368 protein-coding genes, 3 tRNA genes and 10 pseudogenes (1 of these 381 running past the window's edge) are annotated in these 434083 nt (G+C 62.1%); 230 read left to right on the top strand and 151 right to left on the bottom strand.

From position 1 onward, the window contains the following. The 3 genes and pseudogenes from X735_RS161210 to X735_RS01000000165540 form a co-directional block, all read left to right on the top strand. Positions 1-591, top strand: a 591-nt coding sequence (locus tag X735_RS161210) for an acyl-homoserine-lactone synthase (protein ID WP_050592645.1), incomplete at its 5' end; no start/stop codon positions are given. Positions 592-1055: 464 nt separating this feature from the next. Further along, positions 1056-1457, top strand: coding sequence for a DUF2285 domain-containing protein (locus tag X735_RS161215; RefSeq protein WP_245264243.1), 402 nt, complete (start codon positions 1056-1058; stop codon positions 1455-1457). 156 nt (positions 1458-1613) lie between these two features. Further along, positions 1614-2589 (top strand): annotated as a pseudogene (locus X735_RS01000000165540) (hypothetical protein). Positions 2590-2959: 370 nt separating this feature from the next. Here X735_RS01000000165540 and X735_RS161220 read toward each other — a convergent pair. Beyond that, positions 2960-3739 (bottom strand): Crp/Fnr family transcriptional regulator, encoded by a 780-nt coding sequence (locus X735_RS161220; RefSeq protein ID WP_023766597.1) that lies wholly within the window; start codon positions 3737-3739, stop codon positions 2960-2962. 442 nt (positions 3740-4181) lie between these two features. Between X735_RS161220 and X735_RS1000000168590 the strand changes: the two genes are divergently transcribed. Then, on the top strand, positions 4182-4322 hold the full coding sequence (locus tag X735_RS1000000168590; RefSeq protein ID WP_155930549.1) for a hypothetical protein: 141 nt from the start codon (positions 4182-4184) through the stop codon (positions 4320-4322). Positions 4323-4567: 245 nt separating this feature from the next. On the opposite strand, the gene X735_RS161230 is transcribed toward X735_RS1000000168590, so the two are convergent. Beyond that, positions 4568-5089 (bottom strand): hypothetical protein, encoded by a 522-nt coding sequence (locus X735_RS161230; protein ID WP_155930548.1) that lies wholly within the window; start codon positions 5087-5089, stop codon positions 4568-4570. 730 nt (positions 5090-5819) lie between these two features. Between X735_RS161230 and X735_RS01000000165535 the strand changes: the two genes are divergently transcribed. From X735_RS01000000165535 to X735_RS161240, 5 genes are all read left to right on the top strand, one after another. Further along, positions 5820-6317, top strand: a complete 498-nt coding sequence (locus tag X735_RS01000000165535) for a nitroreductase family protein (RefSeq protein ID WP_245273067.1) — start codon at positions 5820-5822, stop codon at positions 6315-6317. A 396-nt stretch (positions 6318-6713) separates the two neighbouring features. Further along, positions 6714-6890 carry a class I SAM-dependent methyltransferase gene (locus tag X735_RS1000000169620; protein ID WP_023762808.1) on the top strand — a complete coding sequence of 59 codons (177 nt, stop codon included), beginning with the start codon at positions 6714-6716 and terminating at the stop codon, positions 6888-6890. Then, positions 6874-7029: a hypothetical protein gene (locus X735_RS1000000169615; protein WP_023809321.1), complete on the top strand. Its 156-nt coding sequence runs from the start codon at positions 6874-6876 to the stop codon at positions 7027-7029. The genes X735_RS1000000169620 and X735_RS1000000169615 overlap by 17 nt, the downstream gene beginning before the upstream one ends. 282 nt (positions 7030-7311) lie before the next feature. After that, positions 7312-9132 carry a glutamine--fructose-6-phosphate transaminase (isomerizing) gene (gene glmS / locus X735_RS161235; protein ID WP_023809320.1) on the top strand — a complete coding sequence of 607 codons (1821 nt, stop codon included), beginning with the start codon at positions 7312-7314 and terminating at the stop codon, positions 9130-9132. A gap of 520 nt (positions 9133-9652) precedes the next feature. Next, positions 9653-9907, top strand: a complete 255-nt coding sequence (locus X735_RS161240; RefSeq protein ID WP_023735822.1) for a helix-turn-helix domain-containing protein — start codon at positions 9653-9655, stop codon at positions 9905-9907. Positions 9908-10828: 921 nt separating this feature from the next. On the opposite strand, the gene X735_RS161245 is transcribed toward X735_RS161240, so the two are convergent. After that, positions 10829-11152 carry a hypothetical protein gene (locus X735_RS161245; protein WP_023809318.1) on the bottom strand — a complete coding sequence of 108 codons (324 nt, stop codon included), beginning with the start codon at positions 11150-11152 and terminating at the stop codon, positions 10829-10831. Positions 11153-11773: 621 nt separating this feature from the next. Here X735_RS161245 and queC point away from each other — a divergent pair. Genes queC through queE form a run of 3 tightly spaced genes read left to right on the top strand, consistent with a single transcriptional unit; the run spans position 11774 to position 13559 of the window. Further along, entirely contained in the window at positions 11774-12472 is a 699-nt protein-coding gene (queC, locus tag X735_RS161255) for a 7-cyano-7-deazaguanine synthase QueC (protein WP_023809316.1), read from the top strand. After that, on the top strand, positions 12472-12828 hold the full coding sequence (gene queD / locus X735_RS161260; protein ID WP_023673552.1) for a 6-carboxytetrahydropterin synthase QueD: 357 nt from the start codon (positions 12472-12474) through the stop codon (positions 12826-12828). The genes queC and queD overlap by 1 nt, the downstream gene beginning before the upstream one ends. Continuing rightward, positions 12825-13559: a 7-carboxy-7-deazaguanine synthase QueE gene (gene queE / locus X735_RS161265; RefSeq protein ID WP_023809315.1), complete on the top strand. Its 735-nt coding sequence runs from the start codon at positions 12825-12827 to the stop codon at positions 13557-13559. Before queD ends, queE begins: the two co-directional genes overlap by 4 nt. A gap of 335 nt (positions 13560-13894) precedes the next feature. On the opposite strand, the gene hemN is transcribed toward queE, so the two are convergent. Then, entirely contained in the window at positions 13895-15244 is a 1350-nt protein-coding gene (gene hemN, locus X735_RS161270) for an oxygen-independent coproporphyrinogen III oxidase (RefSeq protein WP_023766605.1), read from the bottom strand. Positions 15245-15398: 154 nt separating this feature from the next. On the opposite strand from hemN, the gene X735_RS161275 reads away from it, so the two are divergent. The 15 genes and pseudogenes from X735_RS161275 to X735_RS161325 all read left to right on the top strand — a co-directional run bounded on the left by X735_RS161275 (position 15399) and on the right by X735_RS161325 (position 29530). Further along, on the top strand, positions 15399-16145 hold the full coding sequence (locus X735_RS161275; protein ID WP_023766606.1) for a Crp/Fnr family transcriptional regulator: 747 nt from the start codon (positions 15399-15401) through the stop codon (positions 16143-16145). A gap of 543 nt (positions 16146-16688) precedes the next feature. After that, positions 16689-18299, top strand: coding sequence for a cytochrome-c oxidase, cbb3-type subunit I (ccoN, locus tag X735_RS161280; RefSeq protein ID WP_023809314.1), 1611 nt, complete (start codon positions 16689-16691; stop codon positions 18297-18299). A gap of 11 nt (positions 18300-18310) precedes the next feature. Next, a complete protein-coding gene (gene ccoO, locus X735_RS161285) occupies positions 18311-19042 on the top strand; it encodes a cytochrome-c oxidase, cbb3-type subunit II (protein ID WP_023735813.1) in 732 nt (243 codons plus the stop codon). Positions 19043-19053: 11 nt separating this feature from the next. Beyond that, positions 19054-19203: a CcoQ/FixQ family Cbb3-type cytochrome c oxidase assembly chaperone gene (locus tag X735_RS161290; protein ID WP_023735812.1), complete on the top strand. Its 150-nt coding sequence runs from the start codon at positions 19054-19056 to the stop codon at positions 19201-19203. Positions 19204-19205: 2 nt separating this feature from the next. Then, a complete protein-coding gene (gene ccoP / locus X735_RS161295; RefSeq protein WP_023809313.1) occupies positions 19206-20069 on the top strand; it encodes a cytochrome-c oxidase, cbb3-type subunit III in 864 nt (287 codons plus the stop codon). 129 nt (positions 20070-20198) lie between these two features. Beyond that, positions 20199-21758 (top strand): cytochrome c oxidase accessory protein CcoG, encoded by a 1560-nt coding sequence (gene ccoG, locus X735_RS161300; protein ID WP_023809312.1) that lies wholly within the window; start codon positions 20199-20201, stop codon positions 21756-21758. Further along, the gene (locus tag X735_RS161305; protein WP_023809311.1) at positions 21755-22252 is read left to right on the top strand and encodes a FixH family protein; all 498 of its coding nucleotides are present in this window, start codon (positions 21755-21757) and stop codon (positions 22250-22252) included. The genes ccoG and X735_RS161305 overlap by 4 nt, the downstream gene beginning before the upstream one ends. Then, positions 22249-24537: a heavy metal translocating P-type ATPase gene (locus tag X735_RS161310; RefSeq protein WP_023809310.1), complete on the top strand. Its 2289-nt coding sequence runs from the start codon at positions 22249-22251 to the stop codon at positions 24535-24537. Before X735_RS161305 ends, X735_RS161310 begins: the two co-directional genes overlap by 4 nt. Further along, the gene (gene ccoS / locus X735_RS161315) at positions 24534-24704 is read left to right on the top strand and encodes a cbb3-type cytochrome oxidase assembly protein CcoS (RefSeq protein ID WP_023762793.1); all 171 of its coding nucleotides are present in this window, start codon (positions 24534-24536) and stop codon (positions 24702-24704) included. Before X735_RS161310 ends, ccoS (X735_RS161315) begins: the two co-directional genes overlap by 4 nt. A gap of 138 nt (positions 24705-24842) precedes the next feature. Then, on the top strand, positions 24843-25046 hold the full coding sequence (locus X735_RS1000000169610; RefSeq protein WP_245273066.1) for a CBS domain-containing protein: 204 nt from the start codon (positions 24843-24845) through the stop codon (positions 25044-25046). Further along, the gene (locus X735_RS1000000169605) at positions 25046-25213 is read left to right on the top strand and encodes a CBS domain-containing protein (protein ID WP_348625571.1); all 168 of its coding nucleotides are present in this window, start codon (positions 25046-25048) and stop codon (positions 25211-25213) included. Before X735_RS1000000169610 ends, X735_RS1000000169605 begins: the two co-directional genes overlap by 1 nt. A gap of 69 nt (positions 25214-25282) precedes the next feature. Then, on the top strand, positions 25283-25441 hold the full coding sequence (locus tag X735_RS1000000169600; protein ID WP_245273072.1) for a BON domain-containing protein: 159 nt from the start codon (positions 25283-25285) through the stop codon (positions 25439-25441). Positions 25442-25585: 144 nt separating this feature from the next. Next, positions 25586-25727 (top strand): annotated as a pseudogene (gene ccoS, locus X735_RS1000000167120) (cbb3-type cytochrome oxidase assembly protein CcoS). A 417-nt stretch (positions 25728-26144) separates the two neighbouring features. Then, positions 26145-27326 (top strand): 5-demethoxyubiquinol-8 5-hydroxylase UbiM, encoded by a 1182-nt coding sequence (gene ubiM, locus X735_RS161320; protein WP_023809307.1) that lies wholly within the window; start codon positions 26145-26147, stop codon positions 27324-27326. 293 nt (positions 27327-27619) lie between these two features. Then, entirely contained in the window at positions 27620-29530 is a 1911-nt protein-coding gene (locus X735_RS161325) for a bifunctional diguanylate cyclase/phosphodiesterase (RefSeq protein WP_023809306.1), read from the top strand. A 94-nt stretch (positions 29531-29624) separates the two neighbouring features. Here the strand turns inward: X735_RS161325 and X735_RS161330 are convergent, their stop codons facing one another. Continuing rightward, a complete protein-coding gene (locus tag X735_RS161330; RefSeq protein ID WP_081734753.1) occupies positions 29625-29906 on the bottom strand; it encodes a DUF2285 domain-containing protein in 282 nt (93 codons plus the stop codon). A gap of 104 nt (positions 29907-30010) precedes the next feature. Here X735_RS161330 and X735_RS161335 point away from each other — a divergent pair, with 104 nt between their 5' ends. From X735_RS161335 to rlxS, 9 genes are all read left to right on the top strand, one after another. Beyond that, positions 30011-30244, top strand: a complete 234-nt coding sequence (locus X735_RS161335; protein ID WP_023735803.1) for a helix-turn-helix transcriptional regulator — start codon at positions 30011-30013, stop codon at positions 30242-30244. A gap of 538 nt (positions 30245-30782) precedes the next feature. Then, a complete protein-coding gene (locus tag X735_RS161340) occupies positions 30783-31745 on the top strand; it encodes a zincin-like metallopeptidase domain-containing protein (protein WP_023766617.1) in 963 nt (320 codons plus the stop codon). Further along, positions 31742-31936 carry a hypothetical protein gene (locus X735_RS1000000168580; RefSeq protein ID WP_155930546.1) on the top strand — a complete coding sequence of 65 codons (195 nt, stop codon included), beginning with the start codon at positions 31742-31744 and terminating at the stop codon, positions 31934-31936. Before X735_RS161340 ends, X735_RS1000000168580 begins: the two co-directional genes overlap by 4 nt. An 83-nt stretch (positions 31937-32019) precedes the next feature. After that, a complete protein-coding gene (locus X735_RS1000000168575) occupies positions 32020-32244 on the top strand; it encodes a hypothetical protein (protein ID WP_155923851.1) in 225 nt (74 codons plus the stop codon). A 655-nt stretch (positions 32245-32899) separates the two neighbouring features. After that, the gene (locus X735_RS161345; protein WP_023735798.1) at positions 32900-33223 is read left to right on the top strand and encodes a DUF736 domain-containing protein; all 324 of its coding nucleotides are present in this window, start codon (positions 32900-32902) and stop codon (positions 33221-33223) included. Positions 33224-33392: 169 nt separating this feature from the next. Then, positions 33393-33662 carry a helix-turn-helix domain-containing protein gene (locus X735_RS161350; RefSeq protein ID WP_023735797.1) on the top strand — a complete coding sequence of 90 codons (270 nt, stop codon included), beginning with the start codon at positions 33393-33395 and terminating at the stop codon, positions 33660-33662. Further along, entirely contained in the window at positions 33659-34207 is a 549-nt protein-coding gene (locus tag X735_RS161355; protein WP_023809303.1) for a S26 family signal peptidase, read from the top strand. Before X735_RS161350 ends, X735_RS161355 begins: the two co-directional genes overlap by 4 nt. Next, on the top strand, positions 34195-34881 hold the full coding sequence (locus X735_RS161360) for a lytic transglycosylase domain-containing protein (protein WP_023766619.1): 687 nt from the start codon (positions 34195-34197) through the stop codon (positions 34879-34881). Before X735_RS161355 ends, X735_RS161360 begins: the two co-directional genes overlap by 13 nt. 186 nt (positions 34882-35067) lie before the next feature. Next, positions 35068-37038 (top strand): relaxase/mobilization nuclease RlxS, encoded by a 1971-nt coding sequence (gene rlxS / locus X735_RS161365; RefSeq protein WP_023809302.1) that lies wholly within the window; start codon positions 35068-35070, stop codon positions 37036-37038. Positions 37039-37773: 735 nt separating this feature from the next. Here rlxS and X735_RS161370 read toward each other — a convergent pair. After that, positions 37774-39420, bottom strand: coding sequence for an MFS transporter (locus X735_RS161370; RefSeq protein WP_023809301.1), 1647 nt, complete (start codon positions 39418-39420; stop codon positions 37774-37776). Positions 39421-39966: 546 nt separating this feature from the next. Next, positions 39967-41112, bottom strand: a complete 1146-nt coding sequence (locus X735_RS161375; RefSeq protein WP_023809300.1) for a PLP-dependent aspartate aminotransferase family protein — start codon at positions 41110-41112, stop codon at positions 39967-39969. Positions 41113-41201: 89 nt separating this feature from the next. Between X735_RS161375 and X735_RS161380 the strand changes: the two genes are divergently transcribed. From X735_RS161380 to X735_RS01000000165520, 3 genes and pseudogenes are all read left to right on the top strand, one after another. After that, on the top strand, positions 41202-41846 hold the full coding sequence (locus tag X735_RS161380; RefSeq protein ID WP_031212486.1) for a helix-turn-helix transcriptional regulator: 645 nt from the start codon (positions 41202-41204) through the stop codon (positions 41844-41846). 48 nt (positions 41847-41894) lie between these two features. Next, on the top strand, positions 41895-42533 hold the full coding sequence (locus tag X735_RS161385; protein WP_023783766.1) for an FMN-binding negative transcriptional regulator: 639 nt from the start codon (positions 41895-41897) through the stop codon (positions 42531-42533). A gap of 816 nt (positions 42534-43349) precedes the next feature. Further along, positions 43350-44011, top strand: a pseudogene (locus tag X735_RS01000000165520) (transposase); the annotation flags it as partial. A 116-nt stretch (positions 44012-44127) separates the two neighbouring features. Here X735_RS01000000165520 and X735_RS161390 read toward each other — a convergent pair. The 3 genes from X735_RS161390 to X735_RS161400 all read right to left on the bottom strand — a co-directional run bounded on the left by X735_RS161390 (position 44128) and on the right by X735_RS161400 (position 50005). Next, positions 44128-46191, bottom strand: a complete 2064-nt coding sequence (locus tag X735_RS161390; protein WP_023809296.1) for a carbamoyltransferase — start codon at positions 46189-46191, stop codon at positions 44128-44130. Between the two features lie 1141 nt (positions 46192-47332). Next, positions 47333-49543, bottom strand: coding sequence for a xanthine dehydrogenase family protein molybdopterin-binding subunit (locus tag X735_RS161395; RefSeq protein WP_023809295.1), 2211 nt, complete (start codon positions 49541-49543; stop codon positions 47333-47335). Between the two features lie 3 nt (positions 49544-49546). Further along, positions 49547-50005 carry a (2Fe-2S)-binding protein gene (locus tag X735_RS161400; protein ID WP_023689394.1) on the bottom strand — a complete coding sequence of 153 codons (459 nt, stop codon included), beginning with the start codon at positions 50003-50005 and terminating at the stop codon, positions 49547-49549. A 392-nt stretch (positions 50006-50397) separates the two neighbouring features. Between X735_RS161400 and X735_RS161405 the strand changes: the two genes are divergently transcribed. Continuing rightward, the gene (locus X735_RS161405) at positions 50398-50778 is read left to right on the top strand and encodes a hypothetical protein (RefSeq protein ID WP_023809294.1); all 381 of its coding nucleotides are present in this window, start codon (positions 50398-50400) and stop codon (positions 50776-50778) included. A gap of 397 nt (positions 50779-51175) precedes the next feature. Here the strand turns inward: X735_RS161405 and X735_RS161410 are convergent, their stop codons facing one another. After that, positions 51176-52078 carry a dihydrodipicolinate synthase family protein gene (locus X735_RS161410; RefSeq protein WP_023735784.1) on the bottom strand — a complete coding sequence of 301 codons (903 nt, stop codon included), beginning with the start codon at positions 52076-52078 and terminating at the stop codon, positions 51176-51178. A gap of 52 nt (positions 52079-52130) precedes the next feature. Continuing rightward, positions 52131-53363, bottom strand: coding sequence for a PLP-dependent aspartate aminotransferase family protein (locus X735_RS161415; protein WP_023672390.1), 1233 nt, complete (start codon positions 53361-53363; stop codon positions 52131-52133). 74 nt (positions 53364-53437) lie between these two features. Between X735_RS161415 and X735_RS161420 the strand changes: the two genes are divergently transcribed. The 4 genes from X735_RS161420 (at position 53438) to X735_RS161435 (ending at position 58999) form a co-directional block, all read left to right on the top strand. Next, positions 53438-54943 carry a PLP-dependent aminotransferase family protein gene (locus tag X735_RS161420; protein ID WP_031249775.1) on the top strand — a complete coding sequence of 502 codons (1506 nt, stop codon included), beginning with the start codon at positions 53438-53440 and terminating at the stop codon, positions 54941-54943. Positions 54944-55102: 159 nt separating this feature from the next. Then, positions 55103-55594, top strand: coding sequence for an MOSC domain-containing protein (locus X735_RS161425; RefSeq protein ID WP_023735782.1), 492 nt, complete (start codon positions 55103-55105; stop codon positions 55592-55594). Between the two features lie 6 nt (positions 55595-55600). Continuing rightward, entirely contained in the window at positions 55601-56551 is a 951-nt protein-coding gene (locus X735_RS161430) for a PDR/VanB family oxidoreductase (RefSeq protein WP_023735781.1), read from the top strand. Between the two features lie 51 nt (positions 56552-56602). Further along, complete coding sequence (locus tag X735_RS161435) at positions 56603-58999, top strand: transketolase (protein WP_023735780.1); 2397 nt, start codon at positions 56603-56605, stop codon at positions 58997-58999. Between the two features lie 168 nt (positions 59000-59167). On the opposite strand, the gene X735_RS161440 is transcribed toward X735_RS161435, so the two are convergent. The 3 genes from X735_RS161440 to gmd all read right to left on the bottom strand — a co-directional run bounded on the left by X735_RS161440 (position 59168) and on the right by gmd (position 62951). Continuing rightward, positions 59168-60589, bottom strand: a complete 1422-nt coding sequence (locus X735_RS161440; RefSeq protein ID WP_023809293.1) for a phosphomannomutase — start codon at positions 60587-60589, stop codon at positions 59168-59170. A 347-nt stretch (positions 60590-60936) separates the two neighbouring features. Continuing rightward, complete coding sequence (locus X735_RS161445) at positions 60937-61881, bottom strand: GDP-L-fucose synthase (protein WP_023809292.1); 945 nt, start codon at positions 61879-61881, stop codon at positions 60937-60939. Then, positions 61881-62951 (bottom strand): GDP-mannose 4,6-dehydratase, encoded by a 1071-nt coding sequence (gene gmd, locus X735_RS161450; protein ID WP_023692482.1) that lies wholly within the window; start codon positions 62949-62951, stop codon positions 61881-61883. The genes X735_RS161445 and gmd overlap by 1 nt, the downstream gene beginning before the upstream one ends. 974 nt (positions 62952-63925) lie before the next feature. Here gmd and X735_RS161455 point away from each other — a divergent pair. Further along, positions 63926-64912 (top strand): nodulation protein NodZ, encoded by a 987-nt coding sequence (locus X735_RS161455; protein ID WP_023711832.1) that lies wholly within the window; start codon positions 63926-63928, stop codon positions 64910-64912. Positions 64913-65152: 240 nt separating this feature from the next. Beyond that, the gene (locus X735_RS161460; RefSeq protein WP_023809290.1) at positions 65153-66568 is read left to right on the top strand and encodes a mannose-1-phosphate guanylyltransferase/mannose-6-phosphate isomerase; all 1416 of its coding nucleotides are present in this window, start codon (positions 65153-65155) and stop codon (positions 66566-66568) included. 200 nt (positions 66569-66768) lie between these two features. Here the strand turns inward: X735_RS161460 and X735_RS161465 are convergent, their stop codons facing one another. Then, positions 66769-67746 carry a ThiF family adenylyltransferase gene (locus X735_RS161465; RefSeq protein ID WP_023809289.1) on the bottom strand — a complete coding sequence of 326 codons (978 nt, stop codon included), beginning with the start codon at positions 67744-67746 and terminating at the stop codon, positions 66769-66771. A gap of 491 nt (positions 67747-68237) precedes the next feature. On the opposite strand from X735_RS161465, the gene X735_RS161470 reads away from it, so the two are divergent. The 4 genes and pseudogenes from X735_RS161470 to X735_RS1000000168570 all read left to right on the top strand — a co-directional run bounded on the left by X735_RS161470 (position 68238) and on the right by X735_RS1000000168570 (position 72634). After that, complete coding sequence (locus X735_RS161470) at positions 68238-69848, top strand: hypothetical protein (protein WP_023809288.1); 1611 nt, start codon at positions 68238-68240, stop codon at positions 69846-69848. Positions 69849-70199: 351 nt separating this feature from the next. Then, a pseudogene (locus X735_RS1000000167115) lies at positions 70200-70750 on the top strand (tyrosine-type recombinase/integrase). A gap of 383 nt (positions 70751-71133) precedes the next feature. After that, entirely contained in the window at positions 71134-72450 is a 1317-nt protein-coding gene (locus X735_RS161475; protein WP_023809287.1) for a hypothetical protein, read from the top strand. Continuing rightward, a complete protein-coding gene (locus tag X735_RS1000000168570) occupies positions 72437-72634 on the top strand; it encodes a hypothetical protein (RefSeq protein ID WP_023809286.1) in 198 nt (65 codons plus the stop codon). Before X735_RS161475 ends, X735_RS1000000168570 begins: the two co-directional genes overlap by 14 nt. A 132-nt stretch (positions 72635-72766) precedes the next feature. On the opposite strand, the gene X735_RS161480 is transcribed toward X735_RS1000000168570, so the two are convergent. Next, positions 72767-73087: a helix-turn-helix transcriptional regulator gene (locus X735_RS161480; protein WP_023708023.1), complete on the bottom strand. Its 321-nt coding sequence runs from the start codon at positions 73085-73087 to the stop codon at positions 72767-72769. Positions 73088-73221: 134 nt separating this feature from the next. Between X735_RS161480 and X735_RS161485 the strand changes: the two genes are divergently transcribed. The 17 genes from X735_RS161485 (at position 73222) to X735_RS161565 (ending at position 89820) form a co-directional block, all read left to right on the top strand. After that, entirely contained in the window at positions 73222-73461 is a 240-nt protein-coding gene (locus tag X735_RS161485; RefSeq protein ID WP_023809285.1) for a DUF2188 domain-containing protein, read from the top strand. Between the two features lie 16 nt (positions 73462-73477). Further along, the gene (locus X735_RS161490; RefSeq protein WP_031212482.1) at positions 73478-73747 is read left to right on the top strand and encodes a multiubiquitin domain-containing protein; all 270 of its coding nucleotides are present in this window, start codon (positions 73478-73480) and stop codon (positions 73745-73747) included. Next, positions 73722-74900 (top strand): ThiF family adenylyltransferase, encoded by a 1179-nt coding sequence (locus tag X735_RS161495; protein WP_023708020.1) that lies wholly within the window; start codon positions 73722-73724, stop codon positions 74898-74900. Before X735_RS161490 ends, X735_RS161495 begins: the two co-directional genes overlap by 26 nt. A gap of 707 nt (positions 74901-75607) precedes the next feature. Beyond that, positions 75608-77638 carry a conjugal transfer protein TraG gene (locus tag X735_RS161505; RefSeq protein WP_023809284.1) on the top strand — a complete coding sequence of 677 codons (2031 nt, stop codon included), beginning with the start codon at positions 75608-75610 and terminating at the stop codon, positions 77636-77638. Between the two features lie 119 nt (positions 77639-77757). Further along, entirely contained in the window at positions 77758-78171 is a 414-nt protein-coding gene (locus X735_RS161510; protein ID WP_023711820.1) for a hypothetical protein, read from the top strand. Next, positions 78168-79136 (top strand): P-type conjugative transfer ATPase TrbB, encoded by a 969-nt coding sequence (trbB, locus tag X735_RS161515; RefSeq protein WP_023809283.1) that lies wholly within the window; start codon positions 78168-78170, stop codon positions 79134-79136. Before X735_RS161510 ends, trbB begins: the two co-directional genes overlap by 4 nt. A gap of 11 nt (positions 79137-79147) precedes the next feature. After that, positions 79148-79456 (top strand): TrbC/VirB2 family protein, encoded by a 309-nt coding sequence (locus X735_RS161520; protein WP_023735762.1) that lies wholly within the window; start codon positions 79148-79150, stop codon positions 79454-79456. Beyond that, positions 79456-79728: a VirB3 family type IV secretion system protein gene (locus X735_RS161525; RefSeq protein ID WP_023735761.1), complete on the top strand. Its 273-nt coding sequence runs from the start codon at positions 79456-79458 to the stop codon at positions 79726-79728. Before X735_RS161520 ends, X735_RS161525 begins: the two co-directional genes overlap by 1 nt. Next, on the top strand, positions 79722-82172 hold the full coding sequence (gene trbE / locus X735_RS161530) for a conjugal transfer protein TrbE (RefSeq protein WP_023809282.1): 2451 nt from the start codon (positions 79722-79724) through the stop codon (positions 82170-82172). The genes X735_RS161525 and trbE overlap by 7 nt, the downstream gene beginning before the upstream one ends. Further along, on the top strand, positions 82169-82894 hold the full coding sequence (trbJ, locus tag X735_RS161535) for a P-type conjugative transfer protein TrbJ (RefSeq protein ID WP_023669263.1): 726 nt from the start codon (positions 82169-82171) through the stop codon (positions 82892-82894). The genes trbE and trbJ overlap by 4 nt, the downstream gene beginning before the upstream one ends. 36 nt (positions 82895-82930) lie before the next feature. Further along, positions 82931-84250 carry a P-type conjugative transfer protein TrbL gene (gene trbL / locus X735_RS161540; RefSeq protein ID WP_023809281.1) on the top strand — a complete coding sequence of 440 codons (1320 nt, stop codon included), beginning with the start codon at positions 82931-82933 and terminating at the stop codon, positions 84248-84250. After that, entirely contained in the window at positions 84251-84958 is a 708-nt protein-coding gene (gene trbF, locus X735_RS161545) for a conjugal transfer protein TrbF (RefSeq protein ID WP_023809280.1), read from the top strand. It abuts the gene before it with no gap. An 11-nt stretch (positions 84959-84969) separates the two neighbouring features. After that, the gene (gene trbG / locus X735_RS161550) at positions 84970-85998 is read left to right on the top strand and encodes a P-type conjugative transfer protein TrbG (protein WP_023724107.1); all 1029 of its coding nucleotides are present in this window, start codon (positions 84970-84972) and stop codon (positions 85996-85998) included. Between the two features lie 10 nt (positions 85999-86008). Continuing rightward, a complete protein-coding gene (locus X735_RS161555; RefSeq protein ID WP_023809279.1) occupies positions 86009-87226 on the top strand; it encodes a TrbI/VirB10 family protein in 1218 nt (405 codons plus the stop codon). Between the two features lie 13 nt (positions 87227-87239). Next, a complete protein-coding gene (locus tag X735_RS161560) occupies positions 87240-87518 on the top strand; it encodes a DUF2274 domain-containing protein (protein WP_023689356.1) in 279 nt (92 codons plus the stop codon). 685 nt (positions 87519-88203) lie between these two features. Further along, positions 88204-88497 (top strand): helix-turn-helix domain-containing protein, encoded by a 294-nt coding sequence (locus X735_RS0133585; protein WP_023809278.1) that lies wholly within the window; start codon positions 88204-88206, stop codon positions 88495-88497. Positions 88498-88509: 12 nt separating this feature from the next. After that, positions 88510-89820 carry a type II toxin-antitoxin system HipA family toxin gene (locus tag X735_RS161565; RefSeq protein ID WP_031212476.1) on the top strand — a complete coding sequence of 437 codons (1311 nt, stop codon included), beginning with the start codon at positions 88510-88512 and terminating at the stop codon, positions 89818-89820. 264 nt (positions 89821-90084) lie between these two features. Here X735_RS161565 and X735_RS161570 read toward each other — a convergent pair whose 3' ends face one another. The 3 genes from X735_RS161570 to X735_RS161580 form a co-directional block, all read right to left on the bottom strand. Further along, the gene (locus X735_RS161570; RefSeq protein WP_023809276.1) at positions 90085-91395 is read right to left on the bottom strand and encodes an integrase arm-type DNA-binding domain-containing protein; all 1311 of its coding nucleotides are present in this window, start codon (positions 91393-91395) and stop codon (positions 90085-90087) included. A gap of 212 nt (positions 91396-91607) precedes the next feature. Continuing rightward, positions 91608-91683, bottom strand: a tRNA-Phe gene (locus X735_RS161575). 320 nt (positions 91684-92003) lie between these two features. Continuing rightward, entirely contained in the window at positions 92004-92897 is an 894-nt protein-coding gene (locus tag X735_RS161580) for a helix-turn-helix domain-containing protein (protein ID WP_196815295.1), read from the bottom strand. Positions 92898-92981: 84 nt separating this feature from the next. On the opposite strand from X735_RS161580, the gene X735_RS161585 reads away from it, so the two are divergent. The 5 genes from X735_RS161585 (at position 92982) to X735_RS161605 (ending at position 99265) form a co-directional block, all read left to right on the top strand. After that, the gene (locus tag X735_RS161585; RefSeq protein ID WP_023809274.1) at positions 92982-94253 is read left to right on the top strand and encodes an extracellular solute-binding protein; all 1272 of its coding nucleotides are present in this window, start codon (positions 92982-92984) and stop codon (positions 94251-94253) included. Positions 94254-94405: 152 nt separating this feature from the next. Further along, positions 94406-95266: a sugar ABC transporter permease gene (locus X735_RS161590; RefSeq protein WP_023809272.1), complete on the top strand. Its 861-nt coding sequence runs from the start codon at positions 94406-94408 to the stop codon at positions 95264-95266. After that, positions 95263-96099, top strand: a complete 837-nt coding sequence (locus tag X735_RS161595) for a carbohydrate ABC transporter permease (protein ID WP_023809271.1) — start codon at positions 95263-95265, stop codon at positions 96097-96099. The genes X735_RS161590 and X735_RS161595 overlap by 4 nt, the downstream gene beginning before the upstream one ends. A gap of 8 nt (positions 96100-96107) precedes the next feature. After that, a complete protein-coding gene (gene ugpC / locus X735_RS161600; protein WP_023809270.1) occupies positions 96108-97202 on the top strand; it encodes a sn-glycerol-3-phosphate ABC transporter ATP-binding protein UgpC in 1095 nt (364 codons plus the stop codon). Between the two features lie 35 nt (positions 97203-97237). Further along, positions 97238-99265 (top strand): aldo/keto reductase, encoded by a 2028-nt coding sequence (locus X735_RS161605; protein ID WP_023809269.1) that lies wholly within the window; start codon positions 97238-97240, stop codon positions 99263-99265. 27 nt (positions 99266-99292) lie between these two features. Here the strand turns inward: X735_RS161605 and X735_RS161610 are convergent, their stop codons facing one another. Then, entirely contained in the window at positions 99293-100339 is a 1047-nt protein-coding gene (locus X735_RS161610; protein ID WP_196815294.1) for an AraC family transcriptional regulator, read from the bottom strand. A gap of 76 nt (positions 100340-100415) precedes the next feature. Here X735_RS161610 and X735_RS161615 point away from each other — a divergent pair, with 76 nt between their 5' ends. The 6 genes and pseudogenes from X735_RS161615 to X735_RS161635 all read left to right on the top strand — a co-directional run bounded on the left by X735_RS161615 (position 100416) and on the right by X735_RS161635 (position 109353). Continuing rightward, entirely contained in the window at positions 100416-101882 is a 1467-nt protein-coding gene (locus X735_RS161615; protein ID WP_023809267.1) for an alpha-glucosidase/alpha-galactosidase, read from the top strand. A 132-nt stretch (positions 101883-102014) separates the two neighbouring features. After that, positions 102015-104099 carry an ABC transporter substrate-binding protein gene (locus tag X735_RS161620; RefSeq protein WP_023809266.1) on the top strand — a complete coding sequence of 695 codons (2085 nt, stop codon included), beginning with the start codon at positions 102015-102017 and terminating at the stop codon, positions 104097-104099. 62 nt (positions 104100-104161) lie between these two features. Further along, positions 104162-105142, top strand: a complete 981-nt coding sequence (locus tag X735_RS161625) for an ABC transporter permease (RefSeq protein ID WP_155930545.1) — start codon at positions 104162-104164, stop codon at positions 105140-105142. Position 105143: 1 nt separating this feature from the next. Then, positions 105144-106283, top strand: a complete 1140-nt coding sequence (locus X735_RS161630; protein ID WP_023809264.1) for an ABC transporter permease — start codon at positions 105144-105146, stop codon at positions 106281-106283. Positions 106284-106293: 10 nt separating this feature from the next. After that, a pseudogene (locus X735_RS01000000165515) lies at positions 106294-107960 on the top strand (ABC transporter ATP-binding protein). 19 nt (positions 107961-107979) lie between these two features. Next, on the top strand, positions 107980-109353 hold the full coding sequence (locus tag X735_RS161635; RefSeq protein WP_023809263.1) for an alpha-glucosidase/alpha-galactosidase: 1374 nt from the start codon (positions 107980-107982) through the stop codon (positions 109351-109353). 16 nt (positions 109354-109369) lie between these two features. Here X735_RS161635 and yacG read toward each other — a convergent pair whose 3' ends face one another. The 9 genes from yacG to X735_RS161680 form a co-directional block, all read right to left on the bottom strand. After that, a complete protein-coding gene (gene yacG / locus X735_RS161640; RefSeq protein ID WP_023809262.1) occupies positions 109370-109567 on the bottom strand; it encodes a DNA gyrase inhibitor YacG in 198 nt (65 codons plus the stop codon). Beyond that, complete coding sequence (locus X735_RS161645; protein WP_023809261.1) at positions 109564-110193, bottom strand: Maf-like protein; 630 nt, start codon at positions 110191-110193, stop codon at positions 109564-109566. Before X735_RS161645 ends, yacG begins: the two co-directional genes overlap by 4 nt. Positions 110194-110214: 21 nt before the next feature. Further along, positions 110215-110433, bottom strand: coding sequence for a translation initiation factor IF-1 (gene infA / locus X735_RS161650; protein WP_006200926.1), 219 nt, complete (start codon positions 110431-110433; stop codon positions 110215-110217). An 87-nt stretch (positions 110434-110520) separates the two neighbouring features. Continuing rightward, positions 110521-110982 carry a low molecular weight phosphatase family protein gene (locus X735_RS161655; protein ID WP_081734750.1) on the bottom strand — a complete coding sequence of 154 codons (462 nt, stop codon included), beginning with the start codon at positions 110980-110982 and terminating at the stop codon, positions 110521-110523. After that, positions 110970-111455 carry a UPF0262 family protein gene (locus X735_RS161660; RefSeq protein WP_013530198.1) on the bottom strand — a complete coding sequence of 162 codons (486 nt, stop codon included), beginning with the start codon at positions 111453-111455 and terminating at the stop codon, positions 110970-110972. Before X735_RS161660 ends, X735_RS161655 begins: the two co-directional genes overlap by 13 nt. A 6-nt stretch (positions 111456-111461) precedes the next feature. Next, positions 111462-112754, bottom strand: a complete 1293-nt coding sequence (gene hisD / locus X735_RS161665) for a histidinol dehydrogenase (protein ID WP_023809259.1) — start codon at positions 112752-112754, stop codon at positions 111462-111464. 7 nt (positions 112755-112761) lie between these two features. After that, positions 112762-113196 (bottom strand): DUF2948 family protein, encoded by a 435-nt coding sequence (locus X735_RS161670; RefSeq protein WP_023809258.1) that lies wholly within the window; start codon positions 113194-113196, stop codon positions 112762-112764. Between the two features lie 91 nt (positions 113197-113287). Further along, on the bottom strand, positions 113288-114580 hold the full coding sequence (gene murA / locus X735_RS161675; RefSeq protein ID WP_023809257.1) for a UDP-N-acetylglucosamine 1-carboxyvinyltransferase: 1293 nt from the start codon (positions 114578-114580) through the stop codon (positions 113288-113290). Positions 114581-114726: 146 nt separating this feature from the next. Next, positions 114727-114921: a hypothetical protein gene (locus X735_RS161680; protein ID WP_023809256.1), complete on the bottom strand. Its 195-nt coding sequence runs from the start codon at positions 114919-114921 to the stop codon at positions 114727-114729. Positions 114922-115082: 161 nt separating this feature from the next. On the opposite strand from X735_RS161680, the gene X735_RS161685 reads away from it, so the two are divergent. The 8 genes from X735_RS161685 to X735_RS0133565 all read left to right on the top strand — a co-directional run bounded on the left by X735_RS161685 (position 115083) and on the right by X735_RS0133565 (position 121376). After that, positions 115083-115157, top strand: a tRNA-Thr gene (locus tag X735_RS161685). A 175-nt stretch (positions 115158-115332) separates the two neighbouring features. Beyond that, entirely contained in the window at positions 115333-116820 is a 1488-nt protein-coding gene (locus X735_RS161690) for a hypothetical protein (RefSeq protein WP_196815293.1), read from the top strand. Between the two features lie 156 nt (positions 116821-116976). Then, positions 116977-117429: a hypothetical protein gene (locus X735_RS0133570; protein ID WP_023809254.1), complete on the top strand. Its 453-nt coding sequence runs from the start codon at positions 116977-116979 to the stop codon at positions 117427-117429. Continuing rightward, positions 117426-118247 carry a hypothetical protein gene (locus X735_RS161695; RefSeq protein WP_023809253.1) on the top strand — a complete coding sequence of 274 codons (822 nt, stop codon included), beginning with the start codon at positions 117426-117428 and terminating at the stop codon, positions 118245-118247. The genes X735_RS0133570 and X735_RS161695 overlap by 4 nt, the downstream gene beginning before the upstream one ends. A 66-nt stretch (positions 118248-118313) precedes the next feature. Continuing rightward, on the top strand, positions 118314-119111 hold the full coding sequence (locus X735_RS161700) for a HipA family kinase (RefSeq protein ID WP_023809252.1): 798 nt from the start codon (positions 118314-118316) through the stop codon (positions 119109-119111). Continuing rightward, the gene (locus tag X735_RS161705) at positions 119108-120037 is read left to right on the top strand and encodes a hypothetical protein (RefSeq protein WP_023809251.1); all 930 of its coding nucleotides are present in this window, start codon (positions 119108-119110) and stop codon (positions 120035-120037) included. The genes X735_RS161700 and X735_RS161705 overlap by 4 nt, the downstream gene beginning before the upstream one ends. A gap of 342 nt (positions 120038-120379) precedes the next feature. After that, the gene (locus X735_RS161710) at positions 120380-120793 is read left to right on the top strand and encodes a hypothetical protein (RefSeq protein ID WP_023809250.1); all 414 of its coding nucleotides are present in this window, start codon (positions 120380-120382) and stop codon (positions 120791-120793) included. 229 nt (positions 120794-121022) lie between these two features. Continuing rightward, on the top strand, positions 121023-121376 hold the full coding sequence (locus X735_RS0133565) for a DUF2293 domain-containing protein (RefSeq protein WP_196815292.1): 354 nt from the start codon (positions 121023-121025) through the stop codon (positions 121374-121376). Between the two features lie 29 nt (positions 121377-121405). Here X735_RS0133565 and X735_RS1000000168565 read toward each other — a convergent pair whose 3' ends face one another. Both X735_RS1000000168565 and X735_RS161715 read right to left on the bottom strand, forming a co-directional pair. Beyond that, entirely contained in the window at positions 121406-121663 is a 258-nt protein-coding gene (locus X735_RS1000000168565) for a hypothetical protein (protein ID WP_155930544.1), read from the bottom strand. 394 nt (positions 121664-122057) lie between these two features. Continuing rightward, positions 122058-122549 (bottom strand): exonuclease domain-containing protein, encoded by a 492-nt coding sequence (locus tag X735_RS161715; RefSeq protein WP_196815291.1) that lies wholly within the window; start codon positions 122547-122549, stop codon positions 122058-122060. Positions 122550-123365: 816 nt separating this feature from the next. On the opposite strand from X735_RS161715, the gene X735_RS26115 reads away from it, so the two are divergent. Then, positions 123366-123596: a hypothetical protein gene (locus X735_RS26115; RefSeq protein WP_023809245.1), complete on the top strand. Its 231-nt coding sequence runs from the start codon at positions 123366-123368 to the stop codon at positions 123594-123596. A gap of 113 nt (positions 123597-123709) precedes the next feature. On the opposite strand, the gene X735_RS161720 is transcribed toward X735_RS26115, so the two are convergent. Then, on the bottom strand, positions 123710-124102 hold the full coding sequence (locus X735_RS161720; RefSeq protein ID WP_023809244.1) for a hypothetical protein: 393 nt from the start codon (positions 124100-124102) through the stop codon (positions 123710-123712). Between the two features lie 101 nt (positions 124103-124203). Here X735_RS161720 and X735_RS0133555 point away from each other — a divergent pair, with 101 nt between their 5' ends. The 8 genes from X735_RS0133555 to X735_RS161750 all read left to right on the top strand — a co-directional run bounded on the left by X735_RS0133555 (position 124204) and on the right by X735_RS161750 (position 130189). Then, on the top strand, positions 124204-124359 hold the full coding sequence (locus tag X735_RS0133555; RefSeq protein ID WP_023809243.1) for a hypothetical protein: 156 nt from the start codon (positions 124204-124206) through the stop codon (positions 124357-124359). Positions 124360-124437: 78 nt separating this feature from the next. Continuing rightward, positions 124438-124767 (top strand): hypothetical protein, encoded by a 330-nt coding sequence (locus tag X735_RS161725; RefSeq protein WP_023809242.1) that lies wholly within the window; start codon positions 124438-124440, stop codon positions 124765-124767. Between the two features lie 2 nt (positions 124768-124769). Next, the gene (locus tag X735_RS161730) at positions 124770-125000 is read left to right on the top strand and encodes a hypothetical protein (RefSeq protein ID WP_155930542.1); all 231 of its coding nucleotides are present in this window, start codon (positions 124770-124772) and stop codon (positions 124998-125000) included. Then, positions 125000-125170, top strand: a complete 171-nt coding sequence (locus tag X735_RS1000000168560) for a hypothetical protein (protein ID WP_023809240.1) — start codon at positions 125000-125002, stop codon at positions 125168-125170. Before X735_RS161730 ends, X735_RS1000000168560 begins: the two co-directional genes overlap by 1 nt. Before the next feature lie 1055 nt (positions 125171-126225). After that, positions 126226-127422, top strand: a complete 1197-nt coding sequence (locus X735_RS161735) for an IS256 family transposase (protein ID WP_023809239.1) — start codon at positions 126226-126228, stop codon at positions 127420-127422. Between the two features lie 428 nt (positions 127423-127850). Next, the gene (locus X735_RS161740; protein ID WP_023809238.1) at positions 127851-128342 is read left to right on the top strand and encodes a hypothetical protein; all 492 of its coding nucleotides are present in this window, start codon (positions 127851-127853) and stop codon (positions 128340-128342) included. A 1-nt stretch (position 128343) separates the two neighbouring features. After that, complete coding sequence (locus tag X735_RS161745) at positions 128344-129270, top strand: DUF3102 domain-containing protein (RefSeq protein ID WP_023809237.1); 927 nt, start codon at positions 128344-128346, stop codon at positions 129268-129270. Between the two features lie 157 nt (positions 129271-129427). Continuing rightward, entirely contained in the window at positions 129428-130189 is a 762-nt protein-coding gene (locus X735_RS161750) for a recombinase family protein (protein ID WP_023809236.1), read from the top strand. Positions 130190-130255: 66 nt separating this feature from the next. Here the strand turns inward: X735_RS161750 and brxL are convergent, their stop codons facing one another. From brxL to X735_RS26180, 5 genes are all read right to left on the bottom strand, one after another. Beyond that, on the bottom strand, positions 130256-132310 hold the full coding sequence (gene brxL, locus X735_RS161755; RefSeq protein WP_196815290.1) for a BREX system Lon protease-like protein BrxL: 2055 nt from the start codon (positions 132308-132310) through the stop codon (positions 130256-130258). Next, complete coding sequence (gene pglZ / locus X735_RS161760) at positions 132311-134665, bottom strand: BREX-1 system phosphatase PglZ type B (protein WP_023809234.1); 2355 nt, start codon at positions 134663-134665, stop codon at positions 132311-132313. It lies immediately after the preceding gene. A 3498-nt stretch (positions 134666-138163) separates the two neighbouring features. After that, positions 138164-141616, bottom strand: a complete 3453-nt coding sequence (gene brxC / locus X735_RS161770; protein WP_023809232.1) for a BREX system P-loop protein BrxC — start codon at positions 141614-141616, stop codon at positions 138164-138166. Continuing rightward, a complete protein-coding gene (locus X735_RS161775; RefSeq protein WP_050592628.1) occupies positions 141613-142179 on the bottom strand; it encodes a hypothetical protein in 567 nt (188 codons plus the stop codon). The genes brxC and X735_RS161775 overlap by 4 nt, the downstream gene beginning before the upstream one ends. Further along, positions 142176-142946 (bottom strand): hypothetical protein, encoded by a 771-nt coding sequence (locus X735_RS26180; protein WP_023809230.1) that lies wholly within the window; start codon positions 142944-142946, stop codon positions 142176-142178. Before X735_RS26180 ends, X735_RS161775 begins: the two co-directional genes overlap by 4 nt. 186 nt (positions 142947-143132) lie before the next feature. Here X735_RS26180 and X735_RS0133545 point away from each other — a divergent pair, with 186 nt between their 5' ends. From X735_RS0133545 to X735_RS161840, 15 genes are all read left to right on the top strand, one after another. Then, complete coding sequence (locus tag X735_RS0133545) at positions 143133-143831, top strand: class I SAM-dependent methyltransferase (RefSeq protein ID WP_031212450.1); 699 nt, start codon at positions 143133-143135, stop codon at positions 143829-143831. 520 nt (positions 143832-144351) lie between these two features. Beyond that, on the top strand, positions 144352-144798 hold the full coding sequence (locus tag X735_RS161785) for a DUF262 domain-containing protein (protein ID WP_023809227.1): 447 nt from the start codon (positions 144352-144354) through the stop codon (positions 144796-144798). A gap of 114 nt (positions 144799-144912) precedes the next feature. Beyond that, positions 144913-145518, top strand: a complete 606-nt coding sequence (locus X735_RS1000000168555; protein WP_155930540.1) for a hypothetical protein — start codon at positions 144913-144915, stop codon at positions 145516-145518. Between the two features lie 99 nt (positions 145519-145617). Continuing rightward, the gene (locus X735_RS161790; RefSeq protein WP_023809225.1) at positions 145618-147414 is read left to right on the top strand and encodes a DUF262 domain-containing protein; all 1797 of its coding nucleotides are present in this window, start codon (positions 145618-145620) and stop codon (positions 147412-147414) included. A 10-nt stretch (positions 147415-147424) separates the two neighbouring features. Next, positions 147425-147811 carry a hypothetical protein gene (locus tag X735_RS161795; protein WP_023809224.1) on the top strand — a complete coding sequence of 129 codons (387 nt, stop codon included), beginning with the start codon at positions 147425-147427 and terminating at the stop codon, positions 147809-147811. 405 nt (positions 147812-148216) lie between these two features. Beyond that, on the top strand, positions 148217-149182 hold the full coding sequence (locus tag X735_RS161800; RefSeq protein WP_081734749.1) for an ABC transporter substrate-binding protein: 966 nt from the start codon (positions 148217-148219) through the stop codon (positions 149180-149182). Positions 149183-149190: 8 nt separating this feature from the next. Next, positions 149191-150141 (top strand): ABC transporter permease, encoded by a 951-nt coding sequence (locus X735_RS161805; RefSeq protein ID WP_050592627.1) that lies wholly within the window; start codon positions 149191-149193, stop codon positions 150139-150141. Then, positions 150122-150973 carry an ATP-binding cassette domain-containing protein gene (locus tag X735_RS161810; RefSeq protein WP_196815289.1) on the top strand — a complete coding sequence of 284 codons (852 nt, stop codon included), beginning with the start codon at positions 150122-150124 and terminating at the stop codon, positions 150971-150973. The genes X735_RS161805 and X735_RS161810 overlap by 20 nt, the downstream gene beginning before the upstream one ends. 92 nt (positions 150974-151065) lie before the next feature. Continuing rightward, positions 151066-151794: a TetR/AcrR family transcriptional regulator gene (locus tag X735_RS1000000166720; RefSeq protein ID WP_196815288.1), complete on the top strand. Its 729-nt coding sequence runs from the start codon at positions 151066-151068 to the stop codon at positions 151792-151794. 36 nt (positions 151795-151830) lie between these two features. Further along, positions 151831-153195: an aminotransferase class III-fold pyridoxal phosphate-dependent enzyme gene (locus X735_RS161815; RefSeq protein ID WP_023809219.1), complete on the top strand. Its 1365-nt coding sequence runs from the start codon at positions 151831-151833 to the stop codon at positions 153193-153195. A gap of 79 nt (positions 153196-153274) precedes the next feature. Beyond that, positions 153275-154444: an acetyl-CoA acetyltransferase gene (locus tag X735_RS161820; RefSeq protein WP_023809218.1), complete on the top strand. Its 1170-nt coding sequence runs from the start codon at positions 153275-153277 to the stop codon at positions 154442-154444. Then, entirely contained in the window at positions 154441-156048 is a 1608-nt protein-coding gene (locus tag X735_RS161825; RefSeq protein WP_023809217.1) for an acyl-CoA synthetase, read from the top strand. The genes X735_RS161820 and X735_RS161825 overlap by 4 nt, the downstream gene beginning before the upstream one ends. An 846-nt stretch (positions 156049-156894) precedes the next feature. Continuing rightward, positions 156895-158415 (top strand): DUF882 domain-containing protein, encoded by a 1521-nt coding sequence (locus tag X735_RS161830; RefSeq protein ID WP_245273065.1) that lies wholly within the window; start codon positions 156895-156897, stop codon positions 158413-158415. Positions 158416-158584: 169 nt separating this feature from the next. Then, complete coding sequence (locus tag X735_RS161835; protein ID WP_023809214.1) at positions 158585-159490, top strand: MurR/RpiR family transcriptional regulator; 906 nt, start codon at positions 158585-158587, stop codon at positions 159488-159490. A gap of 57 nt (positions 159491-159547) precedes the next feature. Further along, entirely contained in the window at positions 159548-160864 is a 1317-nt protein-coding gene (locus X735_RS161840) for an ArgE/DapE family deacylase (RefSeq protein WP_023809213.1), read from the top strand. A gap of 24 nt (positions 160865-160888) precedes the next feature. Here the strand turns inward: X735_RS161840 and X735_RS161845 are convergent, their stop codons facing one another. Genes X735_RS161845 through X735_RS161865 form a run of 5 tightly spaced genes read right to left on the bottom strand, consistent with a single transcriptional unit; the run spans position 160889 to position 165509 of the window. Further along, a complete protein-coding gene (locus tag X735_RS161845; RefSeq protein WP_023809212.1) occupies positions 160889-161923 on the bottom strand; it encodes a branched-chain amino acid ABC transporter permease in 1035 nt (344 codons plus the stop codon). Further along, positions 161920-162795: a branched-chain amino acid ABC transporter permease gene (locus X735_RS161850; RefSeq protein ID WP_023809211.1), complete on the bottom strand. Its 876-nt coding sequence runs from the start codon at positions 162793-162795 to the stop codon at positions 161920-161922. The genes X735_RS161845 and X735_RS161850 overlap by 4 nt, the downstream gene beginning before the upstream one ends. Positions 162796-162807: 12 nt before the next feature. Further along, on the bottom strand, positions 162808-163521 hold the full coding sequence (locus tag X735_RS161855) for an ABC transporter ATP-binding protein (RefSeq protein WP_023809210.1): 714 nt from the start codon (positions 163519-163521) through the stop codon (positions 162808-162810). Then, positions 163518-164255 carry an ABC transporter ATP-binding protein gene (locus X735_RS161860; protein ID WP_023809209.1) on the bottom strand — a complete coding sequence of 246 codons (738 nt, stop codon included), beginning with the start codon at positions 164253-164255 and terminating at the stop codon, positions 163518-163520. The genes X735_RS161855 and X735_RS161860 overlap by 4 nt, the downstream gene beginning before the upstream one ends. A 3-nt stretch (positions 164256-164258) precedes the next feature. Continuing rightward, positions 164259-165509 carry an ABC transporter substrate-binding protein gene (locus X735_RS161865; RefSeq protein WP_023809208.1) on the bottom strand — a complete coding sequence of 417 codons (1251 nt, stop codon included), beginning with the start codon at positions 165507-165509 and terminating at the stop codon, positions 164259-164261. A 192-nt stretch (positions 165510-165701) separates the two neighbouring features. Between X735_RS161865 and X735_RS161870 the strand changes: the two genes are divergently transcribed. The 4 genes from X735_RS161870 (at position 165702) to X735_RS161885 (ending at position 172849) form a co-directional block, all read left to right on the top strand. Further along, positions 165702-166520 (top strand): alpha/beta hydrolase, encoded by an 819-nt coding sequence (locus tag X735_RS161870; protein ID WP_023809207.1) that lies wholly within the window; start codon positions 165702-165704, stop codon positions 166518-166520. Positions 166521-166651: 131 nt separating this feature from the next. Further along, the gene (gene metH, locus X735_RS161875) at positions 166652-170461 is read left to right on the top strand and encodes a methionine synthase (RefSeq protein WP_023809206.1); all 3810 of its coding nucleotides are present in this window, start codon (positions 166652-166654) and stop codon (positions 170459-170461) included. Between the two features lie 119 nt (positions 170462-170580). After that, positions 170581-171210, top strand: a complete 630-nt coding sequence (locus tag X735_RS161880) for a hypothetical protein (protein WP_023809205.1) — start codon at positions 170581-170583, stop codon at positions 171208-171210. Positions 171211-171454: 244 nt separating this feature from the next. Beyond that, a complete protein-coding gene (locus X735_RS161885; RefSeq protein WP_023809204.1) occupies positions 171455-172849 on the top strand; it encodes a multicopper oxidase family protein in 1395 nt (464 codons plus the stop codon). Positions 172850-172897: 48 nt separating this feature from the next. Here the strand turns inward: X735_RS161885 and X735_RS161890 are convergent, their stop codons facing one another. The 3 genes from X735_RS161890 to X735_RS161900 form a co-directional block, all read right to left on the bottom strand. Further along, complete coding sequence (locus X735_RS161890; RefSeq protein ID WP_023809203.1) at positions 172898-173185, bottom strand: PTS sugar transporter subunit IIB; 288 nt, start codon at positions 173183-173185, stop codon at positions 172898-172900. A gap of 17 nt (positions 173186-173202) precedes the next feature. Beyond that, positions 173203-173664 (bottom strand): PTS sugar transporter subunit IIA, encoded by a 462-nt coding sequence (locus X735_RS161895; RefSeq protein WP_023809202.1) that lies wholly within the window; start codon positions 173662-173664, stop codon positions 173203-173205. A 73-nt stretch (positions 173665-173737) separates the two neighbouring features. Continuing rightward, positions 173738-175144 carry a PTS transporter subunit IIC gene (locus X735_RS161900; protein WP_023809201.1) on the bottom strand — a complete coding sequence of 469 codons (1407 nt, stop codon included), beginning with the start codon at positions 175142-175144 and terminating at the stop codon, positions 173738-173740. 339 nt (positions 175145-175483) lie between these two features. Here X735_RS161900 and X735_RS161905 point away from each other — a divergent pair, with 339 nt between their 5' ends. Further along, the gene (locus X735_RS161905) at positions 175484-176800 is read left to right on the top strand and encodes an NAD(P)H-dependent oxidoreductase (protein WP_023809200.1); all 1317 of its coding nucleotides are present in this window, start codon (positions 175484-175486) and stop codon (positions 176798-176800) included. Between the two features lie 3 nt (positions 176801-176803). Here X735_RS161905 and proC read toward each other — a convergent pair whose 3' ends face one another. From proC to X735_RS161920, 3 genes are read right to left on the bottom strand one after another with little or no spacing between them, the layout of a single operon-like run. Then, positions 176804-177619, bottom strand: coding sequence for a pyrroline-5-carboxylate reductase (proC, locus tag X735_RS161910; protein ID WP_023809199.1), 816 nt, complete (start codon positions 177617-177619; stop codon positions 176804-176806). A gap of 59 nt (positions 177620-177678) precedes the next feature. Continuing rightward, on the bottom strand, positions 177679-179013 hold the full coding sequence (locus X735_RS161915; RefSeq protein ID WP_023809198.1) for an O-antigen ligase: 1335 nt from the start codon (positions 179011-179013) through the stop codon (positions 177679-177681). Beyond that, positions 178982-179980 (bottom strand): glycosyltransferase, encoded by a 999-nt coding sequence (locus X735_RS161920; RefSeq protein ID WP_023809197.1) that lies wholly within the window; start codon positions 179978-179980, stop codon positions 178982-178984. Before X735_RS161920 ends, X735_RS161915 begins: the two co-directional genes overlap by 32 nt. A 1476-nt stretch (positions 179981-181456) precedes the next feature. Here X735_RS161920 and X735_RS161925 point away from each other — a divergent pair. Further along, positions 181457-182251, top strand: a complete 795-nt coding sequence (locus tag X735_RS161925) for a WecB/TagA/CpsF family glycosyltransferase (RefSeq protein WP_023809196.1) — start codon at positions 181457-181459, stop codon at positions 182249-182251. After that, on the top strand, positions 182248-183177 hold the full coding sequence (locus X735_RS161930) for a DUF6492 family protein (RefSeq protein ID WP_023809195.1): 930 nt from the start codon (positions 182248-182250) through the stop codon (positions 183175-183177). Before X735_RS161925 ends, X735_RS161930 begins: the two co-directional genes overlap by 4 nt. Before the next feature lie 2 nt (positions 183178-183179). Here X735_RS161930 and X735_RS161935 read toward each other — a convergent pair whose 3' ends face one another. Beyond that, the gene (locus X735_RS161935; RefSeq protein WP_023809194.1) at positions 183180-184475 is read right to left on the bottom strand and encodes a lipopolysaccharide biosynthesis protein; all 1296 of its coding nucleotides are present in this window, start codon (positions 184473-184475) and stop codon (positions 183180-183182) included. A 198-nt stretch (positions 184476-184673) separates the two neighbouring features. Between X735_RS161935 and X735_RS161940 the strand changes: the two genes are divergently transcribed. From X735_RS161940 to X735_RS161955, 4 genes are all read left to right on the top strand, one after another. After that, positions 184674-187220: a GumC family protein gene (locus tag X735_RS161940; protein ID WP_023809193.1), complete on the top strand. Its 2547-nt coding sequence runs from the start codon at positions 184674-184676 to the stop codon at positions 187218-187220. A 180-nt stretch (positions 187221-187400) separates the two neighbouring features. After that, positions 187401-188300 carry a bifunctional methylenetetrahydrofolate dehydrogenase/methenyltetrahydrofolate cyclohydrolase FolD gene (folD, locus tag X735_RS161945; RefSeq protein ID WP_023809192.1) on the top strand — a complete coding sequence of 300 codons (900 nt, stop codon included), beginning with the start codon at positions 187401-187403 and terminating at the stop codon, positions 188298-188300. A gap of 20 nt (positions 188301-188320) precedes the next feature. Continuing rightward, positions 188321-189319, top strand: a complete 999-nt coding sequence (locus X735_RS161950; RefSeq protein ID WP_032908654.1) for a helix-turn-helix domain-containing protein — start codon at positions 188321-188323, stop codon at positions 189317-189319. 381 nt (positions 189320-189700) lie between these two features. Further along, a complete protein-coding gene (locus X735_RS161955; RefSeq protein ID WP_023809190.1) occupies positions 189701-191353 on the top strand; it encodes a VWA domain-containing protein in 1653 nt (550 codons plus the stop codon). Between the two features lie 68 nt (positions 191354-191421). Here the strand turns inward: X735_RS161955 and edd are convergent, their stop codons facing one another. The 3 genes from edd to zwf form a co-directional block, all read right to left on the bottom strand. Next, entirely contained in the window at positions 191422-193245 is a 1824-nt protein-coding gene (edd, locus tag X735_RS161960) for a phosphogluconate dehydratase (RefSeq protein WP_023809189.1), read from the bottom strand. A gap of 73 nt (positions 193246-193318) precedes the next feature. Continuing rightward, positions 193319-194035, bottom strand: a complete 717-nt coding sequence (gene pgl / locus X735_RS161965) for a 6-phosphogluconolactonase (RefSeq protein ID WP_023809188.1) — start codon at positions 194033-194035, stop codon at positions 193319-193321. Continuing rightward, entirely contained in the window at positions 194017-195486 is a 1470-nt protein-coding gene (gene zwf / locus X735_RS161970) for a glucose-6-phosphate dehydrogenase (protein ID WP_023809187.1), read from the bottom strand. The genes pgl and zwf overlap by 19 nt, the downstream gene beginning before the upstream one ends. Positions 195487-195798: 312 nt before the next feature. On the opposite strand from zwf, the gene X735_RS161975 reads away from it, so the two are divergent. Then, positions 195799-196545, top strand: coding sequence for an SDR family oxidoreductase (locus X735_RS161975; protein ID WP_023809186.1), 747 nt, complete (start codon positions 195799-195801; stop codon positions 196543-196545). Positions 196546-196636: 91 nt separating this feature from the next. Here X735_RS161975 and X735_RS161980 read toward each other — a convergent pair whose 3' ends face one another. From X735_RS161980 to X735_RS161990, 4 genes and pseudogenes are all read right to left on the bottom strand, one after another. Further along, positions 196637-197476 carry an SH3 domain-containing protein gene (locus X735_RS161980; protein WP_023809185.1) on the bottom strand — a complete coding sequence of 280 codons (840 nt, stop codon included), beginning with the start codon at positions 197474-197476 and terminating at the stop codon, positions 196637-196639. A gap of 262 nt (positions 197477-197738) precedes the next feature. Next, the gene (locus X735_RS161985) at positions 197739-199025 is read right to left on the bottom strand and encodes an FAD-binding oxidoreductase (RefSeq protein ID WP_023809184.1); all 1287 of its coding nucleotides are present in this window, start codon (positions 199023-199025) and stop codon (positions 197739-197741) included. A gap of 106 nt (positions 199026-199131) precedes the next feature. After that, a pseudogene (locus tag X735_RS1000000167110) lies at positions 199132-199499 on the bottom strand (four helix bundle protein). A 41-nt stretch (positions 199500-199540) separates the two neighbouring features. After that, on the bottom strand, positions 199541-200977 hold the full coding sequence (locus X735_RS161990; RefSeq protein ID WP_023809183.1) for a glutamine synthetase family protein: 1437 nt from the start codon (positions 200975-200977) through the stop codon (positions 199541-199543). A 163-nt stretch (positions 200978-201140) separates the two neighbouring features. Between X735_RS161990 and X735_RS161995 the strand changes: the two genes are divergently transcribed. Further along, a complete protein-coding gene (locus X735_RS161995; protein ID WP_023809182.1) occupies positions 201141-201854 on the top strand; it encodes an HAD family hydrolase in 714 nt (237 codons plus the stop codon). A gap of 67 nt (positions 201855-201921) precedes the next feature. Here the strand turns inward: X735_RS161995 and X735_RS162000 are convergent, their stop codons facing one another. The 3 genes from X735_RS162000 to aceA form a co-directional block, all read right to left on the bottom strand. Continuing rightward, the gene (locus X735_RS162000; RefSeq protein ID WP_023809181.1) at positions 201922-202374 is read right to left on the bottom strand and encodes a response regulator; all 453 of its coding nucleotides are present in this window, start codon (positions 202372-202374) and stop codon (positions 201922-201924) included. A 230-nt stretch (positions 202375-202604) separates the two neighbouring features. Next, complete coding sequence (locus X735_RS162005; protein WP_006202762.1) at positions 202605-202847, bottom strand: hypothetical protein; 243 nt, start codon at positions 202845-202847, stop codon at positions 202605-202607. A gap of 59 nt (positions 202848-202906) precedes the next feature. After that, positions 202907-204196, bottom strand: a complete 1290-nt coding sequence (aceA, locus tag X735_RS162010) for an isocitrate lyase (RefSeq protein ID WP_023809180.1) — start codon at positions 204194-204196, stop codon at positions 202907-202909. A 227-nt stretch (positions 204197-204423) separates the two neighbouring features. Between aceA and X735_RS162015 the strand changes: the two genes are divergently transcribed. From X735_RS162015 to X735_RS162040, 6 genes are all read left to right on the top strand, one after another. Continuing rightward, positions 204424-205866, top strand: a complete 1443-nt coding sequence (locus X735_RS162015) for an XRE family transcriptional regulator (RefSeq protein ID WP_023809179.1) — start codon at positions 204424-204426, stop codon at positions 205864-205866. Between the two features lie 149 nt (positions 205867-206015). Then, a complete protein-coding gene (locus tag X735_RS162020; RefSeq protein WP_023809178.1) occupies positions 206016-206966 on the top strand; it encodes a DMT family transporter in 951 nt (316 codons plus the stop codon). A 334-nt stretch (positions 206967-207300) separates the two neighbouring features. Continuing rightward, positions 207301-208398 (top strand): polyamine ABC transporter substrate-binding protein, encoded by a 1098-nt coding sequence (locus X735_RS162025; RefSeq protein WP_023809177.1) that lies wholly within the window; start codon positions 207301-207303, stop codon positions 208396-208398. Positions 208399-208482: 84 nt separating this feature from the next. Then, positions 208483-209622 (top strand): ABC transporter ATP-binding protein, encoded by a 1140-nt coding sequence (locus X735_RS162030; RefSeq protein WP_013530249.1) that lies wholly within the window; start codon positions 208483-208485, stop codon positions 209620-209622. A gap of 8 nt (positions 209623-209630) precedes the next feature. Next, positions 209631-210605 (top strand): ABC transporter permease subunit, encoded by a 975-nt coding sequence (locus X735_RS162035; protein ID WP_023809176.1) that lies wholly within the window; start codon positions 209631-209633, stop codon positions 210603-210605. Positions 210606-210609: 4 nt separating this feature from the next. Continuing rightward, complete coding sequence (locus tag X735_RS162040) at positions 210610-211428, top strand: ABC transporter permease subunit (RefSeq protein WP_013530251.1); 819 nt, start codon at positions 210610-210612, stop codon at positions 211426-211428. 23 nt (positions 211429-211451) lie between these two features. Here X735_RS162040 and X735_RS162045 read toward each other — a convergent pair whose 3' ends face one another. Continuing rightward, a complete protein-coding gene (locus X735_RS162045) occupies positions 211452-213305 on the bottom strand; it encodes an AsmA family protein (protein ID WP_023809175.1) in 1854 nt (617 codons plus the stop codon). Between the two features lie 272 nt (positions 213306-213577). On the opposite strand from X735_RS162045, the gene X735_RS162050 reads away from it, so the two are divergent. Then, positions 213578-215536, top strand: a complete 1959-nt coding sequence (locus X735_RS162050) for an acetoacetate--CoA ligase (protein WP_023809174.1) — start codon at positions 213578-213580, stop codon at positions 215534-215536. Between the two features lie 261 nt (positions 215537-215797). Here X735_RS162050 and X735_RS162055 read toward each other — a convergent pair whose 3' ends face one another. After that, a complete protein-coding gene (locus tag X735_RS162055) occupies positions 215798-219571 on the bottom strand; it encodes a PAS domain S-box protein (protein ID WP_023809173.1) in 3774 nt (1257 codons plus the stop codon). A 247-nt stretch (positions 219572-219818) separates the two neighbouring features. Between X735_RS162055 and X735_RS162060 the strand changes: the two genes are divergently transcribed. The 6 genes from X735_RS162060 to X735_RS162080 all read left to right on the top strand — a co-directional run bounded on the left by X735_RS162060 (position 219819) and on the right by X735_RS162080 (position 226639). Continuing rightward, entirely contained in the window at positions 219819-220277 is a 459-nt protein-coding gene (locus X735_RS162060) for a phasin (protein ID WP_013530255.1), read from the top strand. Positions 220278-220635: 358 nt separating this feature from the next. After that, positions 220636-220712 (top strand) — tRNA-His (locus X735_RS162065). A 515-nt stretch (positions 220713-221227) separates the two neighbouring features. After that, positions 221228-223777: a caspase family protein gene (locus X735_RS162070; RefSeq protein ID WP_023809172.1), complete on the top strand. Its 2550-nt coding sequence runs from the start codon at positions 221228-221230 to the stop codon at positions 223775-223777. A 17-nt stretch (positions 223778-223794) separates the two neighbouring features. After that, positions 223795-224094, top strand: a complete 300-nt coding sequence (locus X735_RS0133520; RefSeq protein WP_245273064.1) for a hypothetical protein — start codon at positions 223795-223797, stop codon at positions 224092-224094. A gap of 186 nt (positions 224095-224280) precedes the next feature. After that, complete coding sequence (locus X735_RS162075) at positions 224281-225387, top strand: OmpA family protein (protein ID WP_023809170.1); 1107 nt, start codon at positions 224281-224283, stop codon at positions 225385-225387. Between the two features lie 7 nt (positions 225388-225394). Next, positions 225395-226639 (top strand): caspase domain-containing protein, encoded by a 1245-nt coding sequence (locus tag X735_RS162080; protein ID WP_023809169.1) that lies wholly within the window; start codon positions 225395-225397, stop codon positions 226637-226639. Here X735_RS162080 and X735_RS162085 read toward each other — a convergent pair. Beyond that, positions 226621-227250 carry a hypothetical protein gene (locus X735_RS162085; protein ID WP_245273063.1) on the bottom strand — a complete coding sequence of 210 codons (630 nt, stop codon included), beginning with the start codon at positions 227248-227250 and terminating at the stop codon, positions 226621-226623. The two genes, X735_RS162080 and X735_RS162085, sit on opposite strands and share 19 nt — an antisense overlap. 161 nt (positions 227251-227411) lie before the next feature. Here X735_RS162085 and X735_RS01000000165505 point away from each other — a divergent pair. After that, positions 227412-227949 (top strand): annotated as a pseudogene (locus tag X735_RS01000000165505) (OmpA family protein). Between the two features lie 37 nt (positions 227950-227986). On the opposite strand, the gene X735_RS162090 reads toward X735_RS01000000165505, so the two are convergent. The 8 genes from X735_RS162090 to tagH (X735_RS162125) form a co-directional block, all read right to left on the bottom strand. Beyond that, the gene (locus X735_RS162090) at positions 227987-229600 is read right to left on the bottom strand and encodes a caspase family protein (protein WP_023809167.1); all 1614 of its coding nucleotides are present in this window, start codon (positions 229598-229600) and stop codon (positions 227987-227989) included. 216 nt (positions 229601-229816) lie between these two features. Further along, a complete protein-coding gene (locus X735_RS162095; protein WP_023809166.1) occupies positions 229817-232186 on the bottom strand; it encodes a M23 family metallopeptidase in 2370 nt (789 codons plus the stop codon). Then, the gene (locus tag X735_RS162100; RefSeq protein WP_023809165.1) at positions 232183-232593 is read right to left on the bottom strand and encodes a DUF1036 domain-containing protein; all 411 of its coding nucleotides are present in this window, start codon (positions 232591-232593) and stop codon (positions 232183-232185) included. The genes X735_RS162095 and X735_RS162100 overlap by 4 nt, the downstream gene beginning before the upstream one ends. A 105-nt stretch (positions 232594-232698) precedes the next feature. Beyond that, positions 232699-235167, bottom strand: a complete 2469-nt coding sequence (locus tag X735_RS162105; RefSeq protein ID WP_023809164.1) for a serine/threonine-protein kinase — start codon at positions 235165-235167, stop codon at positions 232699-232701. Continuing rightward, complete coding sequence (locus X735_RS162110) at positions 235167-235946, bottom strand: protein phosphatase 2C domain-containing protein (protein ID WP_023809163.1); 780 nt, start codon at positions 235944-235946, stop codon at positions 235167-235169. Before X735_RS162110 ends, X735_RS162105 begins: the two co-directional genes overlap by 1 nt. A 165-nt stretch (positions 235947-236111) precedes the next feature. Further along, entirely contained in the window at positions 236112-239669 is a 3558-nt protein-coding gene (gene tssM / locus X735_RS162115) for a type VI secretion system membrane subunit TssM (RefSeq protein ID WP_023809162.1), read from the bottom strand. 22 nt (positions 239670-239691) lie between these two features. Beyond that, on the bottom strand, positions 239692-241191 hold the full coding sequence (tssL, locus tag X735_RS162120) for a type VI secretion system protein TssL, long form (RefSeq protein ID WP_023809161.1): 1500 nt from the start codon (positions 241189-241191) through the stop codon (positions 239692-239694). Between the two features lie 303 nt (positions 241192-241494). Next, positions 241495-242541, bottom strand: coding sequence for a type VI secretion system-associated FHA domain protein TagH (gene tagH, locus X735_RS162125; protein ID WP_023809160.1), 1047 nt, complete (start codon positions 242539-242541; stop codon positions 241495-241497). A gap of 240 nt (positions 242542-242781) precedes the next feature. Between tagH (X735_RS162125) and tssI the strand changes: the two genes are divergently transcribed. From tssI to X735_RS162140, 3 genes are read left to right on the top strand one after another with little or no spacing between them, the layout of a single operon-like run. Continuing rightward, on the top strand, positions 242782-245109 hold the full coding sequence (gene tssI / locus X735_RS162130; RefSeq protein ID WP_023809159.1) for a type VI secretion system tip protein TssI/VgrG: 2328 nt from the start codon (positions 242782-242784) through the stop codon (positions 245107-245109). A 7-nt stretch (positions 245110-245116) separates the two neighbouring features. Then, the gene (locus X735_RS162135) at positions 245117-245542 is read left to right on the top strand and encodes a DUF6484 domain-containing protein (RefSeq protein WP_023809158.1); all 426 of its coding nucleotides are present in this window, start codon (positions 245117-245119) and stop codon (positions 245540-245542) included. Between the two features lie 10 nt (positions 245543-245552). After that, on the top strand, positions 245553-246716 hold the full coding sequence (locus X735_RS162140; RefSeq protein ID WP_023809157.1) for a hypothetical protein: 1164 nt from the start codon (positions 245553-245555) through the stop codon (positions 246714-246716). 1 nt (position 246717) lies between these two features. On the opposite strand, the gene X735_RS162145 is transcribed toward X735_RS162140, so the two are convergent. The 18 genes from X735_RS162145 to tssA are packed head-to-tail and all read right to left on the bottom strand — an operon-like array spanning position 246718 to position 266703. Then, entirely contained in the window at positions 246718-247761 is a 1044-nt protein-coding gene (locus X735_RS162145) for a hypothetical protein (protein ID WP_023809156.1), read from the bottom strand. Then, the gene (locus X735_RS0133510; RefSeq protein WP_050592625.1) at positions 247758-248843 is read right to left on the bottom strand and encodes a DUF2169 domain-containing protein; all 1086 of its coding nucleotides are present in this window, start codon (positions 248841-248843) and stop codon (positions 247758-247760) included. The genes X735_RS162145 and X735_RS0133510 overlap by 4 nt, the downstream gene beginning before the upstream one ends. 3 nt (positions 248844-248846) lie before the next feature. Beyond that, entirely contained in the window at positions 248847-249326 is a 480-nt protein-coding gene (locus X735_RS1000000166710; RefSeq protein ID WP_023809154.1) for a hypothetical protein, read from the bottom strand. Between the two features lie 3 nt (positions 249327-249329). Beyond that, positions 249330-249755, bottom strand: coding sequence for a hypothetical protein (locus X735_RS162150; protein WP_023809153.1), 426 nt, complete (start codon positions 249753-249755; stop codon positions 249330-249332). A 9-nt stretch (positions 249756-249764) separates the two neighbouring features. Then, a complete protein-coding gene (locus X735_RS1000000166705; protein WP_196815287.1) occupies positions 249765-250610 on the bottom strand; it encodes a DUF4150 domain-containing protein in 846 nt (281 codons plus the stop codon). A gap of 19 nt (positions 250611-250629) precedes the next feature. Then, positions 250630-251178: a type VI secretion system-associated protein TagF gene (tagF, locus tag X735_RS1000000166700; protein WP_023809151.1), complete on the bottom strand. Its 549-nt coding sequence runs from the start codon at positions 251176-251178 to the stop codon at positions 250630-250632. Further along, positions 251160-254696, bottom strand: a complete 3537-nt coding sequence (gene tssM / locus X735_RS162155) for a type VI secretion system membrane subunit TssM (RefSeq protein ID WP_023809150.1) — start codon at positions 254694-254696, stop codon at positions 251160-251162. Before tssM (X735_RS162155) ends, tagF begins: the two co-directional genes overlap by 19 nt. Position 254697: 1 nt before the next feature. Continuing rightward, positions 254698-256020, bottom strand: a complete 1323-nt coding sequence (gene icmH / locus X735_RS162160; RefSeq protein ID WP_023809149.1) for a type IVB secretion system protein IcmH/DotU — start codon at positions 256018-256020, stop codon at positions 254698-254700. Positions 256021-256024: 4 nt separating this feature from the next. Next, the gene (gene tssK, locus X735_RS162165) at positions 256025-257359 is read right to left on the bottom strand and encodes a type VI secretion system baseplate subunit TssK (RefSeq protein ID WP_023809148.1); all 1335 of its coding nucleotides are present in this window, start codon (positions 257357-257359) and stop codon (positions 256025-256027) included. A gap of 39 nt (positions 257360-257398) precedes the next feature. Next, positions 257399-257851, bottom strand: coding sequence for a type VI secretion system lipoprotein TssJ (tssJ, locus tag X735_RS162170; protein WP_023809147.1), 453 nt, complete (start codon positions 257849-257851; stop codon positions 257399-257401). 3 nt (positions 257852-257854) lie between these two features. Further along, positions 257855-259327, bottom strand: coding sequence for a type VI secretion system-associated FHA domain protein TagH (gene tagH, locus X735_RS162175; RefSeq protein ID WP_023809146.1), 1473 nt, complete (start codon positions 259325-259327; stop codon positions 257855-257857). Next, a complete protein-coding gene (gene tssG, locus X735_RS162180) occupies positions 259324-260391 on the bottom strand; it encodes a type VI secretion system baseplate subunit TssG (RefSeq protein WP_023809145.1) in 1068 nt (355 codons plus the stop codon). The genes tagH (X735_RS162175) and tssG overlap by 4 nt, the downstream gene beginning before the upstream one ends. Further along, entirely contained in the window at positions 260355-262229 is a 1875-nt protein-coding gene (gene tssF / locus X735_RS162185; RefSeq protein ID WP_023809144.1) for a type VI secretion system baseplate subunit TssF, read from the bottom strand. Before tssF ends, tssG begins: the two co-directional genes overlap by 37 nt. 1 nt (position 262230) lies before the next feature. Further along, complete coding sequence (gene tssE / locus X735_RS162190; protein ID WP_023809143.1) at positions 262231-262986, bottom strand: type VI secretion system baseplate subunit TssE; 756 nt, start codon at positions 262984-262986, stop codon at positions 262231-262233. Continuing rightward, the gene (gene tssD, locus X735_RS162195) at positions 262973-263434 is read right to left on the bottom strand and encodes a type VI secretion system tube protein TssD (protein WP_027035516.1); all 462 of its coding nucleotides are present in this window, start codon (positions 263432-263434) and stop codon (positions 262973-262975) included. Before tssD ends, tssE begins: the two co-directional genes overlap by 14 nt. A gap of 47 nt (positions 263435-263481) precedes the next feature. Continuing rightward, entirely contained in the window at positions 263482-264987 is a 1506-nt protein-coding gene (tssC, locus tag X735_RS162200; RefSeq protein ID WP_023809141.1) for a type VI secretion system contractile sheath large subunit, read from the bottom strand. 3 nt (positions 264988-264990) lie between these two features. After that, positions 264991-265530 (bottom strand): type VI secretion system contractile sheath small subunit, encoded by a 540-nt coding sequence (gene tssB / locus X735_RS162205; protein WP_023809140.1) that lies wholly within the window; start codon positions 265528-265530, stop codon positions 264991-264993. A gap of 6 nt (positions 265531-265536) precedes the next feature. Then, positions 265537-266703 carry a type VI secretion system protein TssA gene (tssA, locus tag X735_RS162210; protein WP_023809139.1) on the bottom strand — a complete coding sequence of 389 codons (1167 nt, stop codon included), beginning with the start codon at positions 266701-266703 and terminating at the stop codon, positions 265537-265539. A gap of 322 nt (positions 266704-267025) precedes the next feature. On the opposite strand from tssA, the gene tssH reads away from it, so the two are divergent. After that, positions 267026-269833, top strand: a complete 2808-nt coding sequence (gene tssH, locus X735_RS162215) for a type VI secretion system ATPase TssH (protein ID WP_023809138.1) — start codon at positions 267026-267028, stop codon at positions 269831-269833. A 731-nt stretch (positions 269834-270564) separates the two neighbouring features. On the opposite strand, the pseudogene X735_RS1000000169595 reads toward tssH, so the two are convergent. Then, positions 270565-270780, bottom strand: a pseudogene (locus X735_RS1000000169595) (L-2-hydroxyglutarate oxidase); the annotation flags it as partial. 318 nt (positions 270781-271098) lie between these two features. On the opposite strand from X735_RS1000000169595, the gene X735_RS162225 reads away from it, so the two are divergent. Then, positions 271099-272445, top strand: a complete 1347-nt coding sequence (locus X735_RS162225; RefSeq protein WP_023809136.1) for an FAD-binding oxidoreductase — start codon at positions 271099-271101, stop codon at positions 272443-272445. Positions 272446-272502: 57 nt separating this feature from the next. On the opposite strand, the gene X735_RS162230 is transcribed toward X735_RS162225, so the two are convergent. The 6 genes from X735_RS162230 to X735_RS162255 form a co-directional block, all read right to left on the bottom strand. Further along, positions 272503-273771 carry a D-tagatose-bisphosphate aldolase, class II, non-catalytic subunit gene (locus X735_RS162230; RefSeq protein WP_023809135.1) on the bottom strand — a complete coding sequence of 423 codons (1269 nt, stop codon included), beginning with the start codon at positions 273769-273771 and terminating at the stop codon, positions 272503-272505. Continuing rightward, on the bottom strand, positions 273771-274757 hold the full coding sequence (locus X735_RS162235) for a sugar kinase (protein WP_031212406.1): 987 nt from the start codon (positions 274755-274757) through the stop codon (positions 273771-273773). The genes X735_RS162230 and X735_RS162235 overlap by 1 nt, the downstream gene beginning before the upstream one ends. A 156-nt stretch (positions 274758-274913) precedes the next feature. Continuing rightward, complete coding sequence (locus X735_RS162240) at positions 274914-275543, bottom strand: HAD family phosphatase (RefSeq protein ID WP_023809133.1); 630 nt, start codon at positions 275541-275543, stop codon at positions 274914-274916. Beyond that, on the bottom strand, positions 275543-277063 hold the full coding sequence (locus tag X735_RS162245; protein WP_023809132.1) for an FGGY-family carbohydrate kinase: 1521 nt from the start codon (positions 277061-277063) through the stop codon (positions 275543-275545). The genes X735_RS162240 and X735_RS162245 overlap by 1 nt, the downstream gene beginning before the upstream one ends. A 162-nt stretch (positions 277064-277225) precedes the next feature. Next, on the bottom strand, positions 277226-278026 hold the full coding sequence (locus X735_RS162250) for a BtpA/SgcQ family protein (RefSeq protein WP_023809131.1): 801 nt from the start codon (positions 278024-278026) through the stop codon (positions 277226-277228). A 39-nt stretch (positions 278027-278065) separates the two neighbouring features. Further along, a complete protein-coding gene (locus tag X735_RS162255; RefSeq protein ID WP_023809130.1) occupies positions 278066-278926 on the bottom strand; it encodes a DeoR/GlpR family DNA-binding transcription regulator in 861 nt (286 codons plus the stop codon). A gap of 165 nt (positions 278927-279091) precedes the next feature. Here X735_RS162255 and X735_RS162260 point away from each other — a divergent pair, with 165 nt between their 5' ends. The 6 genes from X735_RS162260 (at position 279092) to X735_RS162285 (ending at position 285076) form a co-directional block, all read left to right on the top strand. Further along, positions 279092-279892, top strand: a complete 801-nt coding sequence (locus X735_RS162260) for an SDR family NAD(P)-dependent oxidoreductase (RefSeq protein ID WP_023809129.1) — start codon at positions 279092-279094, stop codon at positions 279890-279892. Between the two features lie 175 nt (positions 279893-280067). Then, positions 280068-281243, top strand: a complete 1176-nt coding sequence (locus X735_RS162265; RefSeq protein WP_023809128.1) for an ATP-binding cassette domain-containing protein — start codon at positions 280068-280070, stop codon at positions 281241-281243. After that, positions 281240-282064 carry a carbohydrate ABC transporter permease gene (locus X735_RS162270; RefSeq protein WP_081734746.1) on the top strand — a complete coding sequence of 275 codons (825 nt, stop codon included), beginning with the start codon at positions 281240-281242 and terminating at the stop codon, positions 282062-282064. The genes X735_RS162265 and X735_RS162270 overlap by 4 nt, the downstream gene beginning before the upstream one ends. A 95-nt stretch (positions 282065-282159) precedes the next feature. After that, on the top strand, positions 282160-283455 hold the full coding sequence (locus tag X735_RS162275) for an extracellular solute-binding protein (protein WP_081734745.1): 1296 nt from the start codon (positions 282160-282162) through the stop codon (positions 283453-283455). Positions 283456-283568: 113 nt separating this feature from the next. Next, complete coding sequence (locus X735_RS162280) at positions 283569-284483, top strand: sugar ABC transporter permease (protein WP_023809125.1); 915 nt, start codon at positions 283569-283571, stop codon at positions 284481-284483. Between the two features lie 59 nt (positions 284484-284542). Then, a complete protein-coding gene (locus X735_RS162285) occupies positions 284543-285076 on the top strand; it encodes a hypothetical protein (RefSeq protein ID WP_023809124.1) in 534 nt (177 codons plus the stop codon). Between the two features lie 36 nt (positions 285077-285112). Here the strand turns inward: X735_RS162285 and X735_RS162290 are convergent, their stop codons facing one another. From X735_RS162290 to X735_RS162335, 10 genes are all read right to left on the bottom strand, one after another. After that, positions 285113-285706, bottom strand: coding sequence for a hypothetical protein (locus X735_RS162290; RefSeq protein ID WP_023809123.1), 594 nt, complete (start codon positions 285704-285706; stop codon positions 285113-285115). Further along, the gene (locus X735_RS162295; RefSeq protein ID WP_023809122.1) at positions 285703-286293 is read right to left on the bottom strand and encodes a L,D-transpeptidase; all 591 of its coding nucleotides are present in this window, start codon (positions 286291-286293) and stop codon (positions 285703-285705) included. Before X735_RS162295 ends, X735_RS162290 begins: the two co-directional genes overlap by 4 nt. Next, complete coding sequence (locus X735_RS162300) at positions 286277-287440, bottom strand: AAA family ATPase (protein ID WP_023809121.1); 1164 nt, start codon at positions 287438-287440, stop codon at positions 286277-286279. Before X735_RS162300 ends, X735_RS162295 begins: the two co-directional genes overlap by 17 nt. Then, positions 287437-288060: a TadE/TadG family type IV pilus assembly protein gene (locus X735_RS162305; RefSeq protein WP_023809120.1), complete on the bottom strand. Its 624-nt coding sequence runs from the start codon at positions 288058-288060 to the stop codon at positions 287437-287439. Before X735_RS162305 ends, X735_RS162300 begins: the two co-directional genes overlap by 4 nt. Next, on the bottom strand, positions 288054-288542 hold the full coding sequence (locus X735_RS162310; protein WP_023809119.1) for a TadE/TadG family type IV pilus assembly protein: 489 nt from the start codon (positions 288540-288542) through the stop codon (positions 288054-288056). Before X735_RS162310 ends, X735_RS162305 begins: the two co-directional genes overlap by 7 nt. Before the next feature lie 7 nt (positions 288543-288549). Then, a complete protein-coding gene (locus X735_RS162315; protein WP_081734744.1) occupies positions 288550-290073 on the bottom strand; it encodes a pilus assembly protein TadG-related protein in 1524 nt (507 codons plus the stop codon). A 71-nt stretch (positions 290074-290144) separates the two neighbouring features. Then, complete coding sequence (locus X735_RS162320) at positions 290145-290417, bottom strand: hypothetical protein (RefSeq protein WP_245273062.1); 273 nt, start codon at positions 290415-290417, stop codon at positions 290145-290147. A gap of 4 nt (positions 290418-290421) precedes the next feature. After that, positions 290422-291864, bottom strand: a complete 1443-nt coding sequence (locus tag X735_RS162325; protein WP_023809116.1) for a type II and III secretion system protein family protein — start codon at positions 291862-291864, stop codon at positions 290422-290424. Between the two features lie 54 nt (positions 291865-291918). Further along, on the bottom strand, positions 291919-292941 hold the full coding sequence (gene cpaB, locus X735_RS162330; protein WP_023809115.1) for a Flp pilus assembly protein CpaB: 1023 nt from the start codon (positions 292939-292941) through the stop codon (positions 291919-291921). A 92-nt stretch (positions 292942-293033) separates the two neighbouring features. Further along, on the bottom strand, positions 293034-293252 hold the full coding sequence (locus X735_RS162335; RefSeq protein WP_023809114.1) for a Flp family type IVb pilin: 219 nt from the start codon (positions 293250-293252) through the stop codon (positions 293034-293036). 529 nt (positions 293253-293781) lie between these two features. On the opposite strand from X735_RS162335, the gene X735_RS162340 reads away from it, so the two are divergent. Genes X735_RS162340 through X735_RS162360 form a run of 5 tightly spaced genes read left to right on the top strand, consistent with a single transcriptional unit; the run spans position 293782 to position 298243 of the window. Then, entirely contained in the window at positions 293782-295170 is a 1389-nt protein-coding gene (locus X735_RS162340; protein WP_023809113.1) for a CpaF family protein, read from the top strand. Beyond that, positions 295170-296141, top strand: a complete 972-nt coding sequence (locus X735_RS162345; protein ID WP_023809112.1) for a type II secretion system F family protein — start codon at positions 295170-295172, stop codon at positions 296139-296141. The genes X735_RS162340 and X735_RS162345 overlap by 1 nt, the downstream gene beginning before the upstream one ends. Positions 296142-296172: 31 nt before the next feature. Then, a complete protein-coding gene (locus X735_RS162350) occupies positions 296173-297108 on the top strand; it encodes a type II secretion system F family protein (RefSeq protein WP_245273061.1) in 936 nt (311 codons plus the stop codon). Between the two features lie 54 nt (positions 297109-297162). After that, on the top strand, positions 297163-297702 hold the full coding sequence (locus X735_RS162355) for a tetratricopeptide repeat protein (RefSeq protein WP_023809110.1): 540 nt from the start codon (positions 297163-297165) through the stop codon (positions 297700-297702). Between the two features lies 1 nt (position 297703). Beyond that, positions 297704-298243 (top strand): prepilin peptidase, encoded by a 540-nt coding sequence (locus X735_RS162360; RefSeq protein ID WP_023809109.1) that lies wholly within the window; start codon positions 297704-297706, stop codon positions 298241-298243. Between the two features lie 184 nt (positions 298244-298427). On the opposite strand, the gene X735_RS162365 is transcribed toward X735_RS162360, so the two are convergent. The 6 genes from X735_RS162365 to X735_RS162390 form a co-directional block, all read right to left on the bottom strand. Further along, entirely contained in the window at positions 298428-299375 is a 948-nt protein-coding gene (locus tag X735_RS162365; protein WP_032908648.1) for a nucleoside hydrolase, read from the bottom strand. After that, the gene (locus X735_RS162370; protein ID WP_023809107.1) at positions 299372-300385 is read right to left on the bottom strand and encodes a nucleoside hydrolase; all 1014 of its coding nucleotides are present in this window, start codon (positions 300383-300385) and stop codon (positions 299372-299374) included. Before X735_RS162370 ends, X735_RS162365 begins: the two co-directional genes overlap by 4 nt. A gap of 11 nt (positions 300386-300396) precedes the next feature. Then, complete coding sequence (locus X735_RS162375; protein ID WP_023809106.1) at positions 300397-301383, bottom strand: ABC transporter permease; 987 nt, start codon at positions 301381-301383, stop codon at positions 300397-300399. Next, positions 301371-302411: an ABC transporter permease gene (locus X735_RS162380; RefSeq protein WP_023809105.1), complete on the bottom strand. Its 1041-nt coding sequence runs from the start codon at positions 302409-302411 to the stop codon at positions 301371-301373. The genes X735_RS162375 and X735_RS162380 overlap by 13 nt, the downstream gene beginning before the upstream one ends. Next, positions 302408-303982 carry an ABC transporter ATP-binding protein gene (locus X735_RS162385; RefSeq protein WP_023809104.1) on the bottom strand — a complete coding sequence of 525 codons (1575 nt, stop codon included), beginning with the start codon at positions 303980-303982 and terminating at the stop codon, positions 302408-302410. Before X735_RS162385 ends, X735_RS162380 begins: the two co-directional genes overlap by 4 nt. A 91-nt stretch (positions 303983-304073) precedes the next feature. Beyond that, complete coding sequence (locus tag X735_RS162390; protein ID WP_013530296.1) at positions 304074-305078, bottom strand: BMP family ABC transporter substrate-binding protein; 1005 nt, start codon at positions 305076-305078, stop codon at positions 304074-304076. A gap of 254 nt (positions 305079-305332) precedes the next feature. On the opposite strand from X735_RS162390, the gene X735_RS162395 reads away from it, so the two are divergent. Both X735_RS162395 and X735_RS162400 read left to right on the top strand, forming a co-directional pair. Further along, complete coding sequence (locus X735_RS162395) at positions 305333-305917, top strand: amino acid synthesis family protein (RefSeq protein WP_023809103.1); 585 nt, start codon at positions 305333-305335, stop codon at positions 305915-305917. Next, positions 305914-306498, top strand: a complete 585-nt coding sequence (locus X735_RS162400; protein WP_023809102.1) for an amino acid synthesis family protein — start codon at positions 305914-305916, stop codon at positions 306496-306498. Before X735_RS162395 ends, X735_RS162400 begins: the two co-directional genes overlap by 4 nt. Positions 306499-306501: 3 nt before the next feature. Here the strand turns inward: X735_RS162400 and X735_RS162405 are convergent, their stop codons facing one another. From X735_RS162405 to X735_RS162415, 3 genes are read right to left on the bottom strand one after another with little or no spacing between them, the layout of a single operon-like run. Beyond that, on the bottom strand, positions 306502-307695 hold the full coding sequence (locus X735_RS162405) for an amidohydrolase family protein (protein ID WP_023809101.1): 1194 nt from the start codon (positions 307693-307695) through the stop codon (positions 306502-306504). 44 nt (positions 307696-307739) lie between these two features. Beyond that, entirely contained in the window at positions 307740-308291 is a 552-nt protein-coding gene (locus X735_RS162410; protein ID WP_023809100.1) for a MarR family winged helix-turn-helix transcriptional regulator, read from the bottom strand. Between the two features lie 49 nt (positions 308292-308340). Next, a complete protein-coding gene (locus tag X735_RS162415) occupies positions 308341-308985 on the bottom strand; it encodes an isochorismatase family cysteine hydrolase (RefSeq protein ID WP_023809099.1) in 645 nt (214 codons plus the stop codon). 232 nt (positions 308986-309217) lie between these two features. Here X735_RS162415 and X735_RS162420 point away from each other — a divergent pair, with 232 nt between their 5' ends. Next, positions 309218-310072 (top strand): NAD(P)-dependent oxidoreductase, encoded by an 855-nt coding sequence (locus X735_RS162420; RefSeq protein ID WP_023809098.1) that lies wholly within the window; start codon positions 309218-309220, stop codon positions 310070-310072. Next, complete coding sequence (locus X735_RS162425) at positions 310069-310875, top strand: SDR family NAD(P)-dependent oxidoreductase (protein ID WP_023809097.1); 807 nt, start codon at positions 310069-310071, stop codon at positions 310873-310875. Before X735_RS162420 ends, X735_RS162425 begins: the two co-directional genes overlap by 4 nt. Before the next feature lie 105 nt (positions 310876-310980). Here the strand turns inward: X735_RS162425 and X735_RS162430 are convergent, their stop codons facing one another. Then, positions 310981-311766, bottom strand: a complete 786-nt coding sequence (locus X735_RS162430) for an SDR family oxidoreductase (RefSeq protein ID WP_023809096.1) — start codon at positions 311764-311766, stop codon at positions 310981-310983. Positions 311767-311864: 98 nt separating this feature from the next. On the opposite strand from X735_RS162430, the gene uxuA reads away from it, so the two are divergent. From uxuA to X735_RS162540, 22 genes are all read left to right on the top strand, one after another. Next, positions 311865-313049 carry a mannonate dehydratase gene (gene uxuA, locus X735_RS162435; protein WP_023809095.1) on the top strand — a complete coding sequence of 395 codons (1185 nt, stop codon included), beginning with the start codon at positions 311865-311867 and terminating at the stop codon, positions 313047-313049. Positions 313050-313390: 341 nt separating this feature from the next. Then, positions 313391-314800, top strand: a complete 1410-nt coding sequence (locus X735_RS162440; RefSeq protein WP_023809093.1) for an LLM class flavin-dependent oxidoreductase — start codon at positions 313391-313393, stop codon at positions 314798-314800. Next, the gene (locus X735_RS162445) at positions 314797-316035 is read left to right on the top strand and encodes an acyl-CoA dehydrogenase family protein (protein WP_023809092.1); all 1239 of its coding nucleotides are present in this window, start codon (positions 314797-314799) and stop codon (positions 316033-316035) included. Before X735_RS162440 ends, X735_RS162445 begins: the two co-directional genes overlap by 4 nt. An 8-nt stretch (positions 316036-316043) precedes the next feature. After that, positions 316044-317468 carry an LLM class flavin-dependent oxidoreductase gene (locus X735_RS162450; protein WP_023809091.1) on the top strand — a complete coding sequence of 475 codons (1425 nt, stop codon included), beginning with the start codon at positions 316044-316046 and terminating at the stop codon, positions 317466-317468. Beyond that, on the top strand, positions 317465-318610 hold the full coding sequence (locus tag X735_RS162455; RefSeq protein WP_032908642.1) for an LLM class flavin-dependent oxidoreductase: 1146 nt from the start codon (positions 317465-317467) through the stop codon (positions 318608-318610). Before X735_RS162450 ends, X735_RS162455 begins: the two co-directional genes overlap by 4 nt. 50 nt (positions 318611-318660) lie before the next feature. Beyond that, positions 318661-319923, top strand: coding sequence for an acyl-CoA dehydrogenase family protein (locus tag X735_RS162460; protein WP_023809089.1), 1263 nt, complete (start codon positions 318661-318663; stop codon positions 319921-319923). Then, positions 319920-321137, top strand: coding sequence for a GNAT family N-acetyltransferase (locus X735_RS162465; protein WP_023809088.1), 1218 nt, complete (start codon positions 319920-319922; stop codon positions 321135-321137). The genes X735_RS162460 and X735_RS162465 overlap by 4 nt, the downstream gene beginning before the upstream one ends. Positions 321138-321260: 123 nt before the next feature. Next, positions 321261-323018, top strand: a complete 1758-nt coding sequence (locus tag X735_RS162470; RefSeq protein WP_031212395.1) for an ABC transporter substrate-binding protein — start codon at positions 321261-321263, stop codon at positions 323016-323018. A gap of 29 nt (positions 323019-323047) precedes the next feature. Continuing rightward, positions 323048-324694, top strand: a complete 1647-nt coding sequence (locus tag X735_RS162475; protein ID WP_023809086.1) for an ABC transporter ATP-binding protein — start codon at positions 323048-323050, stop codon at positions 324692-324694. Beyond that, on the top strand, positions 324687-325652 hold the full coding sequence (locus X735_RS162480) for an ABC transporter permease (RefSeq protein ID WP_081734743.1): 966 nt from the start codon (positions 324687-324689) through the stop codon (positions 325650-325652). The genes X735_RS162475 and X735_RS162480 overlap by 8 nt, the downstream gene beginning before the upstream one ends. Before the next feature lie 4 nt (positions 325653-325656). Then, the gene (locus tag X735_RS162485) at positions 325657-326649 is read left to right on the top strand and encodes an ABC transporter permease (protein WP_023809084.1); all 993 of its coding nucleotides are present in this window, start codon (positions 325657-325659) and stop codon (positions 326647-326649) included. A 238-nt stretch (positions 326650-326887) separates the two neighbouring features. Further along, a complete protein-coding gene (locus X735_RS162490) occupies positions 326888-328465 on the top strand; it encodes an ABC transporter substrate-binding protein (protein WP_023809083.1) in 1578 nt (525 codons plus the stop codon). 18 nt (positions 328466-328483) lie between these two features. Beyond that, positions 328484-329461, top strand: a complete 978-nt coding sequence (locus X735_RS162495) for an ABC transporter permease (protein WP_023809082.1) — start codon at positions 328484-328486, stop codon at positions 329459-329461. Positions 329462-329465: 4 nt separating this feature from the next. Then, positions 329466-330308 carry an ABC transporter permease gene (locus X735_RS162500; protein WP_023809081.1) on the top strand — a complete coding sequence of 281 codons (843 nt, stop codon included), beginning with the start codon at positions 329466-329468 and terminating at the stop codon, positions 330306-330308. Further along, entirely contained in the window at positions 330305-331942 is a 1638-nt protein-coding gene (locus tag X735_RS162505) for an ABC transporter ATP-binding protein (protein WP_023809080.1), read from the top strand. Before X735_RS162500 ends, X735_RS162505 begins: the two co-directional genes overlap by 4 nt. 175 nt (positions 331943-332117) lie before the next feature. After that, on the top strand, positions 332118-333170 hold the full coding sequence (locus X735_RS162510; protein ID WP_023809079.1) for a 2-oxoglutarate and iron-dependent oxygenase domain-containing protein: 1053 nt from the start codon (positions 332118-332120) through the stop codon (positions 333168-333170). A gap of 29 nt (positions 333171-333199) precedes the next feature. Continuing rightward, positions 333200-334525 carry a PLP-dependent transferase gene (locus tag X735_RS162515; protein WP_023809078.1) on the top strand — a complete coding sequence of 442 codons (1326 nt, stop codon included), beginning with the start codon at positions 333200-333202 and terminating at the stop codon, positions 334523-334525. Positions 334526-334585: 60 nt separating this feature from the next. Further along, entirely contained in the window at positions 334586-335620 is a 1035-nt protein-coding gene (locus X735_RS162520) for an ABC transporter substrate-binding protein (RefSeq protein WP_023809077.1), read from the top strand. Between the two features lie 11 nt (positions 335621-335631). Then, positions 335632-336633, top strand: coding sequence for an ABC transporter permease subunit (locus X735_RS162525; RefSeq protein WP_023809076.1), 1002 nt, complete (start codon positions 335632-335634; stop codon positions 336631-336633). Further along, positions 336627-337418 carry an ABC transporter ATP-binding protein gene (locus X735_RS162530; protein ID WP_023809075.1) on the top strand — a complete coding sequence of 264 codons (792 nt, stop codon included), beginning with the start codon at positions 336627-336629 and terminating at the stop codon, positions 337416-337418. Before X735_RS162525 ends, X735_RS162530 begins: the two co-directional genes overlap by 7 nt. 72 nt (positions 337419-337490) lie before the next feature. Next, a complete protein-coding gene (locus X735_RS162535) occupies positions 337491-337829 on the top strand; it encodes a hypothetical protein (RefSeq protein ID WP_023809074.1) in 339 nt (112 codons plus the stop codon). 2 nt (positions 337830-337831) lie between these two features. Next, positions 337832-338851: an isopenicillin N synthase family oxygenase gene (locus tag X735_RS162540; protein WP_023809073.1), complete on the top strand. Its 1020-nt coding sequence runs from the start codon at positions 337832-337834 to the stop codon at positions 338849-338851. A gap of 2 nt (positions 338852-338853) precedes the next feature. Here the strand turns inward: X735_RS162540 and X735_RS162545 are convergent, their stop codons facing one another. Next, the gene (locus X735_RS162545) at positions 338854-339126 is read right to left on the bottom strand and encodes a hypothetical protein (RefSeq protein ID WP_023809072.1); all 273 of its coding nucleotides are present in this window, start codon (positions 339124-339126) and stop codon (positions 338854-338856) included. Between the two features lie 157 nt (positions 339127-339283). Here X735_RS162545 and X735_RS162550 point away from each other — a divergent pair, with 157 nt between their 5' ends. The 5 genes from X735_RS162550 to X735_RS162570 all read left to right on the top strand — a co-directional run bounded on the left by X735_RS162550 (position 339284) and on the right by X735_RS162570 (position 345137). Beyond that, positions 339284-340318 carry an amino acid ABC transporter substrate-binding protein gene (locus X735_RS162550; RefSeq protein WP_023809071.1) on the top strand — a complete coding sequence of 345 codons (1035 nt, stop codon included), beginning with the start codon at positions 339284-339286 and terminating at the stop codon, positions 340316-340318. A gap of 58 nt (positions 340319-340376) precedes the next feature. Then, positions 340377-341525 carry an ABC transporter permease subunit gene (locus tag X735_RS162555; RefSeq protein ID WP_031212383.1) on the top strand — a complete coding sequence of 383 codons (1149 nt, stop codon included), beginning with the start codon at positions 340377-340379 and terminating at the stop codon, positions 341523-341525. Next, positions 341522-342604, top strand: a complete 1083-nt coding sequence (locus X735_RS162560) for an amino acid ABC transporter permease (protein WP_032908639.1) — start codon at positions 341522-341524, stop codon at positions 342602-342604. The genes X735_RS162555 and X735_RS162560 overlap by 4 nt, the downstream gene beginning before the upstream one ends. Positions 342605-342770: 166 nt before the next feature. Further along, on the top strand, positions 342771-344093 hold the full coding sequence (locus X735_RS162565; protein WP_023809068.1) for an LLM class flavin-dependent oxidoreductase: 1323 nt from the start codon (positions 342771-342773) through the stop codon (positions 344091-344093). A 24-nt stretch (positions 344094-344117) separates the two neighbouring features. Further along, positions 344118-345137, top strand: coding sequence for an NADP-dependent oxidoreductase (locus X735_RS162570; RefSeq protein ID WP_023809067.1), 1020 nt, complete (start codon positions 344118-344120; stop codon positions 345135-345137). A 169-nt stretch (positions 345138-345306) separates the two neighbouring features. On the opposite strand, the gene X735_RS162575 is transcribed toward X735_RS162570, so the two are convergent. The 5 genes from X735_RS162575 to X735_RS162595 are packed head-to-tail and all read right to left on the bottom strand — an operon-like array spanning position 345307 to position 350288. Continuing rightward, positions 345307-346623 carry an aspartate aminotransferase family protein gene (locus tag X735_RS162575; RefSeq protein ID WP_023809066.1) on the bottom strand — a complete coding sequence of 439 codons (1317 nt, stop codon included), beginning with the start codon at positions 346621-346623 and terminating at the stop codon, positions 345307-345309. Continuing rightward, positions 346620-347387, bottom strand: coding sequence for an N-formylglutamate amidohydrolase (locus X735_RS162580; protein WP_023809065.1), 768 nt, complete (start codon positions 347385-347387; stop codon positions 346620-346622). Before X735_RS162580 ends, X735_RS162575 begins: the two co-directional genes overlap by 4 nt. Then, positions 347387-348709, bottom strand: a complete 1323-nt coding sequence (locus X735_RS162585; protein WP_023809064.1) for a glutamine synthetase — start codon at positions 348707-348709, stop codon at positions 347387-347389. Before X735_RS162585 ends, X735_RS162580 begins: the two co-directional genes overlap by 1 nt. Continuing rightward, positions 348706-349353 carry an isochorismatase family cysteine hydrolase gene (locus tag X735_RS162590; RefSeq protein ID WP_023809063.1) on the bottom strand — a complete coding sequence of 216 codons (648 nt, stop codon included), beginning with the start codon at positions 349351-349353 and terminating at the stop codon, positions 348706-348708. The genes X735_RS162585 and X735_RS162590 overlap by 4 nt, the downstream gene beginning before the upstream one ends. Continuing rightward, positions 349350-350288, bottom strand: coding sequence for a MurR/RpiR family transcriptional regulator (locus X735_RS162595; RefSeq protein ID WP_023809062.1), 939 nt, complete (start codon positions 350286-350288; stop codon positions 349350-349352). The genes X735_RS162590 and X735_RS162595 overlap by 4 nt, the downstream gene beginning before the upstream one ends. Positions 350289-350433: 145 nt before the next feature. On the opposite strand from X735_RS162595, the gene X735_RS162600 reads away from it, so the two are divergent. From X735_RS162600 to X735_RS162630, 7 genes are all read left to right on the top strand, one after another. Continuing rightward, positions 350434-351600 (top strand): FAD-binding oxidoreductase, encoded by a 1167-nt coding sequence (locus tag X735_RS162600; protein ID WP_023809061.1) that lies wholly within the window; start codon positions 350434-350436, stop codon positions 351598-351600. Positions 351601-351614: 14 nt separating this feature from the next. Continuing rightward, entirely contained in the window at positions 351615-353444 is a 1830-nt protein-coding gene (locus X735_RS162605) for a branched-chain amino acid ABC transporter ATP-binding protein/permease (RefSeq protein WP_245273060.1), read from the top strand. A gap of 44 nt (positions 353445-353488) precedes the next feature. Next, the gene (locus tag X735_RS162610) at positions 353489-354655 is read left to right on the top strand and encodes an ABC transporter substrate-binding protein (RefSeq protein ID WP_023809059.1); all 1167 of its coding nucleotides are present in this window, start codon (positions 353489-353491) and stop codon (positions 354653-354655) included. Between the two features lie 4 nt (positions 354656-354659). Further along, on the top strand, positions 354660-355364 hold the full coding sequence (locus tag X735_RS162615) for an ABC transporter ATP-binding protein (RefSeq protein WP_023809058.1): 705 nt from the start codon (positions 354660-354662) through the stop codon (positions 355362-355364). 5 nt (positions 355365-355369) lie between these two features. Further along, complete coding sequence (locus X735_RS162620; protein WP_023809057.1) at positions 355370-356251, top strand: branched-chain amino acid ABC transporter permease; 882 nt, start codon at positions 355370-355372, stop codon at positions 356249-356251. Between the two features lie 4 nt (positions 356252-356255). After that, positions 356256-356885 (top strand): FMN-binding negative transcriptional regulator, encoded by a 630-nt coding sequence (locus tag X735_RS162625; RefSeq protein WP_023809056.1) that lies wholly within the window; start codon positions 356256-356258, stop codon positions 356883-356885. A gap of 29 nt (positions 356886-356914) precedes the next feature. Next, positions 356915-357961, top strand: coding sequence for an ornithine cyclodeaminase (locus X735_RS162630; RefSeq protein WP_023809055.1), 1047 nt, complete (start codon positions 356915-356917; stop codon positions 357959-357961). 12 nt (positions 357962-357973) lie between these two features. Here X735_RS162630 and X735_RS162635 read toward each other — a convergent pair whose 3' ends face one another. From X735_RS162635 to X735_RS162650, 4 genes are all read right to left on the bottom strand, one after another. Then, complete coding sequence (locus X735_RS162635; RefSeq protein ID WP_023809054.1) at positions 357974-359077, bottom strand: alcohol dehydrogenase family protein; 1104 nt, start codon at positions 359075-359077, stop codon at positions 357974-357976. 8 nt (positions 359078-359085) lie between these two features. Beyond that, entirely contained in the window at positions 359086-360465 is a 1380-nt protein-coding gene (locus X735_RS162640; RefSeq protein WP_023809053.1) for an aspartate aminotransferase family protein, read from the bottom strand. A gap of 38 nt (positions 360466-360503) precedes the next feature. Then, the gene (locus X735_RS162645) at positions 360504-361997 is read right to left on the bottom strand and encodes an NAD-dependent succinate-semialdehyde dehydrogenase (RefSeq protein WP_023809052.1); all 1494 of its coding nucleotides are present in this window, start codon (positions 361995-361997) and stop codon (positions 360504-360506) included. Between the two features lie 129 nt (positions 361998-362126). Further along, positions 362127-362618 carry an Lrp/AsnC family transcriptional regulator gene (locus X735_RS162650; protein ID WP_023809051.1) on the bottom strand — a complete coding sequence of 164 codons (492 nt, stop codon included), beginning with the start codon at positions 362616-362618 and terminating at the stop codon, positions 362127-362129. Between the two features lie 81 nt (positions 362619-362699). On the opposite strand from X735_RS162650, the gene X735_RS162655 reads away from it, so the two are divergent. The 11 genes from X735_RS162655 (at position 362700) to X735_RS162705 (ending at position 373704) form a co-directional block, all read left to right on the top strand. Continuing rightward, complete coding sequence (locus tag X735_RS162655) at positions 362700-364085, top strand: PLP-dependent aminotransferase family protein (protein WP_023809050.1); 1386 nt, start codon at positions 362700-362702, stop codon at positions 364083-364085. 125 nt (positions 364086-364210) lie between these two features. Beyond that, entirely contained in the window at positions 364211-364996 is a 786-nt protein-coding gene (gene ehuA / locus X735_RS162660) for an ectoine/hydroxyectoine ABC transporter ATP-binding protein EhuA (RefSeq protein WP_023809049.1), read from the top strand. Positions 364997-365083: 87 nt separating this feature from the next. Continuing rightward, entirely contained in the window at positions 365084-365935 is an 852-nt protein-coding gene (gene ehuB / locus X735_RS162665) for an ectoine/hydroxyectoine ABC transporter substrate-binding protein EhuB (RefSeq protein WP_023809048.1), read from the top strand. A 172-nt stretch (positions 365936-366107) separates the two neighbouring features. Further along, the gene (ehuC, locus tag X735_RS162670; RefSeq protein WP_023809047.1) at positions 366108-366767 is read left to right on the top strand and encodes an ectoine/hydroxyectoine ABC transporter permease subunit EhuC; all 660 of its coding nucleotides are present in this window, start codon (positions 366108-366110) and stop codon (positions 366765-366767) included. Between the two features lie 34 nt (positions 366768-366801). Then, positions 366802-367461, top strand: coding sequence for an ectoine/hydroxyectoine ABC transporter permease subunit EhuD (gene ehuD, locus X735_RS162675; protein ID WP_023809046.1), 660 nt, complete (start codon positions 366802-366804; stop codon positions 367459-367461). Positions 367462-367464: 3 nt separating this feature from the next. After that, the gene (gene eutA / locus X735_RS162680; RefSeq protein ID WP_023809045.1) at positions 367465-368241 is read left to right on the top strand and encodes an ectoine utilization protein EutA; all 777 of its coding nucleotides are present in this window, start codon (positions 367465-367467) and stop codon (positions 368239-368241) included. A 186-nt stretch (positions 368242-368427) separates the two neighbouring features. Next, on the top strand, positions 368428-369420 hold the full coding sequence (gene eutB / locus X735_RS162685; protein ID WP_031212376.1) for a hydroxyectoine utilization dehydratase EutB: 993 nt from the start codon (positions 368428-368430) through the stop codon (positions 369418-369420). 232 nt (positions 369421-369652) lie between these two features. Next, positions 369653-370645 (top strand): ectoine utilization protein EutC, encoded by a 993-nt coding sequence (gene eutC / locus X735_RS162690; RefSeq protein ID WP_023809043.1) that lies wholly within the window; start codon positions 369653-369655, stop codon positions 370643-370645. A 151-nt stretch (positions 370646-370796) separates the two neighbouring features. Further along, positions 370797-371975, top strand: a complete 1179-nt coding sequence (gene doeA / locus X735_RS162695) for an ectoine hydrolase DoeA (protein ID WP_023809042.1) — start codon at positions 370797-370799, stop codon at positions 371973-371975. Positions 371976-371980: 5 nt separating this feature from the next. Then, positions 371981-372979 (top strand): N(2)-acetyl-L-2,4-diaminobutanoate deacetylase DoeB, encoded by a 999-nt coding sequence (gene doeB, locus X735_RS162700; RefSeq protein ID WP_023809041.1) that lies wholly within the window; start codon positions 371981-371983, stop codon positions 372977-372979. A 404-nt stretch (positions 372980-373383) separates the two neighbouring features. Continuing rightward, positions 373384-373704 (top strand): hypothetical protein, encoded by a 321-nt coding sequence (locus X735_RS162705; RefSeq protein ID WP_245273059.1) that lies wholly within the window; start codon positions 373384-373386, stop codon positions 373702-373704. A 53-nt stretch (positions 373705-373757) separates the two neighbouring features. On the opposite strand, the gene X735_RS162710 is transcribed toward X735_RS162705, so the two are convergent. The 3 genes and pseudogenes from X735_RS162710 to X735_RS162715 all read right to left on the bottom strand — a co-directional run bounded on the left by X735_RS162710 (position 373758) and on the right by X735_RS162715 (position 377556). Continuing rightward, the gene (locus tag X735_RS162710; RefSeq protein ID WP_023809039.1) at positions 373758-374876 is read right to left on the bottom strand and encodes a P1 family peptidase; all 1119 of its coding nucleotides are present in this window, start codon (positions 374874-374876) and stop codon (positions 373758-373760) included. 4 nt (positions 374877-374880) lie between these two features. Beyond that, a pseudogene (xseA, locus tag X735_RS01000000165500) lies at positions 374881-376516 on the bottom strand (exodeoxyribonuclease VII large subunit). Between the two features lie 83 nt (positions 376517-376599). After that, positions 376600-377556, bottom strand: coding sequence for a LysR substrate-binding domain-containing protein (locus tag X735_RS162715; protein WP_023809038.1), 957 nt, complete (start codon positions 377554-377556; stop codon positions 376600-376602). A gap of 177 nt (positions 377557-377733) precedes the next feature. Here X735_RS162715 and X735_RS162720 point away from each other — a divergent pair, with 177 nt between their 5' ends. Beyond that, the gene (locus tag X735_RS162720) at positions 377734-378024 is read left to right on the top strand and encodes a DUF1127 domain-containing protein (RefSeq protein ID WP_023809037.1); all 291 of its coding nucleotides are present in this window, start codon (positions 377734-377736) and stop codon (positions 378022-378024) included. Positions 378025-378180: 156 nt separating this feature from the next. On the opposite strand, the gene X735_RS162725 is transcribed toward X735_RS162720, so the two are convergent. The 4 genes from X735_RS162725 to X735_RS162740 all read right to left on the bottom strand — a co-directional run bounded on the left by X735_RS162725 (position 378181) and on the right by X735_RS162740 (position 382353). Next, positions 378181-379221 (bottom strand): DUF937 domain-containing protein, encoded by a 1041-nt coding sequence (locus X735_RS162725; protein WP_023809036.1) that lies wholly within the window; start codon positions 379219-379221, stop codon positions 378181-378183. A 100-nt stretch (positions 379222-379321) separates the two neighbouring features. Beyond that, positions 379322-380695, bottom strand: a complete 1374-nt coding sequence (locus X735_RS162730) for a glutamate--cysteine ligase (RefSeq protein WP_023809035.1) — start codon at positions 380693-380695, stop codon at positions 379322-379324. 244 nt (positions 380696-380939) lie between these two features. Next, positions 380940-381674: a 16S rRNA (uracil(1498)-N(3))-methyltransferase gene (locus X735_RS162735; RefSeq protein ID WP_023809034.1), complete on the bottom strand. Its 735-nt coding sequence runs from the start codon at positions 381672-381674 to the stop codon at positions 380940-380942. 31 nt (positions 381675-381705) lie between these two features. Next, positions 381706-382353, bottom strand: coding sequence for a hypothetical protein (locus tag X735_RS162740; protein WP_023809033.1), 648 nt, complete (start codon positions 382351-382353; stop codon positions 381706-381708). A gap of 88 nt (positions 382354-382441) precedes the next feature. Here X735_RS162740 and X735_RS162745 point away from each other — a divergent pair, with 88 nt between their 5' ends. Further along, complete coding sequence (locus X735_RS162745; RefSeq protein ID WP_023809032.1) at positions 382442-383137, top strand: type 1 glutamine amidotransferase; 696 nt, start codon at positions 382442-382444, stop codon at positions 383135-383137. Positions 383138-383429: 292 nt separating this feature from the next. Next, the gene (locus tag X735_RS1000000170220) at positions 383430-383561 is read left to right on the top strand and encodes a hypothetical protein (RefSeq protein WP_013893872.1); all 132 of its coding nucleotides are present in this window, start codon (positions 383430-383432) and stop codon (positions 383559-383561) included. 39 nt (positions 383562-383600) lie between these two features. On the opposite strand, the gene X735_RS162750 is transcribed toward X735_RS1000000170220, so the two are convergent. From X735_RS162750 to X735_RS162760, 3 genes are read right to left on the bottom strand one after another with little or no spacing between them, the layout of a single operon-like run. Beyond that, entirely contained in the window at positions 383601-384374 is a 774-nt protein-coding gene (locus tag X735_RS162750) for a metallophosphoesterase family protein (RefSeq protein WP_023809031.1), read from the bottom strand. A gap of 27 nt (positions 384375-384401) precedes the next feature. Then, a complete protein-coding gene (locus tag X735_RS162755) occupies positions 384402-385547 on the bottom strand; it encodes an alpha-hydroxy acid oxidase (protein WP_023809030.1) in 1146 nt (381 codons plus the stop codon). Between the two features lie 18 nt (positions 385548-385565). Next, positions 385566-386369: an FCD domain-containing protein gene (locus X735_RS162760; RefSeq protein ID WP_023809029.1), complete on the bottom strand. Its 804-nt coding sequence runs from the start codon at positions 386367-386369 to the stop codon at positions 385566-385568. Positions 386370-386572: 203 nt separating this feature from the next. On the opposite strand from X735_RS162760, the gene X735_RS162765 reads away from it, so the two are divergent. From X735_RS162765 to glcF, 4 genes are all read left to right on the top strand, one after another. Then, complete coding sequence (locus X735_RS162765; protein WP_023809028.1) at positions 386573-387895, top strand: DUF3422 family protein; 1323 nt, start codon at positions 386573-386575, stop codon at positions 387893-387895. Between the two features lie 277 nt (positions 387896-388172). Then, on the top strand, positions 388173-389669 hold the full coding sequence (locus X735_RS162770) for an FAD-linked oxidase C-terminal domain-containing protein (protein ID WP_023809027.1): 1497 nt from the start codon (positions 388173-388175) through the stop codon (positions 389667-389669). 235 nt (positions 389670-389904) lie between these two features. After that, the gene (locus tag X735_RS162775) at positions 389905-391110 is read left to right on the top strand and encodes an FAD-binding protein (RefSeq protein ID WP_023809026.1); all 1206 of its coding nucleotides are present in this window, start codon (positions 389905-389907) and stop codon (positions 391108-391110) included. Between the two features lie 10 nt (positions 391111-391120). Continuing rightward, positions 391121-392446 carry a glycolate oxidase subunit GlcF gene (gene glcF, locus X735_RS162780; protein WP_023809025.1) on the top strand — a complete coding sequence of 442 codons (1326 nt, stop codon included), beginning with the start codon at positions 391121-391123 and terminating at the stop codon, positions 392444-392446. A gap of 176 nt (positions 392447-392622) precedes the next feature. On the opposite strand, the gene X735_RS162785 is transcribed toward glcF, so the two are convergent. Beyond that, a complete protein-coding gene (locus tag X735_RS162785) occupies positions 392623-393543 on the bottom strand; it encodes a bifunctional 5,10-methylenetetrahydrofolate dehydrogenase/5,10-methenyltetrahydrofolate cyclohydrolase (protein WP_023809024.1) in 921 nt (306 codons plus the stop codon). 259 nt (positions 393544-393802) lie between these two features. Beyond that, on the bottom strand, positions 393803-394540 hold the full coding sequence (locus X735_RS162790; protein WP_023809023.1) for a L,D-transpeptidase: 738 nt from the start codon (positions 394538-394540) through the stop codon (positions 393803-393805). 215 nt (positions 394541-394755) lie between these two features. Between X735_RS162790 and X735_RS162795 the strand changes: the two genes are divergently transcribed. Then, on the top strand, positions 394756-395394 hold the full coding sequence (locus tag X735_RS162795) for a DNA-3-methyladenine glycosylase I (RefSeq protein WP_023809022.1): 639 nt from the start codon (positions 394756-394758) through the stop codon (positions 395392-395394). A gap of 29 nt (positions 395395-395423) precedes the next feature. Here X735_RS162795 and X735_RS162800 read toward each other — a convergent pair whose 3' ends face one another. Next, the gene (locus X735_RS162800) at positions 395424-395678 is read right to left on the bottom strand and encodes a hypothetical protein (RefSeq protein WP_023809021.1); all 255 of its coding nucleotides are present in this window, start codon (positions 395676-395678) and stop codon (positions 395424-395426) included. Between the two features lie 227 nt (positions 395679-395905). Between X735_RS162800 and X735_RS162805 the strand changes: the two genes are divergently transcribed. From X735_RS162805 to X735_RS162830, 6 genes are all read left to right on the top strand, one after another. Continuing rightward, positions 395906-397279, top strand: a complete 1374-nt coding sequence (locus X735_RS162805) for a HisS family protein (protein ID WP_023809020.1) — start codon at positions 395906-395908, stop codon at positions 397277-397279. Positions 397280-397457: 178 nt separating this feature from the next. Continuing rightward, positions 397458-398579, top strand: a complete 1122-nt coding sequence (locus X735_RS162810) for an ATP phosphoribosyltransferase regulatory subunit (protein ID WP_023809019.1) — start codon at positions 397458-397460, stop codon at positions 398577-398579. Beyond that, positions 398576-399274, top strand: a complete 699-nt coding sequence (gene hisG / locus X735_RS162815; protein ID WP_023809018.1) for an ATP phosphoribosyltransferase — start codon at positions 398576-398578, stop codon at positions 399272-399274. The genes X735_RS162810 and hisG overlap by 4 nt, the downstream gene beginning before the upstream one ends. Before the next feature lie 418 nt (positions 399275-399692). Next, a complete protein-coding gene (locus X735_RS162820) occupies positions 399693-401465 on the top strand; it encodes an AMP-binding protein (RefSeq protein WP_023809017.1) in 1773 nt (590 codons plus the stop codon). Between the two features lie 184 nt (positions 401466-401649). Next, a complete protein-coding gene (locus X735_RS162825) occupies positions 401650-402753 on the top strand; it encodes a calcium:proton antiporter (RefSeq protein ID WP_023809016.1) in 1104 nt (367 codons plus the stop codon). 113 nt (positions 402754-402866) lie between these two features. Beyond that, positions 402867-403172, top strand: a complete 306-nt coding sequence (locus X735_RS162830; protein ID WP_155930537.1) for a hypothetical protein — start codon at positions 402867-402869, stop codon at positions 403170-403172. Here the strand turns inward: X735_RS162830 and X735_RS162835 are convergent. Together X735_RS162835 and X735_RS162840 are read right to left on the bottom strand one after the other, a co-directional pair. Further along, the gene (locus X735_RS162835; RefSeq protein WP_023809014.1) at positions 403161-404213 is read right to left on the bottom strand and encodes a sensor histidine kinase; all 1053 of its coding nucleotides are present in this window, start codon (positions 404211-404213) and stop codon (positions 403161-403163) included. The two genes, X735_RS162830 and X735_RS162835, sit on opposite strands and share 12 nt — an antisense overlap. Then, positions 404210-405649, bottom strand: coding sequence for an ATPase domain-containing protein (locus X735_RS162840; RefSeq protein WP_023809013.1), 1440 nt, complete (start codon positions 405647-405649; stop codon positions 404210-404212). Before X735_RS162840 ends, X735_RS162835 begins: the two co-directional genes overlap by 4 nt. Positions 405650-405946: 297 nt before the next feature. Between X735_RS162840 and X735_RS162845 the strand changes: the two genes are divergently transcribed. Next, positions 405947-407863 (top strand): PAS domain-containing sensor histidine kinase, encoded by a 1917-nt coding sequence (locus tag X735_RS162845; protein ID WP_031212370.1) that lies wholly within the window; start codon positions 405947-405949, stop codon positions 407861-407863. 337 nt (positions 407864-408200) lie between these two features. Here X735_RS162845 and X735_RS162850 read toward each other — a convergent pair whose 3' ends face one another. Continuing rightward, positions 408201-408878, bottom strand: coding sequence for an MIP family channel protein (locus tag X735_RS162850; RefSeq protein ID WP_023809011.1), 678 nt, complete (start codon positions 408876-408878; stop codon positions 408201-408203). A gap of 182 nt (positions 408879-409060) precedes the next feature. On the opposite strand from X735_RS162850, the gene X735_RS162855 reads away from it, so the two are divergent. The 4 genes from X735_RS162855 to guaA all read left to right on the top strand — a co-directional run bounded on the left by X735_RS162855 (position 409061) and on the right by guaA (position 413361). Next, positions 409061-410350 carry an RsmB/NOP family class I SAM-dependent RNA methyltransferase gene (locus tag X735_RS162855; protein WP_023809010.1) on the top strand — a complete coding sequence of 430 codons (1290 nt, stop codon included), beginning with the start codon at positions 409061-409063 and terminating at the stop codon, positions 410348-410350. A 124-nt stretch (positions 410351-410474) separates the two neighbouring features. Beyond that, positions 410475-410933 (top strand): PaaI family thioesterase, encoded by a 459-nt coding sequence (locus X735_RS162860; protein WP_013530371.1) that lies wholly within the window; start codon positions 410475-410477, stop codon positions 410931-410933. Positions 410934-411074: 141 nt separating this feature from the next. Further along, entirely contained in the window at positions 411075-411743 is a 669-nt protein-coding gene (locus X735_RS162865; protein ID WP_023809009.1) for a 5'-methylthioadenosine/S-adenosylhomocysteine nucleosidase, read from the top strand. Between the two features lie 55 nt (positions 411744-411798). Continuing rightward, positions 411799-413361 carry a glutamine-hydrolyzing GMP synthase gene (gene guaA, locus X735_RS162870; RefSeq protein ID WP_023809008.1) on the top strand — a complete coding sequence of 521 codons (1563 nt, stop codon included), beginning with the start codon at positions 411799-411801 and terminating at the stop codon, positions 413359-413361. A 185-nt stretch (positions 413362-413546) separates the two neighbouring features. Here the strand turns inward: guaA and X735_RS162875 are convergent, their stop codons facing one another. From X735_RS162875 to X735_RS162905, 9 genes and pseudogenes are all read right to left on the bottom strand, one after another. Next, a complete protein-coding gene (locus X735_RS162875; protein WP_023809007.1) occupies positions 413547-414647 on the bottom strand; it encodes a class II histone deacetylase in 1101 nt (366 codons plus the stop codon). 10 nt (positions 414648-414657) lie between these two features. Next, positions 414658-415812 (bottom strand): GMC oxidoreductase, encoded by a 1155-nt coding sequence (locus X735_RS1000000170215; RefSeq protein WP_280940277.1) that lies wholly within the window; start codon positions 415810-415812, stop codon positions 414658-414660. A 10-nt stretch (positions 415813-415822) separates the two neighbouring features. Next, positions 415823-416251 (bottom strand): annotated as a pseudogene (locus tag X735_RS1000000170210) (GMC family oxidoreductase N-terminal domain-containing protein); the annotation flags it as partial. Positions 416252-416261: 10 nt separating this feature from the next. Continuing rightward, positions 416262-417338, bottom strand: a complete 1077-nt coding sequence (locus X735_RS162880) for a branched-chain amino acid ABC transporter permease (RefSeq protein ID WP_023809006.1) — start codon at positions 417336-417338, stop codon at positions 416262-416264. A gap of 26 nt (positions 417339-417364) precedes the next feature. Further along, positions 417365-418252 (bottom strand): branched-chain amino acid ABC transporter permease, encoded by an 888-nt coding sequence (locus X735_RS162885; RefSeq protein WP_023809005.1) that lies wholly within the window; start codon positions 418250-418252, stop codon positions 417365-417367. Between the two features lie 4 nt (positions 418253-418256). Beyond that, positions 418257-418985: an ABC transporter ATP-binding protein gene (locus X735_RS162890; protein ID WP_023809004.1), complete on the bottom strand. Its 729-nt coding sequence runs from the start codon at positions 418983-418985 to the stop codon at positions 418257-418259. Continuing rightward, positions 418982-419806: an ABC transporter ATP-binding protein gene (locus X735_RS162895; RefSeq protein ID WP_031212363.1), complete on the bottom strand. Its 825-nt coding sequence runs from the start codon at positions 419804-419806 to the stop codon at positions 418982-418984. Before X735_RS162895 ends, X735_RS162890 begins: the two co-directional genes overlap by 4 nt. A gap of 70 nt (positions 419807-419876) precedes the next feature. After that, positions 419877-421175: an ABC transporter substrate-binding protein gene (locus X735_RS162900; RefSeq protein WP_031212361.1), complete on the bottom strand. Its 1299-nt coding sequence runs from the start codon at positions 421173-421175 to the stop codon at positions 419877-419879. 53 nt (positions 421176-421228) lie between these two features. After that, positions 421229-422662, bottom strand: coding sequence for an amidase (locus X735_RS162905; protein WP_050592623.1), 1434 nt, complete (start codon positions 422660-422662; stop codon positions 421229-421231). Positions 422663-422793: 131 nt separating this feature from the next. Here X735_RS162905 and X735_RS162910 point away from each other — a divergent pair, with 131 nt between their 5' ends. The 9 genes from X735_RS162910 to X735_RS162950 all read left to right on the top strand — a co-directional run. After that, on the top strand, positions 422794-423762 hold the full coding sequence (locus X735_RS162910) for a LysR family transcriptional regulator (RefSeq protein ID WP_023809000.1): 969 nt from the start codon (positions 422794-422796) through the stop codon (positions 423760-423762). Positions 423763-424052: 290 nt separating this feature from the next. Further along, on the top strand, positions 424053-425030 hold the full coding sequence (gene coxB, locus X735_RS162915; protein ID WP_280940276.1) for a cytochrome c oxidase subunit II: 978 nt from the start codon (positions 424053-424055) through the stop codon (positions 425028-425030). After that, a complete protein-coding gene (ctaD, locus tag X735_RS162920) occupies positions 425027-427555 on the top strand; it encodes a cytochrome c oxidase subunit I (protein WP_023808998.1) in 2529 nt (842 codons plus the stop codon). The genes coxB and ctaD overlap by 4 nt, the downstream gene beginning before the upstream one ends. A gap of 7 nt (positions 427556-427562) precedes the next feature. Continuing rightward, a complete protein-coding gene (locus tag X735_RS162925; RefSeq protein ID WP_023808997.1) occupies positions 427563-427937 on the top strand; it encodes a hypothetical protein in 375 nt (124 codons plus the stop codon). Next, positions 427934-428554 (top strand): cytochrome c oxidase assembly protein, encoded by a 621-nt coding sequence (locus X735_RS162930; protein WP_023808996.1) that lies wholly within the window; start codon positions 427934-427936, stop codon positions 428552-428554. The genes X735_RS162925 and X735_RS162930 overlap by 4 nt, the downstream gene beginning before the upstream one ends. Positions 428555-428574: 20 nt before the next feature. After that, entirely contained in the window at positions 428575-429636 is a 1062-nt protein-coding gene (locus tag X735_RS162935; RefSeq protein WP_245273058.1) for a c-type cytochrome, read from the top strand. Between the two features lie 37 nt (positions 429637-429673). Further along, a complete protein-coding gene (locus X735_RS162940; RefSeq protein ID WP_023808994.1) occupies positions 429674-431008 on the top strand; it encodes a sorbosone dehydrogenase family protein in 1335 nt (444 codons plus the stop codon). 562 nt (positions 431009-431570) lie between these two features. Beyond that, a complete protein-coding gene (locus X735_RS162945) occupies positions 431571-432551 on the top strand; it encodes a helix-turn-helix domain-containing protein (protein ID WP_023808993.1) in 981 nt (326 codons plus the stop codon). 104 nt (positions 432552-432655) lie between these two features. Then, positions 432656-434083 carry the 5' portion of a hydantoinase/oxoprolinase family protein gene (locus tag X735_RS162950; RefSeq protein WP_023808992.1) on the top strand. 600 nt of this gene lie beyond the right edge of the window, so the window shows 1428 of its 2028 coding nt (coding positions 1-1428); it begins with the start codon at positions 432656-432658; its stop codon lies off the right edge, out of view.

Genomic DNA, 434083 nt, shown 5'->3' with positions numbered 1-434083 from the left:
GCCAAACGGCGTAACAGAAATGGTCGCGGCTCTAATCGCCACTGGATGACAGTTCAGTGGCAGGTCAATACCGAAGACCAGATGGAATCCGATTCGTTTGATGCTCTGAAGCCCGTCTATCTGCTCCTCAAAGGATCCGACTGGCGAATTCGCGGTTGCGTGCGTCTTCTGCCCAGCACCGGACCCACAATGTTGCGCGACACGTTCCCGGTGCTGCTGGGTGCTGACGTCGTGCCCTCGACCACCGACATATGGGAGAGCAGTCGTTTCGCGCTCGATCTTCCTCCGTCGGCGCCCAAGGCTGCGGGCGGGCTGGCCCAGGCGACCTACGAGCTCTTCGCGGGCATGATCGAGTTCGGCTTGGCCAAGGATCTGACCCGGATAGTAACGGTGACGGATACGCGCATGGAGCGGATCCTCCGCCTGGCTACGTGGCCATTGTCGCGCATCGGAGAACCCAAATGCGTCGGCAAAACGGAGGCGGTGGCTGGGTTTCTCGAGATTTCCCACGCGAGCCTTTTGCGCATCCGCAGCAGGGGACGTCTGATTGGACCGGTACTGTGGCAACCGGTTCTAGGCCCGTCGGCATAGCGCCATAGTGGACACCTGAGCCATGAAGGATGCTGGTCTGTCCAAGGAAGCGACGGTCGGCCTTGTATGCTGGCCGGACTGGCGTCGCCACGACGCTTACCACTATGCTAGACGATTGCCACGCACTGGCTGGGCCTGGGAGTTTCTTCGGCGCAATCCACAATTCCAGCGCGACCACGCCAAAATGGCACCGTCCGCCTGCATTGTCGGACCCCAAGGCGACATGCAGATAATCGAGTTGACGACAGGATCAGCTCTCCTAAGACAATGGAGCCTTCTTTTTCGCCGACGCGCCACTTTCGGACGCTACATCGGCGAGGGTCTTTTGGGATCCGCGCGATTGCGCCTGTATTCTACGAGCGGCCGCGGAGCCGCTTGGGCTCGACCACGATTTTGAACCGCTTCACCTTTCTTCGCTCTCATGCTGCAAGGACATCCTGCTGACAGCTGCGGGCGTGCAGCACGTGCTGCTGAGGGAGAACTGCCGGAGTCTGCAGATCGCCGTTTCCGGTGCGTCCGTCCTCCGCCCGTTGCGGCTATATGTCGACGCGATCGTTCAGCCGCAGCACCTCAAGTTCCATGTCGCTGCCCTTCAGTTCTTGAACCACGTCAATGGTTGCGCCCGCCTGTCAGCTGCTTGCTTTCCGCCGGAACACCGCGGAGCGCGTCTGCGTATCGTACTCCAGGCTTTGGATGGCTCGCTTGCCGGAGCATCTCATCAGGAGGTCGCCATTGCCTTGTTCGGGACACGCCGCGTCGAAGAAGATTGGCGTCATCCAGGTGGCCATCTTCGCGATCAGGTACGTCGCGCCATCCAACGTGGCCGCTACCTGATGGGCGGCGGCTACAGACAGTTCCTGAGGTAATTGGGGCGGTTGCGATTGTCTTATTCGAAACGCGCAACCTCCATTTCTGAGTGCAATTGTGCGTTGCACAAAACGTGGCAAGCGCCTAGTTCTTCCGCGGCGAAGCACTGGGACCCAACCTTCGTCGATGAGTGCATTCATGCCTTGAGGATCCCGATGACCGTTATGAACCCCGACAAAGCCGGCGCGGCAAGCCTTGAGACGATCGCGCGAAACGGCAGCATGCTGCGTCGCATAGCCGTACGCATTCCGACCTACCTGTCGGATATTCGCGAGAACCCGGCGTGGCTGCCCATGTTCATGTTGGCGCGCACCATGCCGGCACGGAGAATGCACTGGCGTGGTGCAAAGCCGGTCCGAAGGTCGCAAAGAGCCCAGGACACGATGTTTGCCGGTATCAATTGCCAGGACGTTGTCGACGCGCTGCGGATGGATGGGCTTTTTCCCGGCCTCGTCCTGCCAACAATGGTGGCTGAAGATGTAGCCGCATTCGCCAGGTGCACACCTTGTTTCGGCACGAATTCATGCCGGCGGAGCATGCGGAGGCTGAGGCGCGGTTTGGCCGTCCGTTGCTCAGCGGTCATTATTTCGAGCGCATTCTGGGCTGTAACTCGGCCGTTGCCATCCAAAACGATCCGCTGCTCATGGATATTGCCGCGCACTATCTCGGCGGCCAGGCGACGCTGATCACAACGCGCGTCTGGTGGAGCTTCCCGACCGGCCAGGCGTCGGACGCCGACAAGAACCTGGCTTCGCTCGGCAAATACCACTTCGATCTGGACGACTGGCGGATGCTGAAGTTCTTTTTCTATCTGGTGCCCGTCGACGAGGGGACCGGCCCGCATGTCTATGTCCGCGGCAGCCATGATCGCCGCGCCCTCAAGCACCAACTTACGCTTGTCGTCGGCCATCCCGCGCAAGAGATTCTGGACGTGTACGGCAAGCAGAGCCCGGTCACGCTGACCGGCGAGGCCGGTTTCGGTTTCGTCGAGGATCCGTTGGGTTCCATATGGGCACCGTGCCGGCGCACAGGCCACGGCTGATGATGGAAGTTGGCTTCGGGGTTTCTCCTCCATCACGCCGCCGCTTCCATGGCCTGATTTCGAAAAGTCCCGAAACAGCCTTCCCGTGAGGCAAGATAAGGCTATGCCGCCAATCGATCTGTTCGGCGCCCAAAGCGGTTGTCCGCACATGCCTTGAACTGGGCTGGTGCAATGAGTCTCGCCATTGCTCCAACCAGCGCATGAATGCCTGCTTAATCGAGGTTAGATGGCAGTGCGCCCCAAGATCCTCGGAAGGTGGTGCACAGCCGTATCGTGCTTCGGAATCCTGAATGGATGCGAGGGGCGGTTTCCCTGGGGCGGCGCATGCAGCGGTGCCGGCATGACAGCTTCGTCTTGGATCTGATGCTCGGCAACGTCGGCGGTGAAGGCTCTGTTTAGGCGGCTTACCCGGACATGGCCTCAATGCAGGAGATCGGCCATCTCCCTGTTCGAGCACATTCATTGGCGATCAGGCGCCTGCGGCCAAGGCAGTTGGCTGATTAGCCGAGCGTATTCGGCTTCAGCCCTGCCATACGACCCGTCAGCCAGCGCAATCAGACGCGTGCGATCAAGGATAACGACCTCTCCTCGCATCGATCGTATCAGACCTTGCCCCTCTAACATTTGCAGCGCTATGGTGACGCCGGGCCGCCTGACACCGAGCATGACTGATAAGAACTCGTGCGTAATCGCCAAGCGGTTTCCGTCGACGCGATCATCACACATCACCAGCCATCTTGAGAGCCTATCGACGATGTTCATCCGGGCATTGCTGAGCGCGGTGAAGCTTGCCTGGAGGTGAAAGTAGTGAACGTAGCGGAGCAGAAAAGTTCGCAGGGTTGGGCTTGTCAAAAGCGCCTTGGTGAAGAGGCCCGCGTCGATAACAAAGGCGCGGGCTTCTAATTGCACGTAACAATCGTGCGTTGATCGGTCATCGCCCATGATAAGCGCTGAGCCGGTCATGCCCTCACAACCAATGATTCCGATCTCAGCTTCAATACCAGGCCGCAGTTCGCCCACCACTGACCCGAGACCGCTCTCGAAGAAGTACACGGTTCTGATTGGTGACCCCGCCACTTCGAGATGCGTCTTCAGTCCAAGGGAGACGCTTTCCAAGTGAGGTTGCAGCAATGCCAAATCTGCCGAGCACATTCGAAGCAGCAGCGAATTGCGATAGATGGAATTTTGGCGGGTGTCGCGTTGCGCGGCAGTGTGAGTTTGTGAACTGGAGTCTGTCATAGCTCCCTCTCCCTATTGGGGCGGAAGCATGTTGATCGCTCACAGCCGACGGACGCCCTTAGAGTTGCCGTCGATGGCACACTGTATGCCTGCGAACCCCGGATGTCCCATTTTTTTGATTAACTGCCTTGACCGGCGCGAGCCAAGGTTTGGCGCGCCCGCGCTAATACGGCATTCAGATACCCAGACCTTACGGAGGCCTCACCGCACAGGGCGGTGCGCACTCCGGCTCGACGACGGCTGTCGAAATCAGACTGCTGTGGATGCACCACCATTGACCGGTACTAGGATTCTCGACTTCGCCGATAAGCTCGTCTGTACAGCAAGCGGCCTTCCTGCCTATCCCAATATCAAAAGTCAAACCCGCCGCAGATGCATATGCCTGGCAGCATGTGTCGGTCTTTGGCCACGCATCTGCGACACCGAAATCAAGTAGCCCGCCATGGCGCGACCCTCAATCTTCCACTTCAGGGAGCCTGCCCTGCCATTCAAGGTCAGTCAGCACTTCGGCCTCCACAGTCATATTTTCCGCGAATTCACCGGCATGTTCGGCGAGAAGCTTTCTCGCCGCGACGACCGCTGAACGCTTTCCTTCGCACTTCTCGTGGAACCTGGCTACGCTCTGGCCTACGTGGTCGCCGTTCCATTTTATTACGCCCACTATGGCATACCAGACGCCTTTCCCGGTCCTGCGACGTCGCAGAATTTCGAGTCGCTGATCTGCCAACTGGGCGATGGCTTGGTAGAGAAGTTCGTGCTCCGGGCGGTCGGCACCTCTCGAACGAGCCTCATGGGCAAAGCCCTTCAGGCTAGGCTCCTTAAGTTCAGCTACTGCGTGCGAAATCTTCCACAGATTGCGGTAGCCTCGTCGAGTGCGTGCCGAGCATCATAGGTAAGCGGCGGTCGCTTCACCGAAACCCCCTGCGCGGATCTCATCTTGTCCGACTTCACCTTCGGCCAGATGTCTGCGGCAATCCTGTCGAGTTCGGCCTTGCCCACTACCCAGCGGTGCTCCTCCTCAGCCCTCTTCTTGGAGAGCTTTGGCTGAAGTGCCACCACCGTTCCCTTGTTGTCGGAATCATTGAAGGTGGCGCTCATAATGTCGCTAGTCGACCGTGTGAGGCCCTTTCGGATATCGCCCGCAGCATCGAAAACCCAATAGGCTCCTTGGGCATCTAGAATCCGATTCGGCGCGGTGCCTTCGTTCTCAACTATCACCGAGACGACCCGCTGGCGTGTGCCGGCGTATTGCGGGAGAGCGTCCTTTCCGAAGATCATTCCCTCTACAAGCCGCCGCGATAGCCGCAGAGGTTCGCTGTTCTCCGGGAATATGTAGTGACGACTGGACACCCGGCTTCGCTCCTTCGATCGCCGAAACGCGATGGCACATTCATGGTAGGCGGCTGTCTAAAGATTGCAGTATCAAAACTCATTGGCAGCATTTGATCAACTATCGCTCACGCTGCTGGATACGAGCAGCTGTCGCACTTCGCCGGAGACAAATAAGTCAACCGCGAATTGACTGTGAGAGGGATGAGTCCCAATTGGGTGATGCCTGACACTGGTGGAAGGCGAAACTGCGGGCGACTGGAAGCTCAGCAATGCCCATGAAATTGGGCAGCTGGTGCTGGTCCGGCGCTATGACGTCAGACGATGGTATCTGCCGAATGACCTGGGGAACCTTCGGGGACATCGAGGCCGACGTGGTCGGAAGCAAAATGAGTTACAGGCGGTGCGGCAGGAACGAGTATATGCAAGCTGAGACGCCTGTCGCCGTCGCCGCGTTCTAGGCCGACGTTCTCCGCATTCCGAGGCCTGGTGAGCGATACGGGTGCGCCTGAGTGTCAATGGCGCATTTAGCAAAGGCCCTGGCACATGATTCACCGCCGTGCGAGCTGATCGAAACTGGTTTGCTGGATTGCATCGTAATAGCGCCGCCCACCAGAAAACATTTTTCTATCGTTTGCGGTTAGGGCCGCATGGCGCGCTTGTCGGACGCAACAACCCAGCTTGGGCAATAGGCAGCTGGCAATCCACACCGTACTCCCTACTGCAATCCCTAGCCCCGAACGAGACCGCCATGCCGTCACCTCCCGATTTCGCCGACGATTTTCGGGCCGGGCTGATCACGCTGCTGCGCTGGCGCAGGGATGTGCGGCGCTTCGAGCCGACGGCTCTGCCGGAGGGCAAGCTGGAACGGCTGCTCGAGCTCGCCAGCATTGCGCCCTGCGTTGGCCTCAGCCAGCCCTTGCGCTGCAATGCCGAGGCGCTCACGTGCTTTTCGGGAGAGCGCGCTGCACTCTATGCCCGGCTGAAGCTTGCCGGTCTCGACGAGGCGCCCTGTCAGTTCGCGGTTTTCGCCGACCGCACGACCGGACAAGGCCTTGGGCTCGGTCGCATAACCATGCCGGCGACCATCGACTATTCGGCCGTCATGGCGGTGCACACACTGTGGCTAGCGGCGCGGGCGGAAGGCATCGGCATGGGCTGGGTGTCGATCCTCGATGCGACCGAGATGGCCGAGATTCTCGACACGCCGCCCGAGTGGACGCTGATCGGTTATTTCTGCCTCGGCTAGCCTACGAGGAGCACGACATGCCCACCTTGGAACGCGAAGGCTGGGAACATCGGCGGCCGCCGGTGGTGATCAGGCGGTAGGGGGGTTGCCCATCACTTCGTCTCTTCCCTGGCGATGAGCTTGACGCAGATCGGGTCGCCCTTCGCCATCGGGGTACATTGCCATTCCGGACCGAAGCCGAAGTTCGTGTTCTTGCCAAGGCCAGGAAAGAGCACTGACAAACCGGACCGCAGCGAAGATGGCGCTGGCGGCAACCGGGCTGAAGCCGGGCATGGAGGTGGTCGACCTCTGCTGCGGCGACGGCTGTGCCGATCGCCACGGTCGCCCGCCATGTCGTCGCCATAGACATCGACGCCGACCAGCTGGAGGCCACGCAGCGCCGCTACCGGCGCCGGCGTGACCAATTGCGAATTCGTCGCCGGCGACGCCTATGAACTCGCTACTCTGGTGTCACGCCCCGTCGACCTCGTCTTCATGGCCAACGCTTTCCATGGCGTCCCGGACCGACCGCGGCTGGCACGTGCCGTGCGCGAGGCGCTCGCCCCCGGCGGGCATTATGCCATCGTCAACTGACACCGGCGCCGCGCAGACGACGACGGTCCTGGGCGAGCCGCGCGGCCCGCGAAGCGAACTCAGGCTGTCGCCGAGACAGACCATCGCCGATGCCGAAGTCGGCGGCACAATGCTTCTACATGCCGGACTGCCTGACTAGGGCTCGCAGGCCGGTCGTCCGTCCACTGTCCAAGGCCTGCTGGCCGTTTCTGAGGCCGTGATCCTGCCGCGGGTGAGTCTGCGATTGTCATAAGAGCGTCAGGCGCGAATAGAACTTTAGGTCCCCACAGCAGCCGACCTATCCATGGGGCGGATGGTAGTGATCACTACAATCAATTGTACCAATATCATGGAATACTACTACAAGGCCGCCACTTAAAGCGGCCGGATGGGTATCCGTCTCGCGTGGGCTGATGCTGCCCGCAAAAATGCGGAGACGAACATGTGCGGGATTGTTGGCATCGTTGGGCAACAGCCGGTGTCGGATCGGTTGATCGGCGCGTTGAAGGGTTTGGAATATCGCGGCTATGATTCCGCCGGCGTTGCGACGATCATCGACGGTGCCTTGCACCGCCGGCGCGCCGAGGGCAAGCTCGTCAATCTCGAGAGGCGACTGAAGGAAGAGCCGCTGAGCGGCAAAGTCGGCATCGGCCACACGCGTTGGGCAACCCACGGGGCCTCGACGGAACGCAATGCGCACCCGCACTTTACCGACGGTGTCGCCGTCGTCCATAACGGCATCATCGAGAATTTCACCGAGCTGAAGGAGGAATTGGCGGCGGATGGCGCCGAGTTCCAGACCGACACCGACACCGAGGTCGTTGGGCATCTCTTGGCAAGATACCGCCGCGAGGGCATGAGGCCGCAAGAGGCCACGCGTGCCATGCTGAAACGCGTCAGGGGCGCCTATGCGCTTGCCATCCTCTTCGAAGATGAACCGTCGACCATCACGGCGGCGCGCAACGGACCACCGCTGGCGATCGGTCACGGCGACGGCGAGATGTTCCTGGGCTCCGACGCGATCGCTCTTGCGCCCTTCACCAATGAAATTACCTATCTCATGGACGGCGACTGGGCCATTGTCGGCAATTCGGGCGCCCATATCTTCGATATCGACGGCCATCCCGTCGAGCGTCCGTGCCATATCTCCACGGCCGCGGCCGATCTGGCCAACAAGGGCAGCCATCGCCACTTCATGGAGAAGGAAATATACGAGCAGCCCGAGGTCATCGCCCATGCTCTTCGTCATTACATCAAAATCATAGAGGGTCGCGACATGGTTCCTGGCATCGATTTCGCCAAGGTTCCGAGCTTGGCGATCTCTGCCTGCGGGACCGCCTATCTCGCCGGACTGATCGGAAAATACTGGTTCGAGCGCTATGCGCGCCTGACGGTTGAAATCGACGTTGCGTCTGAATTCCGTTACCGCGAGATCCCTTTGCCGCCGCAGTCCGCGGCTCTTTTCATTTCGCAATCCGGCGAAACCGCCGATACGCTTGCATCGTTGAGGTACTGCAAGGAGCGTGGGCTGAAAATTGGCGCTATCGTCAATGCCTGCGAATCGACCATCGCTCGGGAGGCCGATACGGTCTTCCCGATCCTTGCCGGACCGGAGATCGGCGTCGCCTCTACCAAGGCTTTTACCTGCCAGCTTGCCGTTCTAGCCGCACTCGCCATCAGCGCCGCCAGAGCCCGCGGGACCGTCCCCGAAGGCGAGCTGCAGGCACTCGTCAGGAGCCTCGCCGAATTGCCGCGCGTCATGGGCCAGGTACTCAACAGCATCCAGCCGGAGATCGAGTTCTTGTCGCGTGAACTGTCAAAGTGTCGTGACGTCCTGTATCTCGGCCGTGGCACCAGTTTCCCGCTAGCGATGGAAGGAGCGCTGAAGCTCAAGGAGATTTCCTACATCCATGCCGAAGGCTATGCAGCGGGTGAATTGAAGCACGGGCCAATCGCATTGATAGACGAGAACATGCCGGTGATCGTCATCGCGCCCCATGACCGCTTTTTCGACAAGACCGTCTCCAACATGCAGGAAGTGGCTGCCCGTGGAGGGCGGATTATACTCATCACCGATAAAAATGGGGCAGCCGCATCGAAACTCGACACCATGCACACGCTCGTGCTGCCGGTAGTCGACGAGATTATCGCGCCAATGATCTTCTCGCTGCCGATACAGCTTCTTGCCTACCACACGGCGCTCTTCATGGGGACAGATGTAGACCAGCCGCGCAATCTCGCAAAATCGGTCACGGTCGAATGATTGTGAACCTGTACAGATGGCGAAGCTCTCGATGGAAAGCTACCCTTTGGCTGGATCCGGATGAAAACCAGATGACCAGTGTTTGCTGGAATTTGGAATCCCTTTTTTCGGCCGGTCGATCGGGGCACAGGGCGATCGAGCTTCCTAGAGCCGACGTCAGCACGCAGCCGGGGGCTTTCAAGAGTGGGTCTTTCGCTCCCCCGCCGGTGGAGATTGGCCGAAGGAAGCAGTGTCCGTACCGGGAGTTCGAGTTGGTGTTCAGAGTTCCAGGGCCCCCTCCTGAGATGGCCTGATCGGCTGTAGCGCATCCGACCTGCGATCCTTCGCGAATAATTCTCGCCGTTGGCTTTCTTGATTAGAAGGAGGTGAGCCGCCATATTCCGACCCAGCTCCTAATTCAGGCGGCCCATTCCATGGATGAGGCCGGTCCGGCTGAATGGACGTCCATTTTTTGATTTGCTTGGTCTGCGCCGCCGGGGGGGTATCTCCCGAGGGAGCTCCCATGTTCTTGGAGATGTTTATGAACGATTCGCGCATTCCCGAACCAGTCTTGACGGCTATGTCGCAGGGGACCCACATCGTCCGCGCTTATCGTGAGCACCTTGGGTATTCGATCGAGGACCTGACGGTCGCGAGCGGGCTTGCCGCTGAGGAAATTCAAAACATCGAGCGAGGTCTGAGGTACAACAAGGGATATCGGGATCGGATAGCGAGATCGCTTTCCATACCTGTGGGAATCCTTGAGGCAGAGTCGCACATTTCGGACGCCGCCTGATCGGATGATCCGCAATGGGTGGACTACCGCTCTTGTGATGTGAAGCTTGCGGCTGATTGTAGACGCTGATTCCGTTGGGATGCCTCTGGCGCAGTACCGCCAAGAGAATCTCGTCAACTTTCCGATGCAGGAACCCTTCACATGGGCTCGCGAACAACAAGGCGATGTAGCCGCCCGGAGTGCTACGAAACGTGCACGAGGGCATCGGCTCGCGACGAAGGATTGTAACGGCGAACTCTTGGTGGTTCGGCGAGGCGATGCTGGCGCTTGAGCATCAACTCGGCCTACGAGAGTGGCTACTCCTAGGCTGAATCGGCCAACATGGCCGGCATCGCGCCGCTCTGAAAATAACATGGCGGGCATCCTGACGTTTCCGGGTTGACTATGGGTGTTCGAACCACGAAAAGGGGCCGCTCTTCGTGAGTGGCGTGCGCCGGCAGTCTAACCCCAAGCCCCCCCGCCCAGGCTGCCGGCGCGCTTCTAGAAAGATCGAGGTAGGCACTCGCTGCGCTCTGCCCGCCGACACCTTGTGCTTCCTCCAGCGAGTCCAGCGGACCACCATGGATGTTGCCAGTTCTGGTGCTTACCCACGTCCATTTGCGATCTCGGGTCATTGAGAGTACCGCAAGCACCCTCTCTGCTGGATGGCAACGCGGCTCGCGCCGCCCGTATGCAGCGCAAGCTCCATGCATGAGGTCGTCCCTTCAAAATACTTGATGCAGTTGCGCTTGCGTAGCTCCTTGCATGCGCTCGATGCCAGGAGGAGACCTCTGTCTACGCTCGCATCGATGCAACGCCGTTGATCACCATCATCGCGGCGACCGCTTCGCGGGGGCCGCAGCCGTTTTGGAGCATGACGATCATGCCGGCGCCATCGCAGTGACGCACATGCAAAATTCACAGATGCATTCTCGCCCAATGCTAGGTGCCCAGCATATGTCCGGCATCCCGCAACGCGGCTACGAAGAGACGGGCATTGCCGTTGGCATCCATCTTGGCCTGCATCGACAGGGGCATCCTGTGCCAGCTCTCCAAGGACGCAATGTAATGTGAGAACATACCGTTAACGATGCAATAGTGGGTAACTAGGCCGTGTACATCCAACGCCAGCACGCCGAATTGGCCGCCGTGATATCGGATGGCTGCGACCCGCTGGACCTGCGCGTCACCGTCGATCCGCACGTTGAAAAGCAGGCTGCCGCGGCTCCTGGTGGCTATCTCGGCGGCTTTTTCAGCGAAGCTCAACGAGANAACGCCAGCACGCCGAATTGGCCGCCGTGATATCGGATGGCTGCGACCCGCTGGACCTGCGCGTCACCGTCGATCCGCACGTCGAAAAGCAGGATTCCGCGGCTCCTGGTGGCTATCTCGGCGGCTTTTTCAGCGAAGCTCAACGAGAGCGAGCGGACGCTTTCGACTGCCATCTGTAAAACCATCAAGTTCAGTTCATCCACTGACATAAGGTACCTGTGCGCAAGACATGGGTGATTGCAATCGACCACACCGCTTGTTCACAGATGTCGGCTCATCACCGGTTATTATTCAGGGTTTGCCGGTCATCTTTGCGGCAAGCCATCCGGGCTCCTTGTACCCTGCAACCGTTGCAGTGTCGTCCCTCGGCGCTCGGAACCGCCAGGCTCTGCTCGTCGAGAACTTTGTCCGCGAGCAGCGGCCGCTTGAGCATTCCGCTGAAGCGTGACGTCTCACCAGTCCGTGTCCTTGCAGCTCACCGCGAGGGCGTTTTGCGCACCGCACGCAAGCGCACGAAACTGGTCTCCGTTCACTTCACAAAATGGTTTTCCTGAAGTACTGGAGCGCAGAGAAATCTCCGGTCGCAGCCTACCCGGTTAAAACAAGGACCCAACGATGAAGACTCTCGTCGTCTGCTCCGGCGGATTGGATTCCGTTACTCTTGCTCACAAGGTGGCAGCGGAGCACCAGCTTACCGGCCTGCTATCGTTCGATTACGGCCAACGGCATAGGAAAGAATTGGGCTTCGCCACGCTTTGCGCGGAGCGCCTGGGCGTCCCGCAGCGAATCATCGATATCCACGAGATCGGCGGCGGCCTTTCCGGCTCCGCGCTGACCGACAATGTGGACGTGCCCGACGGGCACTATGCCGAAGATACGATGAAGGTAACGGTGGTGCCCAACCGGAACGCCATCATGTTGGCCATTGCCTTCGGCCTCGCCGCAGCGCAAGACGCTGACGCGGTGGCGACGGCCGTGCATGGTGGGGATCATATTGTCTATCCCGATTGCCGTCCGGCCTTCATCGATGCTTTCCAGATGATGCAGGACCACGCGCTCGACGGCTACGCGCAGATTCGCCTTTATGCACCCTATGTGAACCTGACGAAGGCGGACATTGTTAGGGATGGAGCCACATACGGCACGCCGTTTGCGCAGACCTGGTCCTGTTACAGGGGCGCCGAGCGTCATTGCGGGAGGTGCGGGACCTGCGTCGAGCGGCGTGAGGCGTTTCACATCGCCGGGCACCCGGACCCAACCGAGTACGAGGACTCCGACTTCTGGCTCGGAGCGCTGCGAAGGACCACCGCGTAATGTTCCGCATCACCAAGGAATTCCACTTCTCAGCCTCGCATCAGCTCACCTCATTGCCACCCGATCACCAATGCGCGCGCCTGCACGGACATAACTACATCGTCGAAGTGGAGCTTTCAGCGGATGGACTGGACGATCACGGCTTCGTGCGCGACTACCACGATTTGGCGCCATTCAAACGCTACATCGACGAGAGCTTCGACCACCGACATCTCAACGACGTGCTGGGACACGAGCAAGTCACGGCGGAATATCTGGCCAGACATTTCTACGACTGGTGCAAGGCACGCTTGAGCGAAACCGCGGCCGTGCGGGTGAGCGAAACGCCGAAAACCTGGGCGGAATACCGGCCATGACCAATACGCATCCCGCAATCCGCGTTAGCGAGATTTTCGGGCCGACGATCCAGGGCGAGGGCGTGCTCATAGGTTTGCCGACGATCTTCGTCAGAACCGGCGGGTGTGACTTTCGCTGTTCCTGGTGCGACAGCCTGCATGCTGTGGACAATCAATTCCGCCATGAATGGGAGATGATGTCCGTCGGCGCGGTGTGGACAAATGTGCTTGCGCTTTCCGGTGGCCGCCCGCTTATGGTGTCGCTGTCAGGCGGCAATCCGGCCATCCAGCCGCTCGGCGCGCTCATCGACCGAGGCCATGGTGACGGTTACCGTTTTGCGCTGGAAACCCAAGGTTCGCTTGCCAGGGACTGGTTTGCGCACCTTGACGTGCTGATCCTCAGCCCAAAGCCGCCGTCAAGCCAAATGACGACAGATTGGGCCGCTGTCGAGGCGTGCCTCCAGGCGGCACAAGGCAAGCCCCAAATCGTGCTCAAGCTCATTGTTTTCGACGAAAGGGACTACGCCTACGCGAAAGACGCCGCTGCGCAATTTCCGCAACTTCCGATCTATCTGCAACCCGGCAATCACACGCCGCCACACCCGGCAAATGATGACGCGCCCGTCGACCTTGACGGAATATTGAAGCGCATAGAGTGGCTGGTTGACAGCGTGACCCGCGACAAATGGTTCGAAGCCCGCGTGCTACCGCAGCTGCACGTTATGCTCTGGGGTAACAAGAGAGCCGTCTAAGCCAGGCCCTTTCCACCTGAACTGCACCGGCATATTCGGGTGAACGGGTGGTTCAACGTTGACCGCGCTGCCGGGGTGCTTGCGGACTTCTGCCACCGGCCCAAGTGTTGTCAGCCGCTTGCACGGCACCTTGCATTCTCCTTGCAAGGTTGAAGGGAGCTGTCGCCGACAACCATGATCTGACAGGCAGGGCATGAGCGGGCGAGATCGTCGCCATGCCAAGACGCGTCTGGTCCGCTTCGAACCGTCTCGGCCGACGGTCGCCGGTCAACAGTGGAAAACGATCGCAATCGGTTCACGATCGAGTGAGAGCCATGACCGTTCCTCTGCGGTGCTCAGACTGCCGCCGAGTGCCTGGCCGTTCCAGTTTCGAAATATTTGTCGAACCTGGCCGCGATGCTTCGGACGAAAGGGCGACTTTCAGCCGGCACAACGAATCTGTCGCCATCAAGTTCAAGCAATCGAACCGGATCGTGGAGGGCCATGGAACTTGACTGAAGGAGGAGCCTCTGGCCGGCCTCGCCGAAGCGTTCCACCAGATCGATGGCCGAGAAGGCGAAGTCGCACATCAAACGTTCGATGATCCAGCCGCGAACGCGGTCGTCGTTGGAAAGTGCGATACCCCGAACAGCGGCCAGCCCGCCGTCATCAACCGTGCATCGATATTCGCTGGTCGAAGGCATGTTCTGCGCATAGCCCTGCCGAAACTGGCTGATGGACGATGGGCCTAGCCCAATCAAGGTTTCGCAGCAATCGTCGGTGTAACCCTGAAAGTTCCGGTGCAGTGTTCCGGCGCGGGCGGCAAGGGCCAGGGCATCGCCGGGTTTGGCGAAATGGTCGAGGCCGATTGCTTCGTACCCCTGGTCCACGATCGCCCGCGCCGCCAGTTGCAATTGAGCAAATCTCTCCGCGGGACCGGGCAGCCATGCCTCGTCTATCATGGTCTGATGTTTCTTGAACCACGGCACATGGGCGTAGCCAAAAAGCGCTATCCTGTCGGGTTCCAAGGTCAGCGCCTGCGCGACGGTGGAGGAGACGCTCTCCCTCGTCTGGTGCGGCAAGCCGTAGAGCAGGTCTAGATTGACCGATTCGACGCCGCGCGAACGAACACCGTCGACTACCGCTTTGGTCTGCAAAAAGCTCTGCTCGCGGTTGATTGCCTTCTGAACCTTCGGATCGAAGTCCTGGACGCCGAGGCTCGCACGGGTCGTGCCGATTTCGGCAAGCGCATCGAGGCGGGCATCGTCCATATCATTGGGTTCGATTTCAACGCTGATCTTGGCGCCGGGAAGAAAGGCGAAGCTGTTGCGCAGGACGCTTCCCAGCGCCACAATATCCTCAGGTTCCAGCATCGTCGGGGAACCGCCGCCGAAATGAACCGCGCGAACTCGGCCCTTGCCGGTAACAAGGCCGCCAACCGTGGCGATCTCCGCATACAGCGAGCGCAGATAAGCGGCCACCGGCTCGTAGTGGCGGGTCTGTTTGGTATGGCACGCGCAGAACCAGCAGAGCCTGTCGCAATAGGGAATATGCAGGTAAAGCGATATCTCGTCACCACCTTCGAGCGCCTCCAACCAGCCTCGGTAAACGACGGCATCGACGCCCGCATGGAAATGGGGCGCAGTCGGATAACTGGTATAGCGCGGGACGTTCTCGCCAAGTCTGGCAGCTAGCTTTTGTCGCATGTCGTGGTCCACCGTGTTTGCGTCGCCCGAACTGTGGATGCTTGGATGAGCCTAAGCCCTGATTTCGATCAACCTTCAGCACGGACAAACTGCCGCAAGGATTTTTCTACCGTGGATTGCTATCCTGCCCGCACTGGACCGGTAGAGCGATCGAATGACATTACGGCAGGATATTCACAGTTCCGGCATTCCCGTTCTTTGCCTGCCTTGCGAGGCACGGCGCCGCGGTGTCTGTGGCGCGCTCGAGCCAGACGATTTGGCTCAGCTCGCCAAGACGTCGTCGCGGCACAATATCGAGCCGGGGGTCGAACTGATCGGCGACGCCGAGGCGGTCGACTGTTATTCAAACGTGCTTTCAGGCGTGGTGAAGCTCACGAAGAGCCTTTCGGACGGCCGCCAGCAGATCGTCGGTCTCCAGTTCGCGCCGGATTTTCTGGGACGGCCCTTCAAGATGAAAAGTGCGATCAATGCGGAAGCGGCAACAGCTGTCTCGCTATGCTCGTTTCCGAGAGCGGCCATCGAACGGATGATGAAGCAGTCACCCGAATTTGTGCATCGCCTGCTCAAGCAGGCGCTGAACGAACTTGACGAGGCCCGCGAATGGATGGTGACTCTGGGGCGCAAGACCGCACCAGAGAAGGTGGCGAGCTTTCTCCTCATGATTGCCCGGAACATCGACTCCAATGTTGACCCGGCGGCTAGGTCGGCGTGCTTCGAGCTGCCGATGACGCGTGCCGACATCTCTGATTTCCTTGGAATCACTAACGAGACCGTGAGCCGTCAGCTGACCAGCCTGAGAATGGACGGCGTGATTCGGATCGAGAACAACCGCCGCGTCACCGTGGACAGCATGAGCCGGCTGGAACGGCGCTGCGGCGGCCGAGGCGCAATAGCCGTTTGAATGACACGAAGCTGCATGGCCCACGCCACTTACTTCATTCGGGGCAGGGCATGCTCGCGTTGGGCTCAGAAGACATCGCGTAGCGACAGCCCGTTCTAATTCCGATCGTATACGCCAGTTGCGTTTGGGCTCGTCGGCGAAGCATCCACACTTGGCCGAAGTCAATATGCCTCATACGCAGGCGAAAATCGCCGTCCAAACTATAAATGTCGCGAAGGCAGCGCAACGCTGGCGCTGGCTGTTCCAAGGCATTGAAACGATCGACGTTCGGTAAGGCATCGGCCTGCTTACCAGCGTCAAGGTGCGCTTCCCCACACGCCCACGGTCGCCTCCTACCCGGGCCCCGACTGGGGACGCCGGGCCTGTCCATAAACCGTCGGCCGGTGCTGCACTTCCACATTCGACACAGTCTGATCGCAACGAACTCGATGCTGCTCGAAGCAAAATGGTGCGGCTCTGACATGGATCAGGGCGAGCAGGCGACGGCTGCGCAATAAGGCACCGCGGTTTGGCATCCGCCGGAATTGGAAATCGGGGCTTGCGATGAAATTCGGCAAAGAAATCGTGCTTCTAAGCCTGTTCGCATTCGCGGCTTTGGTGGCCGCTGGCGCTGGGGTGAATGAACCCTTTCGCCAGCATATGTGGGTCTTATTCTTCGCCTTGGCTGGCTTCACTGCGATCCTGTTGCGCAACACTGAGTTCAGGCCTGCCGCGCCGATCGACCCGTCCGCTTACATGGACGGGCCAATCCGCTATGGCGCCATCGCCACCATGTTCTGGGGTGTCATCGGCATGCTTGTCGGCGTGGTCATCGCGCTGCAGCTTGCCTATCCCGATCTCAACATCCAGCCCTGGTTCAACTTTGGCCGTTTGCGGCCACTGCATACGTCGGGAGTCGTCTTCGCCTTCGGCGGCAACGCGCTGCTTTGCACGTCTCTCTATGTCGTGCAACGCACCTGCCGCGCCCGGCTGTTCGGCGGCGATCTCGGCTGGTTCGTGTTCTGGGGCTACCAGCTCTTCATCGTCATGGCCGCGACCGGATACCTGCTCGGCATCACCGAGAGCCGCGAATACGCCGAGCCCGAATGGTATGTGGACATCTGGCTGACCATCGTCTGGGTCGCCTATCTCATCCTGTTCCTCGGCACGATCCTGAAGCGCAAGGAACCCCACATCTACGTCGCCAACTGGTTCTACCTGTCCTTCATCGTCACCATCGCGATGCTGCATGTGGTCAACAACCTCTCCATGCCCGCCTCCTTCCTGGGCTCGAAGAGCTATTCGGCTTTCTCCGGGGTCCAGGACGCTCTGACGCAATGGTGGTATGGCCACAACGCCGTGGGCTTCTTTCTGACCGCCGGCTTTCTCGGCATGATGTATTATTTCGTGCCCAAGCAGGCGAACCGGCCGGTCTATTCCTACCGGCTGTCGATCGTCCATTTCTGGGCAATCATCTTTCTCTACATCTGGGCTGGACCCCATCATTTGCACTACACCGCCTTGCCCGATTGGGCGCAGACGCTCGGCATGGTGTTCTCGATCATGCTGTGGATGCCGTCATGGGGCGGCATGATCAATGGCCTGATGACGCTGTCGGGCGCCTGGGACAAGCTCCGCACCGATCCGATCATCCGCATGATGGTGATGGCCATCGCCTTCTACGGCATGTCCACCTTCGAGGGCCCGATGATGTCGATCAAGACGGTCAACTCGCTGTCGCACTATACCGACTGGACCATCGGACACGTCCATTCGGGCGCACTCGGCTGGGTTGGCATGATCTCGTTCGGCGCGCTTTATTACATGGTGCCGAAGCTGTGGAACCGTGAACGGCTCTACTCGCTGCGCCTCGTTACCTGGCACTTCTGGCTGGCGACGCTTGGCATCGTTGTCTACGCGTCGGTCATGTGGGTGTCCGGCATCATGCAGGGCCTGATGTGGCGCGAATACGACGAGCAGGGCTTCCTGGTCTACTCCTTCGCCGAAACCGTGGCCGCCATGCACCCCTACTACATCATGCGCGCCATCGGCGGAGCCATGTACCTTTCCGGCGCCCTGATCATGGCGTGGAACATCGCCATGACCATCCTTGGCTACCGGCGCGAGGAGGATCCGATGCCCGGCTCCGTTCCCGCCCTCCAGCTTGCGCGATGATGAGACAGAAAATGAGGTTGATGAACAGACACGCGGTCATCGAGAAGAACGCTACACTTCTTCTCCTCGGGTCGCTGCTGGTCGTGACAATCGGCGGCATCGTCGAGATCGCGCCGCTCTTCTATCTCGACAACACGATCGAGAAGGTCGAAGGCATGCGGCCCTACTCGCCGCTCGAACTCGTCGGGCGCAACATCTATGTGCGTGAGGGATGCTATCTCTGCCATAGCCAGATGATCCGCCCGTTCCGTGACGAGGTCGAGCGCTATGGGCATTACAGCCTGGCGGCCGAGTCGATGTATGATCATCCCTTCCAGTGGGGATCGAAGCGCACCGGACCGGACCTCGCTCGGGTTGGCGATCGCTACTCAAATCTTTGGCATGTCGAGCACCTCACGGACCCTCGTTCCGTGGTGCCGGAATCCATCATGCCGAGCTATGGCTTTCTGAAGGATACGCCGATCGCGGTGAAGGATTTCTCGACGCATCTGGTTGCCAACAGGCGCGTCGGCGTTCCCTACTCCGACGACATGGTCGCTAACGCCAATGCTGATTTGATGGCGCAGGCTGATCCCAATGCCGACACGTCCGGCCTCGAGGCCCGCTACCCCAAGGCCAGGATCGGCGATTTCGACGGTGATCCGCAGCAAGTCACCGAAATGGACGCCCTGGTTTCCTATCTCCAGATGCTCGGCACGCTTGTCGATTTCAAGAACTACGATGAGACCGCCGGCTACCGCTGAGGACAATGGCGATGACGTACAATTTCATGCGGGAGTTTGCTGACAGCTGGGGCCTGCTTGCCATCGCTCTTTTCTTCATCGGATCCGTTGCCTTTGCACTTCGCCCCGGCAGCCGCAGGCAAGCCGGCGAAGCAGCTCAAATTCCTCTGAAGGAGGACTGATCATGAGCAGCGATCACATTGACGAGGTTTCCGGCATCTCGACGACCGGTCATGAGTGGGACGGCATTCGCGAGCTCAACAACCCGCTCCCGCGCTGGTGGGTCATCACCTTCTACATGACCATAGTCTGGGCGATCGGTTACACAATTGCCTACCCGGCATGGCCGCTGTTGCACTCCGCGACAAAGGGCGTACTTGGCTATTCCAGCCGCAACGAAGTCAAGAACGAGTTGTCCGCGGCCGAAGCGGCAAAGGGCAAATATGTCGCCGCAATAGAGTCGAAAAGTGTTTCGGAGATTGCTGCGGATGACACGCTGCGCGAATTCGCCGTCGCTGCCGGCGCCGCCGCGTTCAAGGTCAATTGCGTGCAGTGCCACGGTTCTGGCGCCCAAGGGTCCAAGGGCTTTCCGAACCTAAATGACGACGACTGGCTGTGGGGCGGCGAGGTGGACCAGATCCAGCAGACGATCGCTCATGGCATCCGCTTCGCCTCCGACCCGGCTACGCGCCTGTCGGAAATGCCGGCCTTTGGCGACATCATCACCGCCGATCAGATCAAACAGGTCAGCACCTACGTTGCCAGCCTGTCCGGCACTGTCGGCGATCAATCGTTGGTCGCGCCCGGCGCCAAGGTCTTCGCCGAAAATTGCGTGGCCTGTCACGGCGACAATGCAAAAGGCAACAAGGAACTCGGCGCTCCAGATCTGACCGACGCCATCTGGCTCTACGGGTCAGGCGAAGCGGCCATCGCCGCCCAGGTCACCGCGCCGAAACAGGGCGTGATGCCGGCCTGGGGCGCGCGCCTCGGCGAGACCAAGGTCAAGGAACTGGCGGTCTACATCCATTCGCTTGGCGGCGGAGAATAGGAGCAGAAGCCTATTCTCGTCCTCCCCCTCCCGCCAAGCGACGAGGCCCGGCGCAAGCCGGGCCTCGGCATCATCCAGAACCGATGAGTCGGTTTCCGGCGAAATCGTCGCTGATGACTGGAGCTTCTCGTGCTTGATAACACGCAAATAGAAAGGATCGAACCCACGCCGGTCAACTCCGCCAAGGTGCGTCAGCCAATGTACGCTGCGCGCAAGAAGATCTTCCCGAAGCGGGCCTCGGGCAGCTTTCGCCAGTTCAAATGGCTGGTGATGGCGGTCACGCTCGGCATCTACTATCTGACGCCGTGGCTGCGCTGGGATCGGGGCTCGTTTAGCCCGAACCAGGCCGTGCTGCTCGATGTCGCCAACCGGCGTTTCTATTTCTTCTTCATCGAGATATGGCCGCAGGAATTCTACTATGTCGCCGGCCTTCTGGTCATGGCCGGCGTCGGTCTTTTCCTGATCACCTCGACTGTCGGCCGTGCCTGGTGTGGCTACACATGCCCGCAGACCGTATGGGTCGATCTGTTCCTGGTCGTCGAGCGAGCCATCGAGGGTGACCGCAACGCTCGTATCAAGCTTGATGCCGGTCTCTGGACTCCCCGCAAGCTTGTGCTGCGGGTATCGAAACACGCCATCTGGCTGATCATAGGCGCGCTGACGGGCGGCGCGTGGATCTTTTATTTCGGTGACGCGCCCAGCCTGCTTGGCGAACTCTTCACCGGCACGGCAGCCCCCGTCGCCTACATCACCGTCGCCGTGCTGACGGCAACGACCTACACGTTCGGCGGGTTGATGCGCGAGCAGGTCTGCACCTATATGTGCCCATGGCCGCGCATCCAGGCAGCGATGCTCGACGAAAGTTCGCTCACCGTCACCTACAATGACTGGCGCGGCGAACCGCGTTCGCGTCATGCGAAGAAGGTGCAAGCTGCAGGGCAGTCCGTCGGCGACTGCGTCGACTGCAATGCCTGTGTCGCGGTCTGCCCGATGGGGATCGACATTCGCGACGGCCAGCAGCTCGAATGCATCACCTGCGCGCTTTGCATCGATGCCTGCGACGGCGTCATGGACAAGCTCGGCAGGGAGCGTGGGCTGATTTCCTACGCGACGCTCTCCGATTACGACGCCAACATGATGCTGGCGACCGCGGGCGGCTCCAGTTCAGTCAACCCGTCGCTGGTCAGGACGGATGACGGCCTGTTTTCGGACAGAGTGGCGCATTTCCACATCCGCAAGATCTTTCGGCCACGCACCTATGTCTACATCGCTATGTGGTCGCTGATCGGCCTGGGCCTCCTCTACTCGCTGCTGACGCGCGACCGGCTCGAAATCAATGTCCTGCACGACCGCAATCCACAATTCGTGACGCTCTCCGACGGCTCGATCCGCAACGGCTACACCGTCAAGCTGCTCAACATGATCCCCGAGCCGAGGACGATCGTCGTAACCATGCAGGGCCTTGAAGGCGCTGACATGGTCGTCGTCGGCGACGACATCCCCGCAGGCCGTTCCTTCGCCATTCCGGTCGAACCCGACCGCCTGAAAATGCTGAGGGTCTTCGTTCGCCAGCCGGCGGACCAGATCCGCGCTCCGGCACAGACCTTCAAGTTCCGCGTCGAGGACAGAGCCAGCTTCGAGTCGAACGAGTACACCGCCACCTTCAACGCGCCGGAGACTGCCAGATGAGCGCCAGAACACAAAAAACCCGCGAATTCACCGGCAGGCACATGTTGGCCATCATCCTGGCCTTTTTCGGTGTGGTCATCGCGGTCAATCTGACCATGGCGACGCTTGCCAACACGAGCTGGACCGGCCTGGTCGTCGAAAACACCTATGTGGCGAGCCAGCAGTTCAACAGGAAGGCCGAGGAAGGGCGCGCGCAGGCAGCCCTCGGCTGGACCGGCAAGCTGACCATCGCAGGGGGCGAAGTCCGCTACAGCCTTACCGACGCCGCCGGCAAGCCGGTCCCCTTGCATGGCGTCAAGGTGCTGTTCCGCCATCCCGCTTACGAAAAAGAGGATGAGTCCATCAAGCTCGCCCTCGCCTCGGGTCAGGAATTCGCCGCCCAGCACATGCCGAAGGATGGTGTCTGGATCGTCGAAGTCGACGCCGATGCCGGCCTGGATAAACCGTATCGCGACGTCCGCAGGATCATGATTTCCAATGGAGCGCTGCAATGAGTTGTTGTGCACCGGGCGCCGAAATGGCGCTTGATCTGGTCAACGCCGGATCGGTTCTGCCGTCCAGCCAGGAGATCAGGCTGGCGAGCCGCTCGCTTGGCGATGATCTTCGCCAGACCGATCTTTCGGTCCCCACGGTTCATTGCGCGGCCTGCATCCAGGCGATCGAGACAGCACTGGGAAAGCTCGATCAAGTGGAGAGCGCTCGTGTCAACCTGTCGACGAAGCGGGTCGCGGTCCGCTGGCGTGGGAACCAAGTACCACCACTCGTCGCCGCGCTGGGACGGCTGGGCTACGAGGCGCATCTGTTCGACCCCGAGGTCGACAACAAGGACAAGACACTCTCCGAGCTGATCCGCGCCGTTGCTGTCGCTGGCTTTGCGGCGGGCAACATCATGCTGCTTTCGGTCTCAGTCTGGTCCGGTGCTGAAGGCGCTACCCGCGACCTGTTCCACTGGGTCTCGGCGCTTATCGCCATCCCTGCACTCGCCTTCGCCGGCGGCATCTTCTTCCGTTCGGCCTGGAATGCGCTGCGTCACGGCCGCATGAACATGGATGTGCCGATCGCGGTCGGGGTGTCCCTCGCCTACGCCATGAGCCTCTATGAGACGATCACCCATGGCGACCACGCCTATTTCGATGCATCGGTGTCGCTGCTGTTCTTCCTGTTGATCGGCCGCACGTTGGATCATGTCATGCGCGAACGTGCCCGGACCGCCGTGAAAGGCCTGTCCCAGTTGGCCGCACGTGGCGCCATGGTGCTGCGCGGCGATGGTGCACGCGACTATCTGCCGGTTGGCGAGATCGAACCCGGCATGCTGCTGTTGATCGCTGCCGGCGAGAGAATCCCCGTCGACGGCAAGATCATTCAAGGGGCCTCGGATCTGGACTGCTCGTTGGTTTCCGGCGAGAGCACGCCTCGAAACGTAGCGGCAGGTGAAGCCGTGCAGGCCGGTGTCCTCAACCTAACCGGCCCGCTGACGATCGAGGCGACCGCCGCCGCGAAGGATTCGTTCCTGGCGGAAATGGTTCGGCTGATGGAGTCCGCAGAGGGCGGCCGCGCGCATTATCGCCGGATCGCCGACCGCGTTTCGGCGCTCTATGCTCCGGTGGTTCATCTGACCGCCTTCGCGACCTTCCTTGGCTGGATGGCGGCGACCGGCGACTGGCACCGGGCGATAACCATCGCCATTGCCGTTCTGATCATCACATGCCCGTGCGCGCTCGGCCTCGCCGTACCGATCGTCCAGGTGGTCGCGGCGCGGCGCCTGTTCGAGAACGGCATCATGGTCAAGGACGGTTCGGCCATGGAGCGCCTGGCGACGATTGATAAAGCGGTGTTCGACAAGACCGGAACGCTCACCCTCGGCCAGCCCCGGCTGGTCAATGCGGACTCGATTGATCCGGCCATGCTGGCAATCGCGGGAGACATGGCTGCGCACTCGCGTCACCCGTTTTCAAAGGCCATAGCCGGTTTTGCCCGCCTTGGCGGGCAGCACAAATTCGATGCCGTCACCGAGCACCCGGGTTTCGGGATCGAAGCCACAGCGACCGGTAGCACCTGGCGGCTGGGCCGGCGCGGATGGGCTGGATGGAAGGCCCGGACCGGCGGCGAAGGCAAACATGGCTATGGCGGAACGGTGTTGACAAAAGACGGGTTCATTGTCGCGACCTTCGATTTTGAGGACGCGCTGCGCGCCGACGCCAGGGCGGCCATCGATCAACTGCACAACGCTGGTATGTGCGTGGAAATGCTGTCGGGCGATACCGCGGGCGCCTGCGGCGAAGTTGCAAAAATGCTGGGTGTCGACAATTTTATTCCGTGCCTGCTGCCGTCCGGCAAGGTCGAACGCATTGAGACGGCGGCGAAAGACGGACACAGGGTTCTGATGGTTGGCGACGGTCTCAACGATACGCCTGCGCTGAGCGCTGCGCATGTCTCGATCGCTCCTGCCACCGCCGCCGACATTGGCCGCAACGCGGCCGATTTCGTATTCCTGCGCGAAAGCCTTCTGGCAGTGCCTCTCGCGCTGGATGTTTCGCGCAAGGCGGGAAGCCTGATTCGCCAGAACATCGTGATCGCGATCGTCTACAACGCCATCGCCGTGCCGATCGCGATACTGGGGCATGTCACGCCTCTTATCGCCGCGATTGCCATGTCAGCCTCGTCATTGCTCGTGGTTGGAAATGCCATGCGTCTGCAAGGCTTCGCAACGGGTGCGTCGTCCGCAATTGCGCGGCAAGACAGGCCCGCGCGCGCCGGCGCCATGGCTCAATCGTCATGACGACGCTCGTCTACCTCATCCCCGTAGCGCTATTCCTTGGCGCACTCGGCCTGTCCGGCTTCCTTTGGGCGTTGAGAAGCGGCCAGTACGAGGATCTCGATGGCGCGGCGGAGCGCATTCTCATCGACAGCGACGACGGCGCGGAGAATGCCACTCGTTCCAAGTGACTCAGATCAACGCGCCGCGGGTCGGGATGTCCTATCGTCGTCCGACGAAAGATCAGGAGGGTGAGGATGCAAGCCGAATCCTTAATGACAAAGCCAGTCATCACGACGCATGCGAACGCGACGATCGCCTAAGCGGTCATGCTTTCAAGCAAAGTCAGCTGCCTGCCGGTAACGACCAGCGACGGCACCTTGGTTGGCATTGTAAGCAAAAGCGACTTCTTGCGCCGAGAGGAACTCGGAACCCAGCGTGTGCGTCCGCGATGGCTGGAGCTTGATCTTGCCCCGGGCACAACCGCCAATGACTATGTGTGCGCTCGAATGGACGGATCATCCATCAGGTGATGACCACACACCTCATCTCGGCGCCTCCTGTCGACCTCATGATGCAACACCGCATCAACAATGTCCCGATTGTCGATCGGGAAAGGGTCGTCGGCATCATCACGCGAACTGATTTGCTGCTTGTCCTGATCCGCCATGCCGAAACAGGGAACCACGCCACCCGATGACGAACTGATCCGCAAGGCTATCCTTGCCGAACTGCAGCCACAAACCTGGAGCGGTGGGACTTGATCGATGTGAGGGTCAGCGACGGCCTTGTCGAACTGAAGGGGGCGATTGTCGACGAGCGTCAGCGGAAGGCAGCGATCGTTGCGGCTGAGAAGGTTGCCGGCGTCGGGCAAGTCAAGGACCGCCTCCTCCTCAGTACGGATCCGTTCTCAGTGATGGTTTCATAGCTGCGAAAAAAGCGGGGACGCCAAGCAGAGTCCCTTTGGTTTGCTCCCTTCCCACATCATTTGGACATGAGGCCGTCGGCGAGTTCCTTCGGCGTCTAGCGCGTTATGGTCGGAGAGCACGCTGTCGGCAGCAAGACGCCCGTCCTGACGGAAATGCGATGGCCGCTGCCTGTTTTGGTGGGGCTTGGACCGGGGCTTCCTGTGGATATTGAAGAGCGGCCAATACGAAGATCTCGACGGCTCCGCCGAGCGGGTCCTTATCGATCGGGAAGAGCCGCGAGGCTGAACCGGTTGGCGGCGCCAACGACTGTGCGGATGCTGGTCGTCAGTCGACCGAATCTTTGCTGGCGATTGCCCGCGTCATGACGATATCGGCGCGGTGCGAAGAACGGATCAGCCACAATACGTTGCCGAACCTTTGGCCAAGAGGGGCACGCGATTGGGAAGCCGACCATTCAGAATGCCCAGACATGGAGACGTTTTCACGGCAATCGACCACTCGACCGTGAACCCGCCGCTGACGGGTTTGTCGAGCCTGGTTGATCCAGATCAGCGTTATCTCTTCATCGGCATGGTTTCATTGACCAGGCTTCCAACGGAGAACGCATGTCTATCGAGTTGGGGAGATGAGCGGCAAACCGTGGGTGATTGCGATGCTTCAAGAGCGCTTCGTGTCGAAGATAGCCGCTATGGCGGCACGCTGATGGCCGGCTATGTCGACACATTCGACATCATTGTCGTCGGAGCTGGTCCGGTCGGACTTGCCTTCGCAGCATCGCTCGCCTGGAGCCGACTCAAGGTGGCAGTGGTTGAACGGCAGTCGCTCGACAGCCTGGCGAATCCGGCTTTCGACGGTCGCGAGATCGCGCTGACCCACGCATCAGTGAGAATCCTTCGCGAGCTCGGCGCCTGGGATGCCATCCCCGCATCGGACAAATCACCGCTTCATGGCGCGCGCGTGCTCAACGGATCCAGCCCTTTCGCCCTGAGCTTCGATGCTCCCAGCGGATCTGGGGAACCACTCGGATTTCTGGTCCCAAATTGTCGGATCCGCGATGCCCTGTTCAAAATTGTCCACTTCCAGGATCATGCCCGGCTGCTGTGCGGCAACTCGGTCGTCAATGCAACAAATAGCGAAGACGAGGCGGTCATAACGCTTTCTGATGGCAGGCAATTGGCCGCTCGGCTGCTCGTAGCAGCGGATTCGCGTTTGTCCGCGATGCGCGACCTGCTCGGCATTGGCGCCACCATCCATCCGCTTGGCCACTCCATGCTGATTTGCCGAGTGAGGCACGAGCGCGTCCATCACCAGATCGCGGTCGAATGGTTCGACTACCATCAGACCATAGCGATGTTGCCGCTCATGGAAGGCGTGTCGTCGCTGCTTCTGACTTTGCGCTCAAGCGAGGCCGACAGACTGTCTGCTCTCGATGACGAATTGTTCCGCATGGAATTGATGAACAGGTGTCGAGGACGCCTCGGGCAGATGACCCTGGCAAGCACCCGCCATGCCTATCCGCTGGTCACGACCTGGGCGCACAAGTTCTCGGCTCCGAGTGCGGCACTGATCGGAGACGCTGCCATCGGCATGCACCCGGTGACCGCGCATGGCTTCAACATCGGCCTCAGCGGCCAGAAGCAACTCGCTCATAAAATACTGACAGCATGTCGCGCCCGCCGCGACATTGCCGATCCCGACATGCTCGGCAGATACGAAAGCCGGCTGCGGCTGTCGGCGGGGCCGCTCTATCATGCCACCAACATGCTTGTCGGTCTCTACTCAAGCGAGCACTCGGCGGCACGGCTTGCAAGACATGCTGGGCTCCGCTTTGCCCAACATCTTCCCTTTGTCCGCCATGGCATTTCGGCCATGCTCAGGCGGTGAATCGCACAGAGCGCTGCCGCTCTGGAACGCTGTCTCGGCGAGGCTTCCTTGTCTTGCTGGCGCGCGTCGTCGCGGGCACGGCTGCTTCCTGGTGACGTTGCCGATCATGGCATGATTCGGATCAAGGCACGCGCGCGGGCGAAGCCTTGATGATTCGGCAATGCTAAGCCAAAGGTGTGACCCGCAGCATGGTGAGCGCACTGGTTACCCTCGCTGGGTAGTTAACCCGTCCTTCAGTGGGCTTGCATAGGTTTGGTCCTCGCGAACAACGACGCAAGCAAGCTGGTCCATTCATGGCACCCCTAAAGGAAGAAGAATCGCTGGAGGCCAAAATCCGTCAGGATCAGCTTGCTGACCTGAGGGCCGGGCTCTTCGTGTCGATGCCGATAAGCGCGATCCTGTCAGGCCTGATTTGCGCGGTGCAGGCCCTTTCTGGCGGCGGCTTTGCCGCTGCCAGCTGGTTCCTGGTCGTCAATGCGCTAAATGCCGCCCGGCTTGCACTCGCCCGTTTTCAGCTAAAGGAAACGGGGCGCCATCAGGATTTGCTTGGCGTTTTGCCGCGCCTTCGCATGTTTGGCGTCCTTGCCCTTCTGGCAGGGTTTGCATGGTCCTTCCCGGCCGTGCTGACTGTTGGATACACAACACCACAAGCACCGATGCATCTGGTCATACTGGCGGGCATTTCAGCTGGTGCGGTTACATATGGCAGTTCGTATGCCGCGGCGGCGACCAGCTTCATCACACCTCCACTCCTCATCACGGTGGCGTGCCTTTTGGCGAAAGGCAATTTTGAACGCTACATTCTGGCTTTCACCGTTCTGCTCTTCATGGGCGGCTTGGTCCGAGCTTCGTTTGTTGGGCAGGCGCGCTTCCGCGAAGCAAGCCGCCTGAGACATGAGGCAGAGCGATTTGCGTCGGAAATGGAGCGCAACTCCAGGGAGGACCATCTGACCGCCCTTCTCAACAGGCGGGGCCTTGAACACGCCATCGGTCGGTTCAAGACCGCGGATGGCCCCTTCGTGGCAATGCTGATTGATCTGGACGGCTTCAAATCTGTCAACGACACCTACGGTCACAGGACCGGTGATGAACTGCTTGTCATGATCGCCCGCCGCATAGAGCAGGAAGCACCCGAAGGCTCAACGCTCGCTCGTATCGGCGGCGATGAATTCGTGCTGGTTTTTCCCTCAACGAGAGCTTCGCTTTCTGCCAGTGATCTCGCCTCCAATATCATAGCCAAAATTGCTCGCCCCTATATCGAAGTCGCGTCCGTTCGGGTCGGGGCATCGATAGGGATATACTTGGCGCAGACGCCGAGCCTGACTGAAATGTTGTTGCGGGCGGATATCGCCCTGTATACGGCCAAGCGCCATGGCAGGAACGAATTTTGCCTTTTCGATGCCGAACTCGACAGGGAACTGCAACGTCGCCAGTCGATCGAACGGGATCTTCATTCGGCGATAAAGACGGGAAGATTGCAACCTTGGTTCCAGCCGATCGTGAAACTCGAAACCGAGACCGTGGTCGGTTTTGAAGCCTTGCTGAGATGGTCCCATCCGACGCATGGTGCCATCTCTCCACCCGAAATCATCACGGCCGCACGCGAAACCGGAATGCTTCAGCTGCTGACGCAAACCGTATTCGCCGACTGTTGTGCTTTTATCGACGGCTTGGTGAAAGCTGACTGTCGTGACATTCGTGTGGCGATGAATGTTTCCCCTCGCGAACTGGAAGCCGGCGATATCGACGACATGGTTCTGGAGGGTCTGGCGGCAAGAGGCCTGCCTGCGACGATGTTCGAAATCGAGATTACCGAAGAATCGCCGGTGGACCCGGACAGAGTGGATGAAAAGCTCGGACGGCTTTCACATGCCGGTGTTTCCATCGCGCTCGATGACTTCGGCACCGGCTTTTCTACCTTGGCATCTCTCAAGGACCGTCGGATACGCAAGGTGAAAATAGACCAGGGCTTCATTCGCGGCTTGGCCAAGTCCCGAGAGGACCGACTGCTTGTCAAATCGGTCATCGAACTCGGTGACATGCTCGGGATCGAGGTCATGGCCGAGGGCGTCGAAACAGAGGCGGATCGGCAAACCCTGCACAAGCTTGGCTGCCGAACCGCTCAGGGCTTCCTCTTCTCCAAGGCTGTGCCTTTGATGCAAGCACTGGAAATGGCAGTCAAACAGCACGCGAACCAGTTGTGACCGCTCCCGCCGCGCCGGCTGTCGCGGCCGTGCGCTGCCGAATTTGGCTACAGAGACTTGCCTGCTCGAAACACGTGGCAGTGGGCGTTGTGCATCAGCCGGCGAACAGTTCCTTGTAGCCGATCGTCACCATCCAGTTCGCACGGTCGATATGGCTGCGAAGAGCTTTGCGGGCGCGGACCGGGTCAATGGACGGGTCGATGCCGAGAATGCGCTCGGCCATCTCCTTTTCGCTGGCATTGTCGGCGCAGGCATCCAGGATCCGCAGGTAGATCGTGAAATGCTCCCTGTCGTAGCTCGTGAGGTTCTCCGACCAGGGGACTTCATCGCTCAAAGTTGAGCTTCGAGTCTCATCTGTTCCCATTGGTCCATTCATGCCTGCGAACCTCGCCTGTGAGCGCACGCAGCATATCCCAAAATGGGATAATCCGAAACCGGGATTAGTCGCTGATCCGGTCTTTACCCGACCGGTTCGCCTCCATGCCCAAATCCCTTCGATCGCCCCGCCACCAGCGGTTTCTGGCCCAGCTGGTTTCGCTGCGCAAGGCCAAAGGCCTGACCCAGGAGCAGCTGGCTGACAAGCTTGGTCGTCCCCAATCCTTCGTGGCCAAGTACGAGGGCGCAGAGCGGCGTCTCGACGTCATCGAGTTTCTCGACATAACTGCGGCCATTGACGCTGATCCGTGCGAGATTCTGTCCAGCCTCCGGTCCTAGCGGGCGCGCCGCATCTATCATGATCCGGACAGGAATATTGTCTAGGACAATGCCTCAATTTGTTGAAAGGCGAGCGCTGGTTTTCGGAGGAAGCCGCGCGCACGGCGGCGGTGCCTTTGGGTTCTCGACGTAACTGCGCCGCCTGACCATGTGCGAAAAAACTTGGCGCGCGCCCGCGCGCCTGACGACGCGCACCAGGTGCTCGTGAACCGAGCCCGCTTTTCTTCGGCAAGCTCAGGCGGTCTCGGCCATTCGGCTTCGCCCCTTGGCGTGGGCAGCCCTTCGGGCTGTGACGGCCGCCGCCCTTGCGGGCGGCGCGGTTTGTCTGTTGGCCTTTCCCGGTGGCGCGGGGGGGGGCGGCACTCCCTTCTAGACCCGCTGCGGCAGCCCGCAACCCTTCGCGTGCCGCTCAGGGTCCTCCTCTTCGTTCCGGTCCTTCGGATGCGGTCCGCCTACTGGGCGGGCCCTTCCGGTCGCGACTCGCCGCCCACCCCGCTTCCGGGGAAAGGCGCGGCGATTGGTGAGCGGAGGATAACACATGCGTGCAAACAGCAAGCGTACCACCAGCGGAGAGGCTGGCGCAGGCAAGGGCAGGCGCCCGGGCGCCAGCCTCTATCAGGAGATCACCGACCGCATCATTGCCGAGCTGGAGCGCGGTACCGTGCCATGGGTCAAGCCATGGGGCAGCGCAAAAGCAGGCCTCGGCCTGCCGAGGAATGCGTCCACGGGGCGCAGCTATTCCGGCATCAATATCCTCATCCTGTGGGGCGCCGTCATCGAGCGCAGCTATCCCAGCCAGAATTGGCTGACCTTCCGGCAGGCGCTTGCCCTGGGCGGCAATGTCAGGAAAGGCGAGCGCGGCACGACCATCGTGCATGCCGACCGCTTTGTCCCCAAGGACGAGAAGGAGCGCGCACGCCACGAGGGCGATGCACCACAGGCCGTGCCTTTTCTGAAGCGCTTTACCGTCTTTAATGTCGCGCAGTGCGACAATCTTCCGGAACACCTCCATGCCCCCGCCGAGCCGCTGCCTCAGTGCGAGATCGCGCCGCAGGCCGAAACGCTGATTCGCGCCAGTGGTGCGGATTTCAGGGTCGGCGGCGATCGCGCTTTCTACATGCCGGGCAGCGACCACATTCAGGTGCCGCCGCAGCCGGCGTTCCATCAGCAGATCGACTATTACCGGACCTGCTTTCACGAGCTTGGCCACTGGACCGGCCACCCGACGCGGCTTGCTCGCGACCTCTCCGGCTCCTTCGGCTCCAAGGCCTACGCGCGTGAAGAATTGGTCGCCGAAATCACTGCCGCCTTCGTCTGCAGCAATCTCGGCATCGAGCCGACCGTGCGTCACGCCGATTACATCGGCTCATGGCTGAAGGTGCTGCGCGAGGACAACCGCGCCATTTTCCGTGCCGCCAGCCTCGCTTCGAAGGCCGCCGATTTCCTGCTTGGCCTTCAGGCCGATGCGGAAGGCGAGGCGCAAGAAGGGACTGCGGCATGACGATGCCCGATGCTCAACTGGCCACGACCGAGCCGACGCCGGATAGCGAGGAGATGCCCATTCCCGACGGCGCCCGGGACTCACCCGCCCCGATGCAGAACTATGCCGATCTGCATCGCCAAGGTGCGCCCCGGGTCGCAGCGCGCAGCCAACGAGACGGTGACTGCCATCCTTGCCGGCTGCAAGGCTGACACCGCATTCGGCAAATGCGGCACAAGCTATTGGCCTGCCCGGTGGTGGCCAGCGGCAATCGCGACCCCTTGCTGCCGCCGGCATGTTCGCGCGCAAGGTGGGCGCTCTGCGACGACAATCTCGTGCGCGTCGTGGGCATATGGTGGCAACCGGACGATGGCTTTTCGATCGCTTGCGCGACGAGGAAATCGCCGATTCGATGCTCACCGAGATCGGCTTCAAGCATGTCGCCGACAGCAATTTCGCCTGGAAGGTCGAGTCCCAAACCGAGACTACCCTGGCGTCGAGAATGGCCGCTTCAGGTTGAGACCTGGCTGCCGCGCTGGGTGAAATTCCCGGCCGAAAGCTACACCAGCCGCGAGGCTTCCTATTCGCCGATCTGTGCGCAAGGAAGCAGTCGCTGTTCGTGCGCGAATAGTCGATCACGGCCCGAGCGGCGTTTTCTCGAGTACTGCCGCTGAGGACGCGCGCGCCGCTCCGGGCCGCGCCGGCTCCGATTGATCGTCTTGCCGAGCCAGTGCCGCGTGCGATAAATTCCAACGCCAATTCGCCCCCATTTCGGCAGCCCCGCACCGCCCCGGATTGCTTGCTGAGGCGCCAGGCGCATGGCGCCAATTGTACATCCGATTGCCGAGAGAGCCCGCGCCGCCGGCCCCCCGCATATTGCCGCCTGCTCGTTGTGCCCCCGATCGCGCAACCTGTCTCCATTGTGTCTCAGGGACCATTCCCCTGCGCCTGGCTTGACGACCTATGGGCGGATCCGGCCGGCCCGAAACCCTCGCCGGCAGCTTTTTCCCCGCCGCCTGCGGCGGCTTCCTCGCGCCGCTTCGCTTCAAAAAAACTCCCCGCTCGGGTCCTCCGCTATCGCTGCGGCCGTGCCGGTTCCGGCGGTCCGGACGCGCCCATCACGGTCCGCCATCGCAGGGGAATGGTCCCCTGCGAGCACCAAGAGGAGACTGAAAATGACCGCAATCGGATACGTCACCAAACAGGAAAACGGCGGCTACAAGGGCCAGCTCAAGACGCTCAGCGTCCGCGCCGACATCGACATCGTGCCCAATCAGGCAAAGAGCGCCGACACCCATCCGGACTACCGGGTGCTGACGCAAGGGGTCGAAGTGGGTGCGGCCTGGATCCGCACCGGCGAGACCTCCGGCAAGGACTATGTGAGCCTGTCGATTGCGGCCCCCGAGTTTGGCCCGCGCAAGCTCTACGCCAATCTGGGCCGCGCCGCCGGCCAGGATGACGACGACACTTACGCCATCATCTGGAACCCGGTCGACTGACCGGCCGACCCGCAAAGCCCTGCGCCGCCCACCGGCGCAGGGCCTCTCTCAGGACCCGTGAGGCCGCCGAAGGGGCGGCGAAAACTCGCCCCCCACTCTTCGCCCGTCCCCAAAACGATCTCGCTCGCCGATCCTCGCTTCGCTTGCCCGTAACGAACCGAGGATCATCATGGACGACGAAAACGAACGCGCAGCCCGCGCCAAGAAGGGCAGTCCGTTTCTCAACACCGCGCAGGCGGCCTTCTATATCGGGCTGTCCCAGCGCACGCTGGAGAAGATGCGCCTCAAAGGCGGTGGCCCACAATTCCGCAAGCACGGCCGCTATGTCCGCTATCACATCGACGAACTCGACGACTGGTCGAAGGGGCACGCGCAGGAGACCGCGCCCGAGGATGGCGCGCACGAATCCGGCTCGGCCGGTGAGGGAGGCCGCTCATGAGCCGGCGTCCCACCATCCGTCTGATCGGCAGCCATCTGCGGCGCATTCGAGCCCGCAAGACGATCGTCGTTGCCACAATCGGCCTTGGCCTGATCGGCTTCGCCGCCTTCGGCAAACCATCGCCCTGGCTGGTCTGGAACGCCTCGGCGAGTGCGCCGGTCGGCCTCTATCGCGTCGCATCCGGATCGCCCGCTCGTGGTGATCTCGTACTCGTCCACCCGCCAAGACCGGTCGCCGATCTCGCCGCCGAACGCTTTTATCTGCCCAGCAACGTGCCGCTGATCAAGCGCCTTGCGGCGCTGCCCGGCGAGCATGTCTGCACCTTCGGCGACGCCATCATCATCGGCGGCGAGATAGCCGCGCGCCGGCTTGCAACCGACACGCAGCACCGTCCGCTGCCTTGGTGGAATGCATGCCGAAAACTCGCCGCCGACGAGGTTTTCCTGCTCGGCAGCGATAAAGATCGCTCGTTCGACAGCCGCTATTTCGGGCCGGTGCCGGCCGAAAACATCCTCGGGAGGCTCGTGCCGCTATGGACCGAGTGACCCTCCTTATGCTGGGCATGGCGTGTCTCGCACCATGCTCCTGTTCCGCCGCGACCAACACGAAGCCGGTCGTCATCTCCCATAGTCCGCAGCTTGCAAGATGGCAGCCCTTCGTAGCCGAAGCAAGCCGGCGTTTCAGCATTCCACAGACCTGGATTTATGCCGTCATGGATGCCGAAAGCCGGGGGCAGACGACGCTCAATGGGCGGCCGGTCACGTCGAGCGCCGGCGCCATTGGCCTCATGCAGGTGATGCCAGCCACCTACGAGGAGTTGCGCGCAGAGCTTGGCCTGGGAGCCGTCCCGCACGACCCTCGCGACAACATTCTGGCAGGCACTGCCTATCTGCGCGCCATGTATGACCGCTTCGGATTTCCAGGCCTGTTTGCAGCCTATAACGCCGGGCCGGAGCGCTACGAGCAGCATTTGCAGCGCGGGCGACCGCTGCCTAGCGAGACGGTTTCGTATCTGGAAGAGATCAAGGCGGCGGGCATTTCGGCCGCCGATATGGACGCGCTCACCGGCAAATCCCGTTCCAAAAGCGCGCCGGGAATCCCGTCCGGGCAGTCGCTGTTTTTTCTCCGAAACGGTGTTTCCGTGACCGGCCCGAATGGCCAACTCCTGGTGCCGCTCGGATCGGAGCGAGCAAGATCAGGCCGGCCGGATCGCAGGTGAGGGCAGCGGCTACCGTGGTTCGGGCGGGGGCAGGGAGGCAGGTCGGCGGAAGGCAAGATAAAGGCAGCGCCTCCTGGAGGCGGCGAAGTGTTTGTCTGCACATCGTTTTTCCAGGAGGTTGCCTCCGGGTCCAGGAGGGTCTGGCGGGCAAGCTTCTGATTTTGCTGCTGGTTCATCGGAGGCCGCTTGCAGGATGACGAATTCACGCCGAAGCTCGGCAAAATTGGCTCGCGCGGCTCGAAGGCGGGCAAACGCTACGCTGGCCAGGTGCAGGCCGCGATCAACCGAGCAGGCGGCAGGAGCGGACGCGGCAGCCGCTTCATCGGAAGCCGGGTGGGGCGCGGCGGGGCCGCTGCCGCCGTTCTTAGAGCGCGCGACCGCCACGCGGCGTTTCGGCAGCGGCGCGCAGTCGTCAAGGCACGCATCGTCAAGCTGGCCGGCAAGGGAGCCGACGGGGCTCGTGCGCACCTCCGCTACCTCCAGCGCGACGGCGTCACCCGGGAAGGCGAGCGTGGCGAGCTCTACGCTGCCGACAATGACCGCGCGGACGGCAGGGCCTTTCTCGATCGCGCGAACGGTGACCGTCATCAGTTCCGCTTCATCGTCGCCCCTGAAGACGGTATCGAGTATGATGACCTGAAGCCGCTCACCCGGCGCCTCATGGCGCAAATGGAAGAAGACCTCGGCACCAGGCTAGACTGGGTGGCCGTCGACCATTTCAACACCGGCCATCCCCACACCCACATCATCGTGCGCGGCAGGGACAATCACGGCGAGAACCTCGTCATAGCGCGGGACTACATCTCCTCTGGCTTGCGCGAGCGCGCAGCCGAACTGGTTAGCCTCGACCTTGGCCCGCGCACCGACCGCGAGATCGAGCAGCGCTTGCGCCAGGAGATGGAGAAGGAACGCTTCACCAGCATCGACCGGCAACTGATGCGCATGCGCGACGATGAGGGGTGTGTCTCACTGGCCAGCCGAGACACCTTTCGCCAGACGCTGCACCAGGGCCGCCTGCGCAAGCTCGAGCGGATGGGCCTCGCCGAGGAGATGCCTGCGGGTCGCTGGCGCCTGGAGGATGAGCTCGAAGCCACGCTACGCCGCATCGGCGCGCGCGGCGACATCGTCAAGACCATCCATCGCGAGCTGACCGGCAAGGGGCTCGTCCGCAGTGCCGCCGACCATCTTATCCACGATCGATGCGACGGGTCGGCTCAAACCGTGGTCGGACGTGTCGTCGGGCGCGGGCTGGCCGACGAAATCACTGACCGCCATTACCTCGTCGTCGACGGCGTGGACGGCAAAAGCCACTATTTTGATATCGGCAAAGGCGAGGCCACCCAACCGACACCAGAGGGCTGCATAGTGCGGGTCAGGCCGAGGGACACCGGGCCAAGAAAAGTCGACCGCACAATTGCCGGCATCGCCACGGTCAACGACGGGCGCTACAGCATCGATATCCATCTCAAGCATGACCCCTCGGCCACCGAACGCTTTGCCGAAACGCACGTGCGGCGACTGGAGGCGATCCGCCGTGCGACCGGTGGCGTCGAGCGCGAGCCGGACGGCACATGGACAGTCGCGCCCGACCATCTCAACCGCGTCGCGGATTACGAGCGTCAGCGAGCGAGGGCCCAGCCTGTTGTCGTCGACAAGCTCTCATCAATGCCGCTGGAGAGCCAAGTAGGCTTCGACGGCGCCACCTGGATCGACCAGGAGCTGGTATCAGCCCACCCTGAATCCTTGCGCGACTCTGGCTTCGGTCGCGAAGTACGTCAGGTCCAGGCCCGCCGACAGCAGTGGCTGATCGCGCAAGGTCTTGCCCATGATGCGCAGGATCGGGTCATCTATCGCGCCAACATGCTTTCAATGCTGCGCCAACGAGAGCTGAACCGTGTTGCCAGTCAGCTCTCGGACGAACTCGGGCTCTCGTATTCTGAAGCGCAGCATGGCAATCGAATAGACGGTACGCTGCGCCGCTGCGTCGAGCTCGCCGGCGGAAAATACGGTGTCATCGCGAAATCGCGCGAGTTCACGCTGGTGCCTTGGCGGCCGGTGCTTGAGCATCATATCGGCAAGGAGGTGTCTGGCGTGGTGCGCGCCGAGGGGATTTCCTGGACGATCGGACGCCAGAGGAGCGGGCCCGGCGTTTCGTGAACTGGCTACAATTTATTTGTCCGCGTTGAAACAGGTACTCAGCCCAGACGGAGTTCCTCCGCCTGCTGCTTGCTCGCAGCATTCATTTGGCGGAGAGTCAGTGTTCTGCATTTTGTAGTTCGCTCCGTCAAAAAGCGCTGGGAATATGCATCATGTTCTGCGTTGACACGGAAGCCGCTCCCGATGGGCTGCCAGCTAGAAAGGTGGGCTGACTCGTGACAGCGCAAGGGGCTCTGGCGGCCGCGGTACGGCGACGCGAGTTCTGGCATTGAGGATGAAGCCGCACTTCCCGATCTTATTCTACTCGCAGGACCGGCAGACGCGGCGGTCGCCCGTGCGAGCAACCATGCTGTTGGCCCTGGCGTGAACTGGCAGTCCGTCCCGGGGGGACTTTGTAACGGAGAAAACTAGGCGGAAAGAGGCGCGCGGCCCGTCTCCCCAGCAACCCGCCTTGCGGATTCCTCCTCTGCCCGCTTCGCAGACGGGGATACCCTCCGCCCCCTTGCTATTCGTTGCCCGCCGCTATGCAAAGGACAGGCGACCTGAATCCGTGCTCAAGCCGATCTGGCGGCAGAGAGGGGGGTCTCGGGCTGAACATGGGACCCGTGATGGACATAATTGCCACGCGAATCCTCATGCTCGCCTAACCGGCCGGAACGATTTGCAATCCGGGCAGGCTCAACAAATTAAGGAGTAGCTCGTTCCGTGTCCAAGCCCAGACAAGTCTTGGTTTTCTCACGGGCGCGATACAAAAGGCACAGGCTGGACTTGGCTGCCGGGGGCGGGGCTTGTCGACCGCTCGATTGAAAGTGAGATGCGAGGCGGAGAATCACCCATGTGCAGAGCGGCAAGGCGCTCGCCTATGTCCCTGTCATTCACCGTTAGTCGATGGTTTAGACGAAGATAGTCCGTCCATGTCGGCGTGCGGAATGTCTCGGTCCAAAGCGTCGACTTCTGAAGGTCGCGCTGGAGGGTCCAGTCCCGCGCACCGGCGCGGCTCTGAACGCGCCGCCTTTCGCGCATGCAGCTCAGAAATTCATCGATACTCTCCTCGAGTATCGAGTACTCCATCTTGATCACGATCGGACCGCTCCTGGGCTTCAAAGGGAGGGCCAGTTCTGGTGGCCTGAAGTCGACGGCCGCTTGATCCGATTCCTCCCATAGCCGCACCGGCAATAGCTTTCCCACAGCCGCGACCAGCAACAGTGCCGCTGCAGCACCTTCCAAAGCCCACGTCAGCGAATAGTACTGCGCGACAGCACCCCAGATCCAGCTACCCGCTGCCATGCCGCCGTAGGTCAGGGCGTAATAGATGGACAGAGTGCGACCAACGACCCACCTTGGGCTTGCCAACTGCACACACACGTCGGTTCCGGTCCAGGTGACAACCCAGCCAGCGCCACCGATTGCAAGCGCGATCGCCGCCACAGCCACCGACGATGTGAGGGCCATCAAAAGGCAGCACGTTGCGCAAGCAACGGATGCGAGCGTGATCAATCGGTTCTGGGACGTGATGCGTCTCAAGTAGCTGCTGCCAATGCCGGCGATGAAGGCGCCTGTGCCGAAGCCGGCCAATAGCACGCCGTACACAATTGGCCCTCCCGCCAGCTGGTCGCGAACCAGGAGGGGGAGCAAAGCAAGGATCGAGATGCTTGATAGCCCGAACAGGGTTGCACGCACGATCGCCACTCTGATCTCTGAGGATATCGCCGTGAATCGCATGCCATCATGAATGGCCGTAGTCATCCGCTCGCGCGGAAGAGGCGAAGAGCGAACTTGCCACTGTGAGCGCAGAACAGCGCTCAACGGGACCAGGTCACTTAGCGCAGCGAGGGCGAAAGCCGTAAGGGGGCCCAGCAAAGCTAAGATTACACCGCCCAGCGCCGGTCCTATGCTCCGAACCACGTTGTACCCCACCGACATCAGCGTCACTGCAGCGGGTATGTCGCGCTTTTCCAGGATATCGCCGACCGAGGCGTGCCAGGCTGGATCGTTCAAGGCAAAGCCGCATCCGGCCAAGAAACTCAGTCCCAGGATCAGCCATGGACTAGCAAAGCCCAGTCCCACAGAGAGTGCCAGCGCCGTGGATGCCAGTGCGATCAGGCAGTGTCCGGCAAGCATCACGCCACGGCGGCTGAAGCTGTCTGCAATGGCTCCAGCAAGGATCGACAAGAAGAACGCGGGCAGCGTCGATGCAGCCTGTACGAGCGCAACCATCAGATCGGAGGCTGAAATCGTGGCCATGAGCCAGCTTATAGCCACGCTCTGCACCAGCCAGCCAAGGCTGGATATCTGCGTGGCTGTCCAGATAGAACGAAAGACCGGGTTGTGAAGAGGGATCAGTGTGTTTGCCGCAAAGCGCGGAGGATCTTGACGCCGCATCACTTCTCACCTCCACTGGGTGTCGTTCTTCCGCTCATTTGCTTGCAGCGGTGCGCTCTCTGCACAGACTGCGTCACAGCGAAGTTCCGAGAACGCGCTCGCAACAGGGACAATGTGGCATCCACGGTGCTGATGCGCGTTGAGGTACCAACCTGGCCGTTAGCTGATGGGTCCCGCAGCCCGCTTGGTGCGGTCAGTTCTGCCCTGTGACTCTTGGCTTTAGACGGTGCTAGCGCCCCGATGGCCGGCTTGTCAAATTGCCGTAGTGCCAGCACATCCATCCCATCTGTTGACCGCGATCTCCGACGAGGTTGAGCAGCGGGAGGTCAACGGCAAATCTGGGTATTTCCGCTTCCGTCGGGCGCGTGGCCATCGTCCAGAAACCCGAAGACGTTCATCACCCATGCGACCACGCGCCCGAGACGATGCGACACGGCGGTAGCGGTTCACCAGAGGACGTGCGTTCTACTCAGCAGAAACATTGTTCTGCCGATCGTCGGCTGCGCCAGCCGCCACATAAAGCGTGCGCCAGAGTTCTTGCACCCGTCATTGGACTCCCGCTTTGCAGGTTTCGCCTAGGGCCTGCATCAGGTCATCGATGATGTCCTGAGGATGTTCAAGCCCTACAGAAATTCGCAGCAATCCGCCTGGCGCTTTGGACTTCGCACCTTCAACGGATGCGCGATGCTCTATCAGAGAATGCGTCCCGCCAAGGCTTGTCGCCCGGACAACAATCTTCAGGCGGCCGGCCACGGCCATTGCAGCATCGGCTCCGCCCTCGACGATAAAGGATAGCATCGCTCCGTAATGGCTCATTTGCCGCGTAGCAAGATCGTGTCCCGGGTCAGTTTGCAGACCAGGAAAGAGCACTTTTTCGACGCCCGGATGAGACGCCAGGGCCTCGGCCACTTTCTGGGCGCCTTCGCAATGGGCGCGCATGCGGACCGGCAATGTCTGCAGGCCCCGCAACGCCAGCCAACAGTCGAAGGGCGCTGCGACGCTGCCCTTGTGTTTCTGGACCATCCGCAATGGGCGACCGAGGGGTGACGCGTTTGGGACAATGACGACACCGGCCATCAAATCCGAGTGGCCGCCAATGTACTTTGTCGCCGAGTGCATCACCGCGTCTGCCCCGATTTCGAGTGGCAGTTGAAGCACTGGGGTGGCCCACGTATTGTCCACCACCGCCAAGGCGTTTGCCTCGTGCGCGATTGCGCAGATGGCCGCAATGTCGACAACGCGGATCATCGGGTTTGACGGCGTCTCGATCCAGACGAGGCCAGTCCGCTTCGATGTCACCGCGGCGCGCAAAGCGTCCAAATCGCGCATGTCGACTGGGGCAAAGTCGAAGCGAGACCCAATGTCGGTCTCTTCGATCAGCGAACGAATGCCGAAATACATGTCATCCGGCAGAACGATCCGACCCGCCGACGGATGGCTCTCGAAAACTGCAGCGATTGCGGCCATGCCCGAAGCGAAGGCGATGCCGTCTTCCCCTCCCTCAAGCGTCGCCATGGCCGCCTCGAACGCATTGCGTGTAGGATTTCCATCCCTTGTGTATTCGAAGCCGGACGGAAATGACCCGTTGACACCGCGTTCGAACGTCGTGCTGGTGTGCAGCGGCATGGATACGGCCCCCGTGGACGCGTCGACCCCTCGGCCGCAGTGGATCGCCTTCGTCTCAAAACGCATCGGTTATTTCCTTCCTAACGGGCAGTTGCAATTTCGCCCCGGTCATTATACTGACCGCAATAGGTGAGCCGAGGTCCTAAGTCAATATAATGACCGATCTTACGACAGCGATGGATTCCGAGCAGGTGCTTGGCAAAGCGATGGCGGCCCGAATCCGAGACTTGAGGCGCGACCAAAATCTGACCCTGGATCGACTGGCAAAACTGAGCGGGTTGTCCAAGGGAACCGTCGTCTCGCTGGAGCAAGGCAAGGCGAACCCCAGTATCGGCATACTTTGCCGATTGGCGGCGGCGTTTTCGCTCTCCGTGGCCGATTTGTTGAACGAGCACCCTTCCACGGTGTGCCTTCCCATCGAGCGGACAGAGACCAGGAGGCTTTGGACGAGCGCCAAGGGAAGCTCTGCACAACTGCATTCGTCGACCTCGGGACGCACGATGTTCGAACTGTGGAGCTGGGTCATGATGCCGGGCGACGTGTTTTCCGCGGACGCTCATAGTCTGGATACGCGCGAGCTGATCTCGGTCAGTCAGGGTGCCCTGAGCGTTGTGGTAGGTGCCCATGTGGTAATTTTAAGCGAAGGCGAGAGTGCGCGGCTTGTCACTGACCAACCGCACTCATACGCGGCGGCATCTGATGTGCCCGCCCATTTCTCGATGGCGGTGCTTGAGCGTGGTGGACACCGAGGTCCGGGGCACTCGTCGACGGCAGCGAAGATTCAGGAGCCCGTTCCGTAAGGCTCCGCCGATTACTAGCAACCGCCATTCGCGACAGGAGATAAACCGTTGTACGTTCCGCCTCATTTTGCCGTCCCTGATCAGAACGCCCTGTTCGAGCTTATCGAGAAACACCCGCTTGGTATCCTCGTCACCCAAAGCAAAGGCACACTGGACGCGAACCACCTCCCCTTCGAGCTTGACCGCTCGAAGGGAGACAAGGGCGTTCTCAATTGCCATGTCGCTCGCAAGAACCCAGTCTGGGAGGAAGTCGCCAATGGCGATGAGGTTCTCGTAATCTTCCGTGCGGCCGACGCTTACATCTCGCCGAACTGGTATCCAAGCAAGCACGAACTCCACAAGCAGGTGCCGACGTGGAACTATCTCGTCGTCCACGCCCACGGACGCATCACTGTCCGGGATGATGAGCGATATGTACGCCGTAACGTGGCGAAGCTCACTCATATGCAAGAAGCCTCGCAGCCTGCCCCGTGGAAGATGGGCGACGCGCCGAAGGACTTCATCGACACGATGGTTAAGGCAATCGTCGCCCTGGAGATCGAGATCACCGGCCTGGTTGGAAAATCAAAACTCAGCCAGAACAAAGACTTGCGCGACATTCAGAACCCTGGTGAAATGCTGCGTGCCCAAGGGGCCATTGCGATGGGAGAAGCGATGCTCGCGGCTGCGGCGGCCAAATCCCAATAGCATTTGTCTTGTCCGGACAAAGCCGCTGGTGCCGGCCTCCGACGGGTCACCTAGCCCGCCTTGACGCACGGCAATAGCTTTTGACGGCCTGAAGCGACGCTGTGGTCACCGTTGTGATACTTTCCCACGCGCCTGGTCAGGCGGCAGGATTGCTCCGTAGTGGCCGACGGGTTCGTTTCAGTCGCCTGCGCCCCGTTGTATGTCGGCGACCACCCGCTACCGGTCTTGAATGAGGCGCAATCGCACGCGTTTCGAAGCCACGTACCTTGGCGCACGCTCGACCATGCACTCGACGCAGCTCCCAAGTGGCGGCGCCGTCAACGATCTCCTTGAACCTGCGGAACTTGCCTGAAAGCACTTCTCTTACGGGAGATGATTGGCTATGTCGCCGAACCGACTGATGGAGATGGTGGCGGGCGCCGCCGTAGCGATCAGACCCGCCTTGCAGCGCAATGGCTACCCGGGCCCGACCGGGAGATGCGGGCGGGACTGTGAACTGCGGAGACGGAGCGGATCGGCATGGAGCCGTGACCGCTTGCGGTCTGGCTCTGGAACGAGTTAACGAAGCGCGGACTTCCGATCGTGTCAAGCGCCGCCCTCTCGATGATGCCGAACAAATCGGGCCCCGACGAGCGGCGGGCCTTGCCAGATCGGACGGACCGGATGTTTTAAGCAGGTTCGCACCAAGAGCCACGGCACCTGTGTCGTGCGGGTGCTGCTGTCGGCACGCGACCTTCTCGTCAGCCTAGTAGGCAAAATCGAGAACAGATGCCTGGGCTTCTTAAGGCCTTCGGCGTCATAGTCGGCAAGAAGATCGATGCCCAGGTGATCCTACACATGCTCAGGATCCAGGCGACGCAGGTCTACCATGATCCGCTGCGAGCCGGCATCAACGACGTGCATGAACTGTCGAAGACACATGAAGCGATCGCCAGGGCCAAGACCGAGATCCAGCACCGCATCCTGACAACTACCTGCCGCTGTATTTTCCCGAGATCGATCGCTTCCGGGGGAACAGCCGCAGCGATTGGTTCTTTGCCTTCCTCGATGCCTTTTCGACCCCAGCAAGCATCACGGCGCTGACGAAGGAGGAGTTTGTGGCAGCAGCTTGGGATGTCGTCGGCCGCAAGGTCAGCAAGACACAGATTCTGATGGATATTTTCGAGACGGCGCGCCCATCGATCGGACTGCCGCTGCCACTTGATGCGCCTGCCATTCGCATGTTCCGGATGGTCATTGACGAAGCACGCAGCCTGATCCGGCACCGCAATGAGATCGAAGCACAGGCCGACGATCTGCTGCGGCACAGCCAGGATTACCAGCTCCTGCGACAAATCCCGGGCATCGGACCGATCAAGGCATTGACCGTCATTGCCGAAGCCGGCGATCTTCGCCGCTTAGGTCATCATCGCCAGTTTCTAAAGTTCTGCGGGCTGGACCTCTCGACACAGAAGTCCGGTCAATATCGAGGCCAGACCCTAGCATTCCTAAGCATACTGACCAGGGCGACCTCGACCCCCCCTAATCACAGCGGTGAGCTCGCAGGCGGGGTCGATGAACACTATTGATTGGCCGAGCTTGAGCGGCATCTCTATCACATTGATAGCCTATTAGGCTGGTCCGGCGTTTGATCGGACCCATGCTCCATCCGAGCAGCTTGTGAGGGATGCAGCCGAACCAGGCGCTGCTCCCACAGTCTTCGCAGGTCCTCCATCAGAGCTTCATGCTCAGCTTGATCCGGCGCAATTATATTGAGGTGATCGCTTAACACGGCTTCGCCCTCAATCCGCATCAGCAGATTAAACAGGTCGTTTGAAATTCGCACACTGTCAATGCTGGAGTGGTTCGGAATAATCTCGCAGACAGTCTCCTGATGATCTCGCGCTGTGTAAGCACGGGTTTGATGGAGGGAGACTGAGGGAGGCAATGAAATCGAAAGCGCAGTCCAATCCTGCAGCGTTGCAGCCCGTTTTTTTACCAGGAAGGGCCCGACCACAAGTCCATCCAGCTCTGTCGTCAAAAATGTGGCAATCGCGTCTGCAACCGTATCCACGATCGGTTCAGCATTGTTGTTAAAGGACGTATTGAGCAGAATTGGAGTGCCTGTCCGCTTCTTGAACGCATTGATGACCTCCCAGTAAGCGGGGTTGGCATCGCGCGATACTGTTTGCAGCCGAGCCGTACCGTCGACGTGCGTAATGGCACCCAACAAGGCGCGCTTTGAGTCACGCACGCGAACGACGAAATTCATGAATGGAAATTCGTGTTTACCGTCCGGGAGGTCGAAAAATTCGCTCGCATCCTCTTCCAGCACAGATGGTGCGAAAGGCCTATAGCCTTCGCGCTTCTTGACCATGGCATTGATCCGGTCCTTGTTTGCAGCGGGCCGAGGGTCGGCAAGAATGCTGCGGTTGCCCAGCGCACGTGGCCCAAACTCCGAACGACCCTGCACCCAGCCGATCACGGCGCCGTTGGTGATCCAGTGGGCTGCACTGCTCGCTACGTCATAAGAGCGTTCAACCTCGAGATGTCCGGACCATGCGTTCAGTTCCTGTTCCACGGCGCGGTCGCTCCCGAGATCAGGACCCCAATAGACCTCCTGCAGTCGCTCACGCGGCGCGGGGCGGCCCATCTCGTTAGAGACTATCAGCGCAGCTCCCAATGCGCAGCCAGCGTCGTGAGACGCGGGTTGCACGAAGATGTCTTCGAAAAGCCCTGAATACAGCAGCTTGCCGTTCATCGTGCAGTTGTGGGCTACCCCTCCCGCCAGACACAACCGCTTCATGCCGGTGGCCTCACGGTGGTGCCGGAGAATGTGGAACACGATCCGCTCAAGCGCTTCCTGCAGTGACGCACTCACATCTCGATGCTGCTGGGTGAAAGGCATTCCCTTTCGCCTGATCTCGATGTTGCGGAGCAACGCCGGACCGATGCGGTCGAGGTGAACACGGTAGCCACCGTTGGCGGAGAGCTCGTAGAACTGCTCGAAGAGCTCGCGATAGGGAGCGGGGTCGCCATAGGGCGCGAGTCCCATTACCTTATACTCGTCGAACATGCCGTAGCCGAGACAGCGGATCGTCTCGAGATAAAACAGCCCAAGAGAATTGTCCTCCGGGAAAGCCTCGATTTGCGTAATTTCTGTGCCAGACCCTACCGCCACAAGGCCCGACAGGAAATCACCACAGCCATCAATCGCTAGAATGAGACTTTGTTCGAAGCCCGACATTGCAAAGGCGCTCACGGCGTGCGCCTGATGATGACCTACGAATGAAATACGCGAACTGTCCAACTTAGTGCCGAACTCACGCGCTAACAGGTTCTGCACCAACATTTTAGCATCCAACGGAGTGGAGAGAATGTCCGGTTGGGAAGCGGACATACCTTCAAGCATGGCGTTGGCATAGGGCTCGCTGGCGTAGACCGCGACACGATCAATGTCGCTGAGCTGAACCCCGGCCGTCGAGAGACAGTATTGAATCGAACCACTTGGCAGCTTGTTCGAGTGCTTGATTCGATTGAGGCGTTCCTCTTCTACGGCGGCTATCACCTTTCCGTCTCGGACGAGCACCGCGGCGCCATCGTGCATAAAGGCGTTCGGACGCTCGAATCGGTTTTCATGGACTTGGTCAAGTCCGCCGCTGATTCCTAGGCACAGCATTTCTTTCTCCAAATAGTAACGGGAAGCCAAATTGGCTTACCTCGACTGTTTCCAACTAAATAGGCCGTGTTGTCGCCTGCAGCTGCGACCGCCCGTCAGGCATCAGCGGCATCGAAGAAAGCCTCATAAACGATCAATGAGATGCTTCGACTGTGACGCCTACAGTGCCATCACGCCGAGAGCTTGGCTGGATCATCCAATCCTGAGCGGCTGCTGACATGTATCCGGCGATGTCGTTTTCATCGGCAGAACCAACTTGCGATGCCGCCTGTTCTTGGGAAGGGCGGCCGTCGACGAATAACAGTACCGCCCCCGTGAACTGGCCCGATTTCATTCTCCGAAGCGACCATGGTCGCACCGCCCGACTTTGTCGGCCAGTTGCAACTCACTTTCTCGGCACGACCTCCACTGCACGTCAGGGCGCATCGAAGATTTTCTCCTTTGGATTATTCCTAAGGCAGCTTTCGTCACACGATAGAGCAGCGTGTGATTGGTGCGTGAGGCTCTTTTTTGTCCATGCACGATTCCGGAAGAGTGATGAAATCGATTGTTTTGATCAAAGTCATCCACGCTATGAATAACAGCCGCAGCACATGCGTTTTCAAAGCGCTTCAGGCTTCCCGGATGGCTACTCCGATGTGAAGCGCATGGCATTCCAAGCGCTCTGTCAACCAAACGACGAGTATCGGCGTCGACCCTCATTGCCTTCGTCTTCGCGACTCCGTGACAGCGGCTGGCATTGTGTTTGTAGGGCATCGGGCGAAGATCATGTCGATCGGCCATCTCGCCTGCCTATCGGCAAACCCTTGAACAATGATCCACGCACCAGCGCGATTGTGATCACGAGCGCCTCTGAGCTCGGGAGGTTCGGTTTTCTGAGGGTTCCTGGGTCTCCGAAGCGATGGAGGTAGCTAGCCTTCCTGGTGCTATACGGTTGTGCTCTTCAATGGAGTGGACGCATTTGCGTCTCGAAAGCGGTTCTTCAGTGGAACCGGCGCCAAGGCCCGTCTGTGGTCGTTCAGAACACGGGGTGCCGTCTCCAAACCGGCTATTGGAGCGGGCAGCCGCCGGAATTTGACCCATGGAAATGAGCGCCTGTCAGGAGGCGTTCGAAAACGGCGCGATCTTCATCGCGGCTGTTTCATGGTGTCATTCCTGACATGTTCTTTATAATCGGCAGCTTGCGGATAGTCTTGCCCGTCGCCGCCCGTAGCGCGTTGGCGACGGCCGGGCCGATCGGCGGCACACCTGGCTCACCAACTCCCGTGGGCGGCTCCTCGGACGGCACAATGTGCACCTCGACTCGCGGCATCTGCTCGATCCTGAGCGGTGTATAGGTATCGTAGTTCTCTTGGTCTACGACACCGCCCTTCAGGGTCAGCTCCTCCTGGAGGATCGCGCCTAGCCCGAATCCGATACCGCCCTCCATCTGAGCGCGAATCTGGTCAGGATTTATCGCGGTGCCGCAATCTACCGCGCAGACGACGCGGTCGACCTTGAAACCATTTTCATCGTTGAGGGTGATCTCCACCACATCGGCGACATAGGTCGAGAGGCTTTCATGCAGGGCCACGCCGCGGAAACGGCCTTCCGGCAGAGGCTTGTCCCAGCCTGCCTTCTCAGCAGCCACTTTAAGCACGGCGGCATGCCGTGGATGGTGACCGAGCATTGACAAGCGGAAGTCGACCGGATCACGGTTCGCAGCGGCGGCGAGCTCATCGATCAGGGTTTCCACCGCGTAAGCGGTGTGGGTGGAGCCTACCGAACGCCACCACAGCACCGGGATGTTCACGTCCGTGGTGGTCAGCTCGACCTTCAGGTTCGGGATCGCATAGGGCAGGTTGGTGGCGCCCTCTACGGAGGTTGGATCGATGCCGTTCTTGATCATCGCCGCAGAGGTCGAACCGCCCAAGACCGATTGGCCCACGATGTGGTCATGGAGAGCGACGACATTGCCTTTCTTGTCGAGCCCCGCCTTGACTGCGTGCACATAGGCCGGCCGGTACCGCCCACCCCGCATGTCATTCTCGCGGGTCCACTGCACCTTCACTGGCTTGCCGCGTCCCAGTGCACGCGCTGTGGAAACAGCTTCGATGATGACATCTGCATCCAAGACCGCGCGGCGGCCGAAACTGCCGCCGGTCTTCATCACGTGCAGCCTCACCTTGTCCGGCGTGGTGCCGCCTACCTGAGCGGCAGCCGCCTGATAAAGGTCGGGCATCTGGTGTCCGCCCCAGACGTCGATGGTGCCGTCTTCGTTGATTCGGGCGGCCGCGTTGAGTGGCTCGATCGAAGCATGGACAAGATAGGGGAATTCGTAGTGCCCCTCGATGATTTTCTCAGCACTGGCGAACGCTGCGGGAGTGTTACCGTCGTCGCGCGCGGTGGCCGCGCCCAGATCGTCTGCGGCCTTGTTGTATTCGGCCATGATCTCGGCCGTGCCGCGCTCTTCGGCCTTCTCCTCGTTCCAGGTCACCTCCACGAGGTCGCGGCCCTTCAGCGCCGTCCAGGTGTCCCTGCCAACCACGGCAATGCCTCGCGGCGTCTGGACGACATCGACAATGCCGTCGAGTGCCTTGGCCTTGGTTGCGTCGAAGCTCTCGATCTCGGCGCCGAACTTCGGCGGATGGATCATAACGGCCGTCTGGAGTCCCTCCATCATGAGGTCGATCGTGTAGGTCTGCGCGCCGTTGGTCTTGCCGGCGGAATCGTAGCGCTTGAGGCTGTCCGATCCGATCTGGGCCCACTTGTCGCGCGGCTTTAGCGGCACGTCGTCGGGAACCGGCATTCCCGCTGCGGCTTCAGCCAGGTCACCGTAGCGCGCCTGCATCCCTGAGGCGTGCGACACGACCCCGGAAGCGACTTTGATCTCGCCGGCTGGCACATCCCACCGCTGCGCCGCGGCCGCCACCAGCAAGGCCCGTGCGGCAGCACCCGCCTTGCGGTAGCGTTCCCACGACGAACTCATCGACGTGGAGCCACCAGTTGCCTGTGCGGCCCCGCCCCAGGCGACATTGCCGTAGAGCGCGGTATTGCCATATCCGCCGACCACGTCCACCTGCGCCCAGTCGCCGTCGAGCTCTTCCATAACCAGGGTGGCGATGCCGAAATAGGAGCCTTGTCCCATCTCGAACTGCGAGGAGTAGATGATGATTCGGTTCTCCTTTGTGATCTCGACATAGGTCTGGAAGGGGTTCGCCTGAACCTTTGCAGTAGTCGTTTGTGCGATGTCGGACGCCGCCAGCACTAGCCGGTAGCCCACGGCGAGGCCAGCGGTGGTGACGCCCGCGCCGACGAGGAACCGGCGGCGCGTGGGCCGCACGGAGTTATGCTTCGAGAGAAACTGCGACATGCCTCAAGTCTCCAGCCGGTTGGCGGTCTCGTGGATGGCCGCGCGGATGCGATGATAGGTGGCGCAGCGGCAGAGATTGCCGCTCATCGCCGAATCAATATCATCGTCCGTCGGCTTAGGCGTTTCTGTAAGGAGGGCCACGGCCGACATGATCTGGCCAGACTGGCAATAGCCGCATTGAGGTACGTCGAACTCGGCCCACACGGCCTGGACCGTTTCGCCTATCTTGCCCGACACACCCTCAATGGTGGTGATCGAGGCTCCTTCGATGTCGCCGACTGCGGTCTGGCACGAGCGCGTCGGCATGCCGTTAACGTGAACCGTGCAAGCGCCGCACTGGGCAAGCCCGCAACCGAATTTCGTTCCCGTGAGTCCGATGACGTCACGGACCGCCCAGAGCAGCGGCATCTCTGGATCGACGTCGAGTGTTCGCGCCTCGCCATTGAGGGTAAAAGCGACCATTGCTTGCTCTCCTTGTCCTGAGCTGGCTATCTCGTTGAGCCTCCGCCCGCCTGGCAACCGAGCTCTTGTTGCTGAGGCCTAGCGACCACACCCTAGGAACGCGCAGCTCAAGCAACAAGCCGCTAGGTTGGCGAGTTACGAGATCGTGAAGTGGGTCGTGTCGAAAGGCTGGAGGCAACTGAATGTCATTTTTTGGGCGGACAGGCCGCTTTAGGCTGAGTTACACGAGACTGGACATTCGGGCCGTCGCGAACATCGACCGCTGGTCGGCCGCGTCCGGCAGGGCCCTGATTGGCTACACGAAATGAAATGGGACGACTATCGATGGGGGCCTACCTCGACCCGCAACCTCCACGACTGGACCCTCAGGTTTCCGACTATCGTCCCGGGCGGTGGCCGAGCTCGGCGCCTCGGACGCGATAATAGACGGTGAGGCGTTCGTCGTTGACCAGAAGGCTTGTCGCGCATTCCCAGTCTTCAGCGGGTTCTTGGCCGCGGCGGGAGACGTCAGGACCATGCTTGCCGGCTTCGACCTGCTCAAGATCGACGGCGAGGGTCTTCGCGAGCGGCCACTCGTCGATCGGCGCAAAGCGCTAGTTAACCTGCTGAGACGCCGCCCAAACGGCATCGTTCTGAGCGACGAGATCAGCGGCGGCAGCGACATTCTCGCGCAAGTCTGCCAGTTCGGCCTCGACGGCATCGTCTCCAAGCTGCGTGTCAGTCCATATCGATCCGGCCGGCGCCAAGAATGGGTGAGACAAAATGCGTGCTGAGTGATGAGTTCATCGTCATCGGCTGCGAACCCGGCAACAGTTACGGCGGTCGGGAAGCGTGCTCTGGCGAATGTCGAGGACGGAAATCTGGTGTTCGCCGGCGGCATTGGCACCGGCTTCAATGCGCGCACCGGGCCGGAGTAAAGCGCCGGCTCGATGCCATTCCAATGGATAAACCACCGATTCCTAGTTTGAAGGCGAACGGTGCGGCATGGGCGGAGTGCCCTGCGCAGTCTGTACCTCCGCAGTCGATTGTCGAGTTCGAAGGGGTGTGATTGGCGTCGAGACCGCTCCAGCCATGGCTATCAGCACGCCGAGTGCGTTGTTTTCGATCAATTCTCGAAATGAGCGGGTAAATACATGCACTTCCTTTCACTTGCCGAACGGGGTTTGCTGTTCACCGGCTGGCATCCGATGGCAAACCTTTCAACGCGGCGGCGATCTGGCGCTTCGCTGCTGGGGGCAGAGGCAGGATGGGACGCGGGGGTTCGGCACTGCAAACGTCGAGCAATTCAGCGAGTGCATGGACGACGCGAAGGCTCGAGAACTCCTTGAAGAGGCTCCAGATCGGGACCAGCGCGGCATTGATCCGTCGCGCTTCGGCCGCATCGCCCTGTTGCGCCGCTGTGACGATCGTCATGCAGACCTCGGGCAGGATGCCCGCAAGGACGCTGTACCATGTGTCGGCGCCGGCGATCATGGCCTCGGCGGCGTTCCAGTCGCCGCTGTAGCCAATCGAGAACCCTTCCGGCAGTGTGCGCCTCTGGGCGGTCAGGTGGTTCTTGATCGCATCGCTTTTGTCTGTCGGATTCTTGATGGCGACAATCCCAGCCACCTTTGCCAGGCGGCTGACAAGGGGTGGACTGAAATGGAAATGCGTCGTTCCTGGATTGTCGTAGACGACGATCGGCAGGCCACTTTCGCGCGCCACAGTGGAGAAATGTTCGAACACCTCGTCATCAGTAAGCGGGGTGTAGGAGGCGGCGGCAAGCAAACCCGCAGCTGCTCCAAGGGCCTTGGCGTCTTGCGCGAGCCCCACGGCTTCATCGGTGCGCAGCGCGCCCACACCCACCACGACCGGCATTTGCCCCGCCGTTTGGTCCAAGGTCTCGGAGAGCGCCCGCCGCCGTTGCTCGCGCGACAGATAGATGTATGTGCCGGTGCTGCCGAGAAGACCGATGGAATCGACCTGAGCAATGCCAAGCCGAGCAATCAGCCTGCGCAGGGCAACGCTATCGACGCGGCCGTCACGATTGGTCGGGGTGATGGGGAACGCGGAAAGACCGCTCAGGAATGCCATGGCAAGGCTCCAGATCTTTGTGTGAGCGCAGAGGTGGCCGCACGCCAGGTCATTACAAGACGTCCAAAGCCCGCCGCAGATCGGCGATCAGGTCATCAGCGTCTTCAAGCCCCACCGAGAGACGCATGAGATCCTCGCCGACTCCATCGGCCAAATGGGCATCCTTGCGGATCGGCTGCCGAGCACGGGTGAGGCTTGCTGGATGATAGATGAGGCTGTCGGCATCGCCGAGGCTGACGGCGCGAATGATCAGGTTGAGCCGGTCCATCATCCGGCGCGCTCCTTCGTATCCAGCGTGGAGGCCAAAGGCCAACATGCCCGATCCGTTGGACATCTGTTTTCGCGCCGTCACCTGATCAGGGTGCGAGTCGAGGAACGGATAACTCACAAATGCCACCGCCGGGTGCGCTTCCAGCGCCCGAGCCACCGCAAGGGCCGTGGCGCTGTGCCGTTCCATACGCAGCGTCAGCGTCTTGAGACCGCGCAGGATCAGGAAAGCTGACATGGGCGAGAGCGCTGCGCCGGTGATGTAGCGCAGGCCCGTTTCATGCAGCGTACGGAGCGTTTGGGCGTCGCCGAGAAGCGCCCCGCCAAGCGCATCGCCATGACCATTGATGTACTTGGTCAGCGAATGGAGCACGATGTCCGCCCCGTGCTCAAGCGGTCGCTGGAGCGCGGGCGAGGCGAAGGTGCTGTCCACGGCAACCTTCACACCGCGCGCGTGGGCGCGCTTGGCAATGGCAGAGATATCGACGATGCGGCTCAGCGGATTCACCGGCGTCTCGAAGAAAACCAGCCGCGTCCGCTCGGTGATCGCGGCATCGAGATTTTGGGGATCTGACAGATCGACCGCGACGACTTTGATGCCGAAGCGGGGGACCGCCTGTTCGACCATGGCAAGCGTGTTCGCATAAAGCGTCTTGTGGACGATGAGTTCATCGCCCTGGGACAGGAGCGACAGGATCAGAGTGCCGAAGGCCGCCATCCCCGAGGCAACAACCAGCCCCGCCTCGGCTCCTTCCAGATTCGCGAGCCGCTGCTCGAGGATCTCGGTCGTGGGATTGTATTCGCGCGCATAGAGCCGTCCACCAAGGGCGGCGGCGGCATCGTTTGCTGCCACGCTTTCGAACCCATAGGTTGACGTCAGGAACACTGGCGGCTGGACGGCATTGGAAAAGCCGGCCGGATCGTAGCCATGATGGATCGCCCGGGTGGCAAATCCGGGGCTGGTGCGGTTGAGCGACCCCGTGGGAGCATCGGTTTCGGATTGATGGGAGCTGGTCATTCGGCCTCTGCGATCTCTCTTGGGGTTCCGAAAGATTGACGGCAACCTGGCCAATGTGAAATATCCAGTTGGCGATGAAAGAGATGGTCCAGTCTTCAAGTGCCGGGTCTGCAGCGCGCTCGCACGCGATGGGTGCACGCCAGATATACGAAGCCCTTCGCGAGCAAATCCTCGGCGGCGTCTACGAAACCGGCAGTCAGTTGCCATCCTCCCGGGCCCTGGCAAATGACCTCGGCGTTTCGCGAACCACGGTGACGGTCGCCTATGAGCAACTGGCTGCGGAGGGTTTCATCGAAGTCCGTCAAGGCGCACGACCTCGCGTTGCGTCTTCGTTGATGGGCCATGGGACGGGGCGCACTCACGCGCAACGGGTCGGCCCGATCCACCTGTCCGCATATGGCGAGCGGCTGCGCGCGACGTCACCCTGGCCAGATTATCTGCCGACTGGGCTGAAGGTCGAGTTCCGCTATGGCGACCTCGCGCCGTCGGATTTCCCTTCATTGGTCTGGAAACGCGCGATGAACGAGGCGATGGGGCAGCGCCCGCTGCGTCTTGCCTATGACGATCCTCGCGGCTCGCGCCGGCTTCGCCAGGCGCTTCAGGGCTATCTCTGGCGCGCCCGGACCCTGAGCTGCGACCTCGACCAGATCATAGTTGTGAACGGTTCGCAGCAGGGCCTTGATCTGTGCGCGCGCCTGCTTCTCGATCCCGCCGACCGTTTCGTCATCGAGGATCCGTGCTACAGGATGGCGCGTCAGGTCTTTGCCAGTACGGGTGCCTCACCCATCCCGGTCATCGTGGACGAAGACGGGATGAGGACCGAGTTGCTGGCGGGGATCGGAGCACGACTGGCGTATGTGACGCCATCGCATCAGTTTCCGCTTGGCGGCGTCATGCCGATCGCGCGCCGCCATCAGCTTCTGAAATGGGCGCGGCACAACAACGCCTATGTGATCGAGGACGACTACGACAGCGAATATCGCTACGACATCAATCCGGTCCCTCCGCTGCACAGTCTCGAGGACCACGGGGCTGTCATCTACCTCGGCACGATCTCCAAAACGCTCTCGCCGATGCTGCGCATCGGCTACCTCGTCGTCCCGCCCGAATTGCAGGAGGTCTTCGCAACCGCCAAACAATTCGCAGACCGGCATTCGCCGGTCGCTGAACAGGAAGCGCTGGCATCGTTGATCGAGAGCGGCGGCTACGAAAGCCATGTGCGCCGTGTGCGCAGGCTGAACGGCGAGCGTCGGGAAACGTTGTTGGGTGCCTTGCAGCACAGCTTCGGGGATCGCATCACTGTCCAGGGAGCAGATGCGGGACTGCACGTCGCGGTTTGGTTCAATGACCTGCCACGATCGCGGGAAACGGCCTTGGTCGAATCCGCCCGCGACGCTGGCCTGGGGCTACACCTGATCTCGCCGCTCTACGAACGGCCATCGGACCAAGGCCGCACCGATCGCGTCGGACTTGTCATGGGCTATGCCGCCTTGAGCATTCGGCAGATCGGGAAGGGCGTTGAGGTCCTGCGAGAGGTTGTCAAGCAGGTGCAAGACGCGATGCCGGCGCGGAACAACTGAGACGGGGCGACGCCGAAAGCTGGCGCTGAAAACGGTCCGAGGGCCCGCCGTATTTCTTTCCAAACAGCCAACTGGACCGGGAAAATGCCATGCAACTGGCGCTGTTGATCAGGCCAGTTTTGCAGCAGGTTTCCACGAGACGAATTTCCGAGAGCGATGATGACCTGGCGAGGAAAGCTGCTTCACGTCCATATCGCGCCTGCCGCCTCCTATGAAATGGAGGAGCTGGCGCAGGCGCAGCTTATTGCCGGCCAAGGCATTGTCGGAGACCGCTACTACCTGGGGACGGGGACCTATTCGGCGCGTCCCGACGTTCGGGAGGTGACATTGATCGAAGCTGAAGTTCTGGACGCCATCGCGAAGGGCGAGCCCAGGATTCCGGGCTTCAAGGCCAAGCTCGGACCCGAAGATCACCGGCGCAATCTGACGACACGAGGCGTTCCGCTTAGCCATCTTGTCGGCAAACGCTTCCGGGTCGGGGAAACGATTCTCAGGGCCGCCCGGATGAATGTGCCGTGCAAGTATATCGAGGAGTTGCTCGGGCTTCCGGGTCTCTACGAGGGGCTTCTGAACCGCTCCGGCCTGAACTGCACAATCGAGGTCGGGGGCGTGATCCGCCCCGGTGATCTGATCTTGCCCATCGACGAGTGAAACGCCATGGCCTCGCCGCGCATCATCATGAAGCTGACCGTGACCGCCGCCCGCAAGGAGCCGGGCGAGGTGCTGGTCATCGACCTGAAACACCCACGCAAACCTGTGCTGCCGGCGTTCGAAGCGGGTTCTCACGTCGACGTCCATCTGCCTGAAGGGAAGGTGCGTCAGTATTCACTTTGCGGCGACCCGACCGAGCTTGGCCGCTACACCATCGCGGTGAAGCGCGAGAATGACGGCCGTGGCGGCTCGGCGTGGATCCACGAAACCATTGCCGTCGGTTCCACACTGCCTGTCTCCGCGCCACGCAACCATTTTGCGCTCAAGCCAGGCGAGGGGCCGACTTTGCTGCTGGCAGGGGGAATCGGGATCACCCCGATTCTGGCCATGGCGCGCGCGCTCACCCGGCAGGCCAAGCCCTTCGAGTTGCACTATTTCACCCGCAGCCGGGCGCTCACCCCACTCTTGGCGGCGATCGGGAGCGATCTTCCTGGCGGCAATGTGCGGATCCATTTCGACGACGAGCCGGCGACCCGCCAGGACATCGCCGCGCTGCTGGCGAACCGTTCGGCCGAGGCTCAGGTTTACTATTGCGGGCCGCCCGGATTCATGGCCGCCGTGGGGCGGGCGGCTGAACCCTGGCCCGAGGGCACGGTTCATTTCGAAACTTTCCAGCCTCCCGAGTTTGATGGCGCGCCACCGGAACCATTCGTCATAGAACTCCGTGCGGGCAGGGTGATTGAGGTTTCGGCTGAGACCACGGCACTGGCCGCCTTGCGTGCGGCCGGTGTGCCGTTGATGGCCTCGTGTGAGAACGGGGTGTGCGGGACCTGCGAATGCGCAATGCTGGCGGGACAGCCGATCCATCGGGATGCCGTCCTGTCCAAAGAGGCACGCGACCACCGCTTCATCCCCTGTGTGTCGCGCGCGACAGGTGTGTTGAAACTCGATCTTTGACCATTTGGGCGGGGGTCCTGTGAGACCGGCAGCTGATTTGCGGGAAACTGAATGACGAGGAAACTGGAATATCTGCACGAGATCGAGCGCTGCGTCTCCTGGCTCGCAGCCTGGACGATCCACCACGCCAACCACGTCCGCGAGGGCGATGAGATCAAGGTCGGGGGGCATCAGGCCTCGTCCGCGTCGCTGAGTACCATCATGACCGCGCTCTACGGTTCGGTCCTGCGCCCGCAGGATCGAGTGGCGGTCAAACCCCATGCGGCGCCGATCTTCCATGCACTTCAGTATCTGGCGGGCAACCAGACGCACGAAAAGCTCATGAACTTCCGCGGCTACAAGGGCGCGCAGAGCTACCCTTCGCGGACGAAGGATGTCGACGATGTCGACTTCTCGACCGGGTCGGTGGGTCTCGGCGTTGCTCAGACGCTGTTCTCGTCGCTGGTGCAGGACTACGTCTCGGGTCACGGCTGGATGAAGGAGCGTGCCGAGGGCCGAATGGTCAGCCTGATCGGCGACGCCGAGATGGATGAGGGCAACATCTACGAGGCCCTGATCGAAGGCTGGAAGCACGGGCTCAGGAACTGCTGGTGGGTGGTCGACTACAATCGCCAGTCGCTCGACGCCGTGATCCGGGAGGGCCTCTGGCAGCGGTTCGAGCAGATTTTTCGCAACTTCGGCTGGGACGTGATGGTCCTGCGCCACGGGGCTCTGCAAGAGGCTGCCTTTGCCGAGCCGGGGGGCGAGAAGCTGCTCGAGTGGATAGAGCGCTGTCCGAACCAGCTCTATTCGGCGCTGACCTTCCAAGGGGGTGCTGCCTGGCGCAAGCGGCTGCTCGACGAGATCGGAGACCAAGGGCCGGTCACCACTCTGATCGAACGCCGCTCCGACGACGAGTTGCAGGCGTTGATGACGAACCTTGGCGGGCATGACATGCCGAGCCTCCTCGAAGCCTTCGAGGCGGCGTCCAGGCATGACCGTCCCGTCTGCTTCATCTGTTACACCATCAAGGGCTACGGTCTGCCGCTTGCCGGACACAAGGACAACCACGCGGGGCAGATGACGCCCACGCAGATGGAAGACTACCGCCTGCAAATGGGCGTAAAGCGGGGTGAGGAGTGGGACAAATGGGCGGCCGCCACCTTGCCGGAAGCGGAACTTGACGCCTTCTTCGCAAAGGCGCCGTTCTTCAGTGAGGGGCGTAGGAGGCTGTCTGCGCCGTCGGTGCCGGTGCCTGAAACCCTTCCGTCACCGGGGCAGCCCGGCAAGCCGCTCTCGACCCAGATGGGGTTCGGACAGATCCTGAACGACATCGCACGCGAGCGCAGTCTGCTTGCCGATCGCATTGTCACCACCTCGCCCGATGTGACGGTCTCGACCAATCTCGGTGGCTGGGTCAACCGGCGCGGCCTTTTCGCCCGGGAGACCATGGCGGACACCTTCAAGGCCGAACGCATTCCGTCGACCTTTACCTGGGAATTTGGGCCGAAGGGGCAGCACCTCGAGCTCGGGATCGCCGAGTCGAACCTGATGATCATGCTCGGGGCGCTCGGTCTCTCGCACTCGATCAATGGCGTGCGCCTGCTGCCGATCGGGACAGTCTATGATCCCTTCATCTACCGATCGGCCGACCAGCTAAACTACGCCTGCTATCAGGATGCGCGCTTCATGCTGGTCGCAACGCCCTCGGGCGTGACGCTAGCGCCCGAGGGCGGAGCACACCAGTCGATCGGCACCCCATTGATCGGCATGGCGCAGGATGGGCTTTGCGCCTTCGAACCGGCCTTCGTCGACGAACTGTCCGTGATCATGCGCTTTGCCTTCGATTACATGCAACGCAATGGCGAGGGGGATCCGGATGAGACGACGTGGCTGCGTGATCAGACCGGAGGATCGGTCTATCTTCGCCTGTCAACCCGGCCGCTCGAGCAGCCGCCGCGCGACATGAACCCGGCGCTCGCGCGGGACATCGTCAATGGCGCCTATTGGCTGCGTCCGCCTGGGCCCAACGCGAGTGTCGTCATTGCTTATCAAGGCGTCGTCGCGCCGGAGGCGATTGCCGCGACGGGTCTTCTGGCGGAGGACCGGCGCGATGTCGGGCTGCTCGCGATCACCTCCGCGGACCGGCTTAATGCGGGCTGGCAGGCGGCGGAACGTGCCCGGCAGCGTGGCGCGATTGGCGCCCTGAGTCATATCGAGCGGCTGCTCGCGCCGCTATCGCGTGACTGCGGCATCGTCACCGTGATCGACGGCCACCCGGCGACGCTCGCGTGGCTCGGTGGGGTTAACGGGCATCGCGTGAAGGCGCTCGGGGTCGAGCAGTTCGGCCAGACGGGGACTATTGCGGACCTATACCGTCACCACGGCCTGGACACCAACGCCATCGTACATGCGGCACAGGCGGTGAGTGCGGGACCGGCTGTTCGCTACCGGAAGGCGCTGCCTTGACCATGAGCTACCGGATGCTCCGTGGCTGGTACGGATCGGCTGTTTCCACGGGCGTTCCGGTTTGCTTCAAAGCGGACAGGGCCGGGACACTGTGGACGTTCTGATCGCGCTTGAGTAGCTTGTGCGACCCCCAGGGTCACCTGGAATACGCAGGGAGGCGGCTTTTATTTAGCCTTGCGTCCAATTACGAATTCGATCCAATCCAGTCCGGAGCAAAAGCTCCGCGTCCTCCCGATTTTCGGCTTCGACGTAGCACCGCATTTCCGGGGCATTTCCGGATGGACGCAAATGCAAGACACGCTTATCCGCGAGAGTGATACGAAGTCCGTCAACATCGCTAACCTTGCTTACCACTCCAATCGACCCGACGAAGGCGGCGATGTTAGTTTCCGCTGTACGAAGGTATGTCATGAGGCGAGTGCTGCTTTCGACGGAAAAATTTTCCAAGCGATCCGCCGCCGCCGCCGGCAATTGAAAGGAACTGCCAATCTCCGACAGTGGCTGCCCACTTGTATTAACAAGGGAAAGTGCCGCGAGGATGGGGAGAAAACTGTCGCGTGTAGGTAGCGCTGGCAGTTTAGTTCCGTTCGGGTCAAAGTCCGTGCCGGTCAACAAACCACCGTTTGCTTCGAAACCAACCACGCGCTCGTGACCCGACGCAACCAAATCGAGCATGGCAGCAATAACAAATGGCGATCCAACCTTGGTACGCACGACTTTAAAAGAACCTGCGGTCTCGATACCAGAGTTTGATGTGACCGGCGTGACGACTGCCTTCGCTTGCAGGAAGTTCGCCGTAATCAGGCCTAACAAATCACCGCGAAGGGGGTCTCCGTGGTCGTCAGCTACCAGTGGGCGGTCACCATCGCCATCTGCCGAGACGACCGCATCAAGCCGATGCTCTTTGGCCCAGAGCTTGAACTGTTGAGCAGTCTCGTCCGAGACCGCTTCAGTGTCGACAGGAATGAAACCTTCCGAACGTCCCAGGGTTACGACCGTCGCACAGTGATATGAGAGAATGTCAACCAAGAGATCGCGCGCGACTGTGCTGTGCTGATATACGCCCACCGTTAAGCCCTTTAGAGCATTAATCTCCATAAGCTTTCGATTGCGCGCCATGAAAAAGGCCTTGCATTCGGCCTCCCGGTGCTGCCGACTTGCAACAGCACCTTCAAGGGCGTATCCGCGCTTCTCCAACTGCAAGGCGATGCGCGTTATCTCCCGCTCATCACCCTTGTCGATCTCACCGTCGGGTCGATAGAATTTTATTCCATTACGGTCGGCCGGAATGTGCGAGCCTGTGATCATCAAACAACCACTCTTACGCGCCTGAGCATACAGTGCCAGGGCAGGGGTGGGGACTGCGCCGCAATCGACTACGATGAAGCCGAGCGCGGACAGTGCCGCCGCACAGACGGCGGCGATGGCCGGACTCGAGGCGCGAAAGTCGCGCCCTATGAGTATCTCGTCGCCAATTCTGGCCAGGCCGGATTCCAGCAGGAATGTCGCGAATGCCGTTGCATATAGGGCAGAGGCGGCTCCTGCCAATTCTGTCGCCAGGCCCCGTAATCCACTTGTTCCGAATTTCATACCAAATCCGACGTTGCGGGTTTTGAAGGTAACATGCTCAAACTTTGGCTCGTCCGGAATGCCCATCGACAGATCCCTCGGACGAGGACAAGAAGTACATTCGGTTACCGTAGACGCGTTCGGTTATCGACGGTTACCCTTGTGAGGATTGACGCAGTCGGCGTCGGCGTGGGCAGCGCACCGTGACCTTCACGGCGACGAGGTTGGAGCGGATGGGGTCCGGGTCCGGCAGGGCTCCTCGCGGCTGGCTCACATGAGCGCTATCGCCATCGAGTGATTGTCTCAGTCTACATTAGCTCTGGGTCCCGAAAGCGCCTACAGGCCTGAGACGCAGCAAATCCTCTTATCTATCGCCGTTCGGTGTAGCTCCCGTTCAGAAATGCATGATAGACACTCTCGATGCCTTCCATGAGAGTGATCTTTGCTGCCCATCCCAAAGTGCGCAGCTTGTCGACGCTCATCAGCTTTCGCGGTGTACCGTCAGGTCTAGAGTGATCATGCGCGATCTCCCCAGTAAATCCGACTACACGGCAGATCATTCTAGTCAGCTCTAGGATCGTGATGTCCTGTCCGCAGCCGAGATTGACGTGATCATGGTCAGAGTAGTTCTTCAGGAGGAAGACTAATGCGTCGGCGCAGTCGTCGACGTGCATGAATTCCCGACGTGGTGTGCCCGTGCCCCAGATGGTGATTTGCTTATCACTTATGAGCTTAGCTTCATGCGCTTTCCGGATCAGCGCTGGGATGACGTGGCTTGACTGCAAGTCATAATTGTCGCCTGGCCCGTAGAGATTCGTCGGCATAGCGGAGATGTAGTCGCGGCCATATTGCTGGCGATAGGCTTGAGCCATTTTGATGCCGGTGATCTTGGCGACGGCGTAGCATTCGTTGGTGCGCTCTAGTGGCCCGGTCAAAAGCGCGCTTTCAGGAATGGGCTGTGGTGCCATCTTCGGATAGATGCAAGACGAGCCGAGGAAGAGGACGCGGTCGACATTGTTTTCGTGGGCTGCCGCGAAGATATTGGCCTCGATCATCAGATTGTCGTAAAGAAAGTCGACCGGATAGGTGGCGTTCGCGAGAATACCACCTACCTTTGCCGCCGCCATAATGATAGCGTCCGGTTTCATCACTGCCACGAAGTTTTCAACCTCGGTCTGTCGCTTGAGGTCTAGCTCTCCCCGAGGGGCGGCCACAACTTTGCAGTCTTCAGACGTGAGTCGGCGTACAACAGCGCTGCCCACCATACCTTTGTGGCCAGCGACCCACACGGTTTTTCCGTTCAGATCATACATTACGCTTCCTTCATGACTACAGATGTCTGCATGACCTTCAGGTCTTCGCGTACCATTTCCGCAGCAAGCTCGCGCACGGATGTCTCATGCACCCAGCCGAGCTTCTCCTTCGCCTTGGTAGCGTCACCCAGGAGAAGATCGACTTCCGTGGGGCGGAAGTAGCGTGGGTCCACTTGGACTAGGCATCTGCCGCTCGCTACATCATAGCCCTTTTCGCCGACACCCTTGCCACGCCATTCGATCTCGACGCCGATATCTTCGAAAGCCCACTCGACGAATTGGCGGACAGGAGTCGTTTTGCCCGTAGCCAGCACGTAATCATCCGGTTGATCCTGCTGTATCATCATCCACATACCTCGCACGTACTCACGCGCATGGCCCCAATCGCGTTGAGCATCGAGATTGCCGAGATAAAGCTTGTCCTGCTTGCCCAGGTAGATAGCAGCGGCAGCGCGGCTGATCTTGCGCGTCACAAAAGTTTCGCCACGAAGGGGGCTTTCGTGATTAAAAAGAATGCCGTTGGAAGCGTGCATACCATAGCCCTCGCGATAATTGACGACCATCCAGTAGGCGTAGAGCTTGGCGGCGGCGTAAGGGCTGCGCGGATAAAACGGCGTCGTTTCGTTCTGCGGTACGGACTGCACGAGGCCGTATAGCTCCGAAGTCGAGGCTTGATAGAAGCGGGTCTTGTCCGTCAGACCGAGGAGGCGAATCGCCTCAAGAAGTCGCAATGTACCGATACCGTCCGCGTTTGCTGTGTACTCAGGTGTTTCGAACGACACCTGCACATGGCTCTGAGCAGCCAAGTTGTAAATTTCGTCTGGCTGAGATTCCTGAACCACGCGGATGAGGTTAGTCGAATCAGTGAGGTCACCGTAATGCAAGATCAGGCGCGGATCGGATTCGTGCGGGTCTTGGTAGAGGTCTTCGATACGACCCGTGTTGAAGGAAGAGGAACGTCGCTTAATCCCATGAACGATGTAGCCTTTTTTGAGAAGAAGACGGGCCAGATAGGCACCATCCTGTCCAGTTATGCCCGTAATAAGAGCAACTTTTCTGCTATCGCCCATTCTATTCCTGCTCTATTAAAGTTTAAAGTTTCGGCTCCGGCTCGCCACGCCGACACAATGTGCGGCCAGCCCCGTGCGCTATGGAGCACTTCGACAGATGCGGCGCGAAGCTCGTCATTGACAGTCCGCCAGCCGAGCACACCTCTTGCTTGGAGGCACAGCAAAATAGAGTTGCGCCGCTAACCTGTCGGCTTCGTACATGCGGTCTGAGTGCCGCTCAGCTCACGCTGAGCGACATGTACTCTCAGCACCTTGCAGCTGATTTGCTCATCCATCAGTGAGTGAGGACGCCTTTCTTTCTTGCTTCAGCGTCTTCTAATGGGAATTGTTTGGATCAGTGAAATCGATTGTTTGGATAAAGTGCATCCACAGAATGGATGGTCTGACCGAGCAGCGGGGGCGCATCATCGCCGGCCCGGAGTCGTAGGCGCGAGCTTCCGTTCGGGGCGAGGACAACGTTCGTGGCCGCGAGCCCTCACCACAGCATCCGGCACAGGTCGTGCAGAACTTTGGGAGCAGACTGCAGATTCTGTCGATCAGCTGGTTCCAGGCGCGTCGAGCTGTCGACTTCATCTCGCCCGGTACCGGTTGCTGTATGCAGCCTTGCACCCTTGGCGTATGGCGTCGACGGAACGATTTGCTCCGGCAGGCAGTGTCGCAGCGTTTCCCGGCTGTTTCGGCTCTATTGGCCGGGCCCGCGTCAGCCGAGCCCCTTCATCATGGCATCCAACACATGGATGGCCGGCATCCACTCAATAGATTTTACATATGCCGCGGAGGCCCAGTAGAGAAGGCTGAACCGGAAGCGAGGGCATCGGCTTCAAGCTGTGCGAGCGTCACGGGATTAGTGGGCAGTGCTGAGTGAGCTCTTCTGCCCTATGGCCCGGCCTCTGCCAAGCGCCCGGCGTCAGGGTCTACGTGTCGACTAAGGATACCAAACCGGGCAACCTCCTCTCTGAACGAGATTTCCGAAAATGCATGTTAGTGGATTGGAAAAGCGCCGGTTCGTCGTCTCTCGGAGGCGTACGGGGTTCGGTGATTGTCTGTGGTCATTGGCGGCCGCTTGGCGCTACGCGCAGCGGTCGGGACGAACTCTAGTCATCGACTGGCGGGGGGCCTGCTACCTCGACCAACCCTTCACAAATGCGTTTCCGGTGTTCTTCCAGCCGATCAATGACATCGCTGGCGTGCCGGCTATTTCCGACGACCGGATCAACGACGTTTCCTTCCCTGGTCCATTCTTCCCGGAGTGGTGGAACAGGCCGGCGATCGAGTGCCTTTACCGGCCAGATGAGCAGATTTTCCAAGAGCGCGATGAGTTGGGCGAGCTCTTTCAGGCCGAACACGATGTCGAAGCGAACACAGTAGTGTGTGACGCTTGTCTGATGTGGCGGTGCGATGAGGATGCAGAGCGGCAGGTGTTCCAGAGTGTCCAGCCTCGGCCAGAAATTCAAGCCCGCATAGATGCCATTTATCAGGAATGTTTTGAGGGGCACAGCATCATCGGGATTCATGTTCGGCACGGTAACGGTGAAGACATCATGGAGCATGCGCCCTACTGGGCCGATCCGGAGCTCGCCGTTCGGCAAGTGTGCGCTGCAATTGACAAGGCTAAGGCGTTACCGCACCCCAGGCCTGTGCGGCTGTTCTTATGCACGGACAGCGCGCGCATACTGGATCTTCTGTCGGCCAGGTTTCCCGATCTGCTCACTGTCCCGAAGCACTTCGGATCCAATCAAGGTGGCCCCTTACACACTGCAGCACTCGGGATTGACGGCGGAATTTCCGCCCTCGTTGAGATGTATCTTCTCGGGCGCTGCGATACCGTAATTCGGTTTCCCCCGACGAGCGCCTTTACACGATATGCACGCCTTTTCGCACCACGGGTAATTGAATTCGATCTGAAAGAGCCAAGTCGTTTGACTTTGATAGAAGGCAGCCAAGTCTCTGATCTCAGTTAAGACCCGCCACCTGCGCAATTCGGCAGACGCAACCAACAGGCATAGTTGAATGCGCATTTCTCACCGACGCCAGTGGAGGCGTCGTACATTATCGATAGCGTCGTCATCTGACGCCGCCTGCAACGCGCCGTAACTTCGCTGTTACGCGGGGGCCGCAGACAAGCCAGAGCGACGGCGATCGTGACGCTGACGCTCGAAAGAACGCGGGCGATCACTCCAGAGACGAAATTGAGGTTGGTTATGAAAGTCATTCCCGTGATCATCAGCGGCGGAGCCGGATCGCGGCTATGGCCCGCCTCAAGGCAATCGCACCCCAAACCTTTCCTCAAAGTGGCGGATGGATATTCTCTCATTCAGCAGACTGTGCTGCGCGCCGCTTCGATAGAAGGTGTCGTGGAACTCGTCGCTGTGACATCCGGGGACCACCTCTTCCTGACCAAGGACGAATTTGACGAACTGGATTCCGTGGTCCTGCCACGCACCTTTCTGCTCGAGCCCGAAGCTCGGGATACGGCCGCCGCCGTGGCTGCAGCCGCGATCCATGCGAGGGCAACGCAAGGCCCTGACGCGATCCTGTGCGTCTTCCCGGCCGATCACCTGATTAGCAACCTGCCTGCGTTTTTAGACGTCATGGGCCTGGCCATGGAACATGCGAAGCTCGGGCGGATCGCCACATTGGGCATCACCCCAACCAGACCGGACACCGCATTCGGCTACATCGAAGCAGATGGTGAGAACGTCGTCCGTTTCGTTGAAAAACCGGATCTGGATACAGCCAAAGCCTATGTCGCGTCTCAACGCTTCTTCTGGAACGCCGGCATCTTCTGCTTCAGTGCGCAAACCATGCTCGACGAGATGGTTTTGCATTGTCCCGAGGTGCTCCAGGCCGTCGCCGACAGCTATGAGAACGGCCGCGCCAGTCAATGCCAAGGCTTTGCCAAAATCGAACTCGCGCCTGAGCATTTCGGTTCCGCGCCGCGAATCTCGCTCGACCACGCTGTCATGGAGAAGACTAACAGACTTGCCGTGATTCCCTGCGACATGGATTGGAACGACATCGGATCTTGGAACGCAATGGCCGATTTGATCGCCCCCGACGAAAGCGGGAACAGGATACGCGGCGATGTGCACATGGTCGACACGACCGGCACCTATGTGAGCTCCGACAAGCGCGTCATCGGCACGGTGGGCGTAAGCGATCTGGTGATCGTGGATTCCCCGGACGCTTTGCTTGTCACATCCCGCGACCGCGTTCAGGACGTTAAGAAGCTCTTCGAGGGCCTCAAGGCTTCGGGACATGAAGCTCATCTGGTCCATAGCACGGTACACCGGCCCTGGGGTACCTATACGGTTCTGGAGGAAGGCGAGCGCTTCAAGATCAAACGCATCGAGGTGAAGCCCGGTCGCCAGTTGAGCCTGCAGATGCACTATCATCGTTCGGAGCACTGGGTCGTGGTCAGCGGCTCCGCCAAAATCGTCAATGGCGAGCAGGAGTTGTTCCTGGGGACAAACGAATCTACTTACATCCCCTGCGGCCATAAGCATCGGCTCGAGAACCCAGGCAGAATTGACCTGGTTATCATTGAAGTGCAGAGCGGCGATTATCTCGCCGAGGATGATATCGTTCGCTTCGACGACGAATATGGCCGAACGTAGATAACAGTACAAAAAACGTTAAACGGCGAGCCGTCGCTCAAGGATCTCTGTCGTGGGTTCTGGGCCTGACATTGGCAAGCAGCGGGCCGAGCGTGTCATAGTATCCGCCCCGCACTCTCATCAGGCACTCGATCGTGGTCGAAAACATCGGTGAGCGCTTGACAGCGCGCCGTCCGCGGTAACGAAGACTTCAGATCTTTTTAGGCGGACCCGTTGCTCAGCTGTTCAACGGCACAGCCGTATTTCAGCCTGTAGGCGGCAATGAAATCCTCATCGCTGCAGATGCAGCGGCCACTGGAATCTTTGGCTTTCGGATCATGGAGGTGAGAACCAAGGCGGCGCAGTAGATTCACGCGAGTGCTGGTCGTCGGACTCATCGGAAAACCCGCACTGTGCTTGACCAGGTCTGCGGCAAGCATGATCCCGGCAAGCGCTGATTGAAAGGCCATCGGAACCACGGTTCGAACGAGACGACTTCCATCGCTAAGCTGGAACACCAGGCCGCCGCAGATAACCTGCTGATAAAAGGAACGGAGGGGCTGGCCAACAAACGCGGCGAGCGGCTCAAACGGCACAGCCATCGCCGTAGCCACCCGAGCTACGAACTCATTGGGGACTCCGGTATTGGTCTGCAGGAGCGTTTTTACCTCCTCGTGTGCTTCCGGTATTCCGAGTTCCTCCGCGACCAGTTGGTGTTCGTCCTTGGATTTCCCGGTCGGCATGTACATGCAGCAAAGGCAAGCCTGGCCGTCATCGAAACCGTGCCGCGAGATGCCTAGATCTTGCTCCTGAGTCCAGGCGTTCGCGATCCATCGGGGCAGAGCACCTTGGACAGCTAGACGGTCGGCGGCGGTGTCAAGCGCCACACCCACTCGGTCGAATACCCAGTCGCCCCGGCGCGCAACATATTCTGCCCACTTCATAGGGTGCGCCTCGACCTCAAGGGGGGTGGACCGAAGGGCGTGGGTTGCTAGGGCCGCCTTAGAGAGGCCGACCTCCGCCTGACCTGCCAACACGTAGCGCTGCAGGTTTGAGAGTTCGATAGCTTCGTGATCAACTACATGCAGGCGCCCGGACAGACCGGATTGCCTCGCCAGCGCCCAGAGCGAGCTATGGCCTATCGCGCCGAGCCCAATGAGGTGCGTTTCACCTAGAGCAGACTGCCTGTCACGTTCCATAACGCCTCCAACCGCAGATCAAGCGAAATGGACGTCTAGGCGCACTAGCAGGAGATCTACAATAAAACGGGCGAGCGTCTGCGCCTTCCCCACTTTTACCCACTCTCTATTCGCCTGGGATGTATCTCGGGACCACGCGGAAATTACAGAGATCCCGACTCCAACGAAGGTGATAAAAATTGTGCCTCTATTGCACTTGGATATCTTTCAGGACATTATGGAGTTTCCAGAGCCGTTAACACCGTATGCTCAAGCGCAAATGATAAATAGGGAGATCGCTTATGTGGTCTGCTTGCCGCTTTTGGATCGTGTTCATCACTCTCCTGCCGGTGTTATTCGCAACGCCAGCGGCTGCTAGTTGTCCGGACTGTAACGACGAACGTTGCGTCTTTGGCGCCTGCGGATGCGTGCCGCGAATTGGCTGCGTTATCCCGGTCCCCATTCCTGGCACCACGAAGCCTAGCTCGCTGGTTCCGGATTCGCCAGTTCCGTTGCCTCCGTCGATCCAAGAGAAAGTCGACGAGCTCGGCGAGGACGCAACGCGCACAGTCCAGCAGCTCGGAGGCGACACGCTGACGACCATCCAAAAAGCTGCCGGCGACACGGTCCGGACATTGCAGCAAGCCAATGGAGACGTCTTTGCGACGGTTCAACAGGCCGGCGAGGATGCTATCACCACGACCCACAAAGCAGCAGGCGACGTGGCCGCGACTTATGTCAAGGCGTGGCGCGACGTCGGTGAGCAGGGAAAGCGCAGCTTTGATGATGCTGTTGATGCCGGCGAGGCGACGAAGCACTTTGTAGAAAATCAAGCCAAGGCTGATTTCGAAGCCCTAAATAAAGCTGCTAAGCGATTTGAAGACGGAAAAGTTGTCGACGCCATGTGGGGGCTCGGCATGGACCCCCTCAAGTCCGGCGAAGAGAACTTCGCTAAAGCAACCCAAGAGAGCAAGGTGATCAGTGCCGCTGCCGCCACAGCGGCAGCCGCTTACGGCGGGCCCGCCGGTGCCGCCGCATATGCCGCCTGGTCGACCTATCGCCAAACGGGCAACGCTGACATGGCACTACGCGCCGGACTGTTGGCTGCAGTAACCTCCCAGACTGGCTCATCAATCGGTCAGATGCCGACCGGTACCGCCGGCGAGATCATTAAGAAGGCTGCCATGGCCGGCGCCGCAGGTGGTGTCGCAGTTGCCGCTGCCGGTGGTGACGAGCAAGCGATCAAAGATGGATTCCTGAAGTCAGCGGGCGCAGTGCTTGTCCAAGGAGGAACTGAAAAGCTGAAGGCGTATTCTCCGGAAGCCAATGACGCATATGAAATCGCGCAATGTATCTCGGCTCGCGACGTCGACTGCTTGTCAAATACGACATGGGCACGGGATGCTAAGGGGAAGATCCTATACGATGAAACGGGCAAGCCGAGGATCGATACCAGCGAGATTGACCCCGACAACTACATAGGAAAGTGGAGTCAAGTTGACCCGCAGTCGGTGGAAGGCCAGGTGAATGCCATCATCGCGCAAACCTCAAAACTCCCTAAAACGGAGGCAATACCCATTTTGGACAACAAGTGGGTTCTGACCTGGACGTTAGGCAAGGAACGTCACATCAAGAAGGAAAGGCCTACTGTAGTGCTCACCTATGTCGGAGACGACCCTCCGTTTGTTTCTACGGTTACCTACGGCGACGCGGCTACCGAAGCCTCCCAGCCGCCGCCAGAAGATGCAAGGCCGGACACTGGTGATAAGCTAGTCGCCTACTACGAAAAGCCTGCCGATCGAAAGAGAGTAATAGACGCCTTTGAGAAGAATTCGATCGAGTACACTAAACTTGACTATGTCGGTCTAGAACATACGAAAACTTTGTCAAATGCCTTAATCTGCGGACCAAATACGCGCATTGCAGATCTAAAAAAGGTAGCGTTTTCACTCATGAGAGCGGGCGTAGATATAAAGTACATTGGAACGAAATCGACCAATAAACCTGGCCAGATATCCGTATTAAATCTTCAGAGGAAAAAGTTAACTATTAACACACCGAACATTACACGAAAGCAGGTAAATGAACTTACTACGTGTCCTGCGGCATTAAAGAATTATTAAAAACCAAGCTTCCTCTCCCCGAACGTCGCGAGTTCTTGTGTCCGCTGTGGGTAGAAACCAGACTCTAGGTGTCGCTTGCCCGAAATATCCGTAATGAGGCGCGGCCGTTTGCGCCGTGGACGAGCGTCGGGTTCGGGCCAGACCCAGACATCACACCGGCCGACCTAAACGTCTGCTTTCGCAGGGCGGTTCTTGAAAACTGCCTGTCCGCTTTCGGCCGCCCTCCTGAATCTTTGTGCCCTGGCCAATAGTGGCCTGAGGAGAAACGATATGGGACATTCGTAGTATGACCTCGCCGGACAAGGCCGTCCCGCTTGGAATGCAGGCAAGAGAGTAGGCGTCAAACGACCTCTGAAGGTTCGTCAAATCTGGGAAATCCGGTTCTTTCTCGACCGCGAAGGTCGATCACGGGACCGAGCGCTGTTCGACCTTGCGATCGATAGCAAGTTGCGTGGTTGCGACTTGGTGAAGCTCAAGATTGGCGCGCTAGTGAGTGGCGCTGAGATTCGGACCCGGGCCATGGTTGTGCAGCAGAAGACTGGGAGGCCAGTTCAATTCGAACTGATGGCAGACGCGCGAGCAAGCCTACTCGCATGGCTCGAACATAGATGTGGAACGGGCGACGATTTTGCCTTTCCCAGTCGGGTCGATCATGCTGGCCATTTGAGTACCAGGCAGTATGCGCGCTTGGTCGATGAATGGGTTTCGGCGGTTGGCCTCCGCCGTGAGGATTATGGCACCACTCGCTTCGTCGTACCAAGGCCTCCATCATCTATAAGGCCACCGGGAATCTCCGAGCAATTCAAATTCTGCTCGGCCACACCAAGATTGAGAACACCGTCCGGTATCTCGGCGTCGACGTCGAGGATGCACCGACGCTGGCCGAGGGAACTGAAATCTGAAAGTGGACGACCACGCGTGGGTCGCGCGGGGTCGTCATCGCTTCGTGTTAGGTCCAGCGGCTTTGCGCCTCAACTCGGTCGTTCGAGTGCGGCAGCATGGTTTCTGAAACCTGCCATTCGCCGAGTTCAATTCGATACGCGGCCGTCCGGGGCCTTGTATTACTCTAGGGTCGCGCTAAGGCTCGTTGGCACAGCTTGGCCCCACAATTTTGTTGAAGAATAGTGAAGTAATCACTTCCCTTGCCGGCAAAGCCGCGTAATCTCACAAAAGAATCGAGCCGAATTATGGGGAGTGGGCGGCTTTTGATGGGGGCACGTTTTCAGTCTGAAGCCGATCCGGCTTCGGCATTTTTCAACATGACGCCAATTGACGCTGTAGCGCCATGACAGCGGAAATCGCCATCCTAAATAAATCCGCAGTGGCTTTGGCCGCTGATAGCGCTGTCACGATTTCGGCGGGTGATGTCGAGGAAAAAACCTACGATTCCGCCGAAAAGCTCTTCGATTTGTCCCATCGGGACCCTATCGGGGTCATGATTTACAACGGCATGCAGTTCATGCAGGCGCCGTTACAGATTCTGATCAGCGACTATCGACGCGACTGCAAGTCCTTCCCGCGATTGCAAGATGCGGCACTGGATTTCTTGACATATCTCAACGCGTGGGGAAACGATGCCTCAGCGAAGGTCCAGACAGCCGCGGTCGAATCAATCCTCATGCCGTTGATCCGCCAGATCAACGAGCGCATCACGACAAGGCTTGAACGTCTGCTGAAGGACTTCAAGAAAAGCATGCATCTGGAGACCGAACTCAACAGAATTGTTGATCTCGTGCTGGCGACGTTCGAGCAGATCTACCGGCGCGTCAAGCCCGCCAGGTTCATCGGCGGTTCCGCTCCGAGGATTACAAAAGGTCGTGAAGCTCAAATCCGCGAGATCGTTGAACAGAACTTTATGCGTGCGGACGACCGGGGTTTTACCGATCGCGTCGTCGCTTTGGCCAAGCGCGCGGTTCTGAGCGAGACCAGGACGGGCTCGCAAACGGGCATCGTCATCGCCGGGTTCGGGTCTAGGGACCTTTTTCCTTCGCTGATCTCCTTCGAAATCGACGGCGTGGTGTTCGGAAAGTTAAAATACGCCCGGACCAACTTTGTCGACATCGATCGCGACGGCGAGCGGTCGCGTGTCCTGCCGTTTGCGCAGAGGGAAATGGTGGAACGGTTCCTGTACGGCCTTGATGAGGGTATCGAGAGACACATAACGACCTTCGTGAACAACACGATTTCAAGCATCTCGAAAGATATCATTGCTCAACTGGATATGCCCGAGGCGGAGCGGCGGCTACTGATCCGGCAAGCTGGCGAGGCCGAGACAGCCTTCAACAAAAGGTTGCGTGAGGAGGAATTTGAGGAAATCCGTTCACAATCCCGCAAGGAGATTGAGGACATGGTCGAATTCATGCCAAAGTCCGAGCTGGCCTCTATGGCGGAGGCCCTCGTTAACCTGACGTCATTGAAACGTCATGTCTCGCGTGGCATGCAGACCGTTGGTGGCCCGATCGATGTCGCGGTCATTTCGCGGGCCGACGGCTTCATATGGGTGAAGCGGAAACATTATTTCGAGCCCGAGTTGAACCTTCGATACGTGCACCGCGTTCGATCAAATCTGATGATGACAGAGAGCCGCGATGATGAAGCGTAATTCTGCATTCAAGCGTCTGATCAATCGTGAAGAGGAGAGGCAGGGCCTGGCACCTGAGCCTTTGCCGGAAAAGCTGGCCCGCAGCATCGCGGATACGCAAAAGGAGATTCGCGACGTCTTCAAAGGGTCCTCCAAGATACGGGCCACGCTTAAATCACATGGTTCTGGCAACCACAGAAGCTGAGTTCGCCCGGAAACAGGTCATCGTTTCGGAAACGGCGGCCCGAGCACTCTCAGGCGACCCGCCGAACATCGGGGGCGAAACCCCGCGTTGAGAAGCGCCGCAATTGCAATTGCCGCAGCGTTTGGGCGCCGCTTACTGCTCATCGTCCTTTATGACCGCGAACATCTGGCGCAGGCGTGCCTTGGTCTTCGGCCGCTGCGCTCTGTACTCCCTGTAGAACGCCTGATCTGCAGCATCCTCCAATTCGACATCGTCGGTCAGGAAATAATCGGTGGTGACGCCGAGCGCCGTAGCGATCTTGCTGATTTTGTCGCCGGACGGTCGTGGCGGCTCCTTGTTCTCAAGCTCCCAGATATAGCTCTTGCTGGAGTCAGCGAGCTCCGCAAGCCTGTCCAGCGTGTAGCCCTTATCTTTGCGCAGCGCGCGAATCTTGTTGCCGAGCGGCGTGGTCACGATTGCCTCTTTCTGTCGTTTTCCTCTGTTCAGAGTAGCAGCACAGAGAGTGCTTGACAATCGATATGCGAGACGGCATACCTGTTCGGAGTAGACGTACTTCCCATACCGAAACCAACGAAAGGATACAAGATATGGCGTCACACAAGACCATCGGTACGCATCATGTGGTTCCCAACCACGATGGCGGCTGGGACGTGAAGAGGGGCGGAGGCCAGCGGTCGTCCGGTCACTTCGACAGCAAGAAAGAGGCGGTAGACTTCGGCCGCGGCGTCAGCCGCAACCAATCGACCGAGCTCAAGATTCACAACCGGGACGGCAAGATCGCGCAGAGCGATAGCCACGGCCACGACCCCAATCCGCCGCGCGGCTAAGCGAAAGGACAGCACAATGGCGCAGGAAGATGATAACAAGGGCCACGACGAGACGATCACGATCGTGGTCAACGGCACGCCGCACGAGGTGCCGAAAAAAGACGAACTGACTTATGTCGAGGTCGTTACCCATGCTTATCCGGACTATCCCCAAAATCCGGGCGCGACTTATTCGGTCACCTACACCCGGGGCCACAACGACCGAGATGGAATCCTCTCCCCCGGAGGCACCGTCAAGGCAAAGGATGGGATGGCGTTCCGTGTTAATCGCACTAGCGAATCATAATCCCGACATAAAACGGCTGCTCGACCGGGGCTTCGCGCTCCGGTTTGACAGCGGATATTTGGTTGTCCGCGACATTCCCTACCTCAACGCGCAACTGGAGCTGTGCACGGGCGCTTTTGTGACTAAGCTTGTCTTCGTCGACGCTGAAAAGGTCCAGCAAGACGACCATCAGGTCTTCTTCGCCGGTGGGGTTCCCCATGAGGCCGACGGGCGGCCGATCCCGAACCTGGGCGGTGGCCCGAGAACCTTGGCCCTGACCAGAGATGACGTGTTGGTTGAGCGCTCGTTCTCGAACAAACCGCCAACCGGTTTCCCGGATTTCTTTGAGAAAATCCAGCACTACGTAGCTCTGCTGTCCGGTCCGGCCGTGAGCCGCTACCCGCAAGCGACACCCCTCACGTTCGCGGTCGACCACGATGTGGTCGCAGATAGTGTCTTCACCTATCAGGACACGTTAACTAGCCGCGCGGAGATTGGCGATTTGGCGGCGCGGTTCAAAGATGAGGTGGTCGCAATCATCGGGCTCGGTGGGACCGGTGCCTATGTGCTTGACTTCATGGTCAAGACGAATGTGCGCGAAATCCGCGGTTTCGACGCCGACGTGTTCCACGTCCACAACGCCTACCGATCTCCCGGCCGGCTTCAGGAAGACGATTTCAAGCGGGCCAAGGCCGACCTGTATCAAGATCGCTATGGCAACTTCCGGAGCGGGTTGAAACTTGAAAGGAAATTCATCGACCAATCGTCAACTGAGGAGTTGCAAGGCGTCACCTTCGCCTTCGTCTGCGTCGATAAGGGGTCGGCCCGCGCCGGAGTTTTCGACCTGCTCATCGGCCTGAAGATTCCCTTCATCGACGTCGGCTTGGGTTTGAACCGCCAGCAGTCTGCGCTGGCAGGCATGCTGCGCGCAACAGTCTATCTGCCTGACGACGCCGAAGAGATCAGGGCCAAGGCTCTATCCGAGACCGCTGATCAGCCCGGCGATGAATATCGCACCAACATACAGATATCCGAGTTGAACGCGATGAATGCCTGCATCGCGGTAATCCGATACAAACAATACCGGGGTTTTTACGTCGAGGACCATCCAGCCTACCACATCTTGATGGACACAACCATGCCACGCTTTTTCGTCGAGACGCGCCATGAATGATATCCGGCTTCAAAAGGTCCATTTCGTGCCCAAGGAGCTTGATAAAGGCGTCCTGTATGTGTCCGATGAATACCAGGTTGCGGTGCACCTGTGCGCCTGCGGCTGCGGCTGCAAAGTGGCTATACCTCTCGGACCTGCGGAATGGCGGTTTACCGAACGTGGCGGCCGGCCGTCACTACAGCCGTCAATAGGCAGCGGGCAACTTCCCTGTAATTCCCACTACATCATCCGCGACGGACGGATCTTGTGGGAGCCCAAAATGACCGCCGCCCAGACGGTTACAGGCATGCTGAGGGATGAAAGGCGTAGGCAGGCCTACTATGAGGCCCATAGGCCACTGCCTGGCTTCTTCGCAAGTATATGGCAGCTTGTCCGGCGTCTGTTCGGGTTATAGCCCACCTTCGGTGAGCCTCAGTGTGACATTTTTCTTTCGCACTGAGGCTCTCATCGTGCCGGTACTTTTCGTACGGACAGACCGTGACGAGGGCGGCTTTTTCGCAATCATGTTTCCGAAAGCTGCCTGTCCGCAGTCGGCCCCATACAAGTCATTCGCTCTCGCCCTTCGCGATGACACTTCTTGGCGCCCCAGTCTTCCAAGCCTGCAACGTTCACTGCATCGCACGGGCGCGTATATTGGGTATCTTCGATATTCTGAAACGTCACGTCATGCTGCTTCCATCTACTACCAAACAGTGGAGGCTGTGCCCGTGACACCGACGAAGCTCCTTGTCGGCCAGATCGTCATTGTGTTCGCCATCGTCATCGTTGGCGTATGGGCGGCAACGCAATGGTGCGCCCACATGCTGGACTATCAGCCGCAGCTTGGCACGCCATGGTTTGCCGCGGCGGCCCGACCGATCTACAAGCCGTGGAAACTGTTCGAATGGTGGTTTCACTTCGACGCCTATGCGCCTGAGGTCTTCGACAAGGCCGGCATGCTTGCCGGAGCCAGCGGATTCTTGGGCTGCGCGGCCGCCATCGCTGGCTCCCTCTGGCGTGCGCGGCAGCGCGGCCTAGTCACCACTTATGGCTCGTCGCGATGGGCCGTGTCTTGGGAGATCGAGAAGGCAGGGCTGTTTCGACCAGCCGGTGTTTTCCTTGGCAAGCTGAAGGACCGCTATCTTCGCCATGACGGGCCGGAGCACGTAATGGCCTTTGCTCCCACGCGCTCGGGCAAGGGTGTTGGACTGGTTGTTCCGACGCTTCTTTCCTGGACCGGCTCGGCCGTCATTCACGACATCAAAGGCGAGAACTGGCAGCTGACTTCCGGCTGGCGGTCGAAGTTCTCTTTCTGCCTCCTGTTCAATCCGACCGACTCGAGATCGGCGCGCTATAACCCGCTGCTGGAAGTGCGCAGGGGTTCAGATGAGGTTCGCGACGTTCAGAACATCGCGGACATTCTCGTCGATCCGGAAGGCGCGCTGGAGCGGCGGAATCATTGGGAGAAGACTAGTCATTCACTCTTGGTCGGGGCCATCTTGCACGTGCTCTACGCGGAAGAAGAAAAGACGCTCGCGCGCGTCGCCACTTTCCTGTCGGATCCGCAACGCTCGTTTGCCGCGACACTGCTGCGGATGATGACCACCAACCACCTCGGCACGGCGGACACACCTCGGGTCCATCCCGTCGTGGCCTCGGCGGCTCGCGAGGTGCTGAACAAGTCAGAGAACGAGCGTTCTGGCGTTCTCTCGACCGCAATGTCGTTTCTCGGGCTCTATCGTGATCCGACGGTTGCCTCGGCAACATCGGCCTGCGACTGGCGCATTGCCGACCTCATGGATGCGGAACGACCGATGTCGCTCTATCTAGTGGTGCCGCCATCGGATATCTCGCGCACCAAGCCACTGGTGCGACTGGTGCTCAATCAGATCGGCAGGCGACTGACGGAGCGGCTGGAAGGTGACCCGAAGAAAAGCCGCAAGTACCAACTGCTCATGATGCTAGACGAATTTCCGGCTCTTGGTCGCCTCGACTTCTTCGAGACCGCGCTCGCCTTCATGGCGGGTTACGGCATCCGCGCCTATCTGATCGCGCAATCCTTGAACCAGATCTCCAAAGCCTATGGCGAGAACAACGCCATTCTCGACAATTGCCATGTGCGCATTGCCTTTTCCTCCAACGACGAGCGCACGGCCAAACGCATATCGGATGCGCTCGGTACGGCGACGGAACTCAGGTCCATGCGCAACTACGCCGGCCACCGGCTGGCTCCCTGGCTTTCGCACGTCATGGTCAGTCGCCAGGAGACTGCTCGCCCGCTGCTGACGCCTGGCGAAGTGATGCAGTTGCCGCAAGCTGACGAATTAATCCTTGCTTCGGGGTTGCCGCCGATCCGCGCCCAGAAGTTGCGCTATTACCAGGATCCGAATTTCACCGAACGGGTGCTGCCGGCGCCGGTGTTGCGGGAGGGTCTGTACGCGGACTGTCCTGCGTCGCGCCCCGACGATTGGAGCGGACTAGTCCGCAGTGTTGACCGCCGTCTCGCTGCAGATGACGAAAACGCCGGCGCGGCAATCGAAGAAGACGGCGGCGTGCAACAGCAGCGTCATCCCGGCCTGCCTGAAGACCACGTCGTCGTCTCTCAGGAGCCTGATCAAGACGACCTCTTCAATCTGGCGGACGATGACGCCGAGGCACTCGCAGACAAGCGCGTCATGGACCGGGTTTCCACCGCAGCCAGCGCCTACGGTATCAACGAGGGAAGGGGCGACGACAAGGACATCATCCCCGGCTTCTAAGCGCTTTCGCAGCTCAGGCGTATCTCAGCGTAGATAACGCCCATAAGCGATTTTTCAGATATCGGCGATGTTCGTTCCCGCCGCCGGCGCATCAGCGCCGGCCAGTCGGAACGAGCCCCATGAAGCCCCATCGCATTCGCCACCAGTTTCTGCTCGAACCCGCGTTAAGCGAGAAGCTGGAAACGCTCAGCCGCAACCCGTCGACCACAAAATCGGCGATCGTTGCGAAAGCGGTCGAGGCCTTCATCGAGCGGCGTGGCGAGAACGAACTCGACAATCGTTATGGCAGGCGTCTCGACCGTCTTTCCCGCGACCTCGACCATATCCGAACCGATGTCGAGGTGATCCTGGAGAGCCTCGCACTCTTCATACGCTTTTCGATTACGCTTCATTCCCACACGCCGGTCCCGGATCGGGCGACACAGGCGATTGCCCAAGAGCGCTTTGACAAATTCGTCGAGCAGGTCGGTCGCCAGATCGCCTCCGGGAAGCGCTCGCTTGGCAACGGCAATGGCAATGGAGGCGAAGGATGAGCTCTCATCCCGCAGCCGACCACCGCCGCCGCGCCATGCTGCGCACAGCCATGGGCCACGCGATCACCGAGGCCCTTGCCGATCCGACCGTCATCGAGGTGATGGTCAACCCCGACGGCGCGCTGCGGCTCGACCGGTTGGGAGAAGGCCGGGTCGATACCGGCGTGCATATGCATCCTTCCGAGGCCGAACGCATCGTCCGCCTCGTTGCCTCTCACGTGCGCGCCGAGGCGCATGCGGACAACCCAATCGTCAGTGCCGAACTACCCTCAGGCGAGCGTTTCGAGGGCCTGTTGCCGCCAATCGTCTTGGCGCCATGCTTTGCCATCCGCAAGCCGGCAGCAAAACTCTACACGCTGGCCAACTATGTCGCCGATCGCATCATGCTCCCGCTGCAGGCTGATGCCCTGAGGAAGGCGGTACGCGAGCGGCGCAACATCCTGGTCGCCGGCGGCACATCATCGGGCAAAACGACCCTTGCCAATGCTCTTCTGGCAGAAGTCGCCGAATGCGATGAGCGGGTGATCCTCATTGAGGACACCCGCGAGCTGCAATGCGCGGCCAAGGACTGTGTTGCGCTGAGGACGAGGCGGGGCTCCGTCACACTTGCCGATCTCGTACGCTCGACCCTACGGCTGAGGCCCGACCGCATCATCGTCGGCGAAGTCAGAGGCGCGGAAGCGCTCGACATGCTGAAGGCGTGGAACACCGGTCACCCCGGCGGCATCACCACGGTCCACGCCAGTTCGGCGCGCTCGGCCCTCTACCGGATCGAGCAGCTCGCCCAGGAAGCGGTCGTCACCGTTCCCCGCCGGCTGATCGCCGATGCTGTCCACCTGATTGTCTTCATCGCCGGACGCGGATCGTCGCGCCGCATAGACGCGATTGCCGAGGTCACAGGCCTCGACGGCAGTGGCGACTACGCCGTTGGCCAGCTCACTCTTCCGCAACTCCAGCAGCTTTGAAAGGTCATCTCATGCGCAAGAAAATTTGCTTTCTTTCGTCCGCCGCCGTCGCGCTTCTTCTCACGGCCCAGGCTCACGCTGCCGGCTCCGGCATGCCCTGGGAACAGCCGCTTCAGCAGATCCTGGAATCGGTGCAGGGGCCGGTGGCCAAGATCGTTGCCGTGATCATCATCATAACCACTGGCCTTACCCTTGCGTTCGGCGACACGGCCGGCGGTTTCCGCCGGCTGATCCAGATCGTCTTTGGCCTGTCGATTGCCTTCGCGGCCTCGAGCTTCTTTCTCTCCTTCTTCTCCTTTGGTGGCGGGGCGCTCGTCTGATGGCCATGGGAGAGAAGCATATCCAAGGCTTCGAGGTGCCCGTCCACCGGGCGCTGACTGAGCCGATCCTGCTCGGTGGCGCGCCGCGGGCGGTGGCGATCCTTAACGGCACCGCGGCCGCCGCAATCGGCCTTGGCCTGCAGCAGTGGATTGGCGGTCTAGTGCTCTGGATCGCCGGCCACACGCTCGCGGTCTTTGCCGCACGGCGCGACCCGGACTTTGCCAGCGTACTTGTCCGTCATCTTCGTCAGAAGGGCTGGCTTGCATGCTGAAGCTTTCCGAATACCGCGGCAAAGCCGACCGGCTTGCCGACCATCTGCCCTGGGCAGCACTCGTCGCGCCCGGCATCGTGCTCAACAAGGATGGCAGCTTCCAACGGACATCGCGGTTTCGTGGCCCCGACCTTGAAAGCGCGACGGAGGCCGAACTTATCGGCATATGCGCGCGGGCAAACAATGCGCTGAGAAGGCTCGGCTCTGGCTGGGCGCTGTTCTTCGAGGCCGAGCGCATCGAAGCGCTGGGCTATCCGAGCTCGGCCCTTCCCGATGCTGCCTCATGGCTGATCGATGAGGAACGGCGCGCGGCCTTCGAGGGCAAGGTCGCGCATTTCGAGAGCATCTATCATCTGACCTTGGTCTTCATGCCTGGGCCCGATGGCCAAGCGCGCGCGGAAAGTGCTCTCGTCGACTCGCATCACTTGGGAGGGGAAAGAGACTGGCGCCAGGAGCTTGCCCGGTTCCGAGACGAGACTGACCGCGTCCTCGATCTTCTTTCGGGCTTCGTGCCCGAGGTGCGCGCGCTCGACGATGCCGAGACCCTGACGTACCTGCACGGCACGATCTCGACCCGCCGTCATCCCGTTGCCGTGCCTGAAACGCCAATGTATCTCGACGGCGTCCTGGTTGACGCGCCGCTGACCGGCGGCCTAGAGCCGATGCTGGGCGAACAGCATCTGCGCACGCTGACAGTTCTCGGCTTTCCGAACGTCACCCGGCCAGGAATCCTTGATGCGCTCAATAACCAGGATTTCGCCTATCGCTGGGTGACGCGCTTCATTCCACTCGATAAGGCGGAAGCCACGAAGACGCTGACTCGGCTCCGCCGGCAGTGGTTTGCCAAGCGCAAATCGATCGCGGCTATTCTGCGCGAGGTGGTGACCAACGAACCGGTGCCTCTCGTCGACAGCGACGCCGACAACAAGGCGCTCGATGCCGATGCAGCACTGCAGGCATTGGGCGGCGATCATGTCGGCTTCGGCTATCTCACCACAACGGTGACGGTGTGGGATCAGAACCGTAAAGCCGCCGCGGAAAAGCTTCGCGCCGTCGAGCGGATCGTCAACGGGCTCGGCTTCACCACCATTCGCGAAAGCATCAATGCCGTCGAAGCGTGGCTTGGTTCATTGCCGGGTCATGTCTACGCCAACGTTCGCCAGCCGCTCGTTCACACGCTTAACCTTGCCCATCTCATGCCGCTGTCGTCCGTGTGGGCAGGTCCAGCGGAGAACGAGCATCTTGCCGAGGTCACCGGCGATTACGCTCCGCCGCTTCTTTTCGCCGAAACCAGCGGCTCGACGCCGTTTCGGCTTTCGACCCATATCGGCGATGTCGGCCACATGCTGATTGTCGGGCCGACCGGTGCCGGCAAGTCGGTTCTGCTTGCCCTGATCGCTTTGCAGTTCCGGCGCTACGCTGGCGCGCAAATCTATGTCTTCGACAAAGGCAATTCGGCCCGCGCCGCCGCGCTTGCCATGGGCGGCGACCACCATGCGTTGGGTGCGAATGGTGCGCTTGCTTTCCAGCCGCTGCGCCACATCGACGACCCGGCCACACAGAGCTGGGCGGCCGAATGGATCGCCGGCCTCATTGCCCACGAGAATGTCACCGTCACCCCGGAGGTGAAGGAGGCAATCTGGTCGGCGCTCACCAGCCTCGCCACCGCGCCGGCGCAGGAACGCACGCTGACTGGCCTGTCGGTCCTGCTTCAGTCCAATGCGCTCAAATCGGCGTTGATGCCCTACACGCTCGACGGTCCATTCGGCCGGCTGCTCGATGCCGATGACGACCGGCTGGCCATCTCGGATGTGCAGTGTTTCGAGACCCAGGAGCTGATGCACAGCCAAGGCGCTGTGCTGCCTATGCTCACCTATCTGTTCCATCGTCTTGAGGACCGGTTTGACGGGCGGCCGACGCTGCTCATGCTCGACGAGGCCTGGGTCTATCTCGACAACCCGCTCTTTGCCGCCCGCATCCGCGAATGGCTTAAGGTACTGCGTAAGAAAAACGTCTCCGTCATTTTCGCGACGCAGTCGCTTGCCGACATCGCCGGCTCTTCTATCGCACCGGCAATCATCGAGAGTTGCCCGCAGCGCATTTTTCTCCCCAATGATCGTGCGGTGGAGCCGCAGGCACGGGCAGCCTATGAGCGCTTCGGTCTTAATGAGCGACAGATCGAATTGGTCGCCCGCGCCACGCCGAAGCGCCACTACTATCTGCAGTCGCGCCGCGGCAATCGCCTCTTCGAGCTCGGGCTAGGCCCGATCGCTCTTGCGCTTTGCGGCGCCTCCGACCCGGCCGCCCAGAACCTGATCGACAATATTCTTTCCGAAGAAGGGCAGGGCAGCTTTGCCGCCCGTTTCTTCAGTGCGCGCGGCCTGGATTGGGCTGCCGAGCTTCTCCAGCAATTTCCTCAACCTAACAAGGAGCAATCGTCATGATCGGACGCCGCCTTTTTACTAGCCTGGTCACCGTTTCCCTGATCGCCAAACCGATGGCTGACTACGTCCAGCCGGCCTATGCGCTCATCGTGTTTGACCCGTCCAACTATACGCAGAATGTGCTGTCGGCAGCACGCGCATTGGAGCAGATCAACAACCAAATCCAGTCGCTTCAGAACCAGGCGACCATGCTGCAGAACATGGCGCGCAACCTTCAGCGCCTGGATTTCTCTTCCGTGGGCCAGCTTACCGGCTCGCTCCAACGGATTGACGGTCTGATGACCCAGGCGAGCGGCCTGAGCTTCGATCTCGACAAGCTGCAGGACCAGTGGCGCCAGCAATATCCGGAAAGCTACGACGCCACCATCAAGGTCAGCGATGTGGCGAGCGCCGCGCGCGAGCGCTGGCAGAGCGCCATGCAGGCGTTCCGCCAGACCATGAGCGCGCAGTCGCAGATCGTCGAGAACGTGCAGGCCGATGGCGACCTGCTTACCGATCTCGTCAATCGCAGTCAGGGCGCGGCAGGTGCCCTCGAGGCAAGCCAGGCTACCAATCAGCTGATCGCGCTTTCGACCAAGCAGCAGATGCAGATCCAGACGCTGCTTGCGACCCAGTTCCGGGCCGAGGCCGAGGATGCGGCGCGCAAGGCGCAGTCTGAGGAAGCCGCTCGCGAGACGACGAAGCGTTTCCTGGGCACCGGCACGGCTTATCCCGGCAACTGAGCGGCAGTTCTTCAAGACAACGAGGAAGGCGGCGACATGAACGACCTCGGAGTCATCGATCGCTTCATGGAGACCTTTACCCGCTACATTGACAGTGGGTTCGGTCTGCTTTCGGGCGACGTCGCCTTTCTCACCACCATTCTGATCGGCATTGACATCACGCTCGCGGGCTTGGTCTGGGCGTTCGGCGGCGAGCCCAACATACTTGGCCGGCTTGTTCGCAAAGTGCTCTATGTCGGCGCCTTCGCCTTCGTCCTGAACAATTTCAAGAACCTGGCCGACATAATTTACCGCTCCTTTGCCGGTCTCGGCATCAACGCATCGGCCGGCAACCTGTCCGCCGACAGTCTCCTGCGGCCAGGCCGCATTGCCGCGGCCGGCTTCGAGGGCGCCTGGCCGCTCCTCAATCAAGCGAGCCAGCTAGTAGGCTTCCCCGAGATCTTCGGTAACGCGCTCACCATCTTCGTGCTGCTTCTGGCCTGGTTCCTGGTCCTCATCGCATTCTTCATTCTTTCCATCCAGCTCTTCATCACCATCCTCGAGTTCAAGCTCACCACGCTGGCCGGCTTCGTCCTGGTGCCCTTCGCGCTCTGGAACCGCTCGGCGTTTCTGGCCGAGCGCGTGCTCGGCAATGTGATTTCGTCGGGCATCAAGGTGATGGTGCTTGCCGTCATCGTCGGCATCGGCTCCACGCTCTTTGGCGAGTTCGCTTCCGCCCTGCAGGGCCAGGAGCCGGACCTGGCGGCGGCCATGTCTCAGGTGCTGGGTGCGCTGGCGCTGCTTGGGCTCGGCATTTTCGGCCCCGGGATTGCCTCGGGTCTCGTTTCCGGCGCGCCGCAGCTTGGCGCCGGCGCGGCACTTGGAACAACGGCGGCCGCAGCTGGATCAACGCTCGTTGCCGGAGGCGCTACGTTTGCCGGCGCGCGCATGGCAACAGGCGGCGGCCTCGCCGCAGTCCGTGCCGGCGCCGCCATGGGGTCCGCTGCCACCGTCGCTTGGCAAACGGGGCGCGCGACATCGCCCGAGTCCGGGCTGTCCGGGGTAGCTGCTGGGCTGCAGGGGGTGGCGAGTGCCGCTAGCGGCGCCGCGATGCGGGGAATGCGATCCGCAGCAGAACCATTCCGCCGTAGTGCCGACGCCGGTCGCGATGCCGGCTGGATGACCGGCGGCATGCCGACCAGCTCGATGAGCGGAAGCTCTCCAGTTGTAGCTCCCGCGGCCGCGCCTGCCTGGGCAAGGCGTCTGCGTTCCGAACAGACCGCACGCGCCCATCGCAATGCTGCCACGCAGGCGGTGCGCGATGGAGATCGGGGCGGAAGCGGCGCCAATCCCTCCCTCAATGACAAGGAAGACTAGATGCTCTTCAAGCGACCCGTTCAGCGTTATGGAAAGACGCCCGAACCCGTAACACCCTACCAGAAGGCCAGCCAACTCTGGGATGAGCGCATCGGCACGGCGCGCGTCCAGGCCAAGAACTGGCGCTTCATGGCCTTTGGCTGCCTGGCTCTGGCGACGGGGCTTTCCGGTGGGCTTCTGTGGCAGTCGATGCAGGGCCGCGTCGTGCCTTATGTCGTCGAGGTCGACCGCTTTGGCGAGGCGCACGCAGTCACGCCGGCAGTCCAAAACTACCAGCCCGACGACGCCCAGATCGCCTGGCATCTCAGCCGCTTCATCCAGAATGTTCGTTCGGTTTCCACCGATGCGGTTCTGGTGCGGCAGAATTGGCTGTCGGCCTACGACTTTGCCACCGACCGAGCGGCGCTCTTCCTCAACGAATATGCCAAGGCGAACGACCCTTTCGGCCAAATAGGCACGCGCAGCGTGTCAGTGCAGGTGACCAGCGTGGTCAGGGCTTCCGACAGCTCGTTCCAGGTCAAATGGACCGAGCAGGTGTTCGAGCGCGGCAGCCTCGCCAGCACGACGCGCTGGATCGGGATCCTCACCATCCTCATCCGCCCGCCTAGGACAACCGAGCAGCTGCGCAAGAACCCGCTCGGCGTATTCATCAACGCCATCGACTGGTCGCGCGAGCTCGACAGCGCCGCCAACCCCCGTTTCCCCTAAGGAGCCCGCCAATGACAAATAGAGCCCCATTGCTTCGTGCTGCCTTGATCCTGTCGGCGTCTGCTGCGGTTCTTTCGGCCTGTGCCTCGAAGCCAGTGCCGCCGCCTCAGATTTCCTATGACCACGAGGACTTCAAACCAGCCGCGATCGAGAAGGCGCCGGAGAAGCCGGTCAAGGTCGTGGAAGTGCCGAAACCGTTACCGTTGCCTGGTCAGTTGATGCCCGCACCCGGCAAGCCCGCCCCAGATAAGCGCTCGCCGGAAGAACAGGTCGCCGATGCCAACAAGGCGGCGACGCAACAACCCACCAAGTTTGGCTATGTCAATGCGGTGCAGGTTTACCCCTTTGCCGACGGCGCGCTCTACCAGCTCTACGCCGCGCCGGAGCGCGTCACCGATATCTCATTGCAGCGGGGCGAGAAGCTGACCTCGGTCTCAGCCGGCGATACGGTCCGTTGGGTAATCGGTGACACCGTTAGTGGCTCAGGCGATGACCAGCGCACTCATGTGCTGGTGAAGCCATTCGCGCCGGGGCTTGCCACCAATCTGGTCATCACGACCGACAGGCGATCCTATCACCTGCAGCTTCAAAGCACTGAGAAAACTGCCATGGCGGCGCTCTCCTGGATTTACAGCGAAGACCAACTCGTGGCGCTTCGGCGGCGCAATGCTCAGGCAGAGGCTGAAATGCCCGCGGCCTCGAACGTAGCACTCGAAAACATCCGCTTCCGCTATTCGATCACCGGCGACACGCCGCCGTGGAGACCGACGCGCGCCTTCGATGATGGCAGCAAGGTCTACATAGAGTTCCCGAAGCGCATTGATCAGGGCGAGGCGCCACCGCTCTTCATCGTCGGTGCTGACGGGGACAACCAGCTCGTCAACTATCGGATGCACGGCAACTACTACATCGTCGAGCGCCTCTTTGCCGCGGCTGAACTCCGTCTCGGCGCCAAGCAGCAGCAGGTGGTGCGCATCACCAGGACCGACGGACGGCAACTGCCGCGGCGGATATCGCTCTTTTCGCGTTTTGGCAGGTGAGGGGAGGCTCATGACCGACACGTCCCGCCCAAATGTTCCGCCCAAACTCGATCCCGAACAGCTGCAGCTGCGGGCCTCACCGCGCCGGGCCGTGCGCTTCAAGCGCGGCATAGTCGTCGCGATCGCAGCTGTTGGCTCCGCCACCATCTTTGGCGTCACGATGATGGCGCTGCAGGGGCCCGCACTGCGCCTGAAGCAGCAGGCTGAAGAGCTTTACAGCACCGACCGCAACCCGACCGCCGAGGGACTTGAATCGCTGCCCAAGGACTATTCCGGGAGCAAGCCGAAGGCTCCGGTGCTTGGACCGCCGCTGCCCGGGGATCTCGGCCGTCCTATTCTCGAGCACCAGCGCCAGCTTGGCATCGCACCTGGGCAAGACGTTTCCGCCGAGGCGCAGCGGCTTGCACAACAAGCGATTGAGGCGCGCGAGTCGCAAGTCCTCTTCCGCATCGAAAACCGGCCCCAGCAGACGGAAGCTTTTGGCAATGGGCAGGGCGGACGTTCGCCTTTCGAGACGGCGTCTCCGCAGCCAGATACCGAAGGCCAGCGAGCTTCCGTCGCGCCGGCCGAGGGCGACCAGAACAATCAACAGCGCAAGCTCGATTTCATCGATCAACGGAACACCGGCGGGATCTACAACCCGCATGCACTGCAGACGCCGGCTTCGCCCTATCAGATCATGGCCGGTAGCGTGATCGCTGCAAGCCTGATCACCGGCATCAATTCCGATCTGCCCGGCCTTGTCGTCGCCCAGATCACCGAGAATGTGCACGACAGCGTCACCGGCAGCATCCTGCTCATCCCGCAGGGCTCACGGCTGATCGGCACCTACGACAGCGTTGTAGCCTTTGGGCAAAGGCGCGCTCTGTTGGTGTGGCAACGCATCGTGATGCCGGACGGCTCCTCTACCGAAATCGACAATCTGCCCGTGACCGACGCGGCCGGCTATGCCGGGCTCGAGGACAAGGTGGATTTCCATACTTGGCAGTTGATCAAGGGCGTCGCGGTAGCCACATTGCTGGGGGTTGGTACCGAGTTGAGCTTTGGGGAAAATGAAAGCGACTTGGTTAAGGCAATTCGTGAATCCACCCAGCAGAACGTCAGTCAAGCGGGCCAACGGATCACTGAAAAGAACCTGAACGTCCAACCCACGATCACCGTGCGCCCTGGTTGGCCGTTGCGCGTCATCGTGCACAAGGACCTCGTGTTGCGGCCATACACGGGGTGAACAGGAGGACTTCATGGCTAACCTGAAACTCGGAAAACTTCCGGACCGGACACCTTCGAAGATCACCATCACCGTTGGCGCCGACTTGAGCCAAGCACTCAACGACTATGCCGCACTTTACCGTGAGACCTATGGTGAGTCCGAAACGGTGGCGGAACTGATCCCCTTTATGCTGGTCGGGTTCCTGGAAGGCGACCGGGCGTTTGCCAAGGCCAGAAAGGAAGGTCTGCCGGGCGCCGGCGCGTCGGAGAAACCACGAAGGCAATCATCTTCCACACTGGACAACGGTTAGCGCTTGGTGTCGTTTTGGAGCACGCTAGGTTCTTGATCCTGACCGCGTTGCCGCCGGTCCGTACTCCACCAGTTCGAGTGCCTCCTCCTTTGTGCAGGAATTCGCCTGAGCGAGTTCGAGCGCCTCTTCAAGGAAGCGATGATTGCGCTCCTGTACATCGAGGTGAGCCGGCGTCGGAAAGCACGCGACAATCCATTGCCACACGCGGTGTTGAAACGAGCCTGAAGGCATGTCTAATTCCCAGCGGCTACCTTGAGAAGACACTGAGTCTGAGGGAGATTCAAGTTTCAGGGGAACAACTAAGCCTGCTAGACAATAAGTGCATAAAAGCCGTGGCTTTTTCTTGCTGCCGGCCTCGTTCTCTTCGGACAAAAATCGATCTTGTCACGATGCCGCCAGACCGGATGCTGAATGACAGCTTCTCGCCAACAGTAATTGAATAGCGGACCAGACCGCTCCCGGCCCCGACAAGTTGTTGAGTTCTCGACCAGCGGTCATTCTCGATGGTACCGTGGCGAAAGGTCGATCGCACATTGTTGCGTGGCGCAATGATTTTATATAGGTTGGTATATGAAGGTTGCCGATATGTGAACCTATATAGCGTTAAATTGATATAGTAACGTATATTGACACCCGTCATATATGAGCCTATATCAGGCTAGCTCATACAGAAATCGTATACGCCATGAAGATCAGAACAGCTCGCGACATTGGAATCCTGATCAAGGAGGCCCGCACCCGGCGCGGCCTGTCACAGGCTGCCTTGGCCAAAATGGTCAACACGACGCAGACGTGGGTGTCGTGGATCGAGAACGGCAAGCCCAGCGCCGAGATCGGCAACGTGCTGCTGGCGCTGACCACGCTTGGTGTGGAGATGGACTTTCAGATCCCGCCGGCGCCGACGTCGGCTGATCATCATCATAATGCCGATGAACGGCATGTCGACGATGACGACGACGAGATTCCCTACAAGCTCTAGATGACGATGATCATGATGAACCCGATCGACACCCTCGACGTCTATATCGCTGGCAGACCGGTTGGGGGGCTCCACCACCTGCAGGGCGGCAAGCTTTCGTTCTCCTATCACGAGGCATGGATGGAAGGCCGGGTGGCGATCCCGCTCTCCCTGTCCATGCCGACGATCACCAGGACCTACGAGGGCAAGGTCGTCGAGGCATTCCTCTGGGGCCTACTGCCGGATAATGAGCAGACCCTCGCCAGATGGGCGCAGAGGTTCCAGGTCTCCGCCCGAAACCCCTTTGCCCTGCTCAAGAATGTCGGCCGCGACTGCGCCGGCGCCGTCCAGTTCCTTTCGCGTGGCGACCAGATTTCCCGCGGCGAGAACGTGGAGTTGCTCACCGAGGCGCAGATCGGCGACCGCCTGCGCGATCTGCGCAAGGATGGTGCAGCGACCCGGCGAATCGGCGATCCTGGTCAGTTCAGTCTCGCTGGTGCGCAGGCAAAGACGGCGTTCCATTTCGACAAGGGCAGCAATCGCTGGGGGATCCCTCTAGGCGACACGCCCACGACACACATCTTCAAGCCGCCTTTGCCGCACTTGCACGGGCATACCGAGAACGAGCATTTCTGCCTGCAGCTTGCATCCAAGCTCGGCATGGACGCTGCACATAGCCAGGTTCTCGACTTCGCAGGCGAAAAGGCGATCGTTATCGAGCGCTACGACCGCCGCAACATCGACGGCAAGACCATCCGCATCCATCAGGAGGACATGTGCCAGGCCCTGTCGGTGATGCCGACGCTCAAGTACGAGAACCAGGGTGGGCCAGGTATCACGACGATCTCCAGAAAGGTGCTGTCGGCCTCCCTCGACCCCGTCCAAGACCGTCAGATCTTCATGGCCGCGAACGTCTTCAACTGGATCATCGCCGGCACGGACGCGCATGCAAAGAACTACTCGATGCTGCTCGGTGCCCAGGGCGAGGCCCGCCTAGCTCCGCTCTACGACATCTCCTCCATTCTGCCGCACCTCGGGGGAGAGATCCAATCTGAGATGCGCGACCTTAAACTGGCGATGAAGATCGACAGAGTCTATCCAATCGACGAGATCATGCCGCGCCACTGGGGGCGCTGTGCGTCCTCAGCAAAGGTTGGCAGCGAGTACACGGTGCGGACAATCCGCCATCAGCTCGCGGTGATGCCCGATATGGCATCGGAGTGCGCCCAAGAGCTTCGCCAGGAGGGGATCATCCATGAGATCGTTGGTCGCCTCGTCGACGCGATCGCGACGCGCATCAAGGGCTTGTCCCGGATCTATGGAGAGGAAGGTTGTGGAGGTTAAAGTCGGGCGGGGATAGCGGATCCACGGACTAATGCCGGCGAAAGGACGGACCGCACACTGCCCACGGGATTCTCGCTCTAATAGCGCCCCGGCTCCGGGCCGGGTAGATGGCCGGTTTCGGAACCGGCCATCGGCAGCTTGAATGACGGAAATGGGGTCGGCTGCAGAACGGCAGCTTCCCGCCGAACGCGGTCAACTTTCTCTCCAGGAAATCTGACAATGCGGGCCTACGATTTGGCGTCGAGTTGTGGCGTTTTTCGACGGTCAGTATGATTTCCGGCGGTTGGAGATTTGTATCGGCGTTTGATGAACGGCCGCTGTTGGGTTCAAAGTGGATGGTCGCGTTGGTGTGTGGACAGCAGGCTTGCGGCGTCCCTCGATTGAGATCACCCGCAGGTTTTTGCTCTTGAGTTCATCCAGATAATCGGCCCACCACTGCATCATCTCGACGCGCTCGTCCCAGTGCTCTGCCCGGGCGTAGGCGCGCCGAACGTCGTTGTTCTCAATGTGGGCCAGCTGCCGCTCTATCGCGTCCGGATGCCACTTGCCGCATTCGTTCAGCAGAGTTGATGCCGTTGCTCGAAAACCATGCGCGGTAGCTTCTTCCTTGCTGTAACCCATACGACGCAGTGCGGCGTTAAGGGTATTGTCGGAAATCGGACGCGAAGCCGATCGAACACTAGGAAACAGCAGCGATCCATCACCAGAGATTTCTCTCAGTGAAGTCAGGACGCTGATCGCTTGCTTTGATAGGGGTATGCGGTGCGGCCGTCGCATTTTCATGCGTGCTTCAGGGATCGTCCACACCGAGCTTTCAAAATCGAACTCTTCCCATTCAGCGGCGCGAAGCTCGCCTGGGCGGGGAAACAGCAGCGCTATCAGCTTCAGACCGGCTCGGGTTGTAGGCTGTCCGTCAAATGCATGGATCACCCTCAGCAAACCGCCCAAGGCCTTCGGATCGGTAATCGCGGCGCGAGACGTTACCTTCGGACTGATGAGTGCGCCTCTGAGGGCGAAGGTCGGATCCGTCTCGGCGCGTGCGGTCGCGATCGCGTATCGAAACACGCTGCCGATGGTGGAGCGCAGTCGCCTGGCCGACTCATATCGACCGCGAACCTCCACGCGACGGAGGGCGGTAAGGATGCTGGCCGGCTCGATCTCCCGAATGCACTTGTCGCCGATTATCGGATAGGCAAAGTCGAGCAGCCATTTGACCTTGCTGATCGTCCGGTCGGCACGTCCCTCCTTCTTCAGCTTGTCAACATATTCGTCCGCGATTGAGCGAAAGGAGTCCTTTGCCGAATCGGCCTTCCGCAAGCTGCGTTCCTTTCCAGGGTCGACGCCAGCTAGCAGGAGCCTTTTAGCATCATCGCGCGCCTCCCGTGCCTCGGCGAGAGAGATAAGGGGATAGCTGCCCAGCGCGAGCAGTTTCTGCTTGCCGTCAAAGCGGTAGGCGAGCCGCCAGAGGCGAGAGCCCGTGGGCTGTACCCATAGCTGCAGCCCGCCCCCGTCAGACAATTTCGCGAGTTTGGAAGCAGGGCGGGCGTTTCGACATTTCACGTCGGATAGGGCCATTCGTCAGGTCTCCCTTGGCTGTTTCGATACCATCAGGATGTCGAATACCAACGGAAATACCATCCCCCCGCCTCGTTGGATCAAATGCGCCCGAAGCGCTCTCTGTCACGCCTAATTGCGCAATGCGACAGCAAAAGATCAATAATTCCAGTCGCTTGCAGAAGCTGCAGCGTAGACGGTTCGGCTAAACGGAGTGTCGGGAGAAGAGGGGATGGTGCCCAGAGGCGGATTCGAACCACCGACACGCGGATTTTCAGTCCGCTGCTCTACCAACTGAGCTATCTGGGCCTGTTCCGGCAAACGAAAACGCGTTGACCGGATTTCATCGAGGCGCCGTGGGCGCCCCTTGAAAGCGCGTGGGTTATAGCACGGGAATTCGGCCTGTCCAGCGCCTAGTGGGCGATTTCGGGCAGGAAAAGCGATGCCGTGCGGTGCCCCGGTTTCCATGCCGCTTGCAGGCCGGAATCGGGCACGGCATGGCACGATGCGGCCTTCGCCATCCTGTCCGTGCCGCTATTGCCGGCTGACATGCCGTGGCACTGCCTTTAGCCGGCGATCGAGGCGCACCAATGCATTTGCGGCTCAGACGCGCCACTGGTCGCCGCCGCCTATCTGACGCCGGTCACGCCGCGGCGAAAATCGGAGGGCGACATGCCGGCGAGCTTGCGGAACGACTTGTTGAAGGCGCTGAGCGAGCCGAAGCCTGAATCCATGGCGACGCGCAGCACATTGGCGTCCTGATGCATCAAAAGCGCCTGCGCATAGCTCAGCCGCAACAGATTCACATACTCGTTGAGCGTCATGCCGGTGGATTTCTTGAACAGGCTCATGGCATATTTGGGATGGATGTCGGCGGCCGCCGCGATGTTCACGCAATCGATGTCGTAGAGGAAGTTTTCGGCGATGAAATCGCACATGCGTCCGACATTGCGCGACGATTGCTGGTCGAAGGGGCTGCCTGTTTCCTGGTCGGTCGGAGTTGCGGATACCAGCCGGTAGGGCTCGAACCGCACCCGCTCCAGCCGCAGCAGCAATTCGTTGACGGCATGTTCGGCCTTGGCCTGGTCGCCGGACCGGGCGTAGCGGTTCCAGCGCTCGAAATTATGGTTGTCGGACTGGTCGGTGGCTGATGTCACCAGTGTCGCGCCGGTCATCAGCCGGTGCCTTATATCGGTGGGCAGGTGCAGCCGGAAGAAGTGCACCAGTGGCAGATGCGCCCCGGCATAGATGGCGTCGTCGGACAAATCGTCCATCTGGTGCGGCAGGCCACCCCAGAACAGGCACATCTCGCCGGCCGAAAGCGAAATCTCGTGGTCGTTCATGAGGTAATGCACGCTGCCGCGCACGATGAAATTAACCTCGACCTGGGCGTGCCAGTGCGGCTTGAGCATCACCAGCGGATTGGTGTGAAACATCTGCAGGAGCAGCGGCAGGCCTTCCACGCTGCTGGCCCCAGGCTGGTAGAACGGCCGTTCAGGCATCTTACTTTCCGCCAATTTCATATTCCCTTTGACGGCGACAGGCCTTGCCCACTGCATAGTCTAGCCACGCTCACAGTGAGAGAGCAAATGAATGGGAGGATTTCAATGCGCATCACAATGACCTGCGCCGCGCTCGCGCTTGCCCTGGGCTCAGCCCCGGCCTTCGCGCAATCCGGCGAAATCACCATCTGGAGCTGGAATGTCGCGGCTTCATCGCTGAAGGCGACCATTGCCGGCTTTAACAAGCAATTTCCCGACGTCAAGGTCACGGTCCAGGATCTCGGCAACCAGCCAACCTACGACAAGTCGATCGCCGGCTGCGCCGCCGGCGGCGTAGGCCTGCCCGACATCGTCACCGTCGAGAACGGTGAGGCCGAGAATTACTGGAGCCAGTTCCCCGACTGCTTCGTCGACCTGCATACGCTGGGCTACACAGCCGACGACCAGAAAAAGTTCCCCGATTTCAAGCGCACCGAGCTGGAAGTGGGCGACAAGGCCTACGCAATGCCGTGGGATTCCGGCCCGGTGGCCGCCTTTTATCGCCGCGACTTCTACGAAAAGGCCGGCGTCGATCCGACTTCGATCAAGACCTGGGATGATTTCATCGCCGCCGGCAAGAAAATCCAGGCCGCCAACCCAGGCGTCTCGATGACCAATGCCGATTTCAACGGTGACTCGGAATTCTTCCGCATGATCTCCAACGAACAGGGCTGCGCCTATTTCTCCGAGGACGGACAATCGATCACGGTCAACCAGCCCAAATGCGTCGATGCCATGACCAAGGTCAAGGAGATGAAGGACGCCGGCATCATCTCGTCGGCCGACTGGGGCACCAAGATCACCAACAACACCGCCGGCACCGTCGCCACCCAGATCTATGGCGGCTGGTATGAGGGCACCATTCGCACCGAATCTGCCGGTGAAAACGGCAAATGGGGCGTCTATCTGATGCCGAGCCTCACCGCCGACGGGCCGCGCGCCGCCAATCTCGGCGGTTCCTCACTGGCTATCACCTCGGCGTCGAAGAACAAGGAGGCCGCCTACGCCTATCTGAAATACACGCTCGGAACCAATGAAGGCCAGATCACGATGCTGAAGGAGTTCGGCCTGGTGCCGTCCCTGATCTCGGCGCTTGACGATCCCTATGTCGCGCAAGGCCTGCCTTATTGGGGCGGCCAGGCGGTGTGGAAGGACATTCTCGGCACCTTGCCGAAGGTTGTTCCGAGCCGCGGCACGCAGTTCCAGAGCGACGCCGAAATCATCGTCCGCGCCGTGCAGACCAAGTATCTGGCCGGCGGCTACCCCGACGCCAAGACGGCACTCGACGATGCCGCAAGCCAGATCGCGGCGGCAACCGGACTGCCCGTCAAGTCATAACCTCCCAAGCCGGGTCCGGGACAGGCGTTTGCGCCGCCCGGACCTGGTCGCGGCCTGTGGGGTTCTCCCACGGGACCTGTATTTGCTGGCAAACCGGCTCCGCTGCTGCGAGGGCCATGGCCGAAGCGGCAACGAAATGAAGGAGGAGGAAGATGCGCAATCGCAACGCCACGGCCTATCGCTTCCTCACGCCCTATCTGCTGATCTTCGCGATCTTCTGGGTATGGCCGATCATCAGCTCCTTCATGATTTCCTTCCAGGCGACGCGTACCGTGCCGTGGCGGTTCGCGCCCGGCTTCAACTGGGGCCGGTTGATCGGCGATCCGGCCTTCTTCAACGCCCTGAAGAACACGCTGCTCATCCTTGTCATCCAGGTGCCGGTGATGATCTCGCTGGCGCTGGTCATGGCGGTGCTTTTGAACTCGCCGCTCTTGAAGGCGCGCGGCCTCTACCGCTTTGCCTTCTTCGCCCCGGTGGTGGTCGGCGAGGTTGCCTATTCGGCGGTGTTCCGGCTGATGTTCAACCTCGATTTCGGCATCATCAACAAGCTCCTGAACAGCATCGGCCTGCCCAAGATCGACTGGTTTTCCAACGTCACGCCGGCGATGGCGCTGATCATGATCGCGGTGACCTGGCGCTGGGCCGGTTACAACGCCATCATCCTGCTCGCCGGCATGCAGTCCATTCCCGAAGATGTCTACGAGGCGGCGACGCTCGACCGCGTCAGCAAGCTCAAGCAGTTCTTCTACATCACCCTGCCGCTGCTGAAGCCGGTCATCGTGTTCTGCCTCGTGCTGTCGATCATCGGCACCATGCAGCTGTTCACCGAGCCCTTCCTGATCACCGAGCGCGGCGGGCCGGGCGGCGGCACGGAGACGCTTGGCCTGCTGCTTTACCGCCAGGGCTTTCGGTCGCTCAATTTCGGCTACGCCTCGGCCGTGGCCTACACCATGGCCGGGCTGGCGATCGCCATCACGCTGGCGCAGCTGTGGCTGACGAGGGAACCGAAATGAGTTCGCGCTCCGCAGCCAGATTGGGACGCAGCATCGCTCTGCATCTGTTCCTGACGCCGCTGGCGCTGATCTGGCTGTTTCCGTTGTGGATGATGGTCGTGTTCTCGACCATGCCGGACAACGGCATCTTCAGCCCCGGCATCGAGCTGTTGCCGCACGGCAATTTCATCGACAATTTCAACAATCTGCAGCGTGACACCAACTTCGTCGGCGCCATCGGCATCTCGGTATCGGTGGCGGTGACTTACACATTCCTGTCGGTGCTGCTGACGTCGATGGCCGGTTGGGCTCTGGCCCGCTACCAGTTTTTCGGCAAGGGCGCGGTTGTCGCCATCATCCTCGGCACCATAACGCTGCCCTATGCGGTCGTGCTGATCCCGCAATTCATCATGGTGGCGCGCGACTTCAAGCTCGCCAACACCTGGGTGGCGCTGATCGTCCCGCCGCTGTTCAATTCGCTCGGCGTGCTGTTCATGCGGCAGAGTTTTTCGATGATGCCGGACGATCTCTTCGATGCGGCGCGCGTCGAGGGCGTCAAGGAATGGCGCATCTTCCTCTTCGTCGCGCTGCCTTTGGCGCGGCCGATGCTGGCCGCACTCGCCATCATCCTGTTCCTCGCCTCCTGGAACAATTATCTGTGGCCGCTTTTGATCAACAGCCAGCCGGGTTCGATGACAGCACCCGTAGCGCTCGGCACGCTGATCGGCCTCACCAAGGTGTCATGGGGCGGCATCATGGCGGGTGCGGTGATGCTGACGGTGCCGATGCTCGTCGTCTTCGTGCTGCTGCAGCGCCATTTCATCGCCGGCATCGCCGCCGGCGCGGTCAAGTAAGGGGCAGCATGGCAACGGTCACGCTTAACAGTGTCGTCAAGCGCTTCGGCGTCTTCGAGGTCGTCCATGGCGCGAGCATCGACATCAAGGACGGCGAGTTCGTCGTCTTCGTCGGCCCCTCCGGCTGCGGAAAATCGACGCTGCTCAGGATGATCGCCGGGCTCGAGGACATTAGCGGCGGCGAGATCGCCATCGGCGGCAAGGTGGTCAACGATGTCGAGCCGGCCGACCGCGGCATCGCCATGGTCTTCCAGTCCTACGCGCTCTATCCGCATATGAGCGTCGAACAGAACCTCTCTTTCGGCTTGCGCATGACCGGCAATCCAAAGGCCGACACCGAACGGCGGGTGAAGCGGGCGGCCGAGATCCTGCGCATCAGCGAATTGATGGACAGGCGCCCGAAAAAACTCTCCGGCGGACAGCGCCAGCGCGTCGCCATCGGCCGCGCCATCGTGCGCGAACCGCAGGTGTTCCTGTTCGACGAGCCGCTCTCCAACCTCGACGCCGAATTGCGCGTCCAGATGCGCGTCGAGATCTCCCGGCTGCACAAGGAGCTCGGCACGACGATGATCTATGTCACGCACGACCAGACCGAGGCGATGACGCTCGCCGACAGGATCGTCGTGATGCGCGCCGGCCATATCGAGCAGATCGGCCGGCCGCTCGATCTCTATGACAACCCCGACAATCAGTTCGTTGCGGGCTTTGTCGGGTCGCCGAAGATGAACTTCATCAAGGGCCGGGTTGTCGGGCACGATGCGGGTGGCGTGGTGGTCGATCTGGCGGGTCAGGAGAAGACCCGCATCACGCAACCGCTGACCGGCGCTGCACCCGAAATGGGCAGCCCAAAAATCGGCAGCAAGGTCATTGTCGGCGTGCGGCCCGAACATTTCGGCAATGCCGGAGAGGGCGACGCCGACCTTGTGGTTGCCATCGACGTGGTCGAGCACCTGGGCGGCACAAGTTTCCTCTACGCAAGAACGGCCAATGGTGACGACGTGGTGATCCAGCGCGACGCGACAAAGGTCCCCGACACATCAGAGATCACCGTTTCCATCCGCAAATCCTACCTGTTCGACGAAAAAGGACTGCGGCTGCGCTGACCGGCCGCCGTTTCCAGCCTTCAAGGAGAATGACAATGACCGCAACCACGCCCATTCGCTGGGGCATCCTCGGACCGGGCAGCATCGCCCAGTCCTTTGCCGGTGGCGTGGCCGATTCGCGCACCGGAAAGCTGGTCGCCATCGGTGCCCGCAATCCCGCCAAGCCCGGCCTCGCCGAGAGTTTCCCCGGCGCCCGCATCCTCGATGGCTACGATGCGCTGCTTGCTGATCCCGAAATCGATGCCGTCTACATTTCGATACCGCATCCCGGCCATGCGCAATGGGCGATCAAGGCGGCCGAGGCAGGAAAGCATGTGCTGTGCGAAAAGCCGCTGGCGCTGACCGCCTTCGAGGCCGACGCCATGATGCATGCCGCGCGCAAGGCCGGCACGTTTCTCGGCGAAGCCTTCATGTACCGGCTGCATCCGCAGACGCTGAAGCTGGTGGAACTGATCAGATCGGGCGTCATCGGCGAGATCAGAATGATCAAGTCGAGCTTTGGTTTTGCGATGCCGCGCTTCATGCCGGAGCACCGGCTCTACGCCAACGATCTCGCCGGCGGCGGCATTCTTGACGTCGGCGGCTATCCCGTCTCGATGGTGCGGTTGATTGCCGGCGCCGCGGCCGGAAAACCCTTCGCCGAGCCTGACAAGGTGGTCGGTACTGCCCATCTTGGCCAGTCCGGCGTCGACGAATGGGCCTCGGCGCTGCTGCATTTCCCGGGTGGCATTGTCGCCGAAGTCTCCTGCAGCATCTCGCTTAACCAGGACAATGTTCTGCGCATCCTCGGCACCAAAGGCCGCATCGAGGTGCCGGACTTCTGGTTCGCCGGCGGCAACCGCGACGTTGGTCTCGGCCGGATCGACGTCATCGCATCCGATGGCACGCGCGAGACCATCAGCGTCAACGAGAAGCGTCATGTCTATTCCTTCGAGGTCGACGCAGCCGGTGAGGCCATCCGCGCCGGCGGCCAAGAATTCGCCTGGCCCGGCATGGCATGGGCGGAAAGCCTCGGCACCTTGCGTGTACTGGACAAATGGCGGGCGGCCGCCGGCCTCGAATACGGGATCGAGAAGGCCCAGCAACGCATCAATACCATCTCCGGCCGGCCTTTGCGGTCCGGCGGCACGGCGATCGCCAAGCGCACTATTCCCGGCCTGTCGAAGCCGGCGTCGGTGGTGGCGCTCGGCTTTGAGGATTTCCGCACGTTTTCCTCAGGCTCGATCCTGCTCGATGCCTTTTTCGAGGCCGGCGGCAATCTCTTCGATACCGGCTATGTCTATGGCGGCGGCTATACCGAGAAGCTGCTTGGCGAGTGGTTGAAAAACCGTGGCGTGCGCGCGCAATCGGTGGTCATTGCCAAGGGCGCGCACTCGCCGCTGTGCTATCCCGATGTGATCGGCAAGCAGCTCGACCAGTCGCTCGAACGCCTGCAGACCGACCACGTCGATGTTTACTTCATGCACCGCGACAATCCGGATGTGCCGGTCGGCGAATTCGTCGATGCGATGGATCGCGAGGTGAAGGCCGGCCGCATCCGCGGCCCGTTCGGCGGTTCGAACTGGACGATGGAACGCATGGATGAGGCGATTGCCTATGCCGAACGCACCGGCAAGCAAAAGCCCGGCGCGCTGTCCAACAATTTCTCGCTGGCTGAAATGCTGGAGCCGATCTGGGCCGGCTGCGTCACCTCCTCGACCGATGCGTGGAAGGCCTGGCTGACATCCAGGCAGATGCCGAATTTCGCCTGGTCAAGCCAGGGGCGCGGCTTCTTCACCGATCGCGCAGGTCGGGACAAGCAAGACAATGAGGAACTGGTGCGGGTCTGGTACTCCGAGCGGAATTTCGGCCGCCGCGACCGGGCGATCGAACTTGCCGCGAGACTGGGCAAGAGCCCGATCCATATTGCGCTGGCCTATGTGCTCGCTCAGCCCTTCCCATCCATCCCGCTGATCGGGCCACGCACGCTGGATGAGTTGGACGACAGCCTGCGCGCTCTCGACATCACGCTTTCGCAAGCCGATCTCGAATGGCTGGATGGCGGCAGTCTGCGCGCTGCCTAGCTGGCTGCCTTTTATCCGGGGGCGGCGTCAGGTCTCGTCATCATGCGCCCTGACGCCACGCCTCGCCGGCGTTCTTAAATTGGCATACATGCCGGTGGTGCGGAATTGGCTCGGCGTGATGCCGTAGCAGCGGCGGAAGAGCTTCGAAAAATAGTTCGCGTCCTCGAAGCCGCACAGGATGGCGACCTCCTTCACCGGCAGAAAATCCGCCTTGGTCAGCAGCTTCGCCGCGCGTTGCAGACGCTGCTGCAGCACGAACTCGGCAGGCGGCAGGCCTTCGCTCTCGGCGAAACAGCGTGAGAAATGGGCTCGGCTGAGGCCGCTGATCTGCACCAGATCCGACACCGGCAGCGGCCTGTCGAGATTGGCATTGATGTGATCGATGACCGGCTGCATGACGCTCTGTTTTTCGGCAAAGGCATGGGAGCCGAAGACATCGTCATAGAGCGCCATCGCAGCCTCGTAGGCTATCGCCGAAGCAGCGCCCGGCGAAGCGGCGCCTTTGATCAGGCGCAGGCTGCAATCGGCAAGATGATCGATCGTCGCCGGCTGCAGCCGAAACACCGGACCCGAGACGCTGAGGATCGACTTGTGGATGCGCAGCGCCTCCTCGCCGTTCATCGAAATCCAGAAATACTCCCAGCGCTCGTCTCCAGCCAGCCAGTAGCGGTGGTTGTGCGGCACCAGCACCAGCAATGTGTCGTTCTTCTGCAGGCGGTAGTTGCGGTTTTCGTAGCGCAGCCGGCCGGCTCCGCTGATCGTGTGCTGGAGCACGGTGAACGGTGTCTGGCCGCGCTTGCGGCCGTCCCAATCGTAGGTCTCGTCCTCGCGCACTTCATAGCCCGTGCTCGTCGGCATGGCATGCAGGCGCTGGCGGCCGCGCGGCAGCGAGATCGTGCGCATGGACTGTCCGTTTTCTATCAAATCTTGCAGCACAAAATTACCCCTGAAAGCATAATCCTTCTCTGGTCGTACTCGCGAATAAGCGCATAATCCCCGTCGAAAAGCGAGAGAGATCCGCAGTCGAGGAGCGGACAGGGAGGTTGGCGAGCCGGATTCCGGCTTGTCGTGCATACATGTCGCGGCATGTGGCTACAGCTTCCCATTGTCATCCCTTGCCTGCAATTCGAAGTGGAGTGAGGTGCGGCTGATGAGTTTCAAAATAGCTATCATCGGTGCCGGCAGCGTCGGCTTCACCAAGAAATTGTTCACCGACATCCTGTGCGTGCCCGAATTCAAGGACATCGAATTCGCGCTGACCGATGTCAGCGAGCACAACCTTCAGATGATCAAGGCGATCCTCGACAGGATCGTCGAGGCAAACAGATTGCCGACCAGGGTGACGGCGACGACCGACCGCCGCAAGGCGCTCGAAGGCGCTCGCTACGTCATCAGCTGCGTGCGGGTCGGCGGTCTCGAAGCCTATGCCGACGACATCCGCATTCCCCTGAAATATGGCATCGACCAGTGCGTCGGCGATACGATTTGCGCCGGCGGCATTCTCTATGGACAGCGCAACATCCCGGTGATCCTGGATTTCTGCAAGGACATCCGCGAGGTTGCCGAGACCAACGTCAAATTCCTGAACTACGCCAACCCGATGGCGATGAACACCTGGGCAGCGATCGAATACGGCAAGGTCGACACTGTCGGGCTCTGCCACGGCGTCCAGCACGGCGCCGAACAGATCGCCGAGGTGCTTGGCGCGAAGTCCGTGAAGGAACTCGACTATGTCTGTTCCGGCATCAACCACCAGACCTGGTTCATCGACCTGCGCCTGAACGGCCGCCCCATCGGCAAGGACGAACTGGTGGCCGCCTTCGAGGCGCATCCGGTCTATTCCAGGCAGGAGAAGCTGCGCATCGACGTCCTGAAGCGCTTCGGCGTCTATTCGACCGAGAGCAACGGCCATCTTTCCGAATATCTGCCCTGGTACCGCAAACGTCCCGACGAGATCACGCGCTGGATCGATATGTCCGACTGGATTCACGGCGAGACGGGCGGCTATCTCCGCTATTCCACCGAAACCCGAAACTGGTTCGAGACGGAATATCCGCAGTTCCTCGAAGCGGCGTCAAAGCCGATCGACCGGGAGAAGCGCTCCAACGAGCATGCCAGCCACATATTGGAGGCGCTGGAGACCAACCGCATCTATCGCGGCCACTTCAACGTCAAGAACAATGGCGTGATCACCAACCTGCCGCAGGATGCCATCATCGAGTCGCCGGGCTTCGTCGACCGTTTTGGCATCAACATGGCCGCCGGCATCACGTTGCCGGAGGCCTGCGCCGCCACCTGCATCGCTTCGATCAACGTCCAGCGCATGTCGGTGCATGCCGCGATATCAGGCGACATCGATCTTCTGAAGCTCGCCGTGCTGCATGACCCATTGGTCGGCGCGGTTTCGACGCCGGAGGAGGTCTGGCAGATGGTCGACGAAATGGTCGTCGCCCAGGCAGCCTGGCTGCCGCAATATGCCCATGCGGTTCCGGCCGCCAGGGAGCGGCTGTCGACATCTCAGGTGAAGACCCGCGAGTGGGCGGGCGCCGCACGGCGCAGCGTTCGCTCGATCGAGGAATTGCGCGCCGAAAAAGCCGCGCTGAAGCAAGCCGGCTGAGGCGGGCCGGCTGAAAATTCATGCGGTGATGGTGGATCCATGGGAGGCGGATTCATTGCCACGAAGCCGTTTGAATTCGAGGAGAGGCGGAGCGGGTGCAAACGCTCCGGACAAACAAGAGGGAGAGAGACCGTGAGGAATTTACGCAATATCGGCCTTGCTGCCGGACTGACGCTGAGCGTCTCGGTCTCGGCACTCAGTGCTTACGCTTCCGAGCCGACGGTTCCGCCGGCGCCGACACCGTTTCCCGCCGAGGGCAAGATCAACTATGTCGCGCGAGACTCGATCCTGGAGTTCAAGGCGCTTCCCGAATATCACGAGCCCGACTGGGTCACCGAGAAATACGTCAAGACCGGCAAGCTGCCGCCGGTGAAAGACAGGCTGCCGAAAGATCCGCTGGTCTACAAGACGGGCAACATGCAGGACGGCATCGGCGTCTATGGCGATACGATGCGCCACGTCATCGGCGGGCGGCCGGAAGGCTGGAACTACGGCGCCGGTCAGACGCAAGGCTGGGGCGGCATCGACATCGGCCTCTCCGAATGCCTGACGCGCACCGCCCCGCTGTTCCAGGTCGAGGCCAAGGACACCGAGCCGCTGCCGAACCTGGCCAGGAGCTGGGATTGGTCGAGCGATGGCCACAGGCTGACCATGCACCTCATCGAAGGAGCAAAGTGGTCGGACGGCGTGCCGTTCAACGCCGACGACGTCATGTTCTACTGGGACGACGAGGTGGTCGATCCTAACGTCTCGCCGCTGAATGGTGCGACGCCGGAAACCTTCGGCGTCGGCACGACGCTGAAGAAGATCGACGACTACACCGTCGAATGGACCTTCAAGGATGCCTTCCCGAAACAGTACCTGTATGCCATGGCCTACGGCACCTTCTGTCCTGGCCCCGCGCACATCCTGAAGCCGCAGCATCCGAAATACTCGAAGAACACCTATGATCAGTTCAAAAATGCCTTCCCGCCGGAATTCATGAACATGCCGGTGATGGGTGGCTGGGTGCCGGTCGAATACCGGCCGGACGACATCATCGTCATGCGCCGCAATCCCTATTACTGGAAGGTCGACGAAAAGGGCAATCAACTGCCCTATCTCAACGAACTGCATTACAAGCTGTCGACCTGGGCCGATCGCGATGTCCAGGCGGTGGGCGGCGCGGCCGATTTTTCCAATTTGGAGCAGCCGGAAAACTTCGTCGCCTCGCTGAAGCGTGCGGCAGAGGCGAACGCGCCGGCCCGTCTTGCTTTCGGCCCGCGGCTCATCGGCTACAATCTGCGCTTTAATTTTTCCGCCAATGGCTGGGGCAATCCGGACGAACGCGGCCAGGCGATCCGCGAGCTGAACCGTAATGAGGATTTCCGCAAGGCCGTTACCATGGCACTCGACCGCAAGGCGCTCGGCGACTCGCTGGTCAAGGGGCCGTTCACCGCCATCTATCCCGGCGGCCTGTCTTCGGGCACCAGCTTCTATGACCGCGATTCGACCGTCTACTACCCCTTCGATCTCGAGGGCGCCAAGGCCGAACTCGCCAAGGCCGGCCTCAAGGATACGGACGGCGACGGCTTCGTGAATTTCCCTTCCGGCACCGCCGGCGGAAAGAACGTCGAGATCGTGATGCTGGTCAACAACGACTACACGACCGACAAGAGCCTTGCCGAAGGCGTCGTCGCCCAGATGGAAAAGCTTGGGCTGCGGGTCGTCCTCAACGGGCTCAACGGCACCCAGCGCGACGCTTCGCAATATTCCGGCCGCTTCGATTGGCTGGTCCGGCGCAACGAACAGGAACTGACGTCGGTGGTGCAGAACACCGTGCAGCTTGCCCCGATCGGCCCGCGCACCAGCTGGGACCATCGTGCGCCGGAGAATGGCGAGGTCGATGTGATGCCGTTCGAAAAGGACCTCGTCGACATCGTCAACAAGTTCGTCTCCACCCAGGACAATGACCAGCGCGCCAGCCTGATGAAACAATTCCAGAAGATCTCGACGGAGCACGTCTACAATGTCGGCCTGACGGAGTATCCCGGCGCGCTGATCGTCAACAAGCGTTTCTCGAACATTCCGCAGGGCACGCCGATCTTCATGTTCAACTGGGCCGAGGATTCGATCACCCGCGAACGGGTCTTTGTCGCGGCCGACAAGCAGGCGAAATACGAATTGTTCCCGCAAGAACTGCCCGGCAAACCCGGCGAGAAGGGGCCGATGAATTAGGTTTACCTCCCTGACTGAGAGACCTCCGGCCGCGCCGCTGGCNTACACGACGCTCTTCCGATCTGTCGGCAATCCCGGTCCTCGCCATTTTGAGTCTGGCCACATTTGCCATCATCCAGGCGCCGCCGGGCGATTATGCCGACTACATCCGCTCGCAGGCGATCAACCAGGGTGGAGCCTCCTTCGCCGAGGCCGACGCGCAGGCAAAGGCCTACCGCATCGAGCATGGTCTCGATAAGCCGCTGCCCCTCCAGTATCTCAACTGGATCGGCGGCATCGTCACCCGCGGCGATTTCGGCTACAGCCTCTACTACAACAAACCGGTCGCCGATGTGGTCGGAGAGCGCCTGCCGCGCACCCTTCTCCTGGCGCTGGTCTGCCATCTGCTGGCTTCGGTGCTGGGCATCACATTCGGCATATGGGCGGCGACCCGGCAATACACCTGGATCGACTCGGCGCTGTCGGCCATCTCCTTCCTCGGTATGACGGTGCCGCGCTTCCTGATGGCGCTGATCATCGTCTATCTCCTGGTCTTCCAGTTCAACGTGTCGGAGATCGGCTCATTCTTCTCGCCGCAATATGGGGGCGCGCCGTGGTCGTGGGCCAAATTCGTCGATCTGGTCAAGCATGTCTGGCCGGTGGTGGCGATCGCGACTTTCGGCGGGCTCGCCTACAATATGCGCGTCATGCGCGGCAATCTGCTCGATACGCTGAACGCGCAATATGTCGAGACGGCAAGGGCCAAGGGGCTGACCGGCGCCGCTGTCGTCATGCGCCACGCCGTGCCTAACGCACTGCACCCGCTCATCATGTATCAGGGTGTGGTGCTGCCTTACATGCTGACCGGCGAAATCGAGACGGCGATCATCTTCGCGCTGCCGACTGTCGGCCCGGCGATCGTCGGCTCCATGGCTGTCGGCGATGTCTATGTCACCGCCACCTTCATGATGGTGCTGTCGGCGACGCTGATCGTCGGCAACATCATCGCCGACATGCTGCTCGTCCTGCTCGATCCGCGCGTGCGCCAGTTCGGGGAGCGCTGAGATGCTGGCGCGCGATCCATCCCCTCCACCGCTGCCGGCCGAAGGTCGCATCGTAGCCAAACCGGCGCGCGGTAACGAAAGCTACCTCGCGCTTGTCTGGCGCCGGCTGAAGCGCTCCTGGACCGGCATGGCCGGGCTCTGGCTCGTCGTGCTGCTGCTGGTGATGGCCGTGTTCGCCGAGTTCATCGCGCCAATGGACCCGAAGGTGACGGATGTCGGCTTCGCGCCTCCGCAGGTGCCTGTTTTCCATGACAGAGATGGCGGTTTCGTCGCGCGGCCGAGGGTCTATGCGCTGGCCGATTCGGCGGACCTCGATCCGGTCACTTTCCAGCCCGTCGTCGGTCCCGACTACGATCATCCAAGGCTGCTTGGTTTCTTCGTGCATGGCGCGCCTTACAAGCTCTTCGGGCTGTTGCCGGCGGACCGGCATCTGTTCGGCTCGCTGGACGGGCAGCCGGTGCATTTCCTGGGCACCGACAAGTTTGGTCGTGACGTGTTGTCGCGCGCCATCCATGGCTCGCGCGTCTCGTTGATGATCGCGCTGACGGTCGTCTTAATCATCACCGTCATCGGCACCACCGTCGGCATGGTCTCCGGCTATTTTGGCGGCAGGTTCGATGTCTGGATGCAGCGCTTCGTCGAACTGGTGCTCGCCTTCCCGCAGCTGCCGCTCTATTTGGCGCTGACGACGCTGATCCCGGTCACCGCTCCCACCAACGTCTTCCTCGCTTTCGTCATCATCGTCATGTCGGCCTTGGGTTGGGCGCAGATGTCTCGCGAGGTGCGCGGCAAGACTTTGGCGCTGGCGCGGATCGAGTATGTGCGCGCCGCCATGGCGGTCGGCGCCACCGACCGGCGCATCATCATGCAGCACATCTTCCCCAATGTGATGAGCCACGTGATCGTCGCCGTGACGCTGGCGATCCCGACGGTGGTGCTGCTCGAATCCTTCCTCGGTTTCCTCGGCTTCGCCGTCAAGCCGCCGCTGATCTCGTGGGGTCTGATGCTGCAGGACACCGCGACCTATTCCGTCATCGGCACTTATCCCTGGATCCTGTCGCCGGTCGGTTTCGTGCTCGTCACCGTCTTTGCCTTCAACGCGCTGGGCGACGGCCTGCGCGACGCCGTCGACCCTTATTGAGGTGCCTGAGATGTCCGTCGCGCTCGCCGAATCCTTCGCACCCATCGTCCGTCACGACCATGACGGACGCCAGAGCCAGCCGATCATCGACGCCCGCAACGTCGCCGTGGCCTTCAAGGTCGAGCATGGCGTCGTCGACGCGGTCAAGGACTCTCGTTTCAGCTCTATCGCGGCGAGACGATCGCCATCGTTGGCGAATCCGGTTCGGGCAAGTCGGTGACGGCGCGCACCGTCATGGGCCTTCTGTCGCGGCGCGCCACGGTGTCGCCCGGGTCGAGCGTCTGTTATGACGGGCAAAACATCCTGAAATTTCCCGAGAGCGCCCGGCGCAAGCTGCGCGGCAACCGCATCTCGATGATCTTCCAGGAGCCGATGAGCTCGCTCAACCCGATCTATACGGTCGGCAGCCAGATCGTCGAGGCGATCCGGGTGCATCGCAAAGTCAGCCGCAAGCAGGCCTGGGCGCGCGCACTGGAACTTCTGCAGCATGTGCAGATTCCCGATCCCGCCGCGCGGCTCAAGCAATACCCGCACCAGCTATCGGGCGGGCAACGTCAGCGGGTGATGATCGCCATGGCGCTGGCCAACAATCCCGATGTGCTGATCGCCGATGAGCCGACCACAGCGCTCGATGTCACCGTCCAGGCGCAGATCCTGAACCTGATCCGCAGCCTGCAGAAAGAGCTGCGCATGGCGGTGATCCTGATCACCCACGACCTGACCGTGGTGCGCCAGTTCTCCGACTACGTCTATGTCATGCAGCATGGCGAAATGTGCGAGCACAACGTCACCGAACGGCTATTCGCCAACCCCCAGCACCCCTATACGAGACGGCTGCTCGCTTCCGAGCCGCAGGGGCAGCCGAAGCCGCTGCCGGAGGGCTGCGGCACCATCCTGGAGGCCAGCGGCGTGCGCGTCTCATTCATGCTGCGCCACGGCACCTTCCTGAAACCGGACTGGCGAGAGCTGGTCGCCGTCGACGATCTCGGCCTGAAACTCTGTCGCCACGAGACGCTGGGGCTGGTCGGCGAGTCCGGTTCAGGCAAGACCACCTTCGGCCAGGCCCTGCTCAGGTTGATCGACGCCAAGCGCGGCGAGATCCGTTTCGACGGCAAGCCGATCCACGGCCTGTCGCGGGCGCAGATGCGGCCGTTGCGCTCGCGCATGCAGATCGTCTTCCAGGATCCGTTCTCCTCGCTCAACCCGCGCATGACGATCGGCCAGATCATCGAGGAAGGGCTGATCGTCAACAGCATAGGGGCGACGCGGCGCGAGCGGGTCGAACGGGTGCGCGACGCGCTGGTCAGCGCCGGCATGCCGGGCGATATACTGTCACGGTTTCCGCACGAATTCTCCGGTGGCCAGCGCCAGCGCATCGCGATCGCCCGCGCCATCGCACTCGAACCCGAATTCATCCTGCTCGACGAGCCGACATCGGCGCTGGATCTCTCCGTCCAGGCGCAGATCATCGACCTGTTGCGCAAGCTGCAGGACGAGCGCGGCCTCAGCTACCTCTTCATCTCGCACGACCTCAAGGTGGTGCGCGCACTGTGCCATCGCGTGATCGTCATGCAGAACGGCAAGATCGTCGAGCAGGGCCCCGTCGACGACGTCCTGTCCAATCCCAAGACCGCCTACACGGAACGGCTCGTCAGGGCCGCTTTCGACGTGGCCTGAACATATGCCGGAGGTTAGCATGGCAAGAAATCCCAAGATCACTTTCATCGGCGCAGGCTCGACGGTGTTCATGAAGAACATTGTCGGCGACGTGCTGCAGCGCCCGTCGCTTTCCGGCGCGACCATCGCGCTGATGGACATCAATCCGCAGCGGCTGGAAGAGAGCGCCATCGTCGTCAACAAGCTGATCGCGACGCTCGGCGTCAAGGCGAAGGCCGAGACCCATTCGGACCAGCGCAAGGCGCTGGCGGGCGCAGATTTCGTCGTCGTCGCCTTCCAGATCGGCGGCTACGAGCCCTGCACGGTCACCGACTTCGAAGTGCCGAAGAAATACGGCCTGCGCCAGACGATCGCCGACACGCTCGGCGTCGGCGGCATTATGCGCGGCTTGAGGACCGTGCCGCATCTGTGGAAGATCTGCGAGGACATGCTCGCCGTCTGCCCGCAGGCGATCATGCTGCAATATGTCAACCCGATGGCGATCAACACCTGGGCGATAGCGGAGAAATACCCTGACATCAGGCAGGTCGGTCTCTGCCATTCCGTGCAGGGCACGGCAATGGAGCTGGCGCACGATCTCGACCTTCCCTACGAAGAGATCCGCTATCGCTCGGCCGGCATCAACCACATGGCCTTCTATCTCAGCTTCGAGCATCGCCAGCCGGACGGTTCGTACCGCGACCTCTACCCCGATCTCGTGCGCGCCTATCGCGAAGGCCGCGCGCCCAAGCCCGGCTGGAACCCGCGCTGCCCCAACAAGGTGCGCTACGAGATGCTGACCAGGCTCGGCTATTTCGTCACCGAGAGCTCGGAACATTTCGCCGAATACACGCCCTATTTCATCAAGGAAGGCCGCCCGGACCTGATCGAGAAGTACGGCATCCCGCTGGATGAGTATCCCAAGCGCTGCATCGAACAGATCGAGCGCTGGAAGGGACAGGCTGAGGCCTATCGCTCGGCCGATCGCATCGAGGTCGAGCAGTCCCGGGAATATGCCTCATCGATCATGAATTCGGTGTGGACGGGCGAACCCTCGGTGATCTACGGCAACGTCCGCAACAATGGCTGCATCACCTCGCTGCCCCGGGATTGCGCCGCCGAAGTGCCGTGCCTGGTCGATGCCTCCGGCATCCAGCCGACCTATATCGGTGACCTGCCGCCGCAATTGACCGCGCTGATCCGCACCAACATCAACGTGCAGGAACTGACGGTGCGGGCGCTGATGAGCGAGAACCGCGAACACATCTACCATGCGGCGATGATGGATCCGCACACCGCGGCCGAACTCGATCTCGACCAGATCTGGTCACTGGTCGATGATCTCTTGGCTGCTCATGGTGAATGGCTGCCTGCCTGGGCGCGCTTGAAGCGCAAGAACGAGGCCGCCGCCTGATCGGCGGCGCCCAGCCTTAATTCGGAGCGTCGGGGTCCGTCTCTTCCTCGTCATCGCGGGCCTTGATGACATAGGCGCCCTTCAGCCAGCGGTTGAGGTCGATGTCCTTGCAGCGCGTCGAGCAGAACGGAAAGGTGTCGCGCGCCGAGGGCTTGCCGCATTCGGGGCAGGGGCGCTTTGGGCGTAAGGGCGTGACTTTGGAGTCGGAATTCACAGCCGGGTTCCCGCCAGCCAGCCGCCATGCACCTTGAAGCCTTCGCCGCTCAACAGCGCGACGGTCTCATACAGCGGCAGCCCAACGATGTTGGTGTAGGAGCCGACCAGCTTGACGACGAAGGCGCCGGCGAGACCCTGGACGGCGTAACCACCCGCTTTGCCGCGCCATTCGCCCGACGCGACATAGGCGTCGATCTCCTCGCGCGGCAGCCGCTTGAAGCGCACCCGCGTCTCGACCAGCCGCTGACGCAGCTTGCCGCCCGGGGTGATCAGGCAGATGCCGGAATAGACCCGGTGCGAACGGCCCGACAACAGCCCGAGGCAGTTGGCGGCGTCGTCGAGGGTTTCTGCCTTGGGCAGGATGCGCCGCCCGACGGCGACGACCGTATCCGCGGCCAGCACGAAGCCCGGCGCGTAGTCGGCTTCGGTTTTCAGCGACGCGAACGCCTTCTCGGCCTTTTCCTTCGACAGCCGCTTGGCCAGCGAGCGCGGATGCTCTGCACGCAGCGGCGTTTCGTCGACATCGGCCGGCAGCACGCGGTCCGGCTCGATGCCGGCCTGCTGCAAGAGCTCGATTCGGCGCGGCGAACCCGAGGCAAGCACCAGCTTCTGCAAAATGCTCATCGCGGACCAGTCGGGCTTTGCTTACTTGAAACGATAGGTGATGCGGCCCTTGGTCAGGTCGTATGGCGTCATCTCGACCAGAACCTTGTCGCCGGTCAGCACGCGGATGCGGTTCTTGCGCATGCGGCCGGCCGTATGGGCGATGATTTCGTGTTCGTTTTCGAGCTTTACCCGGAACATCGCGTTCGGCAACAATTCCGTCACGACACCCGGAAACTCGAGGACTTCTTCCTTCGGCATTCGATACCTTTGCTTGGATGGTAGTTCCAGCGCCCTGGCCGGAATTTCGGCGGAACCTATATGATAATCGTCCGCTTGTGAACACGCTTAATCGGCGGCCTCCGGAGGTGTGAATCGACGCCCGATCCGCGCTTTCAGGCGCTCGCGCACGTCCCGGTAGGCCGCCATGATCTGTTCGCGCGTGCCGGCGGCGTCGGTCGGGTCCGGCGTCGGCCAGTATTCGACCTCGACAGCGAGCGAGCGGGTGAGTTCAAGTGCGGCGTGGTGCGCTTCCGGCGCCAGCGTGACGATGAGGTCGAAATAATCGTCCTCGAGATCGTCCATGGTCCGTGGGTGACGCTCGCCCAACGACAGGCCTTCCTCGGCAAGCACCGCATCGACGAACGGATCGCGCTCGCCGGCGCGAACGCCGGCCGAAGCGACAAAGATGGCCGCGGGCAGCATGCGGCGCGCCAGCTGCTCTGCCATTGGCGAGCGCACGGCATTCATGCCGCACAGGAACAGGATCGAACGGGGTAGGGCGCCGGGTGCCAGGGCTAGCCCCGCCAGTGCAGTACGCAGACCAGCGTGAACAGCCGGCGCGCCGTATCGAAGTCTATGTCGATCTTGCCGGATAGCCGGTCCATCAGCGTCTGCGAACCTTCATTGTGCAGGCCGCGGCGGCCCATGTCGATCGCCTCGATGTGGCTCGGCGTCGAGGAACGGATGGCGTCGTAGTAGCTTTCGCAGATCATATAGTAATCCTTGACGATGCGCCTCAGCGGCGTCAGCGACAGGATATGAGTGACGACGGCGGTGCCATCCTCGCGCGCCACGGCAAACACCAGGCGCTGCTCGGCCAGCGACAGTTTCAGCCGGTAAGGGCCGTCGCCGCTGTCATTGACGGGCTGAAAACTGTTCTCCTCGATCAGGTCGAAGATCGCCACCGCGCGTTCATGCTCGACATCGGGTGTCGACCGGCCGATCGATTCATCGAGTTCGACATCGATCAGCCTGGCGCGGGTTTGATCGGGGCCAGACATCGCCGCCTACATGTTCAACCGTATGGCGACGGAGCGTCCATGCGCCTCAAGGCCTTCCGCCTTGGCGAGCGCAATCGCCGCCGGCGCCAAGATACGCAACTGCTCCGATCCAAGCTTGAGGATCGACGTGCGCTTGACGAAATCGAGCACCGACAGGCCCGACGAGAAGCGCGCCGAGCGTGCCGTCGGCAGCACATGGTTGGAGCCGCCGACATAGTCGCCGATGGCTTCCGGCGTGTGGCGGCCGAGAAAGACGGCACCGGCATTGCGCATCCGCGCCAGGAAACCCTCGGCATCGTCGATGGCCAGTTCGACATGTTCGGCGGCGATGCGGTCGACCAGCGGCAGCGCGGATTCAATGGTTGGAACCAGGATCACGGCGCCAAAATCGCGCCAGCTCGCCGCAGCCGTTTCGGCCCGCGGCAGGCTCTGCAACTGGCGCTCGACCGCTTGTTCGACAGCGATGCCGAAGGCCGGATCGTCGGTGACCAGGATCGATTGCGCCGATGCATCGTGCTCGGCCTGGGCCAGCAGGTCGGCCGCGATCCAGTCCGGATCGTTGCTGCCGTCGGCCACGACGAGCACTTCCGACGGCCCGGCGATCATGTCGATGCCGACGGTGCCGAACACCTGGCGCTTGGCCGCCGCGACATAGGCATTGCCCGGGCCGACGATCTTGGCGACCGGCTTTATAGTCCGGGTGCCGTAGGCGAGGGCTGCGATCGCCTGGGCGCCGCCGACACGGTAGATTTCCGACACGCCTGATATGTCGGCCGCCACCAGCACCAGCGGATTGATGATGCCGCCGGGCGCCGGCACGACCATGACGATGCGCTCGACCCCGGCCACCCTGGCCGGTATGGCGTTCATCAGCACCGAGCTTGGATAGCTCGCCGTGCCGCCCGGCACATAGAGCCCGACCGCCTCGACCGCCGTCCAGCGCCAGCCGAGCTCGACGCCGGCGGCATCCGTATAGCGATCATCCTTCGGCCGCTGCCGCTCATGGTGGGAGCGGATACGGTCTCGCGCGAATTCCAGCGCCTCGATCGTCTTTGAGTCGGCAGCCTTGTAAGCTTGAGCGATGTCGTCCTTCGAGACGGCGATGCCCAATCCAGTCAGATCGGCGCGATCGAATTTCTGTGAATAGTCGATCAGCGCCGCGTCGCCTTCGGCGCGCACGCGCGCGATGATGTCGCGCACCGCGGCATCAACGTCGGCGGACACTTCCCGCTTGGTCAACAGGAAGGCGGCGAAACGCTGCTCGAAATCGGCGTCGGACTGACGAAGCTTGATGGCCATCGGACGCTCAGGCCTTGTGGATGGGGCGCGAGGTGGCTTCCCACGCCCCGCCAATATCGGCAAGGCGCGCCTCGATGCATTCGACGTCGAGCATGATCGTGCCGCCGCCGGCAAAGATCAGCTCGACGATGCCCGCCGGCTTGCTGATCTCGATGAAGCTGATCGCCAGCAGCGACAGGACCTCATTGGGCTTGTCGCGGGCGATGCCGTTGGTCTTGGCGCCGAGCACCCGGTCGAAATGCAGCACCGCCTGCCGCCGCTCATTGTGCTGGCGAAACAGGCCGGATTTGGCCTCCCAGACGAAACGGTTCATGGTCAGCAGGAAACGCTTGGCCGCAGGCAGGAATTCGAGGTCGCTGACCTTCATCACGGCATCCTGGACATGGGCCGAAACGATGCTCAGATCCTGATCGTCGAGCGCGATAAGCTTAAGGGCAGTCATGCGGATTTCGCACCTGAAGGTTGATAACTGAACCTTCTGTTAGGCGGTCTTTCCCGTCCGCGCAACCGCACCGCGAGGCCTTGCGATTGGCCTATGCGGAAATCCGCTCGATCACCGCGCCGCAGTTGGATAGCTTTTCTTCCAGCCGCTCGAAGCCGCGGTCGAGATGGTAGACGCGGTTGACCGTCGTCTCGCCTTCCGCCGCCAGGCCGGCGATGACCAGCGAGACAGAGGCGCGAAGATCGGTCGCCATGACCGGCGCGCCCTTCAGTTTCGGCACGCCGTCGACGATCGCCGTCTGGCCCGAAAGCGTGATGTGAGCGCCGAGCCGCGCCAGTTCCTGCACATGCATGAAGCGGTTCTCGAAGATCGTCTCGGTGATGCGCGACTTGCCCTTGGCCATCGTCATCAGGCCCATGAACTGCGCCTGCAAATCGGTCGGGAAGGCCGGAAACGGCGCCGTCGTCACGTCGACCGGCGCAATGCCGGCGCCGTTGCGCCTCACACGAATGCCGGAATTGGTCGGCGTGATCTCCGCACCCGTCTGGGCGATCACGTCCAGTGCGGTCTGCAGCAGATCCGGACGCGCACCTTCGAGCACGACGTCGCCGCCGGTCATGGCGACGGCCATGGCATAGGTGCCGGTCTCGATGCGGTCGGGAATGACGCGTACGCGCGCACCGGAGAGCGATTCGACGCCGTCGATGGTGATTGTCGGCGTGCCGGCGCCGGAAATCTTCGCACCCATGGCATTGAGGCACTCGGCGAGGTTGACGATCTCGGGCTCGCAAGCCGCGTTTTCCAGCACCGTCTCGCCCTTGGCGAGCGCCGCGGCCATCATCAGCACATGGGTGGCGCCGACCGAGACCTTCGGGAAGATATAGCGGTTGCCGACAAGGCGGCCATTCCTTGTCTTGGCGATGACATAGCCGGTGTCGACGTCGATGTCGGCACCCAGCGCCTGCAGGCCCTCGAGGAACAGATCGACCGGCCGCGTGCCGATGGCGCAACCGCCCGGCAGCGACACTTTTGCTTCGCCCATGCGGGCCAGCAGCGGGCCGATCACCCAGAACGAGGCGCGCATCTTCGACACCAGCTCGTAGGGCGCTGTGGTGTCGACGATGTTGCGGGCGGAGAAGTTGATGGTGCGCGAATAGCCCTCATTCTGCTTCTCGCGGCGGCCATTGACCGAATAATCGACGCCGTGGTTGCCCAGGATGCGGATCAGTTGCTCGACATCGGCCAGATGCGGCACGTTTTCCAGCGTCAGCGTGTCGTCGGTCAAAAGCGAGGCGATCATCAAAGGCAACGCCGCGTTTTTCGCGCCCGAGATCGGAATGCTTCCGGAGAGCTGGTTGCCCCCGACAATTCTGATGCGATCCATGGAAGAAAGTCCCTCTCGGCCAAACAGGGCCGGTTCAATCGTTTGAGTAGCGGCCCGTCTAGACCATTGGCCGATCTGGTTCAAGAATTACGCTGGTTCAAGAAATGGGATTTCGCCCACCCCGGGCCAAGAGTGGCCGATTTGAGTTAATCTTTTTGTATTTCCTTCGATGCAGCGAGCCCGTCCGGCCGTTGATCTGCATCTCCGGTGCGCCGCGAGCGTGACTGCGCCTTGCGCTTCTGCAGATTGGCGCGCAATTGCTCTGCCAGCCTATCCTTGCGGATTGTTGCGCTGTTATTCGGTGGACCATCCTTTTTCACTGGAATTGCCTTGTCATCCATTGTCCCGCTCTGGCCCGTGAGCAGCCAGCCCGCCATTCAGGGATAGCCAACATTGTGGCGCCCCCATGTCATTAAAAGCTATCCGGCAAAGGCTTTCACAGAAGCGTTGCGCTTGGCCTTGCGCTTGCCGGTTCGATATGGCAGAAGCCCCGCCATCAGCGGCTGCGGTAGCTCAGTGGTAGAGCACTCCCTTGGTAAGGGAGAGGTCGAGAGTTCAATCCTCTCTCGCAGCACCATCATATCCCATTGAAATTGCTGAAACCCTTGACTTGCAACGCTTCTTGTCCATTCTGACGTTACAAATTGTGTAACAAAATGGAAAAAAAGATGGCGGGGCGAGTTCGAAATCTCCTGAATCGAGACGGTCGCTATTTTGGCCGGCTTGTGGTCCCGAAGGACCTTCGGCCTTTCATGGACGGCAAGACAGAGCTGCGAACAGCCCTTGGACCCGACTACAGGACGGCACTGAAGACTCTTCCAGGCGCCATTGCTGCCCTTCAGCATAAGATCGCACTCGGTGAGCGTCGTGCCGCAGAGGCGGGCAATCGGCCTGTCGCGATCGGCCGCTATCCGTTGCCTTTCGATCAGATAGCCCTGCGAAACTACAACGATCGTCTCGCCCAAGATGAGCGGCTTAGGAATGCAGGCCCGCAGTGGGCCTCCAGTTCCATTGATGATGGCGAGGTCGCCCATTTGCGACGGGGTATAGCCGGCCAATTGAACGATCGTGATCTTGCTGAATTGGTCGAACATCGCATTGACCGTTTTCGAGCGATAGGAAACACGACTGCCGAATTCGGAACTGATGAATGGCGCGAGTTGGCGCGATACATATGCATTTCTGAATACGAGGCATTGTCTCGAGTTGCCGAACGGGATGAGGGCGACTTCACAGGCAAGCCGACCCATCCCCTCATCGCCAAGGCGCAGCCGCTTGACGAGGAACTTCCTCCAGTCCCGCTAGAGGGATTGTTGGTCGACTATATCAAGTCCCGCAAGGCAGTTGGGAAGGGCAGGGAGGCCGAAAGGCGCTGGAAGCCGGTGTTTGCCAACCTTACCAAATTCATCGGCCATAATGATGCCCGACGCCTTACAAAGCAGAATCTGTTGGAATGGCGCGATGCGCGATTGACGACACTGTCTGCAAAAACGGTGGCCCACGTTGACCTTGCGTCGGTGCGCACCGTCTTGTCATGGGCTGTGAACAACGACCGCCTGCAATCGAATGTCGCCGAGCGGGTTAGGCAGGACGCGCCGAAAAAGCCCCTCAGCCGCGAGAAGGGTTTCACGCTGCCTGAGGCGATTGCGATTCTCCGCAAGGCCCGCGACTACGTTCCAGCCAAAACTGACAATCCCCGAACTACCGAAGCTCCACCTACAACGGCTGCGAAGAAATGGTCTCCGCTCCTATGTGCTTTCACCGGCGCGCGCATTGCAGAAGTCACTCAGCTCCGAAAGCAAGACTTCCGCAAGGAAGGCGAGACCTATGTCATGCGGATCACCCCGGATGCTGGCACGGTAAAGGCAGGTGGCTACCGGGACGTGCCATTACACCTGCAACTGGTCGAAATGGGCTTTATGACTTTCGTCGATGCCGCGCCAGAAGGCCCGCTGTTCCATACTAACCGCACGGATGGTATCTCAGCGGCGCGCACCGTCGCCGGTCGCGTCAGCCAGTGGCTTCAGTCCCTGGACCTAATACCTGAAGGCGTGAGCCCGAACCATGGCTGGCGGCATCGCTTTAAGACAGTTGGACTGGAGCAGGGAGTCTCCGGCCGGACTCTTGATGCGGTCCAGGGCCATGCAGGAAAGACCGCCGGCGACAATTATGGCGACGTGACGATTGCCGCAAAGAAGGCGGCACTGGAAAAATTCCCTCACTACGATTTGTCGTCCTGAGGCTTCGCCGGCGCCAAGTCCTCCGTCGTTGCCATGGACCAAGAACAACGTTGCGCAGCAAGGCCAATGGAGTGTGGAATCCGATCGGTAACTTTCTCAAAAAGAACTCGTAGCCTGCCCCCGTTCTTTTTCGTAAGCTTCATGCGGGGGTAGGAAATGAGCAATCCTGAGAAATTAGCGGAAGCGTTCACGGCCGATTTCCGTCGAATAGAGTATTCGCTTAAACGGTGCAATTATGTCCGGAAGAACAAGAAGGATGCTCAGGCAGACTGGGATGGCTTCGCAAAGGACCTTGGAGCAAAGTTTTTTGATCAAGTGGTAAAGGACGGGATTGCCAACACGCTAATAGGTCATCCGCCACGCCAGCTTCTTGCGGACCTGAATTGGTCGCCGCAGAACCCCAAGCCCTTAGCCAATGTTGCGGAGCTGATAGTTAACGGCGTATGCCGAGTCCGGAACAGCTATATTCATGGCGAGAAGTTCACCGGCGGGCCAGAAGGGCAATGGGAGCGCGATGCCCGCCTCATAGAGGAGGCGCATACGGTCTTGAACAGAGCGTGGTCATTCGCATCCGGTGCAGGGTCCTCAGATCGCGGTCATTCATCATGACGATAGCCGTCGTTTGGCTTGAAGACGATTTTTTGTGGTGCGCCGCGGATACACGTCTCGTCGGCGGTGCGGAAGACAACCCAACGATGGAGATTGCGTCCAAGATTTACGTGATTCCAGTCGCGATCAGTGCACAGGTCCCGGGTGGCGAAGTGCGGATACCTCACTTCTGGACCCAATACGGATTTGTGTATGCCGGATCGACGTCGCCAGCCACAATGACCGCTGTCACAGCCTCCACGTTCCTTCAGAAATTGGTCCGCCCGGGCGACCGCCTGAACCCTCCCACATTCAACGAGATGGCCAAGCTCGTATGTCGGCTCGCTAACCGGTTCATGCAAGACAGTCGTCGCTTTGGAATGGACGGCAAGTTCTCAGCTGCATTCTTTGGATGGTGCCCACACGAAGAAGAATACAAAGTTGCTTACATAGACGGCCGAGATGACGGAGGTAGCTTCAGGGTCGAATATTCGACCCCAGAGCAGCCCGCAGCACAAGGTGAGCCGTGGCTGGTGCTTGGTAGTGCGGCGAAAACGTTCAGGTCAACACTAGGGGAATACATGGCTACTGAAGAACACATTGATAGTCGGGTTCCTCTCCGAGTAATCGAGAAGATGGTGGCTGAAGGTTCGGATCGAACGGTGGGGGGTGCTACGTCAGTCGGCGCGGCGCATAAGCACGGGTTCGAGCTGTTTTGCGCAGTTGAGCCACTTGTATCGGGCCAGTCTGCGCTGCGGCGCGTGTTCAACGGATTGGACTTGGATGCTGAGGTAGGAACAGTCGGTCCATACTTTGTGGCTGTGCGTGGTATCGCATGACGACCGATAGTAGTGCGACGACGACCAGCAATCCTTGTAACTCGGACCGCGATTGATTGAGGGAACATGACCGAAATTCGCCTCGCAACTGTGCTACGTGGCGCGTCGCCTTTCAAAGAAGGCAACGTCAACGACACCTATCGTGGACAAATTCTTCTTGAGGGCGGAAATGTGAGGCAAGCGGTTATCAAGGATCTCGATTTGATCCAATTGTGCAACGAACTGCTGGCTTTCTCCCTCGCACGGCACGTTGGCCTACCAATTCCGGAGGCTTTTATTGGACGCGTCCGTCCAGGCGTGCTTGCCGTGTCGAAGGCCCCGGCTCTGCCGGACGGGTCGCGCCTTGTTTTTGTCAGCACAAACGTGAAGGTGCCTAACCTGACGTTCCGGTTGACGGGCGCGGATATCGCCGGCCAGCAAGCACTTCTTGCCGAAGTTGCAAAGTGGGCCGACCTCGGGCGGCTCTACGCGTTCGACGCGTGGATCGCCAACGTCGACCGCCACTGCGGAAATCTTCTATTTGGCAGTTCTGGCGACGCGTGGATCATCGACCACGGACATGGTTTCTCCGGACCAGCGTGGAGCGCGGCCGATCTTGACCCGGCGAAGGATTTCAAGAACCGATTGGAAGACTGGATGACGCCGATATTGTCTGCAGCCCAACGAACCGCACGAAAGCAGGAGGCGACCGCGTTGGAGGCTTCTATTGCCGGTTTCGATGCAACCGAAGTCTCGACATCAAGTCGCGTGGCGGACCTATTGCCGGCAGATAGCGTCAATGCTGTGAAGGCCTTTATTGAGGGCCGCGTCGGTAAAATCACCCCTGAAGCAAGCAAGGCTCTTGGCGTCCCGGTGATCGTATGAACAGTTTCGACATTCGCAATTTTCCGTCATTGGAACGTAGAGTCCAAGCGCATTGGGCGCCGATTCTGCTGGAGCCGATTTCGGGCTCTTTCGAGCGTCTAGTTGTCGGCGTCGCAGCCGCAAATGCTGATGGGTTCCATCTGGAAATCGCGAATGCCTTGTATAGGCTGAATTGCCTCTATGGCGACGAAGCCGGAGCGGCCGTGAAGGCCATTGCGTTGGCAGCTGACTATCTAAGACGCGACCTGTCGCAGCGGTCCGTCAATGCGTTGCTGACACCCGACCCGCCGTTGTCAGGTATACTGTTCGGCCCTTGCCAAGAGGGTGAGGGCGTGAGCCTGGAGGCGCTCGCGCAAAGCTGGATGCTGGCCCTTTCATCACTCTATGTTCCGCCTGGAACAGGACTAGTCAAAATCCCAGAGGAGACGGTCGACCTCGTTGCCGCCTCGGAGAACGGTGGCAGCGGCGACCGATTGCCATTCCTCGTTTGCGATTACGTGAAAGGGCATCGGGAAGGATATGGCGGGTATTTCAGCGCGGACCTTCGGCAAGGCCGAGCGCGGCGAACGAAAGGCGGTAGCCACCGGATAGTGATTGATTTCGCTGGTCCGAAATTGGTGGCCAATTTTGGAACGCTACGAGCGCACGCTATCACACAATCTGTCTATCTCATCAAACGACGGCTGTGGGACTTGAAGGTTGATCGAGATCGCGAGCCCGCCGTTGCATTTGCGCGGGCGCACGAGATGATACTTCATCGTCCTCCGCAGAATGATCCTCAAGTCACGCAGCAGCAACAGGACACCATCGCAGAGGCGCTACACGCCCTTGAAGCTCAGGCGGACCAAGAAGAACTCCGACTTCTCGCGATGGATAGCGTGCCTGCGATTGGTGAACGCATCATTTCTTATGACGCGGCCGCATGAATGGACGCTGCCTTGGTCAGGTCATGAGGTAGCGGATGATCGTCCAGAATTCTTTTACGGTTTTAGCTCGCTCTATTGGCTGCGCGCTCTAACGCCACCGACAACCACCGTCGGGCTTGGTTGAAGAGGAAGTCACTGCACCTTCTAATGAGGTCCTAAACCTCCGGCCCAAGCCGCGCGCCTCTATCTCGGATGCGCCCAAAGTGTAGATACTGCCAGAAAAGCCTGTTGGCGAATGTCACAGAAAGCATTACGCCATGTCGATGATGAAATAATCCATATGTCGATCGCTATAATTCTAAACTTGAAGCGCATAAATGCTGTGAGATAGGAAGAAGATCGATGAAGAAACATAAAGAAAATAAACCTTACTCTGAAACTAGGCTAGCTAGATACGTAGAAAGGCGCATTCTCGAACTGAAGTCGCGAAAGACTCAGTCGCTCATATCGAGCGAAGCCGGCTTCGCCCAACACAACATGCTCACTAACATCAAGGCCGGCAACAGCAAGCTACCACTCGACCGCGTCCCAGCCTTAGCTAAAGCGCTGGAGTGCGATCCTGCACTTTTGTTTATGATGGCAGTCGAGCAGCTCAGCGGGGACACGACAGAATTGGCGATCCGGAAGATCTTCGGGACCCTCGTGACTGAAAACGAGACCGCATGGTTGGAGGAAATCCGAAAGGCGTCCGACTATTCGGATCCGAGCCTCACATCCAGGTCGAGGGCGTCTCTTCGCGGGATCGTTGGCAAATGAGCGGGGCTGAAGACGGCGTCTTCGTAGTCGGTTTCCAAAAGCGTATTTCAGAAAGAGCCCTCACATCGAATGAACGTGAGTGGATCGAATTCATCCGGCTCGCGAGTGGGGACACCGACCCGCCTCCGACACTCGAGCGTGTGCAGAGCCTAAGACGGATCTTCTAATCCTAAATCGAGTTCTCCACCCGAGCGTCCATCTCGATTCAATGAGCTTTTGCGGATTGACGATGTCAGATAGCGACCACTCGAAACCGAACCCACCGAGCACATTTTCCTTCGATCTTGTGTTGCAGCACATGCGTATTCATCACCCGGGCTGCCCAAAGAAGACGTGCCTCACGATAGCAGCGAGGGTTAGCGCAAGAGACTGGAACGGACACAAGCTTGGCACGGCGGTTGGTCTCGAATTGCAGAAACACGTCCGCCATTCTCTCACCGACTATGACGAGCTTATTCGCGCCAAAATGATGACACGAGACGAAGCGCGGGCCTTCGTTGCCAAACAGATCGCTGACATTCTTCGGGCATGGCGCGAGCCAGCGATCAAACTGCGCTTGGCGCGACTGCCACGTGATGCTTGAGCGGGTCGGGCTCGCGGGCCAGATTGCATTCAATCGGCGCGGCGGGATCGTTGTGCGGTGAAACGGTCGATCCGTTTCTTCCGGCCGGAAATAAATTCGATAAGACGGTTGGTCTCGAAGCTACGCACGACGAATGATGGGGCGGACGTCAGGTCGGCTTTGGTGATGTCCAGCATGCGCAAAGCACTAAGTGCCAAAGATGCATTGAAACTCGTATTTGCGCCAATCCTGCCGAAATACATGTGAAGGAGGTCGCCCTGTTCTCCGATCCCGCGCAGCTCATACAAATCGAGCAGCTCACCGGCAGAGCTCCGGAGAGGCCTAATGACGCTTGTGGCTCGCAGTTTGATTGGTCCTTGCTGGGAGCGGGGATTGTCGGTGCATCCGTGCTTCTCCCAAGGCCAGCCTAGATCGTTGAAGAATACTCGGCCACCATGGGGACTCTGGTAGTAGAACACTCGCTCACCGCACACGGGGCAGTCCGCGTTTGGGTTGACATAGGAGATAGTCGTTACGAAGGCGTGTGCCACTGTCCCGCGAGATCCAGTGCGAGGGCCAGAGCACCCGCCGCCGTTTCGATGAATAGGCGTTCGCCTACCGTTGAAATAGCGGAATTCGATCTCCTCGCCGCAAGTATTACAAGTCGGCATGTCCTCTCCAAGGTAACCTGCTTCTATCCGGTCAATCGGCAGTATGCATCCGTTCAGAACCTTGTCCGGCCTTTGTGATTGATAGACTAGTCGAAGCCTCTGGCCGCGAGCGTGTATGCGGCAATCGCAAGTGGCATGACGCCCAATCGCGAATTGCGCGGGCGTTAATGAGATAGATCGGAAGAAGGCTCGAACAGAATGCTCGCCGAAGCAACTCCTCATCACAACTGACCGAATTATAGGCGACCGTGGGCGCGGGAGACCAAGCCGTCAAGACCTCATGAATTCGCCCGCACATCTTGTGGTGCGAGGGGATCTGCAAGTCGAACAGCTGATCTACACGCACGCCAGTGACCACCATCGCGTCTGGCGATGGGACAGTGTGTGGGAGCAGCCGACAGCGGATCTCAAAGCTGTCGATCACATTCAAATCGTCGTCGGTCAGAGCCGCCGCGAACTGCAGTATCTGATCGAAGGACCGATCAGCGCCGGTCGTTTCTGTGTCGTAGAAGATAAAAGGCATATGCCGCCCGTCCTGGCCAACTATGCAAAAAGCTTCGCCCATGAAGCAAGTTGGAATGCATCGGAGGGGGGCATTCATATCGGATTAGACCAGTGTGCCGTTGTCCGCGGTTGTCGAACAGAACGTTATTTGGCGGTTCTAGACGCTCTGTGCCTACGTGCGTGCCAATTCCTGCTGGGCTCCCATCGCGAGGACCTGCGCTCCCGAAACGCCAGGAACCAACCGACATATCTTCGTGGGAGAAACGCCCCAGACACGAAGTCCTAGGAATGCCACGGTCCATCTATCCGGATGCCTTCTGGCGCCACCAAGATTGTGGAAACGGAAGCGCCTCACCCCATGGGTTACACGAACGCGCGCATATGGTCTGCGTTCTGATGGCATACGGGCATTTGACGCTAAATTGATCAGCCTTCCCGGGAACTGGAAGTCTCCTGACCAGACATCGGCGGGTGCAGCGACAAGCCGCTTTCGACGGTGCGCATGGTCCTATCGCGCCAATCCAATATTCGGGCTATTGTTGTCGCGGCGTCATGTCCGAGCGTTTGCGGTCCAGAACGCTATGACTTCGGGAAACGCATTGCGATGGCCTTGGCGCAATGCCTCCACCGCTCGTCTGTCCCCACGCCATCGGTTATGGTGGACCTATTGCGGCACGCTAAGACGTGTCTCGACCCGCTGCTCCTAAAACGGCCAAGGTCGCTAAACCTCACGGATAATTTACCCCGAGCTATACCGGCCGAGCTGATCTGGCGGCCGTTCCAGCGGCGGCCAGTTAAAACTCGAACGATCGTCACGAAACAATCCGGACACTGCGTGCGGCGACGTCTGACGCGCGCTTTCATCGCCGCCTGGAATCCTCGCTACGCCAATTATGCCCGCGCCCACGGCAGAACGCCGGCGGAACAGGTCGATCAGGACTCCAAGGCTTGGCCCGGCGGCCACATGACTGGCTTCGTGCTGTGGAACACCTTCCGCCTGCGCAAGGCCGCCAAGGATCCCGCAGGTCTTCTTTATGGGCAACATCGTCGACCACGCAGCCTATGACGCCTGGCTGAAGCAATGGGTCGATAGGAAAGCCGGGGCGCTTTAATCGGTTAACAAGGATTAAAGCGCACCGCCCGTCGTCACGCCAAAACGTTCGTTTTTAGAAAGCGGGTTCACCATGGTTCGTCCTCCGGATTGATCCGCTTCTTTTCCGCAGCCTGTAGTTCCGGGGATTCGGATTTCTGGACACTATACACGTAGAAAGCCAGCGGGATGCAGAGGTAGGCCGCGCCTGCAGCAATGTTCCATCCCAATAAAGGGTTAGTAAATGTAGCAATTATAGTAATCAGGATAAGGATAAAATTGGCCCAAAACCAAATACTAACTTTATAGGACAGCCAGCCCGTCAACCCGCCTACCACAATAGCCGGCAGCATAGCCCCGAATCCGTAGGTCAATTTCAGGCCAATAGTTTGCCGCAATTCGCGGGGCATCAACCACAGAATCGCTACTAGAGCGACCGCTCCTGCGATGGCGATCCGCCTGCCGGGGTGTTCGGAAAACATTACGCTAAGCTCCAATCGATTGCGGTAGGCGTATATAGAAACCAGCGGTGGCCGGCGACAGTCAAGGGGCCAGATCGTTCAATCGAAGCGGCCGTGAAAAGATGATGCCCTTTCCCACGGCCGAGGAGATCATCGAAGGCGTGGTCTATTGCAGCGGCTGCGGAAAGAAGCACGCCATCGACGCGCAGAAGGCGGTCGTGTTGATCAAGAACAACACCGGCAGGCAGGGCATCGGTTTCCGTTCCTATCCGATATGACCTGCCAGGAAAGAGCCGGCATTGCGTCGGCTCTTTCCTTTGCGTAAGACAGCCCATGGTTAACCAGGGGAGCACACGATGGGCGCGAGCCGACAAGAGATACTGAAAATTCTTTCAACCGCGCTCGCTAAGCAATTTGCCGATCACGACATTGCAGAGACGCGTGACGGTGTCTTCTTCCGCGTCGATGATATGGTCTACCACATAGACGCCCACTCGATCGACGCGGTCGACAAAGCGGAAGATGGTCTCGAGGCCGCCAAGGCGTTCATGGCGACGAAAGGCCCATTGAAACCTAAGCCACCTACCAAAAAGATAGATCCGCAGCGTGCAGTGGCTAGGGCCGCCGTCGGCGCTGTCCAGTCACTCGGTGCGAAACCTGGAAGACGCACACCACCACGGGGCTGACCATGACACCAGCATCAGTGCGTAAAGCCGTCGTAACGTTGCTCCAAACCCACGCGCCGAAATACGAACTCAGCGTCGGCACGGATATCATGGTCTTCGACCCGGAATACCCAGACAACCCGCACCATGCCGTCGCTATCTCATTTGCCACAGGCCATGCTGTGATTGAGGCCAGCAAGCGCAAGCGCAAAACAGCCGCCGGCGCCAGGCGCATCCGTAATCGACTTGGCTGATGATCACCATTCTCATCTGCGGCAGCGAACCGCCCAAGATACAGCAGCTCGGTCCGTTCCCCAGCGAGGAGATATGCACCAACCTAGGCAAGTTGATGTATCAGACCCTCCAGCGCACCAAAACGGACCAAGGGCCGATCTTCACCTTCAGCTCCGCACAGAGCGCCTGATCGATCCCTTGGGCGCCGGATCCCACGGGTTGTCACCAGGCCCGACAGGTCAACCATTCCCTAGGCCAGGTCCACTCCCAGCCAGGCCACGGTTTCCGGCGATGTAAACTACTTCCTGTAAAGTCATCATCCGCAACATGACAACTGGTTTACCCTAAGTTTCCACTAAGTTGCAAAACCGACGCCCGAATTTATTTTCGCACTCCGGCAACCAAAGCGAACGCACCCTAAATCTGACAGGCAAGCTCACCAGCAGCAGCCAACACACTCCAGCGACAAACAGACAGCGGCCAGAGAACGGATAGCGCTCAGCGAGCTCCCCTGACAGAAGCAGCACCAAAGAGCCCAATCACCCGCAAAGCTAAAAGGCCCAAGGCTAAAAAGCTATTCAACGACAACCACCAGCGATCACCTGAACCGGGTAAACGCTTCCCCCATATGAAGGCCCAACCGAGCCATCGCGTAGAGACGAGCACACACAGGGCGCGCTTAAAGACCAAGGAGCACCGGCGCCAGTGTGGGTGAGCGAATTGATCGGTGGTCAGGAACTCAATAGTTGATTGGTTGAATCCGCGCCTTGGTTGCCGACGGCCTTCTGGGATTTCCCTCGGCGCGCCCAACCCATGAGTAACCGAACGGATCAGTCGGCCGCACCTAAGATGTCGGTCCCATCATTTTTGCTTCAAGAAAGCGACACCCACAACGAACAGGCCGGACGATCTTTGCTATAACCCTTACCAGAATTAAAAAGACCGGACCGCCAACCCCTGCGTCTTGTCGCCCGACTGCTGACGCCGATCGCCCGGCAGGACTACGAGCAGTTCGGTTTGTCGAAGGAGCTTTCCTCCGTAAAGGGTAGTGTGCTGAGAGTTCTGCAAATTCGCTGAGAGAGGGCGGTCATGGCAGGCTGGTGATGTTCAACGTCACCGATTCCCTGGAAGGAACGCCACCATGACCAAGACAGAAGGTAAATCGACCAGCGCTGCCGTCAAAGACATTCTGCTTTCGAACCCGGAGGGGCTGCACGAAGTGATCCGTGCNGAAGGAACGCCACCATGACCAAGACAGAAGGTAAATCGACCAGCGCTGCCGTCAAAGACATTCTGCTTTCGAACCCGGAGGGGCTGCACGAAGTGATCCGTGCAGTAATGCAGGAGGTTCTCGAGGCCGAGATGGAGGAGGCGCTGGGTGCTTCGAAGGGCGAACGGACGCCCGAGCGCCTTGGGTATCGCTCGGGTTACTACGGCCGCACCCGGGTCACCCGGGTCGGCAAGCTTGAGCTGCGGGTTCCGCAGGACCGGGCCGGTCGTTTCTCCACCGAGCTGTTCGAGCGCTACCAGCGTTCCGAGCGGGCCTTGGTGGCCACGCTTGCGGAGATGTATGTGCAGGGCGTGTCGACCCGGAAGGTCAAGGCGATCACGGAAGAGCTGTGCGGTCATGCCTTCTCGGCTTCGTCGATCTCGGCCATCAACAAGCGCTTGGACGAGAGCCTGAAGGCGTTTGCCGAACGACCGCTTCAGGAGCCATTCCCCTACCTCATTCTCGATGCCCGCTACGAGAAAGTGCGCGAAGCCGGCATCGTGATGAGCCAGGCGGTGCTGATCGCGGTCGGCATCGACTGGGACGGGCGCCGGCAGATCCTGGCCGTGGAGATGGCCAATCGCGAGAGCCGCTCGGCCTGGAAGGACTTCCTCGTCGGCTTGAAACGACGCGGCCTCAAGGGCGTCGAACTGGCCGTGTCCGACGACCATGCCGGCCTGGTCGCGGCGATCGGCGAGGTGATCCCGGAAGCCGCATGGCAGCGCTGCTACGTCCACTTCCTCAGGAACGCGCTCGATCACCTGCCCAGGAAGCACGGCGACGATTGCCTGCAGGAACTGCGCTGGCTCTACGACCGGCGCGATCTCGCCGAGGCCAAGGCCGATCTCGCCGCATGGCTGTCCAAATGGTCCGCCCGCTACCCGCGACTGACCACCTGGGCGGAAGAAGCTATAGAACAGACGCTGACTTTCTTCCGGCTGCCGCGTCAGCATCACAAGCACCTAAAGTCCACCAACATGCTCGAACGGCTCAACGAGGAAATCCGCCGGCGCACCTATGTCGTGCGCATCTTCCCAAACGCCGAAAGCTGCCTGCGCCTCGTTAGGGCGCTCGCCGTCGAGATCAACGAAAACTGGATGGAGGCCAACCGATACATCAACATGGACGACCTGCGCGAGCACAAGAAGCTCGCTCTACGCCAAGCCACATGACCAGCTTCATGATCGCCCATTTTGCAGAACTTGACGCACACAACCCCGTAAAGCCGCGTCGGGCTTCTGTGGTGCCAGACAGCGGTTGTCTCAGAACGCAATCCAGAACCCCGGTCTTAATGTCTAGCCGACGGTTCAAGTCCGTGGCGGTTGAACTTCAAATACGAAACGATTTCGCATTTGGCCGGCCGATTGCGAAGGTCGAACCAGCACTTTCCCCCAGGCTTGAGACGGGCAGGTAGCTTCACGCTTTTTCTAACAAGCTCGGCAGGAAGAGACCTGCCGGCAATCCGAAGTGACGTTGTCACGCTTAGGAGGAGCTCCCGTTCCTATGTCGGCGAGAGCAAGCGAACCTCCCTTCGTTTTCGAGTATTGACATTTAACAGTTAAATGTTAAATTGATGGCATCGAACGAAACGGAGCCCACTATGGCTAAAACAGCAGCCGAATATCAGCGAGCCTACCGCGAGCGGAAAGCCGAGCTTGCAAAACAGGCAGGTGATCCGACCGACAAAATCGCCAAGCAACCCTTCAACGAATATCTGCCCAGCGACCGCAATTGGCCTGTGATCGAGGAAGTGCTCGACTATGTCGGCATCACTCCGCCCGCCTTTGATGCCGACGACGACGAGCAGTGGCGCGAAGAGTGGGGCGAGCCCTATCGCGCCTCGATCGGCCGGGCGGAGCGCATGGTTGGTGCTTTCCTCGATGCCGCTTCCGGTCTTGCAGACGCAATCAACCGATACAAACGGAAAGAGATCGAGCGGGCGATCGCCGACCTGGAAGCAGCAGACATGACTGCGCCTGCAGTCAAGAAAAAGGCGCTCGCTGAAATCGTGCGCCTCAATCGAATGCGCGACCAGCTGGACAAGCAAGTGCGCTGGTCGCTCCCACAATGGAAAACAACAGGAGAAAATTAATATGACTGCACACGCTTCAAAAGCCATCGACGCGGAAGTTGACGATCTCGACCTAAGCCACGCCGGCGATGGTCTTGAGCGCCTTAACAACGAGGCCACGGAGGCTGACACCCGCATAGCGGGCAATGCGGTGCCATTGGTGTTATCGGTCGGGAAGAGCTTTTACAGCGAGCTCGATCCGGCGATTGCCAAGCTGGCTGAGGAAGCGGCCGGCCGTATTCACGGCCAAAGGGAAAGCGTCAGCCGCAATATCGTTGAGATCGGCAAGGAACTGGAGTCGATAAAAGTCAAACTCGGCCACGGCATGTTCGGCAAGTGGATTCAGGCTGAATTCGAAATGACCGCGAAAACCGCCCAAACTTACATGAACGTGGCCCGTATGGTTGAGGAGAGTGGGTCCGTCCTGAATCTTAATCTGTCCGACACTGCCTTGCAGCTTCTGGCGGCACCGAATGCAGACTCCGTGCGCGACGAACTCACCAAGACCATTGCCCTCGACATCAAAGCAGGTAAGCCAACCCCGAAGCCGAAGCGTGTCAAGGAGATGATTGCTATAGCTACCGGCAAGGTCACAGCACCAACAAGGGTGTCAGAAATCGGCACGGCCACCACGCCAGCGAAAGCTATGCCCGCTTCGATCACTCCATCGTTCGTCGGCACGTCAACCACGCCAATCGCGGAGGCACCCCAAGCGCATTCGGCGACTACACCGACTGCGTCGGTGGCCGCCAAGGCACAAACAACTCTGCCGTCTGCAACGCCCGAACAGGTCGACACGGCTGCCAGGTTGATGAAGATGCTGACAAAAGTTCTGCCGAAATTCGCCAAACTCTATGATACTGCCGGCCACGAGGTGTTCAAGAAGGCCATGGCCGAAGCGTTGAAACAGGCGGTGTTTCAACCTGCACCTGAACAGCAGGCGGCATAAGTCGGCCTTAAGCGTCGCGACGCCTAACCGACCGGCGGCATTCGATGGTGGTCTCCGTCCAGGGCTCCAATCTCAAGAACACTTTGGATGAGCATATCTAATCGGGATCGTATGGGTCTGCTCAGATCTATTCACTAACTCACCAGGAGGCACTTCCATGAGAACGAAACAGTCGAAGTGGAAGCAGGCCATCTCATACAGGAGAGTCTCGACAGAGGAGCAAGGTCGGCATGGGATCGGGCTTGATGGACAGAAAGCCGCGATAGACACATATGCGCAGCTCGACAGGCTCAGGATCTCCGGCTCCTTTCACGACGTCGGCACAGGCCGGGGAGAAAACAACTTGTTGGATCGTCCGGGGCTGATGATGGCATTGGAGGTAGCCAAGGCGACAGGGCGCCCCATCATTGCATCTGGGCTAGACCGCATCTCACGTCATGCCCAGACGTTAGATCAGATCGTAAAGGAGTATCAGGTCACGATTATCTCCGCCAATGACGGAGAGATACGCAATGCCGTTCTGCTGGCGAGCAAGGCTGCTCAGGCCGAGCGTCAAGGTGACCTGATTTCTGAGAGGACCAAGCACGCACTCGCTGTGAAGAAGGCGCAGGGTATTTCTCTTGGCAATCGGCGTAACCTCGCTGAAGCCCAACGGTTAGGCGTTCTGCGAAAGCAGGAAGTGGCCGAGCAGAAGGTCAGGGAAATCGCGTCCATTCTGAAGGCACTGAGCGATGAGAAAAGCGCCCGCGAGCTGGTCGCCATTCTGAACGAACGTGGAATCCGCACCAGCCGCAATCTGCCCTGGACCGTCTCTGGACTCCGGAGACCGCTGAGATCTGCCAAGAAACTCGTAAGACGCGAATCTCAGCAGGCTGAGTCACCAGCGTATGATCAAAATCCAGTATTCGGGTCATTCTGAACCGACTGGTTTCCTGGGCGACAATTCCTATTTCCTGCCTGCAGTTCCGCCAAGGCCGCCTGGAGCTCAATCCTCAAGCGCCTTGAACACCGCGTCCGCAACATCGCGGTAAAACTCGATAGAAATCTTCGTCCATAGGTCGTCCGGAAGGTCGTTCAGCTGCCTCCGTGCCGCCACCGGCAGCAGTAGCGTTCCAGCCTGCTTCTCGACGGCGAGCTCCGCGATCCGGATAACATTGGACAATGGTTCGAGTGAGCCGCCGAGAGCGAGGGCGCCAACGATGATGGTTGATCCGCGTGTGTTCTTGCCGAGCATGGCACCACTCAAGGCCACAAGCGCTGGAATGCCGAGGAGCGTCCCGGATTTGTCTGCGTCCATCGCTCGCAGTTGCACAGTGAACTCGTGCGCGCGGGGGTCCCGATCTCCCACCAGGCTGCGTGCTTGCGAATAGAGGTTTTGTTCGGCGACCTTGACGCTCTCACGGAATGCAGGCGGCGTCGGGTGGTTCAGAATGCGAACGCCCGACCCGGGCTGGGCGGTGACTTCAATTCGGTAGAGCCCTGGTCCCGTCTCGCCACCGGGGCTGATGCCCCAGACCTGGCCGGGCGGCAGTGGCTCGGCGTCTATCGCCTCGTCGGAATGGAGTTCCGGCGTCGCGACGAACTGCTCAATGCCGTCTAGCCCGACGGTGTAACTGAAGAGCGTATTCTTGAACTCGCTCTTGAAGACGCGCTTCTGCTGCTCCTTCACACGCCGCCGGCTCTCAAGTGCAAGGCGCACTATCCATTCGAGGTCCTCATCCGGGACTGGCTCCGACGGATCCGGGTGCAAAAGCTTTACGACGCCGCTGACTGTTTTGCGCACTGCCTCTATGTCCCGGCCGGAAAGCGCGCCGCCAAAATGGATGCGCCCATCGAGCACACTCGCGCGCGACGTCGTGCGCATCCGCGTCCAGCACTCCGAAAGGAGATCAGAGACAAGGCCAAAGTGATCGGTCAAGTGCTTGCGAGGGTCGAGCTTGGGATAGTCCCAGCCGGGCGCATACGCGTGCAGGCGGTCCATAAACGCGGTATCATCGCGCATCTCGGGCGGGAGGGGCGAAAGCAAATGCCCGGTGCGCTGGGCCTGATCGAGATCTACGTCAAGGTTCCCTACGAGCACTATGCCGCCCTCGGCGCGGATCGAATCCTTGCCGCGTGAGAACTCGCCGGACGCCATGTAGCCCTTCATGATGTTCACGCCATCCTTCGAATCGAAGGACACACCTGCGACCTCATCGAAGCAGACGACATCGTATTGGCAGACGAGCCCGCGTTGGCCGCTCGCCATGTTGACGAACATCCGAGCGACTGTCGCCTTACCTCCGGAAATAAGGTGGGCGTAAGGTGAGATCTGCTGAAAGAGGTGGCTCTTGCCGGTTCCTCGGGGGCCAAGTTCGACGAGGTTGTAGTTGCGCTCGATGAAGGGGACCATGCGCAGCAGGGCCACCCGTTTCGCCCGCTCGTCGAAGGCGGACGGCTCAAGGCCAATCGAGCGAAGGAGGAAATCGATCCATACGCTTGTCGATGGGAAAGCGCGGCGCCCAGCGTATAAGAGATTGAGCACATCTGAGCGTGACATCTGGATCGGACGCAGCGCCTCGATGCCAAAGGGCCGCCCGGATTTTTCCTGCGCTATCACGTTGTCGTAGGAGAGCGTTACCTCGGCATAGAATCCGTCGATTAGCATGCGCTCGTTCTCGGCGACCATCTCGTCCGGGATACGCACGTCGCGAAGCGCAAGGCTCGGCAGCTCAGCGACATAGCACGCGTTCTTTGCGTCGAGGCGCGCTCGCACGACGTCGATGAGCCGCACTGAACCCTTGCGGAAGGCCTCCGCCTTGAAGACCTCCTCCTGTCCGGTGCGGACGCAGCGATCCTTCAGTTGCTTCTCGACGATTTGCAGCCCTTCGGCGATCTCGGCGTCGTCCGTCGACGCGCAATAGCGGCCGAGCAGGAATTCCACAACATAGGCCGGAACCGGATAGGCCTTGGCGTAGCGGCGCACGAGATCCTTGCGCACGACAAAGCCTTCGAAGGCGCGCGATCCGATCTCGTCGAGGTTGTCCAGACTCAGGCTCACTTAATTCACTCCAATAGCAGTCTTCTTTGCGTCGACGACCGATCCATGCGCGTCGAGGAGCACGACAACGACGGGCGTCTCTTCGTCGAGGTCTGGGTCGACTCGGAGTTCAATGATCGGCCCTTCGCCACCAACGCGCTCGGCCTCAATGCGGCTCCCTTGATCGCGCTCGGAGTGCCGCACTTCGACGTGATGGTCTGGCGCATCGCGATTGAGTAAAACGGTCAACTTGTAGCGCTTCCAGTTAACGCTCGTGATCTTGACGCGGCCACCGGAGGCCGGAGCTGCGCCAGGCACCTCGCCGACAAGGATGTCTGGCACAACACATTCCTGCAGAGACACCCCCCCGTGAGCGTAAGCTTCCCCAGCCCGAAAGGCGTGGGCACCGGGCGGCACAGCAATGCGCACGTTGGCATCGAAAGTCCAAGGCAGGGTCTTGGCTTCCGGTGCTGAACCGTCCGTCAGGCGTGCAACGCGCGACCAGGCCGTCGCCTCGAGCGTCGAGGAAGCTATTGTCGACTTAGGCAAACCACCAGGCACAAGCAACCAGCCGTGATCGGTTACAACGCGCACGCACGGCCAACCCGCAGAGCGCAGAGCCTGGACACGATTCGCAATAGCTTCGATCTCGTCTTCGATCTGTCCGGCGAGGCGCTCGCCCATCGAATGACCGTCCTTGTCAAGATGGCCGCACTCACTCCAACCGATTGCCTGCGAGGAAGACGGCCCGCGAGTCTCGCCCTTAGCCAGCACGTCAACGCCACGGGCGATCATCGCGGCGACGAGGCAGGCGGTGTCCGCCGGTTTGCCCGAGGAAGTTTCCAGTGGCAGAAACAGATTCGGGCGGCCACTCCCACGGATCGCGGCGGCGACGGGCGTGACCAGCGGCTTCGCGCTCGCTGTTACAGTTGGCACTGGCGCGAGGCGCCAGGAGAAGCTGACACTCTCTGAGGCGGCAAGCCTGTCGAGCAGACGTCGGCCCAAGTCAAGGCGCAGACCGTCGACGAACAGCACGCAGGTGCCGGTCGCAACCACAATCGGCTTCGCCTGCGATCCCGCGCCGCCATCGGATTCGAGCGCGTTGAGAAAGCGGGTTGCTAGAGAATCGACCCAAGGGAGGTAGAGCGCGCGGGCAATTCTGCCAACGATATCCGCATGTGGGCCGCCGGCTGCCAGCGCGTCGATCAGCGCACCATCCGCAGCGTAGCCGCCGTCGGCGTAGGCTTGGGCTAGGCCAGGAACGTCGGAGCCAGCGAGCGGGGCGCGGACCTCCGCGGCCAGGCGCGCGAGCGGCTCGAGCGCTCTGGCAAAAGGCGCCTCGCCCAGCTTTGCCCACCGGATCGTTCGCCGCGGTCCGTGCTCAACTTCTAGGGCCAGGACGCGGGCGATCGCGTCCTGGTGCGGGAGGTCGGCTGCCAGCCGAAGCGCAGCTCCGAGGATCTGCTCCTGAAGCTGGTTGTCGGCGCTTGTGCCTCTGTCAGGCTCAGAGAAGCCGGGAAGCATTGGCTGCTCGGCCCTACGGAGCTCTTCACACACCGCACGATACTGCTCAGGTGCTTCATCGACGCGCGCGAGAACTTTGCGCCAGGCACCCTCTCCCTTCGCGAGACGCTCCACCGCTGCTTGGCGGGCGCCTTTAGCGTCCATTTCGATTCCGAATGTCGCCTTGACGAGACCACGCACGCTCTCCCACGTCTCCGGCGTGCGTCCGGCACGGGCTGAGTTCGGATCGGCGATCCAGGCAAGTAGCGCGCGAACCTCGTCCGGCTCGATCAGGCGCAGGAAATCCTCCGTTGTTAATCGGCGGTTGGGGAAGTCGGAAAGCGGATAGGTGAGCAGCTTCGGGAGTGCCGTCGCAACAGCCTCGTCGGTTCGGGTGTCAGTCGCGACGTCGAGGTTCAAGCCTTGTTCAGAGGAGCGCAGGAAGGAGCCGACGGTCCAGTCGCGCGCTTGGCGACGGTTGCGGAAGATGTCGCCGCGATATTGCAGCTCGGCGAGTGGGCGCAGAAGTTTGGGTAGAGTCTGCGGATGCCTGAGTTCGGCGCTCGACACTCCTGGCAGAAGGAACACGGAGACAGCGCCTGGTGACGGAGAGTCATCGAGCTTGGCGTCGAGGAGACATCGCAGCCAGATTGCCGGGCCGGTGGCAGACGATGGGTCGTATTCGCCGAGTCGATACACTGAGAGCCCGTGCGGGGCCAAGCCTGCGCGTAAGCGATCATAGGCTGCTACGAACTGATTCTCTGGGTCAGGCCAGAGCAGCGCCGCGCGCCAATGTGCGCCGCGCTCGAAAGGAAGAGCAGAGTCATTGAGCGCGGAAGCTAGGCCGTCGAGGAGAGTGGCTTGGCGTGTCACTCGGCTGCTTCCGATTCAGTCGAGGTGGTCGACTTCCTGCGGTCGCGCGCGGCCTGTTTGAAAGGCCGGCTATAGTGGAAGTCGTTATAGCGGCGACCTTTGAACTCAGACCCGCCGGCGAAATCGACGATCTCGACGTCGTGATCTTCTGCCCAAAACCAGGGGTAATCAACCTTATCGCGGTATGGCTCGCCGCCACGGTCTGCGCCTTCGTGCTTCTTCACGCCCGGCGTTACGCGCAAGATACAGGCCTTCTTGGCAGCTTTCCCGCGCGGCCGAGCCGTTAAGAAGGGGCGGATGTTGAGGCGGACTCCGTCGTCGATGTCCGGCTCCCAGCCGATCGGCTGCTGGTGCAAAGCCTTCCAGCGCACGAAGATGTCATAAGGCGGTTTGCCCTCGATGATGGCGGTAAACTCGTTGCGCAGATGCTCGGCGGCGGCTAGGCGATCTTCCGCCGTCGCATCCCCACTCATGACGAGCCTGCGCTGATCCCCGATCCATTGGCCGAGATAGGTATCGCGCAGCTTCTCCAAGAGACGTCGGCCCTCACCATCCGGTGCGCAGAGTTTGTGGCAATTCACGAGCGCGGAGAAGCCCCCTTCAATACCATCCCATATGTGCCAAACGAAAGGCATCTGATGGAATAGCTTACAATGGCCACCGAAGAACCCATCCGCGAGAAAGCTTTCAAGGTCCTTGTCCCAGCCCTCAGCCGCTAGGCATGCGCTCTCGACTCCCTCACGCCAGTCTGCGCCCCAAGCTGCCTTCAGCACACCGCGCACGCGCTCATGGGCGGGGCCTTCACCGTGGAGTGCAGGCAGACAGACGATACCATCCTCGTCTATGACGCCCGCGCGGTCGATCTCGTCCGGCTCCTCGATCGCAGGGCAATCCATGAATGAAGAACCCGTCTGCCTAGGCCAGCGGTAACCAAGCAGGCGCGCTACGGCGGCCTGGAGCGGGTGTGCCGCCAGCCCAAACTGAAGCGACTGCCCTTCGCCATAGGTGGTGTTCGAATTCGCCAACCCACGGGGATGGCCGTCGAAGAGCCATTGGGTCGGATCATTGGAGTAGGGCTTCGGCAGGCCATTCGGGTAACGCTCGGCAGCGACGCCCTGCCAGTGGGAAAGATCGAAGGGGATTTTGTTAAAGTAGCCGTTGCCGATCCCGAAGCTACTGTTCACGCCCTGAACCTGCGAAAGAAATTCATCCGACAGCATAAAGCACCAAATTGCATTCGCATAATCGGGCCTCTTCGGGATGATTGCGGGAGATGATGTGCTGAACAGCTCTCCAGTGTATCGAGTGCTGTAGAAGGGAGCGATTTTCGTCGTAACGATTCCGGAGCGATTCCAGGCATCCCGCCCCCGGATTGCCGCACCGTCGAAACCAGCTTGGACTTGATGCCAGAAAATCACCTGCTCTCGGCCCTTGAAGTCCCCTGTTGCCGAGGGCGTGTTAACAAAAGGCTCTAAGGTTCCCCCCAGTTGCGGGACCTCCCAAAACATGCGCAAAAGGCGAGAGCCATCACCTGGAGACGTGCCTTGAAACGCTCCGGAATATTCGCCTAAGAAGTGAGCGTGCCGGGTATTTGAAAAAGAGATGATCGCTGAAGGAGAAGAGAGTAATTCTTTCGTTGTTATGACGTTCTCTACTTTAACCATTGCCGTAAGTCGTTCCGAGGAATTTGCCCTGTCCGCGTCAATGGCAAATATTTTCTCCCAAGGCTTGGCGAGAACAAAAATATAGAGGCCGACGTTAACAACTTCGCCACTAATGGTCTCAAAAGCGCCCGAGCCAAGCCTCACAATACTCGGTATCCGCATGGATTTCAGAAGGGCCAGACGGAACGCTTCGAACGAAGTTGCATAAGTCCATGCTTGCGGTGCAACGCAGCTTATCGATCCATCGTCAACCACAAGACCACGCATCCGATCGATAAAGCACGTAGCCAGATCGCCCTTGGCCTCGCGATGTATCTTGTCGACGTAGACCTTGAGCTCGCTTTCCATGTCGCGGCGGCCCAGATATGGGACGTTTGTCGCAACCAGTGTAAATCGTCGCGAAAGCAGCTCTGCTGCCTTCGCCAGTCCTTGCGCTGTCACAGCTGCCTCGCGGACTTCAGGATCGCGGTCGGCGCTTTCAAGCACCTTGCCGATGATCGCTGCAAGGTCGTCGAAACCTTCAGAGAAGAGCGTGCCGAAGTCGCCAAGCGCGCGGCGCGGATCAATTAGGGAGCCGAGGATCGGGGCTTGGTCGAAAAGGTCGTAGAGGTGTTCGAGGCCACCGCGGCGGCGGGCGAGGGCCTGCTCCTCCATCGGGTTCCGCGAGCGGCCGAGGAGATCCGCCCGGCCGCCGGCGAAGCCCTCCGCTGCGGCGATCTTCTCGGCGAGACGGACGAACTCCTCCTTTCCCATGCCGAGCGACAGGCCCGAGCAGGCGAGATGCAGGGCGGGTAAAGGGCGCACACCGGCGAGGCGTTTCCATGCGGCGAGGGCCAGGGCAAATGCGGCGATCTGGGTGCAGCGTGGGTCGATCTCCAAGCCGTGGAGGTTGTCCTGCAGGACGGCAACTACCGCAGCTTCGTCGTCGAGGTTCTCCTCCGCCTTGCGCAAAGCGACAAGCATGTCGAGCGCGAACACCAGGAAGTGACCCGAGCCCATACAGGGATCTAGCATAGTGATGTCCGCGGCTCGCGTCGGCCAGCCGGTAAAGGCACCCGCCGCTGGGCGCCAGACGTCGCCGTCGCGCACTAAACGCAGATACGTCCACGCGTATCCTGGCGGTGACAGCTTGCGACGCAACTCATCCTCGTCGGCAACGTCGCGAGCGAGATCGGGATTCTCGGCGAGCTTCTTTCCCGCCCACCAGGCGCCGAGCGTGTTCTCCAGCAGAAAGAGGACCATGTAGTCCTCGGTGAAGAGTTGCGTGACGGCAGGAAGCTCGTCCGCACCAATTTTGACCTCGCTGTCGTTCACCTTTTTCTTTCGGTCTGCCTGCCAGAACTGATAGGTCCAGCCTAGCGAGTCGTCCGCCTTGAATGTCTGAGCGGGGAGCCCTTCGACGAGCTCCGACAGGCGCTGTCGTGTCTCGGGCGGTAGCGCCACCGCAAGCACCGGATCGTCCTTCGGAAAGATCGCCGGCAGCATCGGCCCTGCAAATTCAAGATCGGAAGAGCACACGTCTGAACTNGCGAAGAGCGTCCGGTGCCAATGGGCATAGGCCATCTCGCGGATTAAGCGCGGCATCCTAGCTGGCTCGCCCGTGTCTACCGGATCGCCCAACGTCTTGGCGTGAGCGCGCAGCCGAACGCGCAAGGCAGCGTCGGCTTCCGATAGCCAAGATGGGCGCTTCGGATCGGCCACGCCCAGTTGGCGCAAAGCCGTTTCCGACCCCCCCTCGGCTTCGTCGCGCGCCTTGCGCACAACAACCTCTAGGATCTTGCGAATCTCTCTATTTAGCGCAATCGGCACGGCGATCTCCTTCTGACGCGACGGTCTAGCTGACGAGGGTTGGGCCGCGCGCAATGGCTTGCAGCAGTTTCTCCTTCTGCCGCAATACCCAGGTTTCAACGTCCTCAGGCGTGCGCAAAGTGGCGCGCTCAAGTGTTATGGTCTGGACAGTAGGCTCGGCACGTCGCGCAGCCTTCTCGGCGGCATTGGCCTGGCGCTGGCGGACGGCGTCGATGGCGTCGCGCCAAGCGGAGAGTGGCATGCGATCGAGCGTATCAGCGAGCGCCGCATCGTCTTCCGTGCGTGGTGCGCTTGGGATCACTAGCTCAACTTCGCGGTTGAGTGCCTCCTTGACGCCTGCTTCGAGATCTGCATAGGCGGGGAGCTGGGCAAGTTCGGCGAGCACCTCACGGATGCGTTCGGAGAGGAGGCGGTGCGCCGTGGTGATGCGCTGCACAAGGACCTGCCGTAGATCGGCAATCGGCTGTGTCAGCGGATCTAGCGGTTCGAGTAGTTGCCGGCCCTGGCGCACGCCTTCGATCTCGATCCGATCGCCGTCGGCCTCCCGGATACCCTCCGTGTGCCGTGCCAGGCGCGTGGCGAGACTCCAGCGCGCAAGGCGTTGATCTTTGAGTGCGGCCTGATCGTGCCAGCGCTTGATCGCCGCCTCGATCTCATCCCGATGTCTCAGGAGATGGGCGAGCAGCGCGTTGCCGGCGAGCGCCTGCGCCTCGTCCTCTAAAGTCAAGCGCGGCGCGGCTGGCAGCGGTGCCTCGCCGCCCGCGCTTTCGGCGAGCCGACGCAAGGCGCGCACGAAGTTCTTGCCTGATCCCGCGAGATCGTCATCGCCCGCATCGGGGACGAGCGTGCGAAGGAAGCCGCGCAGCTTGATCTTGTCGCGCGGACCGATCTGCACGTCTTCCGACTGGAATGTCGCTCTGCCGATCGTTGGCTTGTCGAGCACCTGCGGTGCGGCCGGCTCGCCATTCACCGTTGCCTTGAGCTTACCAAGCCGCACAAGTGCAACGAGCGCGGCATCGGCTGCCTCGGACGGCCAACCGTAGGGCGTGCGCTCGAAGGTTCGACGCAATTCGGAGCCGGTGCGGCCGGCCCCGAGCTCGGCGAGGATCGCTCGACCAACTGGATGCTGGTCGGCATCGCCCGAGAAGCCGATTGCCGAAAGAGGCTGCTCGCCACCCTCACGAGCAACCCGGATGGCCTTCTCCCAAGACGTGGCCTGGAAGTCAGCCTCTTTGAAGCGGGGGAAAAGGCGCTTGCGCGCAGTCTCGTTCGCTGCGTCGAGCCGGGCGGCGAGCGTCGCCTCCCTCATCTCGGCGCCACCACCGACGAGAACGACTGAATTGTCAACGAGCTGCCGGACGAGGTCCGTTGCGCGCTCAAGCGCCGCGGCCTCGCGCGTCTCCATGCCCCGGCGCGCCTCGTCTCCGCTCGGACCATGCCCACCACCACGCTGTCCGACAACAGCACGCGCCGCAAGCATGTCGACTATCGCGTCACGAAGGTCATTGTTCGACGACTTCGGTATGTAAAGGTGGACGATGCCGTCTTGCGAGCCCTGTGCCCGGGCGGCATCGCGCGCATCTTTCTCCGAAACCTGCCAGCCGGTGCGGACCCAAAGCGGCACGTTGCGGTCGTCGCCCGCAGGAGCCTTTTCGCCGAGATGCGGGGTTAGGCGGCGTGGAACTCTCGCCTCCCCGTGGAGGCGGGATACCGTGGCAAGGACGGCGTCCCGCGCCTCGGCGAGGATCGCCTCCCGCTTGTCGCCCACTGCCGAGAAGTCGTTGGCGTATTGGCCTTTGTATCTCCGAAAGTCCTGCTCCCACGCCCGTCCTTCAGCAGTTTGGATGCGAACCTCCTCGCCAATCGACACGAGGTCACCGTTCTTCACCATTCGCTCGATGAGCTCGCGCACGCGAGCGCGAAAAGCGCCTTGGTCAGCTTTGAGGTCATCGATGAGAAGGTCCGCGAGATGCTCGGCCGTTGCGCGCACACCAATGTCGGCGCCCGTCTCGCGAGGCAGTCGGGAAATTAGGTAGGCGAGCGCGGCGATGCGGCGTGGGAGATCGCCATCTTGCGGATACTCCTTTGGCAGGCTCTCGATGCGCTCGTAGGCGTCGCGCGGCAGGTCGCCTGACTGGACAAGTGCAGCCTTCAGGGCGTCATAGAGGACATCACCCGCCACCGCTGCGCCCAATGGCCGATTGGCAATGTCGCCCAGAGCATCATGCAAGATGCGGAGTTGGGAGCGCAGCTGCGCCTGTGTGCCCTGCCGGTCAAGAGCGCGGAAGGCAGCTTCCCAGAAACGGCGGCGCACAGGAAGTAGCGGATAATCATCGACTCGGATCGTGCGGTCCTCGGGTCGCTCCGCGATGCGGGTCGACTGAAGTTGCCTGGAAATTGCGCCAGCATTCGCGTCAAGCGCCTTAGCCACCGTGTCACGTTCACTCGCCTTTTTACGAAGAAGGACCTTTCGGGTCACAGTCTCAACATCGGCATCGTCGAGTTGCACGCGGACCGTGAATCGATCGAGAAGCCGGATGAGCTGTGGTATGCTCGTCAGCGCGCTCTGTCCTGCACCCACGAGCATGACCTTTGAGCCGAATTCCTTGGCGAAGGTTTCAGCGATCTCGGCCATGGCACCGGCCCGGTCCTGGCTTTCTCCAATATAGATTTGCACTTCGTCGAGCACGATCAACGTCAGCGGAAGCCGGTCGTTCCGACTCTGGAGTTTCAGGACGCGCCGCACGGAATCTGTGAACTGATCCTTCGAAATGTCGTAGTCGGGCGAGCGGAACTGCGCGCGTATTGCGTCGCGAACCTCCTTCGTCGTCGACCCGAGTGTCCGGTCGACCGACATTAGCGCATCGGCAATAAGCGGGCTGACGAAGAGGTCCTCCACCTCCTGCTCAAGGGTGCTCCCTTTCGCCTCGATCGCCGCCCTGACCTCACTCTCGATCGCTCGATCCTTCAAGAACAGCATAAATCGCGCAAGCCCGAAATCTCCGGGCAGGCCGGCTGCTTTTAGCATGATCGACAGAACCGAATAACGCGGCCGCTCAGCTTGCCCTGACAGCATCGATCCTGCAGCGGCGAAAGTGCCGCCGGCACGCGTCGCCTCCTGGTCGAGCTCCTTTAGCGCTGCTCGAACGTTGTCCGGGAGGTGCGGCACTAGCTGAACCGGCGTCATCCCGTCGGACAAGGGGCGGTTCTCCCATAAGAAGGCCAGCATCTTGATCAGATGCGATTTGCCCGAGCCATAGAAGCCGCTGACCCAAGAAGCCTGCTGGCTCGACTTGCTGAGATCACGGACGAAGGTCTCGACGATGCGCACGATCCCATCGTCGTAGCGTCCCTCGCAGACGAAGCTCTCGAGTTCGCCGCGCGACTCAGCCTCGTCGGAGCCGATGCGCGCTTGGCCGTTGTTGATCAGACGGTTCTGTCTCGGGTCGCGGTCGAGGACTTCGGCAATCAACTTCATCGAACGTCTCCGGTATCGTCCAGCGTAATAGACACGGCGTGATAGTCCCAGCTTTCGCGCGCATCGAGCAGCCTGTAGCGGCCGTCCTGAACTCGGCCGGGAAAAAATATGAGCAGGCGCCCGCGGATCGCATGTTCCACACGAGAGATGACGTCCGACACGCTGGCGAAACCGTAGAGGGCGGCTATACCGTGCACAGCGAGAATTGCGTTGGCGTCGTGACTGTCGGCCGCGAGCTCTCCCTGGATCTTCGCGGCAATTGCAGCGGCAACCCGGTCCTCGCCTGCCGAGGCCAGCTCATCTGGCTCAGCGAAGTAGACGTCCCTGTAGCGGTGTCCTGCAAGCCATTCCGCGATCACTGGAGTGAGATCGAGAGCTTTCCAAGACATTCCAGCGGCGCGAGCGCTTTGAGAGAAAAGGTCGAGTTTGCGGCGTAGCGCCCGTTCATCGGTCGGATCGTAGACCACCATAATTACTCGCTGGGCCCCGGAGGAGCTGGCCGGCCAGCCGATCGCGACGTGGGCCGCGAAGGCGTTGGCTAAGCGATCGATCTTCGACATCATGCGGACGCTCCCAAACTGGAGAGGCGGGAGGCATCGATCTCTAACCTCGAACCGAGCTGACGAACGTCAACGAGCCCAGCGGCTCGAGCCCGCTCCAGCATAGTCCTTATCTCCGCTGGCTCTAGGTCGAGGATAGCGACCCAGCCGCTGGACAGAATCTCCTCACCCGTGAACCCTGCGGCTTGCGCGAGCCAGATTGCGAACGCCATCGCAGCCGGCGTGGCAGCGACACTAACCCGCCTCTTGAAAGTGCGCCCGATCAGGTGGCCGGACTGCGCCCAAGAGCTGGAGGCGTTGCGCACGACCTTGTCTAAGGTAGCCTCGTTCAGCCGGTTCCCGACAGCTGCAGATATGGCGTTTCTGATCGAATCGCGCATGAGCTCAGAACCAACTGGGAGGCTAACAATCGGCTTTGCAGTCGCGCGCAGAAGCGGATCTCTAGCCAGGGCCGCGAGAAGGGCGAGAAGAGGAAGGGATTTTGCGTCGAGGGTCCATAGAGTGGAGAGTGTCCGAAATATTGGGATCGACTGATCAAGACCGTAGAGCTCCTTCAATCTCTGTAGGGTCAAGGCACGACCAGACGTAGTCGCCTTCTCCAAGAGATTGTCCTCGATGACGATTTTGTCCAAAGCCTGGCCAGATGAACCCTCTCGAAGCACACGCTCGAGTTCTGCGACCATTATGGTCCGGCTGGTATGAGTGCCCTTAGCTCCCTCACGGAAACCGGCGTCACCTTTTGCGCTAGCAATGAAATCAAAACTGCCCACGACAACTCCCCTATGCAGCTCACATTGAACAGAACTCCAAAGCGCAATGCAAGACCTGTTTTTTTCGCCGGCAAGTTTGCCGGCGAACGTGCCAAATCAAGATGAGGCGCAAGGCCGCAGGTCGCATACTTGCATTGACGGGTCGTATGCGACCGCTAAAGGACGGCTAAAACAGGAGTCCTGCGCATGGCTCAGGACCGGATCGGCGCGCGTGCGTTTTTGGGCAAAGAAGGGTTTGTGTTCGACAAGAAGCCCGGCCAGCTGGATCGCTTATTTCTGAAAGAATTTTCGCCGGAAGATGCTGCTGACATTCGCAGAACTTGGGAAGCTATACATCTAGGTGGCATCCCTTCGACCGTGCTTTACCAGCTGCCGAGAACCGCTAGGCAGGCGAACATTTTATTCTCGCAGGATCGTGCTCGATATGTTGCGACATTCGATTGGCTTCAGTCAGAGATCGCACATTGGCGCCCACAATCCATCGTGGAAATGGGATGTGGAACTGGAACTTTTCTAAGGTTTGTGAGAACCAATTTTCCTGGAACGCGGCTAAAAGGGGTAGACGCTGAAGAGGCGCTTGTGGCGATTTCCCGGACGGTCTCTGACATCGATGTTAAGGCGTTGGACTACCTGAGCGCGGCGGCTGATGACGAGAAGTGCGAGGTCGTCGTTTGCAATTTCGGTTTTGACCTATCTCGATTTCGGTCGTCTACAACTCCCCACACCATCGAAACCATAGGACGAAGTGCTTTTTGCCCTGGTTGCTCGGACGACTTCGCCGCGCAATTTGAGGAATACATTCGAAACTGGCGTGCTGGGGCACATTGGAAGCCAAGCCCGTTCTCACCGGTCGGTTTCCCTCATTTGGCAACATCCGGTCAGTAATACTTGCGGCTGCAGCACATGGATGGCGCCTCAATCTGACACGAAGCCGGGTCATTAAGATCGCCAGTTCAGAAGATGTGGAACGGTTCCCAGCCTTCGTTTTTGAGGCGGGCGAGAAGATCGATGTAAATGCGATGGTTGGCGATGCCGAGCGGATCTTCCGCGGAGCGTAGAGGCGGTCGCTTCCGGGCCAGCCATCGCCTTAACGTCGACGGACCGGATTAGTGTCATTGGGCGCTACCGGCCCCCTCGCGGATCGACATGCTTGCATCGGGACGGCGCTACTTGTCGTCATCTAAGAAGCTCAGATGCTCGCTAAGCATCACCAAGCCCGAAGCCAGAAAGTCTGGCCGGCTTCGTCCGTTGCGCGTGGACTCGGGGTCCCCGTCCCGGTGGGCCGTCACGAATTTCTGCGAGACGAGCAGCAAAGAGTATCCCAGTGGGCGAATACCGTTGCTAATGATCAGCCCTATATGGTCTAGATTACCCAATAAATGGAAAGAATCTGGGGGGATTCGAAATGCAACCTGCCTACCATCCACTTGCCAACATTTTTGGAACTGAAACGAGACATTTGGTGCCTTTGTTTCAACGGCCCCATGTGTGGGGCAAGGAAGAACAGTGGGAGCCGCTCTGGGACGATCTTTCTCACTTGGCGGATAGCCTTGTCACGAAGGTGGCGGGCAATGTCCTCGGCACGGTCGTGCTTGAGCAGACCGACACACACAGCGGACGTGTGACGAGGCGGGAAGTCATCGACGGCCAGCAGCGACTTACGACATTGCAGATTCAGGCTGCAAAGCATGCTTTTGGTGAAATCATCGGGTCGGGCAACGAGCATGGGGAGAAATGCGCGAGGATTGAAATCCCCGGGCTAGAAGCACTGACTTTGAACCCGCCAGGTTATGATAAGAAACGGCACTATCAGAGGTTGTCGGAAGCCACGCGGTCGCATGACTGTGGCTAACTCATCCGGATCATTCCGATTCACCGCTTTAGTGGAACGCAAGTTGTGACAGGTCATAATCACTACTCTAATTGCACTTGTGGTTGGTGTGTTGGCGGTGGGCATGGCGGCCACATGGCGTCGATAGCGGTTCGTGCAGAGCCTCATAAGCTCGAAAGGAATCTTCTCAGGGATTATTTTGTCACTGAGAGACGCCAAGCCGCTTGCCTGGTAAACCCAAATGCCCACTGTCCAGTCTGTGGTGCCAGTGTTTACTTCTACCAAAACGTATTTGGCTCTCGTGTATTTTTTGACGATCTTGGCGGTGACTGGCCCAAGCATGGTTGCACCGACACTCGCCCCAATAAGATATCGTCGAACCGGGTGACGCCAGACGTATTCAACAGCGCGACGCGAACAAGGCGGCTTGCTCAAGCTGCTGGCTCAGTGGGCTTTGCTGTTAGAGGGATATCTGGAAGATCTAAAAATGGCATAGGCTCAATTTTGGTTCGCGTAACCGAAGTGTGGAGCGTTCCTTGCCTCAAGATAATTCTTGGAATTTGCATTTCCGACTCTGAAAATCAGATTATTTTCTCCTGTGACGACCCAAGTGACATGATCGAAGTGGACGATATCGTGGACGTTCATCGAGATGTTGTTTCCATCCTGAACCCGGATACGTTCAACCGCGAAGAGCTTCCGTTGGTATCAGCTTTACGCGTCCACAATACGCTCATCTAATAGATGTCCACGACATCTTACGACAGCTTCATTACATCGACCACCGCAGCTCGCCGATGAAATCCCGAAACCAAACAGCTCCATTGGATCAATCTAGCAATGCCTTACACGGCCACAACAGTCGCCAGCACGATTGATAAGATAAATCGCTCTTACTTCTTGCCCGCCATCCAGCGTCCATTTGTCTGGAATGCAGAGCAGGTGCTATCTCTGTTCGATTCATTGATGAAGGGCTATCCGATCAGTTCATTCCTCTTCTGGGATGTGGCTCCGGAGAACAAGCCGAATTGGCAGATTTATAAGTTCGCAGAGAATTTCCGCTACGGCGAGGTTCACAATGAGATCGCTGAGACCGATGGCAGAGACGTCACTCTCGTGCTGGATGGCCAGCAGCGGCTCACGTCGCTGCTGATCGGGTTGCGCGGATCCTTTACGGTCAAAGCCAAAAATAAGCACTGGGACAGCCCATCCGCCTGGCTGCGGAAACGCCTTTATATCGACTTACTCAAAGACCCAACCCGGTCAGCGACCGACGACAATGCTGAAGAGGGCATTGAAAATCCCTACGGCTTCGAGCTTTTCGAGAATGCGCCGCCATCCGTTCCGGGCAGGTTCTGGATCAAGGTGGGCGAAATTCTAAACTACCCCGGCGATGACGCGTTCGACAGATACAAGGACAACTTGGTCGATAGGCTGCCAGAAACGGCTTCGCGCTTGGATGAGAAGACAGTCAATCGAAATCTCACCCGGCTCCACCGCATGGTGTGGAAGGATGAGATCATCTGCTACTACACAGAAAAGGATCAGGACTATGATCGGGTCTTGGGTATTTTCGTGCGGGCAAACGATGGCGGCACGAAGCTAAGCAAATCGGACCTCATGCTGTCGATGATATCGTCGAAGTGGGCGGACATTTCGGCGCGCGAGGAGATTTATAGCTTCGTTGATATGCTAAACACCCGGCTTGATAAGAAGAACGAAGTAAACAAAGATTTCGTGATGAAGGGTTGCCTGCTGCTCTCGGACTTAGATCATGTTTACCAGGTAAAGAACTTCACAAGCCATAACCTTGAGATCATGCGGAAAAACTGGCCACGCATCAAAGCGGCATTGCGGCGGACATTCCTTCTCGTGAACCGTTTCGGCATCGATCGCGAGACCCTCACCAGTTTGAACGCCCTGCTTCCCATCGCCTACTATCTCTACAAGATCGACACGGATTTGCTGGAGGGCAGCACAGCGTTTGATAGTCGCAACGCCGAGCGGATAAGGCGATGGTTGGTATCATCACTGTTGAACGGGGTCTTCGGCGGAAATTCGGACGGCACCATCGGAGCGTCGCGCAACACAATCCACTCATCGCTGACTGTGGACAAGGAATTCCCGCTCACCGAGCTTTATTCGGCGTTGACCAAACAGCGAAAGCGGGCTGCCAACATTAACGCTGAATCGCTGGCAAACGTCATTGAAATCAAATATGGGCAGAAGCCGACTTTTCTCGTTCTGTCGCTCCTCTACGATGACAAGAACTGGGGGGCGATTCCCCATCATCTCGATCATATTTTCCCTAAGTCGCTGATCAATCGGCGCACGTTGATGGGAATGAATATCCACTCATCCCGCGTCGACGAAATTCTTGAAACAGCAGACAGAATAGGAAATCTGCAGCTGCTCACTTCGCACGACAATCTCATCAAGACCAATCAGAAGTTCGAGGAGTGGATCCAGACGAGGGATCATTCGTTCCTAGACCGCCATCTGATCCCAGAAGACCGGCAATTATGGGACCTACGAATGCTGCCGGAATTCGTGGCTGCTCGTGAAAAGCTAATCGCAAAGCGTCTTCTTTCCCTACAAGGTGACGTGGCAGATACAAGTTCGCGCGCCACAGCCTGAGAGGACAGACATGGAAACCTTATCCGAGAAGATGCGCCGCCTCAGCGACGAGCGAGAGCGGATTGCCGCTGAAGAAGCCACGATGCACGACGAAGCGGTGGCAGAACTTGAGCGAGTGAATGACGAGATCGAAGCGCTCGAAGCGAGGAAGGAACAGCTCGAGGCGTTCCTTGGTCTAAATGAAACGTCGCAGAGAGCCGGACATGGGCAGATTCTGCAACTTTGTCTTCGGGCAGTTTCAGAAAGTCCGCGGCCTCTATCGTCTGCCGAAGTCAAAGACATCCTCGAAAAGGACAATCCGGGGATGAAGTTGACATCCGTCCCTGGGACACTCAGCCGACTGGTCACCCAAGGTCGGATGCGAAGGGATGAGTTCGGCCGCTATTTGGCGGCGTGAACAGCCGTTGTGAATGGATCCGTCGTTCAGCGTCAGTTGGCGTTGCGGTCGCGAAGCGGATGCGGAAGTCTACGAAAACGTAGGCGGCGCGCCCAGCTTCTATTGAGCCGACGTTACTAGAGGTTGAAACAAAATGCCTCATGGAAGCAAACCCGGCCATCGATTTAAAGGCCATGCGCGGTCATTTTTGGCGGTCGTCATGATGCTACAAAATAGTATTTAAGCTATTGATTCGATTAATTAATACAAGAATTCAATCCTCAGACGTTTGCAGATTTGAAACTCGCGATCAACCCTCTCTCATACATTTTTATGGAACTCGATTGACAAATTATGAAAGTGCATTCAGTTTCATAATCGGAACAGAAGTGCTGCTGGCAAGGCGGCCAACCATGGGGAACTGACATGAAGTCACTAATCGCATTTTCGACGGTTGCAGGTTTAACACTCGCAGCCTCAGGGGCGGCGAAAGCGGAGGATGCAGCGCTCTCGGGCAAGACCATATGTGTCAACAGGTATGCCTCGGCACCTGTCATCGATGACATTCTGAAGGGCATGAGTGAAGGTCTAAAAACTGCAGGGGGCGATAAGGTCGTTCAGAACATCCAGAACCCCGAGGCCGATGCGGCGACACAGCAGACGATCGCGCAGCAATTTGCGAGTGGTGACTGTGATCTAATCGTGGTCATCGGCACCGCCGCCGCTCAGTCAATACAGCAGACCACCAAGACTGTGCCAGTGGTGTTCGTCGGCGTGTCGACGCCCGTCGAGGCCGGCATTGTTCAGTCCCTTGAAAAGCCAGGCGGCAACATGACAGGAGTCTCGGATCCTCTTCCCGTCGAATCGGAAATCGACGGCATGCTGGGAATCCTGCCGACGATTGAGACCATCGGGCTCATCTACAAGGTCGGCGATCCCGCAGGCGATCCGCTGGCGGCGCGCGCGGTCGCGCATATCGAAGCCAAGGGGTTGAAGCACGTGACCGCCGGGATCGCCAATGCTGGCGAAACCACGCAAGCCGCGCAGTCGCTCGTTGGACGCGTCCAGGCGATCGAGTTTCCCTGCGACACGACGACGATCTCGGGCATGGCCGGCGCCCTGAAGGTTGCCAAGGATGCCAGGCTTCCCGTGTTCGGCTGCACATCCGATGCGGTCAAAGGCGGCGCGATCCTGGCTGGCAGCTACAGTTACGTCACTGTCGGGCAGAAGGCAGCCGACCTTGTCGTGGCGGTGCTGAAGGGTGCTGACCCCGCCACGACGCCGGTTGTCATTCCCAAGATTGCCGGCTTCGAGATCAACAAGACCGAAGCCGACGCCTTGGGGCTCAAGATCCCCGAGCCTATGATGACCTCGGCGGTCAAAACCTACTGAGGCGTCGTATGCTGATCGATGTGCTTGTCATCGGAGCCCAGATCGGGCTCCTCTACGGACCGTTGGCGCTGGGGATTTACCTCGCGATCAACGTGCTGAGCCTGCCGGATCTGACCCTTGAAGGCTCCTTCGGCCTTGGCGGTGCGGCCGCGGCAAGCAGTCTCCTCATGGGGGTCGATCCGGTTACGTCGCTGCTGCTCGGCATGTGTGCCGGCGCCCTTGCCGGCCTTGTGACCGCGCTGCTGCATGTGATCCTGCAGATGAACGTTCTGCTTGCCGGCATCCTGATGACCACGGCAGCGTGGTCCGTCAGCATCGCGGTGATGGGCACGGGCAATGTCTCTCTCGTGCGGGTTGCTACGCTCTTCACCTGGGCCGAGGCTCTGGGCTTGCACAACCAGCCCGCTTCGATCCTAGTGGCGGGCGCCGTGACGTTGATTTTTGCGACATTCCTGGTCTGGCTTCTGCACACTGGCTACGGCCTTGCGACACGCGCAAGCGGCTTGAACATACAAACCGCGCGCAGCCTGGGCATCCGCACCGAGATGCACCAGGTGCTTGGCCTGATGTTGGCCAATTCGCTGGCCGCTGCCTCGGGCGCGCTGGTGGCGCAGAGCCAGGGTTTCATGGACGTTTCCATCCAGGGCGGCGTCATCGTCGTTGGGTTGGCAGCCCTGACGATCGGGACAAGCGTCATTCGCTCCGACAAGGTCGCCGTCGGCATCGCTTCGGTGATCATGGGCGTGATCATCTATCGCTGCATCGTGGCGCTGAGCCTGAGGTTGGGCATTCCGCCGAACTCCGTTCGGCTGATCACGGCGTTGCTGGTCTTCGCCTTTATTGCGGCCCGCATCCACGGCAAGGGCACGCTTACGATTTCCGGGTTCGAAGGCTGGCGTGCCCGTCGGCGCAAACATGTGCAATTCTTGGAGAATGATCGTGTCACCACCCTTCTCTGAGCGACGCATTGGTGGCGCACCACCAGCGATACGTCTTCGCCACGCGACGAAACGCTTTGCCGGCCTTGGCAAAAAGGAAGTCTTCACCGCACTGGATGATCTGACCCTTGATATCGCGCGCGGCTCCTACGTTGCGCTAATCGGATCCAACGGTGCTGGAAAGTCCACCCTGCTCTCAATCCTGATGGGGACGCTGCTCCTAGATGAAGGGTTACTCTCCATTGACGATGAGGACATGAGCGAAAAGCCTTCGTGGCAGAGGGCTTCCAAGATTGCCCTCGTTCGCCAGAACCCCGAGCACAACGTGCTGTCCTCACTCAGTATCGAGGAGAATTTTGCGCTCGCCGTGATGGGCAAGGAGCGTGCCTTCCGCCTACGTCGCTATGACCGCAATGGCGTGAGGCTCGCCGCGAGAAGCGCGCTTCAGCGATTTGGCATGGGACTGGAAGACCGACTTGGCGAATCGACGGGCACTCTGTCCGGAGGGCAACGCCAGGCAGTGGCGATGGCGATGGCCGCGGTGCGCAATCCGCGTGTTCTGCTGCTCGATGAGCACGTGTCGGCGCTCGACCCCAAGCGCGCGAAAATCGTTGCTGACGTAACCGGGGAGATAGTGCGCGCGCAAGGCATCACGACGGTCATGGTCACGCATGACCTTGGTCACGCGCTCAGCCATACCGATCGCGTGCTGATGATGCATCGCGGCAAGGTGGTGATGGATCTATCGGGCGAGAAGAAAGCAGCGCTCGACCTGGCCGAGCTTGCCGGCCAATTCGAGAGACTGGTCGGTGAGGCACTGCCTGACCGCACGCTCTTGGCGGCGGCTTCCTGATGAGGGACAAGATGACGGATCGGAACGCGCCAAGTGCCTCGCCGACTGCAACCTCGTCAGGCCGGAGCCAAGCGGCTACTGCGGGAGCGCATTTGGCATTGGGTGATCGCTACGTCGCCGCGCTGAATGCGCAGATCAAGGGCGGGGGTGGCGAAGGCAAGAGCGCGCGCACGCGCGCAAAGCTGAAGCGGGCGGCTCTCGATTGCTTGACGGAAAGCGACCTTGCCAGCCTTACCATTGGCTCGATCACCGGCAAGGCAAAGGTCGCAGCAGGAACATTCTACCTGCATTTCGACAGCATCCGTGACCTGGTGCTTGAGGTCTTCTCGGAGTTCGCCGCCGTCGACATCGCGCCAGCAATTCCCGAAGGCGACGAATTTGTCGACCTGTTCTCCCAGATGAAGGCGACATTCATCGAGATCGTCGGAGCTTTCCGCCGCCGCCGGATGTTCTTTCGATCGCTGTTCCAAATGAAGCGGCAGGACGCGGAAGCCAACGCGGTCTGGTTGAAGCTGACGGCGCAATGGGCCGAAATACTTTCGGCAATCGCCAGGGATCATGCGAAGCAGCCGGTGCCCGCCGCGTTCGATCGGTTCATTGGGCATGCAACGAGCGCGTTCGCCGACGAGATAATGACCCGCATCTATGTCGACGAAATCTTCGGCGCGGCGTTCCCCGACGATCCGCGTAATGACGAGCACGTGGCGGAACTCCTGGCCTTCACCCGCCATCGCATGCTGTTCGGCTCCGATCCCGACCCCAGGCTGCTAACGGCGAATTCCCCACTCAATGGTTTCTCTTACCCTGCCAAACAGTCCTGAAAGGACCCCCAAGCAGGCAACAGTGCGAGGATACTCATGACACTGCGCTATCAGCATTTCATCACGCCCGAAGGCACGAAAGAATTCCCGAAAGTCGTCCGTGGTGAGGGCGTATATATCTGGGACAGCACCGGTCGCCGTCTGCTCGATGGATCGTCGGGTGCCATTTCGGTCAATGTCGGCCATGCCCATCCCAGGGTCCTGGAAGCGATGCGCGACCAGATGGGGCGCATTATTTATGCTCACAGTATGCGATGGGACAACGACCCCAACGAGCGGCTGGCCGACAGGCTCGAGCGCCTCAGCAATTGGAACTATGGCGCTGCCTTCTTCGTCTCCGGCGGCTCGGAGGCCAATGAGGCCGCGATCAAATTCGCCCGTCAGGTGGCGGTGGCGCGAGGTCAGGCATCGCGCTTCAAGATCATCAGCCGCATACCTTCCTATCACGGGGCGACAACGGCGCTTCTGGGCATTACCGGTGACCCTGACTACGCGGCCGCCTACCGCCCGATGTTTGTCGAAATGCCCAAGATCGACGCGCCGCTGATGTATCGGCGCCCCGCCGGCGAAAGCGAGCAGGATGTCGTCGACCGTTGTGTTCGGCAGCTGGAAGAAACGATCCTGAGCGAAGGTCCCGAAACCATCCTCGCCTTCATGATCGAACCGGTCGGCGGCGTATCGACCGGAGCCCTGGTTTCCCCGGACAGCTATTCCACCCGCATCCGCGAGATTTGTAACCGCTATGGCGTAATGCTGATCTACGACGAGATCATGAGCGGCGCTGGCAGGACGGGCAAGTTCCTCGCCGGTCATCATTGGCCGGATTGCCGGCCCGATATCGTCACGCTCGCAAAGGGCGTCAGCGGCTCCTATGCGCCACTCGGCGTGGTCCTGGCGTCGGCAGACATGGTGAGCGATGTGCGCCGTTCGGGCGGCTTCAAGCACGGCCACACCTATTCAGCCAATCCAGTCAGTTGTGCTGCATCCGACATGGTTCTGACGGTTGTCGAGGAAGACGGTCTCATGGAGCGGGCGCGGAATTTGGGCGCGCTGATCAATTCCCGATTGGAGGACATCAAGGGCAAGACCGGCATCATCGGCGACATTCGCGGACTTGGCCTGCACATGGCCGTAGAGATCGTCGCGGACCAAGTCACCAAGGAGCCGTTCGCGGCGGAAATGCGGGCGAGCGAGCGGATAGGAATGATCTGTCGCGACCACGGACTGCTCTTGTTCTCGCGGCGCACGGCCGGCGGTTCGTTTGGAGAATGGCTGATGGTCTGTCCTCCGCTGACGATCAGCGAAGCTGAAATCGAGGAAATGATGGAGTCGTTCACCGCCGGCATCCGCGCTTTCGAGAGCGAGATTTCGGCGCAGCCGGGATTGCGCGCGAGCGCCTGAACGTAATGGCGGCAGCGTTTGCCGCAATCAGAGAACTTGCTGATTGAACGGCGCTCGTCGAGTGCCGAAAGGAAGAGGCATGGCCAAAGCGCAGATGATCGGTTGGGCCCACAGCAATTTCGGGAAGTCCGCGGCCCCCGACACCGAAACGTTGATGGCGGAAGTCGTTGGGCCGGCGCTCGGCCATGCCAGCGTCGGTCCCTCCGACGTCGACGGGATCTTCGTTGGCGTCTACAACAACGGTTTTTCGCGTCAGGATTTTCAGGCGGCACTTGTCGGTATGAGTCATCACGGCCTTGCCGCGACCCCCGCTGTGCGTTTCGAAAATGCCTGCGCGACGGGTTCAGCCGCTCTTTTTGGTGCACTCGATTTCATCGAGGCCGGCCGCGGACGGATCGCTTTGGTGATTGGTGCCGAAAAGATGACCGGCCTGCCTTCCAGCGAGGTTGGCGATGTCCTGATGTCCGGCTGCTATCGCAAGGAAGAGGCGGACGTGGAAGGCGGTTTCGCGGGCGTATTCGGTGGCATCGCGCAGAACTATTTCCAGCGGCATGGCGACAGATCCGAGGAACTGGCGATGATCGCCGCCAAGAACCATCGCAACGGGGTCGGCAACCCCGTCGCGCATATGCGCAAGGATCTGGGTTTCGACTTCTGCAATACGGTATCGGAGCGTAACCCCTATGTCGCCTCCCCTCTGCGGCGAACGGATTGTTCCCTGGTGTCGGATGGTGCTGTAGCCATCGTCATAGCGGACGACGAGACGGCGGCCCAAATGTCTCGTGCGATCGCATTTCGCGCCAGAAGCCATGCCAACGACTTCATGGCGCTGAGCTGGCGCGATCCAATCGCCTTTGACGGCGCGAGGCGGGCCTGGGCATCGGCGCTTGGGACCTCCCGCTTGGCAATTGATGATCTCGACCTTGTCGAGACACATGACTGCTTCACTATTGCGGAACTGATCGAATACGAGGCAATGGGCCTGGCCTCGCCAGGCCAAGGGTTTCGCGTCGTGCGCGAAGGGATTGCGGAACGCTCCGGCCGCCTGCCGGTCAATCCTTCCGGCGGCCTTAAGGCGAGGGGCCATCCGCTCGGCGCGACCGGTGTCTCCATGCATGTGATGGCGGCACAGCAACTGATGAACGAGGCCGGCGGCATGCAGGTTTCGAATGCGAGCCTTGCCGGTGTCTTCAACATGGGCGGTGCTGCCGTCACAAACTACGTCTCGATTTTGGAGCGGGTGCGATGAACGGAGGAAATGCAGGTCCGATTGAACCCGTGTCGACGCGGGTGATGAACCTGTCGCATTTCGTCACCCAGGCGGCGCGCCGATTTCCCGAACGGATTGGATTTGTCTGGGGAGCCAAGAGTTGGACATGGCGCGAAATTGATCGGCGGATCGATGCAATGTCTTTTGCGCTTGCCGAGACCTATGGGGTCAAGAAAGGCGATCGCGTTCTCGTGCAGTCGCAAAACTGCAACCAGATGTTCGAGTCAATGTTCGCCTGCTTCCGCATCGGTGCGGTCTGGGCTCCCACCAATTTCCGGCAGACACCGGAAGAAGTGGCTTACCAGGCAGAGGCAAGCGGCGCCGCGGGGATGATCTGCGGCAATATGTTTGCTCACCACCAGAGCGCTTGTGCTGCCTCCTGCGCGCCTCTGCGCTTCTTCATATCGATCGGCGAAGCTGCCTTCGGTGCGGACTACGACAAGGTCGTTTCGCAGCATGACGGTAGGCAGGTCGAAACGGCGGCAGTTGAACGGGACGACCCTTGCTGGTTCCTATTCACCTCTGGCACGACGGGTCGGCCTAAGGCGGCAGTGCTGACGCACGGCCAGATGGCGTTCGTCATTACAAACCACCTTTGCGATCTCATGCCGGGGACGACAGAGGACGACGCATCGCTGGTGGTGGCACCACTGTCTCACGGCGCAGGCGTCCACCAGCTGACACAAGTGGCGCGAGGCGCCAAGACGGTGCTGCTGGCGACCGACCGCTTCGACATAGAAGCGGCATGGGCCCTGATCGAAAAGTGGCGCATCACCAACATCTTCACCGTCCCCACAATTCTCAAGATGCTCGTCGAGCATCCTGATGTAGATCGGTATGACCACTCATCGCTTCGCCATGTCATCTATGCCGGAGCCCCGATGTATCGCATGGATCAAGAGCACGCTCTGACGAAGCTCGGGCCTGTTCTGGTCCAGTATTTCGGGCTGGGCGAGGTGACAGGAAATATTACGGTTCTCCCGCCCAACCACCATCGACTGGGTGACGGTCCCGATGCGAAGATCGGCACTTGCGGCTTCGAGCGAACAGGGATGCAGATTGCCATCAAATCCCCCGATGGTGTCGAACTCCCACTCGGGGAGACGGGGGAAATCCACGTCATCGGCCCGGCCGTTTTTCCTGGATACTTCAATAATCCGGAAGCAAATGCGAAGGCGTTCCGAGACGGCTGGTTCTGCACCGGTGACATTGGGCACATGGATGAGGAAGGGTTTCTATTTATAACCGGCCGGGCGTCGGACATGTATATTTCCGGTGGTTCGAACATTTACCCGCGCGAAATCGAGGAGAAGATCCTTGCGCATCCCGGCATCAATGAGGTGGCTGTGTTGGGCGTGCCCGATCCCGTGTGGGGCGAAATCGGGATTGCTGTTTGCGTCGCCGCACCTGGCGCCGACGTCGCAAGACTCGACATCAATTCCTGGCTGACGGACAAGATTGCCCGCTACAAGTTGCCGAAGCGGTATCTGTTTTGGAGCGATCTGCCAAAATCCGGTTATGGGAAGGTGGCCAAGACGAAAATCAGAGAGATTGTGGTCGGCCGCAAGGGCCCAACCCTCTGATGGCGCTGGATTCCGTCGGCGATCCGCAATCAGGCTTGGCAGGTATATCGCAGCGGGTCAGTGGACCTCCGTCGGCACTCCGCTGAGGGCCATAGTCAGTGCTGCTCGTCCTCAGCCAGTTCTCCCGCAGGCCGCGGCCCCGTCTGTCGGTGTTTTGCTATTGGAGCGCGTGGGCAGCCTCGGCATGCAGGCTGTGTTTTCGGGACTGGCTTTGATCAACGTCGCGCTGGCATGTTGTTTGGGTCTAGTGATTGTGCGCCGTCGTTGCCTCACGGTTCAAGTTCATTAGGTTTATCGGGCGGTTTTTTGGGTCATTTCCAAGCACGTCACAGTGTTACAAAGTGGCCACTAAGTCGTTGATTTTACTAACATATACCAGAGTTCAATCCTCTCTCGCAGCACCAGTTTCCAACATCCTTGTTGCCGCACATTCGTCCTCTGCATTTGCAAGGGCGAGGCGGCTACACGGGAACGGCGCGGCCGTCGTGTTGGCGGACCTCATCAGCGGTGCATTGCTCCAGAAAATGGCTGCCACAGGCAACTCCAGCCGAAGCGCATTCCCGGCAAGACACGATTCGTTAACCAAGATGCTGTTCATCGACATGACGTATTGTGGCATGGATGCCCGTCTGCGTCGGTCAAGTCCATGCTTGTCAGGAAGAGGGCCGAAAGGCTCCTGATCTGGGCGGAACCTAAAACCGCCCGAAACAAAAGAACGTGCAAGGCATGAACGTGAGCGAAAACGTGCAAAACGCCCCCGGTGCTTCCCGTCTTTGGACACTGCCGGCCATCATGGCAGCGTTCTTATGTCTGTTCGTTACCGGCGCGTTCGCGGAGACGCGTGCTTTGAAGATTCAACATCTCCATACGGGCGAGAAGGCTGAAATCGTGTTCAAGCGCAATGGGCGCTATGATCCGGCGGGATTGAAGAAGATCAATTTGATGCTGCGCGACTGGCGTCGCAACGAACCGACGAAGATGGATCCGCGCCTGCTCGATCTTGTCTGGCAGGCCTATCGCGCCAGCGGCTCGACAGCCTATATTCACGTGGTCAGCGCCTATCGGTCGCCAGCGACGAACGCCATGCTGCGCAGCCGCTCGAAGGGCGTGGCTCGGGAAAGCCAACACATGGTTGGCCGCGCGATGGACTTCTTCCTGCCGGATGTGCCGCTGAAGAAGCTGCGCGACATCGGCCTCAAGATGCAGGGCGGCGGCGTAGGCTATTACCCGACCTCCGGCTCGCCTTTCATACATATGGATGTCGGCAATGTGCGGCATTGGCCTGGCATCAGCCGCCAGGAACTCGCAAGGGTATTCCCGAACGGCAATACGCTGCATGTGCCGAGCGACGGCAAACCGCTGCCCGGTTATGGGCAGGCGTTTGCCGCCTACAAATCGCGCAAGGGCGCCGGCACGCCCAACATCGACCTGGCAAGTGCCGACGGCGGCAACCGCAGGCCGCGCGGCCTGCTGGCGACGCTTTTGGGTGGGCGCGGCGCGGACGAGACCGATGATGTCGCCGAAGCGGTGCCGGCGCCACGCAAGCCGGCCAAGTCCGTTGAACCCAGGCCCGCCGGCATCGCAATCGTGCCGCCACAGGATGCCCAGCGCGCCGACATCCAGACGGCTTCCGTCGATCGGGCCGAAGAATCGCCGATCGGAGCGGAGGGAAAGACGCCTGAAGCGATCGTGATGGCGATGGCGCCGGGCTCAGTGCCGCTGCCAGCCTTCGCCCCGCGCACCGGGTCAACGGCCAGCATTCCGACCCCGCAAATCGCGCCACTTGCAACAGCCAACGCTTCCACGGCGCGGGCCGAGCTGGCCAATCCAGCAGCAACCGATGCTGAAATTCCCTCGGGCAAGTCGGATGCCGGCCCCGCGAGCGGCGCGCCGGACCTGGTGGTGCTCAACATCCCGTTGCCGACATGGCGGCCGGAAAGCCCGACAAGGCCGACGCGCCAGCCTGACGCAGACAAATCCGGCGATGCGGTCGCTGCCTTGCTGGCCTTGAACCACGCCGATGACGGCCACAATGGGTTGGCCGGCCAGCGGGTCTCGGTTGCCCAATCGAAGCCCGAAGATCGCGTCAGGACCAGCCCGAAGGCCGACCGTGTCCAGCCAAATCTCGATCCCGAAGCTACCGCGGTCATCGTGCCGGCAGCGTTGTCCGGCCGGCTGATTGAGACGGGTCGTGGCATCGCCGGCGGAGCTAGCCCTGCGGCGGCGCCCGTCATTGCCGCCAATCTCATCCGCACAGCGCCGGAGCACATCTATCTCGATGGATTCCAGCCGCGAGGACAGACCTCCGATCACCGACGCTTCACCGGTTCAGCGGTCAAGTTCCTGCCCATCGCCAGCTTCAGATAGACGCAAGCCCTCGTTCGAGCCGACGTGGATGTGTTGCACGACTGGCTTGGCTGTCATGGGATTGCAAGTCATGCCGAACTCTCGATGGTTCTGTAAGAAAAGTTCCAAATTTGACAAACATGTGCGAAATTGTAAGATAATTGTCTTTCCGTCGACGATAGGCGATGACATGTCGATCCGCGAAGAACTGGCCAATACGACCGTGGCGTTCACTTCCGCGGAAGAGAAGATCGTCCAGGTCCTGCTCGCCGATTATCCGATGTCGGGGCTGGGCACCGCGACCCGGCTGGCACGGCGCGCTGGCGTCAGCGACCCGAGCGTGACGCGGCTGATGACCAAGCTTGGCTATGTCGGCTTTGCCGACTTCCAGGCACGCCTGCTCACCGAAGTCGAATCCAGGCTGCATTCGCCGCTTTTGATGATGGAGGCCAAGCGTCCGGGCGGCTCCAGCGAAGGCACCGCACTTGCCTATTTCCATTCGGTTTCCGACAGCTTGGAGCGCACGCGCACGGCAGTGCCGGTGCAGGCCTACACGCGGGCCGTCAACATGCTGCTGGAGAGCAAGGGCCAGGTCGTGCTGCTGGGCGGCCGGTTCAGCCGGCATATCGCCTCCATGCTGGCCGGCTACCTCCTGCAGTTCCGCTCCGGCGTGCGCGACATCGGTTCGTTGAGCCCCGCCGATTTCGACCTGTTGATCGACCTTGGCAAGCGCGACCTCCTCGTCGTGTTCGACTACCGGCGTTACCAGTCGGACGTGGTGAGCTTTGCCCAGCAGGCCAAGGAGCGCGGCGTCTCCATCCTGCTGTTCACCGATGTCTGGCTGTCGCCGATATCTGACATAGCGGACCTGACCATGGTCGCCGCGATCGACGCCAACTCGCCGTTCGACACGCTGGCGACGGCCGTTGCCCAGATGGAAACCGTGTTTGCCCACGCGCTGGAGGGCCACGGCGCCGGGGTGCGCAAGCGCATTGAGGACATCGAAAGGATCCGCAGCGCCAATGCGGTCACGCTCGATATCGCCCTGTCGTCATCGGCCGACGACGCCGCCAAATCCAAAACCACAAGGAAATAGTGTCGTTGCGCCCAGTGCAGCGATGCAAAACGCGGCGATGCAGAGAAGGAAACGACAATGCCCGACAACCAGACCATCATCGACGCCGTGCAGGCTGAGATCGAGACCGATCGCGACTGGTTGATCGGCCTGACCCGCGACATGGTCCGCATCCCTTCGGTCAACCCCAAATTCGAGCCCAATCCGGCGATCAACCGCGAGGCGGATGTCCAGGCGCTGCTCGAACCGATCCTCAAGCAGGACGGGTTCAGGACCGAGCAATGGGATGCCTTGCCCGGCCGGCCCAATCTGGTCGGCGAATGGGCGGGAGACGAGGACCGCAGCCTGATCCTGTGCGGCCATATCGACGTCGTGCCGGTCGGCGCGATGAAGGACTGGTCGGTCGATCCGTTCGGCGGCGAGATCACCAATGGCCGCCTCTATGGCCGCGGCGCCGTCGACATGAAGGGCGGCGTCGCCGCTTGCATCGCCGCCGCGCGCGCGATCCGCAAGGCGGGCATCACGCTGCAGGGCCGGCTCGCCATCCACTCGGTCGTCGACGAGGAAGCCGGCGGCTTCGGCGCCATGGACGCGGTGAAGAAGGGCAAGCTCGCCAAGGCGGTGCTGGTCGCCGAACCGACCTGGGGCGATGTCCTGCCCGTCGAAGGCGGGCTCGAATGGGCGCGGGTGACGATCCGCGGCCGCAACGCCCATTCGGCGCTGCGCTACAACGAGATTTATCCGCAGCGCCACGACAAGGACCGGCTCGAGCCGGGCGTCAACGCCATCGAGATCGCCGCTCGCTTCATCGCCGCCGTGCGCCAGTATGAGCTGGACCGGACGCGGGCGAAATCGCATCCATTGCTGCCGCTCGGTATGAACACGATCAACATCGGCGTCATGCATGGCGGCACCGGCCTTGGCGAACACGGCCTGCCGACCGTCATGACCAACCCGGCCATCATTCCCGACGTCGCGGTGCTCGACCTCGACATGAAATTCCTGCCCGATGAGAACTCGGCCGACTACCGCCGCGATTTCGAGACGTTCGTCCACCATTTCGCCCAGACCGATGCGTGGCTGCGCGACAACCCGCCTGCGATCCAATGGGAGCTCGGCGGGCTGTATTTCCCGCCGATGAACACCCCGGTCGATCATCCGCTGGTGACCTCGCTGATGAAGCGCAAGGCCATGGTCGGCAAGGCGCCGCAGGCGCGCGGCTTCGTCGCTGTGTGCGATGCCGCGCACTATGCCGGCGCCGGCGTCGACGGTGTCATCTTCGGCCCGTCGGGCGACGGTTTTCACGGTTCCGACGAATATGTCGAGGTCGAATCGGTGGTCGAGACCGCCAAGGTGATCGCTGCTTCGGTCATCGACTGGTGCGGCATCCGCTGAGGCGGAGCCGCTATTCCGAAACGGTCAGGCCGGGCGTTTCAGGCGTCCGGCGACGGCGCCCCATGAAGCCTTGATCATGCCGACCAGGCCGCTCGGGTAGGCCAGCATCACGCCGATGATCAGCACCGCCGTGATCATCGGCCGCCACGCACCGAAATCGGCCATCCATTCGGCGAAGATCGTCAGCACGAACGAAGCGATGATGGCGCCGTAAATGGTGCTGGTGCCGCCGAGCAGCACCATCGACAGGATGATGGTCGCCAGGCTCATGCCGAAGACGTCGATCGAGGCATTGCGCTGGTAGGCGGCGTAGAAGGCGCCGGCGATGCCGGTGAAGAAGGCGCTCGCGGCAAGCGTCAGCATGCGCTGGCGGACGATCGAGACGCCGCGGCTGACGGCGTATTCCTCATTGTCGCGCAAGGCGACGATACTGGCCCCGGCGCGTGAGCGCACGAACACGCGCAGGAACAGCGTGCTCGCCACCAGCAGCGCCAGCGCGATGTAGAAATAGGCTGACTTGCCGTCACGGACCATATTGTGGTCGAACACGTAAAGTCCGGGAATGCGCACCAGCCCTTGCGTGCCACCGGTGATGGCGGACTGGCTGATGATCACCTGCATGACCAACTGCGCGAAGCCGAAAGTGACCAGGATGATGTAGATGCCCTTCAGCCGCAGGATCGGGATGGTCACCAGGATCGCCGCCAGGGTTGCGATGACACCGCTGGCAAACAGCGCGATCCACGGGTCGAATTCGGCCAGCTTGGTCAGCAGGCTGTAGGCATAGACGCCGATGCCGAACAGCGCCAGATGGCCGAAATTGAAGACGCCGCCATAGCCGAGGCTGAGGTCCCAGTTCGAGGCGACGATCGCATAGATGAAGGCCATGATCAGGATGTGGCGGGCATAGGTGTCGCCGAAGATCAGCGGCAGCAATGCCAGCAAGGCGAAGCCGATCACGAAGCCGATGGCCTCCTGCTCCCACGGCGTGCGGCCGGGAGCGATCGGGGTTGCCGCCTCTGCATGGCCAAGGGTGATCGGCGATGTCGTGTTGGTCATGCTAGGCCTCGGGAGCGGCTGGCGAAGATGCCCTCGGGGCGTACCATCAGGGTCAGGATGAGCACGCCGAACAGCAGCGCGGGTGTCCAGTATAAGCCGAAATAATAGCTGCAGGCGGCCTCGAAGAAGCCGATCAGATAGGCGGCGAAGATCGGACCCGATATGCTCGATATGCCGCCGAAAACGACGACGATCAGCGCCTTGAGCAGCGGGTCGCTGCCCATCACCGGCGACATGAAACGGTAGCCGCCCATGAAGATGCCGGCGAGCCCGGCCAGCGAAGCGGCGATGGCGAAGGCCAGCCCATAGAGCGCGGTGACGTTCAGCCCGACAAGATGGCTGGCATCTTCGTTCTGCGCCACGGCGCGCAGCGCCAGTCCCAGCCGCGTGCGGTTGAGGAACACCCAAAGTGCGGCCAGGATCAGCGGCGTGATGACGATGATGGCGATCTGGTGCAGGGAGACGCCGACGCCGCCGATGGTGGCGTTGCCGGCGATCAGGGCAGGGATCTGCTTCGAGCGCGGTCCCCAGATGGTCAAGGCGCCGTTCTCGATCAGCGATCCGGCCGCCAGCGTGGTGATGACGACGACCAGCACGATGTTGGGCCGGCCGATCAGCGGCCGCACGACGCTCGCCTGCAGGATCCAGCCGACACCGGCCATGACGACGACGGCGATCGGAAAGGCGACCGCCGCCGGCAGGCCGAGTTCGATCAGTTGCCAGGCGATGTAGGCGCCCAGCATCATGAACACGCCATGGCTGAAATTGAACACGCCGATCGTCGTCCAGACCAGAGCGAGCCCGACCGCCATCATGGCGTAGAGCGAGCCCTGGAACAGGCCGCCGAACAGGATTTCCGCCAATGCGCTCATCTTCGGATTTTCCTAATGGCCAAAATACATCGACATGATCTCGCCGTGGTCGAGGCTTTCGCCCGGCTTGATCTCGGTCGCCACGGCGCCATGGTTGACGAGGTAGAGTTGCTGCGTCAGCTCCAGCAGGAATTCGATATCCTGCTCGACGACGATCAGCGGCACGCCGCCGCGCGAAATGTCCATGACGGAGGCGCAGAGTTCGTCCTTGATCTTGGGCGCCAGTCCCAGCGTCGGCTCGTCGAGGATCAGCAGGCGCGGATGGCTCATCAGCGCGGTGCCGATCGACACCATCTGGCGCTCGCCGCCCGACAATGTGCGCACGCGCTGGCGCCAGCGTTCCGCCAGTTTCGGAAACAGCCTGATCACCTTCGCGCGGTTCTCCGCCTCATGCAGCCGGGCCCGCGGCGAATAGGCTCCGAGCGCCATGCAGTCGGCGATCGAGAGATCGGGAAACAGCCGGTTGCCTTGCGGCACATGGATCAGGCCGGCGCCGACGATGGCGCGTGCGCTGCGGCCGGCAATGTCTTGCCCGTCGAACAGGATGCGGCCGCTCTTCGGCTGCAGCAGCCCGGAGACTGCGCGCAGCAGCGTCGTCTTGCCATGGCCGTTGGGGCCGAACAGGCCGACATTGCCGAAACGGCCGGCCTCCAGCGAGATGTCGTGCAGCACGGTGACGCGGCCATAGCCGGCGGTGACGCCTTCGACGCTGAGAATGGGGTTCACGCCGCCGACCTCCTCGTGCCGAGATAGGCTTCGATGACGCGCGGATCGGCGATTACGCCTGCCGGATCGCCGGCGGCCAGGACGCGGCCATTGTTGAGCACCAGCAGATGCTGCGAAAGGCTCATCAGGAAGGTCAGCACGTGCTCGATCAGAAGGATGGTGATGCCGCGGTCGGCGGTGCGGCGGATCAGGCCGATCGACGTCTCGATCTCGGGCTTGGTCAGGCTCGATGCCGGCTCGTCGAGCAAGAGCATGCGCGGCTGCATGGCAATCGCGGTGGCAAGCATCAGGCATTTGCGCTCGAACACGGATAATTCGCCGGCAAGCCGGCCGAACGACTGAGATCCCAGACCGACGAACTCCAGCGCCTCGGCGGCGGCATTGCGGGCCGTGGCCGCTGTCTTTTCCTGCTTGCCGTAACTGGCGCCGATCAGCGCGTTCTCGAACACGGTCAGCCCGTCGAAGCTGGTCTCGCGCTGAAACGTGCGGGCGAGGCCGAGGCGCGCGATGGCGTGTCCCGATTTGCCGTTTATGGCAATGCCGTCAAAGCGGATCTGGCCCCGGTCGGGGCCGAACGGTATGCCGGTGATGATGTTGAACAGCGTGCTCTTGCCGCTGCCGTTCGGGCCGGCGATGCCGAAGATCTCGCCGGCCTCGACCTTGAACGACACGCCATCGACGGCCTTCAGCGAACCGAAGGCCTTCGACACGTCGTCCAGTTCAAGCAGGGCCATTCCCTACTTCATCCAGGGCTGGAGCTTGAAGGCGCCGGTGGCGTATTTCTCCGGCGAGATCAGCGTGCGCTGGCCATCCCAGATCTGGAAGAAGGTGATCGGGATATAGTCGTCGCCCTGCGTGGCAAGGTGGGTGGCCGGATCGAACTTAAGCCGCCCTTCGGCGACCTGCTTGTCGGTTTCCGACAGCGCCTTCATGATCGCCGCATGGTCGGACGCGCCGCCGACCTTCTTGATCGCGTCGAAATAGACATTGGTCATTTCGTAGAGGCCGACGCCATAGGTGCCGCTCTCGACGCCGTATTTTGCCTTGAACTTGGCTGCCACTTCGTCGGCCCGCGGGTTCTTCGGCGTCGTCAGCGCGCCGCCGAGCAGGTTGTAGATGACACCATCCGACTTCTTGCCGGTCAGTTCGACGAATTCCGGAACGCTCGGTGCGTATTGCAGGAAGACGAGGCTCTTGGTCGGCTGCTCGAGGAACTGGTTCAGGAAGGACGCCGAATTGCCCGGCAGATAGTCGGTGTTGATGACGACGTCGGGAACGTTCTCGCGCACCTTGGCGAGGATCGAACGCCAGTCGGTCACTTCGCCGAAGGGCACGATCTCGTCGACGGTGATGGTCCAGCCCTTCTCCTTGAAGGTCTTCTTCATGCCTTCGGAGATGGTCTTCGAATAAGCGTTGTCGGACGAGATGATGGCGACCTTCTTGGTCGGCAAGGTGATCTTGCCGTCGGCCGCGAGCTTCTCGACGAACAGGGTGACGTCGGTGTTGTAGGCGTCGAAGGAAGGCGTCAGCGACCAGCAGCACATGTATTTATCGGGGCTCGGCGCGATGTCCCTGGTCTGCTGCGAGGTGGCCGCCAGCATGTAAGGCATTTCCGCTTCGGCCATGTTGTCGATCTCGAAATTGGTCAGGCTGGCATAGCCGGTCAGCATGAAGTGCACGCCCGGATCGCCAAGCAGGCGCTCGACCGCGCTGGTAACGTTGCCGGCGAACTGATCCTTGACGTCGCCGACCACCAGTTCGAACGTATCCCCGGCAACGCCGCCGGCTGCGTTGGCCTCGTCGATGGCCATCTGCACGCCGCGCTGGAATTCCTGGCCGTCCGCCGCGGCAGGGCCGGTCAGCGGCGCAAGCAGGCCGATCTTGACGATTTCGGCAAAGGCGGGGGCGCCTGACACGGCAAACATGCCGATCAGCGTCGTGCTCATCAGCATATGGCGGATTCGACTTGCGGCGGATTTGGGCTTCATCGTGCTGTTCCCTGTTTTCCTCCCGTTCATCGGGAGTTGGATAATTGACAATCTACGCATAATTGTTCTTATTTGAAAAGGATTTTTCAACGCAACCTGGCCGGGAAGATGGTTCCCGCAAAGGTTTGGAAGCCATGGCGCTTTGCTGCGCAACTGCATTAAAACAGGGCAATTCCCCCGACGGAGCGGACAATGGCGATCTCGCAGAAGACCCTTGAAACCAGCCACGGCAAGATCGCGGTTCGCCAGACCGGTGGCGAAGGCACCGCTGTCATGCTGATCCACGGCAATTCATCTTCCAGCGCCGTTTTCCGCAACCAGTTGGACAGCATGTTGGGCGAGCGCTACCATCTCATCGCTCCCGACTTGCCCGGCCATGGAGCGTCCGCCGATGCGATCGATCCGGAGCGTTCCTACAGCATGGAAGGCTATGCCGACGCCATGACCGAAGTGCTCGGGGTGCTCGGCATCGACAAGGCCATCGTCTTCGGCTGGTCGCTCGGCGGCCATATCGGGCTTGAGATGATCGACCGCTTTCCCGGCCTGCTTGGCCTGATGATCACCGGCACGCCGCCCGTCTCGCCCGAGGAGGTCGGCAACGGCTTCAAGCCGAGCCCGCATATGCACCTTGCCGGGCAGGAAACCTTCACTGACGCGGATGTCGAGGCCTATGCGCGCAGCACCTGCGGCGAGCCGTTCGAGCCGTTTCTCATCGACACGGTGGCGCGCACCGATGGAAGGGCGCGGCGCCTGATGTTCGAAAAGTTCGCGGCCGGCACCGGGCGGAACCAGCGCGAGATCGTGGCCGGCAAGACGCCGCCGATCGCCGTTCTGAACGGCATCGACGAGCCATTCGTCAACATCGATTTCGTCTCCGCTGTGAAATTCTCCAATCTATGGGAAGGCAAGGCCCATCTGCTCGACAAATCCGGCCACGCGCCGTTCTGGGATTCGCCGGATCGCTTCAATCCGGTCTTCGCCCGCTTCCTGGCAAGCTTCGACAGAGCGTAGGTCCGTCGGAAAACCGGCGCCACAGACCCCGCCTTCGAGACAGGTGGGTGACAATCACGCGCACCTACCGTATATTGACATAAAGATATCCTTATGTGACATGAAAAGGCCTGTCGCCAAAGGGATAAAAAATGTCGCAGAATTCTGCATCGCTGGACGATTTGTTCGGCCCCGTCGCGGCAAAACCGGACGGCTCGGAAGTGCTTGCCGCGCTGACGGCAGCAGCACGCGAACGCATCCTCATCCTCGATGGCGCCATGGGCACGCAGATCCAGGGCCTCGGCTTTGACGAGGACCAGTTTCGCGGCGAGGCCTTCGCCGGCTGCGCCTGCCACCAGCAAGGCAACAACGATCTTCTGATCCTGACGCAGCCGAAGGCGATCGAGGAGATTCACTATCAATACGCCATCGCAGGCGCCGATATCCTCGAAACCAACACCTTCTCCTCGACCTCGATCGCCCAGGCCGATTACGGCATGGAGGATGCCGTCTACGCGCTGAACCGCGATGGCGCGCGGCTGGTGCGGCGCGCCGCTGTTCGGGCCGAGCAGCAGGACGGCAAGCGCCGCTTTGTCGCCGGTGCACTCGGGCCGACCAACCGCACCGCCTCGATGTCGCCCGACGTCAACAATCCCGGCTATCGCGCCGTGACCTTCGACGATCTGCGCCTCGCCTATGGCGAGCAGCTGCGCGGCCTGATCGACGGTGGCGCCGACATCATCCTGATAGAGACCATCTTCGACACGCTGAACGCCAAGGCGGCGATCTTTGCAGCGGAAGAGATCTTCATCGAGAAGGGCGTGCGCCTGCCGGTGATGATTTCGGGCACCATCACTGACCTCTCCGGCCGCACGCTGTCGGGCCAGACGCCGACGGCCTTCTGGCATTCGGTGCGCCACGCCAGCCCGTTCACCATCGGCCTCAACTGCGCGCTCGGCGCCAACGCCATGCGCGCGCATCTGGCCGAGATTTCAGGCGTCGCCAACACCTTCACCTGCGCCTATCCGAATGCCGGCCTGCCCAATGAATTCGGTCGGTATGACGAGAGCCCGGACTTCATGGCCGCGCAGATCGAGGAGTTTGCCCGCGAGGGACTGGTCAATGTCGTCGGCGGCTGCTGCGGTTCGACGCCCGAGCACATCCGCGCCATCGCCGAGGCGGTGAAAAAGTATCCGCCACGCGCCATTCCCGACATCGAGCGCAAGATGCGCCTGTCCGGGTTGGAGCCGTTCACGCTGACGGACGAAATTCCCTTCGTCAATGTAGGCGAGCGCACCAATGTTACCGGGTCGGCCAAGTTCAGGAAGCTGATCACGGCGGGTGACTATGTCGCCGCGCTCGACGTGGCGCGCGACCAGGTCGCCAATGGCGCGCAGATCATCGACATCAATATGGACGAAGGCCTGATCGATTCGAAGAAGGCGATGGTGGAGTATCTCAACCTGATCGCCGCCGAACCGGACATCGCCCGTGTCCCGGTCATGGTCGACAGTTCCAAATGGGAGATCATCGAGGCTGGCCTGAAATGCGTGCAGGGCAAGCCGCTGGTCAACTCCATCTCGATGAAGGAAGGCGAGGCGGCATTCCTGCATCATGCAAGGCTCGTGCGCGCCTATGGCGCCGCCGTGGTCGTCATGGCGTTCGACGAGGATGGCCAGGCCGACACCAAAGCGCGCAAGGTGGAGATATGCACCCGCGCCTACAAGCTTTTGACCGAACAGGCCGGCTTCCCGCCCGAGGACATCGTCTTCGATCCGAACGTGTTCGCCATCGCCACCGGCATCGAGGAGCACGACAATTACGGCGTCGACTTCATCGAGGCGGCGGGCGAGATCACCGCGACGCTGCCGCATGTCCACATTTCCGGCGGTGTGTCGAACCTCTCCTTCTCGTTCCGCGGCAACGAGCCGGTGCGGGAGGCCATGCATGCCGTGTTCCTCTACCATGCCATCCAGCGCGGCATGGACATGGGCATCGTCAATGCCGGTCAGCTCGCCGTCTACGATACGATCGAGCCGGCACTGCGCGAAGCCTGCGAGGATGTCGTGCTCAACCGCATGCCCAAGGCCGGCGGCACCGCCACCGAACGCATGCTGGAGATCGCCGAACGCTTCAAAGGCACGGCGGGCCAGGAAACCAAGGAGCGCGATCTCGCCTGGCGCGAATTGACTGTCGAACAGCGGATCGGCCATGCACTGGTCAACGGCATCACCGAATTCATCGACGCCGACACCGAGGAAGCGCGGCTTGCCGCCGAGCGCCCGTTGCATGTCATCGAAGGCCCGCTGATGGCAGGCATGAATGTCGTCGGCGACCTGTTCGGCGCGGGCAAGATGTTCCTGCCGCAAGTGGTGAAGTCGGCGCGGGTCATGAAGCAGGCTGTCGCCGGACTGCTGCCGCATATGGAAGCCGAGAAGCTGGCCAACGCCGCCATCGGCATCGACAATGGCGAACGCCAGACGGCAGGCAAGATCCTGATGGCGACGGTGAAGGGCGATGTCCATGACATCGGCAAGAACATCGTCGGCGTCGTGCTCGCCTGCAACAATTACGAGATCATAGACCTCGGCGTCATGGTGCCGGCGGCCAGGATCCTGCAGACGGCCCGTGAGCAAAATGTCGATATCATCGGCCTGTCCGGCCTGATCACGCCGTCCCTTGATGAGATGGCGCACATGGCCGCCGAGATGGAGCGTGAAGGCTTCGACATTCCGCTGCTGATCGGCGGCGCGACGACCAGCCGCGTGCACACGGCGGTGAAGATCCACCCGCGCTACAGCAAGGGGCAGACGGTCTACGTCACCGACGCCAGCCGGGCGGTCGGCGTCGTGTCGTCCTTGCTGTCGAACGAGAGCAAGGGCGGCTATGTCGACACGGTGCGCACCGAATACAAGAAGGTCGCGGATGCACATGCCCGCTCCGAAGCCGACAAGCAACGGCTGCCGCTGGCCAAGGCGAGGGCCAATGCGCACCGGATCGACTGGTCTGCCTACGAGCCGCCGAAGCCGTCTTTTACCGGCGTCAAGGTGTTCGAGAACTGGGATCTCACCGAACTCGCGCGCTACATCGATTGGACGCCGTTCTTCCAGACCTGGGAGCTGAAGGGCCGTTATCCCAAAATTCTCGAAGACGAGGCGCAAGGCGCCGCCGCGCGCCAGCTGTTCGAGGATGCGCAGGCGATGCTGAAAAAGATCATCGCCGAAAAATGGTTCGCCCCGCGCGGCGTCATCGGCTTCTGGCCGGCCAATGCCGTCGGCGACGACATCAGGCTGTTCACGGACGAAAAGCGGTCGCAGGAACTGGCGACCTTCTTTACCTTGCGCCAGCAGCTAACCAAGCGCGATGGCAAGGCCAATGTCGCACTGGCGGACTTCGTCGCGCCGGCGGAGTGCGGCAAGCCGGATTACATCGGCGGCTTTATCGTCACCGCCGGCATCGAGGAGGTGGCTATCGCCGAACGGTTCGAGCGGGCGAATGATGATTATTCCTCGATCATGGTCAAGGCGCTGGCCGACCGCTTCGCCGAAGCCTTTGCCGAGCGGATGCATGAGAAGGTGCGCAAGGAGTTCTGGGGCTATGCTTCAGATGAAGCGCTGGCACCGGACGAGCTGATCGGCGAACCTTATCGCGGCATCCGTCCGGCGCCCGGCTATCCGGCGCAGCCGGATCACACTGAGAAGGCGACTTTGTTCCGGCTGCTCGACGGTGAGCGCAATGCAGGCGTGAGCCTGACCGAAAGCTATGCGATGTGGCCGGGCTCGTCGGTTTCCGGCATCTATCTGGCGCATCCCGAAAGCTATTATTTCGGCGTCGCCAAGGTCGAACGCGACCAGGTCGAGGATTATGCACGCCGCAAGGCAATGCCCTTGGCCGAGGTAGAGCGCTGGCTCGGCCCCATCCTCAACTACGTGCCGGCACACTATGCCGAGGCGGCTGAATAGCTTTTGTGTTATTGCAGTTTGACGGAGCTACTTGGAGCCGCCGACATTTCGGGGATCAAAGATTTCTAGACATTCTCCTCGCCCTTTGATTTTGTATAAAAGGGCTTGGGGGGATAATCATGAAATTACGATTTACTGTATTCGCGGCCTTGGCCGCGACGGTCACCGGCTGCCAATACAAGGCCGAGCCGCTGCCGATTGCCTCATACAACGTGTATTCGTCGTACGGTGACAAGCTACCGGGCAAATACCTTTTGTACGTGGATCCGAGTGCCTTGAGCCGCGACATCAAGCCATCTGACATGAACTGCGCAGCTCACACCTTCCCGCTCGATCTGCGGTCCGGCTTCAAGGGCTCGGTCACCAAGACCTTCGAGACCCTTGTCACGGAATTGCAGATCGTTGAACAGCCCGTCGACCGGGCTGATTTAGCCGCTCAGAGTGCCAAGGGCATGATAATCGTCAAAGGCGAAGAACTCGATGGCCGACTTCGCGTCGTTCCTGGATTCTGGACCGCCGGAATGGAAACAGAAGTTCAACTTGCGGCATCTATTATCGTCGATGGACCTAAAGGTCGGCTCTTGGGTTCAACTGTTGCAGGCGAAGGAAATGCTCAAGGTGACGCTGGCGGATTCTGCGAAGGCGGAGCAAAAACGCTCACTGATTCAGCTGAAAAGGCTTTGAAGCAGACGGTGGGACGACTGGGTGAAGCCCTTACCAACTCGGAACGTGTCCGCAAAGGGTCCTAAATCTGAAGGTGTGGCTAACGGCGCTTAACCGCCCTGGTGTCATCTTCCCGGTCGACCAAGTTCCGTTCCGAGCCGCCCCGTTGCCGTCCTTTTCATCCTCGAATTCAGCCAGGATGAGGAGGCTGAATGGCGCAGTCTGGCTTACGCCATGCGTTCAACAGAATTTGCGCGGGTTCCCGGCTTGTGATCCATGGCGCGGCGGTTACACCTTCGCGGGCAGTCGCCTTTGCAGTTGGAGCGCCGAATGACCTTACTCACACGCCGCAGGCTTTTGAAAACGGCAGCAATAGCCGGCGCGGGCGGGGTCGGGCTTTCGGCCATGGGTCGGCTTGGCGGCTGGGCCGCTGCCACGCCTGAGCCGGTGGTTTTGCAGACGGCAAAGATCCAGGCGAAGCTGATGGATGTCGGCCAGACCAGGGATGTGCTGACCTATGGCAACGCCGGAATGCCGCCCGTGCTCAGGATGAAAAAAGGCGAGCCCTTCGCCGCACGCCTTGTCAACGCGATCGACGATCCGACGACGATCCACTGGCACGGTATTCGCGTTCCAAACAAGATGGACGGCGTCCCGTTCCTGGTCCAGCCCTACGTCTACACCGGCGATCATTTCGACTACGCCTTCACGCCGCCGGACGCCGGCACCTTCTGGTACCACCCGCATTGCAACACGCTGGAGCAGATGGGCCACGGCCTGACCGGCGTGATCGTGGTCGAAAATCCAAGCGATCCGAAATTCGATGCCGAAATCGTCCTCAACCTGCGCGACTGGCGCCTCGGCGACGACGGTCAGTTCATCGATCAGTTCCGGCCGCGCGATGCCGCAAGAACCGGCACTTACGGCACGGTGCGCACCGCCAACTGGCTCGACCAGCCGCAATATGATGCGCCGGCCGGCGGACTGGTGCGGCTGCGCGTCGCCATCACCGACGTGACGCGTATCTACGCTTTTCGCGTCGACGGTGCGGAGGCGAGTGTCATGGCGCTCGACGGCAATCCGGTGCCTGAACGTTTTTCGCCCGACGCCTTGCTGCTTGGACCTGGACAGCGCATGGAACTGGCCATACGCATGCCCGACGAGGAAGGCGCGATCGTCAGCTTGAGGGATGTCAGGGGCACCAAGCCTAAAATCCTGGCAACCCTGCACGCGACAGGAAAATCCCTCAAACGGGACATTCGGGATGTTGCTCCGCTGGAGCTCAATCCGGTGGCGAAAGTGGATCTCGCCAGCGCCAGGCATATTTCCCTGGCACTGAGCGCCACGGCGGAAAACGTCCCGAGCGATGGCATCTGCGGTTCGCTTGGCTACAGTTTCTGGGCCATCAACAAAGTGCCGTGGCCCGGCGACACCAAGGATCCGACCGCGCCTCTGGCCGAACTGAAGCTTGGCCAAAGCTACGTCATCAACATGGAGAACCTGACGCCGCAATCCCATCCGATGCATCTGCACGGCATGAGCTTCAAGGTGCTGTCATCCTCGACGCGCCAGGTTCAGCCGGCTATTTCCGACACCTATCTCATCCAGCCCAACGAAAAGGTTCAGCTCGGCTTCGTCGCCGACAATCCCGGGGACTGGCTGCTGCACTGCCATATCATCGAGCATCAGAAATCGGGAATGACGAGCTACGTCCGAGTGGTCTGAGCCTGTTCTTTCGCAGAAGCCGTGTAGCCTCCGCGATAGCTTGTGACCTTATTTGCGCAACTGCGCCTCGATCTCGTCCAGCACCTTGTCCTTGCCGATGCCGGTGAGGAAGGCGAGGCCCTTGATCACCGGCTTGGTCACCGAAGCGGAGATCGGTGTGGTTGCGACGATGAAGTCGACATTGTCGGCCAGTCCAGGCACTTCGGTGGCCTTTGCCTGCTGGGCGTTGAAGGTGAGGCCGCGTTTCTTCATTTCCTCGGTGACGGCGACGTTGACCGCGGTCGAGGTGGCGATGCCCGTGCCGCAGGCAAAGAGAATGGTTTTCTGTCTGGACATCTCTGCTTCTCCTTGTTTCAGCCGAGTACGGCTCGCACGTCTTCGAGGGTTCTGGCCGACCTCAAGTCATCCAAGGCTTGCGGGTTCTGGATGGTGGCCATGACGGCCTGCAGCGCCTCAATCTGCTTGTCCTTGTCATTGATGGCAAGCAGGAAGACGAAGCCGACCGGCAGCTTCTCGTCGGGGTCTTCCATGTTGGCGAAGGTCACCGGTTGCTTCAATGTGCCCAGCGCGATGCCAGGCTTCAGCACATGTTCCGGATCGGTGTGCGGCACAGCGACATTGTCGGCGCGCTCCAGCGGCAGTCCTGTCGGAATGGTCATTTCGCGGCGCACGACCGCGTCGGCATAGGAGCTTTTGACATAGCCGAGCGTCTCGAGCCGGCCCGCCAGGATGCGGATGATCTCCTCATTGGTCGATGCATCGGATCCGAGCACGATCGCATCGGGGTCCAGAAGTTGCATGAGGCCGTCAGACATTCTTTGCTCCGTCGATGAAATCGTGCGCCCCGGAAAGGGCGCACGATCGGTTTAAAGGGTGGACGCTATCAGGTCAGGCCGTCTCTTCGGCCGGCTCGTCCTCGGCGCCCGCGGCCCGCTCCCAGCCGAGCGGATTGCGGCGGTAGAGGACAAACAATGCCGCGATGACCACCGCGATCACGATGATGCCGACAAGCCCCATCCCCTGGATCGCCTCGATGACCACGCAAGGCACCCACAGGAAGCCGTCGACCACCGAGGTGATCTGCAGCGCGTCCGCCGGCAGCTTGAAGCCCGATGCGACAGCAGCGCTTGTGAACAGCGGCGCCAGCGCGTTGGCGACGTAGAAGCCGATGGCCAGCGTCACCGTGCCGATCACCACCATGCGGAACACGTTGCCTTTGACCAGCGGCGCGGTCATGGCGACGATGAAGGGGATGACCGCGAGGTCGGCGAACAGGATGACGCGGTTGCCCGGCAGGATGATGGACAGGATGATTGCGATCGGCACCAGGATCAGCGACGACGAGATCGCGGCCGGATGGCCGATCAGGATCGCCGAATCAAGACCAACGAGAAGCTCTCGGTCACCGGTGCGCTTGCGCACGAACGCCTGTGCGGCGTCGGAAACGGGGATCAGCCCCTCCATCAGGATCTTGACCATCCGCGGCAGCAGCAGCATCACCGCGGCCAGCGTCATGCCGGTGCCCAGAACCTTTGCCAGCACCACACTGAGATCACCCGCATTGTAGAAGGCGATCGCACCAAGCACGAGGCCGATGATCAGGCCCATCACGACAGGTTCGCCGAACACGCCGAACCTGCGCTCGATCGTGTCCGTGTTGATGTTGATGCGGTTGATCCCGGGAATGCGGTCCATGATCCAGTTGAGCACAATGGCGATCGGCAGAATCTGTGCCGAGGCGAGATGCGGCACCGAAATGCCGGGCACGCCGTAGAACTGCTGCACCGCGCGCGCGGACCAGTCGGCGAACAGCAGCGAGAGTGCTGCGACAAGTGCTGCGACCGCGATGCCATAGGCCAGATTGTCGGTTGCGGCGACCACCAGCGAGCCGACAAAGGCAAAGTGCCAGAAATTCCAGACGTCGACATTGAGCGTGCGCGTCATGCGTGTCAGCAACAGCACGATATTGACCAGGATGCCGACCGGAATGACCCAGAGGCCGACCGACGAGCCGAAGGCGATCGCGGCCGCGGAGGGCCAGCCGACATCGATGATGTCGCGATGAATGCCGGTGTTGGTGACGATGGCCTTGGCGACATCGCCAATCGACGTGAACATCAGGCCAAGCACCAGATTGATGCCGATGAAGGCGACGCCGATGGTGACGGCGGCGCGAAAAGCCTTGCTGACCTTGGCGCCCAGAGCCACGGCGATGATGAAAATGACGATCGGCAGCAGGATCGTCGGGCCAAGCGTATCGATGGCCCCTTTGAGGCCCGCGAGAACAGTATCCATTTTTCCTCCCCTGGAGCCGCGAGCCTTCGCTCGACGCCTCGCAATGATGCTCCATCCAGCCTTTGACGCCGTGGCGCAAAGACACTCCCCAATTTGCGCCAGAGGCGAATGCTTCCCGACTGTCGCGTCGGTGAACATTTGCCTTTGTTGACAAACGAATGTTTTATTGGGGTTGTTCGCTGCGATGTCAATTGGTTGCGCTTCGGCCAATCGAGCCCCGAAGGACGTCCCTTCCGAGACGATTTCGTGGAAATTGCCGGTCGCGACCGGGTTTCGTTGGCAAATAGAACCCGTTCCCTGCTATCCGATCCCAAATCACGAAGCTGTGGACATTCCTGCATGATCAACGTCGCCCTGACCGGCCTTGCCCGTGATCTCGCCAGGCGTGCCGCCGAAGGCCGCCCGGTGCGCATTGGTGTCATCGGCTCGGGCGAAATGGGCACCGATCTGGTCACGCAAGGCATGCTGATGCCAGGCATTTCGATCTGCGCCGTCTCGACGCGCCGCCCGCACACCGCGCGCGATGCCATCCGCATCGCCTATGGCGATGAAGCCATGGCGGTCGAAGCCGACACCGCGTCGAAAGTCACCGGCGCCATCGAGAGCGGCAAGATCGCCATCACCTCGAACGAGATGCTGGTCACCAATCCGCTGATCGACGTCGTCATCGACGCCACCGGCAAGCCGGGTGTCGCCGCCGACTTCGACCTCATGGCGATGGAGCACGGCAAGCATCTTGTGATGATGAACGTCGAGGCCGACGTCACCATCGGTTGCTATCTGAAGCAGCAGGCCGACTGGCTTGGCGTCGTCTATTCGGTGGGTGCGGGCGACGAGCCGTCGAGCTGCATGGAACTGATCGAGTTTGCGTCGGCACTCGGGCTGACCATCGTCTCGGCCGGCAAGGGCAAGAACAACCCGCTCAACCACGATGCCGTGCCGGACGACTATCGCGCCGAAGCGATCCGCCGCAACATGAACCCGCGCATGCTGGTCGAGTTCGTCGACGGCTCCAAGACCATGGTCGAGATGTGCGCCATCGCCAACGCCACCGGGCTGGTGCCCGATGTGCCCGGCATGCACGGCCCCAAGGCCGACCGCGACGACCTCGCCAAGGTGCTCATTCCGCGCGAGGATGGCGGTCTGCTGTTGAAGAAAGGCGTCGTCGACTACACGGTCGGCAAAGGCGTCGCGCCTGGCGTCTTCGTCATCGTCGAGGCGACGCATCCGCGCATCATCGAGCGCATGGACGATCTGCATATCGGCCACGGCCCCTATTACAGCCTGTTCCGGCCCTATCATCTGACGTCGCTGGAGGTGCCGCTGACCGCCGCCCGCATCGTGCTTTTCGGCAAGCCCGACATGGTGCCGTTGCCGAGGCCGGTGGCCGAAGTGTGCGCCGTCGCCAAGCGCGACCTTGCCGCCGGCGAGACCTTCGATGCGATCGGCGAGACCTGCTACCGCTCCTGGACCATGACCGTCGGCGAAGCCCGCGCCCGGCGCGCTGTGCCGGTCGGCCTGCTCGAGGGCGGCAAGGTGCTGAAACCGGTCAGGAAAGGTGAGTTGCTGACGTCAGACAATGCATCGCCCGACCAGACGACGAGGCTGTTCGCCTTGCGCCGGCTGCAGGACGAGATGCTGTACGGGGCAAGCTGAGGATTATTTCCCCAGCTCGACAGACCGCAACCGCGCCGCCTCCACCGCCTGCGTCAGCAGATTTGTCAGCCGGTCCTCGCCCATCAGCACCTCCAGCGCCGCGGCCGTCGTCCCTTTGGGGCTGGTCACCTGCTGGCGCAGCACGCCCGGCTCTTCGCTGCTTTCTGCGGCAAGCGAGGCAGCGCCGTAGACGGTCTGCATGGCGAGCAGCTTGGCGGTTTTGGCTGGCAGCCCGGCCTTCTCGGCGGCCACGGTCAGCGCCTCGATGAAATGGAAGATATAGGCCGGCCCCGATCCGGACACGGCGGTCACCGCATCCATCAAGCCCTCGTCGTCGATGGTGGCCACTTCGCCGCTCGCCGACAAAAGGTCGGCGACGAAACGCTTGGTATCGTCGGACACCAGTCTGTTGGAGAACACCACCATCATCCCCTTGCCGATCGCCGCGGGCGTGTTGGGCATGCAGCGCACGACCGGCGCGCGGTTGCCGAGGATTTCCTCGAAGGTGGCGGCAGGCGTGCCGGCGGCGATGCTGACGAAGGTGGTGCGGCCGTCGCCGAAGCGCTTGTAGGCGGCAATCACGTTGCGGATCACTTGCGGCTTCACCGCGATGACGACGAGATCGGGCACGGCATCGGCCGGTATGCCATCGGCATCGGCTGATGTCGCGCAGCCCAGCGCTGCCGCGCGATTGCGCAGATCGGCATTGGGCTCGACCACGAAGACCGCCGACGGCGCAAGCTTGCCGGATTTCAGCCAGCCCGAGAGCATGGCGTAGCCCATATTGCCGCAGCCGGCGAGAACAAGTCTGATCGTCATCGAAAGCCCTCCGAAGGAAGCCATCACATAGACGCTGGCGCTTCCCTGGGGAAGCCCTGTCAGGATCGCGAGCCACGATCGGGATCGCGTACCGCGATTGGCCGCAGCGACACTTGCCTGAGGCCAAGCACGCCGAGCACGAAGAACAGCCAGACCGGGTCGCCGCGATGGAAGAAGAAGCTTTCGAGGAAGGCGTTCAGCGCCGTGAACAGCACCACCATCATGAAGAAGTCGCCGAGAAAGATGTTTTCCCTGCGCAACGGAATGCGCATGTAGTCGCGCAGCGGCGCGATGAGGAAAGTGTAGACCGCCACGCACAGTGCCGGAATGCCCATCAGCACGGCGATGTCGAGATAGCCGTCATGGCCGTGCACGATGGTCCTGATGTCCCACGGCCGGTCGAAGGGCTGGTCCTGGTTGAGCAAGAGCGGCGTGCCCCAGAAGCTTTCATAGCCGTAGCCGGTCCATGGCTTCCTCGCCAGCATGCTGCCGGCGAACTCCCACAGCGTCGTGCGGCCGGTATAGGTCATGCCGGGGAAATAGATCGCCGCCAGATGTTTTACAGGCGGCAGGAAGACGATGCCCAGCGTGCCGACCGCTGTCGCGACGATCGCCAGCGCAAACAGGATCGGCGTGCCGAGCCGCATGCCTATCAGGCTCGGGAACATCACGATCAGGATCGAGAACGGCACCAGGCCGGCAGTCGTCTTGGAGCCGGTGTGCAGCATGAAGATCATCGCTGCGAGGAAGATCCCGGCGCCCCAGTAGCGCTGTCCGCGCCGGTAGAGATAGAGGCCTGCGAAGCTGAGGCAGGCCATGATCGGCCCGGCGATGTTCTTGTGGGTAAACACGCCGCGCCACAGGCCGGCATGCTCGGGCTCCTGCGAGTCGGCGGTGTGCATCGCCTCGTGCGGAAAGACGATGAGGCCGAGATAGGAAAGGCCCATGACCACGACGGCGGTGAAGATGATCACCTTCGAGAAGGCTTCGGCGTCGCGCGGCAGCACCAGGATCGTCGCCATCGTCAGGATGCCGATCAGGGTGAAGGAGGCGGCGCGCATCGCCGAAGGCGGATCGGTCGACAGGACCACCGACAGGAAAAAGAAGCCCAGCATCAGCACCCAGGATGGGCTGAGCAGCGAGCGCACGACGCGCGGATCGGCAAAGGCCATCAGCGAGAAGATCGACATGGCGCCGAGCGAGCCGAAGCCAAGCTGGTTGACGATGTCGCCGCCTTGACCGGTAAGTTCTGCGCCGCCCGGCTGGAACGGCCGGAAGGACACCATGATGACGGTGAACAGCAGCGCGGCAATGGCGGTGGCCACGCCTTCGCGCGTGAACGCGGCGCTGAGCGGCGCGTGCTCAGTTTTTCTCAGGCTGGCGGTATTGCTCATTGGCATATCCGAATTCGGCCAGCACGCGGCCCAGCGCCACATGGACGGGGTAGATGGCGATATCAGGCGATCCGGTCCGCGCCAGCCGGATCAGGCCGCGAAAGGGCGAAGCGGCAAGCAGTGCCAGGCTCTTCAGCAACACTTTGGCGCCGGCCATTGGCGTGCCGGCACGCTTCTTCTTTTCGACCAGTGTCGAGATCACGCCGTTGCGCAGGCTGCGGGCACGGATCCAGTCGGCTTCGATACGCCGCGCCGGAACGGTTTCCAGCACCTTGGCCTCGGCGCACCAACCCAGAACAAAGCCCTTTTGCGCCGACCGGCTGAGAAAGTCGGAATCGCCGCCGCCCATGAAGTTGAATCTGAGATCGAGAAAGGGCGGACCCATGGCGATCAGCACGTTGCGCCCGACCAGAAGATTGCCGGACGAATAGAGCGCCGGCACGCGTCCGGTTTCCCGATAAGGCGGCGCGAACACCGGATGCTCGGCCCATCGCGCATGGGCAGGGTCGGCAAACATGGGCACCTGCGGGCCGCCGACAATATCGGCGCCAAGCGTTTCGGCAGCCTGGCACATCCGTTCCAGCCATTGCGGATCGGCGATCTCGTCATCGTCGATGACCAGCAGATGCCTGAAGTTCGGGAATTGCAGGATGGCCGTCTGCCAGCCGGCATTGTAGGCGCTGCAATTGCCGCGCTCATGCGCGATGATCACCAGGCCCGACATTTCGCCCCGCTCGAACAGCGGCAGCGCTGCCTTGGCGCCGGCCCGCGCCTCGGCTTCGTTTTCCATGACGATCACGGCAAAGCGCCTGCCGGTTTGCTGCGCGCGCAGCGACGCCAGCGTTTCCAGCACCTGCTCGGGGCGCTTGAAGGTCGGCAAGGTGACGACGGCTTCGACGGCCTCGACGTCGAGCCGCGGCGTGCGTCCAGCGATCGATACCGAACCGTCCGATGGCAAAGGGATCATCCGCGTCCAGCCACATGGTGAGTTGGGCTCTGGTAGCACCACGGTTGATAAGGTTTCGTTAATCACCTTCCACGGAGAAGCCCGCCAGACAGGGACTTTCGGCCGTCGAATGTGCTGGCTTAATCAAGGGTTCACCGCACTTTGCTACCGGCTACACCACAGGATAGGTGAGATGCATCTGCTGTTCGCCACATCGATCGTGCCTGACGGCGCTCTCGCCTCGGGCTACGAGATCGCCAACGCTGCGATCATCGCTGCCTTGCGGCGCGCTGGCGCGCGCGTAACCGTCATCGGCTTCACCTGGCCGGGAAAACCCGCGGCCGACCCCGAAAACACCGTGGTTCTGGGTGCCATCGACGTGCGCACGGACAATGCCTCCGCGCGGCAAAAGCTGGCCTGGGTCGGCAAGGCGCTGCTTTCGGGCCTCACCTTCGCCTCGGCCAAGCTGCGCGCCGTGTCCGACAGCGATGTTCTCGCTGCCATTGAGCGCGCTGGACCGGTTGATGGCTATGTCCTGAATTCCGTGCAGTTCGCCGGTGCCTTCGAAAAACTGTTCACCGACCGGCCTTCGATCTTCGTTGCCCACAATGAGATCGGAAGAGCACACGTCTGAACTCCAGTCACACAGTGATCTCGTATGCCGTCTTCTNTGAATTCCGTGCAGTTCGCCGGTGCCTTCGAAAAACTGTTCACCGACCGGCCTTCGATCTTCGTTGCCCACAATGTCGAGCATCTTTCGGCGCGGGAGAATGCCGCTGCCGCTGGCAGCCTCTTCCAGCGCCTGCTGTTTCGCCGCGAGGCGAGGCTGCTCAAGATCGTCGAAGAGCGTCTCTGCCGCCGGGCGCGCTTCGTCTTCACCCTGGCCGAAGAAGACCGCGCCGCCCTCGGTGTCGCCTCGCACGACCGCTCGGCGGTGCTGCCACTGGTGACCGGTGCCCACGCGCCAACCCTGAAAGGCCCGCGCCGCATCGACTGCGACGCCGCCCTGATCGGCACCTGGACCTGGCAGCCGAACCGCATCGGCCTCGACTGGTTCCTGGGCAAAGTCGTGCCGCATCTGCGGCCCGACTTTCGCATCCGCATCGCCGGCCACATGCCTTCGGGCGTCACGTCGAAGCATCCGGGTGTTGAATTTGTCGGCCGCGTGCCCGACGCGCAGGCGTTCGTGCGCGGTGCTGCCGTCATTCCGCTGATCAGCACCGCAGGCAGCGGCGTCCAGTTGAAGACAATCGAAACCTTCGAGCTCGGCCTGCCTTCCGTCGCCACCAGCCGTTCGCTGCGCGGCATCGACCACCGTCCGTCCAATTGCGTCGTCACCGACGATCCCGCCGCCTTCGCCAGGGCACTCGAGGCCGCGGCGGCCGACATCCGCGACGTTGACGGCAGCGCGTTCCGGGGCTCGCAGGTCAAGGCGCTCGACGCCGCCATCCGGCTCGGCCTCGAAAAACTCGCTCCCGTCAGGCAGGAGGCGTTTGCGTGAACATGCATTCCGCCCGCGCCGCGTCCGGGCTCGACAAGCTGAAGACGATCCTTGGCATCCCGGTGGTTGCGGTCCGCTGGAACGATGCCATCGCCCTGCTGAACCGGTTGATTGCCGAGCGGCGCTTCACCAAGGTCAGTTTCCTCAACGCCCACAACGCCAACATCGCCTATACCGACCCGGTGTTCGCCGAGGCACTCGATGATTTCCTCATCCTGCCCGACGGCATCGGTATCGATCTGGCGGCGAGACTCCTCTACGGGGCGCCATTTCCCGACAATCTGAACGGTACCGATTTCGTCCCGGCCTTCCTGCAGGCCTCAACGACGCCGCTCACCGTCGGCCTGCTCGGCGCGACGCGCGTCAATGCCGAAGCGGCGTCGGTCAAGCTGGCCGCATTGGCGGTGCAGCACAGCTTCGTGGTGATCCATGACGGCTATTTCCCTGCTTCGCAGGAGCAGGAAATCGTCGACCGGATCGCCGCGCTTCGGCCCGACGTGCTGCTCGTCGCCATGGGCGTGCCACGCCAGGAATTGTGGATCGAACGCCACATCGACGCGCGCCATTGCACGCTGCCGATCGCCGTCGGCGCGTTGCTTGATTTCCTGAGCGGCGCGGTGCCCCGCGCGCCCTTGTGGATGCGCCGGCTGCGGCTCGAATGGCTGTTCCGGTTGGCTGTCGAACCGAGCCGCCTGTGGCGCCGCTATGTGGTCGGCAACCCCCTGTTCCTGCTGCGCGTCGTCAGGCAGAAATTCTCGCGGACACCCGAAGCAGCGAGGGATATCAAGTGAACAGCAGGTTCGTGCCAGGTGCCGCTGTCGAGCCAAGCCCGCTGCGGCAGACACCGACGGCGGCAATCGTGACGGCAAGCTACGCGCCCGACTTCGAGCGCTGCCGCCTGCTGTGCGAGACACTTGATCGCCACGTTTCGGGCGCGGCGCACCATTACATCCTGGTCGAACATCGCGACGTCAGTCTGTTTCGCCAATTGGAAACCGGCCGCCGCACGGTCGTCGACGAGCGTGAATTGCTGCCGCGCTGGCTGCACGCCGTCGACGATCCGCTCAGCCTGTTTCGCCGGCGCGTCTGGCTCAGCCTGAAGACCCAGCCGCTGCGCGGCTGGCATGTGCAGCAATTGCGCCGCATCGCCATCTCGGGGCATGCATCTCAAGACGTGCTCATCTTCTGCGATTCAGACGTCGCTTTCCTCAAACCTTTCGACTGCGGCGCCTTCTGGCGCGACGGCAAGGTGCGCCTGTTTCGCCGCGACGGTGTCCTGGCGGACGAAGGTCATGAGGAGCATCGCATCTGGTCGCGCAATGCGGGATCGGCACTCGGCATCGACCCGTCCCGGACGTCGATCCATGATTATATCTCGACGCTGATCGCGTGGCGGCGCGACAGCGTGCTGGCCATGTGCGGCGAGATCGAGAAGGTCCATGGCCGCGACTGGGTCGAGGTCGTCGGCTGGGCGCGCAAATTCTCCGAATGCATGATCTACGGCCGCTATGTCGATGATCTGCTGGACGGAGCCGGCCACTTCCACGGTTCCGAAGAGTTCTGCCGTGTGCACTGGACCGGCGAAGCGCTTTCGGATGACGAGTTCCGCCGCTTCGTTGCCGCCATGGCGCCGGAGCAGGTGGCGATCGGCATGCAGTCCTTCATCGGCACCGACATCGGCCGCATCCGCCGTCTGATCGGGCTAGACCGCTCTTAGTGCTAAATCGCCTTCGCCGGCTTGCGCATCGCCGAATAGGTGAGCAGCGTCGAGGCGAGATACAGAAGCAGGAAGACGACATTGAGCGATAGCACCAGATTCGGCGTGTCGAGGATGGTCGTCAGCACATAGGTCAGCAACAGTGCCTTCAGCGCGGCGAGCAGGCCGAGATTGAGCGCCCGTACCAGCGTCTGGCCGCGCGCGAACAAAAGTTCGGCCTGGTATTCGACAAGATTGCGCAGTCCCGGCACGCAGATCGCCAGCACCACCAGCGGGGCAGCCTCGGCGACATTCTTGCCGAGTGCGTTGGGGAAGAAGTGCAGCACGATGCCAAGCGTCAGCAGCGCTGCCGTGGAGACCGCGAACACACCGCCTTCGATGCCGCTCTTGACCGCCAGCCGTGACAACAGTTCCGGTGCGCGCATCATGCGCTGCACCAGCATCATCGAGAAGGTGCGGATCGGAATGGCCGTCAGGTCTACCAGCCGCATGATGATGGCGTAGATGCCAGCCAGATGCGGGCCGCCGATCGCCAGCACCAGCAGCTTGTCGAACTCCATCTGCAGGTAGAACAGCACTTCGGCGCCGGCCACATAGATGGAATCGGCCAATCGCCGAAGATACAGAGCGACCCGCAGCCGCAGCCTCTGGCGCGGGTAGAAGAAGCCGAAGGCAATCAGCAGCGAGGCGGCATTGGCGCCGATATAGAACCAAGACCATATCCAGACGCTGTGTTGTGCTGAGAACATGAACAGCACCGCGCCGAGCGCCCGCAGCGCGGTCGCCAGGATGGCCAGCAGCGCGGCGCGGCCGAATTTGCCCAGGCCGTTGTTGACGATCAGTGCTACCTCGACCGGCCGCCACAACAGCGCTTCGGCAAAGACGATTGCCGCAAACACCGACAGCGGCACGGTGTCGGCGAAGAAAAGCAGATAGACGCCGAACGAGGCCGCGGCCAGCAGCGGCAGCGACAGCACGCCGAGCAGCAGGAAGCCGGCGGAGAAGGTGCCGATCAGATTGGGGCGGATGGTGGCGGTGCGGTAGAGCGCCGAGATGAACCCGAAAGCGAGGATGCGCGACAGCATGACACCGGCCGCCGATGCGGTGGCGAACATGCCGAATTCGGAAATGGACAGCGTGTTGGCCAACGCGATGAAATAGGCCAGCGAAAACACCAGTCGCCCGCCGGCGCCGCTGATCGCCGAGAAATAGTCGCGAAGCAGCCCCCGTCGTTCGGCCAAAAAGCTGCCGATCCGGGCGAGGGGCCGCCTTTGCGGTATGTCACTGGCCTGCGTCATGTCTCGAGGAGAGCCTAGGCCGGAAAACTTAACGTGCCGTTCTGGAGCTTGGGCTTGTGTCGAAAATAGATGCAACCGAAGCGAGAAACCGACGCTTCGGCGCGGGAAAATTAACCTTTTGTTTTCCATGCCTGTTTAGCGTGGCTTAACGAATGGCCAATCGCCGTTTGCAGGTCGCCAAAGGTAAAGTTCCAGACGATGGTCGACAGGGAAAACCGCGAAGACTGGAAGCGCGAGCGCTCATTGCTGGCGCTTGGCCAGGCTGTGCGCGGCGACGAACCCGACGCGTCGCTGGTCTCGATAGGCGACCGGGCAGACCCGTCATGGCGCGAGGATGCCGCCACACGTCATCGCCTCGCCCGTTCGCAGCGCGAGGCGCGCAACCCGAAACTGTCGGATCCGGTCGCGACCGACGGGCATCAGGAGCGGGCTTCATCGCCGCACCGCGCGCAAACCACGCCACGGACACAAATTGGTGCCGCCGAAACCGCTGGCGCCCGTCGCGCCGATCGTGCATCGGACCCTTACGCTGCAGGCGACGCGTCGGTATCCCGAAACGACGGCATGGACAGCCAGCAGTGGAAGCCGCTGATCGACCCGATGCAGGTCGTGCGCGGTGTCGGCAAGTCGAAGCTGCTGATCGTGACGACGACGATACTGGGCGCCGCGCTCGGCATCACCATCGCGCTGTCGACGCCGAAGAAATACGAAGCCACCACCGAACTGATCGTCGACCCACGCGACCTGAAGCTCACCGATCGCGACCTCACCCAGTCGGTCGTGGCTTCCGATGCAACGCTGGCCATCGTCGAGAACCAGGTCCGGGTGCTGACATCAGGCACCGTTCTCAACAAGGTCGTGGACAAGCTCAATCTGGTCAATGATCCGGAATTCAATGGGCAAGACGGCGGCGGCCTCAGCGTCATGTCGCTCATCCGCTCCGTCCTGTCCCGCAATGACGGGCCGGGCGGTGTCGACGACGCCCGCCGCCGCGCGCTTGCTGTCGGCAATCTGGCCGAGAGCCTTTCGGTCGAGCGCGGCGGCAAGACCTTCGTCATCACCGTCAGTGCCACCACGCAGAATGGCGAGAAATCGGCCCTCATCGCCAACACGATGACGGATGTCTTTCTGCAGACTTTCGGCCAGATACAGTCGGACACCGCAGGCCGCGCCACCGACGAACTGACGGCCCGGCTTGACGAGTTGCGCAAGGGAGTCGAGGCCGCCGAGCGCAAGGTCGAAGATTTCAGGGCCACGCACGACCTTGTCGACGCGCAGGGCCATCTCATCAGCGATGACGAGATGCTGAAGCTCAACGAGCAACTGTCGATTGCCCGCGCCCGCACGCTGGAGCTGAATGCCCGGGCCGCTTCGGCGCGGTCGGTCGACGTCAATTCGGTCCTCACCGGCACCTTGCCGGAGGAGATCAACTCCAACACGATGAGCGATCTGCGTTCGCAATATGCGTCGCTCAAGCAGGAGGCTGACCGCGCCGCCATCCGGTTCGGCCCGCGTCATCCCGAACTCCAGGCGCTCAATGCCCAGATTGCCGGCGCACGCGACCGCATCGCCGCGGAGCTGCGCCGTATAGGCTCGTCGCTGCAGGTCGACCTCAAGCGCGCGGTCCAGCTCGAACAGGACCTTGCCTCTCGCCTGGCGCAGCTGAAGGTCCGCAGCGGCGACGTCAACAGCGACCTGGTGTCGATGCGCGAACTGGAGCGCGAGGCGACCGCCAAGCGTTCCGTCTACGAACAGTATCTGCTGCGCGCCAAGGAAACCGGCGAGCAGAAGGACATCAACACAGCCAACATCAACGTGATCTCGAAGGCCTTCGCGCCGCTCGAGGCAAACGGGCCGTCGCGGGTCGTGGTCGCGCTCGGCGGCCTGTTGCTGGGCTTTGCCTCCGGCATTGGCCTCGGAGCCATGCGTGGCGCCTATGAGAGCCTGCGTGACACCGCCAATTCGCGCTCGCGCCGCGACCATGGCACGGACGAACGCCGGACGCCTTACGAAGACAAGGCATATCGGGCAGCGCCGCCGGCGCCGCCACAAACACCAGCGCCGCAGCCATCGACACCCCCGCCTGCATCACCACCGCCGGCCGCGCCACCGCCTGTCCAGCAAGCCGAGGTCTCGCCGGCCGAAGGTCCCGGCCGGATCGGTGCCTTGCTGTCGAGACTGCATAAGTCCGTCTCCCGCAGGCCATCCCGGGAGGAGCCGTTCGATACCGTTGAATGGGCCTCTGCCGAAAACGCGAAACCAATGCAGGATCCGCAATACCGCGCTTATCCCCAGTCGGCGCCGGCCTTCGAGCCTCGGCAGGCGGCCGCGACAGCATACCCGGCGCCGCCTTTCCAGCCCGGCGGCCATCCGCAGCAGACGGCGCAGCCGCCACTGCCGCCTCCCATGGTGACGCAGCGGCCATATTCCGGGCCGCAGCTCTATCCCTACGCGCAGCCATTGGGCTACGCGCAGCCGCCGGGCTATCCCTATTTGCCATCGATGCCGGCCGCCAACGCCGGGCAGCAGCCCGATCCGGCTCAGCCTGCTTCCGAGTCCTATCCACAACCGCCCCTCCAGCAGCAACAGGCGCCTCAGCCTCATCAGCAATCGGCGGAGCCGTCGCGGGCCGCGGAGGATGCCGAGCAGCAAGCGCCAATCGAGGAAATCCGCGCCAGCCTGCGCGAATTCCGCGAAGCGGTTCGCGAACTGACCGAGAGCCGCGCGCGCCGCCGCTACTTCTGAGCCACAAAAATCTGCGCGGTGCCGTACAAAAACATGCCGGTTTCGCGTAAACGGCATGGGACGGCGCTTTGGCGGGATTGCATGATGGAATTTTCGTGAAAATGCCACGCGGTGAAAGATCGAAAAGCGCGTCGCTTCCGGAAGCGACGCGCTTGGGCATTCTGGTGTTGAGGGTGGTCCATGGCTGAAGTGATTGATGGCAAGAGCGTTGCCGGGGACGTTGTGGGGACGGTCAAGTCCCTGACGGCCGAGCTTGTCGCCAAGGGCAAGCCCAAGCCCGGTCTTGCCGTGGTCATCGTCGGCGAGGATCCCGCCAGCCAGGTCTATGTCGCGTCCAAGTCGCGCACCGCCAAGGAATGCGGCTTTCATTCCGTCCAGCACACGCTGCCGGCCGAAACCTCGGAACCGGCATTGCTGAAGATCATCGGCGACCTCAACGCCGATCCCGCCATCAACGGCATCCTCGTGCAGCTTCCGCTGCCTGCCCATATCGACGCCGGCAAGATCATCCAGACCATCGCGCCGGAAAAGGACGTCGACGGCTTCCACTTCATCAATGTCGGCAAGCTCGGCACCGGTGAACTCGAGACTGCCTTCGTGCCCTGTACACCGGCCGGCTCGATGCTTTTGATCGAACGTGTGCGCGGCAAGGATTTGTCCGGCCTCAATGCCGTCGTCGTCGGTCGCTCCAACATCGTCGGCAAGCCGATGGCCAATCTTCTGCTCGCCGCCAACTGCACCGTCACCATCGCTCACAGCCGTACCAAAGACCTGCCGGCACTTGCCCGCACCGCCGACATTCTGGTCGCGGCCGTCGGCCGGCCGGAGATGATCAGGGGCGATTGGGTGAAGCCAGGCGCTACCGTCATCGATGTCGGCATCAACCGCATTCCCGCACCCGAGAAGGGCGAGGGCAAGTCCCGCCTCGTCGGCGATGTCGCCTATGCCGAAGCGGCCAAGGCCGCCGGCGCCATCACGCCGGTGCCTGGCGGTGTCGGGCCTATGACCATTGCCATGCTGATGGCCAATACGTTAGCCTCGGCCTACCTTGCGGCCGGATTGAAACGGCCGTCCTTCTGACCCGCCAGAAAGCCGCAGCTTTGCCGAACCCCAGTGTTCCCTCAGAACGGCCGGTCATCGCGGACCCCGTTCAAGGTGGCCGGCAGTTCGCATTCCTGCTGGTCGACAAGTTCTCCATGTTCTCGCTGGCTGCCGCGATCGATACGTTCCGGTCGGCGAACCGGTTGCTCGGCCGTGACTTCTACGGCTGGACGACGGTGTCGGCCGATGGCGATCCGGTGATGGCTTCCAACGGCCTGCCGCTCAAGATCGACTATGCCGTTGCCGACCTGCCGCCGGTCGATATCCTGTTCGTCTCGGTTGGGCTGACGACGGAATTCCCCGGCAAGAGCAAGGTGCTGGCGGCTTTGCGAAGCTGGGGCCGGCGCGGCAATGCGCTGGGTGCCCTGTCGGTCGGCTCCTATCTGCTGGCCGAGGCCGGCCAGCTCGAAGGCTATCGCTGCACCATCCATTGGGAAAACCGTGCCGGCTTCGTCGAACGCTTCCCCGACATCAACTGCACCGGCAACGTCTTCGAGATCGATCGCAAGCGCTACACCTGTGCCGGCGGCACCACTTCGATCGACCTGATGCTGGAGATCGTGCGCGGCGATTTCGGCTCGAACCTCGCCAATGGCGTCGCCAACCAGTTCCAGCACGAACGCATCCGCTCGGCCGGCGACCGTCAGCGCGTCGGGCCGGAACGCGACCTGACCGGCAAGTCGGAGAAGCTTAGGCGTATCGTCGAACTGATGGCCGACCACCTCGACGAGCCGCTGTCGGCGGTACAGCTGGCCAAATCCGCCGGCCTTTCGGTGCGCCAGGTCGAGCGCCTGTTCCTGCGCCATCTCAGCGTCACGCCCGGCCGTTATTACATGCGGTTGCGGCTGGAGCGGGCGCGCGAACTGCTGCGCCAGACCAACATGCCGATCCTCGACGTGGCGATCGCGACCGGCTTCACCTCGCATTCCTACTTCGCCCAGAGCTACCGGCTGCAATTCGGCAGGCCGCCCTCGGAAGAGCGCCGCACGACTTACTGAGCGGGTTTCGTTTTCGTTGAAAAGTGCGGCATTCGGCCCCGGCGCATTGGGCCAGGGCCATGAATTCGGGTTAATGGGTTCTTTCGGAGCCTTCGCCGCGCGTAGGCTGACGGGTGCATCAAACGAAAAAACCCGCCTATTGCGGCGGGCCACCGGCGCAAATCAGCACCATAGCCAAATATGTACCTTAGCTGAGGGCATGGTGTCAAGAAAAAATTCCTATTACCGGGGAAAAAGGCTGCCGACACCGCCGAACTGGCTGTCGCCAGTATTTTTGTTAAGCTGGGTCCGCAGCCCTACGCACCGGGCGCCCGGACTTGTGTCCCGGCGCCGCGTCAAATAGCTTGCCGCCCGGATCAGGGGCGGATTTAGGAGATTTCGATGGCGGGACTTGCACGGGGCGTCGCTGCGGCGATCCTCCTTTTGTCGATGACGACGTTAGGCTTCGCCGCAAACAAGGTCATCATCATTCTCGATGCGTCCGGCTCGATGTGGGCGCAGATCGACGGCAAGCCCAAGCTCGAAATCGCCCGAGAGTCGCTTCGAACCGTGCTTCAATCGGTCCCCACCGACGACGAGATCGGCTTCATGGCCTATGGCCATCGTGAAAAGGGCAGCTGCGACGACATCCAGCTGATCGTGCCGCCGCAGGCAGGTTCGGGCAGCGCCATTTCGGCCGCCGCCGACAGCCTGAAATTCCTCGGCAAGACACCGCTGACCGCTGCCGTCAAGCAGGCGGCCGAGGCGTTGAAATACACCGAGGACAAGGCGACCGTCGTGCTCATCACCGACGGGCTCGAAACATGCGGCGGCGATCCCTGCGCGCTTGGCAAGGAGCTCGAGGCATCCGGCGTCGACTTCACCGCCGATGTCGTCGGTTTCGGCCTCACCGCCGACGAGGGCAAGCAGATCGCCTGCCTCGCCGACAACACCGGCGGCAAATACATCCAGGCCTCCGACGAGAAGGCGTTGCAGGAGGCGCTTGTCGAGACAGTGGCGGCGCCTGCTCCTGAACCGGCTCCGGCACCTGCGCCCGCGCCGGAGCCGGCCAAAGCGGAATTCAATTTCCTGCCGATAGCGGTGCTTGCCGAGGGCGGCGATCCCGTCACTGACGGCAACGCCTGGGAAATCTACAAGGCCAAACCCGACGGTACGCGCGGCGACTACGTCAGCACCGAATACGGTGCCTATAAGGCCAATCTGGAACCGGGCGACTATATCGTCGTGGCCAGTGACGGCCAGGCGAAAACCGAGCAGAAGGTCAAGATCGAGGCCGGCCAGGTCTACAAGCCGCTTTTCAACTTGAATGCCGGCACGCTCATCATCCACCCGCGACCGAGCGCGGGGGCGGATGTCGTCGATGGCGCGGCTGTCGTCATCGATTATCCGGGTGCAGACATGCCCGCGACCTTTTATGGGACGACGAAAGCCGTGTTGCCGGCCGGCGACCAGAAGGTGACTGTCACGATCGGGCAGGGCGCGGCTACCGAGACGATTCCGCTGGCTGCCGGCAAGACCGTGGAAAAGGACATGATTGCCGGTGTCGGCCATGTCGTTGCCAATGCTTACTATGCTGCCGGCGGCGACAAGGCGGACGGTTCAGGCATCGGCTTCAAGGTGCTCAAGGCAAAAAAGAAGATCGATGGAACCAGGGACGAGGTGACCTATGCCTACGGACCCGACAGCAAATTCGATCTGCCACCCGATGACTATGTGTTGATTGCGGCGGTTGATCTCGCCGTCGTCGAGCAGCCGTTCACTGTCAAGGTGGGCGAATTTCAGGATCTGAAGGTCGCAATGAATGCCGGCGTGCTGGCGATCACCGCGCCCGGAGCCTCGAAGATCGAGATTTTCGAGGCCAAGAAGGACATCAACGGCAACCGCAAGTCGCTTGGCTATGCATTCGACCAGAAGTATCAGGCAGCGATCCCGGCGGGTGACTATGCCGTCGTCTCGGAGAAATCCGATAACAGTTCCAAAGAAGGCAACGTGACGGTCAAGGCCGGCGAGCGAGCGGAGCTAACCGTGCACTAGAAGCGTATGCACAACCGCCAGAGGGCGGCCATGTGCCGCCCTTTTTCATGAACTACGCAGAATTGCCGTCATGTCGTGCCGAAGGCGCTGGCGCCATGATCGGCGCGGCCGACCAGTTGCCGGAAGCCGGCAAACAGCTCGCGGCCGAAACCGAACTCGTTGCCGATGAGATCGGCATCCGCCGTCCGGCGCAAAGCGAAGTCGCCGGCCGGCACCAGCACTTCGAGTGTGCCGGCTTCGGCGTCGAGCCGGATGATGTCGCCTTCGTGGATCCTGGCGATAGGACCCTCCTCGACCGCTTCCGGCGTGACATGGATCGCCGCCGGCACCTTGCCGGAGGCGCCCGACATGCGTCCGTCGGTGACCAGCGCCACGCGCTGGCCGCGATCCTGCAGGATGCCGAGCACGGTAGTCAGCTTGTGCAGCTCCGGCATGCCGTTGGCCTTGGGCCCCTGGAAGCGGATGACGGCGATGAAATCACCGATCAGCGTGCCGGCCTTGAACGCATCGTTCAGCCCTTGCTGGCTGTCGAAGACCTTGGCCGGCGCCTCGATGATACGCCGCTCCGGCTTCACCGCGGAAGTCTTAATGACGGCGTGGCCGAGATTGCCTGACAGCACCTTCAGGCCGCCGGTCGCCTGGAATGCCTTGTTGAACGGCGCCAGCACCTTTTCGTCGCCGCTTGCCTTCGGCGAGGCCTCGCGCACCACGCCTCCGTCGGCGCCGAGCTTTGCCTCGACCGCATAGGGCCGCAGGCCTTCGCCCCACACCGTCTGCACATCCTCATGCAAGATGCCTTCGTCGAGCAGCTCGCGGATCAGGAAGCCGAGCCCGCCGGCGGCGTGGAAATGGTTCACGTCGGCGAGGCCGTTCGGATAGACCCGCGCCAGCAGTGGCACCGCCTCCGACAGGTCGGAAATATCCTGCCAGGTGATGGCTATGCCGGCCGCCGCCGCCATGGCGATCAGGTGGATGGTGTGATTGGTCGAGCCGCCGGTGGCGTGCAGGCCGACGACGCCGTTGACGATCGAGCGTTCGTCGATCATCCGGCCGACAGGCGTATAGGCGTTGCCGAGCGCGGTGATCGCCAGCGCCCGCTTCGTCGCCTCGCGGGTCAACGCCTCGCGCAGCGGCGTGCCAGGGTTGACGAAGGAAGCGCCCGGCGTGTGCAGGCCCATGATCTCCATCAGCATCTGGTTGGAATTCGCCGTGCCGTAGAAGGTGCAGGTCCCCGGCCCATGATAGGATTTGGACTCGGCCTCCAGCAGTTCGGCGCGTCCGACCTTGCCCTCGGCGAAGAGCTGGCGGACCTTGGCTTTTTCGTCATTGGGCAGGCCTGATGTCATCGGTCCGGCCGGAATGAACACCGCCGGCAGATGGCCGAAGGTGAGCGCTGCGATCACCAGCCCCGGCACGATCTTGTCGCAGACGCCGAGATAGACGGCGGCGTCGAACATGTTGTGCGACAGGCCGATCGCGGCGGCCATGGCGATGACATCGCGCGAAAACAGCGACAGCTCCATGCCGGGCTGGCCTTGCGTGACCCCATCGCACATTGCCGGTACGCCGCCGGCCACCTGGGCAATGCCGCCGGCTTCGCGGGCCGCATCCTTGATCAGCGCGGGGAAGGTCTCGAACGGCTGATGCGCCGACAGCATGTCGTTGTAGGAGGTGATGATGCCGAGGTTCGGCACCTTGTCGGCGCCCAGCGCGAGCTTTTCCGAGGGGCTGCACACCGCAAAGCCATGGGCGAGGTTGCCGCACGACAAAACGGCCCGGTTGGCGGTGCGGTTCGATGCCTCGGCGATGCGGCCGAGATAACGCTCGCGGCCTGGCTTTGAGCGCTGGCGGATGCGTTCGGTGATGGCTTCGATGTCGCGTCTGGCGGTCATGGCGGTCGGTCCTTTCAGGCGAGGTCCCGGAAACATCCTCCCGCCGTTTGCCGGGACCAGAGTAAATCGAGATTCAGGGGGCCCAGAAAACCTCTACGGGCTTATGTGCTGCGTCGAGCACGGCACGGATTGGCTTTCGCGGCCCGGGCGCAACCGCGCCGTCGAAGGCGACACGCTTGTCCTCACCCTCTATGTGCAGCGCGATGAAGCCGGCTTCGACGATGCGCGCCAGCGACAGGGTCAGCCGCGGCTCGCCCGCACTTGCCGCATGAACCGGCAGCACGATCCTGTCGCAAGACGGGTCGAGCAGCGTTGCCAGATCGTCGGCATCGGGAAAGAACGAGGCGGTGTGGCCGTCCGGCCCCATGCCGAGCACGACGACATCGAGCGGCCATGGCAAGGACCGGAGCGCTGCATCGTCGGACGAGGCCGCATCCTCGATGCTGGTGGCTTCGTGATAGAGCGGCACGAAACGAGCCGCCTTGGCCGCGTTCTGCAACAGATTGGCGGCTACCAGCCCGGCATTGGAGCGTGGCGAAGAGGCCGGCACGAAACGCTCGTCGACCAGCGTCACGATCACCTTGTCCCAAGCGATGGGTATCGCCGAAAGGGCGGCGAAGAATTTTGCCGGCGTGGTGCCGCCGGAGACGGCGAGCAGCCCCGTGCCGCGCTCGGCGATCGCCTTGGTCAGTCTGCCTGCAACATGGCCGGCAAGGGCTGCCGCCAGTTCCTGGCGCTCAGCGAAGCCGTTCCAGCTATAGGCGGCGCTGTTCAATTGCTCTCGTGCCATGTCCGCCCGTCACGTTCGATCAGTGCTATCGAGGCCGATGGGCCCCAGGTGCCCGCCGTGTAGCCCTGCGCCTCCTGCCTGGCACTTTCCCAGGCATTCTGGATCGGGTCGATCCATTTCCACGCCGCCTCGACTTCGTCACGGCGCATGAACAGGGTCTGGTTGCCACGGATGACGTCCATGATCAGCCGCTCATAGGCGTCCGGCGCGCGGCCATCGAAGGACTGCGCAAAACTCATGTCGAGCGAGATCTGGCGCAACCGCATGCCGCCCGGACCCGGATCCTTGATCATGATGAACTGCTTGACGCCTTCGTCGGGCTGCAGCCGGATGACCAGCTGGTTGGCGAAGATCGGACCAGCGCTGTCGCCGAAGATCGAATGCGGGATCGGCTTGAATTCGATGACGATTTCCGAAACCCGGGTTGCCAGCCGCTTGCCGGTCCTGAGGTAGAACGGAACGCCCGCCCAGCGCCAGGTGCCGATCTCGGCCTTGATGGCGACGAAGGTCTCGGTATTGCTGTCGTGGGAAAGCTCCTCGACATAGCCCTTTACAGCTCCGCTGGCCGAGGCGCCTGCGCGGTACTGGCCGCGCACGGTGTGCTTTGGCGCCTCGTTGCCGTTGATGCGCTTCAGCGCCCGCAGCACCTTCAGCTTCTCGTCGCGCACGGCGTCGGCATCCATCGATGACGGCGCTTCCATGGCGACGAGACACAGCAGCTGCAGCATATGGTTCTGCACCATGTCGCGCAGCGCGCCGGCCTTGTCGTAATAGGTGACGCGGTCTTCCAGACCGACGGTCTCGGCCACTGTGATCTGGACATGGTCGATGTGGGCTGAATTCCACAACGGCTCGTAGAGCGCGTTGGCGAAGCGCAGCGCCATCAGGTTCTGCACCGTCTCCTTGCCTAGATAATGGTCGATGCGGAAGATCTGGCTTTCGTGGAAGTCGTCGCCGACCAGGTCGTTGAGCTTGCGTGCCGAATCGAGATCGCGGCCGATCGGCTTTTCCAGCACGATGCGCGAGTTCGGCGTGATCAGATTGTGCTCTTTCAGCTTGTGCGAGATGTCGCCGAACAGCGCCGGCGCCACCGCCAGGTAGAAGGCTCGGATGCGGTCGCTGTCTCCGATCGCCTTCTTAAGCTTGTCGAAGCCGGCGCCGCTCGTCGCATCGGCGGAGACGTAGGACAGCCGCGCCAGAAAAGTCTTCAGTTCCTTGGCGTCGATGTCGGCCGGTTTGACGTGCTCGGAGATCGCCTGTTTGGCGAAGGCCTGGAATTCTTCGTCGCTCATTTTCGAGCGCGACGTGCCGATGATGCGTGTCGGCTCCGAAAACTGATGGTCGCGCTGGCGATAATAGAGCGACGGCAGAAGCTTGCGTTCCGACAGATCGCCGGTGCCGCCGAAAATGATGAAGTCGAAAGGCTCGACGGGGATGATCTGGCTGGTCATGGTCTGTCCGCTTTGACGCCGGTCGCTGTGACGCGGCTGATATAATCTAATCGATTTAAATTTTCCAGTGCCATGGTGTCACATCTGGGTGTATGCGCCTGCCCCTTGACAGTCCGATGACCCGGAGGCTTGTCGAAGGCGCGGCTCCGGAAGCCTTCGCAGTTGCAGCATAGAGCGGGATCGACGCGAAAGCCAAAGGAGAAATCGGCGATGGACCCACATCTTTCGGCCAATCCGGTCAGAAGCCGTGGCTTGCGCGGATGAGCGCCAATGACGTGCCCGTTGATCGTCACCAATAGTGAGCGGAAAAAAATGCGTCTGGAAAACAAGGTTGCGATCATCACCGGCGCTGCGTCGGGCTTTGGCGAGGGCATTGCCAGGCGTTTTGCGCAGGAGGGCGCCAGGGTCGTTGTCGCCGATCTCAACGCCAGGGGCGCGGAGCGCGTCGCCGGCGAGATCGGAGAAGCGGCGATCTGGACCCAGACGGATGTCTCGCTACGCTCCGAATTCGACGAGATGATCTATGCCGCCAAAAGCGCCTTCGGCCGCATCGACATCATGGTCAACAATGCCGGCTACACCCATCGCAACGGCGACATGCTCAACGTCGACGAGGACACCTTCGACCTGATAACATCAGTCAACATGAAGGCGATCTATCACGCGGCACTGGCCGTGGTGCCGATCATGGAGCGGCAGGGCGGCGGCGTCATCCTGACCACGGCCTCCACCGCGGGTCTGCGGCCGCGCCCCGGCCTCACCTGGTACAATGCGTCGAAAGGCTGGGCGATCACCGCCACCAAATCGATGGCGGTGGAACTGGCGCCGAAGAACATCCGCGTCAACTGCCTCTGCCCGGTTGCCGGCGAGACCGGCATGCTGGAGAAATTCATGGGCGCCGACACGCCCGAGATCCGCGAGAAGTTCCGCGCATCGATCCCACTCGGCCGGCTTTCGACGCCGCTCGACATCGCCAACGCCGCACTCTGGCTGGCCTCGGACGAGGCCGCCTTCATCACCGGCGTGGCGCTGGAGGTCGATGGCGGCCGCTGCATCTGAAAGCCTGATGTATGTCGCTCGGAAGCGGCCCCGGTTTGGGAGAACGACATGCATCAGAACAACAGGCCTGCCTCACGCAGAGCGGGGTACGTCACGCGCCAGTCTTGATGTAACTCTTGTAGATCCAGCCGGTCTTGCCGTTGTAGGTGATCTGGCACCATTTCTTGCAGCTCATCACCTGCACCGAGGTTTTGGCTGGCACCGTACCGATGGCGGCGGCATTTTTCTTCGGGCCGCTTCGCATGGTCACGGCCCTCAGGATGCGCCCTGTTCCGGCGGCTGCGGCTTTCCTGGGCTTCGCCTTGGCCTGGCTGTCATCGCCTTCTGCCGCTGGCTCTTGAGCCGGCACTTGCGGCTGCACCTCGGGAATGGCGGCGGTTTGTGCGCCGTCGGGATGGTTGCCCGCGGCTGCGCTGGGCGCGGCTACCTTGGCAAGTTCGGTGGCGGCATCGGTAGCGGCTGCCGGCTGTGCGAATGCCGCAGCTTGCTTGTCCGCTGCCTGGCTGGGGGCAGTCGAATCGGAAGTGGCGGCGTCCTTCGGCTGCGAACCGGTCCAGCGCGGATCGTTGGCGGCGAGTGCGGGGATGTTGGCTAGCGCGGCCGCCACGGTTGTCGGAATAGCGTCGGACTTGCGCGCCTGCGGCACGGCTGCCGCGGCGACCGCGGCCCCAACCGGGGTTATTTTCGTCGTCTTCACCGGAACCGTTGGAATGGTCTGTTCGGGGCTCGCTGCCGCTTGTCTGTCGCTGGCCGGCAATGCCAGCCACAGCGCCACGGCGGCGACGCCAAGCAGCGCGGCAGTGCCGATCGCGGCGATCACCAGATGCGAGTTCGAACGGACTTCCTGCCAGAAGGAGGGCCGCATGTCGTATCCGAACTGCATGGCAAAGCGCCGACGTTCCGGCGTACCGAAACTGAAGGGCTCTCTCACTCTTGCCACCTCCATAAGCGGGCCGACGTTCTATCGGTCGGTGCCGGAAGTCCGGCGTCTGATCCGCATAGGTCAAAAAAACAACGCGGGCAGTCCCGCAACAATCCCCGAACAATCGCCCAGAACCGGCAGCTTTCGCCTGCGATTGTGGCATCAGTACGCCATTATAGGGGATTCTGCGCCTTTGCGGGAAATTGCGCAATGCGTCGCACGGGCAACAAATGTTACAATGAATATTACAATATTACATCAGGTCGGTCGGCTAGATCCTGTCCCGCAACGCAAACCAGTTGAGCGCCAGGAACAGCAGCGGCGTGCGGAAGCGCCGACCGCCGGGGAACGGCGGGATTTTCAGATCCTCGATCAGCTTCAGCCGGTCGCGGTTGCCGGCAACGGTTTCGGCATAGAGTTTACCGAAGTAGTTCGACAGCATGACGCCGTGGCCGGAATAGCCGCCGGCCGAGATCACATTGGGCATCACTTCGCGCACGAAAGGCTTTCTCGGCACCGTGATGCCGACATAGCCGCCCCAACCATGCGTGATCTCGACATCCCCGAGCGCCGGATAGAGTTCCGCGATCTGGCGGCGGATGTGAATGTGGATATCCTTCGGATCGTTGACGCCATAGACCTCGCGTCCGCCAAACAGCAGCCGTCCGTCCTTCGATCTGCGGAAATAGCGCACGACGAAGCGGGAATCGTCGACCGCCTCGCCACCCGGCAAAACGTTCGAGTCCGCTCCCAGAGGCACGGTCGCACCGATGAAGGAACCGATCGGCATGATGTGCGCCGCACTAACCGGCTCGAGCGCGCCGCCATAGGCGTTGACCGCTATCAGGCATTTCTGCGCCGTCACCGTCCCCCTCGGTGTCGAAACCTTGACCTTGCCGCCACTGGACATGATGCCGGTCGACGGCGTCCCCTCGAACAGCTGCGCACCTGCAAGCGCTGCCACCCGCGCCGTGCCGATCACCAGCTTCATCGGATGGATGTGGCCGGTGCCGGTGTCGCGCGTGCCGCCGAAATAGGCGGTCGAGCCCAACCGCTCCGCCGTCTCCCTGGCATCCATGAACGAGATATGCGGGTAGGAAAAACGGCTCGCCATGATCTCGGCATGCGCCTTGTAGTCGTCGACATAGCGCGGCTTGTGCGCCACCGAGAGCTGGCCCGGCATATAGTCGATATCGATCTGGTTGGCGGCAGTGAATTCGAGGAGATGCGCCTTGGCCTCTTCGGCAAGACCAAACAGCGCCTTGGCGCGGGCCAAGCCATACTCGGCTTCCAGGTCCTCGGCCCAGGCGCGCTGGCCGGTGCCGAGCTGCCCGCCATTGCGCCCGGAGGCGCCATCGCCGAAGCGGTAAGCGTCGATCAGCACGACATTGGTGCCTGCCTTGGCCAGGTGCGCCGCCGCCGACAGACCGGTAAAGCCGCCGCCGACGATGACGACATCGCATGCCCGGTCGCCATCCAGTCCGGGATATTCGGGCCTCGGTCCCGCCGTGTCCTCATACCAGGAACGGCCGGGGGAAATTGGGGATTGGTAGGGCATGAGAAGTCCTAGGGCAGTAGGGCAGTAGGGCAGTAGGGCAGTAGGGCAGTAGGGCAGTAGGGCAGTAGGGCAGTAGGGCAGTAGGGCAGTAGGGCAGTAGGTGGGGCTATTCCGGTGACAGTTTTCGGATCAGAAGCCGCAAGAGCGTTCCTACGCTCTCACTGCGGGTCATCAGTGGTTCGACCGTCTCGTGCGAGGCGATTCCGACGCGTTGCGCGATCAGCGATGGGTCTCCAGTTCCTTGAGGGATCCCTGGGCGATCCTGAGAAATTGCTGATAGGAAGCTCGGCTTTCTCGCCCGTAACCTTCGGCAGTGTTGGCGGGAACGGAGGTGGCTGCACGGCGTACCTGAGTCGTCAGTCCGTAGAGCTCATCCCTTGGCCAAGCTCTGGTTGTTTCGTAGATCGATACCGCCAGATCCATAGCTTGCTGCCAGACAATTAAATCCCTGTACGATTCAATCTTGGCCGCCATCCTTGCCCTACTGCCCTACTGCCTACTGCCCCCTTACTCCCCTACACATTCAGCAACAGATACTCCCGCTCCCACGGGCTGATCACTTCCATGAAGGTCTCGAACTCCGCCCGTTTGATCGCCGCGTAGGTAGCGGCGAAGGACTTGCCCAGATGCGCGCAGAGTTCCTCGTCGCCCTCGAACAGGTCGACGGCTTCGAGCAGGCCGCGCGGCAGGTCGATCTCGTCGGCATTGGCGGTGGTCAGCACGGGAGGCTCGGCCTTGATCTTGTTGGTGATGCCGATCAGCCCACAGGCAAGCGATGCCGCAAGCGCTAGATAGGGGTTAGCATCGGAGGACGGGATGCGGTTTTCGACGCGCCGAGCCGCCGGATCCGAACGTGGCACGCGAAATGCCGTGGTGCGGTTGTCATAGCCCCATTTGTTGTTGACCGGCGCCGACGCCGCCTGTGTCAGCCGGCGGTAGGAATTGACGTAGGGCGCGAACATCACCAGCGCGTTCGGCACATGCTTCTGCATGCCGCCGATAAAGTGGAAAAAATCGTCGGTTTCCGAGCCGTCAGCGGCCGAAAAGATGTTCTGTCCAGTCTTCTTGTCGATGATCGACTGATGGATGTGCATGGCGGAGCCGGGTTGCCCCTGGATCGGCTTGGCCATGAAGGTGGCGTAGATCTCGTGCTTCAGCGCCGCCTCGCGAATGGTGCGCTTGAACATGAACACCTGGTCGGCCAGTTCGATCGGGTCGCCGTGGCGCAGATTGATCTCCAACTGGCCGGCGCCTTCCTCGTGTATCAGCGTATCGATCTCCAGGCCCTGGCTTTCGGAGAAATGGTAGATGTCGTCGATCAGTTCGTCGAATTCGTTGACGCCGGCGATCGAATAGCCGGCGCCGCCGCCGATCGCGCGTCCCGACCGGCCGACAGGCGGGGTCAGCGGATAGTCCGGATCGGGATTCTTGCGCACCAGGTAGAACTCGATCTCGGGCGCCACCACTGGCTTCAGGCCGAGCTTGTCATAGGCAGCCACCACACGCTTCAACACGTTGCGCGGCGTGAACTCGACTGAGCGTCCGTCCTGGTGGACGAGATCGCAGATGACCGCGGCCGTCGGGTCTTCTTCCCAGGGCACCACCGTCAGCGTCGACAGGTCCGGCATCAGTTTGAGGTCGCCGTCGTCTTCCGGGTAATGGAAGCCGTTGCCATCCTCGGGGTAGCCGCCGGAAATCGTTGTCATGAAAACTGCCGACGGCAGCGCCAGCGAGGTGTTGGAGGTGAATTTCTTCGACGGCATCATCTTGCCACGCGCGACGCCGGCCTGATCAGGCGTGATGCACTCGATATCCTCGATGCCGCGCCACTCCAGCCAGGCGCTGACTTCCTTCCAGTTCTTGACGCCCCGTTGGTTTTTCACGAAGGCAGGCGTACGGACACGTCCTCCGCGGCTCGACGGACGGACTTCCTTTTTTGCAGGCGGCATCATTCACCAGATTGGGTTGCGGATTGTGGAGTATAGCCGTGCCCCCCTGTGGAAGGGAAGGGGAGCCGCGTCGGGCATTGGCCGGTGCGGTTGAAAATCACGCCAATCGGCCTAGTTTCGGCCGTTGCAATTCCAATCGAGGCCCAAATCTTAATCGAGAAATTGAATGCGGCCCAACGGCAAACTGACGACGATCGGATTCGATGCCGACGACACGCTGTGGCAGAACGAGCAGTTCTTCCGGCTGACGGAAAAGCGCTTTGCCGCCATGCTCGTCGACCATGGCGAAGCCGAGCATATCTCGGCACGATTGCTGGAGGCCGAAAGGCGCAACCTCGCCGTCTATGGCTTCGGCATCAAGGGATTTACCCTGTCGATGATCGAGACGGCGATCGAGGTCACGCAAGGCCGCGTACCGGCCTCGGTCATAGCAGAGATTCTCGATGCCGGCCGCGAAATGCTGAGTCATCCGATCGAGGCCTTGCCGCACGCCCGCGAGACGGTCGAAAAGCTTGCCGGCGCATTCCGGCTTGTGCTGATCACCAAGGGCGACCTCTTCGATCAGGAGCGCAAGCTGGCTGGCTCTGGCCTTGGCGATCTGTTCGACGCGGTCGAGATCGTCAGCGACAAGAATGCCGCCACCTATAGGAGGATCTTCAGCCGCCACGGCGATGGTGCCGCGAAAAGCATGATGGTCGGCAACTCGCTGAAGTCGGATGTGGTGCCGGCCATCGAGGCCGGCGGCTGGGGTGTCCATGTGCCGCACGAACTGACCTGGGTGCTGGAGCATGTCGAAGCGCCGGTAACCGAATCGAGGTTCCGCCAGATATCCGATCTCGGACAACTGCCCGGATTGATCGAAAGCATCATCGATCCGTGATTGCCGGGCCTTACCTAATTTGCTCAATTCCGGACGGAAAACCGTTACACACTTTCCCGCAATTAGCTTAGCGGCCGATGAGGCGATCGATCACCGGTTGCAACCGTTCGGGCGTGATCGGCTTGGCGACCACCACGTCGATGATACCAGACAGGCCCAGACTTTCCGTCGCGCCATTCTTGGTTGACAGCAGGATTACCGGTGGCAGCGATTTGCCCGAGGCGCGGCGCAACGCGGCGATGCTGGACATCAGGTTCTCGCAGTCCTTGTTGTCGGCGCCGCCGTCAAGGACAACCACACCGGGAATGAGGGACCGCAAGATCCTTGCCGCCGTGTCGGGAGATTCCGAAATCGGCTTGAGCCCGGATCGCTCGACGATCTTTGAAATCACCACGCGATTGATTGGCGATTTCCCGACGACAAGCACCTGCGACGGATCACGGATCGCCTCGGCGCTCGAGTCACGGGTCGCCAGATTCGGATGTCTTGGAGTCTCGCCTTCGCGGTTCACCGGGCACACAAGTCGGCCAAGAAGCTCGCCCCTATTTCAATGCAGAGTTGAATCCGGAGCGCAATTGGCGTGAGATCGGAGCCTATGTCAAGTTGAAATAAAAGTACCCTAAATCATCGCCGGGAGCAGTGAATTTCAAGCAACGCTACTGTACTCAACTGTCCACACGTGAGCTTGATGAAAAGAAAATTCACCTGCGTAGAGGCTGCGCAGGTGAAGGGTCGGTTGCATGGATTCGGTCAGCCGTGGCTCTGCTGCGTGACGATGACCGGGATCAGCAGATCGCCCCAGTTGCCGTCGCCGCCGTGATGTCGTGCCGAGCGCACGAGCTCGACCGAGACGCCCGCCTCGACCGCCTTCATCACCGACTGGTTGAGGCGGTGCAGGTCGTTGGCCAGCATGCGGATCGTCGCCTGCTGGTCGACGCTCATCGTCGTCGACTGTTCCTCGGCGCGTTCCTTGACGCGGCTTATCGATGCCATTGGTCTTCTCCTTGTGTTCCAAGCCCTGTTGGGCGTTCCCTCTGTATTTCTGCGGTCCGCTATTCCGCGGCTGGTTTGAACTGCGCGTGCTCGGTCGATTCATGCATGGCGGTGGTCGACGACTTGCCGCCGGTGATCGCCATAGACACGGCGTCGAAATAGCCGGTGCCGACCTCGCGCTGGTGCTTGGTCGCGGTGTAGCCATTGGCCTCGGCCGCGAACTCCGCTTCCTGCAACTCGGAATAGGCCGCCATCTGCCGTGCCTTGTAGCCGCGCGCCAGCTCGAACATGCCATAGTTGAGCTGGTGGAAGCCGGCGAGCGTGATGAACTGGAACTTGTAGCCCATGGCGCCGAGCTCCTTCTGGAATCTGGCGATCGTCGCGTCGTCGAGGTTCTTCTTCCAGTTGAACGAGGGCGAGCAATTGTAGGCGAGCAGCTTGTCGGGATGATGCTTGCGCACGCCCTCAGCGAATCTCCTGGCCTGTGCCAGGTCGGGTTTCGAGGTCTCGCACCAGATCAGATCCGCGTAAGGCGCATAGGCGATGGCGCGGGCGATGCAGGGCTCGATGCCGTTCCTGACATGGTAGAAACCTTCCACCGTGCGCCCGGCGTCGTAGTCGACGAAAGGCTGGTCGCGTTCGTCGATGTCGGAGGTGAGCAGCTTGGCGGCTTCCGCATCGGTGCGCGCGACGACCAGGGTCGGCGTGCCCATCACGTCCGCCGCCAGGCGCGCGGCATTGAGGTTGCGGATGTGCGCCGCGGTCGGGATCAGCACCTTGCCGCCGAGATGGCCGCATTTCTTTTCCGACGCAAGCTGATCCTCATAGTGGACGCCGGCGGCGCCCGCCTCGATGAAGGCCTTCATGATTTCGAAGGCGTTGAGCGGTCCGCCGAAGCCGGCTTCCGCGTCGGCAACGATCGGCGCGAACCAGGTCTCGACCGAAAGCCCGTTGCCTTCGGAGGTCTCGATCTGGTCGGCGCGCTGCAGCGTGCGGTTTATGCGCTTGACCAGTTCGGGCGCCGCATTGGCCGGGTAGAGCGATTGGTCCGGATACATCGCACCAGCCGTGTTGGCGTCGGCGGCAACCTGCCAGCCCGACAGGTAGATTGCCTTCAGCCCGGCGCGCACCTGCTGCATCGCCTGATTGCCGGACATGGCGCCGAGCGCGTTGACGAAGTCCTCCTCGTGGATCAGCTTCCACAGCCGGTTGGCGCCCATTTCGGCGAGGCTCTGGCGGATCTGCACCGAACCGCGCAGGCGCTTCACATCCGCCGCGGAGTAGGGCCGTTCGATACCGTCGAAGCGACCTTCCGGGGCCGATGGGACGAGGTTGTAAAAATCAGTCATTGGTCACTCCGAGGGATTGCTGATCTGTGTCAAGGCGTCAAGAATTTGGGGTCGTTGGGTATGACTGGATTTACATTTCTGCGCGAAATCAGCCACATAAATCCACAAAGCCGGCAGAATATAAGAGAAAACCTGTGTTGTGTTTGACAGAGGTGCATTGTAAATTTGTCATTGTTGTAAAAGGCCAAAGCCCAGAAAATTCGTGTAAATGCTGTAAAGGACAGTCCGTGGCTGACCAGAAGATCTTCGCCGGGCCGCGCATCCGCCGCATCCGCAACGCCAAGGGCCTGACCCAGACGGCGATGGCCGAGGGTCTTGGCATTTCGCCATCCTATCTCAATCTGATCGAGCGCAACCAGCGGCCGCTGACGGTGCAGCTGATCCTCAGGCTGGCCTCCGTCTACAAGGTCGATCCACACGAGCTGCAGGGCGAGGCGAGGGGATCTGTCGCTGCCTTGAAGGAAGTGTTCACCGACCCTCTGCTGGTCGGCGAGTTGCCGGGTGATCAGGAACTGATCGAGCTTGCCGAGGCGGCGCCCAATGCGTCCGCGGCGGTGATAAAACTGTTCCGCGCCTATCGCGAGCAGGCCGAGCGCCTGTCCGATCTCAACGAGCTTTTGGCGCGCGAAGGTCGGGCGACGGCGCTTTCCGGCGCCCGCCTGCCGATCGACGAGGTGCACGAGATTTTCGAGCGCCGGCCGAACCATTTTGCTGCCCTCGAGGAGGAGGCCGCGGCGTTCACCTCGGTGCTCGATCCCGGCGACGATCTGTTCGGCGCGCTGAAGGCCTGGCTGAAGCGCGAATATGGCATCGTGGTCAAGGTGCTGCCGGTCGCGACCATGCCGAACTGGCGCCGCCGTTATGATCGTCATTCGCAGCGCCTGTTCCTGTCCGAACGGCTGTCGCCGTTCGACCAGTTGCGCGAAGTCGCTATGGAGGCCTGCCTGATCCGCATGACGGTCGCGGTCGCCGGCGAGATCCAGGCGCTCAAGCTGAGCACCGACGAGGCGCGCCGCCTGGCCCGCTTCGAACTTGGCCGTTATGCGGCGCATGCGCTGATGATGCCCTATCAGGCCTTTCATGCGGCTGCCGTGCGCGCCCGCTACGACATCGATGTCCTGCGTTCGCGCTTCGGGGTCTCCTTCGAACAGGCAGCCAACCGGCTGACCATGCTGCAGCGGCAGGGTGTCTCCGGCGTGCCGTTCTTCATGCTGGAGGTCGACAATGCAGGCAACCGCTTCCGCAAGGCCGGCAGCCAGGGGTTTCCACAAAGCCGCTTTGGCGGCGGCTGTCCCAAGCTGCCCGTGCATGTTGCCTTCACCCAACCCGGCCAGATATTTGTCGAGACGGTGGAAATGCCCGACGGCGCCGAGTTCCTGTGCATCGCCCGCACACTGGAAGGGCCGCAAGGCGCGTTCTCGGAACGCCCGCGCCGCACCGCATTGCTGCTTGGCTGCGACATCGGCTTTCGTGACGACATCGTCTATGGCGCGGCATTACCCGGTGCGGCAATCACCGCAAAGGCTGGCAGTATCGCGGCGACGCCGGTCGGGCCTGCCTGCCGGCTTTGCGAACGCGTCGGCTGCCTGGCGCGCGCCGAGCCGCCGGTGACGCGCCCGCTCGGCCTCGACGAGATGGTGACGGGCCTGAGTGCCTTCGATTTCCAGTAGCCGTGTTCCTCTGAAATAGGAGCAAGGTGCCACAATTGTCGCCGGCCGCTGGCTCAGTTCCGGCCTGCGCCTTTGCGTTACGCGAACAGAGCATCTTTTTGTCGTCCCTTGCGCATCGTCCCGTCCACAAAAGCCCGACAGTCGCGCTCATGATCGATACCGCATCGCCGATCGTCGCATCGCCAGCCGTCTCGCCGCGCGAGGAACGCGTCGGCATGCTTTTGGTCTTCCTGTCGGCGCTGATGTGGAGTTTCGGCGGCACCATCGCCCGCTTCATCACTGTCGGTGACAGCTGGACGGTCATTTTCTGGCGCTCCGTCTGGGCAGCCGCCTTCCTGGTCTGCTTCATGGTCTGGCGTGACGGCTGGCGTGGCACGCTGAAGCTGTTCCGCGACATGGGTCTGCCCGGCCTTGCCGTCGGGATCTGCTTCGCCACCGCATCCACAGCCTTTGTCGTCGCGCTGGCCTACACCACCGTCGCCAACATCCTGTTGATGCAGGCCGGCGTGCCGTTGCTGGCGGCGCTGTTTGCCTGGGCATTGTTTCGCGAAAGGGTTGGTGTCGCGACATGGGTGGCAATCGCCGCCGTCATCACCGGCGTCGCCATCATGGTGTCGGAATCGCTGGATGGCGCCGTCTCGCCCATAGGCGATGGGCTGGCGCTGTTGATCGCGGTCATGTTCTCGGTCGCCACCGTCATCACCCGGCGGTTTTCCGGCGTGCGCATGACGCCGGCGACGTGCCTCGGCACCATGCTCGCGGCCGGCTTTGCCGTCTCGCAGGCATCGACCTTCGCCGTGTCGGTCAGCGACATGGGCTTTCTGTTTGCCTTCGGCGTGGTCAATCTCGGCCTCGGCCTCGCCTTCTTCGCCACCGGAGCGCGGCTGATACCGGCGGCCATCGCGGCGCTGCTCGGCACGTTCGAACCGATCCTCGGTCCGATATGGGTCTGGCTCATCCATTCCGAGGTGCCGTCGGGGCGCACCATCATCGGTGGCGCGGTTGTGGTCACGGCGCTGCTCGTCCATATCGGGCTCGAATTCAAGCGCCAGGCACGGCCCGAACGCGCCGGGGTCACCGGGGTGCCGTCGCCTAATTGAAGCGGCCTGCAGCTTTGCCATTGACAACGTCGCTGCAGCACGGGCAGGCTGGGAATACGGCAACAACAAGACAGGCGTATCTTGCCAAGTCTCCCAGCCGGTCCGATCGAGACCGGACCATATCGTCGTATCTCTGCCCGCGCCACGGCGAAAGCCTATGACGGTATGCCTCCCAGGCCGCCTCAGGGGCATCGAGCCATCTCATCGAACCGCCTGCATGGTGTCGGCAGTTCGCGCTTGTCGCCCCTTGGAAAGCTCAATAGTCTGAAGAAAATGCCGGTCGCGCTGATATCGCGACGAGCCGGTGAAGGAACACTCATCAAAGGAGAATAGCATGATCCGCAAAGCGCTCTGGCTTTCGGCTACCTCGGCATTCCTGACACTTTTCACCGTCGGCGGTCACGCCGCGGATCGTGTCGTCAACGTCTTCAACTGGTCGGACTACATCGACAGTTCGATCATCGACGATTTCACCAAGGAAACCGGCATCAAGGTCGTCTATGACACCTTCGATTCCAACGAAATCCTGGAAACCAAGCTGCTTGCCGGCGGCAGCGGCTACGACGTCGTCGTGCCCAGCGGCAACTTCCTCGCGCGCCAGATCCAGGCCGGTGTGTTCCAGAAGCTCGACAAGTCGAAACTGCCCAACATTTCCAACATGTGGGATACGGTTACCGAGCGCACCGCCAAGTACGACCCCGGCAACGAATACTCCGTCAACTACATGTGGGGCACGGTTGGCATCGGCTACAACATCAAGAAGGTGCAGGCGGCACTCGGCACCGACAAGATCGACAGCTGGGATGTCTTCTTCAATCCCGATAGCCTGGCCAAATTGAAGGACTGCGGTGTCTACGTGCTGGACTCGCCGGCAGATATCATCCCGGCGGCTCTGAAATATCTTGACCTCGACCCGAACAGCACGTCACCCGATGATATCGCCAAGGCCGAGGAGACCTTGCTCAAGGTCCGGCCTTACATCAGGAAGTTCCATTCCTCCGAATACATCAACGCGCTCGCCAACGGTGATATCTGCCTGGCGGTCGGCTGGTCGGGTGACGTGTTCCAGGCCCGCAACCGCGCGGTCGAGGCCAAGCAGGGCGTCGAGATCGGCTATTCCGTGCCGAAGGAGGGCGCTCAGATGTGGTTCGACCAGATGGCGATCCCTGCCGATGCGCCGCATGTCGCGGAGGCGCTCGAGTTCATCAACTACATGATGAAGCCGGAAGTTATCGCCAAGTCGTCGAACTACGTGCTCTACGCAAACGGCAACAAGGCCTCGCAGCAATTCGTCGACAAGGCATTGTTGGAGGATCCTTCGGTTTATCCCGATGCCGAGACCATAAAGAAGCTCTACACCGTCTCGCCGTACGATCCCAAGACCCAGCGCGTCATCACGCGCACCTGGACCAAGATCGTCACTGGCCAGTAAGCAATCCGACACGGTCCCGGCAGCCACCTGCCGGGACCGTTTCTACCTGGGGCAAGAAGCAAGAAAATCAGGACGGAGTGGGACATGAAATCGCTTGGCAGCATCCGCAGGGATTTTGCACCGTGGAACGACCCGAATGCCAAGCCGTACATCCAGTTCGACAACGTCACCAAGAAGTTCGGTGACTTCACCGCCGTCAACAATCTGTCTCTGACCATCTTCGAGCGCGAGTTCTTCGCGCTGCTCGGCGCCTCCGGTTGCGGAAAGTCGACGCTGCTCAGGATGCTCGCCGGCTTCGAGGAGCCGACAGCCGGCCGCATCCTGCTTGACGGCCAGGACCTGCGCGGCATCCCGCCCTATCGGCGGCCGGTCAACATGATGTTCCAGTCCTATGCGCTGTTCCCGCACATGACGGTCGAGAACAACATCGCCTTCGGCCTCAAGCAGGACGGCATGCCGAAGCCCGAAATCGCATCGCGCGTTGCCGAGATGCTGAAGCTGGTCAAACTCGAGCAGTTCGCCAAGCGCAAGCCGCACCAACTATCCGGCGGCCAGCGCCAGCGCGTCGCGCTCGCCCGCTCGGTCGCCAAACGGCCGAAAGTGCTGCTGCTCGACGAGCCGCTTGGCGCTCTCGACAAGAAGCTGCGCGAAGAGACGCAGTTCGAACTGATGGACCTCCAGCAGAACCTCGGCCTGACCTTCGTCGTCGTCACCCACGACCAGGAAGAGGCGATGACCATGGCCGATCGCATCGCCATCATCGACAAGGGCGAGGTGATGCAGGTGGCAACGCCGGCCGAAGTCTACGAGGCGCCGGGGTCGCGCTTCGTCGCCGGCTTCGTCGGCAATGTGAACATGTTCGAGGGCAAGATCGCGCGTGGCGAGGCCGGCAGCGCCAGTATCGACGCCGGCAACGGCATCACCATCCGCACCGACAATGCCGGGACGGCCGGCGCCGGGACGGCCGTCACCTTCGCCATCAGGCCCGAAAAGATCAAGGTGTCGTCGAAAAAGCCGGCCGAGGCGGTCAACGCCATCGAGGGCGAGGTCTACGACATCGCCTATCTCGGCGACATGACCGTCTATCATGTCAGGCTGGACGACGGCCAGGTGGTGCGCGCCAGCACCATGAACGCGGCCCGCATCACCGAGGATCCGTTGAGCTGGAACGACCGCGCCTGGGTTTCCTTCCGGCCCGACGCCGGCGTCGTGCTGACGCGGTAGGGGCGACCATGTCGAGCGCCGCCGTCACCACCGCATCAGCCTCTCCGACGACCAATGCCGGCAAATCCATCCTCGCCAGGCTGGGTGCTGCCTTCGTTGGCCGACTGGTCATCATCATCCCTTATGTCTGGCTGCTGTTCTTCTTCCTCATTCCGTTCGTCATCGTCTTCAAGATCTCGCTGTCGCAGACGGCGATCGCCATTCCGCCCTATACGCCGGCGCTCGATTTCAGCGGCGGCGTTTCCGGGTTCCTCGCCCAGCTGAAACAACTCAGCCTCGACAACTACGCCTGGCTGACGCAGGACGCGCTCTACTTCAACGCCTATGTGACCAGCGTCATCATCGCCGCGGTCTCGACGGTCCTGACACTGCTCGTCGGCTATCCCATCGCCTACGGCATGGCGCGCGCGCCGGCGACGATCCGCCCAACCTTGCTGATGCTGGTGATCCTGCCGTTCTGGACCTCGTTCCTGATCCGCGTCTACGCCTGGATCGGCATTCTCAAGCCCGAAGGGCTGCTCAATCAGCTGCTGCTCGCCACCGGCGTCATCCACCAGCCGCTGATCATCCTCAACACCTATACGGCGATCTTCATCGGCATCGTCTATTCCTACCTGCCGTTCATGGTGCTGCCGCTCTATTCCGCGCTTGAGAAGATGGACTATTCGCTGATCGAGGCAGCCAAGGATCTCGGCTGTCCGCCGACCAGCGCGTTCTGGAAGATCACCTTCCCGCTATCGCTGCCCGGCGTCATCGCGGGCTGTCTGCTGGTGTTCATTCCGGCCGTCGGCGAGTTCGTCATTCCCGATCTGCTCGGCGGATCGCAGACGCTGATGATCGGCAAGACGTTGTGGAACGAGTTCTTCGCCAATCGCGACTGGCCGGTATCGTCGGCCGTCGCCGTCATCCTGCTGTTGCTGCTGATCGTGCCGATCATGCTCTTCCAGCGGGCCCAGGCGCGCGCTCAGGAAATGGACAGGTGACCTCATGAACGCCACCTGGAGCCGCTTCAACATCACCTCGATCGTGCTTGGATTTGCCTTTCTCTATCTGCCGATCGTGCTGCTCATCGTCTTCTCGTTCAACGAATCGAAACTGGTCACGGTCTGGGGCGGTTTCTCGACCAAATGGTACGTCTCGCTGTTCCACAACCAAGGCCTCATGGACGCGACCTGGGTGACGGCGCGTGTTGGCCTGATCTCGGCCACGGTTGCGACGGTGCTGGGCACCCTGGCGGCACTCACCTTGACCCGCTACACGCGCTTCAAGGGCAGGGTGCTATTCTCCGGCATGGTCTTTGCGCCGCTGGTCATGCCGGAAGTCATCACCGGCCTGTCGCTGCTGCTGCTCTTTGTCGCCGTCGGGCTCGACCGCGGCTTCCTCACCGTGACGCTCGCCCACATCACGCTGACCATGTGCTTCGTCGCCGTGGTCGTGCAGTCGCGCCTCATGACCTTCGACCGCTCGCTGGAAGAAGCCGCGATGGATCTTGGCGCAACGCCGGTGAAGACCTTCTTCCAGATCACATTGCCGGTTATCATGCCGGCGATCGTCTCCGGCTGGATGCTGGCTTTCACCCTTTCGCTCGACGATCTGGTCATCGCCAGCTTCACCTCCGGGCCGGGCGCGACGACGCTGCCGATGAAGATTTACAGCCAGGTTCGCCTCGGCGTGACGCCGGAAATCAACGCCGCCTGTACCATTCTGATCGCCGTCGTGGCGATTGGCGTCATCATCGCCTCGCTTGCCAACAAACGGCGTGAGGTGCAGCGCCAGCTCGACGAGCAGGCCGCGCAGCGCGGGTGAAAGATAGGAGGCGCGGTGGCGGCCTATTCCCCCGAAACGCCGCGGCTGATCGGGGAAATGAACGGCGTGCTCCATGTCCCGCCGACGAAGAACGACGACTGGTTGGGACCTTGCTGGCCGTTGGCCTGCGTTGCCGCCTGCTCAGGCTGAATGACGCCGCCGGACAAGGCCAGTCCGCGCCCGGCGTAGGACGCGATGCCGGACAGCCAGATCTTGTACTTCGCTGAATTGGCCTCGGCCTTGTCGATCCGCGCCACGCCCTTCGAAATGGTGGCCTTGATCTCGGCGCCGTCGATCGGCAATGTTCCGTCAGAGACATCGTCGAGCGCGAAGAAGCCGCCCTGTTCGGTATGTTTGAGGAAGGCCGGCAGGTTGAGCTTGCTCAACGCACCCGGCCCGAAGGTCGCCGAGACCGAGCCGTCGGCATTGTCGAAGATGGAATCCCAGGTTCTGCCCGGCCCCTTGAGGATCACCGAGACGGTGCCCGTGCCGACTGGCACCAGCCGCGTCATCCCTGCCGCCGTACCGAAAGCACCGCCGTCGATGTCGGACGCCAGAAGGCGGATTTCGACCTGCGAGCCTTCCGGCTTGCGATCGAAGCGAAGGCTGGTCTGGATGTTGCCGCCGAAGGCCGAGGCATCGGAGATGTCGAAGACGGACAGACCATCCTTGACCTGGGCGGTGGCGGCGACGTCGGCGAGCTGGATCGGCCCCGCCGTGGCGTGCGCTGCCGACAGCCTGAGATCGAGATTGATCTTGTCGGCGAAACTTGTGTCGATTTCGCCGGGCCCCGCCCCTCCGGTCGGCACCAGCGGGGTGAAGGCTGACAGAAACGATCTGAGGTCGAGCGTGTCGAAGGCGAGCGTGCCGGAGATTACCGGTTGTGCTTCACCAAGCGAGAGGTCCAGTGCACCCATCCCCGGATTGTTGTCGAGCGCAATCGCCGTGTTGTCGAACTTGACGCGCCCGCCGGTCGCGGTGATCTTGCTCGAAATGCTGACCGAGCCGATCGCCGCACCCGGAGCGATGCCGGCCTGCGACCATTCCAGGACACGCCGCAGCGAGGGTGCCGAGAACTTCGCCTGACCGTCGAAATAGGTATTTTCAGACATGCTGGCCGTGCCGTCGAACGAGAAGGTGGCGGGTGCCGCCTTGAAGGACAGCGTCAGCGGCGCCGTGCCGCCGGCAAACAGCACAAGCGGTCTGGCCGAGGCGACGTCCAGCGCGACGCTTTCGCCCCGCCAGATCCCTGTTGCCGACAGCGTCGCATTGCTGTTCATCGCCGCCCAATTCGCCTGACCGTTCAAACTGCTCAGGATCTCGACGTCCTTGCCGCCGATGGAGGCGACCATACGGCCGTCGCGAAACTCGACCGTGCCGAAGGTGTCGGTAGGCAGCTTGTCGAGGTCCGGCTTGGCGGGGTCGGCATTGACCACGCCGCGCGCCGTGTCGATGGAACGCGTGATGCGCCCGCCGGTGGGGACAGCGGGCAGGAAAAGGCCGGCAGGTGTGCGCTGGACCCGGATCGTCGGCCGCACCAGCCGCGCCGTCGAAAACACCACGTCGCCGCGTAGCGCCGCCATGGCGGAAAGATCGACCTCGACCCGTTCTGCCTCGACCACAGGCGGCGCCTCGGTGTCGGTCCATTGTGAAAGCGTCACATCGGTCAGGATTGCGCGGAATGTCGGCCAGACCTCGATGCGCGGCGAACCGTCGATGGCGACACGGAAGCCGCTCCACGCGCTCATTTCCCAGGCGATGCGGTCGCGCACGATACGGGTGGAGGCGATCAGCGGCAGGGCGGCAACGACCAGCGCGACGACGATCACGGCAGCGCCGATCGCCCATATTCCGCGCCGGATCATAGATGATGGCATATGGCCCCGTATGCTTCCATTCCGACAAATCGCCCGACGGGTGTAACCCCAGTCGTCACCACGACCCCCAGTCGTCACTACGACTGCAGTCGTGACCACACTTCCGGCCGCCACCACGACTTCAAGTTGTCACTACGACTTAGGGCTGAGGCATTTCAAGTCTTTATGGCCCGGCGATGGCATTTGCGCACATCTGGTCGCATCAGCCGAACAAAATCTTGCTCTGCTGCGCTGCGATATGCATAAGCGATGGCGACCGTGGAGGAACGATCATGGCTGCCGGACAACCGCTCTGGACCCCGACGCAAGACCAGATTGACGCAGCACCCTTGACCGCCCTCACCAAGGCCGCCGGAGTGAAAGCCGGCGTAGCGTTTTCCTCGTATTCGCAGCTTCACGCCTGGTCGGTCGAGGACCGTGAAGGGTTCTGGAGCCTGATCTGGGATTTCTGCGGCATCGTCGGCGACAAGGGCGATAACCTGCTCGTCGACGGCGACAAGATGCCCGGCGCTTCTTTCTTTCCCGATGCGACACTGAATTTCGCCGAGAATCTGCTGAAGAAGACCGGCTCAGGCGACGCAATCGTGTTTCGCGGCGAAGACAAGGTCGAGCGCCGGCTGTCCTGGAACGAGTTGCACGCGCTGACCTCGCGGCTGCAGCAGCTTTTCCTGTCGCTCAAGGTGAAGAAGGGCGACCGCATTGCCGCCATGATGCCCAACATGCCGGAGACCGTCGCCGCCATGCTGGCCGCCGCCTCGATCGGTGCCGTCTGGTCGTCCTGCTCTCCCGATTTCGGCGAGCAGGGCGTACTCGACAGGTTCGGCCAGATCGAGCCCGTCGTCTTCATCGCGCCGGATGGTTATTGGTACAATGGCAAGGCGATCGAAGTCGCCGACAAGATCGCCGCGGTCGCGGCCAAGCTCGGCACTGTCCGCAAGATCCTGGTCGTCGACTATCTCGGCACATCGAGCGATGTCGCCGGGACCATCGACAAGGCGGTAGCGCTGGAAGAGGCGCTGTCGCCCTTCGCCGGCAAGCCTGTCACTTTCGAGCCGCTGCCGTTTTCGCATCCGCTCTACATCCTGTTTTCGTCGGGAACGACCGGCATTCCCAAATGCATCGTCCATTCGGCCGGCGGCACGCTGATCCAGCATGTCAAGGAACACCGGCTGCATGCCGGTCTCACCGATGGCGACCGCTTCTTCTACTTCACCACCTGCGGCTGGATGATGTGGAACTGGCTGGTGTCGGGGCTCGCTTCGGGTGCCATGCTGCTGCTCTATGACGGTTCGCCCTTCTATCCCGACGGCAATGTGCTGTTCGATTTCGCCGATGCCGAGAAGATGACCTTTTTCGGCACCTCGGCCAAATTCATCGATTCTGTGCGCAAGGCTGGTCTCAAGCCGATCCGCACGCATGATCTGGCCACTGTGCGGGCAATCTCCTCCACCGGCTCGCCGCTGTCGCCGGAAGATTTTCGCTTCGTCTATGACGGCATCAAGAAGGACGTGCACCTGGCCTCGGTCTCCGGCGGCACCGACATCGTCTCCTGCTTCGTGCTCGGCGTGCCGACGCAGCCGGTCTGGACCGGCGAGATCCAGGGACCCGGCCTCGGCCTGGCAGTCGATGTCTGGGACGACGACGGCAGGCCGGTCCGGCAGGAAAAGGGTGAGCTGGTCTGCGCAAAAGCCTTTCCGGCTATGCCGATCGGCTTCTGGAACGACCCCGATGGCAAGAGGTACCGGGCGGCCTATTTTGAGCGCTTCGACAATGTCTGGTGTCATGGCGATTTCGCCGAATGGACCGAGCATGGCGGCCTCATCATCCATGGCCGCTCCGACGCCACGCTCAACCCGGGCGGGGTGAGGATCGGCACGGCGGAGATCTACAATCAGGTCGAGCAGATGCCTGAGATCCTGGAAGCATTGTGCATCGGACAGGACTTCGACAACGACGTGCGCGTCATCCTGTTCGTGCGGCTAGCCGCCGGCGTGCAGCTCGACGACGATCTGGAAAAACGCATCCGCGCTAAGATCCGCAGTGGCGCCAGTCCCCGCCATGTCCCGGCCAGGATCGTTGCCGTGTCGGATATTCCCCGCACCAAGTCGGGTAAGATCACCGAACTCGCGGTGCGCGATGTCGTGCATGGCCGCGCCATCAAGAACAAGGAGGCGCTCGCCAATCCAGAGGCGCTCGAGCTGTTCAAGAACCTGCCTCAGCTGGCCGAGTAATTGGCAGCCGGCATGGTTAACGAAATATCTCGCTAGAATTTACCTAGATTTCATGAGTGGTACACATTCGTAAATTTTCCGGCGCCCCGGTAAGGAGTTGTTAAGGTCCGGCGTCGATAGTCGCACGTAACTTGAGGGAGAAATCCCGTTCCTCAGCCCCGAGGATCCGAATTCGCTCAAGCCCCCGTTGTGACAGCAATCCCATCTCTTAAGGCGTCCTTTGGGCGCCTTTTCTTTTTATCGGGACCGTAGAGGGCTGACCTATTCCGCGAGCACACGGGTCGACGGAAAAGCCACCTCGACCAGGGTGCCTTCGCCCGGTGTCGAATTGATGGTGAACCGGGCACGGTTGGCTTCCACCATCGCTTTGGTCAACGGCAGTCCAAGCCCGGTCCCGTCGCCGCGTCCGCGCTTCAGGGCGTTGATCTGCTTGAACGGCTTCAGCGCCTGCTCGATCTCGGCATGGCTCATGCCGATGCCGGTGTCGCGCACCCGCATGACGACGTCGCCCGACGTCTCATAGGCGGTCGAGACGATCACCTGGCCGCCGGCCTGGGTGTAGCGGATGGCATTCGACAGGATGTTGAGCGCGATCTGGCGCACGCTGCGCAGGTCCGCCACCACTTCCGGCAGCCGCGAAGCGAAGCTGGAGCGGATGATGACCCGTTCGCGGTTGGCCTGCGGCTGCATCATCGCCACCGTTTCGGCCAGCGTGTCGTTGAGCGACACCGCCTCATAGGCCATCTCCTGCTGGCCAGCCTCGATCTTGGAGATGTCGAGCAGGTCGTTGACCAGGTCGAGCACATGATTGCCCGAGCGGTTGATGTCGCGCAGATAGTCGCGGTAGCGGTCGTTGGCGACAGGTCCGAATTTCTCGTCGACCATCAATTCCGAAAAACCGATGATGGCATTGAGCGGGGTGCGGATCTCGTGGCTGATGCGGGCCAGAAAATCGGTCTTCTGCGAGGACGCGCGCTCGGCCACCGCACGTGCCTGCGTCAAGTCCTCTTCGGCCCGCTTCCACTGCGTGATGTCGCGAACGACGGCGCAGAAGCCGCTGTCGTTGGGCAGCCGGCCGATGGTCATGAACAGCGGAATGAAGCGTCCTTGCGATTCGCGCCCGATCACCTCGCGGCCGTCGTTCATGACACTCGCCACGCCGGGCTCGGACAGCCCATTGAGATAGTCGCGTGCCGCGCGCTGGCTTTCAATCGCAAACAGCGAGGCGAACGGCTTGCCGGTCACATCGTCGCTGTCGAAGCCGAACAGCGCTTCAGCCGGCCGGCTGATCGATCGGATGGTGCCGTCACGGCCGATCAGCACGACGCCGTCGGTGGCGGTGTCGATAATGGTGCGCATCTCGGCGATGCGCACCTTGAGCTCGGAAATGTCCGGCTGCGTCTGCTCGTCGCCAACCACATGCAGGCTCGCCGGCGCATCATCCTCGCCGGAGCGTCGCACGACCAGCATCAGCGCCTTGCCGTCGCGCCAGGGGACAGAGCGCAAAATGGCCTCGATCGGGAATTCCTGTCCGTCACGTGTTTTCAACCGCAGCGCGCGATCGGTGCCGTCGGAAACGCCGTCATCGGCGTAGGGGTCGGCAAACAACGCGCCGAGGCCGCCGGCATCCGCCAGATCGTCAAGCGCCTCGTAGCCGGTCAGGCTGAGGAATTCCTCGTTCGCATAGTGCAACTGGTCTCCGGAATGGATGAGCAGCGGCACGGGCAGCTTGCCGAGCAGCGACGTGTCCGGAGCCTTGTGTTCATCTCCGGCGGAAAACGCCGACGGTACGAACCCTTCGGCCTTGAGCGGCGGCACCTGCAGGCGAGGGCGCTCGACGCGTATTTCCGCCGCGTCGCCGCCTGCATTGACGGTTTCCTCGGCAACCGCCTGCTCGTCGGGCGGCGCGGCTTCCTCGTCGGGCTGCGCCCAATCCTCACTGTCTTCGGCATCGCGAAAATCTGCTGACGTCATGCTGTCGTCATCGAGGCCATCATGTGTCGCGTCAGTGGCTTCAGGCTTTTCGCCGGGCGAAACGGCAGCGGTGTTCTCTGGTTCCGCCGCCACGGGGCCACGTTCGTCATCTTGGCCGGCATAGTCGAGCAACGAGCCCGTCACATTCATCCCAGGGGGGGCTTCACGAGCCGCTTCGTCCGCGTGACCGTCAAGCCGTACCAGATCCCGCTCGTCTTCGGCATCGACATCGGGTGGCTCGACCGGTTCGTTCTCTGGCCCTGACGCAGGGATGACGCCGCTGTGCATCGGGTCGTCGGACGGCTTGACCGGAGCCTCGGCCTCCGCTGTCGACGCCTCCGCAGTCTCAGCCTCAGGCGGCTCGACCGGAGCACTATCCTTCTTCAGCCGCTCGCCGATTTCGCGGAACGCGCTGCGTTCCAGGGTCGACAGACCCTTGTCATTGGCTGGCTGGCGGTGTTCGGCGAGCCGGATCACCTTGTCGGCAAAGCGCCGCTCCTGTTTCGGCACGATAGTCAACGCCGGCACCTCGCCCTTGAACGGATCCGATGCCTGCGTGTCCTCGGCCTTGGGCTCCTCAGCGTTCGGCTGTTCGGGTGCGGGTTGGATGGCTTGTGGTTCCGGCGTTGCCGGCGCCTGGCTATTGGGCACCAGCGCCATGCCGATGGCCTCCGGATCGACGACCGCGTCGCTGGCGCGGGCGACGCCGAAGCCGCGGAAACCCTCGAAGGCGCGGCTGCGGCCATAGACAGGCAGCGCCGCCAGGTCGACCGGTATCTTCAGATCGGTGCCGACGACCGGCCACAGCACGGAGCGCCCGGACCAGGTATCGCGCCGTTCGAGGAGCCCCGATATCTCGCCGGAGGGGTCGAGGCCGAATGTAGCGGCGACATCCCTGAAGCGGCGGCCGATCACGTCGGCCGCCGGCTTGCCAACGATGTCGGCGAATTCCGGCGACAGCGCGCTGAACTTGCCTTCGGCATCGGTGCGCCAGACGAAGCGCACCGGCGCCGCTGCGCTGTCTATCGCCGAGACGGTCGTCGGCGTGGCCGTGGACTGGACTTCCAGGGCGGCCGGCTCTTGAGGCGCTTCAGGTCCGGACGCGGCAGGTCGCGGCGCCTGTTGCCCTCCGTCTTCGCCGGCGTTGAAGTACCAATGGTCGTGCTGCGCGGGCATACGCTCTGCTGCCGGCTGATCGCCGTTGGCCGCCGTCGGCGCCTGTCCGATCGCATCGGCGATCCCATGCTGCTGCGATGCGGCGATGTCGCCGGCCGGCTGCGAGGCGCTCGGTTCGTCGGTCGGTGCCTCGCGACCCTGTTCCGGCTGGGAGGCCGCGTCGCCAGCAGGTGCCGTCTCGGCAATGGTTTGCGTAGGATGTTCGCCCGCAGGGGCGGTGTCGTCGAGCTGGTCCTCGTCAATCACCACCAGCAGATGCCGCTCCTCGGTCAATCTTGCCAGCCCCGCTGGATAGGAGGCCGTGCCGCCGGGGACAAGGCGCTTGACGATGCGGTCGCTCTCGGCTGCGACGTCGGCAACCAGTGCCGCCAGCGTCTCCGGCAGGATGCCCAGTGCCGAAAATCCTTCCGAGGCCGCCTCGACGCTGCCCCTGGCATCGACAAAGGCGATGAAATGACCATCCTCGGTGAAGCCGCTAATGGCGCGCGCGGCGATTTCGCTGGCATTGCGTGACCCGGTCTGAGCCGCCGGGACTGCCAGCATGATCGCCTTTTCGGCGTCCGGCATGGTCACCGCACTGGCCAGGAAGCCGACGGCGCGGCTGGTCATTCCGGTCGCCAGCCGCACCATGATGGCGCGGTCACTGCCAATCTCGGGAAATCCGCTGGTCGCCATGATCTGGCGCCTGGCGATCACGGGCAACTGCGCCGAGGCGCCGATGATCGCCTCGATGTCGGGATACCCGAACATCGCGGCTCCTGGCCCGTTGGCCCAGATCACCTGCTCCAGATCCGCCGACAGGATCGCGATCGCGTCGCCTGCCGCAAAGCGCTGGCGGACCGCGTCGAGCACGGCGACATCGAGGAAGGAGTATTCGGACGGCATGCGCTTGGCGGACCTCACGGAGCGGCGATTTTGCAGTTAACGCTTTGTTAATAAAAGCCGGAGGCGCGAAGGTCCACAAGCCAGAACGTGCAAAGGCCGGAATCTGGGCTCTTGGTTAACGGCCCAAAGAAATTTATGGTGCACTGCAACAAAGATATTGCAATGCACAAAATTTGCCTTTATATTGCCATCATACATGAACGAGACGGCTTTCTGTCAAAGCCGCTGCCGCTGAAAAGGATGGAAAATGTCCAGGACCAAGACCGCCGAGACGATCGAAAACGTTGAATTCCCGAGCTTCGACGCTTCCAAGGCCACCGACCAGATCCGCGCTTTCGCCGAAAAGGGCGTTGAGCAGTCGAAAGAGGCCTACGCCAAGCTGAAGACCGGCGCCGAGGAGACCCAGAAGGCTCTGGAGTCGACCTACGAGACCGCCAAGACCGTTTCCAACGACCTGTCGCTCAAGACCATCTCCGCTTTGCGTGCCAATGCCGAGGCCGGTTTTTCCCACCTCGAGGCCCTGATCGGCGCCAAGTCGCTGTCGGAAGTCGTCGAGCTGCAGACCGCCTTCCTGCGCAAGCGCGTCGAATCGACCGTCGAGCAGGCCAAGGACTTCCAGGCCGTTGCCTCCAAGGCGGCCGAGGACGTCTCCAAGCCGATCAAGACCGCCTTCGAGAAGGCGATGAAGGAAATCAAGGTTGCCTAACATTTGCGCATGATCGGAAGATGCAACAAAAGGTCGCATTTTCTTAAAAACGATCGGGTGTATGATGGCAGCCATCAAGGAATACCCGGTGAGTGGAACCTCCTCCCTCTGCTCCCCGGGGTGACCAGCCAGCACCTCCTCCCGCTGGCTCGTAACAGGAAAAGGCCGGCACCTCCTCCCGCCGGCCTTTTTCTTTGTCCGGCGCCTGGTCTTCTTGCCAGGCAAATGCCGCGTCGATGTGGGGAAGTGACCTTTGCTTTCCAAAAGCCTTGAATTAGAATCCATAAGCCCGTAAGGACGCATCGCCGAACGACAGAGCGGGCGGATGAGTTTCTGTTTCGATCCGCTCGGGCAACGTGCCGTTGTAGCTCAGATGGTTAGAGCGCCGGATTGTGGATCCGGAGGTCGCTGGTTCGATCCCAGCCAACGGTACCATCGGTTTTCCAGTAAGTAATTGAATTTATTGTAAAAGTTTACCTTTGGGACATAATTTGTATCACAGTAGGTCTCACAATGTGTATCACAAATAGGAACTGGGTGCGCTCGGAAGCGACGCGAAGTGATTGATACCAAAAAGCTTTTTTGCGACACGCGATGATCATTGTCGGAAACCGCAGGATTCTTGGCGAAGAAAATCGAACCGGAAAGGCTTCGGTGGACCGCTTCCCGTCCACCGTGGGAGCCGATGGATGGCATCAGGCGCACCCGTCGTTGGATTGGGACTTGGCGGGTGCGTCGGATCCAGACAGCCATGCCGGCGCCGTTTGACACTCATTGCGGATGGCTCGGCTCTGAGGTAATTTAGATCCTGATCGGATGGGAAAGTGCCTGCTGTCGCGACGGTTTTTTGTTTTCTGTTCCTGTCTCGGCTGATTGTGAGCTCTTTAACAGCCTTGATACCGCAACCTTGGGGGCTTGTGGTCATCAGGTAGCGACGGTGGAAACAGGCCATGCTCCGACTTTGCGGATTCATCGCGGTCTTCTTCGTAGCGGCCCTTACGACCTTCGATGCGTCGGCCGATCGACGGGTCGCCCTGGTGATCGGCAATTCCGACTACCGGCAATTCCCGGCGCTGAAGAACCCGGTCAAGGATGCCGAGGACGTCTCCAAGACGTTTCGACTGGCAGGGTTCGAAGTTTTCGTTGCAAGCAATCTCACCAAGCTGCAGTTCGAAGAGCAGTTCCGCAATTATCTTGCCGCGATCGATGGCGCCGACCTCGCCGTCGTCTACTATTCCGGTCACGGTTTCCAGATCGGCGGCGAAAACTTCCTGATTCCCGTCGATGCCTCGTTGAAGCAGGCGGCGGACATCGAGGTCCAGGCCATCAAGCTCAACGATGTCCTGGAACAGATGCGTTCGAAATCGAAGATCCAGGTGATCGTCCTCGATGCCTGCCGCAACAATCCGTTCCCGCGCAAGAATTACTGGCTGAGAGACCAGCTTATCACCTCCGGCAACGCCGGGCTCGCGCAGGTCAGAAGCTCGCTGAACACGCTCATTGCCTTTGCCACCGAGCCTGGGGCGGCGGCCTATGACGGCAGCGGCGACCTCAGTCCGTTTTCGGCGGCGTTTTCCCGTCGCGCGCTGGCCCCGAACCAGGAGATCCGCACGGTCATGGCGGCGGTGCGCCGGGATGTGGTGGAGGCAACAAAAGGCCTGCAGGTTCCCTGGGAGAACTCGTCGCTGATCGACGAAGTGGTGCTGATGCGCCGCAGCAACCGCCCCTCGCTGCCGCCGGTGCTGGAGAAAATCGTGTTGTCGGGAGTGGGCCCAGTCGATCTCGGCCTGCCGGAACCGGTCGATGTCGACGGCGGAACGATCACCGTGAGCATCGAGAGACCACCTGCTCTCGGCCGCCTCATGCTGGACGGCGAACCTGTCGAGGTTGGCGAACCGATCCAGGGCAAGGACCTGCCGCGTTTGCAGATGGATGTGCCCAAGGGGGTCGACGCGCAGGACGAGGTGGATATGCTGGCCTACGCCACGCATGACAATTGGGGCGGTCAAAGCCAGGGCATCCTGGTGTTCCGGGTCAAAAGCGGCGAAGGCGCCCATGGCGAACAGGTCATGGCCTCGCTCGCGGCCGAGCAAAAGCAACAGGTGGTGGAGCGCGGCATTCATATCACAGGTGCCGCCGAGGCGATCGAAAACCGTGACATTGATGTTCCCGTTGGCGTGGGCCCGGTTGCGCTTAACCTGGATTTCCCGACCGACGATCCCGCGGTCAGTCTCAAAGTTTCGGCATATCCCGCGACAGGAACCCTTTCGCTCCCCGACAGAACCCTGTCACCTCAGTCCAGCCTGATGGCCGCTGAAGTCGACCGCCTGCGCTACGAACCTCAGATCGGCGTAGCCGCGCCGGTCGAGGTCGGCTTCGAAATCCGTGCGGACAGCAGTTCGTCCAAGCCCGCCACGATGAAACTGTCGCCAACCGTCGATCCGTGCGACTCCGCCGCCGGCGAGCCTCTGGACCTGCAAGGCGTCGTTCCCGGCCTGCTGCCGAACGAAATCGGCGCCGGCGCCGTGGAGGTTTGCGAAGCCGCTGTGAAGGCTTATCCCGATGTCCCACGCTTCCGCTACGAACTGGGGCGCGCGCTGCTCGCAACTGGCAAGGTCGAGGAAGCGAAGACAGCCATCGAGGAGGCCGCCAAGAAGGGACATGTGCGTGCTGTGTTCGAACTCGGCTACATGTATGCGACGGGAACCGGTCTGGTCATCGACCGCACGCAGGCCAACGCGCTTTACGCCGCGGCATCCGACAAGGGCGATCCCTACGGCATGACGTCGTGGGGCCGCGCCTTGTTCAATGGCTATGGCGTCAAGCCTGATACCGCCAAAGGTCTGGACCTGCTGCTCAAGGCGGCCGCGATGGGGCACACCTATGCCATGAACGATCTCGCCGCGATCTTCACGGAAGGCCGCAACGGCGTGACCGCCGACCCGGCCCGTGCAGTTGCCTTCCTGGAGGCCGGCGTCCAGCGACAGGACATGTATTCTATGAACCTTCTCGGCCGTAACTACCTGGCCGGCGTGGGTGTCGAAAAGGACCCCAAGCAGGCGCAGGGGCTATTCCAGAAGGCTATGGATCTAGGCCAGCCCTACGCTCCGGCCAGCCTTGCGCGCATGTACCGGGATGGCGTTGGTGTCGAGCAAAACCTCGACGAAGCGCAAAGACTGTTCGAGTTGGCCACGGCACGCGGCGATCAGTCCGGCGCATATGATCGCGCAGCGCTCGAAATGCAGAAGGGCGCCAATGCCGACCAGACGATAGCGGTGCGCTATCTGGCCTTTGCGGTCGCGCTTGATCTTCGCAAGGAATTGCCGGGTGCCCAGACGACGCTGACGAAATTCGAAGTGAAGACGAAAACGGCCGCGCTCAAGCAATTGCGTGGCGAACTCAAGTCGAAGATCCCGGCGAAGGGCTCGCTTGACGACCAACTGGTCAATGCGGCCAGAGCGGTCTGGGAGCAAGCCAATCCGCGTCGGGACTTGTTTTGATCAGTGAGGAGGCAATCGTGGGCAGGGCAGTGAAGCAGGCATTGATCGCCACAGTTCTATCCGGCGCTCTGGTGGCAGTAGCGGGCTGCATGTCCGTTGCGCCCGCGCCCAAGGCCGAACCGACGGTGACGACGACAAAGCACAGGCCGAAGCTCATTCGCACGACGACCACGCCAAAGATCACCAGGCAGAAGAAGGCTATCGCCAAGAAACTCGTCGAACCGACTGAGGAAACCGCACCTGTCGTCGTTCCACCTTTGGGCGGCGGCAATGGCGGCACCGGTGGCACTGGTGGCGGAGGCGGCGGCTGGGGATAATGCTAACAGCAGGTCAGGGTTTCGCGGCACCGCTCGCCGAGGCCGCCTGCCACCATTTGACACGCCAACTCTGCCCCCGGACCTTGACCGGAAGACCGGCTGCAACTGCTCGCCAACCAGCCGCAAGTGCTCTATGCTCTCGCCAGGTGTCGTGTCGATACGGTGGTCCTGGTCAGGGGGCGTTCCATGTTCGAAGTCGTCGCATTCTGGTGGAAGACGAGGCTGAAAGGCCCCGCCACACGAGGTCTTGGCCTGATCGTCGCGCTTTCCGGCTTGCTGCTACTCGCATCGCAAGCCGCCAACGCAGCGCCGAACTGGACGCTTGATCCCACGGCTTCGGTGATCACCTACCAGTCGGTGAAGAAAAACACGATCGTCGAGACAAACAAGATCAGGAACATCACCGGCACGCTCAGCTCGGCGGGTGATGCCAAGGTCACCTTCGACCTCAATTCGGTCGATACCGGCGTCGACCTGCGCAATGTCCGCATGCGCTTCCTGTTTTTCGAGACATTCAAATACCCGACGGCCGAGCTGACGGCCAATGTGGATCCCGCCGCATTCGCCGATCTCGCGACAAAACGCAGGGTGAAGTCGACGCTGCCTTTCCGTCTCAATCTGCACGGCGTCGACAAGGACCTCGAGGCCAGCATCGTCGTCACCATGATCAGTGACGACATGGTCTCCGTTGCTTCGGAAGCTCCCGTCGCGGTTCACGTGGAGGATTTCGGCTTGCTGCCGAACGTGGACAAACTCCAGCAGGCGGCCAACGTCACCAACATCGTGCCCACCGCGTCGGTGTCGTTCGATTTCGTCTTCACCGCCGACGGCAGCAAGCCCGCTGCAACCCAGACCGCCGCGGCGAGTTCGACCGATGTAGGTCCCGTTGCCACCGACGCCGCCAAGGCGAACTTCAGCGATGAGGAATGCTTGAACAGGTTTGCCGTGCTCTCACGCACCGGCGCCATCTACTTCCGGCCGGCCAGCGCGCGGCTCGATGCGAAAAGCCGCCCATTGCTGACGGAGGTCGAAGGTGTCGTTGGCAAATGCCCAAGCCTGAAGGTCGAGATCTCCGGCTATACCGATTCCGATGGATCGCCGGACGCAAACAAGCAGTTGTCGGAGCGGCGCGCCCACGCGGTTGCCGACGCCTTGATTGCCGAGGGTATTCCGCGCAATCAGGTCAGCGCCGCCGGCTATGGCGAGGAGCGGCCGGTTGCCGCCAACGATACGCCGAAGAACAAGGCGCTCAATCGGCGGATCGAGTTTTCCGCCACCAAGCCCGTGAACTGAGGTTCCGGTGAGGTCCGATCTGATCGCCTGTTGCGGTGGCCTCTTTCGTGCCGCCGGGCTTGCCGCGCTTGCCTTGCTTTTGACTGTAACAGCCGCCAGTGCCGAGCGCCGCATCGCGCTGGTTCTGGGCAATTCCCAGTACCAGCACGCGGCGCCGCTCGCCAATCCGGTGCGCGACGCCCAGGCCATGGCCGAACGCTTGAAGAAACTCGATTTTGAGGTCGTTTCCGGCTTCGACCTGACCAAGCTGCAGACACAGGCGACGATCGTGCAGTTCGCGAAACAGGTGCGCGGTGCCGACATCGCGCTGTTTTTCTATGCCGGCCACGGCCTGCAGGTTGCGGGCAAGAACTATCTGCTTCCAGTCGACGCTGCGCTGGAAGATGAAACCTCCGTCGACTTCGAAGCCGTGTCGGTTGATTTCGTTTTGCGCCAGATGTCGCGAGAGACCAGCATCAGTCTGGTGTTTCTCGACGCTTGCCGCGACAATCCCCTCGCCGAGGTGCTGGCCAAGACCGCGGGCGTCAACGGCGCCAGCAGCGGCCTTGCCGAGATCCCGGTAGAGAATGGTGGCACCGGCACGCTCGTCGCTTTCGCCGCCAGTCCCAATCAACTTGCCTATGACGGGTCGGGCGAACATTCGCCTTTCACCTCGGCGCTCCTCAAGCGTATCGGCGAATCCAACGTCTCCATCACCGACGCCATGAACAGGGTCACCAGCGACGTCTTCAAGGCAACCTCCGGCAAGCAGCGTCCCTGGATCAACGTTTCGCTGAAAACGGATGTCGTTCTGCACAAGGTCGATCTCAATGCGCCGTTGATCGTGGGCGAGGCGAGCGCACCTCCAACCGAAGGCGGCTCCGACGCAAGCAACACCGGCGCTGCAGGCGCATCAGGCCAAAGTGACGACCAGCTTGCGCTCGATGTGCTGCGTCAGAAGATCCCCAGGCTGGCTTCGGACGATCCGATCTTTTTCGACCATCCGATCGATTTCGGTGATCCGGCAATCGATGGCAAGAGCATCGCCCAGCTGATCAAGGGCAAACCCCTGTTCAGCCCGGTGGAGGGATTGGACAAGTCGGTATGGGAGGACAAACATTGCGACGGCTGCCATGAATGGGACGAGGCACGGCTATGCGAACAGGCGAAAAATTTCGCCACCAACGATGCTTCTGTTTTGCGCCTGCAACATCCACTTGGAACGCGCTTCAAGGTGGCGCTTGCCAAATGGGCTCAAGGTGGCTGCAAGTAAGCATCCGCCGATTGGCGCAGGGCCTCGATCTCGGCCATCTGGATGCCCATTTCGACAAACGCGGAAAGAACGGCAAAGCGGTCCACCAGTGCGACACGCGCCAGCCCGGCCAGAACACCCGCATTGATTGCATGGGCGGCAGGAAACGGCTGCAAGGCCGATGGTGCTTCTGCGCCGACAACAGATCCGACAATAAAGGAACCATTGTCACGCCATCCCGCCGCCCGGGCAATCCAGGCTCCCGGCGTTGTTGGCGGCGTTGCCTCTGCCTGGCTCACCGCGGGGCGATGGCTGTCCGGTTCACCGACCCAGTCGCGAACATAGGCGAGCAACTCGTGATCAGTTCCATCGAGCAACTCGCTCAGATGGCTCAGGCATTCATGCGCCCACCAGACCGCAGCCCGGTCGGGAAGCAGGTAGGCACAGAACGTGATCGCCTCTTCGGGAACGCGCCCGGCGAGCAGGTCGCGGCAAAACTCGATCGATTGCTGTTCGGTTGGAAGGGCTCTCATGTCCCGGGCAATAGCGGGACAAGCCATGAAGAGATCCTGTGCCGTTTTGAATCGGAGCTCATTGGCCATGACCGCCACGCCTTCATCGAGAAGCTCCAACCACTCAAGCCCCAGGCGCGGCGCGGGTCAAGTCTCAACCGGTGACGCTGCAACAACTGCCGGCACCGCCGCATCCCCTGGCGTTTATCGACAGACAATTGCCCCGGAATTTGGTATGATCACCACCATCGAAATCGGATGCTCAAACAGGAGTAACCGCTATGCAGTGGGGCAGTTCAGCCTTGGTGTTGGCAGTCGTGTTTTTCTCGACTCACGCTTCCGCCGACCCTGTTCAGAAATCAGAAGACATCGTGAAGTTTTTTTGCCGGCGCCGCCGACCTCGGCAAGTCGCGAGGAATTTGTGTAGGAACCGAGGAAGAGTGCAAGAGCAAGACCAAGGCAAAAGACGCGCCGGCCGAAAAATCCAGCCTCGATATGCTGATCAATTTCGGGTTGGATTCGGCCGAACTCGACGCGACAGCGCGCAGTGAACTCGACGAGTTCGCCAAGGCCCTGAAGGACAGGCGGCTGAGCACATTCAACTTCGTTGTCGAAGGCTACACCGATGCCACCGGCACGGTCCACTACAACGAGGGCCTGTCGCAACGGCGAGCGCAATCGGTGGCAGCCTTCCTGACGGCCAATGGTGTCGAGGCCGCCCGCATCAACCCGATCGGCATGGGCGAAAAGAATCCGCGCAGCCCCAACCCGTACGATCCGGCTAACCGCCGCGTGGAAATGCGGATAAAGACGCAATAGCACCTACCGCGTGCCACTGTTCCAGGAACGCCGGCGGTCAGTTCTTGAGCACGCCGCCCACAGCCACACCGGTGCCGAAGATCAGCGCCTTGGTGAGGAAGTCGTTGTTATCCCGGGGCGGCGGAAGATCATCATCCTGCCGCACCACTGTGTCCCGGTTGCGCCGCTTCTGAACGACCTGCTGTTGTTTGCGGGGTTTCTGTGCCACCGGTCTCTGCGTGCGGACCTTCTTTACCACCTGTTTTTTCGGCTGCGTCGCACGGGCCTGATCGGCAGCATATCTGGCGCGCACGGTTTCCATCATCGGATCAGTCTGGATCACGAGGAATGCAAGTTGCTCGCGTGTCAGATAGCTGGTCTGCGGCAGGCCGTTCTCCACCTGCCAGATACCGATCGCCTGGCGGGTCTGTGGGCCTATGTTTCCGTCGACGCGGCCAAGCTCGTTGCCCAACGCTTCGATGCGCAATTGCAAGTCGATGCGACCCTGGCGGTCGAGGCCAATGGCATTTTCCGTCAACTCGGTGCCCGGTGTTTGCTTCACCTCGTCGGGGACGCCGACCGAGGTGCGCACTGCGGAGCCGGAACTGGCGTTCGCCTGGTCCGTATCGAGTGCCGCGACCTGCCGGTTCTGGGCTTCCGGGTCGTTCAATTCGTCGATGTTCAGCCGCGCCACCGTGGCGAAGCGGCCGTTTGGGAACTGCTCGAGATAGGCCTCGTAGAACGGCACCGAGTTGCGCTTGGAGGCTTCATCCCAGAGCCGCTGCTCGACTTCCCAGGAAGGCGGGTCACCAACCACCAGCGTGGGGGCGGTTGCCGCCCCGGCATTGGCAGGCTGTGCTTCAGGCGCCGCCACGACAACGGGTTTTCCAATGAAGACCTCGCGCCCCAGCGACGCGTTGTGCCAAGGCCTCTGGCGACCTTGCGTCGTCTCGGTCACTTCGCCGCGCACGCGCGTCAGCGCGCTCTGGATCTCAATGCCGGGTTCGGTCAGGTGCCTGGCGAGCGCCGTGGAGTAAGGGCTGTTGACGCCGTTGCCGTCGAAAGCGATGGCGCCCGGATCCGTTGCATAGGCGATCAGGATGCCGCCCGTGCCTACGCCGTCCGATCTTGCTTCGATCGGTGCCAGACCGGACCCCAACGAACGCGACTTCGGCAGCGAGGCGGCCAACGTCCTGGCGAGTGGATTGTCGCGGCAGGCATCGAGTATGATGACGCCGACCGCCGGATCAGGCGGCAGCGCCGCCAGGAAGTCTTCGACCTGAATGGTGCGGGTCTTGAGATAGGCCGGCGACGTCAACTCGGCGTCGACCGGTATCAGGAAATTCTTGCCGTCGACCTGCATGCCGTGCCCGGCATAAAAGATGACGGCGAGGTCGGCATCGTAAGACTGCTCTGTGAACCGGCTGATGAGGCTGTGCATGCCGGCATTGTCCTGATCCATCCCCTCGATCACCTCGAAGCCGGCATTGCGCAGCGTGGAGGCGATGAGGTGCGCGTCGTTGGCGGGGTTGGGCAAAGCGACAGCATGAACATACTTGCTGTTGCCGATGACCAGTGCGACGCGCTTGGCGTCGGGCGCGGCTGCCTCAGCGCTGAACGCGGCAAGGATAAAAAGGAGAAATCCGCTCAGAAATACGATGAACGCTTTCATGGACCAGCCCTCCGCCCAGCAGGGCGCACTGTTGATGTCTGCGCATGCTCAATTTCGTCAGCGACAATGTCGCTTATGCCAAAATGGCTCTTGGGCGTATGTGATCCTGACCACGGTCTTGGTTCACAAAGGACCCGAAAAAAGTTGTCCATAGTAACACTTTGCAGCCGGAACACCAATGGTCTGACGGTGAACTCATGAACCGCGAGGGCAGGTTCAAAGGGTATTCTGAAGCGAGCTTATGACGGCCGTGATGGCTTGCTTGTATTCTTCGAACTCTGGCGACGTCTGGCGCACTTCCGTCGTGGTCGATACCGGTTGGCCTGCGCCGGTCCCCGCGGGGCTGAGCTTTCGGCCCATTTTCCTTTCGGCCCAGTCCACGACATAGCCGGCGGTCTTGCCGGTGAGGAACGGGTTGGCCTGAATGACGGCCGACCCGAGCACGGCGCTCAATTGCGCCGAACTCGACGCCGACAATACCTGATGGGCGCCTTCCATGCCCAGGAAATGGCAGAGATAGAGCCGGCCGGCTGTGATCTGGTGGCCTCGCGCCCGAAGATAGGCTTCACCCTCGCGCGCAAGATTGCGCACCATCTCGCGCGAGATCGTGTAGTCGTAGCGCAGAGCAAGGAGATCCGCATTTGAAAGTGTGCGCGCCAGTTCGGGACGGTAGGTGTTCATCATCCTGATCCAGGTCTTCGATATGAATTGGCCGGCACCGGTTGCTGAAGAAAGCGGGTTCTTGGCGCGGGCGCTGCCACCACTTTCGACATGAACGATACGGTCGGTCAGTGTTTCGACAGCAGGATCGCTCGTTGCGACCGCGGCGGTCACCGTGCCCAGCGGGTCGATCGCCCCGCCATTCTGATAGAGTTCGAAATGCAGATGCGGCCCGGTCGACAGGCCGGTGGTGCCGATATAGCCAATGATGTCGCCGGCCTTCACCTTTGTGCCGACACCGCTTGCTATCGCGAATTTCTGCATATGCGCGTAGCGCGTCTCGCGTCCGTTGGCATGCGCAATCTTCACCAGGTTGCCATAACCGCCGCCGTCGCCCTGGAAGGTGACCTCGCCGTCGAAAGCGGCCGCGATCGGCGTACCCACCGGAGCCGCCCAATCGACGCCCTTGTGGATGCGAACCACGCCCAGAATTGGGTGCTTGCGTGGACCGAAGGTGGACGTCATGACCCCGTTGACCGGCGTGACCATGCCGTTGATGACCGTCAGCGAGCGGATCTGATCGTCGCCGGTAACGCATGCAAACTGACCGTCGCTCTGCTGGAAGACGAAGCATTCGAAGCTCTTTTCAGCACCCTGCACGCCGACATACAGCACGCGTCCGTCGGTCTCGCCCTTGCCGCGCGGCGTTTGTGAATAGATCAGGACAAGGCGCTGGTCCTCGCTGGCGAAGGCGTCCAGGTCCCGTCCTCTCGATAGGTACATGATCGCTTCGCCGATCACGCCGGTCGGAACTTTGTTGCGCGCCGCCGTCGAATAGATTGCGTCGAGCAGGCGATATTGCCGCTTGTGCGTGCCTTCTTCCGGTGCACCCGAATAGTTGAACAGATCTTCGCGGACCCAGGGATCGACACCCGATACGAATGCACCCGCGGCGTTGCGCGTCAGCGTGCCGACAAAGACGCTCTTGGCGTAGATCGACACCTGCATGAGCGACATTGTTGTCGTCTCGCGCGTCGGCCTGAAACCACGCATGGCGACGACATAACCCGGTTCCAGGCCTTCCCGGTTGAAAAGCGCCTTCAGCGCTTCGCCCGCCCGCCTGGCGTCCTCGACGGAGAAATGCGCATCGAGCGCAACGCTGTCCAGGCTGCGGTCGTTGAGGATTTTCACGAACGTGTCTTCGGTCGCCTCGAACCGCTGATACTCATTCGTGACGGTTGCGACACTCGTGTTGTTTTCGATCTGTGTCTTCTGGAATGCGGGCAGGGCTGCTTCGCCTGCATCGATTGTTTCACCCCAGCCGGCTTCGGGATCGTCGGTGCCCATCTGCTGCCCCGAAGCAGCCGGAGCCTCGTTGGGGGCAGGCGAGGGCTGAAGATCGTTCTGCAGATCCCCCGCCGGCGGCTGAAGATCGTCCTGCAGATCGTTGGACGGCGGCGGGGCGGTCTGCCGTTGCGCCTGGAAGAATGCGAAGTCTTCCTGCGTCGACGGTATCGTCGTCATGAATTTTTCGCTGGCGCTGAGCATCACATCCGACAGGATTTCGATCTGCGGAGAAATCCCGGCCTGATCGAGATCCGCCGGCTTCGCGATCGAACGGCCCCTCGACGTGGCGTCGGCGTCGGGGGCAAGGGTGATCCACATCGGGTCCCCGGCAAGGTCGATAATGGCAGGCACATAGACCGATGCATCGGCCGGCACGTCGTCCACCCCTTCGACCGCGTGAAGCTCTTCGTCTTCGTCGCCGAACGACCAATAATCGGCGGTGAGGTAGAAGCCCACGGCGATCGACAGCATGATGATCGCGGCAAGACCGGCAAGCAGCCGGCGCCAGAGCCTGCGTCTGCGAAGCGCAAGGCGCGCCTGCTTCTTCTGCCTGAAGCTCGTGTCGATAGTGTGCGTCACGGGCTGTTTCCGGTCAGGAAGAACGTCCACCGCGCCTGTTCGAGCGTATCGACTTCGAGAAATTGCGCCGCGATATGGCCGCGTTGCCAGCATTCGTCGATGCCGCGGGTCGAGAAACGCCTTCGCTCGATGCACATTTCGGTCGATCCCGTCAGGATCGCGTGGCCGAAGACGTCCGTTGCGTAGATGTAGATGTAGCGGTTGGTCAGTTCCTCGCGAATGACATTCACGCACTGATTGGCGCCGATGGTCCACCAGCCGTCTGTCTGATCGGCATTGTCGACCTTCTGGCCGACTGCGAGATTGACGACGTCGAGTGTCTGATTGCAGACCGTGAATTCGGCTCGCGCTTCGCCGGATGACAGCACAGCCAGCAGCGCGGCGCCCGCGATGACCGCAAGCTTCATGTGGCCCGCCAAGGCGAGCAGGGCGCGAACCGGTTCACACTGCTTTATGGGCAGGTCGGCAGACGAGTGGGGCAAACACGAGCAGCGTTCCATCGGGCGCCCATGCTATCCGCCGAGCCGGAAATACTTGGCAGTGGCTGAGAACTGAGATCCGTTGGTCTCGATTTCCTCGAGAATTTTGGGTAGCAGCGCCGAGGCTGGCGTCGGCGCCGAGAATGCGGCCGCCTCAATATCCTGGGGTCCCGTGATCACCATTATGATCTGCGGCACGGCCTTTCCAGCGGCCTTGTCGGCGGCGCCGAGGCCAATCGGGATGCTGAAGGTGGCTTTGTCCGACTGTGCGACGATGCGATCGTCGAGATTAAACACCATGCCCTTGTGATCGATCAGCAACACGCTGGAAATGAGCCCGCCACGCGTCACCAGCGTGCCGCTGATCGGCGTACCGTTCGGCACCGACGTCCGGTCGAGAACAAGCTGCGGCTTGTCGGCCGCGGTCTGTCCCAGAAAGCGCAGAAAATTGGTGACTTCGCACTGGCTCGGCTCAATGAGGCGGACGCTGATGTCGGGCTCCACATGGAATTTCGCCTGGAAATCGCCCAGCATGCGTTCGAATGGCTGGACCGCTGTTCCAAATCCTTCGATCGCGGCTGCGGTGTCGGTTGGCGAATTCATGGTCGCATAGAAACAGTCGCCGCCGCCGAAGTCGCGAACCCAGGAGACTCGTTGCGCGATGTCGTCCACGGCCGGAGGAATGGCCGGTTTGGGTACGTTCAACGCGACGACAGGTTGGTCCGGCTGCTTGGCCGCCGGTGGCACAGTCTTTTGGCTCTCGGCGTTCGCGGCATCCGTCTGGCTTGCAGTGGGTTTGGGCGCCGGCCCGGCAACCTTGGGTTCTGCCGGCTGGCTGATCTGCGGCTCCGGTTTGGGCTTTGGGCTCTCCACAAACTCTGGCTGGGCCGGCGGTGTCTTTTCGGATGGCTGCTGCGCGTCCGTTGCCGATGACTCCGGGGGGCCCGCGGTTTGCGCGGGGACAGTGGGCTTGGCCGGCTCCGGCGTTTGCACTGCCTTGGCATCTGCCTGGCTTCCAGCCGGCGGCACGCCCGCCTCTGTTTGCGGTTGCGCTTCCATTGCCGGCGGTTTCTCAGATTCCTCGGTCTGCGAAGGGAGTTCGGCGGGCTTGGCCGGCTGCGGCTTTTGAGCCGCCGAGGCATCTGGCTGGTTTTCAGCCGGCGGTACGCTGGCCTCCGGCTGCACGGGCGGAACTGGCTTTGCCGGCTCAGGGGCGTTCGCGACTTTGTCCGTGAGGGTCGGCGCCGAAGTTTCCGGTGTAGGCTTTGACGGTTCGGGCGCGGAAAGCGATGTCTTGCCGGCAATCGGCGTTGCCGGCGTCATGAAGCCGCTCAGATACAGGCCCGCGCCTGAGGCGACAGCTAGTGTCGCCAGGGCAGCGATCGCGATAGTTGGGGTCTTTGTGGATTTCTTGGGCATATCCGCAGTGACCGCGCGCGGAGGGCCGGCGACCGGCGAAGGCAGCGGTTCGGACAAATGCGCGGGCCGGACATGCGGGACGAAGCGCTGCTCGCCCGGGCCCGTTGCCGTCGGCGCGTTGCGTCCCGCGACATTGGATGCCTGGCCGCCCTTGGGATCAGGAGTAAGGGTTTGCCCGGCTGGCCGGTTGCGGGGTGTGATGGACGTCGGCGGCGTTGTTCCTTCGTCTTCGCCACGCGTCATCCTGGCGATATCAGCCATGCTGACCGGCCGGTCTCGCGGATCCGGTTGCAGCATGGCTTCGACAATGTCACGAAAATCGTCGTCGATATCAGAGAGGTCAGGCACGGCCCGGCGCTTTTCGATGATCTCGAACTGCGATCCGCTCATGTCGATCGGTTTCCCGCGCAGAGCGGCAGCCAGCACCAGCCCAAGGCTGTAAATGTCGGACTGTTCACTGACGTCGCCGCTGTACAGCCCGAGCTGTTCGGGCGAAACGTAGTTGTACTTTCCCGCGAACTTCCCGCCGATCAGTGTCTCCCCGCCCACGGTCGCCGATCGCGCTATACCGAAATCGATGATCTTTGCGCGGTCGACCCGGCCCCCCGGCAGGATGATATTGTCCGGCGAGAGGTCGCGATGGATTGCTCCCGCTTGATGCACGGCGCTCAGGCCGGATGCGAGGCGATGGCAGAGCTTGCGCACCTCATCCGTCGGCATCGGACCACGTCGCATGATGTCGTACAGCGACTCGCCGTCGACGAATTCCATGGCAAGGTAGGGACGGCCGATCCCGGGATCGATGGTGAAGACGTGGTATCGCACGACCGCATCATGCGACAGGTGGTTGAGGATCGAGGCCTCCTTGCGGAACAAGGACAAGATCGTCTGGTCACGGGCAAATTCGGGCAGCACGATCTTGATCGCGACATGGTCGCCGGTCTGGATGTTGTGGCCGCGATAGACCTCGCCCATGCCGCCGAATGCGATCCGTTCGTCAAGTTCGTAGATGCCGCTGAGCTGCGTACCGACAGCGGTGTTGGCCACTTGCGGCGATATTCGCGTCTTGTCATCGGCGCTCATCAGCCTCGGCCCTCCGCTCTGGACAGATCAGGGTGGAGCGATTGTCCATTGCGCCCGTTCCCAATCTTAACCAGCACAATGGTGACATTGTCCGTTCCGCCTCGCGCCAGAACCGTTTCCAGCAGGTTTTCTCCGGCCGCCTGAGGTGTAGCCGACACGACGGCGGCCTCGATCTCGGGGTCGGTGACATGTGCCGTCAGCCCATCGGTGGCCAGCACGAAAATGTCTCCCGGCATCAGTTCGCCCTGCTGGAAATCGATGACGAAGTCGTCACTGACCCCGATCGCATGTGTGATGACATTGCGGCGTGGCCAGGTGAGCGCCTCGACCGCGCTGATCATGCCTCGATCCAAGAGTTCCTGCACTTCGGTGTGGTCTTTCGAAATCTGCGAGATCGCGGCGTTGCGGATCAGATAAACCCGGCTGTCGCCCGCCCACAGGCAGGCAAATCGTCCGTCCATCGCCAACAGGGCGGCGACCGTGGAGCCGATGGTGATGCCGCGCGATTCCGATATGCTGCGGATTTCGGCATTGGCCCGGCTCAGCCTGTCCTCGAAGCGGGCCCGAAGATCGGGTGCCGAGCTCGCGATGCCGATTGTTGACAGATGATCGACGATACTGGCGGAAGCGACCTCTCCGGCGTCATGTCCACCCATTCCGTCGGCTACCACCCAGAGGCCAGTTTGTGGCTCGACTAGATAGCTGTCTTCATTGAGCTCACGGACACAGCCTTTGTGGCTCACGCCGAAGCTTTCGATGGAAAGGGCGACAGTATTCAAATTGCCACCAAGCGCTTTTCAAGCGTCCTTCTGCGGCGCACCTTTGGACGCTCGCTGGCGCCACTTTGCCACAGGCTCGAACATTAAAGTACCGAAAACTAAGGAAAACCGGGGTTTGAACTCTGGTCAGCGGATCGGCGCCATGATCAGCAGATCAAACCCATCTCAAAACGCCTTGGGACAGCTGAATCCGGAAAGGGCCGGGAGGAAGAAGTGGTTGGAGCCTGAACCTGTCTGGAGCGTATAAGTAACGTCGCGTCCGCCAATCACGAAGCGTGCTTGCATGTTGCTGTCGTGGCCGGTGACGGCAGCCTTGTCCAGAAGTCGCTTCAGGGCCCACGGCCCTTCGAACTTGATGGCGGATTCGCGGCCTGGCATCTCCGGCGTCAGGCTCAGACTGGCGGATCCGGAAGCCGCGCCGCTCGGCCAGGTCACTATGCTCGGCATGTTGCCCGCTTGGTTGCTCTGGACGGTCTGGCCGTCGACATCGAGCACCGCCGCATCGGCATCGCCATGCAGTGAGAAGGGCGTGAAGGTCACGCTCACCGAGGGCACCGAACCGCCCTGGGGAAAAAAGGCGCTACGGATTTCGGCCGCCAGCTGGAAGTTCTTCAGCGTCGACTTCGACAGGTCGCGGCCGAAGCGAGCATCCTGTTTCCAGCTCCAGTCCTGACCGGTCATATCGATCAGCGATGCGAGGTTCTGTGCGAAGAACCGGTCCATCAGCCCGCCCGGAGCGAACAGTTTGGCGAAATCCGCCATCGCGATGTCCTCGGTGCCATTGCGGGCGAAAGGATAACGGCCGTTGACCGCCGCCTCGCAGGGCTGTGTGACCGTCTGGTCGAGCATCTGGTTCAAATTTGCCACCGAGGTCTCGGTGACGTTGCCTTCAAACTCGTCTGCCGTCGCATTGACCATCCGGCCGAGTTGCTTGGGCAGTCGCGAGACATTGGCGCGAAGGGTGGCTATCTGGAGCTGCAGGTTTGCGTTGACGCGTTCCGTCTGGGAGGGGACGTCGGTCGCCAGTTGCAGGCTCTGGTAGATATCGCGGAAATTCTGGGTCAAGGCATCGATCGGGCGGTGTCCGGCAGCACCGCTCACCAGGGCCTGGAACGGCCTGAATTGCGCTTCGATGTTGGCCCCGGGATTCTGGTTTTGCGCGCTTAAGGATCCCGTGCCGGCACGGGTTTGCGATTTTCCGGTGGCGATTTGTATGCCGATGCGAGCCAGACCCTTGGCCACGCTTGCTGCGTCCTGTAACTGGCCCGCGCCGCCTTCAACCCCGGTGGCTGAGTCCTTGCCGGAAGCAGCGTCCCGCGTCAGAGCGGTTTCGTCGGCGATCGCCGTAAACAGCAGTTCGATCGGCGAGGTTGGCGAGGCGACGGCGGAAAGCGCGATATAGCGCGGCTTGTCCTTCAGCATCGCCTTGAATTTCAACCCGTCGAGAACGCTGTTCCACGCCGTTGCGAACTCCTTGCCATAGCGGTCGAGAAGTTCGGGACCGAGCTTGGGCAACTCCTGATCGATGCCGCCTTGCTCGCCGCCGCCACCGAGGACCCACTGGTCGTCGACGAGCGTCTGGGCAATGCGCGAGAGTTGCACGAGATAGAAGCTGTTGAAGCCGGCATAAGTATAGAGGCCGGGAACACGAAGGCCTGACAGATCGCCGCCATCGACCCGCTCGAACAGTAACGGGGCTTCCGGGCCGCTTTTCAGGGAAACAGAAAAATCATCCAGAGCTGCCGCGTATACTGCGGATTTGACCAAAGCCGAGGCACGGTCGGCAAGGCTCATGCGCCCGAGCGACCGTTGAGCGGCTTGGACGAGCGGCTGGTTGAGTTCGAAAACCGGATCGTAGGCGTCGTCCAAGGCAAGCATGGCACCCAGGTGCTTTTCGAGATGCTCGCGTCCTTCGCGGTTGTTTTCACCTGGATACCGGTTCTGCTCCCAATCGTGCTTCATCCAGGAAATGATCAACGCGTCGTCGACCTTCGGCGCCTTGCCGCCAAGCATCAGGTAGATTTTCAACGGCTCGTAGAGCGCGGCGGGATCGGCCATCCTGGCCTGGATCGTCCGCTCGGCCTGGATCAGCAGGCGCGATCGGAACATTCGTTCCAGCGCTTCCCGGTAAGCCGTCTTGGATGCCGAAAGAAGTCTCTCCCGCTGGCTGAGGCCGAACGTCTCCTCGATCGGTGTCGGCACGTCGCCGGTTTCGAACCCAGCCGGCAGATTGCGCAACTGGTCGAGCGGGCCAATGACGTTTTCGAGGTCGACATCGGTGACCTCGGTGCTTTTGAGCAACGCGTCCGCCGTCTGGCGATACTGGCTTATGGCCTGCGTGGTGGAGGCGATCAGCGACCTGTTGGCTGTGAAGCTCAGGGCTAGGGTGCCGAGGGCCGCCGCAGCGATCAACGCGATGGCGCCAAGGCCGGCGAACCTGGCGATCGTTGCACGTCTTACAGCTGATTTGTCATACGAAACCCATCCGGATTCGGCAAAAATGACGCCCGTCAGCAGATCGTGCAAAAAGAAGCTTTTGCCGGTTCCGGAAAGATGGGCGCGGGGGCTGCTGCCGAAATTGCGACCGATCGCGCCCAACACCTGATCGATTGGCGTTCCCTCTTGCGTGCCTGAAGAGAAGTAGAGTCCACGCAAGCTGACATTCACCTGGCTGCGGGTCGGATCGAACAGGCTGGCGATGAAATTGGTAATTCGCTCCTTCAGCGCGCCAAACTGCGCCGGAAAGCCAAAGATGGATATACGCGCGACCGGATCGGCCTCTTCCTGGAGGCGGTCAGGCATCTCCTCCACCAAGCGTCTTGCCAGTGCATCGAATTCGGCCGGAGCCTCGGCGGCCATATTCTTGTTGCGATCCGTGGTCTGGAATGTCGCGCCCCAGACCTTGCGCCGGCGCGGCTCGTCGAAGCCGCCGAAGTAATCCATGAACCCTGAAACCAGGTCGGCCTTGGTGAACAGCAGGTACACGGGAAACTGGATTTTCAGCGTCTCGTGGATTTCCCGCAGACGACTGCGTATCTCGACGACGTGAGCGTCAAGCTGCTGATCGTCGAGGCTGACGAGGTCGGCGAGGCTGATGGCCAGGATGACGCCGTTTATCGGTTGCCGTGCGCGGGCTCTCTTGAGCAGTGACAAGAAGGCAAGCCAGCTCTTCTTGTCGGTCTCGGCATTGGAATCCTGCGTCGTGTAGCGTCCGGCTGTGTCGATCAGGACGGCCTGGTCGGTAAACCACCAGTCGCAGGAGCGTGTTCCGCCAACGCCCGCAACTGGCTGGGCATCACCCGAACCGGCCAGCGGAAAATTCAGACCCGAATTGACCAGCGCCGTTGTCTTGCCGGCACCGGGCGGGCCGATGACGATGTACCAGGGGATCTCATAAAGGAAATTGCGTTTGCCGCTCGACCGCTTGAGCGCCGCCACGGCCTCATTCACGCGGGCCTCGAGCACCCGCGAGTCGTCATCGCGGTCGTCATTGTGTGTGACCACGGTTTCGAGTGCTTTTTGCGCTTTTCTCGCTTGCCAGAAACGCAGGCCGTAGAAAAGCGTGAGCGCTGCCACGATCACCCCGATGATAGTCGCGCGCAGCCAGGCAGGCCCGAGAGGACGGGTATCGGCGAAGCGGATCAAGGGTCCGGCAAACCACACTGCCGCCGCAAAGCCGGCCAGCGCAATCATGCTGAATATCCGCAGCAGCCAACGCGTCATGGCCGCTCCCGACTGGCCGTGCTCACAATGTTTCCTCCTTGGCGATCATCACATCGACACGGCGGTTCTTGGTGCGGCCTTCCGGCGTCGCATTGTCGGCGATCGGTTCGTCCTCGCCCTTGCCGTCCACCGTTAGTCGCGAAGGATCACTGAACTTCGGTGCCATCATTGCTTCGACGGCCTTCGCTCTGGCGACGGAGAGATCGAAGTTGGACTTGAATGGGCTCGATTTCCGCGGCTTCACATTGTCCGTATGGCCGACAATCCTGATCGGTCCGCGCTCGGGTTCCAGAGCCGCGGCGATATCTGCGGCAATGGGCTGGAACTCCGGCTTCGCCTCGGCCCTGCCGGACTGGAACAGCAGGAGATTGTTGATTTCCACAACGATGAAGTCGCCCTTCGTGCCGATGGTCAGCCCGCCGCCTTCGACTTCCTTGGCCAGTGCCGAACGGATGCGATCGATCTGCGTGGTTGTGGCGACGGGTGGGACGATTTTCGCCGGCTCCGCCAACGGCGCCACGCTGGCCCGTTCGATGGTAATCGGCGTCGATGGGTTGAGCGCCAGCAATTCACCGGCGGCAGCGTCGCCTTCGTTGGTGATGAAGACCCGCAGTGCGAAGAACGCAGCAGTCAGCAGCGCCGACACGGCTGCCGCGACGACCCAGAGCGGCAGGCGTGTCGACGGCTGCGTCATGGTCGACGCCAAGCCCTGCCAGTGGGGCGAGATGTCCGCGTCCGCGCGTGCCCTGAAATAGCGAAGCGTTTCGTAGACGTCGCGCCGAACGCGTTCGAGATTGCTGTCTTCGCGCGTCAGGCCCCGGTACTGGCCCTCGAACCCCAGCGACAGGCAGACATGCATCAGTTCGAGCAGATCGTAGTGTGCCTCGGGACTGGCCAGGACCTTGTTCAGCGCTTCGAAGAAGCCTGTGCCGCTGGGCTCGACGTGAAAGAACTGCGACAGCATGCTGTGCTGCGCCCAAGTATCTTTCTGTGGCCAAGGCAGGTTGCCGACGAGATCGTCGGCGGTTTCGCAGAGGATGAATTTCGCAATCCGCGCATCCTCTTCGGCAACACCTGATTTCTCGACTGTCCTGTCGAACCTATCGATCGCCTCAGTGACATGTTCGGCCAACGGCTCGGCTTGTCTCTCGACGGGGATAAGCCTGAACTGGCCGAACAGCATCAGCAATGGTGCGGCCGCGGCAAGGATCGGGTTTGCCGCGGAATATCTGACACTGTCCGTGACATTGAGCAGGGTCTCCTGCCGTAGAGCTGCCTCGGAAGCGCCGCTTCCTGCCGAAGCGGAAGGGGCTCCTTGATAAATCACTGTCCCGGATGCCCAGCCCGGCGGTGTATGCCGGCCGATGCCGGGATCGAATACGGTCGAATCCTTGATCTGCGAGGTTTGCCCGTCATCCGCGACGGGCACTTGAGGGACCGGCGCCGGTTTTCGCTCACGCCGTGGAGGGGCGCGAATGACGGTCTTGCCAGCCGGGCCGAAAGGATCGTCCTTCGAACTCATGGACGATCGTCCGTGCAGGCGGTGTGCCCGCGACTGGGTGAGACAGGCGCAAAACGGTTTCTCGTCAGGTGAAGGAAACGCAACCCCTGCCGACCCTGACAGTGTCCGGAGGAAGGTAGGCTATATCTTACTATCCCGCCGAAAGATGACATTTGCCGCAGACCCCCAGGTCGATCAGCCTTAGCCGCTTAGCGAATTGTCGTATGCGATCGTAATCTCACAAACTCTCGATTGGAACCGGATGCCGCGCACCAAAGAGGTTTTCTTCGTCGACTTCAGCCTCGCATCCCCCTTTGGGCCTGTCTATTTCTGCTTGTCGGCCTTGGCATAGGCCTCGCTGAAATAGGCCAGGAATATGTCCAGCATGCCGTTCTCGTGGGCTTCCTCCATGGTTCGCCAGGTCGCGACAAAAGCGTCCCAGGCCTGGCTTTTCTTAGACGAGAACGATGTCGGGGGGAGTTTCTTTCCGATCGCCTCGGGCGACAGATCGTCGAGCAGCCGCGACAGCGCAGCTTGCATGGCGGCATAGGTGGCGAATTCGTGCGTCTTGAGATCGCGGAATGCATCTTTGATGCTGCGCCTGGCATCCAGATAGCCGGCCCTGCGGCGGGCGAACATGATTTCGAGGATGTCGTCGGTTCCCGGGCCGAACTTCAGGGGGTTGTTGTCGGCGGCGCTGATCATCGTCCGTTGTGTGCTCTTGGCCAGTATTTTCGCGGCCGTGCGCGCTTTCAAAAGCATGGTCAGTTCCTCGACCACAGTCCGCAGGACCGTGCCGATTTCGGCGGCAACTTCATGCGGATCGCGCGATTGAAGCAATTCCGGCGAGATGCCGGCCGCGATCGCGATTTCCCGCAGCACTTCGTCTCTGGTCGAGGGGAGAGGCGGTTGCGACGAGAACGCCGGAGCCGGAACCCGCTGCCCGGAATGTTGCTCCGAAGGAGTGAAGAACGGCTCGGCGGCGAATTCGAGCGGCCGGCCTGTCGCGGCCGGCATTTCTCGTTGTGTCGAACTGATATGGCCTGTCGTGGCGGGCTCGTCGTCGATCGATACGAAGATGACATGGCGGCCGATCAGCACCCGGTCGCCATGGCTCAGCCGATGCGGGCCGGTCATGCGCTGGCTCGATCCGTTGATGTAGGTTCCGTTGCGCGAGACATCGTGCAGCCAGAAAGCGCCTGCCTCGTAGCGAACCTCGCAATGCCGGCCGGAGATGAACTTGTCGGGGTCCGGCAAGGTCCAATCACAAGCCTGGCGTCCGATTTCGAAGCCGCGATCACGCGCCGCGTAACTGGTCGAGATGCCCGCAGGCAAGGCGTCGACATTGTTGATTTGCAGACTGATATACATCGAGGATCGCCGTCGAACGCTGATCGATACTCCACATTCTAGCAGTTTGCACATCCAGCAGGACAGCGGCGTTTCGAGCCAATGCATCGGCAGGGTAAGGTTTTTCCGCTGTGCATCTCTTTGGTCGGCCGGACAACATGTGGTAGGCTCAACATAGCCTGGTGCGGCGGGCCAAAAAGTTCCTGGATGCGGGAACTTCAAACCCACTGCCGGCGGCCGCGTCCAGGAGGGGCACGACCCATGCCGAACGAACGTGCCACGGTTGTGCAAACACCGGTTGGCGCCGAGCTGTTGACCTTCACGCATCTTGTCGGTCGCGATGAGATCAGCCGTTGTTTGGCCTATACGGTAGGGTTCGTCAGCCCCAGCCCCGATATCGATCCGCTGAAGATGCTGGGGGGTGTCGTTTCGGTGGAAGGCGAATCCGATCCGAAACGTTGGTTCAGCGGTCTTGTGTCCGAGTTTCGCCTGACCCGCATAGAAGACCGGCTGGCCTACTACGAAGCGGTCGTCAGGCCGTGGCTCTGGTTCCTCGGCAACACCACCGATTGCCGTATTTTCCAGAACAAGAGCGTCGTCGACATCGTCAAGGACGTCTTCAAGAAATACAGCACGGCGGAGTTCGATCTGCGTCTGCAGGGTTCCTACCCTCCGCGCGAATACTGCGTACAATATGACGAGACCGATCTGGATTTCGTCCAGCGGCTGCTCGAGCATGAAGGCATCCTGTATTTTTTCGAGCATGACGAGGGCAAACACACGCTTGTCCTGACCGATGCGATGAGCAAGCTGAAGCCGGCGCCGGGCTACGAGAAAGTACCTTATCATTTTGAAGGGCAGGGCTCCCGGCGCGATGTCGAATACATCACCGAATGGATACCGGGCAGTTCGGTGCGTCCGGGCGCCTATGCCCACACCGACTATGATTTCAAGAAGCCGGGCGCCGACCTTATGGCCAAGTCGGCCCAGCCGTTCAGTCACAAGCTGGCCGCCGGCGAAAACTACCGCCAGCCCGGCGCGCATCTCGAAGTCGGCCGGGGCGACAACCTGGCCGCGATCCGACGCGAGGAGATCCAGGCCGTCCACCAGCGTATCGCCGCGGTCGGCACCGTGCGCGGCCTGTTTTCGGGCTGTACGTTCAAGCTCGATGGCTTTCCGCGCGAGGACCAGAACCAGGAGTATCTGGTGGTCAGCGCCGAATACAGGCTGTTCGATCCGGGATACAGAAGCCATGCCGACGTCGACAGCGAGAACTTCAAGGTGATCCTGGGCGTGGCGCCGACCGCCTTGCCCTATCGTCCGCCACGGATCACGCCCCGACCGATCATGCGTGGGCCGCAGACGGCGACCGTGGTCGGTCCGTCAGGCCAGGAAATATTCACCGACAAATACGCCAGGGTGAAGGTGCAGTTCCACTGGGATCGCCTGGGCAAGAAGGACGAGAACAGCTCCTGTTTCGTGCGGGTCTCACAGACCTGGGCCGGCAGCGGCTGGGGCTTCATCCAGATACCGCGCATCGGCCAGGAGGTGATCGTCGACTTTATCGAAGGCGACCCTGACCTGCCGATCATCACCGGCCGGGTCTACAATGCCTCGCAGATGCCGCCCTACGGGCTGCCGGCGAGTGCCACGCAATCCGGCTGGAAGTCGGACTCCTCGCTCGGCGGCGGCGGCTACAACGAGCTGATGTTCGAGGACAAGGCCGGCTCCGAACTGGTCAATTTCCAGGCGCAGAAGGACCACAACCTTCTGATCAAGCATGACCGTACCAAGCTGGTGCAGCACGATCAGTCGGACCGCATCGACCACGACGCCAAGCATTCCGTCGGCCACAACCTCGACGAGGACGTCGGCAACAACAAGACAGTCAAGGTCGGCGTCGACCAGACAACCGACATCGGCAAGAACGATACCGAGACGGTGGGCGTCAACCGCTCGCTTACGGTTGGCTCGAACGAGACGATCGGCATCGGCGCGAACTCGACGGAGACGATCGGGTCCAATCACACGCAGACCGTCGGGTTGATCCAGACGATCACCGTGGGCGCGGCGCGAGTGGATTCAGTGGGCGCAGCGGAAACCCGAAGCGTTGGCGCCGTCCAGACGAATCAGATCGGCGCATCGCGCTCGATGACAGTGGGGGCCGGACAGACTCACACCATCGGAGCGGCGGACAATTGGACAATCGCGGCCGCGCAGAGCGTGAAAATCGGCGCGGACCAGAGTTTCGCCATCGGCGGCGCGCAGTCGTCGCAAATCGGCAAAGGCAGGTCGGCAAAAATCGGCGCTGACGACGCAACCGATGTCGGAGGCGGGCACGCGCTCAAGGTCGGCAAGGGCAGCGGAATCCAGATTGCGGACGACAGCTCGATCAAGGTCGGCAAGAACCTGGTGATCGAGGCGGGTGACTCGATCACACTCAAATGCGGCTCGGCGTCGATCACGATGAAAAAGGACGGCACCATTGTTGCCGACGGCAAGGACATAACGCTCAAGGGCAGCGGCAAGATTACCGTCAAGGCCGACGGCGACGTGATCGTCAAGGGAAGCACCATCAACAACAACTGAGGGCGTCATCATGGAAGTGCTGGATCGTATCGACGGCGTCGTGATCGGCCTGCTGATCGGTTTCGAGGGCGGGGCACCGCTTGTTGTCTTCGTTGGCAATCCGCGCGAGACGGCGATTGCGGCGCGCAGCCTGACTGAACTGGACATTTCGGCGATCGGTTCAGAACTGGCCCTTCTGTTCGAGGAGGGTGATCCAACGCGGCCGTTGGTCGTTGGACGCATCGTCGATCCGGCGCACAAGAACAGGGAGCTGAAAGTCGCTCGCGAAGGCGACCGTGTCGTCATCACCGGAGACGAGCGCATAGAACTGCGCTGCGGCCTGGCGTCGATCATTCTGGAAAAGAATGGCCGCGTGACCATTCGCGGCAGCCAGTTGACGAGCCAGGCCAGCGGGACCAACCGTATTCGCGGTGGGGCCGTGCATCTCAATTGAGGCGTTGCCTATGCACCGCGTCGCGACCATCGCCGCCATCGTGGATCAGCATGCCGAGGACGCGGCTTTCCTGTGGCTGCGCCGTCGTCGGGAGATCGACGGTCCAATCCTCGACGAAACCGATATCGGTCGCATAGACCAGCGTCTCGAAGCCAATCTTGAAGGGCTCATGGCAGCCGGCAAGGCCGGTTGGGAAGCTGCTCAAGCGCGCTTTGCTGACTACGCCGAACCAGGCGAACTTTTCGTGCTCGGCACTCTGGCAATGCGTTGGAGCGATGCCAAACTGGTAACCTCCGCAATCGACGCCGGCGTAAGCGTGGGTGAAGCCGGCTTTTCAAGCTTGTCCGCTGCGATCGCGCGCACGCCGCGCGATAACCTGCGTCCCTTCGTGGCGCAATGGCTGGACACAAGCGATGCGCGACTACGCTGCCTTGGGCTGTCTGCGCTCTGGCATCACCGCGTCGATCCGGGACCGCGCCTGCATGATCTGGCCAGCCATTCCGACGCGAACGTCCGCCGGCGCGCCGTTCGGCTCGCCGGTGGGCTCGGGCGGCGCGACCTGCTTCCGGCAGTCCTGGCTGGCCTTGATGGCGAGACGGCGAGAGAACGTCTTGCGGCCGCCTTCGCCGCTTGCCTGCTTGGTGAGGCGCGGTCCGCGCACCCAGTGATCGACAAGATCGTGCTGACGGAGACGGACCAAGCGGAGGCGGCGATCGAGATACGCCTGCTGACAACGCCGCCCAAGGCCGCGAAAGGTTGGTTGCAGACGCGCCTCGGCCAGCCCCTGCTACGCGTGGCGGCAACGGCGTCGATCGGCCTGTTTGGCGATCCGTCGGTGATGCCCTGGCTGATCGAGAAGATGCGCGAACCGGAACTTGTCTTTGCCGCCGGGCTGGCGATGCGCGATCTGTTCGAGGTGGATTTCAACGACACCGACCTGTTCACGATAGACCCGGCCGATTTGGGGAAGGCGTTTGAATCTCTGAACCACAGCCCGTTGCCTGTCGCCGATCGCGTTGCTGCTTGGTGGGACGAGGGACGGGGCGGGCGCGGCCGCACGCCTTTCCATTCGATGCGCCGGTTGCGGCTCGACGCGTTGCGCGCGGCCATCGCGGCAACCGATACGCCGCTGACCGATTGGCGCAGGACGCGCCGGTTCCCGGCCTGGATGTAATCTATCGGCGGTTCGCCCGCGCCACGACGGCGGCGGCGCGCAATCCGTTCTCGGATGCGACTTCGCACATGGCAATCGATCCCGGCGCATAATTCTGGACAAGACTGTCGGCGGCCAGCATCAGCGCCAGCGCGCCGCTGGCCGCGCCGGTGTCGCCGACCGTCATCGCCGGATAGGCCGTCGCCATCAGGGTGCGGTGCGTGCGATAGAAGCGCGGTCGGGCAATCAGCATCTCCCAGCCATGATAGCGCTCGCCATTGCCGTTCGAGACGACGAAGTCGATGTCGGGTTCCGATGGTCCCGATCCCGAAACGGCGTCGCGCAGCGCGCCGAGCATGGCGCGGCCCTGGCTGTAGCGCTCGGAAAGGATGCTGTCCGTCTCCTGGGCCATGCCGATGCCATGGATAGCGGCCACGACAGGCTCGCGGCCAGGTTCCCGCAGCAGCCGCACGAAGACGGCCGCCTCGCCAGGAACCAGTCCTTGGGCGTTGTCCGCGCCCTGTAAACGTCCGGTCCGGCTGAGCCGGCCGAGGTCGGTGTGGTTGACGAGGCTGTCGACGCCACCGAGCAGCACTTGTGCGGCGCCTTGATCCTCCATCAGTGCAAGCGCCCGTTCTATCAGTCCCACACTTGCCGCCGCGCCGCCGTCGATGACGCACGAGGCGTGGTGGAATCTCAGGCCTGTTGCGTCGACAACCGCGGCCAGGAAATCGCGCGCCGGAATATCAACGAAAGCCGGATGGTTGCGAAAGCTCTCCGGCGTCGTGATGAGCAGCGCGGTGGCCGCCGCGACCCCCGGCTCGCCCGCGCCGAGCGCTTCGTTGATAGCGCGGGCGGCCATGTTGACCAGCCATTCGCCTTCGTTGCGGCGCAGATGCCGGTGAGTGGGTATGCGCGCGACTACCTGTGGCACTCCGAACGGTTCGGCGAGCGTGATTTCCTCGAAGGCCGAAAGGCTCGCCCGAATGGCTGCGATCGTTTGCCGCGCGTTCAGCCCGGCGGGCGTGACGGCGCCGCCGCCGGCGACGTAGAGCGGCCGCTTCATGGCTGCCACACGGCGCGGTCGACTGTGCCGTCGCCGCCACGCGGGCTGAGATAGCTCTTGCGCTTGCGCCGGGCCACGAGAAAGGCGGGCGTGACATGGCCGAAGACGATTTCCCGCAGCGCCGGCGTGTTCCGTTTTGTCACGTGTGAAAAGCGCGCTTTCAGTGTGACGCGCCACAGATCCGGCTCGACAATCACCGTGTCCGCGGCAAACGGACGTTCCTCGACCCGGTCGTCATAGATCAGCCGCACAGGCGCAACGATGCGCGGCAGGCGGAAGTCCCAGCGGCCGTTCGGTGTCATGCCGATGATCGTGACAGTCTCACCGCCATGGATTGCCGGCAGGTGCTGGTCCGCCGGGGCGCACAGATTGTAGCGCGGATCGAAATCCCCGGGAGGCAGTGGCCACTGCGTGTCGATCCAGGCTTGGTCGTAGGTGCCCGCGAGCGGCAGTCTCGGCATCCAACCCCGCCCGAGCGGGCCGAAGCTGGCCGGTCTGGGCCGATCGGAGGGACTGAGATAAGGTTCGGCGGGGTAGGTGACATTCGGGGCTTGTGTTCGCACTGCCGGATCGGCGGACGAGGCATGGTGATAGCCGACGCCGACCGGGTTGCGTCGGTCAAGCCGGCCATCTGGCAGCGTCCCACCATAGGCGCGCTCGTAAACGATCGGCATGGTTCGGAACAGGGCCGGCGCACTGTAGCCGCCGGCATCGTAGATGCGGTCTCCGACAACGTTGAGCACCTTTTGCAAGCCACCGACGCGGAAACCGACCTGCATCTCCGCCACCGGACGGCGGTTCGGCGCGTGCGCCGAACCGTTGACAAGGATTTCGGCGGCCGGCTTATGCGGCGCAATATCGGCTTCGTAGCGATTGGAGGAATTGGCTGGATCGCCGAACGGGATATCCCAGAGCGCGACCGGCATCTGGTCTTCGCAGACGTCCAGTGCCGGTGCGCCGTCGAGCGCATCGAAGCTTGCCGAGAACATGACGACCAGGACTTCCTGGCCGTCGGCGTCGAGTTGCACATGTGTTGCGGTGGCGAACGGCGTGCGATTCTCGATCCCGACCGCGAACGCCATCGCTCAGCACCAATTGCCGTGTTCGTCGAGGCCGATCGGCCAGTAGGGCATCGCGGTCAGCAGCGTCGCATAGTCGTCATGGCCGCCCTGGATCAGCCACTCGAGAAGTAACACTTCGGGAGGCACCGCACTCGACGCGGAACGCCGGTTTTCCTTGTCGCACGCGAGCCAGTACTTGCGCACGAGCCAGACCACCCTCGGGTGGCCGGCGGGGCCGGCAAGCCCCTTGGCCTCGATCGTTCGGAGGATTGCCTCGCCCATCGGCAGGCCGGTCTCCATGCGCTCCTCGACACTCGCGTTCCATGTCTCGGACGCGACAGCGAACACGTCCACGAAATCGAGCAGATAGGCGGCGAACAGGCTGCGATGTCCAGCCGAGCCGGTCCCCGGCGCCGTCCCTTCCGCGCGGCCTCGGACGTCACCGGGCGCGCGCAGCAGCCGGTAGGTCCCGTTCTGGATGTTGTGGTTGACGAGCAGTGCCATCGCTCAGGACTCCTCGAATTCCGGATCTTCCCCGATGGGAATGAAGTCGAACGGCCTCATGAAGTCCGCCAGCTCGGGCTCGGTGTCGCCCAGCCAGGAGAGGAGCAACGTCACGGGTGGGACCGGCCCGTCCCCCTCGCTCCCTTCGGACAACTGCTTGGCCTCGGAGCCCCACATCTCGCTCCTCCCGGGCTCCGGCCCGCCGCCCGAAAGCAAGTCGTTCAGTCGCGTCGTTTCGAAGTAGTACTTCCGAAACAGGGCAATGACCCGAGGGTGACTCGCTGGTCCCGCCGGCCAGCGGGCGTCGACAAGCTCCCTGTTGACTTCCTGCGCACGAAGGTCATGCCACCATTCCAGCAATGGTGGCACGACGATCTTCAACTCGTCTGTCCAACGATCATAGATGTCTTGATACGTTATCGAGATCATTTCATATCTCTATATGCCCAGGCCGCCAATGTGCTTGTTCATCGCATCGTAAAGCTCGCGGCGATCCAGTGCGCGCATATCCTGGGACTGCTCCATGCTGTGAGCATGACAATGCGGCTGGCACGGAAGGTCGCGCATCCGCTGGGCGAAGCTGCCCGGATCGTGGCACGCTCCCATCTCCCACGCGGTCTTCTGCGGCGGCTGGTGATCGGCGATCATCGTGACCTTGCCGTCAGTCTGCCTTTTGATTTTCTTGTCAATGTCCTTCAGCGCCTTGTCCTTGGCTGGGCCTGAAGCCCGACGAAGGATGTTGGCGCGGTCCTTCTTGCACTGCCAGCAGGTCTGCCCCTGCACGGAAGCGCGCTGGGTCTCGGTCGTGGGGGTATAGTCCTCCGAGTACTTGTAGTCGCGCGGGCAGTCTTCCTTCATCGCGTCCTTGCCCAGCACCACCGAGAAGTCGACCATGGCGGACACGTCGACCGTGTTCGGCAGCGGGCTCGCGGTATTCTGCTCCATCGGATCGCCGTGGCGGCAGACTCCCTTGCCCTCGACCTTGACCGTGAACGACCAGAGCTTGAACGAGCCCTTACCCTTGATGCGATGGGTGACCACGCCGGCGCCAAGTCCAGGCGTGGCCGCTTCGTTGCCCGTACTCAGCGCCACTTCGGAAGAGTTCTCCAGCGCCGTCGGTGTTCCCTGCACCTTGACGCTCTTGCTGCCTTTGATGAGATCGCTGGCCGAAAGCATGTTGACATATGGAACCGGCACCGGTCCCGCTGGCGGCGGCGGCGGGCTGAGGCAGACGTCGCCCGGCGCGACGCCCTTGCCGCCGCTTGCCTGGTGGAAGAAGCCCATCTTTTCGGCGTAGACCGTGTTACCCATGGCTCAGGACCCCGCCGTCTCCGGCGATGCCGCGCATCGCGGGCAGGGCATTTTGAGCAAGGTCGTGGATGTCGGCGAAGCCGAACTCCCTGACCTCCCAGTCGTCGCTCCAGAATGCGATCTTGTCGGTCGCGGCGGCGGCGCCCGGAGGTGGCAAAATCTGAAGGCTTTCGGCCAGCCGGGTCTGCGCCCAGTAGTTGTCGACGCAGTTCTGAAGAAGCGAGGCCACTGCATCGTACCACGGGTCGCCCGGCTCCGGCGGGGCCCCAAGCCGGACGATGGCGAACGGATAACGGCGGCCGACGCGATCCTCGCTCATGCGCCAGACGCCGGCACAGGGCTGGTCGCCGAAAATGCCGCCCTTGACGATGAAGCGCCAGACACGCGAATCCAATTCCCCCTCGTCTGGCCTCTCGCGCAGTTCCATCGACATCCACCGGTCCCAGCGGTCGATGAACGCTCGCGGCAAGTTCGCGGCGACAAAATCTCCGGTCGCCGGAATCTTGCCGAAGAAGCCGGTGCTCATATCTGCGGCGGACATGAGAATTTCTTGAACATTTGCAGGTTGTAAGGGTTTTCGACGCTGGCGGCCTTGAGCTCGAAATCGGCGTACATGCCTTTCGTGCCCAGCCGCAGGCTGTAGACATCGGACAGCGAGGTTCCAGTGAATCGGCCGCTGCGCAGCATCCTCAGCCACGCCCAGCTGCCGGTCTCGTTGAGCATGATTTCGGGCGAACCATCGATGGGCTGGAAGGCGAGCGAGATGACCCCGGTGCCCTCCTTGCCGGGCCAGGTCATCGGTTGCGGCCGCGTCGCGTTGTTGAAGTAGACGAGGGTCTGGCCATCGAGATTGAGCGTTACGCGCGTGACGTTCGGAGACAGGTCCTTGGGTTCCAGCGTGAAGCTCATCACCGGTCCTGTACCGCCGGGAAAGAGATCGTCGCGTATCCGCCTGGCCTGCTCGAAAGCCGCCAGCGCCGAAGGGTCGAGGCCGAAATCGGCACGCCATTTCCACGGCTGGCTGGCGGTGTCGACATAGCTGATCAAATGGTCGTTGGTGAACGCGTCGATCAGGCCCGCCGGTCCGAACAGGCGGGCGAAGTCGCGGACATTGACGTCCACCGCGCTTTCGGGACTGAACGGATAGCGGTCGTTGAGCGCCGCCTGGCAGAAGGGCAGGATGTCGGCGCGCCAGATGGCGTTGAGCTCCGAGGTGACCGCCTTTTGCGTCAACCCGCTGGTGTCGCCGGCGACACCGCCGAGCCAGTCGTCGACCGGGTCGGGCAGGATTTGCGCTTGCCTTGCGACCGCCCCCGTCAGTTCGGCGAGGCCGCCTTGCTTCTTGATGGCATCCTGGGGATCGGGATTGGCCGTGACCGTCTGCAAAACGTTGGACAGCGCCGTCAAAGCCACCACCGCGGCGTCGAGTGCTGGCGGCTGGCCGTCGACCTCGGCAATAGCACCTTTGAGCGGCTTGAAGTGTTCGGCCACCAGGTTGCCGGTAAGATCCACCTCGTCAGCTGAGCCCGCGCGTGGAAGCAGCTTTGCCCCCGTTTTGACGATCTTGCCGAGCTTGCCGAGTTTGCCGAGCAGTTTCGAGCCGCCCTTGGCCGCCGCCTTGTCGTCGGCCGGCGCTTCATCGGACCGGGTAAGCTCGGTCTCCTGAACGACCGCCGTGAGCAGGCGTTTCAGCGCTGAATCGGCGCTGGAAAGATCCTTCAGATTCTCACTGGCGACATTGAGGTCGCTCAACGGCGCCAGCCTCATATCGCGCAGGAAGCTGTCCCACTGTGCGATATAGTCGTCGTAGTAGAGCTTCAGGATGTCCTCGGACAGCGCCGACACGGACGTTTCGGAGTTCTCGGAGCAGCCCCCGGCGAAGACCGCCCGATCCAGCGCCGCTTGTGCTGCCACATCCTCGATCCGGTCGAGAACGGCGTCATGGAAGCCTGCATAGGTGAATGCTCCCGAAATGCCGACGCGAAGCGTCTTGCCGGAGCGACGCGCAAAAACCTTGGCGCCGTTGGGACCGGCGAAATTCGCCGGAATCCATTCTTTGAGCCCGGCCACTACCGGATCGGCCAGCAATTGCTTGTAGGCACGCGCCGGCAATGAAATCGTGCATACCGTTTTCAGCGCTTCGGCAACCAGCGCCTGGTCGGGCTCGATATAGCTTTCGTCGACCGTCATCCGGCGGATGGCCGCAAGCTGATGCTCTTCGGCATCGGCGGTTGGAAATGGTGCTGCGGCCGCGAATTCGGGAAGGCTGTTGACCCACCAGTTCTGGGTGTAGTCGGGATCCATCTGCGACAGACCCGTCATCATACGATAGGTCTTGAGAGCGCCGAGCATGAAATCCGGATCGCGGATCTGCCGCCACATGGTGGCCTCGAGAAGGGCCACCATGTGCGGCTCAAGCACGTTGCGCAAGGCGTGATCGTAGGTGTCGGTCTGAGCCCGCACCAGTTCCGCCGAGGCCGATGGCCCTAGCAGATCCTGGACAGCGGCCGGCGGTGCTGTCCGGGCATTTGAGACCGCGTCCATTGCCTCGAGCGCGCCGTCGATGGCAGGCTGCTGCACCGATGCCGGGTTTGCGGCAGCCGAGGTCAACGGCGTCTGCAGCGCTTCGAACTGGCTTGCCTGGGCCGAGATCGCATTGCGGTTGTCGTAGTAGGACCAGGCAAACACCGCACTGGCCAGCAAGCCCGCTGTGGCACAGGCAGCCGCCGCGCCCCGCCAGATCCAGGCGCGGCGGCGTTGCGCCAGCGGGTCGAACGTACCCAGGCCTGCTTCCTTGAAGATGACTTCGGTGAGCAGGTTCTTCAGGAAGAAGCTGCGTTTCTCGACCCTTGGTGCGGGCAGGACCCGCCGTGGCGGAAGACCGAAAGACGACGACAGCGCCGCGGTCAGTCGGTCGATAGGCGCCCCTTCCTGAGTCGCCGACGTCAGGTAGAGGCCGCGCAGCCATGCAGCCTCTTCATACCGGCTTTCGCCGAACATCGCCTCGACCAGCACCTGGATCGGTTCGGACAGGCTTGCGAGTTGGGCAGGAAACCGGAAGATCTCTGCACGGGCGGCGAGTTTTTCCTCATCCTCCAGGCGCGGCACCAGCCGCCGCTCCAGCTCCGTCGCCAGCGTCGAAATTTCGCGTTCGATGGTCTTGGCATCCACGCGCGCATCCAGCGCGAAGGTCGTTCCCCACACCTGCTCGCGCGAGGCGGTGGACAGACCGCCGAAGAAGGCTTCGAAACCCTTGATCAGATCGGCCTTGGTCAGCATCAGATAGACCGGAAGGCGGATTTCGAGCCGGTCGTTGAGCTCGGCCAACCGGCGGCGGATCTTGCGGCCGTGCGCCTTGATGGCTTCGTCGCCCTCCGAAAGCACGTCGATCGAAAGCGCCACGATGACGCCGTTGAGCGCGCGGCGGCCGCGATGCTTCTTCAAAAGGTCGAGGAAGCCCAGCCATTCCGCCGCGTCCACATCGGGCTGGCTCTCCTGCTGCACATAGCGGCCGGCGGTATCGATCAGAACCGCGTTTTCGGAAAAGAACCAGTCGCAGTTGCGGGTGCCGCCGACCCCTTGCAGGTCGTCGGTGAGGTCGATCGGAAAATTCAGTCCGGACTGCCGCAGAGCCGTGGTCTTGCCGGTGGCCGGCGGCCCGACGATCACATACCACGGCATGTCGCGCAGAAACTTGCGGCCGCCCAGCTTGCGGCGCTTCAGTTCGGCCATCACCTCGGCGAACTTGGCACCCACGGCAGCGACGTTCTCTTCGCCGGGGCTCAGCGGCTTTTCCACCGCGGGCGCGGCAATGTCGGCGACGAACAGGCGGTTGGCGCGGATCGCCCGGCGCTGGGCGACGATCAGCCAGATCAGCCAGAAGATGACCAGCAGCGCGATGATGACGATGCGCACATTTTCAGAGGCGAACGGTTCGTAGGCACCGACCCTGACGATCGGACCGAACACCCAGATGACCAGGGAAAGCAGCGTGATGCCGATCAGCGTCCACAGCCAGCGCGATGTCAGAACCGCCCAGAGGAAGCGCAGGATGAACATCTCACAGCCTCTTTTCGACAAGCACCTCGGCGCGGCGGTTCAAGGCTCGCCCCTGGCGCGTGCTGTCGCTGGCCACTGGATCGGTGGCCGCGCGGCCCTCGGAATGGACGCGGTCCCGTGGCACTCCGTTCTGGACCAGCATGTCGGCAATCGTCTGGGCGCGAGCCTCGGACAGCCGCTGGTTGGTCGACAGCGGATTGGTCTTTTGCAGAGGAACGCCGTCCGTATGACCGATCACCGTGATGTTTCCGATCAGCTCCTGATTGGCGAGGATCACCTTGGCGATCGAACCGATCAGAGGCTCGAAGCCTTCGGTCAGTTGTGGCCGCGACGACTGGAACAGTTCGGGGTTGGAGGCCTGGATGATCAGCTTGGCCAGCGAGACGCTCTCGGTGCCGCTGAGGGCGGATCTGAGGTCGGCCGGTGCACCGGCCTGAAATTCCGGCAACAGCGCAAAATCCACTTTCTCCGGCGGCGGGGCCTCGACCTTGGGCGACGTACGGCTGATGTCGCCGCGTGCAGGCGGCGGCAAGGTGCGCACAAGTGCGGAAAGCTCGACCGCCTGGCTGCTCAGTCCCATCGAGAGCCCGATATGGATCGCTGTGGAAACAACCGCCGCACCGAGCGCCATGACCCAGATCGGAACGATGAAGCGCTGCGGCTCGTCGGATGCGATCACGCCCTTCCAGTTTGGCGACAGTGGCGCGCCTTCAGCGTCGGCATCGCGCAGGAAGCGTGCCGCCGCCACGCGAACGGCATTGAGCGAACGGTCGCCTGATCGCCCAGGCACGCGATATTTGCCGCGGAAACCGAGCGCCATGCAATCATACTGCAGTTCCAGCAATTCGCGATCGCGGTTGGGATGGCGTTCCAGTTCGTCGAGACGCGTGAAGAACTGCGTGCCGGCATCGACATCGCCACGCAGCATGACCACAAGCGGCTGCCGAGGCCAGGCGCTGGCCCCACCCCAGGGCGTGTTCAGAGCCAGATCATCGAGCAACGCCGCCACGATCCAGGCTGCCTGGTCGGCCCTCTCCATCGAGGATCCCGTCGACATTGCCATGTCGCGTGCCCGAACCAGTTCTTCGAGCAATCGGGTGCGCAACGTTTCCGGATTCTCCGGCGGCAGCGCACTCTCGAGCTCGGGAGCGAACTCGAGCAAGGGTGCGAATGCGTTGACAAGCGCGTTCGGGTGGGTCCGAGACCGCTTTACCACCGCCCCCGGCAACAGCGGCGCCATCGGTCGCGGCATCGGCGCGCCGGTCAGTCGTATGCGGGTGCGTTCGCGATCATCCGACAGTCCGAACGGATCATCGCGGCTCATGATCTCACCTGTTCACCGAATAGCAGTCCACCTGCGGCTCGCTTGGCAACACGCCCGAAACGCCGATGACAAAGCCGGGAGCATCGAGCAGCGAGGCCCAATGCTCGCTTTTCTGGTCCAGCTCGAGGCACAGCCGATCGCCATCGTAGGGGATCTCGCGCGGCTGGGAATGAAGCGGTTTCAGCGGAATGCCGGGCAATCGCGATTTCCACAGGCCCTCGAACTGGTCGGCCGAGCCGACAGTCGCCTGATTGACGAATATCTTGCGCAGCGCGTCCTCCGACAGCTCCGAACCGACCCGGATGACGATCCGGCTGGCCACCAGCAGCTTCGGGTTGTCGATGCGGATTTTCCAGACATTGGTCGAATGCCGCATGACAGGCAGCGCACGCGATTTAGGCTCGATGTAACGCAGGCTGAGGATGAGCGAGCGCAGCGCATCCGCCAGCGCCGAATAGGCGGGGCCTGGCGCCATGTGATCGTAAGCGGGTAATTCGCCCAGGCGCCGCGCGCTCGATCCGTAGGTCGCCATCGAACCAGCGAGCCCGGCAAGTTCCAGGTAAAGCTCGGCCGGATGGAAGACATCCTGCGCCAGCATGTGGGCGAGCCGCGGACGCGCCGCATTGGCGAGATTGAGCATCAGCAGATCTTCGACGCTGCGCCCAGGCCCGCCCATGACCATCTTGCCATGCGCCTCGGCGATCTGCTCGAGGCCTGTGACAACTTCCAGAAGCAATTGCCGATACCAGGCCACCGCGCCGGTAATCAGTGTCGGCGGCAGGAAGGTCTCGTCCAGAGAGACGCCACCATCGGCTCGAACCCCCTTGAGGTCGGCTATCGGCAAGGCTGTGTAGCCACCGACCGACTTGCCGGGTGCAAGCAGCAGCGCCTGCGGACGGGCGATCTCGATTTCTTCAGGATCTGAACCGCCCTGGACGGCGTCACGCACCGAAACGACCCGCCCGTGATAGCGTGCTCCCGAGGCGGCTGCGTGTGCCGGATCGAAGCCGACACCTCCCGGAGGCTCCAGAGGCAAGGCCACCAGCACCGGCCCGGCGCTCGTGTCCGGGGTGACCGGCAATGGTCGCGGCGCGTCCATCATGTCTGGAATGGAGAAAGGTGTTCCGTCCGGAAAGATGCCCCGTGCGGACAGGATCGAGATCTGGCCGGCCTCCAGCAATGCCTGATCCAGCGTCAGCTGCTGGAAGCCGAACGTATGCAACTGCCCGGCCTGCAACGCGCCGCGCACCGTCGCCTCGAAAAAGCGATCCTGCTGCTGGAAATGCTGGGTCCGGAGAAACAGACCTTCGGACCACAGCACCCTGTTTGCATCGCTCATGCCGCTACTCTCTGCATCGAGCTCCCCTTGCCCTGGCCGTTAGGCGGAAATGCCGCCGCTGCCAAGCGAGACGTTGACCGTAAATTGTGATCCCGCCGACACTGACTTGGTCGTCCGCCAGTTCCGGCCGCCGGGCTCGCGGATCAGTGCAACGAAGCCCAGCGCCGTCGCGTCCGGCTCGACCGTGATGGTCTTGGACGCGGTCTTTCCCGGCCCGACGGCTATCTGGTCGGATCCGATGAGGTCGCCTGCGAGTGCCGAACCGGCATCCCCCTGCAAGGCAAAGTAGTCGGCGGAATTGAATTTGCCGGTGCTGCGCAGCCGCATGACGAGGACCGTCACCGGCCGGTCGCCGCCGCCCGGTCCCGGGTTCATACCGGCCCCGCCGGTCAGTTTGACGGTGATCACCGATGGTTTCGGCGGCCCGCTCTGGCAAGCCGTAAGCAGCCCGGTTGCGCCCAAGGCGACAATGAATTCGCGTCGATCGATCATGTCTCACTCCTCCTCATATGCATCCCGAAAATCAGCGCCGATTTCGCCCAGAAAGCTTTTTTCCGCGCTCTCGGCGATTTCACGGTGGCGTTTCTGGTAAAGCTCCCACAGCTTGGCGCTGCGTCCGCCCGAAAGCAGCGTGCCGATCGCGGAATTCGATTTCAGCTCTTCCTCGATCGCTGTCGGGTCAAAACGGTCAATCATCCGCCGCAAGGCGCCCTGTACGCCGCGCCAGGCGCGCACGTGATGTTGGGCGAGGTCGCGAACCGCGTCGGCGATTGCCGCTTCGCCGGCGAGAAATCCAGGGCTGCGCTCGGCGAGAAGCGTGACGATGGCGTCGTCGACCGTCGGCAGAAACTTGAGCGGATTGACTTCGGAAGCCCCAACCATGGTCTGGGCGACGCGAGCGTTTCCCTTTTCCTCGGCCCGTTTGCGCAGAAGCTGCATCAGGCCTTCCATCATCAACCGATATTCGCGGCCAAACTTCTCCATTTCCGCAATGCTGTCGCGCTCGGGGAAATCGGCTTCCTCGACACCCATGCCATGCAGGAATGCGGAGCGGAGCGCCATGTCCCCCAGTTGCGGCGCTGCCGGCAGGCGGGCGGGTTTGGCAGCAGCACCTGCCCGCGCCGGAGGCGGGACGTCAGCCGCTTGCGCGGGCAAATCCCAGGGATTGGCGGATTGTGGTCGTTGGGCGATGCGCTCGCGCTGCCCGGCCGAGCCGGTGCCGTTTGCCGAACCGGGCGCCGCGGCCGATCCGAAACCAAAATCATCCTTGAAATCGGACGGCTTTCCATGAGCGGGCTCGGCTCCCCGGCTGGGAGACGGCACGGGGTCGAGGCCGAAGGGGTCCGCCTGGTTCGCCGCGCCGCCCGGTTCGCGGTAAGAGGCGGCATTTTTCGACACAGGCGTTGAAACCGGATCGAGGCTGAACGGGTCATCGAAACCAGGCGAACTGCGCTGGCCGGAGGTGGCACGCTCGAACGCGCCTGGAACCGGCCGTTCGAACGGGTCCGGCAAATCCGCCGGACGTGGCCGTCGCGGCTCTTCTTCGACCGTGGCGGAAAAGAAGTCGTCGTGGCCGATGCTCACCGGCGCCCGGGATGCCGGCGGCAGGCGTTCCGGAGCCGGCTGGCCGGCTGTGGGTGCTTGGGCGGTTGGCGTCTGCAGATCGACATAGACGACGTAGTCGCCCAGTCTTAGCCGCATACCGCTTTGAAGACGCGTCGACTTGCCGGCGCCGAGCGGGCTGTCAGAATCGTTTATGAACAATCCGCTGCTTGACGTATCGGTGACGAAATATCCATCTCGCCCGCCCGAGATCCTGCAATGAGCTCGCGAAACGAACATGTCGGGATCGTCGATCTGCCAGCCTGCGTCCGCGCTGCGGCCGATCACCAGGTCGCCTTCGTCCAGCCGGGTGTGCCGTACGGCCTGGGTGCGTGGCCCTTGCTCCAGCGTCAGCAGCAGGCTCATGTCGCGACCCCCGCCATTTCCGGCTGCCATCCGACGATTGTGCGCAGCCGCAGATCGTCAGCATCGCCCCTTTCAACAGGCCGCGCAAGCCAGGCAGTTCGGCCGAGCTGTACCGCTCCGAGACGGGGCGGCGGCACGGCTTCCCGCGCAAGCACGATGCGCAGATCGACGTCGAGCGATTCCCCGACCATGTCGCGAACGGCTTGCTTGAACAGTTTGAACCGCTGGCCACCGGGCAGGAACGCCTTGAAGTCCTCGTACCCCAGCGGGCCGACACGGAGCTCGATTCGGCTTTGGCGGTTGAAAACGCGCGGGCCGATTGTCGCTCCTCGGCCAAGCCCTGCATAGGCTTTTGCAAGACGGGTCTGGAGCCCGGTTGGGATGATTATCCAGGCGGCGATGAACTCCTTAATCTGAACCGGCACCTTGAACGCTTCCGCCAGGAACAGCGTCAGCCGTTCCGGGCCGTCGACCTGGCTGGCGAGCGAAGCCGCCTGGCGAAGCTTCACCGTATCGAGATCGGTGTTCTGGGTGCCCGGAAGTCCTATTCCCGCCATGGCTTCGAGCATGGCGCGAACGCGCCCGCCGACCGCGCGTTCGACCTGTACGGCCGGATGCGCATCCGCCCATGCCCGATAATACAGGGCGATCATGCGGTGCTGAAGAATGTTGACGAAGTCCACGAATGTCGTGTCGCTGGTTTGCTGGGCATCGGCGCCGGTGAACCAGCGCTGCGACAGACGATCGAGCACCCAGCGTGTCAGATGCAGCGGCAGCGGACCTTCGGGTCCCATCAGGCCGAGATTTGCGACGGTGACCCTGGCCGGAGCCTTGTCCTTCGCGTCGTGGAATTCAACCACGTCCCTGGCCGAAAAGCTAAGACGCACATGCTGTCCGAGCCTTGCAGGCTCGCGCTCTGGCGAGCCGGAATAGCCGAACAGCCCGCCCCTCCGTTCGAGTCGGCGCAACAGTTCGAAGAAGTCGAACGTCCCGGACAGCGCCTCGGCATGGTTCGGGTCGACTGTGTCTAGATCAGGTAGCGATTGCCGGGCGTCATCGGCCATGGCACATCCTCCTGCTTCTGCAGCAGCCGCGTACGGGTTCGCACGAAGCCGTTTATCCCGGCATGCCGGGCAAACAGCCGTGCCAGCAGGGCCGAAAGCAGCAATGTGCTTTGCCCTGCCAGGACCAACTGGTCGACATGCAATGTTACTTCCGTGCCACGTCCAAAGCACATCGGGCCGTCGATCTGCAGCCGTTCGATGACCGACCGCGAGTCGATGCGAACGATCGAATGCACGTTGCGGGCAAGGCTCGGATCTCCCCGGTCGGCGTAAAGATCAAGCAGCGCATGCAGCGGATCGACGCCGCGGCCTTCCTTGGCAAGGCTGAGAAAATTGAGCGCCAGTTGCGCCACCAGCCGCCAGGCGAGATTGTCGGCGCGCGATTCGCCCGCCGCGCCCGAAGGCAGCGCCGCGGGGATGGCCGGGCGAGGCGGACGCAACGCGCCGAGAAGCCGCACCGTTTCGACCGGGTCGCCGGCCTCCAGCGTCAAAGTGGGATTGTCATCGAGGATCGGCAGATCGCGGTTGGTGCAAAGCGCCACGATGTCGACACGCTTCAGCGACCGGTTCGCCTGGCTTTCCACCGGGCGTGAAATTGCCAGGAAAACATCGTCCCCTGCGTAGGAGGTGCGGGTCAGCCCGTCGCGCCGCTCGTCTTCCGTCGCGCGACGAGGACGCCGCTCGGTCGAGTAGACCCAGCCACTGCCACGATTCTGACCCAGGCTGAAGAGCTCCGGAATTTCGGCATCGCTGCCCCCGGTGTCGGCGTCCTCCACGCGGATGACCCGATAGATTTCGAAGTCACGCGCCCGCGTTCGGTCGGCATGCAGCACCTGGCGCGTCCTGCGCGGATCAAGCTCGATGACGTTGCACTCACGCTCGAAGAGATTGATGATCGGCGTTGCGAAAAGTTCGAAATCGGCCGGGGTCAAGTCGGCAAGCTCGGGCACTGGACGCCTGAACATGAAGATGATCTCGAGCCCGGCGGCGCATCGGCGCACGACGGGCTGCAGTCCGGAAACCCGCGCATAGTGAAAGCGCTCGGGCATCATGAAATATTCGCGCAGCAGACGGTACCCCTCGAATGTCGGACGGGTCCGAGGCATCAGGGCTTCGTCGTCGCTGATGCCGATCATTTCGGGTTCCGGCAAGGGCGATACGGGGTTGGTCTTGCCTTCCGCGCGTGCGCCAACGGCCGAACAAGCGCCAAAAATCGCGTCGAGAATCAAGGGTGCCTTGGTGCGCCCGGAAAAATAGAGATCAAGCTTGTCGAGCGACAATTCGTCGAGCCTGCCTTTTCCGGTTCGGGCCAGCACGATGCGGAGCGCCGCCTCGCCGGCCACACCGCCGATCGGCCCTATGCCGGCCGCCGCCAGCGCGCTGCGATCTTGAAAATAGCTTACCGAAGTCACCGCTATCGGCCACAGCGTGACGTCCTGGGCGGTGGTGAAGGTGCAGCGCGTCGAAAGGCCGGGCTGCAGGCCGGAAACCAGCCGGGTGTTGCGCTTGACGACATGGCCGGCAACCATCGTCTGGACCTGCTGGCCGGGTTTCAGCACCACCATAGCCGTTGCCGGCGCCGGCGTGACCAGATCGGGATAGAGGACATCCAGCACGCTGCGTGAAAACCGCGAGCGCTCGGCATCGACTTTCAGCCGGGTGCGCGCCGCGAGAAAAGCGACGCCGTCAAGCAACCGCTCGACATACGGATCCGGACACGGCACCGTGTCGAGGGAGAGATTGCGCGCCACCGCCGGATGCAGGTCGGCAAATTCCGCCGCCAGCGCACGGATATGGGTCAGTTCCTCCTCGTAATATTCCACGAAGACCCGATCCATCTCAGGCCTCCCTAAATTCGGTCCGCGCCAAGCCGTTGTCGAGATTGATCGTGGTGCGCAGACGCATGCGTTCCGGCGTCGGCGTCATGATCAGCACCGCGTCAATCTCGATCTTCAAACCCACGCTCTTGTCGCCAAGCGTCACCGTGACCTTCGTCGTACTTTCCTTGAGGCGTGGCTCGAAGGTAGCAAGCACCGAGCGGATCTCGCGGGCGAGCGCCTCGCGATCAAAATCGCGGGAGGAACGGCCCGAAAAGGAGGGCACGCCGTAGTTGATCACGCTTCGGCGCACCTCCGGGAAATCGGCGAGCGACGGCGGGTTGTCCGCTGCCTGCTCGCTTTCGAGATCGGAAAGAAGCGGAACAGCCTCGAAACGCTCGGTGTTGAACAGGGCCTCGATATCGCGCCGCACGGCCTCCCGGAGCACGCGGGCCGACACGACCACGCCGCGGCTTTCCATCTCCACGCGATGCTGGATCTGAAAGGCCAGGCGGTGCAGGCGCCGCTTCTGATCGGCCGTCAGCTCCGCATCGGCATCGATGAGCCGCGCGCTGCCCGCAACCAGACCCTCCAGCCGGTCGGCGCCGAGTTCGTCCTGCAAGGCCTGGCGCAGCCCGTCTATCTCGGAGGTCATGCCCGGCAGGTCGTTTACGAGGCGGTCCCAGAGAGAGGGCTGGACCGCTTCGCGTTTTGCTCGCGAACCAGCGGTGACCTGCAGCTTGTCCGCGTCGGGCCGCCGGCCCTCACTTGCCGACATAGACATCCATTTCGATTTCGTCATTGCCGTCATAGACGAACTTGATCTTCTTGTAGGCGAAGCTGACCTCTTCCTCGATCAGGTCTTCCTCATCCTCCGCCTGCGACAGGTCGTATTCCATGATCGAGGCGTCGGTGAGGGTGACGACCAGGTAATCATTCGTCTCGCCATCGATGGTCCGGCGAGCCGAGAACACCACTTCGTCCAGCGCCTTGTTCTCGAACAGTGCTTTCTTCAGATAGGGCGAGGACTTGTCGTAGTGCTTGGTGAACTTGATCATTCCCAAGGAGACACGGCCGCGGCGCGAGAGCGAATTCGGATCGTATGGCGCGACTATCTTGTAATCGACCCCATGGATTTCGATTTCGTCCTCGTGGCCGTCACGAACGCTTGGGCCTTTGATATCCGGAACTTTTAGAAAGCCATCAATCTTCGTACCTGTGGGCATTGTCTTTCTCCACCGCTTTCAAAAAACCAAGATGGTGTTGCTGCAATTCAAGTCTTCACGGACGGTAGTTCCGAGACCAGTCGGAGCGAGGCATTGATGCCCTCGAGCTGGTAATGCGGACGCAAATAGAAGCGGGCGTTGTAATAGCCCGGCCGCCCCTCAACGCTGTCCACCTGAACCTCGGCCGCGGCAAGCGGGCGCTTGGCGCGCGCCTTGTCGTCGGCGAAGGCCGGGTTGGCCAGCACATATCGGTTGATCCATTCGGTCAGCCAGATCTGCATGTCGGAGCGCTCTTTGAACGAGCCGACCTTGTCGCGCGCAATGGCCTTGAGGTAATGCGCAAAGCGCGAGACCGGGAAGAGATAGGGCAGGTTGGCACTCAGCCGCTCATTGGACTGCGCGTCGGGGTCGACCAGCCGCCCCGCCCGCGTCTCGTCGTCCTGCAGTGAGTGTGCGCCGATGAAGGCCGCGAGATCGGTGTTCTTTCGATGCAGGATCGGCATCAGGCCGAGCTTGGCCAGTTCCGCTTCGCGCCGGTCGTCGATGGCGACTTCGGTCGGACATTTCATCGCGATCGATCCGTCATCGGTCGGGAAGCTGTGCACCGGCAGGTTAAGCACCGTGCCGCCATTCTCGACGCCGCGGATCTGCGTGCCCCAGCCATAGAGCTTGTGGCTGCGGTTTATGTTCACGCCCATAGGGAAGGCGGCGTTCATCCAGACATATTTGTTGTGATCGCCCTGCACCTCTTCCTCGAAGGTGAAGCCCTTCACCGGAACGGTATCCGTGCCGTATGGCAGCCGCGCCAGAACACGCGGCATGGTCAGGCCGATATAGCGAGCGTCCTCGCTCTCGCGCAACGACTGCCACGAGGCATAGGCCGGGTTGGAGACGATCTGCTGGAGATCTTGCGGGTTCGGCAATTCCTGCCAGCTGTCCATGCGGAACAGGCGCGGCGAGGCGGCTGCGATAAACGGCGTGTGTGCTGAAGCACAGATGCCGGAGATGTTACGCAACAAACCGACGTCGCGCGGGTGGTTCGAGAATTCGTAGGCGCCAATCACACAGCCGATCGGCTCGCCGCCAAGCATCGAATACTCGTCCGTATAGACTTTCTTGAAGATCGGGCTCTGATCCCACATCTGGCCTTCATAGTCTTCGAGCGTGTCGGCCAGTTGCTCCTTGGAGATGTTCATCACCCGGATCTTCAGCTTCTGATCCGTCTCGGTGTTGTTGATGAGATACCAGAGGCCGCGCCATGTGCCTTCCATCTCACGCACTTCGGGCGCGTGCAGGATCTCGTTGACCTGTGTCGTCAGCATCTTGTCGATGCCCGCGATCAGCGACTTGATCGACTTGATCGCATTGGAGGAGATGGTGGTGGTCTCGGAACGGGACTGCGCCGCGAGTGCGAGATTGCGCACGAGTTGCTGCAGTTTCTCGCTGTCGTCCTTCTTGACCTTGAAATCCTTCTCGAGAAGCCCGCTGAATTCTCCAAGATCTATGGCTTCCGCCTCGGCGGCGACGGCGGCGGTCTTTTGCTGTTCGGCCATGATTTACTCCCCAACCTTGTCGTCGTCGGCCAGCGCCTGGCTGGCGATCTTGCCAAGAAGTGGTTCGTTGTTCAGAAGTTGCGCGATGCGTTTTTCGGCGTCGACGCGGCCATCCATGAAGCCAAGCAGTTCCTCGAGTTGGCGGCGCATCTTGAGGATCTCGGCCAGTTGCGGCACCTGCTCGGCAACCTTGTCGGGAGCGAAATCGCCCATCTTGGTGAAGGTGAGATCGAGCGCCAGTTCCTCGTCGCGCTCCTGGCCTTCGGCTTGCGGCAGCGTGTTCTTCACCCGGGCTTTGACGCGCGGCCCAAGCGCTTCCATGAATCTGGGGAAGCGGTTCGCGTCGGTCTCGACGAAGGACCGGTCCAGCACCGATTTTGACGCTTCCTTGGTCTGCGAAGCGCCGGAAAGGTCGGCCATCACGGCCATGACGAAAGGCAATTCGATCGTGGTCGGACTACCGTAGGTTTCCACGTCGTAGGCGATCTGCACCCGCGGCGCGCGATTTCGTTCGATGACCTTCGCTTTGCTTTCGGCTGGCATGTGCTCTTACCTTTCATCCTTCTGAGCCGTCTTCTTGACATCGGGAACGCCGGCAAGGAGCCGGAATTCCTTCAGCCCAGACGGGGCGAGATCTTCCATCAGTTCAACGAAATCCATGTGCACCATGCGGCGCACACGCCGCGCCAGATGCGGTATCGGGCTCGAGGGTTCGGTGCGGTCATAAAAGGCGACGACCAGGTCGAGGCATTTGACCACGTCGTCGCGTGAGGAAATCCGGTCGGGAAGCCCCGTGCTGGTATCCGTGTAGCTTGCCGCACTTGCCATAGTCTCGGCTCCATGACCGTTTCGAGCAGGCGTTGCCGGTTCTGCCGCAGTGGGCGTCTTGGCCATGCCATTGGCCACCGCACCCGAGTTCCGTTCGAGGGTCGTCAGCAAACGCTGCAGAAACCGGTTTAAGTCCGGAACGGGAGCGCCGCCGCCCTCGAGGCGGGCGTTGAGGGCGGTTTCGACCTCGTCAAGGGCTGCGATCGCCGCCCGGACGTCGGCGGCCAGCGAGACCATCTCTGCACCGGCTTGATCAATCTGAGCCGCACAACCGGCGCGCACCCGGTTCAACAATTGTCCGTGCGCACTGACCAGTGCGGCCTTTTCCGCCGTGTTCAATCCCGAGGCGGCTTCCTGGAGCATGACACGGTCGTCGAGGGCGGCTTGTTCCAGGTCGCGTCCGCTGATCGGCCCGATCGAGCGTGGCGTAAAGAAAATCATCTGCCGCAGGTTCGCCAACAGCCCGTCCTGGCCATTCTGGAGATCGAGCAGTGCGTTGATCCGGCGCAAGGCGGCGTCGCGCGGCGAAGCGTTGGGCCGCAGGGCCGGATGCATGGTTTCCCAATGCTGATCGAAGGTCTGCGCAATGAGGGTCAGGCCTTGCGCCAGCCCGGCCAGTCCGTCTTCATTGGCCAGCGCGCGCGTGACAATGACGAGCAGGCGCAGGTCCCGGCCATGCGCGCGCAATTCCGCCGCCTTTGCCAGCACCGCGGACCAGTCGACTGGAATGGTGCTTTGCGAAGTGGGCTTGTTGTTGCCGTCGTGGACGACCTTGACCTCGGGCTCGGTCCGACGCTCCAGCTCATGAAAAGCCGGGTCGTTGCGCAAATCCTCCCCTGACGGATTTTCACCGTCGAGCGGAGTAAGCCAGAGTGCGACATCAATCACACCAACCCCCAGCGACCGGCCCTCAAACCGTACGTGACCCAACGTTATCACACCGTTGTACTTTACCACAATTCGACGACTGCTTAAAAATTAACAGAAGCTTAAATGCCGCCGCCTCTTGAGCGTGATTGCCGAACCCCGATTGTGAAATGCAATGCATGGAGGCCGGCAATTCCGTGGTTATTTGCGGCTGGTGGTGCGGGACTTTCCACAAACGCAAGGTAGCGGCTGAGCCGCGTATCGAGCCCCGTCCATCACGCGCTTTGTCAAGTGACGGCTTATGTGCCAGGTTATGGACTGGCAGATTGCAGGAGCACGTTCGATGGAACAGCGCCGGTCATCGCAGACCTTCAAACGCAAGGAACTGGTCGGCAAGCTCAATCCTGTTGGCCTGCGCGCCTTCAAGGCTGCAGCAGACACCGCCAAACTGCGCGGCAATCCTTACGTCGAACTCGTCCACTTCATCGAGCAACTGGTGCTTTCCGACCGCTCGGATATGCAAATGATAGTCGCCGATGCGGGGGTGGATGCGAGCCGGCTTACAGCCGATATGACCCGCGCGGTGGATAAGCTGCCTTATGGCGCAACGTCGATCGAGGAATTTTCCGACCATATCTTCCACGCCATCCAGGAAGCCTGGAACCTTGCAACGCTTGAGTTCGGCGTCGAGGAAGTCCGCAGCGCACATATTCTTCTTGCTTGCCTGAAGACGCCGGTGCTGGAAGGCCTGCTGTCGAAGATCAGCGGCGAGTTCGACAAGATCGACGTCGACGCGGTCATCGCGCGGTTTGCCGATGTGATGGAGGGCTCACTCGAAGCCGGCGCCTCGACTACGGTCTCCGCAGCGGAGGCACCGCGGCGGGCTTCGGGCGGGGATTCGGCGCTGGCGAAATATGCCACCGACCTGACCCAGCGCGCCCGCGACGGCAAGATCGACCCTGTTGTCGGCCGCGATCCGGAGATCAGGCAGATCGTCGATATCCTGATGCGACGGCGGCAAAACAATCCGATCCTGACCGGCGAGGCTGGAGTCGGCAAGACCGCGGTCGTTGAAGGTTTTGCCTTGCGCATCGCCCAGGACGATGTGCCGCTCCCACTGCAAGGCGTCAGTGTACGCATGCTTGATGTCGGATTGATGCAGGCGGGAGCAAGCGTAAAGGGTGAGTTCGAAAAACGACTGAAAGCTGTCATTGATGAGGTGCAGTCGTCCGAGACCCCCGTCATCCTCTTCATCGATGAGGCCCACACCTTGATCGGCGCCGGCGGCGCTGCTGGAACCGGCGACGCGGCCAATCTCCTGAAGCCCGCGCTGGCGCGCGGCGAACTTCGCACCATCGCGGCAACGACCTGGGCCGAATACAAGCAGCACATCGAGAAGGACCCGGCGCTGACCCGCCGTTTCCAAGTGGTCAAGATCGAAGAGCCGTCGGAGGCGGTGGCCGTTCTGATGTTACGCGGTGTGGCTGGCGTCCTGGAGCAGCACCACAAGGTGCAGATACTCGATGAGGCGATCGAAGCGGCGGTCGGCCTGTCACATCGCTATATCCCGGCACGGCAACTGCCTGATAAGGCCGTGAGCCTTCTCGACACCGCCTGCGCCCGTGTCGCCATATCGCAGCACGCCACGCCGGCCGAGGTCGAGGACATCATGCGCCGCCGCCAGGCGCTGGAGGTCGAGCGCGGCATCATCGGCCGCGAGGCCGCGATCGGCATCGAGGTCGCCGACCGGCAGGCGCGCGTCGAGACCGGGCTTTCCGAAACCAAGGTCACCCTGGCCGTAGCGCAGCAGCGCTGGGATCGTGAAAAGACACTTGTCGCCGAGATCCTCGAATTACGCGCCAAGCTGCGCGGCGAAGGAGTCCCGCTCGATGCGGCGGCTGCCGCTGAAACGGCAGCGGCGGACGCAGAAAGGACCAAGGTGCCCAAGACTGAGCCGCCCAAGGCTGAAACGGCGAAGGCGGAAACCACGAATACCAAAACAGCTAAAGCCAAGGCCGCCAATACCGATGCGGAGACACCGGACGCTGCCGACCCACCTGATCCTGCCGCCGATCTCGCCCGGTTGCGAGAGCTGATGGCCGAGCTGGCCGAGGCACAAGGCGAAACACCGTTGATCCTGCCATCGGTAGACCGCAACGCAGTGGCCGCCGTGGTCCAGGACTGGACCGGCATCCCGACCGGACGGATGCTGTCCAGCCAGACCGAAAAGGCGCTCAAGCTCGCCACCACGCTTTCGGAGCGGGTCGTCGGCCAAGGTCACGCCATGGAGATGATCGCCAAACGCGTGCAGACCAGCCGCGCCGGGCTTGGCGCGCCGGAAAAGCCGGTGGGCGTCTTCCTGCTCTGCGGCCCCTCGGGCGTCGGCAAGACCGAAACCGCATTGGCGCTCGCCGAAACGCTCTATGGCGGGGAGCAGAACCTGATCTCGATCAACATGTCCGAGTTCCAGGAGGCGCATACGGTCTCGACGCTCAAAGGCGCGCCGCCCGGTTATGTTGGCTACGGAAAGGGCGGCATCCTGACCGAAGCGGTGCGCAGAAAACCCTATTCGGTGATCCTGCTCGACGAGGTCGAGAAGGCGCATCCGGATGTGCACGAAATCTTCTTCCAGGTTTTCGACAAGGGGATGATGGACGACAGCGAGGGCCGGCGGATCGACTTCAAGAACACGCTGATCCTGCTCACCTCGAATGTCGGCTCGGAAGTCATCATGGACCGCACCAGGAACGGCACGCTGCGGGCCGGGCTCGATGATCTGGACACCGCCTTGCGCGGCCCGTTGCTGAAGGTCTTCCCGGCGGCCTTTCTCGGCCGGGTGGTGACCATTCCTTACTATCCGCTCTCGGATTCGATGATCGAAGCGATCACCCGTCATCAGTTCGCCAAGATTGCTCGCCGGCTGCGTGCAACCAACGATGCGGAATTGGTGATCGGCGACGGTGTCATGGATCTGGTCAAGGCCCGCTGCACCGAGATCGAATCCGGCGGGCGGATGATCGATGCCATCCTGAGCAACACGCTGCTGCCGGAACTGAGCCGCGGCGTGCTGAACCGCTCGCTCGAGGGCGAAAGGATGACAAGGGTAACCGTCGGCGCCTCCAAGGAGGGCTTCACCTATTCCTTCGAGTAAGGAAAGTTGATGACGGTTTGCTTCGGCTTCTTCGTGCATAGGCAAGCTGAGCCGACTAGCCTGGGAGCGGCCGGTGGCGGTGAATTCGTATGACGCAATCGGTTAGAAGAATGACGGTATTCTTTTACCTGCCACGACACCGGATCTGCGAGTGGCTTTAGTCAAACACGCTGCGGCCGCTGTGGGCGAAGGCATCCAAGGGTCGCGGAGAAGGTGCTACAGATTGTGATACCTATTGTGATACAAATCGGACGTTGGAGCAGAAAAAACATAATAAAAACAATAGCTTGATCCGGGGATAGGTCCCAGCCAAGGGTACCATAAATAGTCAGGTCATTTCAAAGACTTAAAGATTTCTGGCTTAGCCAAGCTGGCTTGAGTGTCAGTGCATTCTGTGGACGTGTACCATAGGGAGCTCGTCGAGCTATGCCTATGACGGTCGAACCTGCGACGTCGGCCGTCGTTTCGCTTGAGATCTTTGCGCAGCCAAAAATGCCGGCGTCCACAGGAGGCTAACGCTTGCGGAAACCGCAGGCCTGAGGCCGAGCGGCTATAGCCGGCAGGCCAAGTACCTTCTCGCCGGGAGCGGAATTGCTGGCCCGGTGGTGAGCGGATCTGGTTCTGACGCAAAAGCTGCGTTGCCCGCGGCCGGTGCCCCAATCCCTTTCTTGGCCAAGACGGATACTCCAGCGTTCAGCGGGCGTTGCGGCTCCATGCATACCGCCTCGTTTTCAGCAGCCCTGCATGAGGCGATCTCGAATCATCTCTGCAATCGGGATCGCCGAGGAGGCGGCGGGTGAAGGGGCGTTGCAGACGTGCAGCATGCGGTCCGTTTATGCGAACAGGAAATCATGGATGAGGGCACTGTCTTTGCGCACGGCTTGCGCGCGGATGCCTGCTTCGTGCGGGAGCAGGTCGGCGAGGCCGAGGCTCGGACAGTATTTCCGGCCAACAGCATCAGGCTGCAGCCGGGATATGTCTCAACCAGCCGCATGGCCGTCGCCAGGTCGACGATGCCGCCGCCGATAACGCAATAGTGGGGCACGCTTGCACAGTCGCCAGCCTTTGGCCGGCAGTTTCAAAACTCATTGTCCAGAGGGACTTCCAGACCCGCGATCTGTCGCCGTCCTTGTCGGCAAGCAGTAGCTGACGATCAATCTCCTCGCGTGGTATCGACATTTCACGGCGGCCAGATATCGCTGCCCAGATCTCGCTGCCAGCGTGGACCGGATGTCGCCGCAGCATACCAAGAAGGACGGTGCTCTTTGACAATCTTCCCCTTCACCGAAGCCACCTCGATCCAGTTCCAGCAGCCCCTGCCGAAGACTTCGGACGTCGTGATCATCGGCGGCGGGGTCATTGGCGTGAGCACGGCACTGTTCCTGGCGCGACGGAACGTCTCGGTGACGCTGCTGGAAAAGGGCCGCATCGCCGCCGAGCAATCCTCGCGCAATTGGGGCTGGATCCGGCAACAGGGCCGCGATGCCGACGAACTGCCGATCGTCATCGAAGCGCAGCGCCTCTGGCGGCAACTGGCGCAGGAATGTGGCGAGGACATAGGACTGAAGCAGACGGGCGTTACCTATCTTGCGCGGACAGACAAGGAGATGGCCGGTTTCGCGAAGTTTCTCGAGATTGCCCAGGCTCATGGCGTCGACACGCGTCTCCTCGACCAAGGTGAGTTGGCAAGCCTGATCCCGGCCATGTCGCGACCGTTCAAAGGCGCAATGATCACCCCATCGGACATGCGGGCGGAACCTTGGGTCGCGGTGCCCGCGCTTGCTCGCCTGGCGGCCCGCGAAGGTGTGACGATCATCGAGAATTGCGCGGCACGTATGCTCGACATCTCCGCGGGACGCATCAGTGGCGTCTGGACCGAGAAAGGGCGCATCGCGACCTCGAGCGTCGTCGTCGCCAGCGGCGCGTGGACGTCGCTCTTTCTGCGCGCCCACGGCATCTCGATTCCGCAGCTCAGCGTCAGGGCGACCGTCGCCGCGACAGCACCGATGCCGGAGATCTACGCCGGTGCCGCCGCGGATGAACGCATCGCTTTCCGGCGCAGGCAGGATGGCGGGTATACGCTCGCATCGGGAGGCAGCAGCCAACTCTACATAGGGCCGGACGCATTTCGCCATGCGGGCAAATATTTCAGCGCCCTGATGGCCAATCCCTTCGGCACGCGCTACCTGCCGGCCGCGCCGCGAGGATACCCGGATGGCTGGTCGACGCCGCGCAGATGGAACGCGGATGAAGAAAGCCCTTTCGAACGGATGCGGGTCCTCAATCCCGCTCCCGAGACGTCGGCGCTCCGCGCCATCGACCGCGGGTTCAGGGAGCTTTTCCCTCAGTTCACGACTGTACCGCTCAAGGCGAGCTGGGCGGGCATGATCGATGCGATGCCTGATGTCGTGCCCATCGTCGATCGCGCCGCTGCGATCCCGGGTCTCGTTATAGCGACCGGGATGAGCGGCCACGGCTTCGGCATCGGACCCGGCATCGGCCGTGTGTTGTCCGACCTCGTCCAAGGCAACGAGACTGGGCACAACCTCTACAGGTTCCGTCAATCCCGTTTCAGCGACGGCAGTCCGATCCGATTGGGGCCATCGTTGTAAGCGTTCCTGCCGCCCGCCAGCCCATCCGCTCTGGCCTTGAAGGACCGGACGAGGATCTCAGGTGCCGCATGCCCGGGCGTAGGCCTCGATGCTCCGCCGGACGTGACCGATCGCGATCTCCTCGACGTCGCAGGCGCGGTCAGCCCATGTGACTGCAGAAGGCAGGTGCTGGAGAAACAGCATCACCGGCACCTTGCGGCCGTTCAACGTATCGAAGAGACGGTTGCAGGCGGCACGGGCTTGCGGGATCGCCCAATAATATCGGATGCGATCGGAATAGGAGTAGTGGCGCAGCGTCCGCTTGTCGGCATCGCTTCCATGATAGTGGCTTGCCCAATTCTTGGGGGTGCCTTGCATCAGCTCTTCCATTGCGTGGTAAAGCGGCCGCTCGCCATAGTCAGGCACCAGGTCGGAAGCGATCAGGTCGAGCGAGTACAGCGCCTCGCGCAGCTTGAAGGTCAGCTCGGGTCCGACCTTGAGGACGGCGAAGCCGTCCTCGACGAGTTCACGCAACGGCCTCTCACCCTGATAGTCCGTCGAATGGGCTTCGAAAATGAGCGACGGCAATCTGTCGAGGGTTGCCGCCAGGTCGCGGGCCTTTGCCCGATCGTAGAAAATCACATTCTGGTTGCCGAACTCCACGCCCGGCTGCACCACAAGCCCGATGACGCGGGAAAATGCGCTTTCAAGCCCGGCGGTTTGGAATGCCTGGGCGTGAATGGCATGTGTCTGGCTAGCCGCCTCCGGACTGGTCGGGGTGATCGCATCCAAAGCGTGATCGGCGCCACCGGGCGGCGGCACCTCCGTCCCGATGATGTAGACCGGGCTTGCCCCGCCGCTCTGCGCTGCCGCCTGCTCCGCGACGCCCGCCAGCCTGGCCGCGCGCCCGGCCACCGTGTGGTCGTCTAGCGTCGCCGGTTCACCCGCGCAGCCCATCGAAGCATCGAGGTGGATCTTGCGGAAGCCGGCGCGGACATAGGCATCGACCATCGTCCCGGCCTGCGCCATCGCCTCCTCGGCGGGCCGGTCTTTCCAGGGATTAGGGCCGAGATGATCCCCGCCAAGCACGATCAGCTCTTCCGGGCACCGCTCGGCTGCCGCGAGCGCTTCCACCATCGCCGCGAAATCGGCCGGCGTCATGCCCGTATAACCGCCCAGATGATTGACCTGATTGCACGTCGCCTCGATCAGCACGGTGGTGCCGGTTTCCCGGCCGTGGCGTAGTGCGGCTTTAAGCACCAGCGGGTGCGCCGAGCACACCGAGGTCACCCCGATTTTCTTCCCGTCCCTGTGCAGGGCCGGCAAATCTTCGATCGCCACACGCATCAATTTCTTCTCGCCGTTCTTGCCATGAAATCTTCCAGCTCGGCCGGCGTGCCGGCTCCCTCCATGGGACCGTGGCGTGTGACGTTGCGCGCCCCTGCCGCGTTGGCGAATTCGAGCGCCGTCTGCAGCGCCATGCCCAGCCGCCGGCATGCGACATAGGCTCCCCCGAAACAGTCGCCGGCCCCGGTGGGGTCCGTTTCCTCGACGATCAGGCCGGGGCAATCGGCGCGGGCTCCGGTGCTTTGACGGGCTGACGCGCCATGTTCGCCGCGCTTCACGGCGATCTCCTTGACCCCTCGTCTGAACAGCGCCTCGATCGCGCGTTCCTCGCCGTCCGTGCCGGCGGCCAGGAACAATTCATTGCCCGACGGCAGCAGCAGGTCCGCTTCGTCCACCAGACCGGCGAATTTCTCCTCGGTCTGGCCGTGCGCCAGCAATTCCTTGCGCAGGTTCGGATCGAGCGACATCGTGCCGCCGCGTGCCTTGATCAGCGGGATCGCGCGTTCGGTGATCGCCCAGGCTGCGGGACTTGCGAACACCGTTCCCATGACATGGATATGCCCGCAACGCGCGATCAGCGCCTCGACCTGCGGGGTCCATTCCAATCGAGCGGCGGCGGATTTGGCGATGTTGTAGACGAAATCGCGGCTTCCGTCCGTGCGGTAGCGAACAAAGGCGCTGCCCGTCGGATAATCCGGGGAAACAGCGATGGCGGAAGTGTCTACGCCGTCCCGCTTCAGGCGCTCCACGTTGACGACGCCGAAATCGTCGTCGCCGACCACGCCCACCATTGCGGCCGCTCCGCCCATACGTGCGCATTGATCGATGAAGATGGCGGGCGCGCCGCTCGGAAAGGGGCCAATGAGGTCGATAGGTTCCCGGAAGCCGGTGCCTGTCTGCCTCGCGACGATCTCTACCAGGATTTCTCCAATCGCCACGGTTGGCCCGAGCGAGTCCGCTGCAAGTGTTTGGGGGAGGTCGTTCATCAAGCGTCCATCCTGGTGTGGTGTCGTTTGCGGTTTCACGACGCCGAGGCGCAAGGGGGATTCCTACCGGTCGATGTGAATCGATCAGTTGCCATCACGCTACGATCCTGAATGCATGGTCAAGCGCACACCTGGAAGGTAACGACGCGCAAACCCTCAGCCTGGAAACAGATCCAGGATCGACGACAGACGGCTGGTGCTGAGATCGACGTCGCCGAGCAGGCCGCCGCTGGGGAGATAGCCAACCACGAACAGACCGGCGGCTCGTGCTGCCTTAGTGCCGGTGCGGCTGTCTTCCACGGCCACCACCGACTCTGGAGCTACGGCGAGCTGCCGGCAGGCCTCGCGATAGGGCGTGGGGTCGGGCTTGCCGGCCGACACGTCGTCGAGGCTGATTGTGAGACTCATATGATCGAGCACGCCGAGCGCATCGAGATTGGCATTGACGACTTGCCGGCCGGAATTCGAGACGCAGACCTGCGGGACGCCGCGGTCAGCCAGGGTCCGAATCGTCTCGACCGCCTCGGGGATTGGGACGGCGTTCGCCCGGTTCGCGACGTAGTGGGCATTGATAGCGGCGAGCCACTCCGCCTGGTCGAGCCCGACTGGGAGACGCGGACGCAGCATTGTCCAGACGTCGCCCATATGGATGCCGCGAAAGGCTTGGTCGGGCAGGTCGTCAAGATCGACGTTCCAGTTGCGGCAGCCGGCGAGGAGGGATTGATGATGCAACGGCTCGCTGTCGATTAGCGTTCCGTCGATGTCCCAGGCGACGGCGCGATACATCACGATGACGATCCCGCTCTGGTCGCGCCAGGAGCCGACAGGCGCGCATAAAGATCGCGATAGCGGCGATAGCCGTCGCGGTAGATGTCAGCCTTGCGCGGGTCGGGATCGAGCCGGTCGGCGAAGCTGACGAAACCGGAAACGCCCGACCAGTCGTCGGTTAGGCCGACGCCAATCGCCGCCGTCCAGGCAGCGCCGATGCAAGAGCCGGGGTGCCCCGTCAGTCGTTGGACCGGCTTTTGCAGGACATCCGCGACAATCTGCATCCAGACCTTGCTGCTCGAGCCGCCGTCGGAGGCGAGATAGCGCTCGGTCCGGTGACCCATGTCGTTGAGCACCTCGATATGATGCGCGATGGCAAAGGCATAGGCCTCGAGCAAAGCGCGCCAGACATGGCCGATATCGTGCGACAGCGTCAGCCCATCAATCACGCCACGAGCCGCTGGATCATGAATCGGCGTCTTCTCACCGAGGAAGTAGGGCAGGATGGTGAGGCCATCGGCACCGGCGGGACGCTCTGCCGCCAGCGCATCGAGCCGCTGGTGTACCGAAATACCCTCGGCCTGTGCCGCGACCATCTCGCCGCCGGCGAAATTGCGTACGAACCAGTTGAGGCCCGAGCCGCCGGTCGACATGCAGCCATTGGGCATGAACAGGCCCGGCACCAGATGGTAATCGAGATACATGCGCGGATCGGGCTTGATCTGGTCGGTAGCGATCAGGATATCGACCGAGCCACCGAATTTCAGGAGGACATCGCCTGCCTTGGCGACGCCGGCGCCGAGCGCGGAGGCGATCATGTCGGCCGCACCGCCGACAACCGGTGTTCCCGCTACCAGGCCGGTCTCATCCGCGGCCTTCGCCGAGACGGAACCGAGGATTTCATGCGAGGCGATCTTCCGTGGCACGGCCGAGCGCGGTATGTGCGCGAGCGCCACCAGATCGCCGTCGATCCGGTGTGTCGAAACATCGACGAAGCCGGCCTCCAGCGCCCAGTTCTGCTCGACCGCGCGTTCGCCGGTGAGGCGCCAGTTGATATAATCATAGGAGCCGAAAACGGTGGCGATGCGGCTGAACACCTCCGGCTCGTGACGCTCTATCCAGCGCAGCTTTGCGGTGACGAGCTGTTGGTTGATGCCGTTGCCGGCCTTGGCGATGAATGCCGTCTCATCGCATTCGGTCCGCAGTTCGGCAACTTCGGCGCCACAGCGGCCGTCGCTCTGCTGGATGCTCGGCCGCAGCACCTCGCCCTGGTCATCCAGAAGAACGACCGCTGGCAGCATGCCGGTTGTGCCCAATGCCACGATCTCCTCGGCTTTGATGCCGCTGGTCCTGAGCAGCTCCTGCACGATGTCCCGGACATTGGTCCACCATTGCGCGGGGTCTTCCTCAGCCCAGCCCGCGTGCTCTGAATGTAGCGTGACGGGGCGCGAGGCGAGGCCCAGCACCTGATCGGGAAGCCGGATCAGAATGCCGATCGTCGAGGTGGTGCCGATATCGAGCCCTAGAACGAACGCCATGTCGAATCCATTGAAATGCTGGGAACGGCCGGCGGGCGAACCCGTCTGCCTCGTTGTGTCCCGCTGCTCGATACCAGTCGATCATTCCGGACGCCGGCCTGCAACGATCGATATGATCACCGCGAGCCGGCGCGATGGCCGGCATCGCTGTGGAAGCCGCCCTCAGCGCAAGGTGGCGACAACATCCATGAAGCGCTTGACCCGATCGCCGTCAACGGCGTTCCAGGTATTGCCATCGATCTTGAAATGGGTGCCGATCACGACGCCGCTCGCCAGCGAAAGGACATCGCGGACATTGTCGATGTTCACGCCGGTGTTGGCGAAGACCGGCACGTCCTTGATCGTCTCGCAGACGCTGCGCAGGTGGGACTGGTCGGCCGGCTGGCCAGTGATCGGACCGGAAACGAGGATGGCGTCGGCCATCGACGAGAACACCGCGCTCTTGGCGCGCAATTCAATAGGACGCTGGTCGAGCGAGTGTGCGAACTCTGCATTGATGTTGAAGAGAAGCTTCATGTCGTCGCGGCCAAGATTGTGCCGCAGGCGCGAGGCGGCGGCGCAATCGGGCTCCCACAAGCCCATGTCGGAAGCGAACAGGCCGGTGAAGATCTCGCGCACGAAACGGGCTCCGGTGGCAGCCCCGATCGCGACGCTGGCGGTCGGATCCCAGAGATAATTGACGCCAAACGGCACTTTCAGTTCGGGCTTCACCGCCTGGACGATCGCAGTCATGGCGGCAATGCCTTCCGGCGGCGCCTTGAAGACATAGGGGCGGTCGTTCTCGTTGCCGAACATGATGGCATCGACGCCGCCGCTCTGCAGCTTGCGGATGTCGGAGAGTACGCCATCGATCAGCTTGTCGAGGCCGCCATCGGCATCATAGAGGGGCGTTCCCGGCAGGGCACCGATATGTGCCATCGAGATGACAGCCTTCTTCTTGTCGCCGAAAAATTCAAATACCATCGAGTCGTCTCCTTGGGGATAAAGTGAGAATGTTGCGCCTCAGTCGCGCGTCAGTGGCGGCGCGATGCGCAGGCCGACCTTGGCCGCGGCGAGCGCCGCGGCGATCTTGGCCGGCGGCTCGGCATCGGTGATGAGGATATCGATGTCCGATAGTGGCGCTATCCGCACCAGCGACATGCGCAGGAATTTGGCGGAATCGCAGAGCACGATCTTGGTGCCTGAGCGTCTCAGATAGGCGCGCTTCATATCGGTATCATCGAAGGAATAGTCGAAAAGGCCGTCCGCCGTGATGCCGGAGACGCCGATCACGGCGACGTCGAACCACAGCGCCTCGAACTGGGCGATAGCCGCGGGTCCGCCGGTCGACATCTCGTCGGCTCGTACGCGGCCGCCGGCAACATAGACTTCGGGCATACCGCCGTTCAGCGCCGCCGCGATCCTGAGGCTGTTGGTGAACACCTTGGCGTGCGGAAGGTCCTTGAGGTGCTCGGCCATCAGATAGGTGGTGGTGCCGACATCCAATGCGATCGTGCGGTATCCCGAAACCAAGCCGGCCGCGGCGGCGGCAATCGCGGCCTTCGGGTCGCGGCGCTGGCGCAAGCGCGAATCGAAACTCGGCTCCTCACTGTCCATGGCGACCAGCGGCGGGTTGTCCGCCTCGATCGCACCTCCGTGGATTCGCACAAGCCTGCCCTCGCGTTCCAGTTCGACGAGATCGCGGCGGATCGTCATGTCGGAAACGGCGAGTTCGGCCGCTGCCGCGGCGACGGTGAGCGACCCCGTCCGGCGCAGGAAAGCGAGGATGCGGGCTTGTCGATCGTGCGCGAGAAGGCGCTGACGATCGGCATCACGCGGTGCGCCATGCGTGGACGATAGGGGAGAGGCGGTGTCGTCGGCCATCGATGTATCCGGTGGGTAAGCCGCTGACGAAGCGGTCTGCAACTTCAACTCTACCGCATGATCGAACATTTTCAAACAAAAATATGTTTGCAGCGTTCGAATTTATTGGTATGCATCTCGATATCAACAGATCGCATTCCGCCACCAAGCAGAGAGAATACGACCATGCCGGCTGTCTCCGTCATTCCTCCAGTGCTTGCCGAACTCGCGGGCAAGCGTGCCTTTGTGACGGGTGGCGGCGCGGGGATCGGTCGCGCGATCGCGACCGCCCTGACGCGGCAGGGTGTCGCCGTGGCGATCGGCGATCTGGATCCCGACGCGGCGCGCAAGGCGGCCGAGGAGATTGGCGGCGGTGCCGTCGCCGTCACGGTCGATGTTCGCCGTCGCGATTCCGTCGAGGCGGCCTTTGCCGCCGTACTGGAAGCGCTTGGCGGCTGCGACATCCTGATCGCCAATGCCGGCGTGTCCACCATGCAGCATGCGCTGGATCTGACCGACGAGGAGTGGGACTTCAACTTCTCGGTCAATGCGCGCGGGGTGTTCCTCGCAAATCAGATCGCTGGACGGCATTTTGTCAAGCAGGGCACGGGCTGCATCGTCAACACCGCCTCGCTTGCCGCGAAGGTCGGTGCGCCGCTCCTGGCGCATTATTCGGCGTCCAAGTTCGCCGTGCTCGGCTGGACGCAGGCCTTTGCCCGCGCGCTCGCGCCCAAAGGGATACGCGTCAATGCCGTCTGCCCGGGGTTCGTCAAGACCGGCATGCAATCGCGAGAAGTCGAGTGGGAGGCGCATCTGCGGCAAGTCACGCCCGAACGGGTGGTCGCCGACTATATCGCGCAGACGCCGCTCGGCCGGCTCGAGCTGCCGGAGGATGTCGCCGACGTCGTCGTCTTCCTCTGTTCGGATCAAGCCCGCTTCATGACTGGCCAGGGGGTCAACGTGACCGGCGGCGTCTACATGACCTGACGGCTTTTGGCGGCTGTAACCGGATCCTGATGCTGGCACGCGCCATCCAAAAAAAGTGAACACATATGATCAGAAGGCAGGCTTTCAATGTTATATTTTGTTCTCTAAGATGACCGTTCGCTCGACTCCGGCCTTCGGCGTTCAGCCGGGTCAGACGGGTTCATGAGGAAAGTCTATGGCGTCTATCGAGCTCGATCGCGTTTCCAAGCTCTACGGCAATGGCAATTACGGGGTGCATGAGGTCGATCTCACCATTCCTGACGGTGAATTCGTGATCTTTCTCGGCCCGTCGGGATGCGGCAAGTCGACGACGCTGCGGATGATTGCCGGCCTGGAGAGTATCTCTTCCGGCGATCTCCGCATCGGTGGCAAGAGCGTCGCCAATGTCGCGCCGCGCGACCGCAACGTCGCGGTGGTTTTCCAGAGCTACGCGCTCTATCCGCATATGTCGGTGCGGCAGAATATGGCCTTCGGGCTGAAGATGCGCGGCACCGACGCAGCGGTCATCGATGCCAAGATTGCGGACGCCGCTAACCTGCTCGGGCTGCAGAATCTTCTCGGCCGCAAGCCGGCAGCGCTTTCGGGCGGCCAGCGGCAGCGTGTCGCGCTCGGCCGGGCGATCGTTCGCGAACCGGCGGCCTTCCTGCTTGACGAGCCGCTGTCCAACCTCGATGCGCAGCTGCGTGCAGAGATGCGGCTCGAACTCGTCAAGCTGCACCGGCGCCTTGGCCGCACCATCGTCCATGTCACGCATGACCAGGTCGAGGCCATGACCATGGGCGATCGCATATGCATCATGCGCGATGGTCGCCTGGTCCAGGCCGGCCGGCCGCTTGAAGTCTATGCCGACCCGGTCAACACCTTCGTCGCGCGCTTCCTGGCGACGCCGCCGATGAACCTCATTCCGGCCACGCTTCAGCCCGCACCTGGCGAAGGGCTCTCCGTCGTGACCGACAGTGGTGCCGTGCTTACCGTCCCCGCCCGCCACCGCAACGCCTATGGCGAGCGTGTCGGGCGCCGCGTCATTCTGGGCGTTCGAGCCGAAGATTTCCACGAACGCGCCGACAAGCCGGACTGGCAGAAGATTGCCGTACGGGTCGTGGCCGTCGAGGCTCTCGGCGCCGAGAACGTCCTGATCGGCCAGATCGCGGGTCAGGCCACCGGCAAGGATCATGCCCACCCCGCCGGAGACGACAAGCCGTTGGAGATCGCCGCCCGCCTGAGCCGTTATTTCACGGCGCCCGTCGGCTCGATCGTCGAGCTCTACATCGACCCGCTGCCAATGCACCTGTTTGATCCCGAGACCGAACTGGGCATCGCGCGGCCGAGCCTCATGGGGGCCACTCGATGATGGACAGAAACGAACGGCCTGCCTTTCGCCGCCGCTTCGGCCTGCATTTCGGGCTGATTGTCGTTTGCGCCATCGTGCTGCTGCCGCCGCTCTGGGTGCTGCGGACGAGCTTCGTGCCCGAGCAGCTATCCTACAGCAACGAGCTGATGCCGGCCTTTACGACGGACAATTATTCGGCGCTGCTGTCAGGTCGCTTCGGTCAGTCCTACCTCAACAGCCTGATCGTCGCGCTCGGCTCGGTTCTGCTCGCTTTGCCTTTCGCCGCCACCACCGGCTATGCCTTCGCCCGCTTCCGTACGGGCGGTCGTTGGGCGCGCTTTGCCGTTCTGGCGACGCAAATGCTGCCGCCCGTGGCGCTGGTGCTGCCGACCTTCACGCTGTTCCGAAGCCTGGAGCTCAGCAATTCGCTGACCGGGCTGATCATCGTTTATGCCGCGCTCAACCTGCCTTTCCTGACCTGGATCCTGATGGGCTTCTTCGAAGGCATTCCAGTCGATCTGGAGTGGGCGGCGATGACCGACGGCGCGACCGCCTGGGGCGCCTTCTGGCGCATTGTGCTGCCGGTGTCGATGCCCGGTATCGCGGCCGCCGGCGTGCTCGGTTTCATCCTGGCGTGGAATGAGTTTTTGTTTGCCCTGGTTTTGAGCGGGCCGAAGACGGCGACCATACCGGTTGCGCTCGCCGCGTTGCAGACCTCGAACGGCGTCCAGATCGCCAAGGTTTCTGCCGGCGTCGTGCTTGCCATCCTGCCGCTGGTCGTGGCTTCCCGCTTCATCCAGCGTTTCATCGTCCAGGGCTTGACGTTCGGCAGCGTGAAATAGGCCGGCCGCTCCGAGAGCCGACATGGCTCGCTAGCCGGTTAGGAAATCGTGGCGGGATCACCGCCGCGTCCAGAGGGAAAGAGGAGTAGAGAGTTATGACTTGGAACAAGCAGACCTTGATCAAAATGCTGATGACGGCCGTGAGCGGGGCAGCTGTTGTCAGCGCATCGCTTCCGGCCAGGGCGGCTGAGCCCATCACCTTGCACGCCTTGATGGAGGACGTGCCGGAAACCAAGATCATCGAAGCGCTGTTGCCCGAATTCGAGAAGCAGACCGGCATCAAGGTCGAGTTCGAGAAGATCGGCTATCCCGACATGCACGACAAGCTGGTGTCCCAGCTGACCGCGTCGCAGAGCTACTACAATGTGCTCGAGGTCGACTTCCTGTGGGCCGGCGAATTTCCGGCGGCCGGCTGGCTGGCCGACCTGAAACCCTTCGTCGAGAAATCCAAATACGATCTGAGCCCCTTCATTCCCTCGACGCTTGACCTGCTCGGCCGGACCAAGGACCAGCTGTTCCTGGTGCCCATGTACAACTACTCGATGGGCCTCCTCTACCGCACGGACCTGATCGGCGACGAGAAGCTCAAGGCCGCCTACAAGACGGCAACCGGCAAGGAGCTCGCTTTGCCGACGACGCTCGAAGACTATGTGACGATTTCCAAATTCATGAAGGCCAATGCCGGCGTCGCCGGAGCCGCGATGCAGGGCCAGCGCGGCGATCCCAACAGCATGGAATTCTCCAATTACCTGTTCTCCGCCGGCGGCAGCTATCTCAATGCCGACGGCAAGGCGAGCCTCGACACGGCAGAGGCCAAGAAGGCGCTCGATCTCTATGTCGACAACATCCAGCACGGCGCCCAGCAGGGTGCCGTGTCGGCGACGCTCGATGACACCATGCGCCTGATGTGCAGCGGTTCGGCCTTCAGCATGGTCACCTATTGGTGGATGCTGCCGCAGATGGACGATGCCGTGAAGTGTCCGACGGTCGCCGGCAAGGTCGGCCTGTCAGTGATGCCGGGTGGCCACGGCGAAAGCGGCGGTTGGGGCTGGGGCATTCCCAAGAACACGTCGCCGGAAGAGCAGGAAGCCGCCTGGACCTTCATCCAGTGGGTGCAGAGCAAGGATGTTTCGGTGAAGCGCGCGCTCGAGGGCCACGCGCCCGTGCGCAGCGATGTCTATGCCGATGCGGCGGTGCTGGCGAAATATCCCTTCTACAAGACCGCCGAGGATGTGGTGGCGACCGGCAAGTCGTTCCCGATCTTCACCTATTCGGCGCAATACGAGGATCTGCTCGGTACCCAGCTCTCGCTGGCGGCTGGCGGCCAGGCGACATCGGACGCAGCGCTGAAGGCGGCTTCCGACGGCCTGCAGGGGCTCCTCGATAAATAGCGGTCCGGCTCGGCAAGGAGATCCGGCGCGGCGGTGTCAGCCGCGCCGGATCTTGTCCAGACCCCGGATCCTGACGAGATCAGCAACGCCACCCCGACCAAGGCTCGGCTACGATGCACAATGCGATCAAAAAAGGATGGGCTGCCCGTGGCCGCGAGTGGCGGACCGGCTGGGCCTTTGCCTTGCCCGGCCTGCTGCTGCTGGCGATCGTGATGGGCTTTCCGCTGGCCTATGCCTGCATCCTCTCGATCTCCTCGATGACCTTGATCAAGCCGCAGCTTCTGCCGCTTGTCGGGTTCAAGAATTTCGCCTCGATGATCGGCGATGAGCTGTTCTGGAACGCGCTCTGGCTCACCGTGCGCTATTCGGCGGTGACGGTTGTCGGCGAATTCGTGATCGGGCTCGGTATTGCCCTGATGCTCAACCGGACGGTCCGGATGAAGCCGGTCTATTTCGCGGTTCTGACCATTCCCATGGCGATGTCGCCGATCAGCGTCGCCTTGATCTGGCGCATGCTGCTCCAGCCCAATCTCGGCATCGCCAATCATCTGATGGAAACGTTCGGCCTGCCGCGCCTCGACTGGCTGGGCACGCCAGGCATGGCGCTCTGGACGATGGCGGCGATCGACATCTGGCAGCAAATGTCCTTCGTCGTGCTGATCCTCGCCGCGGGGCTCGCCGCTCTGCCGCGCGATCCCTATGAGGCAGCTGAAGTGGATGGCGCACGCGGCTGGCAGCAATTCGTCTACATCACGCTGCCGATGCTTCGGCCGGTCGCGGCGATCACCATCATCATCCAGCTGATCAACGAGTTCCGGACCTACGATCTGCCCTATGTCCTGACCAAGGGCGGGCCGGGCAACGCGACCGAAGTGCTGAGCTTCTTTGCCTATCGCCGTGCCTTTCTCGGCCTTTCGCTCAACGAAGGCGCGGCGGCCGCGTTCGTGCTGCTGCTGATCGTCCTTCTGCTCACCGTGATCTTCTTCGCCGTCCTCGAACGCTCGCAATCGGGAGAGGGCCGGAAGTAGGCTGTTAAGCCTTGAGCAATCTATACGGCCTATCCTGGCTTGCAGATTGTCGAGGGAACATGAAACGCAAGCCGCTTCTGCTTTTCGCCTTTCCGTTTCTCATTCTGGCGGTCCTGGCAGGGGAGCGCGTGGCGACCTTGTTGCTGGGCACCTATCCAGCCAGCCCCACCGCATGGTGGCTATGGCTTGAACTGCGCCCTCTGTCGACGGTGCTTTGGCAGCAGGTCGATGTCTGGCTGGGTGGTTCCATGGCTGTCGACGCCGTCGTTCTTGCCGCGGCAGCGATCGTCTGCTGGGTGGCGTGCCACACCAAAAAGTCGGCATTCTCGTTCCTCGCCAACCACGTCGCCTTGATTTTCGCTGGCCTGATGATCGCCGTCGGCAGCCATTCGGAAACGGCGAGCACGATTGCCGAATTCACCTCGCCCAAGGGTCTTCCGTATTCGCTGGCCGTCGATTTCACCTTGAAGAACAGCCTGGTTCTGCTTTTGGGCATCGTGGCCTGTGCCTACTGCCACATCGCCTTCCTCACTGAGGCGCGGGAGCGGTCCGTCCGGGCCATCCGTATCCTGGCGCTGCAGCGCGATCTCTGAACGTTCCAGGCGGCGTTCGCCAGCTATGCCTGAAGTCTAGTTGATCCGGCGGTAATAGACCTTGCCGTCGGGCTGCTGGATGCGCTGGTAGTTGGAGCTTGGGGCAGGGGGCGAGGCCGATGCGATTCTCTTCCTGGGTGCGGGCGCCTCGATGACGCCGGGTTCGCTCGCGCTGTCGCCGTCGAGGGCTTCGGGCGCTTGCGCCAGCGTGCTGGTGGCGATCTCGGACGGTTCTTGCGCACCCGGCATGGTCTCGCCGCCGGCGACAGGCGCATTCTGCCCCAACCGGGCGATGTTGCCATCGATCTCGTTGAAGCTGCCCTGCAACTGGCTGTCCAGTTTCTCGAAACGGCTCTGGAAGCCGTTGTTGACCGTGTCGAGCCGGGCCGCGATCCGCTGCTCGAACGCGCCGAGCTGCTCCAGCCGCGCCTCGACGAAACGCAGGTCGCTCATGCCCCGATAGAGATAGACCGCGGCCGCCATGTTGACCGCGGTGATCAGAAGCGCGCCACCGGCGACGATGACGCCGATCGTCTTTGCCTTGCTGGGTTTCTCGGCGGCAGCCGGTTCGCGCTGTTCCTGGTTTCCGATGTCGATCGCCGGCATGTCCGGTTCGCTGATCATCGTCATTGGACCACCACCTTTGCGCCGACCGCGACGCGTTTGAAAAGATCGATCACATCCGTGTTGGTGAGACGAAAACAACCCGATGTCCCGTCGAAGCCGACACCCGATGGGTCGTTGGTGCCGTGTATGCGGTAGAGCGTGTCGCGCCCGTCCCGCGACAGGTAGAGCGCCCTTGCGCCGAGCGGGTTGTAGGGGCCGGCGGGCACCATTTTCGGCAGCTCCGGCTGGCGGGCCCGCATTTCCTGCGGCGGGCGCCACTCCGGCCATTCGGTCTTCGCCCCGACCTTGACGATTCCGGTCCAGCCGAACCCGTCGCGCCCGACGCTGATCTGGTAGCGCAGCGCCTGGCCCTGGCGGGTCACCAGGTAGAGCGCCTTCTCGTCCTTGCGGATGATGATCGTTCCCGGCTGCTCGGCGGTCGCGAAGGCAACCGCCTTGCGCAGGCTGGGTCCCATCGCCGGCAGCGGCGGCCGCTCCGAAAGTGCTGATCGCGCCTCGGCGAAGTCGTGGACGGACAGCGCCAGCGCCACGCCGAGCACGCAGGCGCCGGCGAGCTTTGGGCCGATCCGATACCTATCGGGCAGCATCATCGAGCCGCTCTTTGAACATCCGCTTCAGATCCTTGTTGAAGCGCGCCCGCCCATCCACTTCCGATGGCGGGATGGCCCTGTTCAGCGCATCGGTCAGAAGCGCATTGTCCAGCGCCACCGACTTGATGTGCGGCGCCTTGAAGATCTTTTCGAGCTCGCTGCGCGAAAAATGGTTCCCGAACCATTTGCGCTTGTGCTTGTTGGCGACCAGCGTGATCGAGACCGCATTGCCGCGCAGCTCGCGGATCTTCTTGTAGAGCCGCTTGCCTTGCCGCAGCGACGCGACATTGAGTTCGAAGACGATGAAGATCTCGTCGCTCGTCGACAGCACGGAATTGTGCCAGGGCGTTTCGAGATTGGGCAGGTCGATGACGATGTCGTCGAAGCGGTAGGCGACGAGGTCCAGAAGCCGGAAGACGAAATCGCTGCCATGCGGCTCGAATGGCAGCTGCGGCCGCTCGAACGCGTAGAGGGTGAGGCCGGACGGACGCGACAACTTGATGACATCCATCAGCTCGACGTCGAGCCGTTCCGGCTGGCCGATGATGCCGGCAAGATCGAACTGGTTGAACAAATTGAGATAGGCGCCGCAATTGGCGCTCTGGAAATCCAGGTCGACGAGACAGGTGGACGCCGCGCGCTCGGCCGATTTCGACGCCAGGAATTCGGCCGCCGACAGCGCCAGCGTCGTGGCGCCGGCGCCGCCGCTGGCGCTGATGAAGGTGATGATCCGGCTCTTCGTTCCCTGGTTGCCGGTGTCGTGGAAGGTCACCGCATTGAGCAGCTCCTTGCCGTCGAGCGGCTTGTGCAGCCAGTCCGAAGCGTTCATGCGCACCAAAACGCGCGTCTGCTCCGGGGTCAGCTCGTCGGAAACAGCGATCAGCGGCACGCTGGCCCACAGCGCGCGCGCCTCGACGATGCCGGGCCTGCCGAGCAGCTCGCCGTTGCCGAGATCGAGGATGACGATGCCCGGGCGCGTGTCGGCGGGCGGCCCCTTGAGAAAGTCGCTCGTCTCGGAAACCCTGACGTCATAGATCGCCAGCGCATCGAGCCGCGTTGCAACATCGCGCTTGAAATTCGGATCCGACGAGAACAGCGCCACCTGCTTGCGCTTGGTCGGTGTAACCTTGGTGTTGATGGCATTCATGGCCAGGTACTCTTCATGTCTTCGCCCGTGACCGTGCTCAGCATGGAGGGCATGGTGATGTTTGCGAATCCGAGGAAGAAGAACTGGAAGGGATGATTGGTGATGCTGACGGTGATGGTCGGCACCGGTCCACTGGGGCGCGTCCAGTAGCCGAGGCCGGACGCTTGATATTGTATCCGCACCTCGGACTTCGCCAGCATCGGCAGGAATGTCTGCATTCCTGCCCGGTTGCTGTTGCCGCTGAAAATGAAATCAAAGGCGGCCTGGCTCACATTAAGGTTCTGGCACGTGGCGCCTGTGCCACAAGTGCAAGTAACGCTTCCAGCGGAATTGGCCGTACAGACATAATTGTAAGTGTTTGCGGGAACCGCTGTTCCGACTTTGGTTGCATCGCTCTGCGTAATTGTTTCGAGTAGCAGCCCGCTGGCGACGGGGGTGGAAATCTGCGCCAGCCTTGCGCCGGCTTGCACCGCTTTGTTCCCTGCATTCCATTGGTAAAAGGCGTAGCCGAAATCGACGAAGCCAAGCAGAAGCGTCAACAGTAGCGGCATCACTATGGCCATTTCGACCATAGTCGCTCCGGACTGGTTGGCCCAAAACTTGATGCGCTCCGTCACCATCCAATAACTCGTTCCTGATGGGACACGCTCAGCGTGACAGCACCAAAGCCAAGAGACGACCAGACGCCTGAATAAGAATAGGAGGTAGTGACGTCCACGACATCGACAGTGCTCTTGCTGCTAAGATAAAGCTGCGTGCCCGTGGCCACATCAACCGCGTCCAGCGAGGCCGCCGTGGTGATCTCAACTGCCGTCGGCAGCCATCCGGTCACTCTGGCGCTGCCGTTGGCGACCGCCCCATTGGCTGCAAGGTTTTCGGCCCGGCCCTTGCAAGTCGCCCAATCGCTACTGCATCGTGCCATGTAGCGAGCCGCATCCTCAACACCGGCTTCGAGAAGCAGGCGCGTGTTCAGGATGTTGGAGAACTCAAACACACCGGCCGACAACAGCAACACGAGTGGTATGGTGATCGCGGCTTCCACCAAAGCAGCGCCATTTTCGTCGCCTCGGAACCGCCTGATGATTTTGCCGAACCTGGTCATGTCGACTCTACCGATACAACTGGGCTTCGTTGCGGAATGCTTTGTCTAAAAGGGTGTTGTTGGCAAACCCTCCATCGACATCGGCGATCTCCAGGCTGATAGGTTTCTCACCGGCCGTGGTGTCCTCATCGTCCTTGCTGTTATCCTGCTTCTGGATGGGGCTGTTTATAAAGACACTGGCATAGCCATCAGGCTTGAGTTGGACATGGCCATTGATCTTGGCTTGGTTGGCGATGCAGTCGACGATCGCCATGTTGAGCAGACGGCGATCGGGATCCGAGGTCGGCGTTGTGCCTTTGAAACAGGCTGGAACGCCGCTTTCCTTTGTCGGCGCGGGGGACTTGTCCCCGACGAGTCCGTTCGCAATCTCGTATTTGTAGACGTCATATCTGGAAGCCGGCACAGAGGCGCCGGTCGGGTTGGTGGTGCTAGGGACGGAGGGATATGCGGCACCATGGTTGATCAGCCAGTAATTGGTGCGATCCCAGGTCGAATTCGTCATCCCGGTGGCGGAATCGAAGCTGTCGCCCGGCGGCAGCGCCATCGCTGTTCCGTCTGTGTTGGTCTTGTATTTGTTGCAGTTCGCGGTCTTATCGACGCCCTTGCGCACATTGCTCGCCGGCCGATATTGCCAATCGGTGTCATGGCTCTTCAGCGAAGTGCTGTAGATGTCGAAGCGTACATTGAGACCAGCGTTGACCTGGCCCAGGGTGACGCCGGTCTTAGTGGTGAGCTTATCGCGTTGATAGCAGGTGCCCGCGGTTCCGACAGCGAGCGCGTCCCGCAGTGACGCGAGATTGTTGTCGATCAGTCCGAAATTGCCGGGGCCGGGGTTGCTGTCGACCTTGAGGACGCGGAGTTCGCGGCTGTAGGTGAGCCCGGCTGCAAAAGCTTGCTGGATGGTCTTGCTGGTCGACGGGTCGGTCGTCTCGAACGGATTGCACATGAAGATCGGCACCGTTTCGCAGATCGACTGGACAAATCCGGCCACAGCCTGTGGCCTTAAATCCATGGTGTCGCTGCCGCCTAGAAAGCTTGCCGGGAATATCGTCGCGAAGGCACCTGCGCCATCCGCCAAGCCGGAAGCGTTCACCGTCACCAGGGAGAATGTCACAGCTTTGGGATCGGTGCTTGACCAGTCATGGCCGGTAGAATCGACACCGGCGGCGCTCAAAGTGGTGCTGTCGTCGGCGGGTATTCCCGTCAGATATGTGACGGTCACATCAGCCACGGCGAGCGTGTGATCGTGAGAAGTGGGATCGTCAGAGGTAGAAAACTTGGTTTTGTTGGTGAGTAGGGTCGTCATCGCCCGGTTCGCTCGGTCGATTGAATCCGCTCTGCCATCCAGTTCCGCAGCGGTCGCAAGCGCGAGCGCATCGACACCCTTCTGCAGATCGTTATGCAGTCCGTTGGCCCGGCTCATATCGATAGCCAACAGAGCGAAGCCGATAAGCACGGGCAGCATGATAGCCACGAGGATCATCGCGACGCCGCGTTGATCGTTCCAGAAGGCTCGAATGGTCCCCAACATGACCCTACTCTCTTTCACCTCGCGCCAGGGCTCCTCGCATGCCTGGCGCCCTCCGCATCCTTCCGTTCAGTTCACGGTGTCACACCCGACCCGCCGACATTGACCGTGATCGCCGGCGGCGGCGGGGGTGGCGGTGGAAATTTGTAATTGTGGGCAACAGCGGCGGCGCGCGTGCCGTCGCCTTCGATATGGGTGTTCCGGGACGCCGGGTTGAGCGGGTCGACCGTCTGCAGCATCGAATTGAATTTCTGCGTGTCGCCGGCGGCCAAGGTCACCGAATCGTAGTGATTCAGATAGTCCGCGGCGCAGCCCGACAGCGCACCGACGCACACAATGAGGATCAAGGCGCTATTTCTTGACATAGAGCATCTTGTCCTTCGATTTGAAGTCGAGCATGTGGCCATAGGGGCCGGTGACGCCGTCGCCCGTTTCGTATTTTCGGATCATGTCCTTGTTCACCTCGAGCTGGCCGAGCACGAAGAATTCCGGATCGTTGGCGGGCCGGGTCTTGTCGAACGGTGTCGCCAGCTGCTCGCCGGGTTTCACCGGCCGCACGATATGCGGCGTGACGATGACCACGAGCTCGGTTTCTTCCTTCTGGTTGCTCGAATTGCGAAACAGCGTCCCGATGACAGGCACCTGGCCAAGCCAGGGCACCTGGTTCTGGAGCTTGGTGGTCTTGCTGGACAGAAGTCCGCCGACGGCGAAGCTCTGGCCGTCGCGCAGCTCAACGACAGTTTCCAGCTTGCGGTTGGTGAAGATCGGGTCGCCGGCAGTGGTGAAACCGGTGAGGTCACTCACTTCCGGCGCCAGCTTCATATGGATCTTGCCGTCGTCGAGTACGACCGGCGTGAACAGCAGATTGACGCCGAATTGCTTGTACGTGATGGTTACCTCGCCATCGGTGCCGATGACACGGATAGGCACTTCGCCGCCGGCGTTGAAGCTGGCCGGCTCACCGGAAAGGGTGGTGAGATTGGGGTTCGCCAGCGTGCGCACAGCCCCCTTGGCCTCAAGCGCTTCAATGATCAGGTCGACCTTGATGTTGCTGTCAATAACGCGGGTGATCAGCGCCGCGAAGGGACTACTGTTCGACAGTAGACCGCTAAGCAGACCGCCCGGTCCAAGCACCACATCGTCTTCGTCGACGGCGGCAATGCCGGTTCCGGTGCGCGACGTGCCGCTACCGTTTGTGCTCCTGATCGAGACGCCGAGGTCGCGCCCGGTATTGCGCTTGGCCTCGAGCACGCGGACCTCGAGATTCACCTGCTGGCTGTCGTCGACGATGACGGAATTTATGATGGCGTCGGGACCATATTGCTGCGCCACCTCCATGATGGACGCCAGCGTGGCGCCATCCTTGACATGGCCGCCAAGCCTGACCCTGCCGTTGACCGAGCCGATTTCGATGCGCGACTTTGGCGCCACCTGGCGGATCGCCTGCGCCATGTCGCTGACGTCGACGCCGACCTCGATCTGGAGGGCGCCCAGCGAACGCTTGTCCGTGGAAAACAGATTGACCGTGGTGGTGCCGGCGCCCTTGCCTATGACATAAAGCGTTCGGTCGGTCATCGGCTGGGCATCGGCGATCTTCTCGTCGCCGACGACGATATCGCCCAGATTGGCACTCACCTGGATCGTTACCGATTGCGACATCGGCAGGAAGATACGATGGACGCTGGGGGTAGACACGTCGATGAAACGGTCGGCCGCACCAGCCCCCAGGCTCGACAGAAACAGCGCTGCCAGACAGGACAACGCGGCCGCCACCCTCAACCAAGACCCCTGCATCCCCGTCTCCCCACTCGCTGCCGGCGGCAGCCCGTTCCGTTTCGCCGCACTCTGTTATTGTTGTCGCGGCACGTCGTATGTTTCAAGCTTCACGCCCCGAAAAACGCCCACAGTAGCACGCGCCGGTGGCTCGGGTGTGACATATTTGACCACTTCCTTAACGACTTCGGGCGCCACGGCCGGAGCAGGCTTTACCTTGCCCAGTTCGTCGAGACGGCTTCCCACCCGCTCCACTGCCTGGGTCAACCCGGCAATCTTGTCCTCGGCGCGCTTGCGCTCGGCTGCAGCTTCGGCTTCCGCTGCCGCCTTCCTGTCGAGCTCCGCCTGCCTGGCGGCGACATCGGCCGGCGTTTCGCCGGTCAGGTCCGAAAGCGTCACCCGTTCGGTCGTTTCTCCCTGGCTGGCTGCGGCCTGGCGAAGCGCCAACGACAATTGGCCGGCGCCTGCCGCCAGCGTCAGCTTTTGCGCGTCCCTGGTGCTGGCCTCGAGCGTCACGGACTTCACCACCGTCGGGCTGTCCTTGCTTTCGTCGGCCACCTGGTCGATGGCGAGCACCTTCATGCTCTGCAGCAGCACGTCGACGAAACTCTTATCCGTGCCATCATCGCCGCGTGCTGTGCGGGTGAGTAGAATATCGACTCGATCGCCCGGGAAAACGAAGCCGGCGACGCCGAGCACGTCGTTGACGCGGATCGAAACGGCCTTCATGCCTTCGCCAAGCACTGCCGATAGTGTGGCGCGTTGGCCGGGGCCAGTAATCTTGGTAGCAAGAATCGGCTCATTGACGCCGATCGCTTGCAATGCCTGCTTGGCGTCACCAGCTAACAGGTCCTTAGTTGACTTGAACGCTCCGGCTGGGACCGCACCTGCCGGCCACGCGACTTCGCGCAATTTATCTGCGGCGAGCGCGTCGCCGAACTTCAGCGGCATTGCCGCTACGACGACTGTGCTGCCTTGAACGAGGCCCGTTTGCGCCATGGCGCTACGCTGGCCAGCCAGCCAGATATTGACCAGAACCACCGCCAGGACGCCGAACACGCCGGCGAGCACGATCATGATAAGTGTGTTGGCGCGCATAAGCCCAAACCCCGAAAAAGGCAGAAGAACGGCCGAGTGACTTGAATGGTTTCAGGCCCGGATTTGATCCGGGCCTGAAAATCGCTAGCTCATCAGGAACCGGTGCCGGCCCCGGCATTGCAGGTGCCGGTCGGATGCCCGTCGAGGGCGGTGCAGAGTGCCGAGAAACGACCGTTCACCCATCCGCCAATGGCGAGGACAGTCAGGATCGATGCAACGGCGATAATGCCGATAAGGATGGAATATTCGACCATGGCAGCGCCGTTTTCATCGTCGCGGAACTGCCGGGTCATCGTCATGAGCTTGTTCATGTCAATTTCTCCCTTTGGAGGTTGGAACCCGACGAGACAGAGCAAAGGATGAAATCCATACCCAAGCATCCCCCGTCATCTCGATCTAAGTCCCGAGAAAACGCGGAGTCAAACGAGATTAAGGGTTCCTTAACTTTCATGTACATGATTCGGCAAGAAGATCACAGTTCTGATTTTACCCAACAGCTTGATTCTTCTCATTTTTCAAGCGCCTTAACCATTCGTTCACAATTTGGCCCCGGATGTGGCAAGATTGAGAAAGCATTAGTAATACCGCATATTCCTTTATATCTAGGGGCTTAGCAGCGCCTTCCAGGCGGTTTGCCCCCAAAAATCGGAAGAGCCTGAAAAGCGGTGCCGACGCGCTGAGCACGAACTGGCAGCCATATCAAATAAGCGCGTTATTACAGGCTTCTGATCTTAACTATGTAGAAAGTATTCAGGGAACGCCGATCACTTGGGCGCTTGTGCCTCCCGTGGTTAACAGTTAGTTTCCGCTAATGAGGGACTAAGGGGAGTATAAGCAATTATGCTGGGGCGGTTCATCAAGGGGCCAGGCGAGCAGCAGGTAGTGACAAAGGTCGAGCCGCTGGCAGTGCCGCCTGTTGCTCTAGCCCTTTCGCCGGCGGCCGAAATCGAATCGTATGGCGACGATTTCCTGACGCTCAAGGTCGAGATTCATCGCCACCTTATCGATCGGTTCAACCTGACCGCTCTCGAAAGCGCGTCCAAGGATGAGATCCTGAATGAGATCCGTCCGATCGTCCGCGAGTTCGTTCGCGGCCGCAACGTGCCGCTGAATGCCCGCGAACTCGATCAATTGACCAGCGACACCGCCGACGAAATGCTGGGTCTCGGGCCGATCGAACCACTGCTCAAGGACGATTCCATTACCGACATCCTGATCAACACGCATAAGCGCGTCTTTATCGAGCGGCGTGGCCTAGTCGAAGAGACGCCAATTCGGTTTCGTGACGAGGCGCATCTGCTGCGCGTCATCAACAAGATCGTCTCCGCCATCGGCCGCCGCGTCGATGAATCGTCGCCGATGGTCGATGCGCGGCTGGAAGACGGCTCCCGCGTCAACATCGCGGTGCGACCGGTATCTGTGGACGGCCCACTGGTGTCGATCCGCAAGTTCTCCAAGAACCCCTATTCGCTCGAACGCTTGATGGCTTTCAACTCCATCCGGCCGCCGATGGTCGATCTGCTGCGGATCGCCGTCCAGTCGCGCAAATCGATCCTGGTTTCGGGCGGCACGGGCAGCGGCAAGACGACGTTGCTCAATGCATTGTCGAGCTACATACCCTCGAAGGAGCGGCTAATCACCATCGAGGATGCGGCCGAACTGCAATTGCAGCAGCCGCATGTCGGGCGGCTGGAGACGCGTCCGCCTAATGTCGAGGGCAAGGGCGAGGTGCGCCAGCGCGAATTGCTCAAGAACGCGTTGCGCATGCGGCCGGATCGCATCATCGTTGGCGAGGTGCGTGGCGAGGAAGCTTTCGACATGCTGCAGGCGATGAACACCGGCCATGAAGGCTCGATGACCACCATTCATGCCAACACGCCGCGCGATGCTATCTCGCGGCTCGAGCAGATGGTCGGCATGGCCGGCATGCCGATGACGCACGACTCGATCCGGGCGCAGATCGCCTCCGCCATCGACATCATCGTCCAGACACAGCGTCTTTCGGACGGCGGCCGGCGTGTCACCTCCATATCGGAACTGACTGGCATGGAGGGCAATGTCGTCCAGCTTCAGGAAATCTATCATTTCGTCCGCCGTGAAGTCACAGCCGAGGGCAAGGTCATCGGAGACTTTCGCGCAACCGGTGTCCGTCCGCGCTTCGCTCCGGAGGCCGCGACTCTTGGCCATCATTTTGCCAAGGACGCCTTCAACCCGCAGGCTGCCCTCTGATGCCGACGGGTCAAGCTCTACTTTACTTTATCTATATGCTGGCGGCGGCTTCGGTCATTCTCGCCGGAGAAGCCCTTTATCTTTCATTTGCCGGACGCCGCTCCCGGTCTCTAGCAGTTAATCGCCGGCTGAAGCGGCTCGCCGGCGAGGTTCCGGCCGAACAAACGTTGCAAGGGTTGCTGCGAGAACGCGGCCTCACGGACTCCGGCGACTTTCTTTTTGGAATGGTCTGGTTGAACAGGCTCTATACCCAATCCGGTATCACCGGAAATCCCCTGACGTTCGCCGCGACTTTCCTGCTTGCGGGGATGGCTATGGCTTTGCTGCTGGCGATCCTCTTCAATTTTTCCGCTTTGGCATCGCTCATTGTCTTTCTGGTCGTAGGGCTTGTCTTGCCGCTTCTCGTCCTCCGGCGTGCACGCAACAAGCGAATCCGGAAGTTTGCCAAACAGCTGCCGGATGCGCTCGACATGATCGTCCGTTCGCTGCGCGCCGGGCACCCCGCTTCGGTAGCGATCGGTCTGGTCGGGCGCGAAATGCCGGATCCGTTGGGCACGGAGTTTGGCATCGTCTCCGATGAAATCACCTTTGGCCTCAGCATCGAGCAGGCCGTGCGAAAGCTTTCGCAGCGTGTCGGCTTCGAGGGCCTTCAGCTGCTGTCGGTATCGCTGTCGATCCAGGCCAAGACGGGCGGCAATTTGACCGAAATTCTGACTAATCTTTCCTCCGTACTGCGTGAACGGCAGAAATTGCGAATGAAAATCAGGGCGCTTTCGGCCGAGGGTCGCGTCTCCGCATGGATCATCTCCTTGTTTCCTGTCGTGATGTTCTTCATACTTCAAATTGTTGCCCCGGCCTACTACGGCACCGTCTGGGGTAACCCGCTCATCTTCCCGGTATTCCTGATTTTTGGGCTGTGGGCGCTGCTTGGCGACTTCATCATGTACCGGATGGTTACTTTCGATTTTTGACTGGGAGCGACGAAAGAAATTGTTTTCGAACATGGACCTGGGCTTCTTGGTGTCTATTGCCGTCTTTGTGGCGGCGGTGTCCCTCTTCCTGTTCGGTGCGCTTGTCTTCCTCCCGGCTCTGCAGACACGAAAACTCGTCGCGCAGAGCCTGATGGGCGAAGGAATTACAGACCGCCGATCGATGCTCGGACAAGACCAGCTTGCCAAACTTGCGGCGCAACGGCCGGTCGATGCCTACTTCAAGTCGATCGAGAAGGAGCGGGAAGAACCAAACGCCCTGGAGGCGAAGCTGTTCCGCGCCGGCTTTTATCAATCAAGCGCACCGCTGATTTATACGCTAAGCCGCCTGATCGCGGTCTGCGTCGGCTTTCTGGCAATGTATGCACTCCTGTCGCGCGCTCTGCCGCCGCACCTGCCAGGTTTTCTCACCTTTGCCGGTTCTGCCCTGTTCGGCCTGGCCTGCATCGTGCTTCCTTCCATTCTGCTCGACCGTTTCGAGAACAGCCAGAAACAGATCTATCGCCGGGCTTTCCCCGACTTCATGGACATGATGATCACCTGCGCCGATGCCGGCATGAGCCTGGAGGGGGCAGTCGAACGCGTCAGCCATGAAATGGCCGCCACCCACAAATGGCTGGGAATACAGCTGTCGATCATGAATTTGCAACTGCGTGCTGGCAAGCCGTTGCGGGAAGCACTACGCGAACTCTCAGATCGCATCGGACTTGACGAGGCGCGGGCATTGGCTGTCCTGTTCCGTCAATCGGAAGAACTCGGCACCAGCCTTACCGATGCCTTGCGTGTTTATAGCGCCGAGATGCGTGGGCAGAGAATTCTGAGCGCCGAGGAACGCGCCAATTCTCTACCGGTGAAGATGATGATTCCGTTGGGGCTTTGTATCTTCCCTGTGGTTATGATGGTTATCATGCTACCGGTGATCATCCGTATGAGGGGCATTATCTTCTAATTGCGTGTATGATGTGATTCTAATATGAGGTCCGAGACCCTTGGGGGAATCTGTATGAAGAGGGCTATCGCGGCGGCGTGCTGCCTGTTGACGGTTATGCTTGCCGGCTGCCAGACGGACGCCACCGACGGGGTCGTGCGCACCAACGAACCGTCGAAGGGCGACGTGACGTCTTTTGGCGATGCTTTCGACGGGCTGAAAACGGTCAGCGACGTCGAATACTATGCCTCGGACCAGGCTGTCGCCGAAGCCAAGAACCAGTTTCGCGCCGAGAATTACGGCAATGCCGGCGCGCTGTTCTTCAAGGCGACGCAGCTGGCGCCCAATGATGGCAACGCCTGGATGGGACTTGCCGCCTGCACCGACCGGATCCGCCGCTTCGACCTGTCCGACAAGGCCTATGCCAGGGCCTTCAAGCTGGTCGGCGCGACGCCCGAATATTACAACAATGTCGGCTATTCCTACCTGCTGCGCGGCAAGCTGCAGGATGCCCGCTCGAACTTCCTCAAGGCTTACGAACTGGCGCCCAACGACCCGACCGTCGCCAACAATCTGAAGCTTTTGTCGTCAAGCGTGCAGAACGTCGAGCGCTAGCATGCTGCTCGTCGAAGCGCTGTTGCTGAAAGTGCTCGCCATCCCTCTGCTGGGCAGGATTGCCTGGCTCGACTTCACCACGCAGAAGATTTCCAATCGCGACGTGCTGCTGCTGCTCTGCCTGGGCGCTGGGGGCCTGCTGCTGCTCTCGCTCCAGTCCGGATCGTGGTGGGACATGGCGCTGAGCGCCGGTGCAGGGCTTCTGCTGTTCGTCGCGCTCTTGCCCTTCTGGGTCTTGCGCAAGATCGGCGCCGGGGATGTCAAGCTGCTGGCAGTCGTGCCATTCCTGATCAGCGGCGGCGCTCTCGCGGTGTTTTCGGTGCTGCTTCTGGTTTTCGCCCTGGCGACCGCGGCGATCGTGAAAAACCCGTTCATGCTGCCCGCGGGCGCTTTTCGGCTTGTCGTGCAGCATCTGGACCGCAAGGGCGTGGTGCCGTTCGGCGTGCCGATCGCGCTAGCCGCGATCTGTACACTGGCGTTCCTGATCTACAGGAGTTTGATGGTCGCGAGCAGCTCTGGAATCCTCAACCAGCTCAACTGACCCTGACATCTCACGCGGCTGAATTTGTCAGGGAGATTTGACGGAGCATCAAACGAAAAACCCGCCTGTGCGGCGGGTCATTGGCGTAAATCTGCACCATAGACAAAAATGTACCATAGCTGAGGGCAGGGAGTCAAGAAAGAATTCCTATCGTGAAACGCTGCCGGCGCTGCTCGCACTCCGTTCAATCCCGCAGCAGATCGAACATCAGCTTGAAGAAGCGGTCCGCATCGACCTCATGGGCGATGCGGGCATTGTCCTTCTCGCCGCGCTCGCCCCAGTAGTCGGCGATGGTCGCGCCGAAGGCGTAGGTGCCGGACAGATCGACGCCGATATGGGCAGGGCGCGTGCGCACCAATGTCGGGTCGATGGCCAGCGCCAGCGCCAGCGGATCGTGCATGGCGCCGCCGACGCCCATCGAGTTGCGGTGCAGCTTCTCGTAGAACAGCAGCCAGTCGTTGACGAGCCGGCCGAGCGGCGTGTCGATGGTGGCCAGTTCGGCATATTGCGGCGCCTCGATCAGCACCTGCATGGTGACGTCGAGGCCGACCATCAGGATCGGCACGCCGCTGTCCAGAACGATCTTCAGCGCCTCGGGGTCGCAGAAGGCATTGAACTCGGTCGGCGTGATGATCTCGCTCTTGCGGTAGAACACGCCGCCCATCCAGATCAGCTCCTTGATCTTGGGCAGCACGTCGCGATGCTTGAGGATCATCAGCCCGATATTGCTGAGCGGGCCGGTGGCGACGACCAGGATCGGTTCGGGCGCGGCGCGCAGTCTGTCGGCCAGGAAATCGACGGCGTGCTGGTCGACCGGCTTGATCGTCGCCTGCGGCAGGTAGGGCGAGCCCTCGAGCCCGCTCGGGCCATCGGCGGTGCCGAGCACCAGCGGGCGCGCCAGCGGACGGTGACAGCCCTGCGCGACAGGCACGTCGCCGGCGCCGATATACTCCAGGATGCGCAAGGCATTGGCGGTCGTCTTCTCGACTTCCGCATTGCCGCAGGTCGTGGTGACGCCGAGTAGCTCGATGGCCGGCGAGCGATGCGCCATGACCAGCGCGATGGCGTCGTCGTGGCCGGGGTCGCAGTCGAACAGGATAGGAGTTGGCTTGATCATCATGTCGTCTTTCACGCCGCCCGCTCGTAGCGCGCTATGGTTTTCTTGAAGCCGTCGAGGAAACGCCGGCCGTCCAGGCCGGTGCAGATGCGGGTGGTCTTGGGCCCGCCGCCGGGCAGCAATTGCCGGCCGCGATAGGCGACGGTCTGGCCGCGCGCCAGCCGGCCGTCGAGCACGACGTCGGCGAACAGCGGCTCGGTCATCGTCGCCAGGCCCGGATCGAAAGCCAGCGCCACGGTGATCACGTCGTCCATCGGGAACCCGACGAGGTCGAAGAATTCGCGCCAGATGTCGATGTAGATCGGGAAGCTGTCGGCGATCATCTCAAGGACGGGATTGTCCCTTGCCACCGCCTGCATGTCGGCGATGTCGTCGCGTGTCAGCATCGAATCGGCGACGCGGTTGTCCTCGCAGATGTCGAGCGGGACCAGGATCTTCTCGACATCGGCGTTGAGCACGATGCGCGAGGCTTCCGGATCGGCCCAGATGTTGTACTCCGACAGGGGTGTGATGTTGCCCGGTGTCTGGAAATTGCCGCCGAGCACGATCAGCCGCTTCAGTGCAGCGGTCAATCCCGGCTCCTGCAACAGCGCCATCGCCGCGTTGGTCAGCGGGCCGGTCGTCACCAGCGTGATCTCGCCCGGATTGGCCATGACCGTGCCGATGATGAAATCGACCGCATGTCCCGATGTGGCCTGGCGCACCGGCGTCGGCGCCGGCGGGTTGAACTTCTTCAGGCGGTCGCCGAAACGGGCAACGAGCCGTTTTTCGAAATGCACCGGCGCCTCCATGTCGGCCTTGGCGTTGCCGACGATCGGCCGCCACGCGCCGGCGTGAACCGGGATGTCGTCACGCCCGGCGAGCGTCAGCGTGTTGAGGACGACGTTGGTGACCTGTTCGATCGGGCCGGCCGCACCGGTCACGGTGGTCACCCCCTCGAGCCGGAGCTTCGGATTGACCGCTGCAAACAGCACGGCGAGAATATCGTCGCCGGCCGAATCCACGTCGAGGATTATGCGTTCCATAGAGGCTTCCTTCACTGGGGATTTTTGCGGCCGGGTTCAGTGTTCTTGTCTACCGACAGCAGCTTGCGCATCGATTCCAGCGTCTCGGCGATAACCCTTGGACGCGCCCGGTAGGACAGCGCGAACAATGCGATCAGCGCGACGACATAAGGGACGGTGAGAACCAGGTAGGACGGATAGCCGAACGTCTGCAGGCGCAACGAAAAAGCATCGGCGAAGCCGAACAGCAGGCAGCCGGCCAGCACCTTCAGCGGATCGCCGTTGGAAAAGATCAGGATCGCCACCGCCATGAAACCACGGCCCGAAGACATGTTTTCCGTGAACATGGTGATGTAGCCGAGTGACAGATGAGCGCCGGCGAGGCCCGCCAGCAATCCGCACAGCAGGGACGCGATGTAGCGGACGCGGGTGATCGAGATGCCGAGCGCCTCGGCGGCTTCCGGCTTTTCGCCGACGACGCGGATATAGAGGCCGAGCCGCGTCCGGTTGTAGCAGACGACCAGCAGCGGCACGGCGATGAAGGCGACATAGACGAGTGGCGTGAAGCCGGAGATCAGCGGCGCCCATGAGCCGAGAAGGTCGCGGGCACCGGGCAGCTGGACTTTCGGCAGGCCGACGATGCCGTGGCCGACGATCGAGCCGCGCGTGCCGAAGATCGCTTTCATCAGCGAGATCGTCATGCCGCCGGCCAGGATGTTGAGCGCCAGCCCGACGACCACTTCATTCGCCTTGAAGCTCACCACCAGGACGGCAAAAATCAGGGCGAAGACAAGCGCCGCCGCAACGCCGCAGGCGACGCCCGCCAGTGCGGAACCCGTCCAGATCGAACCAAGGACGGCGAAGAAGGCGCCGACCAGCATCTGCCCCTCGAGGCCGATGTTGAAGATGCCGGCCTTGGTGGTGAACGAGCCGCCAAGCGCGACCAGAAGGATCGGCGCGGTGGTGCGAAGCGTCGCCGCGATCAGCGCGACGTTGATGAGCTTGTCTAGAATTTCCATCGCCGCTCCCCTGCCTGGCTGTCGCCGCGCTTTCTCACCAGCACCTGGGCCGACACGCTGAGGATGATCAGCGCCTGGATCACGGTGATGATCTCGCGCGACGCGCTGGTATCGACCTCGAGCAGCAGCGATCCGTTGCGCAGGGCGCCGAAGAACAGTGCGGTGAAGATGGTGGCGACAGGCGAGCCATTGGCAAGCAGGGCGGCGATCAGCCCGTCGAAGCCGAAACCGGGGGCAAATCCTTCCATGAAGCGGTGATGGACGCCGAGCGTCTCGACGCCGCCGGCCAGCCCGCCGACGGCCCCCGAAAGCAGCAGGACCAGGAAACCCTGCCGTTTCACGTTGACGCCGCCATATTCGGCGAATTTCGGCGCCGAACCGACCATCGTGACGCCGTAACCCCATTTGGTGTAGCGGAAGACAAGGGCTGCGCCGACCGCCAGCACCAGGCCAATGACCAGGCCCCAGTTCAACCGCGAAAAGGTGAAGATCTCCGGCAGATAGGAAGTCGCCAGGATCGGCGGCGTCTCCGACCAGCCACCCGGCCGCTTGAACAGGAAGATGGTGAAGTAGGACGTGAGCAGCACCGCCACGTAGTTCGACAGGATCGTCGAGACGACCTCGTTGGTGTTGTAGCGGGCGCGGAAGTAGGCGGGGATGGCGACCCAGGCCGCGCCTGCCACGACCGCGAGCGCCAGCGCGGCCAGCGTGTGAATGCCCGCGGGCAGGGGCATGGCAAAGCCGACCCAGGCGGCAGCGAAGCCGCCGAGGAACAGCTGGCCCTCGATGCCGACGTTGAACATGCCGCCGCGCAGGCCGATGCAGGCGGCGACACCGCAGATCAGGATCGGCGTCGTCTGCAGCAAGGTCCCGGCGATCTTCTCCTGATCGCCGAAGGCGCCGCGCAACAGCGTCATGAACACACGCAACGGGCTTTCGCCGACCATGAGGATGATGATCGCGCCCATCAGCAGCGCCACGCCGATGGCGATGACCTGGCCGGAAACGGCACGCAAATGGTCTTTCATGATGCGATCTCCGCGGCGAATTCCGGCGCGGCCACGCCTGCCATCATCATGCCGATGCGCTCCTCGTCGGCATCGTCGCCGGCGACCTCGCCCATGATCCGCCCGTTGAACATCACCAGGATGCGGTCGGCAAGGGCGGCCAGTTCGTCGAGCTGCACGGAAATCAGCAGGATTGCGCGGCCGGCGGCGCGCTGGCGCATGATCTCGTCATGAATGGCCTCCTGGGCGCCGATGTCGACGCCGCGCGTCGGCTGGTCGATCAGCAGGAAATCGGCGCCATTGGTGAATTCGCGTGCCAGAACGACCTTCTGGATGTTTCCGCCCGAAAGCCGCTTGACCGCATCGCCGGCTGCGCGCGCGCGAATATCGAAGCTCTTGATCAGCGTTTCGGCGTTTTGATTTATGGCATTCCAGTTGAGCATGCCGCCGCGGCTCCATGGTGCGCGATGCTGGCGGCCCATCAGGGTGTTGGCCGCTATCGAAGCGTTGCGATCGACCCCGCGCACCATGCGGTCGCCTGGAACATGGGCGAGGCCTGCCTGGCGGATCGCGGCGGGGGAGAGAGCGGTGAGATTCCGGCCCTTCAGCCACGCCCCGCCATGGCTTGCCGGTCGCAGGCCCGAAAGCACTTCCGCCAGCTCTGTCTGCCCATTGCCGGCCACACCCGCGATCCCCACCACCTCGCCGGAGCGGACCGTGAAACTGGCATCGCGAAGGGCCGGCAGCAGGCGATCGTCGCGCGCCCACAGGTCCTTGACTTCGAGCACCACGTCGCCGTGCAGCGACGCACGCGCCCGGCGGTCGAAGCTGACCTCGCGGCCGACCATCATGTGCACCAACTCGTCCTTGCTGAGCTCGGCCGTCGGCCGGGTCGCCACCTTCCTGCCATTGCGCAGCACCGTCACCGTGTCGGACACTTCCATCACTTCTTCCAGGTGGTGCGAAATGAAGATCACCGTCATGCCCTCGGCCACGAAGCTGCGCAGCGTCTGGAACAGCTCACGGCTCTCCTGCGGCGTCAGCACGGCGGTCGGTTCGTCGAGGATGATGGTGCGCGCGCCGCGCACCAGGACCTTCAGGATTTCGATGCGTTGCTCTATGCCGACCGAGAGCAGCCCGACGCGCTCGGTCGGATCGACCTGCAAGCCGAAGCGCTTCGACAGTTCGCGCGTGCGCTCAACCTGTGCAGCGTGGTCGATCAGCCCATGGCGACGGATTTCCATGCCGAGAAAGACGTTGTCGGCGACCGAGAGCGAGGGAACCAGCTTGAAGTGCTGGTGAACCATGCCGAGGCCGGCCTTTATCGCCACGGACGGGTCGGCGATCACGATCTCTTCACCGTTCAGCCGGATCGAGCCTTCGTCCGGCTGCAAGAGGCCGAACAGGATGTTCATCAGCGTCGTCTTGCCGGCACCGTTCTCGCCGATGATGGCGCGGATCTCGCCGCGGCGGACCGCAAGGTCGATGCCGTCATTGGCGACGAATGCGCCAAAACGCTTGGTGATGCCAGTCAACTCGACGGCCATCGCGGCATTGCTGTGGAGGGTCGGCGACCCCGGCGTGTTCGACAACGTGGCTCTCGCAGATTGGACACTGATCCGCCGCGGCAAGCCGCGGCGGATCAGTGTAGCGCTTTCTTGGGAGGGAGGCGCTGTTGTTGGCTTATTTTGCCTTGGCGATCACGATCTTGCCGTCGACGATGCCCTTTTTGATCTCATCGAGCTTGGCGGTCATCTCTGCCGGGATCTTGGCGGCGATGTCATCGCAGACCTTGACCTCGACACCGCCCGAGGCGAGGTCGAAAGTGCGGGTGCCGGCGGTGATCTTGCGGCCCTCGACCTCGTCCTTGATCAGCGTGTAGACGGCGATGTCGCCGCGCTTCAGCATGCTGGCGAGCACATTTCCGGGAGCCGAGCCGCACATGTCGATGTCGACGCCGATCGAATATTTGTCGACCGCGGCACTTGCCTGCATCACGCCTTCACCCGTCGGGCCGGCGACGTTGTAGACAATGTCGGAGCCTTGGCCGTAAAGCGCCTGGGCAAGTTCGCTTCCCTTGGCCGGGTCGTCGAAGGTTCCGGCGAAGACGGAGTTTACCTTGACGTCGGGCGCGGCATATTTGGCGCCTTGCTCGTAGCCGCCCAGGAAGTTGCGGATCACCGGGATATCTCGGCCGCCGACAAAGCCGATCGCCTTGCCGTCGCCGATCTTGTCGAAGGCGGTGCCCTTGGCTTCGATCATGCCGGCAAGCGCGCCGGCGACGAAGGATCCCTGCTCCTCGGCGAAATTGGCGTAGATCATCTTGGGGTTGTCGAGGACGCCATCGATGAACACGAAGCGCTGGTCAGGATATTCGGCGCTGACCTTTTGCAGCGAGTCCACCAGCTCCCAGCCCATCACGAAGATGAGGTCGTACTGTTTGCCCTTGGCAAGATTCTCGAACTGCTGCTGGTAGTCGAGCGCGCGATTGCCGGTGTCGACCAGCTTGAGGTCGATGCCGAAATCGGTCTTGGCCTTGTTGAGGCCGTTGACGATCGAAACGCCGAAGCCCTGGGCAAAATATCCCGAGATGGCGGCCACGGAAACCTTGGCCTGTGCCGCGGCCGGTCCGAACGAAATGGCAAGCATCGTGCCGGCCAGAAATAAACTCTTGAGCGCCCTTTTCATGTCATTCCCCTTCAGCTTTTTTCAGCTTTTGAAGCCACGCTTTGACCATCCCCACGTGTCCGCCGGGACAACGGCGAGTTCGTTGATGGTCATATGAGTTTAGGAGCGGCTTAACAGGCTGTCAATCGTCATCCGATGCAGTTTTCTTGGCCCTTCGCCCACTTGCTCGACGTCTGCGCTTGACAAATGTCCATGGGCATAATTGTTGATACTCTAATGAGTTTTTATGAACGACGGGATGAAGGAAGCGAACGATGCCGGCTGTGGTGGTCAGGAAATTTCTGGTTCAGGTCGAAGAGATATTCCATGAGGGCGGACCCCACGCGGCACGCCCGCTCAAGCGGGGCGCGGTCGTCGCGGTCATCGCCAACCCTTTTGCCGGACGTTATGTCGAAGAGATCACTGGCTTCATGGAAGACCTGAAGCCGCTCGGTCTCGATATGGCTCGGCGCCTGATCGACGCCATTGGTGAAGGCGGCCAGGCCATCGAAGGCTATGGCAAGGGTGCCATAGTCGGCGCCGCCGGCGAGCTTGAACACGGCGCGCTCTGGCATAATCCGGGCGGCTATGCGATGCGTGAACTGCTCGGCAATGCCAAGGCGATCGTGCCTTCGACCAAGAAGGTCGGCGGCCCCGGAACGCGCATCGATATCCCGATCACGCACATAAACGCCTCCTATGTGCGCAGCCATTTCGATGCGATCGAGATCGGCATTGCCGATGCGCCGCGCGGCGACGAAATGGCCGTCATCCTGGCGATGACCACCGGCGCACGCGTTCATGCACGGGTCGGCGGCCTTGCCGCCGCCGACATCAAGGGCGAGGACGGATTGCGATGAACCCGGAAATCCGCCGTATCATCACCATCGTCGAGGAAACCCGGATCGAAGGCGGGCGGCCCGTCGATCCGCCGACGCGGCGTGCCGCAGCCATCGCGGTGATCCGCAACCCCTATGCGGGTACCTACGTCGAGGACCTGTCGGCACTGAGCGCCATAGGCGAAGCATTGGGAGATATCTTGCCCAAGCGCGCCGTCGCTGCTCTGGGCATTGCCGGCGACCGGGTCGAGAGCTTCGGCAAGGCCGCCGCCGTCGGCGCCGACGGTGAGCTCGAACATGCCGCCGCCATCCTTCATCCAAAGCTCGGTGCCCCGTTCCGCGATGTGCTCGGCAAGGGGGCCGCGCTCATTCCTTCATCGAAGAAGCGCGGCGGCCTCGGCGTGCCGCTCGATATTCCGCTCGGTCACAAGGATGCGGCGCGGGTGCGCAGCCATTTCGACGGCATGGAGGTTCGTGTTCCCGACGCACCGCGGGCCGACGAGATCGTCGTCGCTATCGCCGTCACCGATTCCGGCAGGCCGCACCCGCGCGTCGGCGGGCTGACCAAGGACAAGATTGTCGGGATTGACGGCGTCGGCTGACCGTCAGGCCGCCAGGACTTCCGGCACCCGCATCGCCGGAGGCGTATTTCTGCTCCGGCCGGTCCGCACCACGCCGTCGATGACGACCATTCCAATGCCTGGAAGATTGCCCAGCGCCACGCTGTCGAGCAGCCCGTCGCCGGCACCGCCGATCGCTTGATCCATGAAGATCAGGTCGGCGGCGCGACCGGCCTCGATGATGCCGCGATCATCCAGTCCGCGCACACGCGCCGTGTTGCCGCTGGCAAGACAGAACGCCACTTCCGGCGCGATACCACCCAGCGAAGCCAGCATGGTCAGGGTTCGCAGGATGCCAAGCGGCTGCACGCCGGATCCGGCCGGGCTGTCGGTGCCGAGGATGACGCGCGAAAGTTCGCCGCGCTGCCTTGCCAGGTCGAGCACGAACAGTCCGGTGCGCAAATTGCCGTTATGGACGATTTCAAGCGCCCTCGAGCCCTTCTCGCAGATCTGCCGTATTTCCGCGTCGGGCAGGGCGGTTGGCCCGCCATTGACGTGCGCGACGATGTCGGCGTCGACCTCCAGCACGACATCCGCGCCGATGCGGCCGGAGCCGGGCAGGGATGGACCGCCCGTGTGGGTCATCGAGGTCATGCCGTATTTGCGCGCCCAGGCGATCATCTGCCGGCCGGTCGGCCCGTCCTTGACGCCGCCAAGTCCGACCTCGCCGACAAGCGTCACGCCGGCCTCGGCGAGACTGCGGAAGTCTTCCTCGGTAAGGCCGGGTTCCAGGATCGGTGCCCCGGCCAGGATCTTCATGCCGTTCGGACGGAAGTTGGAGAAGGTGCGTTGGGCAGCGATCGCCAGCGCCTTCAGCCCGACAAGGTCGCGCGGTCGGCCCGGCGTGTGGACTTCACCCGCCGAGATCATGGTGGTGACGCCGCCATGCACAGTCGAATCCATCCAGCCGATCTGGTTCTGCCGAGGCGTCCAGTCGCCGGCCACCGGATGGGCGTGGTTATCGATAAGACCCGGCGAGACCGCACAGCCCATCGCATCGATGATCGTCGCCGCGCTGCCGCCATCAATGTCGCCTGCCTTGCCAATGCTGGTGATGCGTCCATCGCTCACGACGATGGTGTCGGCGTCGATGATCGGTTGTGCGAGATCGCCACTCAGCATGAGACCGATATTGCGGACGACGAGCGTGTTGGCAGACGACTGGGAGTCGGACGACATCGGTTCTCACTTTTGCTGTTATGGAAAAAAGGACTGGACGCGGCTTATTTGCCGCCGTCGCCATTCGATGGGTCGTCGTCGTTGATGCGCTGGAGCAGGCGAAGCAGCGTCGCCTGCTCAGCCGGTGAGAGCGGCGACAGGAACCGCCGCCCGACCTCGACGCTGCGTTCGAGCCGCTCCAGCGTATAGTCGGTCCCTTTGCCGGTCAGCGCGATCATCGTCAGGCGTTGGTCGGTTTCGGAGGCGCTGCGCGTGATCAGCCCGTGTTTGAGCAGTTTGCGCATGACGATGCTGATGGTCGACGGGTCCATCGCCGTCAGCCGGCCGAGATGGTTCTGCGAGACTTCGCCATGCTTGAGGATCGTGGCGAGCGCCGCGAATTGCGTTGGCGAAAGGTCTTCGCCGGCCATCACCTGCTGGAAGCGCAACGTCGCGCGCTGATGCGCCCGGCGGATGACGTGCGCCGGGTGGCGGTCCAATTCATAGCCGGTCTCGGCGTATTGTTGCAGCACTTGCTCGCGGCTCGGGGGTGCATCGCCGCTCGGCGTTTTCGGCGTCGCGCCTTTTTCGGATTGCGGTTTCTTTTCAGTCGTCACACCGGACTCCTATCGCCGCTGTCTTGGATGTCGCCGGTTTGAAAAAAGCTCAAGCCGCGACCTCCGCTGGTTGAAGCGACCTCCCGTCGCGGAGGGCTGCGACGACATCAGCCGAATCGCTGACCACGCCGAAATGGGTCGCTATGTCATAGAGCGAGCTTTCCTGCTCGCGTGGTCCCGTCGCCGCGCAGCAATCGCTTGGCACCACCACCTCATAGCCCTCGAAAAAGGCATCATGGACGGTCGAGCGCACACAGATGTTGGTGACCACGCCGAAGATGATCAACTGATCGGTCTGCATGTCTTTCAGCGTCAGGTCGAGGTCGGTTTGAAAGAAGGCCGAGTAGCGCCGCTTGATCACATGGATCTCGTCATCGCGGGCGCCGAGATCCTCGATGATCTCCGGCCCCCAGCTTCCATCCAGGCAATGCGGTGTGCGCTTCAGCCATTCGCGCTCGCGTCGCATGCCCGGCCGGTGGCTGTCATGGACCCAGATCACCGGCACGCCGGCGGCGCGCGCGGCCTCGATCACGGCCAGTTGCGGCGCGATCAGCGTCTCGTACCCAGGCAGGACCATGGCCCCGCCGGGCTTGCAGAACTCATTGACCATATCGATGACGATAACGGCTGCACGGCGTGGATCGAGGCGCACCGCGTCATCGTGCCGATGTGAGGAAAAACTGTCCACGGACATGGCGAGCTCCTTTGACCGATCGTTGATGCTCATACAAAAAACCCTAGCGGATGCCAAGTCAATCCCGTTCGACGCAAAGCGTGCTGGTCGGCCTTGCGCACCGGGCTCCGACAAGCGTATGCGCTATTTGTCCATCGCGAAATGGCCTTGACAACGCTTGTCAGGCATGTGCTCGATTTGTATGACCATCAACAATATTCAAGCCGCTTAATTGCGGAGCCGAGGCCGAGATATGAAAACCATCGTCACCGGAGCCAGCGGCCTGCTTGGCCGCCATGTGGCCGAGGCTCTGGTTGCGGCCGGCCACGATGTGCTTGGTGTCGATGCCGTGGTGCCGGGTGAGGTCGCATGGCGCCACGCAACCGCCGATTTGACCGATCTGGGATCGACACTGCAGCTGGTGCGCGATTGCGATGCCGTTGTGCATGTCGCGGCCATTCCGCGGCCGACCGGCCGGGCCGGCGGCGAGGTGTTCAAGACCAACATCACGACCGCCTACAATGTGGTCGAGGCAGCTGCCATGGCCGGCGCCAGGCGCTTCGTCTATGCCTCGTCCTTCAGCGTTTTCGGCTATCCCTTTTTCGAGAAACCTGTGCGGCCGCCCTATCTGCCGGTCGACTTGAACCATCCGGTCGGCGCGCAGGACCCGTACGGCCTGTCGAAATGGCTGGGCGAGGAAATCGTCGACGCGGCGGTGCGCCGGGGGGCCTTCTCGGCGGTCAGTATCCGCATGCCGTGGATCCAGACGCCGGGTTCTTTTTTCGAGGGCGTCGGGCCGCGCCGCGCCACCGCCGACAGTGCCCGCGACCTGTGGGCCTATCTCGATGCGCGCGACGCCGGGCAGGGCTTCCTGCGGGCGCTTGAATGGCAAGGCGATGGCCATCTGCGCGTCCTCCTGAGCGCCGCCGACACATTCATGGAAGAGGAGACCGAAGCGCTCGTGCGCCGGGTCTATCCTGATGTCGCTCTGTCGCGGCCGATCGCCGGCTTCGGCGCCGTGCTCGACACGGTCCATGCGCGCGAAACGATCGGTTTCGAACCAAAGTATTCATGGCGTTCCTATCCAAAGCCGGAGACCGAAGGATGAAACGGTTCGACCAGAAAAAGGTCCTCGTCACCGGCGGCGCCGGCGCGATCGGCAGCGCAGCGGTGCGGCGTTTCCTTGACGAAGGCGCGCGGGTCGCCATTGTCGACCGCAATGGCGCGGCGGCGCGGCAATTGGCCAGCTCCCTCGGCGACGACGCCCTGGCGATCGAGGCTGACGTCACCGATGAAGCGGATGTGCGGCGCGCCGTCGCAACGATCGTCGAGGCGTTCGGCGGCCTCGACGTGGTGTTCAACAATGCCGGAATTTCCGGCGTCGTCGCTCCCGTTCACGACCTGCCGGTCGAAGACTGGGATACGACCATCCGCATCAATCTGCGCGGCATCTTCCTCGTGCTGCAGGCGTCGCTTCGGGCGATGATCGAGGCCGGGACCGAAGGCTCGATCGTCAACATGGGCTCGTCCATGGCCGGTTGGGACATCCTTTCGGGTGGTGCCGGCTATGTCGCTTCCAAACACGGGGTGGTCGGCCTGACGCGGGTCGCAGCGCTCGATGCCGCGCCTTACGGCATACGCGTCAACGCCATCTGCCCCGGCGTGATCGAGACGACGCTTGGCGTGCCGGTTTCCGGCGACGGCGAATTCAAGAGCAGCGTCCAGCATTTCGCCGACCGCATTCCGTTGCGCCGCATCGGCCAGCCGGACGATGTCGCGGCCGCCGTGGCTTTCCTGGCCTCCGACGAGGCGAGGCACGTCACAGGCGTGGATTGGCTGATCGACGGCGGCCAGACCTTGCAGAGCTGGGCCAACGCGCCGGCTGGCGGCGCGTTTCCGAAGTTTCGCTAGGGTGCGGCGCCGGGGCGCGCTCACCGTGCAGCCTGTCTCGGCCTTCAATGGCGAAGTGTAAATAGTCGGACGTCAACGACTCCCGGTCGCCCGACCCCTCATGATTTACTTCACGCCGATGCCGGCGGTCAGGCCGCCATCGATCTTGTAGTCCGCGCCGGTGCAGAAGCCGGCCTTCGACGAACACAGGAAAGCGATGAGTTCCGCCACCTCCTCCGGCTCGCCGATGCGCCCGATGGGATGCGCTTCGCCGAAGCGCTTGTAGGCGGCCTCTACATCGGCATCGCTGCCATTGTCGCCACGCGCGGCCTTTTCCAGGATCGGAGTGCGGATCGAGCCGGGGCTGACGGAATTGACCCGGATGCCCGAGCGCGCATGGTCGAGGGCCAGGGCACGCGTCAGCGTGTGGATGGCGCCCTTGGTGGTGGCATAGGCGGCGACGTTTTGCTGGCAGGCAAAGCCCTGCACCGAAGCGACGTTGACGATGGCGCCGCCGCCCCTTCGGACCATTTCCGGGATGCCGAAATGCGTTGTCAGATAGATCGACCCGACATTGACCGACATCGCCTTGTTCCAGGTCTCGAAATCGGTGCTGGTCGCGGTTCCGTACGGATGCACCGCCGCCGAATTGACGATGATATCGAGGCCGCCGAACCGCTCGACGCCAGTCGCGACCGCGTCGCGAACCTGATCGGGCACGGAGACGTCGGCGTCTATGACCAGCGCCCCGGCTGCGGAGCTTTCCAGTTCCCATTTCAGCGCAGCGTTGGCCGCGCGGTCGATGCCGCAGGCGACGATCGCAGCACCCCCTGCAGCGAGGCGTCTGGCGGTTGCGAGGCCAATCCCGGTCGTGCCCGTCACCAAAGCCACCTTGCCGTCGAAATCCTTCATTGGGAAAACTCCTTCATTCGCTGTCCGAAACCGTTCCTAGTTTGACACCCATCGTGGTCCAACAATAGGTTGCCGTTCTCTCGCAGAAGGAAGCGGCAATGGAACAGTGCTGGCGCTGGTATGGACCGAACGACCCGGTAACGCTCGATCATGTCAGGCAGGCCGGTGCGACCGGCGTGGTGAGCGCCTTGCACGATATCTATGACGGGCGCGCCTGGGCCCTCGAGAGCATTCTGGAGCGCAAGCGTGTCATCGAGGCCGCCGGCCTGAAATGGTCGGTGGTCGAGAGCATCCCGGTCCACAACTCCTTCAAGATCGGCACGCCGGAACGCGAGCGCTACGCCGGCTACTATCGCGACTCAATCCGCGCGCTCGCCAAGGCCGGCATTGCGACGGTCTGCTATAATTTCATGCCGGTGGTCGACTGGACGCGCACGGATCTCGCCTATCGGCTTCCCACGACCGGTTATGCACTGCGTTTCGACGCCATCGATTTCGCGGCCTACGATTTGTTCGTGCTGAAGCGCGTCAATGCCGAGGCCGGCTATACCCCCGCCCGCATCGCCGAGGCGGAAGCGCGGCTGAAGGAATTGAGCAGCGAAGCTATCGACAGGATCGAGCGCAACCTGATCGCCGGCCTGCCGGCAACCGAGCGCAGTTATAACAGGGACAGTTTTCGCGAGGCCCTGGCGGAATACGACGCGATCGGACCAAAGGAGCTGCGCGATAACCTTGCCTGGTTCCTGCGCGAGATCATTCCGGTGGCCGAAGAGGAGGGAGTGCGCATGTGCATCCATCCCGACGACCCGCCCTTCTCGCTCTACGGCCTGCCCCGCATCGTTTCGACCGCCGAGGATGCGCGTTTCATCCTCAACGCCGTCGACAGCCCCGCCAACGGCCTGACGTTCTGCACCGGCTCCTATGGGACACGCGCCGACAACGACATCGTCGCCATGGTCAAGGAGTTCGCGGACCGCATCCATTTCGTCCATCTGCGCAACATCACCATCGAGGATGACGGCTCGTTCCACGAGGCCGAGCATCTCGAGGGCGGCACCGACATGGCGCATGTGATCCTGGCTCTGATGCAGGAAGAGGCGCGCCGCCGCCGGGAGGGCCGTGCCGACTGGCGTATTCCGATGCGGCCCGACCATGGCCATCTGCTCGCCGACGATATCGGCAAGACCAGGATCAATCCCGGCTATTCGCTGATCGGCCGGCTGAAAGGCCTCGCCGAGCTGCGTGGCATCATGCGCGCCATCGAGCGGTTCGAACTGGCTTGAGTGGTTCCCTCAATTCGGCTGGCAGGATCTGAAACTATCGCGCCGTTTTTGCACTCCCGCGGTGCTTATATGCCACATTGATGAGAAACGCCCTGGGCCGCATCGCGCCAGGGCAGCCATGCGCTGCCGCAGTTCGGCGAAGCTGGGCATGGATTGTCCGCATGGCTTGACGACAAACTTGGTGATGCGGCTCGACACTGGCCGCTTCGACACCATCCAGTAATGGATTGTCACAAACACCGCGATCTTTAGGAAAAATCTCCACGCGCGATGCTTTGAATTACACTAAATCCATAGACAAAGATCGATCCCGTGCTGAGCGCGTTTGTCTGGGTTGTCATATGGCAAAATCTCCTATTATTCTCAATGGCTTCACCATGAATGCCGTCTCCCATGTCGCCTACGGCCTTTGGCGTCATCCGGCCGACCAGGCCTATCGACATGCCGAGCTCGACTACTGGATCGAACTTGCCAAAGCACTGGAGGAGGGCGGCTTCGATTGCTTGTTCATCGCCGACGCGCTGGGCCTTCTCGACGTCTATGGCGGTGGATACGACGCCTCGCTGGCAAAGGGCGTGCAGTCCCCCGTCAACGATCCGCTGTTGCTGGTCTCAGCGCTTGCCGGCGCGACAAGCCGGCTGGGTTTCGGCGTCACCGTTTCGACGACCTACGAAAAGCCATATCTGCTGGCGCGCAAATTCACCACGCTCGATCATCTCACCAAGGGGCGGATCGCCTGGAACGTCGTCACCTCGCAGCTCGACAGCGCGGCGCGCAATCTCGGTCTCGACAGGCAGGTGGCGCATGACGAGCGCTACGAGACCGCCGACGAGTTCATGGATGTCGCCTACAAGCTCTGGCAGGGTTCCTGGGAAGACGGTGCCCTGGTGCGTGATCGCGGCAGCGCCGCCAACCCGGACGGTCTCTATACCGATCCGGAAAAGGTCCATCCGATCGGTCATTCCGGTCGCTACTTCAACGTTCCGGGTCCGCATCTCTCGGAGCCCAGTCCGCAGAGGGTGCCGGTGCTGTTCCAGGCGGGCGGTTCGCCGCGCGGCCAGCGCTTTGCCGCTCGTCACGCGGAGGTGGTCTTTGTCGCCGGTGCCGATGTCGATGGCATCCGCCACAATGTCGCTGAGGTGAAGCGGCTTGCCCGCGATGAAGGCAGGGCTCCAGGCAGCATCAAGTTCATATCCGCGGTCTCGGTGATCACGGATGAAACCGACGCCGCCGCGGCCGCCAAGCTCGCTGACTACAGGTCGCACTACGATGTCGAAGGCGCGCTGGTGCATTATTCGGCAGCGACCGGCATCGATTTTTCCAGGCACGATCTCGACCAGCCTATCCGCTACACCGAAACCGATTCCAACCGCTCCCTGCTGCGCATGTTCGATGACCCGTCGTCGGGCCGCCAGTGGACCTTGCGCCAGGCGTTTTCCCCGGAGGGCGGTTTTGGGCGCGGCAAGTCGTTTGTCGGCGGTCCGAAGACCGTTGCCGACGAGCTCGAGCAATGGCTGGAAGCCACCGATACCGACGGCATCAATTTGACGCATGTGGTCAGCCCCGGCAGCTTCATCGATTTCTCCGCCTATGTCGTTCCCGAGTTGCGGCGGCGCGGGCGCCTTCGCGAGGATCTCGGTCCCTCGCTGCGCTCCAGGCTCTTCGGGCGTGACAGCCGCCCGCCCGCCGATCATCCGGCGGCGCGGCATGCCTTCTCGCAGGTCCGCCGGCCGGAGGCGTTGGCATCATGACCATCCACGCCACCGTTCAGCGCGAGCAGCGCAGCGATTTCCAGGGCTGGGCCGAGAAGGCCGAGGAGGTGGCACGCGAGCTCAAGCGCACCGCGGCCGCGCGCGATCTGGCCGGGGCCGCCCCGCATGCCGAGATAGACCTTTTGCGTCTGGCCGGCCTGCTGACGATCTATATTCCCAAGCGATTTGGCGGCGGTGGCGCGACGCCGGCCGAAGTGCTCAGGATCGTCCGCATCCTGGCCAGGGGCGATACATCGATAGCCCAGATCGTCATCTACCATCTCTTCGGCACGGCAATCGGATTGGACGGCGACAACAAGTCCCTGATCGAAAGACGGCTTCAAGGCTTTCTCTCCAAGGGCTGGTTTCATGCCGGCATCGCGCAGGCCGCCTATGAGCCGCTTGTCGAGGCGAGGCAGGTGGACGGCGGTTTCGTGCTCAACGGCGCCAAGCCTTTCACCAGTGGTGCGCAGGTGGCCGACACGCTGCAGGTCTGGGTGCGCTTTGCCGGGAGCACGCGGATCGCCGGCACCGATGCCAGCGGTCATATCGGCCAGTTCATCGTCGCCAACCCCACGTCCGGCCTCAGCTTCGGCAATGACTGGGACAATATCGGCCAGAGGCTGACGGTGAGCGGCAGTGCGGCGCTCGAAAATGTCGCCGCATCCGCCGACGATCTGGTCGGGCATTGGCCTGATGATACGGTTCATCCGCCGCATGCCACGCTGCATGTGCCGATCGTTCATGCAGCCTTCGGCGAACTTTATCTCGGCACCGCCCTTGCCGCCCTGGAAGACGCCAGGGATTACATCACCCAACGCGGCAGGCCATGGCTGTCCTCGCCGGCAAAGAAAGCCTCCGAGGACACGCTGGTTGTCGAGCGCTTCGGCCGGCTTTCGATCGCGCTGGCGTCCGCGCAGGCGCTCGCGGACGCCGCCGGCGAGGCCGTGCAGCGCGCCTTCGAGCGAGGCAGGGATCTCACCGCGGAAGAGCGTGGCCATGCCGCGGCAATCGCCTACCAGTCGAAGGTGCATTCGACCGAGGTCGCCCTAGAAGTGACGTCGCGGATATTCGAGCTCACCGGCGCCCGCTCGACGGCGCGCTCGTTCGGCTTCGACCGCTACTGGCGCAACGTCCGCACCCACAGCCTGCATGATCCCGTCCACTACAAGGTGCTGGAAGTCGGTGACTTCGCGCTTAACGGCCGTGTGCCGCCGCCAACCTACTATTCGTGAGCCGAAGCATGGCAAGTTCCACCCATAAGGCGGTCAAGCCTCTCATCCTCAACGGCTTCGGTATGACCGTGGTCGGTCACGTGTCGGCGGGCCTCTGGCGTCATCCGAGCGACCGCGCCAACACCTACACCAGCCTCGAATACTGGACCTCGCTGGCCAAGCTGCTCGACGACGGCGGCTTCGACGCGCTGTTCCTCGCTGACGCGCTTGGCCACCTCGATGTCTTCCGGGGGACACCGGATGCGTCGCTGCGCACCGCAGCCCAGTCGCCGGTCAACGACCCGCTGCTGCTGGTCTCGGCAATGGCCGCCGCCACCAGGCATCTCGGCTTCGGCATCACCGTGTCGACCACTTACGAGCAGCCCTATCTCCTGGCCCGCAAGTTCACCACGCTGGATCATCTGACCAAGGGCCGCATCGCCTGGAACGTCGTCACCTCGGTTCTGGAATCGGCGGCGAAGAATCTCGGCCTGGAGCGCCAGATCGACCATGACGAGCGTTACGATCTGGCGCAGGAATTCCTGGATGTCACCTACAAGCTCTGGGAGGGATCCTGGGAGGACGGGGCGGTCGTGCACGATCGCGAGAAGGGGCTCTACACCGACCCTTCCAAAGTCCATCCGATCGGCCATCACGGCAAATATTTCTCCGTGCCCGGCGCGCATCTCGCGCAGCCCAGTCCGCAGCGCACGCCGCTTCTGTTCCAGGCGGGAACCTCGCCGCGCGGGCGCGAATTCGCTGCTCGCAACGGCGAGGTGGTGTTCCTCGGCGGCACCAGCACGGCCTCCATCCGCCGCTCGGTCGAGGCGATCCGTGCCCGCGCCGTCGAACTCGGACGGGCGCCGGATGCGATAAAGTTTATCACCGCGGTCACCGTCATCACCGGAGCCACGGACGAAGAGGCCGAGGCCAAGCACAAGGACTATCTATCCTACACCAGTGTCGAAGCGGCCCTGGCGCTGTTTTCGGCATGGACCGGCGTCGACTGGTCGCAATACCCACTCGACCACCCGCTCGAATATATCGAGACAAATGCCGGCCGTTCAGCCCTTGCCAATCTGACGCGGATCGATGCCGACCGGCGCTGGACCGTGGCCGGGATCGCCGAGTATATCGGGCTCGGCGGCATCCATCCCAAGCTGGTCGGCTCACCGCAGAGGATCGCCGACGAGCTCGAACGCATCGCCGATGAATCCGGCGTCGACGGCTTCAACCTGGCCTATGTCGTCAGTCCGGGCACGTTCGAGGACTTCATCGAATTCGTCGTCCCGGAGCTGCGGCGGCGGGGTCGCATCCGGGAACGTGGCGCGCCCGGCACCACGATCCGCGAGCGCTTCCAGGGAGCGGGCCAGCGGCTGCTGCGCGACGACCACCCGGGAACAGCCGCACGCGACCGCTCGAACTGGGGTACCATCGTCGAGGCGGCCGAGTGAGCGGCATCCATCTCCACTGGTATCTGCCGACCAACGGCGACAGCCGGGAAATCGTCGGCTCTGGCGATGATTCCCATCTCGGCAACGGCCCGTCACGATCGCGGTTTCGGGAAGCGAGCCTCGATTATCTCTCGCTGGTCGCCAAGACCGCGGAGACGTTAGGCTTCGAAGCCGTGCTGACGCCGACCGGAACCTGGTGCGAGGATGCCTGGATAGTCACGGCAGCACTGGCGCAGGTCACGACGCGGTTGAAGTTCCTCGTCGCCTTCCGTCCCGGCCTGATCTCGCCGACGCTGGTCGCCCACCAGGCGGCGACCCTTCAGCGCATATCGGGTGGGCGGCTGCTGCTCAACGTCGTCACCGGAGGCGATCCGCGGGAGCAGAAACGCTTCGGCGATCATCTCGGCCACGACCAGCGCTATGAACGCACGGGAGAGTTCCTCGAGATCCTGCGCGGCGTGGTCCTGCCAGCCGGTTCGGGCCGGCGCTTCGATTTCAGGGGAAAGCACTATGACATCGAAGGCGCCCAGATCGATTTCGGCAAATGGCCGCTTCCCGATATCTTCTTCGGTGGCGCAAGTGGTGCTGCGCAAGCGGTCGCCGCGCGCCATGTCGACACCTATCTGGTCTGGGGCGAGAGCCCGGCAACCGAGGCTGCCCGGATAGGCCATGTGCGGGAACTCGCCGCCGCGCAGGGCCGCAAACTAAGCTTCGGCATACGCCTGCATGTCATCAGTCGCGATACCGAGGCGCAGGCCTGGGAGGAGGCCGAGAGGCTGCTGGAGAGACTGACGCCGGAGCGGATCGCGCAGGCGCAGGCAATCCTGGCGCGCACGGAATCGGCCGGCCAGCGCCGGATGAACGCGTTGCATAGCGACAGCGGCACCGCGGCGCTCACCGCGCGCAGCGTGCGCGATCTCGAAATATCGCCGCATCTGTGGGCCGGCTACGGCCTGGTTCGCGGCGGCGCCGGCACCGCGATCGTCGGCAGCCACGAGCAGGTGGCGTCGCTCATCGAGGAGTACCACGCCGTCGGTTTCGACCACTTCATCCTGTCGGGCCAGCCGCATGTCGAGGAAGCCTATCATTTCGCCGAAGGCGCGCTGGCGGTCTTGAAATCGAAGGGGCTGCTCGCAGCCTGAAACATGTGCGGCCTTTGGTGGTCGCGACAATGGAGCATGACGAGAAGACAATGTCGGACATTCAGATCTATCCGGGCCTCAGCGACGCCGAATTCGAGACCTGGGCCGAGAAGGCCCGCGACGTGGCGCGGCAACTCGCGGCAACGGCGCTCGAACGCGACCGGGCAAACAAGGACCCGGTGGAAGAACTGGCGCTGCTGCGCGAAAGCGGCCTGCTCGGCTTGGCTGCGCCACGCGAATTCGGCGGCGCCGGCGCAAACCTCGTCCAGGCGCTCAAGATCAGCCGCATCATCGCGGCCGCCGACGGCTCGATCGGACAACTGATCGCGTATCATTATTCCAACGGTGTCTGGACTTACATTCTCGGCACGCGTCAGCAGTGGGAAAAGACGGCGCGTGGCGTCGGCGCACAAGGCTGGTTCCAGGGCGGCGTCAGCAACCCGCGCGACCAGTGGAACGAGATCGAGCATGTCGGCGACCGCCGCTTCCTGAACGGCAGACGCACCTTCGCAACCGGCGCCTCGGTGGCCCAAGTCATCACCGTCAGCCTCTGGGACAACGGCAAACGCGCTCACTATCAGATCCCGCCGACGCGCAAGGGCATCAGCTTCGGCGGCGACTGGGACAATCTCGGCCAGAGACTGACGGCGAGCGGCAGTGTCACTTTCGACCGTGTCGAAGTCTTCGAGGATGAGCTGCTCAGCGCCCTCGACGATTATGAGGGCGATGTCGAATTGCGCGACGGCCTGCGCGTCCTGTTCAGCCAGCTCATCTTCATCAATTTCTATCTCGGCATCGCCGAGGGCGCTCTTGCCGCCGCCGCCGATCATGTCCGCCGCTTCGGCCGGCCCTGGCCGGAGTCCGGGCTGGAACGGGCGATCGACGATCCCTACCATCTGGTGCTGTTCGGCCGGCTATCCGCCGGCATTGCGGCGGGCGTAGCAATCGCCGACAAGGCCGCGGCGCTTTACGAGGCGGCACTGCATGCCGGAGCGTCGGTGACGGCGCAGCAATGGGGCGAACTCGCAACGATCATCGACCAGGGCAAGATCGTCGCCAACGACGTCGTGCTCGACGTGACGGCGCGCATCTTCGAAGCGACGGGCGCGCGCTCGACGGCCAACAAATATGGCCTCGACATCTATTGGCGCAACGCGCGCACCCATACCGTCCACGATCCGGTCTCCTACCGGGCGCGCGAGGTCGGCACATATCTGCTGGCCGAAACGCTGCCGAGACCGCGAACCTATGCGCAGCCGCCGCAGCCGGAAGCGCACAAGCCTGAAGCCGTGCCCACGCGGAAGGCATCATGATATCGGATGTGCGCCTGCTGACCGGGAAGGCCGAACTCGCGCAGGCCGCACGCACCTTCCGCACGGCCATGGTCGGCCTGCCGCCGCTCGGCCCGATCGACGACGCGCTGATCGACAGACTGTTCGAGCCGGATCGCACCTGGGGCGCCTTCGACGGCGAGACGCTCGTTGGCACAACCGACTCCTATTCGGGACGGATCGCGGTTCCCGGCGGCGCCTGGTTGCCGCAGGCCGCGGTCACCCATGTCGGCGTGCTGCCCACCCATACGCGGCGTGGCGCCGCCACGGCGCTGTTCAAGGCGCAGCTGCGCGCCGCGCGCGAACAGGGCGAGGCGGCGGCCACCTTGCGGGCCTCCGACGCGCGCATCTACGGCAACTTTGGCTATGCGATCGCCAATACTTCTGTCAGCCTGGAAGTCGACACCCAGCGCGCGCGCCTGCGGGCAGGGCTGACGTACTCCGACAAGATTCGGCTGATCGACAGCGACGATGCCTGGGCGATACAGGCGCGCATCTACGCGGATCAGCCTGTTTCGCGCGCGGGCGTCATCACACGCTCGGCCTATTGGTGGGATTTTCAGGCGTTGCGCCAGACGCACAGCGGCACGCCTAACTACGTCGCCGTTCACGGCGACAACGGTTCGGAAACCGGGTTCGTGCGCTATCACCCTGTCGGCCTCGACAGCTGGTTCACCAGCTCGGAACGCACCATCGTGGTCGATGATATCGTGGCCTACAGTCCGGCCGCCTATGTCGCGCTGGTCGCACATCTGCTGGCGGTCGACCTGCCGCATCGCATCGTCTTCTGGAGCCGTCCCGCGGACGATCTGCTGCCGTGGCTGTTCGAGGATTTTCGAAGCGTTCGCGTTTCGGCGGCGCGCGACGAAACATGGCTGCGGCTCCTGGACGCTGAAAAGGCTCTTACAGCCCGGTCCTATGCCGGGCAGGGCAGCGTCGTGCTGGAAGTCTCCGATGCCATCCTGCCCGAGAACGCGACCAGGCTGCGCCTCTCGCCAGAAGGAGCCGAGCGCACCAATCTGTCCGCCGCCGTGGTGACGGACGTGGCCGCGGTTTCGGCGGCCTATCTCGGCGGCGTGAAGTGGTGGCAGCTCGCGCAGACGGGGCGCCTCGGCGACTTCGACCGGGCTGCGGTCGAAACGCTCGACACGCTGTTCACGGCGCCGGCCTTGCCTCATTCCGGAACAATGTTTTGACAGGCGGAGCTAATATAAAATGTATTTTGAAAGTGTGTTTGAAAAATGGGTAATTTTATCTCAAAATTATGCTCGCTAAATGCAATGGTATTTTGAAGAATTATTTATAATCGGAGAGAAGTAATGACAACACATGTTGCGCGTAAGTTATTATTGGGAATTGCAGGTGGCATTCTGTCGATTTCTGTTCTTGGTTCATCCGCGCAAGCGGAAGATCTGAAACATGGCGGGGTCCTGCGGATTGCTTCGATCCAGTCCGATCTCGATGCGTTCGATCCGCTCACCGGCTACAGCATCGATTCCTGGGAAATCCTGCGCGCGACAACGCGCCAGTTGGTGACCTATCCCGGCTCGCCAGCCGGCCTCAAGGAGGACACCACGCTCGTGCCGGATCTCGCCAAGTCCTGGGACATCAGCGACGACGGCAAGGTCTACACCTTCCATTTGAAGGACGACGTGTTCTTCTCCGGCAGCCTCGAGCGCAAGATCGTCGCCAGCGATTTCGTCTATGGCGTCAAGCGCTTCTGCGATCCCAACAAGCAGGTCGCCGCCATCAACTATTTCAACCTCGTGATCTCCGGCTTCGTCGACTATTGCAAGGAATTCGCGAAAGTGCGGACAGGCGATCTCGCGGCGACCAAGGCTTTCACCGACACGCACGAGATTGCCGGCGTCTCGGCTCCCGACGAGCACACGCTGGTCATCAAGTCGGACACCAAGAACTACGACTTCCTCAACATCCTTTCGATGAATTTCGTGTCGCCGGTGGCGCCTGAGATCGCGTCTAAATATTTCCCGGACTCGCTGGAGTCGCGCAAGAACCTGCCGTCCAGCGGCCCTTACTATGTCGACACCTACGAGCAGGGTCAGAAGCTGGTCCTGAAGAAGGCAAAGAATTTCAAGCCGGAGTCCGACCAGGCGCGCAAGGCCTATGCCGATGAGATCGACATCGATTTCACCGCCAACAGCGAGGACAGCGTCGTCCAGAAGATCATCGCCGGTGAGGCTGATCTGTCGCTCTATCTCGACATCCCGCCCATTCCGACGATCCAGCGCTTCCTGTCGCAGAAGAGCCCCGACATCCATGTGACGAACAGTGGATCGGCGAACTTCATCACCTTCAACCAGCGGCCGGAGGTCAAGAGCGACGGGACCGAGGCGCTGCGCAAGCTGAAGGTCCGGCAGGCGCTGACCTATGCGGTGAACCGCGAACATCTGGCGCAGACCCAGGCCGGTTCGATCGGCGCCGTGCCGCTCACCCAGATCATCACCTCGACCATCCTTGGTTTCGAGAAGTTCGATCCGTACCCGACCGAGAGCTACAGGGGCGATCCGGCCAAGGCCAAGCAATTGCTTGCCGAGGCAGGCTATCCGAACGGCATCGCCTTCGACGCCATCTATCGCGGCAACGCACAGTTCGAAGCGATTGCGGTGACCGCGAAGGAGGATCTGGAAGCAGCGGGTATCACGCTCAACCTGATCCCGATCCCGCCGACACAGTGGTACGCCTTCATCCAGGATCCGAAGAGCCGTTGGGATCTTTCCCTGGGCGGAACATTCTCCCCGGATTGGCAGGGACCGAGCACGCGCATGCTGCTTGGCGGCTGGTTGAATTCGGACGCGGCACCTTGCGGCACCGGCAACGTCCACGCCATTTGCTACAGCAATCCGGAACTCAACAAGCTAGCGGCGCAGGCCTATCCGTCCGACGATCCGGGGCCGATCTGGACCAAGGCCGACAAGCTCGTCTCCGCCGACCTGCCGTGGATTCCGTTGTTCGAGAAGCGCAAGGTCGTGGTCACTTCCGATCGCCTCGCCAACTGGGTGTGGTCGTCGCTGGCGGTCAATGCCGACATCACCAACATCGCTCTCAAGCAGTAGCAAGGCCGGACCGGCAAAAGGAGGCGCGCGTGCCCATCTTCTCTGTCGCCGATCTGCGCGTCGCGTTCGGCGGCGTGGACGTGGTGCATGGCGTCTCGTTTTCCGTCGAGTCGGGCAGGACGCTTGCCATCGTCGGTGAATCGGGCTCGGGCAAGAGCGTGTCGCTGCTCGGCGCCACCGGCCTTCTGCCACCGGCGGCGAGTGTTCGCGGCAGCGTGCTGCACAAGGGCGATGAGATACTGGGCCTCTCCGCCGGCGACCTGCGCCGGCGGAGAGGTGCCGACATCGGCTTCGTCTTCCAGGACCCGCTCAGCAATCTTTATCCGTTGAAGACGATCGGCCAGCAGATCGCCGAAGCGATCACCGCCCACCGCAGGGTGGGACGTGGGGAGCTGCGTCAGCGCGTTCTCGATCTTCTGGCCGATGTCGGCATCCCCGACCCTTCGGCCCGCGTGAACGACTATCCCAGGCAGTTCTCCGGCGGCATGCGCCAGCGCGTGATGATCGCAGCGGCGATCGCGCTCAATCCCGGTCTGATCATCGCCGACGAACCGACGACGGCGCTCGACGTCACCGTGCAAGCGTCGATCCTCGATCTGCTGAAACGAATTCAGCAGGACCACGGCACGGCGATGATCTTCGTCAGCCACGATCTGGCCGTCGTTTCGGACATTGCCGACGATGTCTTGGTGATGCGTGCGGGGCATGTGGTGGAGCAGGCGCCGGCCGAGCTGATCTACAGGGCACCGCGCCAAGCCTACACCAGGGAGCTGCTCGGTGCGGCGCGGCTTGGCGGCCTGGTGGCCCGCGCGGCGCGATCATCGCTACTCCCGGCGCTGCCGTCGATGCCCGATTTGCTCTCCGTCTCGGCAATCGCGCGTTCGTTCGCAGGCCGCTCCGCCGCAGGCGGTCTGATCAGGCCGGTGCTCACGAATATCTCGTTCACCGTCCGCGAAAACGAGATCGTCGGTCTCGTCGGCGAATCCGGTTCCGGCAAGTCGACAATCGGCCGGCTGATCGCCGGGCTCGACCGGCCGGACGAGGGCAGCATCTCCCTGCGGGAGCGTATCTATTCGCGTCCGGGTGTCGGCGGCATCGCCATCGACCGGAAACTCAGGTCGGACATACAGGTCATCTTTCAGGACCCCTATGCGAGCCTCAACCCGCGGCGGCGCATCCGGTCCATTCTGGCGGAACCGTTCATCATCGGCACCAGACTGGACGCCGCGGCGATACGCCGGCGCGTGCAGGATCTGGTGCGCGACGTGGAACTTCCCGACGACGTGCTGGATCGTTACCCGGCCCAGCTTTCAGGTGGCCAGCGGCAGCGTGTCGCCATTGCGCGCGCCATCGCGCTCGAACCCTCGCTGATCGTCGCCGACGAGCCGGTATCGGCACTCGACATCACGACGCAGGCGAAGATCATCAGGCTGCTGCAGACCATTCGCCGGCAGCGAGGCCTGTCGCTGCTCTTCATCTCGCATGATCTCGGCGTCGTGTCGGAACTGTGCGACCGCGTCATCGTGCTGGAGAAGGGCGTCATCGTGGAAGCCGGCGAGACAGGCCGTGTCTTCGGCGCTCCCCGGCATCCCTACACGGTCAGGCTGATAGACGCGATCCCCGGCAAGGTCCTGCGGCGCAACCCGGTTCCCGAGCGGATCGCCGCGCATGCCTGAGATCCGTGCCCTGGCGTCCGTCCAGGACCACGTCCTGCTGGGGCATGGCGAGGTGGTGAATTCCTACAGGTCGCTGCTTCTGCGAGCGCTGCTGCGCGAACGGTCCTTTCGCATCGGCGCGCTGATCATAGGCTTCGTCACCGCCGGTGCGCTGCTGGCGCCAGTGGTCGCGTGGCTGCTGGGGCACGGGGTGACGGAGCAGTTCCGCGATACGGCGTTGACCGAGATGGGACTGCCGACTGGCCCCACGTTCGAATTTCCACTTGGCGCCGACGGCAACGGCCGCGACGTGCTGGTCAGAACGCTCTACGGCGCGCGCGTATCGCTGGCCATCGCCATCCCGGCGACCACGCTTGCCATGATCATCGGCACCGCCATCGGCCTCGTCAGCGGATTTCTTGCCGGTCGCGTCGACCGCGTCATTTCGCAGGCGGTGGACGTCGCTTTGTCGTTCCCGTTCATCGTCACCGCGCTCAGCCTCCTGTCGCTGAACCGGGGCGTCGATGGCAAGCCGTTTGTTGCGCCCTCCCTGGTGGTGGTGCTGATCATAACCCTGTTTTCCTGGACCTACTTTGCCCGGCTGACGCGTGGCCTGGTGTTTGTCCTGCGCCGCAGCCCGCTGGTGGAAGCCGCGCAGACGATCGGCGCCTCGAAGGCCAGGATCATCATGCGCGAGATCCTGCCCAACATCGCGCCGGTCATCCTGGTCTACTGGGCGGTACAACTGCCGACCAACATCATCGCCGAAGCGACGCTCTCCTTCCTCGGCGTCGGCGTGCAGGCGCCGCAGCCGAGCTGGGGCAATATGATCGCCGAGGCGCAGCGCTCATCCCTCTACCAGTTGCAGCCATGGTTCCTGCTCGGACCCGGCATCGCGCTGTTTCTGACTGTGGCCGGCTTCAACACGCTGAGCGCTGGCCTGCGCAACGTCCTCGACCCCCATCGCCGCAGCGGGTGACGCCATGATCCGGCACACAGGCGGGCTGATCTTCCGGGCGCTCTCGACGCTGCTGATCGTGCTGGTGATCGCGTTCTTCATCACCCGCATAGCCTATCGCAATCCGGCCGCGATGCTGGCGCCGCGCAACGCCAGCCAGCAGGCGATCGATGCCATAGCACACGCGCTGCGGCTCAACGAGCCATGGTATCTGCAGTTGTGGTACTATCTCTACCGCGGCCCCGACATCCAGGGCGCGCCGATGGGGATCGCTCACTGGCCGCCGGCGCTGGGCTACTCCTTCCGCAAGCAGACACCGGTGACAGACCTCATCCTGTCCAAGGTGCCGGTGACGCTTTCGCTCGCCCTTGGTGCCGTCGTCATTTGGATGACGCTGTCGATCCTGCTTGGCGTGATTGCCGCGCGCCGGCAGGGCTCCTGGCTGGACAGGCTGATATCGGGCTTCGCCTATGCGAGCCTGTCGGTGCCGACGTTCCTCTCCGGCATCCTGATCTCCTATTTCCTGTTCTTCCAGCTCTCCAACCATGGGGTCTTCTGGTTTCCAAGCAGCGGTTATGTGCCGCTGACGAAAGATCCGTTCGAATGGGCCCGGCATCTGGCCCTGCCGTGGCTGACGCTGGCACTTGCCGAGATCGGCATTTTCCAGCAGCTGATCCGCGCAAGCATGCTTGAGGTTCTGGGCGAGGACTACATAAGGACGGCGCGCGCCAAGGGTGTTCCGGAATGGCGGGTCTATTACGATCATGCGTTGAAGGCCGCGCTCAATCCGGTGATCACGCTGGGTGGCCTGGAGCTTGCCGTCATCATGGGTGGGGCGATCGTCACGGAGACGATCTTCGGATTGGACGGCGTCGGCCGGCTGGCGATCAACTCGGCGCTTGAAGGCGATTTTCCGGTCGTCATCGGGACGACGATCTTCGCCGCGGCATCGTTCGTGTTCTGCACCTTCGCCGTCGACATCACAACCAGATGGCGCGACCCGGCGAGCCTGTCGTGACCGCCCGCCATCAGGCAATTCGCTCTCATTTCAGCACGGATATTGGGAAAAATATTCGCTCTGGCTGACATCGATGAAGCATGTTCCCTTATCATAATCCCCTTTGTCTATAATCTTACTACACAAATTCGCACCGCAATTCGCAAGCAGATCGGCCGCGTCATTCGGTGGAGCCACACTCTCCTGCGGAGCGACATCTCAGGCTCCGCGATCAATTACTCGACAAGGTGAATTCACGATGATCTCCCGCCTGTTGCGAACCATCATGCTGTCTCTGGCAGCCACGCTTCTGACGCTGACCGGACTTGCGGCACAGGAGGCGGGCGGGACGCTCAACCTGATCGTCCAGCCTGAGCCGCCGACGGTCAATATCGGCGTCAATCGCCTCGGGCCGACGACCTATGTCGGCAACAAGATCTACGAGAGCCTGTTGACCTATTCGGCCGATCTGAAGCCGCTGCCGCGCCTGGCGCAAAGCTGGTCGATTTCGGATGACGGCCTCGTCTACACCTTCAACCTGCGCCGCGATGTAAAATGGCATGACGGCCAGCCGTTCACGGCCAAGGACGTGGTGTTCAGCTTCCAGAAGTTTCTGCCGGCACTTCAGGCCCGCTCGCGACTCAACCTGGCGGAGGTGAAGGGCATCGCCACGCCGGACGACCACACCGTGGTGTTCACGCTCAAGGCGCCGTACCCAGCCTTTATCTACGTCCACAACACCGCCGTGCTGCCGGCCCATCTCTATGAAGGGGTGAGCGACTTTCGCACCGCCGAGGCAAACAGCAAGTTCATCGGCACCGGGCCGTTCAAATTCGCCGAGTGGAAGAAGGGGTCCTTCATCCACCTTGTCCGCAACCCTGACTATTGGGATGCCGGCAAGCCCCATCTGAACGACATCTTCTTCCACGTCATCCCTGACGCCAACAGCCGCGCCATCGCTTTCGAAACCGGTCAGGTGGATGTGCTGCGCGCAGGCGACGTCGAGAACTTCGACATTACGCGGTTGGCCGGGCTCGATGGCGTGCAACTGACCGAGGCAGGCTGGGAATTTCTTCAACCGGTCGGCTACATCCACCTCAACAACCGCCACAAGCCGCTCGACGATGCGCGGGTGCGCCGGGCGATCGCGCATGCGATCGACCGCCAGTTCATCATCGACACGATCTTTGGTGGATTCGGCCACGAGACCAACGGCCCGCTGTCGCGTCTGTCGCGGTTCAAGGACACATCGGTCGAAACGAAATATGAATTCGACCTGGCCAAGGCGAACGCCATCCTCGACGAGGCCGGCCTGAAGCCCGACGCCAACGGCGTGCGCTTCGAACTGCAGTTCGTTCCGCTGCCTTATGGCGAGCTGTGGCAGCGCGAGGCGGAATATGTCCGGGAGGCGCTGGCGTCTGTCGGCATCAAGGTCAACATCGTGGCGACCGACGTGCCGGGCTGGTTCAAGCGGCTGACCACCTTCGACTATGATCTTGCCGAAAACTTTGTCTACACCACCCCCGACCCGGCAATCGGCATCAGCTATGCCTACACCACGCTCGAAGGCGACAATGCGGGCACGACCGGCGGCAATGTCCATGGCTATTCCAACCCCGAGGTCGACAGACTGCTGGCCGACGCCGCCCATGAGAACGACTTCGACAAGCGCAAGGCGCTCTATTCGCAAGCCCAGAAGATCATCTCCGCCGACGTGCCGCTCATCTGGACGCACGACATCGTCTTTCCGACGCTCTACCGAACCAAGGTTCACAATCTGATCGCGACCGGTCTCGGCACAGATGAAAACTTCGCCGATGTCTGGCTGGCGAAATAGCTGGCGGGGCTGGGTAGGATGGATCGTCTTGGCTTCCTGACGGGACGGGCCGCCCGCGCGGTTCTCATCCTGTTTGGGGTTATCGTGCTCAACTTCGTGCTGCTGCGCCTCGCACCGGGAGATGCGGCATCCGTCCTGGCCGGAGACCAGGGTGCGGCCGACCCGGCCTTTGTCGCGGAACTGCGCCACGATCTCGGGCTTGATCGCTCCGTGCCCGAGCAATTGTGGATCTACACCAAGTCGCTGGCGCGTCTCGACTTCGGCCAATCCTACCGCGACCAGCGTCCTGTTGTCGATATCATCGCGGAAAGGCTGCCGGCCACACTGCTTCTGACATTGACCGCCTTTTGCTTTGCGTTGGGGACCGGCATTGCGCTCGGGTCTATCGCCGCTCGGCACGCCGGCAGTCTGCTCGACACCGTGCTGACCGGCATTTCGGTGATGTTCTTTGCCATGCCGCTGTTCTGGACCGGCCTGATGGCGATCCTGCTGTTTTCGGTCTGGCTGAACTGGCTGCCGTCCTACGGCATGCAGACGGTGGGCGAGGGCGGGTCGGATCTCTCGCTTGTCGGGGATGTCGCCGTTCATCTCATTCTTCCGGCTCTGACGCTCGGCCTGTTCTACATGGCCATCTACATGCGCGTGACGCGCGCCTCGGTGCTCGACGTGCTCGATCGCGATTTTGTCCGTACCGCCAGGGCCAAGGGCCTGAAACCGGGATTGATCTGGCGCCAGCATGTGCTGAGGAACGCGCTGCTGCCGATCATCACCTTCGCCTCCTTGCAGGCCGGACAACTGATTGGCGGGTCGATCCTGATCGAGACGGTGTTCGCCTGGCCGGGCGTCGGGCGTCTCGCCTTCGATGCCCTCATGCAGCGGGACTACAACCTCTTGCTGGCGATCTTCTTCATCACCTCGACAATCGTCGTCGTCATCAACCTGGCCGCGGATTTTCTCTACGTTGCCGCCGATCCGCGCATCGAAATGGGAGCTTGAGGCGATGGCCTTGCCGCGAACCCCGTTCCTTAGGCATCCGGGCGCCGTCGCCGGCGCGCTGATCCTGATCGCGATCCTCCTGATGGCGATCTTCGCCGGTATCCTCTTTCCGGGCGATCCCTGGCGCATGGTTGCGCGCCCGAACCTGCCGCCCTTCAGCCCGGGTCATCTGTTCGGCACCGACATGCTCGGCCGTGATCTTGCGGCCGGCATCGCCCACGGGGCGCAGGTCACGCTGCTGATCGCTCTGGCGGTGACGCTGCTCGCCGTCGCCTTCGGCACGGCGATAGGTGCTGTCGCCGGCTATTTCGGCGGCTGGGTCGACGACGTCGCCATGCGGTTCACCGAGTTCTTCCAGACCATCCCGAGCTTCCTGCTGACGGTCGTCATCGTTGCGATCGTCGCGCCTTCGCTGGCTTCGATCATCCTGGCCATCGCAATCGTCAGCTGGCCGCAGATCGCCCGGCTGGTCCGGGCCGAGGTGCTGAGCCTCGTCAACCAGGACTTCGTGCGGGCGGCACGGGTTGGCGGGCTGTCGACTGCCCGGATCATCTGGGGGCACATCCTTCCCAACGTGCTGTCGCCCGTGATCGTTGCCGCTTCGTTGATGACGGCGACCGTCATCCTGATCGAATCGGGCATCAGCTTCCTTGGTCTGGGCAATCGCGAGTTCGTCTCCTGGGGCTATCTGCTCGGCACCGGCAGGACCGCCTTTCGCGTCAACTGGTGGCTGTCGACCATTCCGGGCCTGGCGATCTTCCTCACCGTTCTTTCCCTGAACCTCGTCGGCGACGGCCTGAACCATTGGCTCAACCCTCGCAACAGCAATCGCGGTGGGCGCGCATGACGGCTCTGGTCGAGATCGCGGGTCTCTCCATCGCCTTGCCGGAGCACGCCGATCGAGCATTGGCCGTCGAAGACGTGTCGTTGCGTATCGATCGTGGCGAAGTGCTCTGCCTGGTCGGCGAATCCGGGTCCGGCAAATCGGTATTGGCCGCGGCCATTGCCGGCCTGTTGCCTGCCAAGCAGCTCCGGATCGCCGCCGGTGCGATCCGTTTCGATGGCCGCGACATTGCCGGGATCAGCGAGGCTTCGTTCCGCCTGCTGCGCGGCAAGCGCATTGGCTTCATCTTCCAGGAACCGATGAGCGCGCTCAATCCGGTGCTGACCATCGGCCGCCAGATCGAGGAAGCGCTCGCCGCGCATGATGACGGCGACCGCAAGGCGCGCACCGCTCGCGTGCTGGAACTGGCGCGGGCAACCAGGCTTCCGGATCCCGAGACGATCATTCACCGCTACCCGCACCAACTCTCGGGCGGACAGCGGCAACGGGTGATGATCGCCATGGCGATCGCCAATGATCCGGACCTGCTGATCGCCGATGAACCCACCACCGCGCTCGACGTCACGACGCAAGCGGAAATCCTGCGGCTGATCCTTGAAATCCGCGAAAGGCTCGGCCTCGCCGTTCTGTTCATCACCCATGATATCGGCGTGGTCGCCGATATCGCCGATCGCGTCGTGGTGATGAAGGAGGGCCGGGTGATTGAGAGCGGCAGAGCAGACGACGTCCTCGAAGCGCCATCGCAGCCCTACACACGCCGCCTGATCGAAGCCGTTCCGGTTCTTCATACCAGTGCAATTCAAAGACGGGACGCAGGGGATCCGTTTCTCGTTGTCCGCGGGCTGAGCAAGGCCTATCGTGATCGCCGCGCGCCTTGGCGGCGACAGGCCTCCGCCACCAAGGCGCTGGACGGTGTCAATTTGACGATTGGGCGCGGCGAGACGGTGGCCCTCGTCGGTGAATCCGGTTCGGGCAAGACGACGCTCGGCAAATGCGTCGTCGGACTGGCCGACTGGGATGAAGGCAGCCTGAGCTTCGAAGGTGGCGATCTCGCCGGCACGACACGGGAGCGCACTTTACGTCCGCGTATCCAGATGGTGTTTCAGGATCCGTTCGCCTCCCTCAATCCGCGCCATCGCGTCCGCCGCATCCTTACCGAAGCCGCCATAGTCAACGGCCTTTCACGCGAGAGGGCGGAGGAGAGCATGTCCCGCCTCCTTGTCCGCGTCGGACTTGACCCCGGTGCGGCCGATCGTTTCCCGCATGCCTTTTCAGGCGGCCAAAGGCAGCGTATTGGCCTGGCGCGAGCACTCATGCTTGAGCCCGACCTGCTCGTCGCCGACGAGCCGGTCTCGGCCTTGGATGTCTCGATACAGGCGCAGATTCTCGACCTTCTGGCGGAAATCAAACGCGATCTTGGCCTGTCGATGCTGTTCATCACGCACGATCTTCGTGTCGCCTCGGCGATCGCCGACCGCATCGTCGTCATGCAGAGCGGCAAGATCGTCGAGGACGGTCCCGCCGAACAGGTTTTGACACGTCCCGGATCCGACTATGCGCGTGCGCTGCTGGCGGCGGTCCCAGGCCTGTCCTGGGAGCGGAGCCGCAGCCAGATCGACCGGGCCGCCGCGGAATAGAGGCGTGATACCGGTCGCAGGGCAAATCTACCAATCTTGTAGAATTAACAAAAACGCGCTGTCCGTCTTGCCCGAGCGATACTGGAATTTCCCCACCTGCCACCGAAAGGGATGGCGTTTTCTTTGTTTCCATCGCCTGCGGTGCGACGCTTCGATCACCAAACAAGAGGTCGAAATGAGCAGTTCTGCTGGTAAACAAACGATTCCGGTGCTGGATTTTTCCCGCTATGAAGCCGATCCGGCATCTCGCAAAGAATTCATCGAGGGACTGCGGCGCGCTGCACGGGATGTTGGCTTTTTTTACCTGACCGGACATGGCATCGCACAATCGCTGATTGACGATGTGCTTGGCACGTCACGACGTTTCTTTGCCTTGCCGGACAAGGACAAGCTCCAGATAGAGATGGTCAACTCGCCGCATTTCCGCGGCTACAACCGGATTGGACAGGAACTGACGAAAGGCCAGAGGGACTGGCGCGAGCAGGTCGACATCGGCTCGGAGGCACCGGCGCTGCCGCGCAATGCCTCGTTGCCGGCCTGGACGCGCCTGCAGGGACCAAACCAATGGCCGACCGCCTTGCCCGAGCTGAAGCCGCTTCTGCTGGAGTGGCAGGATCGCCTCACCGATCTTTCGACGCGCCTGCTGAAAGCCTTTGCCATTGTCCTGGAGCAGGATGAGGGTGCTTTCGAAGCCATCTATGCCGGCACGCCGAACCACCTCATCAAGATCATCCGCTATCCCGGCCGTGACGCGACCGAAAGCGAGCAAGGCGTCGGTGCGCACAAGGACAGCGGCTTCCTGACGCTCCTGCTGCAGGAAAGGCAGAAGGGGCTGCAGGTCGAAAGCGCCGATGGCGATTGGATTGACGCCGAGCCGCGCGCCGGCACCTTTGTCGTCAACATCGGCGAACTGCTGGAAATGGCGACCGATGGCTACCTGAAGGCCACCGTGCACCGGGTCGTAACGCCGCCAGCCGGCACCGACCGGCTGTCGGTCGCCTTCTTCCTCGGCGCTCCGTTCGATGCCGAGATTCCGCTCCTGGATTTGGCGCCGCACCTGAAGGCGCAGGCGAACGGGGTCACCCGCGATCCGCAGAATCCGCTCTACCGCAATTCCGGGCAAAACGCGCTGAAGAGCCGGTTGCGTTCGCATCCCGACGTCGCGCGGCGCCATCACGCCGATCTGCTGGCCGTCCAGGCACGCGCCGAAGCTGTCCCGGTCGCTTGACCGCCACAACCATCAGGAAGGAACGATAAATGACCCTGGAAAATCTTTCTCCCGAGACCCTTGCCCTTCACGGCGGCTCCTGGCGCGCCGATCCCGCCACCGGCGCCGTTGCCGTACCTATTTACCAGACCACGTCTTACCAGTTCCAGGACACCGGCCATGCCGACCGGCTGTTCGCCCTCGATGAGATCGGCCATATCTACACGCGCGTCTCGAACCCGACGCAGGATGCGCTGGAGACCCGCATCGCGGCGCTGGAAGGGGGTGCTGCTGCCCTTCTTGTGTCCTCCGGCCAGGCGGCTTCAGCCTATTCGGTGCTGAACCTTGCCGGCGCCGGCGACAACATCGTCTCCGCCACCGATCTCTATGGCGGCACCTGGGCCCTTTTTGCCGCGACCCTGAAGCACCTGGGGGTGGAAGTACGGTTCGTCGATCCGTCCGACCCTGAGAATTTCCGCCGTGCCACCGATGCGCGGACACGCGCCTACTATGCGGAATCGCTGCCCAATCCGAAGCTGCAAGTCTTCCCGATCAAGGAAGTCGCTGACATCGGCCGGTCGCTCGGCGTGCCGTTGATCGTCGACAACACCGCGGCACCGCTGAGCATCAGGCCGTTCGACCATGGCGCGGCTGTCGTGGTCTATTCGGCGACGAAATACATTGGCGGCCACGGAACCTCGATCGGCGGCATCGTCATCGATGGCGGCAACTTCCCATGGGAAGACCATGCCGAACGCTTCCCGACGCTGAACCAGCCCGATCCAAGCTATCACGGCAAGGTTTGGGTCGAGGCGGCCAAAGCGCTTGGACCGGTGGCGTATGTACTGCGCATCCGCACCGTGCTTCTGCGCGACGTCGGTGCCGCGATCAGCCCGTTCAATGCCTTCCAGCTGCTGCAGGGCCTGGAGACGCTGCCCTTGCGCCTCCGTCAACACAATGAGAACGCCATCAAGGTGGCGGAGTTTCTGCGCGGTCATCCAAAGGTAAGCAACGTCATCTTCCCACGCTACCAAAGCGGCGAGAGCAAGCGCCGGGCCGACGCCTATTTCCGTCAGGGCAGCTACGGCGCGCTGGTCGGGTTCGAACTCAAGGATGGCCGCGAGGCTGGACGTTCCTTCATCAACGGGTTGAAGCTGCTCTATCACGTCGCCAACATCGGCGATGCGCGCTCGCTGGCTATCCATCCATCGACCACGACCCACTCGCAGCTTTCGCCGGAAGAGCAGCTCGCGACCGGCGTGACGCCCGGTTATGTCAGGCTTTCCGTCGGCATCGAGCATCCTGACGACATCATTCGCGATCTTGAACAGGCGCTCGATCAGGCCGTCGGCGATCGCGAATTGAAGGCCGCCTGAGGCATTTCTGCTGGCGAACAAATCGTCGGCTCCACATCGATCCGGTCACAGGAGGGTACAATGACTTCCAGCAGGAAAATCGGGGCAACATCGAAGATCTCGCGGCGCGGCGTGTTGCGCGCCGCCGGCACACTCGGTGTTGGCGCCGCGGCTGTGGCCCTGCTCGCCAGGCCGACCAGCTACGCCATAGCCGGCAATGCGACCAAGGTGCGGTTGTCATGGACCGAGTTCGCGGCCTGCCATTCGCCGATCGCCTTCGCCCTTTCGAAGGGCATCTATGCCAGGCATGATCTCGACATCGAACTCTACTATCAAGGTGCCAGCGGCCAGACGCTGATCCAGTCGATCGCCACCAACAAGACGGATGCCGGCGCCGGCTTGCTCTATGACTGGGTCAAGCCGCTGGAGCAGGGGCTGGACGTCAAGCTGTTCGTCGGCTCACATGGCGGCTGTACAAGGCTGCTGGCGTCCGAGGCCTCCGGCGTCACCACGCTCGAAGGTCTGAAGGGCAAGACCATCGTCTCCTATGACGTCGCCAGCCCGCCAAAGCACTCCTTCCAGGTTGCGCTGGCCAAGGCAGGCCTCGATCCCGAAAATGATGTGAACTGGCTCAACGTGCCGTTCGATCTGGTCGGCGAAACGGTTGGCAAGGGTCAGGCCGATGCGCTGGCGCATCTCGATCCGTGGGCCTATTCCCACAAGAAGAAGTTCGACCTTGTGGAAGTCGCCAACACGCAAACCGGCTCGTTCGAAGGTGCAGTCTGCTGTGTGCTTGGCGTCAATTCGGCTTTCCTGGATGCCAACAAGGATGCCATCCGGCGGTTGGCCGAGGCCGACATCGAGATCCACGAATATGCCGCGGCGCATCCAGATGAGGTGGCAAAGTGGTTCGTCGACAATCTCAACCCGGGTTTCCCCTTTGAAGATATCCGCGACGAGATTGCGTCATGGGTGTTGCACAACCATCCGGTCGGCAAGGATCTGCAGGATCAGGTGAAGCATGCGGCCGCTGATCTGTCGCTGATCAAGGTGCTCGATCCCACCACCGACCCGGCGGAACTCGCGCAGCGGGTGACGGTCGACATTCTGGCCTGACGGTTGCGGTGATGAGCGCAGCGATCGACGAGGACGCAGGCGAAAAGAGTGTTTCTTCCGCTTCTGCCGGGCCGGTGTGGAAGCACGGGCTCTATGCCGCCTCGGCTTGGCTGCTCGCTGCCATTGTCACGATTGCCTTCCCCGATGTCGTTCCGTGGGGTAGCCGCGATGTCTTCGTCGCCCTGCTGGTCGCCGGAGCGATGATCCTGGCCGGTCTTGCATTCAGCGTCGAAAAGCTTGGCAGATTTGGCCGCGGGCTGATGCACTACGGTCCATGGCTGATTGTGCTGGGCCTTTGGTTCGCGGTCTGGGAGTTGATCACCGCCAAGCTCGGCTGGATGCCGAAACCATTCTTCACGCCGCCGCACGGCCTCCTGCATGTCTATATCGTCGACTGGCAACGCATCCTCATCTGCATCGCTTACACCGCGCGGCTGTGGACCATCGGCTTCTTCAGCGGCATCATTGTCGGCTTCATCGGCGGCGTGGCGCTAGGCTGGTCCAAAAACTTCGCCTATTGGGGCATGCCGGTGCTGAAGCTGATCGGCCCCGTGCCGGCGAGCGCCTGGATCCCGGCAACCTTCTTCCTGTTCCCCACGACGTTCCAGGCGAGCCTGTTCCTGGTCGCGCTTGCATCCGGCATACCGGTCGCGATCCTGACCGCGTCGGGCGTCAACTCGGTCAACCGCTCCTTCTACGACGTGGCGCGTACGCTTGGCGCCAGCAGCCGCTATCTGGTTCTTCGCGTGGCGATACCGGCCGCTCTGCCGCATGTCTTCGTCGGCCTGTTCATGGGGCTGTATTATTCCTTTGCCGTGCTGGTGGTCGCCGAAATGCTCGGCGCGAAATACGGTCTGGGCTGGTATCTGCAGTTCCAGACGGCCTATTCGGCCTACGCCAACGTCTACGCGATGCTGATCGTCATGGCATTGCTCTGCTCGGGTCTGGTCAAGCTGCTGTTCGTCGCGCGCGACCGGCTGCTCGGTTGGCAGAAGGGTGTCGTACAATGGTAGCCTTCGGCACCACTCGCGTCGCGGTCGATAACTCTGCCGGTCTTTCCGTCGACTTTCACGGCGTCTCGCATCAGTACGATCTGGATGGGCAACCCTTGCCGGTGCTGCGCCAGATCGACCTGGCCGTGGCGCCAGGCGAGTTCGTGGCGCTGCTCGGTCCGTCCGGCTGCGGCAAGTCGACCCTGCTGCGGCTGGCGGCAGGGCTGGAACGGCCAAGCAGCGGTGAGGTGCTGGCAAACGGGACAATCGTCGCCAGACCGGATCCGTCGCGCGTCCTGGTGTTTCAGGACCCGACGCTGTTTCCGTGGCGGACCGTTCGCGACAATGTCGCCATCGGGCCGGAAGCGCGCGGCGTCCTGCCTGGCAGTCAGAAGCGGATCGATGGTGCGCTTCGCCTGGTCAAGCTCGAGGCTTTCGCCTCCGCCTTTCCGCACCAGCTGTCCGGCGGCATGGCGCAACGCGCCGCGCTGGCGCGTGCCCTGATCAACGACCCGCGCCTGCTGTTGCTCGATGAGCCGCTGGGCCGGCTGGACTCACTCACCCGGCTGACCATGCAGGAGGAGCTTTTGGCGCTCTGGCGGCAGGCCGAATACACGGTCATTCTGGTCACCCACGATGTCGAAGAGGCGCTGCTGTTGTCCGGGCGCGTCATCGTGCTGACCGAGCGCCCGGCACGCATCAAGGCCGAGGTCGCGGTCGATCTGCCCTACCCCCGGCGGCGTGACGATCCGCGCATCGTAGCCCAACGCCAGCACATCCTCGAGATTCTCGGGTTCTCGGCATGACCGAAAATACGTCGGCATCGGTCAGAAAACTGTTTTCGCCGCGCTNATCCTCGAGATTCTCGGGTTCTCGGCATGACCGAAAATACGTCGGCATCGGTCAGAAAACTGTTTTCGCCGCGCTGGCTGGAAGCGGCGGGAATTGTCCTGACGCTCATTGCTCTCGTCTGGTGGGCGATCGTCTACGCACAGGTCATGTCGAACACCGGATTTCCAATCGAGCGCACCCTGCCATGTCTGCTGCAGACGTCTGACCGCTGCTCGCTTGCCATGTCGTTGTGCAAGACTTGGCATTTCCTCGGCATCCGGCGCTATTCGCCCGAACTGTTGTGGGCCGGAGCGATCATTTCCAGCTTCGCGCTTCTGTGGGGGAGCTTCATGCAAAATCCAAAGCAGAAAAAAGAAGGAACCTGACCATGCCCAGAATTGTGCCGGTGCTCGATCTGAGCCGTCTCGAACAAGGTGCCTCCGAATATCGTACCTTTCTCCTGGACCTGCGCACGGCGGCGCGAGACGTTGGCTTCTTCTACCTCAGCGGCCACGGAATTTCCGCCTCGGAGATCGACGACGTGCTCGATGCCTCGCGCCGGTTCTTCGCGCTGCCGGAGGCCGACAAGCTGGCGATCGAAATGGTCAAATCCCAGCAGTTCCGCGGCTACACCCGCGCCGGCGGCGAACTGACCAGGGGCGCGGCCGATTGGCGTGAGCAACTCGATTTAGGCGTCGAGCGCCAGCCCATAGCGCAGGGACCTGGAATTGCACCATGGACAAGGTTGCAGGGACCGAACCAGTGGCCGTCTGCATTGCCGGAGCTCAAGCCGGCACTGCTTGCATGGCAGGCCAAGGCGACCGCGGTGGCGATTCGGCTGTTGAAAGCTTTCGCACTATCGCTCGATCAGCCCGAGGACGCCTTCGACGCGATCTACCGGGACTCGCCCAATCATCGCATGAAGATCGTGCGTTATCCCGGCCGTGACGCGACCGAAGGCGACCAGGGCGTTGGCGCGCACAAGGATGGCGGCTTCCTGACCCTGCTGCTGCAGGACGACAACAAGGGGCTGCAGGTCGAATATGACGGAAGCTGGGTGAATGTGGATCCGCTGGCGGGAACGCTGGTCGTCAACATCGGCGAACTGCTCGAACTGGCATCGAATGGCTATCTGCGGGCCACCGTGCACCACGTCGTGACGCCGCCTGCCGGCGTCGAGCGGATTTCCGTCCCGTTCTTCTTCAGCGCGCGGCTCGATGCGACCATCCCGCTTCTCGGCCTTTCCGAGGAACTGGCGGCGCAGGCGCGCGGACCGGCAAGCGATCCCGACAACCCGTTGTTCCGCGATGTCGGCACCAATGTACTCAAAAGCCGGCTGCGTTCCCATCCGGACGTGGCACGCCGCCACTATGCCGATATTCTCGAGACCGGAACGGCGGGTTCGTGAGCTCAGCGGCGCACGAATTTTTGCCGTTTCACTTGTTTTTTGGAATGCCATTCGTCGCCAAGGCTTCGAAATAAGCCCAAAAAGGTAAAATCGTTCGGCGGTTTCCTCCCATTCCGCTGGACGGTGTTCCCCTCTGAAGGTTTTGACCTTCTATTGGCCGGGCCGTATTCGGGCCCGGCCATTTTTTGCCGCGCGATCTCCATCTTCAGCGGCGCGAACATATCCTTCGCATAAGCAATCCATTCGGGAACGGCGCGGTTCGCATTCGCCGCCAATGTGCATTTTCGAAGCAATCTGCTTTCCGGACAGGCAAAAAAATGGATTGCCGTTCCTTAGTATACAAAAAATATAGAGTTAACTTCGGGGCAGTCGAACAGAGCGGGGGACGTTCCGCGATCGGCTGACAACAATGAACCTCAGGAGTTGACTGACATGACGATTGCAACGCGGCTTGGCGCCGGTTGGAGGACGGCACTGGCGACGACGCTGGTGGTGGCGGCGGGATTGTTTTCGACCGCGACCTATGCGGGCCCGACGCTCGACAAGATCAAGGAGCGTGGCTCCATCAAGGTCGGTGTCGGCACGACACCCGGTTTCTTCTCGCCGGACAGCAACGGTCGCTGGCAAGGCTTCTTCGCCGACTATGGACGCGCCCTGGCGATCACTGTCTTTGGCGACCCGGACAAGGTGGAGTTCACCAACTCTTCGCCGCAGCAGCGCCTGCCGGCGCTCCAGGCCGGTGAGTTCGACATTCTGCTGTCGGGCGTGACGGTGACGATCACGCGTGCCTTCCAGCTCGGCTTCCATTTCGGTCCGACGGTTTTCTACGACGGCCAGGGCATCCTTGTGCGCAAGGACCTCGGCGTCACCAAGGCTGCCGACCTGGACGGTGCCACGATCGGCGTTCAGAGCGGTACGACCGGCGAGTTGAACATCGCCGATTTCTTCCGCAAGACCGGCAAGAAGTTCACACCGGTGACGATCGAGGACACCGGCGAATTCATCAACGCGCTGGAGACAGGGCGCGTCGACGCCATCACGCAGGACTCGTCCGATCTCGTTGGCAAGCGGACCCAGCTGAAGAAGCCCGATGACTACATTATCCTGCCCGAGCGGCTGTCGAAGGAGCCGCTCGCACCGGCAATCGCCGGTGGCGACGACCGCTGGCTCGAAATCGTCAACTGGACGGTCAACGCAACCATCCAGGCCGAGGAATGGGGCATCACCAGCAAGAATGTCGACGAGTTCCTGAAATCGCCGGATCCGGCCATCCAGCGCTTTCTCGGCGTCGACCCGTCGCTCGCCCAGGCGATCGGCCTCGATCCGAAATGGGCCTATAATATCGTCAAGACTGTCGGCAATTACGGCGAAATCTATGACCGGAACCTGAAACCGCTCGGTTGGGAGCGCGGCTACAACAGCCTGTGGACCAACGGTGGTCTGCTGTACTCACCGCCGTTCCGCTGAGACCCTTCACCCAATGTCATTGACGGACGAAACCGTGCCGGGTCCAGACGGACCCGGCATGTTACGCAAGGTGTCCAGGTGGTGGGGCGACTGGCCGCTGACCCAGATCGCGGTGATCGCGGCTGTCATCGCCCTGTTCTGGCTGCTCGGCCACAACACCGCCGCGACCATGGCGCGCATCGGCATCACGCCGGGGTTCGACTTCCTCGGCAGGCCGGCGAATTTCGAGATCGGCGAGGCGCCGATCGCCTTCAGGGCGGGCGACCCCTATGCGCGCGCGATCCTGGCCGGTCTTCTGAACACGCTGACGGTGGCAGCGCTTGGATGTCTGCTCGCCACGATCCTCGGCGTTGCTCTCGGTGTTGCCGGCCTCTCAGGCAATCTGTTGCTGGCCGCGCTCGTGCGCTGGTATGTCGAGATCGTCCGCAACACGCCGCTTCTGCTTCAGCTGTTCTTCTGGATTTCGCTGGCAAAATCGTTTCCCTCGCCACGCCAGGCGCTCTCGGTCTTCGGCAGTTTCTTCCTCACCAACCGGGGCGTGTTCGTTCCCGGGCTCGCCTTTCATGGTGTGTCGGCGCCGACGCTCTGGCTGCTTGTCGGCCTCGCCTTGGCCTATATGGCTTTCCTTTGGAGGGCGCGGCGCGAGGGCAGCTTGCCTGCCAGGCGGCTGGGCATCGCAACCGCGGGGCTGCTGGCTGGCGTTGTGCTGACCTTTCCTCTAACCGGAGCCGGTGCGAGCTGGGAGATACCGGCGCTGGCTGGCTTCAACATTCGCGGCGGCTACAATCTGACGCCGGAATTCACGGCACTGTTGACGGGCCTGGTGGTCAAGTTTTCGGCGGCAATCGCCGAGATCGTGCGAGCCGGCATCCAGTCGGTCGACCGTGGCCAATGGGAAGCGTCCCGGGCGCTTGGCCTGCACAGCGGCCAGATCATGCGGCTCGTCGTGCTGCCGCAGGCCTTGCGCGTCATCACGCCGCTGACAACGTCCAGCTACCTGGACCTGACCAAGGATTCCAGCCTTGCGGTTGCCATCGGCTACCCTGATCTCGTCAGCATCATCAACACCACCGCCAACACGACCGGGCAGTCGCTGGAAGCGCTGACACTGCTGATAGGCATCTATCTGGCGATCAACCTGTCCGTATCGGCCGCCATGAACCACTACAACCGGCGTGTCGCTCTCAGAGGAATTGCGAGGACATGAGCATCTCCGACGCTGTTTACCTACGACCGTGGCGATCGTCGGCAACGCTGCGGACGTTGAAGATCGGGCTTTTCGGCACCCCGCTCAATTCAGTCATCACCCTGGTTACAGTGGCGTTGCTGGGCTGGATCGTACCGCCACTGCTGCGCTGGGGCGTATTCGACGCGACATGGACCGGAACCTCAGCCGACTGTGCACTCGCCAACGGCGCATGCTGGGCGTTCGTGGGGGCGAAATTCCGCTTCATCCTGTTCGCCTTCTATCCGCCGGCGCTGCAATGGCGCCCGCTCGTCGTCATGGTGCTGCTGCTGGGGCTCCTCGTCATCACCGCTCAGCCGCGATTTTGGCGCAAGGGATTGCTCGTCGCCTGGCCTGTCGTCGTCGTCGCCAGCTGGATCTTGATGTCCGGCACGCTGGTGCCTCCCGCCGTCCCATCGAACCAGTGGGGCGGGCTGGCCGTGACGCTGTTCGTATGGTCGGTCTGCTTCGGACTGGCGACGCCGCTGGCGATCCTGCTTGCCCTGGCGCGGCGTTCCGGCATGGGCGGGCTGCGCACGCTTGCGATCGCCTTTATCGAACTTATGCGTGGCACGCCGATGGTGGCCATCCTCTATGTGGCGATGCTCATCCTGCCAATGGCCATCCCGAATGGCCAGCTGATCGACAAGAATGTCCGGGCGATGATCATGATCACGCTGTTCTGGTCGGCCTATGTCGCCGAAGTCGTTCGCGCCGGCCTCCAGGCGATCCCGGCGGGCCAGCACGAAGCCGCGACCGCGCTTGGCCTCGGCTATTGGCGCACGATGCAGCTCGTTGTCCTGCCGCAGGCGCTGCGTCTGGTCATTCCCGGCATGGTCAATCTGGCGATCGGCTTCCTGCTGGCGACATCGCTGCTTGCCGTCATCGGCATTTTCGACCTGCTCAATGCGGCCCGATCCTCGGCGGCCGATCCGCAGTGGCTCGGCTACTACGACGAGGCCTATCTGTTCGCTGCGCTGATCTATTTCGTGCTGTGCTTCGGCGGCTCACGCTACAGCCTCTGGCTGGAGACATATCTGCGCCGGTCGCAGCGACACTGAGCCCATAAAGCTCGCCGGCGGAGCGCTGTGCCATTTTGCGCTGGCGGAGGGGAAGCGAATGCTGCGGAAGCGCGTGGCGGGGGAACGCAATACCTTCCCCGTGCCTTGATGGAGGTCGATCCTCGTCGAGATTTGTTCAATCTCCAACGTCCGAGATATCCGCCATATGACACGAAAACAATTGCGCCTCGGCGCCTTCATGCGCCCCGTCAGTCTGCACACCGGCGCCTGGCGTTACCCGGGCGCCTATCCCGATGCCAATTTCAATTTCGCGCATCTGAAACGCTTCGCCCAGACGCTGGAGGCGGCGAAATTCGACGCGTTCTTCATGGCCGACCATCTGGCCGTTCTCAACATGCCGATCGAGGCGTTGCGGCGCAGCCACACGGTCACGTCGTTCGAGCCATTCACGCTGCTGTCGGCGCTCGCCGCCGTCACCGACCATATCGGGCTGGTCGCTACCGCATCGACGACGTTCGACGCGCCCTATCATGTTGCTCGCCGCTTCGCCTCGCTGGACCATATCAGCGGTGGACGCGCCGGCTGGAACATTGTCACCACGTCCAACCCTGACGCGGCGCTGAACTTTGGCCTCGACGAGCATGTCGAGCATGATGAGCGTTATCGGCGGGCACGGGAATTCTACGATGTCGTCACCGGCCTGTGGGACAGCTTCGCCGACGATGCATTCATCCGCGACGCCGAAAGCGGGCTCTATTTCGACCCCGCAAAGCTGCATGTGCTCGACCATAAGGGCGAGCATCTTTCGGTGCGCGGTCCGCTCAACATTGCGCGGCCTATCCAAGGCTGGCCGGTCATCGTCCAGGCCGGCGCCTCGGAGGCGGGGCGACAGCTGGCTGCCGAAACGGCGGAAGTCATTTTCGCCGCCCATGCCGATCTCGCCTCGGGGCAGCGTTTCTTCGCCGACGTCAAAGGCCGTGCGGAGAAACTTGGCCGCTCGCGCGACGACATCAAAATCCTGCCCGGTGCCTTTGTCGTGGTCGGCGACAGCGTCGAGGACGCGCAGGCCAAACGGGCCAAGCTCGACAGCCTCGTCTATTACGAGAGCGGCATCGCCTCGCTGTCGATCGCGATCGGACATGATGCGTCCGGTTTTGATCCCGACGCGCCCTTGCCGGAGATTCCCGAAACCAATGCCAGCAAGAGCGGCCGCGAGCGCGTCATCGAACTGGCACGCCAGGAGAACCTGACCGTCAGGCAGCTTGCGCAACGGCTGGGCGGCTATTCCGGGCTTGCTTTTGTAGGCACGCCTGAAACAATCGCCGACGAAATGGAGGGATGGCTGGTTGCCGAGGGCTCCGACGGGTTCAACATCATGTTTCCCTACCTGCCGGCAGGGCTCGATGATTTTGCCGAGAAAGTGGTGCCGGAATTGCAACGGCGAGGCATCTTCAGGCGGCAATATGAGGGGTCGACACTGCGCAAGAATCTCGGCCTGAAGCGGCCGCCCAGCCGGTTTTTCGAGTAGAACATCCTTCGCGGAGAGGTCTCCATGTCAATCCAGTCCAACACCCGCATCGTGCTCGCGGCGCGACCGCAAGGCCGGCCGAAGCCGGATCATTTCCGCATCGAGACGGTTGACCTTGACCAGCCGGGAGAGGGCGAACTGCTGTTGCAGATCCTTTATCTGTCGCTCGATCCCTATATGCGCGGTCGTATGAACGCCACCAAATCCTATGCCAAGCCGGTCGATGTCGACGGTGTGATGGAGGGCGGCACCGTCGCGCGTGTGATGATCTCTCGCCATCCGGAATTTGCTGAAGGCGACATCGTCCTGTCCCACTCCGGATGGCAGAGTTTTGCATTGTCCGACGGTGTCGGGCTGCGCAAGCTCGATCCCGCGGCGGCGCCCATCACGACCGCACTGGGTGTGCTCGGAATGCCGGGCTTCACCGCCTATGCCGGTCTGCTCACCATCGGACAGCCGAAGCCTGGCGAAACGGTCGTCGTGGCGGCCGCCAGCGGTGCGGTCGGGTCGGCCGTCGGCCAGATCGCGCGCATCAAGGGAGCGCGTGCCGTTGGCATTGCCGGCGGTGCCGAAAAGTGCGCCTTCGTGCGAGACGAGCTGGGCTTTGACGCGGTCGTCGATCACCGGGCCGACGATTTTGCCGAGCAGTTGAAGGCAGCTTGCAGCTGCGGCATCGACATCTATTTCGAGAATGTCGGCGGTCCTGTCTGGGACGCGGTGTTTCCGCTGCTGAACGAGTTTGCGCGTGTGCCGGTCTGCGGGCTGATCGCGCAGTACAACGTCATCGCGGATGCCGGCACCGACCGGTTGCCGACATTGATGCAGCAAGTGCTGCACCGCAGCCTGACGATCAGGGGTTTCATCCAGCGCGAATTTGTCGACCAGCGCCCGGCCTTCTACCGCGAGATGGCCGACTGGATAGCATCCGGCCGGGTTCGATACAGGGAAGATATCGTGGATGGCATCGAAAATGCGCCACAGGCCTTTCTTGGCCTTCTCGAAGGCAGGAATTTCGGCAAGCTGATCGTGCGTATCGCGGAATAGTTGCTGCGCAACGATCAGTCGGGGCTGCCTCGAGCAATTTCAGGAAAAGTGTGAAACGCTTTTCCGTCCGGATTGCGTTAAAACAAGGAGTTAGAGCGGGTCGCCGTTTCCGTGAAACGGTGAACTGCTCTAGGCAATTTCTGCCGCAGCCGTGGCCGCGCCTTTCTGTTCACCACATCATGAAGGAGGCGACGTCCGCGTCCGAGACCTCGCCGGCGTTGACATCGGCGATCGCCTGGTCGACGATCGCCACGCCCTCCGCCACTTCGTCTTCCGTCAGCGTCAGCGGTGGCATGAACTCCAGCACATTGGCCTTCAACCCGACATAGGTGAAGGCCGCACCCAGCTCATAGCCGCGATAGATGATCTTGGCCGTGGTCGCCGCCGCAACCGGCTCACGTGTCGTGCGGTCCTTGACCAGGTCGACGCCGATGGCAAGGCCGCGCCCGCGCACGTCACCGATGATCTCATGCCTGGCGGCAAGGGCTCGCAGCGCGTCGGAAAACAGCATGCCGATCCGCGCCGAGCGCTCGACCAGGCCGTCCGTCTCGATCGTCTTCAGCACCGCGTTGCCGGCCGATGTCGCCACCGGATTGCCTGCGGTTGTCTGCAGCGCGAAGGCCGGCGCATGGTCCATGATCTCCTTAGGGCCGATCACGGCCGACAGTGGCAAGCCACCGCCGATGCCTTTGCCAAAGACGACGAGGTCCGGCGTCAGTCCTTCATGCTGGAAGCAGTGCATCATGCCGCTGCGAGCGAGCCCGACCTTGACCTCGTCGACGACAATCTTGATGCCGTGCCTGCGGCAACGCTCCTGCAATGCCTTGAGAAAGCCAGGGGGCGGCACGATCAGCCCGCCATCCGACATCAACGGCTCGATGAACACCGCCGCGACCTGATGCGGCGGGCAGGTGGTCTCGAACTGGTAGTCGAGCAGGGCAAGCACGTCCTCGCTGCTGAAATTCGGTCGGAACGGATCGGGATAAGGCAGCAGAAGCACGCCCGGCCGGGGTAGCGTGTGGGTCATGGCGGTATGGCCGCTGATGCCCATCGAGCCGGAGAGATTCCCGTGATAGGAGCCGATGAACGAGATGAAGCGCGAACGGCCGGTGGCCGCCTGCAGCACGCGCACCGCGCAATCATTGGCGTCAGACCCGGAATGGCCGAACCAGACGCGCCGTTCACCGTCTCCCGGAGTGATCGCCAGCAGCCGCTCCGCCAGCGACACCGCAGGCTCGTTCGGGTAGAGCAGCAGGCTGGCGCCGGCCATGTCGCGAATGGAGGATTCGACCGCCTGGACGATCGCAGGATGGCCGTAGCCGAGCACAGCCGGACCAGCCGATCCCGATAGGTCCAGAAGCGAACGACCGCCTTCCTCGATCAGCCGGTTGCCCCGGCCGCCGATGACGCTGAGCGGCGAGAAACGCAGCTTGCCGATCTGGGCGATGGTCGCGGCGTCACGTTCGCGCAAGCTGAGATTGCTCACGACACTTTCTCCGCCTTCTGCGCCGGCAGTGCCGCCGCCAGCCGGTCCGCCCATTCCTCGATGCCGCGCCGTGTCGACAAAAGGTCCTGCCGGATCTCGATGAGGACGGCGGCGATGCCGCGATCATCGCCATGGATGGGCACGGCGTAGTCGGCGTCACGGCTGATCACATAGGGCACGTTGGCCGCGACATTGAGCCCGGCGTCGGTGCGCAGGCCCGAAAGGATCGCTTCGGCGAGATCTCTTGCTTGGTCGTGCAGCACGCCGGCATGCCAGGGTCTGCTGACACCGAGGAAGACCGGCGTGAAGGAATGGATCGTCACGATCCGCGTCCGCCGGCCTGCCTGTGCCCGGCAGTCGAGATGCGCGGTCACCCGGTCATGAAACGGCGAAAAGATGATCTCGGCACGCCGGGTCCGCTCCGTCGCGTCGATGCCGACATTGCCGGGAATGTCGGTGTCTTCCGACAGCACCGGAATGCTGCCCTGGGTATTGAGCGGCCGGTTGAGGTCGATCAGCAGCCGGGAGTAGCCGCTGAGGAAAGCTGGTGAATCGAGCTTCGCGGACAGCAGGCGGGTCACCTCGGCGGCGCCGATATCCCAGGCGATGTGGCGCTGCAGATGATTGGCATCGAGGCCGAGCTGTCGATACTCGGCCGGCATGTGGTTGGAGGCATGCTCGCACAACAGCACGATATCGGAACGGCCGTGCTCGTTGAGGACCTCGACGGCCTCCGGCCAATCTTTTTCGGTCTGTGCGGTCATCAATAGAGCGTCCGGTAGAGATCGCAGATGGAGGCCGGATCGAGACCGGCAAGACGCTCGGCTTCATGTCGCTTGAGGCCGACGAAGGTTTCGATGAAGACAGGCGCGAACCATCCCGTCACGGTGCCGTCGGCCAGCAACGCGTCCAGTGCCGCGGGCAGGGTTTCGGGCAGGCGCACCAGACCGAGACTTGCGCGCTCCGCCTCGCTCATCAGCGTCGGGTCGCCGGTGACCAAAGGTGGCGACGGCAGGCCCGCCTTCAGCCCTTCCAGCCCGGCGCGGATAATCGCCGCCAGCGACAGATAGGGATTGCCGGTGGCGTCCGCCGCCCGGTACTCGATATTGTACTGCCGCGCCGGATCGCGCCCCCCCATCGTCACTGTCGGGCAGATGCGCAGCGACGCCTCGCGGTCGCGGTCGGCGAGCCAGGTATAGGACGAACTCCAGCTGTGCGGCTTCAGCCGGTAGAAGGACGACACGCTCGACGCCGTCATCGCGGTCATTCCAGGCAGATGGCGCAGCACGCCGGCACAGAAGGCGCCGGCTTTGGCGGAAAGGCCGCCCGCCAGTGCCGGATCGTATGTCACCGGCTTGCCGGCCTCGTCGACGAAGCTGAAATGGATGTGGACGCCGTTGCCGACGGCAGTTGGCGCGGTTTTGGGCGCGAAGCTCGCACGCCAGCCGGCATTGCGCGCCAGTTCGCGCGTGATTTCGCGGATGGCGACGGCGCGGTCGGCTGCCGTCAGCGCGTCCGCCGGCTCGTGCGTCACCTCGAACTGCTCGTCGCCGAATTCGGCGATGACCACTTCGGGTGCGACGCCGGCCTCCTCGAGCGCCGCCATCAGGTTGGGCGCGAAGGGGTCGGTTCGCCTGAGCGCGGCGAAAGACATCGAATGCGCCGGCGCGAAGCCGCCGTCGGCGACGTTGAATTCATGCTCGAAGGCGGCGATGACCGACAGGCCGGTCGCGGCTTTCAAATCGGCCGACGCCTCTTTGAGCATCGTGCGGGTGCAGCCGAGCCATGGGCTGCCGTCGAGCTCGACGATGTCGCCGGCGACCATGTCGAACGGCGTCGCCGATCCGGTGCGTGTCGTGCGAAAGCGCGCCTTGAGATCGGGGATCAGCCGCAGGTCGCCCGACGAGCCCCAGGGGTTGGGATCGACGATCGAGTTGAACGGCGTCAGCGACAGATTGGCCTGCAGCCAGCCGACCCCGGTCGTGGCGGTCTTCTGCAACTTGCTTTCGGCAACGAAACGGCCCCGCGTGACGGCGGAGAGATCCGTGGTGACGACGGCAACCAGAGGCTCGACGGTCGATGTCATGCCGGTTTTCCCAAAGCGTTGAAGCGGTCGACGACCGTGTCGGTGTCGGCCACCCAGCAGTAGCCGCCGAAGGCCTTGAGCGCGATGTCGTGGCGTTCCTGGGTGATGGTGGCGCAAGCATCCGATACGCAGGTGACGAGATAGCCGCGGTCGGCGCCGTCGCGCACCGCCATGTCGACGCATTGATCGGTCAGCACGCCGACCACGACGAGATAGCGGATGCCGAGGTTCTTGAGGAGATAGTCGACATTGGTCGAATTGAAGATGCCCGACGACGTCTTCGGCAGCATGATCTCGTCGCCAACCGGCGCCAGCGATGCCACCGGCAGTCCCTCGGGGAGGCTGGGTGCAATATGGATCGGCGTCAGCTTGTGGTCGAGCGAGCGGTCGCGGCCGTCTTCGGTCAGGCTCTGGATGATGGTGTGCAGCACCTCGACGCCATTGGCCCGCGCCGCGGCCAGCAGGCGCTCCTGGTTGGGGATCGTCCGCGAGGATGTCTGCCGGTAGAAATAGTGATCGGGGCCACGCTCCGGATGCGACGGATCGGCGCCCGGCTCCAGCCAGATGCGCTGCATGTCGACGAGCAGCAGTGCCGTTTCGCCGGCACGGAAGGCTTCGTCTCGTTTGGGTAGGGCCTGGGTCATGCTTTGTCGTCCTGCTTTGCTGATTTGGGTCCCGGCGTCTTGCGGGGTCCGGGTATCTTGCGCGCGCCGTTCTCTTGCGGGTCGCTGTCGAGCGTCACGGCATTGGCATGTCGCACCCTTTCGAGCCGCTCGATGCGGGCGCGGGCCTCGTCGCCCAGCGTCGAAACGATATGGGCGACCAGCGCCTCCATCTGGGCGATCGCCGGCGCCAGCGTGTCGTAGGGCGAGGCGACTTCGAGCGGGCTGACGATGGTGACTTCGGCGAGATCTGATATCGGCGACAGCCATTGGTCGGTGAACAGGACGATGCGCACATTGAGCGCCGCCGCTTGGCTCGCATAGGCCATCACATCAAGCTGATAGCGGCGATAGTCGAACACGACGAGCACGTCGCGGCGGTCGAGGTCGGCGAGCGTGTCGAAGGTCTGCGGGGAGAGCACACCAAGATCGCGAACCCCGGAGCGAAACTGCACGAGATAGCCGGCCAGCATGCCGGCGATGTGGCGGCTGAACCGGCCGCCAACCAGCACGACCTCGCCCTTGACCTCCATCAGCAGGCGGGCCGCCCGTTCGTATGTCTGGATGGGTGTCGCGGCGGTGGCTTTCTGCAAGGCCGTGGTGACGCTATCGAGATAGGCCAGCACGGCGCTGTCGTTGGAACCGCTCTGCCGCTTGGCCTCCATCATCAGCAGCGGCGAGTGCAGTCTTGCCTCGACTTCGGCCAGAAGCTTCGCCTGGAAATCCGGAAACCCTTCATAGCCGAGTTTTACGACCAGCCTCACCACGGTCGGATCGCTGACGCCAGCGCGCCGCGCAAGCGACGAAGCGGTGCCGAGGCCGGAGGTCGGATAGTCCGTCAACAGCAGCCGGACGATCTTCTCTTCCGACGGCGTCAGCGCAAGATCCCCGCGCATCAGAACATCGCGTATCGCCATGGGCCTCCCCGAAATCCATGTTCTCTTGTTTTGTCGAGTTTATTACAGAGATTTAAATCTTGGTCAACAATGAAGAGATGTTGACATTGTGTGATCGCTGGCCCTACCTTGTCGGAAAGCAGCCAAGAGACTGTGGGGAACAGCCATGCGAAACGGAAGCGACGTCATCGTCGTCGGTGCCGGTATTGTCGGATCGAGCGCCGCCTATCATCTGGCCAAGGCCGGTGTGAAGGTCACGTTGGTCGAGCAGACCCACCCCGCCGGCGGCCCGTCGGGCAAATCGTCGGCGCTGCTGCACGCCTTCTACCTGATGCCGGAACTGTCGCAGCTGTCCATCCGTGGCCGAGAGATCCTGGTGTCGCTGCCGGAAATCGCGGGCGAAGGATCCTTTGTCACCGAAATCGGCATGATGTGGGTCTGCGGCAACGACAACAAGGTGAGTTGGACGGCGGCAGCCGAACGCATCCGCGGCGAGGGCGCGCGCATCGAGACATTGTCGCCGCAGGCCTTTGCCGACGCGGCACCCGGCTTTGTCCTGGACAATGTCGCAATGGCGCTGTGGGAGCCGGAATATGGCTACGCCGATGCCTTCGGCGCCACCAACGCCATCGCCCGTGCCGCCCGCGCCAACGGTGCTGGGATCATGCAGAACACGTTGGTCGAGAGCCTCCAGCGGCAGGGCGACCGCATCACCGGCGTCACCTTGACCGATGGAACGGTGCTGGAAGCCGGTACCGTCGTCCTGGCCGCCGGGCCATGGACGCGCCGGCTGCTGGCGACAGTGGGCCTGGATCTGCCATTGCATGTCGAGCGCCATCCGATGGCCGTGCTGGACGCTGCCGGCAAGGCAAGGCAGGTCATGCCGTTCGCCTGGTGCGACGACATTTCCTGCAACTATGCACGGCCCGACAATGACGGCGTCATCCTGGCCGGCACCTGGGCCGGCGGCGGCACCGGCCTGCGCCATGAGCATGCAGGCCGTCCGCGCCTTGTCGAAAATCCCGACAACTACATGGAAGGTGTCGAGGAAGCTGAATCGGTCGAGATCCTGGAGACCTTCGCCACCCGCTTGCCGGCCATGGCCGAACTTGGCATCCGCCCCGGCTATGCCGGGCTCTACGACATGAGCCCCGACGATCTGCCTGTCATCGGCGCCATGCCTGGGGTCGAAGGGCTGGTCGTTTCTGCCGGATCCTCCGGCCACGGCTTTAAGACCGGTCCAGCCGTCGGCGAGGCCGTGGCCAGGCTGGTCACCGAGGGAGCACAGCCGATCCTGGCGCCGTTTTCGCCCGATCGCTTCAGGGCCGCGTGATGGCGTCGCCGACGATGAGCGAGAGCAACTCACGCGGCCTCATGCCGGCCGCGTTTCGCAACGCCACCGCCGATGCCCTGTGCATGGTCGCGGTGCTGCTGCTGGTGGCGCTTGCCGCCTTTGTCTTCGGCAGCGCCGCCATGCAACGTGTGGTCACCTATGCAGCGATCATGCTGACGGCGGTGCTTGGCCTGCAGATATTCTCCGGCAACAGCGGCATCGTCTCGTTCGGCCAGGCCGCCTTTGTCGGCCTCGGCGCCTACGCTACGGGCATCCTCACCATGCCGACCGCATTGCAGCGAACGGCGCTGCGCGACCTGCCGCAATTCCTCGCAGGCCATCAACTCTCCTTTGTCGCGGCGCTGGCCGTCGTCCTTGCTCTCGCGGTCATCGTCGGCCTGTTGACCGGCACGCCGCTGCTCAGGCTTTCCGGATCGAGCGCTTCGATCGCAACGCTTGCCATGCTGATCATCGTCTACACGCTGCTGGTCGCCGGACGCGAAATCACCCGCGGCAGCCAGCCATTTTACGGCGTGCCGCGCGAGGTCGGGCTGTGGACGGCTGCCGCTGTCGCTTCGGTGGCGCTGGTGGCGGCGAGGTTGTTTCGCGAAACCTCCTTCGGCCTNCCCGCCAATGACGAGCGTGGTGCGGCCGCCGTCGGCGTCGACCAGCGCACGGCGCGTCTGGCCGCCTGGGTGGCGGGCGTCGTCGCCGCCATGGCCGCCGGCGCCATGATGGCGCAATTCCTTGGCGCGTTTTCGCCGCGCGATTTCTATTTCGACCTCGGCTTCACCATGCTCGCCATGCTGATCGTCGGCGGCATGACCTCGTCGCTCGGCGCTTTCGCCGGCGTCATCGTCACCATCGTTTTGGTCGAAGTGGTGCGCCGCTTCGAGGGCGGCGGCGAGGTGCTCGGCCTGCATCTGCCTGTCCTGTTCGGCTTGACCCAGGGCGTGCTGGCCATCGCCATGATCCTGGTCATCTGGCGGCGCCCGACCGGTCTGTTCGGCGAGCGTGAGCTCAACCTTTTGCGCCGGCCGGGACGCCAGGCCGTGACGGCTTCGGCGGCACCTCCGCAGCATGTCGAGAGTGACCGGCTCACCGCCGACCATCTGTCGCGCCGCTATGCCGGCGTCGTTGCCGTCGATGACGTCAGTTTGAGCTTCGGGACAGACAGCATCACCGGCATTATCGGTCCCAATGGCGCCGGCAAGACCACGCTGCTCAACATGCTGGCCGGTGATATCAAGCCAAGTGCCGGCACGGTGTCTGTCGGCGGCGCGGTGCGGCAGGCTTCGGCCTTTCGCTTCGCCCGCTCCGGCGTTGCCCGCACCTTCCAGAACATCCGCGTTTTTCCGCACATGACGGTGCTCGAAAATGTCGTTGTCGCAGCACGCCAGGTGGAACCTGATCTCGGCCATGCCGAGGCGGCGGCGATGAGCGAGCTTGCGCGCATGGGGCTGGAGAGATTTGCCGATCAGCCGGCCGCCAGGCTTGCCTATGGCCAGCGCCGCCGGCTCGAAGTGGCACGCGCCCTGGTGTTGAGGCCACGCTTCCTGCTGCTCGACGAGCCGGCCGCCGGCATGAACGCCGTCGAGACCGCCGAACTGGTCTCGATTCTATCGACGGTTCGCGCGGAGCGCCGCATCGGCGTCGTGCTGATCGAACACGACATGCGGCTGGTGATGAATTTGTGCGAGCGCATCGTCGTCATCGATCATGGCCGCGTCATCGCTGACGGCACGCCCGGCGACGTCCAGAAGAACCCCGCCGTGATCGCCGCCTATCTCGGCAGCCGCACGGCGCGTGCCAAGACCGCAACAGCTGAAAACCAGACCGCATGACCTGCAACGACAACCAATCATAAAAATCCAGAAGGAGAACCGACATGCCAAGCCTCTATCGCCTCCATCGCGCCGCCCTGTGCGCTGCCGTGTTCGGCATCGCCGCCATTTCGACGGCCAGCGCCGAGGAGATCATCATCGGTGCCGCGACCGCGCAGACCGGCGGCCTTGCCCCTTACGACCAGCCGGCACTTGCCGGCCTGCGCATGTCGCTCGACGAACTCAACGCCAAGGGCGGGCTCGGCGGCAAATACACCGTCAAGCTTTTGATCAAGGACACGCGCTCCGATACCGCGCAGACCGCCACCGTCGCCCAGGAGCTGATCGACGCCGGCGCCAAGATCATGATCACGCCGTGCGATGCCGATCCCTCGATTTCCGCCGGCCAGCTCACCCAGCCGCTCGGCATTCCGACCCTGACGCTGTGCGGCTCCGCCCCGGTGCTGACCGGCGCGGTCGGCGACGTCATGTTCGGCACCTATCCGGCCGACAATGTGCAGGCGACGGCGGTCGCCGACTTTGCCGTCTCCGAAGGCAAGAAGAAGGTGTTCCTGCTGACCTCGCCGGACTCCACCTACACCGCCAATCTGCCGGAATATTTCGGCAAAGTGTTCGAGAAGAAGGGCGGCGCCATTGTCGGCCGCGGCACCTTCAGCATGGGCCAGCCCGACTTTTCCGCCGAGATCACCAACATCAAGGGCCTGGCCGACAAGCCCGACCTGATCATGACGGCGGCCTACGAGCCGGATTTCCCGGCCTTCATCCAGCAATTGCGCGGCGCCGGCGTCACCATCCCGGTCTATGGCGCCGATGCCATCGGCACGCCGACCATCAAGGCGCTCGGCAAATTGGTCGACGGCGTCGTCTACACCGCGGCCGGCTATGCCGAGCCGGGCAGCAAGCTAGAGGCCTTCAACGCCGCCTTCACCAAATATGCCGGCCACGCACCGGAATCGACCTATGAGGTCAATGGCTACGAGATCGGCCTGATCCTCGACCAGGCGGTCAAGACGGCCGGCTCCGACGACCCGAAGGCGATCCGCGACGCCATCGCCGGCCTCAAGGATTTCGAAGGCATCACCGGCAAGATCACCTATGCCGGCACCGATCGCATGCCGTTGCGGCCAGTGGCGCTGATGCGCTACGAGGGCGGCGAGGGCAAGCATGTCCAGACACTGATCCCCGACGCTGCCGACGTTCCCGCGCCGTGATGTCATGCTGAGCGTCGAAGCCCTGAAAATCCGGTACGGCGAGGTCGAGGCGGTGCGCCGCGTCGACCTCACCGTCGGCAGCGGCGAGATCATCGCGCTGGTCGGCGCCAACGGCGCCGGCAAGAGCTCGACGCTCGGCGCCGTCGCCGGGCTGGTGCCGGCGGCATCCGGCAAGGTGGTCTTCGACGGTGTCGACATCACCGGCCTGGCGCCGGAGGCGATAGCCCGCAAGGGCGTCGCGCTGGTTCCCGAAGGCCGCCGTATCTTCGCCAGCCTGACGGTGGCCGACAATCTGCGTCTCGGCGGCGCGGTGCATCAGCCGGCGGCCGAGGCAAGGCTGCGCGAGGAGGAGATGCTGGAGTTGTTCCCGATCCTGCGCCGCTACCATCGCGTCAAGGGCGGCAATCTGTCGGGCGGCGAACAGCAGATGCTGGCCATCGCCCGCGCGCTGATGGGCAAGCCGCGCATGATCCTGCTCGACGAGCCCTCGCTCGGCCTTGCCCCGCAACTGATCGACACCGTCTTCGACCTGATCGCCGAACTGCGCCGCAAGGGCCTGACCATCCTTCTGGTCGAACAGAATGTGGCGCTGGCGCTCGAAATCGCCGACCGCGCCGTCGTGCTCGCCAATGGCGAAGTGGTGCTGGCCGGCACGGCAAAAGAACTCGCCTCCTCGGACCTCGTCCGCCAGGCCTATTTGGGAGCTTGAGAAGCATGATCGCGCAGCAGATCATCAATGCGGTGAGCCTCGGCGGCGTCTATGCGCTGCTGGCGCTCGGGCTGGCGATCGTCTTTTCCATCGTCGGCCTCATCAACTTCGCCCATGGCGAGCTGATGACGCTGTCGGGCTACGCGCTTCTGGCCTCGCTGGTGCTCGGCTTTCCCTTCCCGGTAGCCGTGCTTGTCGCCGTCTCCTGCGGCGCGCTCGCCGCTGTCGCCATGGAGCGTATCGCCTTCAGGCCGATGCGCGGCGCCAGCGTCACCAGCCTGCTGTTGACCAGCTTTGCCGTCTCCAGCCTGTTGAAGGTCGTATTCCAGAACGGCATTTCGGCGCGGCCGCAGGCTGTCGCCATGCCCGGCTGGATGACCGGCGCCTTCTCCTTTGGCGATTTCACCATCGGCGTTGGTCCCAGCATCTCCATCGTCGTCTCCGCACTGGCGCTGATTGCGCTGGAAGTCTTCCTTCGCCGCTCGGTGACCGGCACGGCGATGCGCGCCGCGGCGGAAGATTTCGACGTCGTGCGCCTGATGGGCATTCCGGCCAGCCGCATCATCGCCACCGCCTTCCTGCTCTCCGGCCTGCTTGCCGGGCTGGCGGCCATCCTGTGGGTTGCGCAGCGTGCCTCGGTCGACCCGCTGATGGGTTTCACGCCGGTGCTGAAGGCGTTCATCGCCGCCGTCGTCGGGGGGCTAGGCAGCTTGCCCGGTGCTGTCGCCGGCGGCTTCCTGCTCGGCATCATCGAGGTCCTGTTGCAAGCGACACTGCCGGGAGCGATCGCGCCCTATCGCGACGCCATCGTGCTGTCGGGTGTCATCGCCGTGCTGCTGGTTCGCCCGCAAGGCCTGATCCCGGCGGTCCGCGCCCAGCGAAGCTGACCTGATGTATACCAAGCCTGAATTTGCACCGCTGTCGCGCGACGAGGTCTTCGGCTTGATTGAGGCCGCGGCCTTCGCGACGGTGGTGACGGCGGGGCCGCAAGGGCTGGTCGTATCGCATCTTCCGTTCGTGCTCGATCGCGACCGTGGTGAAAATGGAACGCTGGTCTCGCATCTCGCCAGGGCCAATCCGCACAGCACCTTGATCAGCGAAGGCAGGGAGACGGCCGCCATCTTCCACGGTCCGCATGGTTACATCTCGCCGTCCTGGTATCCGCGCAATCCGGTGCGCGACAGCGCGCCGACCTGGAACTTTGCCGTCGTGCATTGCCATGGGCGTCCGGTTCCGCTCGACGATCATGCCACCGCAAGGCATCTCCTGCAGCTTGTCGACGTGCTGCAAAAAGATCGCGACGACCGCTGGCGCATGCGCGAGCTCGGGCCAGGTGGCATGGAGCGGCGTATACCGGGTATCATAGGCTTCGACCTGCCGATCGAGCGGCTCGAGGCCAAGTTCAAGATGGGGCAGGATGAGCGCCTCTACGACACGAGCGAAGCCATCACGGCGCTGGAGCAAAACGATCCGGCGCTGGCGATGATGATGAAGACGCACAACGCGCATCGCCAGGACTGACCGTTTGCATGCGGCAAGGATAAGAAAAAATGATCCCCAATCTCAACATCGTGCCCTTCGTCAGCGTCGATCATATGATGAAGCTGGTGCTGAAGATCGGCGTCGAGCGCTTCCTCGTCGAACTCTCAGGCTACATCGAGGACGATTTCCGCCGCTGGGAACTGTTCGACAAGACGCCGCGCGTCGCCTCGCACAGCGCCGAAGGCGTCATCGAGCTGATGCCGACCAGCGACGGCGAGGTCTATGGCTTCAAATATGTCAACGGCCACCCCAAGAACATGCGCGAGGGCCGCCAGACGGTGACCGCCTTCGGAATGCTCGCCGATGTCCACAATGGCTACCCCGTATTGCTGTCGGAAATGACCATCCTGACCGCGCTGCGCACGGCGGCGATGTCGGCCCTGGCCGCCAAGTACCTGGCGCCGACCGGCTCGAACTGCATGGCGCTGATCGGCAACGGCGCTCAGGCCGAATTCCAGGCGGTAGCCTTCAAGGCGCTGCTCGGCATCGACAGGCTGAGGCTTTACGACATCGATCGCAAGGCCACCGAAAAATGCATCCGCAATCTGGCCGGCCTCGGCTTCGACATGGTCGCCTGCGGCACCGCGCAAGAGGCGGTAGAAGGGGCCGACATCATCACCACCGTCACCGCCGACAAGCAGTGCGCCACCATCCTCACCGACAACATGGTCGGCTCCGGCGTGCACATCAACGCCGTCGGTGGCGACTGTCCCGGCAAGACCGAACTGCACCGCGATATCCTGCTGCGCTCCGACATCTTCGTCGAATATCCGCCGCAGACGCGCATCGAGGGCGAGATCCAGCAGCTTGCACCAGATCACAAGGTGACCGAGCTGTGGCAGGTGATGTCGGGCGCCGTACAAGGCCGGCGCGATGCGACCCAGATCACGCTGTTTGATTCGGTCGGTTTCGCCATCGAGGATTTTTCGGCACTGCGTTACGTCAGGGATCAACTGCGCTCGACCGGCCTCTATCAGGAACTCGACATGCTGGCCGACCCCGACGAGCCGCGCGACCTGTTCGGCATGCTGCTGCGGGCGGCCCAGCAGGGTTGAGACATCGGTCGTTCAGATAGCCGAACCCCACATGGCATCCGGCACCACCACCAGCTTGCCGACGAAATCCTTGGCGATGAAATCCGCTTGCGCATGGTGGAAATCGGAGAGCTTGTAGACGCCGCCGACCAGCGGCCGGATCTTTTTCGCCTCGATGTGCCCGACGATGCGGCGGAAATCCGCGCGCGTGCCCTGGCTTGAGCCATGCAGCTGCAATTGCTTCAGGTACATGGTCCTGAGATCGAGCTGCACGACCGGGCCGGCGATTGCGCCAGCCGTGGTGTAGCGGCCCTCGGGCCTGAGAATACGCAGGAGGTCATTGAAGATGGCACCGCCAACGAGGTCGGCGACAACGTCGATCGGCTGGCCTCCGGTCGCCTCGTTCACGGCATGCGGCAGGTCGGCAACGCCACGGGTGATGACAGCCTCTGCGCCGATGTCGCGCACCGCCTGCTCCTTGCCCTTGCCGACGACGGCATAGGGGATGGCGCCGCGCGCCCGTGCCAATTGCACGATGCCGGAGCCGACGCCGCCCGAGGCGCCGGTGACCAGCACGCGCTCGCCGGCCTTGAGCGCGGCGCGCTCCAGCATCTGTTCACCGGTCAGGTAGGCGCAGCAGAAGGTGGCGAGTTCGATATCGCTCATGTCGGTGTCGATGACATGAGCGTTCTCGGCCGGCACCGCCTGGTATTCGGCGTAACCACCGTCGCGGCCGTGGCCCATATAGTCGATGTCGGCGAGCGAATCGTCGTCGCGATTGTAGATCGAGAAATCGACCATCACCCGTTCGCCGATACGGTCCGGCGACACTCCTTCGCCGACAGCGGCGACGATACCGACGGTGTCCGTGCCCTGGATGCGCGGGAAAACAAGCGTGTTGCCCTGGCGGCGCCATGTCGACACGGCGGCAGCGTCCTCCTCCGTGCCATAGGCGCCCTGGCGCACCCAGACATCGGTGTTGTTCATCCCGCAAGCGCTGACCTTGACCAGCACTTCACCGGGAGCGGGCGAGGGCACTTTCACGTCGCTGCGGTAGACGAGTTTTTCCGGTCCGCCGTGCCCGGTCAGCAGCACGGCGGCCATGGTGGCGGGGAGGGTCCTGGTCATGGCATTCATAGTCACTCTCAGAGATCGGCAAACACGTTTTTCACCGCATCGGCTGTCTTCGACACGACGATGTCGGCTTCCTCGCGGGTCAGGCAGAGCGGCGGCGCAAAGCCCAGAATGTCGCCCTGCGGCATGGCGCGGCCGATGACGCCGCTTGCGGCAAGCGCCGTCGCCACCTGCGGCCCGATCTTGAGCGAAGCGTCGAAGAACACCCGGTCGTCCTTGTCGGAGACGAACTCCACCGCCGCCAGCATGCCGTCGCCGCGGACGTCGCCGACATTCCTGTGGCCGCCGACCGCCTTGGCCAGTTCGGCGCGGAAATAGGCGCCGGTCTCGCGGGCATTGGTCACAAGATCCATCTCGTCGATCAGTTCGAGATTGGCGACGCCGGCGGCAACGCAGATCGGATGCGCGGAATAGGTCCAGCCATGGCCGAGCGAACCGAGTTTGTCGGAGCCTTCAACCAGCACCTGCCACATCTTGTCCGCGACGATGACGCCCGACAGCGGCGCATAGGCCGAGGTCAGGCCCTTGGCGATGGTGATCAGGTCCGGCTTGATGCCGTAGTGGTCGGAGCCGAACATGGTGCCCAGCCGGCCGAAGCCCGTCACCACTTCGTCGGCGACCAGCAGCACATCGTACTTCTTAAGCACCGCCTGGATCTTTTCCCAATAGAAGGCCGGCGGCGGCACGATGCCGCCGGTGCCCAGGATCGGCTCGCCGATGAAGGCAGCGACCGTTTCCGGGCCCTCAGCCAGGATCATCTCCTCGAGCTTGTCGGCGCAATGCTGCGAAAATTGCTCCTCGCTCATCGAGCGGTCGGCGCGGCGGAAATAATAAGGCGCCTCGGTGTGCAGGATCGGCGCGCGCGGCAGGTCGAAGGCGTTGTGGAACAGGTCGAGCCCGGTCAGCGATCCCGTCATCACGCCCGAGCCGTGATAGCCGCGCCAGCGCGAGATGATCTTCTTCTTCTCCGGCCGGCCGAGCACGTTGTTGTAGTACCAGATCAGTTTGATGTTGGTTTCGTTGGCATCCGAGCCTGAGAGGCCGAAATAGACCCTCGACATGCCTTGCGGCGCGCGGTCGATGATCATCTTGGCGAGCGTGATCGAGGCTTCGGTGCCGTGGCCGACATAGGCGTGGTAGTAGGCGAGGTTCTTCGCCTGGGCGGCGATGGCGTCGGCGATCTTCTGGCGGCCGTAGCCGACATTGACGCAATAGAGGCCGGCGAAGGCATCGAGGCTCTTCCTGCCATTGTTGTCCCAGACGGTGACGCCTTCGCCGCCGGCCATGATGCGCGTCGGGCTTTCGCCCCGCGCATGCGTGCCCATATGCGTCGAGGGATGGAAGAAGTGGTCGCGATCCCAGGCGGCGAGTTCGTTGGACTGGTCGAGCATTCTTTTAACTCCTGACAAAAGGGTGATTCCGGTGCAGCTTAAGCTACATCGAGGCAGAGATATTTGAGATCGGTGAAAGCCTCGAGTCCGTGGCGCGAGCCTTCGCGCCCGATGCCCGATTGCTTGACGCCGCCGAACGGGATCGGCGCGCCGGTGATCTTGACGCGGTTGATGGCGACCATGCCGTAGTCGAGCGCGCGGCCCATGCGCTGCTGCCGGCCACCATTCTCCGTTACGACATAGGCGACGAGGCCATACTCGGTGGCGTTGGCGCGGGCAATCACTTCATCCTCGCTGTCGAACGGCGTCACGGCGGCCACCGGGCCAAACGTCTCCTCGCGCATGATCAGCGCCTCGTCGGAAACATCGGCCAGCAGTGTCGGCTGGTAGAACAGGGGGCCAGCCTGATGTCGCTTGCCGCCGGTGAGGCAGCGCGCGCCATGGGTCAGCGCGTCTGCGACCTGCTCTTCCACCTTCTTGATGGCGCGCTTATGCATCAGCGGCCCGATGTCAATGTCATCTGCAAGGCCATTGCCGGTCCGCAGCGTCTCGATGCGCTTGGCGAAGGCGGCACAGAACCGATCGTAGATCGGACGCTGGACATAGATACGGTTGGCAGCGAGGCAGTCCTGGCCCGACGTGGCGAATTTGGCGTCGATGGCGATATCAACCGCTTTGTCCAGATCGGCATCGGCAAAGACGATCAGCGGCGCGTGGCCGCCTAGCTCCATCATCAGCCTTTTCATGGTCGGCGCACTTTGCGCGGCGATCAGCCTGCCGATCTCGGTCGAGCCGGTGAAACTCATGGCACGGACGCGCGGATCTTCGCACATCCGCCCGACGATGGTCGAAGCCTTGCCGGTGACGATGTTGAAGGCGCCTGCGGGCAGGCCGGCGCGCTCACCGAGTTCGGCCAGCGCCAGCGCCGACAGCGGTGTTTCCGAGGACGGATGCGCAACGATGGTGCAGCCGGCGGCAAGGGCTGCCGCAGCCTTGCGGGTCAGCATCGCCGACGGAAAGTTCCACGGCGTGACGATGCCGACGACACCGAGCGGCTCGCGCCGCACGATCATTTCGGCGTTCGGCAGATGGCTGGTGACGCTCTCGGCGTTCAGGCGTTTTGCTTCCTCGGCATACCACTCGATGAAAGAGGCGGCGTAGTCGATCTCGCCCAGCGATTCCTGCAGCGGCTTGCCCTGTTCCAGCGTCATCAGCAGAGCCAGATCATCCTTGGCGCCGATGATCAACTCGAACCATTTGCGCAGGATTTTGGAGCGCTCCTGCGGCAACAGCGACCGCCATGCCGGAAAGGAGCGTGCGGCGGCATCGATCGCCTTTGTCGTCTGCCGTGCATCTAGCGCGGCGACGAAAGCGACAGTCGTGCCGGTGGCCGGATCGGTGACCTCGAAGCTTTCAGCGGCTTCGCTTGCCGTCCAGTGGCCATCGACATAGGCGAGTTCACGCAGCAGCCGGCGGTCGGTCAGGCGGTCGAGCGCTTCATGGCGATGCGAGCGGGCGAAATGCGCGGACATGGGCGAGACCTCCCGGTTCGGACTGATGCGGGAAGACTATCCGCCCGATGCAGATAGAGAGGCTGTTTGGATGCCTCGAAGGAGAGAGACTCTCTCTTTTGTCCCGCCCCGACAGATGATCTCTCCGCCTTAAGCCGACGCCGGCAGCAGGTCGGCTATGGGCAGCGCGATCTCGTCCTTCACCGTCTTGGTGACGATGTAGGTGAAGTAGCGGTCGATGCCGATTTCCCGTTCGAGCAAGCCATCGACCAGCCGCTGATAGGCGTCGATGTCGCGCGCCATCACCTTCACCACATAGTCGACGCCGCCGCCGACAGACCAGCAGGCGACGATCTCGGGAACATCGCGGATGACGCGCTCGAAGCGGTCGAAATCGGCCTGGCGGTGGTTTGCCAGCGTCACCTCCATCAGGACGGTGGCAACGGGTGCGACGACGCGCATGGCGATCCTGGCGTGATAGCCCGAGACGATGCCGGCCTTCTCCAGCTTGCGCAGCCGCATCCAGCACGGCGTCGGCGACAGGCCGACCTGCTCGGCCAGCGCCAACTTGGTGATGCGTCCGTCGCGCTGGATGGCGTCGAGGATTTTCAGGTCGATCGGGTCGAGTTTCGCGGATGTCATCAGAGCTCACTTTTCGTCCGAGTACCATGACGGCGCATTATTTCGATTGTCAATTGCACTGATTTCGATCTCTAATAAGTCATGACATTGTGGCAACCCGATCCCGCGCTCATCCGGCGCCCGGCCTATCAATCGCTGGCCGACCAGTTCGCGCGCGCCATCCATGACGGGCGCCTCGCCAATGGCGCGCGGCTGCCGACCCATCGACGTCTGGCCGACGACCTCAAGCTTTCTGTGCAGACGGTGAGCCGCGCCTATGAGGAATTGATCCGCCGCGGGCTGATTTCGGGCGAGATCGGCCGCGGCAGCTTCGTCCAGACGCAGCGCCGCGAGCCGGAACCGCCCTATCTGCCGGAGCGGCTCGGCGAAGTCATCGATCTGTCGATCCTGAAGCCGGTCTGCGAGCCGATGCATCTGGAGCGGCTGAAGCAGGCGCTGGGCTGGCTGGCCGAGAACCTGCCGTCGAGTTCGGCACTGTCGTTTCGGCCCAACATGGTGTTTCCGCGCCACCGCGCGGTGGCGGTCGAATGGCTGAAACTGTGCGGTCTCGACACCTCCGCGCAGAACATCAGCCTGACCAACGGCGCCACCGCCGGCATGACGGTAGCGCTGATGAGTGTCGCCCCGCCGGGCTCGACGGTCGCCACCGAGGCGATCGGCCACCATACGCTGGTGCCGTTGGCACGCTATCTCGGCTTCAACCTGGAAGGCCTGCCGATCGACGACAACGGCCTGATCCCGGAAGCGCTGGACGAAGCCTGCCGGCTTTCCGACATCCGCGCGGTCTTCGTGCAGCCCTCGGTGATCAACCCGACGGCGACGTTGATGGATGCGGCGCGGCGCGAGCAGATCGCGGCGGTTGCGCGCAAGCACGACATCGCTATCATCGAGAACGATGTGCTCGGTCCGCTGGTCGAAGACCGGCCGCCGCCGGTTGCCGCGTTCGCGCCGGAGCGCACGCTCTACGTCACCTCCTTCACCAAGATCACCGTGCCCGGGCTGCGCATCGGCTATCTCGTCGCACCCGACCGCTATGTCGCCGCCGTCGCCAACCGGCATCTGGTTTCGAACTGGATGGCGACGCCGCTGGTGGCCGAGATCGCCACAAAATGGGTGACCGACGGGACGGCGATGGAGCTTGTCCACTGGCAGCGCGCGGCTTTGCGGCGCCGGCAGGATATTGCAGCGCAAGTGCTGGCGGGGGTCGGCTATCGCGCCCGGCGAGACGGGCTGCATGTCTGGCTGCAACTGCCGGCCGACCGCGCCGAGGAAAGCTTTGTCGCCCAGGCCCGCCTGCAGGGTGTGGCGATTGCACCCGGCACGTCCTTCCGTATTTCGGCTGCGCCGTGGCATCCGGCGGTGCGTATCTCGCTGGGTTCGACCACCGAGGGGGAACTGCGCGCCGGCCTCGGCGTTGTCACCAAGCTGCTGCTTGGCGATCCGGAACACCTGCTGCTCGCTATCTAGGCTGGGGTTGCTCGGAAATTGTGCGGAATCAGAAATAATTGTCATGATATTATTTTCTCAATTGACATGATTTGGCGCGTTCCGCATCGTTAAGAGCATAGACCTCTCCAGGACGGGGAACTGCAGTGCCCACGCCCATCATCAAGATCGACGCCATTTCAAAAAGCTTCGGCACTTTCAAAGTGCTGGACGGCCTGTCGATGCAGGTCATGCCTGGCGAAAAGCTGGCACTGATCGGCCCGTCGGGCTCGGGCAAGACGACAATCCTGCGCATCCTGATGACGCTGGAGCGCATCGATGGCGGTCATATCCAGATCGACGGTGAGCAGCTCTATCACATGGAACGCAACGGCCAGTTGCTGCCCGCCGATGAGCGACACCTGACAAGGATGCGCCAGAAGATCGGCATGGTCTTCCAGCTGTTCAACCTGTTTCCGCACAAATGCGTCATGGACAATGTCACGCTGGCGCCGATGCTGACCAAGGGCACGCCGCGTGCGGCCGCCGAAAAGCGGGCGATGGAACTGCTCGAGATGGTCGGCATGGCCGACAAGGCGAAAAGCATGCCGGCACAGCTTTCCGGCGGGCAGAAGCAGCGCGTGGCGATCGCCCGGGCGCTGGCGCTGTCGCCAAAGATCATGCTGTTCGACGAGGTGACGTCGGCGCTCGATCCGGAGCTGGTCGAGGAGGTGATGAACGTCATGCGCAAGCTTGCCGCCGAGACCGACATGACCATGCTGCTGGTCACCCACGAGATGGGCTTTGCCCATGATTTCGCCGACCGGGTGCTGTTCTTCGATCGTGGCAGGATCGTCGAGGAGGGCAAGCCCGACGAGATTTTCCGCAATCCCAAGCAGGAGCGCACGCAAGGCTTCCTGAAGAAGATCATCGCGGCCGGACATCGCGTCTGACCGCAATGCCCAAGGCGACGAAGTCGTCCCGAGGTGGCGAGAGCCGCCTCGTAACAAAGCAAGACAAGAAACAAGGAGTTGGGAACAATGAAAAAACTTGGCATTCTGGCTGGCGTCGCCAGCCTTGCGTTGGCGGCGGTGCTGGCCGCCTCGAACGTGGGTTCGGCCGATGACAGCAAGCTCGAACAGCTCAAGGCGCAAGGTTTCGCCCGCCTCGCCATCGCCAACGAGCCGCCCTATACGGCGGTCGCCGCCGACGGCAAGGTTTCGGGTGCCGCGCCTGATGTGGCCCGCGAGATATTCAAGCGGCTCGGCGTCGCCGACGTCGCCGCTTCGATCTCCGAATATGGCGCCATGATCCCTGGCCTGCAGGCCGGTCGCTTCGATGTCGTCACCGCCGGCCTGTTCATGAAGCCGGAACGCTGCGCCGCCGTCGTCTATTCCGAGCCGGTGCTTTGCGATGCCGAGGCGATGTTGGTGAAGAAGGGCAATCCGAAGGGCTTCAAGAGCTATGAGGATGTCGCCAAGGATACGACTGCGACCATCGGTGCGCCGGGCGGCGGCACCGAGGAGAAGCTCGCCCTCAATGCCGGCGTGCCACGCGATCGCGTCATCGTCGTGCCGGATGGCCAGAGCGGCGTGAAGATGCTTCAGGATGGCCGCATCGACGCTTATTCGCTGCCCGTCCTGTCGATCAATGATCTGGTCAAGAAGGCCAACGATCCGAACCTCGAAGTCATCGCTCCGGTGCAGGGCGCACCGGTCTATTGCGACGGCGCCGCCTTCAAGAAGGGCGACGAGGCACTGCGCGACGCCTTCGACGTAGAACTGGCCAAGATGAAGAAATCAGGCGAGTTCGCCAAGATCATCGAGCCCTACGGCTTCTCGGCGGCGGCCGCGATGTCGACCAGCCGCGACAAGCTCTGCGCGGCGAAGTGAAGTAAGGAAGACCCCTTCATCCGGCCCTTCGGGCCACCTTCTCCCGGCTGGGGAGAAGAGGCTGGCGCCGACGCTGGTGGTCTCCTCTCCCCGCCGGGGAGAGGTCGGCCGAGCGTAGCGGAGGCCGGGTGAGGGGGCTTCGACCAAACGTCCAGGTGGAACAGTACATTAGATGACCCAGTGGTCCGGCTATTTCGGCCTGATATTGCAGGGAGCGCTTGTCACCATCGAGCTGACGCTGATGGGGTCGGTGCTTGCGCTGTTCATGGCCTTTCTTGCCGGAATGGGGCGGCTGTCGCGTTTCTTCGTGCTGCGCGCGCTGGCTACCGCCTACATCGAATTCTTCCGCGGCACCTCGATCTTCGTGCAGTTGTTCTGGGCCTATTTCGTGCTGCCCTTCATCGGCATTTCGCTGACCCCGTTGCAGGCCGGCGTGCTGGCGCTCGGCCTCAATGTCGGCGCCTATGCCGCCGAAGTGGTGCGTGGCGCCATCCAGTCGATCGGCCGCGAACAGTATGAGGCCTGCACAGCGCTCAATCTCGGCCGCTGGCAAGGCATGCGCCACATCATCCTGCCGCAGGCGCTGCTGGTGATGCTGCCGACTTTTGGCAACAATGCCATCGAATTGCTCAAGGCGACCGCCGTGGTGTCGCTGATCTCGCTCACCGACCTGACCTTCCAGGCGCAGGTGGTGCGCGCCCAGACCGGCAACACCCTGGTGCCGTTCACCACCATCCTGATCATCTATTTCGTCCTCGCCCTGCTCATCTCGTGGGGCGTGCGCTCGCTGGAACGACGCATGGCGCGCGGCCTCGATGGGGTGCGTGCCTGATGGCCAATTCCCTTCTGATAAATTGGGCTTGCTGATGGAGTGGGATTGGAACTTCGTCTGGGAAATCATGCCGACGCTGATCCAGGGGGTGAAGATCACCATCCTGGCGACGCTGCTCGGCTCGGTGCTGGCGGCGATCGTCGGGCTTGGCATTGCGCTTGCGCGCCGCTCGCCCAACAAGGCGCTGTCGCGCACGGTCGGCTGGGCGGCTGAATTCATCCGTGGCACGCCGCTGCTGGTGCAGCTCTATTTCATTTTCTACGTGCTGCCCGACATCGGCATCCTGCTGCCGCCGCTGGTAGCCGGTGTCATCGGGCTCGGGCTGCACTACGGCACCTACACGGCGGAAGTTTATCGCGCCGGCATCGACAATGTGCCGCGCGGCCAGTGGGAAGCGGCCAAGGCGTGCAATCTGAGCGCCACGCAGACCTGGACCAACATCATCATTCCGCAGGCTATCCCGCCGATGATACCGGCGCTCGCCAATTATTTCATCGCCATGTTCAAGGAAACGCCGCTGCTGTCGGCGATCACTGTGCTGGAGCTGATGAACCAGGCCAAAAGCGTCGCCAACACCTACTATCGCTATATCGAACCGATCACGCTGGTCGGTGCCTTCTTCCTGGTCATCAGTCTGTTTTCGGTCATGCTGCTGCGCTGGCTGGAACGCCGCTACGGCAAGATCGAGAGGTAGCCGATGAAACCCTTGCCCGAGATCAAGGTCTATCCGAAGCGGCCGGCGCTGGATGCGCGCCCGCTGGAGCGGCGCGTCGGCCTGATTATCCTGGCCACCGACCATACCAGCGAACCGGATTTCCGCCGCATGGTGGCGGGCGAGCGGGTCGGCGTCTATGTCGCGCGCATTCCCTACGCCAACCCGACGACGCCCGAAAACCTGCGCAAGATGCAGCCGGCGCTGACGGCGGGCGCGGCTCTGATCCTGCCGGACGAGAAGCTCGATGCCATCTGCTATTCCTGCACTTCGGCCTCGGTGGTGATCGGCGATGCCGAGATCGAGGCGGCGATCCAGGTCGCAAAGCCCGGCGTTCCGGTAGTCACACCGCCGATGGCGGGCGTGCGCGGGCTGCGTGCGCTGGGCGCAAACAAGCTCAGCATCCTCACTCCCTACACGGTCGAGACATCCAGGCCGATGGCCGCCTATTTTGCGGCACGCGGCTTCGAGATCGTCAGCTTCACCTGCCTCGGTTTCGAGGACGACCGCGAGATGGCGCGCATCGCACCGGCAACGCTTGTCGATCTTGCGCGGGAAGCGACCGACGCCAGCGCCGATGCGCTGTTCGTGTCGTGCACGGCGCTGCGTAGCGCCCTCGCGGTCACCGGCATGGAAAATTCTATTGGACGCCCCGTGGTGACCAGCAACCAGGCAACCGCCTGGAACTGCCTGAGATTGTGCGGGGATGAGGCGCCGCATCCTGAGTTCGGGCGGCTGATGACGTTGCCGTTGGTTCAGTAAGATTATGTCCAGTGTGAGCGAGCACCCCCCTCTGGCCTGCCGGCCATCTCCCCCTCAAGGGGGGAGATTGGCAGTTCATGCGTCACCGCTCTTCCTGCAACATCGACAATTGGCGAAAGTGTTGCAGCCGCTAATCTCCCCCCTTGAGGGGGAGATGGCCGGCAGGCCAGAGGGGGGCGTTTCGTGATGCCCGCCGTCATCCTCACCGACATCCGTACCGCCCGTGAGCGTATCGCCAACAAGATCGAGCGCACGCCAACAGTTTTGTCCCATAGCCTTTCGGAATGCTGCGGCGTGTCGGTTCACCTCAAGCTCGAACACCGGCAGACCACCGGCAGCTTCAAGCTGCGTGGCGCCTCGAACGCCGTCGCCTCGCTCAGCGCCGAACAGAAGGCGCGGGGCGTGGTCGCGGCCTCGACCGGCAATCACGGCCGCGCGCTGGCGCATGCGGCGAAGCTTGAGGGCATGCGCGCCGTAATCTGCATGTCGCGCCTGGTGCCCGGCAACAAGCTCGACGAGATCCGCCGGCTGGGCGCGGAGGTCCGCATCGTCGGCGACAGCCAGGACGATGCCCAGCAGGAGGTCGATCGGCTGGTGGCGCAAGAGAGGCTGGTGATGCTGCCGCCCTTCGACCATCCCGACATTATCGCCGGGCAAGGCACGCTCGGGCTTGAGATGATCGAGCAGGTCCCGGATGCCGCCCTCGTTCTGGTCCAGCTCTCCGGCGGTGGGCTCGCCTCAGGGGTTGCTGCAGCCATCAAAGGCGTCAGTCCCCGGACAAAAGTCATCGGCGTTTCGATGGCGCGTGGCGCGGCGATGAAGGCCAGCCTCGATGCGGGCCAGCCGGTGCTGGTGGAAGAATTGCCGACGCTGGCGGATTCGCTCGGCGGCGGCATCGGCCTCGACAACCGGCTGACCTTCGCCATGTGCCGCGACCTGCTCGACGATGTCGTCCTGCTCAGCGAAGACGAGATCGCCGCCGGCATCCGCCACGCCTATGCGCAGGAGCGCGAGATCGTCGAGGGCGCCGGCGCGGTCGGCATCGCCGCACTGCTCGCCGGCAAGATTACGGCGAACGGGCCGGTGGTTGTGCTTCTTTCTGGCCGAAACATTGATATGGAGCTGCATCGGAAAATCGTCTGCGGTGACACTTCGATAAATGCGGGTCGCGCCGGATGAAACGTCTTTCACGCCGAGTTTCTTCACACCCCCCTCTGTCCTGCCGGACATCTCCCCCGCAAGGGGGGAGATCGGCAGCTTCGATGCTGCCGCTTTTCTTGCGGCGTCTGAGATTGGCGAAGGCAAAGATGAAGTCCAATCTCCCCCCTTGCGGGGGAGATGTCCGGCAGGACAGAGGGGGGTGTGACAGAACGCTGTCCTTTGCAGAGCTTGCCCCTCCGGAGCGCGCCGCATGAGCCGGATGACCATCCTTACCGAGAAAGAGTTGCGGGCGATCGTGACACTCGATCTCGATGCCGTCGCCTGCATTGAAAACGCTTTCCGCGCGCTCGCTACCCTGCCGGTGGCGATGCCGCCGATCCTGCGGCTCGACATTCCCGAGCATCGCGGCGAGGTCGACGTGAAGACCGCCTATGTGCCTGGCATTGACGGTTTCGCCATCAAGATCAGCCCCGGCTTCTTCGACAATCCGAAGCTCGGCCTGCCCAGCGTCAACGGCATGATGGTGCTGCTGTCAGCCAAGACCGGCCTGGTTGAAGCGCTGCTGCTCGACAATGGCTATCTCACCGACGTCCGCACGGCCGCTGCCGGCGCCGTCGCTGCCAAACATCTGTCAAGGCAGGACTCGTCCGTTGCCGCGATCTTCGGCGCTGGCGTCCAGGCCGGGCTGCAATTGGAAGCACTCATGCTGGTGCGGCCGATCGCCGAGGCGCGCATCTGGGCACGCGATGCGGCAAAGGCCGAGGCGACAGCCGGAGCTTTGCGCGAAAAGCTCGGCATTCTCGTGCGCGCTGAGCCGGACGCGGCAAACGCGGTCGCCGGCGCCGACATCATCGTCACCACGACGCCGTCGACCGAGCCGCTGATCAAGGCCGGCTTCGTCGTTGCCGGCCAGCACATCACCGCCATGGGATCCGACGCCGAGCACAAGAACGAAATCGCGCCGGCAATCCTGCGCATGGCCGATCTCTATGTCGCCGACAGTGCCCGCCAGACAAGGCGGTTGGGTGAGCTGCACCATGCCATCGCGGCGGGCGTGATGGCCGCCGAGGAAGAGGTGACCGAACTCGGCCAGATCATCGCCGGCGAAAAACATGGCCGGCGCTCGGCCAGCGACATCACCATCGCCGACCTCACCGGCACTGGCGTCCAGGACACGGCGATCGCCACGCTCGCTCGAGATCGCGCGAGGGTGGCCAACTCCGGAACGATTTTCGAAAGCTGATGCTGGCCAAAGCGTGATCCGGAAAAGTGGGAACAGGTTTTCTCGGACAAACAGTTTCCGTTTTGTCCAGAGATCACTCTCAAACAAGAACGACGAGTTGGATTCAAAGCTGATACCGGCCGCAAGGCCCAACAAACGAGGACCAAGAACAATGCAACCGAACCTGAAGTTCTCGCGCGGCGAATTTGCGGATCGTCTCGCCAAAACGCGCAAAGCCATGGAGGTGAAGGGCGTCGATCTTCTTGTTATCAGCGATCCTTCCAATATGGCCTGGTTGACCGGCTATGATGGCTGGTCGTTCTATGTGCACCAGGCGGTTATCGTGCCGCCTTCGGGCGAGCCGGTCTGGTACGGCCGCGGCCAGGACGCCAACGGCGCCAAGCGCACCGCCTATCTCGCGCACGACAACATCGTCGGCTATGCCGACCACTATGTGCAGTCGACCGAGCGCCACCCGATGGATTTTTTGGCGAGCGTGCTTGCGGATCGCGGCTGGGGCAAGCTGACAGTCGGCGTCGAAATGGACAATTACTGGTTCTCGGCGGCCGCCTTCGCGTCGCTGCAGAAGCATTTGCCCAATGCCCGCTTTGTCGATGCCACCGCGCTGGTCAACTGGCAGCGTGCGGTGAAGAGCCCGACCGAGATCGACTATATGCGCAAGGCGGCCCGCATCGTCGAAGCGATGCACCAGCGCATCTTCGACAAGATCGAGGTCGGCATGCGCAAATGCGATCTCGTTGCCGAAATCTATGATGCCGGCACGCGCGGCGTCGACGGTATCGGCGGTGATTATCCGGCGATCGTGCCGCTGCTGCCGTCGGGTGCCGATGCCTCGGCGCCGCATCTGACCTGGGATGACAGACCGATGAAGCGGGGCGAGGGCACCTTCTTCGAGATTGCCGGCTGCTACAATCGCTATCACTGCCCGCTGTCGCGCACCGTCTTCCTCGGCAAGCCGACGCAGGAATTCCTCGATGCCGAGAAGGCGACGCTGGAAGGCATGGAAGCGGGGCTGGCCGCGGCGAAACCCGGCAACGCCTGCGAGGACATTGCCAACGCCTTCTTCGGTGTCCTCAAGCGATACGGCATCATCAAGGACAACCGCACCGGCTATTCGATCGGACTGTCCTATCCGCCGGACTGGGGCGAGCGCACGATGAGCCTGCGTCCCGGCGACCGCACCGAACTCAAGCCCGGCATGACCTTCCATTTCATGACCGGCCTGTGGCTGGAAACGATGGGACTGGAAATCACCGAGTCCATCCTGATCACCGAAACCGGTGTAGAGTGCCTGGCCAATGTGCCGCGTAAGCTGGCGGTGAAGGATTGAGCCCGATGTCCAGCACCCGCCCGTCGCCGATCGCGCCGACCGTCGATTTCGACCGCGACGGCATCCAGCACGGTTTCCTGCGCTTGCCCTACAGCCGCGACGATTCCGCGTGGGGCTCGGTGATGATCCCGATCTGCGTCATCCGCAACGGCAACGGGCCGGCAGCGCTGCTGACCGGGGGCAACCATGGCGATGAGTATGAGGGACCGCTGGCCCTTTACGATCTCGCCCGCACGCTCGACCCGAAAGATGTCAGCGGCACGGTGATCATCGTGCCGGCAATGAACTATCCGGCCTTCCGTGCCGGCAAGCGCACCTCGCCGATCGACAAGGGCAACATGAACCGCAGCTTTCCCGGCCGGCCGGACGGAACGGTGACCGAAAAGATCGCCGACTATTTCCAGCGTGAGCTGCTCCCCCGCGCCGACATCGTGTTCGACTTCCATTCCGGCGGCAAGACGCTGGACTTCGTGCCGTTCTGCGCCGCGCACACCTTGCCCGACAAGGCGCTGGAACAGAAAGCCTTCGACGCGGTCGCAGCCTTCGCCGCCCCGTTCTCGATGCGCATGATCGAAATCGACGCCATCGGCATGTATGACACGGCAGCCGAGGAGATGGGCAAGGTCTTCGTCAGCACCGAGCTTGGCGGCGGCGGCACGTCGCGCGCGCAAACCGTGCGGATCGCGCGGCACGGCATTCTCAACGTGCTGCGCCACGCCGGCATTGTCGCCGGTGCGGTGGAGAAGACCTCAACCCAGTGGTTGGATATGCCATCGGGCGATTGTTTCTCCTTCGCCGAAGATGACGGCATGATCGAAACCATGGTCGATCTCGGTGAACCCGTCGAAAAGGGCGCGGTGCTGGCGCGCATCCATTCCACCGGCCGCACCGGCATCGCCCCGCAGGAGATCCAGGCAAAAATGTCGGGCATGCTGGCGGCGCGGCATTTCCCCGGGCTGGTCAAGGCCGGCGACTGCGCGGCGGTGGTGGCTGTGCCCGTCTGAGCGATTCCGCCGAGGCTTGCTCCACCCCGTTCGCGTCCATCGTCACTTGCTCTTGGTCCGTTGCGGAGCCTTCGGCGCGGCGGAAAGAAGCAGCATGGCGAGCGGAGTCGACATTGCAGGAGGATGTCACTATATAGCGGCGGCTTCGACCCGCGCGCTCGAGGGCCACACCTCGAAGCAACTGTGAATGTGTAGTATGTTGCGCCATCTATTGTGACGGAAATCGGCTCGGAAACCGGAAAAAAGCAAATAGAAACAGTGGCGCAGCGCTGGGCGTGACCTAGCCAACGGTACCGACTCCTCCAGAATCAGAAAATGCTCTTGACCCCTCGATTTCCTATGGCTCTGTGGACCTTGGACGGCATTGGCTTGCCGGCCGACCGCGACTCGGCTGGAATGGGGACATGCATCCTTTGCGGGATGTCGACGTTTATGATTACCAACCGGCTTTGCCGCCAGGGAACAGCAGTATGAGTGAACACGCCATCGAATTCTTGCGGGGATGGATCGGCGAAAAGGTCCATTGCCAGTCCTCCCAGGCAAGGATCGACAAGCAGGCCGAAACCCTGGCCAAGGAGTGCGCCGCCGAGGCGGCCGAGGTCGGCATCCCGCTGGAGGACATCCAGGAAGAAGTCGGCGATATCCAGGAACTTATCGCATCCCGGCTTGAGGAAGCCGCCGAGGCCGAGGAAAGCCAGCAGCCCCCCGGAAAAGCCGCGGAATGATCGCATAGCGGCGACGTTGTTCCAGCGCGGGCTTCTGGCCCGCGTTTTTTTCTTCAGCCAAACTTCTCCTTCAGCCACGCCTTCGGCAGCGCCGGCACGAAATTTCCGTCGCGTCCGGTCATATCGTCGTTGGCAACCACCGCGTTGAGGATTGCTTCCTCCACGGTCTGGATCACCGCATCGAAAAACGGATCGATATCGGTGTCCGGAATAAAATTGGCGCTGGCGATGCGGCCGGAGGGCGCCAGCGCTGCGCTCGCATTGGCGGTTGAGAAGGCGATAAAAATGTCGCCTGAGCTGTGATAGCCGAAGCCGCCGGTCATGGCGACGCCGAGCGGCACCCGTCGGGCCAGCCGCTTCATCTGATGCGGCAGGAACGGTGCGTCGGTGGCGACGACGGCAATGATCGAGCCCTTTTCAGCACGCGGTGTGCCTTCGCGGACCGCCGGTTCGAGAAGCTCCGGCCCGGCGCGCAGGCCGCGAATGGTGATATTGCGCCGTTTTCCAAAATTAGACTGCACGAAGGCGCCGACGGTGTAGGCACGGCCGTGCCATTCGACGATGCGCGATGCCGTGCCGGAGCCGGCCTTGAAGCCGAAGGTGATCATGCCGGTGCCGCCGCCGACGCTGCCTTCCTCGATCGCTCCGCCGGCGGCGCCGTCGAGGGCCTGCGCAACATGCGCTGACGTCAAATGGTGACCGTTGATGTCGTTGAGGAAGCCGTCATAGGTCTCCGCCGCCACCGGCAGCCCCCAGCCGCTGTCGAGCGCTGCCGGCAGCACGCTTTGCATCCAGCGCAGCGTGCCGTCGCGTGAAACACCGCAGGAATGCGTGTTGGTGATGGTGATCGGGAAGTTGAAAGCGCCGGTTTCCTCGACGATGTGCGAGCCGGTCAGTTCGCCGTTTCCGTTCTGGCTGAAGATGCCGGCGAAGACCGGGGTGGCGAGATCCGCCAGCGGTCTGGGCAGGATCGCGGTCACGCCGGTGCGCACCGGTCCCTCGCCGACGACAAGCGCGCCATCGCCCGAAATCAGCGTCGCATAACCGACCGCGACGCCGGGCACATCGGTGATCGCATTGAACGGTCCGGGCCGCCCGTCGAAGCCGATGCCGAAATTTCGCGCGCGCGGTTTGCCTGAGGGCGTTGTCAGATGATGCGGATTGTTGGTCATGGTGTCAGAACAGGGATCCCTGATTGCCGGGCTCTTTGGCCTTGGCCGCCGGCTTGGCTACGGCTTTCGGTTTTGCCGTGCCGGTGATCGCCACCGCATCGGCGACGCCGTCGGCGAACTCGAGCGAAAGCGCCATTCCCGACGCCACATCGGCAGCCTGCTTGATCACCGCGCCATCCGCATCCCTCACCAGCGCAAAGCCGCGCGCCAGGACGGCCTTGTGCGACAGCGACGCCATCAGCCTGTCGGCCTGGACGACGCGGCCGCGCAGGCGCTCCAGCCTGAGCACCACTGCTTGCGTGCCGCGTCTTGTCAAAGCTGTCAGCAAATCCCTCTGCACGCGTTGCCGCCGTGCCGTTGGCTCGATCGTGATGCGGCCTTGCAGCATGGTCAATTGCTGCTTGTGCCGCTGCAGCGATGCCCTGGCACATTTTGGTAATTGATCTGCCGCCCGGTTAAGCTCCGCACGCCGGGCTCTTGCCAACGTGCGCAATGCCCCTTGTGCTCGCAAAAGATTGCGTTCGTTGGTGCGCCGTGCCTCGGCAATGCGCTGCGACAGCATTGCCGGTGTCAGCTTTACGGCAAAAAACCTTGCACGCTTGCGTTCGGTGGAGACCAACAGGCCCCGGCCGAGCCTGGATGTCGCCTCATCGAGGCGTCGGCGCGGCAGCGCCAGCAATTGATCGGGCGAGGGCAGAGCCCGGGCGGCGGCACGGGCAGCCTGCCGTTTGCGCTCGAAATTGCGCAGGACCGCCGCTTTCAGCCGTGCACCGAGGCTGGCAAGCGTTGCTTCGAGATCGGCCTTCACCGGCACGGCGATTTCGGCTGCACCCGTTGGTGTCGGCGCCCGCACATCGGCAACGAGATCGATCAGCGTCCAGTCGGTCTCNCTCGTGGCCGACAGCCGAGATCACCGGAATGCCGGAAGCGGCAACCGCGCGGGCGAGCGCCTCGTCGTTGAAGCCCCAGAGGTCTTCGAGGCTGCCGCCGCCACGCGCCACGATCAACAGATCGGGACGCTGGACGGCGCCATCCCATGCCAGCGCGTTGAAGCCGTTGACCGCAGCAGTCACTTCCGTGCCTGACGTCTCGCCCTGAACACGCACAGGCCAGACCAGGATGTGCAACGGAAAGCGGTCCTTGATGCGGTGGATGATGTCGCGGATGACGGATCCTGTCGGCGAGGTGACGACGCCGATGACGCGCGGCATGAATGGCAGCAACCGCTTGCGGCCGGTGTCGAACAGACCCTCGGCCTGTAGCCGCCGCTTGCGCTCCTCCAGCAGCGCCATCAGCGCGCCGGCGCCGGCAGGCTCCAGGTTGTCGATGACGATCTGGTAGTTGGACTTGCCGGGATAGGTGGTGAGCTTGCCGGTGGCGATCACCTCCATGCCCTCTTCGGGACGGAATTTCAGCCGGCTCATCGTGCCTTTCCACACCACGGCGTCGAGCCGGGCGCGGTCGTCCTTCAGCGCGAAATAGGCATGACCTGAGGAATGCGGCCCGCGATAGCCTGATATTTCGCCGCGCACCCGCACATTGCCGAAAACGTCCTCGACCGTGCGCTTCAGCGCGCCGGAAATCTCGCTCACCGTATATTCGGCGGCGTTGGTGCGTGATTCGGATGCTGCTTCGCTCATCGGCCGATTGGGGAACGGTTGGGCGCCCGCGTCAAGGCGGTTGCGTCGGGCCAGCCGTTCATAACCCGGATACCTGACCCTGCCTACCAGCCGGGCAGAATCTGGTTCGGCTTGGTCCGCCGCAGCTTGGTGAAGGCCAGTGCTGCGAAATCGAATGTCCCGGGGTCTTCGCCGACCGGGACGGAGATATTGTCCAGGCTTTCCGAAATATGGCGGGCGAGCGCATCGACGATCTCCGGCCGCGACGTCTGGCCGCGCATGATACCGATGCGGCAATCGGGCAGGGCGCCGAAGCCGTCGGCTTCGCTCAGCACCCGCATGCCGGGCCGCAGCGCGCATTCCGGCAGCACCGAGATCGCCAGCCCGGAAAGCACCGCGGCGGTGATGACGGTGGCCGAGAAACTGGTGAACAGGATGCGATAGTCGCGGTTCTGCTGGTCGAGCACATCGACGGCGGCGCGCCGCCAGATGCAGTTCGGCCGGCCAAAGGCCATCGGCAGTTTTTCCTGCTCATGCGTCGCATGGTTGGCCGAGGTGACCCACAGCAGCGGTTCGCGCCGCACCACCTCCGACTGGCCGCGTACGTCGTTGTGAGTCACCAGCGCGAGGTCGAGATTGCCGCGCTTGATATGCTCGACCAGCCCCGGCGTCGGCTCGCAGATGACGGTCAGTTCGACGCGCGGATTGGAGCGCGTGAACCGCGCCATGATCTCGGGCAGGAAACGATCGGCATAGTCGTCGGGCGTGCCGATGCGGATCGTGCCTTCGAGCCGCCGGTCATCGAAGGCAGCCAGCGTCTCACGGTTGAGATAGAGCAGCCGCCGCGCATAGGAGAGCAGCTTGTCGCCTTCCTCGGTCAATCTGTTGGTGCGCCCGTCCTTTTCGAACAGCGGCTTGCCGAGTCGCTCCTCCAGCCGGCGCATCTGCATCGAAACCGCCGACTGGGTCCGGTGCACCTCTTCGGCCGCCCTGGTGAAGCTGCCGGTATCGGCAATCGAGATGAAGGTCTGCAATTGATCGAGATCGAGCGGCGATTTCATCGACATGATCCATCACTAGTGTTGATGGTAAAGATTAGAAACATTCGTTGGATTAATCAATCACTCGATGGCAAATTGCTATTGTCCACATGAAGGCATGTGAATCGAAGCCGGAACGGCCGCTGTCGCCAGCGCCGATGCAAGGCTTTGCCCGTTCGAGTCTGAAGGAGACCGACAATGACCACGTTCGATTTCGCCACCGAGACCTCGCGCATCACCTCGCGTCCGGCCGTTGCGACTCGCGTGGCCAACACTGTCTCCAACGTCTACCGCGCCTGGAAAAACCGCCGCGCCTTCTACCGTCTTGGCGAGATGTCGGACGCCGAACTCGCCGATATCGGCCTGACGCGCGCCGATCTGCACGTCGCCATCGACGTGCCGTTTGGCCGCGACCCGACGGCGATGCTGCGCGAAATCGCCAGCGATCGCGTCGAAACGATCGAGGACATCGCCCGCAAGGTGGCCTGATCTGTTGCTTGTTGTTTAGGTCGTGAACCTTTTCGGGGTTCGATGCGACTGTCGAGTATGCAGGCTCCCACTCCCTGCCGGATCCCCCCGGCCCGCCTGCACTCTGCCCGGTCCTCCCAGGACCGGGCTTTTCTCTTTCTACCTCAGCGAAGACCGCTACCGCCGATCCATATCCCGCTTGAACTGGTCGAAGATCGTCTCCACGCCCTTCTGGTAGTCGTCACGCTGCTGGGCGCCGGTCTCGAACATCTTGCCGAACAGGTCGTCGAACGGGTTTTTCGGCCGGCCGCTCGGATTGACCTGTGGCTGCGGTGCCTGACGCTGCTGTGGGGGCGCTTGAGGCTGTTGCGGCGCCGGCTGTCCGCCAGGGATGCCGCCTAAGCCTCCGCCACCTTGCCGCAGCATCTCCTCGAAGATTTTCCCCAGCGGATTGTCTCCGTAGGGGCTTTGTGTCTGCTGCGGCTGCGCCCGCCCTTGCGGCTGCGGCTGAGGCGCGCCACCGCCGAACATGTCCTGCAGCACCTTGCCGAGCGGATTGTCGCCGTAGGGATTGGGCTGCGGCTGCGGCTGGCTTTGCGGCTGTGGCTGAGGCGCACCGCCGCCGAACATGTCCTGCAATACCTTGCCGAGCGGGTTGTCAATCGGGTTCTGGGGTGGCGGCGCCTGGTGCGGCTGCGGCGCCGGGGCCTGCATGCCGCCGCCTTGCCGCATCATCTGCTCGATGATCTCGCCGAGCGGATTGTTGCCGCCGCCAAAACCGCCGGCGGCCTGCATCTGATTTGTCGTCTGCTTGAACAGCCCGCCCATGACCATCGAGGCGATCGCCGGCAGCATCTGCTGCAGGATCTGCTGATTGACGCCGCTGGCTTGCGCCGCCTGGCTGGCCACGGCGCGAGACAGGTCTTTCGAGCCGAACAGGTGCCCGAGAATGCCGTTGCCCTCATCGACGCCTTGCGGCGAGAAGGCCCGGGTTGCGTCCTCGAAATACTTGGCGTGCTGGCCGCTGGCCATCGCCGTCATGAAGGCGCCGAGCCCGTAAGGGTCGGCGGTGTTGCGCTGCAGCCCTTGCGAAAAGGCGGGCAGCAATGCGGCGACCGCGGCTTGCGTCTGCTGCATCGAAAGCCCGTATTGCTGGGCAAGGGCCTGCATGCCGTTGCCGTTCTGGGCCTGCGTCAGCATGTCGAACAAGGAAGGCATTGGTCTCTCCTCCGGAAATCCTCGCCGAAGAAGCCTAGTTTGTTTCCACTTCCGATTGAAGCGACTTTTGCCGGCCGGTCAGCTTTCCCAGATCCGAGGGTTAATAGGCGTATTCCATGAAAACCGGCTCGATCGAGCCGCCCCAGCGTGTGTGATAGGCCGACAGCATCTCCTCGGCGCTGGTGGTGCCGCGCGCCACGACTTCGTCCAACGTGTTGAGGAAGGAGGTCTCGTCGTAGCCGTCGCGGTTCTTCTTGCCACGGTTCTTCAGCCCCATGCGGGAAATGACCATCACGTCACGCGCGATCTCGCGCAGCGTGGTGTTGCGGAACGGTGCGGAAATGCCTTGTTCCGGCACGGCGTTGCGCATCGCCAGCGTTTCTTCATACGTCCAGCTCGAGGTCAGCGCCTCGGCGGCATCGAGTGCGGCCTCATCATAAAGCAATCCGACCCAGAAGGCCGGCAGCGCGCAGATGCGCCGCCATGGCCCGCCATCGGCGCCGCGCATCTCGAGGAAGCGCTTCAGCCGCACGTCCGGGAACAGCGTTGACAGATGGTTCGCCCAGTCGCCCATTGTCGGCAGCCCGTCCGGCACTTCATTGCGCGCGGCCCCGGCCATGAACTGGCGGAAGGTGATGTGGGTCATGTCGTGATAGCGGTCGTCGCGGATGACGAAATACATCGGCACGTCGAGCGCCCATTCGACATAGTCGGCAAAGCCGAAATCGGGCGAGAAGCAGAATTCGAGCAGGCCCGAGCGCTGGTTGTCGGTGTCGCGCCAGATGTCGCCGCGCCAGCTCTGCAAGCCGTTCGGGTGGCTTTCGGTGAAAGGCGAATTGGCGAACAATGCCGTCGACAGCGGCTGCAGCTTCAATGACACCTGCATCTTGCGGCGCATGTCCGCCTCGCTCTCGAAGTCGAGATTCACCTGGATCGTGCAGGTGCGGTACATCATGTCGAGGCCCTTGGTGCCCACCTTGGGCATGTAGCGCGTCATGATCTCGTAGCGCGATTTCGGCATTTTCGGCGTCTCGGCCAGCGACCATTTCGGACTGCCGCCGAGGCCGAGGAAGCGGATGCCCATCGGCTCGGCGATCTCGCGCACCTGCGCCAGATGGGCGTTGCCCTCCCGGCAGGTCTGGTGGATCGTCTCCAGCGGTGCGCCGGAAAGTTCGAACTGGCCGCCGGGTTCCAGCGAAATCGCACCCTGACCGGTCGGTTCGACCAGGCCAATGATGCGGCCGTCATCGACGATCGGATCCCAGCCGAGCTTTGACTGCATGCCTTCGAGAATGGCGCGGATGCCGCGCTCGCCGCCATAGGGGACCGGTGCATTGCCGTCGACATAGAAGGGGAATTTCTCGTGCTCGGTGCCGATGCGCCATTTGTCGCGCGGCTTGTTGCCTTCGGCCAGATGCTCGACGAGTTCGTCGACACCTTCGATCGGGCGGAAATCGGTCGTATCGCGCGCCATTATGAACCCTCTGCACATGACCCCGAAAATCGGCTTTCGACTTTCGCTGGGGATCATATGCCCCAATGGAATGCTACAGTGTCCTTTGCACGTCCGAAAGGAGGCCGGCGCTGTAGGACGATCGGACGATCGCCGGCGCTAAATGGACGAAATGTCAGCAGACGATCAAGCGAAAAATCCTGAGCCACAGGTCAACAGGAATTGAACGTGGCAGCGCTGCCCATTCCTTGCAAGAGGCGAGGTCTTACCAGTCTCCGACTGTCGCCTGCATCACCGCGAGCGCGGCCACCGCCGCCGTGTCGGCGCGCAGGATACGCGGGCCGAGCGGAATGGCGGTGACGAAGGGCAGGGCGCGCAGCATCTTGCGCTCGTCGTCGGAAAAGCCACCCTCCGGCCCGACCAGCAGCCCAAGCTTCTTTTCCTTGACCGCCTGCAGCGCGGCCAGCGGATTGTTGGTCGAAGCATCCTCATCGCAGAAGATCAGCCGTCGCCCTGTGTCCCAGCCGATCAGCAGGCGGTCGAATTTTTCGGCTTCGTGCACCTGAGGTACCGCCAAGATGCCGCATTGTTCGGCGGCTTCGACGACATTGGCGCGCAGGCGATCGATCGACGGCTTGGCCACTTGCGTGTGCTGGGTGATGACCGGCTGCAGGACGCCGGCGCCCATCTCGACCGCCTTCTGCACGAGATAGTCGAGCCGGCCCTGCTTCAGTGGCGCAAAGCAGTAGACGAGATCGGGCAGCGGCGGCTGCGGTCGCTGCAGCGCCGACACCTTCAGTCGAACCGACCTTTTCGTCTTCGCCGCGATGGCCGCCGACCACTCGCCGCCGCGGCCATTGAACACCAGGATTTCGGCGCCTTCGCCAAGCCGCAGCACATGCAGGAGATAGTGGCTCTGCTGTTGGCCGGCGTCGAACTCTACATCCGGCGCGAGATCGTCGGGCACGAACAGACGTTGCATCTTGTAATTGGCGCGCATCGCCGAGGAATGAGCGAGCCGGCTGCCGGCGTCAAGCCTCGGCGGTCGGATGCCACACCGGCCGAAAGCCATACCCCAGCACGGCGAGCGTTGTGGCCGGTGTCAGCAGCGAGAGTGTCTTGCCGTTGAGCAGGCCGAAATCGCCGGGATGCCCATACCCGGCAAACGACCAGCGCAGCGTCTTGCCCCGACGCAAAGCATAAACCGTGGCGCCATCCGCGACCATGGCGCCGTCCGGCAGGCCGGCAAGGTCTTCAACCGCAACCACTGGCGGCCTGCCGCCCGAGGCCAGCCGCTCCTTGTGCAGCCGCCTGTCGACCATCGGCGCACGCGGTTCGGCAATGCCGAAGGCGTCGCCGAAGCGGCCGACGAAATCCCTGGCCCGTTCGCGCTGGCAAAAGAAGCAGGGGCGATGCCCGCCAGCCAATGCAGTCACCTCGTCGAGGAAGAACAGCTCGGTCCAGCCCGCTTTGCCGCCCTTCCGGTTGCGGCCCATCGGTTCGCGCCGCACATCGCGGAATTGGCGGACGCAGATGATCCAGGCCGGAAGCGCCCAGCGCTTCTTCTTGAGCGTCTTCGTCTCGGGATCGTGGATGATGCCGCGATTGCCGGTGAACAGGCCGCGATCAGGCACGGCGTGGATGGTACCGAACGGATCGACCCGGTTCTGCAGTGGCATAGTTTTCTCTCCGGACACGCATCTTGGCTGCAATGCGAGCGGCATGATATCGCTCGTCGCATCTTTTTCATGTCAGCAGGGTTTTGTGATGCGGGTGCTGGTGGTCCAGAACTACGACAATACCGGCCTCGGCCAGGTCGGCGCAGCACTTGCGGAAGCGGGTGCCGATCTCGACCTGCGTCTCCCTTACAGGGGCGATCCCCTGCCGGACGCGGCCGGTCATGATGCCATGGTGGTGCTCGGCGGTGGCCAGAATGCGCTGGCCGACGATGAGTACCCCTATTTCCCGGCGCTGCTCGAACTGACCCGCGATTTTGCCGACAAGGATCGCGCCGTGCTCGGCATCTGCCTCGGCAGCCAGCTCGTCGCCCGTGCCTTCGGCGGCGAAAACCGCATCGGCGGCGCCAATGAGTTCGGTTGGCGCGGCGTATCGCTGACGGCGGACGCCAAGGCCGATCCGGTGTTGGGCGCGCTGCCGGAGAAATTCCCGATCTTCCAGTGGCATGACGACACCTTCGTGCTGCCCGAGGCCGCCGTGCGGCTCGCCGGCAACGATGTCGCCGAGAACCAGGCGTTTCGCGTCGGCCGCGCCGTCTATGGCTTCCAGTTCCATTTCGAGGCCGACCGGCCGATGGTCAAGGACTGGAGCACATCCTTTGCCCCGACCATCGCCGCCCGCCATCCCGACTGGGCCGGCAAGCTCGATGGCGAAATGGCCCGCAACGGACCCGATGCGGATGCCGCGGGTCTGGCCATTGCCCGCGCCTGGGTAGCGACCATCTGAGCGTTGGTCTCTCTGCACCCTCCAGCGTGACATAATTGGCACGCGGCGGTGAAACCGCCTGGGGAAAACCGTTTCATTCTTGGCTTGTGTCCGCCCGCCATCCTAGAAGGCGCGCGCTCTGCATCTTCTGTGCAACGGCTATGAACCTTTGTGTGACCCGCGCGACACACCGTTGATACAGAACATGCCTAGAAGCGCAAAATCGTCGAAACTTTGAAGCGAATTCTCCGTTTCAACGCATTGGTAACCGCCTGGTGCACAGATGCAGAAAGCTCAACAAGAGATGACCTCCGTGAAAGCAGCGCTTCTGTCCTTTGCCATGTTGTCCGCCATCGTGCTGTGCGGTCTCGGCATCTATGCCGCCGACGCAGCCAACAACCACAACGCCGTAGACGGTTACGGCGTCACCGCCTCGCTGCGCTAAAGGCGGGAAGCGTCTTTCGCGTCTTCCGACGCGCGACGCTCAAGCTTCCTTGATCGTCATTGTCAGGATGCGTTTGTCCGCGCCGTCGACGACGAGCGCGCTCAGCATGCCTGACTGCCAGGCAAGCGTGTCGATATTGACGCGGTTGGCCATCACTTCCGCCTCCGGCACCGGGGTGTGGCCGTGCACCACGATCTTCGGATAAAGGTCGGTGTGGTTGTGGAAGACGTCGCGGATCCAGATCAGGTCCTGTGGGTTTTGCTTCTCCAGAGGATTACCCGGCCTGATGCCGGCATGACAGAAGAAGAAGTCCCCGAAAATCGCGGAGAACGGCAGTGACCGCAGGAAGTCGATGTGGCTTTGCGGCACGGCCTCGACCAGGGCCTGATGTCCTTTGCGCACGGCCGATTCAGCCTTGCCGAACCATACGCTGGTGCCTTCACTGATCGCCACGCCGTAGGACTGTGCCGTCTGGATGCCGCCGAACCGGATGAAAAGCCCTTCCGGGTCAGGGGTCTTGAGAAAGTCGAGAAAACCGATGTCGTGGTTGCCGGCCAGCATCAGGTGACGAGGGTCGCGCTCTTGCGCTTCGATCAGGAAATCGATGACGCCCTTCGAGTCCGGCCCGCGGTCGACATAGTCGCCAAGATGGATGATGCGCCAGTCGGCAGGCGCCTCCTGCTCGATCTCGGCCCTGATGCGCAGATGCATGGCGGCCAGAAGGTCGAGCCGGCCGTGGACGTCGCCGATCGCATAGAGACGCATGCCGTCCGGCCCATGCGCGTCGAGAAAATGGATGCCGGGTTCTGCCAATTTTTCGGTGCCTCCGTGGTCAGGCGGTCACGGGACCTGGCGCCGGAGCTGGTCCTTGCCCATGTCGGTGACCAGACGCTTTCCGCATAGCGCCAGCGTGATGTCCATCTCCTTGCGGATGATTTCCAACGCCTTGGTAACCCCTTCCTTGCCAAGCGCCCCCAGGCCGTAAAGAAATGGCCGCCCGATATAGGTTCCCTTGGCACCGAGGCAAAGCGCCTTCAGCACATCCTGGCCGGAGCGGATGCCGCCATCCATATGCACTTCGATCGTGTCGCCGACCGCGTCGGCAATCTCTTCCAGCACGCTGATCGACGACGACGCACCATCGAGCTGGCGCCCGCCATGGTTGGAAACGATGATCGCGTCGGCGCCGGTCTTGGCCGCCATCAGCGCGTCCTCCTTGTCGAGAATGCCCTTGAGGATCAGCTTGCCGCCCCAGCGCTCCTTGATCCAGGCGACGTCCTTCCACGACAGATGCGGGTCGAACTGCTCCGTCGTCCACGATGCCAGCGAGGCCATGTTGCCGACGCCCTTGGCGTGGCCGACAATGTTGCGGAAGGTCCGCCGCTTCGTGCCGGCCATGGCGGCGCACCAGTGCGGGCGGATGGCCATGTCGACGATGTTCGTCAGCGTCAGCTTGGGTGGCGCGGAAAGCCCGTTGCGGATGTCCTTGTGGCGCTGACCGAGAATCTGCAGGTCGAGCGTCAGCACGAGCGCCGAGCATTTCGCCGCCTTTGCCCTGTCGATCAGGTTGAGCACGAAATCCTTGTCACGCAGCACATAGAGCTGAAACCAGAACGGCTTCGTGGTTACCGAGGCGACATCCTCGATCGAGCAGATGCTCATCGTCGACAAGGTAAACGGCACGCCGAATTCCTCCGCCGCCTGAGCCGCCAGCATCTCGCCATTGGCGTGCTGCATGCCGGTCATGCCGGTTGGCGCCAATGCCACCGGCATCGACACTTTTTCGCCGATCATCGTCGACGCCAGCGAACGGTTGTCCATGTCGACGAGCACGCGCTGGCGGAACTTGATCTTCTGGAAGTCCTCTTCGTTGGCCCGATACGTGCCTTCGGTCCACGAACCGGAATCGGCATAGTCGAAGAACATCTTCGGCACGCGCCGGCGGGCGAGGTCCTTGAGGTCGGCGATGGTCAGGATCTGGCTCATGGGTTCCCGTCTCGATAGCTAGGAGCGTTTGCGTGCTGGTTCTGTATCGGTGGCGTCGACGCGCTGTTTCAACCTCAGTCGCGAGACGCGCTGCCAGTCGCCGCTGCGCTCGGCCTCCGCCATCGACCGTTCGACATAGGTGATGTGGTCCATCGCCGCTTGCCGGGCAGCATCCGGATCGCCGGCCTTCACCGCCGCATGGATCGCGCGGTGCTGCGCGAGCAGGGCGTCGCGCGCGCCGGGCACGCTGAACACCAGCAGCCGGTTCTGGAACACGCCCTCCGACAACAGCCGGTAACAGGAGCGCAGCGTGTGCAAAAGGATGATGTTGTGCGCGCATTCGCAGATCGCGTGGTGGAACTCGACATCGATCTCGGCTTCGTCGTCGAAGTCGCCGGTCCGGTGCGCATCGTCCATGCGTGCCATGATCTTGTCGAGCAGCGCCATGTCGTCCGCAGTGGCGCGCCGTGCCGCGTATTCAGCCGCGACCCCTTCGATCTCGCGGCGGTATTCCAGATAATCGGTCACTGCCTTGCGGTGCATCGAGATCAGGTCCGTCACCGGCTTGGTGAAAAGCTGGCCGATGACATCGGCGACATGCGTGCCGCCGCCGGGCCTTGTCGTCAAAAGGCCGCGTCCTTCCAGTGCCTTCAGGGCGTCACGCAGGATCGGCCGGGATACGTCGAACTGGCGTGCAAGCTCGCGCTCGCCCGGCAGCCGGTCGCCGGTGCGCAGCACGCCTTCGAGGATGAGGCTCTCGATCTGCTGCACCACCTCGTCGGCGGTGCGCGAATGCTCGATCCTGGAAAAAATGTCGCTCAACAGAATGCCTGGAAGGTGAACCGGTGTCGCAGAATAGAGCCTGCCTCGCCAACTGGTCAAATTATTTATCCAATTGACAAAAGCGTGCCGATTTTTCGCCCTGATGCCATCATCTTCGGCTAACTTTGCTGTTTGCGTCATAAGGCCATTGGCACTAGAGGGACGCACGTGCAAGAGGGTTCAAGGAACCCAGGGAACAAGCCGTGTCAGACGACCCGTCCGATCTCGAATTCCAGCCGCGCGCCAAGGGCAGCGTCATGGGCTTTCCCGCGCATGAGGGGCGGCCCGGCGCACTCGGCGAGGTTCATGCCCGGCCGCATCCGCTGATCGAAAAGCCACGCGTCCTGATGCAACTCGCCTTCATGACGGAGGGTGGCTCCGGCGTCGACCACGCGGTGCTTTCCGAACTGTCGCGGCGCCTCGGCATCGCCGCGCCCGACCGCCAGGCCCGCCACCATGCCATGAAATGGGGCAAGGGCTCGCTGCGCTGGGAGCGGCACACCGAATTCTCGACCTATTTGTGGGAAGGGCCGCTTTCCGAAAGCGGCAGGACGCCGGAGGACTCCCCGTTCGGCAACGGGTTCTCGCCGCCGGGAACCTGCATCTCCGGCATCAGGCTCGAAATCCGCAAATGGACGCAAGCGAGCGAGCAGCTGATAGCCGGTTTCGATCCGACCAGCCTGTGCTACTCGCTGGTCGAGCGCGGAAACGCCGCCATCGTCACCGATTTTCGCCAGGATGGCGATGGCCTGACCCGCATGCTGCTGCTCGATCGCGGCTTGACCCCGGCGCGCACCGGCGCGTTGTCGCAGCGGCTTATCGATATCGAAACCTATCGGACGCTGGCCATGCTCGGCCTGCCGCTGGCGTTGACCTTGTCCGGCCGCGCCCGCCGCATCGAAGACCGGCTGGCGCAGACCACGCTGGAGATGAAGGTCGCCGGGACACGCGACAGCCAGACCTTGCTGGCCGATCTGACCGAACTTGCGGCGGAGCTGGAGGCGGACGCGGCATCGAGCCTTTACCGCTTCGGCGCCAGCCGCGCTTATGACGGCATCGTCGGCGAACGGCTGGAGGCGCTCGAGGAAGAGGCTGTGCCCGGTTATGACACATGGCGCGGGTTCCTGCAGCGCCGTGTGGCACCCGCAATGCGCACCTGCCGCTCGGTCGAGGAGCGGCAGGAAAATCTGTCGCGAAAACTGACCCGCGCCACGACGCTGCTGCGCACCTGGGTCGATGTCGAGGTCGAGAAGCAGAACCGCGACCTGCTTGCCTCGATGAACAACCGCGCCCGCCTGCAACTGCGCCTGCAGCAGACCGTCGAGGGGCTCTCGGTCGCCGCCGTCTCCTATTATGTGGTCGGCCTTGTCGGCTATGTCGCCAAGGGCGCCTCGATCTTCGGCCATGCCTTCGCGCCGGAGATCGTTACCGCTGCTTCGGTGCCTGTCGCCATCCTGCTGGTCTGGTGGGGCGTACGCCGTGTGCGCCGGATGCATTCCGAGCCCGGCAAGCCGCCCGGCGAATAGATCTGCTCACCCTCCCCTTGTGGGGAGGGTCGGCTCATGATCGCAGCGAAGCGAAGATCGTGAGACGGGGTGGTGGTCCTCGTAGAGCGCCGCGCGGACCCCCACCCCGCTCGCTTCGTTCGCGACCCTCCCCACAAGGGGAGGGTGAGAGAGCGGCAGATTGCCGCTGAGGAAGCTTGCCTCAGCCTTGAAGCGGATTCCCCGCCGCCACAGGATTTGCACCCAACGCGCTTCACTGGTAAAAGATTTTGACCAGTCAAGCGAAATGAGGCTGCTGATGTCCGGCTTGGCCATGCCGAAACCAGACGACGCCACGATGCGCCGGCGCGACGAGATCGTCGCCGACATGCGCATCATCGTGCCGGGTGAGGGCGTCGTCGACGCCGCCAATTCCATGCGCGCCTTCGAGAGCGACGGCCTGACCGCCTATCGGCAGCTGCCGCTGGTTGTCGTGCTGCCGCAAACGGTGGCGCAGGTTTCGCGCGTGCTGAAATACTGCAACGACCGCAACATCCGCGTCGTGCCGCGCGGCTCCGGCACCTCGCTGTCGGGCGGCGCGCTGCCGCTCGAGGACGCGGTGCTTTTGGTCATGAGCCGCTTCAACCGCATCCTCGGGATCGATTTCCCCAATCGCGTCGTCGTTGCCCAGCCGGGCGTCACCAATCTCGGCATCACCACCGCCGTCGAGCAGGAGGGCTTTTACTACGCCCCCGATCCATCCTCCCAGATTGCCTGCTCGATCGGCGGCAATGTCGCGGAGAATTCCGGTGGCGTGCACTGCCTGAAATACGGCCTTACCGCCAACAATGTGCTCGGCATCGAGATGGTGCTGATGAATGGCGAGGTGGTGCGGCTGGGGGGCAGTCACCTTGATGCGGAAGGCTACGACCTGCTCGGCGTCATGACCGGCTCCGAAGGGCTGCTCGGCGTCGTCACCGAGGTTACCGTACGCATCCTGAAGAAGCCGGAGACGGCACGTGCACTGCTGATCGGCTTCCCGACCAGCGAGCAGGGCGGTCAGTGCGTTGCCGACATCATCGGCGCCGGCATCATCCCGGGCGGCATGGAGATGATGGACCGGCCGGCGATCCATGCGGCGGAAGATTTCGTTCATGCCGGCTATCCCCTCGATGTCGAGGCGCTGCTGATCGTCGAGCTCGACGGCCCCGGCGTCGAGGTCGATCATCTGATCGGGCTGGTCGAGGCGATCGCCTACAAGAACGGCTCGACCACCTGCCGCATTTCGCAGTCGGAACAGGAACGGCTGAGCTTCTGGGCCGGCCGCAAGGCGGCGTTTCCGGCCGTTGGCCGCATCTCGCCCGACTACTACTGCATGGACGGCACCATCCCGCGCAAGGAGCTGCCGCGCGTGCTCGCCGGCATGCGCGAGCTGTCGGAAAAATACGGTCTCGGCGTCGCCAATGTCTTTCATGCCGGCGACGGCAATCTGCATCCGCTGATCCTCTACGATGCCAACGTACCGGGCGAACTCGACAAGGCCGAAAGCTTCGGCGCCGACATATTGCGGCTCTGCGTCAAGGTCGGCGGCGTCTTGACCGGCGAACACGGTGTGGGCGTGGAAAAACGCGACTTGATGCCGGAAATGTTCACCCAGATCGATCTCGACCAGCAGATGCGGGTCAAATGTGCCTTCGATCCCAACCATCTGCTCAACCCGGGAAAAGTGTTCCCGCAGCTGCGGCGATGCGCCGAGCTTGGGCGGATGCACATTTCCGGCGGCAAACTGCCGTTCCCAGACATTCCGAGGTTTTGAGGGATATGTCGGCGCTTGAACACCCCCCTCTGTCCTGCCGGACATCTCCCCCGCTAGGGGGGAGATTGGATGTCGTTTTGGCTTTCGCCAATCACCAAGGTTTGAAAGGCGCGGTCGTGCGAGCTGCCAATCTCCCCCCTTGCGGGGGAGATGTCCGGCAGGACAGAGGGGGGTGTGAAGAAACGCGGCCGATGTGGCCTTCCCCGCTTCGCTGGGCGAGGAACAGGGGTCGCCCATGACCACCTTCACCCCGACCACCTCATCCGAAGTCCCCTCCACCGTCGCCTGGGCAGCGGCGGAAGGCTCGCCGCTGGAAATCCTCGGCCACGGCTCCAAGCGTGGCATCGGCCGGCCGCTGCAAACCGAACACACGCTCGACCTGTCGAGGCTCACCGGCGTCACGCTCTATGAACCGGCTGAACTGGTGCTGTCGGCAAAAGCCGGCACACCGCTGGCCGAGATCGAAAAGCTGCTGGCGGAAAACGGCCAGCAGCTTGCCTTCGAGCCGATGGACTACGGCCCACTGCTCGGCGGCGAAGCTGGCAAAGGCACAATCGGCGGCGTGCTCGCCGCGAACCTCTCCGGTCCGCGCCGGCTGAAGGCGGGCGCGGCGCGCGATCATATCCTGGGCATCAATGTGGTGTCCGGGCGCGGCGAGGCCTTCAAGTCGGGCGGTCGCGTGGTCAAGAACGTCACCGGCTATGACATGTCCAAGCTGATGGCCAACAGCTGGGGCACGCTGGCCGCCTTCACCGACGTCACCTTCAAGGTGCTGCCGGCAGCCGAGACCGAAGTCACGCTCGCCATCCGTGGCTTGCTCGACGATGCCGCTGCCGCCGCCATGGCCCTGGCGCTTGGCTCGAGTGCTGAAGTGTCGAGTGCCGCCCATCTGCCGGAGCGGATCGCCGCGCGCGTCGCCGGCGGCAGTCTCGGCAGCGAGGCCGCCACGCTGCTGCGTGTCGAGGGTTTCGGCCCGTCGGTTGCCTACCGTATTGCCGCGCTGAAAACGCTGCTCGGCAAGGCCGGGCCGCTGCAGGAGATTGCCGGTGAAACCTCACGGCTGATCTGGCGCGATGTGCGCGATTGCAGGCCCTTCGCCGACAACGGCGAGAAACCGGTCTGGCGTGTCTCGATGACGCCGGGACAGTGCCACCAGATGGTCCTGACACTGCGCATGCAGGCCGCCGTCAGCGCCTTCTATGACTGGCAGGGCGGGCTGGTGTGGCTGCGCATGGAACAAGGCGACCCGGAAGCCGCCCTGCTGCGCGGGCTGTTGAGGAAACATGGCGGCGGCCATGCGACGCTGGTGCGTGCCGCACCTTCGCATCGCGCCGCTCTGCCGGTGTTCGAGCCGCAGCCGCCGGCGCTTGCCGCACTAGCGGTGCGCCTGAAACAGGAATTCGACCCGAAGAATATCCTCAATCCCGGCCGAATGGCCTAGGACATCAGCGATGCAGACCAATTTTTCGCTTGCCCAGCTTGCCGATCCGCATGTCGCGGAATCGGAAAAGATCCTGCGCAAATGCGTGCATTGCGGCTTCTGCACCGCCACCTGCCCGACCTATGTGACGCTTGGCAACGAGCTCGATTCACCGCGCGGGCGCATCTACCTGATCAAGGACATGCTGGAAAACGGCCGTCCGGCCGACAAGGAGATCGTCACCCATATCGATCGCTGCCTGTCCTGCCTTGCCTGCATGACCACCTGCCCGTCGGGCGTCAACTACATGCATCTGGTCGACCATGCCCGCGCCCATATCCAGGAGACCTACAAGCGGCCGCTGCTCGACCGCCTGACCCGCGCCATGCTGGCCTTCGTGCTGCCCTATCCCCAGCGTTTTCGCGCCGCGCTCAAGCTGGCGAAGCTGGGCAAGCCGTTTATGGGCTTGTTCGACAAGGTTCCGGCGCTGAAGCCGCTGAGTGCGATGCTCAAGCTCGCGCCGGCCTCGATCCCGACAGCATCGTCGATAGCTTCACCTGGCATCCATGCCGGGCAGGGGAGCAAAAGAGGCCGCGTCGCCATCCTCACCGGCTGCGCGCAATCGGTGCTCGATCCCGCCATCAACGACACCACGATTTCGCTGCTGACGCGGCTCGGTGTCGAGGTCGTGGTGCCACCGGGCGAGGGCTGCTGCGGGGCGCTGGTTCATCATATGGGGCGCGAGCAGGCCGCGCTTGCCTCTGCGAGGCAGAATGTCGATGCCTGGACGCGCGCCATCGAACAAGGCGGGCTCGATGCCATCGTCATCACTGCCTCCGGCTGCGGCACGACGATCAAGGACTACGGCTTCATGCTGCGGCTCGACCCGGCCTATGCCGACAAGGCGGCGCGCGTTTCGGCGCTGGCCAAGGACATTACCGAATATCTCTCGACCTTCGACCTGCCTGAACCGGCGCGCAAGCCGGGCACGGTCGTCGCCTATCACTCGGCCTGTTCGATGCAGCACGGCCAGAAGATCACCCGCCAGCCGAAGGAACTGCTCGCCAAGGCCGGCTTCATCGTGCGCGAGCCGCGCGAAGGGCATTTGTGCTGCGGTTCGGCCGGCACCTACAACATCCTGCAGTCCGAAATCTCGGCCAAACTGCGCGACCGCAAGGTGACAAACATCGAGGCGACGGGGGCTTCGATCGTCGCCACCGGCAACATCGGCTGCATCACCCAGATCGCTTCCGCCGCCAAGCTGCCGGTGGTGCACACGATAAAACTGCTCGACTGGGCCTATGGCGGACCGATGCCGGAAGGGGTCCCCGAGGAAAGGCTGGTTGCGGCTGAGTAGCGTGGCGTTGCCGCTGTCAGAGTTAACGGCAAGTCTCCCTCATCCGGCCGCTTCGCGGCCACCTTCTCCCCGAGGGGAGAAGAGGTTTGCGCCGGCGGTGACAATCTCCTCTCCCTCGGGGAGAGGTCAGCCGAGCGAAGCGGAGGCTGGGTGAGGGGGCTGGCGCCGCTCTGTGCTTACTCCGCCGCGAGCCTGTCCGCCGTGCCGTAGGTCGCCTCATAGAGCGCGCGCTGGCGGCTGAGCGCGACCATGGTGTTGCGCAGCAGGATGGCGACCGTGATCGGGCCGACGCCGCCCGGCACCGGGGTGATCCAGGAGGCGACCTCGCGGACGCTCTCGGTGTCGACGTCGCCGACGATGCGGCTTGAGCCGTCGGGGCCGATTTCGGAATTGATGCCGATGTCGATGACGGCCGCACCCGGCTTGACCATGTCGGCCTTGATCAGCCGCGGCTTGCCGACGGCGACGAACAGCGCATCGGCACGTCGCGCATGGGCGGCGACCGACCGCGTCATGTGGTGGCACACGGTCACCGTCGCGCCTTCGCTCATCAACAGGAAGGCGATCGGCTTGCCGACGATTTCCGAATGGCCGACGATGACGACTTCCAGCCCCTTGAGGTCGGGGCCGGTTTCCTTGAGCAGTTCGACCGAGGCCGCCGCCGTGCAAGGCGCGAGATCGAGCTGGTTGTAGACGATGTTGCCGATCGAGGCCGGATGCATGCCTTCGACATCCTTGAGCGGATGCACCGCCGCCTGCAGCGTCCTGATCGGGATATGCACTGGGACCGGCCGCTGAATGATGATGCCGGTGACGCGCGGATCGGCATTCAGGCCGTGAATGGCCGCTTCCAACTCGCCTGCCGTGATGGTGGCGGGAAAGCGCCGTTCCTCGAAATCGATGCCGGCGAGCTCAGCCTTGGCGCGCTGGTTGCGTACATAAACATCCACCGCATCGGTGTCGCCGACGGTGATCGAGATCAGCTTGGGCGGAAAACCCTCGGCTTTGGCGATCGCGGCGTCCTCGCGAACGGCGGCGATGATGCGCTGGGCGACCGGGCCGCCCTTGAGATAACGGCTGTCTTCGGACAGGAGCATGGGTGAACTCTTTTGTGGAACTAGCCACCGAGATAGCAAAAGAATGCGGTAAAGGGCAGCATGAAAGCGAACCGCTATGCCCGTTGCGCGACGCGTGGGTGACCTTTGCCCTCGATTTCTGCTCAAAAACGGAAAGGGCAGCGCGGTTTCCCGTGCTGCCCTTCCTGACCGGCCGCATCCCCATACGGCCCGTCCCCCGTTGTCCCTAACCGGCTCGAAAAGCGGACTGCTTTGCCGGCCAAGTGATTCGCAAGACCTACTATATCACCTCGACCGTGGTTCCGACATTGACCCGTTCATAGAGGTCGACGACGTCCTCGTTGCGCATGCGGATGCAGCCCGATGACACCGCACCGCCGATCGTCCACGGCTGGTTGGTGCCGTGGATGCGGTACTCGGTCGTGCCGAGGTAGAGCGCGCGGGCGCCAAGCGGGTTCTCCGTGCCGCCGGCAAGATAGGTCGGCAAATAGCGGCCCTTGGCGGCTTCACGCTTGATCATCTGCGCCGGCGGGCGCCAGTCCGGCCATTCGCGCTTGTTGGTGATCTTGTGCGTACCCGACCATTCGAAGCCCGGCTTGCCGGTGCCGACGCCATAGCGCCTTGCCTTGCCGTTCTTCTCGACCAGGAAGAGGAAATTCTGCGTGGTGTCGATGACGATCGTGCCCGGCTTCTGGCCTCCGTCATAGTCGACTTCCTGCGGCAGGTAGATCGGGTTGATCTGAGGACGCGCGACCATGCGCTTGGCCGGCGGCTGCACCGCCGCCGTCTGCACCCGGTCGGGCTGCGCCGGGCGCAGGCGCCGCTGTTGCTGGACGACCTGGCGGTTCTGGCGCACGATGCCGGGTGCCTGGCCAAGCTGCAGCACCCAGGGTGCGGAAAGGTCGGGGCTCACCATCACCGGCGGCCTGTCGGCATAGCGGTCGCCGGCGGTTGAGGGTGTGACGCCGGCGGCAAACACAGCCACGGCGCCGAGCACGGGAAACAGAACTGTCTTCATCGTAACGCACCTTGATCGTCTGATACAAAACGGGTGGAAACGTCCTCCCGGTTCGGCGATCATTGGCGCGCAAGCAGCAACCGAAACATGAATCGGAATGCGTAAAATGCGGAACTGTCGGTAAACCTTTTGGTGTGGTTACCGCCGGGTTCAGGAATCTGGTAAAGCCGCAGTAAATGCCGCGCAAAAGCGCGTTAACGAACGGATTTTGGCTTATGGACAAGGAAAACACCGGACTGCTCGCCGGTCCCGATGGTGTCGCGCGCTGCTTCTGGCACGGCAATCTGCCCGACTATCTGCACTACCACGATCATGAATGGGGCCGGCCTGTGGCCGACGACCGCAGGCTGTTCGAAAAGATCTGCCTCGAAGGCTTTCAGTCTGGCCTGTCGTGGCTGACCATTCTGCGCAAGCGGGAGAATTTTCGCGAAGCCTTCGCCAATTTCGAATTCGACAAGGTCGCCGCCTTCACCGACAAGGATGTCGAGCGCCTGCTCGGCAATGCCGGCATCATCCGCCATCGCGGCAAGATCGTCTCGACCATCAACAACGCCAAGCGCGCCCGCGAAATGGCCGACGAGTTCGGCTCGCTGGCCGCCTGGTTCTGGAAGTTCGAACCCGGCAAGGAGGAGCGGCCGCAGATCGTCGATCTCGCCCATCTGCGCGCCAACCCGACCACGGCGGTCTCGGTGCGGATTTCGAAGGAGTTGAAGAAACGCGGCTGGAGCTTCGTGGGGCCGACCACTGTCTACGCCTTCATGCAGGCGATGGGCCTGGTCAACGACCATCTCGAGGGCTGCATCTGCCGCAAAGAGGTCGAGAAGCAGCGGAAGGCGTTCAAAAGGCCGAAGTAGCCCCTCTACTTCCGGTAAAGCGAGTAATTTCAGGTGCCGTTGGCGCTGGCCAGCACCAGGCCGGCGACGATCGCCACCACCGTGGCCACGGTCGGATAGATCACCAGCAGGCCGGTCATCAACGCGTCGCGCATGGATGGGCCTTTGCCGGTGTCGGCCGGCACTTCGAACGGGCCGGCAGCCTGGCTGACCATTTTCGGAGCGTGGATGTCGGCCGGGCGCAAGCGCGCGGGCAATTCGCCGGCTTCGCCATCAATAGCGTAAAATCTTGCTGTGCTGACCATGGCCCCGAGCCCTCATTTACCCCGCCTTATCGGCGACGATTGTGTCGGCACGATGCCGCACCCGTGTCGGGATTGTTTCATTTTCGATGCGGTTTTGTTTCACGGAGGTTCGAGCGTGGTGCTGGGTGCCGACCCTTGCCGCTCCCGGCTGCATCAGTTAGGAAACGCGCGCTGCCGAATAGGAAATTTCCTATCCCGCAACGCCACGAAACACCGGATGCTCACTCATGGCCGACAAATCGGAAAAGACGAAAGCGCGGCTGCCGCGCGGTTTTGCCGACCGCAGCGCCGAGGATATCCGCGCCGTCGAGAAGATGATGGCGACGATCCGCTCGGTCTATGAGCTTTACGGTTTCGAACCGGCAGACCAGCCGCTGATCGAATACACCGACGCGCTCGGAAAATTCCTGCCCGACCAGGACCGGCCGAACGAAGGCGTGTTCTCCTTCCAGGATGACGACGACCAGTGGCTGTCGCTGCGCTATGACCTGACCGCGCCGACGGCCCGTTTCGTCGCCGAGAATTACGAGCGCCTGCCCAAGCCTTACCGCAGCTATCGCTCCGGCTGGGTGTTCCGCAACGAGAAGCCAGGCCCCGGCCGCTTCCGCCAGTTCATGCAGTTCGACGCCGACACGATCGGTACGCCGGGCGTNGGCGAGGAGAATGCCGGACGAAGGCTGACGGTGCTGCGCGCGATCGACAAACTGGACAAGCTCGGGCCGGAAGGCGTGAAGCTTTTGCTTGGCCCGGGCCGCTGGGACGGTGGCAAGGAAGGCGAAGGCGACTTCGCCAAGGGCGCCGGGTTGAATAACGGGCAGGCCGAGGCAGTCCTTCTCGCGACAGCGAGGAATGCACAGGTAGGCCAGGATTCCATGGTCAGTTCGAATGCCATCTACCAGGAAGGCGTCGGCGAACTCGCCACGATTGAAGCGCTGGTCAGGGCGGCAGGATATGGCGAGGACCGTATCGCCATGGACCGCTCGGTCGTGCGCGGCCTCGAATACTACACCGGCCCTGTCTTCGAAGCCGAGCTGCTGGCCGAAATCCCCAACGAGGACGGCCAGATCGTGCGCTTCGGCTCGGTCGGTGGCGGCGGTCGCTATGATGGTCTGGTTTCGCGCTTTCGCGGCGAGCCGGTGCCGGCGACCGGCTTTTCCATTGGCGTCTCCAGGCTGATGACGGCGCTGAAGAACCTCGGCAAGCTCGACGCCTCGGATGTGATCGCACCTGTCGTCGTGCTGGTGATGGACAAGGACACCGACAGTCTCGGCCGCTACCAGAAGATGGTGGCGAGCCTGCGCGCCGCTGGCATCCGGTCCGAAATGTATCTCGGCGGCGCCGGCATGAAGGCGCAGCTCAAATATGCCGACCGGCGCGGCTGCCCGGTCGCGATCATCCAGGGCGGCGACGAGCGCGCCAAGGGCGAACTGCAGATCAAGGACCTGATCGAAGGCGCCCGCATGTCGGCCGAAATCACAGACAATGCCGAATGGCGCGCCGTCCGCCCGGCGCAGGTGACGGTGGCGGAGGGCGAGCTGGTCTCCGAGGTTAGGAAGATCCTGGGGGCGCAGGCTGCTGATCGCGCGAAAGGTGGCGCTTGAACACCCCCCTCTGGCCTGCCGGCCATCTCCCCCGCAAGGGGGGAGATTGGATGTCACGTGGGCTTTCGCCAATCTCCAGCGTTGAAGAAGAGGCGCTGAGCCTCAAGCTGCCGATCTCCCTCCTTGCGGGGGAGATGGCCGGCAGGCCAGAGGGGGGTGCCTCGCGCCCATCCGCTCCATGACCTCCCGCACCCCCGCCATCTCCACCGACATCACCAACCTCTTCGCCACCCGCAACACGCATGCGGTCGAAGTCGCCATATTGCAGCCGGCCGACCCGTTCCTTGACATGGCCGGCGAGGATCTACGCCGCCGTATCTTCCTGACCGAAAGCGAAACCGGGCAGACATTGTGCCTGCGGCCGGAATTCACCATTCCGGTCTGCCTCGACCACATAAGCTCGCAGGCCGGCACGCCGCGACGCTATTCTTACCTGGGCGAGGTGTTTCGCCAGCGCCGCGAAGGCGGCAACGAGTTCTTCCAGGCCGGCATCGAGGATCTTGGCGACCGCGATACCGCTGGAGCCGATGCCCGCTCGGTGGCCGATGCGCATGCGCTGCTGTCGCTGGTGCTGCCTGGCCAGGCATTGGCGATCACGCTCGGCGATCAGACTATTTTCGAGGCGGTTCTGGCTGCCCTTGGCTTGCCGCGCGGCTGGCGCATGCGCCTTGCCCGTGCGTTCGGCTCGGCGCCGATGCTTGAGGCGGCTCTCGCCGATCTCGCCAACCCGCCGCGCAACAGCCAGCTCTCCGGCCCGGTCGCGGCCCTTGTGCTAGACGGTGATCTGGACGGTCTTTCCGCCCATATCGCCAGCGGCATGGAAGAGGCGGGCCTGTCGGCGTCCGCCGGGCGCGCGCCGTCCGACATTGCCCGGCGGCTGATCGAGAAAGCCGAATTGCGCAGCGTTCGGCTGTCGAGCGAGGCCTTTTCCGCGCTGAAGGATTTTCTGGCGATCGACGTTCCGCTTGATGGCGCAACCCAGGCGCTGGAGTCCTTCGCCACCGGCGCCGGGCTGTCGCTCGATGTCGCGCTGGAAAAGTTCGCTGCCCGCGCCAAGGCGATCGAAACGTATGGCTTGCCGGCCGATAAAATCCGCTACGACGCCGCCTTCGGCCGCCCGCTCGATTACTACACCGGTCTTGTTTTCGAAATCGCGGCCGACAATGGCGACCGGCCGCTGGTCGGCGGCGGCCGCTATGACCGGCTGCTGACCCTGCTTGGCGCGAAGACGCCTATCCCCGGCGTAGGCTTTTCGGTCTGGCTCGATCGCATCGAGGCACTGCGGGAGACGGCGCCATGATCACGCTGGCGATCCCGTCGAAAGGCCGCCTGAAAGAACAGGCGCTGGACGTGCTGGCCAAAGCCGGCCTCGCCGTCAGCCTGCCAGGCGACGAGCGCAAGTACCACGCCCGCGTCGAGGGTCTGGATGATGTCGAAGTGGTGTTCCTGTCGGCTTCCGAAATATCAGGCGAGATCGGCCAGGGCGCCGTCGATCTCGGCATCACCGGCGAGGACCTGGTGCGTGAAAACCTCGCCGACTGGGAGGCGCGCGCCGAAATCGTCGCCCGTCTCGGCTTCGGCAATGCCGATGTCGTGGTGGCTGTGCCGGATATCTGGCTCGATGTCGACACCATGGCCGATCTCGACGACGTCGCCGCCGATTTTCGCCAGCGCCATGGCCGGCGGCTGCGCATCGCCACCAAATACTGGCGGCTGACCCAGCAATTCTTCTCGCAGAAGCACGGCATCCAGGTTTATCGTATCGTCGAGAGCCTAGGGGCTACCGAAGGCGCGCCGGCGGCCGGTCTGGCCGATGTCATCGTCGACATCACGACCACCGGCTCGACGCTGCGCGCCAATCATCTCAAAGTGCTGGGCGATGGCCTTGTCCTGCGCTCGCAGGCCTGTCTGGTGGCGTCGAAGAAGACACGGGCGGCGGCTGATGAGGCGCTCTTGCGCGACATTGCCGCGAAGATGGCGGCTGCGGCCGGATAGCGGCGGGGCCCACTACCCTTAGGGCCCCGACCCAGCTTAAGAACCCTGACGGCCGCCCAGCGGTGTCGGTAGCGTTTGCGCCGAGGTTTTCATGTTGATAGGAATTTTTTCTTGACCCGTGAGGGCAGCTATGCTACATTTTTGCCCATGGTGCTGATTTGCGCCAGCGACCCGCCGCCCAGGCGGGTTTTTGCGTTTTGGGGCTTCGTCAACCAACGCGAAGCTCCGAAGCATCGTTGACCTGCCACGACGATCGGCGGGTTTTCACCACCCCCTCAGGCTGATAGGTTCGGCCAATGCATGTCGCCCAAAAGTGATCTCGGTTTTGGGAGAACGACATGCCTAAAAACAAGGACCTAAAGCGCGTCGCATGATTCCGTTTCAGCGCGACACGCTTTAGTCCCGGGAGGAGAGAGCGATGCCGGTCAATCTCGACGAGCTGAAGAATGCCAGCAATTTGCGCGGACGCGGCGCGCGTGCTGGCGGTGTCTTCGTCGCACCCGTCGACAACAGGGCGCATGTCTCTGGCGAACGCAGCGTGCCGCTGCTCGACAAGACCATCCCCGCGCTGTTTTCCGACACCGTCAGCAAATACGGCACGCTCGACGCCGCCGTCTTCGTCGACCAGGACAAGCGCTTCACTTGGAGCGAACTGTCGGACACGGTCGATGCGCTGGCCGCCGGTTTCCTCGCACTTGGCCTGGAAAAGGGCGATCGCGTCGGCATCTGGTCGCCCAACCGCTGGGAATGGCTGGTGACGCAGTTCGCCACCGCCCGCATCGGCCTGATCCTGGTCAACATCAACCCGGCCTATCGGTTGACCGAGCTCGACTATGCGCTGAACAAGGTCGGCTGCAAGGCGCTGGTCACCGCGGCCAAATTCAAGACCTCAGATTATCTCGGCATGATCGAGACGCTGGCGCCGGAGATCGCCAAGGCCACGCCGGGCAAGCTCAAGGCGCAGAAACTGCCGGCGCTGAAGATCGTCATCCGCATGGGCGACGAGAATTCGCCCGGCATGTTCAATTTCGGCGACGTGCTGGCCATGGCCGGGCGTGACGAGCATGACAGCCTCGACCGCATCTCGGAGAAGCTGAAGCCGGGCGAGGCCATCAACATCCAGTTCACCTCAGGCACCACGGGAGCCCCCAAGGGCGCGACGCTGACCCACGGCAACATCGTCAACAACGGCAATTTCGTCACTTCGGCGATCAAGCTGACCGCCGACGACCGGCTGTGCATTCCGGTGCCGCTCTATCACTGCTTCGGCATGTCGATGGGCACGATGGGTTGCGTCTCGAAAGGCGCGACCATGGTTTTCCCAGGAGAAGGGTTCGACGCCGGCGCCACGCTGAAGGCGGTGGCTCAGGAACGCTGCACCGGGCTTTATGGCGTGCCGACCATGTTCGTCGCCCTGCTGGATCATCCGGATTTTTCCGCCTTCGATCTCTCCAGCCTGCGCACCGGCATCATGGCCGGCTCGCCATGCCCGATCGAGGTGATGAAGAAGGTGGTGTCGCTGATGCATATGGAACAGGTGACCATCGCCTACGGCATGACCGAGACCAGCCCGGTCTCGTTCCAGAGCGGCGTCGACGACCCCTTGGAAAAGCGCGTCTCGACCGTCGGGCGCATCCACCCCCATGTCGAGGTCAAGGCGGTCGATGCCGATGGCGCCACCGTTGCGGTCGGCGTACCGGGCGAGCTTTGCACGCGCGGCTATTCGGTGATGAAGGGTTATTGGGACGACGAGGAGAAGACCCGCGAGGCGATCGACAGCGACGGCTGGATGCACACCGGCGACCTCGCCACCCTCGACGCCGAGGGCTATTGCAACATCGTCGGCCGGGTCAAGGACATGGTCATCCGCGGCGGCGAAAACGTCTACCCGCGCGAGGTCGAGGAATTCCTCTACCGACACCCCAAGGTCAAGGAGGTGCAGGTGTTCGGCATTCCCGACGCCAAATATGGCGAGGAGCTGTGCGCCTGGATCGTGCTCAAGCCCGGCCAGATCGCCACCGAGCAGGAGGTCAAGAACTTCTGCGCCGGCCAGATCGCCCATTACAAGATCCCCCGCCACATACGCTTCCGCACCGAATTGCCGATGACGGTGACCGGCAAGCCGCAGAAGTTCCTGATGCGCGAGGCGATGGTGGAGGAACTGGGGCTGGTGACGCAGAAGACGGCGTGAGCGAAGGCGGCGCTTCGATTTGTCCGCGGCGCTGGGTGCGTTCAGGTCGCGATCCTGCTGCATCATTTGGAGCGCGTTGTTTGTGAGGGGGAGAACGCCGGCCGTCGGGCCTGCCCGATATTATCTAAGGTGCTCCACTCCACATGGTTTTTCGGCAAGGTTCGCAGAAGCGACAGGGGCTCGAATGAGTGGTTTCAAACGATCGGTGGTTTCTTATGCGATGCCCTTGGCCGCCTTGGTGATGGCTGTTGCAGTCAGGGCAGGCGGGCTGTCGGCGGACGAAGGTTCGCTGAGCGCCAGGATACTCGTCGGAGCGCTTTCGAGTGCGATCATGTTCACCACCATTTTCGTGGTGCTCGACCACGCCGAGTCGGTGGCCCGGCGTGTAGGAGAGCCCTACGGCACATTGGTGCTGACTTTTGCCGTGACGGCAATCGAGGTGTCGATCATCGTTTCCATGATGCTGCATGGAGAGAACAACCCTACGCTTGCACGTGAGTCCGTCTTTTCAACGGTGATGATTGCATCCACCGGCGTCGTCGGCACGTGTCTTGCGCTTGGCGGCTGGCGTCATCGCAAGCAGGCAATTGTTCGACAAGGGACCAGCGCATATTTGGCGGTTCTGATCGCGCTGACCATCATGACGCTTATTCTGCCGACCTACACACAAGCTACGGGGCCGGGCACATTTTCGGCAGCTCAACTTGGCTTTGTGAGCGTGCTTTCGGTGCTGCTTTATGCAAGTTTTGTGTTCGCGCAGACTGTCCGCCACCGAGAAGACTTTGTCGAAGGGCAGGCCCGCGGCGTTGCGCTGCGGACCGCCCCTCACGAAAGCGTCTTTGCCGGCGCATTGCTGCTCTTGATCGGGCTGATTGGCATTGTCATGCTCGCCGAGCAGGTCGCCGCAAGTGTTGAAAATACGCTCGTTGCCTATCAGGTGACACAGGCTGACAGCATTGTGGGGGCATTGATCGCCGGGCTGGTTTTGATGCCAGAGGCCATTTCGGCGGTTCGCGCTTCACTCAACAATGAGCTGCAACGCGGTTTGAATGTCGCGATGGGTTCCGCTTGCGCCACAATTGGTTTGACAATACCGGCGGTCGCAGCCGCCAGCCTGCTGACGGGAAGAGGGTTAACCCTGGGGCTTCCAGCGACTGACACAGTGCTTTTGATTTTAGCGCTGTTCATATGCAACGTAAGTTTTAGTACTGAAAGAACAACATTCTTGACGGGTGCGGTCCATATAGTGGTATTTCTTACATATTTATTTCTTATATTTGTACCGTGAAAATTTTGGTCCAGGCAGGCAATTGGATGCGGCGATGAGACGGCCGCCGGTCGTCAACGGACTGCTTGGGTTCTTCAGTCTGGAAGCCGACAGGAACTGCAGACGACCGCCCTTTGCCTGAGATGGCGTTTCCGCTTCCGCGCCGAATTGCCGAGGACGTGACCGGCAAGCCGCAGAAGTTCTTGATGCGCGAGGCGATGGTCGAGGAACTGGGGCTGCTGGCGCAGAGACGGCTTGAGGGCTGGCTCGCGCTGCGGCTGGGCAACGACCGGCGTCGACTGCGAACCCCGATGGCATCCAACACCGGTGGGCCGTCCACGTTGACATTGAGCCAGCTTCAATTGATAGCAATCTCGATGTTTCTCGAGATGCCGTGCTTTTGGGTGAGCAGCCAAGGTGCCGCTACACTACTCGGTTGATTGCGGGCTAAGGCGGGAGAGTAGTCCGTGAATCGAGAAACGCAGGCCATCCGATGCGAAGACGAGATCAGGAGGCTCTCCAAACAGGCTGGTCAGGGCGGCGCGCATATAGCGTGTGCCGTATCCTACTCGCGAGGGCTGAACGACCGGCGGTCCTCCCGATTCTGTCCATCTCAGCGCCAGAACTGGTTCCGAACTCGAAGCGATCTTCCATTCCAAATCTATCCTTCCTTCGGGATAGGACAATCCGCCATATTTGATCGCATTCGTTGCAAGCTCGTGGAGCGAGAGAGCGAGCGTCGTGCCGGCCTCGCGCGAAAGCAACACCTCGGGCCCCTGAATCGTAATGCCGTGTTGTCCGCTGGAAATGTACGGCGCGAGGACCGAATTCACGATATCTGTCAAAGGTACGGCCTCGCCGCCGGCCGCAAATACAGCGGAATGAACATCCGCCAAGGCTCTCAAGCGGCCCTTGAAGTCTTCGGACAGGCTGGCTGCCGAGGTTGCGCCGCGCCGTGTCATGTCAAAGATTGATACGACTGTTGCGAGGATGTTTTTTACCCGATGATTGAGTTCGAGGCGCAGCTCGGTTTCCCGCTCAAGGTAATCGCGTACGTCGCGCTGGCGGGCTCTGGTGAGGAGTGCCGACTGTATCCCGCTGATCAGTTCCAACGCGGCCACGGGACGTTGGTAAAAAATCTGGCGTGAACGTGGCCAGGCAGCGTTCAGGGCGGCCTGGACGCGCACTTGGGGCGCCGCGCGGTCGAGTAGGATCACGATGGGTATTTCCGACCAGTTCGGCTGATGCTGAAGGAAACTGGCAACAGTTGCGATGGCCGTGGGGTCCAAGGCTTCATGCGTAACGACCAGCACCCCGGGAGATAACGCAAGCAGGTTGTTCAAATCCGCGGGGTCGGCCGCTTGAGCCCGAACACCGCGCTCTTGCAGGAGGGAGGTTGTGTAAGCAGCGTCCTTGCGGTAGGGCGCCAAAATGAGCACCCAATCGAGCGTTCCCAGACCGTTGGAATCGGTGCCGCTCACGTCTCAGGCAGAGGATTGTAGGCAACGACCGAAACCCCGGAGCTTGCAATGAAGAGTTCCCGGACATCGAGGTCGTGCGGACCGTGGCGCTTTTTGACGACTGTAATGTTGCGCCTCAACCGGCCCTCGTGCTCGGCCATACGAAGTAGAAGCACGGTATCCCCGAGAAAGCTGACATCGACGTCAATCCCGACATTCTGCCCGAGCAATCCATGCTGCGCGACGATGAGCATTGTCAGCACGTCCGCACGCGCGAGATGTTTCAGGAGAGATTGGATGTCGAGCACCGCCTTTTCGCGGTGGGGAAGTGAATTCAGATAGCCCGTGAAGCTGTCAATCACCACCACACGTGTATTGTTGCGGCTGACGACTTGCTGCACGATCTGGCCGAACTCGCCTGGCGAGATTTCGTTCGGGCTAAAATCGTAGATGACCAGTTGGCCATCCTTGTGGAACTGCCGCAGGTCCATCCCGAGCCCTTCGGAGCGGCGAAAGAAGGTCTCCAACCGCTCCTCGAACAGGAAGAGGGCAACGCTCTCGCCTCGCTTGAGAGAAGCCGTCGCGTAAAGAGACGACATAGTTGACTTGCCGGTTCCGGACTGACCGATAACCAGTGTTATTGTTCCTGACTCCTGACCGCCGCCAAACATCTCGTCGAGAGCCTCGACTCCCGATTTGATCAGTTGCGGCTTGGTCACCTCGGGAGGCGAGCCCGGCACAATCCTTGGAAACACAACGACGCCTTCACCCTCGCGAATGGCCATGTCATGATAACCGTCGGCATAAGGCACGCCACGCATCTTGCTGACTTCGATCCGCCGGCGCACCGCACCATAGTCCTCGAGCGATTTATCAAGGCGGATGACGCCGTGGGCGATGCCCTCGATTTCCTCGCCATTGTGATCGCCGCCACTGGTTTGGGTATCGAGCAAAACAGCCACAATGCCCCGCCTGGCCAGGAAGGCTTTGAAGCCGATCAGTTCCCGCCTAAACCTTGGCGTATCGCCGGTGATCAGCCGGATTTCGAGCAAGGAGTCGTACACCAGTCTGTGTGGTTTGTATTCTTCGATCGCGCGTTCGATCGCCTTACGCGTCTCATCCAAGCGAAGGTCGGCGGTCTGGAAAATCGTCTGATCGGCTGCGCCACTCACGGCTTCGGAGGCCGAAAGCTCTTCGACGCGAATTCCATCGAGCGTCCAGCCGTGTGAAGAGGCAATCGCCTGCAGTTCGGAAGCGGTTTGCGAAAGGCTGACGTAGATGCAGCGTTCACCGGCCGCCACGCCGGCACGCAGAAACTGCAAGGCTGCCGTGGTTTTGCCTGCGCCGGGATCGCCCTGCACGATATAAAAGTTCGAAGCGGGCAGACCACCACGAAGAATTTCGTCCAAGCCGGCGATACCGGAACTTACAACGGGCTGCTTTTTTCGCTCGGCCATTCCGCCCCTAGTCTCCACCAGAAACTGTCAGCCCGTCATTGGGCATCAATAATGTAGAACGGTTGCACCGCTTGGCCACCTGGCCCAGGGAAACATCGATTTTCTGGAGCTAATTCTAGTAATCGGCGCGCTGCTGGGAGGCAAGTAAATCTCCTTGAAATGGCGGACGAAGTTGGGATGCACACTGGTGCGAGGTCCACCACATGTCCGTCGGCACCAGTTCATTTGATTTAGCGTGGAACCATAAGGGGCCGGCGGCGGTTTTCTCCCGTTGCAGCGAAGTAAATGGATGGGGGAATGATTCAAGGGACCGTCAATCCAGCCGATGAGGATCGCTACCGCGTTCTCGTCCAGGCCGTTACCAATTACGCGATCTACATGCTGGATCCTTCCGGGATCGTGACGAGCTGGAACGCGGGCGCCGAGCGATTCAAAGGCTATGCTTCCCGCGAGATCATTGGCCAGCATTTTTCCCGGTTTTACACACCGGAGGATCGGGACTCCGGCCTGCCCGCGCGTGCTCTGGAGACAGCAGCCCGTGAGGGCAAGTTCGAGAGCGAAGGCTGGCAGGTCCGAAGCGACGGGAATCGTTTCTGGGCTCACATTGTGATCGATCCCATCCGCGATCCAGGCGGCAACCTGGCCGGCTTTGCCAAAGTCAGCCGTGATCTGACCGAACAAAAGAAAGCGGAGGAGGAACTCCGCAAAAGCCAGGAGCAGTTCCAACGTCTGGTCCAAGGCGTCACGGACTACGCGATCTATATGCTCGATCCACAAGGGATAATTACGAGCTGGAACTCAGGCGCCGAGCGTATCAAAGGCTATTCGGCGAACGAAATCATCGGGAAGCATTTTTCCCAATTCTATACGCCCGAGGATCGCGAGCGAGGCGGTCCGCAAAGCGCGCTGGAGACCGCCGCGCGTGAGGGTCGAGTTGAGCGGGAAGGTTTGCGCATCCGCAAGGATGGCACCGCGTTCTGGTCCCACGTGGTCATCGACTCGATACGGCACGACAATGGCGAGCTTCTGGGTTTTGCGAAGATTACCCGCGACATCACAGAGCGGAAGAAGGCGCAGGAGTCACTGGATCAGGCACGTGAGGCCCTTTTTCATTCACAGAAAATGGATGCGATCGGCAAGCTGACGGGCGGCGTGGCTCACGACTTCAACAATCTGCTGATGGCGGTTTTGGGCAGTCTTGAACTCCTTCGCAAACGGCTGCCCGACGATCCACAGCTGTTGCGTCTCCTCGACAATGCCGTGCTCGGTGCGCAACGGGGTGCCTCGTTGACGCAGCGCATGCTGGCTTTTGCGCGGCGACAGCAACTCGATCCAAGACCCGTTGACATAATTAGCTTGATACAGGGAATGAAGGAGTTGCTAGAGCGATCGCTAGGCTCAAGGGCGAGTATACAGACAAAATTTCCCCTTTCCCTCAATCAGGTCATGATTGATGAGAGCCAAATCGAACTCGCATTGCTGAATCTATGCGTTAACGCCAGGGATGCCATGCCTGACGGGGGAACGATCTTGATTTCCGCCCGGCAGGAACGGATTGGTGAAAGGCATGGCGCTGGCTTGGCGCCAGGCGAATATGTCTGCCTTTCAATAATGGACAGTGGCGAAGGAATGGACGAGGATACGCTTGCCCGCGCGACAGAACCGTTCTTCACCACAAAAGGAGTTGGCAAAGGGACGGGACTGGGTCTGTCGATGGTGCACGGGATGACGGAACAGATGGGCGGGCGCCTGGTTCTCATCAGCCACAAGGGAGCAGGCACGACTGCGGAAATGTGGCTGCCAGTGGCTGCCGCGACATCAGACCGCGCGCGGGAGCAGGAGCCCCTCAGCCCGAAAACCGCCGAGGCTGCCTCTCTCCGGATTCTGGCAGTGGATGACGACGTTCTAGTGCTGTTGAACACCGCTGCGATGCTTGAGGATCTTGGGCATGCCGTTACCGAGGCGCATTCGGCCGCAGCAGCCCTTGACCTGCTGGAGGAGCAGCCGTTCGACCTCGTCATAACGGACCATGCGATGCCAAAGATGACAGGCCTGCAGCTATCGGACGCAATGAAAACCAAGTGGCCGAAAATCCCCGTCATTATAGCGACGGGCTATGCCGAACTACCGGGCGCTCGCGAGATGAACGTTCTCAGCAAGCCGTTCACGGAAAAAGAACTGGCGTGCTCGATAGCTTGTGTTAGTCGTATTTAGGTCGCCCGCCCACCGAACCTCAGCGAGCCTCGACCTTCCTTCGCGACAGTCATTTGTCGCGTTGACAACAATGCGCTTGGCGTTTCGTCCCGCCCTTTTTTAGCAGTGTCACGTTGAGAGCACCGTTCTTACGCGCGCACGCACCTGCAGCCTACTGTCTGCGGTGTCGGCTCTCAGGCATTTGGCAACACTAACCTCAACGACCGAGATGGGGCGCAAAGCTCCCATCTAAGGCCGCGCCTATCCAAGCCGTGATTGGGGAGGCCTGGCGGGTCTATCGTGCCAATCACTCAGGCGCGGGCCATGGCCCGCGCCTTCGTATTCAACCCTCCAAAGCTCAATCCTTCTCAAACACCCGCGCCTTCGCAACCACGCCGGCGATGGCGCCGCCGATCAGCGGTGCAACGATGAACAGCCAGAGCTGGCCGATCGCGGCAGTTCCCGAAAACAGCGCCGGGCCGATCGAGCGGGCCGGGTTGAGCGACGTTCCGGTCACCGGGATGATGGCGAAGTGCAATCCTGCCAGCGTCAGGCCGATGACCAGTCCGGCGAACGCCGTCGAGTGCTTTTCAGCCGTGACGCCAAGGATCACGGTGACGAAGGTGAAGGTGCCGATCACTTCCCACAGAAATGCCGAGCTGACGCCCCATTTCGTCACATCCCAGCCATTGGCGCCGAAGCCGGTCGTGTGTCCGCCAACCTGGCCGGAAACGATGATCCACAACGCCAGCGAAGCAAGGACGCCGCCGATGACCTGCGCGATCCAGTAGGGGATGACGTCTTTGGCCGGCAGCCGGCCGGCAAGGAAGACGCCGAGCGTCACCGCCGGATTGAGATGCGCGCCCGAAATCGGGCCGATCGCATAGGCCGCCGCGATGAGGCCGATGCCGAACGCCAGACCGATGCCTTCCTGGCCGAGCGGCAGCGCGCCACCGAAGCCGCCCGTCACCACAGAAGCCGTACCGATGAACACCAATAGAAATGTGCCTAGAACTTCCGCCAGATAAGTCTTCATTGCCCTCTCCTCAGGTCGATCCGCCGGTCCACCTTTTGCGCGCCGCGAATCACAACCGGAAGAGTATTCGCAACCAGAAAAGTTGGAAAGCAGAGCGGTTGTGCAGGCCGACCTGCTTGTGCGCGCCGGTTGCGCGCTCTAGAGCAGGGCCGGAATAATTTTCTGCGTGACGGAACAAGACCATGCGATTGGGCGGACGGCTGGCTGCGGCCATCGAAGTGCTGGAAGACATCGGCCGGCGCCACCGGCCGGTGGCGGACGCGCTGAAGGATTGGGGCCTGTCGCATCGCTTCGCCGGCGGCGGCGACCGTGCGGCGATCGGCAACATCGTCTATGACGCCTTGCGCCACAAGCGTTCCGCCGGCTGGCTGCTGGGGCAGGACACGCCGCGCGCCATCGGCTTCGGCGCGCTGCTGCTCGAATGGGGCCAGACGGCACAATCGCTCAACGAGGCGCTTGATGGCGACAAGTTCGCACCGCCGCTGCTGACCGCCGCCGAGCTTCAGGCCATCGCCGACCATCGGCTCGGCGACGCGCCGGACGCGGTGCGGGCGGATGTTCCCGACTGGTGCGCGCCGCTTTTCGAGCGAGCCTTTGGGCCCACCTGGGCCGACGAGGGCGCGGCGCTGGCAACGCGCCCGCCGCTCGACCTCAGGGTCAACACCTTGCAGGCCAATCGCGACAAGGTGCTGGCCGAACTGACGGGAACCGGCGCGAAACCCTCGGCAATCGCGCCACACGGCATCCGCATCCCGCCGATCGACGGCGACGGCCGGCACCCGAACGTGCAGGCCGAGCCGGCTTTCCAGAAGGGCTGGTTCGAGGTCCAGGACGAAGGCTCGCAGATCGCGGCCGCCCTTGCCGGGGCCGAAGCCGGCATGCAGGTGCTGGATTTCTGCGCCGGCGCCGGCGGCAAGACGCTGGCACTGTCGGCTTCGATGGAAAATCGTGGCCAGATCTTTGCCCACGATGCCGAGAAGGCGCGGCTGGCGCCGATCTTCGACCGCATCCGTCGTTCGGAAAACCGCAATGTGCAGGTGGTCACCAAGCCCACGGAACTCGCGCCGCTCGGCAATCACATGGACATCGTGCTGGTCGACGCCCCCTGCACCGGCAGCGGCACCTGGCGCCGCCGTCCCGATGCCAAATGGCGGCTGACGCAAAGACAGCTCGATGCCCGCAAGGGCGAGCAGTCGGCGATCCTCGATGCGGCCAAAGCCTATGTCAAACCGGGCGGCCTGCTGGTCTACATCACCTGCTCGGTGTTTGATGAGGAAAATGGCGAGCAGATCGCGGCCTTTCGGGACCGTAACAGCGGTTATGTTCCCGTCGACCACCGCAAGCTCTGGGACAGCCGTTTTCCCGGCCATGAGGCAGCCGCACGCATCGGCGCCAAAGGCGACATCTCGCTGTCGCCGGCGCTCAGCGGCACCGATGGGTTTTATCTCTGTGCGTTACGCAGATCGGCCTGAATCCAATTCCTGACGGATGCGCGGCGCCGGCCGGCATGCCAGGTCGATTGTGCAGTGCAGCAAAAGCATTTGCCTGCCGTCCATGCCTCTGCAATAAGCTATCCGCGTAAAGGAAGCAGCGGCAATGGCAGCAAAGATCGTACCCGCCCCGGACTATGAGGATCGCGTCAGGACATCCTTCGCGCGCCAGAAGGCGATGGCCACGATCGGCGCCGAACTGACGCTGGTGACGCCCGGCATCATCGAGATCGAGATGCCCTATTCGGCGGCACTCACCCAGCAGCATGGCTTCCTCCATGCCGGCGTCATTTCGACGGCGCTGGACTCGGCCTGCGGCTATGCCGCCTTTTCGCTGATGCCGGAAAATTCCGGCGTGCTGACCATCGAGTTCAAGGTCAACCTCCTGGCGCCGGGCAGGGGCGAGCGCTTCCTGTTCCGCGGCTCGGTGACCAAGCCGGGCCGCACCATCATCGTCGCCGACGGCCAGGCCTACGCCTTTGCCGCCGACGGCGAGGCCAAGCTGATCGCCACCATGACCGGCACCATGATGACCGTGGTCGGGCGTGATGGCATAGAAGGGTGAGTGGCCGGTTCGCCGCAGGCGAATCCATTGTGCCGGTGGCACGATGGAAGGCCACGAACGCCGGGAGCTGCCGGAGGCAGCGGGTCCCGGCGAGCGGCGGTGCAGATAAGCAGATGATCCGGCGGAGAGGAGCAAATCATCATGACCGGTAAAGTGTCGCGCCTGTCGGGCAAGGACGTCCTCTTCGTCATGGCGGCGCAGGCCGAATACGGCCCGCACCTCAAGCAACTGTTCACGCCGTTGATGACCGGTGTCGGTCCCGTCGAGGCCGGCGTCAGGCTGGGTGCGGAACTCTCCTGGCTGAAATCGCAAAAGGCACTGCCGGATCTCGTTGTTTCGCTCGGCTCAGCCGGCAGTCGGACGCTGGAGCAGACGGAGATCTACCAGGCGGTTTCGGTCAGCTACCGTGACATCGACGCTTCGCCGCTCGGTTTCGAAAAGGGTGCGACACCCTTCCTCGACCTGCCGGTAACCGTGCCATTGCCCTTCAAGATACCGGAGATCAGGCAGGCGACCCTGTCGACCGGCGCAGCGATCATCACCGGCGCGGCCTATGATGCTGTTAGCGCCGACATGGTCGACATGGAGACCTTCGCTTGCCTGCGTGCCTGCCAGCTGTTCGACATCCCGCTGATCGGGCTGCGCGGCATTTCCGACGGCGCGGCTGATCTCAGGCACGTCGGCGACTGGACCGAATATCTTGAAGTCATCGACGAGAAGCTGGCGGACGCCGTCATGCGGCTCGAACGGGCGATCGGCGACGGCGCCCTTCGGACGGAACCATCCCATGAAGATGCCAGACCAGCCTGAAAGTCGGGCTACGCAACCCATTGCGCCGACTCGTTTCTTTCTCTAAACGCTCGCCATGAAAACAGCCAATCATCCCGACACCGTCCTGATTGTCGATTTCGGCAGCCAGTTCACCCAGCTCATCGCCCGCCGCATCCGCGAGGCCGGCGTGTTTTCCGAGATCGTGCCGTTCCAGTCGGCCGAAGCGGCATTCAAGCGCATCAATCCGAAGGCCGTCATTCTGTCCGGCGGTCCGGCTTCGACCGGCGATATCGGCAGCCCGCGCGCGCCGCAGATCGTCTTCGATTCCGGCGTGCCGGTGCTTGGCATCTGTTACGGCCAGATGGCCATGTGCGTGCAGATGGGCGGCGTTGCCGAAAGCTCCGATCATCGCGAGTTCGGCCGCGCCTTCGTCGAGATCCAAAAGGACAGCCCGCTGTTCGAGGGCCTGTGGGCACCCGGCCAGCGCCACCAGGTGTGGATGAGCCATGGCGACCGCGTCATCTCCTTGCCCAAGGGCTTCGAAGTGTTCGGCAAGTCGGAAGGCTCGCCCTTCGCCATCTTCGGCAACATCGAGCGCAAGATGTACGGCATCATGTTCCATCCCGAGGTGGTGCATACGCCCGACGGCGCCCGGCTGCTCAGGAATTTCGTCCACAACATCGCCGGCATCGAGGGCGACTGGACCATGCGCGCCTACCGCGAGCACGCGGTCGAGACGATCCGCAAGCAGGTCGGCAAGGGCAAGGTCATCTGCGCGCTGTCGGGCGGCGTCGATTCATCCGTTGCGGCGCTGTTGATCCACGAAGCGGTCGGCGACCAGCTGACCTGCATCCTTGTCGACCACGGCCTGATGCGCAAGGACGAGGCCGCGGGCGTGGTGGCGATGTTCCGCGAACACTACAATTTGCCGCTCATTCTGGTGAACGCGTCGGACCGTTTCATCGACGCTCTCGAGGGCGAGTCGGACCCGGAGAAAAAACGCAAGACCATCGGCCGGCTGTTCATCGAGGTGTTCGAGGAAGAGGCCAAGAAACTCGGCGGCGCCGAATTCCTGGCGCAGGGCACGCTCTATCCCGACGTCATTGAAAGTGTCTCCTTCACCGGCGGCCCGTCGGTGACGATCAAGTCGCACCACAATGTCGGCGGCCTGCCCGCGCGCATGAACATGCAGCTTGTCGAGCCGCTGCGCGAGCTGTTCAAGGATGAGGTCAGGGCGCTGGGCAAGGAGCTTGGCCTGCCCGAAAGCTTCATCGGCCGGCACCCGTTTCCAGGCCCGGGTCTTGCCATCCGTTGCCCCGGCGGCATCACCCGCGAAAAGCTGGAGATCCTGCGCGAGGCCGACGCCATCTATCTCGACGAGATCCGCAAGGCCGGCCTCTACGACGCCATCTGGCAGGCCTTCGCCGTGCTGTTGCCGGTGCAGACGGTCGGCGTGATGGGCGATGGCCGCACCTACGAGTTCGTCTGCGCGCTGCGTGCCGTCACCTCGGTCGACGGCATGACGGCGGATTTCTACCACTACGACATGGCCTTCCTCGGCGCCGCCGCCACCCGCATCATCAACGAAGTCCGCGGCATCAACCGCGTCGTCTACGACGTGACGTCGAAGCCGCCGGGAACAATCGAGTGGGAGTAGGAGTTAGCGTAGTCTGGAATGCTCCGGCGTAGTTTTTCGCAGAAAAAGCAACGATTTGCGGTTTATCTCATTCACTATCGACGCTGCATCAGCCGCACGTCCTACCGTCAGCGCAAGTCCGCATTTGTGAGATTGGGCGCCGGTGTGTCTTGAGATCGCCTCATTGGCTGACCGCAATCAGAATTCTAGGCGATGCCGCCCAAAAGTTCCTCCGCCCTGGAAACAGCGGCCGCCTGATGTGGCTGCAAGGGTTGGCCGGCATAGCTTTCGAAGACCGGCAGGAACGGGTCGTCGATATGCGTCCTGATGCCGGACAGTTGCTCCATCACCGCCAGGCCGCAATAGGGAACGTAGGAGGCCGAATAGCCGCCCTCATGCGACATCATCAGGCGCCCGCCGCAGAGGTCGTCCGCCGCCTGCATCAGCATCCGCGTCATGTCGCGGTAGCTACCGCTATGCAGCATCATGCGCCCCAGCGGATCGGCCGCCGAGGCGTCGAAGCCCGACGGCACGACGATGAGATCAGGCTTGTAGCGATTGAGCGCCGGTAGCACGACGCGTTCGAAGACGGACATGTAAGCGCCGTGGCCGCAGCCGGCCGGCAGCGGTACATTGATGTTGTAGCCTTCGCCCTTGCCCTCGCCGCGTTCCTTGTGAAGACCGCTGTCATCCGGATAAAGACCGTCCTGATGGATCGAGATGGTCAGCACCGACGGGTCCGAATAGAAGGCGGACTGGGTGCCGTTGCCGTGATGAACATCCCAGTCGACGCTGGCGACCCGCTCGAAGCCATGTTTGGCCCGGTTCTTCAGGATAGCGACCGGAACGTTGCCGAACAGGCAAAAGCCCATGCCTTGCCCGCGCTCGGCATGATGGCCGGGCGGTCGTACCAGGGCATAGCCATTGTCGGCATCGCCGCTCAACACCGCATCCATCACCGCTGCCGTGCCGCCAGCGGCCAGACAGGCGATTTCGTAGCTGCCATGGCCGAAGGGGGTGAGATAGCTCGCATCGCCGCCGCGCCCATCACTGAGCAGCTTGATACGGCTGATGTAGTCGCGGTCGTGAAACAGGGCGAGGTCATCCTCGCTCACCGCGACGGAGGCGATCTTATACAGTTTCTCGGTCAGGCCTGAAACCTCCATCAGATTGCGGAATCGGCGTTTCGTGTCGGCATTCTCCGCATGCTCGCCCGGCTCGATGGTCAGGCTCGGCTGAAAGAACTGCGCGGCATTGCCGGTCTCGTGCCAGAGATAGAGTTCGTGGAAATTCCAGCCTGTCGTCATGTTTTGTTTCCTAGCCGGCCAGGATCATTGACGCGGCGCGTTCGGCGATCATGATCGTCGGCGCGTTGGTGTTGCCCGACACCATTTTCGGAAAGACCGAGGCGTCGGCGATGCAAAGCCCGTCCAGCCCATGAACCTTCATCGACGTGGGATCGACGACGGCCATCACATCTGAACCCATGCGGCAGGTGCTGGTCGGGTGATAAAGCGTCGTGCAGTGGCCGCGTATATAGTCGGCGATCTCGGCGTCGCTCTCGCATTCGGCGCTCGGCGTGATTTCGCCGACGAGCATTTCGGCAAGCGGCGACTGTGCCGCGATGCGCCGGCTGATGCGGATGCCTTCGACCAGCGTGGCGATGTCCGAGCCATCCTCGTCGCTGATGAAGTAACGTGGGTCGATCGCCGGATATTCGATTGGATTGGCCGAGCGCAGGCGAATCTCGCCGCGGCTGTCTGGCCGCTGCAGCGTGGTGTGCAGCGTGATGCCGGGTCTGGACGAAAGGAACCGAACATAGTCGCGATGCGGGCTGATGGCGCCGTAAAGCTGCAGGTCCGGCTCGATATCGGGCCGGCTCTTGACGAAGCCGCCCGCCGCCACCCAGGGTGAGGAACGCGGACCGCTGCGCGATGTCTGCCATTCCGCGAAGTCGCGCTGCAGCGTCTCGTCGGTCCAGGCGCCGACGCCGATCTTGTCCTTGGTATAGAAGGTGATCGGAATGTTGATGTGGTCCTGCAGATCCTTGCCCACGCCCGGGAGGTCGTGCACGGGAGCAACGCCGACCTGGGCGAGTTCGTCGGCCGGCCCGATGCCCGAAAGCAGCATCAGCTGGCAACTGCCGATCGAGCCCGAGGACAGCACCACCTCGCTGTCGGCGAAAGCGGTCTCAGGTTCGCCATTGACGAGATAGCGGATGCCCTTGACCCGGCCCTTCTCGACGATCAGGCCCGTCGCCAGCACACCGGTTTTCACGGTCAGGTTGGGTCGTTCCCGCGCCGGGCGCAGATAGGCCTTGCCGGTGCCCCAACGTTCGCCATTCTTGATGGTGAACTGGAACAGGCCGACGCCTTCCTGCTCGNTCCTGCTCGACGCCGTTGAAATCGCGGTTCTGCTTGTAGCCTGCGGCCTTGCAGGCCTCGATCCAGGCAAGCTCGTTGGGATCGACATGTCCGACATTGCCGATATGCAGCGGCCCGTCGGCGCCGTGCAGCGGGTCGTTGCCGAGTTCGGCATTGCTTTCACTGGCCTTGAACACCGGCAGCACGTCAGCCCACGCCCAGCCGGGGCAGCCCATCGCCGCCCAGCCATCATAGTCGGACGGCAGGCCGCGAATATAGATCATGGCGTTCAGCGCGCCGGAGCCGCCGATCATCTTGCCGCGCGGCCAGAACACCCGCCTGCCGCGGCAGCCGGCCTGCGGCTCGGTGTAGTAGCTCCAGTCGACTTGCGTGTTGAACATGGTCGGCCAGTCCGACGGCACGTCCGAGGCGAGCGGCGCCTCGCGCCCGGCCTCGAGCAGCAGCACCTTGCGGGCAGGATCGGCGCTGAGCCGGTTTGCCAGCACGCAGCCGGCCGAGCCGGCGCCCACTATGATCGTATCGAACATCGTCAGTCTCTCACTTTCCGGCCGGGGTCGGGCTTTGCACAATGCTGCTTGCTGCCGGCTTGCTGTCGGGGCTGTCGGGGCTGGCGCGACGGCGCCCGAGCCAGTCGATGAGATCACCAAAACGGCCGACCAGCCCCTTGGGCATCAACACCACCGACAGGGCGATGATCAGGCCGAGCCCGAGCGTGCGGAACTCGCCGCTCTCTCGCATCAATTCGTCAGCCAGCACCAGCACCACCGTCCCGACCAGCGGTCCCCAGAACGTGCCGACGCCGCCGACCACGACGATGGCGATGATGAACATAAGTTGCGACATCGACAGCACACCGGGGCCGATCGCCTGGAAATGCGCGGCATAGAAACCGCCGGCCAGCCCGGTGAAGAAGGCGGAGATGCCGAACACCAGAAGCTGCGCCTGGAAGCGGTTGACGCCGCGGGCCACCGCATAGCCCGGATTGTCCTTCAGCGCCCGGAAGGCAAGGCCGATAGGGCTTTTGACGATCGCGTAGGTGAAGACCATGGTGAGCGCGAACAGCACCGCGATGATGGCGTAATTGCCGACCAGCCACTGCGCCCGGAGCAAGGCCCTGGTGCCGAGGTCGCCGAAGCGGGCAAAGCCGACGGCGCCGCCGGTGAACTGGCGGCAGACGGAGCCGACCATGACGAAACATTCGGTGTCGGTGACGATCAGCAGATACATCGTCTGGGCGATCGCCAGCGTCAGCAGCGCCACATAGACGCCGGTCAGGCGAAGGCAGGCGAGGCCGACGACCAGCGAGAACAGCACGGAGCCCAGCGCGCCCGGCACAAGTGCTGCCCAGACGTTCCAGCCGAAATAGAAGCAGAGCATCGCCGTCGCATAGCCGCCGAACGCAAAGATCGCCATTTGCGCCAGCGAGAAGATGCCCGAGAAGCCGAACAGGAGGTTCCACTGCGAGGCGATCGTCGCATAGAACAGCGCCAGCACGATCTGGCCAAGGATGTAGCGGCTGTCGACCAGGAACGGCAGCGCGATCGCCGCCGCGATCAGCATCAGGCTGATGGCAAGATCAGTCCTGGCCGAGCGAGACATGGAGGAACGGGACATGGGGCGTGTCTCTGTCATGATGCCCCTCACATGCGCCGGATTTCGGCGTGGCCGAAAAGGCCGGACGGCCGCCAGATCAGCACGGCAATGACGACGAACAGCAGCGATGGAAAGCCCCACCTGGCGCCCAAGGCGTACTGAACGAAGGATTCGAGCAACGCCAGCCCAAGTGCTGCTGCGATGGCGCCCGGCAGATTGCCGAGACCGGCGACCACGCACATGATGAAGGCCTTCAGCATCGGGTCGTTGCCGAGTGGCGGCGACAATTGCGTCATCGACGAGACCATGACGCCGCAGATGCCGGCGAGCGCGCCCGACAGCATCAGCACCTGCAGGTAGACGCGGTTGACGGCGACGCCCATGAGCTGCGCCGCGTCGCGGTTCTGCGCCGTCGCCCGGATCGCACGGCCCATCCGCGTGCGGCCGAGCGCCGCCGAGACGACCACCATCATCACGACCACCACCGCGATGATCAGAAGGTTCTGCCAGGGCAGCGTCAGCGGTCCCAGGCGTAAGGCACCGGCGATCGAAACCGGCTGCTTCAGCGGCTGCCCGCCATAGGTCAGGAGGATGGCATTCTCGAGGGCGATGCCGATGCCGACCGTGGCGATCATGACGTTGGCTTCGAATGTCGATTTGTCATTCTGCAGGAGATTGCGAACGATCGCGAAATAGAGGATGGCGCCGGCCAAAGCACCCGCGACGATGGCACCGGCGAAACCGATCGCGACCGGCAGGCCGAGCGAGGTGATCACCGTGAAGGCGACGTAGCCGCCAAGCGTCAGCATCGCCGCATGGGCCATGTTGAGCATGCCCATCGAACCCCAGACCAGCGACAGCCCGACCGTCGCCAGCGCATAGAGCGCGCCCGAGGTGAAGCCGGCGACGAGAATGGCCATGAGAACGTCGGTCATGGCGTCAGCCTCCGAGGTAGGTTGCGAGGAGTTCGTCGCGCGCCATCAGTTCGGCGGGCTTGCCTGACCAGACGATGGCGCCGTCGTCGAGCAGATGCAGGCGGTCGGCGAGGTCCTCGACCCGGGCCGGGTTCTCCTCCACCAGCAGGATCGTGCGCCCAGCCTTGCTCAGTTGCGAAATGACGTCGTAGACCTGATCGATGATCAGTGGCGCGAGGCCAAGCGACGGCTCGTCGATCAAAAGGATGCGCCCGCCCATCATCAGGCCGCGGCCTATGCCGACCATGCGCCGTTCGCCGCCCGACAGGCTCGAGGCGATCTGGTTGCGACGGTCGGCAAGCTTCGGCAGAAGCGCGTAGACCTCGTCCAGCCGACGCGTGATCTCGGCCTTGTCCGGCGCGAGATAGCCGCCCATCAAAAGGTTTTCGAGCACGCTCATCTGCGCGAACAGCATATCGCCCTGCGGCACGTGGGCGACGCCCAGCATCGCCGTCTCATGCGGCTTGCCGGACAGGCGCCGGCCGTCGATGCTGATCTGACCGCCGCGCAGCGGCACCAGGCCGGAAATGGTCTTGAGCAATGTCGACTTGCCATGGCCGTTCGGGCCGACGACGGTGATGAATTCACCGGCGTGAACGGTCAGCGAAATGCCCTTGAGCACGTCGAGTCCGTCATAGCCGCAGACGATGCCGTCGAGTTGCAGGACAGGTGGTTTTGCGGCTGCGCCCGTCATGGCGTTCCCCCCACCGCCGGATTCGTCATGGCGGCTTGCTCATCGAAGAATTTCTTCAGCCGTTTCTGCGTGCCCTGGCCGAGATAGGTTTCGACAACGGTCTGGTCCTCGGCGACCTTGTCCGGCCGGCCTTCGAATATCACCTTGCCATGGTGCATGATGATCACGCGGCTGGAGAGCGCCAGGAGAAAGCGCATGACGTGCTCGATCAGGACGATCGTCAGTCCCTGGTCGCGCAGTTTCAGCACCATCGCCATGATCTGGTCGATCTCGGCGACGTTGAGCCCGCCCACCGGCTCGTCGAGGAAGAGCATTTTCGGCCGGGTGGCGATGGCGCCGGCAATCATCAGCAGCTTGCGGTCGAGCACCGGCAGCCGCGCCACGGTCTCGTCGGCCTTGGCCGCAAGCCCGACGAAGTCCAGCGCTTCGATCGTTGCCTGCCGGACATCCTCGCCGAGGCGGAAGCCGGCCAGCCTTCGCCGCTGCCGGCCGAAATAGGCGGCGATCTCGATGTTTTCGCGAACGGTCAAGCTGTCGAAGGCGGCATTGAGCTGGAAAGTGCGGGCGATGCCGAGTTGGCAGATGCGGTCGGCCGGAAGCGCCGAAATGTCGGTGTCGCCGAAATGCACCCGGCCGCCACTGGCCGGCGTGATCCCTGTCACCACGTCGAAGAAGGTCGTCTTGCCGGCGCCGTTCGGCCCACCAATGCCAACGATCTCGCCCGCATTGACCACCATCGACACGCCGTCGACGGCGGCCAGCGAGCCGAACCGTTTGACCACACTGTCACAAACCAGCATCGGACCGGCGGCCTCAGTCATATTTCTCACCCAATGGAGCCGGTCGGGCAAAGGGCCCGGCCGGTGTCGTTGGTTTCATTTCCGCGTCCGGTCACTTGATCCATGGCGGCAGGATGAAGCTGTCCGTGGCATAGAGCGCCGGCGCGATCAGCTTCGGATCGGTTTTGTAATCCTGATGCTGCAGGAACTGGTGCGGCATGCCAAGCGACGGATCGGCCACCTGCGTCGGATAGCAGAAGGCCGATTGGCCGGCCGGATCGGCCCGGTAGGTGCCGTTGACCCCGCGATAGACCAGGCGCTTCATCGCATTGGCCACCTTGGTGGTCTGCGCCTTGTCCATCGGTTCGCCTGGACCACCGGCGATTGCCGCGGCAAGCGCCCACATCCACAGGCCGTCATAGGTCTGCGATCCCGTGATGTAGGCCGAGTTCGGGCCGAATTTGGCCCGGTAGCTCTCGCGGAACGGCTTGGAGAAGTCGTCCGGCAGGCAGCCGATCACCGTCGAATAGACGACGCCGTTGACCGCCTCGCCGCCGATCTCGCGGAAAGCCGGCAGCGATGGTCCGTACTGCATGTAGATCAGGCTGTTGATCGGCTCGGCGAGGAACTGGACCATGAACTGCGCCAGGTCCTGCGGCAGGAAGTGCGTGACCAGGATCGCCGCCGGCGGGTCCTGGCGGAGTTTCGCCAGCGTTGGTCCCCACTGGTTGGTCGGGAACGGAACGGTCTCGAACAGGCTGACCTCGAAGCCGTATTCGGCGGCCTTGTCGCGGATCGCGTTGGCGATGACGATCGAATATTCGTTGGCAGACGGGATGATGGCGATCTTCTTGTTGGGCGCCTTCCATTTGCCGTCCGCGGCAAGCGTCTTGAGGAAGTTCAGGCAGCCCGGTCCATACCAGAACTCCGGCGGATCGCCCTGGAAGGAGCTGTAATAGCGGGCAGGGTCGGTCTTGAACTTCTCATTGTGCGAAATCAGCGTGTTGTAGTGCATCATGATGACGTCGTTGTCGGCGGCGACGTCCATCTCGATCATGTTGGTGCCGAGATTGTAGCCATTGATGATGACCGGCGCCTCGAAGCGGTCGATCAGGCGCTGCATCGACTGGCTGACGAGGTCGGCGCCCATTTCCTTGGTGTCTTCGATGTGGATCTCGACAGGCCGGCCGAGAATGCCGCCCGCCGCATTGATCTCCTCGGCGGCAAGTTCGAGACCGTTCTTGAACTCGATGCCGTCGGCGGCGGCGATGCCGGACATCGGCAGGGCCGAGCCGACCGGAATGGGCTTGGTGTCCTGGGCGATCGCCGCAGTGTTCATATCGGCAAGAAGCGCGGCACCGGCCGCACCCGCGCCGACCACGCCCTGCAGCATTGCACGTCTGTTCATCATGGCAAAGTTCCCCTTTTGGCGTTGGTTAGAGTCTTTTCTTCATGCGAAATCTTTCACACCAGATCTTTCTGGCGAAACGCGTGGGTCATGGGCACGAAAGCGGCTTCCAGGTCGGCTGCCGCCGAAAGCACGCGGGCATCGTCGCCGCGCGCGCCGATGATCTGGAAGCCGACGGGCAGGCCCGCCTCGGTCATGCCGCAAGGGATGACGCAGGCCGGTTGCTGGCTGAGATTGATCGGGTAGCTGAACGCCGCCCATTCGATCCATCGCGAGAGGCCGCTGCCCAGAGGCACTTCAAGGCCAACGTCGAAGGCTGGAATCGATGTCCCCGGCGAAACGATGAAATCATAGTCGTCTAGCAGCCGGTCCATGGCGGCGCCGAATTCGGCGCGCTCCAACTGTGCGGCGACGAGCGTATGGACGTCGAACGCCGCCCCAGCCTGCGCGATCTCCAGGAAGCCCGGATCGATGCCCGCCCGTTCGCTCGGCGGAACCAGCGCCAGCCGCGCCGCGGCGCCGGTGAACCAGTGATGCTGGAACAGATCGAGGAGATCGCCACCGGGAAGGTCAATCGGCTCGACCGTCGCGCCGAAGGCGTCGAAACACGCCAAGGCGTGGGAGACGACGGCGGCGATCCCGGGATCCAGCGCTCCTGAAGGCGGCTTCGACCAGTAGCCGATCCGGGCGCCCCGCAAAACTTCTTCGATCCGACCAAGCGGCGCCAGCGTTCCCACGCCTTGCTGCCAGTCGCTGATATCGCGGCCGGACATGGCGCCGGCCATGACGGAAAGATCGAGTGCTGTCCGCGCCATCGGTCCGATATGGGCGACGGTTCCGAACGCGCTGGACGGATAGGCGGGCACGCGGCCGAAGGTCGGCTTCAATCCGGCGATGCCGGTGAACGAGGCCGGAATGCGGATCGAGCCCCCGCCATCGGTACCGAGATGGAAGACGCCGGCGCCGGTGGCGGCGGCCACCGCCGCTCCGCCGGAGGAACCGCCGGGGGTCTTTTGCGCATTCCAGGGATTGCGCGTGATGCCGCAGAGGCCGCTGTCGGTAATCGCCTTCCAGCCGAATTCGGGCGTCGTCGTCTGTCCGATGAAGACGGCGCCGGCTCTGCGCAGCAGGGCAACGGCGGGGGCATCCTTGTCATAGGCGGCGGAAGTCGTCGTCCTGCTGCCGTAACGCACGCTCCAGCCCTCGACCCAGACGATGTCCTTCAGCGTCGTCGGTATGCCGTCGGCTTCCGACAGCGGCTCGCCTGCCCGCCAGCGTTTCTCGGAAGCACCTGCGGCCTCGATCGCACCCTTGCGGTCGATCATGGTGAAAGCGTTGAAAAGCGGATTGATCGCTTCGGCGCGATCCAGCGCCGCCAGCGTTACCTCGACGGGCGACAGCGATCCAGCGCGGTAGGCGGCGCTAAGCTCCGCAGCAGCCAGGCGGCACAGAACATCGGCGTCGGCAATGGGAGACAGCCCATTCGGCATGCAGTTCGAACCCCTCACTTCATGGCCGCTCTTGCGGCAGCCTTGTCAGCCCGGGCAATCTGGCGGGTTTTTTCATCACCATAAAATGTATTGTTGTGGGGAACATTCGCTATTTAATGTAACAAAGAGCCATGAATCTGACCATTCGGCAGTTGCGCTATGTCTGCGAAGTCGCCCGCCTTGGCAGCGTGCTGGCGGCCTCCAGATCGCTCTACATCTCGCAATCCTCCATCCTCGGGGCGATCACTCTGGCCGAGGCCGGGATGGGGGCGCGCATTTTCGACAGGCGGCCGGCGCGCGGCGTCTCCATCACGCCGGCCGGCCAACGCTTCGTCGCCGCCGCCCGCATCATGCTGGCGGCGGAAACGGAGTTCAACCGGTCGATCGGAGACCTCAACGGGCGCGTGCCGAAGGTCCTGCGCATCGGCTGCTTCGAGCCGTTCGGCGCGCTGTTCATGCCGGAGATGCTGCGCAGCTATCTCGACAGCGTCGGCGATGTCGAGATCGACCTTGTCGAGGCCGACCAGGTCCAGTTGCAGGAACGGCTTGTCGCCGGCCAGATCGATCTGGCCATTCTCTACGATATCGGTCCAATCGGTATCGACAGCGTCACCCGCATCTGCAAGGTACCGGCGCATGCCGTGCTCAATGCAGACGATCCCCTTGCCGCGCGCGACGGCATCTGGCTGGCGGAACTGGCGGCACGTCCGCTGGTGCTGCTCGACCTGCCGCACACGGCGACCTATCTCCTGACCCTGTTCGACGTGCTGGCGAAACGGCCGGAGGTGCGCTTTCGCACGCGCTCTTACGAAACGGTGCGCTCGGCCGTCGCCTCCGGCTTCGGCATGGCCGTCCTCAACATGCGGCCGATCGGCCGCGCCACCGCCGATGGCGAGGAGATCGTTCGAAGACCAATCCTCGATGAACTGCCGCCACCGACGCTGATCGTCGCCGACATGTACGGTTCGGCAAAGCCACTCTTCGTGCGTGTCTTCATCGACATGTTCCATCGCTTTTTCAGCGCGGTGGGCCCTTCGGGCTTTTCGGTGACGACGCCGGAGCGCGAACCTTTTCTACTGGTCGCCAGGGAGGATGGCTGAGCCGCCCCCTTGGCGTTGCGGACATTTACAGGACTGGCGTTGCAACCGCGCCGGAGGCGCGGGTTCCGGATCGAGATGTTCGAGATCGACGGCCGGCTCGGCGAAGCCTACCGGCGCGACAAATGACGAAGCCGGCGCATAGATTGCATGAGCACTGGCCGTTGCCGCTAAACTGAAGTTTTGGCGCAACCACTCGGTTGCGGGCGCGTTTGTGAGCAAGGGCATCGATTGGAGGGATAGATTCGTCAACAGTTCCAAGCAAAAGCGCCCGAATTACGAAACTCGCTGCGGTGCGCTGGCTCGCGCTGTGGTTATGCTTGGGAACCTGTTCCAGCTGCTCGGGAGCCCAGTCGGCGCTTGATCCGGCCGGAGAGGAAGCGCGCCAGATCGCTGACCTTTTCTGGCCCATGGCCATTGCTGGCGGTTTTATCTGGCTGACGGTCATCGGTCTTCTGGTCCACGCGACGCGTCATGAGCGCACTCCCATAGACGAGCGTATTGCAAGCCGGCTGATTTTCTGGGGCGGGGCAGCCATTCCTTCGCTACTCCTCTTTCTCTTGCTAGGCTATGCGCTTTGGTTGATGCCTGGACTGAGACCTTTCGCACGAGCCGGCGAAGCCAATGGTCTCAGGATCGAAGTGACCGGTGAGCAATTCTGGTGGCGGGTCGCCTACCACCCGGCTGACGGCGGAGTTCCTATTCTTTCCGCCAACGAGATCAGGCTGCCGGTTGGCGAGCGCGTCGAGTTCTTGCTGAAAAGCACCGACGTCATCCATTCCTTCTGGATTCCCGCGCTCGGTGGCAAGATGGACATGATCCCGGGTCGCGTGAATCGGCTCTCGTTGCTGGCTACCAAACCTGGCACCTACCGCGGCCCTTGCGCGGAATATTGCGGGACCTCGCACGCGCTGATGACCTTCACGGCCGTCGCCATGCAGCCCGCTGCCTTCGGGGAATGGCTGGCTGTGCGGGCGAACCCTTCGCCCGGCGCATCCTTGCCCGGACGCGACATATTCCTTCGCAACGGCTGCGGCGCGTGCCACCGCGTTGCGGGCACACAAGCTGAGGGTGGTGTCGGCCCGGATCTCTCGCATATGGGTTCGCGGGGAACGATTGGTGCCGGCGTTTTGCCCACCGACGATGAGGCCGTTCGTAGCTTCATCGCCCATCCGCATTTGATCAAGCCGGGTTCGAAGATGCCCGACTTCAACATGTTGCCCCAACAGGACATCGCCGAAATCGCCTCCTGGCTGAAGGGACTCGAATGACAACCCTCAAAGCCCGCATCAAGCGAAACGCCTTGCCCTCCGCAGAGAAGATCGAGGAAGAACAGCTGCGCCTCGTCTGGAAGACGCCGATCGGCTGGCGTTACTGGACTTCGGTCAACAATACGCAGGTTGGCCTCTGGTACGGGGGTGCGGCCTTTGCCTTCATGCTGTTTGGCGGCGTGCTGGCGCTTCTTGTGCGCACGCAGCTCGCGGTTCCGAGAAACAATTTCCTCTCTGCCGACTTCTATAACCAGGCCTTCACGCTGCACGGCACCGTGATGATGTTCCTGTTTGCCGTGCCCATCTTCGAGGCCGTCGCCATCTTTCTGCTGCCGCCAATGCTCGGTGCGCGTGAACTGCCATTTCCCCGTCTCGGCGCCTTCGGCTTCTGGAGCTTTCTGATCGGCGGTGTCTTCGTTTGCGGTTCGATCTTCTTCGACGCCGCTCCCTCTTCAGGCTGGTTCATGTATCCGCCTCTTGCCACTGACAAGGCATATTCCGGCATTGGTGCCGACATCTGGCTGCTGGGCCTCTCCTTTATCGAAGTCGCCTCCATTGCTGCGGCGGTCGAACTGATCGTCGGCATCATGAAGTGCCGCGCGCCGGGCATGCGCATCAACCTAATGCCACTGTTCGCCTGGTACCTGCTGATCGTCGCGGGCATGATCCTATTCGCTTTTCCGCCGCTGATCGCCGGCGACATCTTGTTTGAGATGCAGCGCATGTTCGACTGGCCGTTCTTCGACCCGACGCGGGGCGGCGACCCACTGCTGTGGCAGCACCTGTTCTGGATCTTCGGGCACCCCGAGGTCTACATCATCTTCTTGCCCGCCATCGCGCTGATGGCGATGATCGTGCCAACCTTTTCGCAACGTCCGATCGTCGGCTATTCCTGGATCGTGCTTGCCGCTGTCGGCACCGGCTTCCTATCGTTCGGCCTCTGGGTCCACCACATGTTCGCGACCGGCCTGCCGCAGATCTCGCTGGCATTCTTCTCGGCCGCCTCGGAAGCGGTCGCGATTCCAACCGGCGTGCAGATCTTCGTCTTCATCGCCACCATGCTGGCCGGACGTGTCATCTTCTCGGTGCCGATGCTGTTCGGCGCCGGCGGGCTCGCTATCTTCGTCATCGGCGGGCTGACCGGCGTGATGGTCGCGCTCGTGCCGTTCGACTGGCAGGCGCACGATACCTATTTTATCGTCGCACATCTGCATTACGTGCTGATCGGTGGAATGCTGTTCCCGCTGGTCGCCGGCGTTTACTATTATTACCCGCTGATCAATGCGCGGATACTCTCGCCCCGTCTCGGGCGCACCGCCTTCTGGCTGATGTTTGCCGGCTTCAACGTCGCCTTCTTTCCGATGCATCTCAGCGGCCTGCGCGGGATGCCGCGCCGCGTCTTCACCTACCCCGAGGGGATCGGTTGGGACTGGCTGAATCTCATCTCCACGATCGGCGCCTATGTTTTCGCGGCAGGGGTGCTGGTGGTTGTCTTCGATGTTGTACGGCCGAAGCATCGCGAACCCCGCAGCGAGCAGAATCCGTGGAAGGCGGGCACGCTCGAATGGCTGAACGAGCCCGAGGAGAACTGGGGCGTTCGATCCATTCCGATCATCGAGAGCCGGTATCCGCTTTGGGACCAGGCGGATCTGATGCAAAAGGTCAATGAGGGCGCCTATTATCTTCGCAGTGCCAAGGAGAATCGCCGCGAGACGCTCATCACCTCGGTGCTCGACGCCCATCCGCTGCAGTGCCAGCGCGTGGCGACATCAACCACGATCACAATAATCTCGGCCGCATTGCTCGGCGGCGTTTTCGTCGCGCTCACCTTCGAACTCTGGATCCTCGCCCTATTGTCGGGCATCGGCACGCTCTCTGCCATTTTGTGGTGGCTCTGGACCGGCACCGGCGAAACCCCGGAAAAGAAGACCAAGGATGTCGGCCTTGGACTGCGCTTGCCGCTCTATGCCTCCGGTCCGGATTCTGTTGGCTGGTGGGCGATGTTCATTACGATGGTTGGCGACGGAACTGCGTTCGCCAGCCTCATCTTCGGCCATTTCTTCTACTGGACCATCCATCCCGACTTCACTCTGGGGCAGCCGGGTCCCGGTATGCGGTGGCCGATGATCGCGCTGTCTCTCTTCGTCGCCGCATGGGTCGCGATGCTTGGTGCGCGCCGACTGAACGCAAGCGGGTGGATCGACGGCGCACGCGTTGCGCTTGTTGCCGCGTTTCTGCTGACGCTTGCTGCCTCTGCAGCCGGTTTTGCCGGGCCCTGGCAGCATGACATGCAGCCGACAGCGCATGTCTATCCGGCGATCGTCTGGATTCTCGTCATCTGGGCGCTTGCTCATGCCGCGGTCGGATCCGTCATGCAGCTCTATTGCCTTGCGCGCAGCCTCGCCGGTCGCCTGACGCGGGAGCACGACATGGAACTGCACAACGTCGCGCTCTACTGGCATTTTATGGCGATCACCGCTGTCATCACCTTCGCCGTCATCGGCCTTTTCCCTGAAGCGATGTGAGACGGTGATGCGCATCATTCCCAAAGAGGTCGAAACGCTCTGGACGCTCTTCACCGCGCCCGTGATCTGGGCCGGACATTTCCTCGCCTGTTACGCACTGGCCGCAATCTGGTGTGCAAAGCGCGGTGACCTCGGTTTCGCTGTCGTCCAGGCTGGCATAGTGGCTATGACGCTGGCGGCACTCGCGATGATCGTCTTGTCCGGGTGGCTCGCCTGGAGGCAGTGGGGCTTCGGCACGAACGACCCGCCGCACGACGATCCCTCAGCGACGGACCGCAACCTCTTCCAGGGGTTTGCCACGCTACTGCTTTGCGGCCTGAGCTTCGTCGCCGTGCTCTACGTGGCGTTGCCGCTGCTCTTCATCGACGGATGCTCCTCATGAGGACGACAAGCCTGTTGCTGGGCTTCGTCACCCTCGCGCTGGTCTGGGCGGGACCGCTGCTCGATGCATGGCGTGGCTCGTTCGCGGCCCACATGCTTGCCCACATGGGCGTCGTCGCGATCGCGGCGCCGCTGATCGCGATCGGTATTGCCAGGACGATACGCTCCGTGGCCACCGCCGCTCCCCTTATCGCCTCTCTCGTCGAACTGATTGTCGTCTGGGGCTGGCATGCGCCGGCTGCGCGCCAGTGGGCCGAGACATCGACCATTGCCACCATGATCGAGCAGGTGTCCTTCCTTGGCGCCGGGCTGTTCCTGTGGCTGACGTGCGTGGCGCCGCGCAATTCCGATGCGCCGGCTAGGGACGCTGCCGGCGCCTTCGCGTTGCTCCTGACCTCCATCCACATGACGTTGCTTGGCGCGCTGCTCTCGCTCGCCTCGCGACCGCTCTATGGCCTCGGCGATGTGACGTGCTTCGGCCTCGTGCTCGGGGCGGGACAGGACCAGGCGCTCGGCGGCATCATCATGTTGATGATCGGCGCTGCCGCTTACCTCGCTGGAGGCGTCTTCCTGCTTGCCAGGCTCCTAGGCGGCAAAACCGAGAGGCTGGCCGGCTGATGCACGTCAACTGGAAACACTTGGCGATAGGCCTGGTGATTTTGCCGGTCGCCGTGCTTTTCGCGACCTGGATCGGCTTCTTCAACGTTGGCGCCTCGACCGGCCACTGGAAGGTGACCGAGTGGTTCCTCCACTTCGCCATGCGCTCGGCCGTACGGACATACGCACTCACGGTCAAGGTGCCGGACGAGCTGCCGCGCTACGCTATTCAGCCGGCTGCCGGCCATTTCGCCCGCGGCTGCGCCATCTGCCACGGCGCGCCCGGCGAACCGCGATCGCCCGCCGTCCTTGCGATGCTGCCGCAGCCGCCGGACCTTGTCGGTAAGGTCGGCGAATGGACGGACGCCGAACTCTTCCGCATCGTCCAGCACGGCGTGCGCTTCACCGGCATGCCGGCCTGGCCGACGCAGCAGCGCGACGATGAAGTCTGGGCGATGGTTGCCTTCCTGCGCGAACTGCCGATGATGGACCAGGCGCGGTGGCGCGACCTTGCTTATGGCAGTAGCGAACCGCCGACTGGCCAAACACGAGGCCTCGAACGCGCACTCGCCGACTGTACCCGCTGCCACGGCACGGATGGGCTCGGCCGGAGCCCCGCAACGCCCGTCTTGGCCTCTCAGCGCGAAACCTATCTTTTTGAAAGTTTGAGAGCCTACGCTGCCGGCCACCGCCAGAGCGGTGTCATGGGAATTTCTGTCACCGCTGTCGACCCTGCACTCCTCGCCGATCTCGCGCGGCATTTTTCCGCGCTGCCTGCGCCTGCAACGTCAACGCAACCGGACCGTGCCCGGATCGCGCGTGCCGATGAGATCGCGCGACGCGGCATTCCGGAGCGCGACGTTCCGGCATGCCTGGGTTGCCACGGTCGTCCGGACCGCAACCCCATCTATCCGGAACTGTCCGGACAGCCCGCCAAATACATTGCGACCCAGCTCGAGCTTTTCCGCGAGGAAAAGCGCGGCGGCACGCGCTTCGCCCATCTGATGCGCAACGCTGCTAAAAACCTCTCGGACGAAGATATTGCCGCACTGGCCGCCTATTTCGCGCAAATGTCGCGTGCCGCCGCAACCGGAACGCCCTGATGGCGTTACGTCACTGTCCCAATCTCGGGAATATCTGATGCGAAAAATTCTCGGCGTTTTACTCGTCATTGTCGCCTTCGTCGTAATCGCGGGGGCGAGCTTGTTCTTCTTCTCGCGCGAACAGGCCACCGTTCCGATCGAGCAGACCTACGGTCCAAACCCGACGCTCGCCGAACCCAATCCGACCTGGATACCCACGGTCCATGTTGCCGAGGCGACCCCTTGGCCCCAAGGCAAGATGCCGGTCGCCGCCCAAGGCTTCGCCGTCAACGAATTCGCTGGCGGCCTCGACCATCCGCGCTGGCTGCACGTGCTGCCCAATGGCGACGTGCTGGTCGCCGAAAGCAACGCGCCGCCAAAACCTGACGAAGGTTTTTCCATACGTGGCTGGTTCATGAACCTGTTCCAGAGCCGGGCTGGCGCCGAGGTGCGGAGCGCCAACCGTATCTCGCTGTTACGCGACGAGAACGGCGATGGCGTGGCTGAGACCAGGACAGCCCTCCTCAGCAGCCTCTTCTCGCCCTTCGGCATGACGCTGCTCGACGGCAAGCTCTATGTCGCCAATGCCGACGCGGTCGTCGCTTTCCCCTATCGCGACGGCACCACCGAGATCACTGCTCCGTCCGAGAAGATCGTCGACCTTCCGGCCGGCCGCAATCACCATTGGACCAAGGACGTCATTGCCAGTCCGGACGGAATGAAGCTCTATGCCACCGTGGGCTCCAACTCCAATGTCGGCGAAAACGGCATGGAGGAGGAAGAAGGCCGCGCCGCCGTGCACGAAATCGACCTCGCGACGCGGCAGACGCGGCTCTTTGCGTCGGGTCTGCGCAACCCGAACGGCCTCTCCTGGAACCCTGAAAGCGGGGAACTCTGGGCGGTCGTCAACGAGCGGGACGAGATCGGCAGCGACCTCGTTCCCGACTACATGACATCGGTCAGGGATGGCGCCTTCTACGGCTGGCCCCACAGCTATTTCGGCCAACACATCGATGTCAGGGCGCAGCCACCGCGTCCGGACCTCGTCGGCAAGGCGATCGTGCCCGACTACGCACTCGGGGCGCACACCGGGTCGCTTGGGCTCACCTTCAACACCGCCGACCTGTTCGGCCCGCACATGAAGAATGGCGCCTTTGTCGGCCAGCATGGTTCATGGAATCGCATGCCGCGAAGCGGCTACAAGGTGATCTTCGTGCCGTTTGCCGACGGCAAGCCGTCGGGGCCGCCACAGGACGTGCTCACCGGATTTCTGAGCAACGATGACAAGGCATTCGGCCGTCCGGTTGGCGTCGCCATCGACCGAACTGGCGCATTGCTGATCGCGGATGATGTGGGCAACAAGATTTGGCGGGTTATCCCGGCGGCCGACTAGGCCGGCGCGTTGCTTCGGCGCGTGGAAGGGTTGGGCTCATGGGCCAAAACGACCGAGGAGCCGAGCGGATCGTCACCATTTTTGGCGAAACAGGGTTTCTCGGGGGACGATCGAGATGCCGATGGCGCTCGGTCTGGTTGGCGGCGCCACCAGACGCGTCCGCTGGCCCACATCGCGCTCGAGATCCTCGGGGTGATAACACCACAAAGCAGCGCAAGCCCTGCCCGAAGCCANCGCTCGAGATCCTCGGGGTGATGGCCGAGGCGGCGGTGACTGTCGGCCTGGCACAGAACATGGCGGCGATTCCGGCGCTGGCCAACTTATCCTGAATGAGGGTGCGAAAAGAATGCATGGCTCCAAGTTAGCTGCGGTTTGCGCGCCCAAGGCTGGTTTGATCAACTGCACACCAGGACCGTGACGATAATTGAAACCGTCGAGAGCTCCGGCCCTTGGGCCAAACGGCCACATAAGTTTATTCGTTTTTGACCAATACGCGTCGGCGGATTCCTGTAATCTTCAGAAAAACACCGGGCTAACCGGGGCCAATCAGAAAGGTCGGGGAATGAAATACGTCGTCGATACGATCGGCGGTCCCACAGGCGGTGATGCCTGGCAAGCCGCTGTTACCGAAGCCTATTTTCCGCTCGACACCGAGTATCGGAACCGTCGTGAATTTTCAGGCACGCTGGAAACCTTCTCGCTTGGGCTCGTCAGCGTGTCTAAAATGCGCTGCGATGCCGTAAGCTATCGCCGCCATCGCCGCCACTTCCTCAACGAACGTGACGCCAGCCTGCTCATCACCATCCCGGAGATGTCGGAGGTGAATTTCTCGCAAGGGTCGAGGACCGTCAATTGCGGTCCGGGGGGCTTCCTCGTTGAGAGGGGAGATGCGCCTTACGAATTCTGGCACGGTAAGCCAAACGCGCTGTGGGTCCTGAAGGTGCCGTCGTCGAGCGTTCGGGCGCGGATCGGGTCTGCCGAACGGCTCAGTGCGCTCAGTTTCGACGCAACCCAAGGCGTCGCCGCGCTCTTCCTTGACACGGTGCGAACCACGATCGGCCATGTCGATGAGATCACTGAAGTCGCTCGTGAGATGATGGGCAGGCACATCCTGGAAATGCTGTGCCTGTCGATCGTGAGCGACGATCGCGTGCTGGACAGCAGCATCTCGTCGATCCGGGCCGGCCATTTGCATCGTGCCGAGCAGTATATTCGCGACAATCTGAAGAATTCCGGCCTCGGCCCGCAGGCGGTGGCCGATGCCTGCGGGATTTCCCTGCGTTACCTGCAGGTTCTTTTTCAGGACAGCAACCAGTCGATCAACGGCTTCATCCGCGACGCCCGGCTTGAACTTTGCTCCGAGGAACTGATGTCGGTGACCAACATCAGCAGCGTTGCCGAGATTGCTTACCGCTGGGGCTTTGCCGACCAGTCTCAATTCTGCAAGCACTACCGGACGCGGTTCGGTTGCGCACCGACTGATACCCGTCGCGAAGCAGCGAACCGGGCAGGCCGCGCTTCGACCTCAAGAGAGCGGCACTAGACCCGGCGAAATCCGGGCCAATTCCCATAATCTATTGCGACGCCGCCCCGGCAAGGGCGGCGAAAGCCGGGCCTTGCCCGCAAATATCCCGCGAAGGAACTGTCATGAGCAGAATAAGAGTTGCCGTCGATGTCGGAGGGACTTTCACCGACATTTGCATCATGGACGAAGATAGCGGCGCGATCCGCATCGAGAAGACCGCCTCCACGCCTGACGATCCCATGCAGGCGATCATGAATGGCGTGGAGCAGGGCCGCATCGATCTTTCGGAGGTGACGCTGTTCTCTCATGGTACGACGGTCGCCACCAATGCGCTGATCACCCGCCGCCTGCCACGCACCGCAATGGTCTGCACCGAGGGTTTCCGTGATGTTGTCGAGATCCGCCGCGCCAACAAGGAAGACCTCTGGGACACCTACAAGGATGTCGCCAAGCCCTATATCCCGCGCCGCGACCGGCTGACGGTCCGGGAACGGGTCAGTGCCGAGGGCACGATCCTGGAAGCACTGGACGAAGAGGCCGCTCACCGCGTCGCGGAAATTCTCGTGAAACGGCAGGTCAAGTCCATCGCCGTCTGCTTCATGAACTCCTATGTCAACGGCGCCAATGAGCGCCGCATGCGTGAGATTCTGAAGGAGGCCATGCCGGATCTGCCGGTTTCGATCTCCTCGGAGGTGATGCCGGAAATCTTCGAGCACGAGCGTTTTTCCACCACCATGGCCAACGCCGTCTGCGCCCCGGTCGTCGTCGACTACGTGTCGCGTCTCGGAGAAAAGCTTGCCGCGGCCGGATACAAGCGAGATCTCCTGTTGCTGCACAGCGGTGGCGGGGTCATGACACCCGCAAGCGTCAGGGATTTCTCAGCCCGGCTCGCAGGATCGGGCATCGCCGCCGGTGCGATCGCAAGCCGCTTCATCGGAAATCTCTGTGGCTTCCAGAACTCGATCGGCTTCGACATGGGCGGCACCAGCACCGACGTCTCGCTCGCATGGAACGGGGAGTCGCGCATCACAAAAGACTGGTACATCGAATTCGGATATCCGATCCGCTTCCCCTCCATCGAGGTGCTGACCATCGGCGCGGGCGGCGGTTCGTTGGCATGGCAGGACGAGGGCGGCAGCTTGCGCAACGGACCGCAGTCCGCCGGCGCCTTTCCGGGCCCGGCCTGTTACAAGAATGGCAACCGCACCGCCACCAACACTGATGCCAATGTCGTGCTCGGTCGTCTCGGCACCAGCCTTGCGGGCGGCAAGATCACGCTCGACCCCGCTCTGGCCGCCCAGGCGGTTCAGGAGACGGTGGCGGAACCCTTCGGCATGGAACTCCACCAGGCGGCTGAGGCGATCATCGCCGTCGCCAACGCCAATATGGGCAATGCCGTCCGGCTTCTCTCCATCAGCCGGGGCTATGACCCACGAGACTTTGCGCTCGTCGCATTCGGCGGTGCAGGCGCTTTGCACGGAGCGGCCGTGGCGAAGGAGCTTTCGATTCCAACCGTGATCGTGCCGCCCAATCCTGGCGTCACCTCCGCG

The organism is Mesorhizobium sp. L2C084A000 (assembly GCF_000502875.1).
Classification (GTDB): domain Bacteria; phylum Pseudomonadota; class Alphaproteobacteria; order Rhizobiales; family Rhizobiaceae; genus Mesorhizobium.
This window is presented reverse-complemented; position numbering and strand designations above follow the sequence as displayed.

Coding starts and splice junctions, on each gene's coding strand:
- X735_RS161220 (WP_023766597.1), bottom strand. CDS start 3,739: ATGACAGACTCCAGTTCACAAACTCACACTGCCGCGCAACGCGACACC.
- X735_RS1000000168590 (WP_155930549.1), top strand. CDS start 4,182: ATGGCGCGACCCTCAATCTTCCACTTCAGGGAGCCTGCCCTGCCATTC.
- X735_RS01000000165535 (WP_245273067.1), top strand. CDS start 5,820: ATGCCGTCACCTCCCGATTTCGCCGACGATTTTCGGGCCGGGCTGATC.
- X735_RS1000000169615 (WP_023809321.1), top strand. CDS start 6,874: ATGCCATCGTCAACTGACACCGGCGCCGCGCAGACGACGACGGTCCTG.
- glmS (WP_023809320.1), top strand. CDS start 7,312: ATGTGCGGGATTGTTGGCATCGTTGGGCAACAGCCGGTGTCGGATCGG.
- X735_RS161240 (WP_023735822.1), top strand. CDS start 9,653: ATGAACGATTCGCGCATTCCCGAACCAGTCTTGACGGCTATGTCGCAG.
- queC (WP_023809316.1), top strand. CDS start 11,774: ATGAAGACTCTCGTCGTCTGCTCCGGCGGATTGGATTCCGTTACTCTT.
- queD (WP_023673552.1), top strand. CDS start 12,472: ATGTTCCGCATCACCAAGGAATTCCACTTCTCAGCCTCGCATCAGCTC.
- queE (WP_023809315.1), top strand. CDS start 12,825: ATGACCAATACGCATCCCGCAATCCGCGTTAGCGAGATTTTCGGGCCG.
- hemN (WP_023766605.1), bottom strand. CDS start 15,244: ATGCGACAAAAGCTAGCTGCCAGACTTGGCGAGAACGTCCCGCGCTAT.
- X735_RS161275 (WP_023766606.1), top strand. CDS start 15,399: ATGACATTACGGCAGGATATTCACAGTTCCGGCATTCCCGTTCTTTGC.
- ccoN (WP_023809314.1), top strand. CDS start 16,689: ATGAAATTCGGCAAAGAAATCGTGCTTCTAAGCCTGTTCGCATTCGCG.
- ccoO (WP_023735813.1), top strand. CDS start 18,311: ATGAGGTTGATGAACAGACACGCGGTCATCGAGAAGAACGCTACACTT.
- X735_RS161290 (WP_023735812.1), top strand. CDS start 19,054: ATGACGTACAATTTCATGCGGGAGTTTGCTGACAGCTGGGGCCTGCTT.
- ccoP (WP_023809313.1), top strand. CDS start 19,206: ATGAGCAGCGATCACATTGACGAGGTTTCCGGCATCTCGACGACCGGT.
- X735_RS161305 (WP_023809311.1), top strand. CDS start 21,755: ATGAGCGCCAGAACACAAAAAACCCGCGAATTCACCGGCAGGCACATG.
- X735_RS161310 (WP_023809310.1), top strand. CDS start 22,249: ATGAGTTGTTGTGCACCGGGCGCCGAAATGGCGCTTGATCTGGTCAAC.
- ccoS (WP_023762793.1), top strand. CDS start 24,534: ATGACGACGCTCGTCTACCTCATCCCCGTAGCGCTATTCCTTGGCGCA.
- X735_RS1000000169610 (WP_245273066.1), top strand. CDS start 24,843: ATGCTTTCAAGCAAAGTCAGCTGCCTGCCGGTAACGACCAGCGACGGC.
- X735_RS1000000169605 (WP_348625571.1), top strand. CDS start 25,046: ATGACCACACACCTCATCTCGGCGCCTCCTGTCGACCTCATGATGCAA.
- ubiM (WP_023809307.1), top strand. CDS start 26,145: ATGGCCGGCTATGTCGACACATTCGACATCATTGTCGTCGGAGCTGGT.
- X735_RS161325 (WP_023809306.1), top strand. CDS start 27,620: ATGGCACCCCTAAAGGAAGAAGAATCGCTGGAGGCCAAAATCCGTCAG.
- X735_RS161330 (WP_081734753.1), bottom strand. CDS start 29,906: ATGAATGGACCAATGGGAACAGATGAGACTCGAAGCTCAACTTTGAGC.
- X735_RS161335 (WP_023735803.1), top strand. CDS start 30,011: ATGCCCAAATCCCTTCGATCGCCCCGCCACCAGCGGTTTCTGGCCCAG.
- X735_RS161340 (WP_023766617.1), top strand. CDS start 30,783: ATGCGTGCAAACAGCAAGCGTACCACCAGCGGAGAGGCTGGCGCAGGC.
- X735_RS1000000168580 (WP_155930546.1), top strand. CDS start 31,742: ATGACGATGCCCGATGCTCAACTGGCCACGACCGAGCCGACGCCGGAT.
- X735_RS1000000168575 (WP_155923851.1), top strand. CDS start 32,020: ATGTTCGCGCGCAAGGTGGGCGCTCTGCGACGACAATCTCGTGCGCGT.
- X735_RS161345 (WP_023735798.1), top strand. CDS start 32,900: ATGACCGCAATCGGATACGTCACCAAACAGGAAAACGGCGGCTACAAG.
- X735_RS161350 (WP_023735797.1), top strand. CDS start 33,393: ATGGACGACGAAAACGAACGCGCAGCCCGCGCCAAGAAGGGCAGTCCG.
- X735_RS161355 (WP_023809303.1), top strand. CDS start 33,659: ATGAGCCGGCGTCCCACCATCCGTCTGATCGGCAGCCATCTGCGGCGC.
- X735_RS161360 (WP_023766619.1), top strand. CDS start 34,195: ATGGACCGAGTGACCCTCCTTATGCTGGGCATGGCGTGTCTCGCACCA.
- X735_RS161370 (WP_023809301.1), bottom strand. CDS start 39,420: ATGCGGCGTCAAGATCCTCCGCGCTTTGCGGCAAACACACTGATCCCT.
- X735_RS161375 (WP_023809300.1), bottom strand. CDS start 41,112: ATGCGTTTTGAGACGAAGGCGATCCACTGCGGCCGAGGGGTCGACGCG.
- X735_RS161380 (WP_031212486.1), top strand. CDS start 41,202: ATGACCGATCTTACGACAGCGATGGATTCCGAGCAGGTGCTTGGCAAA.
- X735_RS161390 (WP_023809296.1), bottom strand. CDS start 46,191: ATGCTGTGCCTAGGAATCAGCGGCGGACTTGACCAAGTCCATGAAAAC.
- X735_RS161395 (WP_023809295.1), bottom strand. CDS start 49,543: ATGTCGCAGTTTCTCTCGAAGCATAACTCCGTGCGGCCCACGCGCCGC.
- X735_RS161400 (WP_023689394.1), bottom strand. CDS start 50,005: ATGGTCGCTTTTACCCTCAATGGCGAGGCGCGAACACTCGACGTCGAT.
- X735_RS161410 (WP_023735784.1), bottom strand. CDS start 52,078: ATGGCATTCCTGAGCGGTCTTTCCGCGTTCCCCATCACCCCGACCAAT.
- X735_RS161415 (WP_023672390.1), bottom strand. CDS start 53,363: ATGACCAGCTCCCATCAATCCGAAACCGATGCTCCCACGGGGTCGCTC.
- X735_RS161420 (WP_031249775.1), top strand. CDS start 53,438: ATGAAAGAGATGGTCCAGTCTTCAAGTGCCGGGTCTGCAGCGCGCTCG.
- X735_RS161425 (WP_023735782.1), top strand. CDS start 55,103: ATGACCTGGCGAGGAAAGCTGCTTCACGTCCATATCGCGCCTGCCGCC.
- X735_RS161430 (WP_023735781.1), top strand. CDS start 55,601: ATGGCCTCGCCGCGCATCATCATGAAGCTGACCGTGACCGCCGCCCGC.
- X735_RS161435 (WP_023735780.1), top strand. CDS start 56,603: ATGACGAGGAAACTGGAATATCTGCACGAGATCGAGCGCTGCGTCTCC.
- X735_RS161440 (WP_023809293.1), bottom strand. CDS start 60,589: ATGAAATTCGGAACAAGTGGATTACGGGGCCTGGCGACAGAATTGGCA.
- X735_RS161445 (WP_023809292.1), bottom strand. CDS start 61,881: ATGTATGATCTGAACGGAAAAACCGTGTGGGTCGCTGGCCACAAAGGT.
- gmd (WP_023692482.1), bottom strand. CDS start 62,951: ATGGGCGATAGCAGAAAAGTTGCTCTTATTACGGGCATAACTGGACAG.
- X735_RS161455 (WP_023711832.1), top strand. CDS start 63,926: ATGCATGTTAGTGGATTGGAAAAGCGCCGGTTCGTCGTCTCTCGGAGG.
- X735_RS161460 (WP_023809290.1), top strand. CDS start 65,153: ATGAAAGTCATTCCCGTGATCATCAGCGGCGGAGCCGGATCGCGGCTA.
- X735_RS161465 (WP_023809289.1), bottom strand. CDS start 67,746: ATGGAACGTGACAGGCAGTCTGCTCTAGGTGAAACGCACCTCATTGGG.
- X735_RS161475 (WP_023809287.1), top strand. CDS start 71,134: ATGACAGCGGAAATCGCCATCCTAAATAAATCCGCAGTGGCTTTGGCC.
- X735_RS1000000168570 (WP_023809286.1), top strand. CDS start 72,437: ATGATGAAGCGTAATTCTGCATTCAAGCGTCTGATCAATCGTGAAGAG.
- X735_RS161485 (WP_023809285.1), top strand. CDS start 73,222: ATGGCGTCACACAAGACCATCGGTACGCATCATGTGGTTCCCAACCAC.
- X735_RS161490 (WP_031212482.1), top strand. CDS start 73,478: ATGGCGCAGGAAGATGATAACAAGGGCCACGACGAGACGATCACGATC.
- X735_RS161510 (WP_023711820.1), top strand. CDS start 77,758: ATGAAGCCCCATCGCATTCGCCACCAGTTTCTGCTCGAACCCGCGTTA.
- trbB (WP_023809283.1), top strand. CDS start 78,168: ATGAGCTCTCATCCCGCAGCCGACCACCGCCGCCGCGCCATGCTGCGC.
- X735_RS161520 (WP_023735762.1), top strand. CDS start 79,148: ATGCGCAAGAAAATTTGCTTTCTTTCGTCCGCCGCCGTCGCGCTTCTT.
- X735_RS161525 (WP_023735761.1), top strand. CDS start 79,456: ATGGCCATGGGAGAGAAGCATATCCAAGGCTTCGAGGTGCCCGTCCAC.
- trbE (WP_023809282.1), top strand. CDS start 79,722: ATGCTGAAGCTTTCCGAATACCGCGGCAAAGCCGACCGGCTTGCCGAC.
- trbJ (WP_023669263.1), top strand. CDS start 82,169: ATGATCGGACGCCGCCTTTTTACTAGCCTGGTCACCGTTTCCCTGATC.
- trbL (WP_023809281.1), top strand. CDS start 82,931: ATGAACGACCTCGGAGTCATCGATCGCTTCATGGAGACCTTTACCCGC.
- trbF (WP_023809280.1), top strand. CDS start 84,251: ATGCTCTTCAAGCGACCCGTTCAGCGTTATGGAAAGACGCCCGAACCC.
- trbG (WP_023724107.1), top strand. CDS start 84,970: ATGACAAATAGAGCCCCATTGCTTCGTGCTGCCTTGATCCTGTCGGCG.
- X735_RS161555 (WP_023809279.1), top strand. CDS start 86,009: ATGACCGACACGTCCCGCCCAAATGTTCCGCCCAAACTCGATCCCGAA.
- X735_RS161560 (WP_023689356.1), top strand. CDS start 87,240: ATGGCTAACCTGAAACTCGGAAAACTTCCGGACCGGACACCTTCGAAG.
- X735_RS0133585 (WP_023809278.1), top strand. CDS start 88,204: ATGAAGATCAGAACAGCTCGCGACATTGGAATCCTGATCAAGGAGGCC.
- X735_RS161565 (WP_031212476.1), top strand. CDS start 88,510: ATGATGAACCCGATCGACACCCTCGACGTCTATATCGCTGGCAGACCG.
- X735_RS161570 (WP_023809276.1), bottom strand. CDS start 91,395: ATGGCCCTATCCGACGTGAAATGTCGAAACGCCCGCCCTGCTTCCAAA.
- X735_RS161580 (WP_196815295.1), bottom strand. CDS start 92,897: ATGAAATTGGCGGAAAGTAAGATGCCTGAACGGCCGTTCTACCAGCCT.
- X735_RS161585 (WP_023809274.1), top strand. CDS start 92,982: ATGCGCATCACAATGACCTGCGCCGCGCTCGCGCTTGCCCTGGGCTCA.
- X735_RS161590 (WP_023809272.1), top strand. CDS start 94,406: ATGCGCAATCGCAACGCCACGGCCTATCGCTTCCTCACGCCCTATCTG.
- X735_RS161595 (WP_023809271.1), top strand. CDS start 95,263: ATGAGTTCGCGCTCCGCAGCCAGATTGGGACGCAGCATCGCTCTGCAT.
- ugpC (WP_023809270.1), top strand. CDS start 96,108: ATGGCAACGGTCACGCTTAACAGTGTCGTCAAGCGCTTCGGCGTCTTC.
- X735_RS161605 (WP_023809269.1), top strand. CDS start 97,238: ATGACCGCAACCACGCCCATTCGCTGGGGCATCCTCGGACCGGGCAGC.
- X735_RS161610 (WP_196815294.1), bottom strand. CDS start 100,339: ATGCACGACAAGCCGGAATCCGGCTCGCCAACCTCCCTGTCCGCTCCT.
- X735_RS161615 (WP_023809267.1), top strand. CDS start 100,416: ATGAGTTTCAAAATAGCTATCATCGGTGCCGGCAGCGTCGGCTTCACC.
- X735_RS161630 (WP_023809264.1), top strand. CDS start 105,144: ATGCTGGCGCGCGATCCATCCCCTCCACCGCTGCCGGCCGAAGGTCGC.
- X735_RS161635 (WP_023809263.1), top strand. CDS start 107,980: ATGGCAAGAAATCCCAAGATCACTTTCATCGGCGCAGGCTCGACGGTG.
- X735_RS161645 (WP_023809261.1), bottom strand. CDS start 110,193: ATGAGCATTTTGCAGAAGCTGGTGCTTGCCTCGGGTTCGCCGCGCCGA.
- infA (WP_006200926.1), bottom strand. CDS start 110,433: ATGCCGAAGGAAGAAGTCCTCGAGTTTCCGGGTGTCGTGACGGAATTG.
- X735_RS161660 (WP_013530198.1), bottom strand. CDS start 111,455: ATGTCTGGCCCCGATCAAACCCGCGCCAGGCTGATCGATGTCGAACTC.
- hisD (WP_023809259.1), bottom strand. CDS start 112,754: ATGGCCATCAAGCTTCGTCAGTCCGACGCCGATTTCGAGCAGCGTTTC.
- X735_RS161670 (WP_023809258.1), bottom strand. CDS start 113,196: ATGACTGCCCTTAAGCTTATCGCGCTCGACGATCAGGATCTGAGCATC.
- murA (WP_023809257.1), bottom strand. CDS start 114,580: ATGGATCGCATCAGAATTGTCGGGGGCAACCAGCTCTCCGGAAGCATT.
- X735_RS161680 (WP_023809256.1), bottom strand. CDS start 114,921: ATGGATGACAAGGCAATTCCAGTGAAAAAGGATGGTCCACCGAATAAC.
- X735_RS161690 (WP_196815293.1), top strand. CDS start 115,333: ATGGACGGCAAGACAGAGCTGCGAACAGCCCTTGGACCCGACTACAGG.
- X735_RS0133570 (WP_023809254.1), top strand. CDS start 116,977: ATGAGCAATCCTGAGAAATTAGCGGAAGCGTTCACGGCCGATTTCCGT.
- X735_RS161695 (WP_023809253.1), top strand. CDS start 117,426: ATGACGATAGCCGTCGTTTGGCTTGAAGACGATTTTTTGTGGTGCGCC.
- X735_RS161700 (WP_023809252.1), top strand. CDS start 118,314: ATGACCGAAATTCGCCTCGCAACTGTGCTACGTGGCGCGTCGCCTTTC.
- X735_RS161705 (WP_023809251.1), top strand. CDS start 119,108: ATGAACAGTTTCGACATTCGCAATTTTCCGTCATTGGAACGTAGAGTC.
- X735_RS161710 (WP_023809250.1), top strand. CDS start 120,380: ATGAAGAAACATAAAGAAAATAAACCTTACTCTGAAACTAGGCTAGCT.
- X735_RS0133565 (WP_196815292.1), top strand. CDS start 121,023: ATGTCAGATAGCGACCACTCGAAACCGAACCCACCGAGCACATTTTCC.
- X735_RS161715 (WP_196815291.1), bottom strand. CDS start 122,549: ATGCCTTTTATCTTCTACGACACAGAAACGACCGGCGCTGATCGGTCC.
- X735_RS161720 (WP_023809244.1), bottom strand. CDS start 124,102: ATGTTTTCCGAACACCCCGGCAGGCGGATCGCCATCGCAGGAGCGGTC.
- X735_RS0133555 (WP_023809243.1), top strand. CDS start 124,204: ATGATGCCCTTTCCCACGGCCGAGGAGATCATCGAAGGCGTGGTCTAT.
- X735_RS161725 (WP_023809242.1), top strand. CDS start 124,438: ATGGGCGCGAGCCGACAAGAGATACTGAAAATTCTTTCAACCGCGCTC.
- X735_RS161730 (WP_155930542.1), top strand. CDS start 124,770: ATGACACCAGCATCAGTGCGTAAAGCCGTCGTAACGTTGCTCCAAACC.
- X735_RS1000000168560 (WP_023809240.1), top strand. CDS start 125,000: ATGATCACCATTCTCATCTGCGGCAGCGAACCGCCCAAGATACAGCAG.
- X735_RS161735 (WP_023809239.1), top strand. CDS start 126,226: ATGACCAAGACAGAAGGTAAATCGACCAGCGCTGCCGTCAAAGACATT.
- X735_RS161740 (WP_023809238.1), top strand. CDS start 127,851: ATGGCTAAAACAGCAGCCGAATATCAGCGAGCCTACCGCGAGCGGAAA.
- X735_RS161745 (WP_023809237.1), top strand. CDS start 128,344: ATGACTGCACACGCTTCAAAAGCCATCGACGCGGAAGTTGACGATCTC.
- X735_RS161750 (WP_023809236.1), top strand. CDS start 129,428: ATGAGAACGAAACAGTCGAAGTGGAAGCAGGCCATCTCATACAGGAGA.
- brxC (WP_023809232.1), bottom strand. CDS start 141,616: ATGAAGTTGATTGCCGAAGTCCTCGACCGCGACCCGAGACAGAACCGT.
- X735_RS161775 (WP_050592628.1), bottom strand. CDS start 142,179: ATGATGTCGAAGATCGATCGCTTAGCCAACGCCTTCGCGGCCCACGTC.
- X735_RS0133545 (WP_031212450.1), top strand. CDS start 143,133: ATGGCTCAGGACCGGATCGGCGCGCGTGCGTTTTTGGGCAAAGAAGGG.
- X735_RS161785 (WP_023809227.1), top strand. CDS start 144,352: ATGCAACCTGCCTACCATCCACTTGCCAACATTTTTGGAACTGAAACG.
- X735_RS1000000168555 (WP_155930540.1), top strand. CDS start 144,913: ATGGCGTCGATAGCGGTTCGTGCAGAGCCTCATAAGCTCGAAAGGAAT.
- X735_RS161790 (WP_023809225.1), top strand. CDS start 145,618: ATGCCTTACACGGCCACAACAGTCGCCAGCACGATTGATAAGATAAAT.
- X735_RS161795 (WP_023809224.1), top strand. CDS start 147,425: ATGGAAACCTTATCCGAGAAGATGCGCCGCCTCAGCGACGAGCGAGAG.
- X735_RS161800 (WP_081734749.1), top strand. CDS start 148,217: ATGAAGTCACTAATCGCATTTTCGACGGTTGCAGGTTTAACACTCGCA.
- X735_RS161805 (WP_050592627.1), top strand. CDS start 149,191: ATGCTGATCGATGTGCTTGTCATCGGAGCCCAGATCGGGCTCCTCTAC.
- X735_RS161815 (WP_023809219.1), top strand. CDS start 151,831: ATGACACTGCGCTATCAGCATTTCATCACGCCCGAAGGCACGAAAGAA.
- X735_RS161820 (WP_023809218.1), top strand. CDS start 153,275: ATGGCCAAAGCGCAGATGATCGGTTGGGCCCACAGCAATTTCGGGAAG.
- X735_RS161825 (WP_023809217.1), top strand. CDS start 154,441: ATGAACGGAGGAAATGCAGGTCCGATTGAACCCGTGTCGACGCGGGTG.
- X735_RS161835 (WP_023809214.1), top strand. CDS start 158,585: ATGTCGATCCGCGAAGAACTGGCCAATACGACCGTGGCGTTCACTTCC.
- X735_RS161840 (WP_023809213.1), top strand. CDS start 159,548: ATGCCCGACAACCAGACCATCATCGACGCCGTGCAGGCTGAGATCGAG.
- X735_RS161845 (WP_023809212.1), bottom strand. CDS start 161,923: ATGACCAACACGACATCGCCGATCACCCTTGGCCATGCAGAGGCGGCA.
- X735_RS161850 (WP_023809211.1), bottom strand. CDS start 162,795: ATGAGCGCATTGGCGGAAATCCTGTTCGGCGGCCTGTTCCAGGGCTCG.
- X735_RS161860 (WP_023809209.1), bottom strand. CDS start 164,255: ATGGCCCTGCTTGAACTGGACGACGTGTCGAAGGCCTTCGGTTCGCTG.
- X735_RS161865 (WP_023809208.1), bottom strand. CDS start 165,509: ATGAAGCCCAAATCCGCCGCAAGTCGAATCCGCCATATGCTGATGAGC.
- X735_RS161870 (WP_023809207.1), top strand. CDS start 165,702: ATGGCGATCTCGCAGAAGACCCTTGAAACCAGCCACGGCAAGATCGCG.
- metH (WP_023809206.1), top strand. CDS start 166,652: ATGTCGCAGAATTCTGCATCGCTGGACGATTTGTTCGGCCCCGTCGCG.
- X735_RS161880 (WP_023809205.1), top strand. CDS start 170,581: ATGAAATTACGATTTACTGTATTCGCGGCCTTGGCCGCGACGGTCACC.
- X735_RS161885 (WP_023809204.1), top strand. CDS start 171,455: ATGACCTTACTCACACGCCGCAGGCTTTTGAAAACGGCAGCAATAGCC.
- X735_RS161890 (WP_023809203.1), bottom strand. CDS start 173,185: ATGTCCAGACAGAAAACCATTCTCTTTGCCTGCGGCACGGGCATCGCC.
- X735_RS161895 (WP_023809202.1), bottom strand. CDS start 173,664: ATGTCTGACGGCCTCATGCAACTTCTGGACCCCGATGCGATCGTGCTC.
- X735_RS161900 (WP_023809201.1), bottom strand. CDS start 175,144: ATGGATACTGTTCTCGCGGGCCTCAAAGGGGCCATCGATACGCTTGGC.
- X735_RS161905 (WP_023809200.1), top strand. CDS start 175,484: ATGATCAACGTCGCCCTGACCGGCCTTGCCCGTGATCTCGCCAGGCGT.
- proC (WP_023809199.1), bottom strand. CDS start 177,619: ATGACGATCAGACTTGTTCTCGCCGGCTGCGGCAATATGGGCTACGCC.
- X735_RS161915 (WP_023809198.1), bottom strand. CDS start 179,013: ATGAGCAATACCGCCAGCCTGAGAAAAACTGAGCACGCGCCGCTCAGC.
- X735_RS161920 (WP_023809197.1), bottom strand. CDS start 179,980: ATGATCCCTTTGCCATCGGACGGTTCGGTATCGATCGCTGGACGCACG.
- X735_RS161935 (WP_023809194.1), bottom strand. CDS start 184,475: ATGACGCAGGCCAGTGACATACCGCAAAGGCGGCCCCTCGCCCGGATC.
- X735_RS161940 (WP_023809193.1), top strand. CDS start 184,674: ATGGTCGACAGGGAAAACCGCGAAGACTGGAAGCGCGAGCGCTCATTG.
- folD (WP_023809192.1), top strand. CDS start 187,401: ATGGCTGAAGTGATTGATGGCAAGAGCGTTGCCGGGGACGTTGTGGGG.
- X735_RS161955 (WP_023809190.1), top strand. CDS start 189,701: ATGGCGGGACTTGCACGGGGCGTCGCTGCGGCGATCCTCCTTTTGTCG.
- edd (WP_023809189.1), bottom strand. CDS start 193,245: ATGACCGCCAGACGCGACATCGAAGCCATCACCGAACGCATCCGCCAG.
- pgl (WP_023809188.1), bottom strand. CDS start 194,035: ATGGCACGAGAGCAATTGAACAGCGCCGCCTATAGCTGGAACGGCTTC.
- zwf (WP_023809187.1), bottom strand. CDS start 195,486: ATGACCAGCCAGATCATCCCCGTCGAGCCTTTCGACTTCATCATTTTC.
- X735_RS161975 (WP_023809186.1), top strand. CDS start 195,799: ATGCGTCTGGAAAACAAGGTTGCGATCATCACCGGCGCTGCGTCGGGC.
- X735_RS161985 (WP_023809184.1), bottom strand. CDS start 199,025: ATGCCCTACCAATCCCCAATTTCCCCCGGCCGTTCCTGGTATGAGGAC.
- X735_RS161990 (WP_023809183.1), bottom strand. CDS start 200,977: ATGATGCCGCCTGCAAAAAAGGAAGTCCGTCCGTCGAGCCGCGGAGGA.
- X735_RS161995 (WP_023809182.1), top strand. CDS start 201,141: ATGCGGCCCAACGGCAAACTGACGACGATCGGATTCGATGCCGACGAC.
- X735_RS162005 (WP_006202762.1), bottom strand. CDS start 202,847: ATGGCATCGATAAGCCGCGTCAAGGAACGCGCCGAGGAACAGTCGACG.
- aceA (WP_023809180.1), bottom strand. CDS start 204,196: ATGACTGATTTTTACAACCTCGTCCCATCGGCCCCGGAAGGTCGCTTC.
- X735_RS162020 (WP_023809178.1), top strand. CDS start 206,016: ATGATCGATACCGCATCGCCGATCGTCGCATCGCCAGCCGTCTCGCCG.
- X735_RS162025 (WP_023809177.1), top strand. CDS start 207,301: ATGATCCGCAAAGCGCTCTGGCTTTCGGCTACCTCGGCATTCCTGACA.
- X735_RS162030 (WP_013530249.1), top strand. CDS start 208,483: ATGAAATCGCTTGGCAGCATCCGCAGGGATTTTGCACCGTGGAACGAC.
- X735_RS162035 (WP_023809176.1), top strand. CDS start 209,631: ATGTCGAGCGCCGCCGTCACCACCGCATCAGCCTCTCCGACGACCAAT.
- X735_RS162040 (WP_013530251.1), top strand. CDS start 210,610: ATGAACGCCACCTGGAGCCGCTTCAACATCACCTCGATCGTGCTTGGA.
- X735_RS162045 (WP_023809175.1), bottom strand. CDS start 213,305: ATGCCATCATCTATGATCCGGCGCGGAATATGGGCGATCGGCGCTGCC.
- X735_RS162050 (WP_023809174.1), top strand. CDS start 213,578: ATGGCTGCCGGACAACCGCTCTGGACCCCGACGCAAGACCAGATTGAC.
- X735_RS162055 (WP_023809173.1), bottom strand. CDS start 219,571: ATGCCGTCCGAATACTCCTTCCTCGATGTCGCCGTGCTCGACGCGGTC.
- X735_RS162060 (WP_013530255.1), top strand. CDS start 219,819: ATGTCCAGGACCAAGACCGCCGAGACGATCGAAAACGTTGAATTCCCG.
- X735_RS162070 (WP_023809172.1), top strand. CDS start 221,228: ATGCTCCGACTTTGCGGATTCATCGCGGTCTTCTTCGTAGCGGCCCTT.
- X735_RS162075 (WP_023809170.1), top strand. CDS start 224,281: ATGTTCGAAGTCGTCGCATTCTGGTGGAAGACGAGGCTGAAAGGCCCC.
- X735_RS162090 (WP_023809167.1), bottom strand. CDS start 229,600: ATGAAAGCGTTCATCGTATTTCTGAGCGGATTTCTCCTTTTTATCCTT.
- X735_RS162100 (WP_023809165.1), bottom strand. CDS start 232,593: ATGAAGCTTGCGGTCATCGCGGGCGCCGCGCTGCTGGCTGTGCTGTCA.
- X735_RS162105 (WP_023809164.1), bottom strand. CDS start 235,167: ATGAGCGCCGATGACAAGACGCGAATATCGCCGCAAGTGGCCAACACC.
- tssM (WP_023809162.1), bottom strand. CDS start 239,669: ATGACGCGTTGGCTGCTGCGGATATTCAGCATGATTGCGCTGGCCGGC.
- tssL (WP_023809161.1), bottom strand. CDS start 241,191: ATGAGTTCGAAGGACGATCCTTTCGGCCCGGCTGGCAAGACCGTCATT.
- tagH (WP_023809160.1), bottom strand. CDS start 242,541: ATGTATATCAGTCTGCAAATCAACAATGTCGACGCCTTGCCTGCGGGC.
- tssI (WP_023809159.1), top strand. CDS start 242,782: ATGCCGAACGAACGTGCCACGGTTGTGCAAACACCGGTTGGCGCCGAG.
- X735_RS162140 (WP_023809157.1), top strand. CDS start 245,553: ATGCACCGCGTCGCGACCATCGCCGCCATCGTGGATCAGCATGCCGAG.
- X735_RS162145 (WP_023809156.1), bottom strand. CDS start 247,761: ATGAAGCGGCCGCTCTACGTCGCCGGCGGCGGCGCCGTCACGCCCGCC.
- X735_RS0133510 (WP_050592625.1), bottom strand. CDS start 248,843: ATGGCGTTCGCGGTCGGGATCGAGAATCGCACGCCGTTCGCCACCGCA.
- X735_RS1000000166710 (WP_023809154.1), bottom strand. CDS start 249,326: ATGGCACTGCTCGTCAACCACAACATCCAGAACGGGACCTACCGGCTG.
- X735_RS162150 (WP_023809153.1), bottom strand. CDS start 249,755: ATGATCTCGATAACGTATCAAGACATCTATGATCGTTGGACAGACGAG.
- X735_RS1000000166705 (WP_196815287.1), bottom strand. CDS start 250,610: ATGGGCTTCTTCCACCAGGCAAGCGGCGGCAAGGGCGTCGCGCCGGGC.
- tagF (WP_023809151.1), bottom strand. CDS start 251,178: ATGTCCGCCGCAGATATGAGCACCGGCTTCTTCGGCAAGATTCCGGCG.
- tssM (WP_023809150.1), bottom strand. CDS start 254,696: ATGTTCATCCTGCGCTTCCTCTGGGCGGTTCTGACATCGCGCTGGCTG.
- icmH (WP_023809149.1), bottom strand. CDS start 256,020: ATGAGCCGCGATGATCCGTTCGGACTGTCGGATGATCGCGAACGCACC.
- tssK (WP_023809148.1), bottom strand. CDS start 257,359: ATGAGCGATGCAAACAGGGTGCTGTGGTCCGAAGGTCTGTTTCTCCGG.
- tssJ (WP_023809147.1), bottom strand. CDS start 257,851: ATGATCGATCGACGCGAATTCATTGTCGCCTTGGGCGCAACCGGGCTG.
- tagH (WP_023809146.1), bottom strand. CDS start 259,327: ATGAGCCTGCTGCTGACGCTGGAGCAAGGGCCACGCACCCAGGCCGTA.
- tssG (WP_023809145.1), bottom strand. CDS start 260,391: ATGGCCGATGACGCCCGGCAATCGCTACCTGATCTAGACACAGTCGAC.
- tssF (WP_023809144.1), bottom strand. CDS start 262,229: ATGGATCGGGTCTTCGTGGAATATTACGAGGAGGAACTGACCCATATC.
- tssE (WP_023809143.1), bottom strand. CDS start 262,986: ATGTCGGCAAGTGAGGGCCGGCGGCCCGACGCGGACAAGCTGCAGGTC.
- tssD (WP_027035516.1), bottom strand. CDS start 263,434: ATGCCCACAGGTACGAAGATTGATGGCTTTCTAAAAGTTCCGGATATC.
- tssC (WP_023809141.1), bottom strand. CDS start 264,987: ATGGCCGAACAGCAAAAGACCGCCGCCGTCGCCGCCGAGGCGGAAGCC.
- tssB (WP_023809140.1), bottom strand. CDS start 265,530: ATGCCAGCCGAAAGCAAAGCGAAGGTCATCGAACGAAATCGCGCGCCG.
- tssH (WP_023809138.1), top strand. CDS start 267,026: ATGGAACAGCGCCGGTCATCGCAGACCTTCAAACGCAAGGAACTGGTC.
- X735_RS162230 (WP_023809135.1), bottom strand. CDS start 273,771: ATGCGTGTGGCGATCGAAGATTTGCCGGCCCTGCACAGGGACGGGAAG.
- X735_RS162235 (WP_031212406.1), bottom strand. CDS start 274,757: ATGAACGACCTCCCCCAAACACTTGCAGCGGACTCGCTCGGGCCAACC.
- X735_RS162240 (WP_023809133.1), bottom strand. CDS start 275,543: ATGTATCGCGCCGTCGCCTGGGACATCGACGGAACGCTAATCGACAGC.
- X735_RS162245 (WP_023809132.1), bottom strand. CDS start 277,063: ATGGCGTTCGTTCTAGGGCTCGATATCGGCACCACCTCGACGATCGGC.
- X735_RS162250 (WP_023809131.1), bottom strand. CDS start 278,026: ATGGTATTTGAATTTTTCGGCGACAAGAAGAAGGCTGTCATCTCGATG.
- X735_RS162255 (WP_023809130.1), bottom strand. CDS start 278,926: ATGGCCGACGACACCGCCTCTCCCCTATCGTCCACGCATGGCGCACCG.
- X735_RS162260 (WP_023809129.1), top strand. CDS start 279,092: ATGCCGGCTGTCTCCGTCATTCCTCCAGTGCTTGCCGAACTCGCGGGC.
- X735_RS162265 (WP_023809128.1), top strand. CDS start 280,068: ATGGCGTCTATCGAGCTCGATCGCGTTTCCAAGCTCTACGGCAATGGC.
- X735_RS162270 (WP_081734746.1), top strand. CDS start 281,240: ATGATGGACAGAAACGAACGGCCTGCCTTTCGCCGCCGCTTCGGCCTG.
- X735_RS162275 (WP_081734745.1), top strand. CDS start 282,160: ATGACTTGGAACAAGCAGACCTTGATCAAAATGCTGATGACGGCCGTG.
- X735_RS162280 (WP_023809125.1), top strand. CDS start 283,569: ATGCACAATGCGATCAAAAAAGGATGGGCTGCCCGTGGCCGCGAGTGG.
- X735_RS162285 (WP_023809124.1), top strand. CDS start 284,543: ATGAAACGCAAGCCGCTTCTGCTTTTCGCCTTTCCGTTTCTCATTCTG.
- X735_RS162290 (WP_023809123.1), bottom strand. CDS start 285,706: ATGACGATGATCAGCGAACCGGACATGCCGGCGATCGACATCGGAAAC.
- X735_RS162295 (WP_023809122.1), bottom strand. CDS start 286,293: ATGATGCTGCCCGATAGGTATCGGATCGGCCCAAAGCTCGCCGGCGCC.
- X735_RS162300 (WP_023809121.1), bottom strand. CDS start 287,440: ATGAATGCCATCAACACCAAGGTTACACCGACCAAGCGCAAGCAGGTG.
- X735_RS162305 (WP_023809120.1), bottom strand. CDS start 288,060: ATGGTGACGGAGCGCATCAAGTTTTGGGCCAACCAGTCCGGAGCGACT.
- X735_RS162310 (WP_023809119.1), bottom strand. CDS start 288,542: ATGACCAGGTTCGGCAAAATCATCAGGCGGTTCCGAGGCGACGAAAAT.
- X735_RS162315 (WP_081734744.1), bottom strand. CDS start 290,073: ATGTTGGGGACCATTCGAGCCTTCTGGAACGATCAACGCGGCGTCGCG.
- X735_RS162325 (WP_023809116.1), bottom strand. CDS start 291,864: ATGCAGGGGTCTTGGTTGAGGGTGGCGGCCGCGTTGTCCTGTCTGGCA.
- cpaB (WP_023809115.1), bottom strand. CDS start 292,941: ATGCGCGCCAACACACTTATCATGATCGTGCTCGCCGGCGTGTTCGGC.
- X735_RS162335 (WP_023809114.1), bottom strand. CDS start 293,252: ATGAACAAGCTCATGACGATGACCCGGCAGTTCCGCGACGATGAAAAC.
- X735_RS162340 (WP_023809113.1), top strand. CDS start 293,782: ATGCTGGGGCGGTTCATCAAGGGGCCAGGCGAGCAGCAGGTAGTGACA.
- X735_RS162345 (WP_023809112.1), top strand. CDS start 295,170: ATGCCGACGGGTCAAGCTCTACTTTACTTTATCTATATGCTGGCGGCG.
- X735_RS162350 (WP_245273061.1), top strand. CDS start 296,173: ATGGACCTGGGCTTCTTGGTGTCTATTGCCGTCTTTGTGGCGGCGGTG.
- X735_RS162355 (WP_023809110.1), top strand. CDS start 297,163: ATGAAGAGGGCTATCGCGGCGGCGTGCTGCCTGTTGACGGTTATGCTT.
- X735_RS162360 (WP_023809109.1), top strand. CDS start 297,704: ATGCTGCTCGTCGAAGCGCTGTTGCTGAAAGTGCTCGCCATCCCTCTG.
- X735_RS162370 (WP_023809107.1), bottom strand. CDS start 300,385: ATGGAACGCATAATCCTCGACGTGGATTCGGCCGGCGACGATATTCTC.
- X735_RS162375 (WP_023809106.1), bottom strand. CDS start 301,383: ATGGAAATTCTAGACAAGCTCATCAACGTCGCGCTGATCGCGGCGACG.
- X735_RS162380 (WP_023809105.1), bottom strand. CDS start 302,411: ATGAAAGACCATTTGCGTGCCGTTTCCGGCCAGGTCATCGCCATCGGC.
- X735_RS162390 (WP_013530296.1), bottom strand. CDS start 305,078: ATGAAAAGGGCGCTCAAGAGTTTATTTCTGGCCGGCACGATGCTTGCC.
- X735_RS162395 (WP_023809103.1), top strand. CDS start 305,333: ATGCCGGCTGTGGTGGTCAGGAAATTTCTGGTTCAGGTCGAAGAGATA.
- X735_RS162400 (WP_023809102.1), top strand. CDS start 305,914: ATGAACCCGGAAATCCGCCGTATCATCACCATCGTCGAGGAAACCCGG.
- X735_RS162405 (WP_023809101.1), bottom strand. CDS start 307,695: ATGTCGTCCGACTCCCAGTCGTCTGCCAACACGCTCGTCGTCCGCAAT.
- X735_RS162415 (WP_023809099.1), bottom strand. CDS start 308,985: ATGTCCGTGGACAGTTTTTCCTCACATCGGCACGATGACGCGGTGCGC.
- X735_RS162420 (WP_023809098.1), top strand. CDS start 309,218: ATGAAAACCATCGTCACCGGAGCCAGCGGCCTGCTTGGCCGCCATGTG.
- X735_RS162425 (WP_023809097.1), top strand. CDS start 310,069: ATGAAACGGTTCGACCAGAAAAAGGTCCTCGTCACCGGCGGCGCCGGC.
- X735_RS162430 (WP_023809096.1), bottom strand. CDS start 311,766: ATGAAGGATTTCGACGGCAAGGTGGCTTTGGTGACGGGCACGACCGGG.
- uxuA (WP_023809095.1), top strand. CDS start 311,865: ATGGAACAGTGCTGGCGCTGGTATGGACCGAACGACCCGGTAACGCTC.
- X735_RS162440 (WP_023809093.1), top strand. CDS start 313,391: ATGGCAAAATCTCCTATTATTCTCAATGGCTTCACCATGAATGCCGTC.
- X735_RS162445 (WP_023809092.1), top strand. CDS start 314,797: ATGACCATCCACGCCACCGTTCAGCGCGAGCAGCGCAGCGATTTCCAG.
- X735_RS162450 (WP_023809091.1), top strand. CDS start 316,044: ATGGCAAGTTCCACCCATAAGGCGGTCAAGCCTCTCATCCTCAACGGC.
- X735_RS162460 (WP_023809089.1), top strand. CDS start 318,661: ATGTCGGACATTCAGATCTATCCGGGCCTCAGCGACGCCGAATTCGAG.
- X735_RS162465 (WP_023809088.1), top strand. CDS start 319,920: ATGATATCGGATGTGCGCCTGCTGACCGGGAAGGCCGAACTCGCGCAG.
- X735_RS162470 (WP_031212395.1), top strand. CDS start 321,261: ATGACAACACATGTTGCGCGTAAGTTATTATTGGGAATTGCAGGTGGC.
- X735_RS162480 (WP_081734743.1), top strand. CDS start 324,687: ATGCCTGAGATCCGTGCCCTGGCGTCCGTCCAGGACCACGTCCTGCTG.
- X735_RS162485 (WP_023809084.1), top strand. CDS start 325,657: ATGATCCGGCACACAGGCGGGCTGATCTTCCGGGCGCTCTCGACGCTG.
- X735_RS162490 (WP_023809083.1), top strand. CDS start 326,888: ATGATCTCCCGCCTGTTGCGAACCATCATGCTGTCTCTGGCAGCCACG.
- X735_RS162495 (WP_023809082.1), top strand. CDS start 328,484: ATGGATCGTCTTGGCTTCCTGACGGGACGGGCCGCCCGCGCGGTTCTC.
- X735_RS162500 (WP_023809081.1), top strand. CDS start 329,466: ATGGCCTTGCCGCGAACCCCGTTCCTTAGGCATCCGGGCGCCGTCGCC.
- X735_RS162505 (WP_023809080.1), top strand. CDS start 330,305: ATGACGGCTCTGGTCGAGATCGCGGGTCTCTCCATCGCCTTGCCGGAG.
- X735_RS162510 (WP_023809079.1), top strand. CDS start 332,118: ATGAGCAGTTCTGCTGGTAAACAAACGATTCCGGTGCTGGATTTTTCC.
- X735_RS162515 (WP_023809078.1), top strand. CDS start 333,200: ATGACCCTGGAAAATCTTTCTCCCGAGACCCTTGCCCTTCACGGCGGC.
- X735_RS162520 (WP_023809077.1), top strand. CDS start 334,586: ATGACTTCCAGCAGGAAAATCGGGGCAACATCGAAGATCTCGCGGCGC.
- X735_RS162525 (WP_023809076.1), top strand. CDS start 335,632: ATGAGCGCAGCGATCGACGAGGACGCAGGCGAAAAGAGTGTTTCTTCC.
- X735_RS162530 (WP_023809075.1), top strand. CDS start 336,627: ATGGTAGCCTTCGGCACCACTCGCGTCGCGGTCGATAACTCTGCCGGT.
- X735_RS162535 (WP_023809074.1), top strand. CDS start 337,491: ATGACCGAAAATACGTCGGCATCGGTCAGAAAACTGTTTTCGCCGCGC.
- X735_RS162540 (WP_023809073.1), top strand. CDS start 337,832: ATGCCCAGAATTGTGCCGGTGCTCGATCTGAGCCGTCTCGAACAAGGT.
- X735_RS162550 (WP_023809071.1), top strand. CDS start 339,284: ATGACGATTGCAACGCGGCTTGGCGCCGGTTGGAGGACGGCACTGGCG.
- X735_RS162555 (WP_031212383.1), top strand. CDS start 340,377: ATGTTACGCAAGGTGTCCAGGTGGTGGGGCGACTGGCCGCTGACCCAG.
- X735_RS162560 (WP_032908639.1), top strand. CDS start 341,522: ATGAGCATCTCCGACGCTGTTTACCTACGACCGTGGCGATCGTCGGCA.
- X735_RS162565 (WP_023809068.1), top strand. CDS start 342,771: ATGACACGAAAACAATTGCGCCTCGGCGCCTTCATGCGCCCCGTCAGT.
- X735_RS162570 (WP_023809067.1), top strand. CDS start 344,118: ATGTCAATCCAGTCCAACACCCGCATCGTGCTCGCGGCGCGACCGCAA.
- X735_RS162580 (WP_023809065.1), bottom strand. CDS start 347,387: ATGACCGCACAGACCGAAAAAGATTGGCCGGAGGCCGTCGAGGTCCTC.
- X735_RS162585 (WP_023809064.1), bottom strand. CDS start 348,709: ATGACATCGACCGTCGAGCCTCTGGTTGCCGTCGTCACCACGGATCTC.
- X735_RS162590 (WP_023809063.1), bottom strand. CDS start 349,353: ATGACCCAGGCCCTACCCAAACGAGACGAAGCCTTCCGTGCCGGCGAA.
- X735_RS162595 (WP_023809062.1), bottom strand. CDS start 350,288: ATGGCGATACGCGATGTTCTGATGCGCGGGGATCTTGCGCTGACGCCG.
- X735_RS162600 (WP_023809061.1), top strand. CDS start 350,434: ATGCGAAACGGAAGCGACGTCATCGTCGTCGGTGCCGGTATTGTCGGA.
- X735_RS162610 (WP_023809059.1), top strand. CDS start 353,489: ATGCCAAGCCTCTATCGCCTCCATCGCGCCGCCCTGTGCGCTGCCGTG.
- X735_RS162615 (WP_023809058.1), top strand. CDS start 354,660: ATGCTGAGCGTCGAAGCCCTGAAAATCCGGTACGGCGAGGTCGAGGCG.
- X735_RS162620 (WP_023809057.1), top strand. CDS start 355,370: ATGATCGCGCAGCAGATCATCAATGCGGTGAGCCTCGGCGGCGTCTAT.
- X735_RS162625 (WP_023809056.1), top strand. CDS start 356,256: ATGTATACCAAGCCTGAATTTGCACCGCTGTCGCGCGACGAGGTCTTC.
- X735_RS162630 (WP_023809055.1), top strand. CDS start 356,915: ATGATCCCCAATCTCAACATCGTGCCCTTCGTCAGCGTCGATCATATG.
- X735_RS162635 (WP_023809054.1), bottom strand. CDS start 359,077: ATGAATGCCATGACCAGGACCCTCCCCGCCACCATGGCCGCCGTGCTG.
- X735_RS162640 (WP_023809053.1), bottom strand. CDS start 360,465: ATGCTCGACCAGTCCAACGAACTCGCCGCCTGGGATCGCGACCACTTC.
- X735_RS162645 (WP_023809052.1), bottom strand. CDS start 361,997: ATGTCCGCGCATTTCGCCCGCTCGCATCGCCATGAAGCGCTCGACCGC.
- X735_RS162650 (WP_023809051.1), bottom strand. CDS start 362,618: ATGACATCCGCGAAACTCGACCCGATCGACCTGAAAATCCTCGACGCC.
- X735_RS162655 (WP_023809050.1), top strand. CDS start 362,700: ATGACATTGTGGCAACCCGATCCCGCGCTCATCCGGCGCCCGGCCTAT.
- ehuB (WP_023809048.1), top strand. CDS start 365,084: ATGAAAAAACTTGGCATTCTGGCTGGCGTCGCCAGCCTTGCGTTGGCG.
- ehuC (WP_023809047.1), top strand. CDS start 366,108: ATGACCCAGTGGTCCGGCTATTTCGGCCTGATATTGCAGGGAGCGCTT.
- ehuD (WP_023809046.1), top strand. CDS start 366,802: ATGGAGTGGGATTGGAACTTCGTCTGGGAAATCATGCCGACGCTGATC.
- eutA (WP_023809045.1), top strand. CDS start 367,465: ATGAAACCCTTGCCCGAGATCAAGGTCTATCCGAAGCGGCCGGCGCTG.
- eutB (WP_031212376.1), top strand. CDS start 368,428: ATGCCCGCCGTCATCCTCACCGACATCCGTACCGCCCGTGAGCGTATC.
- eutC (WP_023809043.1), top strand. CDS start 369,653: ATGAGCCGGATGACCATCCTTACCGAGAAAGAGTTGCGGGCGATCGTG.
- doeA (WP_023809042.1), top strand. CDS start 370,797: ATGCAACCGAACCTGAAGTTCTCGCGCGGCGAATTTGCGGATCGTCTC.
- doeB (WP_023809041.1), top strand. CDS start 371,981: ATGTCCAGCACCCGCCCGTCGCCGATCGCGCCGACCGTCGATTTCGAC.
- X735_RS162705 (WP_245273059.1), top strand. CDS start 373,384: ATGCATCCTTTGCGGGATGTCGACGTTTATGATTACCAACCGGCTTTG.
- X735_RS162710 (WP_023809039.1), bottom strand. CDS start 374,876: ATGACCAACAATCCGCATCATCTGACAACGCCCTCAGGCAAACCGCGC.
- X735_RS162715 (WP_023809038.1), bottom strand. CDS start 377,556: ATGAAATCGCCGCTCGATCTCGATCAATTGCAGACCTTCATCTCGATT.
- X735_RS162720 (WP_023809037.1), top strand. CDS start 377,734: ATGACCACGTTCGATTTCGCCACCGAGACCTCGCGCATCACCTCGCGT.
- X735_RS162725 (WP_023809036.1), bottom strand. CDS start 379,221: ATGCCTTCCTTGTTCGACATGCTGACGCAGGCCCAGAACGGCAACGGC.
- X735_RS162730 (WP_023809035.1), bottom strand. CDS start 380,695: ATGGCGCGCGATACGACCGATTTCCGCCCGATCGAAGGTGTCGACGAA.
- X735_RS162735 (WP_023809034.1), bottom strand. CDS start 381,674: ATGCGCGCCAATTACAAGATGCAACGTCTGTTCGTGCCCGACGATCTC.
- X735_RS162740 (WP_023809033.1), bottom strand. CDS start 382,353: ATGCCACTGCAGAACCGGGTCGATCCGTTCGGTACCATCCACGCCGTG.
- X735_RS162745 (WP_023809032.1), top strand. CDS start 382,442: ATGCGGGTGCTGGTGGTCCAGAACTACGACAATACCGGCCTCGGCCAG.
- X735_RS162755 (WP_023809030.1), bottom strand. CDS start 385,547: ATGAGCCAGATCCTGACCATCGCCGACCTCAAGGACCTCGCCCGCCGG.
- X735_RS162770 (WP_023809027.1), top strand. CDS start 388,173: ATGTCCGGCTTGGCCATGCCGAAACCAGACGACGCCACGATGCGCCGG.
- X735_RS162775 (WP_023809026.1), top strand. CDS start 389,905: ATGACCACCTTCACCCCGACCACCTCATCCGAAGTCCCCTCCACCGTC.
- glcF (WP_023809025.1), top strand. CDS start 391,121: ATGCAGACCAATTTTTCGCTTGCCCAGCTTGCCGATCCGCATGTCGCG.
- X735_RS162785 (WP_023809024.1), bottom strand. CDS start 393,543: ATGCTCCTGTCCGAAGACAGCCGTTATCTCAAGGGCGGCCCGGTCGCC.
- X735_RS162790 (WP_023809023.1), bottom strand. CDS start 394,540: ATGAAGACAGTTCTGTTTCCCGTGCTCGGCGCCGTGGCTGTGTTTGCC.
- X735_RS162795 (WP_023809022.1), top strand. CDS start 394,756: ATGGACAAGGAAAACACCGGACTGCTCGCCGGTCCCGATGGTGTCGCG.
- X735_RS162800 (WP_023809021.1), bottom strand. CDS start 395,678: ATGGTCAGCACAGCAAGATTTTACGCTATTGATGGCGAAGCCGGCGAA.
- X735_RS162810 (WP_023809019.1), top strand. CDS start 397,458: ATGACCTCCCGCACCCCCGCCATCTCCACCGACATCACCAACCTCTTC.
- hisG (WP_023809018.1), top strand. CDS start 398,576: ATGATCACGCTGGCGATCCCGTCGAAAGGCCGCCTGAAAGAACAGGCG.
- X735_RS162820 (WP_023809017.1), top strand. CDS start 399,693: ATGCCGGTCAATCTCGACGAGCTGAAGAATGCCAGCAATTTGCGCGGA.
- X735_RS162825 (WP_023809016.1), top strand. CDS start 401,650: ATGAGTGGTTTCAAACGATCGGTGGTTTCTTATGCGATGCCCTTGGCC.
- X735_RS162840 (WP_023809013.1), bottom strand. CDS start 405,649: ATGGCCGAGCGAAAAAAGCAGCCCGTTGTAAGTTCCGGTATCGCCGGC.
- X735_RS162845 (WP_031212370.1), top strand. CDS start 405,947: ATGATTCAAGGGACCGTCAATCCAGCCGATGAGGATCGCTACCGCGTT.
- X735_RS162850 (WP_023809011.1), bottom strand. CDS start 408,878: ATGAAGACTTATCTGGCGGAAGTTCTAGGCACATTTCTATTGGTGTTC.
- X735_RS162855 (WP_023809010.1), top strand. CDS start 409,061: ATGCGATTGGGCGGACGGCTGGCTGCGGCCATCGAAGTGCTGGAAGAC.
- X735_RS162860 (WP_013530371.1), top strand. CDS start 410,475: ATGGCAGCAAAGATCGTACCCGCCCCGGACTATGAGGATCGCGTCAGG.
- X735_RS162865 (WP_023809009.1), top strand. CDS start 411,075: ATGACCGGTAAAGTGTCGCGCCTGTCGGGCAAGGACGTCCTCTTCGTC.
- guaA (WP_023809008.1), top strand. CDS start 411,799: ATGAAAACAGCCAATCATCCCGACACCGTCCTGATTGTCGATTTCGGC.
- X735_RS162875 (WP_023809007.1), bottom strand. CDS start 414,647: ATGACGACAGGCTGGAATTTCCACGAACTCTATCTCTGGCACGAGACC.
- X735_RS162880 (WP_023809006.1), bottom strand. CDS start 417,338: ATGTCCCGTTCCTCCATGTCTCGCTCGGCCAGGACTGATCTTGCCATC.
- X735_RS162885 (WP_023809005.1), bottom strand. CDS start 418,252: ATGACCGACGTTCTCATGGCCATTCTCGTCGCCGGCTTCACCTCGGGC.
- X735_RS162890 (WP_023809004.1), bottom strand. CDS start 418,985: ATGACGGGCGCAGCCGCAAAACCACCTGTCCTGCAACTCGACGGCATC.
- X735_RS162895 (WP_031212363.1), bottom strand. CDS start 419,806: ATGACTGAGGCCGCCGGTCCGATGCTGGTTTGTGACAGTGTGGTCAAA.
- X735_RS162900 (WP_031212361.1), bottom strand. CDS start 421,175: ATGATGAACAGACGTGCAATGCTGCAGGGCGTGGTCGGCGCGGGTGCG.
- X735_RS162905 (WP_050592623.1), bottom strand. CDS start 422,662: ATGCCGAATGGGCTGTCTCCCATTGCCGACGCCGATGTTCTGTGCCGC.
- X735_RS162910 (WP_023809000.1), top strand. CDS start 422,794: ATGAATCTGACCATTCGGCAGTTGCGCTATGTCTGCGAAGTCGCCCGC.
- ctaD (WP_023808998.1), top strand. CDS start 425,027: ATGACAACCCTCAAAGCCCGCATCAAGCGAAACGCCTTGCCCTCCGCA.
- X735_RS162925 (WP_023808997.1), top strand. CDS start 427,563: ATGCGCATCATTCCCAAAGAGGTCGAAACGCTCTGGACGCTCTTCACC.
- X735_RS162930 (WP_023808996.1), top strand. CDS start 427,934: ATGAGGACGACAAGCCTGTTGCTGGGCTTCGTCACCCTCGCGCTGGTC.
- X735_RS162940 (WP_023808994.1), top strand. CDS start 429,674: ATGCGAAAAATTCTCGGCGTTTTACTCGTCATTGTCGCCTTCGTCGTA.
- X735_RS162945 (WP_023808993.1), top strand. CDS start 431,571: ATGAAATACGTCGTCGATACGATCGGCGGTCCCACAGGCGGTGATGCC.